The organism is Phaeobacter cretensis (assembly GCF_047372505.1).
Classification (GTDB): domain Bacteria; phylum Pseudomonadota; class Alphaproteobacteria; order Rhodobacterales; family Rhodobacteraceae; genus Phaeobacter; species Phaeobacter cretensis.
The window spans coordinates 1,862,501-2,323,873 of the sequence record NZ_JBKBEU010000001.1 but is presented as its reverse complement, the minus strand read 5'-3'; the positions used below and the strand labels follow the sequence as shown (position 1 = coordinate 2,323,873).

Here is a 461,373-nt window from a genome sequence, read left to right as displayed (position 1 = left end):
TCATCGGTGTTGATTTCTTAAGGTGCTTTTGCAGGACGCGATCCGCTCGTTCCAGATTTCGCAACGTATCGGTAGCCAACCGTTGGCTGCGAGCGCGCTCCTCTGCAGTCAGCTTATCCAAGGCACCGGCTGCATAGCATTCAGACAGCAGCTTGCCCTCTCCCAACACCTGATCCAGCAGGTGAATTGCGCGGCGGCGGGATTGATCGGCGTTAGACATGCGGGTCTCCTGATGCACGGGCAGCAGCGCGATGGGTTGTCGCCGCCGGACGCGGGCGTATATCATAGAAAGGCAACAAGGGAACCCGGCATGAGTGACGCTGACAAAACAGAGATCGACACACAAGCAGCATCGCTGCCCCCTGCCGCGCAGCGGGCGCTGGCCGAGGCCGCAGAACGCCGCAAGGCTGCTGAAGCTGAAGCCGCCAATCGCCCCGTTGAGCTTGGCGGCCGCGATGGCCCTGACCCTGCGCGCTATGGCGATTGGGAGAAAAAAGGCATCGCCATCGACTTTTGATGGCTCAGACTATTGATGCATCGGGCAATGCGACGCTTTATTGGATTAGGCGATCAAAGACCCAGTACATCCAGCATGTCATACTGGCCGGGCTCTTTACCTTGCCCCCAAAGTGCCGCTTTGATCGCACCGCGCGCGAAAATCGCGCGGTCGGTTGCCAAATGCCGCAAAACGATGCGTTCACCCTGACCGGCAAATAGAACATCGTGTTCTCCGACGATGTCGCCACCGCGGATCGCGCTAAACCCGATATCTCCACGCTTGCGCGCGCCAGTGATTCCATCACGACCACTGTCGGAAACCTCTGATAGGGTCACGCCTCGCCCCTCGGCCGCAGCTTCGCCCAGCATCAACGCAGTACCCGATGGGGCATCGACCTTGTGATGATGGTGCGCCTCTATCACTTCGATATCGAAATCTTCGTCCAGAGCGGCTGCGACCTTCTTTGTGAGCTGTACAAGAAGGTTCACACCCAGGCTCATGTTTCCGGCGCGCATCTGTACCGAATGCCGCGAGGCTGGCTCCAACCGTGCTATCTGCGCATCGCTCATACCCGTGGTACCAATGATATGGACAGCACGCGCCTGTGCCGCCAATTCAGCAAAGCCTATCGTTGCCTCAGGGCTGGTGAAGTCAATCACCGCCTGTGCCTTTGCGAAGGCCTCAAGCGCATCGTCGGTCACGGTAACCCCAATTTCGGACCCACCCATCGCGCGGCCCACATCCTGACCAACCCAATCATGTCCGCTTCGCTCCACCGCGCCAACCAGATGTGCCCCAGGATGATCCATGATGGTCTTGATCAACATCTGCCCCATACGCCCAGAGGCGCCGGTGATCACAATGCCGGGTGTGTCCGTGCTGGAAGCTGTCATGGAATAGATCCTCGTCGTTGTGCTGAATAGCGGGTGGTCAGTATGATGCCGGTTTTTTCCTTACCGCTTGCACCGCGCTTGGCAAAGCCCTGCTTTCGGCATAAATCGGATATATGGCTAAGAACAAACTCCACGAGGGCTCAGGGCCCTCACAACGTCAGCTCCGCGTCGGCGAATTGATTCGTCGCGCCCTGTCCGAGATTTTTGCACGCGGCGACCTGCACGATCCCGAACTGAATCGGCTGTCGATCACCGTCGGCGAGGTCCGGACCTCGCCTGATCTTCGTATTGCGACTGCCTATGTCCTGCCCCTTGGAGGCAAAGGGCAGGAGGAAACGCTCAAGCTGATGGCACGCAACAAGGGCGAGCTGCGCCGGATCATCGGCAAAAAGCTGGCGCTGAAATTCACGCCGGAACTGCGGTTCCAGATCGATGATACCTTTGACCGGATGGATGACACCCGCCGGATGCTGTCGCAGGACGCGGTACGCCGCGATACTAGCGAGTGATTCGTTGGGCGATGGGTTTGGCGATGGCTCTCTGGGCCATGCCAGCCGCAGCGGTTGATTGCCGCGACATCGCCTATGACGGCAACCGCTATTCGGTCTGCGAAGTCGATGTTGCCAAGGACAAGCTGCGCCTGTTCCTGAAAAATGAAGCGGGCGAAATCTACGGCCACTTCTCAGCCATCGAAGACGATCTGAAAGCCAAGGGGCAGACCCTGCCCTTTGCTACCAATGCGGGCATGTACCACCGCGATCGTTCGCCAGTCGGTCTCTATCAGGATGGAGATATCGAGGAGATGCGGCTGATAACCAACCCTGGCCCCGGAAATTTTGGCTTGCTTCCTAATGGTGTGCTCTGCATTGGCGCGAACCGTACGGATGTGATCGAAACACTTACATTTGCCGAAACAACGCCGCAGTGCCGATATGCAACCCAGTCCGGCCCGATGTTGGTCATCGATGGCGCATTGCACCCACGTTTCTTGCCAGACTCGACATCATATTTCATTCGCAACGGCGTCGGCACCAGCGCCGATGGTCGGCGAGTGGTATTTGCGATTTCACGCAATGCGGTCACTTTTCACAAATTCGGCAGCTTATTTCGAGATCACCTGAATCTTCCAAGCGCGCTCTATTTCGACGGCAACATCTCGCGGCTGCATGCCCCACAGATTGATCGCAGCGACGCTGGTTTTATGATGGGACCAATTGTTGGGGTGGTCACAGACGATACCCAAGCTGATTCAGCAACCAACTAACCACCGTCTAACTAACCACGGTCCAGCACACAGGTTTATTGGCACCGAGCGATCTGGTGCACCAGTTTGGCGATAGCCTGCGATTGACAGACAGTCATAGCTGGGCTACCTCGCGCGCCTCTCTCACCGACGACGACATTGGGGTACGACATGGGACGCAAACGCAAAGGGCGTGATATTTCCGGCTGGCTGGTGGTCGACAAGCCTGCGGGTCTGACGTCTACAGCAGTTGTGAACAAGGTCCGTTGGGCATTTGACGCCAAGAAAGCCGGCCATGCTGGCACATTGGATCCAGAGGCGACAGGCGTACTGGCCGTAGCGCTTGGCGAAGCGACCAAGACCGTTCCGTACATCACTGATGCGTTGAAAGCCTATACTTTTACAGTACGTCTCGGTCAGGCGACCAATACCGATGATGCCGAAGGCGAAGTGATCTCCAGCGCTGATACTCGACCCAGTGACGCTGAGATCGTCGCAGCCCTACCCCAATTCCTTGGGGACATCATGCAAGTTCCACCGAAATTCTCGGCCGTAAAAATTGACGGCCAACGCGCCTACAAACTGGCCCGCGACGGCGAAGACATTGAGCTGGCCGCTCGCCCTCTCTGGGTTGAGGAACTGATCCTTGTAGATCGCCCAGATACGGACCACGTCGTGCTGGAATTGACTTGCGGCAAAGGTGGCTATGTACGGTCCATCGCGCGTGATCTGGGCGCGGCGCTTGGCTGCTTTGGCCATGTAAAATGCCTGCGTCGGGTCTGGTCTGGTCCGTTTGATGCAGAAGATGGGATCAGCCTGCAGACACTCAACGATATGGCAAAATCACCAGATCTCGACGGTTTTCTACGCCCGCTAGAGGAAGGGCTTGCTGATCTCCCACAGTTGACCTGCACTCCCGAAGGTGCCGCGAAACTGCGCAATGGCAACCCGGGCATGGTTCTCGCCTCGGACATTGAATACGGTGAAGAGGCTTGGGCCTCGCTGGATGGTCAGGCCGTTGCGGTCGGGCACTACAAATCCGGCGAACTGCACCCCAGCCGCGTGTTTGTACGGTGAGCCACGGTTGACAGCGTTACCACGAGTCGCCACCACAAGCGCATGATCCGACGAAGCCATACGAAGGGGGACGCCCCCTCGACCGCCGTCTATTCTGACTGCGAGCAGTATCGTTACAGTCTGAGCCGTGTCTGGGATCCGGCGGGCAAGCGAGTCATGTTCGTCATGCTCAATCCGTCGACTGCGACTGAAGTTCAAAACGACCCCACCATCGAACGCTGTGAGAGGCGTGCTCGCGCGCTAGGATTTGGTGGGTTTCGCGCTACGAATATCTTTGCCTATCGCGCCACCGATCCTCGCGACATGAAGAAGGCATCGGATCCGGCAGGCCCGGACAATCTGGCGCAAATCCTGGAAGGTGCGAATTGGGCCGATCAGGTGATCTGTGCCTGGGGCACCCATGGTGCGTTCCGCGAGCAAGGCGTTCTCGTGGCTGCCGCGCTCGCTGGCGCTGGAAAACCACTTTTCCATTTAGGGCTTAGCAAAGCAGGGCACCCGAAACACCCGCTTTATATTCGCTATGCGCAACAGCCTGAACCTTGGCTGTCAGCGGTGGGATAAGGACTCGCTAACCAACGCGACTGATTCACTTTGATATTCAACTATAGCATGTGCATCTTTGAAAATGCGGTGTTTCCGCGTTTTTTCATAAGGGGTCGCCGCAATGTTGATGCTGGCTGCAATGATTGGGGTAGTAGCCGTTGGCAGTATCCTACTAGTTGATGAGGCTGACGCAGACGTCGACCCGGATGGGACAGGCGGTGATGGTGGCGATGCGGCCAATAGTACCGAGGCCGAGACTGTCCCTCTGAATGACTTCCTAACAATTGGAACTTACGATCGCGATCATTTGAGTGGCACTGACGCAGATGACATCCTTCAAGGCCTTGATGGCAACGATCAACTGAACGGCCGCGCCGGGGATGACGGGCTGCAAGGTGGCAATGGTAGCGACACCCTCCATGGATCCGAAGGCGAGGATACCCTTCTGGGTGGCAACGATGGCGACCTCCTGCACGGAGAGGACGGGGATGACCTAATCGTCGGTCAAAACGGGGACGATACTCTGTTTGGCCATTTTGGCACAGACATGCTGGACGGTGGCGCAGGAGATGATCTCGCCCATGGTGGCCAAGGGGGCGACACACTGGACGGTGGCAAGGGGCGCGACGCCATGCACGGAAATGATGGCGATGATCACTTGAAAGGCGGTCAAGATCAGGACACGCTGTTTGGCGGAACGGGCGATGATCGCCTGGTTGGTAACGATGACGGTGAAACAACTGACTATCTCAACGGCGGGGATGGAGACGACACCATCTTCGCCGGCGCTGGCGACATCGTAACCACCGGCGAAGGTGCCGATAACATCATCGCAGGAGCTGGCGGGTTTCCTCCCAACTCCGCAACTGATGACGGAGGCGCCGCCGCTACCACACCAATCGATCTGCCCGACTTTGACGCCGCCGAAGATCAGCTGATGGTGGTTTGGGATCAGTTTGGTACTGAAGCGCCGGTCGTTGATGTAAGCACCAATCCGGATGCGCCCGAAGAGCATATCGTGAAAATAGACGGCCAAGAGGCATTGCGTGTCACTGGACCTGAGAATTTGACCGCCACCGACATTGTGCTGGTCAATCCTGAGGCCGCGATCCGCTATGGCGCAAGCGCCAGCGGGCCGGTAAACAGCGAATAGTCTCTTGATGATTGAACATCGTTAGGCGCCCTCACAAACGCCCGTCGGCATCCCAGCAAAACCTTTTGCTATTTTCCGAGAATCTGCGTATACGCGCGATCTGTTCTAGGGTCGTTCTGTTTTCCATCGAAATCAACGTCGCCCAGAGCAACTCCATGGGCCTGTGCTGGACGACATCCCGGCCTGTGCCATTCACACGAACTCTTAAAGGAGACCCCGATGTCGATCACTGCCGAAGACAAAGCCCGCTTGATGAAAGAATTCGCAACCAAAGACGGCGACACCGGTTCCCCGGAAGTCCAGGTTGCAATCCTGACCTCGCGTATCAACACCCTGACCGAGCACTTCAAAACCCACAAGAAGGACAACCACGGTCGTCGTGGCCTTCTGAAGATGGTTGCTCAGCGTCGTAAGCTTCTGGACTACACCAAAGCAAAAGACGTGTCCCGTTATCAGGACCTTATCAAACGCCTGGGCATCCGCCGCTAATCGCGACGACCAGACGGTTGAAAAAAACGCCCGCTCCTCTCGGATGCGGGCGTTTTTTTGTTTCAGGACCTACGCGGCTGCGCCACTTTTTGCCGTAGCTGCATCCGGTGTTAGACCCTGTGACAGCGAATGTCCGGTGTCGACCAAAGTTACACCGAGCCCTGCCAGTACATCCAGTCGCCGCGCCGCAAAAGCATTCGCCCGCGCCCGCAGTACCGCAAGGTTTTCTTCAGGCAGGTCAAGCACTCGGCCATCTTGCTCCAACCGCTGCCCTTGGGGTTCAAGAATTTGCCAAGCGAATGCGGCCCAATCATTCGGATCACTCCGCCCCTCGCTTTGAGCAAGTAGAAACAACTGCTCGATACGATCGACGGCCACACCGCCGCCGGTCGCGGGGGAGGCAAGGAAACCCAACCTCTCGCTGTCCTCGGCATTTTTACAAACGGCAAGATTGAAGATACGGCAGCGCGCCGCGCGTTCCGCATAGTCTGCGGAGGGCAAGCACGGAACGATATGTCCTGCACCGGTTAGGATCGTCAGCATCCGGGTGATATCTCCCCAGGTCATGTCAGAGAATAATCCTAGCTCCAAAAGCTCCCGGACTGTCTTTTGCCCCTCAGCCAAGATTTTCAACACTGGCGCATATTGGCTCGCGTCCAAGGGCACATCGCTATTGCGCCAGCTGATCTTCAATGGGCCGGTTCCATAGTGGCGAGCCAAGGCAAACGGCGTTTGAAACCATGCCCCGACAGCTCCGCGTTGGGTGTGCGGTAGCCGCCCACGTACAAAAACATCTGCACGGAACTGTTCGTTCAACAGCACATCGCGCAACCCCTCCCGTCTGACCGGGTTGCTTTCCCCTGCAAGCAGTTGCTGCTGAGGCATGCTGAGACAGATATCGTCGACGTGATCCAAAGGATTCGCCGCACCCAGAAACTCCAGCTTTGCCCGCCCCAGATCCTCGGCAACATCGGCGAAGTGGAAAGGTGTCCAATCCCTATTGAAATACTCATGCGCCAAATAGTTGCGCGACATGGTTTTCATCTCATTCAAGCGTTTCAACGGACCCGGATTGGAGGAAAAGAAACCGGCATCAGCGTCTGTTAGTTTCTCAGCAAATGCCAACGCGTCGTCAATTCGCTGTTCCAATGGGCCATTGCCCAGTGCGGCATGGTCCGTCAGCAACCGACGCAATGGCAACGACGACGCCCAACCGGGTTGAGTATTGTAACTGATGTAGACCAGTCCACCTGGTTTTAGGCGTCGGGTAATAAACGCCGTGATCAGCTTTTGATTTTCCCGCGACACCCAACTGTAAACGCCGTGTAAGGCAATCACGTCAAAGGTTTTGGGCAGGTTGGCCTCTTCCTCGAAATCATCAAATGATCTCTCATAGAAAGTCACATTCGGAACCTCTGCCTGCCTGGCCAATTCTGCGGCGCCGGCGATATGCGCTGGATTGAAGTCCATCGCATGCACATCAATATGCGGGTTGGCAGCCGCCAATAGGTTCGCCGTGAAACCCTGGCCACATCCCAGTTCGCAATAGGACAGTTTTTGATCATTTAGCCCATGACGATGTCCCCGAGACGTAGCGCTAAACGCCATGCGTGATGGTGTCATGTCGTGAAAAAAGTCATGTGTGTAGTCGAGCTCGGAAACGTAACCGGAAGTCCAATCGTTCATTCAGCACCTATTCTGCGTAGCGGATTTCTTGGGATCGCGTCCCTCAAGATTGAGAAAACTTTTCATAAAACCGCTAACGATCCAGTTAACGCGCAGACATTTTGTGAAAATAGAAACCGACAGAGCCGACGTTCACCGGTTTCTACAAGGTGCAAAAAGCCAGTTTACGGCGCCTACCGGTGCCTCCTCTTTCATTCTGTGGAAAAATCATGTAGGGGCGGCCTATCTGAGACGTGCTGCCAAGACCCCGGCAGTCGAAAGAAAGATAGAAAGGGGTCGGCGGCAATGGGGCCGCCACATCAAACGGGAGACCCGGGATACGCCTGGGAGTGCTCCCAGCTAGGATAAGCTGAATGTTTAACGTTACAAAGAAATCGATGCAGTGGGGCGAAGAGACGCTCACACTGGAGACCGGCAAGGTCGCTCGTCAGGCCGATGGCACTGTGATTGCCACCCTTGGCGAAACCTCGGTCATGGCAAACGTCACCTTTGCTCGTCAGCAAAAACCCGGTCAGGACTTCTTTCCCCTGACCGTGCACTACCAGGAAAAATACTACGCTGCGGGCAAGATCCCCGGTGGTTTTTTCAAACGCGAAGCACGCCCTACTGAAAAAGAAACTCTGACCGCGCGTCTGATCGACCGTCCGATCCGTCCGCTGTTCGTGCCCGGCTTCAAAAACGAAGTTCTGGTCATGTGCACCGTGCTCAGCCACGATCTGGTCAACGACCCCGACATGGTTGCAATGGTCGCAGCCTCTGCAGCACTTACATTGTCCGGCGCGCCCTTTATGGGTCCGATCGCAGCAGCACGCGTAGGCTTTGAGGGTGGCGAATACGTCCTGAACCCAACCGTCGACGACATGCAAGACCTGCGCCTGAACCCTGAACAGCGTCTGGATCTGGTAGTTGCCGGCACCAAAGACGCCGTGATGATGGTTGAATCCGAAGCCTACGAGCTGACCGAAGCCGAAATGCTGGGTGCCGTGAAATTTGCTCACGAGCAGATCCAACCGGTCATCGACCTGATCATCTCGCTGGCAGAAGACGCGGCAAAAGAACCGTTTGACTTCCAAGCACCGGATTACTCCGAGCTGTTCGCGGCGGTTAAAGCTGCTGGTGAAGAGCAGATGCGCACAGCATTCGCGATCACCGATAAGCAAGAGCGCACTGCCGCTGTTGCTGCGGCCCGCGATGCGATCAAAGCATCCCTGAGCGAAGAACAACTGGCTGATGTCAACCTTGGTTCCGCACTGAAGAAGCTGGAAGCCGGCATTCTGCGTGGCGATGTTGTCAAAACCGGCAAACGGATCGACGGTCGTACAACAACCGATGTACGCGGTATCGAATCGGAAACCGGCATGCTGCCGCGGACCCATGGTTCGGCACTGTTCACCCGCGGTGAGACACAGGCACTGGCCGTGACCACCCTTGGTACCGGCGACGACGAGCAATTCATCGACGCCCTGCACGGCAACTTCAAATCCAACTTCCTGCTGCACTATAACTTCCCTCCCTACTCGGTTGGTGAAGTTGGTCGTGTGGGCTCACCTGGTCGCCGTGAAATCGGCCACGGTAAGCTGGCATGGCGGGCGTTGCAGGCAGTTCTGCCCGCACCTACCGATTTCCCCTACACCATCCGCGTGGTGTCCGAGATCACAGAATCCAACGGCTCATCCTCGATGGCGTCGGTCTGTGGCGGGTCGCTGTCCATGATGGACGCAGGTGTACCCCTGAAGGCGCCAGTCGCCGGTGTAGCCATGGGTCTGATCCTGGAAGACGACGGGTCCTACGCGATCCTCTCTGACATCCTGGGTGACGAAGACCACCTCGGCGACATGGATTTCAAAGTGGCAGGTACCGCCAACGGCATCACCTCGCTGCAGATGGATATCAAGGTTGCGGGCATCACGCCTGAGATCATGGAAAAAGCACTGGATCAGGCCAAAGACGGCCGTCTGCACATCCTGGGTGAAATGTCCAAGGCTCTGTCAGAAACCAACGCGTTCTCAGTCCACGCGCCACGCATTGAAACCATGCAGATCCCAACCGACAAGATCCGTGAAGTCATCGGCTCCGGCGGTAAGGTCATCCGCGAAATCGTGGAAACCTCTGGCGCGAAAGTCGACATCAACGATGACGGCGTGATCAAGATCGCATCGGCTGATGGCACTGCTATCCAGAAGGCCTATGACATGATCCACTCGATCGTGGCAGAGCCAGAGGAAGGCGCTGTCTACACCGGTAAAGTTGTGAAGATCGTTGATTTTGGCGCGTTCGTGAACTTCTTTGGTAAGCGCGACGGCCTGGTACATGTTTCACAGATCGAGAACCGCCGCCTGAACCATCCTTCAGATGTTCTGAAAGAAGGCCAGGAAGTTAAAGTAAAGCTTTTGGGCTTTGACGATCGCGGCAAAGTCCGCCTGTCCATGAAGATCGTGGATCAGGAAACCGGCGAAGAAATTTCAGCCGAGAAGAAAGAAGACGCAGAATAATCTGCCCTCTTTTTTGAGAACTTCAGAAACCTCGCCAGAAATGGCGAGGTTTCTTCATTTATGGAGCATGGAGCCCTTTCTCGACCCTTTCCACCAACAGCTAAGATAGCTACCTCTGGAAACATGAGATCCTACATCATTCATATGACCGGCGATCAGAAGCGTGTTCAAAATGTAACCCGCCTGATGGCAGACCTGCCTCAGCCTGAGGTGGTCGAGGCCGTAAATGGCCGCGCCATTCTGGATCAGGGTGATGTCGCCCTGCGAAATGGTGATCTCCACGCGCCCAGCTATCCGTTTCCTTTACGTGCCGGCGAAGTGGGGTGTTTCCTGTCTCATCGCAAATGTTGGCAAAAGATCGCAGCGGGCAGTGATCCATTTGGGCTGATTGTCGAGGACGACCTCGCGATCAATCCCAGAAAATGGCGCGATGTAATGGAGCTGATCGACGAGCATGCCAGCACGGATCACTTTATCCGCTTGCCCGCCAAACTGCGCGAGACCCCAATACACACAATTGCACAACAGCGAGATGCCCAACTGTTCTTACCGAGGCGCATAGGGTTGCAGACCGTGGCGCAAGTGGTGGGTAAAGCCGCCGCAGCCCGCTTGCTGGTGGCCACCGAAATATTAGATCGGCCGGTCGATACATTTTTGCAGATGCACTGGGTCCACGGGCAGCCTGTCCATACGATTATACCCAATGGAGTGTCAGAACTTACCGAAGCGTTGGGCGGCTCAACGATACAGTCACGCCCATCAGGGGGCAAACTGGCCCGCGAGTTCAAACGCATGTTCTATAGAGGGCAGATTGCCCTGCGGTCACAACGTAACCAACTGCCAGCGTAAGAGAAAAGGGGCCGTATGGCCCCTTTCCCATCAATCATATCCTACCTAGGATAAAACTGTCCCGATTGATTACTCTGGTGCTTTTGTTTTGCGTAGGTAGGGGAAAATCGTTTCGAACTCACCAAACTTCGACTTAGCGTCCTCATTCGACACGCTCGGTGGAATGATCACGTCTTCGCCTGGAACCCAGTTTGCGGGCGTTGCGACGCCCTTACCCGACATCTGCAGGCCATCTAACGCCCGCAAGATTTCAGCAAAATTGCGTCCCACGGTCATGGGATAGGTCATCGACAACTTCAGCTGTTTGTCGGGGCCGATGATGAAAACAGACCGTACTGTAGCGCTATCCGCCGGCGTACGCCCGTCAGGAAGATAAGCCTCTGCTGGTAGCATGTCGAACGCTTTGGAAACCGCCAGTCCTTCGTCCGCGATGATCGGGAAACCAGCCGCAGCATTGCCATAGCTTTCGATGTCAGTCTTCCACTTCTTATGGTCTTCGACGCCGTCAACTGAAACGCCGATCACCTTGGTGCTGCGCGCTGCCCATTCGTCGGACAGCTGTGCGACTGCCGAAAACTCGGTGGTGCAAACTGGCGTAAAATCCTTGGGGTGGGAGAACAGAATCGCCCAGCTGTCACCGATCCAGTCGTGAAACGAAATGGTGCCCTGATCGGTTTCTGCAGTGAAATTCGGAACTACATCATTGATACGCAAACCCATGGGTCTCTCCTATGCTGTCAAACAATTGCTGTCTTGGTTGATAACCTAACCACTCGAGCGGCACGTTAAACCCTTGGCAGCCAGTGACCAGTGGAAAAGATCACGCTAGACATCAATCTGGCGCCAACAGTAAGTCCTCGCGGCAGGTACAGTGGCGCAAACAGAGCAATATTCACCTCGCATCACGCTCATCTTCAGGTAATAGAATCTTATCTTTGAAATAATTTGATCAAATTATTTCTTATCCCCTTGCCGATCGCAAAGCCGGGTGACAGAGTGTCGGCCAATCGCGGGGCCTGCCCCGTCACACCCAGACATTCGGGAGATCGAAAGATGATCGAGAAACGTGATTTTTACATCAACGGGCATTGGGTCGCCCCTGCTGCACCCAATGATTTCGAAGTGATCGACCCCTCAACCGAGGCGCCGTGTGCGGTGATCTCTCTTGGCGATTCTGCCGATACAAATGCTGCCGTAGCTGCGGCCAAGGCTGCACTACCGGGCTGGATGGCTACCCCGGTCGAAGAGCGGATTGCCTTGGTTGAAAAGCTGATCGAAGTTTACGAGAGCCGCACCGAAGATCTGGCTCAGGCTATGAGCAGCGAGATGGGGGCCCCGATCAATATGGCCCGTACTCAACAAGCCGGTGCCGGCAGCTGGCACCTGCGCAACTTTATCGACGCCGCCAAGGAGTTTTCCTTCGAATCACCCTTGGGCGACCATGCCCCAAATGATCGCATCATTCACGAAGCAGTCGGTGTCGCGGCCTTGATCACGCCTTGGAACTGGCCAATGAATCAGGTCACGCTCAAGGTCGGCGCTGCTGCCGTAGCGGGATGCACAATGGTTCTGAAACCGTCAGAGCAAAGCCCGCTCAACGCTATGATCTTTGCTGAAATGATGGACTCGGCGGGTTTTCCGGCTGGAGTGTTTAACCTCGTGAACGGCGACGGGACCGGCGTTGGTACGCAGCTTTCGAGCCACCCAGATGTGGATATGGTCTCCTTCACGGGCTCGACACGTGCGGGCACTGCGATTTCCAAGGCTGCGGCAGACACGCTGAAAAAAGTCCATCTGGAGCTGGGTGGCAAAGGCGCAAACGTGATCTTTGAAGACGCCGATGAAAAGGCCGTCAAACGCGGCGTGCTGCACATGATGAACAACACCGGCCAAAGCTGTAACGCTCCCAGCCGTATGTTGGTTCAGAAAGCGATCTACGACAAAGCCGTCGAAGAAGCTGCGAACGTTGCAAACAAGGTAGAGGTTGGCCCGGCCTCCAGCGAAGGCCGCCATATCGGTCCGGTTGTCAATGAACTGCAGTGGACCAAGATTCAGGACCTCATTCAGAAGGGTATCGATGAAGGTGCCCGCCTCGTTGCAGGTGGCACAGGTCGCCCTGACGGTCTGAACCAAGGCTTCTATGTTAAGCCGACTGTATTCGCGGATGTGAACAACCAAATGATTGTCGCACGCGAGGAAATTTTCGGTCCGGTGCTTTCGATCATTCCCTTTGATACCGAAGAGGAAGCCATCGAAATCGCCAACGATACGCCCTATGGCCTGACCAACTATGTACAGACTCAGGACCCAGCACGGGCCAATCGCCTGGCGCGCAAACTGCGTGCCGGCATGATTGAAATGAATGGCAAGTCGCGCTCTGCAGGATCTCCCTTTGGCGGCATGAAACAATCCGGCAATGGCCGCGAAGGCGGCAGCTGGGGGATCGAAGACTTCCTGGAAGTCAAAGCTGTGGGCGGCTGGGCCGAAGAATAAGTAACCGGCACAACGCTACTGTAAGCTCGTGAAAGAGCCGCCCTATGAGAGCGGCTCTTTTTTGTTTGCTGTGCTGCTGCAGATTCGAGACAGGCATTAATCTGGCAATTCGAGCACCAGCTGGGGCACACCGTCTGATGTCCGCTCAATCGAGCGACCATCCCAGCCTATGATGCCAGTCACTCGCTGGCGCAGTGCGGAGAAACTATCGAACTTCACCACATCCACGGGCTCTTCCAGATGCAGGGTCACGCGGCGACGGGCCCCATCGGCAAACACCTGCAACCCACGCAGTTCCGCCGTGAACGCTTGACCGAGATAACTGCCTTGCAGGGTCTGCCCGACACGAAGAGTTTGCTGGGGAACATTCGGCCGTGGCCTGTCAGCTTTGGCGCTTAGCGTATTCCAGTCCTTGTAGCCGTATTGCCGTGCGACCATTTCAAGCGCAGCACTGTGTGACAGTGTCAAATTGCGGTCCTGCAATTGCTGACGCAAATTGCGGGCCTGTTGTTTGAGGCTCCCGGTGGTTGGGAGTTCTGTTGGATTCGTCGTCATTATTGCCTCTTGTCCAATCAACAAGATGCGCCGGGAAAATGGAGCCCGCATTGCCATTGGCGCATCAGATGATGGGCGAAAGACAGAAATTCCAGTACGGGGGTTCACCATGGTAACAAAAACCGCGAGCGGCAGGGCCCCGCCCCTATGCCAGCCTTAGGCCCTCCGACCGTTCGAGGTCAAGGCTCAAGCCCAGCCTTGTTGCTTGAATGCCACCCTGGGGTCGAAAGTTCCAAAGTTCTCGCCAAATAGATCAAAGCAACACGATCTAAGGCTTGATCTAAACCCAACTTGAGCTTGCAGGCTGAGAAAAATCACAAGCCTTCGGAGCCTCACAATGATGCAAGCAACCCCTCTTTCTACTCAGAAACTCAACATAGATACCAAATTGACTGGCATCTACGAAACCCACCTAACCGTCAGAAACCTGCAAACGGCGATGGAGTTTTACGGCGAGATACTGGGCCTGGAACTGGCGCGCCACATACCCGAACGGCAGGTGGCATTCTATTGGGTGGGCGGTCCTGCGCAAGGGATGCTTGGGCTCTGGTCGGGCGCGTCCGCACCGATGGGTATGCGGTTGCACATGGCGTTTCGCAGTACTGTGTCAGCGATGGATGGAGTTTGCGACCGGTTGTCTGATGCTGGCGTTGTACCACTTGATTTCAATGGCATGCCGACTGATGAACCCGTTGTATTGGGTTGGATGCCTGCGCTGTCCATATACTTTACAGATCCCGACGGCCATTCGATTGAGATCCTGGCACCGATGACTGGGCACCCTGACGCAAATTTTGGGGTGTCTGCCTATAGCGACTGGAAGGCCCGTACCGGTGAATGAGAGTGTTTGAGATTGGGAATGGGACCGGGGCTGGTCAGATCCCCACATGACACCTATGAACACTGCATAGCTGTCTAGAGGGATCAAAAATGATCATCACCCGCCTGCATGGCCGAATGGGAAATCAAATGTTCCAATACGCCGCCGGGCGTGCGCTGGCGGATCGGCTGGGGGTTCAACTTGCGCTCGACAGCCGGGGTGCTGAACTGCGTGGCGAAGGTGTCTTGACGCGCGTGTTCGATCTTGAGCTGGCAGCAGCCAATCCACTACCCCCGTTACGCCAGGCGGCCCCCATTCGTTACGCACTATGGCGAGGCCCAGGACAAGCTATGGGCGCTAAACCAAACCTTCGCCGTGAGGCGGGCCTTGGCTTCAACCCCGAATTTGAACGCTGGGGAGACGACAGCTACCTGCATGGGTACTGGCAGAGCGAGCGGTATTTTTCCAACATCGCAGAGCGAATCCGTCACAACTTTACCTTTCCCGCGTTCTCAGACCAGCAGAACACCGAAATGGCTGCGAGGATTAGCGAAAGCAATTCCGTTTCGCTTCATGTCCGCCGCGGAGATTATCTGACCCTCGCGGCACATGCGCTGTGTGATCAAGCCTACTATGAAGCCGCGCTGGACCAGGTGCTCTCCGGGCTTGACGGGCAACCCACCGTCTATGTTTTTTCGGACGATCCGCAATGGGCCAAAGACAACCTTCCTCTACCTTGTGAGAAGGTCGTCGTAGATTTCAACGGCGCGGAAAAAGATTACGAAGATATGCGCCTGATGAGCATGTGTCGGCACAATATCATCGGGAATAGTTCATTTTCCTGGTGGGCTGCCTGGCTGAACCAGACACCTAGTCGCCGCGTCGCCGGACCGGCGAAATGGTTCGGTGACCCGAAATTACAGAATCCCGATATCCTGCCCCGGGACTGGCTGCGCATCAGTGTCTAAAGCCAAGTTAGGCTAGAACGACGCCTTGGCACGAAACTTCATGGATACGCCGCTGTCCGGGTGCTTAATCCTGAGTTCTTCGGCATGCAGCATCATGCGTGGATGATTCATCGCTGCCCCCTCCGCATAAAGTGGATCACCAAGAATCGCATGACCGAGCGATAACATATGCACGCGCAATTGATGCGTTCGGCCGGTCTTGGGAGTCAGACGGACACGCGTTGCGGCGGTTTCATATTTCATCACGCGCCAATACGTCACAGCTTCTTTGCCGGTTTCATGACAGACCATCTGGCGTGGTCGGTTTGGCCAATCCACGATCAGGGGCAGATCTACCGTACCGGTTCTCGGCTCAAGCAGCCCATCGAGGCGCGCGACATAGGCTTTCTTAGCGGTGCGCTTTTCAAACTGCATCGATAAATGGCGCTGCGCATAAGGGGTGACACCAAAGGCCATGACACCGGATGTGTCTCGATCCAACCGATGGACCAGCAATGCCTCTGGGAAGACTGCTTTCAGACGGGTCAGCAGACTATCCGCAAGATGTTCACCACGACCCGGCACACTGAGCAAACCGTGGGGTTTATTCACCACCAACAACTGTGCGTCATGGTGCAGGATATCCAAGGGATCCATCGGCGGGGTATAAGCGCTAGAGACTGTCATAACCGCGTCCCTAGCGACCTCCTGCATTCAGAGCAAGGTTTCGCAACGTCGCGCTTGTTCGTAGCAGCGTAGGGCGGCAGGGTGGTGGCACTAACCGCCCCATCGGTATCCCCCGGTTCTGAGAGAGAGGTGCAGTATGATCCATCCGACCATCGCCAGATTGCAAGAGGTTGTTGCGCACGGCGATGACAGCCAAATTGCCGATCTATTGGCCGGAGATGTTCAATTCTTGCCCCCGACCTATTGGAAAACATGGACTGGCCGAGCACCAGTCGCGGCTATTCTTGGGCATGTGGGCGAAGTCTTCAGTGACTTTCGCTATCGTCGCATCATGGGGGCCGCGGATGACTGGGCCTTGGAGTTCCAGTGCAAAATCGGCGAATTCGATGCCGTCGGTGTTGACTTGATCACTCTGAATTCTGATGGGCAGATAAACCAATTCGAAGTTGTCATGCGGCCCTATAAGAGCATCGGCGTATTGCGGGAGGCGATTATGGCTAGGGTTACCTCTGATCCCCGTTTTCTTCAGTACCAATCGGCTCTCAGCTGATCGGCTTTGACCATATCGCGCGAGTCGCGCTGCTGCCCCTGTTGCTGGTTCAGGCGATCAACGTGCGGCGCAGTGCGCTGCGACTACCAGAACCCTCAGGCCCCCGATTTGGGCAACTGGGTCACGGTACGCCGCTGCGGCTGCTGGTTGCTGGCGACAGCTCAGCTGCCGGGGTCGGTGTTGGCCGTCAGGAAGATGCGCTCAGTGGTCAACTGGTCGCCAGACTAACCAAGGGGCGGCACCTGACCTGGCGGTTGGAAGCTACAACCGGACATCGCAGTGCTGATACATTGGCGCGGGTCCACGCGCTACCGCCACAGACATTCGATGTTGCTGTGCTCGCCCTTGGCGTCAATGATGTGACACGTCTGGCCCGAGGGCGAAAGTTTCACATGGAACAGTCCGCTCTGATTCAACTGTTGCGCGATCGGTTTGGTGTAAAACTGGTGGTCTTGTGCGGCGTTCCGCCCATGGCCGATTTCCCCGCTCTTCCCAGCCCTCTGGCCTGGGTATTGGGACAACATGCAAAACGGCTGGACCGGGTACTGGCAAGGCTGGCAAAGCAAGACCCGAGTGTTGTGCACCTACCGTTCAATATGCCCCATGACCCAACGCTGGCTGCACGAGATGGGTATCACCCCTCCGCAGAAGCGTATTTTCTTTGGGCAGAGGCATTGGCCGAGATCATCAACACCCAACTCGCCAATCGGACGGCTGCCGAATAGTCATTCACGACGCATCTGACGAACCAACGAGACCGAGTAGATCACCAAGGCCAACCAAATCATCGGGAAGGCAATCATCCGTGCGCGGCCGAATTCCTCACCGAAGATAAAGACCGCCGCCAGAAAAATCATGGTAGGCGCGATGTATTGCAGAATACCGATAGTGGACAACCGCAGAAGTTTTGCGCCATTGGCATAGGTAATCAAAGGCACGGCTGTAACGACCCCACAGCCCAAAAGCAGCAAGGTGTCGCTCACGTCACTGCCAAAGTGAGCGCCGCCTGTGGCCGTCTGATAGGTCAAATACGCCAACGCCGGGGGCGTAAGGATCAGCACCTCAAGCATGAACCCCTGATTTGGCCCCACTGGCAGTGACTTTTTGAAAAACGCATAGAAGCCCCAGCTGAGAGTCAGACCAATCGCGGCCCAAGGCAACCGCCCGGCATCCACTGCCAATACCAGCACAGCCAGCGCCGCCAATGCAATCGCCACCAATTGTGCAGCGGTCAGTCGTTCACCTAGCAGCAACGCACCCAATGTGACACTGAACAAGGGATTTATATAATAACCAAGAGCCGCATCGAGAGCGTGCCCACTGGCGATGGACCACACGTAGATCCCCCAATTCACCGAAATCAAAGCTGCGGTCACGGCCCCCATCAATAAGACTTTTGGAGACGTCAGCGCGGCCTTCAGATCTCGTGTACGGCGCAGGATGATCAACAATATCCCCGCCACAGGCACCGACCAGATCACCCGATGCGCCACGACCTCGGCCGCAGGCATATGGGCCAAGGCTTTCATATATAGCGGCAGACCCCCCCACATCAGATAGGCGGATACTGCAAAAGCAAGGCCCTGCGGCGTGTCTTTGTTCTCGATCTGCGGCGTCATCTTGAAAATCTCCTTGAGCCGCGTTTATGACAGCTCAACGGGCAATTGACAGAGCGGAAACAGCAAAACAAGCCAATCGCGTTGATCAATAGAACGCCCATACCACCATCGACGTTAGATGCGCGGATAGCGCGCAGCTTCTGTCGCTCTGAGATGACCTTCATCCAGTGGAATTTATTGGGTTTATTGCTTAACCCGTTCCGATTTTGGATCGTACATTGGCTTCAGCGACGCCTCGGCTTTGACTTTCACACCGCAGACGTCAATCTCGTAGGATGAGCCCAGCACATCTGCCACGCTTTCACCCTCGCATGGAACGTAGCCAAGCCCGATAGCCGCACCCAATGTGTGCCCGTAATTGCCGGAGCTGAGGTAACCCACATAATCGCCGTTCCGAATGATCGGCTCATTGTGGAACAGAAGCGGCTCAGCGTCGGCCAGCTTGAACTGCAACATTCGGTTCATCGGGCCAATTGCCTTACGCTCCAGCACAGCGTCCTTGCCGATAAAATCGATCTTATCTGTCTTCACTGCAAAGCCTAGACCGGCGTCAATCACGTTGTCCTCACATGTGATGTCATGGCCGAAATGGCGGAAGCCCTTCTCAATCCGGCAGCTGTCCATCATGTGCATACCACAAAGCTTCGCCCCCATTTCCTTACCTGCTTCATGCAACGTCTCAAACGCATGACCTGCCATATCGGCACCGACATAGATCTCCCAGCCAAGTTCACCGACATAGGTCACGCGATGGACACGGGCGAGGCCCATACCCAGCTCGATCTCCTGCGCGGTCCCAAAGGGGTTCACCTCATTGGAAAAATCGTTGGGCGAAACTTTTTGCAGCAGCTTACGCGCGTTCGGACCCATTACGGCCAACACACCTTCGCCTGCAGTCACATCGGTGAGTACTACGCGTTGATCCCCAACATGGCGCATCATCCAAGTCTGGTCAGCCAGTCGCGTCGCAGCCGGTGTCACCACCAGATAAGACGTCTCACTCAGGCGGGTAACGGTCACATCCGCCTCGATCCCACCGCGAGTATTCAGAAACTGAGTATAGACAATCTTGCCAACCGGCACCGACAGATTTGCGCCGCAGATGTAGTTCAGAAAGGTTTCAGCATCCGGACCTTCTACGCGAATTTTGCCGAAGGAGGACATGTCGTACATGCCGACATTCTCGCGGACGGCCTTATGCTCGACGGCGGAATTTTCAAACCAGTTCTGACGTTTCCAACTGTACTGATATTCCCGCTCCTGGCCTTCATTTGCAAACCAGTTGGCGCGTTCCCATCCTGCAAGCTCGCCGAATACTGCACCTTGTTCTTTCAAATGGTGATGGAACGGCGTCCGTCTTACGCCACGTGCAGTAGCCTTTTGACGGTAGGGGTAGTGGTCTGCATAAAGCAGACCCAGCGTTTCTTTTGAACGTTCAAACAAGTAGTGCTTGTTGCCCTGAAACGGTTGCATCCGACTTACATCGACGTCACCCAAATCAAACGGTTTCTGCCCGTCGTCCATCCATTGTGCCAAAGCCATCCCTGCCCCGCCGGCGGACTGAATTCCAATGGAATTGAACCCTGCTGCAACCCAGACATTGTCCATCTCGGGAGCAAGACCAAGATGGTAGGCATCGTCCGGGGTAAACGATTCCGGACCATTAAAGAACGTATGGATACCTGCCTCAGCCAACATTGGCATGCGGTTGCAGGCCGCTTCCAAGATCGGCTCGAAATGGTCAAAATCCTCGGGCAGCTGGTCGAACTCAAACGTATCCGGAATGCCCTTCATTGCCCACGGCTTCGCATTCGGCTCAAAGGCACCCAGGAGGATCTTACCGGCATCTTCCTTATAGTAGGCGCATTCGTCGGGCACTCGCAGCACCGGCATCTGGGTCAGTCCCGCGATACCTTCGGTCACGATATAGAAATGCTCACATGCATGCAGAGGCACATTTACACCTGCCATACGGCCAACCTCATGGCCCCACATGCCTGCGCAGTTTACCACCATGTCTGCTGCGATATGTCCTTGGGACTGGCCGTCATCACTGATCCAATCCACGCCAGTGACCCGCCGACCCTGTTTGGCGATCCCCGTGACCTTGATCCGTTCCTTAACCAACGCACCGTGCTGGCGGGCGCCTTTTGCCAGAGCAAGCGCAATGTTGGCCGGATCACCCTGACCATCCTTTGGCAACCATACGCCCGCTGTAACGTCACATACGTTCAGGTGCTCGTAGCGGTTTTTTACGTCTTCGGGGGAGATTTCCTCAACTTCGACGCCAAAGGCACGCGCCATCGCCGCCTGCCGAAAAATCTCTTCTTTGCGCTCATCCGTAAGGGCGACCGTAATGGACCCGCAGCGTTTGAAACCCGTCGCGACTCCAGTTTCAGCTTCCAGAGCACCGTATAGCTCTTGGCTGTATTTTGCCAATTTGGTCATATTGGCGGTCGCGCGCAGTTGGGCAATCAGTCCAGCTGCATGCCAGGTGGTCCCCGACGTCAACTGCTTGCGCTCCAGCAGAACCACATCTTCCCAACCCAGTTTGGTGAGGTGGTAAGCCACTGAACACCCGATCACGCCACCACCGATAATGACCACGCGGGCCTTGTTGGGAAGATCACTCATTTCGTTTCTCCTGAACACGCTGAGCATGAGTTTGCCACGTAAGCGCGACAGAAAATGCATGAAAAACGCCAAGCCGGCCGCAGTAATCTCCAGACAGATTTCTCAGCTATTCAGCATTATTAACTGGAGTGAGTCGAGCGCCGGGATTTGCGCAGACCAAAGGGCGTCATTCCGAAAAATTCCTTATATAGACTCGAAAACCCGTTCGAAAATCCACAGGCGAGCCCAATTTCACGGACACTCATAGTGGTGTTCAGCAGCAGGTTATTCGCCTTGTTCAGACGCATTTCACGGTAAAACCCGTTGGGTGTGGTGCCCAGAAATGTCTTGAATTTGCGCTCCAGTGATCTGGTCGAAATACCCAAGTGATCGACAATCTCATTGATCGGCAACGGATCTTCTATGTGGTCCTGCATTATCCGGATTGCCTGGTCGAGGTCGGCATCGCCGGTAATGGTTGGCTTCACTCCCGAGAACGGCTGTAGCGAGCCATAATCGCGGATCTTGTCATGTAGCAATATATTCGCAACCGTCACCTGGGCCGCCGCTGAGGTCAGCTGTCCGATCAAGGCTAAGACGATATCGACCGTCGCGCCCATCCCTGCACAGGTCACGACCTGACCATCCTCACTGGCCAACGCATAGTTAGCGTCAAACAATCCCATTCGTTCCCGCATCAAGGTCGCATTTTCCCAATGCGTTGTATGCCGCGTGCCGTCTTTGCCATTATCGCGAATATATCTGCTGGCGGCCTCGGCCAGCAGATATACCTTGGCGCCGCGCGCACGGTACGTACCGATAAGTGACCCCATAGACAAAGCCGTACAATCGGGATCGGTATTGCCCAGAACGAATACGCAATCGGCGTCTGTTTTTGCAATAAAAGGCTCTGTCTTCACAAATGCGCCCGCATGGCAGCCGATTTGGCCGCCCTCTGCCGATCTCAGTGTCCATGAAAATGGTGGCTGCGCCAATACGCGGTTGGCCAAGCGCAAGGGTTCAACCACAGCGGAGAATTCAGTCAGGACAAAGCCCTCGGTCAGCAGGATATCGACCTGCCACAGACGCCCCCCGGAGGCCAGACCACCGAGGGTAGTGGCCACCTCAGGCCCGGAGCCGGTCATTGCTTGGATCCCACAAAGGCTCGTCTTTCTGAACCACGGCACGATACTTCTGGCCGTAGATTTCCACCTCTACCTCAGTACCCGCAATTGCCAATTCCGCACGGACCATGCCCAGCGCAATGGATGCATTCACACGATACCCCCAATCACCAGAGGTGGTCTCGCCCACGATCTCGCCGTCTTTCCAAATGCAGGACATATAGGGCGCGTCTGCATCTCCAGCTTCGACAATCATAGTGACAAAAGACTTCTTCACGCCTTGCTGCTTTTCACTCTGGATTGCGGCTTTGCCAGGGAAATCCTGCGGCTTGTCGAGTTTGATAAACCGCTCCAGCCCGCCCTCTAGCAATGAGTAATCGGTACTTAGATCTCCCTTCCAAGTGCGATAACCCTTTTCGATCCGCAAAGAGTTCAGCGCATACATACCAAAGGGTTTGGCACCACCTGCCAGCAAAGCATCATAGATCACCTGCTGGTGCGCATTGGCGCAATGCACTTCCCAACCCAGTTCTCCAGCGTAGGAAACACGCGCCAGAAACGCACATTTCCCCGCGACAGAGGCTTCTTGATGGGTCAACCAGCCAAGGGAAAGATCAGCATCCGAGAGTGAAGCAAACAGCTCACGCGATTTCGGGCCGGTCACAATCATGGTTGCGTATTCTGTCGTGCTATCGCTCAGAGACAAACCTGCTGGCAGCGCTTTTTTCAAGATCTCAAAGTCATGCCATTGGGCCGAACCAGCGGTGATCATGGTGAAGTGGTCTTCGCCGTGACGCACGCAGGACATCTCAGTCAGGATACGACCGCGAGTATCCGAGAAGTAGACCAGATTCATCCGCCCAACTTTGGGTAGGTCGCCGGTGATCTGGCCTCGTAAAAACTCTGCAGCGCCGTCACCTTCCAGATTGAAACGGGAAAAGCCCGGCAGATCCAGTACACCGACACCATCGCGAACCGCCTCGCATTCTTCCTTGATACGTTGCTGCCATGGGCCAGAGCGCCCCCATGTATGGGTCGCTTTTTCTGATGTGTCATCACCATCTTCGGCAAACCAGTTGGCGCGCTCCCAACCGTTGTAAGTCCCCATCTGGCCGCCCAGTTCAATGACCTTGCTGTTAACCTGGCTGACCTTCTTGCCGCGCGCAGCAGGCCATTCATGGTGCGGAAAATGCATGGCGTATTCGTTGCCGTAGACTTCCATACCTTTCTGATCACAATAATCCTGATCGGTGTAGTCTGTGTAGCGACGCGGATCGACTGCCCACATGTCCCACTCGGTCTGGCCGTCAATGATCCATTCCGACAGAACCTTACCCGCCCCGCCACCTTGGGCGATACCAAAGGTGAAGACGCAGGCTTCAAATGCATTGTCGACACCTGGCATAGGCCCAAGCAGCGGCAGACCATCAGGTGCATAGGGAATCGGACCATTGATTACGCTGGACACACCGGACTGCGCCATCAGCGGCACCCGTTCCATCGCATCGGTCACAATATCCTCGATCCGGTCCAGATCGTCCGACCAAAGCTGGAAGGAAAAATCGTCTGGCATCTGGTTGTCTTCGGTCAGCCATTCACCCTTACAATTGGGTTCATAGGGGCCAAGATTATAGCCGTTCTTTTCCTGACGCAGATAGTAAGACACGTCGACGTCACGGATCAGAGGCAGTTTCTTTCCGTGTTCCTTACTCCAGGCCGCCACTTCATCAATCTGCTCAGTCAGCAGATACTGGTGAGACATAACCATCATTGGCACTGTCCGACCGCCATACGGCTTGAACCACTCACCGACACGCTGAGCATAGTAACCTGCAGCATTCACCACATAATCACATTCGATATCGCCCTTTTCGGTATGAACAATCCAACCATTATCCGTTTGGGTAACGCCAGTTGCCGGGCAGAAACGGATAATCTTTTGCCCCAGATCGCGCGCGCCTTTTGCCAACGCCTGAGTCACCTGCGCCGGATCGATATCACCATCGGTCGGGTCATACAGCACCGCCTCGAGATCGTGGGTTTCGAGAAAGGGATAGTGCTCTTTGGCTTCTTCCGGTGTCCAGATCTCCATCTCGATACCCTGATACCGCCCCATAGCACAGGCGCGCTGAAACTCCTGCACGCGCTCTTTCGTGTGGGCCAGCCGGATCGATCCCGACTGGTGGTAGTTCATCGGGTAGTCAACCTCTTCGCCGAGACGGGAGTACAACTCGGTTGAATAGCGCTGCATGTTCATGATCGACCAAGAGGTCGAGAATGTCGGTACGTTGCCGGCCGCATGCCAGGTCGAACCAGCTGTCAGCTCGTTCTTTTCCAGCAAGACACAATCGGTCCAACCCTTTTTACCCAGATGATATAGAGCTGAGCAGCCAACGATGCCGCCGCCGATGATGACCACGCGGGCCCGTGTTGGAAAATCAGACATGGTCGTCTCCCTGTTAAGGATGGTTTCGATCTGGTAGTTGCCAGTTCAGTACTCTTCTTGAGGCAGCCCGTCGGCGATGTGATAGTAGTCACCCTTGTTGGCTACAAAGATGTGCTTCTCGAGTTGGAGCCCAGTTGGATTGTTCACCGCTCCGAGAGCAAAGCTGATGGTGTCTTCAGTATTTGCTTTCCAGAACAGGAAGGATCCGCAGGCCGGACAGAACCCACGCCGGGCATCCGGACTGGAGGCGTACCAGCGCACCTCGCCGGTAATGGTGAGATCACTGTCAGCGACATAAGCGGAAGACCAGATGCCCCCTGACTGACGTCGGCACTGGCCGCAATGGCACATCGATACGCCCCTAGGGGTGACTTTGGTCTCAAACTGAACCTCACCGCAGAGACAATGACCCTTGATCATGACGCGCCCTCCAAATTGGGTAAACTGCTTGCACCCAAAAGGGCGCCGTAGACGATGAAGCAGATTGCCAGAACACGGCGAATCCAGATGTTAAAAACAGCAGCAAGCGCTGCACGCCCCATGCCCACGCCGAACAGAGTGAAGCCCGTGTAGCTAAGCGTGGTCAGCACCAAAGCAGTGGGCATAATGACAGCCATCTGCGACCAAATCGGAACGTCTGGTTGCACAAATTGCGAGAAGGCAGCCAAATAGCCAGCAAAGCTTTTGGGGTTGATGGTCGCTACAGCCAAGGCATGTAAATAGACGTGGCGAGCAGGGCGCTCCACTGATGGTACCGGTTTGGTGGCGGTCCGCCAGCCGCGGATACCAAGGTAAATCAGAAATCCGGCCCCGATAAGTTTTGCGACAAAGAACCCCGTGGGAGACGCAGCGATCAGCGCTGTGATGCCCAAAGCTGACAACAATAAAAACACCGTAGCCTGCGTCAGGATCGCCATCACCCCAAGCATCGCCTTACCAAAACCAAGGTTCATTCCGTTTGAGATGCAGTTCACTGCGTTCGGGCCCGGTGTAGTGACGAAGGCCAGCCAGAACAGTGAAAATATGATCCACGCGTCAAAGCTCATCAATACACCGGCGGCGCAATAACCCAGACGGTGACCGCAGGCACTTCATAGGGGTTGGCCCATTGATACATCTCTTCCTTGATGCGGAAGCTATCACCCGGACCCACCGTAAAGCTTCGACCACCGATGATAAGATCAAGCTGACCTGAGATCACATAGCCAACCTCCTGCGTGGGTCGGTCTGCCGGTGTTTGCATTCGCGAATGAGGGCGAAAGGTTGAGTGCACCATCTCAAAATCATCCGTCAAATCGGGAGAGAGCAACTCTTCTATCAACCCTTCCTCACCGGACCCCATCGGACGGCGCGCACCTGCGCGGACAATGTAACCCTGTTCAGATACCGGAGCCGCCGAATGGGCAAACAACATCGACATCGGAACGTCCAAGCATTTGGCAATAGCGCGCAGGTCTGAAATTGAAGGCTCAGAAATATCCCGTTCAACTTGGCTCAGCCATCCAACCGAACGTTCAAGCCGGGCTGCCAAATCAGCCAGCGTCGCTCCACGTGCCTTACGTAAAGCCCGCAAATCGGCGCCCAAGCTCGCTGGTTGTGGTGATTGGTCCGTCACATAACACCTGTGAAAATTTCTGCTGTTTTTTCACGGTGCTTCAAGTCAGTGAAAAAAACAAGGACTTTTTCACTGACTCTTCTGTTCCTAAAACAGGAAAAGACCCGGCACCCAAGGACACCAGATCTCTCAACTCTCGTAAACCCTCCAAAGCTGGACCATGCACAAGGCGTCAAGCAGTCTGCGACCGCGATATGCCGATTTCCTATTTTACAGAAAACACCCGTGACAGGATCTCTGAGAGGTGTTTTGCATCCTCGATGTCAAAGGCATTGGGCAAATCACTGTCGATATCAAACACTGCGATGACATCGCCAGAGGCATCAAAAATCGGCAACACCAGCTCAGACCGGGTCGAGGTGGCGCAGGCGATATGCCCCGGAAAAGCTTCGACATCGGCAACCAGCTGTACATCTCCGGTTCTGGCAGCCGCACCACAAACGCCCCGAGAGAACGGAATCTGCAAACACCCATGCCCACCTTGATAAGGGCCGATTTTCAGCTGTTCCGGTGCGACCACACGATAGAAACCGGTCCAGTTGAACCGGTCATCGCTGTGATGCACCTCGCAGGTGATTGTGGCCATCAATGCAACGGTATCACTTTCGCCGTCTGTCAAAGCAGCGATGGTCTGGGACAGTTGGGCGTAGTCTACTCGGGTCATAAAAATCCCTGCTAGAGAATGAATAATGGGAGGGAGCTTTCGGCCCCCTACCCGCTTAGTGGTCAAATTATTCTGCAAAGTTCACGCGGATGGATCAGACCCGTTCGATGGCGATAGCAGTGCCTTCGCCACCACCGATGCAGATCGCCGCGATTCCACGCTTTAGGTCTCTCTTCTCCAAAGCATTCAGCAACGTAACCATAATCCGTGCACCGGAGGCCCCAATCGGATGGCCCAACGCGCAAGCCCCTCCGTTCACATTCACCTTGTCACGGGGCAGGCCCATTTCGTGCATGAAGGCCATGGGCACAACGGCGAAGGCTTCGTTCACCTCCCACAAATCCACATCGTCCGTTGTCCAGCCAATCCGCTCCATTAGCTTATTCGCGGCTGGTACTGGGGCTGTCGTGAACAAACCTGGCGCCTGGGCATGACTGGCATGTCCCATTATGCGGGCTCTGATGGTCAGACCCTGCGCTTCGGCAGCATCCTCCGAGGCCAAAACCAAGGCCGCAGCACCGTCGGAGATAGAAGAGGCGTTGGCCGCTGTAACAGTGCCATCCTCGCGGAAAGCAGGCTTCAGCGTCGGAATTTTATCAGGACGCGCGGATTTTGGTTGCTCATCCGTATCTGTGACAACATCACCCTTTCGCGTTTTAATCGTGACAGATGCAATTTCACCGTCAAACGCACCACTTTCCTGCGCTGCCAGAGCGTTGGAAAGCGATGTCATTGCATACTCATCCTGCGCCTCGCGGCTAAATTGGTAGTTCTCTGCACAATCCTCAGCAAATGTACCCATCAACCGTCCTTTGTCGTAGGCATCCTCCAGCCCATCCAAGAACATGTGGTCGATCACCTGACCATGACCGATACGTGCACCATTTCTCATTTTTGGCAGCAAATACGGGGCATTGGTCATGCTCTCCATACCGCCAGCGATCATGGTATCCGCCTGCCCTAGCGCGATCTGATCATAGGCGATCATCGCCGCCTTCATTCCTGACCCACACATTTTGTTCAATGTCGTCGCAGGAACTTCTTCGTCAAGACCTGCAGCGAATCCTGCCTGCCGTGCGGGTGCCTGCCCTTGCCCGGCTGACAGGACACATCCCATCAGGACTTCGTCAACGGTGCTGATTCCTGCGCCCTCAAGCGCTGCGCGGATCGCAGCCCCGCCGAGGTCAACGGCAGCTACCCCATTATATATGCCCTGAAATCCACCCATTGGAGTCCGTGCTGCGCCTGCAATTACAACTTTTTTCATCTATTTTACCTCCGACTATCGAAATAGTGCATACAGAATCGTAAGGATTGGCGTCTAGGCTGATCGTCAACACATATTGACGCGGGGACCCTCATGAGCCTAACGAGCACTACAGCAGATGGCACACAAATTGTGACCGTCAATGCCGAACGCATTGACGCTGCTATGGCCATCCAATTCAAAGAAGACATGCGCGCAACCACTGAAAATGGCCCTAATAGGGTTATTCTTGATTTGTCAGAGGTGAAATTTATCGATTCCAGTGGGCTTGGTGCTATTGTTGCCGCCATGAAACAGCTAGGCCAAGGCCGAAAACTGGATCTCGCCGGGTTGACGCCTATGGTCGACAAGGTGTTTCGGCTGACGCGGATGGATACCGTTTTTGATTTGTATGCGTCGTTAAACGACGCAACGGTATCCACTCACATCGATTCTTGAACCCACGCGTGTTTGTAACGCAGAGCGAATAGACAATGCTTGAAACCTTTTCTTGCACGTTCACTGCAACGGAACTGGATGCCAGGACGGGTGTGCAGGACGTCGTCGCTCGGCTGCGCACAATGGGGATCCATGACTCTCGCGTGGATGAGGTGCAAATCGCTCTGACCGAGGCCGTGAACAACGTCGTAGAGCACGCCTATGCAGGAATGGATATCGGTGACGTACGCATTCGATGCAACTTGCACCCTGGGCAGCTATGGATTTCGATCGGCGACGGCGGCGCGCCCTTCGAAAACAATGAACTGCCTGCTGGCACCGCACATGACCTCACAGTTGAAATAGATCAGTTGCCAGAGGGCGGGTTCGGATGGTTGTTGATCCGCGAACTCGCTTCAGACGTGCAGTACGAACGTGATGACACCGGCAACAATCTATCGCTTTGCTTCGAGATTCAGATGCGCAATGCAGATAGCATGTGACCGGGCCAAAGCGTGCAGTCACTCGCCCGGCATACTTGGTACCAAAGCGATCCATCCCCACATTTCACTAATATTTCATCCCGCGTGATCAGCCCGATAGCCTTCGCAGTCCGCGTCGGCTGGCTCTTCAATCGCTGACTGTGCTTTGTCATTGCCTTTGCCTTCGCAAGACCTAATCTGCCTTCCAACCACAGGAGGGATTATGCGCGATTTTCATCAACCAGGACGCTCGGCAGTCTTTGCCGCAAACGGCCTTTGCGCCACCTCTCACCCGCTAGCGGCCGGTGTTGCCGTCGACATTCTGAAGCGCGGCGGCAACGCCATGGATGCCGCCATCGCTGGCGCGGTGCTACTTGGCATCTGCGAACCACAAATGACCGGAATCGGCGGCGACTGCTTTGCCCTTTACTCAAGGCCCGGCTTGCCCATTCAGGCGATGAACGGTTCAGGGCGTGCTGCCGCTGCTGCAGATGCCGCGGCATTGAGAGATGCAGGTCTGAGTGCGGTCCCGACAACCAGTGCGCATGCCGTAACGATGCCGGGTGCAATTGATGCCTTTTGCAAATTGTCCGAGACTGAAGGAAAGCTGGGGCTGGATGCGATCCTTGCGCCCGCGATTCACTACGCGGAGACGGGTATTCCGGTGGCCCCACGTGTCGCCTTTGACTGGCGCAATGATGCCGAAACGCTGCAAGGCAGCGCTCGTGATCGCTACCTCTTTAATGGTTCGGCCCCAAAAACCGGGCAGATGTTCTCTGCCCCGGGCCAGGCAGAGGTCCTCCGACGGATCGCCAAAGACGGTCGCGATGCGTTTTATACCGGTGAAATTGCTGATGACATGATAGCCGCTTTGCAGGCACGCGGCGGAACGCAAAGCGCAGAGGATTTTGCCAATACGCGAGCAGAAAGGACTACCCCAGTCGCCGGTGCCTACAAAGGGGTCGATCTGGTAGAACATCCGCCCAATGGTCAGGGGGCAACGGCTATTTTGATGCTGAATATCTTGAAACACTTTGACATGGCGGCGATGGATCCAGTCGGCGCGGAGCGTGTTCACATCGAAGCAGAAGCTGCCAAGCTGGCCTATGACGCGCGTAACCGTTTCATCGCTGATCCTGATCACACAAGCCGACTGGATCACATGTTAGCACCTGAAACGGCTGCGCAACTGGCTGAACTGATTGACCCGAAACGCGCCATGGCTGCAGCGGCTCCAATTAGCGAAGCAGTCCATAAGGACACGATTTACATCACCGTTGTCGACAAAGACCGCATGGCTGTGTCTCTGATCTACTCTATCTTCCATGGCTTCGGTTCTGGTATCGCTTCTGACAAATTCGGCATCCTGCTGCAAAACCGGGGCGCAGGTTTCACCTTGGAAGACGGCCACCCCAATATGCTAGCCGGAGGGAAACGCCCTATGCATACCATCATCCCCGGCATGCTGCGCAAAGATGGCGACGTCACCATGCCGTTTGGCGTAATGGGCGGCGCATATCAGCCAAACGGCCATGCCCGGTTTCTGTCCAATCTCACCGATTTCAAATTGGATCCACAGGCCGCTATCGATATGCCTCGCGCCTTCGCGGATGGCGGTGCGCTAAAAGTTGAGCGAGGTTACAGCGATGCAGTGAGGCAAAAGCTTGCAGACCTAGGCCATAACATCACGATCCCGGATACCGCAATCGGCGGGGCTCAGGCGATCCACATTCACGATTCGGGCGTGTTGGAAGGTGCTAGCGATCCACGCAAAGACGGCTGCGCATTAGGATACTAAACACATTGGGCGACTACGCGATACGACAGTTCCTCCCGCTTAAATCAAAGTGGTGGGAGGGCAGCCTGCTGCGCCTTACTCAGTTCAACTGATAGTCCAGAGCATAACTGCCATCGTCGAAACTGCCAAACATCTCATGAATATCGGGATGGCCAACTGGTTCGCCAGAATAGTCGGCGATCAGGTTCTGTTCCGACACATACGCCACATAGTAAGTCTGATCGTTTTCCGCCAATAGGTGGTAATAGGGCTGATCCTTGACTGGACGACTGTCCTCCGGAATCGCTTCATACCACTCTTCAGTATTAGAAAACTCGGGATCGACATCGAAAACAACACCACGAAAAGGGTGCTTACGATGGCGGACAACTTGTCCAAGATTATATTTGGCGCGTGTTCTAAGCATGAATGCTGTTCCTACCGCCTCATGATACTCTGCCACAAGTGGAAATGTCCAATTAACGGCGGGGTTTCCGCAGAAACACTCTGTCATCCACGTCGGGACAATATTACTCCCTTACGCCCGATGCCCTTGTTTCGATTACTCGCCCGCTGAAACAACACCAAATCTATGCGCGGCATCCGGCTTTGGGCAGATGCCCCCTTGGTTTCTGAGTGGCCAGCTTTCATATAGGGAGCAAGTTCGAAATGGAGAGTAAGCGCATGATCGATATTCTTGGCGGCGCGGGAGATTTGGCCCCCGCAGATGATCTGGTCAAAGACGTGACCGAGGCGACATTCATGCAGGACGTGGTCGACGCGTCGATGCAAGCGCCAGTGATTGTGGATTTTTGGGCACCATGGTGCGGACCGTGCAAAACACTTGGCCCCGCGCTGGAAGCCGCAGTGGCGCGCGCAAAAGGTGCGGTCACGATGGCCAAGATTGACGTGGATCAAAACCAGCGATTGGTGCAGGCACTGTCCCAGCAGGGGCTGCCATTGCAATCGATCCCAACTGTGGTTGCATTTGTACAGGGTCGCCCAGTGGACATGTTTCAGGGCGCTGTTGCTCCTTCTGAAATCGATGCTTTTATCAAGCGTGCGATTGAAGCGTCAGGCGGCAGTGCAGATGGTGGTCTTGGTGAAGCGATCGAAGCCGCCGAACAAATGCTAGCTGACGGCGAAGCCTCTGACGCGGCACAAACCTTTGCTGCGGTCCTCGGCGAAGACGACAAGAACGCCGCTGCATATAGCGGCCTTGCCCGTGCCCATGTTGCGATGGGCGATTTGGATCAGGCCGAGGCGGTACTCAATGGAGCTCCGGCCGAAATCTCCGACGCTGCAGAAATTGAAGCCGCGCACGCCCAGATTGCATTGGCACGCCAAGCCGAAAATGCAGGTCCGGTGACGGAATTGCGTGCTGCGGTTGATGGCAATCCTGAAGACCGTCAAGCGCGGTTTGATCTAGCCCAGGCCTTACATGCCGCAGGTGAGACCGAGGCCGCGGTAGACGAGCTATTGATTCTTTTCCGCAAGGATCAAGAGTGGAACGACGGGGCCGCCAAGGCACAGCTATTTACAATCTTTGATGCGCTAAAACCAAATGACCCAATTGTTCTGAACGGTCGGCGCAAACTTAGCTCCATCATATTTGCCTAAGGCAGCGCCAGCGCTACAGTAGCTTATATGATACAGGCCACTGATCTTCCAGACACCCTAGCGGTGTTTCCTTTGCCCGGAGCCCTCTTGCTGCCCCGGGCACGATTGCCTTTGCACATCTTCGAACCCCGCTACCTGCAGATGTTGGAAGACGTGTTCAAAACATCGCACCGAATGATCGGCATGGTGCAACCATTTCCATCCAAAGCAAAAGAAAACAACCTGCACAGCATCGGGTGCGCCGGGCGGGTGACACAGTTTTCGGAGACCGAAGATGGGCGCTATCTGATCACCCTGTCAGGCGTTTCTCGATTTCGAATTAATAAGGAGGTGAACGGTTTCACCCCTTATCGGCGATGTGATGTTGACTGGGACAGCTTCAACCGCGATCTGGGTAAGGTAGAAGCCGATGAAGACTTTAATCGGCCTAGCTTTTTGGAATTGCTCGAACGGTTTTTTGAATCCCGCAGCCTGGCGACCGATTGGGAGGTCCTTAAGGATGCGGAAGACGAGCTGTTGATTAATTCGCTGTCCATGATGCTCGACTTCGATCCTGAGGACAAACAGGCCTTGCTAGAAGCGCCATCCCTTGCCACAAGACGCGAAACATTGGTCACATTGATCGAATTCGCCCTTCGCGGCGGCTCGCATGAGGAAATCCTGCAATGAGCACTGAACCTTCGTCACCAGATACTGCGAGGCCAGCCTTTGACCGCCGGATGCTGGAGGCATTGGTATGTCCACGCACTCAGACGGTTTTGGAATATGACGCGAGCGAGCAAGAGTTGATTTCCCGTGCTGCCAATCTGGCCTTTCCGATTAGGAATGGCATTCCGGTTATGCTTGAGGATGAAGCCCGCATTCTAGAGTAAGCCTGCCGCCGCTGATCCGCAGCTACTCAGCGAAAATGAGCTGGCCGGGCGCAAACTGCCAGATGTCGCCTTTTCCGACTGTTGTTGTATTGGTTGCCGGTTCTCAAATCGCCCGTCCCTGCAATAGGCGCGGCATATCTCCGCTCAGGCCTGCAGCTTCGCGAATGAACGTCCGCCGCAGCCCGGGGAAAGCGTCAACCACGCCCATGCCAATATCCCGTCCGAGCCGTAAGATCGGGTTGTCGTTGGAAAATAGCCGGTTGAAGGCATCCGTGGCCGCCGCAAGGCTAGCCGTGTCAAAGCGACGCCACTGCTGATAGCGCGCCAAAACAAGCGGGGAGGCAATATCTTCGCCACGCCGCTTCGCCTCGGTCAGAACCTCCGCCAAGGCGCCAACATCGCGCAAACCTGCATTCAGTCCCTGTCCGGCAATCGGATGAATCCCATGTGCGGCATCGCCAACCAGTGCTAGGCGATCAGCAATAAATGCGTTGGCCAGCGTAAGGTTCAGAGGGTAGGTAAAGCGATCGCCTGCAAGGCTGATCTCTCCCATAAAGTCACCAAACCGCGGGCGCAGCGCAGCCAGATAATGCACGTCGGCCAGTGCCTGAATCGATTTTGCGACGCTGCTCCGTTCACTCCACACGATGGAAGACCGATTGCCGGGCAAAGGTAAGATAGCCAACGGCCCATTCGGCATGAAGAACTGATGTGCGACGCCATCATGCGGTTCTTCATGCTGAATGGCGCAGACCAGCGCTGTCTGACCATAGTCCCAACCCGTACGTTTTATACCAGCACGCGCGGCGGTCCCACTACGACGACCATCCGCACCAACAATCATGCCACCACGCAGCGTATCTCCGGAAGCCAGCGTCACGGTAACTCCGGTAGTGTCAGTCTGTTGTGCGACGACTGTCTGCTCATCAACCAATGTGATCGCGGTATTCTCTTCCATGGCGCGACGCAAAGCGCGGCGCAGGTAGCGATCCTCAATCATGTAGCCCATGGGGCCGTCTTCAATCTCGGCATGGTCAAAATGCATGAAAAACGGTGATGGTCCCTGACCGGCACGCCCATCAGTCACCTTGATTTCCAACATCGGCTGCGAATGGTCCGCAACCTGAGGCCAAACGCCGATCTGATCCACCAACCGCTGCGAGGATAGCGCCAGCGCGTAGCTGCGCCCGTCAAAGGCGTCGTCGTCACGCAGATCCCGCGGCAGTGCATCAATCAGGGTCACCGTATGGCCCGTTTGCGCAAGTGCCAGCGCAAGCGCCGGACCATTGAGACCACCGCCCACAATCAAGATGTCAGATGTGTTTTTCATGCCTCGCAATATGCGCCTGTAAATAGGATTGTCCATGGGGCGCGGTGCCGCTACCGTTGCCTCATCCCATTCAATTTAGAGAGGCGCATATGCAAGAGTGGCTGACGCAGACCGCAGCGGAGCTGGGCCGTGCTATTGACGCAGGCGATATTTGCCCGGTCGCCCTGACCAAGACCTACCTTGAGGCCATTGACGCTCACCCCGAACGGGATCGGATCTACTCTGTGGTCACTCATGATCGCGCCCTGGCAGAAGCAGAGGCCGCTAAGCTGCGCGCGACACAAGGCCAGCGTCTATCGCTTCTTGATGGGGTTCCAATTAGCTGGAAAGACCTCTTTGACAGCGCAGGCATCGTAACCGAAGCCGGGTCTGACCTGCTGGCCAACCGAACTCCGGACGATGACGCTCGCGTGTTGCAGTCTGCCACAGCAATGGGCGCGGTCTGCCTTGGTAAAACACATATGAGCGAGTTGGCATTCTCTGGGCTCGGCCTAAACCCCGTCAAGGCAACACCGCCCTGTGTTCATGATGCAGACGCTGCTCCCGGAGGGTCCTCATCCGGTGCGGCGACCTCAGTTGCCTTTGGCTTGGCCGCTTGTGGAATAGGCTCTGACACAGGGGGATCTGTACGCATTCCGGCTGCCTGGAACGATTTGGTCGGACTGAAAACAACGTCGGGGCGGGTCAGCCTAGAAGGGGTTGTTCCGCTTTGCCTGAAATTTGACACCATCGGCCCACTGGCACGGTCGGTCGAGGACGCCGCGCTTTACCTGGGCCTGTTGGAGGGAACACCCGGCCCCGACCTGCGTGGAGCTACATTGGAGGGTCGTCGTTTTGCAGATCTGCGCACGGTAGCTCAGCAGGATCTGGCACCCAAGATTGCCGAGGCTTACAGCGACTCTCTGAACAAACTGCGCACTGCAGGGGCGGATGTTATCCCGCTTGAGATACCAGTACTGGAAGAGGCAATGTCGCTGAGCGCAGTGCTCTTCACAGCAGAGGCTTACGGCCTGTGGAAAGATGTGATCGAAACCACACCACATTTGATGTTCCCGGAAATTCTGGAGCGATTCCGTTCCGGTGCGAGTTTTAGTGGCCCCGATTATGTTGCCGCCTGGGCCAAGCTGGAACAAGCCCGCGTCGAATGGGATCTGGCAACTGCGGGGTTTGACGGCGTGCTCTGCCCGACCTCACCCATCCTGCCACCTAATGTCGACCGGCTGCATAACGATCACGACTACTACATCCACTCAAACCTAATGGCCCTACGCAATACCCGGATCGGCAACTTGATGGGATTATGTGCCCTATCGCTTCCTACCGGTGTGCCGTCTTGCGGTTTACAAATCCTCGGACAACCCGATTGCGAAGAGGCGCTGTTGCGTATCGGCGCGGCGGCAGAAAGAGCACTGGCGTGAAAGCCACATTTTGCCAAGGCACAACGCGCGTGGCTGGACGGGGGGGGATCGGCTCTGTAGTTTGTTTGCAAACGGGACACGAACGATCCTGGACCTGAGGCAAGACATATGAATTTTCCGGAGCGGTTTTCCAACCTGCCGCCATACGCGTTCCCGCGCCTGCGGGCGTTGCTTGACCATCACACGCCAGGCGGCGACGTGGTGCATATGACCATTGGCGAACCGAAACATGACTTTCCGGCTTGGGTGACGGATGTGATCGTCGAGAACGCCGCGGGATTTCAAAGCTACCCGCCCAACGAGGGCAGCGTTGAACTACGCGAAGCGATCAGCAACTGGATCAAGCGCCGTTATGATGTAAGCGTTGACCCAATGACGCAAGTCATGGCGCTGAACGGGACACGCGAAGGACTCTACAACGCCGCAATGGCGCTGTGCCCGGAACAAAAAAATGGTCAAAAACCGGTCGTCCTGATCCCAAATCCCTTTTATCAGGTCTATATGGTCGCCTCAATTTCGGTGGCAGCGGAACCGGTCTTCGTACCTGCAACGGCCGAAACTGACCATCTGCCCGATTATTCCAGTTTGTCGCCTGAGGTTTTGAACCGAACCGCAGTTGCCTATATTTGCTCGCCCGCCAACCCGCAGGGCGCCGTTGCGAGCCGGGATTATTGGACACAGTTGATCAATATCGCGGAACAATATGATTTCCGCATTTTTGCCGATGAGTGCTATTCGGAAATCTACCGCGATGCCGCGCCTATAGGCGCACTAAGCATTGCTCAGGAACTTGGCGCTGATCCGGAACGCGTGGTCTTGTTCAACTCTCTCTCCAAACGCTCCAACCTTGCAGGCCTGCGATCAGGGCTGATTGCGGGCGGGCCTGAAACTATGAAACGCGTCCACCAGCTCCGCGCCTATTCGGGCACCCCCCTGCCGGCACCGTTGCAAGCAGCTGCAGTGCAAGTATGGGCAGATGAGGCCCATGTAGAGGAAAACCGCACCCTTTACCGGGAAAAATATCAGATCGCCGACCGTGTCTTTGACGGGTTGGACGGCTACATGGCGCCGCAAGCCGGTTTCTTCCTGTGGCTGCCCGTCCAGGACGGTGAAACCGCTGCGCTGAAGCTGTGGCAGGAAACTGGCGTACGTGTGCTACCGGGTGCCTATCTGGCTCAAGGGGGCGGAATAGAGAACCCAGGAGCCGGCTATATTCGCGTGGCTTTGGTCGCCCCGGCGCAACAGACAGAGGCGGCCCTGCGCAAATTGCGCAGCTGTCTCTACTAAAGACCGATTGAATGCGTCCATAGCGTACGGGCGCGGATACTAAGAGTAGTTATGGGGATCAAACCCGCGCTGAAAAAGCGGGACACCCCGACGGACAAGATGAAACGAGGTAGGCATGGCATTTCAGACGCGCAGTCGTGATCCATTGTTGGATAGCACGATGCAGGCGGCCATTGAAAAACGCGGCAAGGAATTGATCGGCGCGTTGCTGATTGGTCTTGGCCTGATGGTTGCCCTGATGATTGGCAGCTATTCTGCAGATGATCCCAACTGGATGGTGTCGACCGATGCCCCGGTTCAGAACATGCTTGGCCGTACTGGGGCATCTGTTGCCTTCATTCTGATAACCATGTTCGGCAAGGCCAGCTGGGCGATTGCACTGTTTCTAACCGTCTGGGGCGTGCGCTGCGTCGTTCACCGTGGCGAAGATCGGTTTCTCTGGCCGCTGCTGTTATCGCTGCCCTGGCTCTTGTTGGTCTCGCTGCACCTTGAGACCCTGGTTCCATCAGAGGCATGGAAATCAGCGCATACCTTTGGTCTGGGTGGCATGATCGGGTACACCTTTCTTGGGATGCTCCTGGCACTGCTACCAGTCGGGCTTATCTTTCTGGTCAAATTTCTCTCACTCCTGACTGCAATAGGTATGCTGAGCCTCGGTGCAACGGTATTAGGCTTTACCCGCCCAGAGGTGACCCGTGGATTAAGGTTTGTACTGGTCGGTCTCATCCTGATCTACGGTGCGATCGCCGGCCTCCTCGGCCGGGGCGCTGCCAGCGGTATGCACGCCGCTCTCAGCTATCGAGGGCGTCGCGCAGAACGCACCGCAGCCGCTGTTGCCATGGCCGATGTGGTCGACAATGCCGATATTGAGCCACAGATGTTCGAGTCGGTGGATTTCGACGATGAGCCCACAACTGCGTCACAATTTGACCGGGTGGAACCGACGCTTGATTCGTTGCGCTATGATGACCCTGAACCCGTCAAAGAGAAAACAGGGCTATTCTCCCGTGTCCCCAATCTGATCCGCCGCGCTGAGCCGGTAATGCCGGAGCCGGAGTTGATTGAGCCTGAGTTAAGTGATGCAGGTTTAGCGGCCGATCTTGATGACTTGCCCGGTGATGAGCGGATCGCCGAGAAAATTGCCAGTGCCGTGCGCGTGCGGCGCGCCGCAAACGTACCCCCGGAAACGGACTTTCCGTTGACCAAAGGCCGTGGCCGACGGCCGGAACCGTTGATTTTCAACCCCAATCACGCTGTCGGTGACCTGCCCCCGGAACCCCCTCTGACCGCGACTGCACTAGGCGGTATAGCGGCAGCTCCACCTATGCCACCTGCCCCCGAGGCCGGATTTGCCGCCCGTGGCGAGTACCAAGAAGGGTATGAAGCGACCGACCACGACCAATTCGATGCTGGGATTGAGAGTATGGAAGCGGCTGCAAGTTTTGTCGATCGTGTGGCATCGGAAGATCTGCCAAGTCAGCCTACTCCAACATCCGAAACGGCACAGGTAGTGCGCCGCGTGCCTCAAGTACAGCCCGCAACCACTGACCACCTGTCACATGCGGCCCCCACTGCGCAGGTTTCGCCTCCCGTACCGCTGCCGGTAGCCGAACCGCGTAAAGCAGTAGTCGAACAGCCGGTGCGTAAAACACCGCAACCCTCCACCCGCGCCAAAGCTGAAGCACAACCTCCACTGGCCTTTGAAGAGCCCAGCAATGACTTCGAACTGCCGCCCTTGTCACTGCTGACCAGCCCAGTGCAGATAGAACGACACCACCTGAGCGACGAAGCGCTGGAAGAAAATGCGCGGATGTTGGAGTCAGTTCTGGATGACTATGGGGTCAAGGGTGACATCGTGTCAGTTCGCCCCGGTCCTGTGGTCACGATGTATGAGTTGGAACCTGCACCCGGCCTCAAGGCAAGTCGGGTTATCGGCCTTTCCGATGATATCGCCCGGTCGATGTCAGCACTTTCCGCACGTGTTTCCACAGTGCCAGGTCGGACCGTGATCGGCATCGAATTGCCAAACGACAAACGCGAAAAAGTAGTCTTGCGCGAGATTCTATCCTCGCGTGATTTCGGTGATGGCACCCATGCCCTGCCGCTGGCGCTCGGCAAGGATATCGGTGGCGACAGCATGGTCGCGAACCTCGCCAAGATGCCCCACCTTTTGATCGCCGGAACCACCGGTTCGGGTAAATCCGTAGCGATCAACACTATGATTCTGTCGCTGCTCTACAAGCTGACACCGGCAGAGTGCCGCCTCATCATGATCGACCCCAAGATGTTGGAACTTTCCGTCTACGACGGAATCCCTCATCTGTTGTCTCCAGTTGTGACCGACCCGAAAAAGGCTGTCGTGGCCCTGAAGTGGGTCGTTGGTGAAATGGAAGACCGCTATCGGAAAATGTCCAAAATGGGCGTGCGCAATATCGCTGGCTTCAACGGCCGCGTGAAAGAAGCGCTTGATAAGGGCGAGATGTTCAGCCGCACAGTGCAAACTGGCTTTGACGATGACACGGGGGAACCCGTTTTTGAGACTGAGGAATTCGCACCCGAAGCATTGCCCTACATCGTTGTTATTGTCGACGAGATGGCCGACCTGATGATGGTTGCGGGCAAGGAAATCGAGGCTTGCATCCAGCGTCTGGCACAAATGGCACGGGCATCAGGCATCCACCTTATTATGGCAACACAGCGCCCCTCTGTCGATGTGATCACCGGCACGATCAAAGCTAACTTCCCCACCCGGATTTCCTTCCAGGTCACCTCCAAAGTGGACAGTCGGACGATCCTGGGTGAAATGGGAGCAGAACAGCTTCTTGGTATGGGTGACATGCTATACATGGCCGGCGGCGCGAAGATTACACGCTGCCATGGTCCGTTTGTTTCGGATGAAGAAGTCGAAGAAGTCGTCAACCACCTCAAACAATTTGGGCCACCAGATTACATCGGAAACGTTCTGGATGGACCGGATGATGAAAAGGCCGACAACATCGACGCGGTTCTCGGTCTGGCCACCGGCGGCAACACCGATACCGAAGACGCGCTTTACGATACGGCGGTTCAGATCGTGATCAAGGATCGCAAATGCTCGACCTCCTATATCCAGCGAAAACTCGCCATCGGTTATAACAAGGCTGCACGTCTTGTTGAACAAATGGAAGAAGAGGGTCTTGTCTCTTCGGCAAACCATGTCGGGAAAAGGGAAATTCTGGTTCCTGAGCAATAAATTCGAGGCGGTGCCACATGGTGCCGCCTCTTCACATTTGCCGCAGCCTCCCTATTTAAAACTCATGAAACAAATTGCCTACGCCATAGCGCTGACGCTTTGTTCCCCGGCTGCATGGGCAGCCGAGAAGCTGAGCCTGAATGAAGTTTCGCAATACTTGAACGGTATCTCCACCGCGACAGCTCCCTTTAGCCAGATCAATGATGATGGCAGCCTATCCACCGGTAAGCTCTACATGCATCGGCCTGGCCGGATGCGCCTCGAATATGATCCGCCAAACAAGGGTATCGTCATTGCTGGGGCGGGAGCGGTACTGATTCAGGATCCTAAATCGAACCAGCCGCCTGAAACCTATCCTCTGAAGCGCACACCACTTTCACTGATCCTGGCACGAAATGTGAACCTGGGCCGTGCCAATATGGTTGTCGGCCATGGGTTCGATGGCACCTCCACCATCGTGCGTGCGCAGGATCCCAAGAATCCAGAGTATGGCAGCATCGAAATGATGTTTACCGACAGCCCGGTAGAACTCCGCAAATGGGTAATTCACGACGGATCCGGTGGCAAGACAACCGTGATCCTTGGCGGATTGAAAACCGGAGAGCGGCTGCCATCCAAACTGTTTAATACGAGTACCTCGCCCTCGCGCTGACAGCCCGCTGACGCAAAAGAATCCCCCGTTCCTGAGAAGAAGCGAGGGATTTCACTGTAAAGACTAGTTCAATCAGCGCGCGCGCCTGCAGGTGGCGAGCTGTGTCTGGTACATGTCAGCGCGCGCCTGGACCCGCGAAGCAACCTTCAGCAACCAAGGTTTGGAACGATACGTGCCGCGGGCAAATCCGGTATGACCATCATGGTATGCGAGGTACTGGTTGCGCGCATCGTAGAGCGACACACCGTTGCGCTCACGCGTCTGGTCCATATACCAACCCATGAAATCTGTGGCGTCCTTGATGCGGTTACGCTTTGCACCACGCCGACCAGCCGATTTGCGATAGTCATCCCAAGTGCCATCAAGCGCCTGACTATAGCCGTAAGCGCTAGATTGCCGCCCCATCGGGATCACACCAAGCGCAAAACGATGCGGAGTGCGTGCATCAGACCGGAACCGGCTCTCCTGGTGGATCACCGCCATCTGGACATGCATCGGTACGCCCCAACGTTTCTCCGTGGCGCGGAAGGCCTTCAGATACTCTGGCCGCTGCTTGATGATGCTGCATGCGTTGTCGAGATTGCGCGGCGGCGACCCGCTGCCACCTCCGCAGGATGCCACGATCAGCAATAGGATCATGGCGCCTATGATTCTGCTCATTGCCTCTGCCTCTTGTAATTCACTGGGCGTATTTTTGCGGCAGTGTAGCCAATCAGGAGCGGCGTGAAAATCACTATTCCGTGGCGACGCCCGCAATAGCAGGCTGGCGTCGCCAATTAGCCAGATCAGAGATCAAATGTTGCGAAAACCGGTGCATGGTCACTGGGTTTTTCCCAACCGCGTGCGGCACGCATAACCCGGCTGGAGTGGGCAGAGTTCTTGATATCCGAACTGGCCCAGACGTGATCCAACCTGCGGCCTTTGTCTGCCGCGTCCCAATCCTTGGCACGGTAGCTCCACCAGCTGAATAGCTGCCCGTCGGGGATGTCATTACGCGTGACATCAGACCAGCCACCTGCATCCATGACATCAGCGAAATACTCAATCTCTATCGGAGTGTGGCTCACAACCTTCAGTAGCTTTTTGTGATCCCAGACGTCATCTTCGCGTGGCGCAATATTGAGATCTCCAACCAGAATAGATTTCTCCGGACGTTCATCACGGAACCAATCGCGCATGTCAGTAAGATAGTCGAGTTTCTGACCAAATTTCTCGTTCACCGTACGATCAGGTACATCACCTCCGGCTGGAACGTAGAAATTATGAATAGTGACCCCGTTTTCCAACCGCCCTGCGATATGGCGCGCGTGCCCAAGATCAGCAAAATCCTTGTCGCCGACGTCTTCGATTGGCAAGCGAGACAGGATCGCAACACCGTTGTATCCCTTCTGACCGCGCGCAACCATATGGCCATAACCCAACTCGGCAAACTGCTCTGTAGGGATCTTGTCTACCGGACTCTTACATTCTTGCAGGCATAGTACATCGGGTCCTTCCTCCGCCAAAAGCTTGCAGACAATCGGTTCCCGCAAACGGACAGAATTGATGTTCCAGGTGGCTAGGGTAAACGACATCGCGCGCCTCTTTCTGTAATATCTGTGCTGCTTGTACGATGTGATTGGAAAATCCAAACATCGGAGCAAGCCCCGGTTGGCGCGATATTGCCCGCTCTGGCGCCGCGATACCAGTGAGCAATGTCGATGACAGGTAGACTGTCATCGGTAAGCCGACGCCAAGACCCTGGAGCCAAAAAAAGGCCGGGCACAAGGCCCGGCAGTCCAACAGGGAGGAACATGTCATTACCCGGACATGCACGGGAACTCTCATCGGTGCCAAAGCACCTGTCTCATAGAGTATATAAGCACTGAGACAGAGCGATTCTATGGCAGCTATGCGTCAAATCGCTAATTTGTAGCCACCCGACTCAGTAACCAGTATACGTGCATTTGATGGATCTGGTTCAATTTTTTGGCGAAGTCGGTAGATATGTGTTTCCAACGTGTGAGTCGTCACACCCGCATTGTAACCCCAGACCTCGTGAAGCAAGACGTCGCGCTGCACCACACCCTCATTCGATCGATATAGAAACTTGAGGATATTGGTTTCTTTCTCGGTTAACCGGATCTTACGTTCGTCTTCAGTCAGTAGCAGCTTCATGGCAGGCTTGAACGTATACGGTCCAAGCGCAAAAACTGCATCCTCAGATTGCTCGTGTTGGCGCAACTGGGCACGGATCCGTGCCAGCAGCACCGGAAACTTAAACGGTTTGGTGACATAGTCATTCGCACCGGCGTCCAGCCCCAGAATGGTGTCAGCATCACTATCATGACCCGTCAGCATCAGAATCGGGGCTTTTACACCCTGTTTGCGCATCAGGCGGCAGAGTTCACGACCGTCGGTATCAGGTAGTCCAACGTCTAGAATGATCAAATCATACAGCGCTTCCTTTGCTCGCTCCATCGCGGTTTGGCCATTTTCCGCTTCGAACACATCGAAGTCCTCGGTCATGACCAACTGTTCGCTCAGGGCCTCGCGCAGATCTTCATCATCATCAACGAGCAGTATTTTCTTTAGCTGGGCCATCACCTTATCCTCCTGTGCTGTATTCAACAGATGTTCAGTCCATCGACCAATCACAAGCTATGCTGCAAAGGTCTCACGCCGTCGTGTCTCTGAGACGGGAATTGTTTCACTTTCACCCGATTTATGACTACTTAAAGACCGGTCGCCCCAACATTTTCGCGCCCAACGACCTTAACGACCTCATAGGATCCCCGCATGAGTCTGATGCCAACGATGATCGATCTCCTGGCCCGTGCGCGGGTAGATTTGCGTATGGGACTGCCGGTGGTTTTGACAGCCCCTGATCAAGCGGTTCTTGCACTTGCGGTTGAACCTATGGACAGTGCAAAATTGACCAGCCTGCGCGCACTCGGTGCGGCGACATTGACCGTGACCTCCCGTCGTGCTGAAACCCTAAAGGCGCGCGTATATGACGGTGACATCGCTCGCATTTCCATACCATCCTCGGCAGATCTGGGCTGGGTTCAGGCGGTAGCCGACCCTGCGGACGATCTGCGTACACCGATGAAGGGGCCGTTGCGAAGCGATCGTGATGGCAACGCAGAGTTGCACCGACTCGCCATCACTCTGACAAAATCCGCCCGGCTTCTGCCCGCCGCGGTGATCTGCCCCCTGCAGCATCCCGCGCAGTTTGCCCTGACCCACGGCCTAACAACGCTACCACTAAGCGAAGTGGCACCTCTTATGATCGCTAGCTCTCCTCTACATCCAGTGGCGGCGGCCCGGTTACCAACGGTCGCTGCGGAAGCCGGACGTTTGCATATTTTCCGACCTGAAGACGGCGCAGAGGAACATTACGCCATCGAAATCGGTAAGCCTGATCGCAGCGCACCCGTGCTTGCGCGGCTGCATTCGGCTTGCTTTACCGGCGATGTATTGGGGTCATTGAAATGCGACTGCGGCCCCCAGCTGAACGGAGCTTTAGCCCAGATGGGAGCTGAAGGACAAGGCGTTTTGCTCTACCTGAACCAAGAGGGCCGCGGCATTGGCTTGGCCAACAAGATGCGCGCCTATTCTCTGCAAGATCAGGGGTTTGACACAGTCGAAGCCAACCATCGCCTTGGGTTCGAAGATGACGAACGAGATTTCCGGCTCGGCTCCGGTATCCTCAGGGAGCTGGGATTTTCAGCGGTACGGTTGCTCACAAACAACCCCAACAAAATCGCCATGATGGAAAAAACTGGTATCGATGTTGTGGAGCGTGTTCCGCTGAAGGTTGGCGAAACAGCGTTCAACCGAGAGTATCTCGCAACCAAAGCCGCAAAATCCGGCCATATGCTGTGAGTGTATCCTGCCCAGGTGATTTTGGTCCTTCCGACATGGTGCTCACCCCGAAGGGCATGCGTTTTGCCGGGCGCATTCTGCCCTGTTCAATCGGGCGTGGCGGGCTGAGCAATCACAAGTTCGAAGGAGATGGCGCGACGCCAACTGGGAGCCACCGGATCGTTGGCATGCTCTACCGGCCGGACCGCATACGCCGTCCGGTGGATTGGGCGGAACCAATTGGGCCTCTGGATCTATGGTCTGATGCGAGCGAAGCCGCAGAATATAATGAGCATGTGCGCGCACCATATGCCGCTAGTCACGAAGCCTTGAGGCGCGCCGATCCATTGTATGACCTTGTCCTGATCACAGACTGGAACTGGCCTATAGCAAAACCCGGCCGGGGGTCGGCGATTTTTCTGCATCAATGGCGTCGTCCCGGATATCCGACCGAGGGCTGCATTGCCTTTTCACGCGAAAATTTGCATTGGTTGGCCGAACAGATCGCACCAGAAACACGTCTTGTTATTCCGTCCCTCGCGGGCCGAATACCTTAACGCACCGTGACATAGGCGCTTCAGATCTCGTAGGCTCGCGCGCCAAAAATGGCTGATCCGACCCGTACGTGAGTCGCCCCCAGAGCCACGGCGGTTTCAAAGTCACCACTCATTCCCATCGATAGACCACTCAAGTCGTTTCTCGCCGCGATCTTTCGCAGTAATGAAAAATGCAGGCTCGGTTCTTCTTCAGCGGGAGGAATGCACATCAAGCCTTCGATCACCAAGTCCATCGCCTGACACTCTCGAACGAAGCCATCAGCATCACGTGGCATAATGCCAGCTTTTTGCGGTTCTTCACCGGTATTGACCTGAATGAACAACTTGGGGCACTGGCCCAACTCTTGCGCCAAACGGGCTATGGTATTGGCTAGCTTTGGGCGATCAACAGTATGAATATTCTGGAACAGCTCCATCGCCTGTCGCGCCTTGTTGGTTTGCAAAGGGCCAATCAGATGCAGATCCAGGTCTGAATATTTTGTCGCGAAGTCTGGCCATTTACCGATGGCTTCTTGAACGCGATTCTCGCCGAAACAGCGATGCCCTTCCTCCAGCACCGCTTCGACCCGTTCATTGGGTTGAACCTTCGACACGGCAATCAGCTTGGCTGATCCTTTAGGACGGTCAGCTTTTTCTTCTTCAGCATGGATTCGGGATTGAATGTCTTGAAGCGACATGGGGCAGTCTCACTTTGGCCTGATGTTGCCGCAGACAAACACGGTTTCAGTCCAAAAGAAAAGGGCGAGCTCGTAAGAGCCCGCCCTAGAACCGTAGTGGTTCAGGTCAACTTAGAAGCTGAACTGAGCACCGAAGTCGGCACGCATCTGGCCGTCGGCGTTGCCCACTTTGCTTTCGCCGATACCACCGCGCAGGGAGACACCGCCGCCCAGGTCGTGGATCACGCCCAGACCAACGTTGCGGGTGTCGCCGTCGCCGGAGCCGTCGCCGTAAGCGAAGGTCAGGGTAGTTGCGGAGCTTACGTCGTAAGCTGCGGAGATACCGTAGAAGGTGTCGGACTGACCAACGTTACCGGCGATGGATTCGTCACCAACGATCAGAGTACCGTTGAATGCACCCCAAGTACCGCCCAGTGTCAGGACAGTCATGTCGCTGTCATCAGCTGCACCGTTATCGGTCTCACCATATGCCAGAGCGGCAGTGATGTTGCCAAAGGTGTAAGCAGCGTGGATGTCGAAACGATCGCCGTCACCACCGTTAGGTGCCTGGTCGAAGGATGCCGCTACCGCGAAGTCACCTACAGCATAACGTGCATAAACACCGTTTACGCCTGCGCCACCGGAGGAGTAACCAACGAAGTCATAGTCAGCACCGGAGTACTGGCCAACGAAGTTTTCCAGGCCTGGCTCGTTGCCGTAGTAGTTAGGCAGGTTGTCGATTGCGCCAGCAACGTTACCTACGTCAACGCGCAGACCACCGTACTCAACCGAGAAACGCGCGCCGTTCAGGCCAGCTGCGTTTGCTTCGCCGGAAGCTGCATCTTCGTCAGCCTGCATACGAACGCGAGCGGAGAATTTCACGCCTGCGTCGGTTTCAGCGGATGCGTCGATGTTCAGACGGAAACGGCTTACGATCACGGTGTCAGACGTACCGCCAACAGTGCGGTCTTCAGTATAGCCTACACCAAAGCGGCCGTAGCCACCGAACGTTACTTCTGCTGCTGCAACACCAGCGGTGGCGACCAGCGCAGTCGAAGCAAAGAGAATCTTTTTCATGTTTTTCCCTCGGGTTTAAAAGTCCAAGCTCAAACAGGCGCTGAGTGGCACAAGTCTGAGTACGCACTCCGTTTCGCTCTTTTTGGGGTAGTTGCGCAAGCTTGGGCGCAGGCCGCAAATCCTTTCGGCCTGAAGTTGATGCAACCATGTCACAGTATGTTAACCTGAGCGCCATCAACAGCTTCACACAGAGATAGTCTATTAAAGAATAGGCTTGTTGCCGCCCTATCGCTTGGCTAGGACTAGTCCGCAACCGGAATAGCAACGGATCTTGCCCATCATGCGCTGGCTCACGAATCTAGGACTCATCTCGCTTCTGGCAGTAACTGCCAGCTGTGGCGCATTTGGCGGCAAAAACCGCAGCAGCCCGTCGACCTATAGCGAAAACGTTATTGGCGGCAATCCGCGAGATCCAGAAACTTATGAAGGCACGACGATCTGGGATGCCTTTAAACCAACCAAGGCTGAGCAAGTTGTCCAGGTAAACCGTTACCTGTGGATAGCGACCTTAGATGTACTGGACTTCTTGCCGCTGCAGACTGTTGAGCCTTTCACGGGTGTGATCGTCACTGGCTACGGCACTCCACCCGGCGGCGGACGCGCCTATCGCGCTACTGTGCATATTAAGGACCCCGCTCTGGACGCGCGGTCTCTGAATGTGTCGCTGCAAACCCGCGGTGGTCCTGTCAGCGCAAGTACTGCGCGTGCGATAGAGGATGCGATTCTCTCGCGGGCCCGTCAGTTGCGGATTGCTGATCGCAAGCTCTGACGCAAGCGCAGCCTCCTCTTCTGCTGCCCTCTGGAACAGACGGGCAAACATCACTATCACAAGCGCCAGGCCCCAAACCTGGCGTTTTTATCTACGAAGGACTGCTCTGATGCCCCGTTATGTTGCCCCGGAAATCGAAGCGCGTTGGCAGGACTCCTGGGAAAAGGCCGGGATCTTTCAGGCACAGCGTACCGCTGACAAACCCAAGTACTACGTGCTGGAAATGTTCCCTTATCCATCGGGCAAGCTACACATGGGGCATGTGCGCAACTATACGATGGGCGATGTGATCGCGCGCTACAAGTTGTCGACTGGCCACAACGTTCTGCACCCAATGGGGTTCGATGCCTTTGGTATGCCTGCGGAAAATGCTGCGATGGCCAGTGGCGGCCACCCGAAAGATTGGACCTACGCCAATATCGACACGATGGTCGAGCAGATGAAACCGCTGGGTCTGTCACTGGATTGGTCACGCATGTTCGCAACCTGCGACGAATCCTACTACGGCCAACAGCAGGCACTGTTCCTCGATTTCCTCGAAAAAGGTCTGGTTTACCGCAAAAACGCTGTGGTGAACTGGGATCCAGTCGACATGACCGTTCTGGCGAACGAGCAGGTTGAAGGTGGCCGTGGGTGGCGATCAGGCGCTTTGGTCGAGCGGCGCGAACTGACGCAATGGTTCTTCAAAATCTCTGACTATTCAGACGAGCTGCTGACCGCTTTGGATACGCTGGAGAACTGGCCTGCAAAAGTACGCCTGATGCAGGAAAACTGGATCGGAAAATCCCGAGGCCTTCAGTTCAGCTTTGAGCGGACCGATGGAGGCGCACCGATTGAGGTGTACACAACACGTCCCGACACCCTGAACGGCGCCTCCTTTGTTGGCATCTCGCCCGATCACCCGATTGCCAAAGCATTAGAAGCCGAATTTGAAGACGTGGCCGCCTTTGTTGCGGAATGCCGCAAGGGTGGTACGACCGAAGAGGCCATCGAGACTGCAGAAAAGCTTGGCTATGATACTGGTCTGCGAGTGAAGCACCCCTTGGATCCAAATTGGGAACTGCCGGTTTGGATCGCCAACTTCATCTTGATGGATTACGGCACCGGCGCGATCTTTGCCTGCCCGGCCCACGACCAGCGCGACTTTGAATTTGCGACCAAATACGATCTTCCCATCATTCCGGTCTTTGAAAACCCGGAACACAGCGCCCCGTTAACTGAAGCTTACGTCCCGACAAAAGCCGAGAAAGTCCACTATGTTAAAGGCATAGCCGGTGAAGCGGAACAAACCGGCGAAGCAGCTTTGAATGCCGCCGTCGACAAGGCAGAGGCTGAAGGTTGGGGCGAAGGCGTCACCAAATTCCGCCTGCGTGATTGGGGCCTCAGCCGTCAGCGCTATTGGGGGTGCCCGATTCCCGTGGTGCATTGTCCAGACTGTGGCGTTGTCCCGGAAAAGAAAGAAAACCTGCCCATCGCCCTGCCCTACGACGAGGACGGCCAAGCGATAGATTTCTCAATCCCCGGCAATCCGCTGGACCGTCATCCCAGCTGGCGCGACTGCGCCTGCCCCGCGTGCGGCAAGCCCGCACAGCGCGAGACCGACACAATGGACACATTTGTCGACTCATCATGGTACTTCGCCCGGTTCACAGCACCGGATGCCGACACTCCGACACGGATGGAAGACGCCGAGTATTGGATGAACGTTGATCAGTATATTGGTGGCGTCGAACACGCGATTCTACATCTGCTGTATTCGCGCTTTTTTGCCCGCGCGATGGAAATCTGCGGACATCTTCCAGCAAAGGCAAAAGAACCTTTCGACGCGTTGTTCACCCAAGGCATGGTGACTCATGCGATCTATGAAAACGCGGAACGGCGTACAGAAAATGATCGTTCGATCTATCACTACCCAGAAGAGGTGGAGGAACGAGACGGCTCCATTGTGGTCAAGGAAACCGGAGAACCGGTTAAGGTCATCCCCTCCGCCAAGATGTCGAAATCGAAGAACAATGTTGTCGACCCTCTGCACATCATCTCATCCTATGGTGCAGACACCGCCCGTTGGTTTGTATTGTCTGATTCTCCCCCGGAACGTGATGTGGAATGGACCGCATCCGGTGCTGAAGCCGCGCATAAGCACCTAAGCCGTGTATGGAACCTCTGCGACAAGATCGGTGAGATGGCGCCAGATGCTGCCGGTCAGGGAGACGATGACCTGCTCCGGGAAATGCACAAAGCAATCCGCGATGTCACCCTTAGCATCGAAACCTTCGGCTTCAACGCCGCGATTGCGAAGCTCTATGGCTTTACCAATACTGTTGCTAAATCCAAAGCAGGCGGCGCAGCCCAGAAGCAGGCGATCATGACATTAGCACAGTTGATGTCACCGATGACGCCGCATCTGGCAGAAGACATCTGGAGCCATCAAGGTGGCGATGGGCTCTGCGCGACTGCTCCTTGGCCAGTTGCCGACGAGACGATGCTTGTCGAGGACAGCGTAACCTTGCCAATTCAGATCAACGGTAAACGCCGCGGAGAGATTACAGTGGCGAAGGATCTCGACAAGGCAGAGGTTGAAAAAATCGCCCTAGCGCACGAAGCTGTACAAAAGGCACTGAATGGCGGTGTCCCTAAAAAGGTAATTGTTGTGCCGGGTCGGATTGTGAATGTCGTGGCTTAACCCAAAATATCTGATCGCACTGGCCGTCACTCTTATGGTGACGGCCTGCGGTTTCACTCCTGCTTACGCACCTGGGGGCACCGGATCCGTCCTCTACGGAGCTGTGACGGTTCAGGCCCCTGAAACACTTGGCGCGACAGATGACACCGATGCCTATTTTCTGGTTCAGAACCTTGAAACACGGCTAGGTCGCGGCTCTGGAGCAGACTATGCTCTGGATCTGGAGCTGCAGACTCGTAGCGAAGGCCAGGCGATCACAGCTGACAATGCGATCACGCGATACTCAATCGTCGGGGAAGCCACCTATGTGCTGACACGGCAATCCGATGGCGTAGTCGTAGCCAGTGGCGATGTTGAAAATTTCACCGGCTATTCGGCAACCGGTACGACCGTCGAAACCCTTGCAGGTGAACGCGATGCACACCGCCGCCTGATGGCTATTTTGTCAGATCAGATTACGACCGAACTGCTGAGCACTGCGGATCTGGGGAACAGCGGCGGGGAACAGACTACGGCTGCAGCCAAATGAAGCTGAGCCCTCGTGAGGCTGACGGCTATTTTGCCAAACCGGATACGACCAAAACCGGGCTGCTTATCTATGGTCCCGATCCCATGCGTGTAGCGCTAAAACGGCAGCAGATGCTTGCCGCATTGCTTGGCCCAACAGCCGAAGAAGAAATGCGGCTGGCGCGGATGCCCGCTGGCGATCTGCGCAAAGATCCAGCCCAACTGATGGATGCCGTAAAAGCCGTCGGGTTCTTCCCCGGTATCCGCGCAGTTTTTGTCGAAGACGCCAATGATACCGCTGCCCCGGCTATTATCTCTGCGCTTGAAGCCTGGCAAACTGGTGATGCACAGATCGTGGTGACGGCCGGGCAGTTGAAAGCCACGTCAAAGCTGCGCAAGGCATTTGAAAATCATCGCAACGCCTATGTCACTGGGATTTATGATGATCCTCCGTCGCGCAGCGAAATCGAACGTATCCTAGGTGGGGCCCAGATCCGCGACGTTCCGGGGGATAGCATGTCCGCACTGGTCGATATCGCAAATGACATCGGCCCCGGCGATTTCTCTCGTATGGTGGAAAAACTGGCCCTCTACAAATACGAGGACAACGCCCCGCTGACGCTCGAGGACATTCAAGCCATTGCCCCGCAATCTACTGAGGCCGCGGTTGATGACATGCTCAATATCGTTGCCGAAGGGCGCGGGGCGGAGATTGGCCCCCTAATGGGGCGGCTGCAGGCTCAGGGTACCAACGCGGTGACGCTCTGCATTGGGGCAACCCGTCATTTTCGCACGCTTTATACCATCGCGTCTGATCCCGGTGGTCCCACACAAGGTATCGGGAGACTGCGGCCACCCGCCTATGGCAAACGCCGTGACCGTCTATTACGACAGGCCCAGAGTTGGGGTGCCTTCAAGCTGGAAACCGCACTGACACTGCTCACCGACACCGATTTGCAGCTAAGATCTGCCGGACAAACTGCCCCGGCACTTGCATTAATGGAACGCACTCTGATCCAACTCGCCCGTCTTAGTAGGGTGAGTTAAATACCCCGCAAGGCTGATCCCGACGCTGCGTTCACATCACGGCTGCTTGAGCTACGCTTGACCTGGTGGCGTGAACCCGGTTCCGTTCTCGGCAGAAACCGCTGGGAGATTGAAAAGATGTATACCGTTATCGGCAAACAGTTGACCCGAAGCTACCGTGTCCTTTGGGCTCTTGAGGAACTGGGTCAGCCTTATGACCTGAACCCGGCAGCGCCCCAATCCGAAGAGGTTCTTGCCCTGAATGCCTCCGGCAAGGTCCCGGTATTCAAAGACGGCGACGATGTGATTACCGATTCGACAGCTATCATCACCTATCTCGCCGACAAGCATAGCAAACTGACTGCACCAGCAGGCACGATTGCACGGGCCAAACAGGACGCGATGACACAACTGCTTTTGGATGAGGTGGATGCGCTGTTGTGGACCGGTGCACGCCACAGTTTCATTCTGCCCGAGGACAAACGCGTTCCAGACATCAAAGACAGTCTGAAATGGGAATTCTCCCGCAATCTGGCCCGGTTGGAAGACCTGATGTCCGGCCCCTTCCTGATGGGTGAGGAATTCACCATTCCGGATATCATCTGCACCCATTGTCTCAACTGGGCCTACAGCGCGAAATTCCCGATCGAGAGCGAGGCACTTTTGGCCTATGGTAAGCGTATGCGTGCACGCCCCGCGTTTCAGGCAGTGGCCGCGTCCGCTACATAAACACCCTTGAGATAATCAACCGCTGACCGTCCGGCCCAGCGCCCTGTCGCAAGACAGGCGGTCAGCAAATACCCTCCCGTCGGGGCCTCCCAATCCAGCATTTCTCCAGCGCAGAAAACACCGGGGTGCGTGCGGAGCATCAGACCTCTATCGACAGCTTCCGCACGGATACCACCCGCGGTGGAGATCGCCTCATCCAGTGGTCTCAAACCAGCATGACGCACCGGCAGAGATTTCAACACGCGGGCCAACAGCTCTGGTTCTACCGGCAGCGGGCGGTGAAATTCCTGTACCATCGCAAGCCCCGGCGGCTTCAGTTTCAGGACTTTACGCATATGAGTTGAGATACTGGATTTTCCCTTTGGTCGCGCCAATCGGGCCATGACCTGCTGAAGCGTCAGATCCGGCAATAGGTCCAAATGTAGGGTGGCCCCATCACGAACCGCAGCGCAGATCTGGTAGATGCCGCCTCCTTCCAAACCATGTTTGGAAATCATCGCCTCGCCGCGTGTGCGGAGAGATCCAGCCTCAAGAGCGATCCCCTTCAACGGCGCACCAAAATGCGGGACCATGTGATCTGACCAATCAACCAACAACCCGACATTGGCCGGTTGAAACCGCGCAAGGGGCACCTTCTCGGCCGCAAGTATGTTGGCCCACGCGCCATCGGATCCAAGCCGCGCCCAGCTGGAACCGCCCATGGCCAGAACCGTTGCTCGGGCGCTTACCTCACGTCGGCCATCTGGCGTCTCAAACAGCAGGGTATCGCCAGCCCAACCCTGCCAGCGCCAGCGGGTCCGGCGTACTACGCCGAAACTGTCCAAGCGCGCCAACCACGCCCGAAGTAACGGTGATGCCTTCATTTCACGCGGAAACACTCGGCCGGTTGTTCCTGTAAACAAGTCTACGCCCAAATCCGATGCCCAAGCCATCACATCTGTTGCATCACAATCTGCGATCATCGGCGCCAACCATGCCGCAGCGTCACAGTATTGGCCGAGCGATTGCTCGCGTGGCTCGTCCTTTGTGAGGTTCAGACCCGACTTTCCCGCCATCAGGAATTTGCGTGCAACAGATGGCTTGGCATCAACAACCAGCACTCGGAGGCCAGCGGCCCCGAGTTCTTCGGCGGCTCGCAACCCCGCAGGCCCAGCGCCGATGACGACAGCGTCCCAGCTTTCCTGTTGTTGATCCAAAATACCGGTTCCTTGCGTCCAACGCCCGCCACTTGCGAACACCTATGCAGGCACTGCGTTCGAACCAGCCATACTCCGAGACTATGCCAATGTCACCGGCAACCGAAACCGATCCAACTTGCCTGATACATGCGCGCCCGATCCTCCCAAGCGTGGCACAAAACTTGTATCAATTGACGCCAATCTTTCATTCACGGGTGCTTGCGGATCGTCGCAATCGTTAGTCCGGCGTCGCTTTTATGAGCGCGTACAATCCGCGAGAATCGCATGCGCCAGCTGAGTTTCGGATCCCAAGACATCCGCCATCAGATCACGTGCGCAGTTCATCAGCTCTTCAGCCGGTACAATGCGATCAATCAAACCGAAGATCCGCGCCTCTTCTGCGTCGATCTTTTGCCCGGCAGCCAAAATCAGTTTGGTACGTGCCGGACCAATCAACGCCGACATTCGTATCGCGTCGGAGGGTTGCGGGCGATAGCCCAGTTTCATCACCGGGTAGAACACTTTGGCTGTCGGCACAGCGATACGTAAATCGCAGGCCAGCGCCATACCATTTGCCCCACCAGCCAAAGTCCCATTCAGCGCGGCAACCGTCAAACAAGGCAAGTCAGCTATCGCCCCTGACAGTTGCTCCCACAATGGAGAGGTCGCCAAGCCTGCCCGCGCCGCATCGAGATCCGCACCAGCACTAAAGACGCGGCCCGTACCTGTGACGATCATCCCACGTGCCGCTTGTGCACGAACTGCGATCTCGCAGAGCTGTTCCAACATCGCCCCGGTGAGTGCATTGGCCTTGTCCGGGCGATTCAATGTCACAGTCCATAGCCCGTTATCGGTGATATCGAGATTGATCATATAAGGCCGACCTGTTTGCGTATACCTTCATCACGAAGCGCAATCTCGCTGCCAACCAGCGGGTCCGCAGCCTCAGTACACATCCACAACAACGTCCGGGCTGGCCATTCCGCCGGGATGTGGTCCGTCCATTCCAACTGGCTGACCGGATTGACGCCGCTGGCTTTGATCACCCGCTGCATTTCCGTAGCCACGGTTCCCGGGGACAAACCCATGGCGCGGATACCGTTGTTGCCCTCTTCGTGGTGCAGGCTTCGCGTCAACATCGCCGCCGCAGCTTTTGAGGCGCAATACGCACTCCAACCCTCAACCGGATTATGCGCAGCACCCGAACTAACGGTCAGAATTGTGCCTCCGCCTGCAGCTTTCATGCCAGGCAGCACCGCACGCATCCCGTTAAAAACACCGTTCACATTGATATCGATCAGCTGCGCCCATTCGGCTGCATCAGCCGCTTCGAGACGAGCGATAGGATCCACCACACCGGCGTTATTGATCAAAACGTCTATCGGACCGAACTTCGCCTCTGTTTCGGAGACTGCAGCCGCTACGGCCCGGTAGTCAGCGACATCACAGGCGAAGGTCAGCACATTTCCGCCGATCTCTTTTGCCAGCTCTACCAAACTGTCCTCGCTCCTTGCCAGCAAGGCTAGATTCGCCCCTGCTTTGGCAAAAACACGGGCTGCATCAGCACCGATCCCACGGCTTGCACCCGTAATCACAACAGTCTTGCCCTTGATCTCCATAGTATTAATCTCCAAATCCCTGTTTTGAAATGTGGTAAACTGGTTAGGGGGAACGGTCCAGCGCTATGCCCCTTGACCTGCCACAGCCTCAAGACAACCATGGCGCAAAATAGACCACGAAAGGTATACTTATGTCCGTTTCCCTCGCCCGCAGCAGCGGTTTCGCGATTGTACTGGCGTTTTCGGCCCAAGCGGCCCTGGCTGATGTAACGGCGAAAGATGTCTGGTCAGACTGGAAGTCCTATATGACCGCAACCGGCTATTCCGTGAGCGGCACTGAATCCATGACAGGTGATACGCTAACCGTCTCTGACATCTCGATGGCAATGCCCGAGATGGAAGAGAATTTCAAAGGCACGCTGACACTGCCGGACATCAAATTTGTCGAAAACGGTGACGGCACAGTCAACATCAAGTTGCCTGCTGAAATGCCGATCCTGTTCAAGATGGACGGCCCGGACGGCGTGGTAAGCGGTACGGTGCTCTATACCCACGACGGCAGCCCTATGCTTGTATCCGGCGATGCTGACGAGATGACATACGATTACGCCAGCAGCCTGATGAATATCTCACTGACCAATCTGGATGTTCCCAAAGACGATATCCCTGCCGATACGTTTCAGCTGAGCATGGGACTGACTGATGTGGTCACGAAGACCGTCATGAACAAAACTGATGTTCGCACCTATAACCAGACCATGACCAGCGAGTCATTTAGCTTTGATGCAACCTTCCAAGAACCCGAAGGCGATGGCAACGGCTCCTTCAAAGGCGCGATGCAGGGGATGAGCTACACCGGCACCACCACCGTCCCTGACGGGCTGGCAAGCAGCGATATGGCGGCCCTGTTGCGTGGTGGCTTCAGCGCTGAAGGCACTTTTGACTTCGTCAGCGGCAACAGTGCAATCGCGGGTCAGGACGGCGCCGATACATTTGCACTGGACAGCAAGTCGGAAGGAGCCAATATCGCCTTTAACATGGGTCTGGACGGTCTCACCTACGATGTGAAGCAGGACCGCACCGAAGCCAACATAACCAGCTCAGACATTCCGTTTCCGCTGGCGTTGTCGATGGCCGAAGCCGGTTTCAAACTGACCATGCCGGTCGCCAAATCCGATGAAGAACAGGATTTCGCTCTAGGTGTGCTGCTGCGTGATTTTGACGTACCAGAAATGCTCTGGGGTATGGTCGATCCAACTGGCGCGCTGCCGCATGACCCCGCCACCATTGCCGTTGATCTTGCAGGCAAGGCAAAACTGGCATTTGACTTCTTTGATCCAAAGGCCATGGCTGAGGTCGAGGCTGGTGAACAAGCCCCGGGTGAGCTGAACGCGCTAACCGTCAATTCGCTGGAAGTCTCCGTTGCAGGTGCCGAGCTGACGGGCACAGGTGACTTCACCTTCAACAACGATGATCTGGAGAGCTTTGACGGTATGCCAGCCCCGGCAGGCGAAGCTAACCTGAAACTGGTCGGCGCAAACAGCCTGCTAGACAAGCTGATCGGCATGGGTCTGGTCTCGGATAGCGATGCAATGGGCGCACGCATGATGATGGGCATGCTGGCGGTTCCCGGTGACGGTGATGACACGCTAACGTCCAAGATCGAAGTGACCGAAGATGGTCAGATCAGTGCTAACGGCCAGCGCATCAAGTGATCGTAGCTACTGAGTGAATTCGAGAGAGGGCCGCATTTAGCGGCCCCTTTTTTTGCCTACGCTCTTGCAGCCCTTGTTCACGCTGGCTAGCTCTAGGTGATGTTCAACTGATGTAGGTGCCCATGACCCAGACCCCCGACAGCCTGAGCCACGCTCTTCTCGATGCCGCCCGCAAAGCTGGAGCCGATTCCGCCGATGCTATGGTGGCAGAAGGTAGTTCTCTTTCCATTGAAGTGCGCCAGGGCACGTTGGAACACGCTGAACGATCCGAAGGGATAGATCTGGGGTTGCGGGTCTTTGTTGGGCAGCGGCAAGCGTGCGTATCTGCCTCCGACATACGGGCTGAGACACTAACAGCCATGGCCGAGCGCGCCGTCGCAATGGCCCGCGAAGCGCCAGAGGACCCCTATGCAGGCCTGGCCGAACCGGATCAACTGGCACGCAACTGGGACCTGTCCGCCCTAGAGCTTTTTGATCCAACGGACGAGCCGGCCCCAGCTGACCTGCAAGAGGATGCCTTTGCCGCGGAAGCCGCAGGGTTAGCGATTTCGGGCGTGACACAGGTACAATCTGCAGCAGCCGGTTATGGCAGCCACAAGGTTCACATGGCGGCAACAAACGGGTTCTCTGGCGGCTACGAACGCAGCAGCCGATCTGTCTCCTGTACTGCTATCGCTGGCAGTGGGACCGGTATGGAGCGCGACTACGACGGCGATTCTCGCACCTTTCAGGCCGATCTGCGAAGTGCTAGCGATATTGGCCATCGGGCCGGTGAGCGGGCCATCGAAAGACTAGGTGCACGTAAGCCTGAAACCGGCAGCTATCCTGTTCTGTTCGACGAACGTGTGTCCTCCTCATTGATTGGTCACTTGCTGGCAGCCGTGAACGGTGCCAGCATCGCCCGCGGCTCTTCCTGGCTCAAAGATGCGCTCGGCGAACAGATCCTTCCCGAACACCTGAGCGTGACAGAAGACCCCTTCCGTCCACGCATTGCCGGATCGCGCCCGTTTGATGGTGAAGGTCTGCCAACACTACGGCGCGCGATTCTCGAAAAGGGCGTGTTGACCGGTTGGACACTGGACCTCGCCTCTGCACGCAAACTGAACATGCAAAGCACGGGCAACGCTGCACGCGGTGTTGGATCCGTGCCATCACCGTCACAGTGGAATATTGCCCTAACACAAGGTTCCAACAGTCGCGCCGACCTTATTGCCAACATGGGAACCGGTCTGCTGGTCACCTCCATGATAGGATCCACTATCAACCCGAACACCGGCGACTATTCACGTGGCGCCGCCGGTTTCTGGGTTGAGAACGGTGAAATTACCTATCCCGTCAACGAATGCACCATTGCCGGCAATTTGCGCGACATGCTGCGCAGTATTGTCCCTGCGAATGATGCACGCACCCATCTGTCCCGCATTGTTCCGTCGCTGCTCGTCGAGGGTATGACACTTGCCGGAAACTGATCTCGCCCTGCTAGTCCGTGCAGCAGAGCAGGCCGGTGACATAGCGCGCCGTTTCTCTGGGCCGGATGCACAGAAATGGGAGAAACCAGATGGTGCCGGCCCCGTGACCGAGGCCGATCTCGCAGTCAACGACATGCTTGCGGACATGCTGACGCAAGCACGTCCTGACTACGGCTGGCTGTCAGAAGAAACCGAAGACACCGACACACGCCTCGGCCGCGAAAAGGTGTTTATCATCGATCCCATCGACGGTACGCGCAGCTTCGCCGAAGGGTCACGTACATGGGCGCATTCTTTGGCAATCGCGGAACACGGCAGCGTAAAAGCGGCCGTTATCTATCTGCCCCAACGCGAACTGATGTATTGTGCTGCGTTGGGCCAGGGCGCGACTTGCAATGGCGCCGCCCTTTCGGTTTCGAAGCAAGGCGATTTGACTGCAGCGGAGGTTCTGGCGGCGCGGCCGGTTCAGGATCCGAAATACTGGCGTAACGGTGCGGTTCCCGGCTTCACGCGCCACCACCGGCCATCACTGGCCTATCGTATGGCGCGTATAGCTGACGCCAGCTTTGATGCGATGTTGACCCTACGCCCAAGCTGGGAGTGGGATATCGCAGCGGGCGATTTGGTTATACGCGAGGCCGGTGGTCGATGTAGTGACCGTTTCGGTGCCGACTTGCGGTTCAACAACCCTCACCCTACCCTGAACGGCGTGGTAGCAGCGCCGCAGATGCTGCACGATCAATTGATTGCCGCGCTCGACCCCGCGAGCCCCGGCATTCGCCCGCTCTGACGTCCGCGCCGCAGGAACATCCTAGTTATGTCGAGGCCCCCAATCACATCCGATAGCATTCTCCGCTGGCCCAGCCGTCCCGAGGGCGAGGTGCTGTGGGTACATGCTTCTACGACCGAGCGATACATGGCTCTTTGCGATTTGGGCAATCGGATGAAATCGCTACGCCCAGATCTCTCAATTCTGGTGACTTGGGATTTGCGCATTGCCAGTCGGCCGCTTGTCGATGGCTGCGACCTGGCAGTAGGCCCCGCCCCCGATGACATTCCGATTGATGTGCGGATATTTCTTGATCATTGGCGGCCTGATCTTTGCATCTGGTCTGGCGGCGATCTTAGGCGCGGTCTGATGCGTCAGATGGGCGAACGCGAGATCGACACGCTCTTGGTAGATATCGAGGTCAGTGAGTTACCTGACCGAACCAGCCGCTGGCTACCCGATCAGCGGCGCAGGCTACTAGACCGTTTTACCGAAATCATGACCCCTTCAGAACATGTTAAATCGCAGCTGCTTCGGCTTGGCGTCGCACCGGACAGGATCCAACGCACCAGCCCTCTACGATTGTCGACAACACCCCCCGGCTGCAACAGCGACGAGCTGACACATATGCAGAGCATACTAGGCAGTCGGCCCATTTGGTTTTCGGCACAAACTGAGCTGGGTGATCTCCCTACCATCCTAGCGGCACACCGCAGCGCCTTACGCCTGCTACATCGTTTGTTGCTGATCATTGCGATCAGCGACGAACAACAATTGGGAGCCACACGTGATGCGATCATTTCCAGTGGTCTGCAATTGGCCGATTGGGACAGTGGTGAAGAGCCTGACGAATACACCCAGGTATTGCTCAGCTCCTCAGAAGACACAGGTCTTTGGTATCGATTGTCACCGCTGTGCTTGCTCGCAGGTAGCCTGACATCCAACTCAGCCGGACAAAATCCACTGGATGCTGCTGCACTTGGGTCTGCGATCCTGCACGGCCCTGGTCTGGGCACCCATGCCACGCTCTACCAACGGCTAGCGGAATTTGGTGCGGCAAAGCAGATCGACGGTGCCGAGGATCTGTCACAAGGGGTGCTGAGCTTATCGGCCCCGGACCAAGCAGCAGAGATGGCGCTGGCCGGTTGGAAAATCGTAACCGAAGGGGCTGGTATGACCGATCATCTAATGGATCGTGTCCAAGACTTACTGGATGCGCGTGAGGACCGACATGAAAGTTCCTAATTTCTGGCACAAGCCCGCCGGACAGTTTGACCTTGGCAGAGCCGTTCTATCCCCGCTTGGCAAAATCTATGCACATGCAACGGCAAGACGCCTGAAGAAGGGCGCCGCTATCCGCGCAACTGTCCCGGTTATCTGCATCGGCAATATTAACGCAGGCGGAACCGGAAAAACACCAACTGTAATCTGGTTTCTTGAGCGGTTGCGGGACATGGGCCACGAGCCGCATGTGGTCACCCGCGGATATGGCGGAGCACTGAAAGGGCCAGTACAGGTTAACCCAGGTCATCATCGCGCCAGTCAAGTTGGCGACGAACCGCTACTGCTGGCAGCCTTTGGTGAGGTTTGGAAATCCGAAGATCGCGCAGCTGGTGCGCAAGCCGCAGCGGCAGCAGGTGCTACGGTAATTATGCTCGACGACGGCTTCCAGAATCCCTCTGTTCACAAGGATCTCTCCGTCGTTGTGGTTGACGCCGATCGCGGGTTTGGAAATGGCCAATGCCTGCCTGCAGGTCCGCTACGCGAACCTGTGGACACAGGGCTTGCCCGTGCCAATGTACTGCTCTCGCTCGGCCAACAAGATGCACAATCACGTTTCCAATCGGACTGGGTCAAGGCTATCAGCAGTCTTCCGCATTTCACCGGCGCGCTGGAACCTCTGAAAACAGGCATGCCCTGGAACGGTACCCCGGTTCTGGCATTCGCCGGCATCGGCAACCCAAAGAAGTTTTTTGATACATTGCGCGACTTGGGCGCAGATCTGCGACGCAGCGAAGCTCTGGATGACCACCAGCCTCTCTCCACCGCTCTAATGTCTCGGCTCGAAACCGAGGCTAAGCTGATCGGCGCACAGATGGTCACCACAGAAAAAGATGCAGTGCGCCTGCCTGAGAGCTTTCGAAATAAGGTGATCACGCTTCCGGTACGACTACAGATTGCGAACGAGGATGCCCTTCTCGAGCGGGTCCGTACGATCGCGCCGCCACCGCCCTGACAGGCACCGTGAATTTTCCATATTGCCAAACAGCTCAAGGGAATAACTAAAAAATCCCGCCCGGATCAGGGCGGGATTTACTACGCGATAAACACTAGAGATGTGGCAATCAGCCCTCCAGTTCGGCGTCGATCAGCTTTTTGAATGCATCATATGACTGGTTCTCGATTTTCTTGCCATTCAAGATAAAGGACGGCGTAGATTCGATCCCATGCTCCGTTGCGTTCTCCTGATACCACGTGACCAAAGTTTGTGCCTTTGTCCCATCCTGCAAGCATGCGTCCAGCTGGTCTTCTTCTAGGCCAGCAAGTCGACCGATCTTACGCAGAGCATCTACAATCTCTGTCGCGCCGCCGGCACGGGCCCAGTCAGATTGACCTTTGTACAGGAGATCACTGATGCCAAAGAATTTTTCCGTTCCACCACAACGCGCAATCATCGACGCCCACAAACCGTAACGGTCAAAGTAGACCTCACGATAAATAAACTTCACCTTACCGGTGTCGATGTAATCCTGCTTCAGTTGCTTGTAAGCACCTTGGTGGAAATTCGCACAGTGCGGACACGTATAAGACGCGTATTCGATCATCGTTACCGGAGCATCTTCTGCGCCCTGAACCATTTCAACGATGGTCGATGTATCCACCTCGGCGTCTTGTGCATAAGCAGCGCCTATCAGCGGATTTCTGGGCAAAGACGAGCTGCCCTGGAATGCAGCATAACCATAAACGCCCGCGGCAACAGCGACGGAGGCAAAGATGCCAGACATCAAACGGGTCATTAGTACCCCTTTCTGAGAGTTTTCTGTTTTGTAAGCACATTGCGCCCAAGCCGTTCTAGGGCTGCGCGCAATTCGTCGCTTTCGACCCCGGTCGCTACCTTGGTTGCTGCTGCCACATCCTGTGGGTCAGGTGCCTGGGGTGCTTGAATCTTGGGGGCATACTTGAACGAAACCTGCCCTTCGGCAAAGCCGGTAGGCGCGGTTTGGGTAATGCGGACCTTCGAAATCGCGTTATATCCGTAGACAGCGTTTACCTTGGCCCGCAAAGGCTCCTTCTGCATCTCCAGAATCGGCGCATGGGCTCCGGTGGTCAGCAATGTCAGTGTCGCGCCAAACCCACCGCGCCCATAGTGCACATTGACAGGACGTGCGATGGGAGAAACGTCAGGTCCGGCAATTTCTTCCCAATGCGTCAGCAGACGGGACACCGCAAAGCCTCGGCTTTCACCCGCTTTGCGAATCTGGTCATTCAGAAGCTGTGAAGTTCGCTTGAACCCGCGAGATTTTGTCCGTTGCACTGCCATGCCCGTGGTTTTGCTAGACTGCACGGCCTATTGTAAAGGGCTGCTAGGTGAGAACCAGCAAAACCGGGCCACAAAGGATAAAGAATGCGTGACCTCGACAGCGATAGCCAACCACAAAGCAACACCCTGCTGGACTGGTACGACCATCATGCCCGTAGCTTGCCTTGGCGGATCAGCCCTTCAGATCGTGCCGCCGGTGTCTGGCCTAATCCTTATCGCATCTGGCTGAGCGAGGTCATGCTGCAACAAACGACCGTTGCCGCCGTAAAAGACTATTTCCATCGGTTTACCAACCGCTGGCCCACCGTCGCGGATCTGGCTGCCGCGCCGGATGCCGAAGTAATGGGCGAATGGGCTGGCCTTGGCTATTATGCACGAGCACGTAATCTACTGAAATGCGCCCGTGTCGTAACAGACCAACACGGCGGTGATTTTCCAGACACATACGATGGCCTGATCGCGCTGCCTGGCATTGGCCCCTACACCGCCGCTGCTATTTCTGCCATCGCCTTCGACCTGCAAGAAACCGTGCTAGACGGCAATGTAGAGCGCGTGATGGCGCGGCTCTACGACATCCATACTGCCTTGCCGACCGCCAAACCCCAGCTCAAGGAGAAGGCCGCTGCGCTGACCCCCGCTCACCGTCCTGGTGATCATGCACAGGCTGTGATGGATCTGGGCGCAACAATCTGTACGCCCCGCAATCCTGCATGTAGCATCTGCCCCTGGCGAGCACCCTGCGCGGCGCGCCTTGCAGGTACGGCCAGTGAGCTGCCCAAGAAAACTCCCAAAAAACCAAAGCCGACCCGCTTGGGCATCATCTATCTAGCACGCCGTACAGATGGGACCTGGCTGCTGGAACAACGCCCCGACAAAGGCCTGCTAGGGGGAATGCTGGGCTGGCCCGGCAGCGAATGGAACGACGCACCAACCCCCGCCCAGCCTTTTGATGCTAACTGGCAGGACATTGGCGAAGAGGTCCGTCACACTTTCACCCACTTCCACCTGATCCTTCAGGTTATGCTGGCAGACCTGCCCGCTGATTTCATCCCTCAGAACAATCAACGTTTAATCGCGCGGCACGATTTCAAACCCACTGATCTTCCAACCGTCATGCGCAAGGCGTTTGACCTGTGGAAAGCCCGTTGATCTCTTCTCTTTTGTCAGGACCGCGGGCATAGTCGGAAGGAAACGCGCTCGACACCAATGGGAGTGCCCGACGATGACATCCCCCGAAACACTTCGCAGCTGGCAGGCTGCCTCACCGTTTTGGCTGTCCTTTCTGCTGGTGCCGCTTGTGGTTCTAGCAGCGATCTTTGGCGGCTGGGTGATCCTGCTGCCACCTTTGGCCACATGGTATCTATTTGCAGCATTGGACGGCGTGTTCGGGTTAAACCTCGAAAATGCGGATCCGTTGACCCCAGAGGGTGATCTACGCTGGTATTCGGCGCTGACCATGGCCTGGGTACCGGTACAATTTCTGTTGGTCGTTGCCATGCTGATCTATGTACCCGGTGCTAATCATCTCTCCGGTCTAGAGAAAGTCGGCATCTTCTTTGGCGTTGGCGTCCTAAGCGGCACCGTTGGGATCAACTACAGCCACGAGCTGATGCATCAGAAAAGCAAACTCGAGCGCTGGCTGGCGGACATTTTGCTGGCTATCGTGCTTTATTCCCATTTCCGGTCTGAGCACCTCTTAGTTCATCACCGCTACGTCGGAACACCTCATGATCCGGTTACAGCGCGTTATAATGAAGGTTTTCACCGGTTTTACCCACGCGTATTGCGGCAATGCTGGCTGTCTGCGTTTGGTGCAGAACGCGAACACCTGGCGCGTCGTAGCCTACCGTGGACAGACCTCCGCAACCCTTTTTTCCGCTATTGGGCCCTTCAGGGAGCCATGCTGTTGGGAGCAATGTTGCTGGGCGGCATCACTGGTCTACTGCTATTCATTGTTCAGGCCGGTGTCGCGATCTGGCAGCTGGAGCTGGTGAACTATGTCGAGCACTATGGGCTGACACGCAAGTATCTGGGCCAAGGCAAATTTGAACATGTTATGCCCCGCCATTCCTGGAATGCCGCACATAAAGCCTCGAATTGGTTGCTGATCAATCTGCAGCGACACTCCGACCATCACTACAAACCCGACCGACGCTTTCCGCTGCTCCAAAATCACACCACCGCCGATGCGCCACAACTGCCCTTTGGCTATCCAGTGATGACGGTCGCTGCAATGGTGCCCCCGCTCTGGCGTAGGATCATGAATCCGCGGGTCAGGCGTTGGCGGCAGATGTATTATCCCGAAATCACCGATTGGAGTGCTTATAACAAAGCGATTTCGCCGGATGAGCGCCCAGATCCAGCGTCATCCACTTCCACTCCGATCTAGCGCGGCAGTGACCAGAGCGTCATCGGCTGCATCAGCCCGCGCAGCTCACATTCTTTGTGACGGACAAAACCGGTCTGTAGACCCGCGGGGCCTCCCTCATCTTCTACGCGCTGGCACAGAGCATCGCTGATCACGATTTGGGCCTCTAGCGAACGGGTATGTTCCTCCAGCCGTGCCGCGATATTCACGGCGTTGCCGATCACAGCATACTCCAGCCTGTTGGCACCGATATTGCCCAATACCGTCTCGCCATAGTGAACCCCAATTCCGACAGCGATCTCTGGTTCGCCGTATCGGCGCCGCTCAATATTCCAATCAGCCAACGATGCCAGCATAGCCCGCGAACAGGCCAATGCATTGGTCGCGTCTTTTGGACCCGCCAAGGGAGTACCAAAAGTCGCCATCAAACCGTCACCCAGATACTTATCCAGTGTCCCGTGATGACGAAACACTTCCCGCTCCATGCGCCCATGAAAATCCCGCAAGAGATCGATCACCTGATAGGCGTCACGCTCAGCAGCCAACCGGGTGAAACCGACGATATCAATGAACAAGATCGCCACGTCCTGACGGCGGGTTTGTTTCAACGGCTCATCATTCTGCGATAGCTGTCGCACAACGTTCGGCGAGAAATACCGCGACAGGTTCACTCTCTCACGTTCCAACACCGCATTGTTTTGGATCAGCTGGTAGAACCGACGCGAGGACGCCGCCAATGTGAGCGCGACCAGAAAGAACACAATTGCTTCCTGCAACCGTAATTGCAGGACAAAGCTATTTGGATCAACAAAAGGTGCCAGATGCTGATCGCCATTCACTGCCGCTAGAACCGCTTCGCTCAATCCAGCGTCCGGCGTTGCCAACCACCAGGCGGCAAAAGCGGCGGACAGCCAAATCACAACTGTCCAGATGCCGATCGCAATCACCGTTCGCCAAGAATAGGCTAAGGTTCCGACAGCAAGAATGATGAAGAAGTAGATAAAGTTGCCGTATCGATACTGAAACGCCAACGGCAACTCTTCACTACTGAATGGGTTTGGAATCACCATGCCAGCTGTCATGATCGCCAGATCGGCAAAAATCAGCAGCAACTCCAACTGTGATTGACCAACACGTCCGACCCTACGAATCAGCCAACCATTCAAACAAAGCAAACCCAGCATAAATTGGTAGTAAAGCACTTCCCAACTCGTGTTGACGTAGACCAGAAACACCGCAGTAACCGCCATAGCGATCCAGCGCGCCCTCACGGCCAGTTCCAGCCCGTTGCGCTTGTGTTCCGTCAGCGCATCCAGGGCATAGGAGCTATCTTGTGTGAAAATAGCTGCATCGCTGTCCAACGCGGGAGCAGGAGCCTGTGCGGTTATTGCCATAACGTGATCCATCCGTTGGCGCCGTTGCTTGGGTCAAATTAGCGACAGCTGCCGCCAGATGCACCCCATGAAGCGACGCATTCAAACGAAAAGACCCCGCCACGTTGGCGGGGCAAGGTAAGCGCCATCAACAAAGCGATGGCGCCTGCGGTTTCTCACAGGTTGCGAAAGCGGTGATATCAGTTCTGTAATTCTGCCCGGATCTGCTGACGCAACACATCGATGGGAACGGTTTTGCCATCTCGTTTAAAACACCAGTAGGTCCAGCCATTACAGGACGGCGCATTTTCCAAATGTGCGCCAACCTGATGGATCGATCCCTTGATATTATCGCCAATCAACGTGCCATCAGCACGTACCTTAGCCTTGTGCCGACGGTTCATCGAATACAGTTCATCGCCCGGTCGCAGCATGCCACGCTCGACCAGCTGACCAAAGGGGACGCGTGGTTCGGCACGTTTACTGGCCGAAACCTGTAACGCCTCGCGGTCGAATTTACGCACGGATTTGATACGCTTTTCGGCGACTTCACGGTAGGCGGCTTCGCGCTCAATCCCGATAAATTCGCGACCCAGCATTTTGGCGACAGCGCCGGTGGTGCCGGTGCCGAAGAACGGATCGAGCACAACATCACCCGGGTTTGTTGATCCAACCAGAATACGGTGCAGCAGTGCCTCCGGTTTTTGGGTCGGATGGGCTTTGTTTCCTGCGTCATCTTTCAGGCGCTCATGCCCGGTACAAATCGGCATCACCCAGTCAGAGCGCATTTGCAGCCCTTCATTGAGCGCCTTCAGCGCCTCGTAGTTGAAGGTATATTTTGCACCTTCGGATTTCGACGCCCAGATCATCGTTTCATGTGCATTGGTGTAGCGCTTGCCACGGAAATTCGGCATCGGATTGGATTTACGCCAGATCACATCATTCAGAATCCAGAAGCCTTCGTCCTGCACCGCCGTCCCGACACGGAAGATATTATGATACGAGCCAATCACCCAGATAGAGCCATTCGGCTTTAGGATACGACGGGCCTGCTTCAACCAATCGCGGGTGAATTTGTCATAGACGCCAAAACTGGAAAACTGGTCCCAGTGGTCGTCAACCGCATCCACCTTGCTGTTGTCGGGGCGATGCAATTGCCCCTTCAGCTGCAAATTATAGGGCGGATCAGCGAAAATCAGATCAACCGAATTTGACGGCAGACCAGACATCACTTCGATGCAGTCACCGTCAAGGATCGTGTTTAGAGGGAGCGCCGTAGCGCCCCGCGTAAGTGTTTTGTTCATTTGCTCTGCCTCGATAACCACGGCGCATTTTTGCGCTCATTTTGGCTATCCACAGGATGAGTCATCGTGGATTCGAGGTCAATTTGTTTTTTAGATCAACGCCATGAGGTTCACTCTTGATACAAGATCTTGTGTACCGGCTTAAAGGAACGCCGATGATGTGGGGTCACCCCCAGATCAACCAGTGCATCTCGGTGTTGTTTGGACGGATAGCCTGCGTTTTTCTCCCAGCCATAGCCGGGAAACTGTTGCGCCAAATCCACCATGATCCGGTCGCGTGCCAGTTTTGCAACTATGGACGCCGCCGCAATAGAAACTGATTTGCCATCCCCTTTGACGACAAACTCCGACGGATGCTGCAGTCCTTTGGGGATCAGGTTGCCATCTATCAGCAGGTAGTCCGGTGCCGGATCCAGCGCGGCTACGGCACGCTCCATCGCCAGATGAGAAGCGCGTAAAATATTCAAGGAATCAATCTCTTGGACACTGGCATGCGCGATTGATACCTCGGCCTGTTCAAAAATGGACGCCTCGACTGCCTCGCGCCGTTTTGCGCTGAGTTTCTTAGAATCATTTAGGCCATCTGGTATGGCTTCAGGCGTCAAAATCACCGCCGCAGCGGTCACCGGTCCTGAAAGCGGGCCACGCCCGACCTCATCAACGCCAGCAACGCGTATATAGCCGCGTGCATGCGCAGCCGTTTCCAATGTGTAATCGGGATAATCCATCCCTTGGTCTGACCCGAATTCGCAATCTGTTTCAAGTCCGACGAAGCGAACCGAGCAAAAAGAGGGGGCCGAAGCCCCCTAAGTCTGCTCGAACCTGTAATCTCGATTAGCGACGGGTAATGCGATACCCACGTTTTTTCAGGCAGTCAGGACGGTAGCCAACTCGATTGCGTTTGCCGTTCCAGAATGTGACCTGACAGGCATGCGGAAGCGTGTGTTCAAAACCGTATTGCTTACGCAGACACCCCCGCCCCATCAGGGTACGGCTCTGGCTGTAACGCGGAAAATAGCGAACGCACTTTGCAGGCAGGTCATAGCGAGCCACCCGCGGTGGCAGCGGCTTAGGACGGTGTGGCCGAGTAACCTGCACACGGTCATCATCGCGGTTGTTCTTCACAATCGCTCCAATGATACCAAGCACCGCCAGACCAGCCAGTACTTTGGCAACATCTTCGTCCGCTCGTGCCGGCACCGCCGAAAACCCGGTGATCGCAACAGCTGCAGCAAGTATCAGAGTGATAAATTTGCGATGTGGTTTAATGTTTGCGCTAGAATGGTTGCCGCGGAACATGTGTGTTTCCTTCCTGAGATCTGAATAACATGAGGTCAAATGACCGATGCAATCAGCCTGGATCTGAACCGTGCGGACAGGCAATAACATGGGCTTGTTATCGAATATCAGTGCTCGCAATCGCCTGTGGTTATTGAATATCCCGCTACAAACGCTCAGGGTGAGAACATGAAACAGATCCTTATCTCCACTGTCCTGATCGCCGGTCTTTCTGCGGTTACACTCAGCATGGCACGCCCAGCCGCTGCGGCGGAATGCTATGCCGACTACAAGGCAAAGCAAGACGCGCCCCTACGGCTGCACTATGGCGTGATCCAGCTTCGCGGCGGGTGCAGTAAGCCAGCAGCTAAAGCCGAGATCTCCGGCCGGTTATCAGCCGCAGGCTGGACCTTACTGAATGTTCTGTCCATTTTCGGACCTGACGGACTGGAGCAAAGGAAAGCGGATGCCGGACCCTATTATCTCCGTTTCTGAGGTGCGCGCGGCGGGCAGCCGTGTGATCGCGTTAGGGATCGCCGCTATCGTCGCACTCTTGGTGATTTCGGGTACCGTTCTGCTGCTGACTCTCCCGGATGCCAACGCGTTCAACGCGCGTGTGGAGCAGGTCTTTGTAGAAAACGATCTCACGACTCAGGCCGAAATCAAACTTCTGGAAATCCTGGCGCAATCAGGCACAGCCTTTGCCGATACTCTGGCAAGTTATCGTATGGTGATATTTGTCCTGCTGGTATTTGCCACCATGATGATGGTCGCCGCACTGGTGGTACTGGCCATGTTGGTGATGCTGAACAGGCGCATGGTGCAGATAGAACGCGCGGGTATTCAGGTGACCGAACTGCTGATCAGCCGTGAGGAAAACACCGTCTATCTCAATACGATGGGTTTCAAACTGACTGCGGCTGCGATGGAAACGCTTGCCGTTCTTGCCGAGGCTAGGCTTGACGACGATGTTTTGTCGGGTGTGGAGATTGAAGCGATGATATCTGGCCGCCCTTCCATCGATTGCGAAGAGGCCGCAGGCGCTACCCGAATCAAGCGGCTGCGCGATACATTGGGCAATCAAATGGTCAGCGAGCTGTTGGTAAAGAACATCGCAAAGCGGGGCTACGTTCTGTCGATCAGTAAAGATGTAATCCGCATGGTCTGAGCATCCAAAGAGCACATTTACAAAGCGTATCCAGCCCTTCACGGCACCTTGCCTGTGGGCAGAACCTCCCAGGTCTTCTGTATCAAATATCTGCATCGCACTGGCATTCCCGCTACAAGCCACCACATAGTAAGGGACAGGCAGCATGGCGGTCATGCTGTCCGATCTGCTGGGAACGCCTTCATGAATATGCGCGCCAACACCGCTCAACCTGCTTATGGAATTCTCGTAGAGGAGCTACGCGGCCAAGTGACGGCCCGCCACAGTGGCAAAGTCATAGCACAAAGCAGACGCGCTAAGGTGATGTACGAAACCCGGCGCCCTGCCGCGATCTATTTCCCACGCGACGATATTCGCAGCTGTCTCTCCCCTGCCAATGGTCACCAGACATTCTGCCCCTTCAAAGGCACTGCGGGTTATCAGGATCTGCAACTTGGCGATGACAACATTGCCAACGCGGCTTGGTCCTACGACGACGTCCTTCCCGAGGCTTCAATTATCGCAGGTCACGTCAGTTTTGTCCCGGAGGCGCCGGTAGAGATCGATTTGGGCAGCAATCTGCTGCAGGTCCCTGAATACAGCAATATCTCTGGTCCGCTGGTGGATTGGTTGCTGCGCGAAGCCGCTTATCTGCCTACTCCGGAAGAATTCACACAACGGCTGTCCGAGAAATTGGTAGAACATGGCGTTCAATTGTCCCGCCTCGCCGTAATGGCTTGGTCGCTGCATCCAATGATTGCAGGCAAGAACTTCATCTGGAGCCGCACGACCGGCACAGTCACCACCTACGCCCCAAGCTATGAAATCCACGATCATCCCGCTTTTCAGAATAGCCCTTTGCGCCATGTCTCCAATGGGCTTGGCGGCATTCGGCATCGCTTGGATTTTGATCAACCCGGTGATGCCTTTCCGATCTTGAGCGATCTACGCAAAGAGGGCGCGACGGACTACGTAGCAATGCCGCTGCCGTTCTCAGATGGGCGGATCAATGTGCTGACCGTCGCCAGCCATCATCCCAAGGGCTTTTCGACCGAAAACCTAGGGCTGATCTTCGAATGCTCGGCAGTGATTGCCCGCTACTACGAAGTGTTCATGCAAAGGGAGAACGCGCAATCGTTGCTTGAAACCTATGTCGGTAAACGGTCTGGTGCGCGGGTTTTGGGCGGAGAGATCAGGCGTGGAGATGGCGATGATATCGATGCCGCTATCATGTTTTGCGATCTGCGCGGATCGACACGGCTGGAAGAGGAGCTAGGCCGCATTGCCTATATCGAATTGCTCAACAGTTTCTTCGAAACCGCGTCGACTATCGTTCACGAACATGGCGGCGAAGTATTGAAATTCATCGGCGACGCGGTTCTGGCAGTGTTTCCCGCCGGCGACACCCCCACCGAAGCCCGCGCCCAGGCGCTGCAGTCAGCCGGTGCGATCGTCGACGGTCTGAACGCTATGCGTGACGAAGACGGCAACCCGCGTTGCGAGTGCTCCATCGGTCTCGCTTACGGTGGTGTCACATATGGAAACGTAGGATCGCGAGAGCGGCTGGATTTCACGGTCATTGGTCAGGCCGCAAATATCGCGGCACGGCTTGGCGACTATGGCAAATCCTGCGGCCATACGATCGTAGCCAGCCGCGACCTGCTGGAAGCGCCCGAACAGGCTACGCCGCTTGGTTCAGTGTCCCTGCACAACGTATCCCGCCCGGTTGAAGCATTTGCAGTGCCGGTAGAGACGGATGCTGATCAGAGCGCACTGTCCTAACCGCTAACGAGCGCCCGGTGTTCCGGATCACCCATGGCGACGACCAATGGGTCTTGAGCTTGTCGTGTTTTAAAGGCTGCTTTGCCTGATAGCCCTTGCCAGCTGATCTGCACCAAAGACTGCGCAACAGCGCCGCCAAGCGTCGTACCAGGGCCCGCAATAATGAACAGGTCTGGCGAAAACTCCTGCGCCGCAATCTGCACTGCCCGTGTAAAATCGTAAGGCTCGACCACTTGCGTGTTCAACGTGTAGTCCCAGAGTCTGTCCAACGTGTTGGCGCCGGGCCACCAGATGTGCCCACGTCCATCAATCAATGGCTTTTCGGCAAGCGCAAACATATCAACTGGTAAGTGAGACCGGCCTTCCGCAGCAACCGGTTTCTGCAAATCGGTATGAAACGCAGCGTGATTGGGTAACCGCATGGGAAAGCGATCCTGCACTGTCGGCACGGATTGTTCAAATGCCTCAAGGCCCTGTGTGTTACCTGCCAGAACCAGCATGCCCCCCAGATCGATTGACAATGAAAGTCTGTGTCCGGGGCGTTTGGTTATCCTATCGACCAACTGTAGCAGCTCTGCCTTGCGGTGTGGATCTAACTGCCAGTCGTCACTCTGGCAGGGGTAAACCAATTGCCCACCAATCAGGTTCTGCTGCATCAGATGGCCCATAGTGTTGACCACCTCAAACCCCGCTTGGGAGCTGAGGCCGCCCGCCGCTGCCAATGCGATATACCACCCCATGGAATTCCCGGTGACGGCTACCACATCGATATCGTCAGCCAGAGACTGTGCGTCGGCTAGCGCGCTTGCATAAATCAGCGGCGAGGCCACATCACCACGCGAGTATTTTGAAACCGAATACCTCTGGGCTCCGTCCAAGGCCGTGACGCTTTCCTGACCAGAAGCCTGACGTATGGCATCAAATGTGTTGATTAGAGACTGTTTGTTTGAATGATGACGCGCAAGATAGCCCAATTCCGCCTTGTTGTAGGTGCCACGCCCTGGACAAATCAAAACAGCGGTACGAGTCATGTGTCAGCCCCTGTCAGCTGCAACGCAGCGGCAACAATGCTCTCCTTGGACGGTAGCGTCGCGGCGTAGGCGGGCCCCGTCGGAATAAAGCAATCCTCAGCCACAACACGCGCCATAGGGCGACGACCAGCCTCGTAGAACAACGACATCAGTGCCTCGGACTGGCTACCTGTCGTGCGGCATTCGTCGACAATCAGGATCTTGTCGCAGTCTGCTGTGGCTGCCAACAGCGCCTCTTTGGGCAGTGGTGATAACCAGCGTAGATCAACAATACGGGCTGCGACGCCTTTGGCCTTCAGCTCGGTCTCTGCCTGTGTCGCCAGATACCGTCCGTTGCCATAGGTCACGATCGCCACATCGGTTCCATTGCCATGCACCCCAACCTCGCCCAATGCGATGCGTTGATCCGGCGCCGGGTAGTGACGCATCCACCCACTATCCTTCGCTTCATGCAGATCCCGCATTGGATAAAGCGCGATCGGCTCAACAAAGACCACCACCCGCTGCTCCTCACGCGCCAAACGCACTGCCTCTCGCAGCATCATTGCAGCCTCTGCCCCGTCAGACGGGCAAGCAACCACAAGGCCCGGAATATCCCGCAATACAGCAAGAGAATTGTCGTTGTGGAAATGCCCACCAAAGCCTTTTTGGTATCCGAGGCCAGCGATGCGCAACACCATTGGGTTGCTGAATTGGCCGTTTGAGAAAAACGGCAAAGTGGCAGCCTCGCCCCTGATCTGATCTTCGGCATTATGCAAATAGGCGAGAAACTGGATTTCCGGAATCGGGACGAACCCATTGTGTGCCATACCAATGGCAAGGCCTAGAATTGACTGTTCGTCCAACAGCGTATCAATCACACGATCCGGACCAAAACGCTGCTGTAGCTTCTGGGTAACGCCATAGACGCCGCCCTTACGGCCTACATCTTCCCCCATGGTGACCAGTTCGCCATGTTCCAACATCAGATCGGCCAACGCCCAGTTGATCAATCGGCTCATCGGTTGTGGTTCGACCTGAGCGCGCAAATCGCTGCCCAACATCCGCGCGCGCGCCTCGTGACTTGGCCCGTTGGTCGGGCGACACGCCCGTGACGGCGGGATCAGGCTGGCACTGACGTCATGCGCAGTTTGCAAATAAGGCCGCGTAACCACTTCTGTTCGAATCCGCTCCACGCGCGCGCAGGTCTCGGTGTAGATCGCCAGAGCATCCTCCCGCGACAATGCACCCGCCTGAGACAGCAAACGTACTGAATGCAGCAAAGGATCATTTGCTTCATCCGCCTCAACCTCCGCTTTGCTCAGATAGGTTGTCGGCACATCGGCACCTGCGTGACCATACAAACGGACGGTTCGCAGGTGCAGGAATGCAGGCTTACGCCGGGATCGAACATAGTCTGCGGCAGCCTGTGAAACCTTGTAGGCGTCATGCATATTCAGCCCATCCGCCTGAAAATAACGCATGCCGGGACGCTGTGACATCGATGCTTCGATCCAGCCCTTAGGCGTTTTCACCGAAATACCAATTCCATTGTCCTCGCAAACGAACAACAGCGGCAAAGGTGTGGATTGGACCGAAGCCCAACACGCCGTGTTGATCGCACCCTGCGCAGTCGAATGATTGGCGGACGCATCACCGAAGGAACACATTACCAATCCATCCTCAGCCAGAACGCGGTGTTCTGGTTCATGGCGACGCGCGACGCCGATGGAATAGGCTGCGCCAACCGCCTTCGGCAGATGACTTGCGATGGTCGAGGTCTGCGGCGGGATCATCAACGCTTTGGATCCCAGCACCTTGTGCCGTCCCCCCGATGTTGGATCATCGGCAGAGCAGGCAAAGGACAGCAGCATATCCCAGGCTGTGCTTTGACCCGGCACCTGATCAGCGCGAGCGATCTGAAACGCGGCATCACGGTAGTGCAGGAAGGCCATATCGTCCGGCCGCAATGCCCGCGCCACTGCCGCCATCCCTTCGTGACCCGATGATCCGATGGTGTAGAACCCTTGGCCCACCTTCTGCATGGCCCGGCTGGTACGATCCAGCGCACGGCTGAGAACCTGTGCACGGAAAATCGCTACCGCATCGCTACCAGACAAATCACCCGCGGGCGGAGGCCCCGGTGGCAGGCTCCCCGCGACCACTCGGTCAAGGAAATTTTGATGCACGATCTCGGCGCGATCCATGGCGTTACCCCTTTTTGCTCAAGGGCCTTATCACTCAATTCCGCCAGTCTTACCAATGAGATTACAGCCACCATGTATGAGCATAACTCATAATTTACTGATCCATTTCCGTAGGCTCAAACGACAAAGGCCGCGCCAGGGCGCGACCTTTTTCTGAGTTTTGAAACAAAAGAGGGTTTAGTCAACCTTGTCGCGTAAGCTGTCACGATACAGCGCTTTTGCCAGCGCAATCATCATGAAGACCATCACGATGGTGAAAGGCAGCGCTCCGATGATCATTGCGTTCTGCAAGGCTCCAAACGGATTGGTGGCTGTCCCGCTATTACCTGCGATGATAAGCGCACCGATCACCGAAGTCAGGATCAAGCCCCAAATGATGCGGTGCTTGATCCCAGTTTCCTGTTCCCCGCCGGACATGATGGTGTTCATAACCAGAATACCCGAGTCAGCCGAGGTCACGAGGAAGGTCATGATCAGGACCACGCACATTACGGTTATGGCAGACAGGAACCCACCCGAAATCATTTGCTCCAACGTGGCAAACAGCTTGGCCGTATTGGTCGCTCCGATGATGGAGCCCGCAGCGCTGCCGTTCAGTTCCAAATCAATCGCGGTGCCACCCAGAATGGTCATCCACAGGAAGCAAACAATTGCTGGTGCAATTACGCAACCAAAGATGAACTCCCGTACCGTCCGACCCTTTGAGATGCGAGCCAGGAACAGACCTACAAAGGGTGAGAAGGCGATCCACCAAGCCCAGTAGAACGTGGTCCAACCAGCTTGCCAACCAAACTGACGGCCGGGTTCACCGGCTGCATAGATCGCATCCGCATCCAGCGCGGCCGCTGAAGCAGGAAGCCCTTCGCTAAACCCGCCAAGCGATCCCCAAGGCGACGTGGCCGAACCATATACTGCACTCAAATCCTCAGCAGGCAATGCCTGAGCTGCCTCGGGCAGCGCTGCCGCAAAGGCATCAGCTGATTGTGGTCCATAGGCACCGAACGACATCTGAACAAAATGCAGGATATAGTCGACCAAACCGGAACCGAATTTGGTCATGGCAAAGAAGAACGAGCCAAAGAACACAAAGGTCAAAAGCAGAATGACCGACAGTACCAGATTGAGGTTAGAAAGATACTTGATGCCGCGTCCAACACCGGAGACCGCCGAAAGGATAGACAGGCCCATGATAATGAAGAGGGCTGACAACAGTCCGACGGTGCTTGGTTTCGGTGCTTCGACGTCACCGTTCATCAGCCAACCCATGCCAGAAACAGCATAGACACCGTCCACAAACTGGCTGACGCCGAAACCAATGGTCACGGAAACACCAAGGATTGTCGCAACCACGCCCAGAACATCGACCAGGTGACCGATGAATCCATTGGCCGCCTTGCCCAGCAGAGGTGTCAATGCTGAACGGATCGTCAGTGGCATATCACGTGTATAGGCATAATAGGCAAGCGACAGGCCGGTCAGCACGTAAATCGCCCAAGCGTGAAAGCCATAGTGGAGGAAGGTGTAGCGATAGGCAGACTGCACCGCCTCTTCGGTGTTTGCAGCCACTTCTCCAGAGAGAACAACCGGGTTAGACCCCCACAGGCCCAAGGGTTCTGCAGTGGCAAAAACCATCAAACCCACGCCAAGACCAGCACCGAACATCATCGAAAACCAAGAGAAATTCGAGAACTCCGGTACAGTATCGGCAGTGCCCAGTTTCTTATTTCCAGTGGCCGGCAGAATGGCAAGAACAAACAGGAAGAATGCAAAAAGGCCTACAGAGATGATGTAAAAGGCGTTGAAGCCGTTCAGCAATTCGCTGTTCACCCAAGACAGGGTGCCGCTGGCTTTGCTCGGCCAGACCAAGGCCCAAAGGACCAGTGTTGTCATGATGATCTTACTGATCAACGCGATAGGAAGGCTGTGGCCTTCATAGAACCCGGATGGAGCAGTTTCGATCTCCAGCTCGGTAAATGGTGGCTTGATTGACATGATCGTTCCCTGATGAGTGTTGCGCGCCATTTTTGTCGTTTCCCGCCTCACCCTGACGCACGGATGGAAGGTGTATTCGGTTTGCCCGCTGGTGGTGTTTAACCCTGAATTTTCTTGCTAGCGTGCCGCATCTGATGGCGTACGCTGCAAAGTTTCACCAGATTTTGCAGCGCAAAATGCCGCGCGCTCAATACCGGCGTTTCAATCATTCAGACACTTAGCCTCCCTCTTCCGCGCGCAGCAGCGTCTCGATTTATCGTTCGAGAACTCCATTATTCTTATGCCGCGATCGCACATTTGACCGAGAGTACTCAAATAAGGCTTCGCAGGCACTTCGAATAAAATGTAGTGAATTTCAGAAAATCTAAATTGGTTACAATAGACTGGAATTTTGGATAAATTTCAACTGCTTAAAATTTAATCGTGTTGAGCACAGCGTTATACAAAGCTAAATTTCATATCGCAGACAGACCTAGACACTCTGATCCAAGCCTGTGTTTAGCGTTAACGTTACACACGTGAAGACGTCGAAATACGTGGAATCGCTTGGATTTCAGAGGTCTCGATCAGACAGATACGCCTGCTAGAAGATCAGTCCGGCTGACCATGCTCCGATCCCCTGTCAACGCGACACGACCCTGCCGCAGGACCACAAAGTTGTCGGCAAGTTCATAGGCAAAATCAAAGTACTGCTCGACCAAGACAATGGCCATTTCGCCTTCGGTTCGCAGATGACGGATCACCTCACCGATCTGTTGGATAATATTTGGCTGAATGCCCTCAGTTGGCTCATCCAGCAACAGCAGTTTCGGGCGTGTGATCAATGCCCGTGCAATAGCCAACTGTTGCTGTTGGCCGCCGGAGAGATCACCACCGCGTCGATGTCGCATATCACGGAGGACAGGGAACAAGTCATAAACCCTGTCAGGTATATGATGTTGAGACGCTGGCAAACAGCCAAATCCAGTCTCGAGATTCTCGCGAACCGTCAACAGTGGAAAGATCTCTCTCCCTTGCGGCACATAGGCGATACCTCTTTTGGCCAACTGATGGGCGGGAGCGGCCCCCAAAGCGACGCCATCCAGCTCAATCACACCGCCTGACCTGGCGTGGCTGCCAGAAATAGCTTTCATTAGACTGGTTTTGCCGACCCCGTTTGTACCCATGACGCAAGCCACTTCACCACGCCGTACCTCCATGGAAATCCCATAGAGAATCTGCGAATGGCCGTAGTGCAGAGTCACATTTTTCAGTTTCAGCATAGCTCAGCGCCCCAGATAAACATCAATGACCGCCTGATCTGCGGTTACATGGTCTAACGATCCTTCGGCGAGAACCGCGCCTTCGTGCAGCACGGTGACCTTGCAATCCAATCGCCGTACAAACTCCATATCGTGTTCCACCACCACCACAGCGCGCGTCTTTGCAGCTGCCACCAAGATTGCCGTGGTATGCTCACGTTCTTCTGGCGTCATGCCAGCCGCCGGTTCGTCCACCAGTAGCAAACGCGGTTCCTGCGCGAGCAACATGCCGATCTCCAGCCATTGCTTCTGCCCGTGGCTCAGCTCGCCTGCAGGTCGTCGCAGAGCATCTGCCAGACCGATCTCCTCGGCCAGTTCTCCAACACGCTCAAGGTGCATTTGTGTTGGTCGATATAATAATACTGCAATGGGGCGGTGATCTGCCTTTAGCGCCAGAAGTAGGTTTTCCTGAACAGTCTGATCCTCAAACACGGTTGGTTTTTGGAATTTACGTCCAACCCCTTCGCGCGCAATACGTGCTTCAGATCGAGCAAAACCGGATCTGCGCTTACCACCCCAAACGATACGACCACTGTCGGGTACCGTCTTACCAGTAACAATATCCATGAAGGTCGTTTTCCCCGCACCATTGGGGCCGATAATCGCCCGTAGCTCAGTCGGGCCGATCCTAAACGACAGGTTGTTGATCGCTTTGAAACCGTCAAAGCTCACCGAAACGCCTGAGACTTCCAGAAGAGGGTTCATGGCTGGCCTTCCTCTCTGCTCATCGCAGCTCCGGTCACTCGGCGTTGCCGGATCAGATCGATCAACCCACCGATACCCTTGGGGGCAAAGAGCGTGACCAAAACAAAGCCGATCCCCAGAACCACCTGCCACCAATCCACCCAACGGATGGTGAAAACGCCGAAATCGATGTCAGGCGCTTGCCCACCAGTGAACCAACTGGACAACAGCGACACCAACGCGGCACCAATCACCGCACCATAGATCCTGCCTCGTCCGCCAATGGCAACCCAAACAGCGAGATAGATTGATGCTATTGGTGCCATTTCGGCAGGATTGATAATCCCTGCCTGTGGATAGTAAAGCGCACCGGCGATCCCTGCGATACAGGCGGTGCCGACAAACATCATCAGCTTATAGCCCTCGACAGAATAACCGAGAAACCTCACTCGGGTTTCATTGTCACGAATGCCCCGCAGGACAGACCCAAATTTGCCACCCGCCACCCAAGCGGCAAGCACATAGCCAAGGCACAGGGCAAAAGCCGAAGCCCACAGGAACCAAATCGACAGCAAAGATTGCGGCACATCCATCAAACCGGGTAAGTTCTGCAGCCCGCTTAGCCCGTTGTTGCCGCGCAATCCACTGTCATTCTGAAACAGATATAGTGCCAGCGCCAATGTCATCGCTTGTGTCAGTATCGACAGATAGACGCCTGTGACCCGGCTTCGAAACGCCAGCCAGCCAAAAACCAACGCCAACAAGCCGGGGATTGCCACCACCAAAATCAGTTGCAGCAGCAGGCTGTCAGAAAAGGCCCAGATCAGCGGGAAACTATCGCTTCCAACCACCCCAAAGATCTGGTGAGCAATGGCATCCTGTATTTCGGCTGGGGTGGGCGGCAGCACAGCATCTGACATTGACGCCAGCACCGCATCGCGGGTCCGCTCATACATAAGCCACATGCCAATCATGTAACCACCCAGACCAAAGAATGCGAAATGGCCCAGGCTGAGAATACCGACATATCCCCAAATCAAGTCCATCGCGATAGCCACCAAGCAAAGGCACAAAGTCTTGCCCAAGGTCTTAATCATCGAGGTAGAAATAACTCCGGCTCCCAGCCCCTCCGACAGTAGTGTGACCCCCAAAGTGAACAGCGCCAAGATCACGATGAAGACCAAAACAGACGGATTACGGGCAATAAATGAACGTTGCATGTATCAGTCTCCTGCCGCTCGACCGCGCAGGGCGACGATCCCTCGGGGCCTGAATTGAATGAAAATGATGATCAGCACGATCATGTAGGTCTGGGCAGCCAACGTGTTGGAGGGATTAAGCCATTCTATCCCCTTTTGGGAAAAGCCGATCATTACAGCCCCTGCCAACGTGCCCCAAATGCTTCCTACGCCACCAACAACAACGGTCATGAAACTTTGAACGATATAGTCGTTGCCCAATTCTGACGTGACCTTAGCAAACAACCCGATCGCAACACCCGCAATACCAGCTATGCCGGATCCGAGCCCAAAGGTCAGCATATTCACGCGATCCGGATTGATACCCATCGACGCGGCCATGCTCCGGTTCTGTGTGACCGCGCGGGTTTCCAATCCCAAACGCGTGCGGCGAATGATGAACAGAAGCAGCGCCAGAAAGCCCAAGGCCAGAACAAAGATCGCAATGCGGATATAGCTGATTGAGACCACATCATTGACGACCCAAGCTCCGTCCAACCAACCCGGAGAGGTCAACGGCCGCGCTTGGGTTCCAAATACGTTCTTGGCCAATTGCTGCAACGCGATCGAAATACCAAAGGTTGCGAGCAACGTTTCAAGCGGTCGATTGTAGAGCCAACGGATCACCAGTCTTTCCATCGCAATGCCTGCGCCAAAGGTCACTGCAAAGGCGGCTGGTATTGCTACAAGAATGGAAATCGTATGATCCGGTATGATCTGCTGAACGACATAACCGGTATAGGCGCCCATCATGATAAATTCGCCATGGGCCATATTGATGACGCCCATAACCCCAAAGGTAATCGCAAGGCCAATAGCCGCTAGAAAATAGATTGATGCCAGCGAGATGGCATCAAGCGCCAGATCTGCGGCCTGATTGACCACCACGTCGGTATCAATCCGCGCCATTGTCGCTGCGGCTGCATTCGTTACATCTACGGCGGGTTCGTCATAAATATCAAAGAAGCGATAGCGCGCGATGGCGTCAGCCATCTCCTGTAAAGTTGGGGCAGGACGTGCCAAGCCCTCGGCAACCAGTCCATCATAGGCTTTCTGGCGCATGGCAGGGTCTGACAATTGTGCCAACGGCACCCCTGCAACGCGACCTGCTACAATATGCGCTTCCAGTGCTGACTTCATCTCATCTTGCTGCAGCAGCGCAGGTGCCAGATCCCGTTCGACCAACGCGGCATAGGCATCCGCCTTTGTAAGACCATCATCGATACGCCACTCAGCTGCGATATTCGCGCCTGCTGGCGGACCGTTCGTATCGATATGCATCGCTCTACTCAGCAACGGGTTGAGTGTTGCCCGAACATCGACGCCCAAGTCACCGGACATGTCATTGATCGCCTCTAAGCGGGCCACGGTATCTAGGTCAAACCGAATGGTAAGCAGTCGTTCCTGCCGCTGCTTCAGTCTGCGCAAATCGTCGTCAGTTTCACCCGGAATCGACGCCCGTAGCGGCAGCAATGCCGCGGCAGACGGGTCTCTCTTTATCGATGTTACAGCCGCCCGGCGGATGGCGATGTCCGGATCTTCCAACTGGAACCGAACCAGCGCGGTGCCAATCATGGCACGCACCCCAGAATTTGGCTTGATCTGTTTCAGATCTGTTTTGTCGCCCATGCCGACGGACACCCCAGTGTCCAGATCAAACAGCTCATACTCGCCTCCCGTGATTTTCTCGCCACGAAAAAACGACCCATCAGATTTGCGCAGTAGCAGCTTCTTGCCTTGCCACAGCTGGAGCAGCTCCTGCGCCTCAGCGAGACCACTGTCAGCAATGGCATCAATAGCAGGTTGGATCGTTCGCCGCGAGCTGGCGACAATCAGCTCCGACTGAGACTGCAAAAGCGTCAGCAGGGCTGCTCCAGATGGCGCGAGAGTATCGGAGGAAAGACTGTCAGATTGAGGCAGCGTTTGCGCAATGGCAGCGACACAACCCCATAGCACAAACAAACCAGCGGCAAGGAACCGTGTCATAATAGGCGTCATTTCCGTTAATGATAAAAGAGGGCGGAAAGGGGCATTCTCCCCTTTCCTGAAGATCCTGTCAGATCAGTAATTGGACAGGGTCTGTACACAGCTCTTGGTCTCTGTGTTGTACATTCCGCAGCCAAGGTCTTTCCAATCAGAGGTCAGAACTGCAGACTCGGGGAGGAAATCCGTCCACGCATCACCCGGCACTTCTTCGGTTTTGCTGATGATGTCGAATTGCCCGTTATCCAGAATTTCACCAATGAGAACTGGTTTGGCGAGATGGTGATTTGGCAGCATCACTGCCTTACCACCCGTGAGGTTCGGGAATTCCTGCCCGTACATCGCGCCCCGCACGGCGTCGACATCGGTACTGCCCGCCTCTGTTGCCGCATTCACCCACATGTTAAAGCCGATATAATGCGCCTCCATGGGATCATTGGTCACGCGGTCTTCGCCCATCCGGTCTTTCCACTTTGCGATAAAGGCGCTGTTGGCTTCATCTTCGGCAGATTGGAAGTAATTCCAGGCCGCCAGATGCCCTTCCAGGTTAGAGGTGTCCAAACCCGACAGTTCTTCCTCACCAACGGAGAAGGCCACAACCGGAATATCATCGGCGCTGATACCTGCCGCCGCCAGCTCCTTGTAAAAGCCAATATTCGCGTCCCCGTTGATCGTGGATATTACCCCGACCTTTTTGCCATCAGCGCCCAGCGCCACGACATCCGAGACGATCTTTGACCAATCGGAATGTCCAAACGGTGTGTAATTCACAAAGAGATCACTCTCTGCGATACCCTTCTGCTCCAGATAGCTCGCCAGGATATTGTTGGTCGTACGCGGGTAAACATAGTCGGTACCCAAGAGCGCAAACTTCTCAACACCAAGCTCATCAAGGAAGTAATCCGTCGCTGGAATGGCCTGCTGGTTTGGTGCGGCTCCAGTATAAAACACATTGCGGGAGCTTTCCTCGCCCTCGTATTGCACCGGATAGAACAGCAGGCCATTCAACTCTTCGATCACCGGCAATACCGACTTGCGGCTAACCGATGTCCAGTTCCCAAAGATGACATCGACCTCATGTACGCTCAGCAACTCGCGGGCTTTTTCCGCAAACAACGGCCAATTGGACGCAGGGTCGACGACGACCGCTTCCAGTTCGCATCCCAAAACTCCCCCCTTGGCGTTCTGGTCCTCGACCAGCATTAACATTGTATCTTTCAGCGTGGTTTCAGAAATGGCCATCGTTCCAGACAGTGAATGCAAGACACCCACTTTTATTGGGCAATCTGCAGCCAGTGCTGCTGTGCCCATAGTCGTGGTGGCCAGCACCGCGGCAGTAGCAGTCGTTGCCAGAACGGATTTACAGGTGATCATCTAGTTTCTCCTCGCCGGAACAGCAGTGGATCCCTTGCGCCAGCGCGCCGGATTTCCTACCTGTACCAGGCAGCTTCGTGTTGCATCCGTGTGGCGGCTGGCGAGATCGCAAATTCCTCCGGTCGTCACACACCACGATCTCCAAGCAGAAGGCTGTCGTGGATGGGCTGAGCATTCTGCATCGCAGAAAATTTCGCAAACGGCGCGCGAAATGTAGTCAGTAAGAACCACGCAACAGCCTGTTTTTTGATCACAGATACCGCAATTGGCCTCTATTTTGCGCAGAGCGTGCCGCAAAATGACGGATTTTTCGCTTTGAACTAGCGATAGATCCCAGCTGTGATGAAATCGACGGCATGACGCCTAGACCTTCATCCCAATGCCAATCTGCGCCGTGGCAGCCGAGCCAGAGCGATCACATGATGAATGCAGACGGGCGGTCATCTGGTCTACCAATCAAATTGGCCCAACCTGCTCCGCCTCGCGCCATCGGAGAGGTCTCTGTCTCCGCCAAAAGGCGCGACGACACATCTGTGCTGGCAGGTTTACGACAAGTCGGCTCGCTTAAGCTGTTGTTCCCACGCACTGACGAAGCCGCGCTACAGGGCGTTCTGGTCAATACTGCGGGTGGCGTCACAGGCGGAGACCAGTTTGATTTGCGCGCGACCGCACGGGTAGGGACATCACTCACCTTAACCAATCAGGCGGCTGAGCGCGCATACCGTGCACAGCCCGGCGAAACCGGAACAATCCGAAACGCCCTGACGGTAGAGACCAAAGCCAGCCTTGCATGGATCCCTCAGGAAACCATTCTGTTTCAAGGCTGCAGTCTTAATCGAAGCCTCAAAGTTGATCTTCATGAGAATGCCCGATTGCTGATATGCGAAACGCTGGTTTTTGGACGGGCAGCAATGGGCGAAACCCTGACCAAAGCCTATTTGAAGGATCGCATCGATGTTCGACGCGCAGGTGGTCCTTTGTTCACCGATACCATGACCCTTAGTGGCGATATTGCAGCGCATTTGGCCAAGCCTGGTATCGCTAATGGTGCCGGAGCCATGACCACACTGGTGTATGTAGCGCCAGATGCCCAGGCCCGGCTTGGCCAATTGCGCACCCAATTGGGACCAACCGCAGGCGCTAGCCTGATCGGATCTGATCTTCTGGTCATGCGCGCGCTTGCTCCAGACAGCTATGCATTGCGCCAAATATTATTGCCAATCCTGTGTGAGCTGCACGGGGGCCCTCTTCCACGACCTTGGATGACCTGACATGAATCTAACCCCGCGTGAAAAAGACAAATTGCTGATTTCAATGGCTGCAGAGGTTGCCCGACGGCGCCTCGCCCGCGGGGTAAAACTGAACCATCCCGAAGCCATCGCCCTGATCACAGACGCAGTCGTCGAGGGGGCGCGCGACGGTCGTTCGGTCGCTGATCTTATGGAAGCAGGAGCCGAGGTCATCAGCCGCGAGGACTGTATGGAAGGCATCCCTGAGATGATCAAAGACATTCAAGTCGAGGCCAGTTTCCGCGACGGCACAAAGTTGGTCACAGTTCACAATCCTATTCGTTGACAAATACTTAGGAGATTCTAAACCATGACACCGTTACGCGCTCTTATCCTTTTTCTGCTCATGACGACCAGCCCGGCGTTGGCGCATGAGGGCACACATGTTCACCCGCATGGAGCAGACACCTGGCTTCTGATCGCTCTGATCGCGGCGGTTGTTGTTGGCTGTGCAACTTTGTTAAGGCATCGCAAATGATACCCGGAGAATTGATGCCTGCCGACGGCGTTCTGGCGTTGAATGCGGATCGACCCGCAACAAAACTGATGGTTGCCAACACTGGTGATCGCCCCGTCCAGGTCGGCTCACACTATCATTTTGCCGAAGCCAATCCCGCGTTGGAGTTTGATCGCGAGACTGCGCGTGGCCAACGTCTGGACATCGCGGCAGGCACTGCCGTGCGTTTTGAACCCGGTCAGCGCCGCAGCGTTTCCCTGATCCCAATCGCGGGTGCGCGACGCATTTTTGGCTTTAACTCGGCCGTGATGGGAGACCTCTGATGCCAGCACAGATCACGCGTGCAGACTATGCCGCCATGTTTGGCCCAACTGTCGGCGACCGTTTGCGTCTTGCGGATACCGACCTCATCATAGAAGTTGAGCGCGATCTGAGTGCCGAGGCAAGCGGGACAGGCAACGCTCTTTCATATGGTGAAGAGGTGAAATTCGGCGGCGGAAAAGTGATCCGCGATGGCATGGGGCAATCTCAGGCCAGTCGTAGCGAAGGCGCAGTTGATACCGTTATCACCAATGCTCTGATCGTTGACCACAGCGGGATCTACAAGGCGGATGTCGGCCTGAAAGATGGTCGTATCGTCGCGATCGGCAAGGCTGGTAATCCCGACACTCAGCCGGGCGTTTCCATTATTATTGGACCAGGCACTGAGATCATCGCCGGCGAAGGGCGGATCCTGACTGCGGGCGGGTTTGACAGCCATATCCATTTCATCTGCCCACAACAGATAGATGAGGCACTACATTCAGGCCTGACCACAATGCTTGGTGGAGGCACCGGCCCTGCACATGGAACCTTAGCGACAACCTGTACCCCCGGAGCATGGCATATCGGAAGGATGCTGCAAGCTGCAGACGCCTTCCCAATGAACCTCGCTTTTGCCGGGAAAGGCAACGCGTCTCAACCTCGCGCTCTGGAAGAACAGGTCACTGCCGGAGCCTGCGCGCTCAAACTACACGAGGATTGGGGCACCACCCCTGCCGCCATCGACTGCTGCCTCTCCGTAGCCGATGCAACGGATGTGCAGGTGATGATCCACACAGATACGCTGAATGAATCTGGATTTGTCGAACACACTGTCGCGGCCATGAAAGGCCGAACAATCCACGCCTTTCACACCGAAGGCGCAGGCGGCGGTCATGCGCCGGACATCATCAAGATCTGTGGAGAAGAGCATGTACTGCCCTCTTCCACCAATCCAACACGCCCCTTCACGGTCAACACCATCGAAGAACATCTCGATATGCTGATGGTCTGTCACCATCTCGACAAATCCATCCCCGAAGACGTTGCTTTTGCAGAAAGCCGCATCCGGCGCGAAACCATTGCCGCCGAGGATATTTTACACGACATGGGGGCGTTCTCGATCATCGCATCAGATAGCCAGGCTATGGGCCGGGTAGGAGAGGTTCTGATCCGCACTTGGCAGACCGCCGATAAGATGAAGAAGCAACGTGGCCGACTGCCGGAGGAAACCGGAGAAAACGACAATTTCCGTGTCCGCCGCTATATCGCAAAATACACCATCAACCCGGCCATCGCACATGGTATCGCCCATGAAATCGGCAGCATCGAAGTCGGAAAACGCGCGGATCTGGTTCTGTGGAACCCGGCGTTTTTTGGGGTGAAACCCGAAATGGTCATACTGGGTGGCTCAATTGCCATGGCGCAAATGGGGGATCCCAATGCCTCTATTCCAACGCCACAGCCGGTTTATTCCAGGCCAATGTTCGCGGCATTCGGTCGTTCGGTGGAAAACTCTTCGGTGATCTTCGTATCTGAGGCTGCGCAGGCAGCTGATATTGGTCGTAATTTGGGTCTCGCCAAACAGACCTGCGCGGTTGCCGGAACACGCAACATCGGCAAAACCGATCTGAAACTGAACACTGCTCTGCCAACAATCGAAGTCAACCCGGAGACTTATGAGGTGCGCGCCGATGGCGAATTGCTAACCTGCGATCCCGCGGATGATTTGCCCATGGCACAGCGCTATTTTCTCTTCTGACGGAGCCTGTCTATGCCCCTCCCATTGAGCCAGAATAAGGTTCACGCTCACGACGTGGATGATCATATTACTCTCAGCTATGAGCACCGCTTTCTACGGCGAAAAGTCATGACCAGCGACGGCGGAACCCGCTTTCTGGTCGATTTTCCGTCCACCATTTCACTGGATCGAGGAGATGCCTTCGTCCTTGAAGACGGGCGCAAGGTCGGCGTTTGCCCGGCAGACGAAGCATTGTTGGAAGTCACTGGCGCACATCTTTTGCGATTGGCATGGCACATAGGTAACCGCCATATGCCCTGTCAGATCGAGGACGGAAGGCTGCTCATTCAGAACGATCATGTGATCCGGGATATGCTACAGAAACTCGGCGCGACGTTACGCGATGTGGTTGAACCTTTCACCCCCGAAGGCGGTGCCTATGGTCACGGTCGCACCCACAGCCACTCGCATGGGGACGCCCACAGTCATTCGCACGACCACACGCATAGCCATGCCCACTGACGAACAACTATTGACGCTCGCGCAGTGGTTTTCTCCTGCCTACCCGGTAGGGGCGTTTAGCTATTCCCACGGGTTGGAGTATGCGATCTTATCAGGTGATGTCAGGAGCGGCGACGATCTGAAAATCTGGATCGAAACCGTCTTGCGCGATGGTGGCGGCTTTGCAGATGCGTTGTTTCTAGCGGCGGCCTATCATGCGCAGAATAGCGATATTCTGAAACAGATTGATGCACAGTGCCGTGCCTTTGCCCCATCATTGGAACGACTGCGCGAAACCGATCTGCAGGGCGCAGCCTTTTGCCAGATCACTCGCACCGTTTGGCCGCAGAGCATTCCGACGGACAGTACAGCCAAGCTAACCTTTCCGGTCGCCGCCGGACACGCGGCCTATACATGCGACATGCCGCTTCACGCGACGACCATCATGTATTTGCACGCCTTTGTCTCCAATCTCGTCGCGGCGGGCCAACGACTTGCACCAATCGGACAAAGCGAAGCGCAGACAATCATCCATGCCCTTACCCCATTGTGTAGCGAAATCGCAGACCACGCCTCCGATGGCGATCTGGATCGGCTTTCCTCAACCAGCTTTCTTGCCGACATCGCCGCAATGAAACACGAAATCCAACATTCAAGGATCTTTCGCACATGACCACCTTAAATGGCCCCCTTCGCATCGGAATTGGCGGCCCGGTTGGCGCGGGCAAAACAACCCTTACCGCAGCATTGAGCGAAGTTTTTCGCACAAGCCATTCCATCGCGGTCATCACCAATGACATCTACACGCAAGAGGATGCCGAGGCCTTGATGCGGCTCCAAATCCTGCCACAGGACCGCATTCTGGGTGTCGAAACAGGAGGCTGCCCACATACCGCGATCCGTGAAGATGCCTCTATTAATCTTGGCGCAGTGGCCGAGATGTGCGAGCGCCATGACGATCTCGAGATCGTGATGATCGAAAGTGGCGGAGATAACCTATCAGCCACATTCAGTCCAGAGCTGGCGGACCTGACGCTTTACGTGATCGATGTCGCCGCGGGCGAAGAGATCCCCCGCAAGGGCGGGCCAGCAATCACACGATCAGATCTCTTGATCATAAATAAGACTGATCTCGCCCCACATGTCGGTGCGGACCTATCTGTGATGCACCGGGATGCAACACGTATGCGAGGGGATCTGCCGTTTGTGTTCTCGAACCTAAAAACCCGCGAGGGTGTCGCCGCCATACGCGAATATATCTGCGACCTGGGTGGTTTGAGCTAGCGTTCCGATGCTCAAGCACTCAACCCGTAAAACCGGCAGGCAACAGAGCACGTAGGCGTCATACTTTATGGTCGGCAGAAGATCAGGGGTTGCGGACAAAGCAACGGCTAAGCCGGGTATCCGAGGTTTCTTTCAGCAAAGGCCTTTCGGTTTTACACCGCGCTTCCGCGACCTGGCAACGGGTCACAAATGGACACCCTTTGGGTGGGTCCAAAGGACTTGGCAAATCCCCGTCCAAAACAATGCGCTTGCGTTTGCCGCGCAATGCGGGATCAGGCAAAGGAATGGCCGAGATCAGCGCCTGTGTATAGGGATGGTTTGGCTCCGAAAAAACCTGTTCTGTCGGACCTTCTTCAACAACAATACCCAGATACATGATCGCTACGCGGTCCGCGATATGACGCACAACCGACAGATCATGGGCGATAAACAGGTAACTCAGATGCAGCTCTTTTTGGAGTCGCATCAGCAAGTTCAGAATCTGACTTTGGATCGATACATCCAAGGCAGAAACAGGCTCGTCACAAATCACCAATTTGGGGCTGAGAGCCAAGGCACGTGCAATAACCACTCGCTGTCTTTGCCCGCCGGATAACGCTGCCGGGCGCCTGTTACGCTGATCCGGGTTCAACCCAACAAGATTCATTAACTCATCAACACGTGCACCGATCTTGTCCTTGTCGTAGCCATGGATAACCAACGGTTCTGCGATAGATTGAACAATCGTGCGTCTGGGGTTCAACGCCGAAACGGGGTCCTGAAACACCACCTGCATCTCACGCCAGACGTGTTTACGATCTGCCGGCGACAAAGCAGACAAATCCCGCCCTTCAAAATAGACCTTGCCGCCAGTAACGGGCGCGAGACCCAGGATCGCGTTGCCCGTCGTGGATTTGCCGCAACCGCTTTCTCCTACGACGGCCAATGTTTGATTGGTCTCAATGTTCAGCGTGACGCCATCAACGGCCTTCACAAGAGCGTTGCCCTCGCCGAATGTTCCGGTTCGCACCGGAAAGTGTACCTTCAGATCCTGGACTGACAGCAAGCTCATGATAAAGTTCCGACGGGGTGAAAACAGGCAAAGCGATGCGTATCGCCCTGCAAGGGCGGACGGGCTGCGCATTTTTCAGACGGTCGATCGCACCGGCTTTGAAACCGGCATCCCTGTGGCCAGTCTTTCGGACTGGGTACATTGCCCGGGATCGCAAACAGCTCACGTTTCGGTGGCTGATCCAGACGAGGCAAGGTTTTCAACAGCATGCGCGTATAGGGGTGCTGCGGGGCTTTAAAGATCGTGTGAACCGGGCCCTGTTCGACCACACAGCCGCCATACATCACACAAACATTGTCGGCCAATTCTGCGACGACCCCCATGTCATGTGTGATCAACAAAATCGCTGTGCCGGCCTGTTGTGCGAGTTCGCTCATCAATTCCAAAATCTGCGCCTGTATCGTCACATCCAGCGCCGTTGTTGGCTCATCTGCGATCAACAGACGGGGGCGTGAGATGAGCGCCGCTGCAATCATCACGCGTTGACACATCCCCCCTGATAATTCGGATGGCAGTTGCCGGGCGCGGCTTTCGGGCTCGGGTATGCCGACCTTTCGCAGCATCTCTACGGCTTGCGCATACGCTTCTTTGGGCGATGCCCGGTCATGCACGATCAGGCTTTCGGCAACTTGTGAGCCTACTGCAACCAGTGGGTTCAATGACGATACTGGCTCCTGGAAAATCATCGCCATATCATCGCCTCGCAATGTGTTTAAGGCCTGAGGTGTCGCTGTGCTCAGTTGCGCGTCGCCTAATCTGATGGTGCCACGATTGACGCGCAAGCCTTCGCTCAACAAACCCATTATCGACAAAGCAGTCAGCGATTTTCCTGACCCACTTTCGCCGACCAACGCCACGACCTGACCCGCTTCGATATCTAGCGAAACACCATCAACAAGCGAAAGAACGCCAGCGCTGATCGCTAAGTCCTCAACTGTCAAAAGGGTCATTTTCTGCCCCCAACCCCGGACGCTTGTCCCACCTTATTGCCGGTTTTACGATCGCCTTCTGAACAGGCCGCGGTCCACGGGTTATTCGGATGTACCGCACCGAGGTTGGGAGCATCGCCATGCCCGGCTTGAACCATCGAAGGGATCGCGAACAGAACCGGATAAAGACTGTCTTCCGAAATCTGCACCGCATGATGAGCAGCCACTGCCGAGGCGGTATTAGGTGGTGCCGCTCGGTTTACAATGATCAGGGGGCTGCTGGCGTCGATCCGGGGCGCGTGGAATGCGGCCTCCGGGCTATCGCCGCGATCAATTAGCCGCGACAGCAACTGCACAAGTGCCGGAAAAATTTGCCGCCCTCCAGCCGCGCCAATCGCGATATCAGGTTTTCCGTTTCGGGTTGTGACAACCGGCGTCATATTCGCCAGAGGTGCCGCACCGGGTGCAATTGAATTCGGTTGGCCAGGTCGTGGATCAAACCACATCATCGCGTTGTTCATCACCAATTCCAGCGAAGGCGCAACGATCTTGGAACCGAAACGCGACAGCAGAGTGTTGGTCAGCGACACCATGTTTCCGGAGTGATCAACAACCGACACATGACTGGTACAGTCTTGGGCAGCGGCTGCATGACCCATCTGTTGAAGTCTGATTTCATAGGCCGCGCGGATCGCATCAGCGTGGTAAGTCGCAAACTCCGCCTCAGAAGTCTGTGCCATATCTATGGGTTCGAGCGTGCTCAGGGCAGACAACAGGCTGGGCCCGCCCGAAAGTCCCGGTATCGTGTGAATCTGTCGGTCTCTATAAGCTGCGTTGAGTGAAGACGCCCAATTGGGGCTATACTTTGCCAAGTCGTCGGCGCTGAGCTTGGATCCCGCTGTCTCCATATCTGAAATGAGCTTTGCCGCGATCTCTCCAGTATAAAAATCCTGTGGCCCGGCATCGGCCAATCGTCGCAACATCGCCGCTTTGTACGGCATTGCTAGGTGTCGAACCGTTGGATCTTTTGCATCGGTCTTGCGCCGCATCGGATCAAGAAACAGCGCACGCGCAGCTTCCGTCCGTGTCAATCCCGGCGTGTCGACCGCAAACACAAGATCGGCGAACCAATCGACTCGCATACCCCGCTCAGCAAGTTCCACTGACGGAGCTGTAACCTCAGCCCAGCTGAGCGTCCCGTAGCGCTCCAATCCCGCCGCCAAACCTGCAACCGTACCGGGCACCCCGATGGACATCGGGCCGATCAGATTGCGGTCACCCTCGACCGATGGCCAATTGAACCAATCGCCACCCTCGCCGCCGGTCAAAGGGTAGTCTGAGAGATCCGTGGCCAACGGCGCACGCATATTGAAATCAAGCGTGTCGACCTCGCCGTCGGATGTTGCATGGAGCAGAAACCCGCCACCGCCCAGCCCGGACAACCAGGGTTCCACAACAGAAAGAGCGACGGCTGTAGCCACAGCCGCATCCATTGCATTGCCACCTCGGGCCAGAATATCTGCTCCAACCTGGGCCGCTTCGAAATGTTGAGCTGCAACGATCCCGCCATGGCTTTCTGTTTGCGGTTTGGAAATCGCCCACTGATGGCTGAAATTGCCAGCGTTCTGGGATGTGGTTTCTTTTGAATAGGCGCTCACGTGTCGAACCCTTTCACGGTCGGCAGTATTTGTTCCATTGGCACATTCAGGCCGCCCGCCACTGTTTTGTGATGCGCAGCCAGCCCTCCGCAGGACGTGATCCAAATGTCGTCATCGGCTTGCATTACATAGGCCATCAGGTTTTCCAGATGGGCCACACGGTTCGCGCGGCCGGAAATCCAATCATGAACAGTCAGCATATATAGCCCGCCGTCATCGATCTGGGTGTGCGCGTCCTGTCGCCACTGCTCAGCAACCTCGCAATCCGGGCGCGGAGATTTATCGCCCGGGCCCAGAAACTTGAAAAAGATCGCATCATCGTTATCCCAACGTACAGGAATCTCGGTAACGCCCCCAATTCGGTAGGGCACGTCTTCGCCCATCAGACTGCTATCCCAGAGACCCAACCGGGCCAATTCCGAAATCATATGCGGGGTCATCTCCCAGGCAGGAGATCGGAACCCGGTGGGCGGTTTGCCGGTCTGTGCTACAAACAAATCAATGGATCGCTCCAAAGCATGGGTGAATTGGCTATCCGATATATCCCCCACCAGCTCATGGAAATAACCATGCAGCGCGATCTCTTGCCCACGTTCCAACAGTCCGGGAAGTAAATCCGGATTTTCTTCTGCCACCGCGCCGGGCACGAAAAATGTCCCCTTTACGCCAATGCGGTCCAGCATGTTGGTGATCCGCGCCAGCCCTCTGCGCATGCCGTATTGGCGGTGCTCAAATGCGGCCAGTGTTTTTGGCACGCCATTTCTATGTTGCCAGAGGTACGGCGCTGTTGCATCGACGTCGACGCTGAAACAAAACGCTGCCCGATAGGGTTTAGGCCAAGGATACGGTTCGGGGTTCCAGATCATAGAGCGCTCTTTTTGCCTTGGTAGACATCCATGGCGCCAGCTGAATTGCCGCCATCTACGGCCAATGATGTGCCGGTGATGTTCTTGGCGGCAGACGAGGCCAGATAGAGAACTGCTTGCCCGATATCTTCTGATTTCGTCTCAGACCCTAAGGGGATCGCGGCCATAACGCGGTCGATATGCTCCTGTGACAAGGCGGAAACCGCACTACCAGAAGCAAAGCCCGGCTCAACGCAATTGACCCGGATACCATATTCAGCCAGCTCCAGCGCAAAGCCCTTGGTCATACGATCCAGAGCCGTTTTAGACATACAATAAGTCACAGCCGTACGCCGCATCTTGCGTGCCGCCCCGGAGGAGATGTTTACAAAATTGCCGGCAATCTCTCGCCCGATCATTTGCAGCGCAAATCCACGCATTAGCGCAAAAGGCGCACGCACATTCACCGCCATGATCTGATCCCAATCAGCCACCTCCATATCAAGCAGGAAGGATGAGGGATAAATCGCTGCGTTGTTCACCACAATATCCGGAGCCCCCCAAGCAGTGGCAACGTCGTCCAGCAAATGGGCCAGCCCCGTATCTGTGGTCAAATCTGCGGCCACGCAAAACCCATGAAGCCCATCGGTTGAGCGATCCGTCGCACAGACATCGGCGCCCACCTGCGCAAATGTACGGGTCAACGCACGGCCCATCACCCCGGCAGCACCGGTGATCACGACACGCTTGCCGTTGAATTCGTTTCCGAAATCCATGGTTATCTTCCTTCTCCAATTCGATCACCCAGCCGATCGCCGATAAGATTGGCGCTAAGCACCAGCAAAAACAGCGCTCCGCCAGGGAACATGGCGATCCACCATGCCGTCGCGATATAGTTTCGTCCGGTTGACATCATTGATCCCCAACTAGCGGTTGGCGGCTGCACGCCCAGCCCCAGGAAGGACAGACCTGCTTCAAACAAAACCATCAGACCGAATTCCAAAGTCGCGACGACCAAAAGAGGCCCGATGATATTGGGTAGGATATGAAGACCCAGAACACGCAGCGGGCTGGCCCCCATTGACCTGGCAAGCGTAACATAGGGGCGGTCTGCAATAGCCAAAGTCTGGCCATAAGTGACGCGCGCGTAGCGGGGCCAACGCGTTAGGGCTAAGACGATAATTACATTTACAAATCCGGGCCCGAGAACCGCCACTGTGATAATTGCAAGCAAGATAGCCGGGATGGACAGAAAGATATCTACAAGCCGCATCAAAACCGTTTCGACCCAGCCTCGCATGTAACCCGCGGCCATTCCGACCAAAACGCCCACAACCCCTGACAATAAAACCGACAACGCTGCCACAGCGAGAGATGCGCGAGAACCGTAGATCAAACGTGACAGGACATCGCGCCCAAGTTCATCTGTACCGAGCAAATAGACTGCACCGCGCGATTCAAATCCGGGCGACTTCAATCGGCCCAAGAGATTCTGCCTGTCCGGATCAAACGGCGCGAGCCAAGGCGCAAAGATCGCAAAAGCCACAAGCGCGGCAAACAACCATACAGGCCACCAGGCCCATATGGTGCCCAGAAGGCTAAGTATTCTTTTCATGATTTACCCGTCAGTCTTACGCGGGGATCAACCACCGAATACAGGATGTCAGCTGCCAGGTTGGCAAAGATCGTCACAAAAGCCCCCATCAAGACAATCGCTTGGACCACAAGAAAATCGCGTGAAGCGATGCTTTGCACAGTCAACAAGCCCAACCCAGGCCAAGCAAACACTGTTTCGACAATGACTGCGCCCGCCAGAAGCTGAGACAATTCCAATGCCGTAATCGAAATGACCGGGATCAGTGAATTGCGCAGCAAGTGTTTCGAGACCAAGCGTCCGGTACGCACGCCCCGCGCACGGGCAGAACGGACGTAATCTTTGGACAGTTCATCCAGTATGGCCGCCCTTGTGATACGGGCATAGGTCGCCAAAGATAACAATCCCAGCGCAATCGATGGCATGATCAGATGCGCCAGCGTACCCGTTCCAGACGACGGCAGCCAACGCAGCCAGACGCCGAAAACCAGGATCATGATGATACCGGACCAGAATGTAGGCATCGCTTGAAAGGCAAGAACCAGCCACATCAAGACTTTTGAAATACGGGTGCCGCGGGTGATTGCCATAACCACACCCATCGGCAGACCAATGACCAGCGCAACGATCAACGCGCCAGTGGCCAGCTGCAATGTCTGTGGGATACGACTGGCGACAATATCCCATACATCGGCATTCTGAACAAAACTGCGCCCCAAATCGAACCGTGCCAAATCTCCGAGAAACGCAAAATACTGGATCAACAAAGGCCGATCGAGTCCAAGAGTGACACGCATAGCATCGATGTCTGCTTGCGTTGCAGTTTCAGGTAACAGCAACGCTGTCGCGTCTCCGGAAAGACGCTGGAGAAAGAACACCAGCGTCACCACACCGAAGGCCGCGATCAGCGCTTGGCCTCCGCGATTTAGCAGAAAACGCAGCATGTTATTCGGAGACACTCATACGGTTCAAAAACATGCTTTCGTTTGCCGTAGGTTCAAACTCAAGATCAGAGGATGCACCATACAATACTGCAGCTTGGTACATCGGCAGCAGGTAGTAGTTATCGCGAACCATCTGATGCACTTTGTCGTACGCTTCCTGGCGAACGGCAGGATCCAAAGACACACGTGCGGCCTCCAGCAGACTATCGATTTCAGGGTTATTCACCCGTGACCACGCGCTTTCAGAATGCAGTGTCGGATAGGTAATCCCATCGGCATCCTGACAGGCACAGGACCACCGACCAAAGCTGAGCTCGGCGTTCTCAGACGGTTCTGACCGAACGATGTTCAGGTAGGTTGGCATGTCAGTCATGCTAATGGACACGTTAAAGCCGACATCGTTCAACATCTGCTGGGTCGCCTGTACAATGCGCTGATCAAAGACAGGTGCCGTCGCCAGGGTCGCAGGCGTCGCCGCGAGATCGGGTTTGGCTGCCGTCAGCTCCTTTGCCTTTTCTGGATCAAAGTCGAACAAAGGCACATCGGGCGAGTATCCGAAATGCGCAGGGCTGGCCATTTGGGCCATTGGCACTTCGCCGGCTTGCAGCAGACCCTCGGTGATACCAAGCCGATCAATGGCAAGACTTGCCGCCTTGCGCATCTCAAGATCATTGAACGGTGGCTTATCCAAGTTCAGGCCCATGTACCCCACACGTTCCGTCGGCGCGGACAAAAGCGTCACGTCTGAATTGCCTTGCAACTGTGCGCCTGTATCCGCGTCGATGCTGACCACAAGATCGGCAGTGCCTGCCAACAGATCTGCAACGCGGGTCGCGGCATCGGGAACGGCACGGAATATCGCGTTTTCGAACGGGCCTGCGTTACCCCAGTACCCGTCATTGCGGCTAAGCGTGACTGAGACACCGCGGTTCCACGTATCAAACGCGTAAGGGCCTGACCCTACAGGCGCTGCATTAAAAGCGTCTTTGCCGAGTTTTTCGACCAGCTTTTGCGGAACAATGGACAGTTTGACCAATTGCGCCATCAACGCCGGATAGGGACTCGCCGTAGTCAGGACGACCTTGGACTCATCCATAACTTTAGCGCCCGTGATTTGATTGAATTGCCCCAATTGCGGCGAACCGAACTCAGGATCGGTGATGCGCATGACGGAAAAGGCCACATCAGCAGGGGTTAGCGGCGTTCCATCGTGGAATGTCACGCCCTCGCGGATGGTCAGCTCCAATTCTGTGTCAGAAACTTGGGTCCAGCTGGTCGCGATTTGTGGAACGATTTTCCCGTCATTGTCCCGCGTCACAAGGTTATCGAAGATGTTGCGATACACATAGTAGCTATCAGGGTTCCATTGCAGATGCGGATCCAGAGAAGAGGGCTCTCCAGCCAGATCAATAGTGATGTCTCGGGCAAATGCAGGCGCCGCCAACGCCACAATGGCGGCGGAGCACAAGAGGCTTTTTATTGAAAGGTTCATTGGTTCGTCCTGTTGAGGGATGTTGGTTTTGTTTTTTGTTGCTGCGCGCCTGGGCGCGACAGGGGGGTTTGATCACGCAAAAGACGCTTCAGAAAAAAGGCCTCCAGTGCGTCGATCAATGCCTTGCGGGCATCGATTACGGCGTCTTGATCGTCTGCACACAGCGCCTGGATCAAGGCAGGCCCATCTTGCCGACGGAAACTCGGTTCTGTGCCGGCGCTTTCGAAATAGTGAACAATACGGGATGTGTGGTGCCACAGCTTGCGCAAGTGTCGCGCTGTGAAAGGATTACAGTGTTCCAGCATGATCCCATCAACCCGGTTCAGATAATGGTCGACAGACCGAACCGCGCCAGCCTCAGTACGCCCTTCCATTGCAGTCAGAACCGGGGCGATTTGGGTCAGCTCTTCCTTGGCGGCGGCATCAAGATTTAGCGTGGCCAAAGCAGGTTCGGCCACATGCCGGGCGCCAATAACATCTCCGATCAAGGCGCCACTTACGGATAGTATCCGCCATCCGGTGCGTGGCTGAGGCATTGCCCAACCGTCATATCCGAGCCTTGCCAGACCAGACCGCGCCGCCGCCTTGGTTAGACCAAACCGTTCCATCACATCTGATTCAGTCACGACCTCGCCAGGCCTAAGTTCACACCAAATCACCGCATCGAGAAGCCGGTCTTCGGCAAACCGTGCTTTTGCCTCTGGGTTAGCAACCCCGTCTTCCGAGACAACCGGGCGCAGTAGGGGGGAGGATGGATCGTACATGAATATTCCAAATGGCCATTGTTGACATCTCAAACTGACTCAATAGACATTTTTAAGCAAACAAATTTTCAGAAAGCGGTACGATGACCAAGAATCCCAAGCGCGTTTCAATCGCTGGCGTCTGCTCTCTTTTAGGGCAAAATCTTCTGGCTGAACTTGTGGAAAGCCCTGACTTTATTGTGGAAAGCATTCACGACGTTCAGGCAGACCGCGGAACTGCCGCTATCGCAGACACGGCTGGTTGGCAGGGCGACATAAATTTGGAAACGGCCTGTGTAACCCTGCCGTTTCTGCCCGCCGCCGCGCCGGCAAAGGCACCTTTGCTGCTGTCATTCCTGCCCGATTCCATCGGTCAGGCGGTCGAGGCGGAGCATATTTCACGCGGTACAAACGTCATCAGCCACTGCGAATACGCGCGGACCGACGCCCGCCTATTGATGCCGGGGTTGGTCAGCGCTGCCCCAAGTGAACCCCTGCAGGGAACCCCCAACTGCACCACTGCGATGTGTGTCCTACCGCTCTATCATTTGCACAAAGCACTTGGTGTGACACGAGCCACGATCACAACGTTGCAAGCCATCAGCGGCACCGATCTTCCGGGTTTGCCTGCATCAGTCATTCATGATCAGGTGATCGGGCATCTTCCGGGCGAAGCCGCTGCCCTGTCAAACGAACTCATATGTTTGCTCGGCGAGTCTATTCCAATCGAAACATTCGCTACACGTGTTCCGGTTTGGCGAGGACATACGATCACAATGTCCGTCGATTTGTCAGAACAAGCCGATGCCGAGGCTATCAGGACCTTACTTACCGACATTCCCGGCGTCGCGGTGTCAGAGCACACGCATCGTCGCGACAGCTTCACATCCCCAAGCTGCCTCTCGCAGATCGTCAACATCCGCAAATCTGAAAGCGGCGTATCTTTGATCATAAAGGGCGACAATCTGGGTTCGGCAACGGTTGGCGTCATGCGCGCTCTCGCACTGGAACTACAGTGCTAAAAACCCAGGAACATCACTCCGTCTGTTTGATGAGCAGCGCAATACGATACACTCCAGACACCCAATTACGTCACAGACAAAGTCGTCAGATTGACTTTGATACCCTCTTCAGAATACGCAAAGCCATCGGAAATATAGATAAAACCAACAGTGCAACAGGAACACAAACAGGTTTTTCGGTGATTTAGAGAACAATCGGTAACCCTGAGGCGCAGGTTACTGCTTTCCTTCGCACCTCAAAAAAATCCTAGCTCCTGCATGCGAATTGGATAGACCGACATTAGGCGAGTGGTCCGCTCAGATATGGATCGTGACCCATGCCGGTTTGCACAGTAAAGATAAGCTCCAGGCGCTTCTTGGGTGTAACTGACGCTCAGGACGTCAGTTTAGCGAATGACGCAACTTTTGTCAGATAACCCGGTCTTCGTTTGGGATGCGATGTTGGGCAGAAGATCTCCATGCAGCTTACCGCACTTGCAGCAATCCGCTGATCGCCCGCTTCCCGCAACCCGACTTTCGATAGAGCAAAACCGAACTACCGGTTAAGTTCGAATTCACTGAGAACACACGGAATTCCATAGCGGCTTGGACGGACTCTACGGATATGATGCGCTCTGAGTATCGTGGAAAAGATCGACCTCTGAACGAAGATGGCGGTCGGCGGTTACTGTTGTTCGCCATCTAGAATCCGCCGCGCCCGCACTCAACTTGTTTGATTGCATGGAGCTCATCAAGGAGGTGATGTTTCTTCGTTGCCAGCACAGCACTTAAGTAAAACGGACTTCAATGATCACCTCCATGTCAAAGTAGGACGAAATGCCATCACATAGCTCTGCGCTATAAAGTCATAAAAATGATTTATTGCATTTTATAAGCAAATCGTTCATTGATTCCCTGTCATTTTTTGGGAGGAAACCATGAACTCGACCGTACAAAAAATTGTGCTGAGCTCCTCAGCCGTCGCCATGTCTTTCGCTGCGGCAGCCGCATTTGCGCAAAGTTGCCCCGCTGGATTTCCAGACAAACCCGTTAACTTTATCGTGGGCTACGGTGCAGGCGGAGGTACAGACTTGGCCGCGCGCAAAGTTGCTTTGACCATCGAGGAGATGTCGGGTTGGACAGTTGTGGTAGACAACAAACCGGGTGCTTCAGGTGCGGTTATGGCCACAGGCGTTATGGGTGGTGATGCCGATGGTTACACCGTAGGTGTAGCAACAAACACGACCATGGCCATTGTGCCAAACCAGCGTGAGAACATCGAGTTTAACTATTCGGACTTCGGGTTCATTGGGACGGGGATGCGTTTGAACTATGGCCTCGCCGCATTGGCAGACCGGCCATACAAAACACTCGAAGACTTCGTTGAATTCGCGCGTCAAAATGGTCGCGCCACGGTTTCTACGGGCAGCGCTTCTTATCAGGTCGCGATGGAAGCGGTTGCCGAAACCTTTGGCGTAGAGATTGTCTCCATTCCGACAAAGGGGTCATCCGCTGCGTTGAAGGACGCACTTGGTGGCCATGTGGATGCGACTGTTCAAGGTACTGTACATGTCGCGCAAATCGAAGCTGGTGAAATGGTGCAGCTCGCCACGTTAACGGACACGCGCGCGACTTACGCTCCGGATGCCAAGACACTTAGCGAAAGCGGCGTAGATCTGTCGATCGAAGGTCATATCGTCTTTTTCGTAAATGGCGATACACCGGCTGATCTTCAGTCCTGCTTAAGCGAAACGTTTGCAGCTGCCGTTTCTTCCGACAGCTACACGGAATTTATGACTGTACAGCAAACGACAGCCTCAAATCTTGGGTCTGTCGGGACGGCGTCGTTTCTTGCTGACTCGGATGCGTTCTACAAAAACTACTTCACAAACCAATGACCCAAGAGCGCATCATAGGCGGGGGCGTCGTAGTGTTCGGCGCTCTACTTCTTCTTGTTGTCATACCGGCACATGTTACGTCCATGCCCGGATCACCAACAGATCCGGGGCTCTTTCCGAAGATGGCAGCGTGGATCTTCATTGCACTCGGGCTGGCGCAAGTCGCATTGGCTCGGGAGACTGCGGATGCTGGCATTGGATTGGTTGAGCTTGGCCGCTTGGCGCTTGTCACTGTCATTCTTGCTGCAACTGGTTATGCGATGGAACACTATGGGCACATTCCTGCAATGACCGGGCTAATGATAGCCAGCGTCTTGTTGGTCTATGAGCGGCGTTGGCAGTGGATCGCCGTCACTGTCTTGCTGTTTCCCATCGGCTGCTGGTCCCTTTTTGAAATCGTTCTCGAACGTCCATTACCTTAGGTTTCAAATGATTGATCCCAACATTGTCTTTGCCGGTTTGTCTGATGTTTTTACACTGACCAACCTGCTCTACATCCTAATCGGTGTCACCGTTGGCCAGATCGTTGGCGCAACACCCGGCCTGTCTATCATCATGGCCTTAGCCATCGCTATTCCGCTGACCTTTTCGCTCGATGCTTTGACGGCTATCGCTTTCCTGATTTCGGTTAACAAAGGTGGAACCGTTGGCGGTGCGGTGCCTTCGATTCTGATCAATGTGCCCGGTACACCAGAAAGTGCAGCGACTGCGCTTGATGGTCACCCGATGGCCAAGAAGGGCAAGCCCTTGAAGGCGATGAAATACTCGCTTTATTACTCGTTCTTTGGGGATATCTCTTCGGATATCGTACTGATCCTCGTATCAGCGCCGCTTGCGCTGATTGCCCTCAAAATGGGGCCGGTGGAGATTACTGCACTGATGATTTTCGCCTTCACGATTATTTCAGGCCTAGTTGGTGACAGCATAATCAAAGGGTTGATCGCGGCCACCTTCGGTATCCTGTTGGCACTTGTTGGTCTTGATCCGGGGATTTCGTCAGAGCGCCTCACCTTTGGCCAACTTGAGCTTTATGAAGGGCTTCACCTCACCGCGTTGTCCATCGGTTCACTTGCGATGGCCGAGATTGTGCACTCCATCGTCCACAGTCGGAAAGACGACGGTCCAGCGGAGTCCATCGTGATCAAGACTGGTTCAAGAGCAGACAGCACCGTCACAATCGCCGAGCTGCTGGCCAACAAATTTGTGGCGATACGCGCATTCGTCATAGGAACCTTGATCGGAGCCATTCCGGGACTTGGATCGACTACTGCGGGCTTCCTAAGTTACTCAATCACGAAGCAATCCGCGAAAGATCCAGAAAGCTTTGGAACGGGTGATCCACGCGGTATCGCGGCAACCGAAACAGCAAACTCGGCCGTTGTTGGGGCCAATCTGATTCCGCTTCTAACACTCGGGATACCTGGCAACATTGCGGCTGCGCTACTTGTGTCGGCGCTGGTGATCCAAGGAGTACAACCCGGCCCACTTTTGTTCCAAGAACAGGGGCGTTTAATCTACGGCATGTTTGGCGCGATGTTGATCGCCAATTTTGCCAACTTGTTTGTTGGGCAATTTGGCATGCGGTTCTGGGCCTTTGTCGTCTCGGCTCCAAAAACCGTGATCTATCCTGGTGCGATGATCCTGTGCGTTACCGGCACGTATGTTGTCGACGGTGGAATCTTTGCGGTCTGGGTGATGCTGGGTGCTACCGTGATGGGTTACTTCATGCGGGCGTTCGGCTTTTCGATCGTTGCCTTCATCGTTGCCTTCATCCTGACGCCTCAGCTTGAACAAAACGTATTAAAGGCGCGGCTCATAACAAACGACAACCCCATGGCCCTCTTTAGCCATCCGATTGCTTTGGCCCTGCTAGCGCTGGCTATCGCATCGATCATTTATCTTGGACCAAAGAAGAAAGCAGACGCTGCGCTCTAATTCTTGAGCAGTTCATTGCAATTGGGGAGGAGACCCATATGTCAATAAAGTCAACCGCTGCAGCGCGTATCGCGCTAGCGGCTTCGATAAGTGCGTTCTTCGCGACCACTGCTTCTGCAGACCTAACTGACCAAAGCTGCGAAGCTATTACTGACTTTGCTTACCCAGACCTGCGGATAGAATCCGCCCAGTATCTGCAAGATGCCATCATTCGAGATGTGGCGTATCCGCCGCATTGCCGCGTTCTTGGTTTCCTCGAAGAGCGTACCGGCACCGATGGAAAAGCCTATGCAACGGGTTTTGATCTGCGAATGCCGCAGGATTGGAACGACCGGTTCTTCTTTCAGGGCGGCGGCGGCACTGATGGGTCGGTACGCAATGCCGTGGGTACGAACACACGTGGCAATCCTGACACGCTGACGCTTGGCTATGCTGTTGCATCAACAGATGGCGGGCACAACTTTGGCAGCCGAAGCGATGCCTCCTTCGGACTAGAGCGGAAAGCGCTCATCGACTACGGCTACAACTCCGTCGAACTGGTCAGCCTTGCATCAAAAGCACTGATCCGCGAAGCTTACGGACGGCATGCTAAAACCAGCTATTTCCTTGGGGCGTCGAACGGCGGGCGACAGGGGCTGCAGGCCGCAATGCGTCACCCAAACATGTTTGACGGCATTGTCGCGGGTACGCCTATCAAGGAACAAACGCGCGGGCATCTGGCCACTGCTTGGAGCCTTGTTGTTCTTGCTGAAATGGCTCCAAAGGATGATCAAGGGCGGCCAATTTTATCCAAGGCATTCCCTGATGCCGATATCGAATTGATCCTTGGGGATATCACCACACAATGTGATGGATTGGACGGCCTTGATGATGGTGTCGTCGACAGCGCCCGGCTGTGCAACTACGATATTTCAACCCTGATCTGTGATGCAGAAAAGGGAGAGGATTGTATCACTCCTGCACAGGCGACTGCTTTTAGCAAAATCCACGAAGGACCAGTCAATTCCAAAGGAGAAGAACTCTATGCACCAATGCCATATGATGGCGGTGCTGATTTCAAAATCTGGCATATCGGTGATGCTGAAGAGTGGCCTAATAATGGCCGCCGTGCCCGCAACCAGTCTATCAAGATGGTGTTTCGCCAGCCTGGCGATCCGAATTTCGATCCTTGGTCATTCGACTTTGACGATCTGGCAGCGGTGGAGAATGCGAGCCAGTTCGTTGACGCTAAATCTCCTGACATTGATGCCTTTGTACTGGGTGGTGGTAAGCTGATCCTGTATCACGCCATGGGTGACAGCGGTATTTCTGCTATCGATACGACCCGTTGGTTTGAAACTTTATTGGAACGCTACGGCGTTACCGAGACTGCAAAGTTTGCTCAGTTCTATCAGCTGCCGGGACTCGGTCATGGGCGCTTAGGAATTGGCCCATCTAAATTCCCCGCCCTGGAGGCCATCGTTGCTTGGGTCGAAGAGGGGCAAGTGCCAGAAATGCAAATCAGCGGTGGCACCCCTGAACGTACCCGTCCGATGTGCCCCTATCCGACCTTTGTCACATGGAACCCATCGTCAGAAAACTGGGACTGTCAGGACTAAAGCTTTGACAACTCAGCGGTCAAAACAGTAAAAACTATATCATTGATTTTTTATAGCGAAATATTGTACTCTGCCGCAAAGCCGCAAAGGTAATTCCTAGGGAGGATATCAAATGCAACAACCTAAACTGTCCGAAGCTGCAGCCATCGTTGCTACGCTTTTCGTCGGACAAAGCGTTCAGGCCCAAGATGCGGAACTGCCAAGCTCCATGATCTGGACATCTTACGATCTTGGCGCAGCCGGGTACGTAGAGGCCTCTGCAATTGCGGATGCGTTGGACAAAACATTTGATACCCGCGTTAGGATCACGCCATCAGGAACCGGCATAGGACGTCTATTGCCGCTGCAAACCGGGCGCGCCAGCTACGGGTTCATGGGCAACGAAATCTACTTTGCTGGTGAAGCTTTGTATGAATTCGCAGCCCGCGAATGGGGTCCGCAAGACTTGCGCGTGCTACTTGGACGTCCGGCGTCAGTAGGCCTGGTCACTGGTGGCGACACTGAGTTCATGACCCCGGCTGATCTGGCCGGTGCAAAAATCGGCTTTGTGCAGGCCAACCCGTCCACAACTATGAACACGTTGGCAGTCCTCGCCTTTGCCGGGTTGACGGCGGATGATGTCGAACAGGTCGTTTACCCGTCATATGGCGCAATGGCTAAAGCGTTTACCGCAGGCGAAGTCGATGTGGCCCCAGCCATTCCTGTGTCTTCCTTCCTGCGCGAAGCAGAAGGTGGCCGTGGTGTGCGCTGGATGGACATGCCAGCCTCAGACACCGAAGGGTGGGAGCGGGTCAAAGCCCGAGCTGACTTGTTCGCCCCGTCCACTGCGACTGTGGGCGTGAGCATCTCAGCAGACGATCCGGCAGAGCTTGTTGGATACCGTTACCCTCAGTTGACAGTCACAGCGGATGCGGACGCGGACGAGGTCTATAACATGATCAAAGCGCTTGATCAGTCGTTCTCCGCTTACAAAGATGCGACGCCGGTTATCGCGCGTTGGGCTGTCCAAACCGCTGGCACCACCCCGGCAAGCGTTCCATTTCACGAAGGGGCGATCCGCTATCTGACTGAGATTGGTGTTTGGACCGATACGGATCAGACATGGAACGATGCGCGTATTGAGCGGAACGCTGCAGTTCAAGCCGCTTGGAATGCCGCGATCGATTTGGCTGATGTAGAAGGGGTCTCATCCAAAAATTGGCCGGACTTTTGGGCAACCTACCGTGCTGAAAACCTTGATTGATATCTATAGAATACTCGGACCAATGGCCCGGGCACCCAAAATTTCGAGTTTAGGTCCTATCCATGTCACTTGATCAAACTTCAGACACCTCTGACGCGCCTTTGCCGTGGTCAAAAAGAGAAACGCGCCTCTCTGGTCGAGCTTGGTTCGTTGTCTTTGGGTGCTCAATTGTGGGTATGGCAATAATCGTCAATCAAATATTCAATCTGAATACGTTCGGTTTCGCACCCATTAGCACGGCGTACTACTACATCGTCATCGGGCTTTTCCTCGCAGTCGCCTTTCTGAACTACCCAGCCCGAGAAATGGATCAAACCCGCGTCCGGTGGTATGATTGGGCACTTGCCGCCGTCGCTTTTTCCATCTGCATGTTCTTCGCTTTTTCAGCGCATGACATCCTCAACCGAGGTTGGGAATACCAAGCACCCTCCTACGTTACGATCCAGGCCGCGCTGCTGGTGCTTTTATCGCTTGAGGCCGTGCGCCGTTGCGCAGGCTTGCCGCTTTTCATCATCTGCACTGTCTTCGCGGTATTCCCGCTCTTTGCTGGTCACATGCCCGGCTTTCTATGGGGTGTTCAACTTACACCGGGGGAGGCCGTGTTAAGCCACGCGCTTGGTGTCGAAAGCATTATCGGTATACCGATCCGTGTCATTGCCGACCTCCTGATTGGGTTCATCGTCTTTGGTGTCGCACTTACCGTATCCGGGGGAGGCGTCTTCTTTATGGACCTCGCCAGCGCACTCATGGGCCATGCCCGGGGCGGACCCGCGAAGGTTGCGATCCTGTCCTCCGGCTTCTTCGGCTCGCTTTCGGGTAGCGTGATTTCCAACGTGATCTCTACCGGCTCCATGACCATCCCCACGATGAAACGCTGCGGTTATCCGCCTGCCTATGCCGGGGCCGTTGAATCCTGCGCCTCCACCGGAGGCGCACTGATGCCACCCGTCATGGGATCAGTTGCCTTCGTCATGGCGTCATTCATGAACGTGCCCTACGCCGATATCATGGTGGCAGCCACGGTGCCGGCACTCCTGTTTTATCTTGTCCTGTTAATCCAAACGGATTGCTATGCTGCGCGCCACGGGTTGAAAGGTGTACCACGGGACCAACTGCCCAAGCTTTGGCATGTCTTGCGTTCGGGCTGGGTCTTTTTGATCAGTCTGGTCGCCCTGGTCGTTATGCTCTTGGCTACAAGCGCCGAGGCAAAAGCACCGTTCTACGTCACCATCCTACTGCTGATCACTGCGATGATCCGCCAACGCAAAGCGGGGGCTTGGCGTCCAATTGCCCAACTTATCGTCGAAACAGGCACAACAATCGCGCTACTCGTCGGTGTTCTGGCTGGTGTAGGCATGGTCGTCGGCGCGCTTGCGATAACGGGCGTTGGCAATGCCTTTAGCCGCGAATTGTTGCAATACGCAGGCGGCAACCCCTACCTCTTGCTCGTCTTCGGTGCGCTCACCAGCTTTATCCTCGGCATGGGGATGACAGTTTCGGCCTGCTATATTTTCCTTGCCGTCGTTTTAGCCCCCGCCTTGGTGCAAGCCGGGTTTAGCCAGATGTCGAGCCACCTTTTCATTCTCTATTGGGCGATGCTGTCCTACATCACACCACCTGTTGCAATGGCGGCTGTTGCTGCCTCATCCATCGCAAAATCGTCGGCGATGAAAACAGGGGTAACTGCGATGCGGCTTGGGGCAATCTTGTTCGTTCTACCATTCCTCTTCGTACTCAAGCCCAGCTTAATCCTGCAGGGAGAGACGTCAGACATCATCGTCTCAGTCTCGACCGCTATTCTGTCGATCCTGATGCTGTCCGCTGCATCCGAACGCTACATCTACATCCTGAACCGCACAGCCCGAAGCTGGGAAGCCCTGGTTCTGTTAGCGGGTGGGCTGTGCTTGCTGATCCCCGATTTGCCCACCGATCTCATCGGGCTTGCCGCGCTTGCCGTCGTGATGGGCTTGGGCCTTTTCGCCCAACCAGCCCAGCCCGGAACCACAATTTTAGAAGGAAATCCCGAGTGAGCCGTTCCATGATCATTCCATTGGCTGACAGCAACACCCTGAACGCGAAGGTCGACGGGCCAGATGACGCGCCTTGGATTGTGCTGTCAAATTCCGTCATGACGGATCTGCACATCTGGGACACGCAAGTCGCGGCACTAAGCACGCAGTTCCAAGTCCTTCGCTATGATCAACGTGGCCATGGAGAGTCCAGCGTTCCGGACGGGCAAATGGATTTCACCACCTATGGTGCTGACCTTCTCGCCGTTCTGGACGCTTGCAAAGTTGACCGCTGCGCCTTTGTTGGCCTGTCGATGGGCGTACCGACGGGATTAGTGGCCTTGGCAAACGCACCGGATCGCTTCGCCGCATTTGTGGCCGTCGATGGGGTCAGCAAGAGTGCTGCAGGCCGGGAAGGGTTCTGGACTGAGCGGCGCGAAACCGCTCGATCCGAAGGCATGGCACGGATTGCCTCCGAGACGACCCCACGTTGGTTGCCTAATGAGCCAGAGACGAGTGTCGTAGCGCGGTCTCTTCGTGACATGATCACAGCGATCCCCGTCGAAGGCTTTGCCTCTGCAACCTATGCGCTCCAAAGCTATGACCACACCGACGCCCTCAATAATCTCAATTGTCCGTTTCTCGGCATAGCTGGGGAACAAGACGGCGCGATACCACAGGCAATGCGCGCTCAATTCGGCAATTTACCCAATGCGACATTCGCTGAAATCCCCGGTGCGGGACACGTTCCAAATTTCCAAAAACCAGATTCATTTACGAGCGCATTACTTGGCTTCCTAAACGCTCAAACGTCCTTAATCCGAAAGGAGGCCATCTGATGGCAGGCCCTCTATCTCATATTCGCGTTCTTGATCTTAGCCGGATCATGGCAGGCCCATGGTGTGGTCAGGTTCTTGCAGACCTTGGGGCCGATGTCGTCAAGGTTGAACGCCTAGGTGAAGGCGACGACACTCGCCGCTGGGGGCCTCCCTTTTTGCGTGACACCGACGGGAACACCACGAAAGAGTCAGGCTATTATCTAACTGTCAATCGCGGCAAACGGTCTGTCGAACTGGATCTCAAAAGCGAAGAGGGCCGTTCCGCAGTCAAGGCGTTGGCGGCAGAGTCCGACATTCTGCTCGAGAATTTTAAGACTGGCACACTCGACCGGATGGGGCTTGGTTATGACAAGCTGAAAGAGGTGAACCCCCAGCTCATCTATGCCTCCGTCACGGGATTTGGCCTAACAGGCCCAAAGGCCAATGACGCCGCCTATGATTTCATGATCCAAGGCATGGGGGGCCTGATGAGCGTGACAGGCGGGCCTGATAGTGAGGTCGGCGGTGGCCCACAAAAAGTTGGCGTTCCGATCATCGACATCATGACAGGCATGTATACGGCCATCGGCGTCCTCGCGGCTTTGGCGAACCGGACCGAAACGGGTAAGGGCGATCATATCGATATTGCGATGCTCGACGTGTCCGTCGCTATGCTGGCGAATCAAGCTATGAATTACCTTGTCTCGGGCAAGCCGCCCGTACGCCGCGGCAACCGTCATCCGAATATCCAACCTCAAAACGTCTATCCGGTTGCCGATGGGCATATCGTTCTAGCGGTCGGCAACGATGGTCAGTTCCAGAAGTTTGCTGAAGCAATAGGACACCCGGCACTCGCTGATGACCCAAAATTCTCAACCAACGCCGCGCGGGTTGAGAATTTGGAAGTACTCGAAGGCAAGCTGATCGAGGCACTATCCACTCGAAGTGTGATCGACTGGATCGCTGTCTTTGCAGAGGCCGGCGTGCCTTCTGGCCCCATCAACACGGTCGATACCGTGTTTGAAGAACCACAGGTCAAGCACCGTGGAATGTTGCGGGACATACCGCACCCGCTAAGCGGCAAGGTACGTCAGGTTGTCAGCCCGCTGAATTTCAAGAACGCACCGCTCCATTTCGAAAAAGCCCCGCCTTTGCTTGGCGAACACACGAATGAAGTGCTTTCGGCGCTCGGATTAGGAAACACGCAATGATAGACAACTCAGTCAAGGATGGCCAAACCGAAGGTCGCATCAGCTTTCCTTGCCCAGGTGCGATGAGTGAAGCACAGCAAGCCGTTTACGATCAGATCGTTTCTGGCCCGCGTGGGATCATCGTCGGACCGCTTCGCGCAGCTTTGCACAACCCTGTGCTTGCCGACCGTTGGCAAGAGCTGGGCAAGGTCCTTCGCTTTGAAACGTCATTTCCGACCCGTCTCAATGAAGTAGCGATCCTTGTCACGGCGCGTCGTTGGAACAGTGTTCTTGAATGGGCGATCCATGCGGGTGACGCCGCCAGAGCCGGGTTGGACATGGATATCATCGACGCGATCCGCGTTGGCCAGCCACCTGAGTTTAGCGATGATACTGAAGCTGAAGGGATATACGAATTCGCGCGGCAATTGGTGCAAACTGGTGATGTCGGGACGGCTACCTACCAGGCCATCGTTGACCGCTGGGGCGAGGTTGGTGCCGTCGAACTAACCGCCGTCATTGGCTACTACTCGATGGTAGCTATGACGCTAAACGTACATCGTATCCCTCTGCCCAAGGGCACCGAGGCGACATTGGCTGGGCCCATGGACGCACTCTCAACAATCCCTGCCAGCACGAACAGCAAAGACTAACGCACCTCCCTCGCCACCCAATTACTGGAGGAATATGTTTTACGATCCCCGACATTACGATCGTGGTCTCCCGCACAATCCTTGGCTGGGGCTGATCATTCGACGGCCCATTGGTTGGGTCTCAACCGCCGCGCCGGATGGCACGGCGAACTTGGCGCCCTACAGCTGCTTTAATGCGATTGCGTCGAACCCACCGTTCCTGATGCTCTCATCAGATGGCACAAAGGACAGTGTTAGAAACGCAGAAGCCACAGGGTTTTTCTGCGTTAACATAGCGACTTATGAGTTGCGCGAGGCGATGATCCAGTCTGCGGCCGCATGTCCGCCTGGGGTCGATGAATTTGTCGCCTCAGGGCTAGATGCCGTTGCCTGCCGAAACATTCCGGTGCAGCGCGTAGCCCAATCGCCAGTCGCTATCGAATGTAAGCTGTCGCAAATCGTGACCTTGGCTTCGTCCGCTGACACCACGTGCACCAACCGGGTCGCCATTGGCGAAGTCGTCGGTATCTACATTGAAGAACGTGTGTTGCGTGAGGGTTTGGTTGATGTCGATTTGTTAAAGCCCCTCGGCCGCATGGAGTACCGAGAATATACCGTGCCGCAAGCTTCGTTTGAAATGTCGCGACCCACAATAGAACCATACTGGGCCGAAACTGATGAAAGTAAAAAGAAGGAAAACACCACGTGAGCATCTATGATACTCTTTCGCTAGACGTTGCGGACTTTGTTGCGACCGTAACGATCGACCGTCCTCCGGTGAATGCCCAAAATAACCGGTTCCGCGAAGAACTCGTCGACGTGATTGATGCGCTTGGTGATCGCAGCGACGTGCGCTCCATCGTCATCACGGGCGAAGGTAAAGCGTTTTCCGCTGGTGCCGATTTGTCGGAACGTCCAACCCAAGATCCTGGTCACTACACGGCGCACAATCGCCGGGTCCGTGCGAGTTTTGATTGCTTGCTTGAATGCCCCAAGCCGATCATCGCCGCGATCAACGGCGCCGCCATTGGCGCAGGTTGCGTTACAGCGCTGTGCTGCGACATCATTGTGACATCAGAAAAGGGCTTCCTGCAGATGACCGAGGTCATGGTTGGATTAGCCGGTGGCGTTGCGCACGTGCGCCGCCACTTTGGCGAAAGCGATGCCCGTATGATGATCATGACAGCACGCCGGGTATATGGGGCCGAATTGCACCGTATGAACGTTGCGTCTGCTTGCACTTCACCCGAAGAATTGTTGCCGACGGCCCAAGGAATCGCCGCCGACATTGCAAAAGCCAGCCCATCCGCAGTGCGTGCGGCGAAGAAATCATTTCAGATGACAGAGGGTATTTCAATCTACGAGGGCTACCGCTTTGAGCAGACCCAAACAAAAGCTCTTTCGACCTCGGACGATACGGCCGAGGCGATGGCGGCTTTCCGAGCAAAGCGCACACCCGTTTTCAAGGAATAGCAGCATAGTGCGCTTCCCGCCTATACTGCGTGGGGAGCGCTAACGTAGCTTGACGTCGATCCGCATCATGTCGCCGCGGTAGATACCGTTGGCAATAAGGATGATGTCACCATGCTGGTTGACCGCGACGCGCTGTACTTTTGCGATAGGATCACCAATCGAAATATTCAGCTCATTCGAGGATTCCAGATCAGCCGCTCCGATCGTTACGATTTGCCGCGCGTCAGAGACGGTTTGACCCGGAATATCGGATACCAACCGCATCGCTGTGACTTTGGAATAAGCCTCTTCTGGAATGTCCTTGCAGATACGTTCATCAACATAGACATCCGCCAAAAGAAAAGCGGATCCGTCGCGGCTGTGTTTGCGGCGCAAATGACGATAGCTGGGTGCAGCATTGCCGATATCGCCGTCATATCGCGGCAGCTTACCGCCGCTGGTGTCGGATAGTATTTCAATTGTCGCGTCTTGGCGGGCAATCAACATACCTGACCAATCGGTTTTAACCTCACACCAAAGATCACGTTTCGGGCGTTCGCGCACAAATGTGCCCTTGGCGCGGTAGCGTTCGATTAGGCCTTCGCTTTCAAGGATATCCAGCGCTTGACGAATGGTCATCGTGGCAACGCCGCATTGGTCCGCCAGCTCCTTAACGGTTGGGATTTTATGGCCAACGTCCCACTCGGCGCTTTCGATACGTTGGCGAAAAAGGCTGGCAAGCTGGATGTAACGCGAGACATTGCTTTTCTGCAGCGCCTTCATCGTTGAATTTTCAATTTTTGTGTCAGCCACAGGGCCCTCGCCAGTTCAGTTTCGAGGAGCCTAACAGGCGCATGCCAGCCATTCAATCAATTGATCTAGATTTTTACTCTTTATCCAAACGCTAGAAAGTCAGACCCCCAACCGTCACATCGTTTTCGCCCGATGTTTGATCGTCGGTGATTGCCGTAGCTGCGATAGACGGGCGGGTGGATAATTCTCGTTCAAGCTGTGCAAGTTTTGGGAAATGCGTACGCCACTCGCAATCTGGCCAACGGAAATCCAATTGCCCAAGCCCGCAAATAACCGCGATTTGACCAATACCGAATGGGGCTTTGGACAGGGCCTCCGCTTCGGTTTCGAACTGGTGCAAACACGCCCGCACTTTGGCCAACCAGCCCTCTGTAACGGCCAGCCAGGGACCTGTTTCGCGGCTAAGTTCTGTACGCCAAAGCAAAAGAATGTCCGTTAGGCCGTCACCCAGTGCTTGCCACCGAAGGTGCTTGAACCGTGGCGTTGGATCAGACGGAAAAATCCCCGTCCCCGCGCGTGTATCAAGGTATTCGCTGATCACCCGGCTATCAAAAAGCGTTTGCCCTTGGTCTGTAACTAGGGCTGGAATTTTGCCCAATGGAGTGGCCGCCAACACGTCCTCCTGCGGCTTGAGATGCAGCGCAACAAGCGTGCGGATCAGCTCAACCTGATCCAACTGTCCGGTTTCGTGCAGGACGATCATCACCTTACGTACAAAAGGGGATCGCGGAGACCAGTGAAGTTGCATTGTTGGCTCCGTCATACGGCTTCCAGTGAAAGGGCTATTCCTTGGCCCACGCCAATACACATCATCGCCAGAGCGCGTCGTCCTTGACCGCGCGCCAGCATACGTGCTGCCGATCCGGCGATCCGTGTGCCTGACATCCCAAGTGGATGGCCCAGTGCAATAGCACCACCATTCGGGTTGATATGTTCGGCGTCATCGGGAAGCCCCAATCGCCGCAATACCGCAAGCGCCTGGCTGGCGAAGGCTTCGTTCAGCTCAACCACATCAAAGTCGGCGGGTGCAATGTTCAAACGCGCGCATAACTTTTCGGTGGCAGGAGCAGGGCCCATGCCCATGATCCGAGGTGCAACACCCGCCGTCGCGCCACCTGTGATTTGCGCAAGCGGTGCAAGTCCATGCCGCATTACACCAGCTTCGGTGGCAAGGATCAGTGCCGCCGCGCCGTCGTTCACGCCAGAAGCATTGCCCGCCGTCACCGAACCACCGTCGCGGAATGGTGCGCGTAAGGAAGCTAATTCCTCCAATGTCGTAGCGCGCGGATGCTCGTCCTGGTCAAACCGGATCGGGTCTCCTCGGCGCTGCGGGATATCAACAGGCATTATCTCATCGTCAAACACGCCGTCGGCTATGGCTGCCGCTGCGCGCTGTTGGGACCGCAAGGCAAAGGCATCTTGGTCTTGGCGTGAAATTCCGAAGTCTTCTGCGACATTCTCTGCGGTTTCCGGCATCGAGTCTGTTCCATGCAACTTCTGCATCAAGGGGTTGATAAAACGCCAGCCGATTGTCGTGTCTTCGACGCTGGGTTCACGGGAAAACGCAGTAGTTGGTTTGGGCATGACGTATGGCGCACGGCTCATGCTTTCAACGCCCCCCGCGATGGCAAGATCACCTTCACCAAGCGCGAGCCGACGATAAGCGGCAAGCACCGCGTCCATGCCCGACCCACATAGTCTGTTCAGAGTGGTCCCCGATACTATCTCGGGCAGGCCCGCCAAAAGCAATGCCATCCGAGCCACGCTGCGGTTATCCTCTCCGGCTTGATTGGCGCACCCGTAGATGACGTCGACAACTGCTTCCCAATCAATGCTCTTGTGACGCTCTATGAGTGCCTTGAGCGGTAGAGCCGCTAGATCGTCCGTCCGGATACCAGACAAGCTGCCGCCATATCGGCCGATTGGGGTGCGGATGTAATCGCAGATGAAAACGCGTTCCATAGTTTAAACCTTTTGTGGCGTATCAATTTGGTCGAGAGTTTCATCTAAGGGACCGGTTCGAAAACCTTGGCCAATGGCGATTTCAAGATCGGCAATGTCGGCTCTAACCTTAGCCCGATCCTGTGTGGCTGCCCAATAGATTGGCCCGCCACGCCATCGTGGGAAGCCATATCCATTCGTTAGGGTCACATCGACGTCTGAAGGATGCTTGGCAATGCCTTCACTCAGCAAAAGCGCGGCTTCATTGATCATCGCGGCAAGAAGCTGTCGCTGGATGGTCTCAGTATCGTAGGTCTGTGGGGCAATCCCGGCTTCGGTTCGCGCCTCAGCGATGATAGCTTCAACTACTGGGTCGGGCTCTGGGGTTTTATTGCTGTAGTCGTACCAACCTTTGCCGGTTTTTCGGCCCAATCGTCCGGCTTCGCACAGGCTGTCAGGGATGGTCACATAGCGCGCTTCCGGACTGCGCTCAGACGCCTTCCGCTTACGCATCGCCCAAGCTATATCCAGACCAGACATGTCAGACACGGCGAACGGCCCCATGGCGAAACCAAACTGTGTGATCGCTGCATCAACGTCCTGCGGTGTTGCACCGTCCAAAACCAGCAGCTCGGCTCGGCGCCGATAGGCCGCGTAAATCCGATTTCCGATGAAGCCCTCACCAACACCAGCGACAACGGGTTGTTTGCCAAGCCTTCTGGCAAGTTTTAGACCCGTTGCAAGAACCGCGTCTGAAGTCCGATCCGTACGAACAATTTCCAGTAGTTTCATGACGTCGGCAGGGCTAAAGAAATGCAATCCAATCACGCGCTCAGGCCGCGAAAGCTGCCGCACCATTTCGTTGATATTGAGGTACGACGTATTGGTCGCGATGATCGCGTTTTTGGCCAAAACGGTCTCAAGCTTTGCAAGCAGCTCGATTTTGACGTCCAGGTCTTCGAATACCGCTTCTATGACCAGATCGCATTTAGCAACCTTTTCCAGCTCTAGGGCACCCGTCAAGGCGTTGAGCAAAGCGTTGACCTGTTCAACGCTGCGCTTGCCGCGTTCGACTTGAGCTGTGAAGTTCTGCGCGATGGCGCTTGTTGATTTGGCAAGTGCTTCGTCGTTTTGCTCAACAACGGTTACTTTTAGGCCAGCGTTTAGACAGGCGCGCGCAATCCCTTGTCCCATGGTTCCGCCGCCGATCACGCCAACAGTGGTCACGTCACCCGCTAATTTCGGATCGACGTCATCGACTGTTGCAGCGCTGCGTTCGGCAAAGAAAAGATGGCGCAAAGCAAATGCATCCTCGCTTAGGCGCATTTCTTGGAATACGGCGCGTTCGTCAGCAAGCGTCTGCACTGCGTCGCCAGTTGCAGCCTTAACCAAACGGATCGCTTCCGTGACATTTGGACGGCCTTTGCCGCGCTTTATGGCCTTGGCAGTGGCTGCGTCAATCGCGCCCTCGGCATCGGCGGGCACTGGCTGTGAAATCGCAAGCCGTTTAGATCGCGTTTGCGATTTCAGGAAGGCCAATGCATCCGTCAAAATGTCACCGTCAGACACGGCGTCAATCAGCCCGATCTCCTGTGCGTGTCTCGTCGAAATTCGCGACGCCGCACAAATCAGATCGACGGCTTTGGCGATCCCAACCAAACGCGGCAAGCGCTGCGTTCCGCCAGCGCCCGGCACAAATCCAAGCGAAACCTCGGGCAGCCCGACCTTTGTATTCAGCGCGGCGATGCGATAGTCACAGCCTAGCGCGAGCTCTAACCCTCCACCCAACGCCACTCCATGCAACGCGGCAACCACCGGGAAGGGTGCGTCTTCGATAGCACGGATCACATCGGGCAACTCAGGCGTTTTCAAAGGTTGCCCAAATTCACGAAGGTCCGATCCCGCCACAAAGCATTTGCCAACGCCCAAGATGATTGCACCGGATGCTTGGTGTTCAGTAGCCTTTGCAATGGCGCCTACTAACCCTTGGCGCACAGCATATGACCCAGCGTTTACCGGTGGGTTTTCTATACGAAGAATGGCAACTCCATCAGCCATTTCGAAATAAACTTGCCCGCCTTGGACCCCGTTCGAGTTTGAAATCACATCACTTCTCCCGCTTGGGCAAGCATGCCAATGTGCTGTTCGCTTTTTGGCAGCCTGTCGGGATTGTGTCATAAATGACATTAAGCTATATGTATAGCTTAAATTAGATTTTTGTAGACTTCTTTACCTGCTCAACCTAGCGGTAAGACACGTCTTGATCCACTGTGAAACAATATCTGCGACCTCTTTTGACCTCTCATCCGGAAGCGCATGGCTGGCACCATCAATCGTGTGCAGTGTCACGCGTGGTCCCAGTTCTTTCACATAGAAATTGATATCCTGCGGTGTGCGAAACGGATCCTGCAATCCAACCAGATCAAGGATCGGAGCGGTCCCACAATGCCACCAGCTGTCATGATCGGTCCGTGTCCGAGCCGCGCGTTGGACCCTAGCAAGTTCGGGGTACCATCCGTTAAGCCACGGGCGCGCATCATGTTCTTCATGAAAAAATGCAAGCTGTAGCGCTTCTATGCGATCTTCCTCAGGCGCATCTGGGGTCATAGCGATGTTGATTGCCTGGGAAAGTTCCGCTGGCCAGCTTCCTGCCGCGGCTGCCAATAAGACAACACCATCTACCAGATCTGGCTTGTCTGCCGCCATTGTTCTTGCAATCCAACACCCATATGCGTGCCCCGCAACGAAGGCTCCGCCGGGGCCAGCCTCTGCTGCAAGTGCAGCCGCTGCATCGCCCGCGAAGTCGTGGAAATCGACGGTTTCAAGGTCGCCTTCACTTTGACCAACTCCACGAGGCCAAGGCAGGACAACACGAATCCCCTGTTTTGTTAGGTGTTCAGCAAGATGACCAAAGTCCGTCGGCCCTCGCCCTGTAGAAGCGATAAGACACAGTGTCGGCGCGTTAGTTGAGGGGGGCCCGAGTACGTCATATGCGATGGAAGCACTGCCATGGTGCACGATCTTCAACGTGCTTTCTGTTTCATTCATCTTCATGACTCCAAGGGATGTCGGCTTGGGCTAAGACTTCAGACAAATGAACTATAAATATCACTTTTGTCAAACTGTAGGGCCCGAAATTTCTTTTCGCTTCATCCTTTTGATTTGTGAACTCATACAGATGACTTGCTTCGTAAGGCGCTAGCCCACAGGCTGACCCAAGATTGGGCTCGCGGTGTGCGCCTACGGCCGAGCTTCGAGTTCGCTAGCAATCGCGCCCCAAATATTGCTCGCGCCTTTATTCTTGCCGATGTCGGTAAGCCCATCGAGACCACAAGCCTGCGGAATGAGTTTAGCGACGCAGCATGCGAAGCTGGGATAGTTTCACGCCTTCCTGGCCTACCCAAAGCCATCTGCATCTATTGGGCTGAAAGCAACGCGACGGCTCACCAAATCGCGGCGATGGCTGGGCATATGAACCTTTCTGACGAAGAGCGCTAAACGCGCTGCTCACCGTGAACGAGTGGTCAAATTGCTGGTAGGGGTAGCCGAAAATGGGACACGCTTACTCAGAAACGCAACACTCCTGCGCTACTCGCTGTAAAATAGGAGAAACAAGTCGTGGATCAAATGAAATGGCGACCCCGGCAGGATTCGAACCTGCAACCTGCCCCTTAGGAGGGGGCTGCTCTATCCAGTTGAGCCACGGGGCCGTCTTTGGTCCGGCTTATTTACGCGATAACAAACCAAACGTGGCAAAACAATCCTGACAAATTGGATTTTGCCAGAGCCGCGCCCCATTGTGCAGCGCGCGTTGTCTGCGCTAACGTAATAACAACAACAAAGTGAGGCCATCGACGTGACAACGGACAACAAGCGCCCTCTCACCCTTCGTGATGTATCCGAAGCCACCGGCGTTTCAGAAATGACCGTCAGTCGCGTATTGCGGAACCGAGGAGATGTTTCGGAAAAGACGCGGCAAAAGGTGCTGAGCGCCGCCAAAGAACTGGGTTATGTCCCAAACAAGATCGCCGGTGCACTCGCATCGAACCGGGTCAATCTGGTTGCGGTGATTATCCCATCTCTGTCCAATATGGTGTTTCCCGAGGTGCTGACCGGCATCAATTCCGTTCTGGAAAACACGGATCTGCAACCGGTCGTCGGTGTCACAGACTACCAACCGGAGAAAGAAGAAAAAGTTCTCTACGAAATGCTGTCCTGGCGGCCCTCCGGTGTGATCATTGCCGGTTTAGAACATACCGAAGCAGCCCGCGCTATGCTCAATGCCGCCGGCATTCCTGTGGTGGAGGTGATGGACACTGATGGTAAGCCGGTGGACGCAATGGTTGGCATCTCGCACCGCCGTGCGGGGCGTGAAATGGCCAGAGCCATTCTCAAGGCCGGTTATCGCCACATCGGGTTTATGGGCACCAAAATGCCGCTCGATCATCGCGCCCGCAAGCGGTTCGAAGGCTTTACTGAAGCGCTCGCCAAAGAGGGTGTCGAGATTGAGGACCGCGCATTTTATTCCGGCGGCTCCGCTCTCGCCAAAGGGCGCGAGATGACGCAGGAGATGCTGGAGCGCTCACCAGAACTGGATTTCCTATACTATTCCAATGACATGATCGGCGCGGGCGGTATGCTCTACCTGATGGATCAGAAAATCGACATCCCCGGGCAAATCGGATTAGCCGGTTTCAATGGCGTCGAACTTCTTGAGGGCCTGCCCCGGCAATTGGCTACGATGGATGCCTGCCGTCTGGAAATCGGTCGCAAGGCTGCCGAGATCATTGCTGCTCAACTCGACAATCCCGATCAAGAGATCGAAAAACACGTGACCCTGACCCCAACCATCACCTATGGCGATACGCTGAAACGACGCTGATGACGATTGCACAACTGAACAATCGGGCTGCGCGACGGTTGTTTATGGATTGTCACGCCCTGCTGGAACAACCCAGTGGCTCGGCCAAGGCAGACGCGCTTCTGGATCTGATCACCCGATTGGGGTTTGTTCAACTAGACAGCATAAACACGGTCGCGCGTGCCCATGATATGATCCTCTATTCTCGCAGGCCCAGCTATCGTCCGGCAGCGCTGAAACGTGTTTATGAGAAAGACCGCAGCCTGTTTGAACATTGGACACATGATGCCGCTGTGCTGCCGATGGAATTCTATCCTCAGTGGCACCTGAGGTTTCAACGTGATGCAGAGGTTTTGCGCAAGCGCTACCGCAACTGGCATCGCGACGGTTATGAGGCAAAGTTCAAGAGTGTTTTAGACCACATCCGAGACCATGGTCCGGTTGGCTCGTCTGACGTTGGTAAAGATGAGACCAAAGGCTCAGGCGGCTGGTGGGATTGGCACCCATCCAAAACAGCGCTTGAGTATCTCTGGCGATCCGGCGCACTGACCGTGGTTGGGCGTAGCGGTTTTCAGAAACGCTATGACCTGACCGAGCGTGTGATCGACGACGCGCTACTGCCAATCCAGAATACAATAGACCCATCAAGCACCGTCGACTGGCTCTGCAATGCCGCTCTCGACCGATTGGGGTTTGCGACGTCTGGTGAGCTGGCAGCATTTTGGGCCACTGCTACACCTGCTGAATCTGCAACCTGGTGCAAACTTGCAGAAGCTGAGGGCCGAATCGTTCCGTTGGATATTGCACTGGCTGATGGGCGCAGCCGCAAGGTCTATGCTAGGCCAAATGTCATCGAAACCGCCAGTGACCTACCACCGCCTCCGGGCCGCATGCGCGTACTAAGCCCCTTTGATCCTGCTGTGCGGGATCGCAAGCGTGCCGAGGGCCTGTTTGGATTTCACTACCGGATCGAAGTCTTCACCCCCGCTGCGAAACGCCGCTATGGCTATTATGTATTTCCGCTGATGGAGGGCGACCGGTTGGTGGGTCGCATCGACATGAAGGCCCAACGACAAGAGGGCAAACTAAACGTCACCGGGCTCTGGCCTGAGCAGGGCGTCAAATGGCCAGCATCACGACAAAACCGGCTAGAGGCCGAACTGGAGCGCGTGTGCCGATTTACCGGGCTGGACCGCGTTAACTTTGCCGACGGTTGGCTACACGGCCCTCTTTGACTGTGGTCGATTGATTGCACGACCTGCCCATACTCTGCCCAGCTCAGACAAGATCCGGCCGCATTAAGGGTTCAATCGCTGCGCGATAGTCGGCAGGCGCAGCCTTGGCAGTAAAATCTTCAGGCGCGATGAACACGCATACAAACTTCCCCTCGAAACACAATGTCCCGTCCTGACTCGCGTCGACGCGAAACGTGACTGATTTGTGCCCCAGCGCAACAGGCCAGACCGCACAGGACAGCCGATGTCGCGGCGTCACCGGTGAGCGGAAATCGATGCTCATATGGACAAAGGGCGTGCCAGTGCCTCGATCCAGCTCCATCTGATACCAGCCATCCCCGTCCAGCTGGTGCTCCCACCACGCATCAATCGCCTGCAGAGCGAAGCCCGGCAAATGGCCGGTATAGGCAATGCGCGCTGGATCGCAATCGCCCCATCCGACACGAATCTCATGCACAAAATCAGGTTGGGTGGCGTTCGTCATTGGTGGCCTCGGCTTTTAAACTCTCAGAAACGGATACGGCCACCCGCCGAAGCAGATGGCCGCTGTGTTCAAAACTATTGCCCGTCAGCGCATCAGCATCAATGGCAACAGCGTGATAACCGGAAAGGCCACAAGGATCACAACCCGGACCAGGTCAGACGCCACAAAGAACATCACCGCCTTATAGGTATCTACCATACGAGTGCTACGATCCATTGCATTGATAACAAACAAGTTCATTCCGACTGGCGGTGTGATCAGACCAACCTCAACCACGATAAGAACCAGAATGCCGAACCAGATGGCGACGTATTCCGTCTCAATTCGGTTTACCAGGCCTTGGGTGACACGAATGCCCAGCTCTTTCATCTGCTCTCGGGTCAGCTCGGCGCCAGTAGCAATCGCCTCCTGTATCGAGGCCAACATCTCGGCCCCCATTCCATCGGGTATGCCGGCTTTCAATACTTCCATCGCGGCATCTGCCTGCATAGCAGGCAGGTTCACCAGACCAAAATCCATTGCGGAAATCACCGGGTAGAAGATCGGAATTGTCAGAAGGATCATCGACAGGCTATCCATCAGACAGCCAAACACCAGATAGAAGGTCAGGATCAGGATCAACACCATCCAAGGGCTAAGGCCCTGACTGACAACAAAATCAGCAAGCTCCTGCGGAACCTTGGTTAGCGCGAGAAAGCCGTTGTAAAATCCGGCCCCCAGCACGATGAAGAAAATCATCGCTGTAGATCGCGCAGTCACCATGAAACTGTCGGTCAATGTCTCGCGATTCAAACCTCCATTGAGCCAGGCAATCAGCCCAGTACCTAGCGCGCCTACCGCTGCACCCTCAGTTGGGGTGAACCAGCCCAAGTAGATACCGCCTACCACCAAGCCAAAAACCAACAGCACGGGCCAAACCCGCAGCAACGCTGAAAAACGTTCGCCCCATGGCACCGGCGGGCGGGTACCGGCACTGCCTGGAAACACCCGAACATAGACAGAGATCGCTATCACATAGCCAATCGCTGCCAGAATGCCGGGGATAAAGGCCGCTAGAAACAGTTTGGCGATATTCTGCTCGGTCAGAATTGCATAGATCACCAAAACGACGGAGGGCGGGATCAAGATGCCTAGTGTGCCACCAGCTGCCAATGTTGCGGTGGAAAACCCACCCGCATAGCCATAGTTGCGTAGCTCTGGCAATGCGACCCGACCCATGGTGGCGGCTGTGGCCAGTGACGACCCGCAGATTGCACCAAACCCGGCACAGGCCCCAATAGAAGCCATAGCGACGCCACCCTTCTTATGGCCCAGAAACCCCTCCGCTGCTTTAAACAATGCCGTCGACATACCGCCCAGTGTCGCAAAATGTCCCATCAGGAGAAACATCGGTACGATGGTCAGCGAATATGATGAGAAGGTCGAATAGGTCTCACTCTTCATGCGGCCAAAGGCGACCTGCGTGCCATCTGTCACGACAATCAGCCCCACCAGGCCAACCAAAAACATCGACAATCCAATCGGCACACGCAGAAAGATCAGGATCATCAGGATGGGAAATGAAGCAATCCCAATTTCAAGTGCGGTCACTGTTCATCCTCCACGCCGTCCCAGACAAGGATACGACCGGTAAAAAATTCGATAGTGCGCACCGCAGCCATATACGTGCCAACAAGTGCTGCGACGCAAGCCGCAAACAAGCTGGCGCCATAGGACCACCAGACCGGAAACTCGAGCAGGAAAGACGTCTCGCCATTCTGCACCTTACTGAGGGTCCCAGCCCCCAAACGCGCGGCGATAAGCACGAGCACCGCAGCAAAGACAATCTCTGTCAGCATGCGCAGAAACCGTTTTACAGAGCGCGGAAAACTGTTGGTCACAAGATCAACCGAGGCATGACCGGCGGTGATCTGGCACAATGGCAGAAACGCAAAGATCGCAAAGGCAACCCCCGCCTCGACCACTTCGAAATCGCCATTTATCGGCCCTATGCCGATTGAGATTAGCCATTCCGACAGGTCGGGAGCCATTCCCTGCATGATCGCACCATGCAGCAAACCGTTCAGTAGCCGCCCGACAATCGATAGACAGGTCAGCAAAATCAAAAGCGATAAGACAATACCGCCCGCGACGGCCATCAATCTGGCCAGTCCCATCATCAGCTTATGCATGGAATTTACCTTTTTCAGGTGGGTGGACCCGCAATTTCAGATACGCAGGTCCACTGGTCTTGAGCGCAGTTATTGATACTGAGCGGTATATTTATCGATAAGATATGTGGCCTGCTCCAGCAGCGCGTCGCCATCGACACCTTTCGCCTTCATATCATCCAGCCACTGCTGGTAGATCGGCTGCGACGTTTTGCGCCAAACGGCGGTCTGATCTTCATCAAGGGTGATGACATTATTGCCTTCGTCCAGCGCGAATTCACGCGCAGGTTCATCCGCATCGGCCATCGTGCCACCAGCAAAAACCGAGAATTCCAGACCGGAATTTTCGTCCACGGCTTTTTTCAGATCATCGGGCAGGCTCTCATACTTTTCCTTGTTCATCGCCAGAACAAACGTCAGCGTATAAAGCGCGCGGCCCGTGAATTCGGTATGGTTCTCGACCAATTCCGGCACTTTCAGTGCAGTGGTCACCTCCCAAGGGATGGTGGTTCCGTCGATGACACCTTTGGACATCGCTTCAGGAATAGCCGGAACCGGCATACCAACAGGGGTGGCTCCCAATTCCGTCAGCAGACCGTTCACAGACCGGCCACCGCCACGGATCTTCATCCCACGCAGATCTTCTGGTGCTTCAACAGGGTCGGTCGTGTGGATGATTCCAGGCCCATGAACCCAAGTACCCAGAATTTTCAAATCCTTAAATTCTGTGTCTTTCATATGCTCATCGAACATTTCCCAATATGCGTGCGACGCTGCCCGCGCATTGGTCATCATGAAGGGCAGTTCAAACACCTCGGTCGATGGGTAACGGCCGGGGGTATAACCAACAACCGTCCACACGATATCAGCCACACCATCAATAGCTTGGTCCATCAGCTCTGGCGGTTTGCCACCCAGTTGCATCGATGGATAGCGGTCAATCTTTATCCGCCCATCCGACGATGCCTCAACTTTATCGGCCCAGACATCCAGGATCAGCTTAGGCACATTGGCCTGCGCTGGCAGGAACTGGTGCATTTTCAGCGTAACATCCTGCGCCAAGGCGGATGTGGCGCCCATTGCCATCATTGCGACGGCACCCGCCGCCCCTAGTAGCGTTCTCCGAGTGGTCATGTGTTTCCTCCCTCTGACCTTAAGTCTTTTGTCATCTATCGCTTTCAGGTAGCCCTGATGCAACAAATGCCATACATCCGCGGCATCATGTGATGGTGACTATTGCACCACCTGACAGTCGCGTTGTTTCCCCCTGCACCACCAGCTATTAGGTGCATATGTAACTATCAACCAAATATTATATATCTTGGCCGCATGACTGCGCGATCATGCTCCGACCAGCTGCCGTTATGGCACAAAAATACGTTACACATTTCGTATAACAAGCGGTAATTGGGTTACTTAAATACCGCATAGGTTGTGACTAGACCTCAAACTCACCAGCAAACCCGCATGTCGAACCAACGCATCTAACGTAGCGACAATCGAACTGGAGCCAACCCGTCGATACCACCTTCGATACGATCTCCTGTGACTACAGGACCAACCCCGGCAGGCGTCCCAGTCATCACCAAATCCCCCGGCTGCAGATGATAATATCTCGACAGATGGCATAGAATCTCTTCTACCGACCAGATCAGCTCTGCTAGGGATGCATTCTGGCGGATATTCTCGTTAACCCGCAACCAAATGTGTTGATCTTCCGGCTTCCCCCAATCCTCCGCCGCAGTGAGCGGTGCAAAGACGCTGCCATTCTCCAGATCCTTGCCAAGACTCCACGGTCGCTGTTTTTGTCTCTCGCGCAGCTGCAGATCACGACGAGTCATATCCAGCGCGCACCCATACCCCCAGATCGCGGCGCGTGCTTGCGTTGCGGTAGCCTCTTTAAGTGGTGCAGCAATCGCCACAACCAACTCCATTTCATGGTGAAAATTCTCAGTGCCCTGCGGATAAGGCACCTCTGCACCGCTCAACACCGCATGACAGGCCGATTTGGTAAAGTAGAACGGCTGCTCTCGGTCAACCTCCGCCCCCATTTCCGCGGCGTGCGCCGCGTAATTTCGACCAACGCAGAAGATACGTCCAATCGGCCAGACTTCGTCCCGTCCTTCCAGCGGAATCGCAGGAACGGGAGGTAGATCAAACAGCAGTTCTGACATCGCAGACCCTTCCGATGAAACGCGGCCAGATCGGCAATCCGCAGTTCCCCGCGACCCAAACCGCTTGCCATCAAATAGCATTGGCGCACCCTACCAATCCCATCACGCTAACGCGACCACGCAAACACAACTGCCTCATTTTTACAAAAGCCAGCGAAGCACTCCGAGACATGCTGCTTCGAGAAGTAAAGCTGGAATCATACCATTGCTGTCGACCCGGCACGTAGGCTCAGAAATGTCAGCTAAATTTTCGGACGATAGACAATGGAGCAACCTTGGCATCGGAAAAGCCCAATCCTAGGTGATGTCAGTTACTTCATCCAGCCGATAGTCCGGCTTGCTTGAATATGGATGTTTTGAAAAGAGATTGGCATTTGGATGTTTGATTGCAAGACAAAAGCCAGCTCGACGAATCTCAAATCGCACATCAAATGGAGGAAGTGGTGAGCCGTGCAGGATTCGAACCTGCGACCCACTGATTAAAAGTCAGTTGCTCTACCAACTGAGCTAACGGCCCACTTCTTCGTAGGAACATTGTGGCGTTCCTTGGTCGCTCTTTAAGGACATAATCCAGAAGGATCAAGCACTTAATTTGCTTCGGAGCAGCGCGACCTTGCCAGTCATACTGTCCCGATAGGCGGCGTATCTAGGGGCAAGGGCGAATACGGTCAAGCCCTTTTTTCAAGTTTATTGCTGCAAGGGTGGATTCATCTTCGACGGAAGTCTATATGCCCGAAATGACCATAGGATCAGACACCCGCTTGCCCTTTATGAAGATGCACGGCCTCGGCAACGACTTCGTTGTTGTGGACGCGCGTGACGCATCGTGGCAGATCACCCCGCCCATGGCCGCGGGCATTGCGCATCGGCAGATGGGCGTAGGTTTTGACCAGCTTGCCGTCATCACCAACGGCACTGAAGACGCACATCTGACATTCTATAATGCCGATGGGTCAACCTCTGGCGCCTGTGGCAATGCCACACGTTGTGTGGCGCGTTACCTGATGCAGCAGACCGGGCGTAGCGCACTGCGTCTCACAACGGATCGTGGTCTTTTGCTGGCCGAAGATGCGGGCAAGGGCCTGACTGCAGTAAATATGGGCCAACCCCAGCTGGACTGGCAGGACATCCCACTGGCTGAGGATGTCGACACATTGGAATTGCCTATCGAGGGCACACCAACAGCCACCGGCATGGGCAATCCGCATTGCACCTTTTTCGTCGCTGATGCCGAGCTGATCCCCCTCGCCGAATTCGGTGCTCGCTATGAGCACCATCCCCTGTATCCCGAACGCACCAATGTGCAGGTCGCCCATCTGATCGGGCCTGATCACTTGCGGATGCGTGTGTGGGAACGCGGCGTTGGCATCACGCTGGCCTCTGGCTCCTCCTCTTGCGCTACCGCAGTCGCGGCTGTTCGTCGGGGCCTCACTGGCCGCAATGTTCAAATCGATCTTGATGGCGGCTCACTCTGGATCAATTGGCGTGACGACGGCGTCTGGATGACCGGACCGACCTGCCACGTGTTCGACGGCACTTTCACACGCAATTTCCTCGAAAGCCTCGGATCATGAACGCGCCCAAATTCACCACACTTGGCTGTCGACTAAACGCCTATGAGACCGAAGCAATGAAAGAGCTTAGCCAGCAGGCCGGGCTTGAAAATGCGGTTGTGGTGAACACCTGCGCCGTAACAGCCGAAGCAGTCCGCAAGGCACGCCAGGAAATCCGCCGCCTGCGCCGAGAGAACCCGGACGCAAATATCATTGTGACCGGCTGCGCGGCGCAGACCGAACCGGCGACATTTTCCGCAATGGACGAAGTCGACAAGGTCATCGGAAATACAGAAAAGATGCAGGCAGGCACCTGGCGGGCGATGGCCAAGGGGCCGAATTTCATCGGCGCGACGGAGAAGGTACAAGTCGACGACATCATGTCAGTGACCGAAACCGCCGGCCATCTGATCGACGGTTTCGGCACCCGCAGCCGCGCCTATGTGCAGGTCCAAAACGGTTGTGATCACCGCTGTACCTTCTGCATCATCCCGTACGGTCGTGGCAACTCGCGTTCCGTGCCCGCAGGCGTCGTGGTCGACCAGATCAAGCGATTGGTGGACAAAGGGTATAACGAGGTGGTGCTGACCGGTGTTGATCTCACCAGTTGGGGCGCGGATCTGCCCGCTACGCCCAAGATGGGCGATTTGGTGATGCGCATCCTAAAGCTGGTGCCTGATCTGCCCCGGCTCAGGATTTCCTCCATCGATTCGATTGAGGTCGACGACAACCTGATGCAGGCCATCGCGACCGAACCACGCCTGATGCCACATCTGCACCTGTCGCTCCAGCATGGGGACGATTTGATTCTGAAACGTATGAAGCGTCGGCATCTGCGCGACGACGCTATCCGTTTCACGGAAGACGCCTCGCGATTGCGTCCCGAGATGACCTATGGCGCTGACATTATCGCGGGGTTCCCGACCGAAAGTGATGCCCATTTTGAAAACTCGCTGAAGCTCGTGAAAGACTGTAACCTGACCTGGCTGCATGTGTTCCCTTATTCCAAGCGCGATGGCACCCCAGCGGCCAAGATCCCAAGCCAGGTGAGTGGCACCGTGATCAAGGAACGTGCCGCCCGCCTGCGGGCCGCGGGCGAGGCGCAGGTACAGGCGCATCTAAAAGCCCAAGTCGGAAAAACTCATCGGATCCTGATGGAAAACCCGCACATGGGCCGAACCGAGCAGTTCACCGAGGTCCGGTTCAAGACACCGCAGATCGAAGGCCAGATTGTCACCACCGCAGCTACCGGCATCGACGGAATTCAACTCACCGCCTGATACTGGGCTAACCCGCGCAGCGGAGAAAAAGGAGCAAGCCCGAAATGGCCGTTATCCTCTTTCTGCATGGCCCATCCAGCAGCGGTAAATCCACACTCGCATCAGAGCTGCGCCGACAGTCGCGGTCTCCGTTCCTTCAGATGTCGATCGATCATTTTCGTGACAGTGGTGCGTGGAACCCTGCCGACTATCCAAACTGGCCCTCTGCCCGTCCCGCTTTCTTCAATGGCTTTCATCGCGCCGTGGCAGGCTTTGCTGACGCAGGCAACGATCTGATCGTTGAACATATCCTAGACACACCCGGCTGGCATCAGGATCTGCAGATTTTACTCGCAGGGCATGATCTCTTTTTCATCGGGCTAGACGCGCCCTTGGTGACGCTGAACCAGCGTGAAGTGATCCGTGGTGATCGCCCGCTCGGCAGCGCCGCTGCGGATGCTGCCTATGTTCACGATGGCCTCACATATGATCTGCGCCTTGATGGCACCTATTCAGCAGCGACATCCGCCGCCGCCATCCTGCGCAAGTTGGAAAAACCATTGGCGCTCTCGCAGTTTTTCACCTGACAACACGCAAAACCCAAACGCATCAGAAAACTTGCGACCAAAAAAGAAAACCCCCGCAGGCAGAGCCTGCAGGGGTTTCAATCGTATTGAAAATCCGGCGGCTTAGCTGGATTTCTTGCCTTTGTGTGGTGCCCAAAGACGCTTGTTGGTGAGGTACAGCATCACCGACAGCAACGTCAGGAACAGCACGCCAACAAAACCAGCTTGCTTGCGCGCCATCATCTTAGGCTCAGCGCTCCACATCAGGAAGGCTGAGACATCCTTGGACATGCTTTTCACGTCATTGGCGTGGCCGTCGACAAACTCGACCTGCTCATCCGACAAGGGCGGAGCCATGGAGATCCAGCCACCCGGAAAAGCAGTGTTGCCGTAGAAAATGGTCCCTGCTTCTTCCTTTTCTTCGCCGGTGTATCCGTCCAGCAGCGAAGCGATGTATTCCGCACCACCGATGCCTTTGAACAGCTGGTTCATACCGGATCCGTAAGGACCGTGGAAACCCGCGCGCGCCTTTGCCATCAGGCTCAGGTCGGGCGCGCCGGCGTTGGTGTTGGCGGGGAAATGATCGGTCGGCTTGGCCGGACGATCTTCATCTTCCACCGGATCATAGACCGAGAAGTTCTCGGCCGCGTAGGCACGGACCTGATCTGCCGGCAGGTTCGGGCCACCCTCGTCTGCCAGCGTGCGCAGCGGCACCTGTTTCAGACCGTGACAGGCAGCACAGACCTCGGTGTAGATTTGCAGGCCGCGCTGCAACTGATTGGTGTCGTATGTGCCGAACGGACCTTCAAACGAGAAGTCGAAATCCTCGACGTGGCCCGAGCCGCCTGCCGCAAACGATGCGGCAGGTGCCAGAGACAGTGCGAAGGCGGCACCAATGGCTAGTTTTTTCAACATGGTTGCTGTCCTTCTCAATTACTCAGCCGGAGTGGCGTCAGACTTCTTGCCATAATGGGCATCAAAGTCCGCTTCGATAGTCTCGGGAATGGCCTGCGGCTTCTCGATCACGCCAAGCAGCGGCAAGATGACCAGGAAGTAGCCGAACCAGTAAGCCGAGGCGATCAGCGAGAACGACGCATAAGGCTCTTCAGCAGGCATCGCACCCAGCCACATCAGGGCAAAGAAGTCGATGACCAGCAAGAGGAACCACCATTTGAACTGCGGACGGTAACGACCCGAGCGCACACGGCTGGTGTCCAGCCAAGGCGCCAGCGCCATTACGGCAATCGCACCAAACATCGCCAGAACACCAAAGAACTTTGCGTCAATAATACCACCGGTCACGAAGGATGCGATCTGTACCACCCACACTTCGGATGTGAACGCACGAAGGATCGCGTAGAACGGCAGGAAGTACCACTCAGGAACGATGTGCGCAGGTGTCACCAGCGGGTTGGCTTCGATGTAGTTGTCGGGGTGGCCGAGGTAGTTCGGCATAAAGCCAACAATGGCCCAGAAGATCACCAGGACCACAGCCAGACCCACGAAATCTTTGATCACGAAGTAGGGCCAGAACGGCAGCGTGTCTTTCTTGGCTTCTTCCTTCGAGCCGCGACGTACTTCAACACCCGTTGGGTTGTTGTTGCCAGTGGTGTGGAAGGCCCAGATATGGACGATCACCAGAGCAGCAATCACAAACGGCAGCAGATAGTGCAGCGAGAAGAAGCGGTTCAGCGTAGCGTTATCGACCGCCGGTCCGCCCAACAACCAAGTCTGCAGCGCTTCACCAACAAAAGGAATCGCGCCGAACAGGCCAGTGATAACCGTAGCACCCCAGAAAGACATCTGACCCCAAGGCAAAACATAGCCCATGAAGGCGGTGCCCATCATCATCAGGTAGATCAGCATCCCAACAATCCACGTGATTTCACGCGGTGCCTTGTAGGAGCCGTAGTAGAGACCACGGAAGATGTGGATGTAGACCGCGACAAAGAACAGCGACGCACCGTTGGCGTGCAGGTAGCGGATCATATAGCCACCGTTCACGTTGCGCATGATGTGCTCAACGCTGGCAAAAGCCAGATCAACGTGCGGTGTGTAGTGCATCACAAGAATGATGCCGGTCACAATTTGCAGGACCAGGCAAAATGCCAGGACGATGCCCCAGATCCACAACCAATTCAGGTTCTTGGGCGTGGGGATCATGATGGTGTCATAGATCAGGCCAACGATGGGCAGGCGGCTGTGCAGCCACTTCTCACCACCGGTTTTCGGCTCATAATGATCGTGCGGAATGCCGGACATGAATGCCTCCCTTATCCCAGTTGGATCGTAGTTTCATCAAGGAACACAGCCGTTGGAACCGGCAGGTTCTCGGGTGCGGGACCTTTGCGGATACGGCCAGCGGTGTCGTAGTGGGACCCGTGGCACGGGCAGAACCAGCCATTGAAATCGCCAGCACCGTCACCCAGCGGCACACAGCCGAGGTGGGTGCAGACACCCATCATGACCAGCCATTCGCCGGACTCATCAAGCGTACGGTTTTCGTCGGACGCATCCAGACCAGGCTTGTTGGCATTGCGATCCTGCTGGTCGGGCAATTCCGACAGTTCGACAGACCGGGCTTCTTCGATTTCTTCCGCGGTACGGCGACGGATGAACACCGGCTTGCCAAGGAACATGACAGAAAGCTGTGTCCCAACTTCTACGCCACTGATGTCCACAATAATCGAGGACAGAGCCTGAACGTCAGCTGAGGGGTTCATCTGGTTGATCAGGGGCCAAATTACGGCGCCCGCAGTCACTGCCCCGGCGCCAGCAGTGGCGTAATAGAGGAAATCTCTCCGGGTTCCTTCGTTGTCTTCTGCGTGGGACACGAGGTTTTCTCCAATTCCAGCGCCCGTTTAGGGCAAACATGCGCATTCACTGCGCAAAGAACGCAGTGACTCATCGCGGGTATCTAGCGGGGAGAAGGGCTTTCGTCCAGCGGTCATAGGCGCGCAGATGGACGCAGTCGCAAGATATTATGCACAACTGTTGCAAACAGCCTCACATATTTGTACCTGCCCCCCGCATTTCAAGTCCCGTGGATCAGTTTTCGGGTGGTCGGGTTGCCTGCATCGATGGGCGCGAATCGAATTCAGCATACCAGTCAGCTAACGCGTCATTGCCCTTGCGCCACCCCATATCAGGGTGACGGAAATCCACATAGGCCAAGGCACATGCGACAGCGATCTGCCCGATACGCATCGGGCCCTTCAAATGCGCCATCCAGCGGGTATTCAACGCAGAACAACCACCCAAAACCTTACCAGTCTGCCCTTCGATCCACTCAGGCCATTGCTTGTCTTCGGGGCGCAGGCGTTTTTCATAGGCCAACAAAACCGCTGCATCCATAATGCCGTCCGCCGTAGCCTCCAGCACCCGCGTTTCCCAACCGCCATTATAAAGCGCGCCGCCTGCCCGATCCGCCAAATAGGCACAAATCACCCGGCTATCATAAAGCGTCGCCCCATCCGTCCGTTCCAGCGCAGGAATCTTGGCCAGAGGATTCGCCGCTTTCAGATCACTGCTGGGGCTGACGGGTGTTGTCGCAACAGGGCAAAGCTCAACATCGTCCAACTGCTGCGTTTCGTGCAACAGAACCATGACTTTGCGCACATAGGGCGATGTAGGAGCGTGAAATAGCTTCATGTGTAAATTCCTTTTCAATAGCGGCTGTGGCCGCATCACGGTCCACTCTAACTCTGCCTGCCGCCAGGAAAACCCCCAGCATGATCATCCCGCCTTCTGTTTCTCTTGCCTTTGGTCGATCCTGACGCCATGGTCGCGCTGTTCTCAGGGCGGGGCGAAATTCCCCACCGGCGGTAAGCGGGCCATTCCCGTAAGCCCGCGAGCGGTCATTTCGAGTGACGTCACAGGTGAAGTCGGCTTTCGGCTCTCATGTTTCTGTGACTGCGATAGGGATGATGTCTAGCAGATCTGGTGCGATTCCAGAGCCGACGGTCATAGTCCGGATGAAAGAGAAACGTGTGACAGAGCCGCGACAGCCGCGTGCTCTCATCACGCGTGATCGCCTTGGGTGACGTGTCAAACCTATAGGAGATACCACAATGACACACACCCGCTTCGCCTTTATCAAGGCTCATTGGCATGCAGATATTGTTGATCGCGCGATGGAGGGCTTTCAGGAGCTGATCCCCGCAGAGCAGATTGATGTCTTCGATGTGCCCGGCGCCTTTGAAATGCCACTCCTCGCCAAAGACCTCGCCAAAACCGGCAACTATGCGGCCATCGCTTGCGCCGCCTTTGTTGTTGATGGCGGTATCTACCGCCATGATTTCGTGGCGCAGGCTGTTGTGGATGGCCTGATGCAGGCCGGTATGGAAACCGGTGTTCCTGTCCTATCGGTGTCGTTGACGCCGCACCATTATCAGGAAACTGATCACCACAACGCGATCTACCGTGCTCATTTTGTGGACAAAGGGCGCGAAGCGGCCAATGCCGCGCTGATGATCACAAAAACTCGGCAGGCTGCGCTCGCCAGCTAACGCCTGACCTATCCGAGATAGGCCTTCAGAGCCGGCGGCGGGTTGTCCAGCAACTGCGCCGTCGCCACTGGTGAATGAGCCACACCATCGGCCACCAAAACCACTTGATCTGCGATCCGGCGTGCATCAGCCGGATCGTGGCTGACCATCAATACCGTAGCCCCAGTCTCAGCGGCCAACTCCGCCACCAGATCCAGCATCTCGACCTTGAGCGCAGGTCCAAGTGCGGCAAAAGGCTCGTCGAGCAGCAAGAGATCACGCCCCTGAACCAATACACGACCCAGCGCCACCCGACTCTGCTGACCACCTGACAAAGCGGCCGGCTTGCGATCTTCCATACCCGCGAGACCAACCCGCGCAATCGCTGCCTGCACCTGCGCCTCCTCCTCTGACGACAGCCGCAGGTTCGGACGAATCCCCAGGCCGACATTCTGCGACACACTTAAGTGCGGAAACAGATTGCCGTCCTGAAATAGCATCGCGATGGGCCGGGATCCCGGCAAAACATGCGTTAGCCCCTGTCCCTGCCAGGACAACACACCTTCGGTGATAGCAACAAAACCGGCAATCGCCTCAATCAACGTCGTCTTGCCTGCACCAGAAGGGCCGATCACTGCCACCCGCTGCCCCGCGGCAACTGACAGATCTGCGCGCACAATAAAGCCGCCGTTGTCCAATTGGCAGTTTTCAAGTTTCAGCATAGCGGCGACCTCCCCGGTCGAATACGTAAAACGCCCCCATCGACAGGCACAATAGCAACAGCGCCCCGCCTGATGCGGCGTCCATCCGGTAAGCCCCCATCAGACGATAGACCTGCAACGGCAGCGTCGCGGTGTCACTATCGGCAAACAGCGCAATCACACCAAGATCGCCCATCGACAGCGCTGCGGCCAAGCCTGCGGCGAAACCAATCTGCGGACGCAACCGTGGTAGTAGTACCCGGCGGACAAACACCCAGCCTCGAATATCCAGCGAAAGCGATAGGCGACCATAGCGCCCAAGAATCTCACGCACACGCGGGATCAAAATACGCAGCGCAAAAGGCAACGACATCAACGCATTCACCAGCGCTGTAACCGGCAATGCCAATATAAACGGATCTGCGATGGGATAGATCACAATAAACAGCCCGGTTCCGATCACCAGCGGAGATACCGCTAGGCCCAACAAACCGGCGACTTCGACCAGCCCACCACGGCCAAGCGCAACGGCAACAGCCATTGGCAAAGCTATCCCCAGCAACACCAGCGTGCTGATGCCCGCAATCAGTGCTGAGGTACCGGCGGCAAGCCAAACCGAGGCCCCCATGGACAGGAGCCCCGGCAGCCCCTCGATCACGATTGCGCTCAACGGCAACAGCAGAAACAACGCCGCCGCAATCACGAAAACCGCATCCAGCCGCCGCGCCAATGTCCCTTGGCCGTCCCAGCGGCGCACAGGTCTATCCAGCCCAGCGCCAAACCCCTCGCCCGTGGCCACGCGCAGCGCCACAATCGCCGCCGCCCCGGTCAAAAGCAGTTGGATACCTGAAAGCAGAGCCGCTCGGCCAAGGTCAAAATCAAATCGAAACGCCTGATAAATCGCCAACTCAATGGTGGTCGCTCGTGGTCCGCCGCCCAATGTAAGTGCGACAGCAAAACTCGACAGACAGATCGCAAACACCACCGCCAATGCACCGGGCACCACCTGCCGCAACATCGGGGCTTCCAGCAGCCGCCACATGGCCAATGGACCCGCATTCAACTGCGCCGCCAGGCGGAACCGTTCAGCCGGAATTTCCTGCCACCCCTGTAATATCAATCTGGTCGCCAGCGGCAAATTGAAGAACACATGCGCCAGCACAACACCATGCAGCCCGTAGACCTGCAATGGTTCAAAGCCGAACAGCGCCAGCATATCGCTCAGCCAACCCGAGCGGCCAAAAACTGCAAGGATGCCAAGAATCGCGACAATTACCGGCAAGATAAACGGCGCACCCATCAAGGCAATCAGCACTCGTCGCCCAAAAAACCGGCGTCGCGCCAAGGCACGCGCCACCGGTATCGCAAGAATAACACTGACTAACGCCGACAGTACCGCCTGCGTAACCGTGAACCGGATCGCCGCCCAATCGGCAAAGCCGAGACCGCGTCCGACTTCGGCCCGAAACGCCACTGCAGCCAAAGCCCCAAGGATGAGCATCGCAACCAAGGTTGCGACACCCAAACCCCATCGGGATTTTAGCGGCTGAGCGCGGTCAGCCATTCGTCCAGCGCCACATCTCGCAGCGCCGCTGCTTCGTCTTCGCCAAATAGGAGGGATTTCTCTGGCGCAACCAGCGCTTCAAACCCCTCAGGCAGACCAGCTGCGGGGATCACGGCCGGATACATCCAGTTGGTCGTTGGAATAATCGACTGGAAGTCTTCACTGACCATGAAGGCGAGGAACTGATCTGCCAACTCGGGCTGATCGCTCCCGGCCAGCTTTCCGGCCACCTCAACCTGCATGTAGTGACCTTCGTCAAACACAGCAGCAGCCTTGCTGGCATCTTCTTCGGCAATCAGGTGATACGCTGGCGACGTGGTGTAGGACAGGACCATGTCGGCCTCTCCCTCAAGGAACAGACCATAGGCCTCTGACCAGCCTTTGGTCACGGTCAGCACATTGTCGGCCAACCCTTCCCAAACCTCAGGCGCCTTGTCGCCATAGGCAGCTTTCACCCACATCAGCAGCCCCAAACCGGGCGTAGAGGAACGTGGATCCTGAATCACGACCTTCAAATCGCTCTCTGCCAGTTCCATAAACGTCTTGGGTGCTGCCGCATCCGCATTGTGAACAAAGGCAAAATAGCCCCAATCGTAAGGCGCGAACGTTGCGTCTTCCCATTTGATGGGCAGTGCATAATCGGCGGTGACGCCGTGTTTGGCAAAAAGGCCAGTCGCCTTCGCGGCAGCGGTCAGGTTGGTATCCAGACCCAACACAACATCCGCGTCGGAACGCTCACCTTCCAGTTTGACCCGCGCCAACAAGGCCGCGCCATCGCCTGCGCCGACCAGCTTCAGGTCACAGTCACAGGTTGCTTCAAAGGCTTTTTCGACCGCTGGACCGGGGCCCCAGTCGGACACAAAGCTGTCATAGGTATAGACAATGAGTTCGGGCGTTTCGGCATAGGCTGCCGTTGCGCCCAGCAGTCCCGCTGCAAGTACAAGATGTTTCATGGCATCCTCCATTGCGGCGATGGGCAAGGGTGGAGTCATTCCATACCTTCCCTCCGCCGGTTCTAGCCGGTTCAGGTTCAACGGGTGTGATCTCAGCGTCGATGACGCACCCCGAGGTGGCGCGAACACTAGGGGCAAGACGACAGAAAGACAAGCGATAGCCAGTTTCAGCCTGCCCAAGCTATGACAGCTGTACTGACCAATTGTTTCGCACGCGAAACATTGGGAGAGACTGCCTGTCCTTTCTTTCCGATTAACGTCGGCGATATGTTCCCGCCGGAGACGCCCGTCGAAATACGCAAGGACTCGCGCATCGGACGGCGAGCGCCGCGAACGCTACTCACGCCATGCGACAGGAAACCGCTTGAGAGAGCCGCCCACCCTCGTTAAGCAATTCCACAAAGGAGACCGCATCCATGTCGATCAACAGTTTTGGCCATTTGTTCCGCGTCACTACCTGGGGTGAAAGCCACGGGCCTGCCCTTGGTGCCACTGTTGATGGCTGTCCGCCAAATGTCCCGGTCGAAGCCGAAATGCTGCAGCAGTGGCTCGACAAGCGTCGCCCCGGTCAGAACAAGAATATGACCCAACGCAACGAACCCGACGCGGTAAAAATCCTGTCAGGCGTGTTCGAAGGCAAATCAACCGGCACACCAATCCAACTGATGATTGAAAACACGGATCAGCGCTCCAAGGACTACGGCGACATCGCCCAAACGTTCCGCCCCGGTCACGCTGATATCACCTATTTCCAGAAATACGGCAATCGTGACTATCGTGGCGGCGGTCGTTCCTCGGCGCGTGAAACCGCGGCACGGGTCGCAGCGGGTGGCGTTGCACGTGAAGCAATCAAGACACTTGTGCCGGGCCTGGAGATCAAAGGCTACATGACCCGCATGGGCGACATGGAGATCGACCGCAGTCGGTTCGACTGGGAGGCCATCGATCTGAACGATTTCTGGATTCCGGATGCCGCCGCCGTTCAGGATTGGGAGACCTATCTGCAGGGGTTGCGCAAGGAACACGATTCTGTTGGCGCCGTGATTGAGGTTGTGGCGCGGGGTGTGCCCGCGGGCATTGGCGCCCCGATCTATGGCAAACTCGACACCGATCTGGCGGCCGCCATGATGTCGATCAACGCTGTAAAAGGCGTCGAGATTGGCGAGGGCATGAATGCCGCTGCTCTAAAAGGCTCGGAAAACGCCGATGAGATTTTCCTCGGCAATGATGGCGCACCGGTCTACTCGTCAAACCATTCAGGCGGCATTCTGGGCGGCATTTCCACGGGACAGGACGTCGTAGTGCGCTTTGCCGTCAAACCCACGTCATCAATCCTTACACCACGCCAATCGATCCGCAAGGATGGCAGCTCTGCTGAGGTCATCACCAAAGGCCGCCATGATCCCTGCGTTGGCATTCGCGCAGTCCCTGTGGCAGAGGCAATGATGGCCTGTGTGATCCTGGATCATCTGTTGCTGCACCGAGGTCAGATCGGTGAAAATCAGGGCCAGATCGGCAGCTGAACCCTTCACCTCTCACCCTGGAACGCTGATACCCGTGGGTGAGAGGTTTACGCAATGCGCTAGGAAAACAGCTCCGCGAATGTTTCGCGCAGTGCTTTTTTCTGCACCTTGCCCATAGTGTTACGCGGTAGCGCCGCCATCACCTCGATATGTTTCGGCTGTTTGAACTTGGCCAATTGGTCTGAAAGGGCGGTACTGACCGCCTCTGAACTGATATCGTGGCCGGTTGGGATCACGATGGCCACAACGGCTTCGCCAAAGTCGGGATGAGGCACACCGATCACGGCACTTTCAAGCACACCCGGCAGGTCGTCGATTAAGGATTCAACCTCCTTTGGGTAGACATTGAAACCGCCGGTGATCACCAGATCTTTTTCCCGTCCAACAATGGTGACGTAGCCCTTGTCGTCAATTTTTGCGAGATCACCGGTGATGAACCAACCGTCTGGGCGCAACTCTTCGGCTGTTTTCTCTGGCATCTGCCAATAGCCCTGAAACACATTTGGGCCACGTACCTCCAGCACACCAATCTCGCCCAATTGGACCGCCTGGTCGTCCTTCATAACCCGCGCCTCAACCCCCGGCAGGGGCTGACCGACCGTCCCCGCAATGCGGTCACCGTCATAGGGGTTGGAGCTGCTCATATTGGTTTCCGTCATCCCGTAGCGTTCAAGAATTCGATGCCCGGTGCGCTCCTCCCAGTTTTCGTGGGTTTCCACCAGCAGCGGCGCGGAGCCGGAAATGAACAGACGCATGTTCGCCGCCAATTCTGGTGTCAGGCGAGGATCTGCCAGCAATCTTGTGTAGAATGTTGGCACCCCCATCAACGCGGTAGAGGATGGCATCGCCGCAAGGATGGCTTCTGCATCAAACCCCGGCAGGAACACCACCTGCGCACCTGCAAGAAGGGCCACATTGGTCGCCACAAATAGACCATGGGTATGAAAAATCGGCAGCGCGTGGATCAACACGTCATCCGATGTGAACTGCCAATAGTCCCGTAGGGTTAGAGAATTCGAATACAGATTTTCATGGCTGAGCATCGCCCCTTTGGAGCGCCCGGTAGTACCCGAAGTATATAAGATAGCCGCGAGATCTGATGGATCCCGTGCCACGAGATCAAACCCGTGCTGTGTCGCCGCGAGATCTGCAAGACTGCCGTTGCCGTGACCATCCAGCGTCATCAGTGCGGCCTCACCGGCCACAGTTCGGAGGCGATCAACCCTTGCCGGATCGCACACAAACACGCGCGGTGTAGCATCGCCAATGAAGTAAGCAACCTCGGTATCTGTATAGGCGGGGTTCAGCGGTAAAAAGACGGCTCCCGCCATGACTGTTCCCAAATACAGCTCGATCGCGGTCAGTGATTTATCCACCTGCGCGGCAACCCGGTCTCCGGGCAGGACGCCACGTGAAACAAGACTCGCCGCCATACGCTCAGCCCCTGCAAAGAGATCAGCATAGCTGACAGTGCCCACGTCAGGACCCGTAGCAAATACAACCGCTTCCCTACCAATAGTTGCTGCGCGCAAATGATGGATTAGAGGATTTGCATCATACATTCGAAGGCTCCTAAAGGCGATGAGCGGTTTATTTTCAATTTAGGCCACCTTGGACAAAGCCGAGTAGTAAATTCAACCCGTTGCACTTTCCGACGCAGAAGCGCAGTGTCCGGCCATGGTGAAATCGTTAACATCGCATCAACCGGGACGCGCCATTGCATTAAAAGTGGCTGCTATCGCACTGTTCACCGGCCTATCGGCAATCATCAAGGCAACATCTGATGTGGTGCCCGCTGGCGAGGCAGTGTTTTTCCGGTCTTTTTTTGCCATTCCAGTGATTCTGGTCTGGCTGACGATGCGTGGAGAACTGCCACGGGGACTAAAAACCTCCCGTCCCGGCCGTCATTTCCTGCGCGGGATTTTGGGCACCACTGCGATGGGTATGACCTTCATGGGGCTTGGAATGTTGCCCCTGCCGGAGGTGACCGCAATTGGATATGCGACGCCGATCTTTACGCTGATTCTGGCGGCACTGCTGCTAGGAGAACGGATCCGGCTCATTCGGATCAGCGCCGTAGTCATTGGGTTGATTGGGGTTTTGGTGATGCTCTGGCCGCGATTGGGCAGCGGAGATCTGGGCGACGCCGCAACACTTGGTGCAATCCTGATCCTTGTCGCCACAATAGCACGCGGTTTGGTGCAGATTCACATTCGGCGCATGGTCATGACAGAGCATACTGCCGCAATCGTCTTCTATTTCTCGCTCACCGCGTCGATCCTGTCGCTCTGCACGATGCCCTTTGGCTGGGTCTGGCCCGATCCAACCACGCTTGCGCTTTTGATTAGTGCGGGTTTGGTGGGCGGCGTCGCACAAATCCTTGTCACATCGTCCTATCGTTTTGCGCCAGCGTCTATGTTGGCCCCATACGACTACTCGTCGATGCTATTTGCAATTGTACTAGGCTATATCTGGTTCAATGAACTGCCTACGCTCGTAATGCTGATAGGTGCCGTCTTGGTGATAGCGGGCAATGTGCTGGTGATCTGGCGTGAAAGCCGCCTGGGGTTGGAACGCGGGAAGGCACGAGCTGTCACGGATCCTAAAGGTTGAAGCCTAGACCCCACCCATCCGAACCCGGAGCGCATTAACCCGGTCGCGCAGGTCAAAGAGATCCTCAAGATCACTGCCCATCGCCTCGGCGACACAGGCCGAAACCTCTCCCGCTTGCGCGGCCCGGTCACGCCCATGATCGCTAAGCTGGACCAATCGGCTCCGATCGTCATCCGGATTGGGCACGCGCGACAGCAGGCCGACTGCCTCCATCCGTTTTAACAGCGGGGTCAGCGTATTGGTCTCAAGATCGAGCCGGTCACCCAACGCGCTGATCGTCTGCCCATCGGTCCGATAAAGGGATATCAGCACCAGATATTGCGGATACGTCAGCCCCAATGGCGCTAACAATGGACGGTAAAGTCGTGTCAGCGCGTGGTTTGCCGAATAGATCGCAAAGCACAAAAGATCCGGAGTGTCTGGTATGCCGTTGGTCAGTGTGTTTGTCATAATTGTAATTTAAATCGCGCGCGATGCATCTGCAAGCACTTGACCTTTGCTTCAGCATATCTATTTATATCGCGCACGACATAAATTTATCCAACAGTAATACATGGAAGGATCCCATCATGAGCGTTTCCCCTGTCTATACAGCCGCTGCAACCGCAACCGGTGGCCGCGACGGCAAAGCCAGCATCCACGGCAGCGATGTTAGCTTTGATCTGGATCCGCCCAAAGAAATGGGTGGCGGTGGCAATGGCAGCAACCCGGAACAGTTGTTCGCGGCGGGCTATGCGGCCTGCTATATTGGGGCAATGAAATTCGCGACCACGCAAGACGATAGCCTCGCCAAAGTGCCAAATGATGTCTCAGTCCACTCCGAGGTGGGCATCGGCCCACGCGACGAAGGCGGTTTTGGACTAACTGTGGCGCTGAAAGTCAGCCTGCCGGGTCTGTCCGCAGAAGATGCTCAGGCTGTGGCTGATGCTGGGCATAAAATCTGCCCATATTCCAACGCCGTGCGCGGCAATGTCACCGTGACCACCGACTTGGTCTGATTGACGAACTACTCTCGTAGCAAGCACCAGCCGAATGGCCCCTACCTGGGGGCTCATACAGAAAAAGCGCGGGGCATCTGCTCCGCGCTTTTGCATTTTAACAGCGATAGGCCGGATTTCATCCAGTGATCAGCTGCGCACCAGCTCTTCATAAGCTTTGGCAATCTCTTGAGTTATGTCGCCCACTTCAAAGCTATGCTCGCCAATCTGGCCAACTGGAGTCACCTCCGCTGCAGTGCCGGTCAGCCAGCACTGTTCGAACCCGTCCAGCTCTTCCGGCATGATGTGGCGTTCATGCACGGTGATCCCGCGATCATGCAGCATACCAATAACAGTCTGGCGCGTGATTCCGTTCAGGAAGCAATCAGGCTTGGGCGTGTGCACTTCGCCATCCTTCACAAAGAAGATATTGGCGCCGGTCGCCTCGGCCACGTAACCGCGGTAATCCATGAACAGCGCATCTGAGCAGCCCTTGGCCTCTGCCTTGTGCTTGGAGATGGTGCAGATCATGTAAAGACCCGCCGCCTTGGCATGAACCGGGATGGTTTCCGGGCTTGGGCGTTTCCATTCTGCAATGTCCAGCTTTGCACCCTGCATTTTGGCATCACCATAGTAGGCGCCCCAGCCCCAGACCGCGATCGCCATACGCACAGGATTCTTGGCAGAAGCGACACCCATATCTTCGCCCGAACCACGCCAGACCAGAGCACGCACATAGGCGTCCTGCAGACCGCTGGCTTTTAGGGTTTCTTCCTTAGCCGCCTCGATCTGATCCACAGTATAGGGCATTGGCATGTCCAATGCCTCAGCCGAGGCTACAAGGCGCTCAGAGTGCTGACGGCTTTTGAAGATTTTACCGTTGTATGCGCGCTCTCCCTCAAAGACGGAGGAGGCATAATGCATCGCATGGCTGAGGATATGGACCTTGGCGTCGCGCCAGTTGACCATTTCGCCATCCATCCAGATCAAACCGTCCCGATCATCATAACCCGCCATGGCGCACCTCCTATTGCATCGCCTTATTCTCGAAAGTTGCGCTATATATGGCCGTTTCGGACATAATATTGCGCTAAACCTGCGATTCGATACATCTTCAGACTTGGAATGTCAACAACGCTGACTTAAAATGACCTCAGCACAACAGGGGAGAGACCCATGGCTGAAGGGCGACCGGGGCAGGGATTTGGCGGCGAAAGCCTGCTGTTCCTGACAGATGAGCAGTTGCGGCAGGGCATCGAGGCGATGTTTTTTGCCTATCGCGGTTTTACCGCAGACCCGGATCGGATCCTGGCAGAAATGGCCTATGGGCGGGCGCATCACAGGGCCATTCACTTTATCAGTCGTGCACCGGGGACGACGGTAAACAACCTTCTGTCCATCCTGGGTGTGACGAAGCAGTCACTGAACCGCGTGCTGCGGGCGTTGATTGGCGATGGTCTGGTTGAAAGCCGCGTCGGGGTCACAGACAAGCGCGAGCGACACCTGTTCCTGACCGACAAGGGACACGCATTGGAAACCAGCCTTTCTGATGCCCAGCGCGCCAGAATGCGCACCGCCTATAAAGATGCCGGACCAGAAGCGGTTCAGGGCTTCAAGCGGGTGTTGGAAGCGATGATGGACGCCGATATGCGCCGCGCCTACGCCAAACTAAGGGAGACAGGCGCATGACCAGTTTTGATTCCCATCTGCTGATTGTCGATGACGATGAGCGCATCCGGGGCCTGCTGAAGAAGTTCCTGATGCGGGCCGGGTTTCTGGTCACAGCGGCGCGCGATGCCGCTCATGCGCGGCGTGTTCTGTCAGGTTTGGATTTCGATTTGATCGTGCTGGATGTGATGATGCCGGGAGAGGACGGGATCTCCCTTACCCGGTCGCTGCGTGAAACGCTGAGCACCCCCATTCTGTTGCTAACCGCCAAAGGCGAAACCGACGACAGGATCGAGGGGCTTGAGGCAGGGGCGGATGACTATCTGTCCAAACCGTTTGAACCCAAAGAGTTGTTGTTGCGGATTAACGCGATCCTGCGTCGAATGCCAGAACCAACGGCAAAGGACGCGGCCCCCAAAGTGCTGCATCTGGGGCCGATCCGTTATGACATCGAGCGTGGTGAAATGTGGCAGGGCGAAGAATTGATCCGCCTGACTGGCACTGAAAGCCAGCTGATGAAGATCTTTTCCGCCTGTCCGGGCGAGCCGGTGAGCCGTACCAAACTGGTGGAGGATCTCGGGCGCGATCGGGGACAGGCACAGGAACGCGCGGTGGATGTTCAGATCACCCGCCTACGCCGCAAAATTGAGCCGAACCCGAAACAACCACAATACCTGCAGACCGTGCGAGGCGCTGGCTATATGCTCGCACCAGATTAGGTCGTGAAAGAATAACGGCAGCGATCCAGTGCCTCGTCCAGCATCTATGCTTGCGCGGATGGGCGTTGAAACAGCATTTCAGGCGTAAACGGGCAGAGCCCACAACCAGAGAAATGAGTACACCAAGATGGCAACAGCATTGATGACGCACGCAGATTGCCTGTTGCATGTGACGCCGGATGGGCATCCCGAGCGAGTGGCGCGACTGGAACATGTATTGCATGCGCTGGACTCATTGGACCTGCGCCGTGTGACAGCGCCAATGGCCGCCGAAGACGACATCCTGCGCATTCACCCGGCAAGCTATCTCGCCGATCTGCGCCGGACATTGCCGCATGACGGATTTGGACGTCTTGACGGCGATACCTTCTTGTCGCCCGGATCGCTGGATGCCGCGTTTCGCGCAGCGGGGGCCGCCGTGCGAGCGGTTGATATGGTGCTGAGCGGCGATGTCCAGAACGCCTTTGCAGCAGTTCGTCCTCCGGGTCACCACGCCGAAACGGATACAGCCATGGGGTTCTGTCTGTTCGGGAATGCCGCGCTGGCGGCGAAACATGCGTTGGATCACCACGGGTTGGCGCGAGTGGCGGTGGTCGATTTTGACGTCCATCACGGCAATGGCACGCAGGATCTGCTGTGGGATGAGCCACGCGCTCTGTTCATTTCCAGCCAGCAAATGCCGTTGTGGCCCGGCTCCGGTCGCATAGAGGAAGACGGCGCCCATGGCCAGATCCTGAACCTGCCCCTGCCTCCCGGATCCGGAGGCACCCAGATGAAGGCCGCCTATGTCGATCAGGCCTTTCCTCGGCTACGGGAGTTCAAGCCGGAACTCATTATCGTCTCGGCCGGTTTTGATGCACATCAAGATGATCCGCTGGCAGAACTGCAGTGGAGCACAGAGGATTTCCGTTGGTTGACCCGTGAGCTGTGCGGGTTGGCAGAAGAGCTGTGCGCGGGTCGTATCGTCTCGACTTTGGAGGGTGGATATGATCTGAACGCGCTGGCCGCGGCGGCCAAAGCCCATGTGGAAGAATTGATAGAGGCAAGCACATGACCGACACACCCAATTCAGACACCCCCGTTGAAGAGCTGAGCTTTGAACAGGCGATGCACTCACTGGAAACCGTGGTTGATCAGTTGGAACGAGGCGATGTTGCGCTGGACGCCTCTATCGCGCTTTATGAACGCGGCGCGCAGCTGAAGAAGCGCTGCGAAGATGAGCTGAAGCGGGCCGAGGAAAAGGTCGCAGCGATTACGCTGGATGCCAGGGGCGCGCCGACCGGCACCGCACCGCTGGATGCCAACTGATCCGATGACAATGCCGTTAACGGAGAGCGGGCGCCCAATCAAACACGCCTTGCGCGCTGCCCAAAAAGAGATCGAAGCCCATGCTGATGCTACGTTGCCCAGCGAGGACGGGCTGCACGAGGCGATGCGCTATGCCCTCACGGGTGGCAAGATGCTGCGTGGGTTTCTGGTTCTGGAAAGCACTCGCCTGCATGGCATCAACCCCAATGCCGCACGCGAAGCAGCACTGGCGATTGAGTGTATCCATGCCTATTCGCTGGTTCATGATGATTTGCCATGCATGGACGACGATGACCTGCGCCGCGGTCAACCAACCGTGCACCGTAAATGGGATGAAGCCATGGCCGTGCTGGCGGGCGACGCCTTGCAGAGCTTTGCCTTTGAAAGATTGGCACGGGCCGAGGTCGGCCCAAACGCACTGATACTGATCCGTGACCTGGCGGTAGCAGCCGGTAAGGATGGTATGGTGCAGGGGCAAATGCTGGATATCGCGGCAGAAAGCGCCGAGCGGCCCTTGGGTCTGGATCAGATTACCCGACTACAAAACCGGAAGACCGGCTGCCTCATCGCTTGGTCGGCCACCGCCGGTGCAGTATTGGCAGGAGCGGATTCTGCGCCACTGCGACGCTATGCCGAGGCGCTGGGACTTGCTTTTCAGATCGCCGATGACATCTTGGATGTGGAAGGCGACCCCGCCAAAGTTGGCAAAGCCGTGCGCAAGGATGCAGCTGCTGGCAAGGCGACCTTTGTTTCGTTGCTGGGATTGGATGCAGCCAAGGATCGCGCCAGAGAGCTGGTAAATCACGCTTGCGACGCGCTGTCTTCCTACGGCGATGAGGCCGAAACCTTGAAGGACACCGCGCGCTTCGTTATTGCGCGCGATAGCTGAGCCGCGCACAAGCGCGCACCGCCAAAGCAAAACGCCCAAGGAGCTGCCATGTCAGACCGGCCCCACACACCTCTTTTGGATCAGATCGCACGCCCGTCCGATCTAAAATCCTTGAGCGATGCACAGTTGACGCAGGTTGCCCAGGAGCTGCGGCAGGAAACAATTTCAGCCGTATCCGTGACCGGTGGACATCTTGGGGCAGGACTGGGTGTTATCGAACTGACCACGGCTCTGCATGCGGTTTTTGACACCCCGCGCGACAAGATCATCTGGGATGTATCACACCAGTGCTATCCGCATAAAATCCTGACCGGGCGGCGTGATCGCATCCGTACCCTGCGTATGAAGGATGGTTTGAGCGGATTCACCAAACGCTCCGAATCGCCCTATGATCCATTTGGCGCGGCGCATAGTTCCACATCGATCAGCGCCGCGCTTGGCTTTGCCGTGGCGCGCGATCTGGGCGGAAATATACCCGAGGGCAATGGGGATGCAATTGCCGTGATTGGTGACGGTTCTATGTCGGCCGGCATGGCCTTTGAGGCGATGAACAACGCCGGCCACCTGGGCAAACGGCTGATTGTCATCCTGAACGACAATGAAATGTCGATTGCGCCGCCGGTTGGTGCGCTGTCGTCCTATCTGTCGCGACTTTATGCCGAGGAGCCGTTTCAGGAACTAAAGGCAGTGGCAAAGGGAGCGGCCTCGCTGCTGCCGGAACCTTTCCGTGAGGGGGCCAAACGCGCCAAGGACATGCTGAAGGGCTTGGCTGTCGGCGGCACACTCTTTGAATCCTTAGGCTTTTCTTATCTCGGACCGATTGATGGCCATGACATGGATCAGCTGCTGCCGGTACTTCGCACAGTGAAATCCCGTGCCACCGGCCCAATCCTGATCCATGTGCTGACGAAAAAGGGGAAAGGCTACGCCCCAGCCGAGCGCGCGCGTGACAAGGGCCATGCGACGGCCAAGTTTGACATGGTGACGGGTGAGCAGAAAAAAGCAGCCTCAAATGCGCCCTCCTATACATCAGTCTTTGGCAACGAACTCGTGCGTCTGGCGGCCCAGGATGACAAAATCTGCGCAGTGACAGCGGCGATGCCTGATGGCACCGGCCTGAATCTGATGGCAGAGCGGTATCCCTCGCGGTGCTTCGACGTCGGCATTGCCGAACAGCATGGCGTGACCTTTGCCGCCGCGCTGGCCGCTGGCGGGATGAAACCGTTCTGTGCCATGTATTCGACCTTCTTGCAGCGCGGCTATGATCAAGTGGTGCATGATGTGGCGATCCAGCGCCTGCCCGTGCGTTTTGCCATTGACCGCGCCGGTCTTGTAGGCGCGGATGGCGCGACCCATGCTGGTAGTTTTGATATTGCCTATATGGCCAATCTGCCCGGTATGGTGGTGATGGCCGCATCGGACGAGGCCGAGTTGGCGCATATGTTGGCAACAGCGGCGGCCCATGATGACGGGCCGATCGCGTTCCGCTATCCGCGCGGCGAGGGCGAAGGCGTCGATATGCCAGAGGTGCCGGAAGTGCTGGAAATTGGCAAGGGCCGCATGATCCAGGATGGTAAGCAGGTCGCTATGCTTTCCTTTGGCACCCGCTTGGGAGAGGTCCGCAAGGCGGCCGAAGCGCTTGCGGCCAAGGGCATCACACCGACAATCGCAGATGCGCGTTTCGCCAAACCTCTGGACCGCGAGATGATCCTGGATTTGGCTTCAAATCACGAGGCGCTGATCACCATAGAAGAAGGCGCTGTTGGTGGGTTTGGCTCTCATGTGGCGCAGCTGCTGGCGGAGGAAGGCGTCTTTGATAGTGGACTGAAATTCCGCTCTATGGTGCTGCCCGATACCTTCATTGATCAGGCAAACCCTGCGGATATGTATGCCACCGCTGCAATGAACGCCCCGCAGATCGAAGCCAAGGTTCTAGAGGTGCTGGGCGTTGCATCAATCGGAGAGAAGCGGGCTTAAACGCCCGTCGTCTCTTCCGGGGGAGTGAAAGTTTCGAGGTTTTCGGCGGCTCTAACGGCGCGTAAACCCTCGCGGTAGCTGGGATAGTGCAGCTGTACGCCCAGCTCATCCTTGATGCGGTGGTTCTCCACGCGTTTGTTTTCACCGTAGAAACTGCGTGCCATCGGGGTCATGCCTGCCTCATCAAAGGGAACTTCTGCCGGTACGGCCAGCCCGAGCAATTCAGCGGCAAAGCCCAATACGTCCTGCGGGGGTGCGGGATCATCATCACAGAGGTTATAGACCGCCCCCGGATTGGGCTGGTCGATTGATGCCGTCAGAACCTGTGTGATGTCGTCCACATGGATACGCGAAAACACCTGACCGGGTTTCACAATGCGCCGCGCCTTTCCGGCCATCAGCTTGGCAAACGGGCCGCGACCCGGGCCATAGATCCCTGCGAGACGAAAGATATGCAGTGGCAAATCCGGGATTGCTTGCCATGCCTGTTCCGCACCTGCGCGCCAGCGCCCGCGTTGGCTGGAGGGAGTAACCGGCGTGGTCTCATCCACCCAAGCGCCACCGTGATCACCGTAGACCGCTGTGGTGGAGAGATATCCAACCCACTGTAAATTGGGAGCGTCCGCTAGCATATCCGCCAAATCGACCAATACCGGATCGCCGCCCTCCGTGGGACCTACAGACGATAGGACATGGGTGACACCGTTCAGAGATATCGGGTTACCAGGCCAGGTGATCAGCTCGACACCGTCCAGCGGCGCGGCCTCATCCAGATTGCGTGTGGTCCCGATCACCCGCCAGCCATCGCGGATCAGGTCATGCGCCAACGCGCGAGCGGTGTAGCCAAAACCAAGACAGAGAAGCGTTTTTGTCATGCGCAATAGATGCGCGCGCGCTGTCAGCGGTGCAAGGGTTGATTCAAATGTCGAAACAGCATTTGCTATAGAGATGGCCCAAAAACCGATTAATCTGTCCGCTGCCTATGGCGTAGAGACACCGGAACAATCCCGTCAGCTCTATGCAGATTGGGCCGATACCTATGACAGCAGCTTTGCCGAAGATGCCGACTACATCCTGCCGGATCAGGTCGCCCGTATGTTCGTCGCGGCAGATGGGCATGGTCCTGTGCTGGATGTCGGAGCGGGGACCGGGCTTTGTGGTGTTGCGTTGAATCGACGGAATATCACCCCAATTGATGCGGCGGATATCAGCCCCGAAATGCTGGCTCAGGCCCTGCGCAAGGATGTCTATCGCGATGTCATCGAGGCAGACCTGACGATTGGCGTTCCGGTGCCGCGCGGAGTTTACGGTGGGGTAGTTTCGTCCGGCACTTTCACCCATGGGCACGTCGGCCCCGACGTCCTGCCGGGACTGTTGCGCATCGCTCAACCCGCAGCTGTATTTGCCCTGGCAGTGAATGCCCGATTTTCGGCGCAGTCCGGGTTTACGGCCGCTTTGGAACGCCTTCAGAATGGGGGTTGGATCCGGGGGCTGACATTGCCGGAGATTGCTATCTACGGGCCCAAAGCCACCGGCGCGCATAGCAAAGACACCGCGTTGATCGCGGTGTTTTCCAAGATTTAGAACCTGATTTCAGGCCTCAGCGGTAGAAAGTGCTCTCAACAGCCCTTCCACACCGGATCTCGTTTTTCTGCAAAGGCGCGCGCACCTTCCATCTGGTCGTCACTGTCATAAAGCACATCAACGCTACGCAGCTGGCGTCTGGTGATGCGGTTCATCGCGTCCTGGAATTTGGCGTCCTCGGCATCGCGCACAATCTCCTTGATCGCGGCATAAACCAATGGCGGGCCAGAAGCGAGCAGACGCGCCAGTTCCCACGCGCGGTCCATCAATTGATCAGCAGCGACAATTTCATTGACCAACCCCCAGCGATGGGCCTCATCGACGTCAAACCAGCGCCCGGTGAGCAACAACTCCATAGCGATGTGATAGGGAATGCGCTTGGGCAGTTTAATCGAAGCAGCATCCGCCACCGTACCGGATCTGATCTCCGGCAGGGCAAAGCTGGCATGTTCAGCCGCCAGGATCATATCCGCCGACAAGGCCAGCTCCAGTCCGCCACCACAGGCAATCCCGTTCACCGCTGCGATCACTGGTTTGTTCAACTCGCGCAGTTCCTGCAGGCCACCAAACCCGCCAACACCATAATCGCCATCCACGGCATCGCCATCTGCTGCAGCTTTCAGGTCCCAACCGGGGCAAAAGAACTTGTCACCTCCGCCGGTTATGATGACGACACGCAACTCAGGATCATCGCGAAAGTCGCGAAACACCTCTCCCATCGCAACACTGGTTTTCAGATCAATAGCATTGGCCTTCGGACGGTCCAGCGTGACTTCTAAAATCGCGCCATCGCGGCGGGTCCGAATGGGGGCATCAGTCATCAATTTTATCCTTCTCTCGCAGCAGCGCATCCACAGCAATGGCGTCGGTGGGGGTGCAGATCAACGGGTTGATTTCAAGTTCTTCAAGCGTATCCAAATGGGCAAGCACATAGTGTTCCACTGCACGTATAGCACGCAGAATGGCGGATCGATCCGCTGGGGCCGCACCGCGATAGCCTGTCAGCAATCGGTTTATACGCAGCTGATCCAGTGCCTGCGCCAGCATCGTATCACTGACCGGAAGCAGCAACGAAACACTGTCTTGCAACATCTCCGTCAGGACACCACCGGCCCCCAACGTCAGAACAAACCCGTGGGCAGGATCACGGGTCACGCCGATCAACAGCTCTGCGACAGTATCGCTGATCATCTCCTCCAACAGCAACTGATCACTGGGCATGTTATGCGCGGCCTCCACAACATCGACCTGAGATCCAAGGCCCAACCGCACCGCCCCTGCTTCGCTTTTGTGCGCCAACCCTTCAGCCTTCAGCACCAGTGGGAAGCCAACCTCAGACGTGGCCTTTGCCAAGGTCGTGGCCAGCTCAGTACGATTCAGGCGGCAACTGCGGGGGATACGCAGCCCTGATTCTGCCAGGCGCTGTTTGGCGATTCCTTCCGGAATGAGTGTTGCACCGGTATCTGCTGCACAAATCGTCGACAGAGCCAACGGCAGATCGGATGGCGGCGCGATCCGGCTGGCGGCTGCAGCGGCACTCATCGCCTCTCGCAAACCACAAAGCGGAACAACTCCGGCGTCGAGCAGCCGATGCGCAATCTCTTCAGGCATCAGCTCTGGCAGTGTCGCGACCATGGCCAAGGGCACACCGGTCTGTTCTCGCGTAGCGATAGCGGCCTCAATTGCGCATTCCCAATCTGCAGCGGAACAGCGATCACCTCGCGGGAAATCGACGATCAGCATCAGCATATCAAGATCCGGATGCGCCATCGCGCTAAACGCTTGTGTCATGGCGGGCACATCCCGCCAGATATAGGTGTGATAATCCAACGGATTCGCCAAGGCGACCATTGGGCCAAGAGCGGCACGAAGCCCCTGCAGTTGATCGCTGGACAATGACGGAAACACCATCCCCTGAGCCTGACCCAGATCGGCGGCTAAGCTTGCCTCCCCACCTGAACAGCTGATGGTCGCGATCCGGCACTGTTCACGCGGGCCAAGCACATGCAGGATTTTGAGCGTCTCAAGGAACACGGGCAGATCATCCACCCGCGCCATACCGCAACGACGCAGAAGCGCATCCGCGCCCGCATCCCGACCCGCTAGTGATGCCGTATGTGATAGGGTTGCTGCCTGCGCCTGATCGGAGCGGCCAACCTTTAGCGCCACAATGGGTTTGCCGCGCGCCGCTGCCTGGCGCGCCAACTCTTCAAATGCGCGCAGATCGCTGACCCCTTCGATATGAAGACCAATCGCGGTGACACGAGGATCGTCCAGTAGGCTTTGTGCAATCCTGGCCATATCGCTTTGCGCCTGATTGCCCACGGTTACCATGTATGCAATCGGCAAACCGCGTGCCTGCATGGTCAGGTTAATGGCGATGTTGGAACTCTGGGTAAGGATGGCCACACCGCGGTCCACATGCTGCCCGCCATGCTGATCCGGCCAGAGCAGCGCGCCGTCAAGGTAGTTGATGAACCCATAACAATTGGGCCCCAAGATCGGCATGTCGTCGGCAGCCCGCAACAGATCTTGTTGCAGGTCAGCCGCATCCGCGGCCTCATTCTGAGCCTCCAGGAAGCCAGACGCAAAACAGACCGCTCCGCCGGCGCCACGCTTGGACAGGGCCGCGACCACCTCAACCGTGGCGTATCTGTTTACACCGATGAAGCTTGCGTCCGGTGGTGTCGGCAGATCATCAACACTGGCAAAAACCGCCAAGCCACAGATATCCGATGCCCTTGGGTGAACCGGCCAGATCTGTCCGGAAAATTCGATTTTTTTCAGCTGTTCGATCACCTGACGGCACCAGGCACCACCACCTATCACGGCAATAGAGTCAGGTCGAAACAGGCTGCTAAAATCACGGTTCATGATGAATGTTCCCGGTCAATCTGAGGTGCGGATATCTTCGGCATCTGGCAAAGGAGCCTTTGGGACAGACGGCAACCAACGTTGCCTTCTGATCAACCGCCCTGCGCGCGCAACATTTCGCGGCTGATGATGTGGCGCTGAATTTCACTCGTGCCTTCCCAGATCCGTTCGACACGTGCGTCGCGCCAGATACGTTCTAGCGGCAATTCATCCATCAGCCCCATGCCGCCGTGGATCTGGATAGCCTCATCCGCAACCATCGCCAGCATCTCGGTCGCCTTGAGCTTTGCCATCGACATATCGGACTCGGTCACGCTGCCCTGGTCGAACTTCCATGCAGCCTCCCAGGTTAGCAGGTTGGCGGCCTTCAGTTCGGTAGCCATATCCGCCAGTTTGAAGGAAACCCCTTGAAACTTGCCAATCTGCTGTCCGAACTGGCGACGCTCAGCGGCGTAGGACACCGCATGTTCCAATGCGCGCTCTGCTCGCCCTAAACAGGTTGCAGCGACCTGTAGCCGTGTGGCTCCAAGCCAAGTGTTAGCAACATCAAACCCCTTGTCTACCTCACCCAGCACAGCCGATTTGGGCAAGCGGCAGTCGTCGAACTCTAGTACTGCGTTGGTATAGCCACGATGGCTCACATTGCGATAACCGTCGCGGATGGTGAGACCGGGCGTACCCTTGTCGACAAAGAAGGCAGTGATCTTCTTTTTCGGACCTCGCGGAGTATCTTCTTCGCCGGTGGCCATAAAAACGATAGCGAAGTCGGCAATATCGGCGTGGCTGATAAAGTGTTTGGTGCCATTCAGGATAAAATCATCCCCATCCTGACGCGCGGTGGCCGTCATCCCGCGTAAATCCGATCCGGCACCCGGTTCGGTCATCGCAAGACAGTCCCATTTTTCGCCTCGGATACAGGGGTAGAGGTATTTCTCTTTCTGCTCTTCCGTGCCGGCCAACAGGATGTTGGATGGCCGCGCTATGCAGGTCCAGTGAAGCGCGTAATTGGCACGGCCCAGCTCTTTTTCGTAGAGCAGCCATGTCAGTGTATCGAGACCGGCACCGCCGACTTCTTCGGGCATATTGGCAGCATAAAGTCCGGCCTCTATCGCCTTAGCCTGAATGTCGCGTACAACATCCATCGGCAGATGGCCACTGCGCTCAACCTCCAGCTCATGAGGGTACAGCTCCTTGGTGACAAAAGCGCGGGTGGTTTCAACAATCATCGACTGTTCATCGGACAAACCAAATTGCATTGATCGCTCCCCCTCGGTGGCATCAGCGTTGACTTTGGCCTTAGCCTAGGGCGGGATACGAGCATGATCATGCAAGATCGGACAGTATCATGCCAAATTGGAAGAAATCTCACGCTGCGACGCAGCAGATCGATATCCTGCTGTTCGATCAGTTCTCCGGCCATTGCCTTGCTAACACCGTGGAGCCACTGCGGGCGGCAAATACATTTGTGGGGCGCCCACTTTATTCTTGGCGCTTTGTTACAGTGCATGGTGGCACTGCGGTGTCCTCTGCGGAAATGGAGGTCACTGCCCGGATGCCGCTGCGTAAGTCCGAAGGTGACATGTTGATTGCCATGCCCAGCTACGGCTATTTGCGCCACGCCACAGAGGTCACATCACGAGGGCTACGAGCGGCGCAGCGGCGGTATGGCGTGCTGGCGGGGTTTGATACAGGAGCCTGGCTGCTGGCCGAGGCCGGGCTGCTTGATGGCTACCGTGCCACCATCCACAGTACAGAACTTGAGGCGTTTACCGACACATTTCCAAAAGTTCAGGCCGAGAACCATCGGTTTCTATGGGATCGTGACAGGTGGACTTGCTCTGGCGCGATGGCAGCCTTTGACGGCATTCTTGATATGATTGCGCAGCAGCACGGCCAAGCATTGCGCTTGGATGTTGCAACCCTGTTTCTAAGCGCTGAACAGGCTGAGAGCAGAGCATCGAAACCTGTACGAAGCGCATCTGTGGCACGCGCCATCGCAGTAATGGAGGCAAATCTGGAAACGCCCCTCCCCCTTGTTGAGGTTGCACGGCATTCCGGGCGCAGCCTGCGGGATCTGGCGCGGCGCACACAACGAGAATTGGGCACCACGCCCCAATCATTGTATCAACATCTACGGCTAAAACGGGCAAAATCACTGGCATTAGAGACAGAGTTTAGTGTCGCTGAGATTGCTCTTCGCTGTGGCTATGAAGATCCCAGCGCCATGACTCGCGCCTTTCGCAATGTTCTTGGCACAACGCCAAGCGCTCTGCGGAACACCCGGCGATAGCGGCAGCAGGTATTGGTTGCACCGTCTTCTTGATTTGCAAAAAGCAGCTATTGTTTGCGCTAGCTCTCAAGGGGCCTTGCGCTCACCTAGGTAATCGGAACAATTGGGCCATGACAGATATCGCATTTCCAAGCTGGCCCGACGTTGCCCCTCAATTGATCGAAGTTGCTGCAGGACGCAAACCTGCGGATACAGTGATCCGCAAAGGCATATGGGTCAATGTTCACACTCGCGAACAGCTGCCCGATCATGACATCGCCATCGTAGCCGGACGCATCGCCTATGTTGGACGGGACGCCAGCTATTGCACTGGACCAGATACCGAAGTGATCGACGCAAATGGCCGGTATATGATCCCCGGTCTGTGTGATGCGCATATGCACATCGAAAGCGGTATGCTGACGCCTGCGGAATTTGCCCGTGCAGTGATCCCGCATGGCACCACATCGATGTTCACAGACCCGCATGAAGTTGCAAATGTGCTGGGGCTGAACGGCGTGCGGCTTATGCATGACGAAGCTTTGCTGCAGCCGGTTAATATCTTTACCCAGATGCCGTCCTGTGCACCCTCAGCCCCCGGGTTAGAGACTACGGGCTATGAAATTTCGCCCGAGCATGTCGCCGAGGCAATGAGCTGGCCAGGAATTATCGGGCTGGGTGAGATGATGAATTTCCCCGGCGTGGCAGCAGGTGATCCTAAAATGCTGGCCGAAATTGCCGCGACACAGCGCGCAGGAAAAACAGTTGGTGGGCATTATGCCTCACCGGATCTGGGACCGGATTTTGCGGCCTATGTTGCTGGCGGCCCAGCCGATGATCATGAAGGCATATGTGAAGCTGACGCGATTGCACGGATGCGGCAGGGCATGCGCGCAATGGTTCGGCTGGGGTCGGCCTGGTATGATGTTGAGGCACAGATTACGGCCATCACCGAAAAAGGGCTGGATCCGCGCAATTTCATTCTTTGCACAGACGATTGCCACTCCGGCACTCTGGTCAATGACGGTCATATGAACCGGGTGGTTCGGCACGCGATTGATTGTGGATGCGATCCACTTATCGCCCTGCAAATGGCCACGATCAATACCGCCACCCATTTCGGGCTGGAACGCGACATTGGTTCAATCACCCCCGGCCGACGCGCTGATGTAATCCTGACCTCTGACCTAAAGACGTTGCCAATCGAGGTAGTGATGGCCCGTGGCAAGATCGTTGCCACCAATGGCGAGATCACGGTGGATTGCCCGCATCTGGACTGGCCCGAGAGTGCCCGTGGCACCATCCATCTGGGGCATCAGCTCAATGCAACCGATTTCGAGATTACCGCTCCCGAGGGTGCCAATAGCGTTACGGCCAATGTAATCGGTGTGGTGGAAAATCAGGCCCCAACCAGGGCTTTGCAAACAGAACTTCCGGTGCACGATGGGCTGGTCGAGGCGACCATGGCCGAGGCCGACGATACCTGCCAGATAGCCTTGGTAGAGCGTCACCGCGGGACGGGCGGCGTGACCAATGCCTTTGTCTCTGGGTTTGGATATACCGGTGCGATGGCGATGGCCTCCACCGTAGCCCATGACAGCCATCATATGATCGTGGTTGGTACCGATCGCGAACAAATGGCGATGGCGACCAATCGTCTGGCAGAGGTCGGCGGCGGAATCACAATCTACCGTGATGGTAAGGAGCTGGCGCTGATCGAACTGCCAATCGCCGGCCTGATGTCTGACAGCCCTGCATCCGAGGTTGCCGCCAAAGCGCAGAAGATGGTTGAGGCCATGGAGAGCTGCGGCTGTTCGCTCAACAATGCCTATATGCAGCATTCGCTGCTGGCGCTAGTGGTCATCCCCGAACTGAGGATTTCCGATCTGGGGTTGGTCGATGTGCGCAGTTTCGAAAAGATCCCCGTTATCGCCAGCGCACGGCCGTCGTAATCATATCAACGACAGAACGCCCCCAGTTTTTCAATGATCGAGCATCGTTATGACAACAGTTAAGACCCCACAACTTCCTGCAGCGGAAGATTTCACAGATGCCGCAGCGGCCGTCGAGCGACTGGAGCTACTGTTCAGTAAGGCGACGCAGTTTCTCTGCGCGGAGTTCGCTCGAACAATCGCGGACGGCCCGGCTGAAAGCAGCAGCGGCAGCGCTCATCGTATTCGCGCGTTCTATCCTGAAATCCGGTTTACCACCTCATCCTTTGCACAGGTGGACAGCAGACTTAGCTATGGACATGTTTCCGCCCCAGGTACCTATGCGACCACAGTAACGCGTCCCGACCTGTTTCGGCATTATCTGACCCAGCAGATCGGCCTGTTGATCCGACACCACGGCCAGCCTGTGACCATTGCGGTTTCGGACACGCCTATGCCGGTGCATTTCGCGGTTGCGGCAGATCCCAGCCTGACGGTGCCGCAGGAGGGTGCGGCAGGGTTCACCCTGCGCGATATCTTCGACGTGCCGGACCTCGCGACCACTAACGATGACATCGTTAACGGCACCTACCATTCGGCAGACAACACCGGACCATTGGCCCTGTTTACCGCGCAGCGCGTCGATTACTCGCTGGCTCGTCTTGCCCATTACACTGCCACCAACCCGAGCCACTTCCAGAACCACGTGCTGTTTACCAACTATCAGTTCTACGTGGCCGAGTTCGAAGCCTATGCCCGCGCTCAGCTCGCAGACCCTAAGTCCGGCTACAGCAGCTTTGTCAGCACCGGTGATCATGAAATTACGGATGCAAATGCTGAGATCCCTGCGATCCCTAAACTGCCGCAGATGCCGACTTATCACCTGAAGCGTGAAGACGGCAGTGGCATCACGCTGGTCAATATTGGTGTGGGCCCGTCCAACGCCAAGACTGCAACGGACCATATCGCTGTTTTGCGGCCACATGCATGGCTGATGGTTGGTCATTGTGCCGGCCTACGCAACACACAGACATTGGGTGATTTCGTTCTGGGTCATGGTTACCTGCGCGAAGATCACGTGTTGGACGACGACCTGCCGATCTGGACGCCTATTCCCGCGCTTGCAGAAATTCAGGTCGCACTGGAGAATGCGGTAGCGGAAGTCACCAAGTTGGAAGGCTACGATCTGAAACGGATCATGCGCACCGGGACTGTCGCCACAATCGACAACCGAAATTGGGAGCTGCGCGACCAATCGGGACCCGTGCAACGCCTGTCACAGTCACGCGCCATCGCACTGGATATGGAAAGCGCCACTATCGCTGCAAATGGCTATCGCTTCCGGGTTCCTTACGGAACATTGCTTTGTGTATCGGACAAACCACTGCACGGAGAATTAAAGCTACCGGGCATGGCATCGGAGTTTTATCACACCCAGGTTGCGCGACATTTGCAAATCGGAATAAGGGCTATGGAGCAATTGCGTGGCATGCCACTTGAGCGTTTACACAGCCGAAAACTGCGCTCCTTTGACGAAACTGCGTTTCTGTGAGGGCTATTTTTCCCTAAAAATCTCCAAAAACCCCTATTTTTAGGGGTTTCAGTGACACTACTCGTTGTGTTCGTACACTACATAACGCTAGAGTTACGCGATGAGGCCCCATAACTCGGGCAGTGACAAGGAGACCTAAGAATGTCCAAACCGATGACCAAGACCCAGCTTGTTGCCGCACTCGCTGAAGAAATGGACAGCGACAAGAAAGCTGCAGGCGCTGCACTGGATGCCGTTTGTGCGCTGATCACACGCGAAGTATCCGGCGGTGGCGCTGTGACTTTGCCTGGCGTTGGCAAGATCTACTGCCGTGAGCGTCCAGAGCGCGAAGTGCGCAACCCGGCCACTGGTGAGAAATTCACCAAAGAGGCCGACAAGGTGGTCAAGATGACCATCGCCAAAGCGCTAAAAGACAGCGTGAACGGCTAAGGGTCAAGGCACGGTTACCCGTGTTTCGGGTCGCCTTTTCAGGCGGCCCTTTTTTGTGCCCGAATGGAATGGTTCCCATCAGGGCAACGCCAGTGAAGACCCGCTACGTTTCAGGTTTCCACAGAATGTTCGCGTTGCTAAACATGTCGCGACCGCACCTGATCGGATAGCGGCCACCGACCGACAGGGAGACAACCCCATGGATCTGCGTGCTTTGGCAATGGGGCTGGCCTTTGCCTTTATGTGGTCGTCTGCATTCACTTCTGCCAGAATTATTGTTGCTGACGCCTCACCGCTTTATTCGTTAGCGTTTCGATTTCTGATATCCGGACTGATCGGCGTAGCGGTAGCGCGCTATCTCGGTCAAAGTTGGCGACTGACACGCGGACAGCTTCGCGCAACAATAGTGTTCGGGATCTGTCAGAACGCACTTTATCTGGGCCTGAATTTTGTCGCGATGGAAACCATCGAAGCCTCGTTGGCAGCGATCATTGCCTCTACCATGCCCATGCTCGTTGCAATCGCGCTGTGGCTTGTCCATGGCGAACGGCTGCCCGCGCTTGGCGTCGGGGGATTGTTGGCCGGGGTCGTCGGTGTTGCCCTGATCATGGGCACCCGCATCAGCGAAGGGGTCGATCTCTTTGCTGTTATGCTCTGTGGGATTGCGGTGGTAGCATTGACACTGGCGACGCTGGCACTGCGTGGCGCAACCTCCGGCGGCAATTACATGATGGTGGTGGGGTTACAGATGCTGATCGGATCCGCTGTCCTCTTTGTTTTCGCACCTATGGTGGAGACCTTTCGCCTGACACCCAGCTGGCCACTGGCGCTAGCGTTTGTGTACACCACACTTGTACCTGGTCTAACCGCGACGCTTGTCTGGGTCCTGTTGCTAAACCGGATTGGCGCAGTCCGTGCCGCGACCTTCCACTTCCTGAACCCAGTGTTCGGGGTGGCTGTTGCAAGTGTTCTCTTGGGTGAGCAGCTGGGTTTTCTGGACATCGTTGGTGTCGGCATTGTCACCTTTGGCATATTGGCAGTTCAATTGGCCCGCCAAACGGCGCAACGCGGTTCATGATCATGCCCTTCCCAGACCTCTATCGAAGCCAATCCACCACACACGCAAACGCGAGCTACTGAAATACAGCTTTGCTTTTGCCACGAACGACCCCATTTACAGCAGCATAGTGAAGATCGGAGGACATAATGCGCAGCTATTCCAAAGAACCGGACGCCATTGCGGCCCTCTCGGAAGAAGAATTCTACGTAACCCAGGAATCGGGAACGGAACGCCCCGGCACGGGCAAACTACTGGGCAACAAAGAGCCCGGTATCTATGTCGATATAGTCTCGGGTGAACCTTTGTTTGCTTCTTCCGATAAATATGAATCCGGCTGTGGCTGGCCCAGCTTCACCAAGCCAATCGAAACCGCACATGTACAGGAGCTGGAGGACCGGACGCTGGGTATGATCCGCACCGAAGTTCGCTCGACCCATGGCGACAGCCATCTGGGTCATGTGTTCCCGGATGGCCCCGCAGATCGTGGCGGTCTGCGCTATTGTATCAATTCTGCCTCCCTGCGGTTCGTACATCTGGACGACATGCGCGCGGAAGGCTACGGCGATTACATCGATCAAGTGGAGGATATACGATGAGCAGCACGACAGAACGCGCCGTTCTGGCCGGAGGATGTTTCTGGGGGATGCAGGACCTGATCCGCAAGCGCCACGGGATCATCACGACCCGTGTCGGTTATTCCGGTGGCGATGTGCCCAACGCAACCTACAAGAACCACGGCACCCATGCCGAAGCCATCGAAGTCATCTTTGACACCAGCAAGACGAGCTATCGAGAATTGCTGGAGTTTTTCTTTCAAATCCATGATCCGACCACAGTAAATCAGCAGGGCAATGATCTCGGCATGAGCTATCGCTCGGCGATCTATTTTGTTGATGACAGCCAGAAAGCGACTGCTGAGGATACCATCGCTGATGTTGACGCCTCTGGCCTTTGGCCCGGCAAGGTGGCAACCGAAGTCGAGCCCGTTGGTGATTTCTGGGAAGCTGAGCCTGAGCATCAGGACTATCTGGAGCGGCAGCCCAATGGCTATACCTGCCATTTTGCGCGCCCTGATTGGGTTCTTCCGAAACGCACCGAAACCGCCGCTGAATAAGTCTTCCTGGCGGTTATCCACTAGACAAGTAGGGCCCTGCCAATTGGCGGGGCCTTATTCATCAGTGCCGCAGTCTCTAGTAGCAGCGATCATCCATAGGCAATACGGGGGCGCCCGCTGGCCTCCACGGTCAGGAACGCTTCAACAAAGACTTCTCGCGCTTCGATCTGCGCAATGCGTATGTCTCTGTCCACCTGAATTGAGATGTCCTGCGCTCCGGCAGCCTCAGCCGCTGCGCGGGCGTCAGCGCGTAACTCTGCTTCCAACCGGTTCAACGCTTCCTGAGAAGCCGCGAAATCCAACGGGCCATCCTCTAGATGGACACGGAAGCGTCCCTCCTCCGGGGCCGTCACAGTTCCACTCCGACGCATGGTGATACGGCCTACAACAGCGCCAATGGCATTGGCGACGCCGGCATGATCGGGCAGCACCATGCGGCAATGCAAACGCGTTCCGACGGCTGGATAATAGCTGGGTGCGGAAGCCCCAAGCCCCACGACGTCGACATTCAAACCAGTTTGAATGCTGACCATTCCCTGATGCCGGGATAGACCGCGTTGCATCAGAACATGGCGAGCCAGTTGATCAGGCGGTACACCAAAAGGGTTCTCTTCTGAGGCAAAAGCAGTCTCTAACAAGGTCAAAGACGTTTGCTCTGTCATCTGGTCGATGATCATTTGCGCGAGTGTTTCCGCATCTGGCGCAAGTCGATCACCGGACCCTACACGACGGCGAGCAAAGAGGGTCAGCGCCTTTTGCGCCGCATCTTTATCCCAACTGATCAGACGTCCGAGAACATGACTGGCATCTGACGGCGTAATACCGGCCACCTGAACCAATCCGCGATCCACCAAGCGCGTCAACGCGCCTTGTTCGATGCGTGTCTGCAATACCGAACCAATCGGATGCGCCTGGTCACCGATTCTACCCAGTAGGCGAGCTTCGCGATCACTTAGTCCAAGTGGCGTATGACCCGGGATCTTACGGACGAATTGCCCGTCATATTCGCCAATTGTCGCGGCCCGGAGCTGGCTGTCCAAAGCTGTATGGACAATCTCCGGCGCCATCTCGGCGATCAGCGAAATCGGCAATACGCGGCGGGGCCCCAAGTTAACGCCACCGGTTAGCCCAGAGGCGGCCAAATGCACTTGGCTGTCGCCACCCAGACCACTGGTCCGCATCGCCACCGCCTCAACCATGGTGCGAAAACCACCAACCTGTGCGCCCGCCGGATCGATCTTGGGTTTACCGTTTTTGATCAATGCCACGTCAGTAGTGGTGCCGCCAATATCACTGACCAGTGCGGTGTCGACACCGGTCAGCCAACGGGCCCCTACCAACGATGCCGCGGGACCGCTCAGGATGGTTTCAATCGGACGGGAGCGGGCTTGCTTTGCTGACATCAGCGCACCATCGCCACGCACCACCATCATCTGGGCCGTCACCCCCAACTCAGTCAGGCGGGTTTCAGCGCGACCAATCAGCCGATCAATCATTCCGATAAGCCGGGCATTCAGGACTGCCGTCAACGCCCGCTTGGGGCCATTCAACCGTGCAGACAACTGATGTGAACAGGTAACAGGCACCCCGGTCTCTTCGGCGATAATCCCCGCAACTTCCAATTCATGTGCAGGGTTTCGGGTGGCAAATTGGCCGGCAATAGCGAACCCGCTTACCGATAGACCTTCATCACGCAGAAATACACGCAGCGCATCAGTATCAAGGGGCGTTACCTCGCTGCCCGAATGGCTGTGGCCTCCTCCAAGCACCAGTACCGGATCACCCTTGAGCGCCTCGCGCAGACCATGGCGGTCCAGATCCGCCTCAGAAAAACCGATGTAGATCAAAGCTACGCGACCACCTTGCCCCTCGACCAACGCGTTGGTCGCAAGTGTGGTGGACAAGGCCGCCAAGGCGATATCCGACGGGGCAACCTGAGCCTCAGACAGTACAGCGGCGACCGCTTCGCCGACACCTATAGCCAGGTCTTGCCGTGTGGTCAGTGCCTTGGCTGTGGCCAACACATCGCGGTCGTCCCGGATCAGCACCGCATCCGTATAGGTACCGCCTGTATCCACCCCAAGCAAAAGCGCCATGCCCGTCCTCCCTTGCCGTCTGTCATGTCTAGATCATTGGTTTAGCGCAGGCCCACCGCTGATCCATCCTGTTTGCGTCACTTAAGTCGCTGAACAGCCCAGCGGGCGGCATCAGCCACAGTCGGATCAGGATCGTCGGTCAACGTCGCTGCCGTGGCCCTTAGAACCGGCAGACCAGAGTTGCCCATCGCATAGAGCACATTACGCACGAACCGATCCCGCCCGATGCGTTTTATTGGCGACCCGGAAAACAATGCCCGAAACTCAGCATCGTCAAGAATTGCTAGCTCGGACAGTTTAGGCGCATTGAATTCCGGTCGTGCTTCGTAGCGGATATCACTCGCAGCAACGGCAAATTTGTTCCAGGGGCAGGCCGCCAGACAATCGTCGCATCCATAAATCCGGTTGCCCATTTTGCTGCGCAACTCCTCATCAATCGGACCTTTGTGTTCAATCGTGAGATACGAGATACAGCGCCGCGCATCCAGCTGATAGGGCGCTGGAAAAGCATCCGTCGGACAAGCGGTCATGCAAGACGTACAAGACCCGCAGTGATCACGTTCTGCACTATCAAACGGCAAGTCCAAAGTGGTGAAGACCGAGCCTATGAAGGCCCAATTACCCCAATTCCGACTCACCAGATTGGTATGTTTGCCCTGCCAACCTAGGCCGGCCGCCTGCCCCAACGGCTTCTCAGGTACCGGCGCGGTATCTACAAAAACCTTTACTTCGGCAGTTTCATCCACGCGCGCAGCCTCGGCGATTAGCCAGCGGGCCAGGCGCTTCAGGCGCTTCTTTACAAGGTCATGATAGTCCTTGTTACGGGCATAAACCGAGATCGCAGCACGATCTGCCAGCCCGACGACAGACATAGGATCAACCTCTGGTGTGTAGCTCTCGGCGAGCATGATCACCGACCGTGCTTCGGGCCAAAGCTGCGCAGGGTCGCTTCGCCAATGGCTGCGATCCTCCATCCACCCCATCTGACCATGATAGCCTGCGTCGAGAAACGCTTGCAGGCGCTCAGGAACCTCTGGCACATCCGATGGTCGGCAGATCCGGCAGGAGACAAACCCCTCGGTCAATGCTTGCGCGACCAACCTGTCTTTGATGCTGGAAACCTCGGTCATCTGGCGAGACATATCCTTGGGAGTAACTTGAACCTAGAGGGCGCAATAGAGGGCAGACAGCCCTCTTTCCCATTTCTATCAGAAATCCAGATCAGCGTAATGGGCCGGTGGGCTGAAACCCGGAATCTGATCGGCCAGGATCGAGCGGAAAGCCGGGCGCGACTTGATCTTGGCATACCAGTCTTTGACCACAGCAGACCGATTCCAATCCACATCCGAGATGTAATCGAGGGATGACAGATGCGCCGCGGCGGCAAAATCTGCCAGTGTCATCTGATCTCCCGCAAGCCACCGACGATGGTCCAGCAACCAGGCCAGGTAATCAAGGTGATATTTGATCGCCCGAGCGCCAGCCTTGACGTTTCCGCTGTCGGGATACCCTTGTCCGGTCACCTTTTTGTTCACCCGCTCATAGAGCAGTTTGGAGGTGACCTCATTGTGGAATTTGTCATCGAACCAGCTGACAAGGCGACGCACTTCATAGCGTCCTTCTGGATCGCTCGGCATCAGAGAGGGATCTGGGCGGGTTTCTTCCAAATATTCGCAGATCGCCGCGCTTTCGGCCATCAATTTGCCATCCAGTCGGATCACAGGGACCTTGGCCGCAGGATTGCGTCTCAGAAAATCTGCTTCCTGCTCCCAATATCGTTCCTCAACCAACTCAACCTCGATCCGCTTTTCGGCCAAGGAGAGGCGCACTTTGCGACAAAAGGGGGAAAGGGGCACATGATAGAGGCGGGCCATGGAACTGCGGGTCTCCTGTAGCAGATGGCTGGGGTCAGACAGCAATGCCCCGAAGCGACGGAAGTTTCAATCCTCGAAACAGGCCGCACGACCATCTGCGCGAATGGTGGCCGCACCATCCAAGATCTGCGCGGCGCGCTTACGCATAAATGCGGTCGGTTTTGCGGCAGAACGATCCTTGGGGTTAGGCAAAACCGTGGCCAAAAGGGCCGCTTGTTTACGACTCAGTTCATCCGGACCAACGCCAAAGTAATGTCGCGCTGCCGCTTCGGCACCAAAGACACCTTCGCCCATTTCAGCGACGTTCAGATAAACTTCAAGTATCCGCCGTTTGCTCCAGACAGCCTCAACCATAGGGGTCATCAGTGTCTCCAGCGCCTTGCGGAACCAGCTACGGCCCTGCCACAGAAAAACATTCTTCACTACCTGCTGCGAAATGGTTGAACCGCCACGCTGGCCGCCGTCTGCGATAGCGGCCCGTATGGCCTGAGCATCCAGTCCCCAATGTTGACAGAACCGTGCATCTTCGGCCGCTACAACCGAACGTCCTAGCGCCGGTACGATATGTTCGATGGGGACCCATTCACGATCAATATCACCGAGGCGGCGGTATTCAGACCAGATGGTGTGAGTGATCGGCGGATTGATCACAGAAAACAACAGGATCGGCAGCATGGTCACCACGAAAAAAATCAAAGCCGCACGCCCCAGCCAGCGGCGCAACAGACGCCGCAGTGACAGTTTTGCACGGGATTTTCCCTTGCTCTTCGCCTTCTTGCGTTTGGTTGAGGCCTTTGATGCCCCGTTTGATTTCTCTGCCTTCGCCATAAGCTCTCTATACGGCAGAGAGTTGGCTTGCTCCAACCCGGAAATCTCTTCGCGTGCAAGAGATTGCCAAGGCGCTGTGTTCAAATGTGAAAAGGCCCCGACCGCGGGTGCGGACGGGGCCTATCAAGGCACATGCAGAGGAGGTGGCGGGGCCTATTCCGCCGGAACCGCTGTTGCCTCAAGTGTCAGAGGTTGGGGCAATTTGTTCAGCATCTCGGTTGGGCAAATCTGTAGGAAGTTGCCTTTTTCACTGTCCCAATGCTGCAGGATCTCTATCGCTTTGCGACTGCCGGTTTCGTCAACATGACGTTCGATCAAGCCCTTCAGCTGATCTTCCCAATGGGCGACAGTCACCGGACAGGTCACCAAAGATTCCATGTTCATCATAGTCCTGGCCTTACCGTCAGGATCATAGATATAGGCCATTCCTCCTGTCATCCCGGCGCCAAAATTAGCCCCGATCGCGCCCAGAATCACCGCGACACCACCGGTCATATATTCGCAGCCATTGCTCCCGCAGCCTTCGACAACCACGCTTGCGCCAGAATTGCGCACCGCAAAGCGCTCGCCGGCACGGCCCGCAGCAAAAAGATGCCCGGCAGTCGCCCCATAGAGAACGGTGTTGCCAACAATGGTATTGACGCTGGCCACCAGCGGTGAAGCCATCGGAGGACGGACAACGATGGTACCGCCAGACAAACCCTTGCCGACGTAGTCATTGGCATCACCGGAGACTTCCAGCTTAAGACCCGGCGCTGCAAATGCTCCGAGCGACTGACCCGCAGAACCCTGGAGTTTCACCGTCAGGTGATCGGACTGTAGAGTGTTGCGCATACCGAAGTTGCGGACAATATGGCTGGAGGTGCGCGTGCCCACAGTACGATGGGTGTTCTGCACAGCATAGGATAGCTGCATTTTCTCGCCATCTTGCAGGAAGCGCGCAGCGTCACGCACTATTTCCTTGTCCAGCGTATCCGGCACCGCGTTGCGATCCTTGTCGCGATTGTAGACGATATTGGCAGAGCCATCGACGGTAATCAGCAGCGGGTTCAGGTCCAGATCGTCCAGATGGGCCGAGCCACGCGAAACCTGGGCCAACAGGTCCGCTCGCCCGATCACCTCATCCAAAGAGCGTGCGCCGATGGAAGCCAGGATTTCCCGGACTTCCTGCGCATAGAAGGTGATCAGGTTTACAACTTTGTCAGCATTGCCGGTGAATTTGCCGCGCAACGCCTCGTCCTGAGTGCAGACACCAACCGGGCATGTGTTGGACTGGCATTGGCGAACCATGATGCAACCCATAGCAATAAGGGCGGCGGTACCGATGCCGTATTCTTCGGCCCCCAGCATCGCGGCCATGACAATGTCACGCCCGGTGCGCAAACCGCCATCAGTCCGTAGGGTCACACGTTCCCGCAGATTATTCATCGCCAGAACCTGATGCGCCTCAGTCAGGCCCATCTCCCATGGCAGGCCCGCATATTTGATTGAGGTCGCAGGCGACGCCCCGGTACCACCATTGTGGCCGGAAATCAGAATGATGTCGGCCTTCGCCTTGGCAACGCCGGCAGCAATAGTGCCCACACCGGAAGAGGCCACCAGCTTCACTGTTACCTTACAACGTGGATTGATCTGTTTCAGGTCATAGATCAACTGTGCCAGATCTTCGATCGAGTAAATATCATGGTGCGGCGGCGGCGAAATCAGGGTCACACCCTTGGTCGAGTGGCGCAAACGGGCAATCAGATCAGTTACCTTCATACCCGGCAGCTGGCCGCCTTCGCCAGGTTTCGCACCCTGAGCGACCTTAATCTCAAGCTCTTCGCACTGGTTCAGATATTCGGCTGTCACGCCAAAACGACCTGACGCCACCTGCTTGATCTTGGCAGAAGGATTGTCGCCGTTGGGTTCCGGTACAAAGTGCGCCGGATCTTCGCCGCCTTCACCAGAATCTGATTTAGCGCCGATGCGGTTCATCGCAACATTCAGCGTTTTATGAGCCTCAGGCGATAGCGCACCAAGTGACATGCCAGGGGTCACAAACCGCTTACGGATTGAGGTGATCGATTCCACTTCCTCAATCGGCACCGACTTACCCAAGGGCTTGATCTGCAGCAGATCACGCAAATGGATGGGCGGGTTCGACTGCATCTTGGCTGAGTATTGCTTCCACATCTCAAACGAGGCGCGGTTACAGGCCATCTGCATCATATGCATGGAGGTGGCTTCCCAGGCGTGGGTCTCACCGGTTTTACGGGCCTTGTAGAACCCGCCGATGGGCAACACGTCCTGACCGCTCTGCCAGGCTTTGGAATGAATTTCTTCCAGCTTGGTCTGGATGCCGGTCACGCCGATACCAGAAATACGCGATGTCATACCCGGGAAGTATTCGGCGCACATGGCGCGGGACAATCCGACAGCCTCAAAGTTGAGACCACCACGGTAGGAAGAGATGACGGAGATACCCATCTTGGCCATGATTTTCAGCAAGCCTTGATCGATGGCGTCGCGGTAACGGGCAACATTCTCAGTAAGGCTGCCATCCAGCAGGCCCCGGTTGATCCTGTCGGCCAGTGAATCCTCAGCCAGATATGCGTTGACCACAGTCGCGCCACAGCCGATCAGCACGGCGAAATAATGCGGATCGATACACTCAGCCGAGCGCACATTGAGCGAGCAGAACGTCCGCAGACCTTTGCGTGTCAGATGTGAATGCACGGCGGAGGTTGCCAGGATCATCGGCATCGCCACCCGGCCTTCACCCGAATGCTGGTCCGTCAGCACGAGATGGCCGGCACCAGAGCTAACAGCTTCTTCCGCCTCAGCGCGGATGCGTGCCAATGCAGCGGTCAGCGATCCCTGTCCTGGAACGAAGCTACAATCGATTTCAGCCAACGGCGCATTCAGGTTTTCAACCAGCTCATCCCATTGTGCATTGCCAACAAAGGGGCTTTCCAGAACGATGATCTCTGTCTGAGAACTGTCTTCGTCCAGCACGTTCTTGAGGTTACCGAACCGGGTTTTCAACGACATCACGCGGTATTCACGCAAAGAATCGATTGGCGGGTTGGTTACCTGAGAAAAGTTCTGGCGGAAGAAATGGCTTAGTGGACGGTACATTTTCGACAACACCGCTGAAGGTGTGTCATCCCCCATGGAAGCAAGGGTTTCCTTGCCGTCTTCGGCCATTGGCGCAAGGATCTGCTCAAGTTCCTCAATGGTGTATCCAGCCGCAATCTGGCGGCGACGCAACTCATCGCCGCTGAACAACGGCTGTTCAGTTACTGTTGCGAGGGTACTGTCCAGATCATTGATCTTCTTCACCCAATCACCAAACGGCAGTGCCGCTGCAAGCTTGTTCTTGATTGCTGTGTCGTGGAACAGTTTGCCCTTTTTCATGTCGACCGCGAGCATTTGGCCGGGACCAAGCGCGCCTTTTTCAACAACACTTGCCTCGTCAATCGGGACCATGCCTGCCTCGGACCCTGCAATCACAAGGCCGTCACCAGTTACCACGTAGCGCATCGGGCGCAGGCCGTTGCGGTCCAGACCTGCACAGACCCACCGACCATCGGTCATTGCCAATGCGGCAGGGCCATCCCAGGGCTCCATGACGGAATTGCAATATGAATACATGTCGCGCCAGGCCTGTGGCAGCTCAACCGCCTGTTTGGACCAGCTTTCAGGCACCATCATGGTTTTTGCCATTGGCGCAGAACGACCGGCACGTACCAGCACCTCAAACACCGAATCCAATGCGGCAGAGTCGGATGACCCGCTTGCGACGATGGGTTTGATATCTTCGGCGTAATCACCAAAGGTCGAAGACGCCATTCGAATCTCATGGCTCTTCATCCAGTTCATGTTACCCCTCAGGGTATTGATCTCGCCGTTATGAGCCAACATGCGGAATGGTTGGGCCAGCCACCACTGCGGGAAGGTATTGGTTGAGTACCGCTGATGATAGATCGCAAAAGCGCTCTCGAAGCGCTCATCCATTAGATCGGGGTAGAAGACTGCGACCTGCTCCGCCAGCATCATGCCTTTGTAGATGATCGACCGGCAGGACAACGAAGCAATATAGAGCTGGCCAACCTGTGCTGCGGCAGCGGCTTTCTCGATCCGGCGACGGATCACATATAGCTCTCGTTCGAATGTTTCCTCGTCCACGCCTTTGGAGTTGGAAATCAGAATCTGTTCAATTTCAGGGCGGGTGGCATTGGCTTTTTCACCAAGGCACGTCACATCCACCGGCACATGACGCCAACCGTAGATGTAGTACCCCATGCGCAGAACTTCGCTTTCCACGATGGTCCTGCAGCGTTCCTGAGCCCCGAAGTCGGTACGCGGCAGGAACACCTGACCCACTGCCATCAACTGATCTTCACGCGGCTCATGACCGGTGCGACGCACCTGATCATAGAAAAACGGGGCAGGGATCTGCACGTGGATGCCCGCGCCATCGCCGGTCATGCCATCCGCATCGACAGCGCCACGGTGCCAGATCGCCTTTAGGGCATCGATGCCTGCCGCTACAACCTTGCGGCTGCGCTTGCCATTGACCGAAACAACAAGGCCAACACCACAGGAGGAATGCTCTTCTTCCTCGGTGTAGAGACCGTTTTGGGCCATCCACTGGCGCTTTGCCTCTTCGGCCCGCACCCATTCTGCATCATATTTTGTCATGTTTTAACTCCCGTTCCGGTGGGCGGCCCTCAGGGCGGCACCTGCCGGGTAGAATATTTGTCTTATTCGGCGGCCATGCTGCTGGCGGCAGTATTGAAACGATCAAGGATCGCCTCAGCGCAATCGCGCCCGTCCTTGATTGCCCAGACCACAAGCGACGCCCCGCGTACGATGTCACCGACGGCATATACGCCGTCCACTTCAGTCGCGCCGGTCAGGAATGTCGCCTTAACTGTACCCCAGCGTGTGACCGGCAGTTCCGGTTGGTCCCAAAGCGTCGGCAGATCCTCAGGCTCAAACCCCAGTGCTTTGATCACCAGATCTGCAGGCTCGACATAATCTGCACCTTCGATAACTTCGGGAGCCTGGCGACCTGAAGCATCCGGCTGGCCGAGGCGCATTTTCTGCACCATCACACCTGCAACCTTACCCGCGTCATCGGTAAAGCCCTTGGGCGCTGACAACCATTCAAACACAACGCCTTCTTCCTCGGCGTTCTGGGTTTCGCGCTGTGAGCCGGGCATATTTGCACGGTCTCGGCGATAGAGACATTTGACCGATGTCGCACCCTGCCGAATAGAAGTACGCACGCAGTCCATCGCAGTATCACCACCGCCAATAACCACAACGCGCTTTCCCTTTGCGTTCAGAGTACCGTTATCGAACTCTTCAATGGCATCTCCAAAATTCGACGCTTTGTTAGAAACGGTCAGAAAATCGATGGCCTTGACGATACCGTCGGTCCCGGAACCCGGCATTTCGAGATCGCGAGACTTATACACACCGGTGGCGATAATCACGGCATCATGCTTGGCGCGGATGTCGGCGAAGCTGATGTCCTGACCGATGTTGCAGTTCATCACAAACTCAACCCCGCCATCGGCCAACAATTGGTTACGACGCATCACGACGTCTTTTTCCAGTTTAAAACCGGGGATACCATAGGTGAGCAAACCGCCCGCACGATCATAACGATCATAGATCGTGACCTTCACACCCGCGCGGCGCAACATATCTGCTGCAGCCAGACCACCGGGACCAGCCCCAATAATGCCGACAGATTCGCCACGCTCTTGAGCAGGTTTGATGGGTTGAACCCAACCTTTGTCCCAGGCGGTATCAGTGATGTATTTCTCGACTGCACCGATGGTGACCGTTCCATGGCCTGACTGTTCGATCACACAATTGCCTTCACACAGGCGATCCTGCGGGCAAATACGACCACAGATCTCAGGGAAAGTATTGGTAGCCTGACTGGTTTCATAGGCCTCCTGCAGTCGACCGGTGGCCGTCAGCTGCAGCCAATCCGGGATATTATTGTGCAAGGGACAATGGGATTGGCAATACGGCACGCCACATTGACTGCAGCGACTGGCTTGCTCCTCGGCCTTGGCGGCTGCGAATTCCGCGTAGATTTCATCGAAATCTTCCCTGCGATCATCTGCCGCGCGTTTGCTGGGCATGTCGCGATCAATCTGCACGAACTTAAGCATCGGTTGCTTGGCCACGGGACGGACTCCATATTGGGCTGGCTACGAGAAATGATAAATCGGAGCGTAGCGAACTAAATGTCAATAGTACTTACCTAAAATGGCAGTAGTTATGTTCTGATACTCTTTACAGCAGGAATGTACAGACATTTTAGGTCCGATTCGGACTAATTTACAAATCGACCTGACTAAATCAGCGGATTTACACGCAAGCCGTTCTTTGCCATCCCTGCTGGACCCCTTTACTGGACGGACCCTATGCCGCTTTTTCAGCTGATCCTCATCGCCCTGATTCAGGGCATCACGGAATTCCTGCCAGTGTCCTCCTCTGGTCACCTCATCCTCCTGCCAAGCCTGACCAGACTTGAAGATCAGGGACAGGTGATCGACGTCGCGGTTCATGTCGGAACCCTCGCAGCGGTGGTGCTGTTTTTCTGGCGGGACGTACGCGAGGGGCTGTCAGGCCTGCCTGGCGCCCTGACAGGACGTCTAAATACGCAGGGCTCACGGCTGGCTATGGGGCTGATCATCTCCACAATACCGACCGTCCTGTTTGGTGCTTTTCTTCATTTCAGCGGGTTGAGTGACGCGCTGCGCTCAATGACGGTCATTGGCTGGACGATGCTCGGCTTTGGCGTGGTGCTGTATGTGGCGGACCGGTTTGGACCTACACACAAATGCAACACTGACTGGGGGCCGCGTGACGCGCTGATCATGGGGTTGTGGCAAATGCTGGCTCTGATCCCAGGCACCTCCAGGTCGGGGATCACGATAACTGGTGCACGCCAGCTAGGATATGCCCGGATTGATGCAGCACGCCTCTCGATGCTGATGTCGATCCCGACCATCTTGGCCTCAGGTGTCTTGCTTGGCACTGAGGTGGCAGTAGACGCCAATCCGGCAGTAATCCGCGATGCGGCCATTGCAGCAGCTCTGTCGATGCTGGCAGCCCTGCTGGCATTGTCGTTAATGATGCGACTACTGCGTTCTGTCAGCTTTACCCCCTATGTCATCTACCGCGTCATCCTTGGGACGATTCTGCTGACAATTGCCTATCAAGCGTGAGCATCCGTCCAGAGATGGCACCCAGAAATGCAAAAAGCGCAGGCAAAACCTGCGCTTTCTAAACCGGTAGATCCGTACTGTATCAGAGATCGTTGCGCAAATTACGCGCTGAATCCATTAGCTCGGTATATTGACCAGCAGGACGGAATTTCCACAGATAGTCTGGCAGAACCGACGCCAGCGAAACAGGACTAATTCCCAGCGCCTTGAATCCTTGCGCATCATCAGCAACCACATTGTCAGCCTGAAGATTTTTCAACTGATCGCGGGTTAGCATCTTGTTCTCAATCAACTGAAAACTGACGGCTTGCATCATGTCAAAGCCAAACGCGACCAATTTCGCAATCGGACCGGGCAACGACAACACCAGGCGGCGGCGATCAATCACCTCCAGCATCTGGTGCATCAAAGCGCCAAAGCTCTTGGCTTCGGGGCCGCCCAACTCATAGACGCCAGGCTTTGCCCGACCCAAAAGCGCGGCAACAGCCGCCTTGGCAACATCATCGACATAAACAGGCTGGAATTTGGTGTCGGCATGGGCGATCGGCAGAACCGGCGACAGACGCGTCATCGCAGCAAAGCGATTGAAGAACTGGTCCTCCGCTCCAAAGATGACCGACGGACGCAGAATCACCGCATCGGGCATATGCTCCAGCACAGACGCCTCACCTTCGGCTTTGGACCGGGCGTATGCACTATCGCTGTCTTTGTCTGCGCCTATCGCGGAGACATGCACCATTGAGCCAACACCCTGACCGGCCGCGATTCGCGCGATCCTTGCTGACCCTTCGGCCTGGATTGCATCAAATGTGTTCTTACCCAGCTCGTTCAGGATACCAACGCAGTTCACAACCGCATCAGCGCCCTGCATCACACCAGCCACCGAGGCATCATTGCGAATATTGCAAAGAACAGGCTCAACCTGACCGGGGACGCCGTAGGGTTTTACATACATGGCTTCGTTCGGACGGCGCACGGCTACTCGAACACGCCAACCTTCTTTGGCCATGCGGCGCGCGATGTAACGGCCGACAAAACCGGATCCACCATAGATCGTGACCAGTTTGGACATCTTTTGGCTCCTACATTAGCTGTTGATCCGATTTACCGCCCCCGGCCCTTTCGAACAAGGCGCAAATCGACCCAAGTCAATTCAATAGTCCCGCTTTGTTGGCCCTTAGACTGATTAATCTCCGGCTCAATTCTAAAATCAGGACCAGCCACACGATGCAAAGTTCATAGCTGTGGCTAATACGGCAGAGTGTAGACACCCCGGAAGACGTCACAACATAACTAGAGACCAAATACAAAGTAGTGTCCGGTGATCCTATGGAGTAGAGCGTGAAGGCAAAGCGCGCGCGGACGGTATGTTCAAACCATATGGCCCATGGCATGGAACATCTGAAGCCTGGATAGCGAGCATGGTTTCAATGTCAGCGAGCACCGCAGATATGCACAGCCAGAACATCAATCTGCCGTCCTGAGAACACGCAATCACCGCCTTCAATTTTCCGTTTGACGCCTCCGCCGGTTCTGCTTATACGCCCCCTCACGACACCTGCCCAGGTGGCGGAATTGGTAGACGCGCTAGCTTCAGGTGCTAGTGTCCGTATGGACGTGGAGGTTCGAGTCCTCTCCTGGGCACCATATCCCCGAAAAATTTGATCTTAAGATAGCTGCAAAGTCGGCTGTCATATCTGAGCTTATTGGTAGTGGAACGTGATTTCCCCGCCCTGTAAAACCACAAGCTCGCTGTAGAATTCTCGCGCTTCAAACCGGTGAATTTTCCGTTTGACGCCTCTAACACTTCTGCTTATACGCCCCTTCACGACACTTGCCCAGGTGGCGGAATTGGTAGACGCGCTAGCTTCAGGTGCTAGTGTCCGTATGGACGTGGAGGTTCGAGTCCTCTCCTGGGCACCATATCCCCGACAGCGACATAATACGCAGTGCTTGGATATTTTGCGATCGCTGCCGGTCGCGGATGCAGTTCGATCAACAAACCACCTAGCTATTTGCAAAATCCTTCGACTTAGCGATTGCTTCGCGAGATATGAACACCGGATGTTTCCTGTGCGAGAGTTGAGTTTACCAACCGAAACCCCTATTTCGGAGCCAAACCTATTGCGTTCGCAAGACAAAGGATCGTGTTCTTGGCCAATAACCTCTATCAAAACGACCTGCCTGATGGGCTAGACTTGGGTCCGGTGGTCGCGATCGACTGTGAAACAATGGGGCTCAATCCACATCGCGACCGGCTTTGCGTAATTCAAATGTCGGGCGGTGATGGCAATGCACATATCGTGCAGGTTTCCAAAGGTCAGACCGAGGCACCAAATCTTTGCAAGATGCTGGAAGATCCCAACGTCTTGAAGCTATTTCACTTTGGTCGCTTCGACATTGCTGCCATGTACAATGCGTTTGGCGCATTGGCTGCCCCCGTCTATTGCACGAAGATCGCCAGCCGTCTGGTGCGCACCTATACGGATCGCCATGGATTGAGGAACCTGACACAAGATCTGATCGGCATCGATATCTCAAAACAGCAACAGATGAGCGACTGGGGTACACCACAGCTGACGACCGCACAGTTGGACTATGCCGCATCTGATGTACTTTATCTGCACCGCCTGCGAGCCGCACTGGACAAACGACTGGACCGTGAAGACCGTAGCGAGATGGCGCAATCCTGTTTCGATTTTCTGCCAATGCGTGCCAAACTTGACCTCGCAGGCTGGCCCGAAACCGATATTTTTGCACACTCATGAACGGCTCAGACACATTCCTCACCACCGCACGACAGGTCATCAAGGACGAAGCCCGCGCGCTCGACGCCCTGGCCGATGGTCTGGACGCACGCTTCGCTGAGGCGGTCGATCTTGTATTGCAAGCCGAAGGGCGCATTATTGTCAGCGGCATCGGTAAATCCGGCCACATTGGGCACAAAATTGCTGCAACCCTCGCATCAACGGGCACACCAGCGTACTTCGTGCATCCTGCTGAGGCCAGCCACGGCGACCTAGGGATGCTATCCAAAGGTGATGTGGTGCTGGCGATCTCCAATTCGGGCGAGGCGCCTGAGCTGGCCAATCTGCTATCCTTTACACGTCGCTTTGGCATTCCCCTTATTGGGCTTTCGAGCAGAATGGACAGCACAATGATGAAAGAGGCCGATGTGCACCTGCAGATTCCCGCAATGGGTGAGGCCTGCGGCTTTGGAATGGTGCCATCGATCTCTACAACTTTGACCCTTGCGATGGGCGATGCCCTGGCTATTGCATTGATGAAACATCGCGATTTCCGACCAGAGAATTTCCGCGCCTTCCATCCAGGTGGCAAATTGGGAGCCCGCCTGTCCAAGGTGGATGATCTGATGCACGATGGACAAGCGTTGCCTCTCGTTGCTGCCGAAACCCCGATGTCCGATGCGCTGATTGAAATCTCGCAAAAGGGATTTGGCGTCGCCGGTGTCACAGGAGCAGAGGGCACACTGCAGGGCATAATTACCGATGGCGACCTGCGTCGCCACATGGATGGGCTTCTCGAGAAAACAGCTGCCGATGTTATGACCCAAGCGCCGACTACGATCGCCCCCGGATCACTGGCTGAAGAAGCCGTTGCCATCATGAACGATCGCAAAATCACATGCCTATTCGTAGTTGATCCGGAGGCTGACACCGCTCAGGCCGTCGGCCTGCTGCATATCCACGACTGTCTGCGTGTCGGCTTGGGTTGAGGGAAAACGGTAAGCCAATGGATGGTTATTCACGCCTTGTAGCCTACTTAAAGGTCCTGTTACCGCTGATGGCCCTGGCTCTGATGTCTACCATGTTCCTTATTTCACGTGGCGTGAACACCGATGCTGTTATCCCGTTCGCGCAGCAAGATCTGGAGGACCGCACGCGTGGTCAACAGATCACCGCCCCGTTCTTTTCTGGCACCACTGCTCAGGGCGATGAAATAATGGTGACCGCTGCGATCGCCCGGCCCGGCGGCTCAGGCAAGCCTGCGACCGCGGTCAATCTTGAGGCAGAGATAAGGATGATCGATGGCGGTCGTATTATGCTTAATTCTGAGACTGGTTCCTTACGTCCAGATAAGGATATGGCAAGTTTTCGCGGCGATGTTGAAATCCTGACCAATGATGGTTTGCGCATCACCACACAAGAATTGAACACGACGCTAAGTGCTGTTCAGGCAGATAGTCCCGGCCCTATTCAAGCTGCCGGTGCCATTGGTGACCTTACGGCAGGAGCCATGCAGATCGACACAAAAACCGAAGGCGGGCCGGTACATATGGTTTTCAACAACGGGGTTAAGCTGCTATATGACCCGCAACAATCGGAAAGATAAACAGTGTTGTATCTGCGAGTATTGATGTTCTGCCTGCCCGCCGTCCTGTTTTCTACAGGGCTCTCTGCGCAGTCCACATCCATCGCATTTGGGGCGGTGAAGGCTGATCCGTCGCAGCCGGTTGAAGTCACAGCCGAAGCGCTGGACGTGAATCAGGCCGATGGATCTGCGCGGTTTATCGGCGACGTTGTGATTATTCAGGGCGTAATGCGACTATCGGCAAATGACGTGCTGGTGATCTACAAGCAGAACGCAGACGGCAAAACCGGCGTCGAGCGGTTGGAAGCAAGCGGCGATGTGATCCTTGTGAATGGCCCCGATGCCGCCGAAGCTGACAAGGCCGAATACACCATCGATGCCGGCACAGTGATCATGACAGGCAATGTTCTCCTCAGCCAATCCACAGGTACGTTAACTTCGAACCGACTTGTTGTGGATCTGACCACGGGTACCGCAAGCCTGTCCGGTCGCGTGAAAACCATCCTGAACGCTGGCAACGACTGATGACGCAGCCAGAATTGACAGTCACAGAGGGCAGCTCGGGCCTGCGTATTGAAAAGCTGCGCAAATCCTACAGCAAGAAGGTGGTGATCCGCGACGTTTCGATGTCGCTGGACCGAGGTGAGGTTGTCGCACTGCTCGGCCCTAACGGATCAGGTAAAACCACCAGCTTCTATGCGATCGCTGGTCTCGTGTTTCCTGAGGCAGGCACGGTTACGATCGATGGACAGAACGCCACCACCCTTCCGATGTATCGCCGGGCGCGCATGGGCATTGGTTACCTGCCGCAAGAAATGTCGATTTTTCGGGGTCTATCGGTGGAAGACAATATTTCCTCCGTACTCGACATTACTGTCAAGCATTCACACAAACGACGCGAACGTTTGGAAGAGCTGCTGTCTGACTTCTCGATCGAACACTTGCGCCGTGCGCCTGCGCTGGCGCTATCTGGCGGGGAACGCCGCCGGGTTGAAATTGCACGTTGCTTGGCTGCAGATCCAAAGTACCTACTTCTGGATGAACCCTTTGCGGGGGTAGACCCGATTTCTGTGGGTGACATCCGCCATCTGGTTGGGGATCTAAAAAAACGTGGAATTGGGGTACTGATCACTGACCACAATGTCCGCGAAACGCTGGAAATTGTAGATCGCGCCTACATCCTTCATGACGGCAAAGTGCTCATGTCTGGCACACCTGCAGAAGTCGTGGACAATGAAAACGTACGCCGCGTCTATCTGGGCGATAATTTCAGGATTTCCTGACCTACCGCCGTACGGCTCTTGTCGGTCACTTCATGGATATGCTTTCATCTACAACCGATCTACTTCGGATAGCGCTAACGCTTAACCATTTGAGAACAGGTGGAAACTTGCCACCTCCTCATATTTGGGTAACCGTTTGACGCCGATTTGCATTGACTCTCCCGCCCCGTTGGCATCGAATTGATCCATGGCAAAACTGCACTCCGATGCTGTCCTCGCTCCAGCCTTGTTACCAAGGTCCAGACGAATGCAATCGACTGTTTTGCCTAAATCCCACTTTCAAAACTGAATGAGAGCAGCCGGGCTTGGCCTTGGCTTGGTTTTGAAGGTCTATTTGTGAAGGAGATCACATGCGTTACCAAATCAGCGGAAAACAGATCGATATTGGCGAAGCGTTGCAAACACACGTGCAATCGGAGCTTGGAGCGGCCGTAGCAAAATATGCGGAACGCCCGACAGATGCCAATGTTGTCTTTTCGCGGTCTGCGCATGAATATGTTTGTGAAACAACCGTGCACCTATCCACCGGTCTGTCCGCGCAAGCAAAAGCGCATGCCACTGAAATCTATGCAGCATTCGAAGCCTGTTGCGAAAAAATGGAAAAACAGCTTCGCCGCTACAAACGACGGCTGAAGGACCACCACCGCGACCGGAGCGAGCCGGTTGAACTCTTGGGCGCAAGCTCTTATATCCTCGCCTCTGAAGACGCCGGCACCGAGTCAGAACCAGAATCATTGCAGCCAATCATCGTCGCCGAGATGGAAACGCAAATTCCATCCCTTTCGGTTGGTGAAGCTGTGATGCAAATGGAACTGGCAGGAGCCCCGGTTCTGGTGTTTCGCAAAGAAGGTAAAGACGGCCTGAACGTCGTCTATCGCCGGGAAGACGGGAATATCGGGTGGATCGACCCATAACCCTTACGGCGTTGTACGTGAGTTGAGCGGAGCAGTTGAAGTATGCAGATCTCTAACATCCTGAAGCCGGAGGGCGTCCGTGTCTTTGGCGCTGCATCGAGCAAAAAGCGTCTGTTTCAAGAAATTGCAGACGTTGCTCAGCTTGCCTATGGGCTCTCCGCGCAGCCTACGGTGGAGGCTTTGCTTGATCGCGAAAGCCTCGGCCCAACTGGTGTAGGGCACGGCGTTGCCCTGCCCCATGCCCGACTTGATGGCCTGGACAAGGTTGTCGGCGTATTTCTGGTTCTGGATACTCCGCTGGAATTTGGCGCGGTAGATCGTCAGCCCATCGACATCTCCTTTGCGCTCTTCGCACCAGAAGATGCCGGCGTTGAACATCTCAAGGCGCTGGCGCTCGTATCGCGCACATTGCGAGAACAGAGCTTTTGCACCAAACTCCGGGCGAACCCGGATCCGGCAACGCTTTATACAATTCTGACCGAAGATCAGTCGGTCCAAGCGGCTTGAATTAGGGCAGGCATCCGCCGTCTAGCCCGCCCAAGCCTCGAAGCCAAACAGCAGATAGTCGCGCTGATACACAGAAGCGATCTGCGTCTCCAGATCCTCATCATAGATATCACTAAGGCTGAATGGTTGATCGGCCTCGGCCTCTTCAGCAATTGTCGTAGTATCGGCCTGCCCCAGCCATCGCGCCAGATCCGGCAGCGCCGTGGTCAAATCGTCTTCGCGCAGCACCACATCTGGCGATTGGACTACAGAGAACCCCGCTAGAGTCTGCGCCTGCGTCGCCCAAGCCACATCCGTGCGAAACCCTGTCTGGCCAGACAAATTCGCTCCAATCACCTCAACAAATCGCGCGAAAGCCGCACGATGTTGGTCCCGCGTATAGTTTCCAACTGTAGGATCTTTAGGAATCGGCACTTTGTATTGGTTGCGCAGCAGATTGCGGATTTGACGCAGAGATCCGGGGCCAACGTCGAGCACCCGTGCGCTGAACACATGGTGTAACCGGGCCGCAGGGTGACGCAGCACGGTCAGGCTGCGAAAGCCAGGGTGACCCCTCTTCCACTGACGCAACTGTTTCTGATTCATACCCGTAGTCAGCCCATCACGCCCCTCGGGCTCCTGTTGGGCCATCCAGTTCTTCAAAACCGCAGTTGGTCCACCACTGATTGGCAGGTACAATAGTGGTAGCTGCTGCCCAGCGACGTAGTCCGGCACCCCGGGTCCTCGTCGAGGTTCAAAATTCGGGGTGCGTGAAAGATTAAAGCGGTCCAAGCGCGCAATAGCGCGGTCCAGTTCAGATGGGTTCTCGACCTTCACCTCAAGTGAGGACGGATTTTGCGGCTTGAGACTATCATCCAACTGTTCCAGCCGGGCGTCCACGCCCAACCATTTGGCGAGACCGTTGATTACATCAAGATCCTGAAGGTCCTCATACCCTATATAAAACGCCGTCTGTCCAGATTTCTGAAGCCGGTTCAGAAGTGTGATCTGAAACTTCTGAAGCTGATCTACATGATGAAAAAACTCATCTGCATTGACCGTCGCCAGCCCATCCTTGCGACGTTTCACGTTTGTCAATTTCCACTGCCCTGTGCTCTGGGCGATCTTGTGCGAAACATAGCTATCAGCCGGATTTCGGGTCAGAATGATCTTGGCACAACGCAGATCGTCGAGCAGACTATCTAAAACCCGCGCGTCGTGGTTGTGAAAATAACGGAACCCGTGCAACCCATCAGGCTCACTCCGAAATTGCGCCAAAAATCCTAGTGCATCTTGATCGCGCTGCTGCTGGGTCCAACGCAATGTCTGCTCTCGATCAGGATAGCTGATAAAATGCGGATTGAATGCCTCGCCGTGGCACGTGACACCATCCAGCGCGTTCAGATTGGCCTCCAGAAAATTGGACCCGGTCCGCATCTCTGCAAATACAACAAAATAATCAAAAGCTTGAGACATAGTTTACTACTGCACCAAATAGGGTTTTCGCGGTGTATTCGGCATATTCAATGGTCCCCGTTCGGCTGGAAAATCGCCCATCAAATAGGGGTGCATCCCCTGATTTTTGAGATTCTGCAAAAACTGGCCAAATCCCGCCAGATCCACCATCGTCGGGGCCGTATTCAAATGGCGCTGCGTCTGAGCCACGAACTCATCCAGAATGGTCTGGATCGGCTCCATTGGGGATTCCACGAATTCGGCCATCGACCAAATCCGCACCCGTGCCTTGACATATTTGGACCGGAGAATCTCGATATGTTTTGCCTCGATCTGCTGCAGCCTTGCTGCCTCGCGCCTTAGATCTGCAAAGTTCTTGTTCGAGCGAAACAGCGGTACTGCCCAGGCACCGGATATCACAGAGACCTGCGCATTTGGATCGCTTGCAACTTGCCAATTGATAGCCTGATTGTCTTGCGGCCCGAACTGGAAGCACTGCCGTTCACCACGAGTGCTCCATATCAGATTGGTTAGAAACCCCTTAGGGTGATAGTCCCGCAGCTTCGCACTATCGCTGAGGGCACCATTGATAAGGGTTTGCCGACCAGAAAACTCCACAGAATCTGGCGCAAACAGATGCCCATGCACCTTCGCTCCCGTGACCTGTGTTAGCCACTCTTCAAAATTCTCAAACAACTCAGAAAAGCCCTGAAACATTGAATAGGGATTGCAGGTGATGCCGTTCTCCAAGCCATTGTCAGGCAAGCGGCTCTGCATATAAAGACCTGATCGGCCCCTGGTACGACGCTCTACCGCCTTGGCAAAAATGCGATCAATCTTGCCCGGGTTCGGTTCAGTGGACTTCATAGTGTCCAGACAGTCGCCCAAGAAAGTGGAATAAAGCCGGTCGGCATGCGGCCATATCTTACGTGCGACGAAACAATCAGAGCGCCGCAACAGCTGTAGATGGTCGTCGTAGAAATTATGTGGTTTACCCTGAAAATCAAACTTCGACAGCGTCAGAGACCGGCTTTCAATATTGCTGGAGTAGAGTCGAACGAGAGTTTGATAGTAACTTTCGTCGGGGATCCAAACCTTGCGAAAATATCGATCATAGCGCGGCCGTTCAGGGTCTTCCAAAATGGCTGAGAGCGTCTGCCGCGTCAGGCACCACCACTGGCTGCCCATATGCGGCACCAGCCCTTCGGGAATCTTACGTTTGATACCCAGCTTACGCTGCAGTGATACATATCGGTCAAACAGATGGCGCTGCTTCTTCCAGGAGAAAGGGAAGCGCAATGTGAAGCGCTCGACATCAAGCCCCCCCACAATCCACGGTACATCAGCGGTGGTCGCGCTCTCAATAAAATCTGTTCGCGGCCGCGCAGCAAGGTAATCAACCAGATCGGAGACCGGGCGCAACGGCAGGCAGGAACCGGAAGCCAGAAACACGTGCCGCACTGATTGATATTTTGCCAACAGCAGCTCTGACGCGGATTGAGAAGCAGCTACGATGCCCCATGTGCCCCATTCACACCGATGCCGACGAGAAAATCGGACCATGGGTTCATCTGCAAACGCTGCTTTGAAGCTCGAATATGTCGCCTGCGGCACCGTCTTGTCGACATGCAGAACAACCGGGCAACCACCCGCTACCCAGTGACGGGCCACCTGTTCTGCACGATCCAACGCGGTGTGAACCAACATGACGACGCCCACACCGCTCATGCCCAATTCCCCTTTGACATCAGGCCGAGAATCTCCAGTTGGCGCCAGTTGATGTATTTTTCGCTCCACTTACACCAGAGTTCGGGCTGATCGTCTGTGTCCTTGGCATAGGCCTTGTACTCAGCAGAGCCAGCGTAGTGCTGCCCCCGCAACATTTCTTCCTCAGCCTTGGCGACGAAGGTGTGCAGGAACTTCGTATGTAGCAACGCACCGCTGGCTTTTTCTCCACCATCGGTTTCATAGACTTGGTTGAGCCCACGCGGCAGCAATGCGTGGGTTGAGCTAACATAGGCATAGCGTCGATCCCATTTTATCAGCGGGATCTTGTTCAGGGCTGGCGCCTTCTTCGGCTGATCAGCAAAAAAGACCCGCGCACGTGGGCCACCTTGAATCCACAGGTTTCCATATGTCGGATTGCGCTTGATGGAGTAATTTCCGCTGTCAAACCAGTTGGTGATTTCCAACGGATCCTGCCCGGCGCGATAGGGCACCGCATCCAGCCGGCCTTTGGGGTAGACGTCAATTAACATCGCCGAAAAGCTTCGGATCGCCGAACTATCCAGCCAATCCGTCAATGCGCGCAACGGGCGGCTGTCGCAGAAAGGATAGATAAAAAGCTCATCAGGATCGACGACCAACACCCAGTGACCATGGGCATAGCGTCGTTTCAGATAATTCATCCAATCGATACCGAAACCGGCATGCTTGTAGCTTGCAACCGTATGCCAGACCGACACATCTTGCATATCGCGCAGATACTCACCCGCGCCATCGGCCGAGCCATTATCGACGATCAGGAAATGATTGACGCCTAGTTTGCGATAGTAGTCGAGGAAATACGGCAGACGCAGTTGTTCATTGCGCAGAGTTGTCACCAGGAGGATATCCTCAGGTCGTATACGATCCGTATTATCCTGAACCGATGCCAACTCACGGGATTTACGCATGGCACGCAGGATGCGACGTTTCCGTCGCAGGCGCATGCGATAAGACTCCCAAAGGCTCAAGACTGCTTCCATCCCCGGTTGCAATGGTGCCACATCGGACTGTCGTTAGCGATCAACTGTCTCGGCGAAAGCGCCATTAAGCACAATATGCCATGTAACCTACTTGGAAACAATGAATTTGGAATTGATATAGCTGTTTCCGATCGACCGTTTTTCTATCGCTCAGGCGACTTCCATACACTGATCAAGGGCTGCACGCTCCAACTGATAGGCAAGACTGTCTTGCCGACCGTCACGTTCATCCCGCCATCGACAATAGCTAGCCATACGCCAATGATACCAAGGTTTTAGCAATTGGTATCGCGCGACGACCTCGGGATCCGGATAGGTGGCCAAAAATTCACTCTCTTCCAACGCTGTCAAAGCCTCGCCGCGATAGATCTGTTGCATGGCGGGAGACAGGAACAAGGCAATATCCTCTGCTGGATCCCCGATTTGGGGGCACTGCCAGTCGATCAGAGTCAAATGCCCGTGCGACACAACGATATTGCCCGGCACCGGGTCACCATGGATCAATCTTGTGGAAGCCAATAGCGCTACATGCCCAGTTGGCTCAGCCTTCCTCAGATCAAGGGAAACCTTGCACAAGTCCAATATCTGCCGGGTTTGCAAAGCGAGCTCATCACTGCCGTTCACCCCAGTTGGCAAACCAGAAACCGGTGGCTGTTCGTGCAACCGGCCCAGTATTGTCGCGACCTGCCCAGCGCCCGACGCCCATGTCACCCCGGGAGTGTGTCGATAAGCCAACCAATCGTGATCTTCGAACCGTCCCAATGACAAAGGTGATGGCACAAAACCCGTGGTCGATAGTGACGTAAGTATTGCATGTTCGCGCAAAGGATCATTTGCAAACAGCGGGTTTTCTCTGCGAGCGCAATACAGCTTCACAACCACGTCTCCCAATCGCCAAACCCGATTGGAGCGCCCCCCTACAAGAGGCCGCGGCGCACAATCCCCCAAGCCAAGGCCAGACAGATGTACGAGAAAACGAGTTTCGAAATTAGGCTTATAATTTTGCAGGTCAGGCTCCGTTAGGTTGGCCCGCGCATATGCGCGAGCCGGGTCACCGGTGCCTTGCCCCTCAGACAGGCGTAGCTACAGGTTCACGCAGCGCTGTCACCGATGATGCTAAGATCGCCGAGCCACCTTCAAGGATCAAGGCCACTTCGTTACCGCGCATCTGTGTTTCTTGTACACGGGTGTAGGTTTCTGCAGTGTCGGCGAGAACAACTTCACCGTTTTTCTGGCTCTCCAGTGTAAAACTGTAGCTGCCGGGATCGAATGCATACCCATCGTCGTCAATGCCTTGCCATTGGTAAGGCTCAGCAGAAACTGGCAAATTGATACGCTGCACTTCTTTGCCGGTATCATCTTTGACAACCAAATGCACTGTATCCGCAATTTGAGCCGGGTTTGGCGAAACCGTAACGGGCTTCACCCCGTCAAAATATGCGGGCGCTGCAGATCGTGTTTCCATTCCAACCCAGCCTGACATGGCCGCCATATTGGCTAACCCCAGCTGTGCCTGAATGCCCTCCAGAACTTCATTGCCCTGTACTTGCTGCTCGACCATAGAGAATTGCGCTAGCTGTGCCGAATATTCTGTCGAATCAATAGGCTCCAGAGGATCTTGATAGCGCGCCTGCGCGGTCAGCATCTTCAGAAACGTATCGAAATCAGCAGCGATTCCGGTGGTTTTCTTGGGTTCCGGAGAGGCTGCCGCCGCGGTTTGTTGTTGCGATGCCGAAGCACCCGATACACTCGTCGTCATAATATCAAATCCTCATATCCAGCCCAACCTCACCGAGGTTGAGAGATTGTGCTATTGGCTCTGCGGGCATGTCATCTACATCTCCGTCGAGCCTCGCAGATTGGCCGGAGTGATTTCCGGAGGTGTCGTTTCCACCACCGCGATTTGATGCCTCATCACCAGAAAACTGGAACGAGATATCCTCAAACCCCATGCGGCGGAATTCATCAGCAAGCTCGTTGATATGGCGCTTCATCAGATCGCCTGTTTCAGCGCGCTCTGTTTGAATCATGACGCTCACACCCGTATCTGTGACAGAAACACGCATATTCACGTGACCCAGCTCCTTAGGATTAAGAGCGACATCTACGTTTCGCTCACCCTTGGTCGCCAGTGCTTCTGCCATCTGATTCGCAATCAAACGTGGCGTTTCGGGTTTGTGAACAGTCCCAGGGCTCACAGTCGCTTCAGTCAACAACTGGGACAGGCCCGCCATCTCGGTACCAGTACGTCCACCTGTTGCAACCGCGCTACCAGAATCCCCTAACGCCGTCGGATCACCAGATAGCAGTGATGTCGAGTTAGGCATTGCAGCCGTCAACGACCCTGCGCCAAGCCCAAAACTCGCAGCAGAATACGTGCCCTGCGGCAATGTCGTCTTCGTCGGCGGGCTCACGCTCTTCTCATCCGCAGCTGCACGCCGTGCCTCAAATTTATCCCGAATCGGCGATGATACCGCCTCCACCGGGATTGCATTGGCACTGCGAACTGCGCTTTCTGCTTGCTGCGATTGAACTGGGCCCGGTGTCGCTACCGTTTCCCTTGACGCATTAGATTGCGACAATGCTGCCAGCTCAGCATTGGTAAGTTTCGCACCCTCAGTCGCAGCGTGAGCTACATTGGCCTGCACAATCCGTGTGGATTGTGAGGTTACACCGCTCGCCAGCTCGGAAACAGCTGTTGCCTTACCGCGATTCGCAGCGTCACCGGCCACCTTTTTGTCAGTAGTTTCGCCTCGCATCACGTTTGATACGGCAGCCTCACTATCAACAACCGCGCTTTGCGACACGTTAGTTGTGTCAGCCGACGCAGTACTCGACTTGGAGCCATCTGACGACGCTATCGCGCTGCTTCCGTCAGCAGGCAAAACCATCTTAGAACCAGCCCCAACGATCTGAACCTTAGCCGTAGCATCCCGGTTCCCATCTACCGAAGGGCTAGGTGACGAACCTTCACCCTCCAAAGCAGGGTCTATGGTCACCTTGGCCATTTCACCAGATATTTTGGTCGACCCGTCGGCCTCGATCGCATGTTCGCCTGCGGCTTCGGTATCGCGAAGAGCTTCGTCAGCAGCCTCTTGTTCAGCAGCTGACTGCGCATGCGTCGCCGCAGTCTCAGGATCCGCGGCCAAAGGTTCCGCGGCCACTTGGTCCTCTCCTGGCTGCGCTTCAGCGTTATCATCTTGTGCTTTTTGATTTGCCTTTTCCGACGTGGCCGTGGTTGAGGTCTGCCCTTCTGCAGTTTCCTCTACCTGGGTCGCGTCAGTTTCTGCTCCATCTGCTGATTTCGCAGTCTCTTCCATAACCGCGTCAAAGCTTGCGCCTTTACGCGATTTTGCTGATTCGCCTTGCTGGATCTGCTCCGATCCCTGCGCTCCACCAGAGGTGGGGCCTGTAAGTGCGTTGATAAACATTGGCTTCCAGACATTCTATCTCGATGCCTGCACCATAACGCCAATCGGTTACGGCAATTTTAACCGATCATCCGTCAAAATAGAAAAAATCGAAGCAATTTCGACGTCTCAGAATGAGGTATATAATGGAACAGATTGCTCACATACCGGCTATACAGCGCCCTGCTGGCGTTAAGCCGCCGCCACAGGACCCAATGCGCAAAGCTGCGGAAGACCTTGAGGCGACCTTCCTTGCAGAAATGTTGAAATCCGCCGGTTTGGGCGAAAGCCGCGAATCTATGGGTGGCGGCGCAGGGGAAGACCAATTCTCAAGCTTCCTTGTTCGCGCGCAGGCTGAACAAATTGCCAAAGCTGGCGGCATCGGCTTGGCAGAATCGCTTTATCACGCATTGAAAGAGACACAGAAAAATGACTGATCAAACACCGCAACAACTGATTGACGAACTGGATTCTTTGCTTGATGTCGAGCGTGCAGCATTGGTCAGTGGCGATCTTCAAAAGCTGGAACCGCTGCTCGCGCAAAAAGAAATGATCATCACCAAGCTTAATATGACAGCTGATCTGGAACGCGAGACCCTGGAACATGTACAGGGTAAAGTCTCGCGCAACCAGATCCTGCTCGACAGCGCAATGGAAGGCATTCGGGCCGTCGCAGCACGCATGGCCGAACTGCGTCGCGTCCGCAAAGGGCTAGATGTCTATGATCAGGCAGGCCGCAAGACGCGCTTTGCGACAAGTGGCACCCCTAGCCTCGAGAAACGAGCATAATCTACCAAATTTAGGGAAAATTCTAGCAATGGAATTTCCGGCATTAGCACTCCCTTAGCACATAGTGGGCCAATGTCACTTTGCACCTTCCAAAGAGGGTGGCGCGGAAGCCAGACGGCGGAACGCATAGTCAGAAAGACGTCAGAGAGCGCCCTTCGGGGCAGGGAAACCAGAGGTGAAAACGCCTCTAATCAAAGGAATACATGCTATGTCCAGCATTCTGACTAACAGCGGCGCAATGGTTGCATTGCAAACCCTGCAATCTGTAAACAACAGCCTTGACGAAACCCAGAGCCAGATTTCGACCGGTAAACGGATCGGTTCGGCAAAGGACAACGCCGCCGTTTGGGCGATCTCCAAAACCATGGATTCGGATATCGCGGGTTACTCCTCGGTTCAGGATTCTCTCGGTGTTGGTGAATCAACAGTAGCAGTAGCTCTGTCCGGCGCAGAACAGATCGTTGAGACGCTGACTGAGATGCGGCAGCTGGCGATTTCCGCAAACTCGGAAAACGTTGACCACAGCAAGATCCAGGAAAGCATCACCAAGAAAGCGGCTCAGATCACTTCGATCATTGAATCCGCCGAGTTCAATGGTGCAAACCTGCTGAAAACTGCAAACCTGACTGTTCTTGGTGGGCTGGATCCTGCAGCGGATACGATTACGATTGCTGCGATCGACGCCGCAACGAATCTAGACGTTGGGACTATTACTGCAATCACTGACGTTGCGACGGGCTCAACTGCGTTGACCGAAATCGAGGGCCTGCTTAACAATGCTGTTGATGCAGCTGCTCAGTTGGGTGCGGATTCCAGCCGCCTGTCAGACCAGAGCATGTTTGTGTCCAAACTGTCCGACTCCCTCAAAATGGGTGTCAGCACAATGACCGACACAAATATGGAAGAATCGTCTGCGAGACTGAAGGCGCTTCAGACCCAGCAGCAGCTGGCGGTGCAATCATTGTCGATTGCAAACCAGGCTCCACAGACGCTGATGCAGCTGTTCCGTTAATAGCAGCATGATCTGGGGCGTTACCATGCGCCCCAGATCGCCTATCGCAGAGAATCTGTAGAACTACATGTTAGGATAACACGTGAATGCCCTTCTGAAGGCGAAGAGTGCCTATTCGGCGGCAAAGGCCCCGACGCGAACTGCAAAAAACCTAGAATACGAAGTTATTGCCAGAGTTACGCGGCGTATCGTCGCCGCAGCGCAAAAGGGAAAGCCAGGCTTTACTGAACTTGTCGCAGCGCTGACCGACAATCGCAAACTATGGTCGATCTTCACGGTAGAAGTTGCAAGTCCCGGAAATCCACTTCCGGAAGAATTAAAGGCTCAACTGCTCTCGCTCGGGGAATTCACCCATCAACACACTAGTAAAGTTTTGGCCCGCAAAGCGGACGTCAGGCTGCTGGTGGAAATCAACACGGCCATCATGCGTGGCCTACGCAGCGGAGCGTCCTGAATATGAGCGGATTGGTCCTGAAACTTGCCCCGAAAGAGAGGGTATTGGTGAATGGTGCAGTAATTGAAAACGGGGATCGGCGCAGCCGATTGTCCATTGTGACCCCCGATGCAAACATCCTGCGCCTACGAGATGCCATTCATCCAGAAGAAGCAAACACACCTGTGCGTCGTGTTTGTTATGCCGCCCAGCTTATCCTGTCTGGTGATGTCGATGGAGAAGAAGATCGACTAAAAATGCTTCGCCGGATTGAAGAGTTGAGCCAGGTATTCACTGACCCCGATAGTCGTGCATCCTTGGCCGAAGCAACCGATGCGGTTCTTTCTGACAACCACTATCGATGCCTGAAGGCGTTGCGGACACTGCTTCCTAGAGAAGATCGACTTATTGCCGTACGCCCATCATGAGTTCTCAGCCGATCATGTCATTCTAAGGCATTATCGGCTGGAATCTATTGCCATGGTGATGTGGCTTTCAATCAAAAATCCGTGCGACGATAATATTGGACAGAGTCCTTATATCATTCGTAGCTCAACACCTTATAAAATTTTAAATCAGAATAGTATCAAGTTCGATTGGAGACAATGCAGTTCTCTCTTTTATTGTATTGGCTAGAATTCAAGCTGGTTTGACTGCCTGTCGCTATCCCCACCAAACTCATACTGCAAACGTCTTTGATGAAATCGGTATGTTGCCTCTGTCCAACTAATAGGCTTGGCCTTAGGGCATGTGCAATCCATTGACCATTCTTCCGAACATGCTTTCAGAAAACGAGACAGACTGTGTTCACCAGGCTTAGGCCAGCAGTCTTAGGTACCTCGTGTACATTTTGAAATACCTGCTGCACACCTCACTTGATCATGCAATATCACTATCCGATTGATCCGAAACTTTCCTGAAGCGTCTCAGACCCATGCAGTAGTTGCTCGGATTGACCTCAGTCGCTGTTGGATTCTTGTAAATATAGTGTCCGCTCGATCCGGCGATAGAGCCGTACTCGATTGATCAAATGCTTTGTCACACCCAACGGTTTACTCACACAGGCTGCGCTCCAATCATATCGCACAGTAGATCAACGTCTGAAAAGCTCTCCGAAAGCGCTTTCAAGGACTGACAACAGCCTTGGTAACGCGGCCTTACCTAAGTTTCCGATCAAACCCGGCACTGGAGATCTCACCATAATCACACCCACAACCCTAGGCGAACGCAGCTATCGCACGGCTTGGCACAAGATGAAGCGCGATAGTCACTCATTGGTACGGTTCGTTGGTCTTAGCGAATCGCAACTGCACGGCGCACCATCAACATCAGACGGTTGAAGCTGCTCTTGACCCCTTCAGGGTCCGATTTACCAAAGAAAGAATCCAGCTCAGGCCATAGCTTTACGGCCTGATCGAGTGTGACATCGTTGCCTTCCGAATAGAGACCCGCCCGGATCATTACCTCGGACTGCTCGTACGCCCCCAGATACTTCCTGACATCCAATATAGCAGCGTTTTCTTCAGCCGAAGCTGCCGCTGGCAGGCTGCGCGAAACAGAGCGCGAAACATCTACCGCTGGAAAACGCCCTCGTTCGGCGATTTCCCGATTGAGCACGATATGTCCGTCCAAGACACCGCGCAAAATATCTGCAATAGGCTCGTCCATGTCTGACCCAGCTACGAGAACACTGAAAATGGCGGTGATATCACCCTGATCGTCCCGACCTGGGCCTGCCCGCTCACACAGGCCAGTAATCAAGGGTGTCACCGAGGGTGGATATCCACGTAGGGCCGGAGCTTCACCTGAGGAGACAGCAATCTCACGATGTGCCTCGGCAAATCGGGTCACGGAATCCGCAAGCAGCAAAACATTTTTGCCCTGATCCCGGAAATATTCCGCCACAGCCATAGCGGACCAAGCACAGCGACGGCGGATCAGGGCAGATTGATCAGACGTCGCTGCTACAACGACCGCGCGTTTCATGCCCTCGTTGCCGAGTACATCTTTCACGAAGTGATTGACCTCGCGGCCCCGTTCTCCAATCAGCGCAATAACAACCACGTCAGCTTCCATATTTTGTGCCAACGTAGCCAGAAGCGTGGATTTGCCGACACCTGAACCAGCAAAAAGACCAACGCGCTGCCCTTTCACAATCGGAAGAATCGTATTGAACACGGAAAGGCCTGTTGCGAGTCGCTCCCCCATAGAACGGCGCGAGGCCGCTTTTGGCGGCGCGGCCATCAGATCCCGCGTTGCTTCTCCCCGCATCATTGGTCGCCCATCCAGCGACTCACCGTACGGATCAATCACGCGGCCAATCCAACTATCAGACGGAGCAAAATCCGGCGTCGGGTGCAGCAAAACGGCATCTCCGACCGCGACGCGATCAGGTGCGGTGTCTGGCAACATACTGACTTCGCTACCAGAAATACGCATAACTTCACCCTCTAACGGGTCGCTGCCCGCCCTGCGCAGAACCAACCTATCTCCAATACGCGCCTTACCGTTCAATCCCGTTACCGTGATCGCGCCACCTGAAATTTCTGACACGCGACCTAACGCTGACGACAATCGTTTATTGGCCAAATCCTGGGTCAATGCGTTGATGGCTGAGATCATATTCTGGTGTCTCCAACTGTTCCTGAAAACAATTTCTAAAGGAATCAGGGTTAAGCCTTGATTGAAATTGATCGAGGGAGAAGCCCCGGTGTTTAAAGAACTGAACGTCTTTAAGATTGCCTACTCAATGGCGACCCATGCAGGGAAACGCCAGGCATTGGTGTCACAGAACATCGCCAATGCAGATACCCCTGGCTACCACGCCAAGGACATAAAGCCTTTCAAGGAAGTATACGCCCAGGGGTCACGCCCCGGCGATATGATTGCCAGCCGGTCCAACCACCTTAACGGTGCGTCCGGCGGCGGAATGGATTGGGCGGTGACCCAAACCAACGGCGGCAGTGATCCGAATAATAATTCTGTCTCGATCGAAACCGAAATCCTGAAGGGGGTCGAGGTAAAGCGACAGCACGATCGTGCATTGGCGATTTACAAATCATCGATGAACGTTCTGCGCAGCAGCCTTGGCCGGCGTTAAGGAGGCTAGATCATGAGCGAATTTTCAAAATCCCTTTCCGTCTCAGCAAGCGCACTAAAAGCACAGGCCAGCCGCCTGCGCCACGTGTCTGAGAACATATCCAACTCTGATACGCCCGGCTACCGCCGCAAAACCGTTCCATTTGAGTCAGTGCGTGATCTGCGTTCTGACGTAGAGAAAGTGGAAGTCGGCCCAGTGCGTCTTGATCGGTCCGATTTGGAGAAGGTTTTCGACCCATCCCACCCGCTGGCGGATGACAGTGGCCACTACGAAGGGTCAAACGTCAATCTGATGATCGAAATTGCCGACGCCCGCGAGGCACAGCGCAGCTACGAGGCCAACCTCAAGATGTTCGAACAGGGGCGGCAAATGTCGTCATCTCTGATGGATCTGTTACGCAAATAGAACCGAAATTTTCTGAAAAACCCTGATATACTTGGAGATCCAGAATGGATATTCGCAGTCTTTCCGCCACTACCGGCTACGCCGCCGCACGCCCCGCGACGAAAATTGATCCGGAGCACGTGCCAAACAGCGCCGAAGCACAAATCAAAGCGACCTTTGAGGACTTCACCAGCACGCTTCAGCAGAGCGAACAGGTATCGGTAACCGCGATGACCGGTAACGGCGATCCACACGCTCTGGTACAGGCGCTCGCACAGACCGAACTGGCCGTGGAAACCGCTGTGACCGTTCGCAACAAAGTCGTCGAAGCCTATCAGGAAATCCTGCGGATGCCGGTGTAAGCCCATGATGAGTGAAGGGCTTTTCTACGACACATTACGCCAAGCACTTTGGACCGCGGTAATGATGTCGACACCGATTCTGTTGGTTGCGCTTGTCGTTGGCCTGACCATCGGTCTGTTTCAGGCCCTGACATCGGTGCAGGAAATGACCCTGACCTTTGTTCCCAAGCTGACCGCAATTCTGATCGTTTTCTGGATGACCATGGGGTTCATGACGCAATCCTTGGTCGCCTTTTTTGATGGGCACGTCGTGCCGCTGATTACAGGAGGCCTGTAATGGGAGACACTGGTTACACCACCTTGTCCCGCCAATCGGGACTGATGCGTGAAATGCGCGTCGTGGCAAATAACATCGCTAACTCAGCCACAACCGGCTACCGGGCCGAAGGGGTTATTTTTTCGGAGTTCATTCAGTCTGCACCAGGCCAGGAATCGCTGTCTATGGGGCGGGCAAATATCCGCAATACCTCCATGGCGCAGGGAGCTCTGGCTCAATCAGGGGGCGATTTGGACCTTGCGATTGAGGGCGACGGATACTTCATGGTCGAGACGCCCATGGGGGAACGGCTGACCCGTTCTGGCGCATTTTCTACCAATGCCGAAGGCGATTTGGTCACGATGGATGGCTACCGCGTTCTGGACGCCGGTCGCGCACCTGTTTTCATTCCTGGAGACGCCAAATCTGTCAAGTTCGGCGCTGATGGTACCCTGAGTGCGGATGGCCGAGCACTGGGCCAGATTGGCGTTTTCAAACCGGAAGAAAATTATCAGATGATCCGTGAAGACGGGGTCATGTTCCGGGTTGACGGAGAAATCGAAGTCGCTGGTGAAGCTCGTGTTCTTCAAGGGTTTCTTGAAGGCTCAAATGTGAACGCTATTTCTCAGTTAGCACGCATGGTTGAAATTCAGCGCGCCTATGAAATGGGCCAAAGCTTTCTTCAGTCCGAAGACGAACGAGTCCGCAACGCCATCAAAAATCTGATTAAATCGTAGGAGTAAGCCCATGCGCGCCCTAAAGATCGCCGCAACCGGAATGACCGCGCAGCAACTGCGCGTTGAAACGATTTCGAACAACCTCGCCAATATGAACACCACTGGCTACAACGCCCGTCGTGCGGAATTCGCTGACTTGCACTATCAACAGGTTACGCGCGCGGGAACCGTGAATGCCTCTGATGGGACCGTCCTACCCACCGGGGTTCAGGTTGGCCTTGGTGTGCGCGCTTCGGCTATCTCAATTCACTTGGCCCAAGGTGCGCTGGCCCAGACAGGTAACGATCTGGATGTCGCAATTGATGGGAAAGGATATCTAGAAGTATCCCTGCCATCGGGTCAGTCGGCCTACACACGCGACGGTGCACTAAAGCGATCGGCAGAAGGTCTGATCGTGACCTCCGACGGGTTTACCGTATCGCCAGATATCACCATCCCCAGCGATGCGCGCAATGTGTCGATCAACGCTGATGGGGAGGTCTACGCCTATTTCGACGAAACCGCAGAGGGCCAATTGATGGGCCAGCTGACACTCGCCGGCTTCTCCAATCCAAAAGGTTTGGAAGCGCTTGGCAGCAACCTCTTTGTTGAAACTGAAGCGTCAGGAGCGGCCACAGTGGCATCACCAGGTGAAAATGGCCTCGGGACACTGCGGCAGGGCTATCTGGAAGCAAGCTCAGTGGATTCCGTCCGCGAGGTTACCGAACTGATCGAAGCCCAGCGCGGCTATGAAATGAATGCCAAAGTCATCTCTGCAGTCGACCAGATGATGGGCGCAACGACGCAGGTACGCTGATGAAACGGATTCTCGCCATTGTGATGCTGTTCTGCGCCCAACCTGTTTGGGCGGACATTCTGGTACCCGTGCGTACCATCCGTGCCAAGGAAATCGTGACGGCAGAGGATCTGGTTCTAAAACAGGCAGAAGTGCTGGGCGCAATCTCAGACCCAACTCTGGTTATCGGCCAGGAGGCCCGTGTGGCGCTCTATGCAGGGCGGCCGATGCGCGTTGGCGACGTTGGCCCTCCGGCCATCGTAGAACGCAACGATCTTGTCACCATCCGTTTCAAACGTGGCGGTCTCACCATTATGGCCGAAGGTCGCTCGCTTGGCCGTGGTGCCGATGGCGAGGCAATCCGTGTCATGAACCTATCGTCACGCACAACCGTCAGCGGGCGTATCGCCGCCGATGGATCAGTTGAGGTAAACTAATGAAAACTCGAATTCTCTCAGCCAAGACTGCCCTCTTGGGCGTGGTTATGCTCAGCGCTTGCGGACGGTTTGACCATGTCGGCAAACCACCTACTTTCAGCCCTGCCAATGAATCACCTGAACACGTCGCGATGCTGTTTCAAGGCTTGCCTGTCGACACACAGACCCAGCGTCCGGTCGATCAGGCTTCGCTTTGGAGCGGATCACGTCGATCGCTGCTGGGAGACCGCAGAGCAACGAAACAGGGTGATATCCTGACGGTCGTGATCGAAATCGACGAAGAGGCCGAAATATCCAACGACACCAAGCGTTCGCGTTCCGGTTCGGAGAGCTTGGCAGTGCCACAGCTGCTTGGTCTACCACAGCGATTGGATCGGAAGTTGCCTGAAGGTGCGAGTATGGCGGATGCCGTCGACATCGGCAGTAGCAGCAGCTCCGGTGGCAAAGGGTCCGTAAAGCGCAGCGAGAAGCTGGAACTGCGTGTCGCAGCTACAGTCGTGGATGTTTTGCCAAACGGGGTGTTGGCCATCAGCGGTACACAGGAACTGCGCGTGAACTTCGAGATGCGTGAACTGCTGGTAACCGGCTATGTCCGACCCGATGATATTAGCCGTCAAAACGAGATCACCTACGACAAGATCGCCTCTGCTCGCGTCTCCTATGGTGGCCGCGGTCAAATCACCGATGTCCAACAACCGCGTTACGGTCAGCAAGTGCTGGACGTGATCCTGCCATTCTGAGGCCTGCACCATGTTGTCAAAACTATTACCAGTCATTTTGCTCTTGGTCGGGACCGCTGGCGGAATCGGTGCTGGAATCATGCTGGCCCCGGCGCCCGCACCGGAAGAGCACGCAGAGGGTGGCGAAGAACATGCCGAAGAAGTAACACCCGAACTCCCCGGAGAAGGGGAAGAGCAGCACGAATATATCAAGATGGCGAACCAGTTCGTTGTCCCCGTCGTCGAACGGGAGCAGCTGTCGTCGCTGGTGGTGATTTCTCTCAGCCTGGAAACCAAGCCTGGTATGAACGAAAAAATTCATGCCTATGAGCCAAAGCTGCGGGATGTATTCCTTCAAGTTCTCTTCGATCACGCGAACATGGGTGGGTTTCGCGGCGCTTTCACTCGATCAGATATGCTGACACCGTTGCGGACCGCATTGCGAGAGGCGGCCCAACAGCAACTGGGCAAAGACATCTATGATGTCTTGATTGTCGAGATGTCACGACAAGACGTCTAGTCTCCACCAACCCCAATTCATAAAAAAGGCCGGCTCGCTTGAACCGGCCTTTTTACATCGTCACTCTGCAATCTAATTCAGTCCATATTCATCAGACGATTGTGCAGTTTCTGAGCCATGTCTTTTTTGTGCCGCTGGCGCTCCTGGGTCGCCATTGTCTCTACGGCATGCTTACGTCCAAATGCCTTACGCAATTTGTCCATCGCGCGAAGTTTTTGCGCCGTGATCTGAGCCAGTTCCATGTTCAGTTGTCGGCGTGTTTTGCTATGCCAGCTTTGCCATAGCAGATCCGCGCCAAGTGCTTTCATTGCATGGTCAGAGTTTGCCATCTCACGGGTTTCTTTGATCTGCCGATCCAGTTTTGCCAGTTGACCACGTAACTGTGCCTCGGCATCGAGAACAGGCTTCACTTTGGCATGTTCCTGCAAATACATAGCCTGGGTTACGTCAGCCATCTGATCCAACATTTTCTGTTTCATCAAACCATCCCCTTGGCCCGTTTACGCATTTCTTCCGCGAAACGGATCGCGGCGGCTACCGGTGCGTAATGCTCTTCCTGAATTTCACTGCCAATCTCAACCGCAGCATGTAAGGCGCGTGCGGTGGGCGGATCGCTGTGAATAGGCACTCCATTTTCGTTCGCAACTTCACGAATGACTGCGGCAACCTCATCCACACCTTTGGACACACATATTGGCGCCTGCCCCGGCTCTCGATCCCACTTCAGGGCGACTGCGTAATGGGTCGGGTTAACGATAACAACGTCAGCCTCTGCCACGTCGGCCACGCCTTGGCTCATTGCAAGTTGTTGGGCTTTCTGTCGACGCGCAGCCTTCATATGAGGGTCGCCGTCGGAATCCTTACCTTCGTCCACAAGCTCTTGACGAGACATCATATTTTTACGGTTGTGCTCCGCCTGCTGAAACGACGCATCTATGACGCCGATGCCAAGTGCAATTATCAACGCGAGAATCAGAAACTCGAGCGCCAGCTGGGCCATCATCAATACGATAACAAACGCACCGGTAGCCGAGGACGCGATCATGTCCGGAAGCCGGTAGTTGAGATAAACTCCCATGCAAATCGAATAGAGCACCAACTTCACGCTGCTCTTGAAGAACTCAAACAGGCCTGCGCGCCCGAACTTGTTCTTGGCATTGGAAATAATCGAAATCTTGGACAGCTTCGGTTCCAGTTTACTTGGTGCAAAAACCAGAGCCCGCTGTGCGAGGATCGATAGCAGCACAGCAACCATCGGAACGATAAAGATCGGCAGGCTGGCGGTCCCCACGGCCATCATGATCCCACCGACTGGTACCGTGCCAGCTCCACCAAAAAACAATTTGGCCAGCCGGTCCGGCTGATCAAGGAACGACATTAAGATCGTACCTATTTCTTCGACAACATCTGCACCAGCTACATGTATCGCGACGATCAAGCCTAGATACGCTGCCGCGACAGATAGATCAGTCGACTTGGGAACGTCACCCTTTTTTCGAGCTTTCTCAAGCTTCTGAGGTGATGGTTCATATGACTTGTCTGAATCATCGTCGCTCATGGCATCCCCCGACCCGGATTAGCAAAGAACGACATTAAGGCCGTACTCCAGATATCCAATATCATTGGACTGGCCACCATCAGAATAGAGAGTCCCCCGAAGGTAACCACCGGCGCACCAACAAATGCCACCATCAAAGCAGGCATTGCTCGATTGATGACACCCAGTGTCAGATTATACACCAGTGAACCAATCAAAAACGGCGCAGCCAGAGAAAACCCCATCGCAAAGGTGCGCGATACCCGGTGCACGCCCCAATCCGATATCCCCGAAGCGGCTGGAAATTCTCCAACTGGAAACATCGTGTAGCTGTAGATCATGAATTCGGCGACGCGGATATGAAGGCCCAACATGACTGCAAGAGCCAATCCGGATATCAACAACACAGCGCCAATGGCTGGCATCGGTTCTGCGCCAATCCCACCAAGAACCTGCGCCAGCGACGTCGACTGCGCAGCAAGCGTGCCGGCAAGCTGGATCGCGTGAACAAACATGCGAATTGAGACGCCCAGCGCCAACCCGACAACTGCTTCGCTGAAGGCGAGAGTCGCGTATTGCAAGGGACTGGCCGGTTCCGGCAGCAGCGGCAAAGAAGGCGCAACAATAAATGTGAAGGCCAGAGAAATTGCCAGTTTTATACGTGCCGGCACGTATTTTTCTCCAAAAGCCGGCAACACAGAGACCATCGCAGCAACGCGTAGAAAGACGATAGCTCCATGCCAAAAGCCGGCACCCAAAAGGGCAACCAGCTCTGGTGGCAGAAAGTCCAGGCTCATGCGGGGACCATACCTACCAAGGCCGGTCTCGCCTCAAGCCCGATTTCTTCGAATGACAAAACCGGATTGAGGATACCACGGGATTTCAAAATCGTCCTTAGATACCGGCGGCGGCGGGTAGAGGTCACGACAGCTGCAAAGACACCTTGTTCGGTTGTTGTGTTCAAGCGATCACTCAACCCTTCGGCCAATCGGTTGAACTGATCCGGTGGCAGAGCGATATCCACTGCCCCTCCCTGGGCATCAATCTGGTAGGTGGAGAATGTCTCCTCCCACTCAGGTGCCAGCTGAATCAGCGGAATTGTTCCATCCTCGCGTTTCATTTCCCCAACCAGTTGGAAGCCCAGCCGCTGTCGCACATGTTCGCAAATGATTTCTGGCTGGGTCGTGTGCGAGCGTGCCTCGGCAATACTCTCCAGAATCAGCGGCATATTGCGAATAGACACTCGTTCTTCCAAAAGCAGACGTAGAACGCTGTGCAATGTATCAATCGGAACCTTATCCGGTACCAATTCATCCAAAAGCTTGCGATTGGCCTCGGCGCGGAAGTCATCTGTCAGATCTGTCATCTCATTCAGTAGCCGACGTAGCGATTTCAGTGTCAGCAGGCGTGGGAAGTTCTGCTTGATTACTTCCAACAGATGGGTTGCGAGAATTTCCGGCGCAGTCACAATCGTCGCGCCAGAGAGCGCTGCTTGCTCTTGGCTCTTTGCGGAAATCCAGCGCGCAGGAGCACCGTATACCGGTTCTGTAACGTCTGTTCCGGGTGGCAGAGCATCATGATTATCTGGCATCAACGCCAGAACCATTTCCGGATGTAGAATCCCGCGCACCTGTTCGACGCCTTGAATCTTGATAAGATAGGTTCCAGTCAGCAGCTCCGGTTCATCGGTCAAACGAATTTCTGGCAGGATCAGCCCAAATGTCGTCGCAACATGCGTACGCATATTGGCAATACGGGCATCCAGCCCAGTTCCGGCATCCAAAACCATGCTCACGAGATCCGGAGCAAATTCCAGATGCAGATCATCCAAATCGAGGATGTCACCAAGAGCCCGGTTCTCCTTCGGCTCCATGACTTCTTCGATCTGTTCCTCCATTTCCGCTTCTTCGCGGTCTTTGAGGTTCTTGGACATTTTGTAGGCTGTGTAACCTAGCACCGCTCCACCAACCATGAAGGGAATAAATGGCAAGCCCGGGACCAGGGCGAATAGGCTCATCAGAACGGCAACCGTTGCCAAAGCCGCCGGGTGTTTGCCGAGCTGATCAGCCAGGGCAATATCGGTCGATCCGGTCGCGCCACCACGCGCCAACAGCAAAGCAGCCGCAATCGAAATGATGACCGAAGGGATCTGTGAAACCAGACCATCGCCAACCGTCAGAATAGCGTAGGTTTCAAAGGCGGATACGACAGGCATGCCATGAACGATCACACCCATGATCAGACCCATGATCAAGTTTAGCAGCGTGATCAGTAGGCCAGCAACGGCGTCCCCTTTGACAAATTTGGACGCACCATCCAGCGAGCCAAAGAACGTTGTCTCGCGCTGTTCTGCTTCGCGCCGAGAGCGTGCAGTCGCATGGTCAATAGCACCAGCAGACATGTCACTATCAATGGCCAACTGCTTACCTGGCATCCCGTCCAGAGCGAAGCGAGCCCCAACCTCAGCCATTCGCGCCGCACCTTTGGTGATGACCATGAAGTTCACGATCAACAACACGCCAAAGACAACGAGACCTAGGAAAACGCTGCCCCCCATAACGAACTGGGCGAACCCTTCAATCACGCCTCCCGCAGCATCGGTGCCCGTGTGCCCCTGGCCAATGATTAGTTTTGTGGAGGACACATTCAGTGACAGCCTCAACATCAGCGAAGCCAGTAGAATCGTCGGAAAGGATGAGAAATCCAGTGGGCGTTCAATGAACAGGGTGATCGTAAAGATCAGGATCGCCAGCCCAAATGAAGCCGCCAGACCGATATCCAGAACCCAGGCCGGCATTGGCAAGATCATCATTACGATAATCGCCATCAGCGCGAGTGCCAGCAACACGGTTGGGCTGAACAGTTTTTGAATGTCTATGTTTGGCACGAAAATTAAGACCTTATTTCAATATGATAAGCGCTTGCGCCGAAGCACCCCCGCCGTTCAAAGGTACGAGGGATCCCAATCGGGCTGCGCCCGCGGACGATTCTCCCTGCACGATCAAGGGTGAGGGATTGTGAAGCATCGCTAGCGGCTGGGGCGCTGTGAACGTGGCGCGTTGGCGCTCAACCGGAAGCGCGGCGACCGTCTCTACCGGCTTCAGATCAGCGCGAACCCGATCGAAACGTGCGGTGTAGCGATTTGCGTAAGTTGGGGTGCGTGAATGATAGGCCCCCGCTGCCTGCGACCAATCACCAAATTCACCATGCAGATCCCGCAAGAAGCGCGCAGCATATTGTGCGTTGGCAAGCGGGTCGAACATCTGGTCGATGGAGTCAAATGCCTGGCCATGCCATTTGAAATTGATCTGAAAGCAACCAACGTCAAAACTGCGAGCGCCGCGTTTGAAGTGAGAGAAAACATAGGCTCTGGCTTCATCCTCGGTCTGAAACCATTTGCCGGCCCCTTCCATATTGACCGTCCACGGCCATGGCTGGAGCCCTTTTTTGCTACCACGTCCGGTTTCGGTTCTGGTAATGGCACGAAGGACGTCCAACGGAACGCCCTGGTCACGAGCCGCGCGTCGCGCAGCTAAGTCACATAAAGCGGAAACCTGCTGTGAAGCCGCATCTGTACGATGCGGTGCAAGCAGTATCGCAAACCCGAAGACAGCACAGAAAAGCGCTGAATACGTCAGCCAACTGGCTGCACAGCGGACACACTGCCGCTGCTCTCTAAAGTAAAAGTTCGATCTCGGCATTCTGCCTGTCCAAATGAGGATTCACCCTAAGACCGAGCCTAAGGTCAGAGCGTTGACAAACAGTTATCGCCATATGCACTAAGACCGCCTGAAACAGGCGGTCCTAAGATCGTTTATGCGGTCAGGATTGTGGGTAACTATGACTATTTATGATCCGTCGTCCGACACATCAGAATCACGCGTCACCTTTTGGAGAAGGTCAGCTATTCCACCGCGCGTGCCTTCACTGCTTTCAACCAGCGCCCTTGCATGGGCCAGTGGCGTGAGGCCAGTGGGTTCTTTCGCAGTTTCTTCGATCTGCGTCGTCACCCTCGCGACGCCACCGAATTGTTCTGCGACCTCACTATCGATCGTGGCCAAGTTATCCCGGTCCTCTGAATGCCAAAAGCCACGCGCTGCTGCATCACTCTCGTCCTCTTCCAACAGATACTCGCCAGCCCGAGCATACTCACCATTCCGCCAAAGAGCCTCGGCGCGCAGTTTATTGGCGTCAGAACCAGATAGGCCCATCAATTCAACCAATGCGGAATGCGGCTTATCCATTATCAAGGCGGCCTTGGCCAAGATCAACCGACGTTTGGTATTGCCTGGTTCCATCGCCAGTTTCTTGAGAACGGATTGCGCCTGCTGAGCAAAACCCAAATCAAGAAGGCGTTGTGCGATAATATCAGCGACCGGTGCAACCTCTGCTGGCGTTCCATTTGCAGCAATGACCAACGCATATTGCAGGAAGGTCACATCATCTGCGCGCTCTGTAAGCAGCGTCAGCAAAGGCTCAATAGCTCCGGTACGCGCAGCGAGACCATCACGGCGGCTTAGTAAATCCAATTCCGTAAAACTATCGTGGAATTGCCCAGTCAATGCCAATGCAGCGACCACAGCCCGCCGTAGATCAACCCCCAGCTGGCTGTCACGATTCTCGACCTCATATGAGGCTGCCAGGTCGGGGACGTCTGGTGACAGAGCTGACCGCTCAGTAAAGCTAAGATCGATCAGCTCGATCAACGCACGCGGAGCGTTTTCAGTCCGTTCCGCAACTTCTTCTGTTAGCTCTTGAGCGACGGTTTCAACATCGCCTTCCAGTTTTGCAATCTCAGCCTCTGCGAGGTTGATTTCTGGTATCTTTTCGACGCCGGTCCGATCCACGGAACGCAAGGCAGCACCAGCCAGATGCGGGTCGCCTGCCTTAGCAAAAAGCGTGCTGATACGCGGCCCAACCTGAATACGTAGATGTGCAGGCAATTTCGCAAATGCCTGCTGGATCGCATCTGTCTTTGCGTTTTTCTTAATCACCCCATCCGCAAGCGCAGCCCAAAGAGCAACTTCGCTGTCGCACACATGTTGTCCCGAGAAGATATGGTTGATCTCAAGCTTTTGGCCATCCAGTACCGCGCCCATCGCCGTCAATGCGATTGCATTGTCATGCTCAGCTGCGCCCGAGGGCATCATGCGCAAAATTGCCTGAGCTTCTGCACCAAAACCGAAGAAGAGATACGCCTTTGCCAACCGCAAGACAGCGGCAGGGTCAATATCATCGAACTCCCGTACCAAATCGGCACGAAGTGGAGATATCTGATCAGAGAAGGGTTCATCAGTACCCCACTTGTGTACGGCCAATTGGTTGCTGGGCAAACAATGTTTCGACTGGCCGTCAGAATCCGATCTTCGGGCGATGAGGCCGCTTTCCCGATCAACCGAAGAGGTGACAGATACCTGATCAAGAGGATTGAGAGGGCGATCACGACCGCTTAGAGGGTCCAGAATATGACCGTCCTGGCCGTTGTGCACGTCTATGCCAACCAAGTCGAGCAGACCTTGATTGGTTGCACGACTTATCTGTTGCAGCAGTCGTAGTTCAGATTCGTTGACCGTAGCCGCTCTCTCTGATTCTGAGAGATCAAGCAACATATCCGTATCAACCTGTATCGGCACTGGTGCCGGTTTGGTTTCTGGTTGAACCTCTGCCAAAGACGTTTCGGATGATCCGGTATCTGTCATCTTGGTTGCAGGGCGTGTGAGATCTAGGGGTAGTGTTACAACTGACGGCGATCCCGCTACGGTAACGGGGATACGTTGAGCTTGATCGGCTGAGGTGTCATCATCTGATGTAAGGCCCGCCAAACCGAGCGCGGCGCGCGCATCTGCAGCAGCGCGTGCTGCAAGGTTAAAACGATACCCGGTGCTATTGGTGTTTCCGGGTAAAAGCGGCAAAGTTGGTCGCGCCGTTGTCCGCACCCCAGTGTTCGCGGAACCGTCAGCGATATCGACCACCAGGTAGCCGTCTTTTTGTACAAAAGACGTTACCTCGCAGGCGCAACCCAAGTTCAATTGAAGCGGTTGTCCCGGCCCATCTTGCGACACTGCCTGCAGGCGCGTGCGCGGGATAAGATCGAAAATCCGCGACGTATCAAACACAACCGTTGGCGTATCAATGACGACCTGAACTGATTGACCAGACTGACGCAGTGACCAGGGCGCACCATTTGGCAGTCGCATGACAAGCCGGGAAAACCCGTCATGCTCCCCCGAACGAGCTACTACGGTCTGAGCATCCGCAGATGCAGCAGCCATAGCTATCACCAAAATGGTCAGTGCGCGCCACATCATGCTGCGTCCTGTTTCACCGATTTCAACGCATCTTCGAGCTCAGAAAACCCAGGGCGAATGTGCGATGGCGTATTCTGTCGACCCACTTCGATACAGATGGCCGCCGCATGGTTATGCAGATTTGCCACCAGCACTTCGCGAATGAGGGAGTAAAAATGTCCGTCCTCCTCGACCACTGACTTAACCTTGCCCGCGAAGGGGCCAACCAGGCCGTAGGCTAGGAAAACACCAAGGAATGTTCCAACGAGAGCGCCACCAATCAGTTTACCCAGAACCTCTGGAGGTTGGTCGATAGATCCCATCGTTTTAATAATGCCGAGAACCGCCGCAACAATGCCAAGCGCAGGAAGACCATCCGCAAGCGTTTGCAGCGCATGACTGGAGTGCAGCGCATGGTGCAAATTCGCTTCGATTCGCTTTTCCAGAACTTCCTCGACCTGATGTGGATCATCATAGTTCATCGACGCTGAGCGCATGGTGTCACTGATCAGATTTACGGCCTCTTTATCGGCGAGGATTTTTGGATACCGATTGAAAACGGATGAGTTTTCCGGATCCTCGATATGCTGTTCAACCTCTACAGGGTTTGCCCTTGCGATCCGAATTAAGGAAAATAGCAGACACAGTAGATCCCGATAATCCTCTGGCTTCCACTTGGGGCCTTTGAACACTTTACCGAGGTCTTTCAGCGTATGTTTGACGCCACCCATATCATTGCTAATCAGAAAGGCGCCAGCGCCGGCCCCACCGATCATCATCAGTTCGAATGGCATGGCCTTGATGATGATTGCCATCTTGCCACCAGCGAGGAGATATCCCCCAAACACCATGACAAAGATAACCACGATGCCTACAATACCGAGCATTAGGTCCACTCCGAATTTCGTTAATTTCTACAAGTTTAGGCGATTCATGTTAAAAAAGCCTGAGGAGCAGCTGATGCTTACTCCTTTGGAACAGCCCCGTTGCGACCTGCCAGAACCACACTGATGGTATAGGCCGCTTGCGGGCTCAGACCTGCCATTATGCCCGCTGCTGCCTCGGGGCGCATGCGCGCCAAAAACCCAGCTGCAAATGCGGGATCCATTTCTTCGAATAAGGCCGATGATTCTTTTGGCTTCATCTGTTCATAGACTGACGTAAGGCGCGTCAAATCCGCTTCTGTCGCACCATCTGCAAGAGCAAGGGTAGACTTAAGCTTCTCCTCGGCATCTTCCAGCGCGACAAGTTTTTGCTCAATAGCATCATCAGCGATTTCAAGCGCCTTCATGCGATCTTCAATTTCAGCCTCACGCTCTGAAAGTGCCGCTTCACGTTCCTGGAAGGCCGCAAGCATATTTTGAAGCTCTGCTGACGATGGCATCGACCGCCCGTTCAGGGTGCCCTTGGCTTCATCCTTCAACGTCGATTCGTCTTGCAAATTGGCAACCTCTCGCGCAATCGCGGGGCCAGCCTCCAAGCCAAGGCGAACAATGGCCGACCCCATCAGCAATAGGGCAAGCATCATTAAGGCACTGCTGCGGGTTCGCTTGGAGCGCGTCGCCTTCGAAGGTTTAGCCTTTGATGCCGTTGTATTAATTGCCTTGGACATTACGCAACCCGACCTTGTGAACGGTTATGTCGAACAAACATCAAACCTGCGGGTTTGGCCGGTTCAGGCTCAGTAGCAGCTTCTGGTTCTGATTCCGCCTTATAAGCAGCGGCAAGCGCGTCACTTTCTTCTGCCGCAGCAGGTGCTGGCGTCTCGGCTTTTGGCTCAACCTCCGGCATATCATGCATGGACGCCATCATCAGCTCCAGTCGCTGCGCAACAGTTTCGGCACGCCCAGTCAATTGGGTCAACGCCTTGTTAGATCCATCCGACACGTGACGCGCAGCCAGCAGTGATTTATTCAGATCATCAACCTGCGCAGAAAGCACCGCAACGGCACCTCCGACACCTTTTTCCAGATCATTAAAACGCTTCAGTCGACGCGAGAGTACCAGGCAATAAAACCCTGCTCCCATGGCACCGGCTGCAAGCAGGATATCAGCAATCAGTTCCATCCCGTTCTCCTAGTTCAATACGAAGTCCATAATCAGCAAATCGCGCACCCGACCTTGTCCGGTTGCTATATTGATCCGCCGCAGCATCTGTGCGCGCAGTTTTGGCAATGCCATCGGATCGGTTAGATCCTCTAGCTCCAATGCCCTGAGATAACTGTTGAGAACGTCGACAACCCGCGGGAGAATTTTTTCGACCTCAGCCCGATGGGCAAGATCAACCTCCAGCTGAGAGCGGAAACGAAGGTGCTTTAGTCCACTTGCCTTGCGCAAGGTGATCACAATCGGTTCCATTTCGATAAAAGCGAGATTGGCGATATCTTCCGCCGACTCACCATTGTCCACGCCTTCTGGCGCCACTTCGGTCGCATCCACCCCTCCTGGGGCTGCGCTCTGACCAAAGGGAAGAAGGCCTGACTGGACAGCGAAGAATCCCCCACCAGCACCAACAACAGCAAGAACAACCCCGATAATAAGGGGCAGTTTGCTCTTTTTGGCTGGGGCGTCTTGTTCTGTGTCTACTACAGCGTCTGTCATGACTATCCCTAATACGTCGTGCCTCATCTTCTTAACTGGCGGACACTAACCGAATGTTAAGGGCAATCCGGCAAAAGGGTTGCACATCGGACAGAACGCCGATGCTACGGAGGTTAATGTGCAGCAGATCAAGAATGTCTGGGCAGGTTTGGACACGCGAAAACGCCTGATAGCCGTGGGGGCCACGGTAATCGTGATTCTCAGCGTCATGGCGATGTCCCGTGTGGCGAATACTCCCACGATGCAACTATTATACGCCGGGCTGGAAAGCGGCTCGGCTGGGGATGTAGTGCGCGCGCTGGAACAGCGCGGCACAGAATATGAGGTCCGTGGCGGATCAATTTATGTTCCGGCCTCGGCTCGTGATGAACTCCGCATGACATTGGCGAGTGAAGGCCTGCCAGCCAATGGTGGACGTGGTTACGAACTGCTCGATTCGCTAAGCGGATTTGGTACCACATCGCAAATGTTTGACGCCGCCTACTGGCGCGCAAAAGAAGGGGAATTGGCCCGCACTATTGTCGCCAGCCCCTACGTGACCCAAGCACGAGTCCATATCGCAAATACTGGATCAAATCCGTTCCAACGCACGGCTGAACCGACTGCCTCTGTGTCGGTTGTACCAATGGGATCACCCATTACACCCGCGCAAGCCAATGCGATTCGCTTTTTGATCTCATCTGCCGTGACCGGTCTCGCTGTAGAAAATGTAGCCGTCATCGATGCCAATGGCGCTTTGATCGGCTCACCTGAAGCAGCGGCCGCAGTAGGCGCGGGTACAGACGATCGCTCGCAAACGATTCGCGAACGGGTGATGCGCCTGGTTGAAGCCCGTGTTGGCCACGGCAACGCGGTTGTCGAGGTCAGCGTTGAGACGGTGACTGATACGGAGTCCATTCGTGAAAAGCGAATTGACCCCGAAAGCCGCGTAGCCATCAGCACCGATGTCGAAGAACGTGCAGATTCGTCGCAGAACCAATCAGGTGAGGTGACAGTCGCCTCCAATATACCGGATGGGGATGCAGCCTCTGGTGACGGATCGAAAGCCAGCACAAGCGCGACTCGGGAGCGGGTTAACTATGAAATTTCCGAAACCGAGAAAGAGATCCTGCGTGGACCTGGCGCTATCAAACGACTCACCGTCGCTGTTCTACTGAACGGCGTACAAACAACGACAGCAACCGGCGAATCCGTTATGGAACCGCGCTCGGAAGAAGAGCTCGGCGCGCTCCGTGAGCTGATCTCGGCAGCGGTCGGATTTAGTGAGGAGCGTGGCGACGTCATTACCTTGAAATCCATGGAAATGCCTACTGTAGAGCCACAGGGTACAGTTGTTAGTGCCTCTATCTTTGACAATATCTATCTGGACGCGATGTCTCTGATCCAGATGGCGGCCCTGGCGCTCGTTACGCTCATCCTCGGTCTCTTTGTCATTCGCCCGATCTTGTCGAATCAATCCAGCATTCCAGCGCTTGGTGCGCCTGAAGGAGGTGCGGCGGATGATCTGCCGGCAATTGGCGGAAGTGGTTTCATGGCAAATCCAAATCTTGGTGCCGATCTGGCCTTGGACGGTGAGATTGAAAACAACGAAACCGGTCAATTCGAACCCATGGGTGGCATGGGTATGGGTACCGGTATGGGAATGGGTGACATGGGTGGCATGGGCGATATGGGCGGACTACCTGCCCTCGGCGGTGGTGGCGAAAACCCCGTTGACCGCCTGCGCTCGATGATTGGTGAACGCCAAGAAGAAACTGTTCAGATCCTGCGCGGCTGGCTGGAAGAAAATGAGGAGCGAGTCTGATGACCATTGCCCATCTTCTTGAAAACTTTGCCATGGACACACCGGCCGTGCCGGTTGCCGAGGTGAGTGAAGAGGTGCTGGAAGAAGAGCGACTGGAATCCTACGAGAAGGGTTACAGCGCAGGCTGGGATGACGCGGTGACTGCTAAGGACAAGGAGAGCACGCATGTCTCCTCGGAGTTAGCAAGCTCGCTCGAAGACCTCAGCTTCACCTTCCACGAAGCACAGTCTCAGCTGCTCGAATCGCTAGACCCTATGTTTAAAGTCCTGACCAGCGCTGTCCTGCCCGATGCTATGGCAGCCAGTTTTGGCCACCATATCGTCGATCAGCTGACTGATATGGCCAAGAACCAGGCAGATCAGGCCATAAACATTGTTGTTTCTGCCGGCGAAGGAGCGACCGTAAGAGCCTTGCTGAGTAAGAATTTCACCGTGCCAGTGCAGGTCCGTGAGGATGTCGTTCTGTCAGCTGGTCAAGCCTATCTTAAGGTCGGCGGCATCGAACGTGAACTGAATAGCTTAGCCCTGACCGAATCCATTCAGGAGTCTATCGAGGCATTCACCTTCCACATCACAGAGGACAGCAAATATGGATAAGTCTGCTGAAATGAACAAAAAATCAGGCGACGCAGGCAATCCGTTTGTGTCAGTACCGGTCGAGGTCGTCGTCTCTGTCGGCAAAGCGCGGCCGTTGATCCGCGATCTGGTGAACCTTGGCGAGAACGCCATTTTAACTCTCGATAAACGGGTGGAAGATCCGGTGGATCTGTACGTTGGGGATCGCCTTGTCGCGAGAGGCCAATTGGAAGAGATGGAAGGCGAACAGGCAGGCCAACTGGCCGTGCGGCTGACAGAAATCGCGGATCTACAAAGCGGCCTGGGATGACACGCACTCTCCTTTTAGCTACTGCGCTGATAGCAGCGTTTGCCCTTGGATTACCGGGTGCAGCAAGTGCGCAGGATCTCAGCCTGTCACTTGCTGACGGGCAATCGATCTCGGCACGCTCGATCCAACTGATCCTTCTGATAACGGTCCTCAGTCTTGCACCAGGGCTGTTGATCATGGTGACCTGTTTCCCATTCTTGGTGACAGTCTTATCAATCCTGCGGCAGGGTATTGGCCTGCAACAGGCACCACCGAATATGCTAATGATCAGCCTTGCGCTTTTTCTTACCTATTTCGTTATGGAGCCTGTCTTTACCGAGGCCTGGATCAAAGGGATCAATCCGCTGGTCGAGGAGCGCCTAGATATCGAAACGGCCATCGAACGCGCGTTGCAGCCATTCCGTGTTTTCATGGCCGCGCGGCTTGATCCCGATACGTTCTACGCAATCGCGGACTTGCGACCTGCTACTGCGGGTATCGACCCTACCGCTGACGCGCCTTTGTCGACGCTGGTATCCAGCTTTATGCTCTCGGAAATTTCCCGCGCTTTTCAAGTTGGGTTTCTGGTTTTCTTACCGTTCCTGGTGATCGATCTGGTGGTAGCGGCAGTATTGATGTCGATGGGGATGATGATGGTCCCTCCCGCAGTCGTCTCTATGCCATTCAAGCTTGCATTTTTTGTTGTAGCAGATGGCTGGAGCCTGATCGCAAGCGCATTGGTACGCAGCTACTTTCCGTAACCAGACATAGTTACCTTCAAAAGTTAGCCCCCGGTCGTTATCGCGACCGGGGGCTTTTGCATGTAAGCACCACCCCATTGTGGATATAAAAACTACCTACTTCATATCGGTATCGCCACTTACCCTATGCCCAATCGTGGACAGCTGGGCAGGGCTTATCAACAAATACAAACCTTCGAAGGAACGGTGCCCGTAGATATCGCATAGCAGCATATGCAGCCCTCCGAATTCGGCCTTACCATTACCGGTCCTCCCTATACATGTTGGTCCTGACAGGGATCAGCGATCTGCACTGCGTATCGTGATCTTTTGCTGACGAGCACGTATAGAACTGAGTAACAGCAAAAGCCCCCGAAACCATATGTTCCGAGGGCTTTCTGATATGGTTGTACAGCTAGTCCTAGCTGCGGCCGGCTAGCGCACCACGAATTCGGCGTGTAGAGCACCAGCAGCTTTCAAGCTCTTGAGTATGTCGATCATATCTCGCGGCGAGACGCCCAAAGCATTCAACCCGGCTACGACTTCAGACAAAGAAGTGGTTTCAGGGACTTCAGCGAGCTGAATACCTTCTTCCTCTTCGATTGCGGCACCGGTTCGCGGCACAATCACCGTTTCACCATCGGCAAACGGGTTAGGCTGTACCACCAGTGGTGTTTCTTCAATTCGCAAGGTCAGGTTGCCCTGCGCCACGGCAACCCGCGAAATGCGTACATCGCTGCCCATTACAATGGTGCCGGAACGCTGATCGACAACCACACGCGCTTTGCGCTGCGGTTCGACAAAGATATTTTCGATCCGACCAACAGCATGGGCCGTCGATCGGCTATTGGTACGCTGCACGTCAATTTCAACTGTTCCGGAGTCTCTCATCAGTGCTACATTGCGCCCAAATTCGGCGTTGATAGCGCGCTCTATGCGACCGGCGGTGGTAAAATCGGGCTCCCGAAGGGCGAGGCGCATCGACGTCAAAGATGAGAGATCGAAATCGATTTCACGCTCAACACGGGCACCAGATGGTATACCCCCAGATGTTGGAACACCCTGTGTAACCGAAGCGCCTTCACCTTCAGCTACTGCTCCGCCGGCAAGAATCGTACCCTGTGCCACCGCATAGATTTGACCGTCGGCCGCATTCAACGGGGTCATGACCAAAGTGCCACCCAGCAGGCTTTTGGAATCGCCAATCGCCGATACCGTCACATCAACAGTACCGCCAACCCGGGCAAATGGTGGCAAAGTCGCCGTCACAAACACGGCAGCTACATTTTTCGGCCGAAACTGTTCACCAGTGACGTTAACGCCCAGCCTTTCCAGGATGTTCGACATGATCTCTTCGGTGAATGGCGAATTTCGCAGACCATCACCAGTGCCGTTTAGTCCCACGACCAGACCATATCCGACCAGATCATTGCCGCGGACCCCGTCAAACTCGACCAGATCTTTCAACCTGATAGCGCTGGCCTGCGCGACCGTCGGCAGCAGTATAACAGTCAGCAGAACTCGAAAGAGCTGCATCATGACAGGAACCTCATTAGGGATAGTTGCGACGTACGGGCCGTAACGGTAAACAGACTCTCCAGCTGGAACTGAGCCTCTTCCAAACGGGTAGACGTCTCATAGCGATCCGCTTGCACCAGTTTGTTGAAAACCAGGCTTAGGCTTGTTTGTGCTGCACCATTTCGTGTCGCAGTTTGTTCAATCCGCCCCTCAACAAAGCCAAGATCCGATTGTATTTGCGTTAGCTGCGTTTGGCTCTCGCGCAACTCGACCCCAGTGCTGCGCAGCATTTCGAACTTTACATCGGTGCTAAGGCTGAGGCTTGGCTCATTAATCAGTGTGGCAATTGCCAGACTCTGCAAAGTCTGCTTGAACCCGTCATCATTGGCTTTCAGCGAAACCGTAACTTCTTCGTTTGGGCCAATTTTTACAGGGTCCATCAAATCCGCAGATCCTTGGTACATCACCGCATCGAATCCAAGAGGATCCGCAAACCAGTCCTTAACCGCCTGCACAATATCGGGAGCGGTGGTAAAGGGCGTCACCGCGGTCACCAATGACGACATCATTGTCCCAATGTCTGCCAACGGTTGCGCTTCTGTATCATTGCCAGCAAACAGACTGCGCCCCGCGGCTTCACCGTTCAAGGATCGGATCGCCTCAGTCAGATACACCTCTGCCTGGTTAGACAGTTGCTGAGATATCTCATCATTTGGCGACGTTGTAACCGCAAAGATATCGCCCGTCAGCTTTGTGACGTTATCAGAAATCAGCGCTATGTTAGACTGTGTCGAGGAAGCAAACAGGGCAGCTTCGTTGTTGGCAACCTGAAAGGATTCAAGGCGATCCAAGTTCCGTTCAACATCAGACAAATAGGTTAGATCACCACCCAATTTTTGCGTCAACTGAGATGCCTTGCCGGTGCTCAGTTCCTGCGTCAGCGTCGAAATACTATTCTTAAGGTCGACTGACCGATTGCGCAGGAAAAGATGCTGAGCCATGTCTCCATATGAGTTCAATATCATTCGTCAAATCCTCAGAAGCGTTTCCATCAGATCATCAACCACGGAAATCATCCGGGCGTTGGCCTGATAAACTTTTTCAATCACGATGAGATTTTGCAGTTCCGCATCGCTGTCGACACCCTGCGCCAGTTCGCGCTGGTGCATTTCGGTATAGGTCGCAGCCGCAAAAGCGGTATTTTGTTCTGCAACATTTTGACTCTGCGCAAAACGTGACAACAGGTTGGCGCTCAGAGTACTAGCATCCAGATTTGCAGTCCCCAATCCGACAGAAGATACTGAGCGCTTCGCTTCCAGTGCATCCGCATATGCACGCAACAGGGTCGCATCACCCACGTTCCCCGGCGACGCAGCGTTCAAACCGTCCCGCAACCGCCAAGTTTCAGCCTGCCCTTGCATCGCAATCTTGTCATTTAGCTCTATGCGGTTCGCGATCCCTACTGTGTTGGCGGGATCAAAGAACGCACCCTGATCGGTAAATATTCCCGTGTCGGTAGCCCCCAAGGTCGGGTCAAGCGCTGGATCCTGAAAACGTTCGATGAGGTCCTTAGCCATAGCGTCCAGATCCTCTTGTGCGTCGACGGTCAGTACGTCGCGCACTTCAAACTGGGCCGCCAACGTACCACCACGAATGGGACTACCCGAACCAGTGGCAACATCAATCCCGTTGATCTGAAGACCAGATAGCAGGCCATTTCCAAGGGTCATGTAAGGCAGTGTGTCCGACTTGCCGTCAAAGGTCAGCTCGGCAGCCTGTCCGTCAAGCAACACCGCTCCCCCTTCGGAAAACAGCGCGACCTGTCCGCGGTCACGGTTCACAACCTTGACCGGAATGATCTGATTCACCTCATCAATCAACAGATCTCGCTGATCATAAAGCGACGCAGAATCAGACCCTGTTGCCTGGCTGACCGCTATTTTTGCATTCAGCTTTTGGATTCTTTCCAACGATTGATTGACGGTATCAACCTGCACGTCAATTGCCCTATCGGCAGCCGTTCGCTGATTCCGGAGCCCCTCAGCGGCATCAGCAATCGAGCGTACCAATTCCTCGGCTTGAACAGCTAAATCGTTTAGGCGTGGACCAGAATCCGGGCGAGAAATCGCCTCAATTATACCGGAATCAAAATCCGTCAACCGTTGAGTGATCGAATAGGGATCATCGGCGCTGCCGACCAATTCGGTCATACGTCCGAAAAAGTCCGACTTCACTTCGGCAACGCCGACCTCTGAATTGGCGGATCTCACGCTGGATTGCAGTCCGGGGTCGTTGAGCCGCTGAACGCCGCCAACCTTTACCCCGCTGAAACCGTCCCCGGCGCTGCTGAGCGCTAGGCTTCGACGTGAATACCCTGGGGTCAGAACATTCGCCAGGTTCTCGGATACGACTGACGTTGAGCGGCCAGCCGCCGTCAGCCCGGTCATAGCGGAGTTTAGTGCACTTGTAATGGACATAGGTCATCCAGCCTTTGCGCAATTGTAGATCAAAGGAAAAAGCGATTATTAGCGCTTGATGTTGGTGGTTTCCTGCAACATCTCATCCACAGTCTGAATGACCTTTGCGTTAGACGAATAGGCCCGCTGTGTCTGGATCATGTTGGTCAGTTCACCCGCAACATCGGTCGCAGATTCTTCACGGGCATAGCCAAGAATATCACCTGTCGGACCTTCACCAGCATTCCACAGGAAGTAAGAACCACTTTCGCTGGATGGCATATAGGTCTGTCTATCCATCGCAATCATACCGTTGGGATTAGGCAGATCAACAAGTGGAATCTGGTAGACTACGCGGGTAACGCCAGTGTCGTAATTGGCATGTACGAACCCGGATTCGTCAATTTCGACACCTGTGAAGTTTCCGACCGGTGCGCCATCCTTGGAGATGGATGCAGGGGCAAAGGTGTCTGATAGCTGTGTCAAACCATTGTCATCGCCCAGTGTACCAATGTTAATCTCCATCGGGCCACCCGCTACGCTCACAATGATAGACCCAGTTGCCGGATCATAAGCCCCACCAGTTGTATCGGCGACCGCATTCAAAGCGCCACCGGAAGTCCGGTTATCATCAAATGTCAGGGTGTATTCCCCAATCGGCGTTGCACCGCTCGCCGTGTCAGTGATGATCATAGTCCATTCGTTCGACTCCCCCGTCGCAGGAACGGTTGGAACAAACTCAATCTGTAAGCTCTCAGATTTGCCGAGGTTGTCATAATATTCAATCGTTAGGTTTTCGCTGGTTCCTGACGAAGTCGACTCAGTCGCAGTCGCAGGCAGGTTCACACCTAGTGACATCTCGGTTGTTGGCTCACCGGACAGCTTGTTCACATTGAAACGTACCGGCTCTAGAGCATCTGATGTATCCCGCGCGTATGGTGGGATAGTTCCGTCAGATTGTGCCGGCCAGCCCATCAGAACCAGACCAGATTCGGTCGCCAGCAAGCCATCTGCGTTTGTGCGGAACGACGCAGTGGTCGTCAGCATCATCTGCGGGTTGGCTGCACCGGTCTCAACCTCGTTCATAGACGTCACCGGCAGCATTCCCCGGCCACGAACCGCAAGGTCAGTCGCATTTGAGGTCGATACCAGCGGCCCCCGCTCGTCGATCAGGCGCACATTGGTCGTGCGTACACCGCCCGCCGAATATGTTCCGCCAGATGAGCTCATAACCATTGAATGGAAATCCGTCTGAACCCGCTTATAGCCGGCTGTCGAGGAGTTCGCGATATTGTCGGAAATAGAGGCCAGTCGGCTGGCATTCGCAGTAAGCCCGGCAACACCGGCATTAAGCGAGGAAGAGATTGTCATGGATACGCCTTTCTGCTGCATCGAATCTTTCTTGATGCAACAGCTAGCCGATTGCCCATTAACGGGCGGCTAACAGATAAAATTGTCTGCTCTGTTAGCCGCTGGCAAATGATGATCCATAGATTATTTCCGCAGGAGTATGATCTCGATCCGGTTATTTCGCGCTGACATCGGGTTGGTATCTGTCAATTTGCGATCCGCATGACCCGTTACCCGATGCATCCGCTTTGACTTCGTCCCGCCTGCTTCAAGCAACATTCGAGTCGCATCAGCCCGTGAATGAGACAATTCCCAAACCGGATTATCGGCAACGACAACCGCATGGGATCGTGTATGCCCACCAATGGCGATATTGTTTTCAACAACTCCGGTGACACGTGACACCATCTGCAAGATATCGCGGAACAGCAAAGTCGGCTCGGTCGTCCCCTCTTGGAACAGTGGCGAGTCCTCGGTATCGAAAAGCTCGACCACCAATCCCTCATCTGTGACGCGGGTAATGATGTGCTGTGCCATCTCAATCGAGACCATGCTTTCGCCACCTCGCCCCTTCAGCTGCTCTTCCAGTGCGCGGAATAGCTCGTCAGCGGCTTCGCGTTCCTCGTCCTTTTCAACGCCCGTATCGCCCTTGGCTTGCTGCGCATCGACGGGATGTGTATCGGACGCTCCGGTGCCATTCTTGGGCAGGATCTCCTCACTTAGCATACTGTCGCCGCTAAATGCCCCGTTGCCGCCGCCAGAAACCCGGCTCAGCGGAATGGATGGCGAAAAGTAATCCGCCAACCCTGTTCGTTGTTTCTCAGTCGTTGCGTTGAGCAGCCACATCAACATGAAGAAAGCCATCATAGCAGTTACGAAGTCCGCATACGCGACCTTCCAAGCTCCGCCGTGGTGGCCATCGCCACCACCCGATTTTTTCTTCTTGATGATAATGGGCGCCACACTTCCTTGTGCGCTCATATCCACCACCTATTTTCACCCACTACCGGAATATCAGGCGGTGTCTTAAGTGAGGCTTAACAGATAAATTTGCCGGCAGTTAAGATGCCGAAAACGCCTGTTTCAAGCCAACTGCTTGTCAATTCGACGCTTGTTCCGCTGTTAACTGCCACCGAATGGAGCCTTTTACGGCAGAAGTGCCAGATATCAAGCGTCCTGTAGAATCTCTGAATATGAGTCCCGCAGCTTGTTTTTCAGCACCTTTCCGGTCCCGCCTAATGGCAGCGTATCAGTAAAAATCACGCGGTCCGGCACCTGCCAGCTGGCCACTTTGCCCTGATAATGCGCTAACACATCAGTTTCAGTCACCTCAGGAATGCGCTTAACAGCGATGACAACCGGGCGTTCATCCCATTTGGGATGTTTGGCCGCAATAGCCGCTGCCTGAGCGATATCAGGGTGAGACATTGCGATATCCTCAAGCTCTACTGTCGAGATCCATTCACCGCCAGATTTGATAATGTCCTTGGATCGATCCCGGATGATCATATAGCCATCACCATCAATCGTGGCGACGTCGCCGGTATCGAACCATCCGTCTTCTGTCAGAGCCGTCTCTTGGGTGCTGAAATAGCTGTCGATCACCCAGTGCCCGCGGATTTGCAAGTTGCCTTGGGTTTCACCATCGTTGGGCAGAACCGAACCGGCATCGTCTACGATACGCAGATCAATACCGTAGGGCGGACGCCCCTGTCCTTCGCGCAACTTGGCCTGTGCCTCGGCATCCAAAGCGCCATGTTTTTGTAGCAATTGGTTCAATGTGCCAATGGGGCTGGTTTCTGTCATGCCCCAGGCATGAACCAGATCCACACCGTATTTGTCACGGAAAGCCGGAATCATCACTGTAGGTAAGGCCGAGCCGCCGACAATGGTCCGCTCGAGGCTCTCGGCAGTGCATCCGGTTTCCTCCAACCCCTGCAACAAGCCCATCCAGATGGTTGGAACACCCAGTGCCACCGTGACCTTTTCGGCGTCAATCAATTTCGCGAGGCTCACACCGTCCAGGTTCGGCCCCGGCAGTACCAGTTTCGCCCCGACTGCGGCTACGATGTAGGGCGTACCCCATGCATTCACGTGGAACATGGGAACCACCGCCAAAACCGTATCCCGCGCACGCAGGGCAAGCCCATCAGGTTGATTACCGCCAAGCGTATGCAAAACGCTGGTCCGGTGCGTGTACTCAACGCCCTTAGGATTCCCAGTTGTCCCCGAAGTATAACACAAGCTCGACGGCAGGTTTTCATCCAGGTCGGGCCATGAATAGTTGCCAGTCTCACCCCCGCACAGTTCATCATAGAACAAAACATCGTCAATTTGCGCCGCGATGCCAGCATCCCGTGGGCCCATCACTACGATATGCTGCACCGTCGCAAACTGTTCGCGCAACTGCGCCACTGCCGGAACAAAGGTGGTGTCGATGAACAACACCTGATCCTCAGCATGGTTGATGATGTAAACCAGCTGCTCTGGTTTAAGGCGAGGGTTGATAGTGTGGCAGACAAATCCGCCCCCGGACACACCGAAATAGATCTCAAGGTGGCGACGATTGTTCCAAGCGATGGTACCGCAACGCGCGCTCTGCGTAATGCCCAAGCGGCCCAATGCTGCTGCCAGTTTGCGCGCATTGCTATCAATTTCGCCCCAAGTCACATGCACAGTTTCGCCAGAAGTCTCGACAGATGTAACCGTAGTTCCACTGTGAAATCGCCCTGCGTGTTCGATCAGGGATCCTATGTTCAGCTGTTTGTGCATCATCTTGCCAGGCATCGTCGTCTTCTCCAAAATTGAAATGTTAGGCGCGGGCCATCGCGCCCCGAATAATATCTGCCGCTTTCTCCGCGATCATGATCGTTGGGGCATTTGTATTCCCGCCAATCAGCCGCGGCATGATTGATGCATCGACCACGCGCAAACCCTCCAACCCATGGACACGCAACAATGGATCCACCACCGCCAAAGGATCGGTCCCCATTTTGCAAGTGCCAACTGGGTGATAAATTGTATCAGCGCGCGCGCGTATGTGGTGTTCCAACGCCGCGTTATCAACGTCACCGTCGATAAACAGCTCTTTATCAACATAGCTCGCCAATGGCTCTGTCGCTATGATCTTCCGGGATTTGCGTACACCCTTGATCAATACAGCCAGATCATCAGGGTCTGCCAAAAATCTTGGGTCAATCCGAGGCCGCACCGCGGGATCAGCGCTGACAAGGCCAACCGAACCTCGCGATTTCGGCCTAAGCACACAGATATGGCAGCTGAAACCATGCCCCAGATGTAATTTGCGGGCATGATCATCAACGATCGAAATTACAAAATGCAGCTGTATATCAGCGCGATCTTCGGACGGATCTGTCTTTAGAAAGGCAGCCCCTTCCGCAAATGGCGTCGCGATCATGCCACGCCCGGTTTTGCGCCAGTTCCAAATGTGGCGCAGCAGAGAAATGCTACCAGGCAGGGAAATCCCGAAATTGTTGCGATCCTTGGATTTATAAGCCAGCGTGAAATCCAGATGATCCTGCAGATTCTGGCCAACCCCCGGCAGCTCATGCACCATCGCAATCCCGTGCGGACGAATATCTTCAGGGCGCCCAACACCGGACAGTTGCAATAGCTGTGGAGAATTGAAAGCCCCGCCACATAGGATTACCTCCTGACGCGCACGCACCTCTTTCTCACGTCCACTGTGTCGATAGCTGACGCCAACTGCCCGCTTGCCCTCGAAGATAATGCGGGAGGCTTGTGCACGCGTGATCACTGTCAGATTGCTACGGTCCATCACCGGATGCAAATAGGCCGCCGCCGCTGAGCATCGCTCACCATTACGATTTGGTGAGTGAAACTGCGTCACCTGGTAGTGGCCAATCCCCTCGTTGTCGCCAGTGTTAAAATCCGTCCGATGGCGGATTTGCAGCGATTGACCCGCCTTGATGAACGCCTCCGTAATCGGGCGGGGAGACTTTTGATTGCTGACTTGCAGAGGGCCGGTTGCCCCATGCAAGTCATCAGCGCCACGCTCATTGCTTTCGGATTTACGGAAATAGGGCAGCACTGATTGCCAGTCCCATCCCTCACACCCCAGCCCGGCCCATTCGTCATAATCCTTGGCATGACCGCGTATGTAGAGCATCGCGTTGATCGCGCTCGAGCCGCCCAGCGCCTTGCCGCGTGGCTGATAGCCTCGCCGCCCGTTTAATCCGGGTTGCGGCACAGTCTCGTAGGCCCAGTTATTGATTTTCGGACGCCCGGGCAACATAGCGACAACGGCTGCAGGTGCACGTATCAACAGCCCGTCACCGCGCCCACCAGCCTCTAACAAGCAGACCGAAACAGCCGGATCCTCGCTAAGACGTGCGGCCAGCGTCGATCCCGCTGAACCACCCCCAACGATCACATAATCCGCCTCCATCACCGCCTCCCTCCATAGCGCAGACCAACAACACTCCTCCGCTGCCTGCAGATGAGCGCTGCTTTCGCAAAGACTGTCCACTCTGACGGTGCGTCATCTCTTGAGCAACGGGTTAGGCAAAGGCCGGATAAGAAAAAGGAAACTGGTGCCACTGATAGGACGCGTACTCACGCGTCTATCAGTGCGAATGATATGCTCAACTGTTTGAGCTGCAGAGGAAGACAGCCCTAGTCAGGTCCTGCGCAGATTGAACGGCGCCCCCTAAAATAGGCGCGCCGTCCTTAAAATCTATTTTGCACGTTCGGTTTTATATTCCGCCTTGCCGCCGTCAGTGGTTTGCGATGCCTTCGGATCATCAATCTCTGCGACCTCCGCTTCAACATCGCTCTCTAACAACTCGATATCAGAAACCTCAGAACCCACTGGGACATTGCCACCGTCAGTAGTGCCCATAAGCAATGGCAGGACCTGCGCTCCTGTTGCACCAACGATTTCGGGTGCTTCGGGACGACGCCAACTGAGGGTATCAAAGCTGGCGCAGTTCTCGCAGACAGGCGCCCATTCGGCATGAATATGGTTGCAGGTTTCGCAAACCCATTGCGGCCCACGTGGCGCATTCAGTGCCCGCGTCAGCCAGCCCTGGATCACTGCATCCGAGGCCCCTTCGCCCTTTTCTATCGCTGCCATCAACGTCAGCGCGCGTGCATCGGGGGTGCGTTCGATCAAATCACCCAACGCACGGCGTGCCTCGGGGAAATCCTCCGCGACAATATGCAATTCAGCCATGACCAACCGCGTTTCGTCATGCTGCGGTGCCAAGCGCGACAACTGGCCAAATCGCCTTACCCGTTCTGCCGCTGTCTCAGTTGGCTCCACCTCTGCAAAAGCATGCGCGAGATCCGGGTGAGGCTGTACTTCCCAGGCCTTTTTCAAAACCCTGATGGCATAGCGCTTCTTGTCACGTGCAAGGTAAGCTCGGGCCGCCATAGCCGCCGCTGGCACCAGATCAGGAGAGAGCCGGTTGGCCTCAATAGCCTGTTCCTGCTGCTCAAGAGTTGCTCCCTCGTCCAAAATTGCCTTGGACGCGGACAACGCCAGTACCGCATCGCGACGTTTATAGACATCCCGCGGCAGGGTGCCTGTCTTCAACTTGGTTGTCAGTGTCTTGCGAGCACCCGCCCAATCCTGCGCTCTCGCCTGAAGCGTCAGTAGCGTGTCTTGCACTTCTTCGTGCTTGGGCCGCAACGCCAACGCCTTCTCCGCCAATTGGCGCGCAGTGTCAGTATCGCCCTCGGACAGCTTCTGTTTCATAATCCCGCGGACGCCGACAAACCGGGTGGATTGATTACTGACAAGGCGTTTGTAGGCAGCGGCAGCCTTCTTTGTATCACCCGCCAGTTCTGCAGCTTGCGCGGTCAGAAGATCCGTCAATTCAGGCTTTTCCAGATATTTCTCCGCGCGGGCGGCCTTGGCCATCGCCAATCGGCCCTCGCCAGACGCAAGCGCCATCAGCCCATCAGAAAGTGCCTGATACCCCTTCCGCTCGCGGCCTTTGTCGAAATAGCGAGAAATTGCAGTCTCATCACCGTTGAGGAAACGCAGCGTCGCCAGCAGCAACGACAGCAGTTTGAACAAAACCCAAACGGCGAACACCAGCACCGCCAAGGCAATCACTGATTGCAACGCACTCAGGGTGTATTCGGTTCCCGCGACAGTGATCTGCACGCCCCCCGCCGTTTCCGTCAGCAAAGCAGCACCAAAGGCAAGCACTGCAATAATCGATACAAAAACGAGAATCTTCAACAATGACCAGAGCATGGCAGCTTCCTTATTTGGCGTTCAGGCTTTGGGCCAATTCATTCACGGCGGTAGACGCAGCGATACGCGCACGCACAGCGGCTTCCCAATCAGCTAGTGGCGCGCGCGCGGTTTCGGGCAGTGCCTGCAAGTCGACCAGCGCCGCCTGCAAATCACCACTTTGGACAGCAGCCTCCACGCGAGACAACACTGCATCAGGATCATCGCCATCACGCGGCGCGACCGAACGGGCACCAAGTTGACGCCGCACATAGGCGGCAATACCGCCGGTGCCCTTCGTTTCCTGCCGGGCCTCGGCAAGTGCATCGCGCGCAGCAGGGGCAAACCCATCGCGCAGGCTTGATTGGCTAGTGACACCGGCTTCGGCCGAACCAGCCAGAGCGTCTGGCACTGTCACTCCGACGGCCTGAAGTTCAACGATCATGCCACTAAAGCTGGTGCCTGAGTCGATTGAAGACCGCAGCCGTGCAACGATGGTCTGGGCACTGGCAATACGTGCAGCCTCGGCACTGGCAGCGTCCATCGCTCGCGCATCCGCAACCATCTTCTCAACCTCAGAACGCTGCGCAGCTAGACTGTCCTGAAGCTTGCTCAGCTCAGCCTCAAAAGCGGCAACAACAGCTGGGCTTGCCGCATCGATGATAGGGCGGCTTTCCAGTGCATCCACACGGATCGCCAGCACATCCACTGCCTCGACCCAGTCAGCATTGTCAGAAGCTGGTTCAACGGACTGCAATTCCATTACGCCTTGCGTCAACGCGTCAATCTGCTGCTTGAGAGGCATCAGATCAGAAGCAGCGTTTGCCGAAACACGTGTTTCCAGCTCTGCGATCTGGGCATTCAGGTTGTTTTGCAACTGCTCAAGTGCTGCAGCATCAACGGACTCTGCTGCGCGCCAGGACGGAGGCATAAAATCGCCTAGAATATTTGTCTGTCCCGCAACGAACCCAAGCCCGGCGGCGACAACACCACCCAACAGTGCCGCGCCAAAGCCACCTCGTTTTTCAACGATGCGTTCTACCTCAATCGCGGGGGGAGGCGCTAGAATAGGGTCATCTGAGGATTGATCAGTGTCTTCCCCCTCTGGCTGTTCAGCGTCAACTAACTCACTCGGGTCGCTGTCTGTGTCGTGCATTTCTGCTTCATCATCCGCAAGATCAGTGGCGACATCTTCCTCCGCAATTAAATCAACACTTGAATTTGCATCATCGGACTTGGCCGTGTCTTGCGTTTCCTCGATCTCACTTGTGTCATCGGCGGACGTCACAGTTTCCGTAGAAACATTGTCCACAGTTGTCGTTTCGTCAATGTCCGGATTGGAGATAGACAGCTGGCTCTCCTGTGCCTGTGTCTCATCGGATGTTTTTTTGTCAGCCACGCCGACGTCCCCCTCGATTCTCAAAATCACATAACATCAACTCGGCAATAAACTTACTGTGCCGATGGCCCACCCTCAACCCGCACCAGTTCAGCTGCGGCATCACGCATCACCCTAAGCATCTCTCTGGCGGTTGGAGACTTACATATCCGTAAGTCATTGCATTTCAAGCTCTTCAGTGGTTCCGCCACTGCTTCACTAAATGCAATGAGATGGAGCTCTGAGCGATATGGCGCCAATTTGACAAATTGACGAGCAGTGCGTGGTGAAAAAAGCGGCACAATCAGAGAAGACTGCGCATCAATTGCTCTGCATGCATCATCGTCATAGCTGAGCAGAATCTGATCATAGATCACAAGCTCCCTACAGCTAACCCCCGCCTGTTGAAGTCGCCGCGCGATATCACCACGACTGTGGACGCCGCGCATGTGAGACACCGGACTCGTGGGCGGCGCTGCGACCAGCGCATTGACAAGCGTATCAGCATCCTGCCCGCAGCACAGCGCCTGCCACCCAGCTGACTGCGCCGTCTTTGTTGTACGCTCACCGACACAATATGCCCGCTGGCCTGCAGCCGGTTGGGGCGCAAACTGCACGGCATTGGCAGAAGAAAAGATTACATCGCCAGCGTAGAACCCATTTTCCAACTGAAACGGTACCAAATTCATGGGCTGCGCATCAATCAAAGGAGCGTAAATGACCTGCAGGGCAACACGAGTGGCTGTTGGCAAATCTTCCACAAACTGCTCTGACGCCGCACGGGGTCGCGTCATCAATAGGCCGACCATCGCACTCCCCTCGGGATTGTTCGTCATTGCCATAGGTGGTAGCCCCAGCAGGAACACGATGCAACGGTAACGCCATGATACAAAGCCTCACCCTATTGGGATTGGAAAGCAGCTGTGATGACACAGCAGCCGCTGTTGTCCGGCAATCTGGTAACGGCGCAGCCGAGGTGCTTTCGTCTATCGTGTTCGGCCAGACCGAGCTCCACAGCGCCTTTGGCGGTGTCGTACCCGAGATTGCCGCCCGCGCCCATGCTGAAAAACTGGATCATTGTGTGCGTGATGCGTTGAATGCTGCCAACCTAAAATTGAGCGATATGGACGCTATCGCCGTTACAGCAGGTCCTGGGCTGATTGGTGGCGTGATTTCTGGCGTGATGTGCGCCAAGGGATTGGCCGCCGCGACTGGACTACCACTAATTGGGGTCAATCACCTCGCAGGTCATGCGCTTACACCACGGCTTACGGACGCCATACCCTATCCCTATCTGATGCTTTTGGTTTCCGGTGGCCACTGCCAGTATTTGATCGTGCGTGGGTCAGAGGATTTTACCCGGCTTGGCGGGACGATTGACGATGCGCCAGGTGAAGCATTTGATAAAACCGCCAGACTACTAGGTTTACCGCAGCCCGGCGGGCCAGCAGTGCAAAAAGAAGCCGAAACCGGCGATCCTAAGCGATTCCGTTTTCCACGTCCCCTGCTGGATCGCCCAGATTGCAACTTGTCATTTTCAGGACTTAAGACTGCGCTGATGCGCATGCGTGACCAAGTCGCCGCCGAAAAGGGCGGTCTGACGCGACAGGACCGCGCGGATCTATGCGCAGGTTTCCAAGCTGCGGTGGCTGACGTTCTTGCTGAAAAAACCCGCCGGGCGATCCGGATCTATTTAGAGGAAAGCCCCAATGGTCCGGCAGTTGCAGTGGCTGGTGGCGTCGCAGCAAATACAGCCATTCGTGCGTTGTTAGAGACCGTTTGTTCCGAAGCGGGCGCAAGGTTCATCGCACCACCGCTAGCACTATGTACGGATAACGCGGCGATGATTGCCTATGCCGGTTTGGAACGTTTCCGAAATGGAGCACGGGATGGGATGGATCTCGCAGCTCGGCCACGTTGGCCACTGGATCAGACCAGCCCAGCAATGTTGGGTAGCGGGAAAAAAGGTGCCAAGGCATGAGTGTAGCGATACTTGGCTCCGGCGCATTCGGCACCGCGCTTGCGATTTCGCTGGCAAACAACGGGCCAGTTACCCTCTGGGCACGAGACGTCAGCCTAGCCCGGGAGATGCAAGACACCCGTCGCAACCACCGACGCTTGCCCGATGCTACGCTGCCTGATGCATTAACGATAACCAGTGACTTAGAAACCGCGACGCAGGCCGAAACAGTTTTGCTGGCCGTTCCAATGCAAACCTTGCGCGACTTTGTCTCTCACAATTTAAATCTTCTACGCGACCGCGCGCTTGTAGCATGTTGCAAGGGTATCGAGCTTAAGACCGGTTCGGGACCACTTGTGGTGATCCGCAGCTGCCTGCCTGAAACGCAGTCCGCATTGCTGACCGGCCCGAGTTTTGCTGCCGACATTGCAAAGGGGTTGCCAACAGCCCTGACACTGGCCTGCGACAGTCATGCGCTTGGTCGGCGGTTGCAACAACAACTGACCACAAGAAACCTGCGGCTGTACCGCACTACAGATACTGTTGGAGCAGAAATTGGCGGTGCTCTAAAGAACGTAATGGCTATTGCGTGTGGTGCAGTTGTAGGCGCAGGCCTCGGCGATAGCGCACGTGCGGCCCTGATGACGCGGGGGTATGCTGAGATGCAACGCATGGCGCTTGCTGCCGGGGCAAAGGCCGATACGCTGGCCGGCCTCTCAGGCTTTGGCGATCTGACACTGACCTGTGGCTCTAATCTGTCAAGAAACTATCGTCTCGGGCTGTCGATTGGCCGAAATGAGGAATTTGACCCCAATATCACGGTCGAAGGTGCCGCAACAGCGCGCGCCGTTCACGCAGATGCAAAATCCCGGAATCTCGATATGCCCATAACCGCCATCGTTGTAGACCTGCTCGATCAACGCTTGACGATTGCTGATGCCGCCGCTCAACTGCTTGCAAGACCATTGAAAGAGGAATGACATGCTGATTGCCCTGATCGCGCGCGATAAACCCGACCATTTGCAAACCCGAATGGACAACCGCGCAGCACATCTTGCCTATATCGAAGAAACCGGTGTGGTCGCACAGGCAGGTCCGCTGCTGGATCAAGACGGCGGCATGGTTGGCTCACTCATCGTCCTTGACGTAGAAGATATGGCCGCAGGGCGGACATGGGCGGACAATGATCCCTATGCCAAAGCGAGCCTATTTGAAGCGGTTGAGCTGATCACCTGGAAAAAGGTTATTGGCTGATGGCATATTGGCTGTTCAAATCCGAACCCTCGACCTGGGGCTGGCAAGACCAGCTAGCCAAAGGTGAGGCGGGCGAGGAATGGGACGGCGTGCGCAACTATCAGGCGCGCAATTTTATGCGAGACATGAAAATCGGCGACCGCGGATTCTTCTATCATTCAATGAAGGAGAAATCCGTGGTCGGTATTATAGAGGTCTGCGCTGCGGCGCACCCGGATAGCACAACCGACGATCCTCGTTGGGAGTGTGTAGATATAAAAGCGATCCGCAGCTTTACGACGCCTGTAACTCTCGACCAAATCAAGGCGGATCCCCGCCTAGAAGAAATGGTCTTGGTGAAGAGCTCTCGATTGTCTGTACAGCCCGTTACAGCCAATGAATGGGCCATCGTCTGCGACTTGGGGCAGACAGACCCCGATTGATCTGACAAGATTATCCTGCTGACGTAGGGCCTTGGGAGAGATCAATGGAAATTCTGAACGTTGTCGCCGCCGCGATTGCCGGGTTTGTTCTAGGTGCAGTCTGGTATGGTGCTCTGGCTGAACCTTGGATGAAGGCGGCAAAAGTACCGCGTGATGAGGAAGGCAAGCCAGCTGGCGGTCAAACCCCCGCAGTATTTGCTGCGACCTTTGCATTGCAGCTTATCGTCGCCGGTATGATGCGCCATGTCTTTGCGCTATCGGGCATTGATACGGTTGGCGGAGGCCTCATTGGTGGCTTGGGTGTGGGGCTGTTTTTCATCACACCCTGGATCATGATCAACAATCTATACAGTGTAAGGCCATTGCGCCTGTCAATGATTGACGGTGGATATGCGGCTCTGGCCTGTAGCGCGATGGGCGTGGTTTTAACACTGTTTTAGACCCTAAGCTGGCACGAGATCGGTTGCCGAAAATAGAAAAGGGAAGATCCGACCATACGGCAGGATCTTCCCTTTCACCCCACGTGCTCCAATTCCACCACACGTGTTCGTAAATTTTTGATCCTGGCCGTCCTGACCGGTACCTGTACGATAGGCTGACGGATGGTGATTCCGCAAAGGCAATACAGGTAAAATGCAATACATATACAACCTGAGCCTGTTCAAATCGGTCTCGTTTAGATCAATCTATGATGTCGAATGCAAAACGCCCGCCGGATCTATCCGACGGGCGCATGTCAACGGTCGTCTATCGCTTGATTAGTTGTAGACAGATTCTTTCCCGAAATGCTTGGTCAGCATGTAGTAGACAACGGCGCGGTATTTGTTGCGCTCGGACTTGCCATAAGTCTCGATCACGCTGTCGATCGCGGCCATCAGCTCAGGGCCATCAGCAAGGCCTAGCTTTTTGATCAAGAAGTTGTTTTTGACGGTTTCGAGCTCCGACTTCTGGCTTCCAGCAACAGTCGACGCATCAGCGTTATAGATGGCCGGACCACAGCCGATAGTGACTTTCGTCAGCAGATCCATATCCGCTTCCATGCCACATTTTGTTTTCAGATCACTTGCATATTGCTCGATCAGATCGTCGCGTTTTCCCAAAACTCTCTCTCCCATGCTATTCAGCGGAACTATTGTTATCGTCAGGCAAAGCGCCCGATCAGTTCTTATGCCAGCAGCTTAGCCGTAGAACAGAACAGGGCAACTGGGAATTTCAACACTTAGTGATCATTTCCGGACGGCTCCACATGGTTTCGGCCCAAACAGAGTATCTTGTAAAAAAACACCCCGCCTATGGCGGGGTGCACTAGTGGGTCATTCACGCCCTGCACAAACAGGGCGGACCTGATCAGTAGCGATAATGCTCAGGCTTGAACGGGCCTTCCGGTGTGACACCAATATAAGCGGCTTGTTCAGGTGCCAATTTCGACAGCTTGACGCCAATCCGATCCAAATGCAGGCGAGCGACTTTCTCATCCAGATGCTTCGGCAGGATATAGACGTCATTCTTATACGTCTCACCGCGTGTCCACAGCTCCATCTGCGCCAATACCTGATTGGTAAAGGATGCCGACATGACGAAGGAGGGGTGACCTGTCGCATTGCCAAGGTTCAGCAAACGGCCTTCAGAGAGCAGGATCAAACGGTTGCCCGAGGGCATCTCGATCATATCAACCTGTTCTTTGATGTTGGTCCACTTGTGGTTCTTGAGATTGGCAACCTGGATCTCATTGTCGAAGTGACCGATGTTCCCGACAATCGCCATGTCCTTCATCTCACGCATATGCTCGATGCGGATGACATCCTTGTTGCCGGTGGTTGTGATGAAAATATCGGCGCTGTCGACAACATCTTCTAAGATCACCACCTCGAAACCGTCCATCGCAGCCTGTAGGGCACAGATCGGATCGACTTCTGTGACTTTAACACGGGCGCCCGCACCGCGAAGCGAAGCTGCAGACCCTTTGCCCACATCACCGTAACCGCAAACCACCGCGACCTTGCCGGCCATCATGGTGTCGGTTGCGCGGCGAATTCCGTCAACCAGCGATTCCTTGCAACCATATTTGTTATCGAACTTGGACTTGGTCACCGAATCATTCACGTTGATCGCGGGGAAGGGCAGCTGACCTTCTTTCACAAGCTCATAGAGGCGGTGCACGCCGGTGGTGGTCTCTTCGGAAACGCCTTGGATGTCCTCACGGGTCTTGGTGAACCAGCCAGGGGTTTCGGCCATGCGCTTTTTGATCTGGTTAAAGATCGCCTCTTCCTCTTCAGAAGTCGGCACTTCGATCAGACCGGTTTCGCCGGCCTCTACGCGCGCACCCAGCAGCACATAGAGGGTCGCATCACCGCCATCATCCAGGATCAGGTTCGCACCTTCGGGGAACTGGAAAGAACGGTCCAGATAATCCCAATGTTCTTCAAGGGTCTGACCCTTAATAGCAAAGACCGGTGTGCCACCCGCAGCAATTGCAGCCGCAGCGTGATCTTGCGTCGAAAAGATATTGCAGGACGCCCAGCGCACATCCGCACCCAGCGCGACCAGTGTTTCAATCAGAACCGCGGTCTGAATGGTCATGTGAAGCGACCCGACGATCCGGGACCCTTTCAGCGGCTTGCTGTCACCGTATTCGTCACGCAGGGCCATCAGGCCCGGCATTTCGGTCTCGGCGATGTCCAGTTCCTTGCGGCCAAACTCGGCCAGCGCGATGTCCTTGACGATGTAATCCCCGGGCATTGCGTGCTCCATTCCGTTTACATTTTTTCTACTCGAGCAGGTAACACCGCAATGGTTTATAAGCAACGAAGATGCCCGAAAGTACCGGCAGGCGCTGGATACTGACTAAACCCGAACAACTCCATTGATGACATGTGACAGGCAATTGCACGCTGCGGAGCCACCGGTTAGTCAGAGGAAACCATCAACTGAAGCGAGAGAAGAATGCCCCCTACCCCGCCCCGCGCCTGGCAAAGGATGCTCTCTGGTCGTCGTCTAGACCTGTTAGACCCGACACCCGTCGATATCGAAATCGAAGACATCGCCCATGGGCTGGCTTTTGTGGCGCGTTGGAACGGGCAGACCATTGGCGATTTTGCCTATTCAGTCGCAGAACATTCGCTATTGGTAGAAACACTGTACTGTCGCCTTAACCCGAAAGCGCCCGTACGCTGGCAACTTGCCGCACTACTGCATGACGCGCCCGAGTATGTCATCGGAGATATGATTTCGCCGGTAAAAAACGCAGTCGGGCCAAGCTATGAAGAGTTGGATCAAAGACTGACCGCAGCGATTCACATCCGTTTTGGCTTACCTGCAGCGCTACCGAAAACGGTGAAAGCACAGATAAAGAAAGCCGACCGGGTCAGCGCTTGGATGGAAGCGATTGAGATAGCCGGTTTTTCCCGTAGCGAGGCAGATCGCCTTTTTGGCAAACCAGATCCGGCACTGCTCGACGGGCTAGCCATTCGACTGAGACCACCTGTGGAGGTACGTAGAGATTACGTTACCCGCCACACTGATCTCTTGGCTCAACTGTAACATACATAAGAACGGCCGCACCCTTGGTGGGAGAAGCCTGTACCCTTACTTTGGGCTGCGCTTTGCAAGTATCCGTTGCAAAGTGCGCCTGTGCATATTTAGCCGCCGCGCCGTCTCTGACACATTGCGATCACACAGCTCATAAACCCGCTGAATATGTTCCCAACGAACACGATCTGCGCTCATCGGGTTTTCTGGTGGTGGCGGAAGTTCTTCTTCATTGGCAAGCAACGCGTTCATGATATCCGATGCATCCGCCGGTTTTGACAAATAATCTGTTGCACCGATTTTCACGGCTGCAACCGCCGTGGCGATAGCACCATATCCTGTCAAAACGACCACACGGCTATCGGGCCGCCGTTCGCGCAGGATCTCCACCACATCAAGTCCATTGCCATCCTCAAGCCGTAGATCTACCACCGCAAAAGCAGGCGGACGTGCAGTTGCGATTGCACTCCCTCCCGCCACGGATCCAGCAGTTTCCACCTCAAATCCGCGCTTTTCCATGGCCTTTGCCAGGCGCCGCAAAAAGGGCTCGTCGTCATCGACCAGCAAGAGCGTCTTGTCCGGTCCTATCTCCTGCATAGCAGCTTCGCCCATGCGATCGGCCTCCCCCGAATTGTCGTCAGGTCTGAAGATTGATACTACGTCTCGACTCGGAAACGTCAAACTTTCATCCGGGTTACAGGTTTTCCAAGAAACAGCCGACTTTATCAGCGAGCTGTTCCGGCGTCTCATCGCGACGGAAGAATTCTACAAATCCCTGCTCTGGCAGAACCAGGTAGGAAAAGGTTGAGTGATCGACCAGATAGTAGTCTTCGTCGCCGTCTTGCTTCTTGTAATAGGTCTTGTAAGCCCTGCTGGCCGCCTGAACCTGCTCATGCGATCCAGTCAGGCCGATCATACGTTCATGCAGATTGGCCGCGAAATCGCCGACCGCCTCAGGCGTATCGCGATCTGGGTCAATAGAAATGAAAACCGGCGTTACATCCTGACCGCGTTCGTCCAGAAGGTCGATAGCCTCTGCGTTGCGGGCGACGTCCAGAGGGCAAACATCCGGACAAAAAGTATAGCCAAAATATACTAATGACGGTTTGGTTATGACATCCTTGTCTGTCACGGTCTCGCCATGGGCGTTCAACAATTCAAAAGGACCTCCGATTGTGTCGGATCCACCAGCTATTTTGCTGCTGCGGCATTGCGCAAATTCATCGCCGTCTCCGCCTCCTCGTGTTGCAACCCAAGCACCGCCCACCAAGGCAGTAACAACAACGGCAGCGAGGATGGCATAGATACGGGTCATGTGATCACACTTTGCGCTAGAAAAGGATTGGTCGGCAGTTTGCGTCAGAACTACCAAGAATCTCGGCTGATGCAACGGGCGGTACCAACCGCCTGCCACGTATCATCCAGGTATTTTCCGGGCGATCCTGTGCGATGTTTGACCTATCCCAGCCGGTACCCTGATGGCCAGACGGACAAATCAGCGCAGCCAGGGGCTATACCCGGTCTTTTCCCATGTATTGCGCGCCATCTTACCGGCAGATCAATTGTCTGTGTGCGCCAAGGGTGCAAGGATAGTGCGGTAGTCCGATTTCGGCTTGTCCAGCGCAGATCCCTATGTCAGCCATTACATAGCTGGGCCTCGACTGGCACTGATCACGTAGCCTCGGAGAGCGGTATGAGCGCGACAAATATTGATCTTCTAAGCGGTCAGGAGCGCAGCCATTGGATCCGCCTGCGCACGCTGATCCTGCTGCGGTGGGTTGCCATTTTTGGCCAGATTTCAGCCATCACTGTCGCGCAACAGCTCTATAATCTCCAGCTTGAACTGGTGTTGTGCTACATAGCGATTGGTATTTCCGTTCTGGGAAACCTGATCGCCATCATCCTGTTCCCACAGAACAAGCGGCTGTCAGAATTCGAGAACTTTCTAATGGTTCTCTTCGACCTTCTTCAACTGAATTTCCTACTGTATCTGACTGGCGGGCTAAACAACCCCTTCGCGCTACTGGTACTTGGGCCCGTAACCATTTCAGCATCGATGATGAGGCTACGCTCAACCCTAATTATCGGGGCTACCGCAATTATTCTTGTAACACTGCTCGCCGAATTTCATCTGCCCCTGCGGACGCCACAAGGGTTCGTCCTGCGTGTCCCGGATATCTTTGTGTTTGGCAATTGGACGGCCATCGTGATCGCGGTTCTGTTCATCGGTGCATATTCCTATCGCATCAGCGCTGAGATCCGCTCCATGTCAGATGCTTTAGCTGCGACGCAAATGGCTCTGTCACGTGAGCAGAAGCTAACCGACCTAGGCGGCGTCGTTGCCGCCGCCGCGCATGAGCTGGGTACACCGCTGGCCACAATCAAACTGGCCAGCGCGGAATTAATAGATGAGTTGGATGACCGTCCTGAATTGCGCGAGGACGCGGCCCTGATCCGCGAACAAGCCGACAGATGCCGCGACATCCTGCGAAGCATGGGCCGTGCGGGTAAGGATGATCTGCACTTACGACAGGCTCCGCTATCAACTGTGGTCAATGAAGCCGCCGAACCGCATATGTACCGCGGCAAAACAGTCCTGTTGGATGAAGCGCCGGAAACAGACGGCAACCCACAGCACCCAACCATTCTGCGCCAGCCCGAAATCATCCATGGGCTCCGTAATCTGGTTCAAAATGCCGTGGATTTTGCTCGGACTACTGTTTGGATTGATGCCAGCTGGAACGATGAAACGATCACACTGTGCATCTGTGACGATGGGCGCGGGTATCCGTCCCATTTGTTGGGCCGGATCGGTGATCCTTTTGTGCGCCGCCGTCGCAACGACAGCGATCGAAAACAACGACCGGAGTACGAAGGCATGGGCCTGGGTCTTTTCATCGCGAAGACGTTGTTGGAACGCAGCGGCGCACAGCTGTCCTTTGCCAATGGTTCTGACCCCAGTCAGATGCTGACCAGCGATCCTTTGCGGCGCGGCGCTCTTGTACAGGTCAGCTGGCCCCGAAGCAAAATTGATGCCCTGACAGGAGAAAATGCCGTTCCCATCGGAGAAAATAAACGTATAGAAATTTAACTATTCACTTTTAGGCAACCAATTAAACTTCATTTAACCATTATCGGGAAACATCTGACGGGAGAGCAAAACACTTGTGGGTAACGGAAATCATGCAGCAGATCCTATCGACCGACTGGCTTGTATTGGCGACGCTTTGTGCGGCAACGGCGGTGGCAGCCGTATGGTGGCTGTCTCCCAACCCAAAACCCAAAGGGTTTGAGCAGGACTTGCTTCAAGGAGACGGGCGTTCTGACGCGGTCTTCCTGTTTGATGACACCACTCTGATTGGCTGGTCGTCCGGCGCGCGCCGTTTCATCGGCGAACAGGCCGATAACTTCAGCTGGGCCAACCTGCGTGAGCAATTGGCTCGCAGCTATCCCGGCCTTCCGCAGTCGCCCGGTTTCCTGAAAGACGTCGGCCCTCTAGTACTCTCCGGAACGGCAAACGCCGAAAGCCGCGAAGCACTGTGCGAATGGATCGACGGTGTCACCCGCGTCCAGCTTCGCAGTACAACATCCGAGGAACACAACCACAGTATCGACCAGGAGCTGACCACGCTGCGCTCCGCTGTGCACCAGGCCCCTTATCCGGTCTGGCTGCAGTCCGACGATGGTGCTGTTACGTGGTCCAATCTGGCCTATGATGATCTCAGCCAGAAAATCCGTGGCCGCAATATTGATTTTTCCGAACCTCTGTTCACCAACCTTGATGATCCGATGGCTAGCGGAAAACCTGAGCGCATCTCTATCCCGCTGCCCAAAAGCAAAAAGAAGCTATGGTATAATATTTCCACCACTGAGACCGAAGCCGGCTGGTTGTGTCACGCAGTCGATGTGAACGCGGTCGTTGATGCCGAAATCGCCCAGCGCAATTTCGTGCAGACATTGGCAAAAACTTTTGCCCAGCTGTCCATCGGTCTCGCAATCTTTGACCGGAATCGCCAGCTTGTACTGTTCAACCCGGTATTGATCGATCTGACCGCCCTACCCGCCAATTTTCTCAGCTCGCGCCCGAATCTGCTGACATTCTTTGATCGGCTACGTGATCAGCGCATGATGCCGGAACCCAAAAATTACTCCAGCTGGCGTCACCAGATGGCCGACCTTCTGGAAGCCGCTGCCGAAGGACGGTACCAGGAAACTTGGTCTCTACCCTCTGGTTCGGTCTATTCCGTATCCGGTCGCCCACACCCTGATGGTGCCATCGCTTTCCTGTTCGAAGATATCACCGCCGAGATTACCCTGACACGTCAATTCCGGTCCGAATTGGAAATGGGCCAATCGATTATGGATCAAATGGAGGAGGCAATCGCAGTCTTTGCAAACGACGGCACGATGACGTTTTCAAATGCGGCCTATCATGACCTATGGCAGATGGATCCAGACGGCAGTTTTGCCAAAATCACCATCATGGACTCCAGCCGTGTCTGGCAAGACATGTGTGCCGCCACCCCAGCCTGGGGCGAGGTCCGCGACTTTGTAGCTGGCAGCGACAGCCGAACCCCATGGTGGGCAAATGTTCAGCTACGCAACGGCACGCCGCTCATCTGCAAAGTCAGTGCTATCCAGAACGGTGCAACCATGGTCAGCTTCCGCGCACCAGAACCAGCACCTGCTCCGGTTGATCAACAGCGATTTGCGATCACCAAACAAGACAAATAAGGCGACTCAACTCCGTTGATGTCACAGAAAAAGCCCGGTTCCATACCGGGCTTTCTCGTTCCAGCTTGCAGCCCTCTGCGCGGAGCGGCATTGTCGCCTAATGACAACGCAGACCCTTATGATACCCCTGCCCTTACCCGCAGCAACCGCTGAACTGGCTGCCCAAATTGGCGCTCAGTTACACAGCGGTGATTGCCTGTTGCTCGATGGTATAATCGGTGCCGGTAAGACCCATTTCGCCCGTAGCCTGATTCAATCTCAAATGCTGATACCCGAGGATGTCCCCTCACCAACATTCACTCTCGTTCAGACCTATGATCTGCCCAATAGTGAGCTGTGGCACGCAGATCTATATCGCCTGTCAGCGCTTGAGGAAATCGAGGAGCTGGGACTGGTATCGGCCTTTGACACAGCTATTTGCCTGATTGAATGGCCTGATCGCTTGGCTGAACTGACACCACAGACGGCCTTGCACATTTCGCTATCACTCGACCCGGACAATGACGACGGCCGTAGTGCGACATTTCGCTGGAACGATCCGCGCTGGAATCCTCTGATGAAACAGATTTCAACATGACCGACCGACAACTTCTTATCTCTGCCTTTCTTAGCGACACCCCATGGCATAGCTGGACCCGCGAACCTCTCGCTGGAGACGCCTCCAACCGGCGCTATGAACGTCTGCGCGACCAAAATGGTGCTTCTGTGGTTCTGATGGACGCACCGCCAGATCAGGGCGAAGACGTCGCCCCCTTTGTTGAGATCGCCAACTATCTTCGCGACCAGGGGCTGAGTGCGCCAGAGATACTGGCAGAAGAACGCACAAACGGGTTTCTGGTGATAGAGGATTTGGGTGATGCGCTTTTTGCCCGCATCATGCGCGACGATCCCAAACAAGAGCGCCCACTTTATCAGGCGGCAACCGATTTATTGGTCGCCCTGCACGATGCCCCCATGCCGGAGTTGGAGCCTCTTGGTCCAAGGCTGATGGCAGAGCTTTCCGGTCTCGCCTTTGTCAAATACCGAGACGTGATCCGCAACGAGGCTTCGCATGAACAATTGGCCCATTTCACCGACCAGTTTGAGGATATTCTGCAGCGCACGATCACGGGTGATAGCGTGTTGGTGCAGCGAGACTATCATGCCGAAAACCTCATCTGGTTGCCGGAACGCTCAGGCGTAGCACAAGTGGGATTGCTGGACTTTCAAGCCGCGCGTGCAGGTCATCGGGCCTATGACCTTGTATCCATGCTACAAGACGCTCGTCGTGATGTGACTGCGGCAATCGAAATGCAGATGATGGATCGTTACATTGCGGCGACCGGTGTCGACGAAGTCAACTTTCGCGCCGCCTATACCGTGCTGGGTGTGCAACGTAACCTGCGTATTCTGGGCGTCTTCGCCCGCTTAGGTCGCGACTATGGCAAACCGCAATACGTCGATCTGATCCCACGTGTCTGGGATCATTTTTATCGTGGGTTGGATAATTCTGCAATGGCGCCGCTGGCGGAGTTCTTACGTCAGGAGATGCCCACGCCTACCCCAGACGTCCTGAACCGATTGCGCGGCTGATGGCGAACCGTCAATATCCTGTAATGATCTTTGCAGCGGGGCTTGGTACGCGAATGCGTCACCTGACCCAGCACCAACCCAAACCAATGATACCGGTCGCAGGTCGCCCGCTGATTGACCGTGCTCTCGATCTAGCGCGCGGTATCAAGCCACCAGTGATCGTGGCAAACACACATTACAAAAGCACCGTTCTGCACAGACATCTTGCCAATAGCGAAGTGGTGATAAGCCACGAACAGCCCAAGATCCTTGATACCGGCGGCGGGTTGCGTCAGGCGTTGCCCCTGCTCGGCACCAATGCTGGCCCGGTCTATACAATGAACCCCGACGTAATCTGGCGCGGCCTCAACCCGCTAAGCCTACTCCAGAAAGCCTGGGACCCAGCGCGGATGGACGCACTTCTGACATGTATTCCTATCGGCAGGAGCATTGGACGCGTTGGCGGTGGCGATTTTCACACCGATGAAGAAGGACGCCTGCATCGGACGGGTGATCTGGTTTATGGTGGCGTCCAGCTATTGCGCACAGACCGGCTGGCAGAAATCGAGAAAACTGCATTTTCACTGAATGCGTTGTGGGATCTTATGGCGCATGACAATCGCCTGTTTGCACTGGAATATCCGGGTCATTGGTGCGATGTCGGCACCCCCGAAGGGATCCCCCTGGCCGAGGAATTGATAACCCGTCATGAGATTTGAGCCCCAAGATACGCCACGCCTCTTTGCTGTACCCTGCGGCGTCGATTTTCCGCGCGCGCTCGTTGATGGGTTGGCTGAACGTAGCAAAAACACACCTCCGGAAGCGTTGGCGCGAGTCGAATTAGTCGTCAATACCTCCCGCATGGCACGACGAGTACGAGATCTATTTGATCGGGGTTCGGCGATGCTACTGCCAAAGATCTCACTGCTAACCGATCTGAATATGCGCGCCACTCTGCGCGGCCTGCCACCTGCCCAGCCACCCCTGCGTCGACGGTTGGAGTTGTCGCAGCTGATTGCCAAACTCCTGGAGGCCCAACCGGATCTCGCGGCCCGATCGTCTCTCTATGATCTTTCAGACAGTCTGGCTGCACTGTTTGATGAAATGCAGGGCGAAGGCGTTAGCCCCGATAGCATACGATCACTGGATGTCTCTGACATGTCGGGTCATTGGGCGCGGGCACAAACATTCATCGCGATTGCAGATGAATTCGCCGAAACACATGAGAATGCAATGGATACGCAGGCGCGTCAGCGGCAAGTCGTGTTGGATCTCATTGAAGAATGGCAAGAGGCCCCACCGGAGCATCCCATTATTCTCGCAGGCTCCACCGGATCTCGCGGCACCACGTTAATGCTGATGGAGGCCATTGCAAGGTTGCCGCAAGGCGCTGTTATTCTGCCTGGTTTTGACGATCAGCAGCCTGATCGTGTCTGGGAACATCTTGATGATCCGCTGATGTCAGAGGATCACCCGCAATATCGGTTCTTCAAAATGATGCGCAATCTGGAAATTACTCCAGATCAGGTCCAGCCATGGGTCAACACACCCCCTGCGTCCACTGCCCGCAATAGGATGGTGTCATTGGCCCTGCGCCCAGCACCGGTAACTGACGCATGGATGCGCGAAGGGCCCGAGTTGCGCGATATCGCACAGGCCACGGAAGATGTAACGTTGGTCGAGGCCGCAAATCCCCGTGCCGAAGCGCTGTCTATCGCGCTGCGTCTGCGTAAGGCCGCCGAAGATGGGCAGACAGCCGCGCTGATCACACCAGACCGTATGCTCACCCGTCAGGTGGCAGCTGCTCTGGATCGCTGGGATATTCTGCCGGATGATTCTGCCGGGCAGCCACTTCAACTGTCACCGCCCGGCCGTTTTCTGCGCCATATTGCGGAGTTGTTCTGCAAACCGCTCGCCTGCGACACGTTGCTGACTTTGCTGAAACATCCACTGTGTCACGATGGGGCAGGGCGCGGCGATCACCTGCGCCACACCCGTGAGCTTGAGTTGCGATTGCGACGCTATGGGCCACCGTTTCCGGATGCCGACAGCTTCGCCGCATTTGAAATCGGACGTGAACTAATACCTGGCTGGACCAATTGGTTGGCGCGTTGTTTTGCTGACCAAACTGTCAGCGGAATGCAGCCTCTGTCTCAGTGGGTTGAAGCCCTGCAACAGCTTGCAGAAGATATCAGCGGCGGCAGTCAGGACCCCGCCAACGGTGGCTTGTGGGACAAGAAGGCCGGACGCAAGGCCTTGGGGGTCATTGCGAGCCTGCGTGCAGAGGCTGGATACGGCGAGAAGATGACGGCCCGTGATTTTGCCGATCTGCTGCGCGCATTACTGTCGCAAGAGGAAGTTCGCGATCGCGATGCACCTTACGGATCCATCCTGATATGGGGCACGCTGGAAGCTCGTGTGCAGGGGGCCGATCTGGTGATCCTTGGCGGCTTGAACGAGGGCAGCTGGCCAGAAGCCGCAGCCCCTGACCCCTGGTTGAACCGCCAGCTACGGCACCAAGCAGGCCTGTTGTTACCAGAGCGTCGAATAGGGTTGTCCGCTCATGACTTTCAGCAGGCTATCGCCGCACCTGAAGTCTGGATGACCCGCTCCGAACGCTCAGACGAAGCTGACACTGTGCCGTCTCGATGGCTGAATCGTATGACCAATCTCTTGTCTGGCCTGCCGGGGCAGGGTGGTCCTACCGCACTTGAAGATATGCGTTTGCGTGGACAGGAATGGCTGGGTTGGGCTGAAGCGCTGGAGGCACCGACACCTATCCCCGCAGCCAAACGCCCAGCGCCACGACCGCCTGTTTCCGCGCGTCCTCGCCGTCTGACAATCACAGAAATCCCGCGCCTGATCCGCGATCCTTATGCAATCTATGCAAAACATGTACTGAAACTGCGCCCGCTGGACTCCTTGGTGCAGGAACCAGACCCACTATTGCGCGGCATCGTATTACACAAGTTCCTTGAGGATTTCATCAAGGCCACGGTTGCCGAACCGAACACGCTTACTGTTCAGCACTTCCTGGCCACTGCCAGTGCCCACCTCGAGGCCAAAGTTCCCTGGCCGATCGCGCGTAGCCTATGGCTAGCTCGACTTGAACGCATCGCAAACGATTTCATCAATGGTGAACGCCAGCGGCAAGCCAATGCACGCCCATCCGGGTTTGAAGTGTCTGGCGCTGTACGTGTCGCGCCGCTTGATTTCGAGATTGCCGGTACAGCCGATCGGATTGATGTTGACGATCTTGGGGGCCTGCACCTCTTTGACTACAAAACTGGTGATCCGCCTTCGGAGGGTCAGCAAAGAGCCTTTGAAAAGCAGCTTCTTATTGAGGCTGCTATGGCAGAGCGTGGTGCTTTTGAAAACTACGGGCAGGGCAGAGTGGAACGCGCCCTGTTTCTTGGCCTCAAAAACCCACTGAAAGAGGTTCCAGCTCCTCTGCTGGATGAGCCTCCGGGTAAGGTCTGGGAAGAGCTGGTTAAGCTGATAGGCGCATATTTCGAGCCTGAGCAAGGCTACAGTAGCCGTCGTATGGTGTTTCAGGACACACAGACAGGCGATTACGACCATCTGGCCCGCTACGGAGAATGGGATCGAAGCGCCGCACCAGAACCCGAGGTTTTGACATGACTACACGCGACGCCGCCTCTGAGGCGCAGTTCCGCGCAGCCCGTCCAGATGCCTCTACATGGTTGGCTGCAAACGCGGGATCCGGCAAAACCAAGGTACTGACTGACCGGGTAGCTCGATTGTTGTTGCGCGGCGTACAACCGCAACACATCCTTTGCCTGACCTATACTAAAGCTGCCGCTAGTGAGATGCAGAACCGCCTGTTCAAACGACTAGGCGAATGGGCAATGTTAGGGGATAGCGCGCTGACCGCCGCTCTGACAGAGCTGGGCGCTAAAGATGTAATCTCGTCCGAGGGAATGGCGCAGGCCCGCACGCTGTTTGCGCGCGCAATCGAAACCCCCGGCGGCCTGAAAATTCAGACCATCCATTCCTTTTGTGCATCGTTGCTGCGCCGGTTTCCATTGGAGGCAGGCGTCAGTCCGCAATTTTCCGAAATGGAAGACCGATCCGCGATGCTGCTAAGGGCTGAGGTGGTCGAAGCGATCGCCAACAGCGCTGATCCGGACAAAACCAACCTCATTGTAAGACTTGCCCGACAGGTGACCGACAGTGATTTCGAGTCACTAACCGCTGCCATTTGTCAGCGTCGTTTGGATTTTGAAGCGCCGCTGGATCGGGCAGGTCTGTTGTCTCTGTTTGACCTTCCCGCAGATTTTGATGCCAGGGCCTTAGAACACAGTGTATTTCTTGGCGGCGAGGGCGATCTATTGACACGCCTCTGTACGATATTAGAACAAGGTGGCAGCACTGACGCCAAGGCCGCAGCTAAACTGAGGAAAATTGCAGAGCCGTCCCTTGCTGACCTACCGGTTCTGGAATCCGTTTTTCTGACTGGAGCTACCGCAAAAGCCCCCTTCAGTGCCAAAATCAATGCCTTTCCCACCAAGAAACTTCGGGAGAGCAATATCGCGTTGATGGATCAGCTGGAACCTTTGATGCGGCGGGTTGAAGCTGCACGTGCGCAGCGCCTTGCCTTGGTTGCAGTTGAAAAATCTTTAATCTTGCACGATTTCGCCGCTGCCTTTCTGCCCGAATATGATCGCCGCAAACAATTGCGGGGATGGCTCGATTTCGACGATCTGATCCTCAAAGCACGCCAGTTGCTGAATGATCCCACTGTCGCAGCTTGGGTTCTCTACAGGCTGGATGGCGGGATTGATCATATCCTCGTGGACGAAGCCCAGGATACTAGCCCAGTGCAATGGGACGTGGTGGAAAAACTGGCGCAGGAATTCACGGCTGGCGAAGGCGCGCGGTCCGATGTCGAGCGCACTATTTTTGTAGTCGGTGACAAGAAACAGTCGATCTACTCCTTTCAGGGCGCTGATCCTGACGCCTTTGATCGGATGCAGGCAGAATTCGCGGACCGGCTGGCAGAGACGGGTAGTGCCTTACAGAATGCCGCCCTTGAGTTTTCATTTCGCTCATCGGCGGCGATCTTGGGTATGGTTGATCTAGTCTTCAAGGACAGCCCTGGTGCGGGTTTTCACCGTGACGCCCTTCATCGCGCCTTCAAATCTGAACTACCCGGCCGGGTCGATCTGTGGCCGGTGGTCGAAAAAGTCGATACCGAGGAAGAGCGTGACTGGACCGATCCGGTAGATCGCCCCGGTGCTCGCCATCATACGGTCATACTAGCCGAGCGGATCGCGGCAACCATCAAGGAGATGATCGACAGCAAAGTAACCCTGCCGGAAGATGGTCCCGAACGCGGCAGTTTCCAGCGCCGCCCGGTACAGCCGGGAGATTTCCTGATCCTTGTTCAGCGTCGATCGGAGCTGTTTTCGGAGATCATTCGTGCCTGCAAAGCCGCTCGCCTGCCCATCGCTGGCGCAGATCGGTTGAAAATCGGCGCTGAACTGGCGGTTAAGGACTTGGCTGCATTACTGTCTTTCCTCGCCACGCCTGAGGATTCCCTGTCTCTGGCTGCTACCCTGAAATCACCGCTTTTTGGCTGGAGTGAACAGGCGCTGTTTGATCTAGCGCATCGCCGCGAAGGTGGCAGCTATCTCTGGACGGCACTGAGGGACCGGGCGGCCGAGTACCCCGAAACAATGGAAATTCTGGATGATCTGCGCAGTCAGACTGATTTCCTGCGTCCCTATGATTTGATTGAGCGGATACTGACCCGCCACACAGGACGCCAGCGCTTACTAGGCCGGCTGGGGCCGGAAGCCGAGGATGGTATAAATGCGCTTCTCAGTCAGGCGTTGGCCTATGAGCGCACAGATATACCCAGCCTCACCGGATTTCTGGTCTGGATGCAGGCGGACGATCTAGAGATCAAGCGCCAGATGGGAGCGGCCGGAAACATGATCCGGGTGATGTCAGTCCATGGATCCAAAGGTTTGGAATCTCCGATCGTCATTCTGCCTGACACGGCCAAACGCAAGCCTCCCCGTGATGACGAAATCATGCGTGCCGAGGGTGGCCCGATGTGGAAGCTACCCAGCGCACAAATGCCCGTAGTGATGCAATCCGCTCGTGAAACCGCACAAGAAAAAGCCCGGAACGAACGGCTACGACTGCTTTATGTGGCCCTGACACGGGCTGAAAAATGGCTGATTGTTGTCGGTGCTGGGGAGCTATCAAAAGACGGGGACAGTTGGTACCAGATGGTCGAACGTGCGCTGAAAGAAGCGGGCGCCAGCCCTTATGATACCGGCTTCGGCGAGGGGCTGCGCCTGCAACATGGTGATTGGGATGGCCTGCCATACCACGACAACCCGCCAGTGATGGTCAGCAAACCGCAACTGCCCGAGTTGTTTCAGCGACCGCCATCGCCCTACCTCCCACCGGTATCAACCCTTAGCCCTTCGGAACTCGGTGGCGCCAAGGCGCTACCGGGCGACCTCGGCCAGGACGAAGACGCCGCTAAAGCGCGAGGAAGTAAACTACACAGCCTGCTGGAACATCTGCCGGTTACAGATCCAGATACTTGGCCCCAATTGGCAGAAACGCTGCTCACAGGGCACGATGACACCGCCAATTTGCTGGCCGAAGCTACGCGCGTCCTGACAAACCCTTACCTGAGAGATGTTTTTGCACCTGATACCCTAGCAGAAGTCGCGATCTCCGCTGATTTGGATGGACGCCGCATGCATGGCGTGATCGACCGGTTGATCGTGACCCCCGATAAGGTGCAAGCAATCGATTTCAAATCGAATGCTACGGTTCCAACCAGCGTCGAAACTTGCCCGGAGGGATTGTTGCGGCAAATGGGAGCTTATGCACATGCTCTGGCTGTGCTTTATCCCGATCGGCAGATCGATACCGCGCTGCTTTGGACCCGCAACGCATCGCTGATGTGGCTCCCACACGATCTTGTGTCATCTGCCCTTAACCGCCGCCAGATACCTTGACGATCCGTTAAGGCGTTCATAGGTTCACAGCCGAACTGCCACACTCTTAGGGAGACATTCCAATGTCCACCGTCGCCGTAACCGATGACACTTTTGACGCCGAAGTGAAGAATTCCGAAGTCCCCGTTGTGGTGGATTTCTGGGCCGAATGGTGCGGTCCCTGCAAACAAATTGGTCCCGCTCTGGAAGAGCTGGCCGCTGAATATGGTGATAAGATCAAGATCGCCAAGGTCGATGTCGACAGCAACCCAAACGCCGCATCGGCAATGGGCGTCCGCGGTATTCCCGCGCTGTTCATCTTTAAGGACGGTCAGGTTGTATCCAACCGTTCCGGTGCTGCACCCAAAGCCGCACTGCAAAGCTGGATAGATGACTCGATCTGATCCGAATGGGATCAGATAAATTTCAGAGGCGTCCCGTTGGGGCGCCTTTTTCATGAGTTGGGTTCACATCGCGAAATTTAGGGAGGCATCATGGCTGAGACACGTGTGCTGGTAGAATTCGGCATGGGTACGTCGCTGCGGCGGCAAGACTACACCGAGGCCGCAAAGCGGGCGATAAAGGATGCGCTTTGGCATAACTCGGTCAATATCGCTGAACTGTTCGATTTCCCCAAAGAGGCGATGCGGATCCGGGCTGAAATCGGAGTACAGAACCCAGATGCTGTGGATCTTGCTGAGCTATACGAAATCTTTCCCTACGGTACGCCCGATATTCATGTGACCAACGGCGGGCTCGATATAAACAAACCCGGTAGCGGGCATACCGTGATCGCCAATGCTGCCATCATCGTATCATTTGATATGGAGCCAGTAGAATGACTGAAAAACGCATCATTCTGGAAATGGGCACCGGCAACGACCTTTATGGGCAGGACTATACCAAAGCGGCCCGCCGCGCTGTTCAGGACGCACTGCATCACTCGTCGATTACCCTATTTGCCAAACTGGGAATTGATCACAGTGAAATGCGAGTCGAGGTCACCATCGGTGTTCAGGAACCAGGTAAAGTAGACTGTGATCTTGTGGTCGCTGATCTGCCGCGCGGACGTGCAACTGTACGTGCCGTTCAAGGCGGGCTGGATGTATCGGACGGCGCGGATGGCAGCAAACATGTGATCGCCACCGCTGCAATCGAAGCATGGTTGCCAGATCAGGCTGGTCGCTACAAATTAGGCTCCTGAAATAATATTGACCCTAAACAAAGAAAAAGCCGCCCTGAAAAGAGCGGCCAAATCATCTTCGGGTTTGAGACAGTCAAGTCTCAGATTTTTGCGATATCCGCACGGGTCAGACCAATGTCTTCCAGCTGAGTATCAGACAGCTCGGACAACGCATTGCGAGTTGTGCGTGCTTCTTTCCACGAAAGGATCATGGATTTGGCGTTGTAGACTGCGTCCACCAGGCGGAGTACTGAAACTGCTCCGAGCGGCGCATGGATGTTTGCTGTGGTAGCCATTTGCGCATTCCTTATGAGAACCAGCCGACACCATGTCGGTTGTTAGCCTCATTTAGGATGACTGGCTGAGTCTCACAATTGCCGGTTCGACAGCCCCGAATTGCAGTTATTGCATAGCACATTTTTTAGGCTTTCTGCTTCTAGCAAGGCAACCTTCCCAAAGTGATCCGATTAAAACGGATATTTGTTCTTTTTTACTGGCGTTGACGAGATAGCGGACGCGTTTCACGGTTTCGACGCCGATCAATAGCAAACTCATGAAAAACGCCGTCTGGTCCTCGCGCATAGGGCAACCTACCGATAGGCACTGCTTCTTATTCAGGAGTCATGATCGTAGCCATATCGCCGTTTGCAGGGTCAGGTTTCTGGAGAAACGCATGCATAACGCCCATATTGGGCACATGTCTGCGTGCCTATTCCCTTGATCCTCAACACCCGCACCGGATAGCACCCGGTTGAGCTACAAAAGATCAGTGCCCATATAGGACTGGAAATGAGGAGAACATGATGGCAGACGATCAATTCCCAGGCTGGCACGGCACAACCATTATCGGCGTGAAAAAGGATGGCGAAATAGTCGTTGCCGGTGATGGCCAGGTTTCGCTAGGGCAAACGGTGATCAAGGGCTCTGCTCGCAAGGTTCGTCGCTTATCACCCGGTGGCTTTGACGTGGTTGCAGGATTTGCCGGTTCAACCGCTGACGCATTTACCCTGCTGGAGCGGCTCGAGACCAAGCTGGAAGCCACTCCCGGTCAACTGGCGCGTGCCAGCGTCGAGCTAGCAAAAGACTGGCGTACCGACAAATATTTGCAAAAACTAGAGGCGATGCTGATTGTTACAGACGGCAGCGATATGTTTGTGATTACGGGCGCAGGCGATGTTCTGGAACCAGAACATGACGTCGCCGCGATCGGATCAGGTGGCAATTTCGCACTGGCGGCAGCACGCGGAATGATGGACAGTGATCGCTCTGCTGAAAATGTTGCTCGTGATGCCATGGCCATTGCCGCGGACATCTGCGTCTATACCAACGGTCGTCTTACAGTCGAAAGCATCAGCCAAAGGGACTGACATGAGCCATATCGATCAAAACGATATTCGCGCGGCTGTTGGCTCAGGACTGCTGAGCGAAGCCCAGGCCGCTTCGCTTATGGCGCTGGCACATAGTCGGCGAGGCGCGCGAGAAAACCTCAATCCAGGTGATGAACCCTTTGAGCTGTTCAAGGGGTTCAATGAGATTTTTATTGTTATCGGATTGGTCATTCTCGCAACGGGCTGGGCTGCTGTCACCGGTATCTCCTTGACTGAAGGGCTGGGAGGGCTGATCGAAAAAGCCACCACGTCTTCCATCATCGGCTCTGCGGTTCTCTGGTTGCTGAGCGAGTATTTTATCCGTCGGCGTCGGATGGTCGCGCCCGCGATTGCCTTGTCCATTCTCTGGACGTTGAATTCAGGTATTGGTCTCACGGCTGAGTTCTCACAGGTCTTCATGGTGGCGCAGGGCGATTATTCGAGCTTTCCGCTACCCATCGCACTGACCACCGTTGCGATTGCGATCTACTGGTTGCGGTTTCGCGTACCTTTCGCAATGGCGCTGATTGCTCTTGGTGTCTTCACTCTGGCGCTGATGCTTGCTGCCAATCAATCAGGCAGCCTCACTGGTATTGGTGATCTGTTTTTACTCTCGGCTTCAGGCCCGTTTGCCTGGGTCACATTGCTGGTCGGTCTTGGTGTATTCGCAGTGGCAATGCTGTTTGACCTCAGTGACCCGCATCGAGTCACCAGACGTTCCGCACAGGGGTTCTGGCTGCATGTCGTGGCCGCACCCGCGTTGGTAAACACTATCGCACTCAGCCTGTTGGACAGCGGTACATCGCAAGCAAATCTGACATTGATGGCAGTGCTTCTCACCTTTGCTCTGGTGGCGATTATTATTGATCGGAGATCGTTTCTGATCGCGGCCATTGGCTACAGCGTTACCCTTGCGGCCACTGTTTTTGATGGTAACGGCGCTGCCACAACCATTCTTGTGCTGGGCTTTTTTCTGGTGATCCTTGGCGCTTTCTGGTCGCGGATCAGAGCCTTTCTGATTTCCCCTCTCTCACGGGTGTTGCCGCTGGACCGGCTGCCTCCCGCACATTGAAACGGACCTCATATGACTGACCTCACTCCACGTGAAATCGTATCCGAACTGGATCGCTTCATTATCGGCCAGACTGATGCCAAACGCGCTGTCGCTGTTGCGTTGCGTAACCGTTGGCGGCGCAAGCAACTCAGCGATGATCTGCGCGATGAGGTTTATCCGAAGAACATCCTAATGATCGGCCCCACCGGCGTTGGTAAAACCGAAATCTCTCGCCGGCTGGCAAAGCTCGCCCGAGCGCCATTCATCAAGGTAGAAGCCACCAAATTTACCGAAGTTGGCTATGTAGGTCGCGATGTCGAGCAAATCATCCGAGATTTGGTTGATATCGCCATTATTCAGACACGCGAGCATATGCGTGATGATGTGAAGGCCAAAGCCCGCGCCGCCGCTGAGGAGCGGGTCATAGAAGCTATTTCCGGAACCGAAGCCCGCGAGGCAACCCGGGAAATGTTCCGCAAGAAATTGAAAGCCGGCGAGTTAGACGACACCGTTATCGAGCTGGACGTCGCCGATACCAGCAATCCCCTGGGTAATATGTTCGAAATCCCCGGACAGCCTGGCGGTAATATGGGTATGATGAATTTGAGCGATCTGTTCGGTAAAGCTATGGGTGGCCGCTCGACACGCAAGAAGATGACTATCGCCGAAAGCTATGAAGTGCTGATCAGTGAGGAAGCAGACAAGCTGCTGGACGACGAAACCCTAAACAAGGCCGCACTGGAGTCAGTGGAACAGAACGGCATTGTGTTTTTGGATGAAATCGACAAGGTCTGCGCCCGGCAGGACGCGCGCGGTGGCGATGTCAGCCGTGAAGGCGTGCAGCGCGATCTGTTGCCTCTGATTGAAGGCACCACCGTGTCAACCAAACATGGCCCCATCAAAACCGACCATATTCTGTTCATCGCCTCTGGCGCGTTTCATATTGCAAAGCCGTCAGATCTGTTGCCCGAATTGCAGGGGCGATTGCCGATCCGCGTCAGCCTGCGTGCCCTCAGTGAAGATGATTTTGTACGGATACTAACCGAGACAGATAACGCACTGACCCTACAATATACCGCGCTTCTGGGCACTGAAGATGTCGAAGTCACCTTCACTGATGACGGGATTGCATCACTGGCCAAGATCGCGGCCGAAGTTAATCAATCAATCGAAAACATCGGCGCACGACGTCTGTACACTGTGATCGAACGGGTGTTCGAAGAACTGTCCTTCTCCGCTCCTGATCGGTCGGGCGATACGGTCACAGTGAACGCCGATTTCGTACGCAAAAACCTCGGTGAACTTACCAAATCAGCCGATGTTAGCCGGTACGTGCTCTGACCTCGTTTAGATCATCCGCGCAATAAGTGGACATGGCGGCAGGTGCTCAGTAGCCTGTCGTCAGTGTCAATTGGTGGTCATATATGCGTTTTTCACGAGTCCTTTTCAGCCTGTGTATCATCATAGCCGTAGCAACGGGCTGCACAGACAGATCTTTTACCCCAACAGTTCCTGAGGCTTTGGAGGTTGGCAAATCGAAAACTATTTTCGGTGCAACCACCCGTGAACCCCTTGCCAATGGGACCTACGGTCCGGAACGCTCAGATACTCTGCGCTTGCTCGAGCTAACGGTCTCAATCCCGCCGAGCCATACACCCGGAAAATTGGATTTTGCCTACGCTGAACCCGATCCCGAAACCCAGTTCACCATGGCTGGCCGGCAAACACTCGCCGATATGACCAGGTTGAACGATCGCGTTGCGAACGAATTGAAAAGCTATCCCGTAGGCGAACGCGACATCACTGTTTTCGTGCACGGCTTCAATTCAACCCAGGCCGAGACTGCATTTCGCGCGGCGCAGTTGAGCAATGATATTGATATCCCTGGCGCTACAATAATCTATTCTTGGCCCAGCCAGGGCAAACCGCTGGGGTATGCCTATGATGGCGACAGTGTGCTGTTTGCACGCGATGGCCTGGAACAACTTTTGCGAAACCTCAAACCAGGCGTTTCAAACCGTATCGTGCTTGTCGCCCACTCCATGGGGTCGCAGTTGGTGATGGAAACGATGCGACAAATGGAAATCAAGACGCCCGGCTGGAGCAACGACAACCTGGGTGCCGTAGTCCTGATGTCGCCCGATCTGGATGTGGAAGTGTTCCGTAGTCAGATGCGACGGATTGATCCGGTACCCCAACCCTTTGTGGTAATGGTGTCTCGCAAAGATAACGTTCTTAACCTATCGCAGAGACTACGCGGTACGCACAATCGCGGTAGATTGGGAAATTTGAAAACGCTTGATGATGTCTCTGAGTTACCAATCGAAGTTGTCGACACGACAGCCTTCGCCGATACTGCGGAATCTGGGCATTTCGTAGCCGCCACATCGCCGGCGGTATTGTCTATCTTAAATTCTGCCCGTCAAACAGCCGCGGCATTTGATCGCGAAGCACGGTCTATTCAGAAGCTGTTCCCGGGCCGGCTGGTAGTTGACAAGGAAGACAGCGCTATCGAAATCTCACTATCAGAGACCGCCTATCGGGCCGAGGATCGTTAATAGGCGTGTTTTCAAGTACAGGCCTCAGCGATGTCGACGCAAATATACGTAATATGCGCCACCACCACCATGGCTGACATGTGCCGGCGTTACCTGCAATACCACCTGCGACAGCGGTGGCAGTGACAGCCATTGCGGCACCTGATGGCGCAGTACACCACGCGGAACCGGCATCGGGCCAGGTTCATCGCGATCCTTGCCTTTCCCGGTGATAACCAAAACCAGCCTTTTGCCGGCGGAATGCGCTGAAAGGACAAATCCGACCAACGCAGGATGTGCAGAATCTACACGCATGCCGTGCAGGTCCAGTTTACCTTCAGGCTTCAACTTTCCACGCTTCATCTTGCGATAGGCTTTGCCATCCATCTGCATTGGCGCAGCAATAAGCCCGCTCGTCACGCTGGGTTTGAGATCATGTCGAGCTGGCTTGGAGGTTGATTTGGACCCTAACTCGAATAGTTCAGGCGTAAAGCGCTCCGCCGCTGGTAATGGCGGTTTTGTTGTCTGGAGTTTCGGCGGTAGCGCAGCAACAGCGGCGGTAGGCGTCTTTGGGTGCAACCGCTCAGCCTGTTTGGCCACACGATGCCACAAATCAATTTCCTCAGACGTCAGTTTGCGGCGGGACATCAGTCATCCCCCGACAAGAGCGCATAGGCCCGCTGAATGGGCAACAGTACCACCATACGACCTGGGTCACGTAGCTTGCCGGCCTCTATCCCTGCTTCATCACCGCTTCCAAAAAACACATCTGCGCGCTGAGCGCCTTTGATCGCAGATCCGGTGTCCTGTGCGATCATCAATCGTCGCATCGGCTTCGCACCGTCCTTTTCCAACCAAACCGGTGCTCCCAGAGGTGTATAGCGCGGATCAACGGCCAGGCTGCGCAGCGTGGTCACCGACCGGTTCATCGCCCCAAGCGGGCCGGAAGATGCCGGAACACGGCTTACTTCACGGAAAAACACATAGGACGGATTGTGCATCAGCAGATCCTCTCCGGCGAGCGGATTTCGCTGAACCCACCGTTTGATCACCGCAGCGCTAACCTGATGAATATTATAGATACCTCGACGCACCAGTTCCTTGCCAACTGATCGATAGGTATGCCCATTCGCTCCACCATAACCGACACGTATTGAAGAGCCATCCGGGAGTTTGATCCGGCCTGACCCCTGAATTTGCAGAAAAAACAGCTCAACTGGATCATCGACCCACGCGATCTCAAGCCCGCGTCCATCCATAACACCACTGGTTAACAACTCGCGTCGGGTCAGCCACTGACCAGTGCTACGTGCCTCAGGTGGCTGTCGGTAGACTGGGTAACGATAGCGGGAGGATCGGAAGCGCGCGCCCGTTAATTCTGGCTCAAAATAGCCCGTAAACAGCGCCGGCGAGCCATCTTCGATGAGGACAGGGCGGAAAAACAGTTGGAAGAAGCCACGCGCCGCTTTTTGATCCTGTTCACTCGCAAGAGCGCATAAAGCACGCCAATCTGGATCATCGAGGTCCCGGCAAGTTTGAAGAAAAGCCCCAAGAGCAGCTTCGTGATTATCGTCTTCCCAGCCTTGCAGCTGAGAGAACGGTAGCATTGTATAGGCGGTTTCCGCCTGCCCGCTCTGCGGAAAAAAATATGCGCCGACGCCGAAGGCAAGCGCACAGAGTGCCCGCCGGAGCCCTTGCATCATGCGTCCGTTGCGACCAGATGCCAGTTCGGGTCCGAACTGCCCATAGTCCGGCCGAACACCCAAGTATCTTTTTGGCGTTTCACCGCGTTTGCATCGCCTTCGATAATATCGCCGCCACGATCCCGGACAACCGAGGTCAACTCCGATACAAACCGCATAGTAATTTGCGCATCACCGGTAGCCGGATCAAAGCTTGTGTCAGTCAGAGTTGTTTCCCGCACGCCGACAAAATCGGCCTCGATGGTCAGGCCTTGATCTTCGCGGTGCGCAACAGAAGTCACAAAGCTCTCGAATACGTCCGGTGCGAGAAATGCTTCGATATTGTCGAGATCGCCATTCTCGAAGGCCATCAAGATCATTTCATATGCGCTTCGAGCGCCGTGAACAAATTCGCGAACCTCAAACGATGGTTCGGCTTTCTTCATCGCCGATAGATCGCTGGCCTGGGGGCTGTCTTCGGGAACATAGTCAATAATGTCATGGTCAGGACCACCTTCGATCACCTCCAGATCAGGACGTCTACTTTCCCGATCCGTCGGTGTGACAGCCGGTTTCTCGAACCCCTCACGGGTGCCCAAAACGCTTTTCAGGCGCAGGATCAAAAACACGGCAATACCGGCCAAAACCAACAGCTGAATCACAGGCGACTCCATACCAACCCCTACAGTAGATGTTCATGCTTCGTTTGAAACTAAAGCGTTCCAACCTTATGTAGGTGACGGGCAAGTGCAAGTCCACCGTCCCGCGCAAGTTCTAAGGAAACCCCGCATGTATCTTTTTTTGGCCTTCCTGATGATCCCGATCATTGAAATCGCACTTTTTATTCAAGTCGGTGGCGCGATTGGCATGTGGCCGACGCTGGCAATCGTGGTGTTAACTGCAGTTCTGGGAACCTGGCTGGTGCGGACCCAGGGCCGACTGGCCTTAGGTCAACTCCGCGCATCATTTGAGCAGCTGAATGACCCAACGGAGCCGTTGGCACATGGGGCAATGATCCTCGTCGCAGGCGCGCTGTTGCTGACCCCCGGTTTTTTCACTGATGCGGTCGGGTTCTCTTTGCTTGTGCCACAAGTGCGCATGTCCGTTTATCGCTACCTGCGTTCAAAGATGACCGTAGCGCGGTTTCAGATGGGTCCGGGCAGTATGCATGGGCGGAGTTATCCTGGCAGTACTCCAACCGATAACTCAGGCGATGTGATTGACGCTGATTATGAAGACGTAAGCCAGAACAAGCCCCGCAAAGATCCTTCAGGTTGGGTTGATGGACCAAGTTAAACAGGCGCGCTGACACCCCGTTGAGATACCATCGCCAAGCTGCTAAGCACGGGCGAAACATAGTTTAGGAGTAGCTTCATGGCCGAAAACGGCGCAACAGAAGGCGTGCAGCAGCCGCAGGTCCAGATGAACATTCTGGGTCAATTTATTCGCGATATGTCATTTGAAAACGTCATGGCGCAAAAGGGTGTTGGCGCCGACGTTCAACCAGATGTCAGTGTGCAGGTTGCGCTTGATGCAAAAAAGCGTCAGGCCGAAAACCAGTACGAAGTGATGACAAAGCTGAACATCGAATCCAAGGATAAAGAGGGCAACGTTGTTCTGTTCGTTCTGGAGTTGGAATATGTCGGCATTTTCAACATCGCAGGTGTACCAGAAGACCAGTTACACCCGTTTTTGCTGATCGAATGCCCACGGATGCTGTTCCCATTCCTGCGTCGCATCGTGTCTGATGTGACCCGCGACGGTGGCTTCCCACCGCTGAATCTCGACAATATCGACTTTGTCGCGATTTACCGCAACGAACTGGCACGTCGCCAGACCGAAACAACTGGTACAGACCTGCCACAGTAATTGCTGCACTTAGACCTTTGAACAAACGTTGTAAAAACGCCGCTGACAAACAGTGGCGTTTTTACATTCGACTATCATCGATAAGTGACAGCATGTGATCAGCTGTCGACACCACTCCACAAAGCAGAATCACCCATTTTCGCAACAAATGCGTCGTGTGCCTCTTGCTCTGTTGTCGTCAAACGTGACGCCAGAGGTGTCGGTCTGGCGGCGGGACGCCAATCATCGCTCGCAGTTGTTCCATTGCCGCTGCTCGCCTTGTCACCTGATGTCGCAAGAGCGAAATCCGGCTGTCGGCCACCGATCAGCTCAAGATATACATCAGCCAGGATTTCGGAATCGAGAAGAGCGCCGTGCAGTGTCCGGTTACTGTTATCAATACTGAAGCGGCGACAGAGCGCATCAAGCGTCGCCGGCGAGCCCGGAAAACGCTTACGGGCGATGGCGAGTGTATCAATAGCCTGATCCATCGGCAACTTGGGCAGACCCATCCAGTCCAGCTCTGCGTTCAGGAACTTCATGTCGAAAGCGGCGTTGTGGATTACCATCTTGGAATCGCGCACAAAATCCAAAAACTGCTGCCCAACCTTCGAAAACACCGGTTTGTCACGTAGAGTTACGGCACCCGGGCCGGGCTGCTGCGGCGGCTCCAGAAGATCTGGGCCAATACCATGCACCTTGAACGCATCCTGAGGCATTGATCGCTTGGGGTTGATATAGACATGGAATGTTGCGCCCGTCGGCATGTGGTTCAGCAACTCAACCGCACCGATCTCCACGATACGGTCACCGGAAAACGGATCAAATCCTGTTGTCTCGGTATCAAGAACGATTTCACGCATCTGATATTTGCCTTCTGATCTGCTCCAAGATGGCGCGTACCTGTGTCCGCGCATGTTCGTGTGTGTCGGTCTCGATCAAGTAGTCCGAACGCTCTTTCTTTTCTTCAATTGGCATTTGTTTTTGCACTATTTGGCAGAATTGCTCAACCGACATGGTGCCGCGAGCCATAACGCGCTGACTTTGTGTCTTAGCGTCGATCCATACGCAGACTACCGCATCCATCCGAACATCACCGCCAGTTTCAAACAGCAGTGGAATATCAAAGACCAACACATCATTTTCTGCGCCATCGCGGAATTTTTCCCGATCAGCGGCGACAAGCGGGTGCACGATCGCTTCAATCCGGGGTAGGGCAGTGTCATCGTCGGCAATGATCTCTCGCAAACGCTCTCGATCCACGCGCCCGGAAACAACCGCTTGCGGAAAAATCTCCGCTATCGGGCCAATCGCGGCCCCTCCGCTATCATAAAGTCGATGGACAGCCGCATCGGCATCCCAGATAGCGCAGCCTTCCGCCGCAAAGATCGCCGCAGTCGCGCTTTTGCCCATACCGATTGATCCGGTCAATCCAAGTGCAAAGCTCATGCTAGCGCAGCTTCTCTGGTGGAGTCGTCAACCTCGGGACGCTTTCCAAACCAGCGTTCAAACCCGGGCACGGCCTGATGCAACAGCATCCCCAAACCATCAACGGTGGTGCAACCGATATCCTCGGCCCATTGAATCATGTCGGTTTTCAGTGGTGTGTAGACAAGATCCGAAACGACAGCGTCGGGGCGTAACCCATCAAGCGGAACCCGAAGTCGCGGTTTTCCAACCATCCCAAGAGACGTCGTATTTACCAGCAGCGCTGCTTGCTCAATCACATTACCGACCTGAACCCAATCGACCACCTGAATACGCGATCCAAATTCGCTGCGGAACTGATCCGCACGCTCTCTTGTCCTATTGCTCAACAGGATCTCAGGCACACCGGCCTCCAAAAGGGAGGCGATAACTGCCCGACTTGCACCGCCTGCGCCAAACACGACTGCGGGGCCTGATGCAGGGTCCCAATCTGGTGCGCTCTGGTGCAGGTTGGTAATAAATCCGTAACCATCTGTATTATCAGCAAGAATTGACCCATCTCGACGGAATATCAGCGTATTCGCAGCCCCTATCAGAGTTGCACGATCAGTGACCTGATCAGCAATCTCCATAATCAGTTCCTTGTGGGGAATAGTAATGTTGGCGCCGACAAATCCCATCTTAGGCAGGCTACGTACAACTGTCTCAAGCTCATCGGACTCGACATGCAGCGGAATATAATGCCCGGCAATACCGTAGGTCCGCAGCCAGTGGCCATGCACCAGCGGTGATCGAGAATGCGCAACGGGACTGCCAATGACGCCAGCAAGTGGGATCTGTGTTTCACTCATTGTTCAATCACTCCCTGTAGGGCCAAATAGTTGAGCAGTTCCAGCAACGGCAACCCCAATACATTAAAGTAGTCGCCTTCTATGGCACTGAACAACCGAACCCCCTCTTCCTCAAGTTTATACCCACCGACGGCGTGGAGAATACTGTCCCAGTTTCGCGCCACGTAGCTGCGAAGATAAGCATCCGAACTGGACCGCATCCGCAGGCGGACCTGTCCAACATGTCGCCATAACGGTTCATTATCGCGATAGATAACCACAGCCGACAATAACATGTGCCGTTTGCCACGCATTTTTTTCAATTGAGCAAAGGCGTCATCCGAATCTTTTGGTTTTGATAACAATTTTCCATCAAACTCGAGGACCTGATCACAGCCCAACACAAGGGCCCCTGGATGTTTAGCACTGACCTTCCGTGCTTTGGCCTCTGCAAGTGTATCGGCGATATCGCGCGGTGCTGCTTCCGCTACTAACAGGGCCGCTTTGATCGCATCTTCGTCGATGCGGGCGGCGGCAACCTGAAACGGGACACCCGCTTGCTGTAAAAGCTGGGCCCGGATCTGGGAACCGGAGGCCAAGACGATGTGGGTAGACATGTGGAAAACCCCGTGGGCAAGAATGTGATGAACTTTGGATGGTTTGTATGAAATTTCGACCATTTCGCAAGCCGTGGAAGACTCGAAAATCCCCATTTGCTTGCCCGCAGATTCGCCCTTAGAGGATAGGGATAACTTCAAAATGGTGGATATCACAGTTGCTCAGGATTCACCCCAAGTTTATCCCCACCCGTAAATCCCCGATCAATGACGCTATCGCTCTTGTTTTTATGGCCTGCCGGCAAGGGTCTACATGATGCTGGGGGTAAAGCTGGAAAGTTATCCTTAATAGGGATAAGCCAGTGGATGAGTCAGTTATCCACCGTTTTCATGGTGCACTACTAAAACATCATCCTTTTAAAATACTTATATTTTAAGAGGAGAATGGGAACCGAAAGGCCGACCATGAATCTGAGTGATCTGCTCTTTGAGATTTACCCCTATGCAAAATCTCTACACATCATGGCAGTGATCAGCTGGATGGCGGGATTGTTCTACCTACCTCGCCTGTTCGTATATCATGTAGAGCAAGCCCAAGAAGTGCCAGAGAGCCTTCCAATCTTCATCATGATGGAGGAAAAGTTGCTTCGCGTTATCATGCGCCCTGCAATGTACGTCAGCTGGGCTGCAGGCCTGATAATGGTTCTAACCCCTGGGTTGGTCGATTGGAGCAATCTTTGGCCGTGGAGCAAGGGCCTGTGCGTTCTGGGAATGACTTGGTTTCATCATTGGCTGTTGATCCGCCATCGAGAGTTCGCCGATGGCAAAAACACACGTACCGGCCGAAACTATAGAATGATGAATGAAGTACCGACCGTGCTCATGGTTGTCATAGTAACGTCAGTTATTTTCAAGTTCTGACCTGGGGTTTGACTTAGAGTAGATCACCCCTTATGTAGATCTTTAACGAGCCCGTCCGGGCATTCGTGTCTTCCTTATACCTGTGACAGAGCTCCCCGATATTTTGGGTGAGAAAAAAGGCCATATATATGACCGTTCAATCGCTGAACCTTTCCGATCTTAAAGCGAAAAGCCCTAAGGACCTATTGTCCATGGCTGAAGAGCTGGAGATCGAAAACGCCTCCACCATGCGTAAAGGTGAGATGATGTTCCAAATTCTCCGCGAGCGCGCGGATGAAGGTTGGGAGATCGCCGGCGATGGCGTGCTTGAGGTTCTACAGGACGGCTTCGGTTTTCTGCGCTCACCAGAGGCAAACTATCTGCCGGGCCCAGACGATATTTATGTCTCGCCCGATATGATCCGTCAGTATTCACTGCGCACCGGTGATACCGTCGAAGGGCAGATTAAGTCTCCGTTGGAGAATGAACGTTACTTTGCATTGACCAATGTCACTAAGATCAACTTTGAAGAGCCTGAGAAGGCACGTCATAAGATCGCTTTTGACAACCTGACGCCGCTCTATCCCGATGAACGTCTAAAGATGGAAATCGAAGATCCAACGATCAAGGATCGCTCAGCGCGGGTTATCGATTTGGTCTCTCCCATTGGTAAGGGACAGCGTTCGTTGATTGTGGCGCCACCACGTACGGGTAAAACCGTTATTCTGCAGAACATTGCTCACTCCATCGCAAAAAACCACCCTGAATGCTATTTGATCGTTTTGCTGATCGATGAACGCCCGGAAGAGGTTACCGACATGCAGCGTTCAGTTAAGGGTGAGGTCGTTTCCTCTACCTTTGATGAGCCGGCAACGCGCCACGTTGCGGTGTCGGAAATGGTCATCGAAAAGGCTAAGCGACTGGTTGAACATAAACGAGATGTTGTGATTCTCCTCGATTCGATCACAAGACTTGGTAGAGCTTTCAATACCGTCGTCCCATCATCGGGTAAGGTTCTTACCGGTGGCGTGGATGCGAACGCCTTACAGCGCCCCAAACGTTTCTTTGGTGCAGCGCGGAATATCGAAGAAGGTGGCTCACTGACCATCATCGCGACGGCGCTGATCGATACGGGTAGCCGTATGGATGAGGTGATCTTCGAAGAATTCAAAGGTACAGGTAACTCTGAAATCGTTCTTGATCGTAAGATTGCAGATAAGCGTGTATTCCCGGCGATTGATATCCTGAAATCTGGTACCCGGAAAGAAGACCTACTCGTTGATAAGGGTGATTTGGCCAAGACGTTTGTCCTACGGCGCATCCTGAACCCAATGGGCACCACTGATGCGATTGAATTCCTTATGTCTAAGCTTAAGCAAACAAAGACAAATTCGGAGTTCTTCGACTCGATGAATACCTAGTAGACGGCCGGTTCGAAAGGAAGGTCATCTGATGGACACGATCTTTGCGCTGGCCTCCGCCCAAGGGAAGGCCGGCGTCTCTGTTATCCGACTATCAGGCCCACAGGCTATCCCTACCGCCGCTGTAATCAGTGGTGGAGCTTTGGCCTGTCCAGGGCGTATGCTGCGCGTGCTTACTGATGCATCGGGTACGCGTATTGATGAGGCTTTGCTTCTGACGTTCGTCGGGCCAAATAGCTTTACCGGTGAAGATACGGTTGAGTTCCAGGTACATGGAAGCACCTCAGTCGTAAGTGCGATGTTGGATCGGTTGAGTAGTTTTAACGATGTTCGGCTTGCAGATCCGGGTGAGTTCACGCGTCGAGCGCTTGAAAATGGAAAGTTAGATCTTTCCCAGGTCGAGGCGCTTGCAGATTTGATTGATGCAGAAACCGAAGCTCAACGTGTTCAGGCGCAGACAGTGCTTGCCGGCGGGCTAGCTGAGCTGGCAGAGCGTTGGAGAAAAGACCTCATCCGAGCTGCGTCTTTGATAGAGGTGACGATTGATTTTGCGGACGAGGATGTTCCCGTCGACGTAACGGGCGAGGTGACTGAGCTACTCTCCGGCGTCGCTAGAGATCTTGAACCGCAAATCGTCGGCGTTAAATTCGCTGAACGCATTCGGACTGGTTTCGAAGTCGCTATTGTCGGTGCGCCGAATGTTGGGAAGTCTACTCTACTCAATGCGCTAGCCGGCAGGGATGCGGCGATTACGTCGGAATACGCTGGTACAACGCGAGATGTAATTGAGGTAAGAATGGATCTCGGCGGCTTACCTGTTACGCTCCTTGATACGGCTGGATTGCGGGAGACTACTGATCACGTCGAAGGAATTGGCATTGAGCTCACAAAAAGGCGTGCTCAAGATGCTGATCTTCGTGTCTTCTTACAAAACGATAGTGAGGCAATTAAGATCCCGGTCATGAAGGACGACATTGTTGTCTTACCCAAGGCTGATCTGAATGATAATGATCAAGATTCGCTCGCTATATCTGGGAAAACAGGTCAGGGCATCGAGGCTTTGGTTGCTGAGATAACAATGGTATTGAAAGAGAGAGCTGAAAAGGCTGGTATAGCAACGCGTGTTAGGCATCGTGAGGCGATGGGTATTGCCTTTAGTCGGCTTCAGTCCGCCCAAGAGGTACTGAAGAATGGTACCGCATTCTATGATGTAGCGGCTGATGATATGCGGTCTGCGATTAGAGCACTCGAGATGCTTGTTGGGCGGGTAGGGGTAGAAAATCTTCTCGATGAGATATTTTCTAGTTTTTGCTTAGGGAAATAGGGAGTGTTTCACGTGAAACATCCAAACTATGATGTCGTGGTTATTGGTGGAGGACACGCTGGTACCGAAGCCGCACATGCTGCTGCAAGAATGGGCGTTAGAACAGCGCTTATTACGCTAGGTGAAAATGGTATCGGTGTGATGTCGTGTAATCCGGCGATAGGGGGTCTTGGTAAAGGTCACCTCGTTCGGGAAATCGACGCGCTTGATGGGGTTATGGGCCGGGTGGCTGACAAGGCTGGTATTCAGTTTCGTCTACTTAATAGGCGAAAGGGTCCAGCTGTTCAGGGGCCGAGGGCTCAGTCTGATCGGAAAATCTATCGTCGGGAAATGCTGGCCGAAACTGAATCACAGCACAATTTAGATATTATTGTTGGCGAAGTCGTTGATTTCCTGATGTCCGGAGATCAAGCGACTGGAGTACGTTTGGCTGATGATAGCGAAATTCATAGTAAAGCAGTAATCTTGACTGCAGGTACATTTCTTAGAGGTGTCATACATATCGGGGATGTCTCTAAACCCGGAGGGAGAATGGGCGACAGACCTTCTATTCGACTTGCTGAGCGCCTCGATAGCTTCGACCTCAAACTGGGACGACTGAAGACCGGAACGCCGCCGCGTCTAGATGGCCGTACTATTTCTTGGGATGGACTTGATACGCAGCCTGGAGATGACGTACCCACACTTTTCAGCTTTATGAGTACATCTATATCAGCACCTCAGGTTAGCTGTGGGATTACGCATACAAATGAGCAAACACACGACATCATCCGTAAAAATCTCCAGAGATCTGCGATGTATGGTGGTCATATCGATGGGGTAGGGCCACGATATTGCCCCTCAATCGAGGACAAGGTCGTGAGATTTGCTGATAAACCTAGTCATCAGATCTTCTTGGAACCGGAAGGCGCGGACGATCATACTATTTATCCTAACGGTATTTCGACAAGTCTTCCGGTAGATGTTCAGGAATCTTATGTTCGGTCCATCGTTGGTCTGGAACAAGCTGAGATCCTGCAACCGGGTTACGCCATCGAATACGACTACGTTGATCCTCGCGCTCTTGGTTTAGATTTGTCACTTAAATCTCATAGGGGACTATACTTTGCGGGACAAATCAATGGTACGACGGGGTATGAGGAAGCTGCGGCTCAGGGGCTAGTAGCGGGATTAAATGCTGCGCGATACGCAGAAGATCTGGACCCGGTCATATTTAGCCGGTCTGAAAGCTACATTGGCGTAATGATTGATGATCTTACAACAAACGGCGTAACTGAACCCTATCGTATGTTCACATCACGTGCTGAATTTCGCCTGTCTCTGCGAGCCGATAATGCCGATCAGCGGCTTACAGGAATTGGCTTGGATATTGGGTGTGTCGGTGAAGAACGCCGTGCACTGTTCGGAGAAAAGATGGAAAAGCTGGAGGCAGCTCGGTTCAAAATGAGCGAACGAAAATTCACTCCGAAAGAGATAAACGAAGCCGGTATAGCAGTAAATCAAGATGGTAACCGAAGAACTGCAACCGACGTACTCGCTTTCCCAAATGTAGTGTTTGAGGATGTAGTCCCACTAATTCCTGATTTGGCGGAGTGCGATGAGCCGCTTCGACGTCAGATTGAGCGCGATGCTCTCTATGCCAACTATATCATCCGTCAAAAACGGGAGATTGAGGCGATGAAGCGAGATGAAGGCCATTTGATACCGCGAGATTTCTCTTACGATTTTGAAGGTCTATCTAATGAGCTGCGTAGTAAGCTGGAGCGTGCACAGCCTGAAACATTGGCGCAAGCGGGTAGGGTAGATAGTATGACGCCTGCCGCGCTCGCATTGATACTCGCGAGATTGCGTAAAGGGCGTTCTTCACTGGCCCAAGAAAAGTCAGCTTGAAATGGTAGGAATACCTATAGCGGATTTAATTGTTTCACGTGAAACATATGAGCGACTCAAGCATTATGAAGCGTTGGTTCGAAAGTGGTCAGTTAAAATCAATCTCGTTTCCAAGTCCACACTCGGAAATATTTGGGAACGACATATTGTCGATTCTCTCCAAGTCTGTGAGCTCGCTGAACATCCGACTAACTGGGTTGATATCGGCAGCGGCGGTGGTTTTCCAGGTGTCGTAGCAGCAATAGTTGCCGCTGAACGAGCGCCAGACTGCAAGGTCACCCTTGTAGAAAGTGATCACCGGAAATGTGTTTTCCTTCGTACGGCCATTCGGGAGTGTGGTGTGAATGCCGTCGTATTGTCGGAACGCATCGAGGAGATACCCTCATTGGGTGCAGAGGTTCTGTCCGCCCGCGCGCTGGCTGACTTGACGTCTTTGCTTGGTTTTGCGGAAAGGCACCTGCATTCCGACGGAGTGGCTTTGTTTTCCAAAGGAATTCAATGGAAAAAAGAAGTGGATAACGCGAGGAGCCATTGGCAATTCGACTTGGAATCCACTAAGAGTTGGACTGAACCCGAGGCGGTTATTCTAAAGATCAAGGGAGTGACGCGTGTCTGATTTGTCGCGGCCGAATGGGCCTCGTATCATTGCAGTAGCGAACCAAAAAGGCGGTGTTGGTAAAACGACCACTGCGATAAATTTGGCTGCAGCTTTGGTTGAGATTGGGTATCGGGTTCTTGTCGTTGATCTCGACCCACAGGGTAATGCATCAACGGGCCTTGGGATTGAGGCCACAGATAGAAACCGGACGACCTATGATCTGCTGGTTGATGATATCCCTCTGAATGAAGTCATTCGAGAAACAGAGATAGATGATCTTTGCATCATTCCTGCGACCGTAGATCTTAGCTCAGCAGATATCGAATTGTTTACAAATGAGAAACGTAGCTTCCTGCTGCATGATGCGCTGCGACAGTCTGCGATGGATGACTATGATTGGGATTATGTTCTAATCGATTGCCCGCCGTCTCTTAACCTTTTGACAGTGAATGCTATGGTCGCTGCTCATTCGGTTTTGGTTCCACTGCAAAGTGAATTCTTTGCGTTGGAAGGTGTGTCCCAACTGATGTTGAGCATCCGGGAGGTTCGACAGACGGCCAATCCGCAGTTGCGGATTGAGGGAATTGTATTAACCATGTTTGATCGGCGAAATAACTTGTCTCAGCAGGTTGAACAAGACGCACGTGGTCATTTGGGAGAATTGGTATTCAAGACCAAGATCCCTCGAAATGTGCGTGTCAGTGAAGCGCCATCGTATGCGTTACCTGTTTTGAACTATGACACAAACTCGCTTGGCGCGAATGCGTATCGTGCTCTTGCAGAAGAACTGATTGCGAGACATCAGAAACTCGCAGCCTAACCGCAGCTGGAGGCGCAGCAATGTCAGATAAAAAAAATAAACCCAGAGGATTGGGAAGAGGCTTGTCAGCATTAATGGCCGATGTGAACCCGGAGCCTGTTAGCACAGAAAAACAGGCAACCCGAAGCACCGAAGTAATGGTCCCAATCGAGAAAGTATCTGCGAACCCGGACCAGCCGCGTCGACAGTTCTTGCAGGAGGACTTGGACGATCTTACGGCATCAATCCGTGAGAAGGGGGTTTTGCAGCCATTGATCGTAAGACCGCGTCCAGGTGGTCAATACGAGATCGTGGCGGGTGAACGTCGTTGGCGAGCCGCGCAAGCGGCTCAGCTGCATGAAGTTCCGGTATTGATCCGTGATTATTCCGATGTCGAGATGATGGAAGTTGCCATTATCGAAAACATCCAGCGTTCTGATTTGAATGCGATGGAAGAGGCACAAAGCTATAAACAGCTAATGGACAAATTTGGTCATACCCAGGAAAAAATGGCAGAGGCACTTGGCAAAAGCCGTAGTCACATTGCCAACCTTGTTCGATTGCTCCATCTTCCAGACGACGTACGCATCTTGGTTCAAGAACGACGGCTTTCTGCGGGACACGCGCGTGCTCTGATTACATCTGATAATGCGTCCGACCTTGCGAAGAAAATCGTCAAAGGTGGTTTATCCGTTCGTGCGACCGAGGCCTTGGTTAAAAAGGACGCTGCCGGGCTTAAGGTTGCAACTGCACGTTCTGCTAAGAAAATTGAGGAGAAAGATGCAGACACACGGGCGCTCGAAGCCGACCTGTCTGCCGCTCTTCGCATGAAGGTTTCTATTGATCATCGCGCTGGCGGGGAAAGCGGTGTCATCACGATAAGCTACGCATCTCTGGATGATTTAGATGATTTGTGTGGCCGTCTTAGCCGTTAGGACGCGACCAGATAAAGAACATCACTCCGCTCAGCACGATGGCCTGAATGATCAAGACATGGGTCGGGGCAGAAAGAACGAGTGATAGTGTAAACACGGCGGCGACTGAAATGGTCGCCGCCTTTTTTGCAGCTGGGCGAATGGCTCCTTTTTCGTTCCAATCTTGAATCATCGGACCAAAGATGCGGTGGCTGATTATCCAGCCATGTAGGCGCTCGGAGGAATTTGCGAAGAAAAAGCTGGAAAGAAGTAGAAATGGGACCGTTGGTAATAGCGGAAGCACGACGCCGACTAGTGCTAAGCCAACACAAATAAGTCCTAGAATGGCGTAGATAATGCGCATCCCGTTACTCCAACATGAGTTCCCGGAGCACAGCATTTAGTACAGCGCGCCCCGCGTCGGTTGCCTGAAGCCGGTTGTTAGATGTGACTACCATGCCCATGTCAGTTAACTCAGCGATCCGATCCGACGGCAAAGCGTGCCCCGAAATAGCGGTGAACCGATCCATATCCAGTCCTTCAGCTAATCGCATCCCCATCATCAGGTGTTCTGCACTGGTCTCGACTTGCGTCAGGGAGTTGCGGTTCGATTCACCCGTTGTGGTTTCCGCGGCGGCAAGCCATGCGCCGGGCTGAATATGCGTTTCCGTTGCGTATCGCGTATTGCCAATAGTAAGACGACCATGTGCACCCGGGCCAATGCCCAGATAGTCTCCGTAGCGCCAATAGATCAGATTGTGCCGAGATTGCGCATCTTGTCGCGCATGGTTCGAAACTTCATATGCGGGCAGGCCATGACTGTCGCAAATTTCTTGGGTCGCAAGATACATGTCAGCGGCGTTGTCATCGCTGGGGAGGTCTCGAAGTTTACCCTTGGTGTAACGGTCACCAAACGCTGTGCCTTCTTCAATAGTCAGTTGGTAGAGCGATAGGTGATCAATTGCCATGGACAGGGCTTCATTCAGCTCTTTCTTCCAGTCATCGAGAGTTTGCCCCTGACGGGCATAGATCAGATCGAAGCTAACTCTGTCGAAACAATTTCTAGCAACATCAAAGGCTTGCTGTGCTTCTGTAACGTTGTGCATCCGTCCAAGGCGGCGCAGATCCTCATCGTTAAGTGCTTGAATCCCCATAGAAATTCGATTCACGCCTGCATCTCGGTAGCCAGCGAAGCGGCCGGCTTCTACCGAGGTTGGGTTTGCTTCAAGAGATATTTCTATATCATTGGAAAAAGGCCAAATTTCACGTGCCGTATTGATCACGGTGGCCACGGTATCCGGATGCATCAGAGATGGAGTGCCGCCGCCGAAAAAGATGGTGTTTAGAATGCGGCCGGAAAGATCGGGGGCAGCTCGCAACATCTCTTTTCTATATGCGGCCGCCCATCTGGTTTGGTCTATTTGCGCCGTGACGTGGCTATTGAAATCACAATAGGGGCATTTTGCCTGACAAAATGGCCAGTGTACATACAGACCAAACCCACCATTGCGCCAATCATCCACCGAATGAGGCCTCAACAAATTTTGCGATTGCCTTACCCCGATGGCTGATCTTGTTCTTGGCCCAGCGATCCATCTCAGCACAGGTCTGATCATGCCCTTCGGGTTGGAACATCGGATCGTAGCCGAAACCATCTTTGCCACGAATGGGCCAAACCAGATGACCGGGCATCACGCCTTCAAAAACTTCATCATGGCCATCCGGCCAGGCAAGAACCAGCGTGCAACGGAACTGTGCAAGACGTGGATGAGTGGCGTTTACGCGCTCAAGTTCATTATGGGCGCGCGTCATGGCCATCATAAAATCACGTCCGTTCCCGGTCTCGGCCCAATCTGCTGTGTAGACACCGGGGGCACCGTCAAGCGCATCGATAGTGATACCGGAGTCATCAGAAAGGGCAGGTAGCCCGGTCGCTTTGGAGGCGTCATGTGCTTTGATCCGAGCGTTGCCGACAAATGTATCTTCGGTCTCATCTGGTTCCGGCAGGTCCATCTCGCCTGCACCGACCACAGTAACGCCAAAGGGCTGGAGGAGGTTTTTTATCTCCTCCAGTTTCCCTTTGTTATGTGTGGCGATCAGTAAGCGATCGCCGGTAAATTTACGTGTCATGCACAGGCCGCCTTTTGCAACTCAGCCAGTTCGGCGGTACCCTTTGTGGCAAGATCCATCAGGGTGTTCATCTGCTCGCGGCTGAACATGGAACCTTCGGCAGACATTTGCACTTCAATCAATTTGCCAGATCCGGTCATAATGAAATTCCCATCTACGCCCGCCTCAGAATCCTCCGGGTAGTCTAGATCGAGCACCGGTTGTCCGGCGTAGATACCGCAGGAAACAGCTGTAACAGGATCAATAAGCGGGTCGATTTTGACCTCACCAGTGTTCATCAGCTTGTTCACTGCCAGACGCAGTGCGACCCAACCACCAGTGATCGAGGCGCAGCGCGTCCCGCCGTCGGCTTGCAAAACGTCACAGTCGATGCTGATCTGGCGCTCGCCAAGAGCGACACGATCAACACCAGCGCGCAGGGCACGGCCGATCAGACGCTGGATTTCCACGGTGCGGCCACCTTGTTTGCCCATCGCGGCCTCGCGGCGCATGCGGGTGTTTGTTGCGCGCGGCAACATGCCGTACTCTGCTGTGACCCAACCAAGGCCGGAACCTTTGATAAAGGGCGGAACACGATCTTCAATTGTAGCGGTACACAAAACGTGGGTATCACCCATCTTGATCAGGCAGGACCCTTCGGCGTGTTTGGTGAAGCCTGTTTCGATAGAAACGGCGCGCATTTGGTTCAATTCTCGTCCGGAGGGTCGCATGGGTCATCCTTTGTTTGCTTACCAATTGGGATAGCGTTCGCAGGGATGGCGATGCAAGCATGATTGACCTTTTGGCGTTGCGCTCTTTAATGACAAACGCAGGAATATGACCGAAAGCTTGCGGAACCCCGATAATGACCACACATATAGCTCGATGAACAGCAGTACCGATATTCTAGAGGACATGAATGACCGATCGCGGGATGTATTCCGCGCGGTTGTGGAATCCTATCTGGAAAACGGAGATCCTGTTGGTAGTCGAACGTTGACACGGTCACTGAACGAAAAGGTGAGTGCCGCTACTGTCCGTAACGTGATGCAGGATCTGGAGTATCTTGGATTGCTGAACAGTCCTCACACCAGTGCTGGCCGCGTTCCGACACAGATTGGACTGCGCATGTTTGTCGATGGTTTGCTGGAGGTCGGCGACCTAAGCAATCAGGACCGCCAGAAGATTGATGAGACGATGGGCGGACCCGCTGGCGGGAATTCCACCACTGGCATGGCCGGGATGCTAGATCGTGTCGGCGCAGCCCTGTCAGGTGTTACACAGGGGGCATCCCTTGTATTGACGCCAAAGCATGAGGCCGAGATCAGGCATATAGAGTTTGTGACGTTGGCGCATGATCGTGCACTGGTGGTTCTGGTGTTTTCAGATGGTCACGTTGAAAACCGGCTGTTCACGCCGCCACCTGGTCAGACCCCCAGTTCGATGCGCGAGGCGGCCAATTTCCTGAATGCGCTGATCGAAGGGCGAACATTGGGCGACGTGCGCGGTGTCATTCAGGAGCAGATCAAGGACCGTCAGCAGCAAATTGACGTATTGGCGCGGGAGATGATCGAGAGCGGCTTGGCTGCATGGGAAGACGATGGCAGCGATTCGGCGCGACTGATCGTGCGCGGCCGTGCGAATCTCTTGTCAGAAGCGGGCGCTGCAGAAGAGTTAGACCTTATCCGAAACCTGTTTGATGACCTGGAACGCAAGCGTGATATCGAAGAGTTTCTGCAGCTGACCGAAGATGGCGAAGGTGTGCGCATTTTTATTGGTTCCGAGAACAAACTTTTTTCACTTTCGGGTTCCTCTTTGGTCGTCTCTCCCTATATGAACGCGGATCGAAAGATCATAGGCGCGGTGGGTGTAATTGGCCCGACGCGCCTGAATTATGGCCGGATCGTGCCTATCGTGGACTATACGGCGCAACTGGTCGGAAAGTTACTTTCCGACCGGACTTAGAGGTGAAACATGGCAGAGCCCAAGAACGACGATTTTTTGGACGACATCACAGAAGCCGAGGCGGAAGAGCTGTCCACACAAACCGAAGAATATGATGACGCTGAGCTGGAACTTGACAGCCTGCGTGCCGAACGCGATGAGCTGAAAGACCGGTTCATGCGCGCACTCGCGGACGCTGAGAATTCGCGCAAACGTGGCGACAAGGCGCGCCGTGAGGCGGAGCAATACGGCGGATCGAAACTGGCGCGCGATATGCTACCGGTTTACGACAATATGAAGCGTGCAATTGAATCGGCGACGGATGAACAGCGCGAAGTTTCCGCTGCATTGATCGAGGGCGTTGAGCTAACAATGCGGGCGCTGCTTGGCGTGTTTGAAAAGCACGGAATGGAAGTGATTACGCCTGAGGTTGGCGACCGGTTTGATCCGCAGGTGCATGAGGCCATGTTTGAGGCGCCAGTTCCTGGCACCAAAGCCGGTGATATCATACAGGTTTCGGCCGAAGGATTTATGTTACACGATCGTTTACTGCGGCCGGCACAAGTTGGTGTGTCTTCAACACCAGCAGGCTGATCCACCGCGCACGTAGCGGGTATTTTGCAAAGATAAAGAGCGGCCAACTTGAGTTTTCAAGCTGGCCGCTTTTCTATTTTAGCCTGATGCTTCCTTCAGACGGTAAAGGGCATCCAGTGCTTCACGTGGCGAGAGATCATCGGGGTGGATATCACCTAGCAGCTCTTCGACCGGTGATGGACCTTGAGCGGCTTTGGGCTGCGCTGGAGATGCCGCTGCAAACAGCGGTAAATCGTCGATCTGGATTTTACCGGCACCGCTTCGGCTGCCTTCTTCCAGCATATTGAGGACATCGCGAGCACGTGTGACAACAGAGCTGGGCAGGCCTGCCAACTGCGCTACCTGTACACCGTAAGAACGATCGGCCGCGCCTTTTTTTACCTCATGCAGGAAGATCACTTCGCCCTCCCATTCCTTTACCGAAACAGTCGCGTTGTCGACGCCAGTGAGCTTGCCAGCGAGCTGTGTCAGCTCGTGGTAGTGCGTGGCAAAGAGTGCTCGGGATTGATTGACCTCATGCAGGTGTTCCAATGTGGCCCAGGCAATGGATAGACCGTCGTATGTGGCGGTTCCGCGGCCTATCTCATCCAGAATAACAAGCGCGCGATTGTCAGCCTGATTGAGGATCGCTGCTGTTTCAACCATTTCTACCATGAAGGTTGAGCGACCGCGTGCCAGATCATCGGAGGCGCCAACCCGACTGAAGAGCTGACTAATCAGCCCAATATGGGCCCTATCCGCGGGCACATAGCTGCCCATCTGGGCCAGAACTGTGATCAATGCATTCTGACGTAGGAAGGTCGACTTACCTGCCATATTGGGACCAGTGAGCAGCCAGATCGCAGCGCCATTGTCAGCGGATAATTCACAGTCATTTGCAACGAAACCGCTGCCACCCTGCTGGCGCAGCGCTTGTTCCACAACTGGATGTCGACCACCGACGATATCAAAGGCACGCGAATTATCGACGGTTGGACAAGACCAGTTTTCCCCTTGAGCAAGGTCGGCCAACGCCGTGACCAAATCCAACTCAGCGAGACCGCGAGCTGCCGAATTCAGCCGTGCAGCATTGCCTAATGCAGCCTCTGAAAGCTTTGAATAGAGCCGCTTTTCGATTTCGAGAGCCAGGTTTCTGGCGTTTAGAATCCGCGTTTCGATTTCGCTGAGTTCTATGGTGGTAAAACGCACTTGGTTGGCGGTTGTTTGGCGATGGATATAGCTGTCGGAGAGAGGCGACGACAGCATCTTTTCAGCATGGGTCGCGGTGGTTTCGATGAAGTATCCCAGCACATTGTTATGCTTGATCTTCAAGGAGGTGATGCCTGTATGGTCGGCATATTTCTTTTGAAAGCCGGCGATAACGGAACGGCCTTCGTCTCGCAGAACACGAGCTTCGTCCAATTCTTGATAGTAACCTTCTGCGATGAAGCCGCCGTCACGTGTCATGAGCGGCGGCTCTGCAATTAAGGCCGCATCCAGCAAGGGTAGCAATTCCTCAAATCCGGTCAGGGTCGATATTGCAGTCGCTAAGAGTTCTGGCAGTTCTATGCCCTGGCAGAGTTCAGAAATAGCTTCGGCCTGGATCAAGGTATTACGCACCGCAGCCAGATCGCGAGGACCACCGCGATCCAAGGCAAGACGGGAGAGCGCGCGGTCAAGATCGGGCGTTTTTCGCAATGCGGCACGCATAGACTGGACAAGTGGTGCTTGTTCGACGCTAAAGTCTAGCGCAGCAAGTCGTGACCGGATTACATCGAGATTGCGAGAAGGACTTGAAAGCCGTTGTTCTAGCAGCCGACCGCCAGCGGGAGTTACCGTTCGATCAATCACCGCTAGCAGTGACCCTGCGCGTCCTCCTGAGAGTGAGCGTGTGATCTCCAGACTACGCCGGGTGGCGGCATCGATTTGTACGACCCTGTCTTCGGCCTCTTGGACCGGTGGTTGAAGCAGGGGCAGTTTGCCCTTTTGTGTAATGTCGAGGTAGTCGATCACTGCTCCCATGGCTGAAACCTCAGCGCGGGTGAAATTTCCGTATGCCTCCAGCGTCGAAACCTTGAACAGATTGCAAATGCGTTTCTCAGCGGCTGTGCTGTCAAAGCTGGATTTCGCCAAAGGTGTCAAAGGTATCTGGTGATCGTCAGCAATGGGGCGCAAGTGATCCAGACTTGGGCCGTCGGGCACGATCAGCTCGGATGGGGCTAGGCGCGCAAGTTCAGGTGAGACACGAACCCTTACGACAGGCATAACGTGAAACGCACCGGTTGAGATATCGACCCACGCCAAGGCTGCCTGATCGCGCAGCTCGCAATAGGCGGTCAGGAAATTATGGCGCCGAGCTTCTAGTAGAGAATCTTCTGTGATGGTGCCAGGTGTGACCAACCGAACAACATCGCGTTTCACCACAGATTTAGAGCCGCGTTTTTTTGCCTCGGCAGGGCTCTCCAGCTGCTCTCCGACTGCGACGCGAAATCCCTTGCGGATCAGGGTTAGCAGATAGCCTTCGGCGGCATGGACAGGTACGCCACACATGGGGATGTCGTTGCCGTCGTGTTTGCCCCGTTTGGTCAGTGCGATGTCCAACGCTTCGGCTGCGTTGACCGCATCTTCAAAGAACATCTCGTAAAAATCGCCCATGCGATAGAATAGGAGAGCATCCGGGTACTGCGCCTTGATGTCGAGGTATTGGGCCATCATCGGCGTGACTGTGGACAAAGTGCAGCTCCATAAAATGGGGGATTTCGTTGGCGCGACCTTACAAATCAGGCGACTGCGACGAAAGGTGAAAACGTAACTTCGTTGAGAAGAGGCGCACTCTGGGCTATGACGCTTGAGATAGTGAGAGGACACCTAAAGCCAATGCCCAAAGCGAAGATTACCGACGAAGAGGCGCTTGCCTTCCATCTGGAACCAACCCCAGGCAAATGGGAGATCAACGCAACGGTTCCGATGACCACACAGCGCGATCTGTCGCTGGCCTATTCGCCCGGTGTTGCGGTGCCCTGTGAGGCGATCGCGAAGAACCCGGAAACGGCCTATGACTATACAAACAAGGGCAATTTGGTTGCGGTGATTTCCAACGGAACCGCGGTTCTGGGGCTTGGTAACCTTGGGGCATTGGGATCAAAACCGGTGATGGAGGGTAAATCCGTCCTGTTCAAACGCTTCGCCGATGTCAACTCCATCGACATAGAACTAGATACCGAGGACCCGGATGAATTCATCAAAGCGGTACGCCTGATGGGGCCGACCTTTGGTGGGATCAACCTCGAAGATATCAAAGCGCCCGAGTGTTTCATCATTGAACAACGGCTCAAGGAAGAGATGGATATTCCAGTCTTCCATGATGACCAGCACGGGACGGCTGTGATTTGTGCGGCGGGTCTCATCAATGCGCTGCATATCTCCGGCAAAAAGATTGAGGAAGTGAAGATTGTCCTGAACGGGGCAGGGGCTGCTGGCATCGCTTGTATTGAACTTCTCAAAGCGATGGGTGCACGTCACGACAACTGCATCGTTTGCGATACCAAGGGCGTGATCTTTCAGGGTCGTACTGAGGGTATGAACCAGTGGAAATCTGCCCATGCTATCAAAACGGAGCTTCGCACGCTTGAAGACGCAATGCAGGGGGCAGACGTCTTTCTTGGGGTGTCGGTTAAGGGGGCTGTGACCCAGCAGATGGTTGCTGCGATGGCAGACAATCCAGTTATCTTTGCTATGGCAAACCCGGATCCTGAAATCACTCCGGAAGAGGCGCATGAAGTCCGGGTGGACGCCATCGTCGCCACGGGTCGGTCCGACTATCCTAACCAAGTCAACAACGTGCTTGGGTTCCCCTATCTGTTCCGCGGTGCGCTGGATATCCATGCTCGTGCAATCAATGACGAGATGAAGATCGCCTGCGCACATGCTTTGGCGGCCTTGGCGCGTGAAGATGTGCCGGATGAAGTGGCCTTGGCCTACGGTAAATCGCTGTCTTTTGGACGCGACTATATAATCCCGACACCATTTGATCCGCGCCTGATCCATCGTATTCCGCCTGCGGTTGCAAAGGCTGGCATGGATACCGGGGCTGCTCGTCGTCCGATTATTGACGTGGATGCTTATGAACATGGTCTGCGCGGACGTATGGACCCGACACAGTCGATCTTACGCGGGTTGAATGCCCGTGCCCGTGCTGCACAATCACGGATGATCTTTGCCGAGGGAGACGATCCTCGTGTGTTGCGCGCTGCTGTAATGTATCAGCGTTCTGGGTTTGGCAAAGCCTTGGTTGTCGGCCGTACCGAAGATGTGCGAAGTAAGCTGGAAACCGCAGGTTTGGGTGATGCGGTGCGCGAGCTGGAAATCGTAAACGCCGCCAATACCCAGCATTTTGAACCCTACAAGAACTTTCTGTACGAGCGTCTTAACCGCAAAGGCTTTGACCGCAAAGATGTGCATCGTTTGGTTGGGCGCGACCGCCATGTATTCTCTGCGCTGATGTTGGCGCATGGTCACGGGGATGGCCTGGTCACAGGTGCTACGCGGAAATCGGCGCATGTTCTGGATCAGATCAACCATGTATTTGATGCTGATGCGACAAACGGGTCGGCCGGCGTGACAGCCTTGTTGCACAAGGGTCGCATTGTCTTGATCGGTGATACGCTGGTGCACGAATGGCCTGACGAAAACGATTTGGCGAACATTGCCCAACACGCTGCAGGTGTTGCGCGTCATATGGGGCTGGAGCCCAGGGTCGCTTTTGTTAGCTTCTCAACCTTTGGCTATCCGGTGTCGGAACGTGCTGAAAAGATGCATTTGGCTCCGGCTGTGCTGGATCAACGTGGTGTTGATTTTGAGTATGAAGGAGAGATGACCGTTGATGTGGCGTTGAACGCCAAAGCGCAGGAGGCGTATCCATTTCAACGACTGACTGGGCCAGCCAATATCCTTGTTGTTCCGGCGCGACACTCTGCCTCAATCTCGGTAAAGCTGATGCAAGAAATGGGTGGCGCCACCGTTGTTGGCCCGATCCTTTCCGGGGTCGATAAGCCGATCCAGATTTGCTCCACCACATCTACAGCCAATGACATTCTGAACATGGCGGTTCTGGCTGCCTGTAATATCGGGTGAGCCCATGGCGATTTGGAACCTAGGCTCAATTAACGCCGACATGATCTATGCGCTGCCCCATATGCCGGTCGCGGGGGAAACCCTCGCAGCTGAAGGGCTGGAGCAGTATCTGGGCGGAAAGGGTGCGAACATGTCTGTCGCTGCAGCGCGTGCGGGCAGTCATGTCTGTCACCTCGGCGCTGTAGGACCCGAGGGGACTTGGGCTGTGACGCGGCTGTTGGAATATGGCGTGGATACACGCCATATTGCGCAGATTGACGTGCCGACCGGACACGCGATCATCGCTGTGGATCCAACGGGTGAGAACCAGATTATTCTGTTTCCGGGTGCAAACCGTGAAATTACAGCAGATCAGGTTGGGGCGGCGCTGTCAGCGGCTAGTGCTGGCGACATTCTGGTAACGCAGAATGAGACCAACATGCAGGCAGAGGCGGCACGGATGGGCCGAGATCTGGGGCTGAAAGTCACCTATGCCGCGGCGCCCTTTGATGCGGATGCGGTACAGTCGGTGCTGCCTTATCTCGACTATCTGTTCCTGAATGAGGTTGAAGCTGATCAGTTACGCGACGCTACCGGTAAGACGCCTGAGGCGCTGGGCGTGCGGGATGTGATTGTTACCCTCGGCGCCAAGGGGGCTCGGCATTATGATTGTGCGGCCGGTACCACACATGATGTGGCAGCCTATTCTGTTGACCCGGTTGATACCACGGGTGCCGGCGATACGTTCACCGGATATGTTCTGTCGGGGCTGGATCGTGGATTGCCCATGGCGCAGGCCTTGGCCCAGGCCAATCGTGCTGCTGCACTGATGGTGACGCGCAAGGGTACCGCTGATGTGATCCCAGACCTGAAAGACGTTCAGAACGCCAAGTTCTGAATTCTTGATCGCCACAGACGACGAAAAAGGCGCAATAAATTGCGCGCCTTTTTCCTGTTTTACCAGCGATCGGCCTAGTGAATCTTGGCAAATGGAGCTGCATCTCCCCAAAGCTGCAGCACTCGTGCATCTCGACCACAGGCCTTACGATAGCGTTTGTAAGCCTCTGACTGGCGCTTGGGCCCAAAGCGGGTGATGACGAGTTTGCGGCCTTTGTAATAGTCCTGATGATAGGCCTCTGCCGGATAGAATGCCGTGGAGGACAAAATTGGTGTCACGATTTTTTGGCCAAGATCGGCTTGGGCCTTTGCCTTGATTGCTTGAGCTGAGGACTTCTCATTCGTGCCGGATACAAAAATTGCCGAGCGATAGCTATCGCCACGATCGCAGAACTGGCCGCCCGCGTCTGTCGGATCTACCGAGCGAAGGAACTTAGCCAATAGATCTTCACGTGTCACTTTGGCCGGGTCAAAATGAATTTGAACAGCTTCGTAGTGGCCGGTACCGCCTGCAGTAACCTGTTTGTAGCTTGGCGATTTGGTGCTGCCACCGGTGTAGCCAGAAATCGCGGAAATCACGCCTGGTACGCTTTCAAAGTCACTTTCCACGCACCAAAAACACCCCCCCGCAACCGTGAGTGTTTCGATATTCTGGGCATGGGCCTGGTGCCCTTTCAAAGCCACAGCCAGCAGCATGAATAGGGTTAGGACAATTGGTCTTGCAGAATTGGTCGAACGCATCATTGCCTCCATCTTTACCTTACAGTGACCTGTGGTGATCCAAGGCTCAATCACATGACATGGTTTGTCACAGCTTGGTGACGGTAAGTTACCGCTTGGAAATAGGATCCTGTCCTTCTAGCTTGCGCCCTGCAGGAGGAGCAGATGACTGAAAATTTGAGCACTCACCAAGCGGAAGAGGATCAGCGCAACGAAGCGATCCTGATCTATCTGAATGGCGAAATTGTCCCCAAGGAAAGGGCCGTTGTCAGCGTTTATGACAGCGGGTTTATGCTGGGTGATGGTGTTTGGGAGGGGCTGAGGCTCTACAATGGTACCTGGGCCTTTATTGACGAGCATCTTGACCGCCTGTTCGAGGCAGCGAAGACTATCGATCTGGATATCGGGATGGATCGGGATCAGGTCAAACAAGCCGTGCTAGACACACAGCACGCCAATAACATGATGAGTGATGCCCATGCCCGGCTGATGGTCACACGTGGCGTCAAAACCCGGCCCTTCCAGCACCCGTCGCTGTCGCAGCGGGGCCCGACTTTCGCTATCATCATGGAACATTCTTGCCCGAATCTTCCGCGCCCGATCCGTTTGGCGACTGTGCCGCATCTACGTGGCCTGCCCATGACACAGGATCCCAAGCTGAATTCGCATTCCAAGCTAAACTGCATTCTGGCCTGTATCGCTGCAGAGAAAGCAGGCGCGGATGAGGGTTTGATGCTGGATGTGAACGGGTTTGTGAATACGACCAATGCCTGTAATTTCTTCATTGTGAGAAAAAACTCTGTTTGGACCTCAACCGGTGACTACTGCATGAACGGCATCACGCGACAGAAGGTGATTGATCTATGTCGTGCCAACGACATTCCGGTTTTTGAACGGAACTACTCACTGGTGGATACTTACGGTGCCGACGAGGCATTTTTGACGGGCACCTTTGGTGCGCAGACACCTGTCGGCGATATTGATGGTCGAGAGATAGGCGATGGTGAAATGGGACCAGTCACCAAACGTATACGCGCGCTTTACAAGGATCTGATCGCGCAGGAGTGTGCTTGATGCGGATTGCGATGTGGTCGGGGCCGCGCAACCTCTCGACAGCGATGATGTATGCTTTTGGCAATCGTGGTGATTGTGCAGTAGTGGATGAGCCTTTTTACGCGTCGTATCTGGCGCAGACCGGCCTGGAACATCCGATGCATGCCGAGATACTGGACAGCCAGCCGCAGGATCCAGTTGCTGTGATCAGTAATTTGTTAGGGCCAGTACCCGCAGCCAAGCCGTTCTTCTACCAAAAACATATGACCCATCACATGATTGACGGAATTCCGCGGGATTGGATGCGTGAGGTCGCCAATGTGTTTTTGATCCGCCACCCCGCTCGGGTCATCGCATCATATGCGGAAAAGCGAGAAAACCCGACTTTGGATGACATCGGGTTTCGTCAGCAGGCGGAGCTATTTGAACAGGTTTGCGGCTGGGGCCAGCGGCCAGTAGTCTTGGATAGTGACAAAGTCCGCCAAAACCCGGAACAGTTGCTGGAACGGCTTTGCGATGGGGTTGGCATACCCTTTTCACCCAAGATGCTGTCTTGGCCGATGGGCGGCCACAAAGATGACGGCGTCTGGTCGGCGCATTGGTATGGGGCGGTTTGGAAATCAACCAAATTTGCCGGCCCCGAAGGTCCGCTACCTGATGTACCGGACGCCTTGCGACCGGTACTGGAAGCAGCGTTGCCGTACTACGAACAGCTCAAAGCGACTGAAGTTTGAAAGAGGGAGCGCTGCCCGCTCGCGCTTTCGATGTTTCATCCCTCGGCGTATGCGGGGGATGACGACAGCCGGTTAACTGATCAGTTTGCCCAGCTTCATGGCAACACCCATATCGCCGGAAATCTTCAGTTTGCCCATCATTACCCCCGTCATCGGGTTCAACTTGCCGGTAAGCAGTTTTTTCAGGTTGTCGGTTGTGATGCGGATCGTACAGTCTGTATCCCGGTCTTCCATTGAAGCCTCGCCGTCCGCAAGCACAATCACGCCGTCGTCGCCGCAGTCAAATTTCAGCGAGCCATCAAATGTCTTGCCGCTCAATCCGGCGCGAATACCATCTGCAAGTGGTTGAAGTCCCATGATCTCCCCCGGGTTTTTCTGCGCTAAGGGTTAGGCATCCGCTTGACTGTGGGCAAGGGTGACCAAAGGGGAGGTTGCGTCAGCTCTTAAGACAGGGCTTTGCAGGTGTCTTGGCAGGAAGATCCGTCAAAAAACGTTTCTAATACAGTCGAAAATGCCTGTGGTGCATCAGGTACCGCCGAAAATAGCGTCATAGATGACTGCAGTTTTTTGGCATCTGTATCGCCCAGGATATCTTTAGCAGCGCGGTTTTTATGACTGAGCAATAGCTCGCTAGCTTCAGTCAACCGCGCACGCAAGATTGGATGCGCGAGATAGGCTGTAGCCTCAGCCAGATCTTCAATACCGTAGAGTTGCGCCATATGGGATTGGCCAAGGTCGGCCAGTTGAGGAAAGACGAACCACATCCAGTGGCTCGTCTTTTGACCTGCGGAGAGTTCTGCGAGGACATCGTTCCAAACGGTGTCCTGCGCTTCTACGAACATCTCCATCTCTTCGATCAGATCGTCGTCTATATCGTCTGGGATATCGACCGGGTCGCTCATTTATTTACCCGACGTTCGCGAGCAGCCAGAAGCTTAAGGCGAAGCGCATTAAGCTGGATGAAGCCCGCGGCATCTTTCTGATCATAGGCACCGGCATCTTCTTCGAAGGTCACATGTGCCTCGGAGTAGAGTGAATGGTCGGACCAACGACCCACAGTAGTTGCGGACCCTTTGTAGAGCTTTACTCGAACTGTGCCAGTGACATGATCCTGGCTCTTATCAATGGCGGCCTGGAGCATTTCGCGCTCGGGCGAATACCAGAAACCGTTGTAGATCAATTCAGCATATTGCGGCATCAACTGGTCTTTCAGGTGCATCGCGCCGCGGTCCATGGTTATAGACTCGATACCGCGGTGTGCTTCCAGCAGAACGGTGCCGCCAGGCGTTTCGTAGATGCCGCGAGACTTCATGCCAACAAACCGGCCTTCGACGAGATCGAGGCGGCCGATGCCGTGTTTGCCACCGTATTCGTTCAGCTTGGTCAGAATGGTCGCGGGCGACATCGCTTCGCCATTGATGCTGACGGCATCGCCTTTTTCGAATCCAATTTCGATAAATTCCGCTTCGTTCGGGGCGTCCTCGGGGTGGACGGTGCGCTGGTAGACGTAGTCGGGTGCCATGATCGCGGGATCTTCCAGAACCTTGCCCTCGGATGAGGTGTGCAGCAAGTTTGCATCAACCGAGAACGGAGCCTCGCCGCGCTTGTCTTTGGCTACGGGGATCTGGTTTGCTTCGGCGAATTCCAGCAGGCGGGTCCGCGAGGTCAGATCCCATTCGCGCCAGGGCGCGATCACTTTGATATCTGGGTTCAGCGCATAGGCTGCCAGTTCGAAGCGAACCTGATCATTACCCTTTCCGGTGGCTCCATGAGCAACAGCGTCGGCACCGGTTGCTTCGGCGATTTCAACAAGGCGTTTGGAAATCAGCGGACGCGCAATCGAAGTGCCCAGCAGGTAGAGACCTTCATAAACCGCATTTGCACGGAACATCGGGAAGACAAAATCACGAACAAACTCTTCTCGTACGTCTTCGATATAGATGTTTTCCGGCTTGATGCCCAAGAGCTCTGCTTTTTTACGTGCGGGCTCCAATTCCTCACCCTGACCGAGATCGGCAGTGAAGGTTACAACCTCGCAACCGTATTCGGTCTGCAACCATTTTAGGATGATTGACGTATCAAGACCGCCGGAATAGGCGAGGACAACTTTCTTGGGCGCGGACATGGGATTTCCTCTTGATCAGAACGCAAGCGGCCTATCCGGTTTTTGGCAGAAGGGCAAGGTTTTACCCATATCGGACCACGGGGTTTCCCATTATGATTGCGCACAATGAATGAGCAGCCATTGGAGCATGATACAAGTGATTGGTTGGAAGCTATTTTTACATTCCGTACGCATGGTGCAACGGAACATTCCGCAACTGATGCGGATATTTTTGATCCCTTCTTTGGTAGTGATCGGCATCGCCTATTTGGTAATGTGGGATCTGTTTGATGGGTCTGCGCTTCAGTATCCGATTTCTGATAGCGACGTAGTTTCTGGCTTTATTTGGAGGGTTTTTGCGCTTTGGCTAGTTGCTGGAGTGGTTGCCGGATGGACGGTTGTGGTTTGGCACCGCTATGTTCTGTTGGAGGAGCGTCCCGACGGCTGGGTGCCGACGTTTCATATGACGGAGGTCATTCAATATCTATTGCGCTTATTGCAGTTGGTCGTGATCGGTGCCGCAATCTATGCAATGGTGCTGTTCGTCGCAGCCGTAGTGTTCAGTGCAGCTGGTAATTTTGCCATATTTTTGATCATCGCAGCTGCCGCCTTGATTGCAGTGTCTATTTACCGTCTTGCATTGATCCTCCCTGCAGCTGCGGTTGGCAAACCAATTGGCCTGGGCGAATCCCTGCAATTTACTGAAGGTGCATTTGGTGCGCTTTTCGTGCTTAGTGCTTGTCTTGTGGGTCTCCAGCTTACGGCCGAACTGGTCTTTTGGTTGCTGGCAGATGCAGTCGTTATCGTGATGATATTGAACGTTGTGTTTGCTTTGTTCGTCGCAATTTTGAACATTAGTGTCCTAACTACGTTGTATGGGTACTACGTCGAGAAGCGTGCGATCTGATAGCCTCGCGTTGATCGGTATTCTTCGGTATGCTTTGATCCTGCCCCCTTGCCTTGGGGGCGAGCTTGGGCCACTCAAGGATTATGAGTGACTTTCAGACCCAGGCCCGAGCCGCCGAACAGGCCATGCGTGCGATTTTCCCTGCCACACCGTTGCAGCGTAGCGCTCTTTTGTCAGATCGGTTTGGCGCCGAGATCTACCTAAAGCGCGAAGATCTGAGCCCGGTGCGGTCCTATAAGATCCGGGGGGCGTTCAACGCGATGCGTAAGCAGATGGCGCAGTCTCTGTTTGTCTGTGCGTCGGCCGGAAATCACGCACAGGGCGTCGCCTATATGTGCAGGGAACTGGGCAAGCGAGGCGTGATATTCATGCCTGTGACGACCCCGCAGCAAAAGATCCAGAAGACCCGAATGTTTGGTGGAGATAGTGTCGAAATCCACCTCGTGGGTGACTATTTCGATGACACGCTAGCTGCGGCTCAGAAATGGTGCACGGATGAGGGTGGTCATTTCTTATCCCCATTTGACGACGATGATGTGATCGAAGGTCAAAGCTCTATTGCGGTAGAGATCGAGGCTCAGTTAGGTGCTGCGCCTGATCATGTGATCCTGCCGGTCGGTGGCGGCGGCATGTCGTCGGGTGTTGTGCGTTGGTTTGAGGATCGGGTTCACTGCCTTTTTGCCGAACCATCAGGTGGTGCTTGTCTGCGTGCAGCACTGGCAGCAGGTCAACCTACGGCATTGGATCATGTCGACACCTTTGTTGATGGCGCTGCGGTCGGCCGCATTGGCTCGCGCCCTTTTGAGATCCTAAAACATGTACCGTTACCCGATGTTTTATCGATCACCGAAGATCGCATCTGCACCACAATGCTGGAGATGCTGAATGTCGAGGGGGTGGTATTAGAACCTGCCGGGGCGCTAGCAGTTGAAGCACTGCGAGACGTCCGGTCATGGATCCGTGGCAAAACGGTAGTTTGCCTAACATCTGGTGGCAATTTTGATTTTGAGCGGCTGCCCGAGGTAAAGGAGCGCGCACAGCGCTATATGGGGTTGAAGAAGTATTTTCTCTTGCGCCTGCCGCAGCGACCCGGCGCTTTGAAAGAGTTTTTGGGGATTTTGGGACCAGAAGACGATATTGCCAGGTTTGAATATATGAAGAAATCGGCGCGAAACTTCGGATCTGTACTGATTGGCATTGAAACCAAGCAGCCAGAGAACTTTGCGGATCTTTATGCCCGACTTGACGCCGCGGGATTTGCCTATACGGACATCACCAGCGACGAGACATTGGCCCAATTCGTGATCTGACTAGTTTTCGGCGCGAAGCTGGCTGTTCATGTCGCGCATAAACTCTTCCCTCGATGCTTCATAGCTGGTGATGATAGCGCCAGTGTTAACCTCCTTTGCTTCACCCTGAGCCGAGCGACGCTCGCCCTCTTGGCAAAGTCGGGAAAACTGGCGGAACCCCAGGTTCAGGGCGCTACCTTTCAGGAAATGGAGGTCTTGTTCCAATGTGGCGAGATCCGGCGATCTTAGCTTTTCGATGGTGCCTTCTACTTCTTCCAGGAAGATCTCGACGACTTCTGAGAAGTCCTCGGGGCCAACTTCCTCGTACAGTTCCTTCGCGCGTGACCAATCAATCATCTTTGAAAACCCTGTTTGATGTCGCATTTTACGGTTTCTTTACTTATAAACTCGTAAATCACCGGTTAACGGGAGACTAGGCCCATAATTTACAAACTTCACGTCCTGTTAAGCGAAGAGCGCGATAGTGACTTGCGTTTAAGGTTTCTTGCGCCGTTTTTTGTGGGGTTTACTCGGTGTTGCCAGACAGTTCGATCGAAATAAACCAAGAGGTTACGCCCAATTCGATCCGCCGCGTTCTGGTGGTCGATGACAGTCGTCTTCAGCGACGAATCCTGGTCGCTTCACTGAAAAAGTGGGGATTCGAGGTCGTCGAAGCTGAAAGTGGCGAGATGGCGATGGAGATCTGTGAGAACGATCCGCCAGATCTGATCCTGAGCGATTGGATGATGCCCGGGATGAATGGCCTTGAGTTTTGTCGGGCGTTCCGTGCCAAATCACAAGACAACTACAGTTACTTCATTCTGCTGACTTCAAAGAGTGAAAAGAACGAGGTGGCGCAGGGCTTGGATGCTGGCGCTGATGATTTTCTGACAAAACCTGTCAGTTCGGATGAACTCCGTGCCCGAATCTCTGCGGGTGAACGTATTCTGCTTATGCAGCGGGAACTGTCTGAAAAGAACCGAATCGTGTCGGACACACTGGATGAGTTGCAGCGCGTTTATGACGCCATTGATAAGGATCTGATCCAAGCACGTAAAATTCAGGAATCTTTGGTTCCTGAACTGTCCCGCGATTTCGGATCTTCCACTGTCAGTTTGTTGTTGAAACCCTGTGGCCATATCGGTGGTGATCTGGTCGGAATGTTCTCTCCCGGTGTGAACCGGATTGGTTTTTACTCGGTCGATGTCTCGGGTCATGGAATTACATCTGCGATGATGACAGCGCGTTTGGGTGGGTACCTGTCGTCGACCTATTTCGATCAGAACGTGGGTATGGAAAAGCGCTTCAATCGCTTTTACGCCCTGCGTCAACCTGAAGAGGTCGCAGGTCTGCTCAATGCGCGACTGATTGCGGATACTGGTATCGAAGAATATTTTACCATGGCCTACTGCATCGTTGATCTGCGTAGCGGTGTGCTGAAGATGGTTCAGGCGGGCCATCCTCATCCACTGCTCATTCGCAAGGATGGCAGCACCGAGTTTATCGGCAAAGGCGGCGTTCCAGTCGGATTGGTACCTGACATCACCTATTCTCAAGAAGACGTGGTGATGGAAAAGGGCGATCGGCTGTTATTGTATTCCGACGGTTTCACAGAGGCGCGTTTGGAAACTGGTGAAATGCTCGAGGCTGAGGGATTGGTTGATCTCATCAGTAAGTGCGATTCAGACCAGACCGGTCAGGAATTCCTTGACGATCTGTATTGGAACCTGACCCAGGTGATGTCGTCGCAATACGGGTTAGAGGATGATGTCTCTGCGACTCTATTTGAGTATGAAGGCCCATAAGTCGGCAACACCACCGATGCGCCTGCAAAAACTCTCTGAGCTAACGCTGGCGTTATTTCACATATCAAGCGAATAGCCTTGCGAAATGGCGATCACCAGCATTGCCCAGTACCTCGCACGCGACGTCTGCAGCTACCCATAGGGCATCGTGCATTTGCTCAGTCGGTGCACAGATACGGCGCGCTGGGCGTGCGATGTAAATATGGCATAATTTTTCAGCCCAAAGGTCGTATTCCGGCATGTAGACAAATCGGCGGAAAGCACCCAGTTTTTGCGGTTGCGAGATCGTCCAGCCTGTTTCTTCCATAACTTCACGATACAAGGCAGGAAGAGGCGATTCTCCGGGGTCTATTCCACCACCGGGAAGTTGAATCTCCGGGCCCGGTTCGCGCTGGCAGGTTACAAGTAGCTTGCCATTTCGTGGTAAGAGCGCGTAGACACCGGGCCTTCGCCGGTATTTCTGTGATTTATCTGGGGTATTGCCAAATCGTCTGATCATGGCGCTGACCTCTTCACTCTGATGATGTAAACCCTATATAGGGCCGATATGCCAATCCACGGCGCGTAAGGAAACCCCATGACACTCGTATCGAAAATCGCGTGGGACGATACCGTCCTGCCCTTCCAGCTTGATGTATCGGACATGCGCGGCCGCGTCGCGCGGTTGGATGGAGTGTTGGAAGGTATTTTGAAGCAACACAACTACCCGTCTATTGTCGAGGCGCTTGTGGCTGAAATGGCGCTATTGACGGCATTAATTGGCCAGACCATGAAATTGCGATGGAAGCTGTCGTTGCAGGTTCAGTCCAAAGGCGCGGTGCGCATGATCGCGACTGATTACTACGCGCCCAAGGTAGACGGAGAGCCTGCCCGCATTCGTGCCTATGCTAGCTATGATGAAACCCGACTTACCGATGGTGCGCCTTTTGATCAGGTGGGCGAGGGGTATTTTGCCATTCTCGTCGACCAAGGCGAGGGGACGAAGCCATATCAGGGCATCACATCGCTCGTAGGTGAAAGCCTGGCGGAGTGTGCGCAAGCCTATTTTGCCCAGTCCGAACAATTGCCGACACGCTTTTCGCTCAGCTTTGGCCGCTCAGTAGAGCCAGGGGTGCCAGAGCATTGGCGCGCAGGTGGTATCATGCTTCAGCAAATGCCGAAGGCCTCGCCTTTCGTTGCCGAGGGTGAAGGCTCTGGTGAGATGCTTGCGGCTGAGGATCTTGTCAGCGGTGAAGAAGGTGAAAACTGGAATCGCGTGATGCACCTGCTAGCAACCGTTGAAGATATGGAGCTGATTGGCCCGACTGTGACGCCGACCGATCTGCTATTGCGATTGTTTCACGAGGAACAACCGCGTGTTTTTGATGCACAGCAGGTCAAATTTGGGTGTACCTGCTCCGCGGAGCGCGTGCGCCAAAGCCTGTCGATTTACTCAGCCAAAGACATTGCCACGATGACCACCGTTGAAGGTCGTGTAACTGCTGATTGTCAGTTCTGCGGCGCTCACTACGATCTTGATCCGGCAACGCTTGGGTTTGAGGCAGCTAAAACCAATGCAGAAAAGGGCGATAGTGCCTGATTTGTTGACAAAACTTACCTCTGCACTGGCGGTGGAGAGAGACAGGTCTTCTGATTTTGACCTGAACCCAGACGTTGTCCTTCCCGCTGATCGCAAATTGCGACCAGCGGGTGTTTTGGTTGCAATCACTACTGTAGAAGGTGATCCGCGTGTCATTCTGACCAAACGTTCATCCGCACTGAAGCATCATCCGGGTCAGATTTCTTTTGCTGGCGGTAAGCAAGATCCGGAAGATGCGAGTGTTACCGATGCGGCCCTTCGCGAAGCCTGGGAGGAAATCGGCTTGCCACACGATGTGCCCCAGATCGTCGGAAAGCTACCTGTCCATGAGACGGTGACGGGTTTTGTTGTGACGCCGGTGGTGGCCTTGATCGATCATCCTTTCGATATAATGGCCGAAGCTGGAGAGGTTGCCGAAGTTTTCAGCGTTCCACTTACGCATCTCTGCGACCCGTCGAACTATCAAATTCAATCTCGCCGTTGGCGCGGCGTTAGGCGACACTATTTCACAGTGCCTTATGGCCCCTATTACATCTGGGGTGCGACAGCACGAATGCTGCGTGGCCTTGCCGAGCAGATGCAGATATGACGACCCGGATTGAAGCGCCATGGCTGCAAGATCAAGATGTGCAGCATGTTTGCGATGTCCTGACCAGGGGCGGAGCCGAGATCTATTTTGTAGGCGGATGTGTTCGCAATACTCTGCTGGGCGTCCCGGTCTCTGATCTTGATCTGTCAATCAATGTGTTGCCGCAGCGTGTTATTACCCTAGCTGAAAGTGCAGGGATCAAAGCCATTCCTACAGGTATCGACCACGGTACGGTGACGTTGGTCTATAGAGGCACCCCCTACGAAATAACCACATTTCGACGGGACGTGGCGACGGATGGTCGTCGTGCAGTGGTGGCGTTTTCTGAGACGATTGAGGAAGACGCGGCGCGGCGTGATTTCACAATGAATGCGCTGTATGTTCGCCCGGATGGCGAGTTGGTCGATCCGTTAGGTGGGTTGTCAGATTTACACGCGAGGTTGGTTCGTTTCATCGGTACCGCCGGAAACCGTATCCGCGAGGACTACCTGCGTTCACTACGGTATTTTAGGTTTCATGCTTGGTATGGAAATCCCGACGGGGGATTTGATCCAGTTGCGTTGTCTGCCATAGCTGCAAATCTCGATGGCCTTGACCATCTGTCGCGAGAGCGAGTCGGAAGTGAGTTCCTGAAGCTGCTATTGGCTCCTGATCCAGCAGCTTCCATCGCTGTCATGCGTCAGATTGGTATGCTGTCAAGAATCCTACCGGGCAGTGATGATCGTGCGTTGGCGCCATTGCTTCACTTGGAAGGCGAGGTTGCGGCAGATCCCATCCGTCGTCTCGCGGCGCTGGGCGGTCTGTCCGTAGGAGAGGCTCTGCGATTGAGCAAGGCGCAGACCATGCAGGTGCAGCTGCTTCGCGATGAGGCAAGCGGAACGGTAGGGCCCGCTGCAATGGCATATCAACATGGTGCTGCAACTGCGCGCAGTATCGCCTTACTAAGATCGGCCTTTCTCGAAACACCCATTTCAGCAGATTTAAAGACTGAAATTGACGCTGGAGTCGCAGCGTCTTTTCCCGTCTCCGCCCGTGATCTTATGCCGCGTTTGCAAGGGGCGGCATTGGGTGCGGCGCTGAGATCTTTAAAGGCTGAGTGGATCGCGTCGGGGTTTACCCTTGGGCGCGACGACTTGCTGAACCGCCTGAAGTGATTTTTAGCTTTCTAAACAAACCACGTCAAAGGGGGTGACAGACTCGATTTTTTTTTCTACCCCTAGGGGACTACCATATGACGGGAGGAATACGCATGTATCACGGGATCTGGCACGATTAACGCCTGACCTGTCCGACATTTGTCGGAGGGGCCACGGCGATGGCCTCTATTCGCATGACAATTCCTAATGCTCAATTTTGGAGCGACCGTATGTTTCGTTTTTTCGAAAACCTTATCGACCCCTATTGTGACTATCCGGAAACCAACACACCGCCCCGGCGACTGTGGCCTTTCCTAAAAGACTACTCGCAACCCTTTAAAAAGGTCTTTGCGGCTACGGCCCTAATGTCCGTCGTTGTAGCTGCTGTGGAAATTGGCCTCATCCACTACATGGGGCGGGTGGTTGATCTGTTGTCCGGAGATCCGGCGGTCGTTTGGCAGAGCCATGGCACCGAACTGATTTTGGTAGCGGTGTTTATCCTGACAATCCGCCCGCTGCTGCAGTTGTTTGACGTTCTGTTGCTGAATAATGCAATTCTCCCGAACTTTGGCAGTTTGATCCGCTGGCGGTCGCACAAGCATGTGTTGCGGCAATCGGTCGGTTGGTTCGAAAATGACTTTGCCGGACGGATCGCCAATCGCATCATGCAGACCCCGCCGGCCGCCGGCGAGGTGGTGTTTCAGGTCTTTGACGCAATCACCTTTGCACTTGCTTATCTGGTTGGGGCGGTGGTGTTGCTCTGGCTGGCTGACGTGCGGCTGATGATTCCTATGTTGATTTGGTTTGCGCTGTATACGGTTTTGATCCGCTGGACCGTACGCCGTGTCGGACCTGCAAGTCAGGCAGCATCTGATGCCCGGTCGACTGTGACGGGGCGGGTCGTGGACAGTTATTCCAATATCCACTCGGTCAAAATGTTTGCGCATCACGACACCGAACTGACCTATGCCAAAGAGGCGATTGAGGGGACTCGTAAAACGTTTCAAGCGGAAATGCGGCTCTATACGATTATGGACGCTGCATTGGTGACCCTAAATGGGCTGTTGATTGTCGGGGTCGTTGGGTGGGCGATCCTATTGTGGATGCAGGGATTGGCCTCGGTTGGCGCGGTCGCCGCTGCGACTGCGCTGACATTGCGGCTGAATGCAATGACCGGATGGATTATGTGGGCTCTGACCACGTTCTTCCGCCAGTTGGGGGTCGTGGCAGAGGGCATGGAAACGATCGCCCAGCCTATTGATTTGGTGGATGTTGACGATGCAAAGCCACTTGATCTGCGCGATGGTCAGCTAGAATTGCGAGAACTGTCGCATCACTACGGGCGTGGCTCAGGCGGTCTGGATAAAATCAGCCTAACTGTTCGCCCAGGTGAAAAAATTGGCCTAATTGGCCGCTCGGGTGCTGGGAAGTCGACGCTGGTAAAACTCTTATTGCGTTTCTACGATTCTGAGAGTGGTCAGATTCTGATCGACGGGCAGGATATTCGCTCTGTCGCGCAGGACAGCCTGCGTGCACGGATCGGAATGGTGCAGCAGGACAGTTCGCTGTTGCACCGGTCGGTGCGCGATAACCTTCTCTATGGTCGGCCAGATGCCAGTGAGGCTGACATGATTGAGGCCGCAAAAAAGGCCTGTGCCCATGATTTCATCCTCGATCTGGAAGATCCGAAGGGTCGCAGGGGCTACGACGCCCATGTTGGCGAACGTGGCGTGAAACTTTCCGGCGGGCAGCGTCAGCGGGTTACTCTGGCGCGGGTTATCCTGAAAGACGCACCGATCCTAGTTCTGGACGAGGCGACCTCGGCACTCGATTCCGAAGTAGAGGCGGAAATTCAACAAACGCTTTATGGCATGATGCAGGGCAAAACGGTGATCGCTATCGCGCACCGGCTCTCCACAATTGCCCAAATGGATCGGATCCTGGTGCTGGATGATGGACGGATTGTAGAGGAAGGCACTCATGACGTGCTTTTGCGGTCCAAGGGCCTATATGCCCAATTCTGGGCGCGGCAATCTGGCGGCTTCCTGAATATTGAGGCAGCAGAATGAAACTCGGCAATCTGATCGACGCATTTCAACCGGCCGAAGGCCCTCCACCAGGTCAGCTTGGGGGGTTTCTTCGGTGGTGTTTGTCCGGAGCCTGGCCAATGCTGACGGCAGCGGCGTTGTTTTCGGCGTTAGCTGGCGGGATGGAGGCCGGTACGGCATATATTCTCGGCTCGGTGATCGATACTGCGATTTCTAGTGGGCCGGGCGCGTTCTTTTCCGCTGGGAATGTCGTTATCATCGCCGTTGCACTAGGGTTTTTCCTTTTGCTTCGGCCCATCCTTTTTGGCCTGTCGGCTGCTTCTAACGCCATCATCGTTCAACCTAATGTGAATCCACTGGTACTGTCGCGGCTGAACCGTTGGACAATGGGCCAATCGGTGCGATTTTTCGATGATGATTTTGCCGGTCGTATTGCGCAAAAGCAGATGCAGACCGCAAGTGCTGTGACCTCCGTTGCGGCTGAGGTGATCAATGTCGTCGCCTTTGCTTTGGCGTCGCTCCTTGGGACGCTTGCACTCTTGGGGGCGATTGATTGGCGCATTACGGTTCTGTTCATGGTGTGGCTTGCCGGATATTTTGCAACTATCCGCTGGTTCCTGCCACGTGTTCGAAAGCGCTCAGCTGCGCGCGCGGGAGCGAGGGCAATGGTGTCGGGCCAAGTGGTTGATACAATCACCAACATCAAAACGGTAAAGCTGTTTGCCCATGGCGATTTAGAGGAGCAAACAGCGCAAAGTTCGATGGCCGATTTCCGCGTAAAGGCGCTTCATTTTGGGTACTTATCGGCGACTTTTCGGTTTTGTCTGATGACGCTTGCAGGTGTTCTACCTGTGATGATGATCGGGGCAACTTTGCTTCTTTGGCGTGATGGGTTGGCAAGTGAGGGTGATATCGTCGCTGCGGGTGCGGTGTCGGTCCGTCTTGCGCAGATGACCGGCTGGGTCAGCTTTACGCTGATGGCGATTTATTCAAACATCGGAGAAATCGAGAACGGAATTAAAACTCTGACCCGCCGGGACAGGGTTGAGGACCATCCCTCTGCCGAAGAGCTGAAGGTCTCTGCTGGACAGATTGAACTCTGCAATGTTGGATTTGCCTACGGGCGCGATGTCGGCGGTATTCAGGATATATCACTGACGATCGAATCCGGTGAAAAACTGGGGATCGTCGGTGCGTCCGGGGCAGGCAAATCGACGCTCGTTTCTCTCCTGCTACGGCTCTATGATGGGGAAAAGGGCGACATCTTGATTGACGGCATGGATATTTCCAGCGTTACGCAGAGTTCGCTGCGCAGCCAGATTGGCATGGTTACGCAGGAAACTGCGATGTTCAATCGTTCAGCACGTGACAATATCCTGTATGGACGGCCGGGTGCCAGCGAGCTTGAGTTGATCGCCGCCGCGCAAAAAGCGGAAGCGCATGAGTTTATTCAGGATCTGGAGGATGGGCAGGGCCGTACAGGATATGATGCCCATCTGGGTGAACGCGGGGTGAAGCTATCCGGTGGTCAGCGTCAGCGCATCGCGCTCGCGCGTGCGATCCTGAAGGACGCACCCATCCTGATCCTCGATGAGGCGACCTCGGCTCTGGATTCCGAAGTTGAGGCCGCGATCCAGTCAGCGCTTGAACGTGTGATGCATGGCAAGACAGTACTGGCTATCGCGCACCGTTTGTCGACGCTAAGCGAAATGGATCGGATTATAGTCATGGATCAGGGACGGATCGCCGAGGTTGGCACACATGAGTCCTTGCTGGATCAGGGCGGCTTGTATGCTCAATTCTGGTCGCGACAATCCGGCGGGTTCATACGTACCGAGATTGACGATCATGAGGCCATGGTGACCACTTTGTCGCCACAGGATGCGGCAGAGTAAGCCCGTATGAAACTGTCGCAGCCTCTGCATTTATGCAGAGCTGCGCATTTTTCTTTTGCCCGCGCCGGTCGCAGGGTATGGAGCGGCTATGACACATGCAGCTAGAACTACAGCCACAATCATACGTCTTGGACATCAAGGAGATGGTGTAGCCGACGGGCCGCTTTTTGCGCCGCGAACTTTGCCAGGCGAAACCGTAAGCGGCATCCGTGACGGGCATCAGCTTACAGATATCCGTATCGAAAACCCGTCGGAGGTTCGCGTGCAGGGTCCTTGTCGGCACTATAAGTCATGCGGTGGCTGTCAGCTGCAACATGCTGCGGATCCATTTGTCGCGGATTGGAAGATAGGCATCGTGCGTAACGCGTTGGCTGCGCAGGGGCTTGAGACCACATTTCGCCCGATTCATACATCGCCACCACGGTCGCGTCGTCGTGCCACTCTATCGGTACGCCGCACCAAAAAGGGGGCAATGGCTGGGTTTCATGGTCGCGCATCTGGAGTGATTACGGAAATACCAGATTGCCAATTGCTGGCATCAGAATTGGTGGCTGCGGTGCCGATGGCCGAAGCGTTGGCGGTGGCTGGTGCCAGTCGTAAGGCACCATTGTCGGTTACTGTCACCCTGTCCGAAGCGGGAGTTGATGTGCTGGTGACCAATGGGAAGCCATTGGATGGTCCGCTGCGTATCGCGTTGGCACAGGTTGTTGATGCCCATCACATTGCGCGTCTGACTTGGGAAGATGAGTTGATCGGTATGGAACAACAACCGACCCAACCTTTTGGTCCGGCGCATGTTTGCCCGCCTCCGGGCGCTTTTCTTCAGGCGACGCGAGATGGCGAAGCAGTGCTTCTTGCGGCGGTAGAAGAGTGCGTGATTGGCGCAAAGCGTGTTGTTGATCTTTTTGCCGGTTGCGGCACCTTCAGTCTGCCACTTGCTCAGAATGCTGAAGTACATGCGGTCGAAGGTGATGGCGCGATGTTGCAAGCCCTCGATGTTGGTTGGCGTCAGGCAAAGGGGTTGAAGAAGGTCACCACCGAAACCCGTGATCTGTTTCGCAACCCTTTGTTGGCTGAGGATCTCAACCCCTTTGGCACAGAGTTTAACGCAGCTGTCATTGACCCGCCGCGTGCAGGTGCAGAAGCACAAGCCACGCAGTTGGTTGCGGCCCGTACTAAGCGGGTAGCCTATGTATCCTGCAATCCTGTCACCTTTGCCCGCGATGCTAAGATCCTGACGGATGGCGGTTATCGTTTGGATTGGGTACAGGTCGTCGATCAATTCCGCTGGTCATCACATACCGAGCTGGCGGCAAGCTTTTCCTACGTGGGGTAAAACTGGTGAGCACGAGCACAATTCAAACCATGAACCAACGGCTAGCGGCTCTCCTCTCGAGTGATCGTTTTGGCAATTTCATTACAGCGGTGATTCTGGTCAATGCAGTCACCTTGGGGATGGAGACGTCTGACCTCATTATGTCCCGCGTTGGGCCTGTCGTCCTGTTTATTGATCAGCTTTGCCTGGCGATTTTTGTCGTTGAACTTCTGGCCAAGCTTTGGGTTCAGCGGCAACGGTTCTTTCTGCGCGGATGGAATATCTTCGATTTTGTGATTGTCAGTATCGCGTTTATGCCTGGTGCTCAGGGTATGTCTGTGCTGCGGGCATTGCGGATTTTGCGCGTGCTCAGGGTTATTTCAGTCGCGCCACGCCTGCGCCGGGTTGTCGAAGGCTTTATTACCGCACTGCCCGGCATGGGTTCGGTGTTCCTACTGATGGCAATCATCTTCTATATCGGCTCGGTCATCGCGACAAAACTGTTCGCTGAGAGCTTTCCCGAATGGTTTGGCAGCCTCGCGTTGAGCGCTTATTCGCTGTTCCAAATCATGACATTGGAAAGCTGGTCGATGGGAATCGTTCGACCAGTGATGGAGATATACCCCTACGCATGGGCGTTCTTTGTGCCGTTTATCATGGTGACCACCTTTGCGGTGGTGAACCTTCTGGTCGGCCTGATTGTGAATTCAATGCAAGATGCCCACAGCGAGGAAGAGGGAGAGCGAACTGATGCGTATAGAGATCTGGTTCTTGCTCGTCTTGAGGCAATTGAGCAGCATCTAGCAACCCTGCAGCCGCCACATGAGAAGAAGTGATTTTGATTTTTCCAGCTAAGATAGTAGTTGAAAATTGAGGCAAATCAGGCAGAGACCTAAAATAATGGACAGACGTACATTCGGATTGGGCGCCGCGGCGACCCTTGGGTTGGCGGGTTGCAGCTCCGGCCCCAGTAAATTCCGCAGTTATAACGGACCCGAGGTAACCTCGGTCGTAGTCAACAAAGGTGCGCGGAAGGTTTATCTACTCCACAACGAAGATATACTGCGCGAATACGAGATGGAGTTGGGTTTTGCGCCACTTGGGCACAAGACGATCGAGGGTGATGGAAAGACGCCGGAAGGCAACTATCTGATCGACAGGCGCAACCCCAACAGTCGCTATCACTTGTCGATTGGGATCTCATATCCTAACGCGCAGGACCGGGCAAAAGCGGCCGCAATGGGTAAAAGCCCAGGCGGAGAGATTTTCATTCATGGCCAGCCAAACAACACCAAAGCGCGCAAACGTGCGGCGCGTGTAGACGATTGGACAGCTGGCTGTATTGCCGTCAGCAATGACGAGATCGAAGAGATTTATTCGATGGTGCGCGACGGCACACTGATCTCATTACGCCCCTGATCATTTCGTCGATTGACCTGCAGAGGGTTCACTAGACATATAAAAAGGCCCGATCTCCACATGGTAGATCGGGCCTTTTTATTTGAGTGAGTACTTAGTGGATGGAATCAGCTACCCATCACCAGCGTCCACCAGATCTTACCATTTGATTCTTGGAACCAAGAAAAGCCCATTGTGCGTGCCTTTGCATCCATCACAACCGACCGCGTTGCGGACTCTTCCATCCAGGCCGTCAGCGTCTGCAACTCGCTTTCATAGGTTTCCGAGATTGTTTCACCGATCAGAGTGCCAGTGAAACCTGAGCGCGCCACACGATCTAGAGGAGATGAGCCGTCTGAGCCGAAATGCCAGGGACGGTTCTGGACCGACATGTCACGTGAATGCGTGGCTGCTGCGGCAGTAAGCTGTGGGTTCAATTGTACTGTCGGTTTGCCGGCCGCTTCACGAAGAGCATTGACCGAGTCGAGCATCCGCAGTTGAACTTTGTCAGCGTTACGAATCCGATATACGCTGCCGCCTGTGCTGCCATCTGGAGCAGGAGCGCATGCCGCGACAAGAGTCATCAGGCTGGCGACTAGGATCAGAAATACACGTGTCATACTAAACCTTGTTTCTTTGACTAGCTGCTCCAATACCTTGGCTGTGGCATAGGCGCAAACGTGTCGGCGATGAATTGAGCAGTGTAGGATTGTTTGATTTGCGACTGAGGCATTCGCGCCATAAGATATGTAACAAAGAATGCATATCTCCGCAGTTTGGAAAAGTCATGACCCGTAACCCTTCTGATCCCTTCTCAAGACGGCGATTTCTTGCCGGTTCTGTTTCTGTTGGCGCCTCTTTGGCCGGAAGCGGTATCGCGAGCACAGCCTGGGCACAGGACGCCGGCCTTGAGGTAGCTGACCCTCTGCGCCCGGCCCCCGAACCAGAACCGCCGGTCCAGCGGAATATCTCCGCCTTTCGGTCTAAAAACTGGCGTCCCTATTTTGACAGTCTGCGCAATGGCGCAGTTTTGGTGGATATCGATAGCCGTGCGCTTCATTTCTGGTCCGAAGATGAAAGCGTCTACAAGCTGTTTCCCTCGTCTGTACCGCTCTCGGACGATTTAACGCGCCGCGGACGGACAAAGATCATCCGCAAAGTTGACGGTCCAGGGTGGGCGCCAACTCCGAATATGCTGAAACGCAATCCCGAATGGCCTGCCTACATTCCGCCAGGTCCGGACAATCCGCTTGGAACGCACGCATTGTATCTCAGCTGGAAGTATTACCGAATCCATGGAACCCACGATACGCGCAAGATCGGCCGCAAGTCGTCAAACGGCTGTATTGGCCTTTATAATGAGCATATTTCGCAGCTGTTTGGGCTTACGAAAGTGGGCACTCAAGTGTTGCTTATTTGACGACATCGACCCATTCCAAAGGTCGAATCATGCAACAAGCAATTGCAATGCTGGGATTTTGCTGATTAGAAAAATATCACGAGGTAAGTCTTGGGCGCGTGGTTCAGGTGGACTGAACTGCGCATATTTTTGGAGGTTAACATGAAAAAACTCGTTATCGCTGCTGCTCTGACTGCTGCCGCTTCGACCGCTTCCGCGGGCAACCTGGCTGAGCCGATTGTTGAGGCACCGGTTATTGTTGAGCAAACCGAAAGCTCCTCCAGCGGCATCCTTCTGCCGCTGCTGCTGCTGGTTCTGGTTGGCGCAGCTGTCGCAAGCAACTAATTGCTTGTGTCAGAAAGTTAAGAAAGGCGGTGGTTTTCCACCGCCTTTTTTTATCGATTTTCAGCTATCCACATCATTTTAGCCATGCTGGATCAGGATATCTGAACCTCTGATAGTATGCTGTCCAATGTCTTTAAAATTACCTCGATCCCTTCCGCATCAATGGTAAGTGGCGGACGGATTTTCAGGATGTTGTCCATCGGACCTTCGCTACCGATCAGGATTCTATGATCGCGCATCCGATTTTTGACATAGGCGCAAACCTCGGTCGCCTCTGAATCGTCAGTGCGGATAAGTTCAACGCCGATGAACAGACCCATTCCACGGACATCTCCGATAGGCTGATGCCGTGACTGTAGTTCTTGTAAGCCGATCATCAGCTCTGATCCGCGAATGCGGGCGTTTTCTTGCAGCCCTTCATCATCGACGATTGTCAGGACCTCGGTTCCGATCCGGCATGACAGGGTTGAGCCACCAAAGGTTGAAAAGAATTCGGGCCCCTGTGCAAAACTGTCAGCGATAGCGCGTGTTGTGACCAAGACTCCAAGTGGGTGACCATTGCCAATGGGTTTGCCCAGGACGACGATATCCGGCGTAGCTCCCTGATGTTCAAAGCCAAAGTAGTATTCGCCGAGCCGACCAAGGCCGGTTTGAACCTCATCGGCGATACAGATACCGCCGGCTGCGCGAATTTTCTCATACACAGCGGGGAGGTAGCCCTTGGGTGGGATGATTTGCCCGCCTACAGAAGGAAATGTTTCGGCGATGAAACCAGCTATTCCATGGCCTTTGTCGCGCAGTTTTGTGATGGCCGGATCAACTAGATCGGCGAATTTCTGTGCTCGATCCGGATCACTACGGCGATAGCTGCCACGATAGTCATCCGCAGCCTCGACCAACTCGACCCAATCAGATGGACCTACGCCGCCCTTGGCGTTGAACTTGTAGGCAGAGATGTCGATCACACCTGTGGTGTTGCCGTGATAGCCATGGTCAGGCGATACCATTCCCTTCGCGCCGGTATGTGCACGAGCAAGGCGAAGAGCCAGTTCATTTGCTTCGGTTCCTGAATTGACGAAGAAGCAGACATCCAGATGATCCGGCATTTTTGACAGGATCTTTTCGGCGAATGACGTCTGTGCAGGGTGCAGATAGCGAGTGTTAGAGTTCATTCGTTTCAGCTGATCTGCAGCGACGGCCTGGATACGCGGATGGGCATGTCCTACGTGAGGCACGTTATTGTATGCATCGAGATACGGGCGCGCCCATTCATCGAATAGATGGTGTTTCCAGCCGCGCATCAACATAACTGGATCACTGTATGTTAGGCTAAGGTTTCTGCCAAAATGGTTGCGCCGCCCGTCCAGAATAGTGGATTTTTCGGTCGGTTTATATCGCACTTTGGCGTTCGGAAGGTTTAGCAGCGGGGCAGGGTTCGGGCAGAGTGCATTCCAAAGAACCAGATCATCGGGATCTGCGACACCGGGCCAATCGCTTTCGATTCCCTTTGTCGACAGAGAAAGCTGAAAATGCACATGTGGGGCCCACCCCCCGTTTTGATCTGGGGAGCCCAGTTGGCAGAATGGCGCACCTTTTTCGACCTTGTCGCCAATCGCAAGACGTGTGCAGCACTCCGGATCAAGGTGCCCATAGAGCGTATAGAAATCTTCTCCAGTATCTGTGTGGTGCTTCAGGATGATTACACCGCCGTAGTCTAGATGGTTGGCCCGATCTTCTACCACAACGACTTCGCCATCTAGTGGCGCATGTAGCGATTGCGCTGCCGGTGCAAAGACGTCCACTGCCAGATGTACCGTGCGACGATCGCTGGCCTTGTGGTGTCCTTTTCTGAACGCGTTTGCAGTATAGATCAAACGGGGTTCATTATAGTATCCGAGCCACCAATCCGAGCCATCTTCGCCGGCAAATTCAGAACCGACCTCAGCCGCTTCCGCCAGTGGCATGTCAAACGGGTTCTGTGGCCACGTTGAGTTTTCGACAGAAAGAGATCCCATCGGAAGATCCGTAAGATGGCGGCCCATCAAGGGAGCAAAACCGCCATTATGTGTCTCTAAATATGACAAAATACTGCCTGCACCATCCACGACAGGTAGATCGCAAGCCGCCCGCAGGCGCGCTGAAATAAGGGAAGGATGCTCGTTTGGCTGCTCAAGAAAACGCCATGCAGGAGCCTGAGAAATGGTCACATAAGGATCATCAGAATTGTCTTTGGCGACGAGTGTGGAATTCACGACGCTAACGGCCAATCGCATGCACAATAGAGGCCAGAGAAGATCGAGTTCCTCTGTCGTCAGTAGATTGGTAGAATGATAGCCAGCCACCAGCGCTGATAGGGCGCTTTGAGGCTTCGGGTGGTCTAGTACAACATAGGCCGCGGCAATGGCCAGATCACAGATCCTTGGTGCCACGCACATGTCACCAAGATCAATCAGCCCGCTAATCGCGCGTGGTTCGCAAAGGCTTCCGGTGACCAAGATGTTATAGTCGTTTGCATCGTTATGAATCGCCTGCTTTGGCAGTGACGCTAACTGCGGTTTTAACGCCTCAAAGTTGGCGCAAATCTCTGAAATCAATGCCTGACGTTTGATGTCGACGATACAGCTTACTTCGCTCGCGATCCACGATGCGGCCATCAGATCCCATTTGAAACCACGTTCAAGGCTTGGGTGTTCAAAGTTTTCCAAGGCGCGGGTTGTACCTGCAAGTGTTTTGCCGATCTGGCGGATAAGATCAGGTGATTTTGGTGCGGACTTGGCATAACACTGACCCGGCAGCAGGGTCTGAAGCCAAACCAGCCGCTGCGCTCCAGTCTCGTCTGGAAGGGTCAGGCAGAAACCGCCTTTTGCTGCCGGAACAACACGGGGAAACGGCAAGTTTGGGTTGGTCTGTCTAATATGCGCCAGCGCAGCAATCTGCATATCCACAAGATCGGAGGCGCAGCCCGGGCGCATGGCCTTCAGTATATAACCCTGCCCATCAACTGAGGCTGCACGAAAGTTCAGATCGTATTCGCCGTCCAGCTTAGTCAGCTCCGCGGAGATGCCCCAATGGTCATGAAGGGCGTTGGCCCAGTGAAATGCGGTCATGGAATGCCCCTGTTCAAACGTCTTAAGCCCCGTTGGCCGGGGCATTTGAGCTATTTGGACCGGCGTAGGGCAGTTAGTCCAGCCACCCTTTCAAATTGCGTTCGATCACACCAGACAACGCGTCGATATGTTCCGCACCATCGTTCAGACAGGGGATGTAGAGGAACTCCTCGCCGCCTGCATGTTCAAAGCTCTCGCGGATCTCTTCGTTGATCTCTTCCAACGTTTCAATACAGTCGGCCGAGAACGCCGGGGCGATGACCGCGATGTTTTTCTTGCCCTCTTTGGCAAGGGTGGCGACATGATCCACTGTGTAGGGTTTCAACCATTCTTCGGGGCCAAAAACGGATTGAAAGGTGGTTGTGATTTCCGTGTCAGCCCAACCCAACCGCTCCTTCAGCAGGCGCGTGGTTTTCTGACAATGGCAATGGTAGGGATCACCCTGCATTAGATATCGCTTGGGCATACCGTGGTAGGAAACCACCAAGATATCGGGTTTTTTATCAGCTGCAGCATAAGATTTTTCAACCGACTGGGCCAACGCGTCAATATAAGCCGGGTCGTCGAAATATGGGGCAACGGTTCGCGCAGCGGGCTGCCATGTTTCATCCATCAGGGCACGAAAGAACTGGTCATTTGCGGTCGCGGACGTCGCAGCGGCATATTGCGGATAAAGAGGTACAAACAGGATTTTCTGGCAACCGGCCGCAATCATCTCGCGGACTTTGGATTTGGTCGATGGGTTGCCGTAGCGCATACAGAAATCAACCATAACCTTCGCGCCATATCGCGTTTGCAAGGCCTTTGACATGGCTGCTGTCTGGTCTTTGGAGATCGTCATCAAGGGGCTTTCGCCCTGTTCGTGGTTCCAGATGGATTTATAGGCGGCGCCAGACGTGAACGGCCGTTTCGCAAGAATGATCAATTGCAGCAGCGGTTGCCATTTCCATGCGGGATAATCGATGACCCGCTTGTCGGACAGGAACTCACTCAGATAACGGCGCATAGGCCAGTAGCTATAATCATCTGGGGTGCCGAGGTTCGCCAGCAGAACGCCGACTTTCGCCGGGGCGATCTTTGGGTGATCTGCGGGTGCGTGAGCAGGGCAGGTGGCGGGGGCATTGGCGTCCAGCATCTATCGGTGTCCTGTGCGGTAATCGGTTAGCAGACAAGTCGTCCGCGTTAGCAATATGAAGATACGGTGGAAATAGCCAATTGGATCATTCCACCAGAGCTATAGGCTAGCCCTATGATCAAGGCTGTCTACTTTGGTAATGGTGTTTCCGGCACTTTCAGCGCATCCGCCAACCGGGCTGTTGCTGACCCGGGGCGTAGCGGTTTTTGTTGGCTTTCGGATGGGGACCACCCTGTAAGGCAGATCAGTTCAAAAGTAGCAGGCAGAAGACCGTCCTCTGTTGCGTAGGTTGCACGATAGATCCCTTCGGTCTCCATAAACAGAGAGCGCGGTGTCGCGAACTTTTGCCTTTGGGTCATTGCGTTGGTTTCGCCCATACCGCGCAGTTCTTGCATCAGATGTGGAAGGTCGCGGTATTTCGCCATCAGGGGCACGACGTCGGCTACCGGCAATGCAAACCCGGCGCGCTGCAACAACGCGCCGAGGTCGCGAACTTCCCCCATCGGTGCAACACGAGGGGATAACCCACCACTGAGCTGAGTTTCGGCGGTGGCCAATGCGCTGCGCAACTCGTGCAGGGTCTGACCGCCCAGCATTAATACCAGCAATAGCCCATCTTCGGTTAGCGCGCGGCGGCACTGGATCAGCTGTCCAACGGGATCATTAGCCCAATGCAGCGACATGGCGTGAACAACCAGATCATGTGCGCCGACTGCCAGATCCAGTGTCTCGTCATCCGCGACATGTTTGGCTTCAGGCAGGCAAGTCTCCCAGCCTTCCGCAAAAGGCGCAACAAGCGCGGGCCGGGTAAAGACCTTGTTAACCATCGACAGTCGATCCTCAATTTCATCTCGGGCGATGTCATGCAGAAACAATGCGTGGGATTTGAGGCGTTTGCGATGGGCCGCAATGGCACTGCGGTCAAAAAGCTGCGGGCGGGGCGTCGTGGCTTGGGTCATAAGGGCTATTTAGGATGTTGAAGGCGCGGATACAAACGGCTGTTTCCCTGATCTACCCGCCACGCTGTCTGGCTTGCGGAGATTGGGTCGAAAGTGATTTTGGCCTCTGTGGTACATGTTGGCGTGACACGGCCTTTGTGAGCGGGACCTGTTGCGACAGTTGTGGTATGCCGTTGATTGGTGAGGACGACGGGTTTCGTATTGAATGTGACGATTGCATTGATCACCCGCGCCCATGGCAGAAGGGGCGAGCTGCGCTGATCTATGAAGGTACCGCCCGACGTCTGATTCTAGCTTTGAAGCATGGAGATCGAACGGAGATCGCCAGGCCGGCGGCCAATTGGTTGGGACGGGCGGCTGCGGATTTGCTGACGGATGAACCGCTGCTCGCACCAGTGCCGCTGCATTGGTCGCGTTTTCTGCGACGCAGATACAATCAATCCGACCTTTTGGCGCGGGAAGTAGCTCGTAGTGAAGGGTTGGACTATTGCCCTGACCTGCTGCGCCGCACCCTGAGAACACCATCACTGGAGGGGCAAAGCCGTCGAGAGCGATACGCAACATTGGCACAGTCGATCAGCGCGCATCCGAAACATATTGAACGGCTAAGGGGCCGTACAATTTTACTGATTGATGATGTAATGACCAGCGGTGCCACATTAAGCGCCGGTAGTGAGGCTTGCCTAGACGCTGGTGCCAAGGCAGTACGTGTGGCAGTGCTTGCAAGGGTCACGCACACGTGATCTGAACGCGCCGGGGCTGGCAATTTTCCGATGGACTGCCCAAGTTCAGGGCCAAGCCAACTGACACATCCAAACGGAGACCTGAATGAAACCGGTCGAAATCTACACATCACCGCTCTGCGGGTTTTGCCATGCAGCCAAACGCCTACTGACGCAAAAGGGTGTGGCATTCGATGAAATCGACGTCTTGGCAAATCCTCAGCGCAAGGCTGAGATGATTGAGCGTGCTAACGGCGGGCGTACGGTACCGCAGATTTTTGTCGGTGAAACGCATGTCGGTGGCTGCGACGAACTGTATGCTCTGGATCGCTCCAGTAAGCTGGATTCGCTTTTGGCAGGCTAAGGTCGCGCATGCTATCAGTTACGTCATAGCTGGAGGATACATAATGCGCGCGGCAATGCTTCAATTGACGTCCAGCGATCAGCCTGCAGATAACTTGGCGATGGTACAGGGCATGATTGCTGATGCCGTTGTCGGTGGGGCGGGGTTTGTTCTGACACCGGAGGTGACGAATTGTTTGTCCAGCAGTCGCAGCCACCAGCAATCCGTTCTGAAACACGAGGCTGATGACGCAACACTGGCGGCATTGCGTGAGACGGCACAGCAACACGATATATGGCTGTCTCTTGGATCACTGGCACTCAAGACCAGTGACGTAGACGGGCGATTTGCCAACCGCCAGTTTCTGATCGCTCCCTCTGGTGAGATCGTGGCGCGTTACGACAAGATCCACATGTTTGATGTGGATGTGACGCCAGAGGAAACATACCGGGAATCGGATGGCTATCGTCCCGGTACTCAAGCGGTTGTGGCAAAGACACCCTTTGCAATGTTGGGCCTGACAATCTGCTACGATCTGCGCTTTCCCTATTTGCACAGGCGTCTGGCAAAAGCCGGTGCAGAGATCTTAATCGCACCAGCTGCCTTCTCGCATGTAACGGGCGCTGCGCATTGGCATGCATTGCTGCAGGCGCGGGCGATCGAAACCGGCTGCTATGTGTTGGCTCCAGCGCAGACGGGCACTCATCCGACCAGCAAGGGTAAATCACGTCGGACCTATGGTCATTCTCTGGTCGTATCGCCTTGGGGTGAGGTTTTGGCCGATGGTGGAACGGATGTCGGGATCACTTTCGTTGATCTCGACCGTGAAAAAGTGTCAAAAGCGCGCAGGCAGGTTCCTTCCCTGTCTCATGATAGAGAGTTTGACGGACCCTAATGGACGACACTAATTCCCTTGCAGTTTCGCTATTCAGCGAAATTCTGATGGCAGATCAGTTGGCGCGGACCCGGCTGGGACAAGTGCTGCCCAAAGGGATGGAGTTGTCACATTTTTCAGTTTTGAACCATCTGGCACGCACGGGCGTTGAACGATCTCCAGCGCAATTGGCCAAGGCGTTTCACGTGACCCGTGGAGCAATGACCAACACGTTGAGCAAACTGGAAGCGGCGGGATATGTGCATATCCGCCCCGATTGGGATGATGCGCGGCGCAAAATGGTTGCGATTAGCCCAGCTGGGCGACAGGCGCGCGACGCGGCCCTTGCAAGCATCGTACCGATGATTTCAGAAGTGGTAGAGGAGTTGGGCGGCGATCGGGTTAAATCGGCGCTGCCGATTCTACGAGAATTTCGCATCAAACTTGGCAGCCAAGATTGAATGACGACGTATCGTTTTGGTCACATTCAGCCTTTGGCCAACGGAAAAGGACGCCTGCGAACAGACGTCCTTGGTGCCCCCCGTCAGGCTGGTCCGTGAGTGGTAGGCTTAACGACAGGGCTGCCCGGAACAAGGGCCTCTGTGCATTCACTCGGTGACAGGTCAGTACAAGTTGACCCTGAGAGCAGAAATACCATGAGCCTTAAATTGACCCAACAACGCAGAAGGATGATTGCCTATCCTTAAGTATAGGATAGGATGGTTTTTGGCTGAATTCAGCGGGGTTTTGTGCTTGCTGTGACGTAATTTACGCTCAGATCACGATCTGAAAGTGACCAGGTCCAAAGTACAGGATTGAAAACGAATCCCTTGCGATCAACAGGTGCTAGTCCGGCGTTGGATAACAGATCAAACAATTCATCCGGCGTAATGAATTTTGACCATTCATGCGTGCCACGTGGGAGCCACCGCATAACCACCTCGGCGCCAAAGATCGCCATCGCGTAGCTCTTGGGATTGCGATTGATCGTTGAGCAGATCTGCAGTCCGCCGGGTTTCAACAGGTGCTGCGTAGCTGTTAGGTAGCTGAGCGGATCAGCGACATGTTCGACCACTTCCATGTTCAAAACCACGTCGAACTGCTCGCCAGCCTCCGCCAGCGCCTCAGCGGTGGTGTGGCGATAGTCAATGGACAGACCGGATTGATCTGCATGGACCTGCGCCACGGGAATATTGCCTGCTGCTGCATCCGCGCCGACAACACTGGCTCCCAAGCGTGCCATAGGCTCACTCAGCAACCCGCCGCCGCAGCCGATATCAAGGATTCGAAGTCCGGAAAACGGTGCCTCCTCCGACAAATTGCGTCCAAACTCACCTGCTATCTGTTGGGTAATATAGTCCAGACGACAGGGGTTCAGCATGTGTAGAGGCTTGAACTTACCAGCCGGATCCCACCATTCGGCGGCCATGGCCTCAAATTTTGCGATCTCTGACGGGTCTACCGTGGATTGAGGCGCTTGCATTCCTGTCTCCGTGTGTTCTTTTATCATTCAGGACTAAGTTAGGTCAGTAATGGACAAATACCCGTATCAAAAGCGCGCAGTGCAGTATTTGTACCCGCCCATCGAACCCTTTGATCAGCGGATGGTCGATGTAGGGCAGGATCATCATATTTATGTGGAACAGAGCGGCAATCCGGAAGGCGTCCCTGTCGTTGTCTGCCATGGAGGGCCGGGTGGCGGGAGCAGCCCGGCTATGCGGCGGTATTTCGACCCCGAATACTACCGCATTGTATTGTTTGACCAGCGCGGTTGTGGACGCTCACGGCCGCATGCATCCTGTGAGGATAACACGACCTGGCATTTGGTTTCGGATATGGAGATTATTCGCCGCTTGCTTGGGGTGTCGCAGTGGATGGTGTTTGGCGGCAGCTGGGGCGCGACCCTGTCGTTGATCTACGCACAGGCACATCCCGAACGGGTTCGCCAGCTTATCCTGCGCGGCGTGTTCTTAATGACAAAGTCCGAACTAGATTGGTTCTACGGAGGTGGCGCTGGTCGGTTCTGGCCTGAAACATGGTCGCGTTTTGTTTCATTGATTCCGGATGGCGAGCGTAGCGATCTCATCACTGCCTATAATCGACGGCTGTTTTCTGGAGATACGGCAGAAGAGATCCGGTTCGGCCGGGCCTGGTCGGCATGGGAAAACGCACTGGCATCTATCCACTCCAATGGCACATCGGGCGAAAGCCCGGGAGACTATGCCCGTGCCTTTGCCCGGTTGGAAAACCACTATTTCATCAATGGAGGCTTCCTGGACTACGACGGGCAGATTTTTGCCAATATGGGTCGCATCTCTCACATTCCTGGCGTCATCGTGCAGGGTCGATATGACATGATTTGTCCGCCTGCCTCTGCGTGGCGGCTGAAAGAGCTGTGGCCAAATGCAGAGTTGAAGATGGTACGCAATGCCGGGCATGCTCTTTCAGAGCCGGGAATCAGTGCAGAACTGGTGCGCGCTATGGACCAGATTGCTGAGGAGCAGTTGACATGACACGGATCGACAGGCGTGCGCTGTTCACTTCTGGTGCTGCCGCTGCATTATTGGCTGCAACGGGGACCGCGCTTGCGGACACACCTCGGGTTGGTGGCATCCTACGCCTAGCTGTTCCGCGGGACGGCAGGTTGATGGAGCAGGTTGCTCGCGGAGCGGTGTTCGATACCCTGACCGAGATTGGCGCGGATGGATTGCTGCGGTCTGAGCTTGCAAGCAATTGGAGCAGCAGTCCGGATGCGCGAATTTGGCAGTTTGATTTACGCTCTGATGTGTCGTTCCATAGTCGACAGCCGCTGAGTGCAGAGGACGTCGTAGCGAGCCTCAGTGATAGCGGTTTTAGGGACATGTATTCGGCACAGATTGACGTGCGTACCCTGAATAGTATCAGGATTTCGCTTGGATCTTCGAACCCACATTTGCCATATCTTCTTGCCGACGGCCGTTTTGCCATCTGTGCAAAGGGGGAGGCCAAGGTTGATCTTGCGATGGCGAATGGTACGGGTTGTTATCGGGTTGAACGTGCCCGCGCTGGGCGCGATTTCCGGGCAACCCGGGTGTCGAACCACTACAAAACCGGTCAGGCGGGTTGGGTTGATACGGTTGAGTTGATTGTGATTCCCGATGCTGCGGTTCGCGCTGAGGCGCTGCGTGATGGGTATGTTGATGTTGCCGCACTGCCGGCTCCCGATGGTTTGGTGACGCGTGGTAGTTTCCATTATCATCCTTCGGCTACCGACATGGCGTTGGCGGCCCGCATGGATGTTGGCATGCCCCGCACTATTGGCCGTCGCTCGGCGTTGGATGATGGGCGTATTACCGAGCGGTGGTGGCGCCTCTGATAGACCAGTAGATAGCAGAGTGAGCGCTAGGGGATCTGCCTCTTGCAGTTTGACCTGATCCGGCGTATATCCCGTCGTAACAGCGGCGCGTCGGGCTTAGCCTCCAGCTCCACCGGATAGTTCAACGGGCCGCGCGCCCGTTTTTTTGTGCCCGAATCACAGATCTGGAATTCGTATGACCAATGACCTGATAGCCAAGGCAGCCATCGACCGTCGGCTCGCCGAGATCATCACTCCGGTGATTGAAGATCTCGGTTTTGAGCTGGTGCGTATCCGGCTAATGTCTGGCAAGACAACCACGTTGCAAATCATGGCCGACAAGCCTGATGGCGGTATCGAGGTAGATGGTTGCGCCGAGATTTCCAATGCGGTCAGTGCTACCCTGGATGTCGAAGACCCGATTCTCGACAGCTATGCGCTGGAGGTGTCCAGCCCTGGTATTGACCGGCCCCTGACGCGCCTCAAAGATTTCGAGATGTTCGAAGGCTATGAGGCCAAGATTGAAACCAGTGAATTGATCGATGGACGACGTCGTTTCAAAGGTGAGCTGGCGGGTATTGAAGAAGACGAAGTTCTGATCAACATCGAAGAACACGGTGAGACAATCACCATTGGGCTGAAATTCGATTGGCTGAGCGATGCCAAACTGGTTTTGACCGACGATTTGATCAAAGAAATGCTGCGCCAGCGCAAGGCTGCGGGCACCCTGAACGAAGACGCATTCGACGAAATCGAGGCCGATGGGTCCGAAGAGGAGAAAAAGTAATGGCTATCACATCAGCAAACCAGTTGGAGCTGTTGCAGACCGCAGAAGCCGTAGCGCGCGAAAAGATGATCGACCCCGCTCTGGTTGTCGATGCGATGGAAGAAAGCCTGGCTCGGGCGGCCAAGAGCCGCTACGGCAGCGAAATGGACATCCGTGTGTCCATCGACCGTAAGACTGGCCGTGCGACCTTTACCCGCGTGCGCACCGTGGTCGAAGATGATGCGCTGGAAAACTACCAGGCAGAAATGACTGTCGAGCAAGCCAAGCAATATATGGCTGACCCTGAGGTCGGTGCTGTTTTTGTCGAAGAAGTTCCTCCTGTAGATATGGGTCGTATTGCTGCCCAGTCCGCCAAGCAGGTGATCCTGCAGAAGGTGCGGGAAGCGGAGCGTGATCGTCAGTACGAAGAATTCAAGGATCGCGCCGGTACCATCGTCAATGGTCTGGTGAAGCGCGAAGAATACGGCAATGTCATCGTTGATGTCGGTGCCGGTGAGGCGATCTTGCGCCGCAACGAAAAAATCGGTCGCGAAAGCTATCGCCCCAACGACCGGATCCGTTGCTTTATCAAAGACGTGCGTCGCGAACCTCGCGGTCCGCAGATATTCTTGTCGCGTACAGCGCCAGAGTTTATGGCCGAGCTGTTCAAGATGGAAGTGCCCGAAATCTATGATGGTGTCATCGAGATCAAGGCTGTCGCCCGTGACCCCGGTTCGCGCGCCAAGATTGCTGTGATCAGCTATGACGGTTCTATCGATCCTGTTGGGGCTTGTGTCGGTATGCGCGGTTCGCGGGTACAGGCTGTGGTGAACGAACTTCAGGGTGAAAAGATCGACATCATTCCGTGGAATGAAGATCAGCCGACTTTCCTCGTGAATGCTTTGCAGCCTGCTGAGGTGTCCAAAGTGGTTCTGGACGAAGAAGCCGGTAAGATCGAGGTCGTGGTTCCTGATGAACAGCTGTCGCTGGCAATCGGCCGTCGCGGGCAGAACGTACGCTTGGCGTCGCAGTTGACTGCGCTGGACATCGACATCATGACCGAGGAAGAAGAATCCGCGCGTCGTCAGAAGGAATTCGAAGCCCGTACCAAGCTGTTCATGGAAACACTTGATCTGGATGAGTTCTTCGCACAATTACTGGTGTCTGAAGGTTTCACGAACCTTGAAGAAGTTGCTTATGTTGAGCTTGATGAACTGTTGGTGATTGACGGTGTAGACGAAGGCACTGCACAAGAACTGCAAGCACGCGCTGCTGAGTATCTGGAAGCTCAGGCCAAAGCCGCGATTGACGCTGCCCGCGCATTGGGTGCCGAGGACAGCCTGATAGATTTTGATGGTCTGACACCTCAAATGCTCGAGGCGCTCGCGAAAGATGGCATTAAGACGCTGGAAGATTTTGCCACCTGCGCTGACTGGGAGTTGGCTGGCGGTTGGACCACCAACAAAGGTGAGCGGGTTAAGGATGATGGCATCCTTGAACCCTTTGAGGTGTCGCTGGAAGATGCTCAGACCTTTGTTATGACCGCACGTGTTATGCTGGGTTGGGTCGATCCAACCGAACTCGAAGCAGATGCTGTGGAAGATGCCGACATCGAAGACGGCGAAGCAGAAGAGGGCGAGGCCTGATTTCAGGCCCCGCAGCGAGGGTAGCAATGACACGCGGTGGCAATGAAAAAGACCGACCCGACGGGCCGGAGAGAAAGTGTATTTCAACAGGCGAAATTCAGCCAAAAGAAGGGCTGATCCGCTTTGTTGTTGGTCCCGAAGGTCAGGTTGTTCCTGATGTACTGGGAAAGCTGCCAGGGCGTGGGGTCTATGTCACCTCGACTGAAACTGCGCTCCGTACCGCGATAAAGAAGAAGCTCTTTGCGCGTGGCTTCAAGGCACCGGTGACGGTGCCCGATGGGCTGGAGGACGAAATTAAAGCTCAGGTGCTACGTCGCCTGATCGAGCTGATCAGCCTTGGTCGTAAGTCCGGTGATGCGGTCTCTGGCTATGAAAAGGTCAAGGACTGGTTGGCAAAGGAACACGCCCGCGTGTTGATCCAGGCTTCGGACGGATCGGGACGGGGGAAATCAAAATTGAGCACGCCGCACCGTGGGAAATTCATCGGATGCCTCACTGCGGATGAGCTGGGCATGGCATTTGGGCGTCAAACTGTGATACATGCGGCGCTGGCCTCTGGTGGACTCGGCAAACGTGTTGTAGAGGAAGCGCAACGACTACAAGGTTTGCGCGAAACGGTGGGCGGCAAGGGCCGCACGGAAGGATAAAGAGCTTTATGAGCGATAGTGACGGCAAAAAGACATTGGGTCTTCGTGGTGGGTCTCGGCCCGGGAATGTGAAACAGAGCTTCAGCCACGGTCGGACCAAGAATGTCGTGGTGGAAACCAAGCGCAAACGCGTTGTGGTCCCCAAGCCGACTGCGGCTAAGGGAGGCTCCGGTGCGACGCCATCCGGTGACGCATCTCGGCGGCCGGCTGGTATCAGCGATGCAGAGATGGCACGCCGCCTGAAGGCGTTGCAGGCTGCCAAGGCCCGCGAAGTAGAAGAAGCAGCACAGCGCCAAGCTGAAGAGAAGGCGCGCGCCGAAGAGCGTGAGCGCCGCCGAGCCGAGCTGGAAGCCAAGGAGCGCGAACAGCGCGAGGCCGAAGAGCGTGCCCGTCAGAAAGCTGAAGACGAAGAGCGTAAGCGCGTCGAAGCCGAGGCCGCGGCAAAACGTGCAGCCTCTGATGCTGAAAAGAAAAAATCGGAACCTGCTGCCGCACGCCCGGCACCTGGTCCGTCCGCGCAACCTCGTAAAGGTGACCGCGATCGCGATGACCGCCAGAACCGTAATGCCAAAGGTGGCCGCAACGATGGCGGTGGCCGTCGCTCCGGCAAGCTGACCCTGGGTCAGGCGACTGGTGGCGAAGGTGGCCGTCAGCGCTCCATGGCATCTATGAAGCGTAAGCAAGAGCGCGCGCGTCAAAAGGCGATGGGTTCGGTCGAGCGGGAAAAGGTGATCCGTGATGTTCAGTTGCCCGAGGCGATTGTTGTATCCGAATTGGCCAACCGTATGGCGGAGCGCGTCGGTGAGGTTGTCAAATCGCTGATGAACATGGGCATGATGGTTACGCAAAACCAGACCATCGACGCCGATACAGCCGAGCTGATCATTGAAGAATTTGGCCACAAAGTTGTGCGTGTCTCTGATTCGGATGTCGAAGACGTCATCAAAGAAATCGAAGACAAAGACGACGAACTGAAGTCACGTCCACCTGTGATCACCATTATGGGTCACGTCGACCACGGTAAAACCTCGCTTCTGGATGCGATCCGCGATGCGCGGGTTGTGGCTGGTGAGGCCGGTGGCATCACCCAGCACATCGGCGCCTATCAGGTGACGACGGATGGTGGCGCGGTTCTGAGCTTCCTCGACACTCCGGGTCACGCAGCCTTTACCTCCATGCGTTCGCGTGGTGCACAGGTTACGGATATTGTTGTTCTGGTTGTCGCTGCAGACGATGCTGTGATGCCGCAGACCATCGAAGCGATCAACCATGCCAAGGCGGCGCAGGTGCCTATGATCGTTGCGATCAACAAGGTCGATAAACCGGCTGCCGATCCAACCAAAGTACGTACTGATCTGTTGCAACACGAAGTGATTGTGGAAGCCATGTCCGGCGAAGTGCAGGACGTCGAGGTTTCCGCTGTCACAGGCCAGGGTTTGGATGAACTGCTGGAAGCCATCGCGCTGCAGGCAGAGATTCTTGAGCTGAAAGCCAACCCCGATCGCGCGGCTCAGGGCGCGGTGATCGAGGCACAGCTGGACGTGGGCCGTGGTCCGGTTGCTACTGTTCTGGTTCAGAATGGCACGCTGCGTCAGGGCGATATATTCGTTGTGGGTGAGCAGTACGGTAAGGTCCGTGCGCTGATCAACGACAAGGGTGAGCGCGTCCAAGAGGCGGGCCCGTCGGTGCCAGTCGAAGTTCTCGGTTTGAATGGTACGCCAGAAGCGGGTGACGTTCTGAACGTCACCGACACCGAGGCACAGGCCCGCGAAATCGCTGAATACCGCGAGCAAGCAGCCAAGGACAAACGTGCCGCTGCTGGTGCCGCGACCACGCTGGAGCAGTTGATGCAGAAGGCAAAGGAAGACGAAAACGTCTCAGAGCTGCCTATCTTGGTCAAAGCGGACGTCCAGGGTTCTGCCGAAGCAATCGTTCAGGCGATGGAAAAGATCGGCAACAACGAGGTTCGTGTTCGTGTGCTGCACTCTGGTGTTGGTGCGATCACCGAGTCGGATATCGGTCTTGCAGAAGCTTCAGGTGCCCCGGTTATGGGCTTCAACGTGCGTGCGAATACTTCCGCACGAAACACTGCGAACCAAAAAGGCGTGGAGATCCGGTACTATTCGGTGATCTACGATCTGGTGGATGACGTTAAAGCTGCTGCATCGGGCCTGCTGAGCGCAGAAATTCGCGAGAACTTCATTGGTTATGCCGAAGTCAAAGACGTCTTCAAAGTGTCCAATGTGGGCAAGGTTGCAGGCTGTCTGGTCACCGAAGGTGTGGCACGCCGCTCCGCAGGTGTACGCTTGCTGCGCGACAATGTTGTGATCCACGAGGGCACGCTGAAAACTCTGAAACGCTTCAAAGATGAAGTGGCAGAGGTTCAGTCAGGTCAGGAATGTGGCATGGCGTTCGAAAGCTATGATGACGTTCGCAAGGGTGACGTGATTGAGATCTTCGAGCGGGAGGAAGTCACTCGAACTCTCGATTAATCCGCGATCTGCGTTAAAAATAAAAACCCCGGCCTTTTTAGGCCGGGGTTTTTTTATGGCTCGTTTGCGGGAGGACAAACCAGCCATGAAGATTGGAGCACTCGGTAGGATCAGGCTGCGCGGCCGATTGGCTCACCGTCATAGGTTTTACTGCCGACACGGACAGAGACCTTGCCGTTAGGCAAGCTGCGCACAAATGTGCCCTGGATAAAGATGAATGCGCCCTGCCTAATGGTCATGATCATGATCGTTGCTGCCTCTGGTCGCCAATAGAATGGGCAAATTGCACCCGTTCGTTCCAGAGTTAACGAAAAAGATTAATGAATGGTTTAGCACCCCCCGCCCGGTAAGCTATCGGGAAGGGGCCGCCGCTATGCGGCGGTCAATTCATGAATAGCTTTGGTCTAAAGCCAATCACGCAAGATCGGGATAAGTGGAATATCCGCCGCTGGCATCGGATATTCCCGCAAGTTCTGGCCACGGACCCATTTCAGGGACTGGCCTTCTCTCGCCTGAGGTATGCCATCCCATTTACGGCAGGCAAACAGCGGCATCAGCAAGTGAAAATCATCATAGCTATGGCTGGCAAAAGTCAGTGGTGCAAGGCATGACTGCCAGGTGTTGATGCCCAGCTCTTCTTCGAGCTCACGGATCAAAGCGTCCTCAGGGGTTTCTCCCTGTTCCACTTTGCCACCTGGGAATTCCCACAATCCAGCCATCGATTTTCCCTCAGGGCGCTGCGCAAGCAGTACGCGTCCCTCGACATCGATCAAAGCAACGGCAGAGACCAGAACCGTCTTCATGATCTATAGTCCGCATTGATAGAGATATACTGGTGGGTGAGGTCGCAGGTCCAGACCGTAGCGGCCCCTTCCGCCAACCCAAGATCGACCTTAATGACGATCTCTGTTTTTTTCATCTCAGCCGCGCCATCCGCCTCTTTGTAGTCGGGCGATACCCAGCCTTTTTCTGCGACAAGAACATCCCCAAAGGAGATCGATAGCCGATCCCGGTCGGCGGCGGCGCCGGACTTTCCGATGGCCATGACTACACGGCCCCAATTTGGGTCCGCGCCAGCGATCGCGGTTTTGACCAGCGGTGAATTGGCAATGGATAAACCGTGCACCTTAGCGTCACGATCAGACTTCGCGCCTGTCACTTGGATTTCTACGAATTTGGTTGCACCTTCGCCGTCGCGCACGACCTGATGGGACAGGTCCAGCATTACGTTTTCCAAGGCTGTTGCAAAGGCAGAGCTCCCAGTGACATTTACACCTGATGCACCCGTCGCACAGAGCATCAAACTGTCGGACGTCGAGGTGTCGCTATCGACGGTGATGGAGTTGAATGTCCGGTCACAGATCTTTGACAATAGATCTTGCAGATCACTTTGCGGTATTCGCGCGTCGGTGAAAACATAGACAAGCATGGTCGCCATATCGGGCGCGATCATACCGGAGCCTTTGGCTATCCCGGCAATAGAGACGGTTTTTCCATCTATATCGACAGTGGCTGCAGCACCTTTGGCGAAGGTGTCCGTGGTCATGATAGCTTCGGCGGCATCCTTGATTTTGCCGGCATCCAACCCGTCATTCAGGTCCGCAATTTTGGAAACGATGCGATCATGTGGCAGTGCCTCTCCGATCACACCGGTTGACGCGGTAAAGACCCGCTCCGCCGGAATTCCAACAATCTCTGCTACCGATCGGGTGATCTCTGCGACTGAACTCTGGCCATGATGCCCAGTAAAGGCGTTGGAATTTCCAGAGTTGACCAAGATTGCAGCACCTGTCTCTTCAACATGTCCTGTTGAGGCCAGTTTTGTCTGACAGTCCAGAACAGGTGCAGAGCGGGTCGCAGATTTTGTAAAAACACCGGCGATTGTCGTGCCCGGATCCAGTTGGGCAAGCATCACATCTGTGCGGTCTTGGTATTTAACACCGGCAGCCGCCGACGCAAAGCGAACACCGGCAATCTGTGGCAGATCGGGAAACCGGCCCGGAGCGAGTGGAGAGCGTGGCAGCGCCATATTCAGTTCCTCACCAGATCCAGGTTTTTCAGAATGGCAGGATCGAGATCTTCGACTACGGGCCGTTCGATTTCCGCTTCGGTTGTCAGACTGCGCACACGATTTTCTACGGCGTCTTGGCGCATTTGGACTGCCAATTCCTCGCGAACGTCATCAAAGCTTGGTGCGGCAGATGTGCGACGTTCATTGAGTTTGATCACATGCCAACCAAATTGGGTCTGAACTGGATCAGAGATGTCAGCTGTGCTCATTGCGAGAACGGCCTCTTCAAATTCGGGAACCATGCGGCCTTTTGTGAACCACCCTAGGTCGCCACCGTTTGGGCCTGATGGGCCGGTCGAACGCTCACGTGCCAGGGTCGCAAAATCCGCGCCCGTATCCAACTCGTTGCGAATTTCTACGGCGTCTTCCTCGGTTTCGACAAGAATATGCGAGGCGTTGAACTCATCGCCACCTGTACCGTCGGTATATTTTTCGTCATAAGCAGCCCGCAGATCCTTATCGGACGCAGCGCTTTCCATGACCTTTTCAATGACATCAGCTGCCAGAAGCGAGCGCGCCTCGTTCTCCAGGGACAGGGCGACATATTGCGGCACTTCGCCGTTCAGTTCCTGTTTCAGACTGGTTTGCTGGATCAACTGATCTAGTATCGCATCATAGAGAACATCATCGGGCAGTTGCTGGTATTGTTCCGGCAGAGTGGCCCGCGCAATGATCATGTGACCAATTGTGATGTCTTCGCCGTTCACTGTCGCAACGACGGTGTTGGCATGCGGTGCTGCTGCTGCTGTCACAGGCAGTGTCAAAGCGGCCGCCAGGGCCAGCCCGGACAAATAAGTGAGACCTTTGCGCATTGAATTCTTCCTATTCTCTGGCCACGGCGGGGCGTAGCGTTGACACCGTATTTGCGGGACCTTACATCGCCATGAGGCCTTTGGCAGGACCGCTGTTCCATCATTGTTTATGGGTTGTGGGCGGGGCGGGCAAGCCTGCCAATGTCAGGGGTCAATGACAGGACGGTTGGAGAACACATGCTGGGTATCGGAACACTCGCCAAAAAGGTCTTCGGCACGCCGAATGACCGTAAAATCAAGGCGACACGGCCGTTGATTGCCAAGATCAATGCGCTGGAGCCCGAGTTCGAGAAACTCAGCGATCAAGAATTGCGGGACAAGACCATCGAATTGCGCAAACGTGCGGTCGATGGTACCAGCCTTGACGATTTGCTGCCCGAAGCTTTTGCGAATGTACGCGAAGCGGCTCGCCGCGCGTTGGGTTTGCGAGCCTTTGACACCCAGTTGATGGGTGGCGTCTTCCTTCATCAGGGTAACATTTCCGAGATGAAGACAGGTGAAGGTAAGACTCTTGTTGCAACCCTGCCCGCTTATCTGAATGCGCTGACCGGCAAGGGTGTGCATGTGGTTACGGTGAACGAATATCTAGCCAAGCGCGACAGTGAGTGGATGGGTAAGGTCTTCGCGCAGCTGGGTATGACGACGGGTGTCATCTGGTCCGGGCAACCGGACGACGAGAAGATGGCAGCTTATAATAGCGATGTCACCTATGCGACCAACAATGAGCTGGGCTTTGATTATCTGCGCGATAACATGAAGCCGAGCCTCGATCAGGTTTTCCAGAAGCAACATAACTTTGCTATCGTAGACGAGGTCGACTCCATCCTGATCGACGAGGCACGTACACCGCTGATTATTTCGGGCCCGGCGGAGGACCGTTCGGAACTGTACTCCACCATCGACAAACTGATTCCGCTGCTGAATGACGATCACTACGAGCTGGACGAGAAAACTCGCGGTGTGACGTTTACCGAGGATGGCAACGAATACCTTGAACAACAGTTGATCAGCCACGGGCTGCTGGAAGAGAAAGCCTCACTTTATGATCCTGAGAGCACCACAGTGGTGCACCATGTCAATCAAGCTTTGCGCGCACACAAGCTGTTTCAGCGCGACAAAGACTATATCGTGCGGGACAATGAAGTTGTCCTGATCGACGAGTTCACTGGCCGGATGATGGCGGGCCGCCGTCTTTCTGAAGGGCTGCACCAAGCCATCGAAGCCAAGGAAGAAGTCAAGATTCAACCAGAGAACACGACGCTGGCCTCGGTTACATTCCAGAACTACTTCCGTCTTTATGGCAAGCTGTCGGGTATGACAGGTACGGCTATGACTGAAGCCGAGGAATTTGCCGAGATCTATGGTTTGGGTGTTGTTGAGGTTCCGACCAACCGACCAATCGCGCGTAAGGATCAGGATGATCAGGTTTATCGTACGGCCGTCGAAAAATACGGTGCGATGATCGAAGAAACCAAAAAGGCACACGAAAAAGGCCAGCCGGTTCTCCTGGGCACTACGTCGATTGAAAAATCCGAACTACTGAGCCAGATGCTGGAAAAAGGCGGCATCAAGCACAACGTACTGAATGCGCGCCACCATGAGCAGGAAGCCAAAATTGTTGCCGAGGCTGGCCGTTTGGGGGCTGTGACCATCGCAACTAACATGGCGGGTCGCGGGACCGATATTCAGCTGGGTGGGAATGTCGAACTGAAAGTGTTGGATGCGCTAGATGCGCAGCCCGACGCTGATCCTGTTGCCCTGCGCACGGATGAAGAAGCCAAACACACCACTGAAAAGCAGAGTGTTTTGGAGGCTGGTGGTTTGTACGTGCTGGCTTCTGAACGCCACGAAAGCCGCCGTATCGACAATCAGCTGAGAGGCCGATCGGGCCGTCAGGGCGATCCTGGCCGCACGGTGTTCTACCTCAGCTTAGAAGACGATCTGATGCGTATCTTTGGATCGGAGCGTTTGGATAAGTTGCTGTCGACGCTTGGTATGAAAGAAGGCGAGGCGATCATTCATCCTTGGGTGAACAAATCGCTTGAGCGCGCGCAGGCCAAGGTCGAAGGCCGCAACTTTGACATGCGTAAGAATGTTCTGAAATTCGACGATGTGATGAATGACCAGCGGAAGGTGATTTTTAACCAGCGCCGCGAGATCATGGCCGCTGAGGATCTGTCCGAGATCGTTGCGGATATGCGCCACGAAGTTGTTGATGACCTGCTTGATGAGTACATGCCGGCTAAGACCTACGCTGACCAATGGGACAGCGAAGGGTTGCAGGAACAGGTACGCGAGAAACTGGGGCTCGATGTCCCGGTTGTGGAATGGGCGGCCGAAGAAGGCGTAGATGATGAACAGATTCGCGAACGGTTGGTCGAGGCCAGCGATGCGAATATGGTCGAAAAGACCGACGCCTTTGGCGCAGAAACCATGCGCAACATTGAAAAGCAGGTATTGCTGCAGACCATCGATGCAAAATGGCGTGAACATCTTCTGACACTTGAGCACTTGCGTTCAGTGGTTGGTTTCCGCGGCTACGCGCAGCGCGACCCACTCAATGAATACAAGAACGAGAGTTTTCAGCTGTTCGAGAACATGCTCGATACACTGCGGGAAACTGTGAGCCAACAGCTTGCCCACGTGCGTCCTATTAGCGAGGACGAGCAACGGCAGATGATGATGCAGATGGCTGCGCAGCAGGCGGAGCTTCAAAAGGCAGCAACAGGCGCTTCCGCTGAGACAGTTTTGCAAGAAGCACCTGCAGATGGCTTTGTTGAAGACGACCCGTCAACTTGGGGCAACCCGTCGCGAAATGACAAGTGCCCCTGTGGTTCCGGCAAGAAGTTCAAACATTGCCACGGAAAACTCAGTTAAGATGCCGAAAGGCTGCATTAAACTAGAGTATAGTCCGGTCAAATAAGTGCAAATTGCACGGTTTTGCCAAATTCTCAGCAAGAGGTGGCCATCAATTGGCCGCCTTTTCGCGTCACGTTTCCTTAACCTTTCTCGGTAAGGAGTTGGTAATGATTAGCAAGCGTAAAGCCCTGATGAGTGTCGCAACCCTGTGCAGTGCTTTGGCGATTGGACTTGTCATGCAAAAGACAGCGGGCGATCAGCAAGTCGCCGCTGCGTCGGCGATACCTGTTCCCGGCCAGATGAATGCTGAAGTCGCTGATTTACCCACCGATGCTCCCTTGCAGATCGAGTCGATTAGTTTGACTGCTGCAACGCCGGACCTCAGCCAAGATGACGACCGGGATATCACCCGTCAGGATTTGGAGACAGGCTGTGAAATGACCGCTGAAGCTGTTGCTAGTCCAATGGCGGAGGTTCGTCTGACTGTCCTGTCTTTATGTCGGCCTGGCGAGCGGCTAACCATTCACCACAACGGTATGATGTTTTCCAGTCGCCTCGATTCGACCGGCGCCATGACGGTACAAATTCCAGCGTTGTCACCATCTGCAGTGTTCATCATTGAACCCCAAAATGGGCGCGGTGCCGTGGCGACTGCGACAGTGCCCGACCTGGATTTGGTCAATCGTGTGGTCTTGCAGTGGGGTGGAAATAGCGGATTTGAACTTCACGCTCGGGAATTTGGTGCAGGCTATGGAAGCGCTGGACACGTCTGGCGAGGCGCGGATCTGACGGCTGGCCGTGGCTCGGTAGTACAACTCGGAGATGCTTCCCAATTGGCCCCGCGCCTAGCTGAAGTATACAGTGTTCCTCGCCTTGGCGGTGACCGGAACGGGTCGATTGACCTGACGGTGGAGACCGAGGTGACAGCGATCAATTGCGGACGTGATGTATCCGCACAAACGCTCGAACTGCGTGATGGAACGCTTCGAACCCGCGATCTTACGTTGGCAATGCCCGATTGTGCTGCAACGGGTGATTTTCTTGTGTTGAATAATTTGTTGGAAACCCTGAAAATCGCTGCAAATTAACTAGCGGTTTATTCAGGATTTCTCATGGCTTTGCTTCGTGCGGCGGTATGCGCCGCACTCTTTCTTGTCACCGGGGTCCTGCCGCTGCATGCGCAGGATGTGACACTTTCGTCGCCAGATGGAGCCGTTGAGATCACCGGGAATATTCTCGGGTTTGATGGTGAATATTATCGCGTTGAAACCAAATTTGGTGAGCTGACAGTAGATGGATCAGGCGTCAGTTGCGACGGGCCTGGGTGTCCTAGCCTGTCTGATTTCGTCGCAGAGATTACACTCTCTGGGTCATCGACTATGGCAGAGGTTTTGTTGCCGGCGTTGATCGAAGGATTTGCGTTGCGAAACGGGTTTCAGACACGCAGAGACACGATGCCTAACGAAAATTTTGACTATGTTCTGCTAAGAGATACGGGGCGTGTTGCTGCGAGATTCAGTTTTTTCGTAAGCAATACGGACGAAGGCTTTGCTGATCTTCTGGCCAATGAGGCGGATATTGTAATGGCCCTTCGCGAAATTCGCAGCTCTGAACGTGAGCGTGCCCGCGAGGCGGGGATGGGCGATATGACCGGCTCGCAACGCAGTCGCGTATTGGCGTTGGATGCGATGGTACCTGTTGTGGCGCCGGGCAATCCTGTGAGATCGATTTCAGTATCAAATCTGGCCCGAGTTCTCTCTGGGGAACTCACCAATTGGACAGAGTTGGGCGGAGCTGACGCACCCATTACGCTCCATTTGCCTGTTGCAGGATCTGGTTTGGCACAGGCGATCTCTGATCGACTTCAAAAACCGGATGTCGCCAAGCTAGGCAGTCGGCTTCGCCGTCATGATCGCGGTAGCACTTTGGTGCGTGTGGTTGCGACGGATCCATTTGCACTGGGGTTGGCGAGTTTTGCGGAAACCTCAACTGCGCGGGTTCTGACTTTGCGCGGCGCTTGTGGATTTTCCCTGCGCGCCAATCGCCGTTCTATCAAGACAGAAGATTATCCATTGACGGCGCCGATGTTTCTATATCTGCCGACGAGGCGGTTACCGAAGCTAGCACGCGATTTCCTGAGTTACGTTCGCGGGCCCGGGGCCCAGATCGTAATCCGAAGGGCTGGGTTTGTCGATCAGGCACCAGAACGTATCCCAATGAATATTCAGGGGGATCGACTCGCCAATGCGATTTCGGCCGCAGGGCCTGAGGTCCCGCTAGACGAACTGCAGCGGCTGGTGACGCGGCTGGATGGCTTGCAGCGTTTGACCACCTCATTTCGTTTTGAACCAGGGTCAACGCGCCCCGATGCGCAATCGCGGAGCAATATAAATCAGCTGGCCCGATCATTGGAAGCCGGTGCTTATGATGCCCGTCAACTGGTCTTTGTAGGATTTTCCGATGGAGATGGCCCTGCCAGCGGCAATAAAGCTATCGCCATCAAACGTGCTGAGGCGGTACGTGATGCGGTGATTAAAGCGGCTGAGACGGCGAATATTGAACGCACTGAAATCGAGGTCGCCGCCTTTGGGGAAACGCTACCTATGGCTTGTGAAGATCAGCGCTGGGGCCGGCAGGTTAACCGACGAGTAGAAATTTGGGTTCGGTAGGCGGCTAAAGATAGCCCGCAGACCGAAAGCTGAGTTCGCTGGATTTTCCGATAATCAGATGATCGTGTAACACGATATCCAGCGCTCTAAGGGCTCGTGCAACGCGGTCAGTCATCTCAATATCGCTGGCGGACGGTGTCGGATCGCCTGACGGGTGGTTGTGTACCAAGATCAAAGCGCTAGCGCCGATTTCCAAAGCCCGTTTTGCGATCTCACGTGGATAAACAGGGACATGGTCGACCGTTCCGTTGGCCTGTTCTTCATCCGCGATCAGGGTGTTCTTGCGATCAAGGTAGAGGACACGAAACTGTTCTGTTTCGCGATGTCCCATCACAATGTGGCAATAGTCTAAAAGGGCATCCCAAGACGAGAGCAGGGGGCGGTGCATGACTTTCGCGCGCGCCATTCGGTGAGCCGCGGCCTCCAGAATTTTCAAGTCAGTGATTACCGCCTCACCGATGCCTTTAACCGATGAAAGACGTTCTGGTGACGCTGTGATTACACGATTGAAATCGCCGAATGTATTCAGCAAGAGCCGGGCTAGTGGTTTGACATCCCGGCGTGGGATTGAACGGAAAAGCAGCAACTCCAACAACTCATAGTCGGGCATCGCATGCGCACCACCTTCGGTAAAGCGCGTGCGTAATCGGGTGCGATGGTCCTTAATGTAAGAGGGAAGGCGCGGTCCGGACAGATGTTCAGATTCTATATCTGTGCTATTGGCGAACAACGGTAGCGACGTCTCTTCAAATGTCGGGTCCTTTTGCATGGGTCATGGTGCCGCCTTCATGGTTGAAAAAGTGTTAAGCGAAGGTGATGTGCACCGCGCCTGTTGCGAAGACATCAAAAAAAGCGCCCGATGAAGGGCGCTTTTTGAGGTGATATTCGCAAAGATATAGAGAAAAGGATCGTAAATGATCCTTACCCTTTCATACCGTCCCAAAAGCTCTTCACCGAGGAAAAGAAGCTGCGGGATTCTGGGTTGGTGTTATCCTCGGACAAATCCTCAAACTCCCGTAGCAATTCCTTTTGTCGCGACGTGAGGTTGACCGGTGTTTCCACTGCCAATTCGATGAACATGTCGCCAGTGGGACCACCGCGCAGGGTCGGCATGCCTTTGCTGCGCAGGCGCATCTGGCGGCCGGACTGGCTGCCCTCAGGGATCTGCACGCGGCCCCGGCCACCATCGATGGTTGGAACCTCAATCGCGCCACCCAAGGCGGCCTTAGCAAGCGAAACCGGTACACGGCAGTACAGATTGTTGCCGTCACGTTCAAACAAGTCGTGGGCGGCAACCTCTACGAAAATATAGAGATCACCCGGAGGACCGCCGCGCATACCGGCCTCACCTTCGCCAGCCAGGCGAATACGGGTGCCGGTTTCAACGCCTGCAGGGATGTTCACCGATAGTGAGCGATCTTTCTCAACACGGCCGTGACCCTGGCAGACTCTACACGGATTCTTGATAATTTGGCCGAGGCCGGAACAGGTGGGGCAGGTACGCTCCACGGTAAAGAAACCCTGTTGCGCACGTACTTTTCCCATGCCGGAGCAGGTTGGACAGGTGGTTGGCTCTACACCGCCTTCAGCGCCGGTTCCGTCGCAGGCACTACAGGCCACGGCGGTCGGCACATTGATCGTCTTGTGCATCCCGGCAAAGGCATCCTCAAGTGAGATGCGCAGATTGTAGCGTAGATCGGATCCACGTGCGGCACGTTGCCGACCACCACCTGCGGCACCACGGCCGCCCATAAAGTCACCGAACAGATCATCAAAGACGTCGGAGAAGGCCGAGGAGAAGTCACCGCCGCCAAAACCCTGACCAGCTTGAGCACCGCGTTGACCGCCGCCCATGCCGTTTTCAAAAGCCGCATGACCATAGCGGTCGTAGGCGGCTTTTTTTTCTGGGTCTTTTAGAACATCATAGGCCTCGTTAGCCTCTTTGAACTGACCTTCGGATTCAGGATTATCCTTGTTCCGATCAGGGTGAAGTTCTTTAGCCTTCTTGCGAAAGCCTTTCTTGATTTCATCAGCGGTGGCCTCTTTGGACACCCCGAGAATGTCATAGTAATCTCGTTTGGACATCGGAATACCCTTCTTGCCGCAACGAAAGCGGGCCGGCCCGGAGTTCGGACCGGCCCGCTTTGGCCAAAATCAGACCTTAACGCTTGTTGTCGTCCAGATCTTCGAATTCGGCATCGACAATATCGTCATCACCGGGGGCAGACGCTTCGTCAGCGGCCGTAGGTTCGTCCCCAGCCTCTTCCTGGCTTGATTTGTAGATCGCCTCACCGAGCTTCATTGCCGCTTCGGTAACGTTCTGCACGCCGGATTTGATCTTATCAGCGGCGGATTTCTCGTTCTCGAGATCATCCTTGAGTGCGGCGATGGCCAGTTCGATCGCTTCGATTGTCGTCGGATCTACCTTGTCTGCATGCTCTTCCATCGATTTCTCGGTGGAATGAATGAGGCTCTCAGCCTGGTTCTTGGCTTCGATCAGCTCGCGACGCTCTTTGTCTGCCTCGGCGTTATCCTCGGCATCCTTGACCATCTTTTCGATGTCATCATCGGACAGACCGCCAGAGGCCTGAATGGTGATGTTCTGCTCTTTGCCAGTCGCCTTATCCTTAGCGCCAACCGACACAATCCCGTTGGCATCGATATCAAAGGTCACTTCGATCTGCGGCATGCCGCGGGGCGAAGGTGGGATGTCTTCCAGATTAAATTGGCCAAGCATCTTGTTGTCAGCGGCCATTTCACGCTCACCCTGGAACACGCGAATGGTCACGGCGTTCTGATTATCCTCGGCGGTGGAGAACACTTGGCTCTTCTTTGTCGGGATGGTGGTGTTGCGGTCGATCAGACGGGTGAACACGCCACCAAGGGTCTCGATACCCAGGGACAGCGGAGTCACATCGAGCAGAACAACGTCTTTCACGTCACCCTGAAGAACGCCCGCCTGAATTGCAGCGCCCATCGCTACAACCTCATCCGGGTTCACGCCCTTGTGGGGTTCTTTACCAAAGAATTTGGTGACTTCTTCAATGACCTTTGGCATGCGGGTCATGCCGCCGACCAGAACCACTTCGTCCACATCGGATGCGGACAGGCCTGCGTCTTTCAATGCAGCAGCGCAAGGCTTCATTGAGGCTTTGATCAGATCGCCAACCAGGCTTTCAAGCTTGGCACGCGTCAGCTTCATAACCATGTGAAGCGGCTGGCCGGAGGACGGGTCCATCGAGATGAACGGCTGGTTGATTTCGGTCTGGCTGGAAGAGGACAGTTCAATCTTGGCTTTTTCCGCAGCTTCTTTCAGACGCTGCAGGGCCATCTTGTCCTTTGTCAGATCAACGCCATGCTCTTTCTTAAACTGCTCGGCGAGGTAGTTAACGATGCGCATGTCAAAGTCTTCACCACCGAGGAACGTATCACCGTTGGTGGATTTCACCTCAAACAGACCGTCGTCGATTTCCAGGATGGTCACATCGAACGTACCGCCACCAAGGTCATAGACAGCAATGGTTTGGGTTTCTTCTTTGTCGAGGCCGTATGCCAGAGCCGCCGCTGTCGGCTCGTTGATAATGCGCAGCACTTCGAGGCCAGCGATTTTGCCGGCGTCTTTGGTGGCCTGACGCTGAGCGTCGTTGAAATACGCAGGCACGGTGATGACAGCCTGTGTCACCTCGTCACCAAGATAGGATTCGGCGGTCTCTTTCATCTTGCCCAAGATGAATGCCGAGATCTGCGAAGGAGAGTATTTCTCATCCTTGGCTTCAACCCATGCGTCGCCATTGCCACCGTTGATTACGGCGAACGGCAGGTTCTTTTTGTCTTTCGCCAGATCGCTGTCGTCAAATCGACGACCAATCAGGCGCTTTACACCGAATACGGTGTTGTCCGGGTTGGTCACCGCCTGACGCTTGGCTGGCTGACCTACCAGACGCTCATCGTCGGTGAAGGCTACGATCGACGGGGTGGTACGTGCGCCCTCAGCGTTTTCGATAACGCGAGGCTGCGAGCCGTCCATGATAGCCACACAGGAGTTGGTGGTCCCGAGGTCGATTCCTATAACTTTGCTCATGTTCGATCCCTTTTACTTTCTAAGGCGATTACCCGAGGTCTGAACCCATTTTGGCATTCCGGCCCCGATTCAGTTGCGGTTTGGTCTGCACCTCACCGCTTCCCGGCGTATATAGGGAGCGTAAATGCCCCCTGCAACCGCCAGATCGCGTCCTGTTTCGCGAATTACTGCGGTTTTTGGCAGGGGAATGGTTAAGAACGGGCTAACAGCGATGATGAAGTTGCGGGTGCGAGGGTTTGAGCTGACAAAACCCCTGTTGGATATAGAAGGGCAGCAGCGGCTTATTGATTGTTTGCGTCCCGTTTTGCGTGCTGCTCCGCTGTTTTCACCGGAAGTCCCAGGTGGCGGGCAGATGTCAGTACGCATGACGTCGGCAGGGGTGTTTGGCTGGGTCAGTGATCGCGATGGATATCGCTATGAGGAACAGCATCCCAATGGTCGCCGCTGGCCGAAGATTCCAGCTGAAATTCTGGATATCTGGAAGGCCACCACCGGATTGGAACGGCAACCTGATTGCTGCCTGATAAATTACTACGGTGAGGGTGCCCGTATGGGGCTGCATCAGGACAAAGACGAGGAGGATTTTTCTTACCCGGTTGTGTCGATGTCATTGGGGGATGACGGGCTGCTGCGGATTGGTAATCAAACACGGGGTGGCAAGACAGAGACCATCTGGTTGAACTCAGGTGATGTTGTTGTAATGGGAGGAGCGGCGCGGCTCACATATCACGGCGTCGACCGCATCCGGTTCAAATCATCACGCCTTCTCCCCAAGGGCGGGCGGATAAATCTTACACTGCGTGTGGTAACTTGAGCGTCGATCGTACTCGTCGGTCTACCGCTTTGCACCCCAGCTGATAGAGGCGCGTCGACGGGTATAGAACTCTCCCATGAGGCCGATCATAATCAGGACTAGCGCCACCCAGCATGCATATTGCCAGTTGCTGAAATGGGGATTGTAGTTGATGAACACAAACCCGCGTGCCTGATCAATACAGTGGAATAGCGGATTCCAGTCGAACATGGACAGCATGAAGCTGGGCAGTGTGTTGGCCAGGAACATCTTGCCCGACGCGATCATATTGGCCCTCTGGTAGATAGTGGAAAAGATTCCCACCGTTCCAGGAGACCATGGTTTCATCACCAGTAGAATGAGGCCGACCGCAGCGCCAGTGATCCAGGATAGCAACACCATGCCGAAGGCTGCGATGGGTTCTTCAATCTCAATCGGGGTGAAAGCCACATGATAGACGAACAGGATGATGAACATCGACAAGACTTGAATATACAGTGATCCAAGTGCGGCCGATAGGATGGCGACGATGGTGTTCATCGGGGCATGTTGCATCATCGGGCTACTTGGCCCTTCTGCGCCGGATACCGCGGCAACGGCCTTGGTGTGGGTCAGAAACAGAAATACCCCTGACATCACATATAGAAGAAAGTCGCCGCGAATAGCTGCGCCGCGCAGCCCCAGCAAAGAGAACATCACATAGAAAACGACCACAAAGAGGACGGCCTGCATCAAGTTGGTCGCAAGCGCCACAAAGGCGTTATTGTGCTTTGAGCGAACACTGCGCGCAACAGAGTGAAACACAACCTCACCCATAGCGATGAGGCTGCTTAGACGAGACCTTTTATGGCGTTGCTCGAACATGGCGTTGCTTGGCTGACCTGCTCTAGGTGAAACTCTGCTTATCGTTACCACGGAAATCTTGCTGTTCCGTTTCACCACGATCATAAGGGGGGTAATTGCCGTAATCAACCAAACCCGATCGTGGAGAGCGTTTGTGACATATGATGACCTTATTCCGGTAATCCGCCGTTTGGCGATTGAGGCCGGAGAGAAGATCATGGAGATCTACAATTCGGACGAGTTCGATGTGAAGGTAAAGTCAGACGAGAGCCCGGTGACCGCTGCAGATGAAGCTGCAGATGCGTTGATTTCTGCAGGGCTTCGTTCGGCTTTCCCAGACGTTATGCTGGTTACCGAAGAGCAGGCAGAATCACATAGCAAGACCGGCGACACATTCCTGATCGTTGATCCGCTCGACGGGACCAAGGAATTCATCAACCGGCGCGGTGATTTTACCGTCAATATCGCCTTTGTAGAAAAGGGTATCCCAACACGCGGTGTGGTCTACGCCCCGGCCCGGTCACGGATGTTCTTTACGTTGGCAGATGGTTCAGCAGTCGAGGAAACCGGCGCATTTGATCCAGCCAATATGGGTGAAATTCAGCCGATCCGCGTCGCTGAAAGTGACAATGACGCACTCATGGTGGTTGCCTCCAAATCGCACCGCGATCAGGCAACCGATGACTACATCAACAAATATGCGGTGAAGGACAGCAAGAGCGCAGGGTCATCACTGAAGTTCTGTCTTGTCGCAACTGGGGAAGCAGACCTTTATCCGCGTGTCGGGCGGACCATGGAGTGGGACACTGCCGCGGGACACGCAGTTCTGGGCGGTGCCGGTGGCAAAGTGGTGCGTTTCGATGATCATTCCCCTCTCACATATGGCAAAGACGGCTATGCTAACCCCTTCTTTATTGCCTATGCACCGGGTGTGGAGTTGAAAAAACACTGATGTCTGTGCTGATTGTCATTCCCGCACGCTATGCGTCAACGCGCTATCCTGGCAAACCACTTGTCGCGCTGACGGGTGCCAGTGGAGAGAGCCAGACGTTGATTGAGCGTTCTTGGCGCGCTGCCATGGCGGTCAACGGCGTGGACCGTGTGGTTGTAGCGACCGATGATAGCCGAATTCGCGACGCTGCCGAAGGCTTCGGTGCTGAGGTGGTTATGACGTCCGAGAGCTGTGGCAATGGGACCGAGCGCTGTGCAGAGGCGTTGGCCAATCTTGGTGGCGGCTACGAAATCGTCGTGAACCTGCAAGGGGACGCGCCACTGACTCCGCATTGGTTTGTCGAGGATTTGATCACTGGTCTGCGCGGTACCCCGGACAAAGGGCTGGCGACACCTGTTCTGCGCTGTGACGGAGCGACGTTGAACAGCTTGCATGCTGATCGTAAAGCTGGCCGGGTCGGGGGCACCACTTCGGTGTTCGGGGCTGACCACAACGCGCTCTACTTCTCCAAAGAAGTCGTGCCTTTTACTTCTGAAACCTACGAGTCGGATCAGGAAACCCCTGTGTTCCACCATGTCGGTGTCTATGCCTATCGCCCAGATGCGCTGACGGACTATCCGACCTGGCCGATTGGGCCGCTGGAAACTCTTGAAGGGTTAGAGCAACTGCGGTTTCTGGAGAACGGACGCAAGATCCTCTGTGTGGAGGTTGAAGCCCGTGGTCGTGAGTTCTGGGAGCTGAACAACCCCGAAGACGTGCCATTGATTGAGGCAATGATGCAGAAGATGGGTCACAAATAAGCCTGAATTGTTGATAAAATGAAACATCTTAAGGGAGGTCGTGAGCGAGACGTGACTGGGGGTATATTTTCTGAATTGCCTGCGGAATACTCAAACAGGCCTTTCAGGGCAGGTTTCGTCACCGGAACGGCCACCACCGCTAAACCGCATCAGAACGGTTTGAGAAATAGATAATGAGAGTGCGATATGCGTAAAAAAGTAACGAAGGCGATTTTTCCCGTGGCTGGGCTAGGAACGCGGTTCTTGCCGGCGACCAAATCTGTTCCCAAAGAGATCATGACGCTGGTTGACCGTCCGCTGGTACAATATGCGATCGATGAAGCCCGCGAAGCTGGTATCAAAGAGTTCATATTTGTCACCTCGCGCGGTAAGGGCGCGCTGGAGGATTACTTTGATCACTCGCCAATGTTGGAGCAAGAACTACGCCGCAAAGGCAAGGATGAGCTGCTGGATACTCTGAAAGCGACCAATATGGAGTCCGGAGCGATTGCCTATATTCGGCAGCATCAGGCTCTTGGTTTGGGGCATGCGGTCTGGTGCGCGCGTCGTCTGATTGCCAATGAACCCTTCGCGGTCATCCTGCCTGATGACGTCATCGCAGCTGAAACGCCTTGCCTAAAGCAGATGGTGGAAGCTTATGAAGAAACTGGCGGTAATATGGTCGCTGCGATGGAGGTTCCGCCGGAACAAGCGTCTTCCTACGGTGTGCTGGACGTGCGCGACGATATGGGCTCGGTAGTGTCGGTGAACGGTATGGTCGAAAAACCCAAAGCCGATGAAGCCCCGTCAAATCTAGCCGTGATCGGCCGCTATATTCTGGCGCCTTCTGTTTTGCGCAATCTCAACAAAAAGAAACAAGGCGCGGGTGGTGAAATCCAGCTGACAGATGCCATCGCGGAAGATATCGCCGCTGATGTGCCCGTATATGGCTATCGCTTCCGTGGTCAGCGGTTTGATTGTGGATCGAAAGCAGGATTCTTGCAGGCCACTGTAGCCTTTGCTTTGGCTCGCGAAGAGCTCCGCGATGATCTGATGTGCTACATAAACGAAATCGCGCAGGTCGATAAGGCTGCGCAGTAACCTTCTGTTCCTCTTGTTGAAAAGAGAACAGCTACATATGGACCTAAGGTGGCCGGACAATATTGTCCGGCCTTTTGATCAGGAAGACGCAGTTTGACATATATTCTGGTGACTGGTGGCGCGGGCTATATCGGTTCACATGCCTGCAAAGCGCTACGCGCGGCCGGGTATACGCCTGTGACCTACGATAATCTGATAACAGGCTGGCAGGACGCGGTTAAATTCGGTCCCTTTGAAAGGGGCGATTTATCCGATCGTGCCCGGCTGGACGAGGTGTTTGCCAAATATAAGCCCGTAGCGGTGATGCATTTTGCAGCGTTGAGCCAGGTTGGCGAGGCCATGAGTGAACCAGGGCGCTATTGGACCAACAATGTGGGCGGATCTCTCACGCTGATCGAAGCTGCAGTGGCGGCCAATTGCCTTGATTTTGTGTTTTCTTCGACCTGCGCGACTTATGGTGAACATGACAATGTGGTGTTGGACGAAAACACACCGCAACTGCCGCTTAATGCCTATGGTGCATCTAAACGCGCGGTAGAGGATGTCCTGCGCGATTTCGAAAACTCGCATGGGCTGCGGTCGGTGATTTTCCGTTACTTCAACGTCGCCGGCGCTGATCCTGAGTCTGAGATCGGAGAATTCCATAGGCCCGAAACCCACTTGGTGCCTCTGGTACTGGATGCACTTGATGGCAAGCGTGATGCGTTGACGATCTTTGGCACCGACTACGATACGCCTGATGGAACTTGTGTTCGCGACTATGTGCACGTCTGTGATCTGGTTGATGCGCATGTCTTGGGCCTGGCATGGCTGCAAGACGGCAAAGGTAGCCAAGTGTTCAATCTGGGCACGGGCACCGGGTTTTCCGTGCGTGAGGTGATGGACAAGGCCGAAGCCGCAACTGGAAAACCGGTACCTCATTCTATTGGCCCTCGGCGAGCAGGGGATTGCACCAAGCTGGTATCCGGCTCAGTAAAGGCTGCAACCATATTGGGGTGGGAGCCGAAGCGATCAGACCTTGAGACGATGATTGCAGACGCCTGGGGCTGGCACAAAGTCGGCGCCTACGAGCACTAGGATGTTGGGGTCAGATCTGGCTCCGATATCTCTGCCGCTGCCAGAGATTTCGTTGACAGCGGCCTATCGGCTTCGATGGCAGCGGAGGCGACTGCTTTGGCGCTCATTTCGGGCGCGCCATCAACTCAATGTGGTGGCGGATCGCACGGTAGATTTGCAGGACGATGCGTTGATTGCGATAACCGTGCTGCGCAATGAGGCCACGCGCCTTCCCTTTTTTCTGAATTTTTACCGCGACCTGGGCGTTGATCATTTTCTTATGGTCGATAACGGCAGCGATGATGGCGGATCTGAATATCTATCCTCCCAAAGGGATGTTTCGATTTGGCGTACGGAGGCCAGCTATCGCGGTTCTCGGTTTGGGTTAGACTGGGCAACTTGGTTGCAAATCCGCTTTGGGCATCAGAGGTGGTGCCTGAGCGTCGATGCGGACGAACTGTTGGTTTTTGGCGGAGATACGAAACACGGGTTGCGTGGTTTGACCAATTGGTTGGATCGTCAGGATCTCGCTGGTTTTGGTGCCTTGATGATTGATTTATTCCCTGGTGGGGCTTTGGACACGGTGGCCTATTTACCCGGCGACGATCCCCGCCGCGCTCTGCCGTGGTTTGATTGTGGCCCGTATCGCAAGACCCGCCAGGCTCCGAGGGGTAACCTATGGGTCCAGGGCGGCACCCGGGAGCGGGTGTTTTTTGAAAATGAACCTCAGCGGGCACCAACTCTGAACAAACTGCCACTTATCAAATGGAATCGCCGGTACGCCTATACAAATTCAACGCATGCGATTTTGCCGCGGCAACTTAATGTGCTCTATGATGGTCCCGGTGGCTGTATGCCATCTGGCGCACTGTTGCACAGTAAGTTCTTGCCGGAAATAATGACGAAATCGCAGGTCGAAAAACAGCGTGGGCAGCATTTCAACGCGCCGCAACAATTCGACAGCTACTATGACCATTTAGCCGTCGGGCCTGATTTGTGGCACAGCCAGGCTCTGCGTTATGAGGGGCCTGAGCAGTTGGAGGCCTTGTGCCTCGCCCGCGCCCCAGACTGGGACGCAGGCTGATCTGTCTTTCAGTTGCGCTCGGCGTTTTGTTCGTCACGACGCTGCCGTACCAGTTGTCGTTTGGTGACCAGAGATGCTGTCACGACGCCGACAGTCACGATAGCGATCATTATGGTTGAGAGCGCGTTGATCTCTGGACTGACCCCTAATCGTACAGCTGAGAAGATCTTGATCGGGAGCGTTGTCGCTGCGGGTCCGGAGGTGAAAGACGCGATCACCAGATCGTCCAGCGACAAGGTGAAGGCCAGCAGCCAGCCTGAAATCACCGCAGGGGCAATGATTGGCAGAGTTACCAAGCGGAACGCTTCGGCTGCCGAACATCCGAGATCGAGTGCAGCTTCTTCCAGTGATCGATCAAATGTCACTAGTCGTGATGAGACGACAACCGAAACATAGCACATTGAGAAGGTTGTGTGCGCCAGTACGATGGTAAGGACACCGCGATCGAGGCCGATACCGATGAACAAGAGCAGCAGTGAAAGGCCGGTGATCACTTCTGGCATCACCAGTGGTGCGTAGATCATTCCGGAAAAAAGCGTGCGTCCAAGGAACCGCCCACCGCGCACCAGAACATACGCTGCTATGGTTCCCAGAACCGTCGCGATGGTTGAGGACATCACAGCCACTTTCACAGTGACCCAGGCGGCATTCAAAAACGCCTCGTTCTGCAACAATTCTCCATACCATTTGACGGAGAAGCCTGCCCAGACCGTGACCAGCTTGCTTTCGTTGAAGCTGTAGATGATCAGGATCACCATCGGGATATAGAGAAAGGCAAACCCCAACGTCAGAGAAACGGTATTGAACCAGCTCAGGCGAGTCATTGTTCTGCCTCCTGTTGTTTCTGCTGATTGCGCTGAAATAGCACAATTGGCACGATCAAAATCAACAGCAGTACAACTGCGACAGCAGAGGCGACGGGCCAATCACGGTTGGAGAAAAACTCTTCCCACAGGACCTTACCTATCATCAGAGTGTCAGAACCGCCCAGCAAAGACGGGATCACAAATTCGCCCAGCGTAGGAATGAAAACGAGGAAACAACCCGCAATAATCCCGGCGCGTGACAGCGGAATGGTGACCAGCCAGAAGGCTTGCATTCGGGAGCAGCCTAAATCCTCGGCTGCTTCAATGAGCGAACCGTCCAGCCGTTCCAGCGCGGAGTAAATCGGCAGGATCATGAACGGCAGATAGGTGTAAACGATACCGATATAAACTGCAGTATTGGTGTTTAGAATTGTGAGCGGTGTATTGATCAGCCCGGTCCAAATCAGGAGTTGGTTTAGTAATCCTTCATTCGACAAGATACCCATCCAAGCGTAAACGCGGATTAGAAAACTGGTCCAAAACGGTAAAATCACAAGCATCATCAGTGTCGGGCGCCACTCAGCCGGGGCACGGGCCATACCATAGGCCATGGGATAGCCAACCAGGAGCGTCAGTACGGTTGAAACCACCGCAATGCGAAGCGAACTCAGATAGGCCTTCCAGTAGAGGTCATCTTCCGCCAGCCAAGTGAAATTCTCGAAATCAAGATCTGAGAGAAATGCGCCGATCCCGGTGACCCAGTCAAATTGGGGCATGTAGGGCGGCCGCGCGATAGCTGCATCCGAGAGAGAGATTTTGAAAACAATGGCAAAAGGAACAAGAAACAGCGCCAGAAGCCAGGCGTAAGGGATAGCGAACAGGATGAAGCGGCGCATCAGTCGGCCAAGAGAACACCGGCGGTGGCTGTCCATGACAGCCAGACCGGGTCTTCCCAAGTAAAGGCACGACGTGCAATGCGGCGTGTGTTTGCGGCCTGTGCCTTGATCACCGCGCCTGAGGGTAGCTCTACGTGATAGGTAGAGATGTTCCCGAGGTAAGCGATATCCAGAATACGGCCCTGTATTGTATTGTCGGCGTCTGCAGGGCGATCCGTGCTGATGGTGACTTTCTCCGGACGGATAGCCAAATGGCAGGTCTGTGCCTCAGAAAATGAGATCTGACTTTTCACCGTTAGCGGTTCAGCGCCATCTTTCCAGTTGAGCGCGTATTGGCCAGGACCTGTCGGTGTTGCGGTGCCATCGATGATATTCACATCGCCGATGAAATCAGCCACATACAAAGAGTTAGGCGTTTCATAGATGCGGTCCGGTGTCGCAACTTGAACAATCTTGCCATTGTCCATCACCGCCACGCGGGAGGCGACCGTCATTGCCTCTTCCTGATCGTGGGTGACGATAACAAATGTGGTGCCGGTTTTTTCTTGAATGTCCATCAGCTCAAACTGGGTGTCTTGGCGCAGTTTTTTGTCGAGTGCGCCTAGAGGTTCATCCAGCAACAGCAATTTAGGTGCTTTGGCCAGCGATCGGGCCAATGCGACCCGTTGACGTTGCCCGCCAGAGATTTGATGTGGCTTGCGACGCGCAAATTTTTCCAGTCGAGTCAGCCGCAACATTTCCTGCACACGCTCTGCAATGTCGTGCTTGGGCCGGTTTTCACGCTTCAGTCCAAACGCGATATTGTCCCAGACGCTCAGATGCGGGAACAAGGCATAAGATTGGAACATCATGTTCACCAACCGTTTGTTCGGTGCCACCGGTGCGATATCCTGACCGGACAGGAAAATTTTGCCCTCGGTCGGGGTCTCAAACCCTGCCAACATGCGCATCATCGTGGTTTTGCCACAACCCGACGGGCCAAGCAGCGCAAAGAATTCTTTCTCGTATATTCCGAGAGTAAGATGGTCGATTGCGGTAAATTCACCAAAGCGTTTGGTGACATTTTGGAACTGGATCAGGGGCTTTGCCTCAGGATCGTTCCAGGGTTCAAATACAGGAATGGTCACGCTGGTCCCCAAATATCACGCAAGTGGTGGAACGGGCGCGGAACAAGCGCCTGAGTTCCTGAAAAGTGAAACGCGGGGCAGATATCTACCCCGCGTCTATCAGTTTTGATCAGGTTCCGGACTTGATCTTGGTCCACATGCGAGTGGCCTTACGTTGTACTTTCGGCGGATAGGCCTCTTTGATGTAGAGGTTTTTCAGCGTGTCTTCGCTTGGGTAGATCGCGGGATCACCGATCACATCTTCTTCAAGGAACTCCTGGCTCGCCTTGTTGCCATTGGCGTAATAGACGTAGTTCGATGCCGCCGCCATATTCTGGGCTTCCATGATGAAGTTCAGGAACTTATGGGCGCCTTCAGGGTTAGGGGCGTCCACCGGAATCGCCATTTGATCGAACCACATCAGCGCGCCTTCTTTGGGGGCGTTGAACACGATTTCCACACCGTTTTCAGCTTCATCAGCACGGTCACGTGCCTGAAGAATATCGCCGGACCAGCCAAAGGCCACACAGATGTCACCATTCGCCAGAGCGTTGATGTACTCTGAGCTATGGAATTTTTTCACATAAGGTCGGATCGCCGTTAATACCGGCTCAGCCTTCGCGACTACATCCGGGTCCATACTGTTTGGATCTTCGCCAATGTATTTCAGTGCCGCAGGAATCATCTCGTCGGGGGCATCCAGGAAATAGACGCCGCATGTGGACAATTTTTCCATGTTCTCCGGGTTTAGCACCAGTTCGAGCGAGTCGATTGGAGCATCTGCACCCAAAGCCTCTGCGACCTTAGCGGTGTTGGCGCCAATGCCGGTGGTGCCCCACATGTAGTTCACCGAATAGAGATTGTCAGGATCATAGAGTGCGGTGCGGTCTTTGATCGTATCCCACATGTTATCGGCGTTCGACAGCTTGCCCGTGTCCAACTTCTGGAACGCGCCGGCCTGAATCTGACGTGCCAGGAATGACCCGGTGGGGACCACGACGTCGTAGCCAGAACCACCCGCTAGCATCTTGGTTTCCAGCAGTTCGTTGCTGTCGAACACATCGTAGATCAGATTAATGCCTGTTTCGGCTTCGAATTTGGACAACAGCTCTTCGTCGATATAATCGGACCAATTGTAGACGCGAACTTCTTCGGCGACGGCGGCCGCACTGCTCAGCGCCACGATGGCGGTCAGTGTCATCGTCTTAAGTGTCATGAGTATCTCCCTGTGCGTGCCGGTTTCCGTGCCCGGCTGATGAGGATTTGATCAAGTTTTCTCTCATTCGGCAATACTGTTTATGTTTTCACTTGGGAAAACTTGGTGCAAGCTGCACAAAATTTAGGAGGAATTCCGAAGGTGAACCTGAGCAATCCAGACGCGTCATCCAGTAGTGAAACCGCAGCTAAACTGCCGGCCCATGAAACCGTCTATCAGACCCTCCGGGGGCAGATTCTGTTTGGCGATTTAGCGCCCGGACAAGCAGTCACCATTCAGGGATTGGTTGAGTCATTGGGGGCCGGTATGACGCCTGTCCGCGAAGCGATCCGCCGCTTGATCTCAGACGGTGCTTTGGTCTTTCAGGGGAACCGACGGGTGTCTGTTCCAATGCTGCGGAGTAGCGACCTAAGTGAGCTAATTTACGCAAGAAAAACAATAGAATGTCAGCTTGCACGGCTCGCGACCGAACGGGTAACGCCAGCAGATATCGCCGCGCTAGAGGCGATTGATACAGCTCTGGATCAGGCCATCTCTGCTGGAGATGTCGCCGGGTACTTGGTGCAAAACTATCAGTTTCATACGCGACTCTATGCCCATGCCGATGCACCTATCCTTACTGACCTCGCGGATCGGCTCTGGCTGCGGTTCGGCCCGTCGTTGCGTGTGGTCTGTGGACGGTTCGGCACGCAGAGCTTTCCTGATCGTCACAAAGATATACTGGAAGCACTGCATCGAAAGGATGCAGATCTTGCGGCTTTGGCGATGGAACGGGATGTAACACAGGGTATGGAGCAGGTGAGTCAGGGCGTGAATCAGTCTAGCTGATTCGATTGACATAGTGGAATTTGATCATATTCTGGGCGCAATCTCTTCTTTCAGGAGTCTGTCCAATGACTGCGATCACAAATCATCTTCCCACAGCCGAACTACAGGCGCTGGATGCGGCTCATCATATGCACCCGTTCACCGCGAATGGTGAACTGGCCGAAAAAGGCGCTCGGATTATCACCCGTGCCAGCGGCGTTACGCTGACAGATAGTGAGGGCAACAACATTCTGGATGCGATGGCTGGCCTGTGGTGTGTCAACATTGGCTATGGCCGTGATGAGTTGGCAGACGTAGCCGCCCGCCAGATGCGTGAGCTGCCCTATTATAACACCTTCTTCCAGACCACTCATGCGCCAGCGATAGCGCTTGCCGCAAAAATTGCCGAACTGGCGCCCGAAGGACTGAACCATGTGTTCTTTGCCGGGTCGGGATCTGAAGCGAATGACACCAACATTCGCATGGTTCGCCACTATTGGGCGATGAAGGGAAAGCCGACAAAGTCGGTGATCATTAGCAGGAAGAACGGTTATCACGGTTCGTCGGTAGGCAGCGGTAGCCTGGGTGGCATGACGGCAATGCACGAACAGGGTGGCCTGCCGATCCCGGATATTCACCACATCAATCAGCCCAATTGGTGGGCTGAGGGTGGTGATATGGCTGCCGAAGATTTTGGTCATGCCCGTGCTCAGGAGCTGGAACAGGCGATTCTGGAGCTGGGCGAAGACCGTGTAGCAGCCTTTATTGCCGAACCTGTTCAGGGTGCAGGCGGTGTGATTGTGCCTCCTGCTACTTACTGGCCGGAAATCCAGCGAATCTGCGACAAATACGAGATTCTGTTGATCGCAGATGAGGTGATCTGTGGCTTCGGACGCACTGGAAATTGGTTTGGAAGCGAGACCATGGGGATTCGTCCCGACATCATGACAATCGCTAAGGGTCTGTCGTCGGGCTATGCGCCAATTGGTGGGTCTATTGTCAGCGACGAGATCGCTTCGGTAATCGGGTCGGGTGAATTCAACCATGGCTACACCTATTCCGGTCACCCGGTGGCGGCCGCCGTAGCACTGGAAAACCTGCGCATTCTGGAAGAGGAACACATCATCGATAACGTGCGTGAGGTCATTGCGCCGTATCTTAAGGAACAATGGGAAGCGCTGGCTGATCATCCGTTGGTCGGTGAGGCCAAGATTGTGGGCATGATGGGGTCCATAGCACTGAGCCCCAATAAAGCTACCCGCGCCGCCTTCGCTGCAGAGGGTGGGACAGTTGGCTATATTTGCCGTGAACGATGCTTCGCCAATAACCTGGTGATGCGCCACGTTGGCGACCGGATGATAATTTCACCGCCATTGGTCATCACAGTTGAAGAAATCGACACGCTGATCGCGAGGGCCCGGCAGTCGCTAGACGAATGTTATGCCGAACTGAAAAATCAGGATCTGTTGCACAGCGCGTAAAATTCAACACAGCCCATTTTTGTGGCGTCGGTTCTAAGCCAGAACCGACGCCGTTTTTGCATCTGCGAATCCGAACCAGTTTTTCAAATTCGAGTTTGGAAGTGTTTCCGGTAACGTTTGGTGGCATTCAATCACGGCGTGTAAAAATAGAGTTTCCATGTGAAATGCGTGGCAAAAAATGTCGCTTTTCAGCAGTCGTTCGTCGTAATGTGTACCGTAGCAGGAGCGTTCGGCCCTAAGGTGAATTCAAGAGATGATCCGGACGATCCGGTTGCGCACCAACACTCGGGTGTGCTTACATCGCTACAGAAGTGCAGAGCCAATCTGCCGAACCAAACCAGGGAGCCTCAATTGGCTGATGCGTCAAACACGAGCGCGTTCGTTGAATTCGAACGTGTGCAGAAGAGTTATGACGGCGAGAATCTCGTTGTCAAAGATCTGAACCTCACCATGCCGAAAGGCGAATTTTTGACCATGTTGGGTCCGTCAGGTTCAGGCAAAACGACCTGCCTGATGATGTTGGCTGGATTTGAGACAGCAACCCATGGTGATATCCGGCTAGGTGGCGTCTCGATCAACAACATTCCACCCCATAAGCGCGGCATCGGGATGGTGTTCCAGAACTACGCGTTGTTTCCACATATGACCATCGCCGAGAATCTCAGCTTTCCTCTGGAAGTCCGTAATATGGGCAAATCCGAGCGTGAGCAGAAAGTGATGCGCGCGTTGGATATGGTGGAAATGGGCGCCTTTGGTGGCCGTCGTCCGGCGCAATTGTCCGGAGGTCAGCAGCAACGGGTTGCTCTGGCGCGGGCACTGGTATTCGAACCTGAGCTGGTCTTGATGGACGAACCGCTCGGAGCGCTGGACAAGCAGTTGCGCGAGAAGATGCAGTTTGAGATCACACATTTGGCACATCAGCTTGGCATCACTACGGTCTACGTGACGCACGACCAAACCGAGGCGCTGACCATGTCTGACCGCGTAGCGGTGTTTAATGATGGTCGGATCCAGCAGCTGGCGCCGCCAGATGAGCTGTATGAAGAGCCGTCAAACAGCTTCGTGGCCCAGTTTATCGGCGAGAATAATACGCTCGAAGGTACGATCAAAGAGATCAACAACGGCATTGCGCTGGTTCAGCTGGACGATGGTGAGTTGATTGATTGCAAGCCCATCAATGTTTCCAAGCCGGGTGAGCGGACGCGTGTTTCAATCCGCCCCGAGCGCGTTGAATTCAACAAGGATCGGATGCAGGAAGGCGCTCATACGCTCAAGGCAGAGGTTCTGGAGTTCATCTACATGGGCGATATTTTCCGTACCCGTCTGCGGGTTGCCGGAAATGATGAGTTTGTTGTCAAAACCCGGAACGCGCCAGATCAGGTGCGGCTGCAGCCCGGCCAGCAGATCGAAATTGGCTGGCTGCCGGAAGATTGCCGCGCGCTGGACGCCTGACAATCGCATACGTCTGAACTCCCGGCAACGAACGATCGGGAGACAATGATCAATAATAATATAGTTTCAACAAGGAGTAGAGTGTCTATGAAACTCACCAAACTGACTGCATTGGCAGCCACCACAGCGCTATGTGCGCCGATGGCGATGGCAGCCGATATGGCAAATGAAATGACCATCGTGTCCTGGGGCGGTGCCTATCAGGAAAGCCAGCTTAAGGCCTACGTCGTTCCTTATCAGGAAATGCACCCTGAGCTGAAGGTGATCTGGGACGAAAGCTCGGCAGAAGCGACCGCTAAAATGCGCGCTATGACGGAAGCCGGCAATGTGACCTGGGATTTGGTTGACGTTGTTGCATCCGATGCCATGCGCATGTGTGACGAAGGCCTGGCGGCTGAGCTGGATCATGACGCAGTTCTGGCTGCGGCTCCCGATGGCACTGTCGCTAGTGAAGACTTTGGCGAGCTGATCGTAAGCGATTGCTTTGTGCCGCAGATCGTCTATTCGACAACTTTTGGCTACCGCATGGACAAGGTCGGTGACACTCCGCCGAGCACCATCTGCGACATCTTCGATACTGCTAAGTACCCAGGCAAGCGCTCTCTGCAGAAGCGTCCGATCGACAACGTCGAATGGGCTCTTTACTGCGATGGCGTTGCAAAGGACGAAATCTATGATGTCTTGAGCACCGACGAAGGTGTGACGCGGGCACTGAACAAGCTGGACAGCATCAAGGATCAGGTTGTCTGGTGGACCGCTGGTGCGGAAACGCCTCAGCTGCTGGCAGATGGCGAAGTTGTGATGGGTTCGACCTTCAACGGTCGTCTGTTCTCCGCAATTGCAGAGCAGAACCAGCCGATCGATATGCTGTGGGACATGCAGTCGTTTGATCTCGATGGTTGGATTGTTCCTGCTGACCTTCCAGAAGATCGTAAGGCACGTGTGATGGACTTCCTGAAGTTCGCCACAGACACCCAGCGTTTGGCTGATCAGGCTGCCTTCATTTCTTATGGCCCTGCACGCGCTTCCTCGGCACCGCTGGTTGGCAAGCACGCCATCCTAGGCATCGACATGGCGCCGCATATGCCGACAGATCCGGCCAACGCCGTCAACGTGCATGTCTATGACTACGAATGGTGGGCAGACAACCGCGATGATCTGGATGCGAAATTTCAGGCGTGGCTTGCCAAGTAATCTGTTTTGAACAGATCCTGACATCATCGGGAGGGGGCTGTCATACAGCCCCTTCTCCACCAACAAAAAATTCCGACGGGGGCTCCTACTCATGAGCGATACCACCGACACCGGACCGGTCTTGGCCGCCGATGGCACGCCGCTGAAGCGCAGCCTGGCCCGAGCTCTCCGGATGCAGAAAATACGCGCCCTGCTGTTGATCGCGCCGCTTCTGTTATTTGTTCTTCTAACGTTTATTCTCCCGATTGCTGACATGCTGTTCCGCTCGGTTGAGAATAAGATTGTCTCCGACACTTTGCCCAAGACCGTGGTTGCGCTGAACGACTGGGATGCGAACTCGGGTCAGACACCGGACGAGGTGGTCTTTGCGGCGCTTGCCGCCGATCTTCAGGTGGCAGCTCAGGAAAAGACTCACACGCGTGTCGGATCGCGTTTGAACTATGAAAATCCAGGTATTTCATCGCTATTCCGCAAAGCGGGCCGCAAGGTTAAGCGCTGGGATTTGGCTGAAGATGGCCCGTTCAAGGAGAAATTCGTCGATATTGACGAGGATTGGGCCGACCCCGAGGTTTGGCGTACGGTCCAGACTTATGCCGGAGCGTATACCAACGGGTATTTTCTCAACGCAGCGGATTTCCAGAAAGGCGCCGCTGGCGCCGAGTTACGACCCGAGAATGAACGTATCTATGGCACGCTATTCCTGCGTACTCTGATTATGTCGCTGGCCATTACAGTAAGCTGTATCGTGCTTGGCTATCCGGTCGCTTGGATCTTGGCGAACCTGCCGTCCAGATCTGCAAACCTACTGATGATTTTGGTGCTTCTTCCGTTCTGGACGTCGCTTCTCGTGCGGACGTCCGCTTGGAAGGTCATGCTCCAGCAACAAGGTGTTATAAACGACACGTTGGTCTGGCTCGGTCTGGTTGCGGATGATGCGCGACTTGTGATGATCAACAACCAGTTCGGTACGATTGTGGCGATGACACATATTCTGCTGCCGTTCATGATCCTGCCGATGTACTCGGTAATGCAAACGATCAACCCTTCGTACCTGCGTGCAGCCAAGTCGCTCGGCGCCACCAACTGGACCGCTTTCTGGCGGGTGTATTTCCCACAATCGGTTCCGGGTATCGGTGCGGGGTCTATCCTCGTTTTCATTCTGGCGATTGGTTACTACATCACGCCGGAACTGGTGGGTGGCACAAAAGGTGTGTTCATCTCTAACCGGATTGCCTTCCACATTTCGCAATCGCTCAATTGGGGTCTTGCTGCGGCGCTTGGTAGTATTCTGCTGGTGGTCGTGCTCACACTCTACTGGGCCTATGACAAGATTGTCGGCATCGACAACGTGAAACTGGGATAAGACACATGGCTTTGACACCTGTTGAAAACCAAACTCCCGGTTTCGTTGCGCTTGTCGCAGCGGCTGCCGGGGCTTTCTTTGGACTGTTCGTTGGCACTGCTCAAGGGTCTGGCATTTTGGGCGTGCTGATTGGAGCAGCTCTTGTTGGCGGACTGGGCTTTGTACTGGCGGGAATGCGTGATCAGCAGCGGGTAATCCGCTGGGTTCTGGTCGCCGCATTCGCAGTGGCTGGATTTGTGATGGGCGGGTTCCCCGCAGCCGTAATGGGGCTCCTGTTCGGCGCTTTTGTTGGCTGGTTTATCTTCTGGCTCTCGACGTCGCGCTACCGCGTGCATCTGGCTCCTTATCTCACTCCGGGCCAGGTGCTGTGGCATTATACGTTCCGGGTGATCTGCGGGTCGATCTTCGTATTCCTGATTACGCCGATCTTGGTGGTGATGCCACTGTCGTTCAATGCTCAGGATTTCTTCACTTTCACACCGGAGATGCTGCGATTTGATCCCGAAGGCTACTCGCTGAAACACTACCAAGACTTCTTTACCAATGCGGATTGGCAGCAGGCGATGTGGAACTCCATTAAGATCGCGCCGATGGCGACTATCTTATCGGTCGGCTTTGGTACCTTGGCTGCGATTGGTCTGAGCCAACCGCATGTTCCCTTCCGCCGTGCGATCATGGCGATCTTGATTTCGCCGATGATTGTGCCCCTGATTATCTCAGCGGCAGGGATGTATTTCTTTTATAGCCGTATCGGATTGCAGGGCACGTATTTTGGTGTGGTTCTGGCACATGCGGCGTTGGGTATCCCTTTTGTGATTATCACAGTTACCGCAACTCTCGTGGGTTTTGATCGCTCGTTGACCCGTGCAGCCGCGAACATGGGGGCAGGTCCTGTCACCACGTTCTTCCGGGTGCAGATGCCGCTCATCCTGCCCGGTGTTATCTCCGGCGGATTGTTCGCGTTTATCACCTCTTTTGATGAGGTCGTTGTGGTGCTGTTTGTTGGATCAGCTGGCCAGAAAACACTGCCATGGCAGATGTTCATTGGCCTGCGTGAGCAGATTTCGCCCACGATCCTTGCTGTAGCCACGATCCTTGTTGTGGTGTCGATTGGTCTCCTGACAGTGGTTGAAATGCTGCGTCGCCGTTCAGAGCGTCTGCGCGGTATGTCGCCGACCTAAAACTGCCTGCGCATCATGAGAATATGAAAGGCCCCGGTGAGAAATCCGGGGCCTTTTTTCCATTTGTCAAAATCAGTGTCAGAGACGTTCGATTGCCAGTGCAATGCCCTGACCGCCGCCGATGCACATGGTGATCAGGCCTTTGGTGCCCCCGATTCGCTCCAGCTCGTATAGTGTCTTAAGCGTGATGATAGTGCCTGTCGCGCCGACGGGATGGCCTAAGGCGATAGCACCGCCGTTGGGGTTCACCTTGGCTGGCTCTAGCCTTAGTTCCTGATTCACGGCCAGAGCTTGAGCTGCAAAAGCTTCGTTCGATTCGATGACATCAAAGTCGCTGACAGAAAAGCCTGTTTTCTTCAGCAGGTTTTGCACTGCGGGGACTGGGCCAATGCCCATGACCTCAGGGCGGACTCCGGCGTGGGCATATCCCAATATGCGCGCTTTTGGTTTCAGACCAGCTTTATGTGCAGCATCAGCCGTCGCTAGTACAATAGCAGCTGCTCCGTCATTTATGCCGCTTGCATTACCGGCGGTGACGCGCCCGTCTTTTTTGAATACTGGTTTTAGCCCGCCCAGAGACTCCAATGTGCTGGCTTTTGGATGTTCATCCACGTCAAAGGGAACCAAGTCGCGCTTAACTTGGACCTCCACTGCGGTGATCTGACTGGCGAAATGCCCTGCCTCAATTGCAGCGGCGGCACGGGTTTGGCTTGTCACGGCAAACTCGTCCATTTGTTCACGGGTGATAGCGTGTTCGTCAGCCACGTTTTCGGCGGTTACCCCCATGTGACCGGTGCCAAAGGGGCAATTCAATGCGCCCAACATCATGTCCAGTGCACGGGCATCGCCCATTTTCTGACCCCACCGGGCGCTTGGCACGATGAATGGGCTGCGTGACATGTTTTCCGCACCACCGGTAAGCGCGAATTCTGAATCCCCCAGCATCAGGGACTGAATGCCGGATACGATAGCCTGTGCCCCAGACCCACATAGACGGTTCACGTTCATCGCAGGAGTACCATTGGGCACACCGGCCTGCATCGCTGCCACACGGCTGAGATACATATCGCGAGGGTCTGTATTGATCACGTGGCCAAAAACAACATTGCCGATTTGTTCGGGTTCGACGCCAGAACGTTCCATCGCGGCCTTAGACACGATTGTTGCTAGATCGATAGGTGCTGTACCTGCCAGCGCACCACCAAAGGTACCAATGGCTGTACGGGCGCCATCCAGAATCACGATGTCGGTCATTGTCTCTCTCCTTCATGACGTTGGCGGAAGTATGCACTTGCGGCATCACGCTGTCTGCCGGGACGTGTCGTCACCGATGCGTCGCGCGACCGAACTCTGTCGCCGTCTGAGCGTTTGACAATTTGGATGTGAACGCGCAGAAAATCCGTCATGACGGAAAATGTAGATGACATCCTGACCTTGCTGCCTGCCCGCCTGAAAGAGGCGCGCCGTGCGCAGGGGCTCAGCCTTGAAGCGGTGGCCAATCTCTCAGGTGTAAGCCGTTCCATGGTCAGTCAGATCGAACGCGGAGAGAGCTCGCCGACGATTGCAACCCTGTGGAACCTGACACGCGCACTACAGGTCGATTTTGCCGGGCTTCTGGACAGCAATGAGGCGCAGGACCGGATCGAGGTGCTGAGGGATGGCGACGTTCCATCCATTGAAAACATGGGCGAGGGATGTCTGATCCGCATCCTATCTCCGCCTGAGGATGCAGGTGGACATGAGGTCTATGACATCCGGTTGAAGTCGGGCGCGGCATTGAAAAGCCAGCCTCATGGCCGCGGGACCGTCGAGCATGTGACAGTATTGGAGGGGGTTGTACGGCTCACCTCTGGGAGTGCGACAGATCGCCTGCATTCTGGTGATACCGCGCGCTACTCCGCAGATGTGCCTCATGCGATTGCAGCAGAGGATGGCGCTGCGCGAGTCTTTCTGATTGTGAAGAATGCGTAAGGACCACTGATCATTTAGTCCGAGATATTTTGACCAAGCGAACTTCAGGCGTAAATTCTATTTTCACGGATTTTAATCCGTTATCATGAAATCCCCTATTTCGGAAAATAATCCGTTATGGTAGATCGTGACTCGAGCATATGAGGAGTCCTACCATGACCACTGCCTTTTTGAGCGACATCACCAAGACACTGGCCCAGATCGAAAAAGACGGTCTGTTTAAGCGGGAACGAATGATCACCTCCCCTCAGGGGGGCGAAATCACTGTTGGTGACGGGTCTGAAACTGGCCGTGAAGTCATCAATCTCTGTGCCAACAACTATCTTGGGCTTGCCGACCATCCCGACTTGATCGCTGCTGCACGCAGCGTGATGGATGATAAGGGGTTCGGGATGGCCTCGGTTCGCTTTATCTGCGGTACACAGGATATTCATCGCGAGCTGGAGCAACGGCTTGCAAAGTTTCTGGGCAAGGATGATGCAATCCTTTTTGCGGCCTGTTTTGATGCCAACGGAGGCTTGTTCGAGCCCTTGTTGGGGCCGGATGATGCAATCATATCTGACAGTCTGAATCACGCCTCCATCATCGATGGTATCCGGCTGTGTAAGGCCAAGCGCTATCGCTACTTGAACAGCGACATGAATGATCTTGAAGCCTGGTTAAAACAGGCGCGTGAAGACGGTGCGCGCCATATCATGGTTGCGACCGATGGCGTTTTTTCGATGGATGGCTATTTAGCGAAACTGCCCGAAATCCGCGCATTGGCAGACAAATACGAGGCCGTTGTGATGGTGGATGATTGCCATGCCACCGGTTTCATGGGTGTGACAGGTGCGGGCACGCCGGAACATTTTGGTGTCGACGTTGATATCGTCACCGGGACATTGGGCAAAGCATTGGGTGGGGCAATCGGCGGTTATATCGCTGGGCCGCAGCCAGTGATCGACCTGCTGCGGCAGCGGGCGCGGCCCTATTTGTTTTCGAATTCGCTGCCGCCATCCATAGTTGCCGCCGGGCTAGAGGCCATTCGATTGGTCGAAGACGGGGGGCAGTTGCGAGCGCAGCTGTTTGAGAACACGCGATATTGGCGTGAAGGACTTGAGAGCCTTGGTTTCGATCTATTGCCTGGCGAACATCCGATTGTGCCTGTTATGCTGGGCGAAGCACAGCTGGCGCAGGATATGGCATCGCAGTTGTTCGACGAAGGCGTCTATGTATCGGGCTTTTTCTTCCCGGTGGTGCCGCGCGGACAGGCGCGTATCCGCACGCAGATGAACGCAGCGCTGACGCGGGCTGAGTTGACCCGTGCGCTAGAGGCATTCGGCAAGGGTGGCAAACAACTCGGTATTCTTTCATGAGCAATATGATGAAGGCGCTTGAGAAAACCCATCCCAAAGAAGGACTGTGGATGGTTGACGTGCCGGTGCCGGAGATTGGCCCTGATGAGGTTCTGATTAGGATCAAAACAACGGGGATCTGCGGGACCGACATCCATATCTGGAACTGGGATGACTGGGCAGCCCATACGGTGCCGGTACCGATGATCACAGGTCATGAATTTGTCGGCGAGATTGTTGAGGTCGGCCGTAACGTAAGCGATCTGACCAAAGGCCAGCGTTGCTCCGGCGAAGGCCATTTGATTCAGACCGATTCGCGGCAATCAAGGGCCGGTAAGTTTCACCTTGATCCTGGAACCCGCGGCATTGGCGTGAATGAGCAGGGTGCCTTTGCGCAGTATCTCAAATTGCCCGCCTTTAATGTGGTTCCTTTGCCAGACGGTATCCCAGATGAGATCGGTGCTATCCTTGATCCATTGGGGAATGCCGTCCACACCGCATTGAGTTTTGATCTTTTGGGGGAAGATGTGCTGATCACCGGGGCTGGGCCGATTGGCATCATGGCCGCAGCGGTGGCACGCCATGCTGGTGCGCGACATGTAGTTATCACAGATATAAATCCGGATCGGTTGGCCCTGGCACGTCATGTGGTTCCCTCGGTGCGCACGGTCGATGTGACGGCAGAAGATTTGCACGATGTCGTTCATGAGCTGGGCATGAAGCAGGGCTTTGACGTCGGGCTGGAGATGTCAGGTAATCAAGCTGCGCTTGATCAAATGGTTGAGGCCCTCGTGATGGGGGGCAAGATCGCTTTGCTGGGTATCCCGCCGGGGAAATCGCCGGTGGACTGGAGCCGTATCGTATTCAAGGCCATTACCCTAAAGGGCGTTTATGGGCGCGAGATGTTTGAGACTTGGTACAAGATGATCGCGATGCTGCAGAATGGCCTGGATGTCAGCCGGGTGATTACCCATCGGTTCGATATTGATGACTTTGCCAAAGGGTTCTCCGCAATGAAGTCTGGTCGCAGTGGCAAAGTCGTGCTGAATTGGTCATGACCCATCGCGGGTAGCGCTTGAAGAGCGCTATCCCTGTGTGGGAACGCCGCATGGATCTCAGGAAATTGTCGTTCTAAGCAGAATATTCGGGTGTGAGCGCGTGGCGTCCGGAACTGTCAAGTAACCAGGCTGATGTGCCTTCGAACACGGCCGTAGTAAGTGGCTTGCCGTAGCCAGCACCAGTATCGAGGTTCACACGATTGCCATAATGTATTGCAGTATCGACTGGCGTGTGGCCGTGCACGATGAGTTTTGGATGCGGGCCTGTATGCTGGTGGAACGGCTGACGGATCCAGACCAGATCGTTTTCATTCTGTTGTTCGAGCGAGATGCCCGGCCGTATACCCGCATGGACAAAGACAAGATCATCAGTCTGATGCATCGCTTGCAGGGATTGCAGAAAATCGACATGTGTTCGTGGTACCGCGCCCAGGGCCTCGGCATGCACGTCTTCGAGCCGTGCAGGTTCGGGTATTGTTACACCGTAACTTTCAAGGGTTTCGATGCCGCCGAGACGATCGTGCAACCAATGGTAGCCGATAAGCATATGCGGATCGTGGCGCGGCGCATCTTCAAGAAACCAAGAAAACATCCGGTCGTGATTACCCAAAACCGTAATCCAGTTTCGGCCCTCTGTACGACCTGTGATCAGGCGGTCTATGACCCCCCGGCTGTTGGGGCCACGATCGATGTAGTCCCCCAAGAAAACCACCTGCGAATCGGGCCCACCGTCTGCTTCGATATGGTCCAGCGCCTGTTCCAGCATCTCAAGTTGGCCATGAATATCACCGATGGCATAGATGGGGGCGGTCATGTGGAAGGCTCCTGCAGTGAAATAATATTGCCAAAAACATAAATGCGCCGCCGTTATAACCGGGCGGCGCATTTGTTGAAACTACTGGTAGGCTACACGCTAGCTGACATCAAATTGCAGCGGTTTGATCTGGTTGAAAAACTCAGTTTCCGCCAGGGCTGCGCGGGCTGCTGCAGGGACCTGTTCGTCGACATACAAAAGGGCAATTGCTTCGCCACCGGCCTCTGAACGGCCCAGCGTAAAGTTGGCGATGTTGACGCCCATGTCACCCAGGATGCGGCCCAGAGTACCGATTATGCCCGGCACGTCTTCGTTGGTCGTATAGAGCATATGTGCGCCGACCTCGGCATCTATATTGATGCCCTTGATCTGGATGAAGCGCGGTTTGCCATCAGAGAACACAGTCCCGGCGACGGAACGTTCGCGTTTGCTGGTGACAACTGTGACCTTGATATAGCCGTCAAAAGTGCCGGATTTATCCTGATTTGTGGTGGATATCTGGATGCCGCGCTCACGTGCAACCACTGGTGCAGACACCATGTTCACGTCGGGGTTCAGCTTTTTCATGATACCGGCCACGACCGAGCAGTTCAGAGCTGCCAGGTTCATTTCGGATGCCACACCATCGTAGAGAATGTTGATCGCTTGAATGGGCTCATCGGTCATCTGCCCGATAAATCCACCAAGATGACCAGAAAGCGCGACCCAAGGCCCCATGACCCGGGCTTCTTCGGCAGTCATAGACGGCATGTTCAATGCGTTTTCAACTGCGCCATCCAACAGGTAGTTCGACATTTGTTCAGCCACTTGCAAGGCGACGTTTTCCTGTGCCTCGCTGGTCGCCGCGCCCAAATGCGGGGTGCATACGACATTCGGAAGGCCGAATAGCGGGTTTGTTTTTGCTGGCTCTTCCGAGAAAACATCAAAGGCGGCACCGGCCACATGTCCGGATGTGAGCAGTTCTGCTAGGGCAGCTTCGTCCACCAGACCGCCGCGTGCGCAGTTAATGATACGCACGCCTTTCTTGGTTTTAGCCAGGTTTTCCTTGGACAGGATGTTTTTAGTTTGATCGGTCAGCGGTACATGCAGGGTGATGAAATCAGCGCGGGCCAGCAGCTCGTCCAGCTCGACCTTTTCGACGCCGATTTTGTCGGCCTTTTCCTGGCTGAGGAACGGATCATACGCTGCTACCTTCATCTTCAGCCCACGTGCGCGGTCGCAAACGATACCACCGATGTTGCCGGCACCGATCACACCAAGCGTCTTGTTCGTCAGCTCAACACCCATGAAGTTGGATTTTTCCCATTTCCCGGCATGGGTGGAGGTCGACGCTTCTGGGATTTGACGGGCAACGGCGAACATCATAGCGATGGCATGTTCGGCGGTCGTGATCATATTGCCAAAAGGCGTGTTCATCACGATCACGCCTTTCTGCGAGGCCGCGTCTTTGTCGATATTGTCGGTGCCGATCCCGGCGCGAGCGATCACCTTGAGGTTGGTCGCGTTGTCGAGGATCTTCTGCGTCACTTTGGTGGCAGAGCGGATAGCCAAGCCATCGTAATCGCCGATGATCGCTGCCAGCTTATCCTTGTCTTTGCCAAGCTCAGGCTGGAAATCAACGTCGATACCTCGATCCCTAAAGATCTGAACGGCGGCTTCGGAGAGTTTATCGGAGATGAGAACTTTGGGCGCCATGGGTGGGCTCCTTCATGCGGGGGCCGGGTCAGGCCGAATGTCTGTATAATACGCCTGTTTAGGCGTCTGCTTTTGTGTCGCCTGCCCGGCGGCGGTTGCTGGACAGGCGCTTCAAGGTCAGGCAGCAACCAATAGCGCTGCGATTTCAGTCTCAAATGCATATTCGAGCCATGGAAGCATGGCCTCGATGTCAGAGGTTTCAACCGTGCCGCCACACCAGATGCGCAGACCGGCCGGTGCGTCGCGGTAGGCACCGATATCCAGCGCGATCTCTTCTGCTTCCAGACGTTTGGCAATAGCCTTGGCAAAGGCGCTGCCATCATGAATGCGATCATCGGTGAACTTCAAGCAGACCGAGGTATTGGATCGCGTGGCTGGGACGGTGGCCAGATTTGCGATCCATGGCTTGGCCGCGCAGAAGTTAAATATTGCCTGCGCATTGGCATTGGCACGTGCTTGCAAACCATCAAGGCCACCGACTGATCGGGCCCAATCCAGCGCCAAGAGATAGTCCTCAACCGCCAGCATAGAAGGCGTGTTGATTGTCGCTCCCTTGAAGATACCGTCGATCAGTTTGCCGCCTTTGGTCAGGCGAAAAATCTTAGGTAATGGCCAAGCAGGGGTGTAGCTCTCCAGGCGTTCAACCGCGCGCGGAGACAGGATGATCATGCCATGAGCTGCTTCGCCGCCCAGAACCTTCTGCCAGGAGAAGGTGGTTACATCCAGTTTGTCCCAAGGCAGATCCTGTGCAAAAGCTGCAGATGTCGCGTCGCAGATGGTCAGCCCATCGCGATCCGGCGCGATCCAGTCGCCATTTGGTACCCGTACCCCAGAAGTGGTGCCGTTCCACGTAAAGACAACGTCGTTGTTGAAATCGATGCTCGCCAGATCGACCAACTCGCCGTAGTCGGCAGTTTTGACTACAGCATCGAGCTTCAGTTGTTTGACAACATCGGTCACCCAGCCTGCGCCAAAGCTTTCCCACGCGAGCATTTCGACGCTACGGTCACCCAGCAGATTCCACATCGCCATCTCTACCGCCCCGGTGTCTGAGGCGGGAACGATGCCGATCTTATAGTCGGCAGGAACACCGAGAATCTCACGTGTGCCTTCGATCGCTGCAAGGAGCTTGTCCTTGCCAACAGCTGCTCGGTGGCTGCGACCCAAGGGCGCGCCTGCGAGCTTGGCGAGATCAAATGAAGGAGGTTTGGCACAAGGGCCAGAGGAAAAACGCGGATTAGCCGGCCGCGTTGCCGGTTGTTCAATAGCCATTACTGCTATCCTTCCAGATAAGCGCCTCTCGTTGGGGAGAGGTGTCCCACAGACAGGGCTACTGGCTGAAATGCCGCCGGGCAACAGGAAAAGCGACAGATAGCGGCCATTTTGAGATCATCCGCGACCTTCTTTGACGCCTTTCGGAAACAGATGCATCGCACCGAGGCGCCTAATCGGGATGTGAGACGCTTCTGGCACAGTTGGAGTGGCGGCTTGGATTCGAGGGCTTGGCTATGCACGGCTTGCAGGCGTATGACAGGCACAACCCTGCCGAATGGAGCCCTTCATGTTCATTGCCACACTGCTGTGTAACCCGCAAAATTCCTGCCTTTCGCCAGCTCTTGTCGAATCGCTGCGCAATGCGTGGGGCGGTGGAGATGCGTTGTGGTTGGCACCGGATGTTGCTGCAGAGTTTTCGTTGGAGCATCAGCCGGACAATCAATGGGAGGTTTGGGCTGATTTGCAGGATCTTGGCGTGGATCTCGTGCTTCAACGGGCCGACCGTCGCCGCAAAAAGATGCTGTTGGCCGATATGGACTCAACTATGATCCAGCAGGAGTGCATCGACGAACTGGCTGAGGAAGCGGGCGTTGGCCCGCGGGTCAAGGAAATCACTGCGCGCGCCATGAATGGGGAATTGGATTTTGACGGGGCGCTGCGTGAACGCGTCGCCCTGCTCAAAGGACTGCCGGTTGCCGTGATTGAGCAGGTGCTGGATAGCCGTATCACTTTGATGCCGGGAGGCGCGGCTCTGATGGCCACAATGAAGGTAAATGGCGCTTATGCAGCATTGGTTTCGGGCGGGTTTACGGCTTTCACCAAGCGGATCGCTGAGCAATTGGGGTTTGACGAGAATCGAGCCAACACGTTGCGGGTGGCAGATGGTGTTTTGACCGGAGAGGTTGGTATGCCCATTTTGGGACGCGAGGCCAAAGTGGACGCACTGGAGCAAATCACTACCCGTCTCGGTCTGGAGGAAGCGGATGTGATGGCGGTGGGCGATGGTGCCAACGATCTGGGGATGCTTGGGCGCGCCGGGGCAGGTGTTGCGCTGCATGCCAAACCATCAGTGGCCGCGGAGTGTGACATTCGCATCAACAACGGTGATCTGACTGCGTTGCTTTATATCCAGGGCTATGCCCTGACTGATTTCAAAGGCTGAAAATAATGTTCGAAGTGGGGTTTGAAGTCCTGCTGCTGTTGATGGCGGCAGGGTTTACAGCTGGTTTCATTGACGCGGTCGCGGGTGGTGGCGGTTTGGTTACGGTGCCGGTTTTGCTGCTCGCAGGGGCCAACCCTATTACAGCGCTTGCTACTAATAAGATCCAAGGATTGTTCGGCGCTGCAACGGCCGCGTTGAGCTATGCGCGAGGCGGCCATGTCGATTTGCGGGCACAGGCAGGTTCGGCGATGATCGCCGGTGCCGCATCGATCTGTGGAGCGCTGCTGATATCGGTTTTGCCTACCACGTGGATCCAGTGGATCCTGCCGTTACTGCTGATCGGGATAGCGGTCTTTTTTGCCACAAAGAAGGGATTGGATGACAGTGATCGCATAAGGCGGCTGTCTCCTGTAGTGTTCGCAGCAACGATAGTGCCTTTGTGTGGGCTGTATGATGGTCTGCTGGGACCGGGCGCAGGCAGCTTTTACATGCTTGGATTTGTTTCGCTGGCCGGGTATGGAATTCTGCGGGCGACAGCGCATACCAAGCTTTTGAATTTTGCCTCGAATGCAGGCGCGCTTTTGGCTTTTGCCTTTGTTGCAACACCCTGGTGGGGCGTCGGGCTCGCTATGGGGCTTGCGCAGATCGCCGGTGCCAGAGTTGGTGCTGGATTAGCGCAGAAGCAGGGCGCGCGAATGATCAAACCGTTGTTGGTATTGACCTCAGTAGTTCTTGCCTTGCGGCTCTTATGGGACATGTTTTGATTTCAGGTCGCTAAGATCTGAAGCGGCGGTCCGGACTACCCTTATTGGCCAGCTTATAATTAACCCTTCCATTAATTAACGGATGTGTTAATATGTAGGCATGACACCATTGCTCAAATCATTTTCTGCGCTCTCTGACGAAATCCGCATGACCATCGTTGAACAGCTGATGGAACACGGTGAACTGCCAGCCGGGGATCTGGTGCGTGGATCTGGCGTTACGGCGCCCGCTGTTTCACGCCATCTTAAAGTTTTGCGTGAGGCTGGGCTGGTCGCACAACGTGCAGATGGAACACGCAGACTTTATTCCGCGCGGCCCGAGGGGCTGAAACTGATCGCTGATTGGACCCAGTCACGTCAGTCATTTTGGGAAAGCAGCCTTGATCGGCTGAAAGTCGCGCTAAGGGAGGAAATGGAATGACGGATTTGCGACTGGAGCGTGAATTCCCCGTTCAGCCAGAGCGCCTTTTTGCCTGGATTAGCGATACGAATAAGCTGTTACAGTGGTGGGGCCCTGAAGGGATGACGGTGCCCGAGTATACGTTGAATTTTCGGGAAGAGGGACCTTGGTCCACGGTCATGATCAGCACAGACGGAGACCGGTACCATGTGTCTGGCGTTGTCACACATGTGCGCCCGCCGCATTCCATAGGCTTCACCTGGGGATGGCATGACCTCGCTGGTGCGCGGGGCCACGAAAGCCACGTCACCTTAACCGTAGAAGCCAGCGTAACGGGTGCGCGTTTGATTATTGATCATCGTGATCTGGACGATTCTGAACAGGCCGACAGTCACCGGGCCGGGTGGGAGTCAACTCTGCACAAGCTGCTCGCAAAGATCCAGTAACCGCGGCAACTGCAATCAACAGACAGTGTATTAACGAAGCCCCAATAGGGAGAGGAGTATCAAATGCCACAGTTCATTTTTGCGTATCATGGAGGCAAAACACCCGACACGCCGGAGGAGGGCGCCAAGGTTATGGATGCCTGGAGAACATGGATGGGAGGCATGGGCGACGCGCTGGTCATTCCTGGCAATCCCGTTGGGATGTCTAAAACAGTGCGGCATGCAGGGGTCGAAGATAACGGCGGTGCCAACCCGCTGTCCGGCTATTCTGTAGTTGAGGCCGTGGATATAGATGCAGCCTGTAAAATGGCCAATGGTTGCCCGATGGTGGCCAGCGGTGATGGCTCGGTCGAGGTGGCCGAGATCATGGAAATGTAGACGAGGTTATACAATTAAGAACGAGACGCCCGGGCCGCATCAAGCGCCGGGGCGTTGTCTTTGACTAGAACATCATTTCCGCTGATGGTCGGATCGAACCGCAATCGATACCGCGTCGATTGATAAGCGGCGCGTTGCGGTACTTTTGTGTGGCGGGATGATCTGCATCCAGCACGCCCAACCCAACCAAAATGCTGGCAATGGCACATTCGCTCGCGCGGGTTGCACCATCGGCGATTTTCAGTGCGACCCCCAGTTTCTGTTCTGGAAGGATCGCAATGAAAACGGCTTCGGCGCCAGTTTTAATAGCAACCTTGCCGCCCATCGCGCGCATCAGATTGGTACAAGCGCGGGTTTCGCCTGCGACCAGTTCTGGATGCGCCATCATGGCGGTCACGAGTTGTTGGGCTGCGTCTGCGTCACGGTCTGAGCGATCCGAGGCGGAGGCAAACCAAGCCATCGCCCGCGCCAATCCTTTTACAGATGTTGCAAAGTTTGGCGCTGAACAACCGTCGATGCCATAGTGGGGGCTCGGCTCATCGGTCACTTGTTCAAACGCACTGCGACATGCCTGCTGAACTGGGTGATCAATCTCGACATATTCCGGTCCTGCACCCAGATGTTGTGTCAGCGTCAGAAAACCTGCGTGTTTACCGGAGCAATTATTATGTACCTGACATGGGCTGTTATCAGTTTTGATCAGTGCATTCCGGGCAGGGATATCGTCCGGAAGCTGAGTGCCACAGCGAAAATCCTGATCAGTCATCGATAGCTGATCCAGCCAGGCGTTGACACGGCTTGTGTGAATCTCAGCGCCGTTATGCGACGCGCAAGCAAGCGCTAGCTGTTCGGAGGTCAGTCCGAATTTGGCAGCAGCACCGGATGTGATGAGGGGCAGGGCTTGTATCATCTTTGCCGAGCTGCGTGGATAAATCACCTCGTCTGGATTCCCCCAACTGCGCACAATCTCGCCTTTGGCATTGCAGACGACGGCATGGCCCAAATGCAGGCTTTCCAGTAGTGGACCGCGCCACACTTCGGTCATTGGTATAGGGTTGGCCATCACAAACGCCTTTCTTGTTGGCAATTTCCCGCCAAACGGGCTTTCACACGTGGTGATAGTTACGATAGTGTGTATGAGTACACAAGCGAGGGGATTGGGAACAGACGGCGAAGGTAACGCCGCGTGACCCTGGCTAATTTGAGGTAAAGACAGTCTTGGAGTTGGGACAAATGGCATCAAAACTCGTCCGTTGCTTCGCGGGCCTGTGTCTGGCCGCGATGGCCACCAGCGCTTCCGCACAGCAGGCAGAATCTGACAATCGCGTCGCAAGCAATGTCGATTGGAGCGTGTTTCAAGGCGAAAGCCCCAAGGAATGTTGGGGCGTTTCAGCGCCAAAGGAAACTGTGAACACGCGGGATGGCCGGGTAAAGGCTGTGCGTCGTGGTAAGATCCAGCTGTTTGTTTTCTATCGCCCTGAAACCGGCGATAAGGGGCAGGTGACATTCACGGGTGGGTATCCTTTTGCACCGGGATCCACGGTGAACTTATCTGTCGGTGAAACCGGGTTCGAACTGTTCACCGAGGGGGAATGGGCTTGGCCTGCAACCGCCGCTGATGATGCCAAAATCATCACGGCGATGAAGCGTGGGGCCAAGGCTGTATTGACGGCGCGTTCGGCACGGGGCACCCAGACCAAGGATACATTCTCGCTATTGGGCTTTACCGCAGCAATTGAAGACGCAGAAAAGCGCTGTAACTAAGGCTGACGTGCGATCCATATGTGCCGTTTGCGCTATGTCAGTGAAACCCCGGTCGATAGTCCGGGGTTTTCGTATTTGGAAAGATAGGGTTGTTTTGGCCAGACGACGCCACCGAAACATAGTATAAGAAAACATGCATCATGCGGTACTATTTGCTTATTCTAATCCTTGCCTTGCCGCTGCCAGGTATGGCTGATCCTGCGATGGAGTGTTCCGCTGCAGAGACACAGGTCGACGTACGCAGGTGTTTGGAACGTGATGAAGAACGGGCCAATTCTGCCTTGTCGTGGGCGCTGGGCTATGCGCGCGATGCATCTGATGAGCTGGACGAAGTCACTGGCCGCCAAGTAGTAAGACCTGCTCTTGAGACCGGGCAGATGTCCTGGTTGAAATTTCGCAACAAACATTGTGATTTTGTTGGGGCGACCTTTGGCGGCGGTTCTGGAACCGGTATTGCTGTTTTGTCGTGCCACATTAATCTCACTCGTGACCGGGTCGAAGCGCTAATGCAATATGCACAGTAGGGCCGCGCCAGAGTTAGGCGCCTAGGATTTCTTTTGATCTTTGGTGAGAATCCTATATAGAGCTGCATCCACCCAAACAGACCGAGTCTTTTTGCTATGACCGCCAATGCGCCGATCACCCAAGACGTCCTGACCCTGCCACGCAAAATGCCCGAGGGCGGCAAGATCAATCTTGTCGGGCTGACCCGCGACCAATTGCGCGAAACATTGATCGCGCATGGCACCCCGGAGAAGCAAGCAAAGATGCGGGCCGGGCAGATCTGGCAATGGATCTACCAATGGGGCAAGCGCGACTTTGGCGAGATGACCAATCTTGGCAAAGCCTATCGCGGTGAGCTTGATGAGAATTTTGAAATTGCGATACCGGAGGTTGTGAGCAAACAGGTCTCTACCGACGGCACGCGTAAATATCTGGTGCGGATCGCAGGCGGCCATGAGGTCGAGGTGGTTTACATCCCGGAAGACGGGCGTGGTACGCTGTGTATTTCTTCCCAAGTCGGCTGCACATTGACTTGTTCTTTCTGCCATACAGGGACGCAAAGACTGGTCCGAAATCTGACAGCTGCCGAGATTGTTGGTCAGATCATGATGGCGCGTGACGATCTGGACGAATGGCCAGTTCCCGGCGCTCGCACTGACGATGCGCGACTATTGTCAAACATTGTTTTGATGGGGATGGGTGAGCCACTCTACAACTTTGAAAATGTACGCGACGCGATGAAGATCGCGATGGATCCCGAAGGAATCAGCCTGTCACGCCGTCGGATTACCCTGTCGACGTCGGGTGTGGTTCCTGAGATCGCGCGTACCGCCAACGAAATCGGCTGCCTGCTCGCTGTGTCGTTTCATGCGACCACGGACGAGGTCCGCGACAATCTTGTACCTATTAATAAGCGTTGGAACATCGAGGCGCTGCTTGAGGCGTTGCGCGCATACCCGCGCCTGAGCAACTCTGAACGGATCACCTTTGAATACGTTATGCTGAATGGCGTGAACGACAGCGACGATGATGCGCATCGTTTGGTCAAGTTGATTGAGGGTATTCCGGCCAAGGTAAACCTTATTCCGTTCAACGAATGGCCAGGGTCTCCTTATACCCGATCGTCAAACAACCGAATTCATGCTTTCGCCAATATCATCTATAAGGCTGGTTATGCCTCGCCAATTCGAACCCCACGGGGTGAGGACATTCTGGCGGCTTGTGGCCAGTTGAAGTCGGCCACCGAGCGTGCGCGCAAGAGCCGTAAACAGATTGAGGCCGAGGCGGGGCTAAACCCCTGACCTCGACCTCCAGGCAGGTCCCCGGCTGCCTCAACTGAATACGAAGTCAGATCCTGTCAATGTGTCGGTGTAATTGGTCAATTCCAGTTCAAACCAAGTGGAATAGGAGATGGTAGTGGTGCCAATTGCGTTGGAAATATCCAGCTGATCGAGGCTGTTTAGCCACAAGCCAGACAGGTCAATCACGTCAGCGCCGCGACCAAAATCGGTAATCTGATTGGATTCGTATGCATCCGCCTGATCAAAAACGAAGGTATCTGCTCCCGTTCCACCTGTCAGCGTGTCGTTACCGTCACCGCCCACTAGGGTGTCACGACCAACCCCGCCACGCAGGAGATCATTACCGGATCCACCGTGCAATACGTCATGACCGCGATTGCCATAAAGCATGTCATCGTCGTTCCCGCCGCCATACGCATCGGAAACGGTACCGCCTGTTAGAATGTCAGCACCATTGCCGCCGAACAGCCGGTCGTTCCCCAATCCGCCAATCATCGTATCATGGCCGCCAGCACCCCGCAGAGTATCGTCTGCTTCTCGGCCCTGAACATGATCATGTCCACCTTTAGCATTGATGGTGGTGCCTTGGTCTGTGCCAATCACCGTTTCAGAGGCGTTGGTGCTTCTAATGATGATGGGGGCACTGCCGCCACCTAGGATCTCCCATCCGTCGAATCTGTCGCTGGCGCCGTAGAGATGTTGCATTGCCTGTACATCAAAACCGCCCAACTCGGTTACGTAGGCGGCGGTGTGGTTATAGGACATCACAGTGTTTTCAGGCGTATCTTCGTGATTTTCCAGCGTTAGACCACCGTCGTGTGGATGCTGAAGGCCCAGACTGTGACCCACCTCATGCAGGATCGTGACATAGCCGTAGGTACCTTTGGTCATGATCTCGGTGTTGACGGTCAGATCGCCTCTACCGGTAAAACCATCGCCAGACACGGATATATTGGCCCAGCCACCAGCAGTACCGCCTGTTGAACCAAAGGCGTTGATCATTCCGCGACCGTCGACCTCGATAAAACGAATGCCAGAAATGTCCTCGTATTGGCTCAGAGCATCCCGGAACAAATCGCGCTGATCGGAGTCAAAAGACCAATACTCCGTTGCGCCATAGTCATCGGTTTCCGCTGGATCAGCCAAGCTGGATGTTTCAGTGAAGCTATAGGTCACGACCGCCTGTGTCCCCAGCTCGGCCGGCGCATTCCAGCGATAGTGATCGCCATCAAGGTAATATAGCAATGCTGAATAATCGGACACTCTGGGCATGAGACAACTCCACATTCGGTTGTCATCATTCTCGTCAACGAATGTGGCGCGGATTCGCCGAATCTTGGGGCTTTTCGAGCCTTCGGAAATGATCGGTCACTGATGATGAACCGCTCTATTGGCTATATCTACCTGTATCGCCAAGTGATGTGGGTCCGGAACTTGGTTGTATTTCACGAGCATGAGTTGAAGTTTCAATCGGCAGCTATTGGGAAAGCCACTAGATCGCAAAACATGGCATGACGTGGCGCAAATTTCATATTTGGAACAATGCCGCTAAAATTGGTGTTTGAATGGTCGAATGCTCACCGGAAGACGCAGGTATCGAAACGGCATAGACATTCAGTGTTGTCATTGGCCAACGGATGATCTGCTCTCCTGCCCTGAAATTTCCACAATCACGATACACTTCTGCCATTTAAGCAGAACAGTTTCCAAATTGCAGACAGTCAATGGAAGGGAAAGAGATCATGGCAAGTCATACACCGGCCGCCACGCCGATTGAGCCCACCGTTTTGGATTTGGTTCGCGAAGAGCGTGGCAAGGCACTGAGCCCGCGTGAGTGGAAATTCCGCCTTCGTGGATATGGTTACGCGATTAAGGACTTCGATGGCACGCAGTTTCTAACGCGTCTCCCGCACGGCAAACTTCTAGGTGCGTTGCCTTCCGAATTCGCCTGAGCCATCGGTTGTCCGGATGCCTGCATAGATTACCCCCGCCACGAGCATAAGCGGTGCGACGGGGAATAACGAGTGATCAGTCCTCGCGACCAGGCAAACTGTCGCGCGGCGGGGCAGGTGACCAGTTGTCGATAATGTGGATCGCCTCTTCGGCGGTTTCCACAAAACGGAATAGATCGAGATCTTCTTCTGAGATGGTGCCTGCATCGGCAAGTGCATCCCAGTTAATAATTTTTTCCCAAAACTCCCGGCCGAACAACACGAAGGGTATCCGCTCCATTCGACCAGTTTGGATCAGGGTCAGGGTTTCGAACATCTCATCTAGCGTGCCAAAGCCACCGGGAAACACGGTGATGGCGCTTGCTCGCATGAGAAAGTGCATTTTGCGGATCGCAAAATAATGGAAATTGAAGCAAAGTTCAGGCGTAACATATTCGTTCGGTGCTTGCTCATGCGGCAGTACGATGTTTAGGCCGACAGATGCACCACCGGCATCAATTGCGCCACGATTTCCGGCTTCCATCACACCGGGACCACCACCGGTGACAATCACATCTTTCTTGCCGCCGGATTTCATTGATTTCTCAGTCATAAGCTTCGCGAATTTGCGGGCTTCGTCGTAGAAATGCGATAGATCCCGCAATGTTTGCGTACGGGCCTGATCCTTGTCCTTGGGGGCGGGGATTCGAGCACCGCCAAACATGACGATAGTGCTTTCGATTCCATGCTCATCCAGCATCAGCTGGGGTTTCAGAAGTTCAAGCTGCAACCGCACTGGGCGCAGTTCCTCTCGACACAGAAAATCCTCATCCGCAAATGCCAAGCGGTAGGCCGGGGATTCGGTCTGCGGTGTTGATGGCATATGCTCCGCACGATCCCTGTCAGAATGTGCATCCCGGAATCGGCTGTGACGATCATCATTCATTGCGAACCTACTATGTTATTCCTGAAAAACGGAGTTTCAGTTCTACCGCTTTGGTTGTCATGGCGCCAGCCCGGATTGGGGCGCCGACATGTAGGCGGTTCATGGTTAAGCAACGATAAGTGCAACAAGGGCTTGCACCTGCTGGTTTAAAGCTTACGTTCTGTTCGCCGACGTCAAGGGGGGACTTCATATGCAATGGAAACAGGATATTGGCGCCGCAGAGACGCGGATTCGCCAATATGTTCAGCGCACACCGATATTGGATACGATCGGTTTTGGGTTGAAACAGCCGATCATGCTGAAGCTTGAGCATATGCAACACACTGGTAGCTTTAAGGCGCGTGGAGCCTTCAATACGCTATTGGGCGGAACTGTGCCTGATGCGGGTTTGGTTGCAGCGTCTGGAGGCAACCACGGTGCCGCTGTCGCTTACGCAGCCAAGCAAATGGGTTTTCGGGCTCGGGTGTATGTTCCGGAGATGGCGGGCCAAGCGAAAATCGCACTGATACGGGCTTGCGGGGCCGATCTTGAGGTCGTGCCAGGGGCCTATGCCAACGCCTTGGAGAAGGCTCAGTCATATGAACAACAAACAGGCGCGATGCAGGTACATGCTTACGACGCACCAGCCACAGTTATCGGGCAGGGCACGTGTTTCGTGGAATGGGATTCGCAGGGGCTGGAGGCCGACACCATCTTGATCGCTGTAGGCGGCGGCGGCCTAATAGCGGGGGCGATGGCCTGGTACGGCGGATCGAAGAAGATCGTCGCAGTAGAGCCCGAAACCTGCTCAGCTTTGCATTCGGCTCTTGAAGCTGGAGCACCTGTTGATGTTGAGGTTTCCGGAGTGGCCGCAAATGCTCTGGGCGCGCGCCGCATAGGTAATATCTGCTATGAATTAGCGCAGGGGCACTCAGATGCAGTTACACCACTGACAGTATCGGATGCTGCTATCACCAAAGCACAGAAACTGTTGTGGAGAGAGCGACGTTTGTTGGTCGAACCGGCGGGTGCAACTGCATTGGCTGCGCTGACCAGTGGCGCATATCAGCCCGAGGCGGGTGAGCGTGTTGCGGTACTTCTTTGTGGTGGGAACGGTGCGAATGATCCGTTGGAGGCACTAAATGACGCTGCGTGATTGCAAATTTGCTAACATCAGCGACCTTCGATGCTGGGTCAGCGCATCATGAGCGCCACAATATCGGACCGAATTTATAGTGCACTAAGCGAACGGATCGTAACCGGTGCTTTAGCAGCCGGTGAAAAGCTCCGCCAAGATCACATCGCTCGTGAATTCAATGCCAGTCATGTCCCAGTGCGTGAAGCTCTGTTGCGGCTGGAGGCACACGGGCTTGCCCAGTCCATTCCGCGGCGCGGTATGCGGGTCACTGCATTGGACCCTTCAGAAATAAGAGAAGTCATTGAAATGCGTGTTTCGCTTGAGTTGCTCGCGCTGCAGAACGCGTTTGTACACTTGGGATCGGATGAGTTGGAATCGGCAGATGCTGCCAGACTGGCTTGTGATGCCGCGAACGATATGGCGGATTGGGAGCAAAAGAATCGTGCTTTTCATCGGGTGATTTTGGCCCCCTGTGCAATGCCACGCCTTTTGGCGACAATTGATGATCTGCATATTGCTTCTGCTCGACATCTGTTCGCCAATTGGAAGCACCGCTGGAGCCAACGAGTTGACACTGATCATGCGCTGATTGTGCAGGCTATGCGTCGCCGTGATCTGACAACTGCATGTGATATCCTACGCCGCCATTTGCGCCGTGTGCGTTAGCGCCTAGGCTTTGATTTCACCGGGGGCCGCTACGGGTTGCAACATTGACGCAATCCGCACATGACCCCGGATCAAAATGCGGTTATGTAACGGCGAAACCAAACTCACGCCGGAGAGACCCCTGATGTCCAACGCTCAGCTGGAAACCGCAATTGAGGCCGCTTGGGAGGCCCGTGACACCATTACGCCCGCCACAAAAGGTGAGCAGCGTGATGCGATCGAAGAGACCCTAAACGCGCTCGACAGCGGCAAGCTGCGTGTAGCCGAACGTCAAGATAGCGGCGATTGGCACGTTAACCAATGGGCTAAGAAAGCCGTCCTGTTGGGGTTCCGTATTAAAGATATGGAAGAGCAGTCCGGTGGCCCACAGGGGGCCGGTTGGTGGGACAAAGTCGACAGCAAGTTTAAAGGGTGGGGCGAGACCCGGTGGAAAGAAGCGGGCTTTCGCGCAGTCCCAAATTGCGTTGTCCGCAAGTCGGCCTTCATTGCGCCCGGCGTGGTGTTAATGCCATCCTTTGTTAACCTCGGCGCTTATGTCGATGAGGGTACTATGGTTGACACTTGGGCCACTGTTGGTTCCTGCGCGCAGATCGGTAAGAATGTGCACCTGTCTGGCGGTGTTGGGATCGGTGGCGTTCTGGAACCGATGCAGGCTGGCCCGACAATTATCGAAGACAATTGTTTTATCGGAGCGCGCTCTGAAGTGGTCGAAGGCTGTATTGTCCGCGAAGGTTCTGTCCTGGGCATGGGTGTTTTTATCGGTCAGTCCACGAAGATCGTTGATCGTGAGACCGGCGAAGTGATGTACGGTGAAGTACCGCCATATTCGGTTGTGGTTGCAGGTTCCATGCCATCGAAGAACGGGATTAATCTCTACTGTGCCGTGATCGTAAAACGCGTAGACGAGCGGACCCGTTCCAAGACCGGTATCAATGAACTGTTGCGCGACTGATTTAGCGATTTCAGATTCAATACATAAAACGCGCCCCGAAAGAGGCGCGTTTTTCTTACTTATCGTCATTGAAGCGGCATCTGATGCCTAAGCTATTGCAGGGAAGATGACGGTTAGATGGGTGCGGTGCCACCGTCCTCTCAGTGCTCTTGGATGATCAAGCCAGTTCAAGAGGGATCAGGAAATAGCTGGCAGGTTTAATCCGTGCTCGCTCGCGCATTCTTTGGCGATATCGTAACCTGCATCTGCGTGGCGCATCACTCCGGTTGCCGGGTCGTTCCAAAGAACGCGACCGATACGGCGATCTGCATCTTCAGAGCCGTCGCAACAAATTACCACACCGGAATGCTGTGAGAAGCCCATGCCGACTCCACCTCCATGATGCAGCGATACCCAAGTAGCACCTGAGGCTGTGTTCAACAGCGCATTGAGAAGTGGCCAGTCAGACACTGCATCGGACCCGTCCATCATCGCTTCTGTCTCCCGGTTGGGCGAGGCTACGGAGCCCGAGTCGAGATGGTCGCGACCAATCACTATTGGCGCTGAGAGCTCGCCATTGCGAACCATCTCGTTGAATGCAAGACCGGCCTTGTGGCGGTCGCCGAGGCCTATCCAGCAGATGCGCGCCGGCAGGCCCTGAAAAGCGATACGCTCCTGCGCCATGTCAAGCCAACGGTGCAGGCCCTCGTTCTCGGGGAATAGCTCTTTCATCTTGGCGTCGGTCTTGCGAATATCCTCGGGATCACCGGACAGCGCACACCAACGGAATGGGCCGACGCCACGGCAGAACAGCGGACGGATATAGGCAGGTACAAAGCCGGGGAAATCGAAGGCGTTCTCCAGCCCTTCATCAAGCGCGACCTGGCGGATGTTATTGCCGTAATCCACAGTGGGCACACCCATGGCATGGAATTCGCACATGGCTTCCACTTGCACTCGCATGCTGGCACGCGCGGCCTTTTCGACCAATTTAGGGTCTGTTTCGCGTTTTTCTTTCCATTGTGCCATGGTCCAGCCCTGCGGCAGGTAGCCATTGACGGGATCGTGGGCCGAGGTCTGGTCAGTTACGATGTCAGGACGTGTGCCGCCCGCCTTGGCGCGCTCCACCAGTTCGGAAAAGACATCAGCCGCGTTGCCCAGTAAGCCAACGGATTTCGCTTCACCGGCCTTGGTCCAGCGCTCGATCATCGCCAGCGCGTCGTCTAGAGTTTCGGCCTTTTCATCCAAGTATTTAGTGCGGAGGCGGAAATCAATCGAGTCACGGTTGCATTCGACCGCCAAACAGCAGGCACCGGCAAAAACTGCCGCCAATGGCTGTGCACCTCCCATGCCGCCCAGGCCCCCGGTTAGGATCCACTTGCCAGTCAGATCACCGTCGAAATGCTGGCGCCCTGCTTCGGCGAAAGTTTCATATGTTCCCTGCACAATGCCCTGTGTACCGATGTAGATCCAGGATCCGGCGGTCATCTGGCCGAACATCATCAGGCCTTTTTTATCGAGCTCATTGAAATGGTCCCAATTGGCCCAATGTGGTACAAGGTTGGAGTTCGCAATCAGTACCCTTGGCGCGTCTTTGTGAGTCTGGAAGACGCCAACCGGCTTGCCTGACTGTACGAGGAGCGTCTGATCTTCTTCCAAGTTCTTCAAAGCCTCGATGATCAGATCGAAATCCTTCCAAGTGCGCGCAGCACGACCGATACCGCCATATACCACAAGCTCATGCGGGTTTTCAGCCACATCAGGGTGCAGGTTGTTCATCATCATCCGCATCGGCGCTTCGGTCATCCAGGATTTGGCGGTGATGTCCGAGCCGGTTGGTGGGAAGATATTGCGGGTATTTTTGCGGGGATCGCTCATGCTGAGGGCCTCCAGGTTTTAAGATCAGTTAGTATCCGAATGAGATGCACGCGAAGGGTCGCGGCGCGGTGCGGGAGATAAGTCCAAGGCTTAGCCTCCTCACAGTAGGTGGCCTGCGCCAACTCCATCTGGATCGCGTGTAAGCCATCTTTAGGACGCCCATAGTGCCGGGTGGTCCAGCCGCCCTTAAAGCGGCCATTGAGGACGGACGTGTAATCTTCAGCACTTTCGCAATTTTCGATTGTCATGGTTTCAATCGCGGGATCACAGGTCTCGCCCAGATTGGTTCCCACATTGAAATCCGGTAAGCGCCCGCCGAACAGAAAGGGGATATCGCCTCGGATAGAGTGGCAATCATACAGGATGGCAAACCCGTGAATGGACTTCACACGCACCAATTCGGCTTTCAAAGCTGCGTGATACGGTGTGTGATAGGCATCGCGGCGACGTGTGATTTCCGCTTCGTTCGGCGCAAAACCATCACCCCAGATGGGCAGCCCATCAAAATCCGTGATTGGCACTAGAGTTGTTGTATTTTGCCCTGGGTAGAGACTGTTACCGGCTGGATCGCGGTTCACGTCAATGACATACCGATGGATGGGCGTTCGAACCGTTGTAACTTCCGGCACGACGCCGTCGTATAAGTCGTGAATGTGCCAATCTGTATCTGCCAGAGCCCGCCCGGTTTTATTAAGGCATTTCCAGATCTCCGGTGGCACATCGGTGCCAGTGTGAGGCAGGCCTAGCACCAGAGGTGAGTTCCCTTGGGCGATCTCTATCATGCGTCCACCCTGACGGCTGCGGCATCCGCGACGCGGCCCGTACGAACCATAGCGCTGGCGGTTTCGATGTCGGGTGCCAAATAGCGGTCCTCTGCAAGCGGTGGTATCTCCTCGCGCAGCATGGCCAAGACGTCTCTTAACCGGGCGGAGGTTTTTAAGGGGTCGCGCGCCTCAACGCCTTGCGCGGCGCAGAGCATTTCCACCCCCAAGATCACCGATAGATTGGTGTTCATCTTGGCCAGACGTAGTGCACCATGGGCGGCCATCGACACGTGGTCTTCCTGATTGGCCGACGTGGGTGTGGAGTCGGTGACGCAAGGGTTTGCCAGATGTTTGTTTTCGCTCATCAGCGCTGCGGTGGTCACTTCGGCGATCATGAAACCGGAGTTCAGCCCCGGATCCGGTGTCAGGAACGGTGGGAGGTCGTGGCTAAGGGTTGGGTCGACCATCAGCGCCACCCGGCGCTGCGCAATAGCACCGATTTCAGCCAGAGCGAGCGCGATTTGATCAGCGGCAAAGCCTACGTATTCGGCGTGGAAGTTGCCTCCCGAAACGATGAGTCCCTGATCAACCAGCACCAGCGGATTATCGGTCACTGCGTTTGCTTCGGTCTCCAGTGTCAGGGCTGCCATACGCAGAACATCCAACGCGGCGCCCAACACTTGTGGCTGGCAGCGGATGCAATAGGGATCCTGCACGCGGGTGTCGTTCTCACGATGGCTTTCACGGATTTCCGACCCTTCCATAACGGCACGCATCACAGCGGCTACGTCAATCTGGCCCGCATGACCGCGCAAGCTGTGGATGTCAGCAACCAAGGGCGCGGTGGATCCCATGATCGCATCTGTGGTCAGCGATGCTATGGCCATTGATGCCTCTGCAAGGCGCCAGGCGTCGAATACACCGGCCAGTGCGCAAGCGGTCGAGAACTGCGTCCCGTTGATTAGGCCCAGTCCTTCTTTTGGACCAAGAATAATAGGTTCTAATCCGGCTTTTTTTAGCGCCTCGGCACTGGGCATGCGGGTGCCTTCAAGGGTAGCTTCGCCGGCCCCAATCATTGCTGCTGCCATATGCGCCAGCGGCGCAAGATCGCCCGATGCACCGACTGATCCTTGCGATGGGATCACTGGCACCACGCCGTGTTTCAGCATCTGTTCGATTTGCTCAATCACCAGCCAACGTACGCCTGATGCGCCGCGGCCCATCGACAGCAGTTTGAGCGCCATCATCAACCGGGTCTTGTCCTCCGGCAATGGTTCTCCGACACCGCAGCAGTGGGATAAGATTAGGTTGCGCTGTAGGGTTGCGGTGTCTTCTGATGCAATTTTTGTCGAGGCCAGTTTGCCGAAGCCGGTATTGATGCCATAGACAGCATCGTTGCCTGCTGCAGCGTTCTCTACCATCCGTGCTGCTGCTTCGACGGGCTCGCGGGCAGAGGCGTCCAAGCGGATCGGCGTCTGGGTGCGGTAGATATTTTCAAGCGTGGATAGGGTTACAGTCCCCGGAACCATCTCGATCATTGCTTTCCCTCATAGATACGGGTGAAAAGTGGGTTGAACCCGATGCGGTAGGCCAGCTCTGCAGGGGTTTGCACATCCCAAACTGCCAGATCGGCGCACATCCCGGTGGCAATCTGACCACGATCTGTCAGTCCCAGCGCATCGGCGGCGTTGCGTGTGATACCTGCCAGCGCCTCTGCCGGAGTCATACGGAATAGGGTGCAGGCCATATTCATCGTTAACAGCAAGGACGTCAGAGGTGAGGAGCCGGGGTTGCAGTCAGTTGCCAGCGCCATCGGGACGCCGTGCATGCGGAAATGTTCGATGGGGGGCGCTTGCGTTTCGCGGATGGTGTAGAACGCGCCGGGTAGGATCACAGCAACAGAGCCTGCAGTCGCCATCGCTCTGGCGTCGTCCTCAGTGGCGTACTCTACGTGATCGACTGACAAGGCTCCGTATTTGGCTGCTAATGCTGTGCCGCCCTGATGGCTTAGCTGCTCGGCGTGTAGTTTCACTGGCAGGCCAAGCTCTTCTGCTACTTGGAAGACACGTTCGATCTGCGCGGGCGTAAACGCAATATTTTCACAGAAACCATCGACCGCATCTACTAGCTCCTCTGCATGGGCCGCACGCAGGGCCGGAATGCAGATGTCGTTGATATAGTCATCGCCCCGGCCTTTGAATTCTGCTGGTACGGCATGAGCACCCAGGAAGGTGGTTTTGACGGACACCGGACGCAGCTCACTCAGACGCCGTGCCGCTCGTAGCATGTTCAGCTCAACCTCGCGATCCAGGCCATAGCCGGATTTTATTTCGACTACGGTGACCCCTTCGGCAATTAGCGCATCCAGGCGGGGCAATGCTCCTAGTACCAGATCGTCCAATGAGGCCGCGCGGGTGGCAGATACGGTGGAGACGATCCCGCCCCCGGCGCGTGCGACCTCTTCGTAAGAGGCACCATTCAGGCGCATCTCGAATTCCATGGCGCGATTGCCGCCGAAGACTAGGTGGGTGTGGCAATCGATCAGAGCCGGTGTGACGAGCCGCCCACCCAACGAGAGGCGATGCCAATTGGAAAATCTTTCTGGCATCTCAGAAGCAGGCCCGACCCAACTTATCATGTTGCCATCTATGGCGATCACACCGTTTGCAATCAGCCCATAGGCCGGATCGGTTCTGGTCATGGTTGCCAGTTTAGCATCACAGATCAAATAGGAGTGGGTGCTGTCCATAGCGTCCTCGGGAAAATGCTTGATAGTTATAATGTATGCATCTAAGATTGTTATGTCTATACATAAAGGTGATGAATGCAGTCAATCTTTGCACGCCACGCACATACGCCGCTGGGTTGGGTTATTGATGTTCGATTGACAATCGATCGGGGGCGTATCGCCTCGATTGAACCTGACACGGTGGCGCAATCACAGGATCAAAGAGTTGACGCATTGGTCCCGGCACTGGCCAATCTGCACTCCCATAGCTTCCAACGAGCAATGGCAGGGATGACGGAAACCCGTGTCTCAGGACGTGATAGCTTCTGGTCGTGGCGCAAGTTGATGTATCAGTTTGTCGACAATCTGACGCCTGAGCAATATGAAGCGATTGCTGCGCTGGTTTTCATGGAATTGCTCGAAGCAGGATATGCCTCTGTCGGGGAGTTCCACTATGTGCATCACCAACCGGGTGGGCAGCCTTATGATGCGCTGAGCGAACTGAGCAATCGCGTGTTCGCCGCTGCTGATCTTACCGGGATCGGTCTGACCCATCTGCCTGTTCTCTATAGTTATGGTGGCGCTGGGCAGGCGCCATTGTCTGGAGGCCAGATGCGATTTGGGAATGATGTGGGTCGCTATTCTGAGTTGCTATCTGAATGTCGCGATACGGCCCGCGCCTATTTACCGTCAGATACAAGTGTTGGCATTGCACCACATTCGCTGCGGGCGACCGCACCGCAGGATCTGGATGCGGTGTTGTCGCTGGGTGCCGATTCTCCGGTGCATATCCACATAGCTGAGCAGCCGCAGGAGGTGACGGATATTACGGCATGGCTGGGGCAACGCCCGGTCGAATGGCTCCTGAACGCCTGCGAGGTGGATGCGAATTGGTGTCTTATTCACGCGACCCATATGACAGAGAATGAAACCCGTGATCTTGCTCAAAGCGGTGCGGTGGCGGGGCTTTGCCCAATAACCGAAGCCAATCTTGGCGATGGTCCTTTTAACGGAGCGGCGTTTATAGGCCATGGGGGTCGTTTTGGCGTTGGGTCTGATTCCAATGTTCGAATCGCACTTACTGAAGAGCTGCGCATGCTTGAGTATTCGCAGCGACTGCGTGACCTGTCGCGCAATGTCATGGTGCCTGAAGAGGGCTCGGTAGGGGCGTCTCTCTATCTGGGGGCGGCAAGCGGTGGCGCGCGTGCGTTAGGGCGCGATGCAGGTTGTCTGAGGGTCGGCGCGCTCGCCGATTTGATGGCGTTTGACACCGCGGATGTTAGTCTCTGTGCACTGCGACCGGACCAGTTTCTGGATGGTCTGTGCTTCGCTGCTGATGGTTCTGTCGTCAGCGACGTCTGGTCGGCTGGTCGCCATGTGGTTACAGGTGGTCGCCACGCTGAGCGTGAGAAGATTATTGCAAGATACGCTGCCGCAGTTGCAGCGCTCCTTAGTGCACTTTAGTAGCAATATCGTTGCCACGAGAGTGCCGGCAAAGCATTCGCAACTCGAGAGAGAGGGCAGGAACGTGACGGGGCGGACAATAACAGGCTTTCAGGATGTCCGTGACGAGGTCTTGGAACGCATTCAGAACCGGGTTTGGGAGCAGGGGGATCTGTTGCCAACAGAACAGGAACTTTCTGATGAATTTGGTTGTGCCCGCGCTACAGTGAATCGTGCACTACGCGAGCTGGCCGAACGTGGCATTATCGACCGCAAACGTAAAAGCGGTACCCGGGTGGCAGTGTTACCCGTGAAACAAGCCAAGCTTGAGATTACGCTGACACGACAATTGGTCGAGGATCGAAACGCCTTATACCGCTATGCGTTGGTACAGCGCGATGCAGTTGCGGCCCCCGGCTGGTTGGCTTCGCAGCTGCAACTGACGTCTGGTGCACCGGTCCTGCATATCCACGCAATGCATTACGCCGACAATCAGCCGTTTCTATATGAAGATCGCTGGATCAATACAACGGCCGTTCCAAAGGTCGCCGACGCGGATTTCACCGAGGTTGGGCCAAACGAATGGCTTTTGGCCGAGGTGCCGTTTTCTACGGCCGAACTCAGCTTTGGTGCTATTGCAGCCGATGAAGAGCTTTCCGACTATCTTGCATGCCCGGTGGGTACGCCCCTGTTTCAAATGGAGCGAACGACCTGGTTTCAGGCGCAGGCGGTTACTTTCGTCCGGATGAGCTTTCACCCAGGCTATCAGATGCGAAGTCACTACTGAGCGATCGTTTGGCAGCGTTCGTAGACTGCGATCAGGTTTTGTCTCTACGAATGTCGCGTCAAAGCGGTCGATGCTTGGCATTCGGTCTCCCAGTATTGACCAAACACATGCAGCAGAGATATGGCGGGCGCATGGAAAAAAAGAAAATCTCCCGTCAGCAAGTATACACGCTTGTGGTTCAGATCGGTCGCAAGGATGGTGATGGCTTGCCCGAGGGGGCAACTGGTGCTGCCCTAATAATCTATGCCTCCGGCGTGGATGAGGCCGAAGCTGTTCGCGAAACCGTTGCTATTCTGAAGCAAGCGGACACAGCGCCGCTGGATGTCACCGGATATGGTACGTTGGCCGAACGGGAAGCCGAAGATCACGATATCTCTGACGAAGAGCGCGATTTGATGCAGCGAGCGCTGGACGAGAACTCTGTGATTGTCGCGCAGATGACACCCTTCTTTGAAGACGGCACAGCAACTCTGCACTAGGGAGTGGGCGCTAGTGTCGGGTTGAACACCATTGGCGTCGGTGCGTTCAAGCGGAGCAATGATCTCCGGCTATGGCGCTTTGCCGAACCATTTCCTGTAGATATCATCATATTCACCGTTTTCTCGCAAAGCGAGGAGGGCGCGGTTGATTTCTTCCAGATGGGGGGAGCGATCTGGCAAAAGCAGGCCGTAGTCTTCTCGTAGGAATACCTGGCTGACTGCACGGCCATGCTTGTGACCGTCACTCTCCATGTAGTGGTCCAGAACTGGTGCATCAAAAACCACAACCCGTATGGCACCGGTTTCGAAATTTTCCAGCAATGTCTCTAGATCTGAATATCCCCGATAGCTGATGTCGCGACGATCAAGGAAGCGCGCGGCAGTGGAATCGGTTAATGTACCCACATCTTTGTCATAAAGGTCATTGACCGAATTGATTGATCCGCTGATCGCCTCGATAGTCATCACAGCAGTGATCTTGGCCACGAAGAGCGACACCACAAACAACGATGACACCACTAGAATCACGCCAAATATTCGGCCGATTGGTGTACGGGGAACTCGTTCCTCGAACCCGCCGTTGACGACAAGATTAAGTGCCCACCAGAAAGACGGGAACCAAGCTTCTTTCATAGGTCTGTCGAAATATGGCTGGGCGCGGCGTTCCAGCACCCACATCAGCATGCCACCTGCCATTAGCAGGACAACGGCTATGACGATGGCAATCATCAAATCAGCAGAGAACAGCACCCTTATCAAAGATGGCGTACGCACATCTTCTGCGGCGATCATGATCCGCAAGCCGCTTTCAAAAATCGGATGGCTGAAATCCATTTCGGTTTCGCGCGCAGAGGTGATTGAGATATTGGCCGCTGCCATATCCACCTGGTCGTTCCTGACCATATCCAGCATGTCGCCAAAGGTATCCGTGCGCACCAACTGATAGTCCCAACCGAGGCGGTCAGTCAGGCTGCGCACCAGATCGATTGAAAACCCAGTATCACGATCCCCTTCCATCATCGAAAACGGAGGGCGTGTGACGGTGCTAACAGTCAGGGTTTCAGCCGTAACGGCCAGCCCCCACAACAGGTAGATCAGGACAAGGGGAGCAAGAAAACGGCGCAACAGAACGATAGAACCCTATGAGACATCATTCGTTTTGTCCTTAGAATGTCCCAAAGAATCAAGCAAGCGTCTAGGTTAGGCGATGCGTCGTTCTGCTAGAACTGCGGCATCAAAGCTGCGCAGCAGTGGAGCGGGGTCAATGGCGTGTTCAGGCATAGCATGGCGATCCAGATGTGACAGGGCGCTGACGGCATACGCCTTGCGATCACGACGTAGGCGACCAAGATACAGGCTTTCTACTGCCGTGCCTGCCGCGATGAACCGCTGATGCCGTGGCAAAATCAGCTGTGCCAGATCAATCAAAAGGTGCGGTCGCATGAGCTCTGAAGAGCTGGCACTGTCACTCGGCGCGACAAGCGCCGTGCCGTCTAACATCGCAGCAGTCAGTCGGACATCCGAACGGCCAAAAAGGTAATCCACATCCGTGCCGGACACTACTAACCGTTGTTGTGGCGCGAGTATGAGGTCTTCGGTTAGCCCAAAGAACGGTGCGCGCAGCCGCAAAGGAGTGTCATGACCGACGGCGGGTACTCGGCGATGGATGCGATGTAGGATGGGAATCGACTCTCCTTCGGGAGTCAGCACCAGATCCCCGCGCCGTAATTGGCCGAGTGACTTGGGTCCCTCGGGTGTAGCGACTTTCGTTGGCAGCGCCAGACCGCCCAGCGAGGTTACCGGCACGATATCAGTGTTGATTGAGGCCGATAGTAAGCCGCAGGTGTCTGCAGTGGCAGGCAACGCATCAAGAAGCGCTTTGGCGTCTTTGACACGCAGTGGTGGCGGCGCGGGAATATCGACCGTTGCGATATTGGCCCCGGCGGCCGTCATCAATGCCAAACGTCCCCATCGTGCCAAGCTATCCCAAGAATAGACCAATCTTGCAGCATCGTGTTCGCCTGTGCTGGCATGAGGTGCTACCACTCTATGTTCCAGAGAGCAGCCGGGCTGACAAAGCGTCAGCGTGATACTGCGGTCTAAGTTCCGCTTCAGGCTTATGGATAGCGGCCAGCCATCCGAATTGAGATTTGATCGTTCCAGCAGCAGCAAAGTTCCACTGGGCTTTGCCTCGTCCAACAACAGATCAAGGCAGAGGCTACCGCGTGTCAGCAGGTCATCGTCCGCCATATTTAGTAAGGCCGAACCGCGGGTCGTCGCTACGGTGATGCCTTTCCGAATGATGCTGCACGCTGCTAGCCAAGCCATGTGTCACCACGTCCCAAGAGTAGTGCAAGGCAGCTGGCATTCACAAGACGAACACCAAGGCCCAAGATGGTCTCTGCCATCTGCACAGCATCGGCGTTGATGTCATATGCTAGTTCAGATGCCGCAAACATCGCTTTGTCCCATCTCGATCAGACAAGGCAGCGCATTTCTCAAGACCAAAATGGCGCCACAACGTTTGCCGCACACTCCGCAGCCGTTGTAGTGGTGCTGTGTCTGATCTGCTCTGTGGCCCCGCTATTACGGTGGATCCACTGCATCTGATGCTCTGCCTCAATCCTTAGTATTGATTTTCGTTAGCATTTTTATCGGATTTTTGTCCGGCTTGGGTGGGAGAGTTGGTCAAATAACACTGAGCAGCGCGGCATTTGTGCCACAAATGTCGACACATGTTTGATCGTCTGCAGTGCTACATAGCAATTCAGTATCAAGGATTGCTCTGCTTCCAGGGGTTTGCACCAGGCGGCGAACCGGGATAGCCAATGTGCGTATATTGTGGCCAAAACCAACACGAAGATAGTCGGCAGACAATGGAGATTACCAATGACGCAGTCGCCCGCGCTTGCACCGCTAGACCCGCAAAAGTTGACCGCCGATCTTATCCGTTGCGCATCTGTGACACCTAAGGAAGGTGGCGCGCTGGTTTTGCTTGAAAGCATCCTGAGTGCGGTAGGTTTCGCCTGTACCCGTGTGGATCGTGGTGAGGTTAGCAATCTTTTTGCACGCTGGGGCGATAAGGGTAATCCGTGCACCATAGGGTTTAACGGACATACCGACGTTGTGCCTGTCGGTGATAGCGCCGCCTGGACGGTCGATCCCTTTGGTGCCGTGGAAAAAGACGGCTTCATGTATGGGCGCGGCGCCACAGATATGAAATCCGGCGTTGCCGCTTTTGTCGCTGCTGCTGTGGACATAGTTCAGACCGAGCCACCTGCCGGAGCGATTATCTTGACCATCACCGGAGATGAGGAAGGTGACGCGGTGGATGGGACGATGGCTCTCTTGGACTACATGGACCGCAACGAGGAACAGATGTCAGTTTGCCTAGTGGGAGAGCCGACCTGTCCCAATGACATGGGTGAGATGATCAAGATTGGCCGTCGCGGATCGCTGTCAGCGTGGTTTACTGTGACCGGAGTGCAGGGCCACTCAGCCTATCCGCACCGCGCCAATAACCCGTTGAACGCAATGGTGCGGCTGATGGACCGCCTCGCCACTCACGAGCTAGATCAGGGAACCGAGCATTTCGATGCCTCAACGCTCGCCGTGGTGACTATTGATACCGGTAACCCGGCTACCAATGTGATCCCTGCGCAGACGCGTTCCACCGTGAATATCCGTTTCAATGATGCCCATACCGGCACCGGGCTTAGCGGCTGGCTGCGGGCAGAGGCCGATAAGGTGGAGAATGAGTTCGGTGTTGAGGTGGCGTTGAAAGTAAAGATCTCGGGTGAGAGTTTCATCACTCCGCCGGGTGCGCTGTCGGATCTGGTCAGTGCAGCAGTAGAAGTAGAGACAGGCCGTAAACCTGAGCTGTCCACCACCGGCGGAACCTCAGATGCGCGGTTTGTGAAAAACCACTGCCCAGTTGTTGAAATCGGCCTAGTCGGTAAGACTATGCATCAGATCGATGAACGGGTGGAGATTACGCAGATCCATCAGTTGAAGTCGATCTATGGCCGTATTTTGCGAGACTACTTTGCTCTGGCCTGACCTACCTAAAAATATTGCGTGTTTCTGGCAATGACGCCTGAAGCGTGCTTTTCACGATGACCTTGGGGGCTGGGCGTGCTAGCTCAGGCTTATGACCCGTATTCCTTCAAAGGCTGAGATCCTCGACTGGATCGCAGCCCATCCGACCCATACCTCCAAGCGCGACATCGCCAAAGCTTTCGGCATCAAAGGCTCCGACAGGATCGATTTAAAGCGAATCCTCAAAGAGCTTGAGATTGAGGGCCATCTTGAAAAACGCAAGAAGACCTATCGCGATCCAGAGCGTCTGCCCCCGGTAAGCGTGCTTCAGGTCAAGGCGCCGGACAGCGAAGGCGATTTGTTTGCACGACCTTTGGAATGGCACGGCGAAGGCGTCGAACCTATAGTGTTGTTTATGCCGCGCGCGTCTGATCCTGCTCTGGGCGAGGGCGACCGTATTCTGGCTCGGCTTACACTGGTTCAGGATGCCGAATATCACTATGAGGCGCGTCTGATCCGCCGCATCGGTACCAATCCTCGCCGGGTGATCGGCATCTTCCGCAAAGGTGACGAAGGCGGGCGGATCGTACCGATCGAGAAATCTGCCTCGACCGAGTGGGCAGTAGCGGAAAATGCTACCCATGGTGCGCGCGATGGCGAGTTGGTCGAAGCCGAGCAGGCCGGACCAAAATCGCGCCTCGGCCTGCCGCGTGCTCGTATTGTCGATCGTCTTGGTGATCCCTCAGCGCCCAAAGCGGTGTCGCTGATTGCGATTCATCAGCACGGTATTCCTGATCATTTTCCCGATGATGTCATCTCCGAAGCCGATGCGGCTAAACCGATGGGCTTGAAAGGGCGTGAGGATCTGCGTGATCTGCCCCTGATCACCATCGATCCTGCGGATGCACGTGATCATGATGATGCTTGCTATGCGCATGCTGATGAGGATCCGAAGAACCCTGGAGGGCATGTTGTCTGGGTCGCGATTGCCGACGTTGCAGCCTATGTGCGGCCGAGTTCGGTGCTTGATCGTGAAGCGCGGAAACGCGGAAACTCCAGCTATTTTCCAGACCGTGTCGTGCCGATGCTGCCGGATCGGTTGTCAGGTGATCTGTGCAGTTTGCACGAAGGTGTGCCGCGCGCTTGTGTCGCTGTGCGGATGCAGATTGATGCGGACGGCAACAAGATCGGCCATCGTTTTGTGCGTGGGCTGATGCGCTCAGCTGCGTCATTGCACTATGCAGAAGTGCAGGATGCGATGGATGGCTCTCTCAGTGATCGCACAGGCCCCTTTTTTGAGCCTGTTATCAAGCCACTTTACGCTGCTTATGCTGCATTGGTCAAAGCGCGCGCCGAGCGCCAACCACTGGATCTGGATCTGCCAGAGCGCAAGATCGTGCTGAATAACGAAGGGCAGGTTGCATCGGTCAATTTCCGCGATCGATTGGATGCGCATAAGCTGATCGAGGAATTCATGGTGCTGGCCAACGTCGCGGCAGCCGAGACGCTTATCAAGAAGCGTACGCCGCTGTTGTTCCGCGTCCATGAGGAACCAGCACCCGAGAAGTTGGAAGCGCTGCGCGATACCGCGCGGGCTGCGGGGCTTGCGCTGGCCAAAGGACAAGTTTTGCAGACCCGGCATCTGAATGCGCTGCTGCATGGTGCGGCGGGCACAGATGATGCCGAATTGATCAATATCTCTACCCTGCGATCCATGCAGCAGGCCTATTATTCGCCCGATAACTTCGGTCATTTTGGACTAGCCTTGCGCAACTACGCGCATTTCACTTCACCTATTCGCCGCTATGCAGATTTGATCGTTCACCGTGCTCTGATCTCGGCCCATGGCTGGGATGATGACGGGTTGGACACTGCCGAGATTGAACGCTTGGAGCAGACGGCCACCCATATCTCCGAAACCGAACGACGGTCGATGATGGCCGAGCGGGACACCACGGACCGCTATCTGGCTGCCTACTTGTCAGAGCGTGTTGGGAATGAGTTCGAAGGCCGTATCAGCGGGATTGCGCGTTTCGGGGCGTTTGTAAAATTGGATGAAACCGGGGCAGATGGTCTGGTTCCGGTGCGTTCCATCGGCCGGGAGTTCTTCCATTTCGATGCTGAGGCCGCAACCTTGATGGGGGCTGATACAGGGCTGATCATCGCTATTGGGCAACGGGTAAAGGTCCGTCTGGCGCAGGCCACCCCTGTGACAGGTGGGCTAGAGCTGGAATTGCTGTCGATTGGGGATAAACCGATGCCAGCTGGTGGCGGTAGGCGTAGCCCTGCGGGTCGTTCGGTGAAACGCAAATCCGCCAAAGCTAAGAGCAAGCGCAGCAAGATCAAACGCAAGGTGGAGCGCAAACGCCGCAGCTGACGTTTGCGCCATTGTTTTTGCCTAGTTGAAGCGGCCAGGATCCACACGGGTCTGGCCGACTTCTTTTTTGGAGCTGTGGTAAGTCAGCGCGTGGTGGATCAGCCAACCGTGCCGCAGGGGTTCTACATCCTCAACCTTGTCGAATAATACCGCACGTGTGCCATCGAATTTGTCCCAAGCCGGATAGCGATCGGAAAAATTGACAATTACCCGGCTTTGGCAATGGACCATCAGCGCAAAACGCGCTTGTTTGGACTGGCCTAAGCGCAGTGGAGTGCCAAGGCCAGTGCGCGCTGCAACATAGGATGGCTGACCCCATTTTAGTGTCTCGGTAACTGGTCCGACCGACGGGTCGTTATCTGCTACCTCAAAGATCAGATCGCGTAGTCGCAACAAGCCGTCGCGTGTTTCTGGTGGGGTCTGCTCAAAAACAGTGGAAATTTCAGCGCTGGCAAAGGGGCGTCTCATATCGTCTCGGTCCTCAACTGGATTATCGTCCCTTTCTATGCGAGACTAATGACAGAAACTGGCATTAGCAGCAGTGAAGATAGGTTATGTCCCGATCTCATCGTCTATTTCAGGTTATGCAATTGTTACGCCAGGGTGTTGGACCTCATACCGCCGCAGGTCTGGCGCAGGATTTGGGTGTTTCCGCCCGAAGCGTTCATCGGGATATTGCCACTTTGCGTGAGATGGGGGCGATTATCGATGGAGAGGCCGGATATGGCTTCACCCTGATCGAAGATAATGCCCTGCCACCCATGGGATTTAGGGATACTGAGTTGGAGGCGTTGGTTTTGGGTCTACGCGAAGTGCAACAGATTGGTGACCCGGAATTGGCAGATGCCGCTGCCGAAGCGTTGCGCAAGTTGCAAGCTCGACTGCCAGACCGGCAGGCGCATCGTTTGCGTCATTCGGCATTGTCGGCCTACCGTTTCCAACGGCCACAGCCGCCGCGTATTTCTCTGGCTGATCTGCGACGCGCTACATGGGATGAGGTTGAGGTGCGGCTGGACTACTGCGACGCGCATGGCGCTGTCACTGAACGGCAGGTTAAACCATTGGGTTTGGTATATTTTGACCGCTCCACCGTCTTAATTGCCTGGTGTGGGCTGCGTGATGATGTGAGAGTTTTTCGCGTAGATCGAATAGCAGGATTCAAGGTAACAACTTTCAGCTTTCGCCCGCATCGTGTGCCCATGCTGCGCGATGCGTTGGTTCAGATGCGTGAAGATCGCGCTGCCTGCACGCCGCAGTCGGATATGGCTCCCGGCTCCTCTGCGGAATAGATTAAATGGGTGGTGTGTCGGCAAGGCTCCGCACATCGGCGCGCCAATGCTTTGTATGCCGGGTGATTGGCGATAGATTGGTTATGAGCAGACAAAAATACGAGGTGTGAGATGCGGAATGGTCTTGGCGCCCAGAGGCAACCTATCCTGAATACTGCGATGGTTTTGAGTTTGATAGCCGCTGGCGGTTATGCTGGGGCAGATCCGTTGCCTGCGGCCGGACTACAGGTCGCGGCCATTGCGACTACCCAGCCGCCACAGGTCTCACTGCGCCCGATTTCGCGGCCAACGGGCTTGCCCGAAGCGGTTGCAAACTCGCTACGACCAAAAAAGCGCCCTGATACACGACAGGCGAATATTTCCCAGGTCCCAGATGCACCAAAGGTGCCGCCCGCCAAACAGCGCGCGTTTAAAGCTTGGATCACGGCCTTTCGCGCGCGCGCGCAGGCGCAGGGCATATCACGCGTGACCTTAGAGCGCGCATTTTCCGAGTTAACGTTTGACGCGGAGATCGTGCAGCGTGACGTCAATCAGTCAGAGTTTGTCACTCCAATCTGGACTTACCTGGCGCGAACAGTTTCAGACGCACGGGTTGAAAACGGAGAGGCGGCACTGCGTGATCATGCGGAGACGCTTTCAAGGATCGAAGCCAAATATGGGGTTGATAAAGAAGTCATCGCCGCCGTTTGGGGTATGGAAAGCAACTATGGCGGGTTTCGGGGCAAACGTGAGATTATCCGCTCCCTCGCGACATTGGCCTTTGACGGGCGTCGCGGTGCCTTTTTTGAAAGTCAGCTAATCGCCGCCTTACAGATTCTTCAGTCTGGTGATGTGACGCCGAAGGCGATGACAGGAAGCTGGGCAGGGGCTATGGGGCATACTCAGTTCATGCCAACGTCCTATCTTGCCTATGCGGTTGATTTCACCGGCGACGGCAAGCGCGATATATGGTCTGAGGATCCAACCGATGCACTGGCCTCAACGGCTGCGTATCTTAAGCGGTTCGGATGGATAAAGGGGCAACCTTGGGGAGTGGAAGTTCGTCTGCCAGCGGGCTTCGACTATGCCCAAGCGGATCGTAAGATTGTCAAATCCGCGCAATCCTGGAGGCAACTGAGGATCACCACCGCCGACGGTCGTCGCCTGCCGGACCATGGAGAGGGTGCCTTACTGCTGCCGGCAGGCGCAAATGGTGCCGCGTTTATCGTCTATCGGAACTTCTCAGTCATTGAGCGTTACAATGTTGCAGATGCCTATGTGATTGGCGTGGGTCATTTGAGTGACCGGTTGCGTGGTGGTGAGCCTATCCGTGCCAGCTGGCCCGAGGACAATCGTCCGCTATCGTTTAAGGAACGGCGCGAACTTCAACAACGATTGACCGGTGCTGGTTATGGGACCGGCGGGGCGGACGGGAGGATCGGACCAAAAACCCGCGCCGCATTGCGTGCCTATCAGCTGGCGACGGGTCTGACACCTGATGGATACCCGTCGCTAACGGTGTTGCAGCGTCTGCGGTAACGTTCTTAGGCCTAGCTGAACGCCGCGGCCGCAAAGGCAATAGCGATCCCCAGACCCAAACCACATAGGCCGGGGATAGCCCAACTGGCTGCTGACTTGCGGCTAGTGCGGTCGTCCGCTTCTTGTGTCTGCGCGATCAGCGCCTGTTCTACCAATGCCGGAAGGCGCGGGCCGAAACGGGCCATTACCTTGGCCGTGCTCATCAAATCGCTCACCACGGCGCGGGGGCCGATGGATTTCTTGATGTAATCTTCGACCACCGGATGGGCAGAGTTCCAGATGTTGATGTGTGGATCAAGCGACCGGGCCACACCTTCGACCACCACCATGGTCCGCTGTAGCAGGATCAGTTCTGTCCGGGTTTCCATGCCAAAGCGTTCGGTCACTTCAAACAGGTAGTTAAGCAAACGCCCCATGGAAATATGGGTGGCGTCCATACCAAAAATCGGTTCACCAACGGCGCGTAGCGCACGGGCAAACTCATCCACATCACGATCAGCAGGGACATAACCCGCCTCGAAATGCACTTCAGCGACGCGCTTGTAGTCGCGTTTGATAAATCCAAATAGGATCTCGGCGTAGACGCGACGGGTGTATTCGTCGATATGCCCCATGATGCCAAAATCATAGGCGATGATATCACCGTTAGCCGCTACTTTCAGATTACCCTGATGCATATCGGCATGAAAATATCCGTCGCGTAGCGCGTGTTGCAGAAACAATGAGAGCACTCGCTCAGCCAGCACGCTGCGATCATGACCGGCGGCATCCAATGCAGCATTGTCGCCTAGCGGCAGCCCGTCTGCCCAGCCCAGTGTCATCATCCGGCGCGCGGAGTGATTCCATAGGATTTCCGGCAGCTGAAAGCCTTCATCATTCTTTGTATTGGCAGCGAATTCTGAGGCAGCCGCGCTTTCTAACCGCAGATCCAGCTCCCCCTGTACCACGCCATCAAAATGCTTGATCACATCCATTGGTTTGAGGCGACGTGCCCCTGGGGCAAACAGATCGGCAATACGCGCTGCGAAGTAAAATGCGTCCACATCTTTGCGGAATGCGCGTTCGATACCGGGGCGCAGCACCTTCACGGCTACTTCGCGATCGCTGTCCACAAGGCGGGCGTGGTGCACCTGCGCTATGGAGGCGGCCGCAATCGGCTCGCTGAACTCGGAATAGATCTGGTCAACAGGCTGTCCCAGTTCCTGCTCTACCTCCGCCATCGCTTCGTCGCGGGAAAACGGCGGCAATTTATCCTGCAAGACCCGCAACTGTAGGGCGAGATCATCCCCGACCACATCAGGGCGGGTGGAAAGAACCTGACCGAATTTGATGTAAGCTGGCCCAAGCGCAGTCAGCGCACGGGTAGCGGGTGGCATGGTTGGATCACCCTTGTAGCCCAGCCATTTAAATGGCCAGCCCAGAGTGTGGGCGAGAATACGAAGCGGTTTTGGTGCCTCAAACGCATCAAGTACAACGTTCATCGCACCGGTACGTTCGAACGTAGCGCCTGTGCGAATCAGGCGGATAATATTATGGGGCCCACGCATGGATCAGATCTTCCAGCCAGAGTGCAGCGCGGCAATTCCCAACGACAAGTTGCGGTATTTGGCGTTGGCAAAGCCTGCGTCGCGTAGCATCGTAAGAAATGTGTCCTGATCGGGAAAGTTGCGGATCGATTCGACCAGATACTGGTAGCTGTCGTAATCATTCGCAATCATCTGACCCATCCGGGGAATCACGTTGAAAGAGTACAGATCATAAGCCTTTTGCATTGTCGGATTGGGCAATTGGCTGAATTCAAGCACCATCAGACGGCCACCGGGCTTTAGTACGCGGTAGGCTTCTTTCAGTGCTTCTTGCGGGCGGGTGACGTTCCGAATGCCAAATGAGATCGTGTAGACATCGAAAGTATTGTCTTTGAAAGGCAGGGCCATCGCATCCCCGGTGACCCAGTCCAGGCTATCCGCCATTTGCTCGGCCTCGGCGCGTTTGCGCCCTTCCTGCAACATTGGTGCTGTCAGGTCCAGTACGGTTGAATGCCCATAGCCTGCGCGTTTCAGGAAGCGGAAAGATATATCGCCGGTACCGCCTGCTACATCCAGCAACCGCTGGCCGGGGCGCGGTGATAGCCAGTCCATCATCGCATCCTTCCAGATGCGGTGAATGCCCATACTCATGACATCGTTCATAACGTCGTATTTTGACGCAACCGAATTGAACACGCCCTGCACGCGCCCTGCCTTTTCTGACTCTGGCACGGTTTCGAAACCAAAATGGGTGGTATCTTCAGATCTCTGGGTCATGCGGCTTGCCGTTTGTTGTGTGTCGCCCCAGTTATAGGGCGCTGAGAGGGCGGCACAATGCGGCCCTTCGGCCCTATGTGTGTCCTAGCTGTCAGGAGGGATGTAATGCCAGAATTGCCCGAGGTCGAGACGGTGCGCCGCGGATTGTCCCCAGCAATGGAGGGCGCGGTGATTGAAAAGGCCGCAGTAAACCGCCCGGACCTCCGCTGGCCCTTTCCCGAACGTATGGCAGAACGGCTGACCGGCAGACGTGTCAACGCGCTCCGGCGACGGTCAAAATATCTCCTGGTGGATCTGGACAGCGGCGAGACATTGCTGGTGCATTTGGGGATGTCAGGGCGGATGACTGTCTCTGGTGATCCGCTGGGGCAGTTTGTTCATGACCACCCGCAGGCGCAGAAACATGATCACGTCGTGTTCGATATGGACAATGGAGCCCGGATAACTTTCAACGACCCGCGACGCTTTGGCGCTATGGATCTGCTGGAAACAGCAACTGCGGATCAGCACAAGCTGCTGGCGGTCTTGGGGCCGGAACCTCTTGGCAACGCCTTTCATCAAGATCACCTGATTTCTGCCTTCAAAGGGCGCAACACGCCGGTTAAATCGGCGCTGTTGGATCAGGGAATCATCGCCGGTCTCGGCAACATCTACGTCTGCGAAGCGCTCTTTCGCGCTGGAATCTCTCCCCGGCGCAAAGCTGGGCAGATCGCCGCGCAGCGAGTTGCCGCGCTGGTTCCGATCATCAAGGAGGTTTTGGCGGACGCGATTCAGGCCGGTGGTTCGTCTCTCAAAGATTTTCGCCAAGCTGATGGAGAACTTGGATATTTTCAGCATAGCTTTGATGTGTATGGTCGTGAGGGAGCCCCATGCAAACGAGGGGGATGTGACGGAACGGTAGCACGACTGACCCAATCCGGACGATCATCCTTCTACTGTGGCAAATGCCAAAGATAGCTTGAATGCAATGTGTCGCGTGATAATGACTCTTCCCTGAACGGAACAACCGAAAGCGAAAACCATGGCCTATGAGACGATCAACGTCGAAGTGCAGGACCACGTTTGCCAAATTAAACTGAACCGCCCCGAAGCGTTGAACGCGCTCAACTCTGAGCTTTTGAGTGAACTTTGCAAAGCCCTTGAAGAGGCCGATGCCAGCGACAAGGTGCGCTGTATCGTTCTGACCGGTTCTGAAAAGGCTTTCGCGGCAGGTGCCGACATCAAGGAAATGTCGCAAAAGGGCTTCACTGAGGTTTTCTCGACCAACTTGTTTGCAGGTGTGAACGATCGTATTTGTGCGATCCGCAAGCCGATCATTGCAGCCGTTGCTGGCTATGCTCTGGGCGGCGGATGTGAACTGGCGATGCTGTGCGATTTCATTATTGCAGCTGACACAGCCAAATTCGGCCAACCTGAAATCAATCTGGGTGTCATCGCCGGTATTGGTGGTACCCAGCGTCTGACCCGCTTCGTTGGGAAGTCCAAATCCATGGATATGAACCTGACAGGCCGTTTCATGAATGCAGAAGAGGCAGAAAGAGCTGGTCTGGTCTCTCGTGTGGTGCCAGCCAAGAAGCTATTGGATGAAGCCACAGCCGCTGCGAGCAAGATTGCAGAAAAATCCTTGCTGACGACTATGGCGGTCAAGGAAACTGTGAACCGCAGCTACGAGCTGTCGCTTAACGAAGGCCTGTTGTTTGAACGTCGTGTGTTCCACTCGATGTTTGCCACGGAAGACCAGAAGGAGGGCATGGCGGCCTTCCTAGAAAAGCGGGAAGCTCAATTCCGCGACAAATAAATTCGGTCTCTTTCATAGATAACGCATCGAAATATCGAAGGGCAGGCGCAGTCGTCTGCCCTCTTTTACAAGAGTCTCCAGTACCCACCCATACACTGAGAGCCTGTCCAGTCTGACATGGCTTGCATTCATCCAGCTTTATCGCTACTACCCGCCGCCATACATGCGCGTGCAGCCCGCTTGGCTAGAATCACACCGGTGGATAGGATCCGGGTTCGGCTGGCATTGCGCCTATTTAAAACACGAAACCAAAGTTAGGTCCTAATCCATGGCAAATACGCCTCAGGCAAAAAAGCGCGCCCGTCAGAACGAGAAACGCTTTGCAGTCAACAAAGCCCGTCGTTCGCGCATCCGTACCTTCCTGCGTAAAGCTGAAGAAGCCATCGCATCCGGCGATAAAGACGCCGCAGCAGAAGCCGTACGTGCCGCTCAGCCCGAGCTGATGCGTGGTGTGACCAAAGGCGTTTATCACAAGAACACAGCGTCGCGGAAAATCTCCCGCCTGACCGCGCGGGTTAAAGCGCTAGGCTAAACCCGGGTCATAGACCGGGCCATTGCCCGATCTATCCAGGTAATTCTGACAGACTACTGATTCCACTTCACCCGAGGTTGGCAGGTCGTCAGCAAGTCGCAAAATAGTTAAAGGCGTCGCGTTCTGCGGCGCCTTTTGCATTTTGGTCACAACTCGTGCGGTGACTAGGGGCATAGGGGATTCTTTATGAACAATCCCTGAGTCAACATCATAGTTTCGTTGCTGCGACCCCAACCGAATTGCTACCACTGTTACAGCGATTCACTCGCTGGGGGGACAGGCTGCTCGCGGTATCCTTGAAGGGACTCAAGGAAACTGGTTGCGCGCTGGTACACACGCATATCTATGCTTAGTGCACCACGTTCCCGCTGTATTTCTGGGGCAATCCAGACGGCGGGCCTGTTCCAATTGTGTATGTATTTGGTTCGTCTATTTCACCGCCGCAAATCTACTTGCGGGTTGATATTTGCGACCCTGAACTTTGCCTTCTGCAAGGCAGTGCTGACCCATCTGCGGGCCAGTACACACATCAACTGTGTGTGAACGCAGTCTGGATTTGGGCCAGGCTGGGGATGAAACAAGAGGCCAAATAAGGGCCGATGCTATTGGGATGCGTGAGGCGCAGAATGACGGAAGAAAACTGGGGACGGCTAAGACAGCGTTTGTTGAAAACGGTAGGGCAAAATAACTTTACGACCTGGATTGAACCTCTGGAGTTTACCCGCGTGGATGATGGTGTTGCCATCTTCAACGTGCCGACGAACTTCATGGGTAACTACGTCAGCCAGAACTTTGCTGACCTGATCTTGCATGAATTGAATATGTCAGGTGAACCTGTGCAACGTCTGGCCTTTAAGGTTGCGGCCAATACCGCTGCGCGCCCGACGTTGGCCAGTGCGGCCGGATCATCTGATGATCAGCCAGCGAGAGATTTGGACGACGAAGCAGTGACGGATCTGCCCCGCACCGGCACCGGTCGTCCTTCCGCGATCAAGGATCAGGGCGAGACTTTGCAGGCTGCCCCGCTCGATCCGCGGTTTACCTTCGACAGCTTTGTCGTGGGCAAACCCAATGAGTTGGCTCATGCTGCCGCGCGCCGCGTTGCTGAGGGGGGGCCAGTTACCTTTAACCCGCTCGTGCTCTACGGTGGTGTCGGGTTGGGTAAGACACACCTGATGCATGCGATCGCTTGGGAGCTTACAGCACGTAACCCCGATCTGAACGTTCTTTATCTGTCGGCTGAACAGTTTATGTACCGCTTTGTTCAGGCACTTCGTGAACGCAAGATGATGGACTTCAAACACCTGTTCCGTTCAGTGGATGTTCTGATGGTTGATGACGTTCAATTCATTGCTGGTAAAGATTCTACTCAAGAAGAGTTCTTTCACACCTTCAATGCGTTAGTAGATCAGAACAAGCAGATCATCATATCCGCAGATCGCGCCCCCGGTGAGATCAAGGATCTTGAGGATCGCGTCCGGTCGCGTCTGCAATGTGGTCTTGTGGTCGACTTGCATCCAACCGACTACGAACTGCGTCTTGGCATTCTGCAGTCTAAAGTGGCGCAGCAGATGATGACCTATCCCGATTTGCGCATTTCGGACGGGGTGCTGGAATTCCTGGCTCATCGGATCTCAACCAATGTGCGAGTGCTCGAAGGCGCGCTAACCCGGCTTTTTGCTTTTGCTTCTTTGGTAGGTCGCGAGATCGACATGGAACTGACTCAGGACTGTCTGGCGGATGTTCTGCGCGCTTCCGAGCGTAAGATCACCGTCGAAGAGATTCAGCGCAAGGTGTCGGAATACTACAACATTCGCATGTCCGATATCATCGGTCCCAAGCGGTTGCGGTCTTATGCCCGTCCGCGTCAGGTGGCTATGTATTTGTGCAAACAGTTGACCAGCCGGAGCCTGCCAGAGATCGGTCGCCGCTTTGGTGGGCGGGATCATACCACGGTCATGCACGGTGTACGTCGCATTGAGGAGCTGAAGACAATCGACGGCCAGATTGCTGAAGATGTCGAAATGCTGCGTCGTTCACTGGAGGCTTGATATCTCGGTTGTGCCAACAAGCCCTAGGTTGGCACTTGCGGTCTGAATAGTCTGATCGCACCGGGTATGGCTCCTGCGTCGCATACCCAATAACCCCTTGAATACCCCGGCTTGTCCGGGGTCTTTTCCCTTCCAATAAGGAGGGAGACAGGTGGTTGGTGGTGTTGCAACGCGAAGAGGTATGCCATGCTAGAGAGACACGCTTTTGCGGGATAAATCCAGTAAGGGGGCATCCGCCCTTGACGCTGCGGGCAATCCCTTGGACAAATCCATAAAAAGCCTTGTGCCGAAGGGGTAAAGCGTTACTTTGCTTCTCCCGGCCAGACGTTAGAGGACTTAGGGACATGAAGATCAGCATCGAACGCGGCACCCTGTTGAAGGCTGTGGCTCAGGCCCAGTCGGTTGTCGAGCGCCGCAATACCATTCCGATCCTGGCAAATGTGCTGATTGAGGCAGAAGGGGACATCGTTCAGTTCCGTGCCACCGATCTGGATATCGAGGTGGTCGACAAAGCTCCGGCTCAGGTCGAACGTGCGGGGGCTACGACGGTCGCCGCCACGACCTTGCATGAGATCGTACGTAAACTACCCGATGGTGCGCTTGTAACCCTGACTGCGGATGCCGCCAGTGGCCGTCTCACAGTTGAGGCAGGGCGCTCCAACTTCTCGTTGGCAACGCTGCCGCGCGAAGATTTCCCGGTGATGGCCTCATCAGAGTATCATTCAAACTTTACAGCCAACGCGGCGATGCTTCAGCGATTGTTCGACAAGTCGAAGTTTGCAATCTCTACTGAGGAAACAAGATATTATCTGAACGGCGTTTATATGCACGTTGCCGATGGTGTTGAGGGAGGCAAGGCACTGCGCTGTGTGGCTACCGATGGCCACCGTCTGGCGCGGATCGATGCCAACCTGCCGATGGGTGCTGAGGATATGCCCGGCGTGATTGTGCCGCGAAAGACTGTTGGCGAATTGCGCAAGCTTTTGGATGACGACGAGATGGATATCGCGGTTTCTGTTTCCGAGACCAAAGTGCGTTTTGCCACACCTAATATCACTCTGACATCGAAGGTGATTGACGGTACCTTCCCGGATTATACACGGGTTATCCCCGCTGGTAACACGCGCCGTCTGGAAGTGGACGCAGGTGAGTTTGCGCGTGCTGTAGACCGCGTTGCCACCGTATCATCTGAGCGCTCTCGCGCGGTTAAGTTGCAGCTGGACGAGGATCGATTGATCCTGTCGGTCAATGCACCTGACAGCGGTGCCGCTGAGGAAGAACTGGCTGTGGCCTATCGTGATGAGCGGTTGGAAATTGGGTTTAATGCCAAATACCTGTTGGAAATTGCCAATCAGGTAGATCGTGAAAACGCGGTCTTTATGTTCAATTCTTCCGGAGACCCGACCTTGATGCGTGAAGGCAGCGATGAAAGCGCTGTCTACGTCGTGATGCCAATGCGGGTTTGACGTGGCTGATGATGCAGCCTCCTCACTTGGCGGTTAGCCGATCAGCCGCTCATGAGGGATGAGAGTATTTTTGGAAAGATGACATCGGACCCCGCCCCATGCTGGCGTTGACTGATCTTACACTGTCGCACTTCCGCTCGCATTTGCGGGCGGATTTGCATTTGGATGGGCGACCTGTTGCCATTCACGGCTCTAATGGTGCAGGCAAAACCAACATACTGGAAGCGGTATCTCTGTTTTCGCCTGGGCGCGGCCTGCGGCGGGCGAGTGCTGCGGATATGGCGCGCCGACCTGAGGCTTTGGGCTGGAAACTTAAGGGGCAGCTGACGTCTGTTCGCCGGGTCTACGAGGTTGAGACTTGGTCCGAAGGTGGTAAGGCGCGACAGGTCAAGATCGACAATAAATCCGCCAGCCAGATCGATCTGGGCCAGATTTGTCGGGTAGTTTGGTTGATTCCAGCCATGGACCGGCTGTGGATCGAGGCAGCAGAGGGGCGGCGGCGATTTTTGGATCGTATCGTGCTCAGCTTTGATCCCGGTCATGCCGAAGCGACTCTGATTTATGAGAAAGCGATGCGTGAACGCAATCGCCTGCTTAAGGAGCAGATCCGCGATGCGGCGTGGTACAGGGTTCTGGAAACGCAAATGGCTGACAGCGGACACCGCATCCACGCAGCACGGACAGCGGCGGTGGATCGCCTGCGGATGGCGCAATCTGCGGCAGAAACGGCCTTCCCTGCGGCCGAACTTGAGCTGATCCAATCCGACGGTGGGCTGCCTGACAATGCCGAAGATCTGCGGGACGCTTTGGAAGAAGGGCGTTTTCGGGACCTTGCAGCGGGGCGTACATTATTGGGTCCACATCGCACGGACTTACTTGGCACTTATGAAGCCAAGGCCGTGCCTGCGCGTGACTGTTCCACAGGCGAGCAAAAGGCGCTGCTGGTCTCGCTAATTCTGGCCAATGCGCGTGCCTTGATCGCAGAAGGCGGTGCGCCGCCAATTCTGCTTCTGGATGAAGTTTCGGCGCATCTTGATGTGACCCGGCGGGCGGCTCTGTATCAGGAGATTGTGACATTGGGCGCACAGGCGTGGATGACCGGCACAGGCCCCGAGTTGTTTAATGAATTTGAAGGGAAGGCCCAGATGCTCACAGTGAACGAGAGCGCCTCAGGCTCTGAAGTGGCAATGGGGTGAGTGTCTCTGTCTGGGATTTGACCCTTTATGCGGGCGGGTTGTTTGTGCTGTTTCTGACACCAGGCCCGGTTTGGTTGGCTGTTATGGCGCGTGCGATGTCTGGTGGGTTCAAGGCGGCCTGGCCTCTGGCGGTTGGTGTTGCCTGCGGCGATATCCTTTGGCCGCTGGTGGCGGTTGCAGGTGTGTCGTGGATCGTGTCTGAGATTGCCGGGTTGATGGAGATTCTGCGTTGGGTTGCCAGCGTAATGTTTCTGGTCATGGGCGGCATGTTGCTTCGTCACGCTGATGCCAGGATTGAGAGCGACAGCGCCCTGACGCGCCCTGGTGTTTGGGCCGGGTTCATTGCGGGTATCGCCGTCATTTTGGGAAACCCCAAGGCGATTCTGTTCTACATGGGCGTTTTGCCAGGTTTTTTTGATCTGACTGCGATCACTTGGTTGGATATATCCGCCATTGTGGTTCTGTCATTTTTGGTGCCGTTTGCGGGCAACCTCTGCATGGCGGGGCTGGTACACCGGGTGCGTTGGCACATTACGTCACCTTCAGTCCTACGTCGCATCAACATCGTGTCGGGCTGTCTACTGATCGGCGTCGGTTGTCTGATTCCGCTTGTCTAATAAGGTCCTTGGCCTCGGCTATCCAACTGGCTGTTTCGCCAGCCACGGGGTCAGGTACTGCAACAGATCGTCACGAAAACTGCTGGGCGTGTCATGTGCCGCACAGAATGACAGGGCCAGTACGTGGTTGAGAAAGGCTTGCATTCCCTCGGCCAGAATTTCAGCAGGTTGATCCTGACGCAGCACATTATCTGCCTGTAGCCGGGCTACCCATTCAGACCATGTTGAAATCTGGCGGAAGAAGCTCTGTGTGATGATATCGTCGGTTTCTGTGCCCGTGGTACCGGAGTAGCGCAACAGCAGATCAAAGATCACGCGATCCTGTGCCACAAACTGAACCACTGGCAGCAATCGATCAATTAATGCGTCGAGTGTTTCTGGTGCGGGCTGGGCTTCGGTCTTGTCGAGAATGGCCATGATCCGAGGGCCAATCAGCGCTGCGATCAGACCGTTCTTATCGCCAAAATGCGAAAACAGCGTACCTTTGGCGACGCCTGCCTCAGCCACAACGTCTTCAACTCTCAGTCCGCTGTAACCCGATGTTGCGATCTGTGCAGTCGCTACATCCATCAGGCGCGCGCGGGTTTCTAGGCGGCGTTGTTGCGGTGCGCGGGGCATTGTGTCCTCATAAAAATGTGACCGTGGTCATATTTGTTTATTGACCATGGTCATTTTCACACTAAATTGACCTCAGTCACTTTTAGGATTCGGAGATCGATATGTCCACGCGAAAAATCATCATCTTCAATGGCCATCCTGCATCTAGCTCGCTGTCGAAATCGCTGTGTTCTGCTTATCAAACTGCTGCCGTAGGGGAGGGCCACCAAGTCCGCTACCACGATCTGTCTGCCATGAATTTCGACATCGATTATGGTCAGGCTGGATATCAGAACGCAAAGCCTCTGGAGCCAGATCTGGCGGTCTTTCTTGAAGATCTGGAGTGGGCCGATCATGTGGTTTTAGCCACGCCGATGTGGTGGGGGGCGCTACCGGCCAAGCTGAAGGGTGTCTTTGATCGTTCATTTCTGCCAGGATATGCCTTCGACACCCGAAATGTGAATTTTATCGGCCTTCCGGCACCTATGCTGACCGGAAAAACAGCCCGGGTATTACTGACCTCGGACACGTCGGCGCTGTGGCTGCGGTTGATTTACGGCAATGCGGTCAAGCGAGTTATCAGCAGTCAGATCTTGGGATTCGTCGGTATTAAACCAACGCGGTTCTCCTCCTTTGCGCCAGCGACAGACGCCTCCGAAGCAACGGTTAAATCATGGCTGCGTAAGGCTGCTGGACTGGGCGCCAAAGCAGCCTGATTACACTAAGAAAAAAAGGGGCTTGCGCGTGACATTCCCGGCTATACTGCGTATAAAATCCTGAAGCAAAGACAGGAATATGTGAATGTCCGGAAACGAGCAGGCCCCCGCAGAGTATGGCGCGGATTCCATCAAGGTTCTCAAAGGGTTGGAGGCGGTTCGAAAGCGCCCCGGCATGTATATTGGGGATACCGACGATGGGTCGGGGTTGCACCATATGGTGTATGAGGTTGTCGACAACGGCATTGACGAAGCTTTGGCCGGCCACGCCGATCGTGTGATTGTGAAAATTCACGCAGATTCCAGTGTTTCGGTGAACGACAACGGGCGCGGAATTCCGGTGGGTATCCACGAGGAAGAAGGCGTTTCCGCAGCTGAGGTCATCATGACCCAGCTACACGCTGGCGGTAAATTCGATAGCAACTCCTACAAGGTCTCCGGCGGCTTGCACGGTGTTGGCGTTTCGGTTGTGAACGCGCTGTCAGATTGGCTTGAGTTGCGCATCTGGCGTGACGGCAAGGAGCATGTAGCCCGCTTCGAGCGGGGCGATACAGCTGAACATCTGAAAGTTGTTGGCGAATGCGGCGACCAAACCGGGACAGAGGTGCGTTTCTTAGGGTCTACCGATACATTCTCAAATCTCGACTACGTGTTTGAGACGCTGGAGAAACGCCTGCGCGAGTTGGCTTTCCTGAACTCTGGCGTACGGATCGTCCTGATCGACGAACGCCCTGCCGAGCGGCTGGAAGTGGAGCTGTACTATGAGGGCGGCGTCAAAGAGTTTGTGAAATACCTTGATCGATCGAAATCGCCTGTCATGGAAGCTCCAATTTATATCACCGGCGACAAGGACGACATCGGGGTTGAGGTCGCAATGTGGTGGAATGACAGCTATCATGAAACGGTTTTGCCCTTTACCAACAACATTCCTCAGCGTGATGGCGGCACCCATGTGGCGGGTTTCCGTGGCGCGTTGACCCGGACCATCAACAGCTACGCACAATCCTCTGGTATCGCCAAACGGGAGAAGGTCTCTTTTACTGGGGATGACGCCCGCGAAGGTTTGACCTGTGTTCTGTCGGTGAAAGTGCCGGATCCGAAGTTCTCTAGCCAGACCAAGGATAAACTTGTTTCATCCGAAGTGCGTCCCGTGGTTGAAAGCTTGGTCAACGAAAAATTGTCCGAGTGGTTTGAAGAAAACCCAGGTCAAGCCAAGCAGATCGTTGGTAAAATCATCGAAGCTGCACTGGCGCGAGAGGCCGCGCGCAAAGCGCGTGAACTGACGCGTCGCAAGACCGCGATGGACGTGAATTATCTGGCCGGTAAGTTGAAAGACTGCTCCGAAAAAGATCCCGCCAAGTCCGAAGTCTTCCTGGTCGAGGGTGATTCCGCTGGCGGTTCTGCTCAGACCGGCCGGGACCGGATGACACAGGCGATCTTACCGTTGCGGGGCAAGATCCTGAACGTTGAACGGGCGCGGTTTGATCGGATGCTTGGCAGCCAGGAAATTGGTAACCTCGTCATGGCCCTTGGTACAGGCATTGGTCGCGATGAGTTCAATATCGACAAACTGCGTTACCATAAGATCGTCATCATGACGGACGCTGACGTGGACGGTGCCCACATCCGTACTCTTCTGCTCACGTTCTTCTATCGGCAGATGCCTGAACTGATCGAAGGCGGTTATCTTTATATTGCGCAACCTCCGCTCTATAAGGTGTCGCGCGGCAAGTCAGAGGTCTATCTGAAAGACCAGGCGGCGTTGGATGAATACCTGATCAATCAAGGCGTCGATGGCGCGGTTCTGAAGCTGGGAAGTGGTGAAGAACTGGTCGCGCAGGATTTGGCCCGTGTGGTAGATGAGGCACGTCAACTGAAGCGCGTTCTGGATGCATTCCCAACCCATTACCCGCGGCATATTCTGGAACAGGCGGCCGTTGCCGGTGCCTTTGTACCGGGTGCCGTTGATGCCGATCTTCAGGGTGTGGCCGATAAGGTTGCGCAACGTCTTGACCTGATTGCCTTGGAATATGAACGGGGCTGGCGTGGGCGTATCACCCAGGATCACGGTATTCGTCTGTCGCGTATTCTACGTGGCGTTGAAGAGCTGCGCACTCTGGATGGGCCAATGCTGCGGTCCGGTGAGGCTCGCAAAACGGGCAGCTTTACCAATAGTTTGCAGGAAATCTACGGCTCGCCGGGAACGCTGGTGCGTCGCGATCGCAGTCAGAACATCCACGGCCCACTTGGCCTGCTGAAAGCGATTCTGGATGAGGGTGAAAAGGGTCTGGCGCTGCAACGTTACAAGGGCTTGGGAGAAATGAACCCAGATCAATTGTGGGAGACTACGCTTGACCCTGACGCACGTACTTTCTTGCAGGTTCGCGTTGAGGATATGGTGGAGGCAGATGATCTATTCACCAAGCTGATGGGTGATGTCGTTGAACCGCGTCGCGAGTTCATTCAGAAAAACGCGCTGAGTGTGGAAAACCTGGATTTCTAATAGTCTGTAGGTACGGACAGAGACTATATTTGGGCGGCTTTGTCGCCCAAATACTCTAGCAGAAATACGGAACCGGTACTTTTGGTAATCGTTGACTATCGAAACGGGTAACCTAGCCTGGTTCACAAAGCGGCGCAGAGCGATTTAGATGCCCCGCTAGCGGTTGTGTCGCAGCTTCTGACTATCTTGAAGGCGCTCGCTTCAGGATGTGATTATGTGGTTAGTGCTGCAAACTGCTGGAAGGCGGAAAGACAATTCGTCCCGAACTGACCCTTTCGGATCATGTGTGCTGTCTCGATCCCGGAAATAGTCGCAGCGGCGGAATGGAACGCTTTGAAGCCAAGCATAGGCCTTGTGATCCGCTTGATGAATCGGTGATCCTGCTCAAGAATATTGTTGAGATACTTGCCCTGCATGATCTTGATGATGCTCCCCGCGCCGATGAATTTCAGAACCGCGTTCACAGCCTGCAAGCGAGCAGGACTGGCACCGCTTTTGTTAATGACGACCCGGTTCGGCACGCTATTCGCGGCGATTGCGCGTTTGAAGAACCACCGGGCAGCAGCCGCGTCGCGGCGCTCAGATAACTCGAAATCAAGGGTTTGCCCATCGCGGTCGAACGCGCGACAGAGGTATGTCCACTTTCCTTTAACCTTGAGATAAGTCTCATCCATGCGCCAGGAAATAGCCGTTGACCGCTTCCTGGCCTGTGCGTTCACGACCCAGCGGTTCAGGATTGCTTGGTCAACGTTCACACCACGCTCCTGCACAATCTCTTCCAGGTCGCGGTCGGAGACGGAGTAGCGGACGTAGAAGAACACAGCGTACAAGATAACCGATCGGGGATAGTGGCTGCCTTTGAAATCAACCGTCACGCCCTGATCCCCACCTGCGTAACCAAAGGTGGCCAGATATCAAAGGCCGACCGATCGGCCTATCTGCCGAAAGTTTGCGACATAACCGATCAGACCTCCATAGGAGGCCCGCCCAAGACAAAGTTCTGCAACAACGCCCACCAGATGGATCTGAAAACGGTATCTGGACAAAGATCTGCCAAGCTAGTGCACGAAGCTTACTTAACGTCAACTGAGGGGGTGTTTGCGGCGGTGACGAGAATATCTAACCCGCCACGAAAGAAATAAAATGGCACTCCCTATAGTGTGATGCAGGTACTCCGAAAAATTTCCGTTTCAGAGCATTGAGTTGCTAGTTGGACATTTTCCCTAATAGAGGAAATTTCCCCCTTTAGGGAATCAATTGCCATAGGTCAGCGTCTATTACCTTATTCAAATGTAAAATGAGGTATTTAGAATGGAAATTTGAAAGAAGAAGGAAGCCTTTCTACTTGTCCGACAATCAGCGCGCATTCTGCGCATCTCGTGACAAGTATAAGTTGAAAGTGAACTTCCAGACATGACTACGACTGAATTTCTCTACTCCGAAGACACTGCGGGTACAGCCCTCTCGTTTGGGTATGAAACCATCTCTGATGTCATGGTGGAGGTGATCGCCGACCTCAATATTGCGGCATCTGATAATGAAGCGGGACTGCGAACAGTCATTCGCAACAGCTTTAGCAAGACAGCAAACAACAAGGCGTTGGAAGACGCGCTGTTCAATCGCTTCAGCAGTATCTCTGAAGATCTCTTGCCGGACGGTTTGATCATCGCGCCGAAGCTGGCTTTGGGCGGGGCGCTGGCCGCTTATTCTGCAAACGATGGTGGCACAATTGTCGTCAGTGAAGAGACCGCAGTACAGGGACGCGCATTTCTAAAATACGTTCTGGCAGAGGAAATGGCGCATCATTTCGATGCGCTGCTCGGCGGAGACGATAGTACTGGTGACGAAGGGGCTAAATTCGCGGCGGCCCTTTACCCGCATATTGCGGACTACTACGAGATCGACGCCGTCGCCGAAGCACAGGATGATGATTCCGGCGTGATCGAAATCGGCGAAGATGGTTTCGAGATAGAGTTTGCGGGCGATGAAGACCATGGTGGCGCGCGCCGTCGAACTAAGCCAAAGCCGGTCAATAGCTCGCTGAGTCTTGCTGAGGGATGGAACAAGATCCGAACCGATGCGGTTACGGATATCGAGTATCTGCGCGCGCGGACAGGCGTGGTCAGCGATGATGGGAGTGAACTGCTGGCCCCGAACCAGGGCGAGGCAAACGCGATTAAGCCGGATGGTTTTGACTTTTTAAACCTCGTTCGATTGCGCAAGCCCGAATCTTCAAAGACTGCTTTCGGAAAATCGGCGGTTCCCTTTTCACAAAGTGGGACAACCGGTCAGGCGGCTGATCCGGACGCGCGTTCAGGAACCGCGGCGGATGCAAAAAGGGCTGCCAGAAAGCTGAAGACCCAGGGCGGTACAGAGATCTCGTTGCTGAAAAAGCAAACCGAAAAAGCGAAGGATTGGGTGCGTTCTGCCAACCGCGACGGTGCATTGGTCAACCAGTTCGCGGGTACCCGGTTTGGCGACGCACTTGGTGCGTCGCGAGATGCCTCTCTGTTTGACGACACGGATTTCGAGATCAAGGACATATCGGGCCTGTCGAGCCGTATGGATCAATTCAACAGCAGCAGCAAACGGACGCAGCCTTTTGACCATTTCTTTGGGGAAGTTGTCGCACCCTACCGTGACCCGTCTCTCCCGGCGCTGACTGAGGAACAAAAAATTGACATCCTGAAGTCTATTCCAACGACGATGAAAGACGGTGTCGGTACCACAACTTTCAGCTTCCAGTCTGATAGCTCCCACGCGGTTGGCGGTAAATATAGCGTGGGGTTCGGAGCCAAAGCGGGTGCTTCGATCGGGGGCGAAACCACAACTGCGTTCACGATTTCATACAAGGACGGCGCTTACTCCGTAGACCTTGCAATTGCCAGCGGAAAATCGGCTTCAATCAAAGGGGACTACGCGGTTGCGGAAAGTGTTGCATATGCCAGCCCAGCGGGCGATTTAAAACTCTATAATCGTGAGCGGATCTCAACCTGGTCCTCGACTAAATTGGAGCTGGCAACTGTCCAAGTGATGCTCGAGCGTCTGTATCGCGGAACGATGGACGCCACCGATTTTCAGAAATTTACCCGCCAAATCAACACAAAAGCGGAAGCCACGGCCAGCATATCTGGAGGTGCAGCAGACAGCGCTGGCGGTGCAGCAGCAGCAGACGGCACCTCGTCTGGCTCCATCAAAGTGACCAGTCCGGGGCGCAAAAGAATTACAACAGTCGACATCGACAAACTGTTGTTGAATGACCCCGCTGCGGTGGCCAAGCGCAAAGCCTGGACTGCCCAGGGTATCAAATTTGGTCTTACCCCAATTTCGGGCGGTGCAGGCCTTCGCGCAGATGATGCGCGCCCCGATAACCTGTCTGGCAGCGCGGCCAAATCGACAGATTCCGCTACGGTGCGAGCCGCAAGAGACAAGATTGCGGAAAAAGGCAAGATCACTATCCCATTTTCTTTGCACAAGAAGACCATTGGCGACCAGATCAAAGAGGGGTTCGCTGTTGATGATCCTCTCGTCAAACTGTTTGGCAAAGAAAAGGTTTTTGAATGGCAGCAGCAGGCGCGGCAATTGTCGGCGGCGGCGGGCGAAGCTTTTGCAAATGATAAGAGCAAGTCATTTGTCGTCGAATTTAAAATTCGTGATGATGTTGCTGCAGAACTGTACCAGAAACACATCATTCGTGGTTCGGACGGCGCTGGGAAGGGATTTGACAACACCGGTTTCCAGAAAGAAGTCACTAAGATCCTGAGTGACCCGCTTGACACCAAAAACGCCAACCGCCTGACATTTGACGTGTCGGTCAAGGCTGAGCTGGTTGACAAGGCGACATCGTCTGCGGGCTTTCTGATTAAGGGCGGCCAAGGTGCTGGCTATGCCGCAGGGCAGACCTTTGAGCTGGGCAAGGACCTGACCTATTACAAAGCTCCGAAGACCAAGGCTGACAAAACACGCAGATTTGCAGGAACGTCCGATCTCGACGTATCGCTCTTTGGCGACAATGGCAGCGATGTAGAAAAGCTGTTGAACTGGAGTGCACTATCCGGTGAAACGTCCGCCGGCTTTAGCCGCAATGTCGATGCTAAGACCTCTGGCGGTCAATTCACAACGTCGGTGCGCCATGCCCCGCAATCGCTGTTCCTGGGTGGGGGACAAGATGGTCAGCCGCATGGCCAATGCGTTGGTCTGTCACTGGGTTATCTTTATAGTCTGTCACAGTCTGACAGCGCAAAACAGAAGTTCCTCGATGGTGTCTTCACCCATTCAGAAATCCTGGACAACTCTGCGTCCTCGGTCCGGGAAGACGTCGAGAGCATTGGTTTCCAACGAGTGGTCCGCCGCCTGAGCCAATATGGCAACTCGGGTGATGCCGCCAATTCCGTGCTGAACAGCCAAGGCTCACTGACACTGGATCAGGTTATGTCGCGGATGCAGGCTGCTTCCGGAAATGCTTTCTATGAGCTGAACACTGGCAACCATGCCTTTGCAGTGGCCAAGAAGGTTACCAATGGAACTGTCAGCTATCATTTCTATGAAACAAACGTCGCTGAAGTTACCTTGTCTTCTCAGGCAGGCGCCAACAGCCCTGCGGCACTAAAAGGTATTATCGAAGGACACCTGAAGCAAAAAAGTCAGACCGGAGCCTGGGAAGGATCGCTGGCTTCCTACTATGACACCAAGAAAAATGGTGCAGGCAATTTTGTTTTTGACGCCTATCAGTTCGATCCGTCAAAGGTGTCGGGAAAAGAGGCCTTCACGGCTCTTGATAGCCTTATGGAAGGCGAAGGCTTCGTTACTGAACGCCAGCGCCTGCAGAGTCTTGGTGACGTCAACTTGAATGGGAACAGCGTTTCTGGGCTTGCATTGTTTGACGCGGAAACATCCGCCCGCGGTATGAGAGTGTCCGCCGGTGTTTTTGACGATATGACCAGCGGCAAAATTATGCTGTCCGACCTGCGCTTTGATGCGCAGGGGCTTGAGGGGGTTTTCTCCGGTAGCCTATCAGACGCCGATAAGCAAAAAGTCGCGATTTTGGTGAAGAAACGATTGGTCGCCGAGAGTAACGACCTGACCAAGGTATTTACCGATGTCTCGCTGGAAAACAGCGTTGTCGGATCGACCAATTTGGCGCAATCCTTGGTGGATACGATTAATGCCAAGATTACTGGGGGCTACCAGCCAACTGCCGACTTTAAGCAAGCGCTAGACACAACCGTCTCGCAAAGCCAAAATTTGCGTAAATCTCAAGCTTTGCAGGACAAATTCGGTGTTACGGTTGAGGACTCTGCGGCGCTATTGCGGTTGGCCGAACTTTCAAAACAGCTGAACAACTATGATGATCAGGATTTCCGGCGCCTGCGTAAGAAACATCGTGGCGCCAGCGATATCCAGCTTGTTGAAATCGCCGCCACAGAGCAATTGCGCCGCAGCGTGCGCGGGCTCGACGATGCTACCGCAATTGTCGATATGGCCGAATGGACACGCGCAGATGCGATGGCCTATCTCGGCGACAAAGGGGTAATCCGCTCCGGCCCCTTTGCCGATCCGCTCGATGTCGGAGCCGTCAAAAAACTGGTCAACAGCGGCACCTATTCTAATCGGCTGGAGCTGGTTTCGGCGCTGACCAAAGTCGATCCAGAACTTTATCGTGATATCGAAACCAAACTGCGTCAGGATAGTGACCCGTCAGTCAAGAAGCTGGGTGAATCGCTGCGCAGCAGCTACCGCCCGTCCCGCGTACAAAAGGCGATAGGCGGTGCCAACGTCACATTCAACACGCTGAGCACCATCAATGCTGTACGGTCGGTAATCACTGACTGGGGGAAACTGACCACAACGCAAAAGGCATTGACTGTCACCGAACTGGCGGGCGGTGTCGCCCTGCCTACCGTTGTCAGTAAAGGGATCAGCGCAGGCTTCAAACTGGCAGGGGCTACTCTCGGCACTGTTGGCAAGGCGGTCAAGGCCGGCGCATTAGACCTGGTGCTGGCACCGATCAGCCTGACCGCTTTGGGTCTGGAGTGGCAAGATTTCTGGGACAACAACGGCAAAACTGACAGTTTTGAATATAAGTCCCTCGTCTCCAGCACGGTGATTACGTCGGTTTCACTAGCTGCCAGTGTCGCACTTACAGGTGTGTCGATTGCGGCGGCCGTTTCCGCCTCTGTTGCGGGCACGACGGTTGCTGCTGCTGCTGCTGCTGGCTCGCTCCTTGCAACTGTGGCTTCGGCAGCCGGCCCGATTGGCCTTGCCATCGGTGCTGCGGCCTTCCTTATCCAGGGTATCGTTCAGGGTGCGCTCCAGATCGAGGAATACGGTGACTACTTCGAAAACACTGCTGACAAAGTGCACCAGTTCTTTGCAGCTTGGGTTGGTGTCGAGACCCGTGGCTTTAAAGAAGCAAAAGCCCGCAAACAGGGTGAAGAGGCGGCGACTGATACTGAAAAAAGTCTTCTGGATGGCTGGAACGAGACCAAGGCTTATCTGTCTGACATCTTCGCAAAGAACGGTCACAAGTCGCTGAATGTACGCAACCGGACGTTTGATGTGAACTACGGGATCATCGACTATGACGGCGACAAGGACGGTGACAAGGATGAAGTCGGACACCTGCTTCAGCAGGAGGATCCAACTTATGGCAACATCGAACGGATAACCACCCATCTGATTGGTGTCGGCAGTATCGTCTGGGCCGAACTGGGCCGCAAACCAGGAGCGTCAATCATTGGCGATTTGGCCAAGAAAAACCTGTTCAGCCTCGACAATACTACTGAGCTTTCCCGTATTACCGGTGGTGACAAGGCGGATGTCTTTAACGCTTCCTCTATGACCGAAGTTGGTCACCTGGACGGGGGTGCAGGTACCGATACGTTGATCCTCGATGCTGAAGGGCGCTCTACCACTTTGGATATGAAAGCTGGGACAGGTCGTGTCACGCTTCCGGATCCGATCAACTTCAACCTTTCGAATATCGAGAACATCTCAGTCGTGAATGCGCATAGTTTCTCCAAGATCTATGGTGATGACAGCGATAACTTGTTGGATGTGCGGGGTGACGGATTCTCCAGTGGCTTTGAAGTTCACGGAGGCGGCGGCGCCAACACGATCGTGGTGAATGATGGGATCGTTATCCACAGCACCAGCGATGACACCTTCCTCTGGAGTGAGGGCAGCACCGGCCAGATCTGGCTGGATGCCGAAACTTCCTCGCAGGCAGCGCTGATTGAGCTGCCCGAGAATTATGACCGATACACGTTGAACACCTCGGCGGGCAGTCTGGTTTTGGAAGGTCCAAATGGTAAGCGCCTGCAGATTTCAGGTATCTTCGAAGGCAACGGAGTGGTGCGCAAAGACAAGGTGCTTCAGTTCCGCGATAAACAGGGAACCAACTTCTCACTTACATTGGAAAACATGTATCGTGATGATGGTAGCCGGGTTTACCCGATCTCGCTTGAACGAGTGTCAAAATCCTTCGTGTTCAAGGCTCTTGAAAATCCAAGCAACAAGGTTACCCGCCTGGCTGGGGATCAGGCCGTGTCCACCTATCGGATGAACGCAGGCGCCGGGACGTTCTCTTTGGAACCTCGCACCCAGCGCATCATGTCTGTGGTTCTGAATCTCGATCTGGATGACGTCAGCTATTCTCATCGCGAAGACGGATCCCTCGTTCTAGTTAGCCTCGCCGGTGGCGTCACCGAGGTGATCATTCCCGACTATGCAACCTACGGCGGCCAGATTTCGGTCTATGCAAACACGCCCGGTTCCGATAGCCCGATCCCGACGCTATTGACCCTGCCAACCAAAGGAAATGGCGCCCTGTCGATGGATCACGTTGCTGAAGGCACCGCTGAGGCCAAAGAGGCGACATCGACCTTGCGGTCCGTAGTTAAGGCCAAAGCAGGCGATCGTGTCGAGTTGAGCGATGTGAACCAGAAAGGACGCTATGCCGCCAAGGCAGATACTGCTGCGTCATTGAGAGTTGCGATTGCTAGCAGCGAAAATCTGGCGTTCCTACGAATCGAAGACGATCTGATCGCCTATGACAAGACGCGACTAGACCCAGAACAGGGATTGCAAGCACTTCAATCCCTGCGGATTGAAGGTTACTTCTCCACCTCGTCGCCATCAGGGCTCACTATTAATGGCGCTGTGATGACTGGGCACAACATTGTGCGTGCAACTCCGGCCCATCTGGGTGGAAGTGGCGACGATGTGATGTCTGGCGACCACCACAAAGAACTGGCGGGAGGGGCTGGTAGCGACACCTATGTGCTAAACATGTCGGGCGTAAATTCTTACGTCATCGACAACGCCGATGGTGGTCTGTCTTATGATCTGTTGCAGCTGGACGGCATCGCATCGGGTGATATGCGCGATGTTACCGTGTCTCATCAGGACGGCGATCTCCTGCTCAGCTACCAAAACAGCACGGTGACGGTGAAAAACTTCAATCGCGAAACCGAAGCACGTCACCTGCGGGTCCGCATGGGTGTCGCAGGTTTTACTTACGGCATGCCTGCACAGATCTCAGGAGAGACCAACGTCTACGAACTGGATGCAATCTACAGTCAGCGCATTCAACTGTTGGACAATGGAAAATCCCACTTCTTTGACATGCCGCTGGATCGGGAGGTCATCCAGGGCCGTGATCACAGCTATGGGATCATTGAGCTGCCAGGAGATGTTGCGACCTATCAGAAAGAGGTCATCGGACTTGACCTAAAAATGACCTCAGCAGATGGTACACAGTCGCTCTATCTCAAGAACTATTATGTGAACCCGGATCTGATCAGCTTTGCATGGCGTAGTAACTCGGTGGATATGGCCACAGACATGCGAAACTTTGACGTTCAGCTGCCGGAAAACCAGCCACCTTATCAGGCCTATCTGGACGCGGGTCTGCCGAGCAAGGATGTTGTTCATTATGTGAATGTGGGCCTGAGTGTGAGCGAGGCGCAAGACGTCGTCGAACTGAACAACCGCGAAACCCTGGTGGAGGCTCCCAAGACAGGATCCGGAAACCAGAAGTTCGTCAACGCCGAGTTCGCTTTCGTTTCCAAGGCGTCCAAGAGCCGCTTTGGATTGGCGCGCATCTTTGATCAAACCGATGGTGGTCGCAAAACCGGCATTCGCATTGACGTGACGCGTGATGGCGGGGTCGAGATCCACGTGCGTGATGCAAGCGGCGGTACGTTGCTGTATCAAGACAATCTCAGCTCGGAGCACCTGAGAGAGTTTAACTCTGATCAGATCCTTGTCGCCATGGATCCCAGCAGCGGCAATCTGCGCATCGCGCATGATACCGAGGGCTTGCTGTTGCAAACAGTTCTGGTTGACTACCCATTCCGCGCGTTCCGTGACGGGTTGGAACACCCGAATGCGAAAGAAATCACCCGCCACAATGATGGCGTGCTCTATCTTGGCACGACAGCATACGATCTCGCTGGTAGCCGCCAGCGGTCCGGTTCAGGTTTCGAGTTCCTAGACCAGTCTCTGACCGTGGATGAAGCTAAGGTACTGCTGCGCGGGCAGCGTTTTGACAACGATGCCTCTGACGTGATCAACGAGTTGGTAGATGACTTGGGAGTTTCAAGCCTGCCAAGCGTTCGCGACGCGATTGCTTACCTCAAGGCTGGTCTCTACGATGCTGAAATGATCAAGCGGTTCTCGGACGAACTGCAAGCTACGAATGCCTCGCAGCTGCGTGCCAGGATATCGGCGGATGCGCTCGACCTTGAATTTATCACACAGCTTCGCGACAAGGGGGCAAGTGCTGACTTCGTAGCCGCGGCGATGGAGCATGGGCTGAATATTTTTGAAGGGCTGCAATATCTATCCGAAGGCATCCAGCCACAGGAGGTAGAAACAACCCGCGATCTGGTCAATGGTTCGGTTTCCAGCCAAGATCATGTGCTGATCGAAAAGGCGTTGTTCATTGCGGGATACCAGCGCAGCGTTGCTAAGGAAATCGCCGCAGTCATGGCCGCGCATAATCTTAGCGATCACGCAAAGATCGACGCGTACTTCCGGATTGGGATCACCAGCTCCAATGCCATCAAGCGCTTTATCGATGCGGGGGTTTCTGCAGCTGACATCAAAAGTGGTGATGAAAACCATGAGAAGTACCAAGGTGGTAATCGCGCGGATCTGATCAACGTTTCGGTCAGTGACTCCTTGACCACCTTCTCAACCGTGCGCTCCTATCGCGCCACGCGGGACTTGGACGGTGGTAAAATCAAACGTGGCGATATTCTGGAGACAGAAGCCGCAATCTCCCTGTCGCAACCAAATTCAGGCAGCTCGGATATCGAAGCAACGGAGACGGACACCACAAGCTGGGGCAGTCGCTCTAACCCTGGCAATATCGTTGATGGCTGGCAGCTCAATCGGGATGCGACGGCATGGTCAACTGGTGAGAAGGACGTGAAGTGGTCTGCCGATACTTGGATCAAATTTGATCTGGCGGATAAGGTGATCCTCACCAGTCTTACTATCGATAGTGATTTGTCGAACCGGTCCTTTGAGGACGACGAGCGCGCATCGGTCGACGCGGCAATCGCCTTGGGTCTGCCCGATAACCCCAAGAAAATCAAAATTCAGGCGTTGGACCATACCGGCACCTGGGTTGATGTCTCTGAGGTTGTTGACTGGGTGCCGAACCACAACAGTAGCGATACTGTTCAGATCGATACTGATGGCATCCCTTACGGAGCCTACCGGATCATGGGTGTAAGCGGTCCGATGGGCCGGGCGCGCTGGATCAAAGAGGTGACATTTACGACCTCTGGCGTGTTGGATCATGTCTCTAATCCAGCTGAAACGCGAAGCACCTACTTGAGCGATCTCACTTTCAAATCGGAGACGAACGGATGGGGCGCAGCGGAGCGAGACCGTTCCAACGGCGAAAATGCTGGCACTGACGGTACGACTATCACCATCGATGGGACGTCCTATGACAAGGGCGTGGGCGTACATGCGGGATCAGAGATTGTTGTCGATGTTCCGGAAGGAGCGCGGCGCTTCATATCGGATATCGGTGTCGACGACGAAGTCGGGACTGCAGGTTCGGTATCGTTCCAGGTGTTCGGCGATAATCAATTGCTGTTTGAAAGTGACACAATCAAAGGCAGTGATGGCTCTGCAAAAGTGAACGTCTCTGTAGTAGGGGTCTCTGAACTGCGCCTGGTCGTAAAAGATGCCGGTGACGGTAATGGCCAGGACCATGCGGATTGGGCCGGCGCTCGGTTCGAAAGCCCAGTACAGGCCCCGTCGGTAGTTCCGGATGTCATAACCTCTAGTCAGGCCGGTCTGGATGACCACTTGTTCCACGGGCGAATGACAAACGTCTTTGGTACGGAACAGGTGGACAACATCTCCGGTGGAGATGGCAACCAGATCATATACGGTTACAGCGGTAGTGATGTGCTCTCTGGTGGAGCGGGCAACGACCAGTTGTTTGGCGGTTTTGGTGTTGACACTCTTGATGGTGGCGCGGGGGCAGATATCGCAGTTTATGCTGCGGACAGTGCGCCGGTGCGGTTTGACCTGAACGGCGGTCAGACGCACCAATTCCTTCAGAATGGCAGCTGGGTAAATGGGGACGTCGTCTCAAACTTTGAAGGAGCTGTTGGAGGAACTGGAAACGATGTTCTGATCGGCGACGGAAACAACAACTTCTTCGATGGTCAGGCTGGCAGCGACTCGATCTCCGGCGGCGGTGGCGACGATCTCATCGACGGTTCAGGCGGGTTTGACACGCTTGAGGGCGGAGCCGGATTCGACGTTGTCAGCTATATCAATGAAGGGGTTGGTGTAGTTGTCAATCTCGACGGTAGCCAATCGGCGCGAGTCTATTCCGGCGATAGCCTGATTGCTCTTGATGACATCTCCGGCTTCGAAGGTGTGATTGGCTCCAACTCCAATGACGAAGTCTACGGCTCAGGAGGGCGCAACAGCCTTGAAACGCACGGCGGCAACGACCTGCTGCGCGGCCGCGGAGGCGATGATTTTCTTGCAGGCGGCCAAGGCGACGATACCTACATCTATAGTATTGGAGACGGCAATGACGTCATCTTTGAGCATGGTGGGGCGGATCGTATCGTGTATGAGGCGTTGAATGGGAATGCAATCGGCATCTCCAACCTGTGGTTCTTCAAAGCTGGTGAGGCCCTGGTCATTGAGAATAGCCAAGGCACGCCAGATGTAGGCCAGGAAGCCGAAGGGTCGCAAATTGTTGCGAACTACTTCAGCGAGGGTGGCGACAACAAGATCGAAGAACTGGTTGTGGGTGACAAGCGTTTGTCCTCTGCCAACATCGACTTGCTGGTATCCCAGATGGCTGGACATGCCCGGTTCGACTACGCCGCGACGACCAAAACGGGCGCGACGATCCAGGAAGAAATCACCCGACTGTGGGTCACTCCCACAACCTGATTGGGGATCCACTAAAGATGCGGGCGGCGGCATATCTGCCGCTGTCCGCATCAACTCTGCAGTCGGAATGACTGAATTGCTTGCGATCGAACGAATATGAATGGGCGGTATTTATCAGGCTTCGCAGCATCTCGTTGTTAAACGATGGTGAAGAACGTAGTCTGATGCGGTCTCAATACACCCAGTTAATGGCGGGATTGGCAGAAATGGGCCATATCAACGTGGACCTTCTCAGGACGTTCTACGAGCTTGCGCAGCTGAAATCCTACACAGCCTGCTCAAAGAAAATGAACATGTCGCAACCTGCGATCAGCAACCGTATGAAGCGCTTGGAAGAACTAGTGCGGTTTCCCCTCTTTATCGACAGAAATCCGCACAAAGGACTGACAGAGCAGGCGCAAATCCTGTTTTCGATCACCCAGAGAATTATGACGGAGTTCGATCAAATCGGTCGGATGATCGACACCGAAAGCACTCGAAAAACCCGCATAGGCGTCTTACCTGCGATTGAATTTTTCTTCGGGCCTGAGCTTCTTTGGAAACTTGATGCGCCGGGACAGGTTTCAAAGTTCGAAATGCTGGCTGACAGCGAAGAGAAGCTGCTTAGCGAAATGGCGGCTGGCCGATTGGAAATCGCGGTGGTTTGCACCCGTATAGGGGTGCAGCCAAATAGCATGTTTGTCAAGAAATGTGCCCTGAATTGGATAGCTGGCCATGGCTTTGATACCAACGCCCTCGCTCCGGAGGCTGATGTCCCCGTTGTGATCTGGAATGGTAGCGTCAGTCGGGGGCCGTCTGCGGTTGAAATACTAGATCGTAACAATCGCAAGCACCGGGTTGTCTTCGAAACCTCCGCGATTTCATCGTATTTTGAGGCTATCCAACTTGGCTACGGCGTTGGATTTACGGTCGATGCCTTCCTGAGTTCAAACCGCAACCCCTACTCGGTAAAGGTCGTTGATGATCTATTACCTGACTTGGGGGCGATCGAGTTGCATGTATTGCGCAGCCCGACTGCTCCCCCCGCCTCACGCAAACTTTCCCAGAGGCTGGCCTCAGTATTTGATGGGGGGGTGTGATGACGGTTGTTTGGACAAAATGGCGACGTAGTGACGCTTCACCAAGGTTAGGCGGGGCGGTATAGATGGTTACTGCTGATATGGCCGCATCCACCAAACCGAAGGTTGATAGCCTAATCCAGTGTTTTGCAATCTGGACGGCAATCCAGCAGGTGCCGAACGCAGAGCCCACGGTGCTGGCAGCGCTGGATCAACTACCCGATCAGGCTCCTGTCGACAAATTGCGTTTGATCGCCCGGCGGCTGGACTTGCGCATCAAGATTACCAAACTCTCCCGCGCGCGGCTGGCAAACCAATCTTTCCCATTGATCCTGCAGGACAGGGACGGCGCATGGTTCCTTCTGGCCAATATGTCAGAGGATACGGCTCTGATCCAACGTCCTGACAGCGCTAAACCTGAGGCTCTGGAGCCAGCCGCCTTTGATGCCATATGGTCAGGGCAGGCCGCTTTGCTGCGCAGCCGTGAGCGGTTTCCCAAGCTGGTGCAGAAATTCGATATTCGCTGGTTCCTGCCCGAGCTGACCCGCTTCAAAGGACTGGCCTTTGAAATTCTCGCGGCTTCAGCGGCAATAGAATGTTTGGCGCTGATCTCGCCACTGTTCTTTCAGGTCATCATGGACAAGGTGCTGGTCCATAACTCTGTGGCAACGCTGGATGTTCTGGTGATCACATTAGTTGCCGTTGCGGTGTTCGAAGTCGCGCTAAAGACTCTTCGCCAGTACCTTGCAACGCGGACTGCCACACGTATTGATGCGCGTCTCGGTGGCAATCTCTATCGCCATCTGGTTGACCTGCCGCTTACCTACTTTAAATCCCGGCCTGTAGGGGTCACGGTGGCGCGGGTGAATGAACTGGGCGCCATTCGGGAGTTCATTACGGGTGCTGCCAACACCTTGGTCATTGACCTCAGCTTCACCTTTATCTTCTTCACGGTGATGTACATCTACTCACCGCTGTTGACCTTTATCGTCTTGGGGTCGGTGCCGTGTTACATGGCGGTGTCCTATTTTATCACCGGTCCGCTACAAGCTCGTGTGGAAGAGCTTTATCGAGACGGGGCCATTAACACGTCGTTTCTGACCGAAATGCTGACGGGTGTTGAAACTGTAAAGGCTCTGGCGCTTGAGTCGCAGATGGTCCGCCGATGGGAATATCAGACCCGCGATTTCGTGCATTCGAACTACAAGGTTCAGCGCCTGATGCAGCTGTCTAACACGCTGGTTCAGGGGATCCAGAAGCTGACCATGGTCTTGGTCCTGTGGATCGGCGCGCGTAAAGTTATTGGATTGGAACTCTCAATCGGGCAGTTGATCGCCTTCAATATGATGGCCAATCACGTCAGTCAGCCGGTCCTGCGGTTGACTGAACTGTGGCGGCAGTTTGTGCAAACCCGCGTTTCGGTCGAACGCTTGGGTGATGTACTGCACACCATTCCCGAAATTTCCAAATCCCATAAACAGGTTTCACGGATCGAAAAGGGTGGCATCTCAGTTCAGGATGTCACCTTTCGGTATGCACCGGATGGCGAGCCTGTGCTGAAGGATTTCAGTCTGGAAATTCCCGGTGGTAATATGGTCGCCTTTGTAGGGCGTTCAGGATCGGGCAAAAGCACATTGGCGCGCATTGTGCAAAAACTCTACATCCCGGAAAGCGGGCGCATTTGTATTGATGGAACCGATATCGCCACACTCAATTCCGTGTCGTTGCGCCAGAACACGAGCATCGTTCTGCAAGAAAACTTTCTGTTCAATAAATCGGTCCGAGACAATATCGCGCTGACGCGACCATCGGCGCCCCTCGCCGATGTGGTCGACGCTGCGAAGAAGGCCGGCGCGCATGAATTCGTGCTGGAGTTGACAGATGGCTACGACACTATTCTGGCAGAAGGCGGTAGTTCCATTTCCGGCGGGCAGCGCCAGCGCCTGGCTATCGCGCGCTCCCTTCTCAGTGATCCGTCGATCTTGATTCTGGACGAGGCGACTTCTGCATTGGATGACCATTCGCAAGCTGTCATTCAGGATAATATGGCCGAAATTCGTAAGGGGCGTACGGTGATTGTCATTGCCCACCGCCTGTCGACCGTCCGCGATTGCGATTGCATCCATGTTTTGGAAAAGGGCCAGGTTATCGAAAGCGGCACTCATGATGAGTTAATCAGCATTCCCGGCGGTGCCTATCGTAATCTCTGGAACCTGCAGAAAAACGAACTCAGCGCGCCAGACCGTATGGAACCGGAAAGTGCTGTAAATGCTGCGGCTGTAACCGGTATGGGAGAGTAGCATGTCATTGCTCACAAAGCGGCGTCAGCCCAGACAAATAGACCGCGAGGGGGACCGTGCAGGGGCTGCGAATGCGGAGGCACAGCGCCCGGACGATGTGGCTCGATCAACCAGTCGGCCCACGGCGCTGGAGCTGGAGTTTCTTCCCGAATATCTTGAAATCCTAGAGCGTCCGCCTTCTAGCGTGGCGCGCGGCTTTAGTCTCGGGGTGGTTCTCTTATGTATCGCAGTGGTGGTATGGTCTGTATTGGGGCGGATCGACATCATTGCCACCGCATCGGGTCGGTTAATTGTGGATGATCGCTCCAAAGTGGTGCAGGCACCGGAACGCGGAGAGGTCAGTCTGATTTCGGTTCGGGATGGTCAGACGGTGACTGCCGGCGACGTACTGATCGAATTGAATCCAACCTCTGCGGCCGCCGAAGGCGATCGTCTGCGACGTCAGTTGCAGGCCACTCTGCTGGAGGTCGCGCGGCTTGAAGCGCTGCTGCAATCCGACCCGTTGGCGAGTTTTGCCGTTCCAGACGGTGTGGCTGCGGAACTCGCACAGACCGCACAAAAGCGGTTGCAGGCCGAATTCGACAGCACCAGTGCACAACGTTTGGCCTTGGGGCAGCGCATTGCCCAGATCCGGTTACGTCAAACAGCGTCGGAGGCGATAGCGACAGAGACAAGCGCCCTGATTGAAAATACAAAAGAGCGGCTCGACAGCCGCCGCACCCTGATGGAGCAAGGGTTGTTTCCGCGTTATCAATTTTTGGAACTGTCGCGTGAATTGATCCAGCAGCGCCGGGAGCTGGCCGAGGCGCAGGTCTCCATGACCCAGTTGGTGTCAGAGGAAAACGATCTAAACCAGCAGGTTGAACAGCTGGATTTCGAGACCCGCAAAACGCTTCTGGATCGCTTGGCGCAAGAACAGATCCAACGCTCCAACCTGCGCAACCAATTGATCCAGGCGGACGAGAGCGCGCGCAAGATGACCGTGACGGCACCGGTTGACGGCGTTGTTCAACAGGTGGGCGTGACCACCATCGGTGCCGTGGTACAGCCTGGGCAGGAACTTCTGGTGGTGGTGCCGCAAAGCGCCAATCTGGAGGCTGAGGTGATGGTACTGAACAAGGACATCGGCTTTGTCCGCACGGGCCACCCTGTGGAGGTCAAGGTCGACAGTTTTCCCTACACCAAATACGGCACGATCATCGGTAACGTAACCAATGTTTCCGGTGATGCGATCGAGGATGAGCGTTTGGGGCTGGTCTACCCGGCACGGGTCAAGCTGGAGCGGCTGGAGGTTGATTCCGGCAGTGAAACCATTGCCCTGTCACCGGGCATGTCAGTGTCTGCCGAAATTAAAACCGGCGACCGGCGTATCATCGACTACATTCTCAGTCCGTTGCGCGAATATCAGTCCGAAACTCTGAGGGAACGATAATGAGTTCTGGTGCAGAAAGTTTGAGCGACACCGCGTTCCTGCAGGGGGCAGCCGTGTCTCAGGATCCGCACACGGACACTGGGTTACTGGCACTACTGGTCGCGGCCAAACAGCTGGATATTTCAGCAGACGTCGGTCAAGTCTGGCATTTGCATGGCAAGATCGACGCGGCCTATGAGGGCGTTGATATTATCCGCTGCGCCAAACGGTTGGGGATCAAGGCGCGCTCGGCACCGCTGGTTGCCAAGCGCATTCTGACAACGCCAGTGCCTTACCTGATCCGCAAAACCGATACCGGTGCTTGGTACGTCGTAACGGGAGTGCGCGGCGATCTGGTGCAGATAACCAGCCCGCCAAATGGCGGTACCAGCCGCAATACGGTCGAAGATGTGGCGCGGGATTTTGACGCCGATGCAATCCTGTTTGCGCGCGAGCCTTCATGGAAAAAGACGCGCAGCACCTTTGGGTTCTCGTGGTTCATCCCTTCAATCCTGAAACACAAGGCGCGGTTTCGCAGGATTCTCCTGGCCTCTCTGATCATTCAGGGTTTTGCTTTGGTATCGCCGAAACTGTTTCAGGTCGTGATCGACAAGGTGTTGGTCAGTCGGGGTTTGCAAAGCCTGGACGTGCTGGCCATCGCCCTGATCGGAATCGCACTGTTTGAACCCTTCATGACCTTCATGCGGTCTTTGGTGTTCTCGCATATGGCCAGCTGTGCCAACTCTGAGCTTTCGGCACGGCTATTCCGCCATCTGGTTTATCTGCCACTCGACTATTTTCGCAGCCGTCAGACCGGTGACATCCTGGCGCGAGTGAAAGAGTTAGACCATATCCGCAATTTCCTCACCGGCTCCGCCCTGATGATGGTGGTTGACCTTTGCTTTATCAGCGTGTTCCTAGCGGTGATGTTTGCCTATTCCAGCAAACTTGCCTTTGTTGTCCTGGCTACGCTGGCGGTGTTCGGACTCACTTGGCTGGCCATAGGTCCCTTTCTGCGCAAACGTGTCGAGACTGAATATGAGCGTAACGCTGACAATTCCGCGTTCCTGACCGAAACGGTCACCGGGATCGAGACTATCAAGTCCCTAGGTATGGGGCAGCAGTTCACCCGCGCCTGGGAGGATAAACTGGGCGCTTCGCTCAAGGCCGGGTTCAGCGCTAGCATGCTGGGCCACTGGGCGGGTGGTGGCATTGGTCTGGTGCAGAAGATCTCTGCCGCTCTGTTGCTGTGGTTCGGTGTCAACCTGGTGATGGCGGGTGAGCTTAGCGTTGGTGAACTGGTGGCCTTCAATATGCTGTCCGGCCATGTGACGATGCCGATCCTGCGGCTGGCGCAGATCTGGCAGGATTTTCAGCATACCGGTATTTCTATCCGCCGCATCGGAGACATTCTGAAAGAAGAACCCGAAACTGTGGCCAGCGCCGGGCGCTCGTCATTGGGAGACATCAGCGGGCAGATCGACCTCAGGAAAGTGACATTTCGCTATTCCCCCGACGGGGCAGAGGTTTTGCGGCGGGTTGACCTGTCAATTGGCGCCGGTGAGGTGATTGGCCTAACAGGCATGTCGGGCTCTGGCAAAAGCACGATCACCAAGCTGGTTCAGCGGCTTTATGTGCCGCAAAGTGGTCAGGTGCTCGTCGATAATGTTGATTTGGCAATGGCTGACCCTGCCAACCTGCGCCGCAATATGGGCGTTGTCTTGCAGGAGAATTTTTTGTTCAACGGGACAATCTGGGAAAACATTGCCCTTGGCAATCCGACAGCGAAGCCGGAGCAGATCCTCAATGCCGCGCGCCTGTCCGGGGCCAGCGATTTTATTGAGACATTGCGCCACGGCTACGATACCCAGGTTGGAGAACGTGGCGGCAACCTGTCTGGCGGTCAGCGCCAACGCCTCGCTATCGCGCGAGCGCTGGTTGCCGACCCCAAAATCCTGATTTTTGATGAGGCCACGTCGGCGCTCGACTATGAGACGGAAGCCAGCATTCTGCAGCGTCTGCCTGATATTATTCGCGGGCGTACCACCATCATGATCGCGCACCGGCTTAACTGCATGCCACTCTGTGATCGCGTTGTGGTTATGGATAAAGGTGAGATTGTCGAACAGGGCAAGCACAGCGAACTACGAGCCGCGGCCGGGATTTACGCTCACCTCTGGACCCTGCAGAACGGCCGTTGAAAGATGTTTCGCATGGCCGTCAGATAAGATTACTCAATCGGGTCATACTTGACGCGATAGTCGAATGTCGATGTGAGGTGTTGGCACGTTAACTAGCGGTCAACCAACGAATGCTGATGTTCGGATTTCAAGCAACGTGAGTGACGGCATTCCAGACGTCAAATGCCTCGAGACGGTGATATCGGATGGTTGAAGCGGATCGGCGGTGAGCGGGGGGTGCTGAAGCAATTCCGGACGGCTGATTGGTGGCCACAAACCGCTGTAATCCGCCCTGTGACCGATATCCCTGCATCGCTCTTTTCTGCTTGCGGAACGGCAAGTGGCTATTCTTGGCACGGTTGTTGCGGCCCTTATGCGACCAATGATCCAAGCTAGGGGCAAACTCTCGTTTGGCGGCGCGCTTGTCCGTGATGATCCGCTTTGGAATGAACCCAAGACGATTCATCAAGCGGCGCAACAGCCGTTTTGCGGCTCATTTGTCCCGTTTCGGCTGGAGGCTTTCGTTCAGCACGACGCCATGTCGATCGACTGCGCGCCATAGCCAATACTCGCGACCGGAGATCCTCGCGACTATCTACTCCCGCAGTTGGGAGAGCGCGTTTCACAGCGGCTAAAAAGTGGCAGTTAACGTGGCTGTATGAGACCCCACCGTTGAAAAAATAGAATTGCGTACGAACTCGGGAACTTCGGGGTGGTCACTTTTGTAAGCCCCGCATCGCTGCAAAATTGCCCGCAAATCCGGTGATTTCCCTAAGTACTCCCAGACAACGCGGGTGCCATAGAGCATATGCCCGCCTTCTGGTTCGATACCCTGGAGAAGTCCCGGAAGAAACGAGGGTTCTTCATAATCCGAGGCAATCAGAGCAGTGGTCCACATACCATTCCCTTGCCCCTGCTCGCGGCTGGTTATGAAGACCCGGTTGTGCGCTTCGAATACGAGGCCAGAGTGTTTGAGTGTCGAGGGGATGGCGAATTCGTCATCTTCATAGCGCTCTACCTCCTTGGAAAACCAGTCCTGGCCACTGCCAAAAATCCGACCGACGCTTTTCAAAAGGGTGTTATTGGCGGGGTCGGGGCTCATGTAGATATGGTAATACCCCGCGTGGCGCTCCAGCAGGCCGGCATTGCGGCGGTCGCGGCGGATGACCTTCTCCACCTGCGCCGAGAGCGGATCATCCGATGTGGCCAGAACCGGAGGCCGCAGCCGGATCAGCTTGGCAAAGGCCCCCTGCTCCTGCAGGATCTCGGCCTCATCCACCCCGAAAAAGTCGCAGACCCGGCGCAGCGTAGCCAGCGAGGGGGAGGTCTGGCCGGTGAGATATTTGTTGAATTGCTGCCGGTTGATGCCGATTCGGCGGCACACATCCGAAACGGAACGCCCGTAGCTGCATAGCAGCCTAAGATTGGAGGAGAGGTCAGTATCAGGCATAATTTATGCTACTTTACGCTGATCTGCTGCGTCCAGCTTAATATTCACGGTATGACTATGCGTGCTTTGCGGCCTATGCGCCCTCTAGACTGGTGAAAACAATGTCAACAGATGGAGAGGAACATGACAAAAATTGCGAGTATGCCCATCCGGCGGGTTTCAATATGCGCAAGCGTTGCAGCCGCCATCTGGGCCGCTGTGGCAGGCGCAGGTGCCGCCGATACCCTGCGCATCGCGGTTGCCGCCGATCCCGGCTATCTGGATCCGGCCTATTGGGGTTCTAGCTCGGAGCAGCTGCTGATCGACAACCTGTATCCGCGGCTGGCGAAATATGCCTCGGGCGAAACCTGGAGGGTCGAACTGGATGCGGCAAAATCGGTGGATTTCTCTGATCCGCAGAACATCATCTTTGAGCTGAAGCCGGGTATCATGTGGTCGGGCGGCTATGGCGAGTTGACGGCAGAGGATGTGGAGTACTCCTTTGAACGGCACTTGGATCCGGGTTTGGAATCCGGCATCGCCACCGAGTTCACGCTGCTGAAGGACGTCGAGGTTACCGGGCCTTACACTGGCATCATTCACTTGAACGCGCCCTCGGCGTCCTTCTGGTCAGCCACGTTGGCCTCTACCTCCGGCGCCATCATTTCGAAGGCGGCCGCGGAAGCCTCGGACGGCTATTTTGAGGCTGTCCCAGTGGCGACGGCAGGCCCGTACAGATTCAAATCTCACGAACCGGGCCAGGCATTCATGTTGGAAAAAGATCCCGATTGGACAGGGGTCGCGGCGGCGTTCGAGGAAGTGGCCATCATTCCGATCCCGGACGACAACGCGGCAAAAATCGCCTTTGATGCGGATGAGATCGATTACACCTATGCGGCATCGGCGCTGGAGTATGACAGCTGGTCAAAGAGCACTGACAACACCGAACTGCGTGCCTCGCTGGACCCGCTGTGGCTGGGAATTTCCGAAACCTACGAAGGGCTTTCGGACATCCGCGTGCGCCAGGCCATTCAGAAAGCGGTGGATGTGCCTACCATTCTGGCCGCAATCTCAAACGGCCGTGCGGATCATGCCACCGGCATCGTGGCGCCAGGTCTTCTGGGCTACCGCGATATGACACCGATGCAGCGTGATGTGGACGCTGCCCGGATGCTGATCGCCGAGGCTGGCGCCGAGGGAACGGTGCTACGGCTGGATTTCGTCAACAACGCCAACCGCGCCACAATCGCCCAGATCATTCAGGCAAACCTGGCCGAGATTGGTCTGAATGTCGAACTGAACGGCCAGGATGAAGGCAGCTTCTGGAGTGTCGATGAAGCCCGCGCGGCAGACCTGCAGCTGCATGTGAAATCCTGGACCGGCAATCCCGACGGCATCTACACGATGCAGTATTTCACCTCCGATCAGGTCGGCGTCTGGAACTGGGAAGGATTGAGCAACCCCGATTATGACGCTCTGGTCGAAAAGGCGCGCCGCAGCACCGATGATGCAGAACGCGGCCGACTTTACATGCAGATGCAGGAGATGATGGAGAAATCGGGCGACTTCCTGTTCCTGACCAATGAGCCGCAGACCATCCTGTGGAACGACAAGATCGTGCCGGCCACCCTGCCGGACGGGCGCCCGATCTTTGCCGAATTCAAGAAGGCCGCAAGCTGACCTCCCTCCTGCCGGGCGGCGGACGATCGGCCCCGCCCGGATTTTTCTTCTGAGGAACCACCAAAATGCTTGGCTATATTCTCCGTCGCACATGCCTTGGGGCGATCGTGCTGATTCTGGCGGTCTCGACGCTGTATGTGCTGGTACAACTGGCCCCGGGCGATCCTGCCAGCGCCATGCTGGGGCCGCGCGCTACCCCGGCCATCAAGGCCGAATTTGCCGAGCGGCTGGGCTTGGACAAGCCGATGCCGGTGCAGATCGTGAAATATCTGGGTGCGGTGGCACAGGGCGATCTGGGCACCGATCTGCGCAGCCGCCGCCCGGTCAGCGAAGTGCTGATGGCGCATCTTCCCCATACCGTTCAACTGGTGGCGGCGGCGATGCTTCTGTCAGCGAGCCTGGGTATTCCGCTGGGCTGCCTGGCTGCGGTGCGTCGCAACGGGCTGTTCGATCGGCTGATCGGGGTGTTGTCGGTCAGTGTCATTGCGGTGCCCTCGGTGATCATCGCGATTTACGGCATGCTGCTGTTTTCCGCCCGGCTGGGCTGGCTGCCGGCCATCGGCGCGGGCGAGGGCAGCTTCGGCTCCACGCTGCACCACCTGATCATGCCCGCCATTGCCGTCGGCATCGGCTGGGTCGGTTATCTGGCGCGGCTGGTGCGTGCCTCGATGATCGAGGTGCTGTCGGCGAACTACATCCGCAATGCCCGCTCGTTCGGGCTGACCGAGCCGCGCATCATCTCGGCTTATGCGCTGCGGGTGGCGGTCGCGCCGACCATCACCGTGCTGGGGGTGGGTGTCGGTTACATGCTGGGCAGCGCTGTCTTTGCCGAGATCGTCTTTGCCCGGCCTGGCATCGGCAAGCTGATGTATGACGCGGTGATCCTGCGCAACTACCCGGTGACGCTGGGTGCGGTGCTGGCTTCTAGCGCCCTGCTGATCGCCGCTACCACGGCGGCGGACATCCTCAATGCCATCATCGATCCCCGTTTCAAGGAGGGCCAGGAGCAATGACCGCGGCTGATATTCAACCCGCTGCCAGGTCGGCACGGTCCGGCGGGTTCACCAATCTGACCCATGATCCGATGGGCATGTTCGGGCTGCTGCTTGCGCTGCTGTTGATCCTGTCGGCGTTGCTTGCCCCTTGGATCGCGCCTTACGGCCCCAATGCCATGGACATCCCGTCCAAACTGCAGGGGCCAAGTGCCGCCCATTGGCTGGGCACCGACCAGTTGGGTCGCGATGTGCTGTCGCGCGCGCTTTACGGTGGCCGGGTCGCGCTGAGCGTGGCGCTGGTCTCGACCGGGCTGTCGGTTATCCTGGGCGGTATCCTGGGCATGATGGCGGCGATGGGGCCGCGCTGGCTGGACTATGTGCTAACGCTGGGATTCGACACCGTGCGCGCCTATCCGGTGATCATCCTGGCGCTGGCCATCGGCCCGATCTTTGGCGGCGGCATGGTGGTGCTGGTCGGCCTGCTGGTGGCAACTTCGGTGCCCTACTACGGGCGGATCATGCGGGCCTCGGTGATGGCGCAGGCAAATGCGGAATATGTCGAGGCGCTGCGGGCAATGGGTGCTAGCCGTGTGCGGATTGTTGCGCGCCACATTCTGCCCAATGTGATCGGTCCGGTTCTGATCGTCGCTTCGATGGACATTCCCACCTTCATCGCCGCCGAGGCGGGCCTCAGCTTTCTCGGTGTGGGCGTCAAGCCGCCCGCCTCCAGCTGGGGTCTGATGCTGCAGGACGGTTTCGATTTTGTCGGTCACACGCCCTGGCTGGTGGTAGCAGGTGGCATTCCGCTGGTGCTAGCGACCCTTGGCTTCACCTTCCTGGGCGAGGCGCTGCGCGATGCCTTTGATCCGAAACTTGGCGGAAAGGGTTGAGCCATGACAGAGACACTTCTGGAAGTGCAGGACCTTGCCGTCTGCTTTGGCCCCATCCAGGCTGTGAAATGGGTCTCTTTCTCGCTGCAAGAAGGCCGCACCCTGGGCATCGTCGGCGAAAGCGGGTCCGGAAAATCGACGTTGCTCTGGGCGCTGACCCGGCTGCTGCCGGATGCCGCCACGCTGAACTCGGGCGAGGTCTGGTTTAACGGCGAGGACCTGCTGCGCCAGCCGCCGGACCGGATGCGGGCGCTCAGGGGTACCCGGATTTCCTACATCTCGCAGGACCCCATGACGTCGCTGGCACCAGGGCTGACCATCGGCCAGCAGATGATTGACCTTCTGTACCGTGAGCCCTGGTCCAAGCAGGAAAAATGGCAGCGCGCCATCGATGCGCTGGATTGGGTCAGCCTGCCGGACCCGGCGGCACGGATGAACATGTATCCGCATGAGTTGTCCGGCGGTCAGCGCCAGCGGGTATCGATTGCCATGGCGCTGATGCTGGGTCCTGATCTGGTGCTGGCGGACGAACCCACCACCGCGCTAGATCCGACGCTGGAAGTGGAGATCCTTGAACTGCTGCAGCGCTTGCAAGGCGAAACCGGCTGCGCCATTGTCTTTGTGACCCATCATCTGGGGGTCGTGGCCTCGCTGTGCGACGAGGTGTTGGTAATGAAGTCCGGTGAGATCCGAGAGGCGGGTCCTGTCCAGGAAGTCTTTGCAAACCCCCAGGACGAATACACCAAGGCGCTGCTACGCTGCGACCCGGCGCAGATTGAAACCCCCACCCGGCGATTGCCGACGATGAACGAAGCGCTCGAGCAGACGGTGAGGATCGTGCAGGGGCCAACCGGACGGATCGGTGCGGATGAACGCCCGGTACTCAGTGTGCGGGACATGTCGGTGACATTCACCCGCCGCGGTATCCTGCCGCCATCCTTGGGCGGCTGGCGCGAAGAAATCCCGGCGGTCCGAAATGTCAGCTTTGATATCCGCAGCGGCGAAACCCTGGCGCTGATCGGCGAAAGCGGCTCGGGAAAGACCACGGTTGCACGCAGCATCATGGGGCTGGTCCGCCCGGGCACGGGCAGCATCCGCCTCAACGGTAGCGAGCTGACCACGGCGGATGCCGCCGGCTGGAGCCGGGCGCGCGAGCAGGTTGCAATGATGTTCCAGGACCCGGCGGGTTCGCTGTCGCCCCGGGTGACCATTGCCGAACAGGTGATCGAGCCGCTGATCGTGCATGGCCGACGGGCGGAAGCAACACGCGCACGCGCCATTGACCTGCTGACACAGGCGGGGCTAGGCGAAGCCTATGCAGACCGCTTCCCGCATGAACTGTCCGGCGGGCAGGCTCGCCGTGCCGGCGTGGCGCGGGCGCTGGCGCTGTCGCCTGCGCTGGTGGTTGCGGATGAGCCGACAGCGGGGTTGGACGTTTCGGTCCAGGGCGAGGTGGTGAACCTGCTGAATGCGTTGCAGGAGCAGATGGGCCTGTCGATTCTCCTGATTACCCACAACATGAGCGTGGTCCGCCATGCCGCCGACCGCATGATCGTCATGCTTAAAGGCCAGCTGGTCGAGACCGGCCCCACCGCCCGGCTTTTTGCTAATGCCACACATGACTACACCCGCAGGCTGATCGCTGCTTCGCATCATGCCCTGCCCGAACAACAGACACCCAGCAACGAGAGAAAACTCCATGCCGTTGAATGAAACCCTTGCCATGTCCGATCTCGATCTGTGCTACCTGTCGGCCACGGAACAAATAGCGCTGTTCAAATCCGGTGAGCTTTCCCCGGTTGACGTCCTGAAAGCGCAATTTGCCCGCGCCGAGGCTGTCGAGCCGGTGATCAATGCCTTCACCGAAACCTTCTATGATGAAGCGATGGATGCGGCGCGGGCGGCTGAGGAGGTATATGTGAACCGACCGGGTGACGCCCGCCCGCTGGAGGGTCTCACTGTCGCCATCAAGGACGAAATGGATGTCAAAGGCCAGCGCAACACCCAGGGTTCGTTGATTTACAAGGACCACATTGCCGACGAAACCCACCCCGTGGCGCAACGGCTGCACGACGCAGGCGCGATATTCCATGCCCGCTCGGCCACCCCTGAATTCTGCAGCGCCTGGACCACCGAAACCCGCCTGCACGGCGTGACCCGCAACCCCTGGGATCCTGCATATACCCCCTCCGGATCCTCGGGCGGGGCTGGGGCCGCGCTGGCGGCAGGCACCACCACCCTTGCGACCGGGTCGGACATCGGCGGCTCCATCCGCGGCCCGGCAGCGGCCTGCGGCGTGGTCGGTTTCAAACCGCCTTATGGCCGTGTGCCGGATGCTGCGCCGTTCAATCTGGATACCTATTGTCATGTCGGCGCCATGGCCCGCACCGTTGCCGATTGCGCGCTGATGCAGAACGTCATCTCGGGCCACCACCCGCAGGACATTGCCACCATCCGGGAAAAGATGACCATCCCAATGGAATACGGCAGTCTCAAGGGCAAGCGCATCGGCTACAGTCTGGACATCAGCAACGAAGTAGTGACCAAGGACGTCGCCGATCAGACCTTTAAGGTGCTGGACGCCTTGTCGGACGCAGGCGCAATCATTGAAGAGGTGAAGTTGGGCTGGGGCCACGACGTGCGCGAAGGCTGCAAGAATTACCTGAACCACCTGATGGGCGCTGCGCTGGTGCGCGAGGTCGAGGCGCATCCGGACCAGGTCTGCGACTACACCAAGTATTTTGCCGATTGCGCCGCAAAGACTACGGCGGACGAATTCCTAACCTCTTACGATGTGGCGGCGGACATCTACAGCCGGTTCGGGCCGATGATGGAAAACGACTGCTACGCCTTCATCTGTCCGGCCTTTGCCAGCTATGAGATGTTTGCCGAGCAAAAGCCCTGGGACCGCATCACCATTGGCGACCGTGATTTCGACAGCGAATACGATCTGAACACGCTTGCCGTCTTCAACATGCTGTCGCGCCTGCCAACGCTGGCGGTGCCTGCCGGGCTCGGCGCTAAAGGGCGGCCGGTCGGCGTGCAGATCGTAGCGCGCGCCTTTGACGACCCGCGGGCCTTCCATGTGGCTTCGGTGCTGCAAGAGAAGATGCCTTGGCTGGATCAGGCCTCGCGGCGTCCGAACCTGTAACAGGGCGCCCCAGCCGCATTCTTTCAGTACCTGAAACAAAAGCCCCGGGAGAGGGCACCTCCTCCGGACTGGCCACTCTTGCACATTCAGAGGGAACAATGACCGACCTGGTAATCCTGAACGGTAAAGTTCTGACATTCGACGGCCCCGATGCCGAGGCCCTGGCAATCAAGGGCGGCCTCATCACCGCAGTGGGGACCAATGCCGAAATCCGGGCCATCGCCGGGACGGCCCGGGTGTTCGACGCCCAGGGCAACACCGTCCTGCCCGGGTTCATCGACAGCCATGTCCACCTGTTTCAGGGCGCAGCAGAGCTGGAATACCTGGATCTGACCGGAGTCACCGGGCTGGAGGCCCTGACTCAGGCAATCCGCGCCTATGCGGCACAGCGGCCGGATGACGTTCTGCTTTACGCCTATGCGGCCAGCTATCACGCGATGGGGGACCGCTCGCTGACCCGCCATGATCTGGACGCGGTCCTGCCGGGCCGTCCCTTTGCCTGCATGGCGCCGGATTGCCATACTGCCTGGGCCAACACCAGCGCGCTGGAACTGGCGGGGCTGTTGCACGGCGGGACCGTGGAGGCAGGCTCCGAGATCGTCATGGGCAGCGACGGCGCCGCAACCGGCGAGCTGCGCGAGGCGGGCGCGCTGGCGCCGCTGATGAGGTTCACACCGCTGGGCGGGCGCGACCAGGAAGGCTCGATGACCGGCGCCGATCCGGTTCCCGCCCCAACACACGCGCAGCGCGCAATTGACAAGGCGGTGCTGGAAAAGGGGCTGCTGCACTGCGCGTCCCACGGCATCACCGGTCTGCACAACATGGATGGCAACCTGTACCAACTGGAGCTGCTCTCGGAACTGGAGGCGGAGGGCAAACTGCTTTGCCGGACCGAAGTGCCGCTGCATCTCAAACACACCGACCCGTTGGAACGGCTGGAAGAGGCAGCCTATATGCGCAGGACCTATGCCGACGATATGTTGTGGTCCGCCCGGGTCAAGATGTTCATTGACGGGGTGATCGAAAACAGGACCGCCTTCATGCTGCAGCCCTATCCGGGGACTGACAGCTGCGGCGCGCCCTTGTTTTCCGATGCTCATTTCAAGGAGGTCTGCACCCGTGCTGACGCCATGGGCTTGCAGATCTCTGTCCATGCCTGCGGCGACGCAGGTGTGCGGCGGACACTGGATGCCTTTGAAGCGGCCCGACGCGCCAACGGCGCGCGTGACAGCCGCCACCGGGTGGAGCATATCGAGACCATCAGCGCCGATGACATCCCACGGTTCCGTGCGCTTGGCGTCATCGCCTCCATGCAACCCCTGCATGCGGCGCACTCCTATCCCGAAGCAATCCCGGAACTTACACCCTTGCTGCACGACCACCAGATCCCGCTGGCTTTCCCGTCGCGGACACTTCGCGAGAACGGCGCCAAGGTTATTTTTTCAACCGATTGGCCGGTTGTTCCGGTGGCCGTTATGCCCACAATCCAAGGCGCAGTAGCGCGCCAGGTGCTGCCGGGAACTTGGCAAGATCAAAGCCACGGCCTGCGCGATGCGCTGGCGGCCTATACCCGTGACGGCGCCTGGGCGGAATTCAACGAGCATCGCAAAGGCAGGCTGCGTGCTGGCATGATGGCAGATGTTGTTGTCATGGACCGCGATCTTGAGGCGCAGCGGGCGGACCAGCTCCGCTTGGCACGTGTGGCACTGACAATCTGCGGTGGTCATATCACGTTCGAAGCCTGACGTTTGCCGTTTTGGGGCAAATCCGCCTCTGCATGCTCCTGGCACAGTATCGGGAGATCACGCCTGCTTCAAATCATCCAATCGGAGGACTCCTGCTACGCGCAGCCACACGGCCTTGCGAAACGAACTTCAATGGCCTTTGATATCTGGCCACCTTTGGTTACGCAGGTGGGGATCAGGGCGTGACGGTTGATTTCAAAGGCAGCCACTATCCCCGATCGGTTATCTTGTACGCTGTGTTCTTCTACGTCCGCTACTCCGTCTCCGACCGCGACCTGGAAGAGATTGTGCAGGAGCGTGGTGTGAACGTTGACCAAGCAATCCTGAACCGCTGGGTCGTGAACGCACAGGCCAGGAAGCGGTCAACGGCTATTTCCTGGCGCATGGATGAGACTTATCTCAAGGTTAAAGGAAAGTGGACATACCTCTGTCGCGCGTTCGACCGCGATGGGCAAACCCTTGATTTCGAGTTATCTGAGCGCCGCGACGCGGCTGCTGCCCGGTGGTTCTTCAAACGCGCAATCGCCGCGAATAGCGTGCCGAACCGGGTCGTCATTAACAAAAGCGGTGCCAGTCCTGCTCGCTTGCAGGCTGTGAACGCGGTTCTGAAATTCATCGGCGCGGGGAGCATCATCAAGATCATGCAGGGCAAGTATCTCAACAATATTCTTGAGCAGGATCACCGATTCATCAAGCGGATCACAAGGCCTATGCTTGGCTTCAAAGCGTTCCATTCCGCCGCTGCGACTATTTCCGGGATCGAGACAGCACACATGATCCGAAAGGGTCAGTTCGGGACGAATTGTCTTTCCGCCTTCCAGCAGTTTGCAGCACTAACCACATAATCACATCCTGAAGCGAGCGCCTTCAAGATAGTCAGAAGCTGCGACACAACCGCTAGCGGGCTGGTCTTTGGAAGATTTCGGTACTTCTTTGCCAACTTTTCTCTCTACGCTGGCTGGCATAGACTTTATCAAAGATGATGAGCTGTAAGCAAACGGGCCTAATTGACCCTTTGCCGAGTGCGTTGAGACAGCTACCCGCGTTCTGAACACCCATGCTGACAAAACTGGCAAGCGGGTGATGTATGCCTTCAATATCACCGACGAAATCGACCAGATGTGGCGCAACTTGGAGCTTCTTGAAGCGCATGGTGGGACCTGTGCAATGGTCTGAGTGACGTCTGTCGGGCTTACTGGATTTCGGGCCTTGCGTGATCGCAGTGCCGTGACAATCCATGGTCATCGTGCCGGTTGGGGTCTGTATTCCTGTTTACCCGACATTGGAATCAGTTTCCCTTTTATGCAAAAACTATGGCGTCTTGCAGGCGCTGGAGTTGTAGTCTTGCGCCAAGCCGCAGACGCTGCCAGAACCGGAACCAGTGTTCAAACATATGCCGACCAGCATCCGGAACTAGCGGCCGCGTTGGAAACATTCGCACAACCCGACATCCGGTTCGACTGACTGCGAGCTCGGCTCGCATCTCTTAGTTGATCAGGTCCAGAGCACCGACAGGCCCTACAATTGGGTCGAGTGATACTCCTAAATTTCGCAGATTCTGGCAGTAGTCATCACAGTTTATTTTATTAAATCAGCTAACCCACTGAAATCTTAGAGAAGTAATTTATTGTAAAAAATAGTTATGAGAAATAACAATTATTAAGACACATCAAAATCACACCCTTGCGTTGTTGTTGATGGTCTTCAAGGGAGGAACCAATGATTAAATTTCGCAGAAGTTTTCTGTTGTTCGCACGCGCAGCTGCCGTTTCGGCGTTGAGCTTTGGCGTTACAGCGACAAGCGCCGTCGCAGCAGATTTTACTCTACGCATGCACCAATTCCTGCCAGCACAGGCGAGTGTTCCTAAGAACATTCTCGATGTGTGGGCTGACAAAATTGAAGCTGAATCTGGGGGGCGTATTGAGATCCAGCGCTATCCGTCGATGCAGCTGGGCGGCAAGCCGCCGCAACTAATCGAACAGGCTGTCGACGGCATCGCGGATATCGTCTGGACTGTGTCAGGCTACACGCCGGGTCGCTTCCCGCGGGCTGAAGTCTTTGAATTGCCTTTTACCATGACCAACGCCGAGGCCGTATCTCGCGCCTATTGGGATCTGGCAGAAGAAACAATGATGGACACCGATTTCCAGCAATTCAAAGTGCTCGGCCTTTGGGTTCATGGTCCTGGTCTAATCCATTCTTCAAAGCCGATTGCGTCACTTGAGGATTTGGACGGCGTCAAACTGCGAGCACCGACACGGGTCACCAACACGATGTTCAAATCCTTGGGGGCAACACCTGTCGGGATGCCCATACCTGCTGTTCCAGAGGCCCTGTCGAAAGGTGTTATCGACGCTACGGTCATCCCGTGGGAGGTGACAGTTCCACTGAAAGTGAATGAATTGGTGAGCAACCATACAGCATTTGGTGACTCATCCCTCTATACTACGACTTTCATTTTCGCGATGAACAAGGATCGCTGGAACGCGCTCCCCGATGATCTGAAGGCAGTGATCGACGCCAATTCGGGGGGTGAGTTTTCGGCCTTTGCAGGACGTCAAATGCAAGCCGACGATGCGCTCGGTCTTAAGCAGGCAACGGAGCGCGGCAATAACATCATCAATTTGACCGCCGAACAGGTTGCCGAATGGAGGGCCGCGTCTACTGCAACCACCGATGCATGGGTCGCAGAAATGGATGGCAAAGGTGTGGATGGCTCGGGGCTGCGCGCCCGTGCGCTGGAACTGATCGCCAAGTACTCGACCGAGTAGAGCTTCTAACCCCCTGGCCTAAATGGCCCGGGGGCATTGTCTTCTGGGAGGGATGACATGCTGAAATTGATCGAAAGAATGGCGCGCGCGCTGGCTATTGTAGGGGGGCTGGTCCTGACACTTTTGGTCGTGTTGACCTGCGTTAGTGTCATTGGGCGCGGGTTGAACACACTCGGGCATTCGGACGCGTTGGCAGCCATATCTGAAAGCGCAGCTAGTGCCCTGATCTCTAGTGGTGTGGGGCCAGTTACCGGTGACTTTGAGTTGGTAGAAGCAGGGGTGGCATTTGCGATATTTGCCTTTCTGCCGATTTGTCAACTCTATGGCAGCCACGCGACGGTTGATATCTTCACCTCCGCATTGGGACGCACTGCGAACACGTTTATCTCTGCGTTTTGGGAGATTATCCTGACTGGTGTGATCATCTTGATCACCGTGCGTTTATTCGTTGGGATGCAAAGCAAGCTTGCCTATGGCGAGACCACTTTTTTACTACAGTTCCCCGTCTGGTGGGCCTTTGCGGCAAGTTTTCTGGCTGCTGCCTTAGCCTCCATTATTGGTGTCTATTGCGCAATTGCACGCATGGCCGAAGTTGTTACAGGCCGACGCTACATGCCTATTGCTGGGGGGGCAGTCCATTGACGATGCTGGAGATGGGCTACCTGTCTTTCCCCATTTTGCTGATCATGATCTTTCTGCGAGGTCCGATCGGCTTGGCAATGCTGTTATGCGGTATCGGCGGTCTCTACTTTTCTATGGGTGGTGCGAATATGTTTCTCGCGAAACTCAAGACGGAGACTTATTCGACATTTTCGAGCTATTCGCTGACCATCATTCCGATGTTTCTGTTGATGGGACAGTTCGCTACGCTTTCGGGGATGTCCTCGGCGCTGTTCAAGGCCGCAGAAAGCTGGCTTGGGCATCGAAAAGGTGGGGTTGCTATGGCTGCCGTCGGGGCCTGCGCCGGCTTTGGTTCGATCTGCGGATCGTCGCTTGCAACAGCGGCCACCATGAGCCGCGTCGCTTTGCCGGAACTGCGTCGCTATGGCTATTCTGGCGGGTTCTCAACCGCCACTTTGGCCGCGGGCGGAACGCTTGGTATCTTGATCCCCCCGTCTGTCATTCTGGTCATCTACGCCATCCTGACAGAACAGAACATTGCAAAGCTGTTTCTTGCGGCTTTCGTGCCAGGTGTTTTGGCGGCGATTGGCTACATCATCACCATTTCGATTTATGTGCGACTGAACCCAGATTCCGCCGGAACCCGCGAGGCCATTCCCTATTCGGATCGGTTTCGCGCCTTGTTAGATGTTTGGCCTGTGCTGCTGGTTTTTGGTCTCGTCGTTGGCGGTATTTACCGGGGCTGGTTTACGCCGACCGAAGGCGCTGCGGTTGGTGCAGCAGGTACAGGGATTATCGCGCTCCTGTCTGGAAACCTAAGCTGGAAAGTTTTTGTCGAAAGTATCATGGCGACTGCGACCAGCACCGCTATGATCTTCTTTATTGTCTTGGGTGCAGGGATGTACAACAGCTTCCTTGCCCTCAGCCAGGTACCGCAGGAACTGTCCGCCTGGGTTGTTGGTCTCGGGCTCAGCCCTTGGGCCGTCTTATCGCTGATCCTGATTTTCTATCTGATTTTTGGGTGTCTAATGGACAGTCTCAGTATGATCCTTTTGACTATTCCGATCTTCTTCCCGGTTATCAGCGTGCTGGATTTCGGCATGCCGCCAGAGCATGTGGCGATCTGGTTCGGCATCCTTGTTCTGATCGTCGTCGAGGTCGGGCTGATTACACCACCAGTAGGTATGAATTTGTTCATTATCAATGCGATGGACCGTTCGACACCAATGGTGCAAACTTACAAGGCAGTGATGTGGTTCGTTACATCTGACATTCTGCGTGTCATCATCCTGGTCTTGTTTCCCGCAATCACGCTGTTCCTGATCCCCGGGTAGATCAACGCTACTACCACCTTGGGTTTCCATCGGGTTGATAAATATGGAGAATAACAATGCTTAGACATATTTGGTTGGAGGCGTTCACATGCAAGTAGATGGGAATGTTGCGTTGGTTACGGGGGCAGGTAGCGGTCTTGGTGCTGCAACGGCCCGCCACTTGGCAGCCTTGGGCGCCAAAGTCGCAGTGCTGGATTTCGATATCGAGAATGCCCAGGCCGTTGCCGAGGAAATCGACGGTATTGCTGTACAGGCTGATGTTTCGGACGAAGCCGCAGTGAGTGCTGCTATTGACGCCGCCTCAGGGCAACTAGGGACCGCGCCACGCATTGTCGTAAGTTGCGCCGGAGTCGGTATGGCCGCGCGGATCGTTGGACGCGAAGGCAAGCTATCGTTTGATGTGTTCGAGAAGACCCTGAAGGTGAACTTGTTCGGGACTTACAACGTAATGAGCCACGCGGCACGCTGCATGGCTGCATTGGAACCGCTGAGTGACGGTGAGCGTGGTGTGATTATTAACACTGCTTCAGTCGCATGGCAGGATGGCCAGTTGGGGCAGGCCGCCTATGCTGCTTCCAAAGGTGCGATTGCTTCGTTGTGCCTGCCAGCTGCCCGCGAGCTTGCCCAAAGTGGCATCCGTGTCATGGCGATCGCTCCCGGCCTATTTCACACCCCGATGATGGAAGGCCTGCCAGAAGATATCGCCGCTAAGATAACCGCCAATATCCCGTTCCCTGCCCGTCTGGGTGAACCGCATGAGTTTGCTTTGCTGGCGGAACAGATCGTTGCGAACCCATTCCTGAACGGAACCACCATACGGTTGGACGGCGCTGTCCGTCTGCCGCCACGCTGAGGATAGCTGCATGACATCCGAAATATTACGGATCGAGGTCGACGGTCCTGTCGCCACTCTGACCATGAACCGGCCTGGCAAACGCAACGCCATGTGCGAAGAGCTGCTCAACGCACTCGATGGATTTTTCTCAGCGCCACCAAAAGATGTACGTGTGGTAATTTTGGTTGGGATTGAAGGACACTATTGTTCAGGGCTGGACCTGTCAGAGCATGTGCACCGTTCTGCCGAGGAAAACCTCTATCATTCGCGCCATTGGCACGGGGTGATGGACAAAATCCAGTCGGGTGGATTGGCTGTGATATCGGCGATGTTTGGTGCCGTGATTGGCGGTGGGTTGGAACTCGCTGCCTCCACCCATGTGCGCATCGCAGAAGCGTCGACTATCTTCCAGTTGCCTGAAGGTCGCCGGGGTATTTTTGTCGGTGGCGGTGCCACAGCACGCGTAGGTCGGTTGCTTGGCCCGGACCGTATGACTGAGATGATGCTGACGGGTCGTAAATACGGTGCCGAGGAAGGGCTTGCGCTGGGTCTTGCGCATTATTCTGTGGGTGAGGGCGAAGCTCTCCCATTGGCGCAGAAACTGGCCGGAAAAATCGCGCGCAACGCGCCGATGTCAAATTATCTGATGATCAATGCAATTTCCCGGATCACTGACATGAGCCAGGCAGACGGGTTGTTCACGGAATCCCTCGCGGCAGCCTTGTCGCAAACCACGCCCGATGCAGAGGAAGGTCTTCGTGCCTTTCTCGAAAAACGCGCCCCAAAATTCCGGTGATGTAATGAAAAATCCTGCCCCGAAATCCGATCAGACCACAGTTGTGACCCATGTCAGCGATGCCACTTTGCGTAACTTCATGGGTTATCACATGAAGCGTGCTTTCAACGTGGTGCAGGCCGATCTGGCCCGGACGTTGAAGCCGTTTGACCTGCGAATGCTCACTTACACTGCATTGGTGTTAATCGTTGATAACCCAGGGATGCGTCAATCGCAGTTGGCTGATGCGATGGATATCGAGCGCCCGAACCTTGTCGTTATCATCGACGAGTTGGAGCGACGTGAGCTGATCGTGCGAGACCGTGTTCCAAACGACCGGCGTGCTTATGCGCTCAAGGTCACGCTGGCCGGTCGGCATCTCTACGAAAAGACCGTGGCCGCTGTCACGGCTCATGAGGCGGTGCTGCTTGACGGAATTGATGATGCGACCCGCGTCGCGGTGATCGCAGCGATGAAGAAAATCGAGAAAAGCCAAGGAAAGGGGTGAGACATGAAGCGGACATCAGAATTCCAGAAACACTCCGTCCAACGTGAAGATCGCGCTGACGGCACAATCCTGCTGCGTTCGTCCCATGTGTTGGGGCCCGTCGCCGAAAACACCGGTGTCTGGCTGCATGAATGGGCAGAAAAAGCACCGACACGCACCTTTCTTGCTGAACGCAGCGGTGCCGGCTGGCGAGAAGAAAGCTATGGCGCGACCCTACAGAAGGTCCGGGCCATAGCTGCATCGCTTCTGGCACGGGGTATGGGGCCGGACACTCCGATTATCATCATGTCGGGCAACGGTGTCGATCACGGGCTTTTGTCTCTCGCCGCGCAATATGTCGGTGTACCAACCGCGCCGGTGGCTGAGCAATATTCATTGGTTCACGGGGCGCACGGTCGATTGCAACATGCGATTGAGTTGGTGCACCCAAAAATGGCCTATGTGGTGGATGCCGACCAATACGCCGATGCGCTGGCACTGGATGCGCTGAACGGTATCGAGATTGTCGCCAGCCGCCCGGGCATGAATACCAAAGTGACTGCGTTTGATGATCTGCTGAAAGGTGACAGCAGCGTTGATATCGATGCGGCATATGCCAAGGTCACGCCGGATACGATCGCTAAAATCCTGATGACTTCAGGCTCTACATCCGCCCCAAAGGGGGTGATGACCACGCAGCGAATGATGTGTGTGAACCAGACACAGATCGCCGATGCGCTGCCTTTCCTGCGCGCTCGGCCGCCGCGGGTGGTCGACTGGCTTCCATGGAACCATGTGTTCGGAGGCTCGCATAATTTCAACATGATGCTTTCCAATGGTGGCAGCTTCTACATCGACGATGGCAAACCGGTGAAAGGGTTGTTCGACCGCACCGTAGAAAACCTGTCGATGGTAACCGGCACGTTGGTCTTCAACGTTCCGGTTGGCTTTGGGCTTCTTTTGGGGGCCTTGCAGCAGGACGCTGGCCTGCGCCAACGCTTCTTCGCGGATCTTGATCTGATCTTCTATGCAGGCGCATCGCTGCCGCAGGAGATCTGGTCCGGATTTGAACAGATGGCGATGGACGTGAAGGGTGAGATCCCGCTGATGACTTCGTCCTGGGGGCTGACTGAAACAGCGCCGGCCACGATGATGCAGAGCGAGCCGATCGACCGATCGGGCGTCGTTGGCGTACCTCTCAATGGTGTGACGCTGAAATTGATCCCGGATGAGGATATGCGGTGCGAAATGCGCATTAAAGGGCCGAACCTTATGCCGGGTTATTTTGAGGATCCGGAGAAAACAAAAGCTGCTTTTGACGACGAAGGTTACTTCATTACCGGCGATGCGATGCAGTTCATCGACAAAGATGATTTAGACAAGGGCATGAAGTTCGATGGACGTATTTCTGAGGACTTCAAGCTGCTAACTGGCACTTGGGTGCGAGCGGCGCAGCTACGCATCGACATGCTGACATGCTTAGCTCCGCTTGCCGCTGATCTCGTGATTACCGGCGCTGATAAGGGCCAGATAGGGGTGATGGTTTTCCCCGACGTGGCCCAGCTGGAGCTCGATGGCTACTCTCTGTCCGATGACAATGGTGCCTTTAGCTGCAAGTTGTTGCAGGGTGAAATTCATCGCCGTCTCGCTGAACGTGCCGAACAGGTTTCGGGGAGTTCCTCGCTTATCTCCCGGGCTATCGTTCTGAGCGAACCCGCATCGATGCCCGAGGGCGAAATGACCGCCAAAGGAAACCTGAACTTCCGCAAGGTGCTGACACGCCGGGCCGGCCTTTTGGACCGGCTTTATGACGATGTCGATCCTGCCACCATCACGCTTTAACTAAGGAGCAGGACAAATGGTTGATATCTCAAAAGTCCGCGCACTCGACATTCATACCCATGCAGAGGAGCCCTGCGGCTGTCATTCTGACGATGGCTATGATGATCTGCAATCGTCGATGGCCAGCTATTTTGGGGCGCCATGGCAGCACCCGCCTACTATTCCTCAAACGGCAGCGCATTACCGGGAGCAGAACATTGCTGCGGTGATCTTTCCAGTCGATGCGGAACGGGAAACAGGTTATCGCCGCTATTCCAACGATGAAGTGCTTGAACAGGTGAAAGACAACAGTGACGTCTTGATCCCCTTTGCTTCGATAGATCCTTGGAAGGGCAAGATGGCGGTGCGCGAAGCACGTCGGTTGATCGAGAAATGCGGCGTTAAGGGGTTCAAATTCCACCCAACCATGCAGGGGTTTTTCGCCAATGATCGCATGGCATACCCGTTTTACGAGGTGCTGGCCGAACATGGATGCGTTGCGTTGTTTCACACCGGGCAGACAGGTGTCGGGTCAGGTATGCGCGGCGGTAACGGCATGCGGCTCAAATACTCCAACCCGATGTACATGGATGATGTTGCGGTGGATTTCCCCGACATGAATATTGTCCTCGCTCACCCCTCGTTTCCTTGGCAGGAAGAGGCCCTGGCGGTCGCCCAGCACAAGCCCAACGTCTATATCGACCTGTCAGGCTGGTCGCCGAAATACTTCCCGCCGATCTTGGTGCGCTATTGCAATTCGATCCTGAAGAAAAAGGTGCTGTTTGGGTCTGACTGGCCGATGATTACTCCAGAACGCTGGTTGGCTGACTTTGACAAAATCGACATCAAGGATCACCTGCGCGAAGACATCATCAAGAACAATGCCGCGCGTCTGTTGAGACTGATGGGCTGATGCAGATCCCGGTCCCCTCTCTGATGCATAGTTTCACCCTTCGGGTTGAACTTGGAAAACCAATTGAGATGGGGCCGGGTCGCGCAGGCCGGCGCCGCATAATACCCATTGTCGGGGGCAGGGCGTTCGGCCCCGATATCACTGGCGAGGTTTTGAACCTCGGTGCAGACTGGCAAACTATTTTTGCCGATGGAGCGGCCCATCTGGATACGCGTTATGCGCTGAAAACTGATTGTGACGCCGTAGTCGAAATCGTCAATATCGGCACCCGGCACGGACCGGAACATGTGCTGGAACAGCTTGCCGCCGGGCAGGATGTCGACCCAAACCAATACTACATGCGCACTGCAGCGCGGTTGGAAACCGGCAGTGATCGCTATGCTTGGGTCAATCATAGCCTGTTCATCTGCGCTGCCATCCGGCATGCCAGCGCAGTCGAGATTGCCTACTATAAAGTAACCTGATCCGCCCATGCCGACAGTCGCTGTCGCGCTATGGGTAGATGATTATGAAACATAACTAAAAGGTCGCATTATGAAACTCTTCCTGTTAACAGCTCTGAGCTGCCTGATGGCCCTTCCGGTTTATGCAGAGGTGAAGAAAGACATCCCATATGGCGAAAAAGCTCGCAATCAGCTGGATCTCTATCTGCCTGATGGTGTTGATGAACCGCCCATGGTGGTGTTCATTCATGGCGGTCGTTGGTTTCGCAATGACAAAACCCAAATCGAAAATCTGGATCGTGTGAACCAGATCTTAGATTCGGGCATGGCCATCGCCTCGATTAACTACACGTTCAGCAGCGAGGCCATCTGGCCCGCCCAGTTGGAAGATCTCCATGCTGCCTTCGATTTCTTGCGAGAAAATGGCGCGACCTATGGCTATGACGCTGATCGTATGGCGGTCTGGGGACAATCCTCTGGCGCGCATTTGGCGCTTTGGGCGGCCTTTGATCAGGCGCAGTCACCAGAAACCGCGCTGGATGGGCTGGTTTCCTGGTATGCACCGTCGGACCTGTATGAAATTATCCCTGACCGAGCGGCGGATGATGTGCCGGATCGTGACGGTATGAATAAAGAACCAAGCCCGGAGTCGCTTTTGATTGGTGCGACTGTTCCGGAGAATGAAGAGCTGGCGGATGTTGCAAGCCCGCTAAATTTCCTTGCAACTCTGCCCGCTGAAACGATCTTGCCGGATACATTGTTGGTTCACGGATCAAATGATTTTGTGATCTCGCCCTTGCAAACAGAGCGGCTGTACGACGCAATGCAGGCCCATGGCAGCAGTGGCAAAGTTGAGATGCGAATTGTCGATGGTGGCGGCCATGGGCGTCCGGGTTTTGAACCCGAGGTTCCTGCCGCGATTGCCTTCTTGAAGCAGGTTTTCGACTGACTAACACGGGCGGAATGGCATCACTGCGCCACCCCATTAAAAGCCCTCGGAAAATCCCAAAAACCTACCCGTGCAGTTCAATAAGGAGATACAGCGATGAAGCCCTTCAAGGCTCCGTTGGATGACATCTTGTTTACCTTGAATCATGTGGCCGGAGCCTCCGCTTTGCCCGATTGGGATGCGGATTTTGCTGCTGAGATTGGTAGATATTTCGCCACTTTTGCAGAAGGCGAAATCGCTCCGCTGGATGAGCATGGGGATGCGCAGGGCTGCCAGTTGCAGGATGGGCGCGTTTCGATGCCCGATGGGTTTCAGTCAGCCTATCAGGCTTATGCTGAACAGGGCTGGCCATCGTTGACCGCGCCCGTGGAATATGGTGGCCAGGGGCTTGGTTCCCTGATGTTGGCGATCACGTCGGAGATTTTTTCCGGGGCCAATCACAGCCTGCAAATGGTGGTGGGGTTAGGACCCGGTGCAATACGCACCCTGCTGCATTTTGGCAGTTCGGATCAAAAGGCGCGGTATATTCCAGAGTTGGCCTCTGGGAAGACCATCGCAACAATGTGCCTGACCGAACCCGGAGCCGGATCGGATCTGTCACGGGTGCGCTGCAAAGCATCACCCATGGATGATGGTTGGAGGATCACCGGAGAAAAGATCTTTATCTCGGGCGGTGACCAGAACATCAGCGATCGTATCCTGCATCTGGTGCTGGCCCGTACATCGGATGACGGGGTTAAGGGGTTGTCGCTGTTCCTGTGTCCTTGTACGCGCGGAGACGGTCGCCGCAATGCCGTCTCTGTCACTCGGATCGAAGAGAAAATGGGGCTGCATGCCTCTCCGACATGTCAATTAGCGTTTGATGGAGCTGAGGCCGAGTTGATAGGCGACGAAGGTGAGGGTTTACAGGCGATGTTCACGATGATGAACCATGCCCGCGCCGATGTCGCACTGCAGGGGGGGGCACATGCTGCAAGAGCTTATGACATCGCCAGTACCTATGCTGCAGAGCGAATTCAGGGGCGTAACCCCGACGGCTCCGCCGCTACACTTGATCAGCACGCGGATGTGCGCCGTATGCTCAATCAGATTGACGGGCTTGCCATGACCGGGCGCGCTATGGCTCATCTTGCATGCGTTACAATGGAGCGGGGCAACAACCCTGCGCTGGTCGAATTCCTAACTCCACTGACCAAGGTTTATTGTACCGAGGCGGGCATACGTGCCGCTGAACTCGGTATGCAGGTTCTTGGTGGCTATGGCTACCTGCGTGAATACCGGCTGGAACAGACCTACCGGGACGCTCGGATCACACTGATCTACGAGGGCGCGAATGGTATCCACGAACGGATGCTGGCGACGCGCCTTGCTACTGGGGCGACCGCCGATGCTTTCGAGGGATATGTCGCTGAACAAGCTGAGCGGGCGCAGGATAGTAGTATCCTAGAGGCGTTGCAGACTTGGCGAGAGTTGCGTGCCCGTCTTGATGCGTCCGATGACCCAGCGGCACTTGCGCATCAATTCATGTATAAGTCCCGCGAAGCCCTGCTTGCCTGCATTCGGGCGCGGATCGGTCAGGTTGCGTCCTTTCATCCTGACCCGTCGAGAATGAAGAGGCTGTCCGAGTTTCGGTCAGCCGAGTGATTTTTCGGAAGTCTCCGATGAAAATCTGCTGGTTGTCAGGACACTATTGAACCACGCTCTGAGCAAAGCGGTGTAGCCGTTGCTACACTCAGGATAGGTGAAATTTGTCGCGCGCCAGCATTCTCTTTTCTGTTGCGGTCAATGACCGGATAGCGTCCTCCGCGCTCAGCCCGGCTTTGCGCGCCTTATCCCAGAGCCGTTTGCAAGACTTCGGGGACCATGGAAGGGCAGCGTTTGCGAGCCAGAGCCGCAAGGGTTGAGGCAAGGTGTCATACGTCCGCATTGGGTTCGTTGTGCGGCGTCGCTTTCGGAGCGATGTCGATCCAAGGTTGCCGCTCATACGTCTTCCTGCTCTTCAAAGATTGGATCAAGGACCAGAACCAGCCGTGTTTCGCCCGTCCCTTCAATTGGAGGCGACCTATGTAGCAACCCGGTGGATGGTTGTTCCGGCCAAAGTGTTCCGCGCAGAATGATCGGTGAGCCGGTCGGCGCGTCAAAGATGTGCGCCGGCTCGGCGCGATTATCCCTTATCGCGAATTGCGTCGCAGCCCCGCGATAAGTGCAGATCAGTCGCGCGCTCAGGGCATCGACATGGAATTTGCGGCACGCATTTGTCGTGACGCGATCAAGACGCAGGCGCAGAAGCGGGGGCTTCATGATTGCTGAGAAGGTATCCGCAAGTGCTGCAATGTCATCAATCAACTGCGTGCGCTCTGCACAGTCAGGCATCTCGGAGATTTCGCATGCTGCGACAACGGCCACGCGGACAGTTTCGGGTCGTAGGACCAATCGCACCGAAGGAAGCTGCTCGGGCGGTAGCGTGCTAATCCAATCCTCAATCGAGCGCTTGGGCTGCCTGTACCAGATGACGCCCGCACAGTCGGCATCGGTGATGCTTTTCAATTCTTCGGGCGACTGAGCGATCGCAATCGCTTCAGACGCGTTTCGGATGTGTTCTACGATAGCTTTCATGCGGCTTGCTCTGCCCGGCGCCAAAGCGGGAATGGGTCTGAATAATCCGGTAAAGCCTCCAGAGACGTAGCGGTGCTTTCCGGTACAAGGGCGTTATCCAGCCGCGCTTTGATGTCTGCCCATTCGATGCCTGATCCGATAAACACGATTTCCTGACGACGATCACCCCACGGCTCCACCCAATGCTCCATCATGTAGCGCCGCGCGGTTTCATCTTCAGGCCAGCGATCCCTAGGGACAGTTGCCCACCACGTGCCTAGAGGTTTGATTGATGACAGTGCCCCAGCCAGAGAAAACTCCGCCACCCAACCGGGGCGCGATGCGATCCAGAAATGACCTTTTGCACGGATCACACCGGGTAAGTCACCGTTAAGAACGGCCAAGATCTTTTCCGGCTCAAACGGTTGGCGCGCACGATAGACATATGAGGTGACGCCGTATTCTTCGGTTTCAGGCACGTGGTCGGCAAAACCATAGAGTTCCTTTGCCCACATCGGATGTTCATGTGCCCGATCGAAGTCAAACAACCCGGTGTCCAAGATTGCATCTGCGGGCACATCGGAATGGCTCGTTTCAATGATACGCGCATCTGCATTCAGACTGCGGATGATCTTGAGGGCAGCTTCCACTTGCTGTGGCTGGGCATCGGCTACTTTGTTCAGGACAACGACGTCCGCGAATTCGATCTGTTCAACCAGCAAGTTGACCAACGTACGCTCATCATCTTCGCCAAGCGTCTCACCCCGGTCGCGCAGAAAATCGTGGCTGGAATAATCCTGCAATAGGTTCACCGCATCCACAACTGTGACCATCGTATCCAAGCGGGCTACATCCGACAGGCTTTCGCCATGCTCATCGCGAAAATCAAACGTGGCAGCAACCGGAAGCGGTTCGGAAATCCCGGTGGATTCAATCAGCAAGTAATCAAAACGGCCCTCCGCGGCCAGCCTCCGGACTTCGATCAACAGATCATCACGCAAAGTACAGCAAATGCAGCCGTTTGACATCTCCACCAGTGTCTCGTTCGTGTGGCTCAGCTCAGTGTCTGCGCGCACTAGATCGGCGTCGATATTGACCTCTGACATATCATTGACAATGACCGCAACCCGGCGGCCTTCGCGGTTGTTAAGTACACGGTTTAGGAGTGTTGTTTTTCCAGCGCCCAGGAATCCAGAGAGCACGGTGACGGGCAATTTTTCGATCATAAAGACAGATCCTTAGATGGGGAGGACTTGAGAGGTAAGGCGGGCTTGAGGTTCGGAAGTTTGTCGGGCGCGCAGCATATCAAGGCTGCGCTGCAGTTCGGGCTGCGTCATGTCGCGGGCTATAACCACGATGCGCGATTGGCGGTTTTCTCCGGACCAATCGTGCAGGGGGACTGGTGGATCAAAGAGATGTTGAACGCCGTGGAAGACAAAGGGCGTCTTGATCCCCTCAAGATGTACAATCCCTTTCACACGCAGGATGTCAGGGCCGCGCAGCATGATGAGGGTATCGAGCCACATATCGAAAGCTTCGACCGATATCGGATCATTCAAGACAACTGAAGCAGACCCTATCCTTGCATCATGCACCGGTAGCGACGGCGAAGCGGTTGTTTTGTCAGCAAGGCCCGACAGATTTTCAAAGGGGTTGCTGGCCGAAGGCGCGGCGGGTGGCGTCAGCCACGCCGCTATTTGGTTTGGTTTTACCTCGGGATGTATACCCGTTAACCCCCAAAGAGAGCCCGCAGGCACGACGCCGTGTTTGGCGCGGAGCATCGGCGCTGTTGGGTTCAGGGATCTTAGGCGCTTTTCGAATATGTACCGTGTTTCTTTGGGCACCAGATCGGTTTTACTAAGCACGATCAGATCTGCCATCGCGACCTGCGACACCGCTTCGAATTGACGATCGAGCGTGTCGTGACCGGTTGCAGCATCCGCCAGCGTGACAACACCGTCCATGCGGAAATGTGTCGCCAGAAAATGATCTACCAGAAATGTCTGCAGAATTGGGCCAGGATCAGCGAGGCCGGTCGTCTCAATCACGACGCGGTCAAAACTCAGTTGCCCGGAGTCTTTGCGCGTCATCAGGTCTTGCAACGTGCGTGAGAGATCACCGCGAATAGAGCAGCACAGGCAGCCCGATTGCATTAGTATGATTTCTTCGTCGGCTGTTTCGATCAGATCGTGATCAAGCCCCGCCTCACCGAATTCATTGACGATAACAGCGATTTTGGACCCATCGGATGTGCCCAGCACTGCATTCAAAAGCGTGGTTTTTCCCGCGCCGAGAAAGCCGGTTAGCAGAATAACCGGCAGGCGGGGATCAGGGTGAGGTTCGGTGCTAGGCATGGTGGTCCAACTAAATAGATTAGTTATATTATAACATTACGTATAAATAATGCGCAAGACAGATGATCTAGTTTTGAAAACGCACTATAATCAGACTTTAGTTATATTTTTCAGCGGCTTGCTGAAATGTCGCCGATGCCTTGCTATGCAGTTTTTGCTAAAAGTTGCGCTGTCTGCTCAAGAACGACTTGGCGATCCGTGGCACGGGTTATCAGATCGGGATCATGACTCACCAGCAAAACAGCTATTCCACGTTCGTGCGCCAATCCAGTCAGCATCATGATCACGTCGCGTTGCGTCAGTGGGTCCAGTCTTGATGTAGGCTCATCCGCGAAGAGGAAAATCGGGTCAAGAAGCAGGGCCCGCGCGATCGACAACCGCTGTAGCTCTCCACCGGATACCTCGTCGGGCCGACGTGCCAGAAGCGCTGGATCCAATCGCAACTGTTTTAAAAGAGGGTGCAGCGTATCGCGCGAAATGCGGTGCAGCGCAATGAGATCATCCAGACCCTGTCCCAAGCGTTGATAAGGGGCAAAAGCAGCGGGTGGATCCTGCCACAGTTTTTGGAACCTGCGATCGGCAAGACCTTCGCCGCGCTGGACGGCTCCGGCTGCGGGTGCGGTGATGCCAAGGAGGGTATCGCCGAGAGACGATTTGCCAACTCCGGATGGCCCAGAGAGCCCGACGACCTCACCTGCATGCAATGTAATGTCCAGCTCCCGGATCAGATCGCGCCCACCGCGCGCAACGCATAGGGCTTTGCCTGTTAGAACAGGTTCGCTGCGGATCCTGTAGGTCGGTGGTGATGGCCAATGGCGTGGTTCCGCTGCGATTAGATCAGCAGTATAGGCGGTGTCAGGGGCATGCAGCACTTGAGATGCAGGACCGCGTTCGATCAGACGCCCCTTGCGCAATACGATAATCTCTCCGCCAATGGACTCCGCCAGTTCCAGATCATGGGTGATCGTCATCAGCGCGCCGCCTGCGTCGGTCACGGATTTCAATCGCGTTGCGACCTCATTGCGGCGGGCGATGTCAAACCCCTTGCTGGGTTCATCGGCCACAACGATTTGCGCGCCCCCTGCGCGGGCGACAGCGATGGCAAGACGCTGGGCCATGCCTCCGGATAATTCAAACGGATAGGCGTGCGTTGCATCACCCAGACCCAAAGAATGCAGATCATTTTCGGCAGCGGTGTCAGCTTGGGTACTGCCCGCGACCAGCTTGTACACTTCGGCCACCTGCCGCTTCGCCCGCATCAACGGATCCAACGCACGCCACGGCTCTTGTGGCAGAACCGAAATTTGGTGGCCCCACAATTGTTCCAGTGCATCTAAATCGTCTAACGGTACCGCCGTGCCCTGAACCTCCAGTGCGCCTGTGGCGTGCAAAGTTGACGGCAACGTGCCCAGAACGGCCTGCGCAAAAAGGCTTTTTCCTGACCCGGTTTCTCCGATCAGTGTCACGGCTCGACCCGGTTCCAAAGTCACCGAAATTGGGTCGATCATTTTGGCGCTTCCATTGAGGACAGCAAGGTCAGTGACTCTCATGAGGGTCATTCAGTGGTACCTCCGGCGATCAGGGTCAGGGCAAGTAACGTTGCCATGGTGGTGAGGACGGGTTGCAGCAGCGCCCAAGGTGCTTCGCGCCAATAAGGCAGCAGTTCGACCATCATTAGGCCCAGTTCTGGGGTCGGTGCCCGTACCCCAACAGAAACAAAGCCAAGCGCGGCAATGCCCATCACCACTGCGGCAAAGGTCAATGCGAAGGTGGCGCGCAGCACGGGGGCAAGTTCAGGCCACAGGTGGGTGCGAAAGATATAGAGTGGTCCAAAGCCCAGTAGCCGCGCGGCCTCGACCGAGGGCGCGGCAATCTGGGCGCGGATCGTGGCACGTGTCAGTCTGAATATCTCGACCCAGAGAGTAGCTGATAAACCTGCCCAAAATGCCATAGGCTGCGTTGGGAGGATTAACCCGGCAATCAGGACGATCAGCAAGGCTGGTAGTGCCACAACGCTATCGGCAAATAGCACCAATGCCCGGTCCAGCCATCCGCCACGCCAACTTGCCAGCGCCCCAAGCGCCACGCCTATAAAGGCGGTCGTGATGAGAGTAATCGCCGCGATCATCAGCGAGAGGCGCAGTGCGGCAGCGAGCCGCGCAGACATTGACCGGCCAAGGTGGTCATAGCCGAACAGTGCTTCTGCCGAAGGAGGCTCCAATGCAAGTATCAGGCTTTGCGCCACCGGGTCGGCGGTACTCACCCATGGCAACCCAAATGCAAAAACAAGCACAACGGTTAGGATCGCCAAACCTATGAAGCGGGCGCTCATCGCATGGTCTCCCTTGGGTCAAGCAGGCGCGCACCGATGTCGGCAAGCGCATTTACCAGCACAAATGCCAGCCCCATGACTAGCGCCGCGCCTTGCACCATTGGTACATCTCGATGGAACACAGCATGGACAAGGGCATGCCCGATGCCGGGCCAGCCAAAGATGGTTTCGACCACGACGACGCCCTCCATAAGGGCCACAAACTGAGCCGCAATCAGGGTCAGGACCGGGACGGCGACATGGCGTAACCCGTGGCGAAGAACAACCTGGCGCTCTGATAAGCCTTTCCAACGGGCAAACCGCCACCACTCAGATGTGCGTGCGTGGACGACAGCCTCGCGTGTGATGCGGGTGGTATTGGCTGCCAATCCCAGTGCAAGAGTAAGCCCTGGCAAAATTAGATGTTGTAACTCGCCGTGGCCCGCGGCTGGTAACAATCCCAAGCCAATGGACGCTACAACGATTAGCACCAATCCTAGCAAGAACTGCGGCGTGGCCTTGAATACCGAGGCCAACAAGACGGTCGCCCGGTCAAACCAGCCGCCCGGATGCAGTCCTGCCCACAGGCCAAGTGGCGGACCAATCAGCAATGACAGCACAATCGCTACGCCCGCTAGCTGCGCGGTGGCCCCGAATTGATGCGCAATCTCGGCAGAAACAGCCTCTCCGGTCACCAAGGATGTGCCCAGATCACCGCGAAGCAACCCGCCGATCCAGCCAAAGAATGCGCCCACTCCGGATGGATCACCAATTTGGGCCCGCACCAGCTCGGCGTTCTCGGCGGTCACATTGTCATATCCAAACCGTGCTGCCGCGATGCGAAAGATCATATCTCCCGGCAGTGCGCGCATCATAAGAAAGCTAAGAATGCCGACGAGGATGGCGACCACCCCCGCCTGCGCCAGACGCCAACCCAGTGCTTTGATCATCACTCAGCCCATTTGACTGAAGACAATCCCAACGTCCGTTCAAACGGATCAACCGTAACGCCGGTTACCGCATCTGAGACAGCCATGGTCAGCTGATACCAAGCGATCGGCAGAACCGGCAGTTCGGCATGCAGTGTGGATATCAACTCTGCTCGCGTGCCTTCTGGCGCAGTGCCTGCTGCCAATGCCTTCACCCCGGCGGTAAAGGCGTCGTTGTGCCAGCCCATCGCGCCCCAGTCGCCGCCTGGCGCGTAATCCTGCAGCAGCGTGCCGACGGGATCAGGAACCAGAGCAAAGTTACGTGCGAACAATGCCGTCGACAGCGTGCCATCACTATGCTTGGCTGGGATTTCCGAGAAGCTTGTGGAGTTGATCACCGCATCGGCTCCGATTGCCGCGAATTGCTGTTCCAGTACTGCTGCTACCAAAGGCAGTTCCGGCCGGTCGGGGAAGGTCAATAATTCGATGTCCATCCGCTGACCGTCCTTTTGCAACACGCCATCGGTGCCGGGCGCCCAACCTGCCTCGGCCAAGGCTGTTTTGGCAGCCCCCGGATCGTATGCCAATGGAGTAAGGCTTGCGTCGTGCCAATCGCTCATGCCGGGAGGAAACATCTGGGTCGCGCCTTCGGGGAAACGCAGAATCGCCTTGGCAATACCGGCGCGATCAATTGCAAGGCTCAGGGCTCGGCGGGTTGGTGCGTCATAGGTCTCGCCATTGATTTTAAGCATCAGCACGCGCGGGATTGCGGCGGAAATCAGCTCTACACCCTCCGCAGTGGACAGTCGTGTGGCAGAGGCCGGATCGAAATAGAGTGTAATATCCGCATCACCACTTTCAGCCATCAGCGCGCGGGTCTCAGATCGGCTAACACCATGATAGACAGCGTTTGGTATCGCAGCGGACGCACCCCAATAGTTGTCAAACCCCTCAACGATCATTTTGCTGGGTGGCGAAAGGTCCTTCACGCGATATGGACCGGTGCCGATCAAACCCGTTACGGCGCCGTCTTCTGCTATGGTTGACGGCGCGATGATGGCAGAGCGATATTCGGCGAGCATCGCGGGCAACATCGCAAAAGGTTCAGTCATTTCGATCTCAACCGAGAGATCACCTGAGGGGCGGATCTCGGAGATCGGAGCCTTGCTCAGCAGCCCACCATTGTCACGCGAGCGGCCCAGTGATTTGGCAACCGCCGCTCCGTCCAGGGCTGCGCCATCATGAAACGTTACGCCTTCGCGCAGCGTCAGCGTCCAGACCAATCCGTTCTCGGAAGCGGACCACTCGGTGGCCAAGCCTGGCAATAATTTTCCATTGCTGTCGGCGTCGACCAACGTCTCCGTAACATCCATTCGCTGGTATATATGCCCGGAGATAACAGGATCGGGGCTGGCTATTTCGAACGGTGAAACCACGTCGAGCACGCCATCATTTGCAAAGGCGGGGATGGCTGTGCATGCCATGAGTGTAGCAAGGGCGAACGGGCGGGTCATTTTCATCTCCAGACAGCTAATTGGGCTCTGCAAGAACATGTCATTGCAAGGGACGATTCATTAGAAGGGCAAGCTGGCTTCCTGTTGCGGAAGATCAGTTGTTCAAGATCTTTTGATGATACGTTATAACATTTGCAAGCAGAAACTTAATGGCACGATGGTGGCGCGACATAGATCGGGCTGAAGCGTTAGCGCATAGCGGGGAGGTCGTTGCGGGCCCAATCTTTGGGCGATGCCTCTATCGGTCTATAGACATGGCCGCATTTTACTTCACCCATCAGTTGTATTTTTGCGACAAAAAATGGTTGTGAGCTGTCACGGGCACTGCAAATAGAGCGGTATTCGAACGATTTTCACTGAAGCCTGCGTACTGCGGCATAGGTTCATTTGTTCGCCACCATGGGCATATTCGTCGCAAATCCAGTAGGGGCTCATCATTCTGACACAGAATGTTGACGCAGAATCGCACGAAGGTTAAGAATCAGTTAACAAAACGCGGTTGGACCGCGAAATTCGGGCCATCCGGGGGTAGTTTGAGCCGATGTTGAGCGTGAAGAAAGACAGTGTAACAAGTGATAGGCTTTCTAAAATCGATGATCGCACAGTCCGATCAGTGAAAATCGATGGTGTTGTTTCATCAGGGAACAGCGTGCTTCACTCGCCTCAGGCGGGAGCCGCGAAAGCAAATTTGAACATTGCTGCCGTGTCAGGTGACACCGATGGAAGTGCTGCGCTAAAATCGTCGCTGCAAAACGACAGTTCAACCAACGCAAACCAAAATACGAAGGGTGCGCCCATGCCGGGCTTAAGCGGGATCTTTGCTCGTGTTTCACCCATAGCAAAACTTGGTGCGGCGGCAGCTGTATTGGCATCTCTCGCGATCGTTCTCGCAGTGCTTCAGTTCGGGCCCGATCAAACTGCGGAAGTAAACGCAGACAAGCCGCGAGTCGCGCAATTGCTGACCCCGCAGGCTCTGGCCGGATTGGACCCGAGCGCCACCCCAAATGAACGCGCAGCGGCAGAAGAGTTGCTGACAGCTGCTGTTGAAACTGCGGCGCCGCTCAGTGCGGAGGATGCTCTGGTCGCGCAGATGACTGCGGGCACATTGGCGGCGTTGCGGCGAGGGAGCGAAGAGGCCAAACCCGCGGTGCAAACTGCTGCTGCCACGGGTGCCACCGCTTCGCAGGCGCATACCGCATTATATAGCCTGGTGTTACGTGCAGCGGGGCAGGGGCAATCACCCGCGTATATCGACCAGATGGTGAACGATGCATATCAGAGCCAGGCCATTACGGTACCTGCCGCATTGATAGGTGCAGACGGGCGGGTCGATACGGCAACCATTCTGGCCCTGTTTGTCGGTCAATAATACCTCGGCTTGCTACATTGATCGCAGTCATCATCGAGAGCGTTCCAACGGCCGACCCAACGGGGCTGAGAACGGGCGACTCGGCGGCAAGCGATCTTTTCATACCATAAAACGCAAGAGGCGGCGCCGAGTTCTGGCGCGGAACGCCCGAGTCAAACCCAAGAGGGATAAGATGAGAAAACACCTGATCGCGGCAGCATGTTGCGTTGTCGGCCTATTGGCTGCACCTGTGGCGGCAGAGACATGTGGAGGCACATATAAGGTGCGTCCGGGTGATAGTCTGTCGCTGATTGCAGACCGTCTCTACAAGGATGTCGGTATGTGGAGCGCTATTCACAGCCGCAATATCGATTCAATCGGTCCGCGTCCTGATGCTATCCGCGTTGGGATGGAGCTCACGATGGCCTGTCTCAATGGTCTGCCCACCGGGTTGCCAGGGGGCAAAGCTGTGGCTGATGTTCAACCGGTCGCAGCCGCTCCGGTCAAGGTCCAGCCCGGCACTGCGGCGGTGCGCAGCAAGATCAACCTGCTGACCGGTGATGACTATGCCCCCTTTACGTCAAAGACAGCCCATAACGGTGGGTTGATCACCGAAGTGGTGAACGCTGCAATGACCGAGGCTGCACCAGCGCAGGGCTTTGCCATCCACTGGGTTGACGATTGGGCCTCACATTTTGATCCGCTCCTGTCGAATGCGTTGCTGGATCTGGGTTTTCCTTGGTATCGCCCGGATTGTGAAACCATGCCGGACAGCTACCGTTGTGTGAACTTCTTATTCTCTGATCCGATGTTCGAAACGCTGATGCTGCTCTTTGTCGATAAATCACGTCCTTTCACCTTTGAAACCGATGCCGATATCGAAGGCAAAACGCTGTGCCGCCCGGCGGGCTACCTTACGTTTGATTTCGACGGCTATGGTCGTCGCTGGCTGGAAGAAAAGAAGATCACCCTGAAGCAGCCGCACAAAGTGGTCGATTGCTTTGAAATGGTTGCCAACGGCGAAGCTGACGCAGTGGCCATCAATGAGTTCACTGGCCGTAGTGTGATGAAAGAAAACGATCTGCTTGACCAGTTCGATGTTCTGCCATTGCCGTTATCGGTTCTTGGTATCCATGTTGTGGTTCACAAGACCCATCCACAGGCCGGCGATATGCTCACGATGATCAACACCGGTCTGCGCAATATCCGCGACAATGGTCAGTATCAGGCAGTCATCGAGGATCATATGGCCAGGATCTGGGCTGGCTTCTAAGGAGCGCACCATGCTGAAACGTTTCGCAACACTGGCAATCATGTTGATGCTGGCTGTCGGGCTAACACCACATGCCGCCCAGGCCATCTGCAACGTCGACTACCGGGTGCAACCTGGTGACACGCTCTTTTCGATTGCGGAGACCCACTATAATGATCGCAGCCGCTGGACACTGATCTACTATAGCAATCAGCACATGCTGGAAGGTCCCAGCGTCATCCCGGGTAAGACTCTGCATATCCCGTGCACTCAGGAATCCTCCGCACCGGATGCGACGCCGCTGCGCAAGGATGACGCGGAAATGAAGCTGCTGACGGGCGGCGGATTTACACCCTTTACCGATCAGGCGCTGCCAGGTCAGGGGATGGTCACCGAGCTGGTCAATGCCGCGTTGGAACTGACGCCCGCTCCTGTCTCTTATTCCATTACATGGGAGCAGGACTGGTCTAAGCATTTATTCCCGATGCTGGATGAGAAGCAGTTCGATATGGGGTTTCCCTGGCTGAAGCCTGATTGTGCCACGACCCCTGGCGACGAGCGCTGTGTAAACTTTCATTTCTCAGAGCCGCTGATGACCATCCCGATCATGGTCTTTGTTCGGGCTGATGCGCCCTTCGACTTTAATAGTGATGCCGATATGCTGGGGAAAACTCTGTGTCGGCCAGAAGGGTATTACACCCACGATCTGGATCGCGGAGATCGCAAGTGGCTGAGCGAAGGCAAGGTCACCCTTGTACAGGCCGCAGACCCGGGAGCCTGTTTTCGTAAGCTGATGGCCCGAGAAGTCGACGCCGTTTCTCTGAACCTGTTCCTTGGTGCTAACACGTTGATCGCCGAAGGGTTGCGGGATCAGGTGATCCCGCTTGAGCGACCTCTGTCCGAAGAGGGGCTGCATGTCGTCATCTCAAAACGGCACTGGCGCGGCACGGCTCATCTGTACCGGATCAATGCGGGGTTGGAGGCGCTAAAGGCAGACGGACGCTTTCAAGAGATCGTTGCGCGACACTTGGAGCTGTTCTGGGCGCAATTGTAATAGTCTGAGTACGAAGCCGCCAGGCGCAGGCTTGTTGGCTTACGCATAGCGCCCACCTAAAATGGATACGCTTTATGTAAGGTCAAACGCCGCGTCCTGTCTGGGGCGCGGCGTTTACACATATATGGAGGGTAGCCATTTACGACGCTCCATATATCGCGCCTCTCTGGGTCTTTCATTTTATGTTTGGTTTGATTTTTGAGTGACTCGTTTTGTTTTAGGAGTGTTTGTCTGTGGATATGTTGTGTGAGTCTGTGTGTAAGTTGGCTTGGGATTGATTTTTGCATGTATCTGGTTGGGTTTTTTTGCTTGTCCGGTTTTTTTGCTGTCTTTCTTTTTGTCTAGTTTGTTGATTTTGTTGCATATTTTGGATTTGTTTATTGAAATGGGTAATTTTGTTGATTTTGGTGTTGCGGGTTTTGTTGAGTGGGCTTAGAACCCCCTTCACCGGCGGCGGGGACGCTGCTGGGTTGGCTGCTACGGTAGCCGGACTGGCCGGAGAGACGGTCTGCCGCATCGGAAAGACGGTGACATTATGGAGATTTTGTTGGCGGGCGTGCCATGAGAGTGGCGCATCTGTTGGTTATTGTCTCTTGGTGTATGCTCTTTGACATTGATGATATCTGAAGAGATATGTGGGCGGTTTGGTTCATTCGATGGATCAGCCTCTTCATATCAACGCTTTTAGCGATGCCCTGCGCTCAAGTAGCGAAGTGGTAGCGCGATAATAAAGTGTCAGCTTCACTGTTTGGACGGCTTCGGTTTCTTTTGAAACCAAGCACGAAAAACAGAGAAAGTTTTGATGTTCGTTTCGAGTTCCTAGCCGGGTTCGAAGCCGTGCTGACTGAGGTCCGTCCTTGGTTGGCGTCAGCGGTAGGACATCAAAGATGTGCAGAGGTTCGAACGTCAAGGATATGCCTGCAAGGGCATTTCAACTTGAGAGTTTGATCCTGGCTCAGAACGAACGCTGGCGGCAGGCCTAACACATGCAAGTCGAGCGCACTCTTCGGAGTGAGCGGCGGACGGGTTAGTAACGCGTGGGAACGTGCCCTTCTCTAAGGAATAGCCACTGGAAACGGTGAGTAATACCTTATACGCCCTTCGGGGGAAAGATTTATCGGAGAAGGATCGGCCCGCGTTAGATTAGATAGTTGGTGGGGTAATGGCCTACCAAGTCTACGATCTATAGCTGGTTTTAGAGGATGATCAGCAACACTGGGACTGAGACACGGCCCAGACTCCTACGGGAGGCAGCAGTGGGGAATCTTGGACAATGGGCGCAAGCCTGATCCAGCCATGCCGCGTGAGTGATGAAGGCCTTAGGGTCGTAAAGCTCTTTCGCCAGAGATGATAATGACAGTATCTGGTAAAGAAACCCCGGCTAACTCCGTGCCAGCAGCCGCGGTAATACGGAGGGGGTTAGCGTTGTTCGGAATTACTGGGCGTAAAGCGCACGTAGGCGGATCAGAAAGTATAGGGTGAAATCCCAGGGCTCAACCCTGGAACTGCCTTGTAAACTCCTGGTCTTGAGTTCGAGAGAGGTGAGTGGAATTCCGAGTGTAGAGGTGAAATTCGTAGATATTCGGAGGAACACCAGTGGCGAAGGCGGCTCACTGGCTCGATACTGACGCTGAGGTGCGAAAGTGTGGGGAGCAAACAGGATTAGATACCCTGGTAGTCCACACCGTAAACGATGAATGCCAGTCGTCGGCAAGCATGCTTGTCGGTGACACACCTAACGGATTAAGCATTCCGCCTGGGGAGTACGGTCGCAAGATTAAAACTCAAAGGAATTGACGGGGGCCCGCACAAGCGGTGGAGCATGTGGTTTAATTCGAAGCAACGCGCAGAACCTTACCAACCCTTGACATCCTAGGACCGCCAGAGAGATTTGGCTTTCACTTCGGTGACCTAGTGACAGGTGCTGCATGGCTGTCGTCAGCTCGTGTCGTGAGATGTTCGGTTAAGTCCGGCAACGAGCGCAACCCACATCCTTAGTTGCCAGCAGTTCGGCTGGGCACTCTAGGGAAACTGCCCGTGATAAGCGGGAGGAAGGTGTGGATGACGTCAAGTCCTCATGGCCCTTACGGGTTGGGCTACACACGTGCTACAATGGCAGTGACAATGGGTTAATCCCAAAAAACTGTCTCAGTTCGGATTGGGGTCTGCAACTCGACCCCATGAAGTCGGAATCGCTAGTAATCGCGTAACAGCATGACGCGGTGAATACGTTCCCGGGCCTTGTACACACCGCCCGTCACACCATGGGAGTTGGGTTTACCCGAAGGCCGTGCGCCAACCTTTCGAGGGGGCAGCGGACCACGGTGAGCTCAGCGACTGGGGTGAAGTCGTAACAAGGTAGCCGTAGGGGAACCTGCGGCTGGATCACCTCCTTTCTAAGGATGTATCTAGCTAGATCAGAGCTTGCTCTGTCTCGTGATACACTTAGCATAAGATCAGTATTCAAAACTGATCAACATCAGGACCAGGCCGTCCTCATATCTCTTCAGAACTGTCATGATCTTGCTTTGGTGCAGGATCTAGCAAGGGGCCTTAGCTCAGCTGGGAGAGCGCCTGATTTGCATTCAGGAGGTCAGGAGTTCGATCCTCCTAGGCTCCACCACTCATGCGAACGGCCCACATAGAATGGGTCGGTAGCTCAGGTGGTTAGAGCGCACGCCTGATAAGCGTGAGGTCGGAGGTTCAAGTCCTCCTCGACCCACCATTCTGCAAGAGACGATTTGATCGTTAAGCATCCTGAGATGTTTAACCGTCCAATCGGACCGGATCGATGTTCCTTCGGGAAGGTTGATCATATTGACATCGTTTAGAGAGATACAATCAACAACACTGTTGGTCACCCGTGTGAGGGATCGACCTCAGTTTGGTGCTGAAGATCATTTATTTGGTCTGATGCGAGCCTTTGCATTCCGCCCTTTTCCTCGGGCGCGCGAGGGTCTGCCGGATTGAAACCGCAGTGTTGTCCAAGTCAAGTACACTAACCCGGTTCATATTCCGCAAGGTTTATGAGCCATTGTTCACTTCTTCGGAAGTGAGCGGGAAAGTATGCTTTTGGTTCAGAATAAGGCCACAGTTTCTTACCAGCTTCTGTGGCGTGACAGTTCACTGTCTTTTTCTGGACCAGATCAAGCGCGAGAAGGGCGTTTGGTGGATGCCTTGGCAGTAAGAGGCGATGAAGGACGTGATACTCTGCGATAAGTCATGGGGAGCCGAGAATAGGCTTTGATCCATGAATTTCCGAATGGGGGAACCCACCTGACAGTTTGTTATTGTGACTCTGCATTTTGCGATGAGAGGCCAGTCCTTGAGTGGCAAAGCGGCAGGACATCAATAATGAGCTTAATCAGGTACTTAAGACCTGAATACATAGGGTTTTAAGAGCAAACCCGGGGAACTGAAACATCTAAGTACCCGGAGGAAAGGACATCAATATGATACTCCCCTAGTAGCGGCGAGCGAACGGGGACCAGCCGAGCCTTGAGTGTGAATAGAATGTGTTGGGAAGCACAGCCATAGTGGGTGATAGCCCCGTATATGAAGCATGATAGGACGTATTAAGTAGGGCGGGACACGTGAAATCCTGTCTGAAGATCGGAGGACCACCTTCGAAGGCTAAGTACTCCTTACTGACCGATAGCGAACCAGTACCGTGAGGGAAAGGTGAAAAGCACCCCGACGAGGGGAGTGAAACAGTACCTGAAACCGAACGCCTACAATCAGTTGGAGGCCCCTTGAGGGCTGACAGCGTACCTTTTGTATAATGGGTCATCGACTTGGTCTCACAAGCAAGCTTAAGCCGTTAGGTGTAGGCGCAGCGAAAGCGAGTCTTAATAGGGCGAATGAGTTTGTGGGATCAGACCCGAAACCGAGTGATCTAGGCATGGCCAGGTTGAAGGTGCAGTAACATGCACTGGAGGACCGAACCCACATCTGTTGAAAAAGATCGGGATGAGCTGTGCCTAGGGGTGAAAGGCCAATCAAACTCGGAGATAGCTGGTTCTCTGCGAAATCTATTTAGGTAGAGCGTCATCCGAATACCCCGGGGGGTAGAGCACTGGATGGGTAATGGGGCCCCACAGGCTTACTGATCCTAACCAAACTCCGAATACCCGGGAGTACTAGATGGCAGACACACTGCGGATGCTAACGTCCGTAGTGGAGAGGGAAACAACCCTGACCTACAGCTAAGGCCCCTAATTCATGGCTAAGTGGGAAAGCAGGTGGGATGTCCAAAACAACCAGGAGGTTGGCTTAGAAGCAGCCATCCTTTAAAGATAGCGTAACAGCTCACTGGTCTAATTAAGACGTCCTGCGGCGAAGATGTAACGGGGCTCAAGCCATGAGCCGAAGCTTAGGATGCACATAGTGCATGGTAGCAGAGCGTAGTGTGACATAGTCTCATGTCTCTTTTACTCATTTTATAATGAGTGCCGGAGACACGAGGCTTTCGATGAAGCGGGCGCGTGAGCGATCCCGTGGAGAGATCACTAGCGAGAATGATGACATGAGTAGCGACAAAGAGTGTGAGAGACACTCTCGCCGAAAGTCCAAGGGTTCCTGCTTAAAGCTAATCTGAGCAGGGTAAGCCGGCCCCTAAGGCGAGGCCGAAAGGCGTAGCCGATGGGAACTAGGTTAATATTCCTAGGCCAGGAGGATGTGACGGATTGTGAAGGTAGTTCATCCTTATCGGATTGAATGGGCTGCTGATCAGTCCCTGGAAATAGCCCTCCATGAGACCGTACCCTAAACCGACACAGGTGGACTGGTAGAGAATACCAAGGCGCTTGAGAGAACGATGTTGAAGGAACTCGGCAAAATACCTCCGTAAGTTCGCGAGAAGGAGGCCCGGTTCCAAGGCAACTTGGAGCTGGGGGCACAAACCAGGGGGTGGCGACTGTTTATTAAAAACACAGGGCTCTGCGAAGTCGCAAGACGACGTATAGGGTCTGACGCCTGCCCGGTGCCTGAAGGTTAAAAGGAGGGGTGAGAGCTCCGAATTGAAGCCCAGGTAAACGGCGGCCGTAACTATAACGGTCCTAAGGTAGCGAAATTCCTTGTCGGGTAAGTTCCGACCTGCACGAATGGCGTAACGACTTCCCCGCTGTCTCCAACATCGACTCAGCGAAATTGAATTGCCTGTCAAGATGCAGGCTTCCCGCGGTTAGACGGAAAGACCCCGTGCACCTTTACTACAGCTTCGCACTGGCATCAGGATTGTGACGTGCAGGATAGGTGGTAGGCATCGATACGTGAACGCTAGTTCACGTGGAGCCTCCCTTGAGATACCACCCTTCGCACTCTTGATGTCTAACCGCGGTCCGTTATCCGGATCCGGGACCCTGCGTGGCGGGTAGTTTGACTGGGGCGGTCGCCTCCTAAAGCGTAACGGAGGCGCGCGAAGGTTGGCTCAGAGCGGTCGGAAATCGCTCGTTGAGTGCAATGGCAGAAGCCAGCCTGACTGCGAGACTGACAAGTCGAGCAGAGACGAAAGTCGGCCATAGTGATCCGGTGGTCCCAAGTGGGAGGGCCATCGCTCAACGGATAAAAGGTACGCCGGGGATAACAGGCTGATACTGCCCAAGAGTCCATATCGACGGCAGTGTTTGGCACCTCGATGTCGGCTCATCTCATCCTGGGGCTGGAGCAGGTCCCAAGGGTACGGCTGTTCGCCGTTTAAAGAGGTACGTGAGCTGGGTTTAGAACGTCGTGAGACAGTTCGGTCCCTATCTGCCGTGGGTGTAGGATACTTGAGAGGAGTTGCCCCTAGTACGAGAGGACCGGGGTGAACGATCCACTGGTGGACCTGTTGTTGCGCCAGCAGCAGTGCAGGGTAGCTATGATCGGACAGGATAACCGCTGAAGGCATCTAAGCGGGAAGCCCCCCTCAAAACAAGGTATCCCTGAGGGCCGAGGTAGACCACCTCGTCAATAGGCCGGAGATGTAAGTGCAGCAATGCATTCAGTTGACCGGTACTAATCGCCCGATAGGCTTGATCTGTTCCAGTAACAGTCAGTGACACAATGAACCAAAAGCAAAACAAAACTGGACTTCATGTTGGTTGTATCTCGACGAGCGTCTCACAAAAATTGTGAAACATCGTCGATATATGGATTTTTCTCGGTTTGGTGGTCATAGCGCAAGTGAAACACCCGGTCCCATCCCGAACCCGGAAGTTAAGCACTGTTGCGCCGATGGTACTGCGTCTTAAGGCGTGGGAGAGTAGGTCACCGCCAAACCTAGTAAAATCCATAACTCTTAAACGATATTAATAACGAATACCCTTCAGACCATATCACCCTGAAGGGGACACGCAGTCGTGCTACAAGCAATACTGCAATAGTCCTAAACCGCCAAAATCGGCGATAGGACAAACAAAAGGGCTCAAGTAGCGTAAGCGATCGCCCAACAAAAGTGTCGCGGGATGGAGCAGCCCGGTAGCTCGTCAGGCTCATAACCTGAAGGTCGTAGGTTCAAATCCTACTCCCGCAACCAATCTTACAAAATCAAAAACACCTTAAAACAACGAAATAACGCCATAAAAACCGCCGATGGCGTTTTGACTCCTAAACCCGTGGAAGCACTCTGGAAGCAAGCGGAAACGTTTGGAGACGTGGCTGAAACGCTACGGCTCCAAGTGCCGACCGGACGCACCCAGCCATGGAAAGGGGAAACCGCCACAAGCCCTATGCATGAACGCGCATACCGCACGAAAATGCTGTGATCGCTGACAATCATCTAAACGAACTTTCCTCAATATCGCTACGTTGTGCGCTCTCACAAACAATGGTTTTGTGTGAGGATGGAAACCCTCGAAAACCTCCTGCAATTGCCCTATCAGACTCTCGCGATCTTGGTCGCGGGATACCTGTCCTATCGTCTAGCCTATACGGGCCGCGATACAACTCACCGTACGCTTGATACACTGGCGATTGCGTTGGTGTTTGCATTCGTGGCTCAGGCCGCGTCAGCGGGCTTCTTGATCCTCTACAACTGGAAATATCCGGTCCCATCAGGCGGCGCTTTGCCATTATGGGCGGGCTACGGGGCAAGCGTGGGCGGGATCATGGTTGCGCTAGTGGCGGCTGCGGTGTGGCGGCGGGTAAGTGTGAGTGCCGTTCCTGAGCTTCTGCGAAGTGCAGGCATATCATCGGCGGATAGAAATACCGCCGCATGGGAAACCGTCATCAATCGCGAAGATTCAGGGCCCTCTCAAATCACGGTTGTGAAGAAAGACGGTATGGCGCTGCAATGTGAGCGTCTGGACGATTTCAAAAAAGCGCCATTCGGCCCGATGATCTTGGGCCAAGACGGGTCTATTGCGATATACGTGACAGACTTCCGCGCGCCTGACTCAGATGATTGGGAAAAGGTAGACCCTTCGCACGGCGATTGGGGACCGGAAATCACAATTATTCCGGCGGGCGAAATCTCAGAAGTGCGAATACGGCACGCCCCATCACTTCTTGGGCGGTGGCGGCGAAGCCGGGGCGCTGGGGATGGGTCTGGCATTGTCGGGGATGTAGACGGGTCCGCCCCCTGACTGTGCTTGTATGCCTGACTGCGCTTCAAATGGCATAGCGTTACCTCTTGGGTGGCGGAGGCGAAGACGGGGCCGCAGGCATGGGGCGGGTGTTCGTCTCCGGGATCGGACGCGACGGCGGCGTTGTAGGACGCGGCGGCGTAGGCGGTGCGGAGGGTTCTCTAGTCATTGGTTTACCTCTTAGGCTTGGGAGGTGGCGACGATGCCGGTTTGCTGGCAACAGGTTTCTGTGACTTGTCAACAACGACAACTCTAGCAGTGGACAGCTTCGACGACGTGTTTGCCATGCTCTACCTCTTTGGTTTGGTCGGTGGTGTCGGTTTCTTGGCCATGCTCAGCGCTTCGGTTTAGGCGGCGGTGGCGCGGATGGTGCGCTTGCCATCGGCTGTTGCGAGTTGATCGAAATGCGCGAGTAATCCGGTTTAGCAACCATCATCTCGATTTGCTCAGTCTTGGTTTCTTCTTTGCTCATCTTCGCGCCATTCTGACTCAGTAGTTTTCCAGAATATAAGGAAAACATGACTTCGCTTCTAGCATGATCTGACCTAGAGACACTTGCCTAGCACAAGGTGTTGCGTGTTGCCATTCTATTGGAAGATTGGAAGATTGGAAGATTGGAAGATTGGAAGTCGCGTGGAGAAGTTTTCATTGCGCGAAAGGGGCTCCAAATGAAACTTTCCGCTAACGCGAAATTGTTATCTTGTTTGCGGCGCACGGCCACTCTTCAAGATGGATTGCCCTACGGAGCGTCTAAACTTTCAAGCCGGATACAGTCCGCTTCAAGGTGTCCGCTCTCATGCCTGTCTGGGAAAGGTAATTGTTATGACAATGCTGCCGTCGAGACCTTCTCCAAAACCATCAAAGCAGAACTTATTTGGCGGCATCCTTGGAGACGCAGCGCAAGGTTGAGATGGCCACCTTCAAATACATCAGTGGCCTCTACAATCCGCGTCGAAGGCATTCAGCACTGGCTTGAAAAACCCTGTCGCCTTCGAACGGAAACTGGCCAAAACAAGCACCTGGGGCGGCACAAAAACGCGACAGCTCCATATCTCTGCTACCGACCCCTTGGATGTAAGAGCTTGGCATAAGGCCGTGCAAGTAAAGGCGATAACTGTGCGAGACCAAACCGTCGGCCTCCTCGCCATCCTCCCAGGTGCTGTTGCCAGGTGCTGTTGAATGGGTGGTAGGAGACGAAGTGAATGAAGCGGTTATCGCTACACCCCACACAGGGAACGGTTACGCCGCAGAAGCCCAAAAGGCTTGGGCTGACACTGCGAAAGACCAAAGCCGACTGCTAGTCGATATGATTGATCGGCTTAACCCCGCATTCCGCAGGGCAGCGGAGGCGGAAGGGCGCAAAGCAATTCTAAACTACACGTTCTTCAGCCTATCAGTTGACGCTGAAGCAACCAACAAGCCGTAACTTACTTTCCGGCTTTCAGCAGTTAGCGACCTCAGAGTGACAGTTCTGGATTCCTACAGGAGAGTTGCTGGTTTTATGCCCACGCAAGTCTCGCAATCACGAAGAAATATCTCCGGCTGCGCAAAGCAGAGGTGTCACCGCGCAGTGCAAAGGGAACATGGCCTCGTACCCCTGAACCTAATCCTCTCGCTGTAACGCTTGATTCAGGTCCGAGATCAAATCATCGACGTCTTCAATTCCGATAGAAATCCGTAATAGGCTTTCGGGAATGCCAGTATGGGGTTCAATGGTGTGACGGTGTTCAACCAAGCTCTCAACGCCACCAAGCGAGGTTGCCCGGTGGAACAAGTTCAACCGTCCGGCAACCGCCAGCGCTGCTTCTCGACCGCCTTTGACAAGGAATGACATCAGAAACCCATAACCACTACTCATCTGTTGCTTCGCAAGCGTGTGACCTTCGTGGCTGGGCAGGCCAGGGTAAAATACGTCTTCGACTTCTGGATGGTTGGCGAGGAACTCGGCAATGGTCATGGAATTGGCACACATTTTCTCCACCCGTAGCGGCAGGGTGCGCATGCTGCGGACCAATAGCCAGGCTTCAAACGGGCCCATGACCGCGCCGGCTTCATTGCGATCCATGCAGATAGCCTCCCAGACTGGCGTCCGGGCGCGGGTGCTCAGGACGCCTCCTAGAACATCGGAATGACCATTGATCACCTTGGTTGCCGAATGCATGACGATATCTGCCCCTAGCTCTAGCGGGCGCGTCAGCAGTGGCGTGGCCGCAGTACTATCAACGACGAGAATAGCACCTGCGCATTCTGCAGCGGCCTTAGCCGCAGCGATGTCCACTGTTTTCAACCAAGGGTTTGATGGCGTCTCGACAAATACCAGATCTGCTTTGTGGTTGGTACAAATCGCTTTCAACGCAGCAATATCGCTGGCCTCGACTTCGTGCAGCGTGATCTCACGACGGGCACAGAAATCGCGGATCCATTTGGTGGTGCCCCAATAGATGCCTGACTGTATTATGACGGTGCCGCCATTGGAGACTGTGCGAAACACTGCGGCAATTGCTGCCATTCCAGACGGAAACAACTGCGTGTCTTCAGCCCCTTCCAGGCGTGACAGGATGTCCTCGCCAAGGCGTACAGCATCATTGTGAGAGCGTAGATAAACATTGTCCTGATTGACCAGCTGATAGTCTCGGTCACGCACAAAGGTCGTCGAAGGTTGCAGGGGAGGCACCACGCCACCGCTTGCCAAATCAATTGCACCCGCGGCCTGCGCGGCAATTGTGGCGGGTTTCATATCATTTCGCAGCATTGCAAAGCACTCCTTAGGCTCGTCGCCCCATCTTTGGAGTGCGAGCGCACCAAATTCAACGCGATATGGGCGCTACGAATAAAAGGTTAAGTGATCACCTAGCTATTCCGTCAGAAAGCAGCAGCTTCGTCGGGAAATAGGGTGCGCAGCAGTCCAAAGGTCGTCTCGAGTGCACGTTCGCGCGAATAGTCGTGTGGGAACAGATGCAGCTTTTGCCAGCAGCCATCAGTGAATGAGTCGATCCATTCCGCCGCTTGCACAGCGAAGGAAGCATCCTGTGGTGCCAGCTCGACGCATATCTCGCGAATGGCTTCGCTCCTGCGCGCTATGAACTCTTCGGTGACTTCGGCGTATTGTGGAGTGAACTTCTGCTCTCCCCAAAAGGCAAACCATACGGATAATGTCTCAGAGTTACAGATATCAGGTGAAAAATCCGCCTCGATTATGGCGCGTAGCCGGTCTGCCGGACCTTGTGTTGATTTTGAGAGCGTGGCCTGCCAGCGATCTTCGTATTTCTGGTATTGATCTCGAAGAGCTTCGGCCAAAAGCCCGCTCTTGGATTTGAAGTAAAACACAGCAACACTGTCCGTTGTCAGAGTTTTTGGAACCAATGGCTGCCTAATCTAAGAGAGGGTTTGGCTCATCTGGTTGGTTTGATTATGCGGCGTGCTGGCGGTGATGCAAGCGTCGCGCTTCGAGTGTCTTTCGTTTGATCCTTTCGCGTTGCCTTAGAATGGCTTTGTTGCGTCCGAAGTAGACGTCAGCGGGTGTGACGTTGTTGATGCTCTCGTGATAGCGCTGGTGGTTGTAGTGATCGACGAAGGCTTCGATCTGAGCTTCGAGGTCACCTGGCAGGAAATAGTTTTCCAGCAAGATGCGGTTCTTTAAGGTCTGGTGCCAGCGTTCGATCTTGCCCTGTGTTTGCGGATGATATGGCGCACCGCGAGAGTGCTTCATGCCTTTGTCCAGCAACCATTCCGCCAGATCCCCTGAGACGTAACTTGAGCCGTTGTCACTGAGCAGACGTGGCTTGTGAACGACGTGAACTTGGTCGCATCCAGATGCCTGCAATGCGAGGTCCAGCGTATAGGTAACGTCTTCAGTCCGCATGTTGGTGCAGAGCTTCCAGGAGACGATGTAGCGGCTGTAATCGTCGAGGACCGTACTGAGATAGAACCAGCCCCAGCCGAGAACCTTGATGTAGGTGAAGTCGGTCTGCCAAAGTTGGTTGATCCCAGTCGTCTTGTCTTTGAACTCGTTCGCTGCCTTGAGAACGATGAACGCCGGGCTGGTGATCAGATCATGCGCCTTCAGCACACGATACACTGTAGATTCTGACACGAAGTAGCGTTCCTGATCTGTGAACGTCACCGCGAGCTCACGCGGTGACAGTTCCGTTTCCTGCAGGGCGAAGTCGACAACCTTGCGCTTCACTTCGTCAGGCACGCGGTTCCAGACGTGCTTTGGCTTAGGAGATTGATCCTGCAACCCGGCCTCGCTGCAGGTATCGATCGTACCAACGATAGAACGTGGTGCGGGGGATGCCCTGCGATATACCCTCACAACGACACAACTCAGCGATGCTGTCCTCGCCGCGCAGGCCATCCAGCACGATCCGGATCTTCTCTTCGGATGAAGAGTGCCTGCCGGTCGCCCGTTTGATATCTTTGACGATCTTCTCGCCAGGGCTCTTCGTTGCCTTTCTCTTCGTCCACTCCTCAGTGGTTACGATGAGCAACAAACACTCTCTTAGCAAATGACCCTATTTGGACCCATAAGTGCTGACGTCAGACAGTCTGAACATCAGTCAAAATCGACCAAACTGATACGCTATAACGTATTTGAAAAAGTCATACGCCAAGTGGTATATCGATAAGATGTCCGCCACAGCGTATAGGGGTGCAGTGACCCTACTTTTCTATTCTCTGCGACTGTTCCAAGTCATCTGACGCGACCCACTGGCCAAACTGCCCGTTTCACAACAAGCTGGCCGATCTTGGGACGCGGTTTGTCGACGTAAGCGGCACTACTTGCTCAGGCGCTGAACCTTTGCGATCAAAGGCAGTCGCCATGTCCTCTATCGCTGTGCGCTTCCATGTTCCGAGCTGAATTGGATGCACGCCGTATTTCTTCGACAGTTCCTCCAGTTCCTTCTCATCTAGGATCGCTTCAAGCGCAACTTGGGCCTTCTACTCGGGCGAATGGTTCTTTCTTAATGACATCCGCCTTAACCGATGGTCCGAAATCCGGCGATAACCTCTGCGTCGC

420 protein-coding genes, 7 tRNA genes, 3 rRNA genes, 3 pseudogenes and 2 riboswitches (1 of these 435 running past the window's edge) are annotated in these 461,373 nt (G+C 55.2%); of the genes and pseudogenes, 251 read left to right on the top strand and 182 right to left on the bottom strand.

The genetic code is table 11. The features are described 5' to 3' along the window. On the bottom strand, positions 1-220 hold the start of the coding sequence (locus ACEWZM_RS11130; protein WP_414006500.1) for an RsmB/NOP family class I SAM-dependent RNA methyltransferase. Its footprint begins 1,043 nt before the window's first position; the window shows 220 of its 1,263 coding nt (coding positions 1-220); its start codon is at positions 218-220; its stop codon lies beyond the left edge, outside the window. 90 nt (positions 221-310) lie between these two features. On the opposite strand from ACEWZM_RS11130, the gene ACEWZM_RS11125 reads away from it, so the two are divergent. After that, the gene (locus ACEWZM_RS11125) at positions 311-517 is read left to right on the top strand and encodes a DUF1674 domain-containing protein (RefSeq protein WP_414006499.1); all 207 of its coding nucleotides are present in this window, start codon (positions 311-313) and stop codon (positions 515-517) included. 53 nt (positions 518-570) lie between these two features. Here ACEWZM_RS11125 and dapB read toward each other — a convergent pair whose 3' ends face one another. After that, positions 571-1,392 carry a 4-hydroxy-tetrahydrodipicolinate reductase gene (dapB, locus tag ACEWZM_RS11120; RefSeq protein WP_414006498.1) on the bottom strand — a complete coding sequence of 274 codons (822 nt, stop codon included), beginning with the start codon at positions 1,390-1,392 and terminating at the stop codon, positions 571-573. 113 nt (positions 1,393-1,505) lie between these two features. Between dapB and rbfA the strand changes: the two genes are divergently transcribed. The 6 genes from rbfA (at position 1,506) to rpsO (ending at position 5,897) form a co-directional block, all read left to right on the top strand. Then, positions 1,506-1,901 (top strand): 30S ribosome-binding factor RbfA, encoded by a 396-nt coding sequence (gene rbfA, locus ACEWZM_RS11115; RefSeq protein ID WP_414006497.1) that lies wholly within the window; start codon positions 1,506-1,508, stop codon positions 1,899-1,901. 11 nt (positions 1,902-1,912) lie between these two features. Continuing rightward, positions 1,913-2,656 carry a phosphodiester glycosidase family protein gene (locus ACEWZM_RS11110; protein ID WP_414006496.1) on the top strand — a complete coding sequence of 248 codons (744 nt, stop codon included), beginning with the start codon at positions 1,913-1,915 and terminating at the stop codon, positions 2,654-2,656. Between the two features lie 150 nt (positions 2,657-2,806). Next, on the top strand, positions 2,807-3,712 hold the full coding sequence (gene truB, locus ACEWZM_RS11105; protein ID WP_414006495.1) for a tRNA pseudouridine(55) synthase TruB: 906 nt from the start codon (positions 2,807-2,809) through the stop codon (positions 3,710-3,712). Between the two features lie 42 nt (positions 3,713-3,754). After that, positions 3,755-4,273, top strand: a complete 519-nt coding sequence (locus ACEWZM_RS11100) for a DUF1643 domain-containing protein (protein WP_414006494.1) — start codon at positions 3,755-3,757, stop codon at positions 4,271-4,273. Between the two features lie 103 nt (positions 4,274-4,376). Continuing rightward, positions 4,377-5,408: a calcium-binding protein gene (locus ACEWZM_RS11095; RefSeq protein ID WP_414006493.1), complete on the top strand. Its 1,032-nt coding sequence runs from the start codon at positions 4,377-4,379 to the stop codon at positions 5,406-5,408. Between the two features lie 219 nt (positions 5,409-5,627). Further along, positions 5,628-5,897 (top strand): 30S ribosomal protein S15, encoded by a 270-nt coding sequence (gene rpsO, locus ACEWZM_RS11090; protein ID WP_414006492.1) that lies wholly within the window; start codon positions 5,628-5,630, stop codon positions 5,895-5,897. Positions 5,898-5,966: 69 nt separating this feature from the next. Here the strand turns inward: rpsO and ACEWZM_RS11085 are convergent, their stop codons facing one another. Next, the gene (locus ACEWZM_RS11085) at positions 5,967-7,583 is read right to left on the bottom strand and encodes a class I SAM-dependent methyltransferase (RefSeq protein ID WP_414006491.1); all 1,617 of its coding nucleotides are present in this window, start codon (positions 7,581-7,583) and stop codon (positions 5,967-5,969) included. A gap of 353 nt (positions 7,584-7,936) precedes the next feature. On the opposite strand from ACEWZM_RS11085, the gene pnp reads away from it, so the two are divergent. Both pnp and ACEWZM_RS11075 read left to right on the top strand, forming a co-directional pair. Next, positions 7,937-10,075 carry a polyribonucleotide nucleotidyltransferase gene (gene pnp / locus ACEWZM_RS11080; protein WP_414006490.1) on the top strand — a complete coding sequence of 713 codons (2,139 nt, stop codon included), beginning with the start codon at positions 7,937-7,939 and terminating at the stop codon, positions 10,073-10,075. A 123-nt stretch (positions 10,076-10,198) separates the two neighbouring features. Continuing rightward, a complete protein-coding gene (locus ACEWZM_RS11075) occupies positions 10,199-10,924 on the top strand; it encodes a glycosyltransferase family 25 protein (RefSeq protein ID WP_414006489.1) in 726 nt (241 codons plus the stop codon). 69 nt (positions 10,925-10,993) lie between these two features. Here the strand turns inward: ACEWZM_RS11075 and ACEWZM_RS11070 are convergent, their stop codons facing one another. Then, positions 10,994-11,644: a peroxiredoxin gene (locus ACEWZM_RS11070; protein ID WP_414006488.1), complete on the bottom strand. Its 651-nt coding sequence runs from the start codon at positions 11,642-11,644 to the stop codon at positions 10,994-10,996. 333 nt (positions 11,645-11,977) lie between these two features. Between ACEWZM_RS11070 and ACEWZM_RS11065 the strand changes: the two genes are divergently transcribed. After that, positions 11,978-13,417 carry an aldehyde dehydrogenase family protein gene (locus ACEWZM_RS11065; RefSeq protein WP_414006487.1) on the top strand — a complete coding sequence of 480 codons (1,440 nt, stop codon included), beginning with the start codon at positions 11,978-11,980 and terminating at the stop codon, positions 13,415-13,417. A 96-nt stretch (positions 13,418-13,513) separates the two neighbouring features. Here the strand turns inward: ACEWZM_RS11065 and ACEWZM_RS11060 are convergent, their stop codons facing one another. Continuing rightward, positions 13,514-13,972, bottom strand: a complete 459-nt coding sequence (locus tag ACEWZM_RS11060) for a glyoxalase superfamily protein (RefSeq protein WP_414006486.1) — start codon at positions 13,970-13,972, stop codon at positions 13,514-13,516. 337 nt (positions 13,973-14,309) lie between these two features. Between ACEWZM_RS11060 and ACEWZM_RS11055 the strand changes: the two genes are divergently transcribed. Beyond that, positions 14,310-14,813 (top strand): VOC family protein, encoded by a 504-nt coding sequence (locus ACEWZM_RS11055; protein ID WP_414006485.1) that lies wholly within the window; start codon positions 14,310-14,312, stop codon positions 14,811-14,813. Positions 14,814-14,902: 89 nt separating this feature from the next. After that, positions 14,903-15,760, top strand: coding sequence for an alpha-1,2-fucosyltransferase (locus ACEWZM_RS11050; protein WP_414006484.1), 858 nt, complete (start codon positions 14,903-14,905; stop codon positions 15,758-15,760). Positions 15,761-15,772: 12 nt separating this feature from the next. Here the strand turns inward: ACEWZM_RS11050 and ACEWZM_RS11045 are convergent, their stop codons facing one another. Further along, entirely contained in the window at positions 15,773-16,426 is a 654-nt protein-coding gene (locus ACEWZM_RS11045) for an RluA family pseudouridine synthase (RefSeq protein ID WP_414006483.1), read from the bottom strand. A 136-nt stretch (positions 16,427-16,562) separates the two neighbouring features. Between ACEWZM_RS11045 and ACEWZM_RS11040 the strand changes: the two genes are divergently transcribed. Together ACEWZM_RS11040 and ACEWZM_RS11035 are read left to right on the top strand one after the other, a co-directional pair. Further along, positions 16,563-16,976, top strand: coding sequence for a nuclear transport factor 2 family protein (locus ACEWZM_RS11040; protein WP_414006482.1), 414 nt, complete (start codon positions 16,563-16,565; stop codon positions 16,974-16,976). A 62-nt stretch (positions 16,977-17,038) separates the two neighbouring features. Then, positions 17,039-17,701 carry an SGNH/GDSL hydrolase family protein gene (locus tag ACEWZM_RS11035; RefSeq protein ID WP_414006481.1) on the top strand — a complete coding sequence of 221 codons (663 nt, stop codon included), beginning with the start codon at positions 17,039-17,041 and terminating at the stop codon, positions 17,699-17,701. On the opposite strand, the gene rarD is transcribed toward ACEWZM_RS11035, so the two are convergent. From rarD to ACEWZM_RS10990, 9 genes are all read right to left on the bottom strand, one after another. Then, a complete protein-coding gene (gene rarD / locus ACEWZM_RS11030) occupies positions 17,702-18,595 on the bottom strand; it encodes an EamA family transporter RarD (RefSeq protein ID WP_414006480.1) in 894 nt (297 codons plus the stop codon). It lies immediately after the preceding gene. Between the two features lie 183 nt (positions 18,596-18,778). Next, positions 18,779-21,229, bottom strand: coding sequence for a GcvT family protein (locus ACEWZM_RS11025; protein WP_414006479.1), 2,451 nt, complete (start codon positions 21,227-21,229; stop codon positions 18,779-18,781). Between the two features lie 119 nt (positions 21,230-21,348). Next, the gene (locus tag ACEWZM_RS11020) at positions 21,349-22,353 is read right to left on the bottom strand and encodes a GlxA family transcriptional regulator (RefSeq protein ID WP_414006478.1); all 1,005 of its coding nucleotides are present in this window, start codon (positions 22,351-22,353) and stop codon (positions 21,349-21,351) included. Next, a complete protein-coding gene (locus ACEWZM_RS11015; protein WP_414006477.1) occupies positions 22,334-24,778 on the bottom strand; it encodes a GcvT family protein in 2,445 nt (814 codons plus the stop codon). The genes ACEWZM_RS11020 and ACEWZM_RS11015 overlap by 20 nt, the downstream gene beginning before the upstream one ends. Positions 24,779-24,823: 45 nt before the next feature. Further along, positions 24,824-25,198, bottom strand: a complete 375-nt coding sequence (locus ACEWZM_RS11010; RefSeq protein WP_414006476.1) for a GFA family protein — start codon at positions 25,196-25,198, stop codon at positions 24,824-24,826. Continuing rightward, positions 25,195-25,824 (bottom strand): LysE family translocator, encoded by a 630-nt coding sequence (locus tag ACEWZM_RS11005; protein WP_414006475.1) that lies wholly within the window; start codon positions 25,822-25,824, stop codon positions 25,195-25,197. Before ACEWZM_RS11005 ends, ACEWZM_RS11010 begins: the two co-directional genes overlap by 4 nt. Continuing rightward, positions 25,824-26,393, bottom strand: coding sequence for a helix-turn-helix domain-containing protein (locus tag ACEWZM_RS11000; protein WP_414006474.1), 570 nt, complete (start codon positions 26,391-26,393; stop codon positions 25,824-25,826). The genes ACEWZM_RS11005 and ACEWZM_RS11000 overlap by 1 nt, the downstream gene beginning before the upstream one ends. Positions 26,394-26,598: 205 nt before the next feature. Then, a complete protein-coding gene (locus tag ACEWZM_RS10995; RefSeq protein ID WP_414006473.1) occupies positions 26,599-27,057 on the bottom strand; it encodes a GAF domain-containing protein in 459 nt (152 codons plus the stop codon). A 94-nt stretch (positions 27,058-27,151) separates the two neighbouring features. Continuing rightward, entirely contained in the window at positions 27,152-28,324 is a 1,173-nt protein-coding gene (locus ACEWZM_RS10990; RefSeq protein WP_414006472.1) for a thiolase family protein, read from the bottom strand. Between the two features lie 93 nt (positions 28,325-28,417). Here ACEWZM_RS10990 and ACEWZM_RS10985 point away from each other — a divergent pair, with 93 nt between their 5' ends. The 3 genes from ACEWZM_RS10985 to ACEWZM_RS10975 all read left to right on the top strand — a co-directional run bounded on the left by ACEWZM_RS10985 (position 28,418) and on the right by ACEWZM_RS10975 (position 31,021). Beyond that, complete coding sequence (locus ACEWZM_RS10985) at positions 28,418-28,762, top strand: STAS domain-containing protein (protein WP_414006471.1); 345 nt, start codon at positions 28,418-28,420, stop codon at positions 28,760-28,762. Positions 28,763-28,797: 35 nt separating this feature from the next. Then, on the top strand, positions 28,798-29,244 hold the full coding sequence (locus ACEWZM_RS10980; protein ID WP_414006470.1) for an ATP-binding protein: 447 nt from the start codon (positions 28,798-28,800) through the stop codon (positions 29,242-29,244). A gap of 202 nt (positions 29,245-29,446) precedes the next feature. Continuing rightward, on the top strand, positions 29,447-31,021 hold the full coding sequence (locus tag ACEWZM_RS10975; RefSeq protein ID WP_414006469.1) for a gamma-glutamyltransferase family protein: 1,575 nt from the start codon (positions 29,447-29,449) through the stop codon (positions 31,019-31,021). Positions 31,022-31,100: 79 nt separating this feature from the next. On the opposite strand, the gene hspQ is transcribed toward ACEWZM_RS10975, so the two are convergent. Continuing rightward, positions 31,101-31,427: a heat shock protein HspQ gene (gene hspQ / locus ACEWZM_RS10970; RefSeq protein ID WP_414006468.1), complete on the bottom strand. Its 327-nt coding sequence runs from the start codon at positions 31,425-31,427 to the stop codon at positions 31,101-31,103. 257 nt (positions 31,428-31,684) lie between these two features. Between hspQ and ACEWZM_RS10965 the strand changes: the two genes are divergently transcribed. From ACEWZM_RS10965 to ACEWZM_RS10955, 3 genes are read left to right on the top strand one after another with little or no spacing between them, the layout of a single operon-like run. Further along, positions 31,685-32,620, top strand: a complete 936-nt coding sequence (locus tag ACEWZM_RS10965) for a tetratricopeptide repeat protein (protein ID WP_414006467.1) — start codon at positions 31,685-31,687, stop codon at positions 32,618-32,620. 27 nt (positions 32,621-32,647) lie between these two features. Next, positions 32,648-33,289, top strand: coding sequence for an LON peptidase substrate-binding domain-containing protein (locus ACEWZM_RS10960; protein ID WP_414006466.1), 642 nt, complete (start codon positions 32,648-32,650; stop codon positions 33,287-33,289). Then, on the top strand, positions 33,286-33,492 hold the full coding sequence (locus tag ACEWZM_RS10955; RefSeq protein WP_414006465.1) for a Trm112 family protein: 207 nt from the start codon (positions 33,286-33,288) through the stop codon (positions 33,490-33,492). Before ACEWZM_RS10960 ends, ACEWZM_RS10955 begins: the two co-directional genes overlap by 4 nt. Before the next feature lie 103 nt (positions 33,493-33,595). On the opposite strand, the gene ACEWZM_RS10950 is transcribed toward ACEWZM_RS10955, so the two are convergent. Beyond that, a complete protein-coding gene (locus tag ACEWZM_RS10950) occupies positions 33,596-34,822 on the bottom strand; it encodes an FAD-dependent monooxygenase (protein WP_414006464.1) in 1,227 nt (408 codons plus the stop codon). 89 nt (positions 34,823-34,911) lie between these two features. On the opposite strand from ACEWZM_RS10950, the gene ACEWZM_RS10945 reads away from it, so the two are divergent. From ACEWZM_RS10945 to ACEWZM_RS10930, 4 genes are all read left to right on the top strand, one after another. Continuing rightward, entirely contained in the window at positions 34,912-36,240 is a 1,329-nt protein-coding gene (locus ACEWZM_RS10945; RefSeq protein WP_414006463.1) for an amidase, read from the top strand. 108 nt (positions 36,241-36,348) lie between these two features. After that, positions 36,349-37,527 (top strand): aminotransferase class I/II-fold pyridoxal phosphate-dependent enzyme, encoded by a 1,179-nt coding sequence (locus ACEWZM_RS10940; RefSeq protein WP_414006462.1) that lies wholly within the window; start codon positions 36,349-36,351, stop codon positions 37,525-37,527. A 115-nt stretch (positions 37,528-37,642) separates the two neighbouring features. Next, a complete protein-coding gene (locus ACEWZM_RS10935; RefSeq protein WP_414006461.1) occupies positions 37,643-40,759 on the top strand; it encodes a DNA translocase FtsK 4TM domain-containing protein in 3,117 nt (1,038 codons plus the stop codon). A 64-nt stretch (positions 40,760-40,823) separates the two neighbouring features. Continuing rightward, positions 40,824-41,411 carry a LolA family protein gene (locus tag ACEWZM_RS10930; RefSeq protein ID WP_414006460.1) on the top strand — a complete coding sequence of 196 codons (588 nt, stop codon included), beginning with the start codon at positions 40,824-40,826 and terminating at the stop codon, positions 41,409-41,411. Between the two features lie 72 nt (positions 41,412-41,483). On the opposite strand, the gene ACEWZM_RS10925 is transcribed toward ACEWZM_RS10930, so the two are convergent. The 3 genes from ACEWZM_RS10925 to ACEWZM_RS10915 form a co-directional block, all read right to left on the bottom strand. Then, positions 41,484-42,071 carry a transglycosylase SLT domain-containing protein gene (locus ACEWZM_RS10925; protein ID WP_414006459.1) on the bottom strand — a complete coding sequence of 196 codons (588 nt, stop codon included), beginning with the start codon at positions 42,069-42,071 and terminating at the stop codon, positions 41,484-41,486. A 125-nt stretch (positions 42,072-42,196) separates the two neighbouring features. Further along, a complete protein-coding gene (locus ACEWZM_RS10920) occupies positions 42,197-42,985 on the bottom strand; it encodes an exodeoxyribonuclease III (protein WP_414006458.1) in 789 nt (262 codons plus the stop codon). A 322-nt stretch (positions 42,986-43,307) separates the two neighbouring features. Next, the gene (locus tag ACEWZM_RS10915; protein WP_414006457.1) at positions 43,308-43,994 is read right to left on the bottom strand and encodes a response regulator transcription factor; all 687 of its coding nucleotides are present in this window, start codon (positions 43,992-43,994) and stop codon (positions 43,308-43,310) included. Positions 43,995-44,189: 195 nt separating this feature from the next. Between ACEWZM_RS10915 and ribA the strand changes: the two genes are divergently transcribed. Beyond that, the gene (ribA, locus tag ACEWZM_RS10910; protein ID WP_414006456.1) at positions 44,190-45,278 is read left to right on the top strand and encodes a GTP cyclohydrolase II; all 1,089 of its coding nucleotides are present in this window, start codon (positions 44,190-44,192) and stop codon (positions 45,276-45,278) included. Between the two features lie 35 nt (positions 45,279-45,313). After that, positions 45,314-45,814, top strand: coding sequence for a L,D-transpeptidase family protein (locus ACEWZM_RS10905; RefSeq protein WP_414006455.1), 501 nt, complete (start codon positions 45,314-45,316; stop codon positions 45,812-45,814). A gap of 20 nt (positions 45,815-45,834) precedes the next feature. Here the strand turns inward: ACEWZM_RS10905 and ACEWZM_RS10900 are convergent, their stop codons facing one another. Together ACEWZM_RS10900 and ACEWZM_RS10895 are read right to left on the bottom strand one after the other, a co-directional pair. Beyond that, entirely contained in the window at positions 45,835-46,491 is a 657-nt protein-coding gene (locus ACEWZM_RS10900; protein ID WP_414006454.1) for a YggS family pyridoxal phosphate-dependent enzyme, read from the bottom strand. 111 nt (positions 46,492-46,602) lie between these two features. After that, positions 46,603-47,547: a porin gene (locus ACEWZM_RS10895; protein ID WP_414006453.1), complete on the bottom strand. Its 945-nt coding sequence runs from the start codon at positions 47,545-47,547 to the stop codon at positions 46,603-46,605. A gap of 280 nt (positions 47,548-47,827) precedes the next feature. On the opposite strand from ACEWZM_RS10895, the gene ACEWZM_RS10890 reads away from it, so the two are divergent. The 5 genes from ACEWZM_RS10890 (at position 47,828) to ACEWZM_RS10870 (ending at position 53,261) form a co-directional block, all read left to right on the top strand. After that, a complete protein-coding gene (locus ACEWZM_RS10890) occupies positions 47,828-48,316 on the top strand; it encodes a DUF3576 domain-containing protein (protein ID WP_414006452.1) in 489 nt (162 codons plus the stop codon). A 109-nt stretch (positions 48,317-48,425) separates the two neighbouring features. After that, positions 48,426-50,999: a leucine--tRNA ligase gene (gene leuS, locus ACEWZM_RS10885; protein WP_414006451.1), complete on the top strand. Its 2,574-nt coding sequence runs from the start codon at positions 48,426-48,428 to the stop codon at positions 50,997-50,999. Further along, the gene (gene lptE / locus ACEWZM_RS10880) at positions 50,986-51,528 is read left to right on the top strand and encodes an LPS assembly lipoprotein LptE (protein WP_414006450.1); all 543 of its coding nucleotides are present in this window, start codon (positions 50,986-50,988) and stop codon (positions 51,526-51,528) included. The genes leuS and lptE overlap by 14 nt, the downstream gene beginning before the upstream one ends. Continuing rightward, positions 51,525-52,553 (top strand): DNA polymerase III subunit delta, encoded by a 1,029-nt coding sequence (gene holA, locus ACEWZM_RS10875; RefSeq protein ID WP_414006449.1) that lies wholly within the window; start codon positions 51,525-51,527, stop codon positions 52,551-52,553. The genes lptE and holA overlap by 4 nt, the downstream gene beginning before the upstream one ends. Positions 52,554-52,670: 117 nt before the next feature. Continuing rightward, on the top strand, positions 52,671-53,261 hold the full coding sequence (locus tag ACEWZM_RS10870; protein WP_414006448.1) for a glutathione S-transferase family protein: 591 nt from the start codon (positions 52,671-52,673) through the stop codon (positions 53,259-53,261). Here ACEWZM_RS10870 and ACEWZM_RS10865 read toward each other — a convergent pair. The 3 genes from ACEWZM_RS10865 to ACEWZM_RS10855 form a co-directional block, all read right to left on the bottom strand. Continuing rightward, on the bottom strand, positions 53,234-54,457 hold the full coding sequence (locus tag ACEWZM_RS10865) for a TIGR03862 family flavoprotein (RefSeq protein ID WP_414006447.1): 1,224 nt from the start codon (positions 54,455-54,457) through the stop codon (positions 53,234-53,236). The two genes, ACEWZM_RS10870 and ACEWZM_RS10865, sit on opposite strands and share 28 nt — an antisense overlap. A 237-nt stretch (positions 54,458-54,694) precedes the next feature. Further along, positions 54,695-55,312, bottom strand: a complete 618-nt coding sequence (locus tag ACEWZM_RS10860; RefSeq protein ID WP_414006446.1) for an enoyl-CoA hydratase/isomerase family protein — start codon at positions 55,310-55,312, stop codon at positions 54,695-54,697. Beyond that, complete coding sequence (locus ACEWZM_RS10855; RefSeq protein WP_414006445.1) at positions 55,309-56,058, bottom strand: SDR family oxidoreductase; 750 nt, start codon at positions 56,056-56,058, stop codon at positions 55,309-55,311. Before ACEWZM_RS10855 ends, ACEWZM_RS10860 begins: the two co-directional genes overlap by 4 nt. Positions 56,059-56,189: 131 nt before the next feature. On the opposite strand from ACEWZM_RS10855, the gene ACEWZM_RS10850 reads away from it, so the two are divergent. The 5 genes from ACEWZM_RS10850 to lpxK all read left to right on the top strand — a co-directional run bounded on the left by ACEWZM_RS10850 (position 56,190) and on the right by lpxK (position 62,187). Then, positions 56,190-57,713: a DUF2125 domain-containing protein gene (locus tag ACEWZM_RS10850; RefSeq protein ID WP_414006444.1), complete on the top strand. Its 1,524-nt coding sequence runs from the start codon at positions 56,190-56,192 to the stop codon at positions 57,711-57,713. Between the two features lie 122 nt (positions 57,714-57,835). Continuing rightward, a complete protein-coding gene (locus tag ACEWZM_RS10845) occupies positions 57,836-59,182 on the top strand; it encodes a TldD/PmbA family protein (protein ID WP_414006443.1) in 1,347 nt (448 codons plus the stop codon). Further along, entirely contained in the window at positions 59,169-59,972 is an 804-nt protein-coding gene (locus tag ACEWZM_RS10840; protein WP_414006442.1) for a 3'(2'),5'-bisphosphate nucleotidase CysQ, read from the top strand. Before ACEWZM_RS10845 ends, ACEWZM_RS10840 begins: the two co-directional genes overlap by 14 nt. Positions 59,973-59,999: 27 nt before the next feature. Continuing rightward, positions 60,000-61,196, top strand: coding sequence for a 3-deoxy-D-manno-octulosonic acid transferase (locus tag ACEWZM_RS10835; RefSeq protein WP_414006441.1), 1,197 nt, complete (start codon positions 60,000-60,002; stop codon positions 61,194-61,196). Next, positions 61,183-62,187, top strand: coding sequence for a tetraacyldisaccharide 4'-kinase (gene lpxK / locus ACEWZM_RS10830; RefSeq protein ID WP_414006440.1), 1,005 nt, complete (start codon positions 61,183-61,185; stop codon positions 62,185-62,187). The genes ACEWZM_RS10835 and lpxK overlap by 14 nt, the downstream gene beginning before the upstream one ends. A gap of 109 nt (positions 62,188-62,296) precedes the next feature. Here the strand turns inward: lpxK and ACEWZM_RS10825 are convergent, their stop codons facing one another. Next, entirely contained in the window at positions 62,297-62,968 is a 672-nt protein-coding gene (locus tag ACEWZM_RS10825) for a DsbA family protein (RefSeq protein WP_414006439.1), read from the bottom strand. Next, positions 62,968-63,492 (bottom strand): DUF721 domain-containing protein, encoded by a 525-nt coding sequence (locus ACEWZM_RS10820; protein WP_414006438.1) that lies wholly within the window; start codon positions 63,490-63,492, stop codon positions 62,968-62,970. Before ACEWZM_RS10820 ends, ACEWZM_RS10825 begins: the two co-directional genes overlap by 1 nt. 84 nt (positions 63,493-63,576) lie before the next feature. Between ACEWZM_RS10820 and mutY the strand changes: the two genes are divergently transcribed. Continuing rightward, positions 63,577-64,641: an A/G-specific adenine glycosylase gene (gene mutY, locus ACEWZM_RS10815; protein ID WP_414006437.1), complete on the top strand. Its 1,065-nt coding sequence runs from the start codon at positions 63,577-63,579 to the stop codon at positions 64,639-64,641. 73 nt (positions 64,642-64,714) lie between these two features. Then, positions 64,715-65,881 carry an alkane 1-monooxygenase gene (locus ACEWZM_RS10810; RefSeq protein WP_414006436.1) on the top strand — a complete coding sequence of 389 codons (1,167 nt, stop codon included), beginning with the start codon at positions 64,715-64,717 and terminating at the stop codon, positions 65,879-65,881. Here ACEWZM_RS10810 and ACEWZM_RS10805 read toward each other — a convergent pair. From ACEWZM_RS10805 to ACEWZM_RS10790, 4 genes are all read right to left on the bottom strand, one after another. Further along, complete coding sequence (locus ACEWZM_RS10805; protein WP_414006435.1) at positions 65,878-67,254, bottom strand: adenylate/guanylate cyclase domain-containing protein; 1,377 nt, start codon at positions 67,252-67,254, stop codon at positions 65,878-65,880. The genes ACEWZM_RS10810 and ACEWZM_RS10805 overlap by 4 nt on opposite strands. 179 nt (positions 67,255-67,433) lie before the next feature. Beyond that, positions 67,434-68,537, bottom strand: coding sequence for a site-specific DNA-methyltransferase (locus ACEWZM_RS10800; protein ID WP_414006434.1), 1,104 nt, complete (start codon positions 68,535-68,537; stop codon positions 67,434-67,436). A 110-nt stretch (positions 68,538-68,647) separates the two neighbouring features. Then, a complete protein-coding gene (locus ACEWZM_RS10795) occupies positions 68,648-69,265 on the bottom strand; it encodes a ribonuclease HII (RefSeq protein ID WP_414006433.1) in 618 nt (205 codons plus the stop codon). A gap of 106 nt (positions 69,266-69,371) precedes the next feature. Continuing rightward, the gene (locus tag ACEWZM_RS10790) at positions 69,372-69,836 is read right to left on the bottom strand and encodes a hypothetical protein (protein WP_414006432.1); all 465 of its coding nucleotides are present in this window, start codon (positions 69,834-69,836) and stop codon (positions 69,372-69,374) included. A gap of 168 nt (positions 69,837-70,004) precedes the next feature. Between ACEWZM_RS10790 and ACEWZM_RS10785 the strand changes: the two genes are divergently transcribed. The 3 genes from ACEWZM_RS10785 (at position 70,005) to ACEWZM_RS10775 (ending at position 72,744) form a co-directional block, all read left to right on the top strand. Beyond that, positions 70,005-70,310: a hypothetical protein gene (locus ACEWZM_RS10785; RefSeq protein ID WP_414006431.1), complete on the top strand. Its 306-nt coding sequence runs from the start codon at positions 70,005-70,007 to the stop codon at positions 70,308-70,310. Further along, the gene (locus ACEWZM_RS10780) at positions 70,282-70,983 is read left to right on the top strand and encodes a hypothetical protein (protein WP_414006430.1); all 702 of its coding nucleotides are present in this window, start codon (positions 70,282-70,284) and stop codon (positions 70,981-70,983) included. The genes ACEWZM_RS10785 and ACEWZM_RS10780 overlap by 29 nt, the downstream gene beginning before the upstream one ends. 183 nt (positions 70,984-71,166) lie before the next feature. Further along, positions 71,167-72,744, top strand: coding sequence for a DUF427 domain-containing protein (locus ACEWZM_RS10775; RefSeq protein ID WP_414006429.1), 1,578 nt, complete (start codon positions 71,167-71,169; stop codon positions 72,742-72,744). Here ACEWZM_RS10775 and ACEWZM_RS10770 read toward each other — a convergent pair. From ACEWZM_RS10770 to urtA, 8 genes are all read right to left on the bottom strand, one after another. Beyond that, positions 72,741-73,775 carry an ACP S-malonyltransferase gene (locus ACEWZM_RS10770; protein WP_414006428.1) on the bottom strand — a complete coding sequence of 345 codons (1,035 nt, stop codon included), beginning with the start codon at positions 73,773-73,775 and terminating at the stop codon, positions 72,741-72,743. The two genes, ACEWZM_RS10775 and ACEWZM_RS10770, sit on opposite strands and share 4 nt — an antisense overlap. After that, on the bottom strand, positions 73,772-75,961 hold the full coding sequence (locus ACEWZM_RS10765) for a dehydrogenase E1 component subunit alpha/beta (protein WP_414006427.1): 2,190 nt from the start codon (positions 75,959-75,961) through the stop codon (positions 73,772-73,774). The genes ACEWZM_RS10770 and ACEWZM_RS10765 overlap by 4 nt, the downstream gene beginning before the upstream one ends. A 177-nt stretch (positions 75,962-76,138) precedes the next feature. After that, positions 76,139-77,953, bottom strand: a complete 1,815-nt coding sequence (locus ACEWZM_RS10760; protein ID WP_414006426.1) for a BCCT family transporter — start codon at positions 77,951-77,953, stop codon at positions 76,139-76,141. 566 nt (positions 77,954-78,519) lie between these two features. Then, the gene (gene urtE / locus ACEWZM_RS10755) at positions 78,520-79,215 is read right to left on the bottom strand and encodes an urea ABC transporter ATP-binding subunit UrtE (protein WP_414006425.1); all 696 of its coding nucleotides are present in this window, start codon (positions 79,213-79,215) and stop codon (positions 78,520-78,522) included. 3 nt (positions 79,216-79,218) lie between these two features. After that, positions 79,219-79,959 (bottom strand): urea ABC transporter ATP-binding protein UrtD, encoded by a 741-nt coding sequence (gene urtD / locus ACEWZM_RS10750; protein WP_414006424.1) that lies wholly within the window; start codon positions 79,957-79,959, stop codon positions 79,219-79,221. Then, entirely contained in the window at positions 79,956-81,158 is a 1,203-nt protein-coding gene (gene urtC / locus ACEWZM_RS10745) for an urea ABC transporter permease subunit UrtC (protein ID WP_414006423.1), read from the bottom strand. Before urtC ends, urtD begins: the two co-directional genes overlap by 4 nt. Before the next feature lie 3 nt (positions 81,159-81,161). Then, on the bottom strand, positions 81,162-83,162 hold the full coding sequence (gene urtB, locus ACEWZM_RS10740) for an urea ABC transporter permease subunit UrtB (protein ID WP_414006422.1): 2,001 nt from the start codon (positions 83,160-83,162) through the stop codon (positions 81,162-81,164). A 75-nt stretch (positions 83,163-83,237) separates the two neighbouring features. Next, the gene (gene urtA, locus ACEWZM_RS10735; protein ID WP_414006421.1) at positions 83,238-84,533 is read right to left on the bottom strand and encodes an urea ABC transporter substrate-binding protein; all 1,296 of its coding nucleotides are present in this window, start codon (positions 84,531-84,533) and stop codon (positions 83,238-83,240) included. A 419-nt stretch (positions 84,534-84,952) separates the two neighbouring features. Between urtA and ACEWZM_RS10730 the strand changes: the two genes are divergently transcribed. The 8 genes from ACEWZM_RS10730 to ureG are packed head-to-tail and all read left to right on the top strand — an operon-like array spanning position 84,953 to position 90,105. After that, positions 84,953-85,804: an urease accessory protein UreD gene (locus ACEWZM_RS10730; protein ID WP_414006420.1), complete on the top strand. Its 852-nt coding sequence runs from the start codon at positions 84,953-84,955 to the stop codon at positions 85,802-85,804. 1 nt (position 85,805) lies between these two features. Continuing rightward, the gene (locus tag ACEWZM_RS10725; protein WP_414006419.1) at positions 85,806-86,108 is read left to right on the top strand and encodes an urease subunit gamma; all 303 of its coding nucleotides are present in this window, start codon (positions 85,806-85,808) and stop codon (positions 86,106-86,108) included. A gap of 24 nt (positions 86,109-86,132) precedes the next feature. Continuing rightward, positions 86,133-86,300 (top strand): peptidase M23, encoded by a 168-nt coding sequence (locus tag ACEWZM_RS10720; protein WP_414006418.1) that lies wholly within the window; start codon positions 86,133-86,135, stop codon positions 86,298-86,300. Next, on the top strand, positions 86,297-86,602 hold the full coding sequence (locus ACEWZM_RS10715; protein WP_414006417.1) for an urease subunit beta: 306 nt from the start codon (positions 86,297-86,299) through the stop codon (positions 86,600-86,602). Before ACEWZM_RS10720 ends, ACEWZM_RS10715 begins: the two co-directional genes overlap by 4 nt. Next, positions 86,602-88,341 (top strand): urease subunit alpha, encoded by a 1,740-nt coding sequence (gene ureC / locus ACEWZM_RS10710; protein ID WP_414006416.1) that lies wholly within the window; start codon positions 86,602-86,604, stop codon positions 88,339-88,341. The genes ACEWZM_RS10715 and ureC overlap by 1 nt, the downstream gene beginning before the upstream one ends. A gap of 12 nt (positions 88,342-88,353) precedes the next feature. Then, a complete protein-coding gene (locus ACEWZM_RS10705) occupies positions 88,354-88,842 on the top strand; it encodes an urease accessory protein UreE (protein WP_414006415.1) in 489 nt (162 codons plus the stop codon). Continuing rightward, positions 88,832-89,494 carry an urease accessory protein UreF gene (locus tag ACEWZM_RS10700; RefSeq protein ID WP_414008008.1) on the top strand — a complete coding sequence of 221 codons (663 nt, stop codon included), beginning with the start codon at positions 88,832-88,834 and terminating at the stop codon, positions 89,492-89,494. The genes ACEWZM_RS10705 and ACEWZM_RS10700 overlap by 11 nt, the downstream gene beginning before the upstream one ends. Next, complete coding sequence (ureG, locus tag ACEWZM_RS10695) at positions 89,491-90,105, top strand: urease accessory protein UreG (protein WP_414006414.1); 615 nt, start codon at positions 89,491-89,493, stop codon at positions 90,103-90,105. The genes ACEWZM_RS10700 and ureG overlap by 4 nt, the downstream gene beginning before the upstream one ends. An 82-nt stretch (positions 90,106-90,187) precedes the next feature. Here ureG and ACEWZM_RS10690 read toward each other — a convergent pair whose 3' ends face one another. The 9 genes from ACEWZM_RS10690 to ACEWZM_RS10650 are packed head-to-tail and all read right to left on the bottom strand — an operon-like array spanning position 90,188 to position 99,382. Continuing rightward, entirely contained in the window at positions 90,188-91,156 is a 969-nt protein-coding gene (locus ACEWZM_RS10690) for an ABC transporter ATP-binding protein (RefSeq protein ID WP_414006413.1), read from the bottom strand. Next, positions 91,153-92,106, bottom strand: coding sequence for an ABC transporter ATP-binding protein (locus tag ACEWZM_RS10685; protein ID WP_414006412.1), 954 nt, complete (start codon positions 92,104-92,106; stop codon positions 91,153-91,155). The genes ACEWZM_RS10690 and ACEWZM_RS10685 overlap by 4 nt, the downstream gene beginning before the upstream one ends. Then, positions 92,103-93,743 carry a gamma-glutamyltransferase gene (locus tag ACEWZM_RS10680; protein WP_414006411.1) on the bottom strand — a complete coding sequence of 547 codons (1,641 nt, stop codon included), beginning with the start codon at positions 93,741-93,743 and terminating at the stop codon, positions 92,103-92,105. The genes ACEWZM_RS10685 and ACEWZM_RS10680 overlap by 4 nt, the downstream gene beginning before the upstream one ends. Continuing rightward, entirely contained in the window at positions 93,740-94,609 is an 870-nt protein-coding gene (locus ACEWZM_RS10675) for a polysaccharide deacetylase family protein (protein WP_414006410.1), read from the bottom strand. The genes ACEWZM_RS10680 and ACEWZM_RS10675 overlap by 4 nt, the downstream gene beginning before the upstream one ends. Beyond that, a complete protein-coding gene (locus tag ACEWZM_RS10670) occupies positions 94,606-95,364 on the bottom strand; it encodes an SDR family NAD(P)-dependent oxidoreductase (protein ID WP_414006409.1) in 759 nt (252 codons plus the stop codon). The genes ACEWZM_RS10675 and ACEWZM_RS10670 overlap by 4 nt, the downstream gene beginning before the upstream one ends. 2 nt (positions 95,365-95,366) lie before the next feature. Then, positions 95,367-96,203 carry an ABC transporter permease gene (locus tag ACEWZM_RS10665; RefSeq protein WP_414006408.1) on the bottom strand — a complete coding sequence of 279 codons (837 nt, stop codon included), beginning with the start codon at positions 96,201-96,203 and terminating at the stop codon, positions 95,367-95,369. Beyond that, positions 96,200-97,126: an ABC transporter permease gene (locus tag ACEWZM_RS10660; protein WP_414006407.1), complete on the bottom strand. Its 927-nt coding sequence runs from the start codon at positions 97,124-97,126 to the stop codon at positions 96,200-96,202. The genes ACEWZM_RS10665 and ACEWZM_RS10660 overlap by 4 nt, the downstream gene beginning before the upstream one ends. A 1-nt stretch (position 97,127) precedes the next feature. After that, positions 97,128-98,618, bottom strand: coding sequence for an ABC transporter substrate-binding protein (locus tag ACEWZM_RS10655; RefSeq protein ID WP_414006406.1), 1,491 nt, complete (start codon positions 98,616-98,618; stop codon positions 97,128-97,130). Further along, complete coding sequence (locus ACEWZM_RS10650) at positions 98,615-99,382, bottom strand: GntR family transcriptional regulator (protein ID WP_414006405.1); 768 nt, start codon at positions 99,380-99,382, stop codon at positions 98,615-98,617. Before ACEWZM_RS10650 ends, ACEWZM_RS10655 begins: the two co-directional genes overlap by 4 nt. An 83-nt stretch (positions 99,383-99,465) precedes the next feature. Between ACEWZM_RS10650 and ACEWZM_RS10645 the strand changes: the two genes are divergently transcribed. The 12 genes from ACEWZM_RS10645 (at position 99,466) to ACEWZM_RS10590 (ending at position 113,158) form a co-directional block, all read left to right on the top strand. Continuing rightward, entirely contained in the window at positions 99,466-100,383 is a 918-nt protein-coding gene (locus tag ACEWZM_RS10645) for an Asd/ArgC dimerization domain-containing protein (RefSeq protein WP_414006404.1), read from the top strand. A 917-nt stretch (positions 100,384-101,300) separates the two neighbouring features. Continuing rightward, positions 101,301-102,260: a tripartite tricarboxylate transporter substrate binding protein gene (locus tag ACEWZM_RS10640; RefSeq protein WP_414006403.1), complete on the top strand. Its 960-nt coding sequence runs from the start codon at positions 101,301-101,303 to the stop codon at positions 102,258-102,260. Next, positions 102,257-102,682, top strand: a complete 426-nt coding sequence (locus ACEWZM_RS10635; RefSeq protein WP_414006402.1) for a tripartite tricarboxylate transporter TctB family protein — start codon at positions 102,257-102,259, stop codon at positions 102,680-102,682. Before ACEWZM_RS10640 ends, ACEWZM_RS10635 begins: the two co-directional genes overlap by 4 nt. A 7-nt stretch (positions 102,683-102,689) precedes the next feature. Beyond that, positions 102,690-104,195, top strand: coding sequence for a tripartite tricarboxylate transporter permease (locus tag ACEWZM_RS10630; protein WP_414006401.1), 1,506 nt, complete (start codon positions 102,690-102,692; stop codon positions 104,193-104,195). Between the two features lie 38 nt (positions 104,196-104,233). Next, positions 104,234-105,793, top strand: coding sequence for a tannase/feruloyl esterase family alpha/beta hydrolase (locus ACEWZM_RS10625; protein WP_414006400.1), 1,560 nt, complete (start codon positions 104,234-104,236; stop codon positions 105,791-105,793). Between the two features lie 112 nt (positions 105,794-105,905). Further along, complete coding sequence (locus ACEWZM_RS10620) at positions 105,906-107,036, top strand: TAXI family TRAP transporter solute-binding subunit (protein ID WP_414006399.1); 1,131 nt, start codon at positions 105,906-105,908, stop codon at positions 107,034-107,036. 176 nt (positions 107,037-107,212) lie between these two features. Beyond that, positions 107,213-109,066, top strand: a complete 1,854-nt coding sequence (locus tag ACEWZM_RS10615) for a TRAP transporter permease (protein WP_414008007.1) — start codon at positions 107,213-107,215, stop codon at positions 109,064-109,066. Further along, complete coding sequence (locus tag ACEWZM_RS10610) at positions 109,063-109,884, top strand: alpha/beta fold hydrolase (protein WP_414006398.1); 822 nt, start codon at positions 109,063-109,065, stop codon at positions 109,882-109,884. Before ACEWZM_RS10615 ends, ACEWZM_RS10610 begins: the two co-directional genes overlap by 4 nt. Then, positions 109,884-111,074, top strand: coding sequence for a CaiB/BaiF CoA transferase family protein (locus ACEWZM_RS10605; protein WP_414006397.1), 1,191 nt, complete (start codon positions 109,884-109,886; stop codon positions 111,072-111,074). Before ACEWZM_RS10610 ends, ACEWZM_RS10605 begins: the two co-directional genes overlap by 1 nt. Continuing rightward, positions 111,071-111,706: a carboxymuconolactone decarboxylase family protein gene (locus tag ACEWZM_RS10600; protein WP_414006396.1), complete on the top strand. Its 636-nt coding sequence runs from the start codon at positions 111,071-111,073 to the stop codon at positions 111,704-111,706. The genes ACEWZM_RS10605 and ACEWZM_RS10600 overlap by 4 nt, the downstream gene beginning before the upstream one ends. Positions 111,707-111,740: 34 nt before the next feature. Continuing rightward, entirely contained in the window at positions 111,741-112,394 is a 654-nt protein-coding gene (locus ACEWZM_RS10595) for a flavin reductase family protein (protein WP_414006395.1), read from the top strand. Next, positions 112,391-113,158, top strand: a complete 768-nt coding sequence (locus ACEWZM_RS10590) for an enoyl-CoA hydratase/isomerase family protein (protein ID WP_414006394.1) — start codon at positions 112,391-112,393, stop codon at positions 113,156-113,158. The genes ACEWZM_RS10595 and ACEWZM_RS10590 overlap by 4 nt, the downstream gene beginning before the upstream one ends. Positions 113,159-113,197: 39 nt before the next feature. Here the strand turns inward: ACEWZM_RS10590 and ACEWZM_RS10585 are convergent, their stop codons facing one another. From ACEWZM_RS10585 to ACEWZM_RS10560, 6 genes are all read right to left on the bottom strand, one after another. Then, positions 113,198-113,950: a GntR family transcriptional regulator gene (locus ACEWZM_RS10585; protein WP_414006393.1), complete on the bottom strand. Its 753-nt coding sequence runs from the start codon at positions 113,948-113,950 to the stop codon at positions 113,198-113,200. Between the two features lie 91 nt (positions 113,951-114,041). After that, positions 114,042-114,698: a glutathione S-transferase gene (locus ACEWZM_RS10580; RefSeq protein WP_414006392.1), complete on the bottom strand. Its 657-nt coding sequence runs from the start codon at positions 114,696-114,698 to the stop codon at positions 114,042-114,044. Positions 114,699-114,709: 11 nt separating this feature from the next. After that, positions 114,710-115,912 carry a 3-oxoadipyl-CoA thiolase gene (pcaF, locus tag ACEWZM_RS10575; RefSeq protein ID WP_414006391.1) on the bottom strand — a complete coding sequence of 401 codons (1,203 nt, stop codon included), beginning with the start codon at positions 115,910-115,912 and terminating at the stop codon, positions 114,710-114,712. 3 nt (positions 115,913-115,915) lie between these two features. Next, positions 115,916-117,997, bottom strand: coding sequence for a 3-hydroxyacyl-CoA dehydrogenase NAD-binding domain-containing protein (locus ACEWZM_RS10570; RefSeq protein ID WP_414006390.1), 2,082 nt, complete (start codon positions 117,995-117,997; stop codon positions 115,916-115,918). Positions 117,998-118,120: 123 nt separating this feature from the next. Continuing rightward, positions 118,121-118,939 carry an alpha/beta fold hydrolase gene (locus ACEWZM_RS10565; RefSeq protein WP_414006389.1) on the bottom strand — a complete coding sequence of 273 codons (819 nt, stop codon included), beginning with the start codon at positions 118,937-118,939 and terminating at the stop codon, positions 118,121-118,123. Between the two features lie 585 nt (positions 118,940-119,524). Beyond that, positions 119,525-119,601, bottom strand: a tRNA-Arg gene (locus ACEWZM_RS10560). A gap of 146 nt (positions 119,602-119,747) precedes the next feature. On the opposite strand from ACEWZM_RS10560, the gene ACEWZM_RS10555 reads away from it, so the two are divergent. Next, complete coding sequence (locus ACEWZM_RS10555; RefSeq protein WP_414006388.1) at positions 119,748-120,773, top strand: LacI family DNA-binding transcriptional regulator; 1,026 nt, start codon at positions 119,748-119,750, stop codon at positions 120,771-120,773. Then, positions 120,773-121,987, top strand: a complete 1,215-nt coding sequence (locus ACEWZM_RS10550) for a winged helix-turn-helix domain-containing protein (RefSeq protein ID WP_414006387.1) — start codon at positions 120,773-120,775, stop codon at positions 121,985-121,987. The genes ACEWZM_RS10555 and ACEWZM_RS10550 overlap by 1 nt, the downstream gene beginning before the upstream one ends. A 43-nt stretch (positions 121,988-122,030) precedes the next feature. Here ACEWZM_RS10550 and ACEWZM_RS10545 read toward each other — a convergent pair whose 3' ends face one another. The 6 genes from ACEWZM_RS10545 to ACEWZM_RS10520 form a co-directional block, all read right to left on the bottom strand. Next, complete coding sequence (locus ACEWZM_RS10545; RefSeq protein WP_414006386.1) at positions 122,031-122,471, bottom strand: acyl-CoA thioesterase; 441 nt, start codon at positions 122,469-122,471, stop codon at positions 122,031-122,033. An 84-nt stretch (positions 122,472-122,555) separates the two neighbouring features. Then, the gene (locus ACEWZM_RS10540; protein ID WP_414006385.1) at positions 122,556-124,061 is read right to left on the bottom strand and encodes a TRAP transporter large permease; all 1,506 of its coding nucleotides are present in this window, start codon (positions 124,059-124,061) and stop codon (positions 122,556-122,558) included. Next, entirely contained in the window at positions 124,058-124,642 is a 585-nt protein-coding gene (locus ACEWZM_RS10535) for a TRAP transporter small permease (protein ID WP_414006384.1), read from the bottom strand. The genes ACEWZM_RS10540 and ACEWZM_RS10535 overlap by 4 nt, the downstream gene beginning before the upstream one ends. A gap of 69 nt (positions 124,643-124,711) precedes the next feature. Continuing rightward, entirely contained in the window at positions 124,712-125,755 is a 1,044-nt protein-coding gene (locus tag ACEWZM_RS10530; protein WP_414006383.1) for a TRAP transporter substrate-binding protein, read from the bottom strand. Between the two features lie 350 nt (positions 125,756-126,105). After that, the gene (locus ACEWZM_RS10525) at positions 126,106-126,795 is read right to left on the bottom strand and encodes a fumarylacetoacetate hydrolase family protein (RefSeq protein WP_414006382.1); all 690 of its coding nucleotides are present in this window, start codon (positions 126,793-126,795) and stop codon (positions 126,106-126,108) included. A gap of 441 nt (positions 126,796-127,236) precedes the next feature. Continuing rightward, positions 127,237-127,312 (bottom strand) — tRNA-Lys (locus tag ACEWZM_RS10520). A 211-nt stretch (positions 127,313-127,523) separates the two neighbouring features. Between ACEWZM_RS10520 and dapF the strand changes: the two genes are divergently transcribed. From dapF to ACEWZM_RS10505, 3 genes are read left to right on the top strand one after another with little or no spacing between them, the layout of a single operon-like run. Continuing rightward, positions 127,524-128,369 (top strand): diaminopimelate epimerase, encoded by an 846-nt coding sequence (dapF, locus tag ACEWZM_RS10515; RefSeq protein WP_414006381.1) that lies wholly within the window; start codon positions 127,524-127,526, stop codon positions 128,367-128,369. Further along, positions 128,366-129,628 carry a tRNA (N(6)-L-threonylcarbamoyladenosine(37)-C(2))-methylthiotransferase MtaB gene (mtaB, locus tag ACEWZM_RS10510; RefSeq protein ID WP_414006380.1) on the top strand — a complete coding sequence of 421 codons (1,263 nt, stop codon included), beginning with the start codon at positions 128,366-128,368 and terminating at the stop codon, positions 129,626-129,628. The genes dapF and mtaB overlap by 4 nt, the downstream gene beginning before the upstream one ends. 44 nt (positions 129,629-129,672) lie before the next feature. Next, on the top strand, positions 129,673-130,194 hold the full coding sequence (locus ACEWZM_RS10505) for a chloramphenicol phosphotransferase CPT family protein (protein WP_414006379.1): 522 nt from the start codon (positions 129,673-129,675) through the stop codon (positions 130,192-130,194). A 102-nt stretch (positions 130,195-130,296) separates the two neighbouring features. Here ACEWZM_RS10505 and ACEWZM_RS10500 read toward each other — a convergent pair whose 3' ends face one another. The 4 genes from ACEWZM_RS10500 to ACEWZM_RS10485 form a co-directional block, all read right to left on the bottom strand. Beyond that, positions 130,297-131,088, bottom strand: a complete 792-nt coding sequence (locus tag ACEWZM_RS10500; protein WP_414006378.1) for a cytochrome c1 — start codon at positions 131,086-131,088, stop codon at positions 130,297-130,299. An 18-nt stretch (positions 131,089-131,106) separates the two neighbouring features. Continuing rightward, positions 131,107-132,435, bottom strand: a complete 1,329-nt coding sequence (petB, locus tag ACEWZM_RS10495; protein ID WP_414006377.1) for a cytochrome b — start codon at positions 132,433-132,435, stop codon at positions 131,107-131,109. 11 nt (positions 132,436-132,446) lie between these two features. Beyond that, positions 132,447-133,007 carry a ubiquinol-cytochrome c reductase iron-sulfur subunit gene (gene petA / locus ACEWZM_RS10490; protein ID WP_414006376.1) on the bottom strand — a complete coding sequence of 187 codons (561 nt, stop codon included), beginning with the start codon at positions 133,005-133,007 and terminating at the stop codon, positions 132,447-132,449. A 214-nt stretch (positions 133,008-133,221) separates the two neighbouring features. After that, a complete protein-coding gene (locus ACEWZM_RS10485) occupies positions 133,222-133,824 on the bottom strand; it encodes a glutathione S-transferase (RefSeq protein WP_414006375.1) in 603 nt (200 codons plus the stop codon). Between the two features lie 136 nt (positions 133,825-133,960). Next, positions 133,961-134,163: riboswitch (FMN riboswitch) on the top strand. Between the two features lie 80 nt (positions 134,164-134,243). Between ACEWZM_RS10485 and ACEWZM_RS10480 the strand changes: the two genes are divergently transcribed. Further along, complete coding sequence (locus tag ACEWZM_RS10480) at positions 134,244-134,681, top strand: 6,7-dimethyl-8-ribityllumazine synthase (protein ID WP_414006374.1); 438 nt, start codon at positions 134,244-134,246, stop codon at positions 134,679-134,681. Between the two features lie 8 nt (positions 134,682-134,689). Here ACEWZM_RS10480 and ACEWZM_RS10475 read toward each other — a convergent pair whose 3' ends face one another. Genes ACEWZM_RS10475 through thiB form a run of 3 tightly spaced genes read right to left on the bottom strand, consistent with a single transcriptional unit; the run spans position 134,690 to position 137,878 of the window. Then, positions 134,690-135,382 (bottom strand): thiamine ABC transporter ATP-binding protein, encoded by a 693-nt coding sequence (locus tag ACEWZM_RS10475; RefSeq protein ID WP_414006373.1) that lies wholly within the window; start codon positions 135,380-135,382, stop codon positions 134,690-134,692. Continuing rightward, positions 135,369-136,925 carry a thiamine/thiamine pyrophosphate ABC transporter permease ThiP gene (locus ACEWZM_RS10470; RefSeq protein WP_414006372.1) on the bottom strand — a complete coding sequence of 519 codons (1,557 nt, stop codon included), beginning with the start codon at positions 136,923-136,925 and terminating at the stop codon, positions 135,369-135,371. Before ACEWZM_RS10470 ends, ACEWZM_RS10475 begins: the two co-directional genes overlap by 14 nt. After that, positions 136,901-137,878, bottom strand: a complete 978-nt coding sequence (gene thiB, locus ACEWZM_RS10465; RefSeq protein WP_414006371.1) for a thiamine ABC transporter substrate binding subunit — start codon at positions 137,876-137,878, stop codon at positions 136,901-136,903. Before thiB ends, ACEWZM_RS10470 begins: the two co-directional genes overlap by 25 nt. A 31-nt stretch (positions 137,879-137,909) precedes the next feature. Then, positions 137,910-138,002, bottom strand: a riboswitch (TPP riboswitch). Positions 138,003-138,294: 292 nt separating this feature from the next. On the opposite strand from thiB, the gene aroC reads away from it, so the two are divergent. After that, positions 138,295-139,401 (top strand): chorismate synthase, encoded by a 1,107-nt coding sequence (gene aroC, locus ACEWZM_RS10460; RefSeq protein WP_414006370.1) that lies wholly within the window; start codon positions 138,295-138,297, stop codon positions 139,399-139,401. Between the two features lie 59 nt (positions 139,402-139,460). Here aroC and ACEWZM_RS10455 read toward each other — a convergent pair whose 3' ends face one another. Beyond that, positions 139,461-140,963 (bottom strand): malonate--CoA ligase, encoded by a 1,503-nt coding sequence (locus ACEWZM_RS10455; RefSeq protein ID WP_414006369.1) that lies wholly within the window; start codon positions 140,961-140,963, stop codon positions 139,461-139,463. Between the two features lie 115 nt (positions 140,964-141,078). On the opposite strand from ACEWZM_RS10455, the gene ACEWZM_RS10450 reads away from it, so the two are divergent. Next, positions 141,079-142,014: a DMT family transporter gene (locus ACEWZM_RS10450; protein WP_414006368.1), complete on the top strand. Its 936-nt coding sequence runs from the start codon at positions 141,079-141,081 to the stop codon at positions 142,012-142,014. A gap of 3 nt (positions 142,015-142,017) precedes the next feature. Here the strand turns inward: ACEWZM_RS10450 and ACEWZM_RS10445 are convergent, their stop codons facing one another. Continuing rightward, positions 142,018-142,464, bottom strand: a complete 447-nt coding sequence (locus ACEWZM_RS10445; RefSeq protein WP_414006367.1) for a MarR family winged helix-turn-helix transcriptional regulator — start codon at positions 142,462-142,464, stop codon at positions 142,018-142,020. Positions 142,465-142,583: 119 nt separating this feature from the next. Here ACEWZM_RS10445 and ACEWZM_RS10440 point away from each other — a divergent pair, with 119 nt between their 5' ends. Beyond that, positions 142,584-143,012: an organic hydroperoxide resistance protein gene (locus ACEWZM_RS10440; protein WP_414006366.1), complete on the top strand. Its 429-nt coding sequence runs from the start codon at positions 142,584-142,586 to the stop codon at positions 143,010-143,012. Positions 143,013-143,141: 129 nt separating this feature from the next. Here the strand turns inward: ACEWZM_RS10440 and ACEWZM_RS10435 are convergent, their stop codons facing one another. Beyond that, a complete protein-coding gene (locus ACEWZM_RS10435) occupies positions 143,142-144,008 on the bottom strand; it encodes a branched-chain amino acid aminotransferase (protein WP_414006365.1) in 867 nt (288 codons plus the stop codon). A gap of 159 nt (positions 144,009-144,167) precedes the next feature. On the opposite strand from ACEWZM_RS10435, the gene ACEWZM_RS10430 reads away from it, so the two are divergent. The 6 genes from ACEWZM_RS10430 (at position 144,168) to dxs (ending at position 149,552) form a co-directional block, all read left to right on the top strand. After that, positions 144,168-144,680 (top strand): MarR family winged helix-turn-helix transcriptional regulator, encoded by a 513-nt coding sequence (locus ACEWZM_RS10430; RefSeq protein WP_414006364.1) that lies wholly within the window; start codon positions 144,168-144,170, stop codon positions 144,678-144,680. Then, a complete protein-coding gene (locus ACEWZM_RS10425) occupies positions 144,677-145,378 on the top strand; it encodes a response regulator (protein ID WP_414006363.1) in 702 nt (233 codons plus the stop codon). Before ACEWZM_RS10430 ends, ACEWZM_RS10425 begins: the two co-directional genes overlap by 4 nt. A 127-nt stretch (positions 145,379-145,505) precedes the next feature. Further along, positions 145,506-146,432, top strand: coding sequence for a histone deacetylase family protein (locus tag ACEWZM_RS10420; RefSeq protein ID WP_414006362.1), 927 nt, complete (start codon positions 145,506-145,508; stop codon positions 146,430-146,432). Further along, positions 146,429-146,686 carry an exodeoxyribonuclease VII small subunit gene (locus tag ACEWZM_RS10415; RefSeq protein ID WP_414006361.1) on the top strand — a complete coding sequence of 86 codons (258 nt, stop codon included), beginning with the start codon at positions 146,429-146,431 and terminating at the stop codon, positions 146,684-146,686. Before ACEWZM_RS10420 ends, ACEWZM_RS10415 begins: the two co-directional genes overlap by 4 nt. Positions 146,687-146,696: 10 nt before the next feature. Continuing rightward, positions 146,697-147,575, top strand: coding sequence for a polyprenyl synthetase family protein (locus tag ACEWZM_RS10410; RefSeq protein WP_414006360.1), 879 nt, complete (start codon positions 146,697-146,699; stop codon positions 147,573-147,575). A gap of 48 nt (positions 147,576-147,623) precedes the next feature. Continuing rightward, complete coding sequence (gene dxs, locus ACEWZM_RS10405) at positions 147,624-149,552, top strand: 1-deoxy-D-xylulose-5-phosphate synthase (RefSeq protein ID WP_414006359.1); 1,929 nt, start codon at positions 147,624-147,626, stop codon at positions 149,550-149,552. Here the strand turns inward: dxs and ACEWZM_RS10400 are convergent. Then, the gene (locus ACEWZM_RS10400) at positions 149,549-150,427 is read right to left on the bottom strand and encodes an SDR family oxidoreductase (RefSeq protein ID WP_414006358.1); all 879 of its coding nucleotides are present in this window, start codon (positions 150,425-150,427) and stop codon (positions 149,549-149,551) included. The two genes, dxs and ACEWZM_RS10400, sit on opposite strands and share 4 nt — an antisense overlap. A 73-nt stretch (positions 150,428-150,500) precedes the next feature. On the opposite strand from ACEWZM_RS10400, the gene ACEWZM_RS10395 reads away from it, so the two are divergent. Further along, positions 150,501-151,136 carry a class I SAM-dependent DNA methyltransferase gene (locus tag ACEWZM_RS10395; protein WP_414008006.1) on the top strand — a complete coding sequence of 212 codons (636 nt, stop codon included), beginning with the start codon at positions 150,501-150,503 and terminating at the stop codon, positions 151,134-151,136. A gap of 35 nt (positions 151,137-151,171) precedes the next feature. Here ACEWZM_RS10395 and ACEWZM_RS10390 read toward each other — a convergent pair whose 3' ends face one another. The 3 genes from ACEWZM_RS10390 to ACEWZM_RS10380 form a co-directional block, all read right to left on the bottom strand. Continuing rightward, entirely contained in the window at positions 151,172-151,957 is a 786-nt protein-coding gene (locus ACEWZM_RS10390) for a carnitinyl-CoA dehydratase (protein WP_414006357.1), read from the bottom strand. Further along, the gene (locus ACEWZM_RS10385) at positions 151,950-154,010 is read right to left on the bottom strand and encodes an acetate--CoA ligase family protein (protein ID WP_414006356.1); all 2,061 of its coding nucleotides are present in this window, start codon (positions 154,008-154,010) and stop codon (positions 151,950-151,952) included. Before ACEWZM_RS10385 ends, ACEWZM_RS10390 begins: the two co-directional genes overlap by 8 nt. A gap of 92 nt (positions 154,011-154,102) precedes the next feature. After that, complete coding sequence (locus tag ACEWZM_RS10380; protein WP_414006355.1) at positions 154,103-155,266, bottom strand: acyl-CoA dehydrogenase family protein; 1,164 nt, start codon at positions 155,264-155,266, stop codon at positions 154,103-154,105. 89 nt (positions 155,267-155,355) lie between these two features. Between ACEWZM_RS10380 and ACEWZM_RS10375 the strand changes: the two genes are divergently transcribed. From ACEWZM_RS10375 to msrA (ACEWZM_RS10345), 7 genes are all read left to right on the top strand, one after another. Next, on the top strand, positions 155,356-156,300 hold the full coding sequence (locus tag ACEWZM_RS10375) for a GlxA family transcriptional regulator (protein WP_414006354.1): 945 nt from the start codon (positions 155,356-155,358) through the stop codon (positions 156,298-156,300). A gap of 110 nt (positions 156,301-156,410) precedes the next feature. Beyond that, complete coding sequence (gene ade / locus ACEWZM_RS10370; protein WP_414006353.1) at positions 156,411-158,231, top strand: adenine deaminase; 1,821 nt, start codon at positions 156,411-156,413, stop codon at positions 158,229-158,231. Between the two features lie 49 nt (positions 158,232-158,280). Continuing rightward, the gene (locus ACEWZM_RS10365) at positions 158,281-159,762 is read left to right on the top strand and encodes an AMP nucleosidase (protein WP_414006352.1); all 1,482 of its coding nucleotides are present in this window, start codon (positions 158,281-158,283) and stop codon (positions 159,760-159,762) included. Positions 159,763-159,903: 141 nt separating this feature from the next. Then, entirely contained in the window at positions 159,904-160,191 is a 288-nt protein-coding gene (locus tag ACEWZM_RS10360; RefSeq protein ID WP_014876311.1) for an HU family DNA-binding protein, read from the top strand. Between the two features lie 199 nt (positions 160,192-160,390). Further along, a complete protein-coding gene (locus ACEWZM_RS10355) occupies positions 160,391-161,269 on the top strand; it encodes a DMT family transporter (protein WP_414006351.1) in 879 nt (292 codons plus the stop codon). Positions 161,270-161,397: 128 nt separating this feature from the next. After that, the gene (gene msrB, locus ACEWZM_RS10350) at positions 161,398-161,847 is read left to right on the top strand and encodes a peptide-methionine (R)-S-oxide reductase MsrB (RefSeq protein WP_414006350.1); all 450 of its coding nucleotides are present in this window, start codon (positions 161,398-161,400) and stop codon (positions 161,845-161,847) included. Further along, positions 161,844-162,365 carry a peptide-methionine (S)-S-oxide reductase MsrA gene (gene msrA, locus ACEWZM_RS10345; RefSeq protein WP_414006349.1) on the top strand — a complete coding sequence of 174 codons (522 nt, stop codon included), beginning with the start codon at positions 161,844-161,846 and terminating at the stop codon, positions 162,363-162,365. Before msrB ends, msrA (ACEWZM_RS10345) begins: the two co-directional genes overlap by 4 nt. Positions 162,366-162,454: 89 nt before the next feature. Here msrA (ACEWZM_RS10345) and ACEWZM_RS10340 read toward each other — a convergent pair whose 3' ends face one another. The 6 genes from ACEWZM_RS10340 to ACEWZM_RS10315 form a co-directional block, all read right to left on the bottom strand. Then, positions 162,455-164,461, bottom strand: coding sequence for a hydantoinase/oxoprolinase N-terminal domain-containing protein (locus ACEWZM_RS10340; protein WP_414006348.1), 2,007 nt, complete (start codon positions 164,459-164,461; stop codon positions 162,455-162,457). Between the two features lie 77 nt (positions 164,462-164,538). After that, positions 164,539-165,591, bottom strand: a complete 1,053-nt coding sequence (gene queG / locus ACEWZM_RS10335) for a tRNA epoxyqueuosine(34) reductase QueG (protein ID WP_414006347.1) — start codon at positions 165,589-165,591, stop codon at positions 164,539-164,541. A 78-nt stretch (positions 165,592-165,669) separates the two neighbouring features. Continuing rightward, the gene (gene fzlA / locus ACEWZM_RS10330) at positions 165,670-166,335 is read right to left on the bottom strand and encodes an FtsZ-binding protein FzlA (protein ID WP_414006346.1); all 666 of its coding nucleotides are present in this window, start codon (positions 166,333-166,335) and stop codon (positions 165,670-165,672) included. A 66-nt stretch (positions 166,336-166,401) separates the two neighbouring features. Then, positions 166,402-167,163 carry a monofunctional biosynthetic peptidoglycan transglycosylase gene (gene mtgA, locus ACEWZM_RS10325; protein WP_414006345.1) on the bottom strand — a complete coding sequence of 254 codons (762 nt, stop codon included), beginning with the start codon at positions 167,161-167,163 and terminating at the stop codon, positions 166,402-166,404. 153 nt (positions 167,164-167,316) lie between these two features. After that, positions 167,317-171,849: a glutamate synthase large subunit gene (gltB, locus tag ACEWZM_RS10320; protein WP_414006344.1), complete on the bottom strand. Its 4,533-nt coding sequence runs from the start codon at positions 171,847-171,849 to the stop codon at positions 167,317-167,319. Between the two features lie 62 nt (positions 171,850-171,911). Then, positions 171,912-173,357 (bottom strand): NAD(P)-dependent oxidoreductase, encoded by a 1,446-nt coding sequence (locus ACEWZM_RS10315; RefSeq protein ID WP_414006343.1) that lies wholly within the window; start codon positions 173,355-173,357, stop codon positions 171,912-171,914. A gap of 240 nt (positions 173,358-173,597) precedes the next feature. Here ACEWZM_RS10315 and ACEWZM_RS10310 point away from each other — a divergent pair, with 240 nt between their 5' ends. Next, on the top strand, positions 173,598-174,404 hold the full coding sequence (locus ACEWZM_RS10310) for an undecaprenyl-diphosphate phosphatase (protein ID WP_414006342.1): 807 nt from the start codon (positions 173,598-173,600) through the stop codon (positions 174,402-174,404). 82 nt (positions 174,405-174,486) lie between these two features. Here the strand turns inward: ACEWZM_RS10310 and ACEWZM_RS10305 are convergent, their stop codons facing one another. After that, positions 174,487-175,476 carry a complex I NDUFA9 subunit family protein gene (locus ACEWZM_RS10305; protein WP_414006341.1) on the bottom strand — a complete coding sequence of 330 codons (990 nt, stop codon included), beginning with the start codon at positions 175,474-175,476 and terminating at the stop codon, positions 174,487-174,489. 488 nt (positions 175,477-175,964) lie between these two features. On the opposite strand from ACEWZM_RS10305, the gene ACEWZM_RS10300 reads away from it, so the two are divergent. The 9 genes from ACEWZM_RS10300 (at position 175,965) to ACEWZM_RS10260 (ending at position 181,440) form a co-directional block, all read left to right on the top strand. Beyond that, a tRNA-Leu gene (locus ACEWZM_RS10300) sits at positions 175,965-176,051 on the top strand. A 189-nt stretch (positions 176,052-176,240) separates the two neighbouring features. Then, positions 176,241-176,327: transfer RNA gene (locus ACEWZM_RS10295), tRNA-Leu, on the top strand. A gap of 230 nt (positions 176,328-176,557) precedes the next feature. Then, complete coding sequence (locus tag ACEWZM_RS10290) at positions 176,558-177,172, top strand: ribonuclease D (RefSeq protein ID WP_414006340.1); 615 nt, start codon at positions 176,558-176,560, stop codon at positions 177,170-177,172. Continuing rightward, complete coding sequence (locus ACEWZM_RS10285) at positions 177,169-178,140, top strand: KpsF/GutQ family sugar-phosphate isomerase (RefSeq protein ID WP_414006339.1); 972 nt, start codon at positions 177,169-177,171, stop codon at positions 178,138-178,140. Before ACEWZM_RS10290 ends, ACEWZM_RS10285 begins: the two co-directional genes overlap by 4 nt. Positions 178,141-178,157: 17 nt before the next feature. Further along, positions 178,158-178,757 carry an LPS export ABC transporter periplasmic protein LptC gene (gene lptC, locus ACEWZM_RS10280; protein ID WP_414006338.1) on the top strand — a complete coding sequence of 200 codons (600 nt, stop codon included), beginning with the start codon at positions 178,158-178,160 and terminating at the stop codon, positions 178,755-178,757. A gap of 24 nt (positions 178,758-178,781) precedes the next feature. Continuing rightward, on the top strand, positions 178,782-179,261 hold the full coding sequence (locus ACEWZM_RS10275) for an LptA/OstA family protein (RefSeq protein ID WP_414008005.1): 480 nt from the start codon (positions 178,782-178,784) through the stop codon (positions 179,259-179,261). Continuing rightward, a complete protein-coding gene (lptB, locus tag ACEWZM_RS10270; RefSeq protein WP_414006337.1) occupies positions 179,261-180,019 on the top strand; it encodes an LPS export ABC transporter ATP-binding protein in 759 nt (252 codons plus the stop codon). The genes ACEWZM_RS10275 and lptB overlap by 1 nt, the downstream gene beginning before the upstream one ends. Positions 180,020-180,369: 350 nt before the next feature. Next, positions 180,370-180,933, top strand: coding sequence for a ribosome hibernation-promoting factor, HPF/YfiA family (hpf, locus tag ACEWZM_RS10265; protein WP_414006336.1), 564 nt, complete (start codon positions 180,370-180,372; stop codon positions 180,931-180,933). 42 nt (positions 180,934-180,975) lie between these two features. Continuing rightward, on the top strand, positions 180,976-181,440 hold the full coding sequence (locus ACEWZM_RS10260; protein ID WP_414006335.1) for a PTS sugar transporter subunit IIA: 465 nt from the start codon (positions 180,976-180,978) through the stop codon (positions 181,438-181,440). A 21-nt stretch (positions 181,441-181,461) separates the two neighbouring features. On the opposite strand, the gene ACEWZM_RS10255 is transcribed toward ACEWZM_RS10260, so the two are convergent. The 6 genes from ACEWZM_RS10255 to ACEWZM_RS10230 form a co-directional block, all read right to left on the bottom strand. Next, positions 181,462-182,895 carry a nodulation protein NodH gene (locus ACEWZM_RS10255; RefSeq protein ID WP_414006334.1) on the bottom strand — a complete coding sequence of 478 codons (1,434 nt, stop codon included), beginning with the start codon at positions 182,893-182,895 and terminating at the stop codon, positions 181,462-181,464. A 6-nt stretch (positions 182,896-182,901) separates the two neighbouring features. Further along, entirely contained in the window at positions 182,902-184,602 is a 1,701-nt protein-coding gene (locus ACEWZM_RS10250; RefSeq protein ID WP_414006333.1) for a DUF5927 domain-containing protein, read from the bottom strand. Then, entirely contained in the window at positions 184,599-185,585 is a 987-nt protein-coding gene (locus tag ACEWZM_RS10245; protein ID WP_414006332.1) for a glycosyltransferase family 2 protein, read from the bottom strand. Before ACEWZM_RS10245 ends, ACEWZM_RS10250 begins: the two co-directional genes overlap by 4 nt. Positions 185,586-185,771: 186 nt before the next feature. Continuing rightward, the gene (locus ACEWZM_RS10240) at positions 185,772-186,569 is read right to left on the bottom strand and encodes a phosphotransferase family protein (protein ID WP_414006331.1); all 798 of its coding nucleotides are present in this window, start codon (positions 186,567-186,569) and stop codon (positions 185,772-185,774) included. Positions 186,570-186,690: 121 nt separating this feature from the next. After that, entirely contained in the window at positions 186,691-187,380 is a 690-nt protein-coding gene (locus ACEWZM_RS10235) for a flagellar hook capping FlgD N-terminal domain-containing protein (protein ID WP_414006330.1), read from the bottom strand. Between the two features lie 4 nt (positions 187,381-187,384). After that, positions 187,385-189,052 carry a flagellar hook-length control protein FliK gene (locus ACEWZM_RS10230; RefSeq protein ID WP_414006329.1) on the bottom strand — a complete coding sequence of 556 codons (1,668 nt, stop codon included), beginning with the start codon at positions 189,050-189,052 and terminating at the stop codon, positions 187,385-187,387. 125 nt (positions 189,053-189,177) lie between these two features. Between ACEWZM_RS10230 and ACEWZM_RS10225 the strand changes: the two genes are divergently transcribed. The 5 genes from ACEWZM_RS10225 (at position 189,178) to flbT (ending at position 191,693) form a co-directional block, all read left to right on the top strand. After that, positions 189,178-189,468 carry a rod-binding protein gene (locus ACEWZM_RS10225; RefSeq protein ID WP_414006328.1) on the top strand — a complete coding sequence of 97 codons (291 nt, stop codon included), beginning with the start codon at positions 189,178-189,180 and terminating at the stop codon, positions 189,466-189,468. Then, entirely contained in the window at positions 189,461-189,820 is a 360-nt protein-coding gene (locus ACEWZM_RS10220; protein WP_414006327.1) for a flagellar biosynthesis protein FlgN, read from the top strand. The genes ACEWZM_RS10225 and ACEWZM_RS10220 overlap by 8 nt, the downstream gene beginning before the upstream one ends. A gap of 208 nt (positions 189,821-190,028) precedes the next feature. Beyond that, entirely contained in the window at positions 190,029-190,832 is an 804-nt protein-coding gene (locus ACEWZM_RS10215; RefSeq protein ID WP_414006326.1) for a flagellin N-terminal helical domain-containing protein, read from the top strand. Between the two features lie 82 nt (positions 190,833-190,914). Continuing rightward, a complete protein-coding gene (gene flaF, locus ACEWZM_RS10210) occupies positions 190,915-191,286 on the top strand; it encodes a flagellar biosynthesis regulator FlaF (RefSeq protein WP_414006325.1) in 372 nt (123 codons plus the stop codon). 2 nt (positions 191,287-191,288) lie between these two features. Then, positions 191,289-191,693: a flagellar biosynthesis repressor FlbT gene (flbT, locus tag ACEWZM_RS10205; protein WP_414006324.1), complete on the top strand. Its 405-nt coding sequence runs from the start codon at positions 191,289-191,291 to the stop codon at positions 191,691-191,693. Positions 191,694-192,558: 865 nt separating this feature from the next. Here flbT and ACEWZM_RS10200 read toward each other — a convergent pair. Continuing rightward, on the bottom strand, positions 192,559-193,887 hold the full coding sequence (locus tag ACEWZM_RS10200) for a FliI/YscN family ATPase (protein ID WP_414006323.1): 1,329 nt from the start codon (positions 193,885-193,887) through the stop codon (positions 192,559-192,561). Between the two features lie 88 nt (positions 193,888-193,975). On the opposite strand from ACEWZM_RS10200, the gene ACEWZM_RS10195 reads away from it, so the two are divergent. From ACEWZM_RS10195 to ACEWZM_RS10155, 9 genes are read left to right on the top strand one after another with little or no spacing between them, the layout of a single operon-like run. Beyond that, positions 193,976-194,365, top strand: a complete 390-nt coding sequence (locus ACEWZM_RS10195; RefSeq protein WP_414006322.1) for a FlgB family protein — start codon at positions 193,976-193,978, stop codon at positions 194,363-194,365. Between the two features lie 12 nt (positions 194,366-194,377). Beyond that, positions 194,378-194,770 (top strand): flagellar basal body rod protein FlgC, encoded by a 393-nt coding sequence (gene flgC, locus ACEWZM_RS10190; RefSeq protein ID WP_414006321.1) that lies wholly within the window; start codon positions 194,378-194,380, stop codon positions 194,768-194,770. Between the two features lie 44 nt (positions 194,771-194,814). Continuing rightward, positions 194,815-195,111: a flagellar hook-basal body complex protein FliE gene (fliE, locus tag ACEWZM_RS10185; protein ID WP_414006320.1), complete on the top strand. Its 297-nt coding sequence runs from the start codon at positions 194,815-194,817 to the stop codon at positions 195,109-195,111. A 4-nt stretch (positions 195,112-195,115) separates the two neighbouring features. Continuing rightward, complete coding sequence (locus ACEWZM_RS10180) at positions 195,116-195,388, top strand: flagellar biosynthetic protein FliQ (RefSeq protein WP_414006319.1); 273 nt, start codon at positions 195,116-195,118, stop codon at positions 195,386-195,388. After that, a complete protein-coding gene (locus tag ACEWZM_RS10175; protein WP_414006318.1) occupies positions 195,388-196,104 on the top strand; it encodes a flagellar hook-basal body complex protein in 717 nt (238 codons plus the stop codon). Before ACEWZM_RS10180 ends, ACEWZM_RS10175 begins: the two co-directional genes overlap by 1 nt. A gap of 10 nt (positions 196,105-196,114) precedes the next feature. Beyond that, positions 196,115-196,900 (top strand): flagellar basal-body rod protein FlgG, encoded by a 786-nt coding sequence (flgG, locus tag ACEWZM_RS10170; RefSeq protein WP_414006317.1) that lies wholly within the window; start codon positions 196,115-196,117, stop codon positions 196,898-196,900. Beyond that, entirely contained in the window at positions 196,900-197,316 is a 417-nt protein-coding gene (gene flgA, locus ACEWZM_RS10165; RefSeq protein ID WP_414006316.1) for a flagellar basal body P-ring formation chaperone FlgA, read from the top strand. The genes flgG and flgA overlap by 1 nt, the downstream gene beginning before the upstream one ends. Beyond that, entirely contained in the window at positions 197,316-198,056 is a 741-nt protein-coding gene (gene flgH / locus ACEWZM_RS10160; protein ID WP_414006315.1) for a flagellar basal body L-ring protein FlgH, read from the top strand. The genes flgA and flgH overlap by 1 nt, the downstream gene beginning before the upstream one ends. Before the next feature lie 10 nt (positions 198,057-198,066). After that, complete coding sequence (locus tag ACEWZM_RS10155) at positions 198,067-198,555, top strand: flagellar basal body-associated FliL family protein (protein ID WP_414006314.1); 489 nt, start codon at positions 198,067-198,069, stop codon at positions 198,553-198,555. A gap of 77 nt (positions 198,556-198,632) precedes the next feature. Here ACEWZM_RS10155 and ACEWZM_RS10150 read toward each other — a convergent pair whose 3' ends face one another. From ACEWZM_RS10150 to ACEWZM_RS10105, 10 genes are all read right to left on the bottom strand, one after another. Further along, the gene (locus ACEWZM_RS10150) at positions 198,633-199,034 is read right to left on the bottom strand and encodes a hypothetical protein (RefSeq protein ID WP_414006313.1); all 402 of its coding nucleotides are present in this window, start codon (positions 199,032-199,034) and stop codon (positions 198,633-198,635) included. Continuing rightward, on the bottom strand, positions 199,034-200,113 hold the full coding sequence (flhB, locus tag ACEWZM_RS10145) for a flagellar type III secretion system protein FlhB (protein WP_414006312.1): 1,080 nt from the start codon (positions 200,111-200,113) through the stop codon (positions 199,034-199,036). Before flhB ends, ACEWZM_RS10150 begins: the two co-directional genes overlap by 1 nt. Then, a complete protein-coding gene (locus tag ACEWZM_RS10140; RefSeq protein ID WP_414006311.1) occupies positions 200,110-200,889 on the bottom strand; it encodes a flagellar biosynthetic protein FliR in 780 nt (259 codons plus the stop codon). The genes flhB and ACEWZM_RS10140 overlap by 4 nt, the downstream gene beginning before the upstream one ends. After that, on the bottom strand, positions 200,886-202,919 hold the full coding sequence (gene flhA / locus ACEWZM_RS10135) for a flagellar biosynthesis protein FlhA (protein WP_414008004.1): 2,034 nt from the start codon (positions 202,917-202,919) through the stop codon (positions 200,886-200,888). Before flhA ends, ACEWZM_RS10140 begins: the two co-directional genes overlap by 4 nt. 73 nt (positions 202,920-202,992) lie before the next feature. Further along, positions 202,993-203,793, bottom strand: coding sequence for a transglycosylase SLT domain-containing protein (locus tag ACEWZM_RS10130; RefSeq protein WP_414006310.1), 801 nt, complete (start codon positions 203,791-203,793; stop codon positions 202,993-202,995). A 147-nt stretch (positions 203,794-203,940) separates the two neighbouring features. Beyond that, complete coding sequence (locus tag ACEWZM_RS10125; RefSeq protein WP_414008003.1) at positions 203,941-206,397, bottom strand: hypothetical protein; 2,457 nt, start codon at positions 206,395-206,397, stop codon at positions 203,941-203,943. Beyond that, on the bottom strand, positions 206,397-207,266 hold the full coding sequence (gene motA, locus ACEWZM_RS10120) for a flagellar motor stator protein MotA (protein WP_414006309.1): 870 nt from the start codon (positions 207,264-207,266) through the stop codon (positions 206,397-206,399). Before motA ends, ACEWZM_RS10125 begins: the two co-directional genes overlap by 1 nt. A 77-nt stretch (positions 207,267-207,343) precedes the next feature. After that, positions 207,344-207,991 (bottom strand): MotE family protein, encoded by a 648-nt coding sequence (locus tag ACEWZM_RS10115; protein ID WP_414006308.1) that lies wholly within the window; start codon positions 207,989-207,991, stop codon positions 207,344-207,346. Continuing rightward, positions 207,991-208,446, bottom strand: coding sequence for a hypothetical protein (locus ACEWZM_RS10110; RefSeq protein ID WP_414006307.1), 456 nt, complete (start codon positions 208,444-208,446; stop codon positions 207,991-207,993). Before ACEWZM_RS10110 ends, ACEWZM_RS10115 begins: the two co-directional genes overlap by 1 nt. Before the next feature lie 9 nt (positions 208,447-208,455). Beyond that, the gene (locus ACEWZM_RS10105) at positions 208,456-208,980 is read right to left on the bottom strand and encodes a flagellar basal body-associated FliL family protein (protein ID WP_414006306.1); all 525 of its coding nucleotides are present in this window, start codon (positions 208,978-208,980) and stop codon (positions 208,456-208,458) included. A 118-nt stretch (positions 208,981-209,098) separates the two neighbouring features. Here ACEWZM_RS10105 and fliF point away from each other — a divergent pair, with 118 nt between their 5' ends. The 4 genes from fliF to fliP are packed head-to-tail and all read left to right on the top strand — an operon-like array spanning position 209,099 to position 212,409. Beyond that, complete coding sequence (gene fliF / locus ACEWZM_RS10100; protein ID WP_414006305.1) at positions 209,099-210,784, top strand: flagellar basal-body MS-ring/collar protein FliF; 1,686 nt, start codon at positions 209,099-209,101, stop codon at positions 210,782-210,784. Continuing rightward, positions 210,784-211,380, top strand: a complete 597-nt coding sequence (locus ACEWZM_RS10095) for an ABC transporter ATP-binding protein (RefSeq protein ID WP_414006304.1) — start codon at positions 210,784-210,786, stop codon at positions 211,378-211,380. The genes fliF and ACEWZM_RS10095 overlap by 1 nt, the downstream gene beginning before the upstream one ends. Further along, complete coding sequence (locus tag ACEWZM_RS10090; protein WP_414006303.1) at positions 211,373-211,669, top strand: FliM/FliN family flagellar motor switch protein; 297 nt, start codon at positions 211,373-211,375, stop codon at positions 211,667-211,669. The genes ACEWZM_RS10095 and ACEWZM_RS10090 overlap by 8 nt, the downstream gene beginning before the upstream one ends. After that, positions 211,666-212,409, top strand: coding sequence for a flagellar type III secretion system pore protein FliP (gene fliP, locus ACEWZM_RS10085; RefSeq protein WP_414006302.1), 744 nt, complete (start codon positions 211,666-211,668; stop codon positions 212,407-212,409). The genes ACEWZM_RS10090 and fliP overlap by 4 nt, the downstream gene beginning before the upstream one ends. 414 nt (positions 212,410-212,823) lie before the next feature. On the opposite strand, the gene ACEWZM_RS10080 is transcribed toward fliP, so the two are convergent. The 10 genes from ACEWZM_RS10080 to ACEWZM_RS10035 all read right to left on the bottom strand — a co-directional run bounded on the left by ACEWZM_RS10080 (position 212,824) and on the right by ACEWZM_RS10035 (position 226,158). Further along, positions 212,824-213,927, bottom strand: coding sequence for a flagellar basal body P-ring protein FlgI (locus ACEWZM_RS10080; protein WP_414006301.1), 1,104 nt, complete (start codon positions 213,925-213,927; stop codon positions 212,824-212,826). After that, positions 213,924-214,931 carry a flagellin gene (locus ACEWZM_RS10075; protein ID WP_414006300.1) on the bottom strand — a complete coding sequence of 336 codons (1,008 nt, stop codon included), beginning with the start codon at positions 214,929-214,931 and terminating at the stop codon, positions 213,924-213,926. Before ACEWZM_RS10075 ends, ACEWZM_RS10080 begins: the two co-directional genes overlap by 4 nt. Positions 214,932-214,934: 3 nt before the next feature. Continuing rightward, a complete protein-coding gene (flgK, locus tag ACEWZM_RS10070) occupies positions 214,935-216,383 on the bottom strand; it encodes a flagellar hook-associated protein FlgK (protein WP_414006299.1) in 1,449 nt (482 codons plus the stop codon). 48 nt (positions 216,384-216,431) lie between these two features. Then, positions 216,432-217,754 (bottom strand): flagellar hook protein FlgE, encoded by a 1,323-nt coding sequence (locus tag ACEWZM_RS10065; protein WP_414006298.1) that lies wholly within the window; start codon positions 217,752-217,754, stop codon positions 216,432-216,434. Positions 217,755-217,856: 102 nt separating this feature from the next. Beyond that, a complete protein-coding gene (locus ACEWZM_RS10060) occupies positions 217,857-218,693 on the bottom strand; it encodes a flagellar motor protein MotB (protein WP_414006297.1) in 837 nt (278 codons plus the stop codon). A 186-nt stretch (positions 218,694-218,879) separates the two neighbouring features. Then, on the bottom strand, positions 218,880-220,499 hold the full coding sequence (locus tag ACEWZM_RS10055) for a long-chain fatty acid--CoA ligase (RefSeq protein WP_414006296.1): 1,620 nt from the start codon (positions 220,497-220,499) through the stop codon (positions 218,880-218,882). A gap of 25 nt (positions 220,500-220,524) precedes the next feature. Then, positions 220,525-222,141 carry a GMC family oxidoreductase gene (locus tag ACEWZM_RS10050; RefSeq protein ID WP_414006295.1) on the bottom strand — a complete coding sequence of 539 codons (1,617 nt, stop codon included), beginning with the start codon at positions 222,139-222,141 and terminating at the stop codon, positions 220,525-220,527. A gap of 288 nt (positions 222,142-222,429) precedes the next feature. Continuing rightward, positions 222,430-223,959 (bottom strand): heme biosynthesis protein HemY, encoded by a 1,530-nt coding sequence (locus ACEWZM_RS10045; protein WP_414006294.1) that lies wholly within the window; start codon positions 223,957-223,959, stop codon positions 222,430-222,432. A 10-nt stretch (positions 223,960-223,969) separates the two neighbouring features. Beyond that, a complete protein-coding gene (locus tag ACEWZM_RS10040) occupies positions 223,970-225,337 on the bottom strand; it encodes a COG4223 family protein (protein ID WP_414006293.1) in 1,368 nt (455 codons plus the stop codon). 53 nt (positions 225,338-225,390) lie between these two features. Further along, on the bottom strand, positions 225,391-226,158 hold the full coding sequence (locus ACEWZM_RS10035) for a uroporphyrinogen-III synthase (RefSeq protein ID WP_414006292.1): 768 nt from the start codon (positions 226,156-226,158) through the stop codon (positions 225,391-225,393). Positions 226,159-226,199: 41 nt separating this feature from the next. Here ACEWZM_RS10035 and tsaD point away from each other — a divergent pair, with 41 nt between their 5' ends. From tsaD to ACEWZM_RS10010, 5 genes are read left to right on the top strand one after another with little or no spacing between them, the layout of a single operon-like run. Beyond that, positions 226,200-227,297 carry a tRNA (adenosine(37)-N6)-threonylcarbamoyltransferase complex transferase subunit TsaD gene (gene tsaD, locus ACEWZM_RS10030; protein WP_414006291.1) on the top strand — a complete coding sequence of 366 codons (1,098 nt, stop codon included), beginning with the start codon at positions 226,200-226,202 and terminating at the stop codon, positions 227,295-227,297. Next, on the top strand, positions 227,294-228,256 hold the full coding sequence (locus tag ACEWZM_RS10025; protein WP_414006290.1) for an NAD(P)H-dependent glycerol-3-phosphate dehydrogenase: 963 nt from the start codon (positions 227,294-227,296) through the stop codon (positions 228,254-228,256). The genes tsaD and ACEWZM_RS10025 overlap by 4 nt, the downstream gene beginning before the upstream one ends. 1 nt (position 228,257) lies before the next feature. Beyond that, positions 228,258-228,530, top strand: coding sequence for a YciI family protein (locus ACEWZM_RS10020; RefSeq protein ID WP_414006289.1), 273 nt, complete (start codon positions 228,258-228,260; stop codon positions 228,528-228,530). Then, on the top strand, positions 228,530-228,952 hold the full coding sequence (locus ACEWZM_RS10015; protein WP_414006288.1) for an EVE domain-containing protein: 423 nt from the start codon (positions 228,530-228,532) through the stop codon (positions 228,950-228,952). The genes ACEWZM_RS10020 and ACEWZM_RS10015 overlap by 1 nt, the downstream gene beginning before the upstream one ends. Positions 228,953-228,996: 44 nt before the next feature. Beyond that, positions 228,997-229,392: a DUF1761 domain-containing protein gene (locus tag ACEWZM_RS10010; RefSeq protein ID WP_414006287.1), complete on the top strand. Its 396-nt coding sequence runs from the start codon at positions 228,997-228,999 to the stop codon at positions 229,390-229,392. 318 nt (positions 229,393-229,710) lie between these two features. Here ACEWZM_RS10010 and ACEWZM_RS10005 read toward each other — a convergent pair whose 3' ends face one another. Together ACEWZM_RS10005 and ahcY are read right to left on the bottom strand one after the other, a co-directional pair. Continuing rightward, positions 229,711-230,052 (bottom strand): DUF2853 family protein, encoded by a 342-nt coding sequence (locus tag ACEWZM_RS10005; RefSeq protein ID WP_414006286.1) that lies wholly within the window; start codon positions 230,050-230,052, stop codon positions 229,711-229,713. Between the two features lie 247 nt (positions 230,053-230,299). Then, complete coding sequence (ahcY, locus tag ACEWZM_RS10000; protein WP_414006285.1) at positions 230,300-231,691, bottom strand: adenosylhomocysteinase; 1,392 nt, start codon at positions 231,689-231,691, stop codon at positions 230,300-230,302. A gap of 204 nt (positions 231,692-231,895) precedes the next feature. On the opposite strand from ahcY, the gene ACEWZM_RS09995 reads away from it, so the two are divergent. Then, on the top strand, positions 231,896-232,492 hold the full coding sequence (locus ACEWZM_RS09995; RefSeq protein WP_414006284.1) for an HD domain-containing protein: 597 nt from the start codon (positions 231,896-231,898) through the stop codon (positions 232,490-232,492). 45 nt (positions 232,493-232,537) lie between these two features. On the opposite strand, the gene ACEWZM_RS09990 is transcribed toward ACEWZM_RS09995, so the two are convergent. Next, positions 232,538-233,092 carry an ActR/PrrA/RegA family redox response regulator transcription factor gene (locus ACEWZM_RS09990; RefSeq protein ID WP_414006283.1) on the bottom strand — a complete coding sequence of 185 codons (555 nt, stop codon included), beginning with the start codon at positions 233,090-233,092 and terminating at the stop codon, positions 232,538-232,540. Positions 233,093-233,174: 82 nt separating this feature from the next. Then, positions 233,175-233,795 carry an SCO family protein gene (locus ACEWZM_RS09985; protein WP_414006282.1) on the bottom strand — a complete coding sequence of 207 codons (621 nt, stop codon included), beginning with the start codon at positions 233,793-233,795 and terminating at the stop codon, positions 233,175-233,177. A gap of 378 nt (positions 233,796-234,173) precedes the next feature. On the opposite strand from ACEWZM_RS09985, the gene regB reads away from it, so the two are divergent. The 10 genes from regB (at position 234,174) to ACEWZM_RS09935 (ending at position 246,955) form a co-directional block, all read left to right on the top strand. After that, a complete protein-coding gene (gene regB, locus ACEWZM_RS09980) occupies positions 234,174-235,571 on the top strand; it encodes a sensor histidine kinase RegB (protein WP_414006281.1) in 1,398 nt (465 codons plus the stop codon). A gap of 92 nt (positions 235,572-235,663) precedes the next feature. Then, positions 235,664-237,214, top strand: coding sequence for a PAS-domain containing protein (locus ACEWZM_RS09975; RefSeq protein ID WP_414006280.1), 1,551 nt, complete (start codon positions 235,664-235,666; stop codon positions 237,212-237,214). A 100-nt stretch (positions 237,215-237,314) separates the two neighbouring features. Then, positions 237,315-237,791, top strand: a complete 477-nt coding sequence (gene tsaE, locus ACEWZM_RS09970; RefSeq protein ID WP_414006279.1) for a tRNA (adenosine(37)-N6)-threonylcarbamoyltransferase complex ATPase subunit type 1 TsaE — start codon at positions 237,315-237,317, stop codon at positions 237,789-237,791. Further along, complete coding sequence (locus ACEWZM_RS09965) at positions 237,788-238,786, top strand: aminoglycoside phosphotransferase family protein (RefSeq protein ID WP_414006278.1); 999 nt, start codon at positions 237,788-237,790, stop codon at positions 238,784-238,786. Before tsaE ends, ACEWZM_RS09965 begins: the two co-directional genes overlap by 4 nt. 23 nt (positions 238,787-238,809) lie before the next feature. Then, entirely contained in the window at positions 238,810-239,484 is a 675-nt protein-coding gene (locus ACEWZM_RS09960) for a nucleotidyltransferase family protein (protein WP_414008002.1), read from the top strand. Further along, a complete protein-coding gene (gene addB / locus ACEWZM_RS09955; RefSeq protein ID WP_414006277.1) occupies positions 239,474-242,407 on the top strand; it encodes a double-strand break repair protein AddB in 2,934 nt (977 codons plus the stop codon). Before ACEWZM_RS09960 ends, addB begins: the two co-directional genes overlap by 11 nt. Further along, positions 242,404-245,772 carry a double-strand break repair helicase AddA gene (addA, locus tag ACEWZM_RS09950; RefSeq protein WP_414006276.1) on the top strand — a complete coding sequence of 1,123 codons (3,369 nt, stop codon included), beginning with the start codon at positions 242,404-242,406 and terminating at the stop codon, positions 245,770-245,772. Before addB ends, addA begins: the two co-directional genes overlap by 4 nt. Positions 245,773-245,834: 62 nt before the next feature. Further along, a complete protein-coding gene (gene trxA, locus ACEWZM_RS09945) occupies positions 245,835-246,155 on the top strand; it encodes a thioredoxin (protein WP_414006275.1) in 321 nt (106 codons plus the stop codon). A 90-nt stretch (positions 246,156-246,245) separates the two neighbouring features. After that, positions 246,246-246,593 (top strand): Lin0512 family protein, encoded by a 348-nt coding sequence (locus tag ACEWZM_RS09940; RefSeq protein WP_414006274.1) that lies wholly within the window; start codon positions 246,246-246,248, stop codon positions 246,591-246,593. After that, the gene (locus ACEWZM_RS09935; protein WP_414006273.1) at positions 246,590-246,955 is read left to right on the top strand and encodes a Lin0512 family protein; all 366 of its coding nucleotides are present in this window, start codon (positions 246,590-246,592) and stop codon (positions 246,953-246,955) included. The genes ACEWZM_RS09940 and ACEWZM_RS09935 overlap by 4 nt, the downstream gene beginning before the upstream one ends. An 80-nt stretch (positions 246,956-247,035) precedes the next feature. Here the strand turns inward: ACEWZM_RS09935 and ACEWZM_RS09930 are convergent, their stop codons facing one another. Further along, positions 247,036-247,230 carry a DUF1127 domain-containing protein gene (locus tag ACEWZM_RS09930; RefSeq protein WP_414006272.1) on the bottom strand — a complete coding sequence of 65 codons (195 nt, stop codon included), beginning with the start codon at positions 247,228-247,230 and terminating at the stop codon, positions 247,036-247,038. A 507-nt stretch (positions 247,231-247,737) separates the two neighbouring features. Here ACEWZM_RS09930 and hslV point away from each other — a divergent pair. The 4 genes from hslV (at position 247,738) to ACEWZM_RS09910 (ending at position 251,913) form a co-directional block, all read left to right on the top strand. After that, a complete protein-coding gene (gene hslV / locus ACEWZM_RS09925; RefSeq protein ID WP_414008001.1) occupies positions 247,738-248,301 on the top strand; it encodes an ATP-dependent protease subunit HslV in 564 nt (187 codons plus the stop codon). A 1-nt stretch (position 248,302) separates the two neighbouring features. Beyond that, positions 248,303-249,373: a hypothetical protein gene (locus ACEWZM_RS09920; RefSeq protein ID WP_414006271.1), complete on the top strand. Its 1,071-nt coding sequence runs from the start codon at positions 248,303-248,305 to the stop codon at positions 249,371-249,373. Positions 249,374-249,385: 12 nt separating this feature from the next. Further along, positions 249,386-250,696 carry an ATP-dependent protease ATPase subunit HslU gene (gene hslU / locus ACEWZM_RS09915; protein ID WP_414006270.1) on the top strand — a complete coding sequence of 437 codons (1,311 nt, stop codon included), beginning with the start codon at positions 249,386-249,388 and terminating at the stop codon, positions 250,694-250,696. A gap of 83 nt (positions 250,697-250,779) precedes the next feature. After that, positions 250,780-251,913 carry an alpha/beta hydrolase gene (locus ACEWZM_RS09910; RefSeq protein ID WP_414006269.1) on the top strand — a complete coding sequence of 378 codons (1,134 nt, stop codon included), beginning with the start codon at positions 250,780-250,782 and terminating at the stop codon, positions 251,911-251,913. Between the two features lie 24 nt (positions 251,914-251,937). On the opposite strand, the gene ACEWZM_RS09905 is transcribed toward ACEWZM_RS09910, so the two are convergent. The 3 genes from ACEWZM_RS09905 to ACEWZM_RS09895 are packed head-to-tail and all read right to left on the bottom strand — an operon-like array spanning position 251,938 to position 254,248. Then, positions 251,938-252,540, bottom strand: a complete 603-nt coding sequence (locus ACEWZM_RS09905) for a Smr/MutS family protein (RefSeq protein ID WP_414006268.1) — start codon at positions 252,538-252,540, stop codon at positions 251,938-251,940. Further along, positions 252,540-253,595 carry a murein transglycosylase A gene (gene mltA, locus ACEWZM_RS09900; RefSeq protein ID WP_414006267.1) on the bottom strand — a complete coding sequence of 352 codons (1,056 nt, stop codon included), beginning with the start codon at positions 253,593-253,595 and terminating at the stop codon, positions 252,540-252,542. Before mltA ends, ACEWZM_RS09905 begins: the two co-directional genes overlap by 1 nt. Beyond that, on the bottom strand, positions 253,592-254,248 hold the full coding sequence (locus ACEWZM_RS09895; protein WP_414006266.1) for a Tim44/TimA family putative adaptor protein: 657 nt from the start codon (positions 254,246-254,248) through the stop codon (positions 253,592-253,594). Before ACEWZM_RS09895 ends, mltA begins: the two co-directional genes overlap by 4 nt. Before the next feature lie 115 nt (positions 254,249-254,363). On the opposite strand from ACEWZM_RS09895, the gene ACEWZM_RS09890 reads away from it, so the two are divergent. Further along, the gene (locus ACEWZM_RS09890) at positions 254,364-254,870 is read left to right on the top strand and encodes an FxsA family protein (RefSeq protein WP_414006265.1); all 507 of its coding nucleotides are present in this window, start codon (positions 254,364-254,366) and stop codon (positions 254,868-254,870) included. 78 nt (positions 254,871-254,948) lie between these two features. Then, positions 254,949-255,443 (top strand): protein-export chaperone SecB, encoded by a 495-nt coding sequence (secB, locus tag ACEWZM_RS09885; RefSeq protein WP_414006264.1) that lies wholly within the window; start codon positions 254,949-254,951, stop codon positions 255,441-255,443. A 98-nt stretch (positions 255,444-255,541) separates the two neighbouring features. Here the strand turns inward: secB and dnaQ are convergent, their stop codons facing one another. The 4 genes from dnaQ to ACEWZM_RS09865 are packed head-to-tail and all read right to left on the bottom strand — an operon-like array spanning position 255,542 to position 258,297. Next, positions 255,542-256,285 (bottom strand): DNA polymerase III subunit epsilon, encoded by a 744-nt coding sequence (gene dnaQ, locus ACEWZM_RS09880; protein WP_414006263.1) that lies wholly within the window; start codon positions 256,283-256,285, stop codon positions 255,542-255,544. Beyond that, complete coding sequence (coaE, locus tag ACEWZM_RS09875; protein ID WP_414006262.1) at positions 256,278-256,871, bottom strand: dephospho-CoA kinase; 594 nt, start codon at positions 256,869-256,871, stop codon at positions 256,278-256,280. Before coaE ends, dnaQ begins: the two co-directional genes overlap by 8 nt. Then, positions 256,868-257,701, bottom strand: coding sequence for a shikimate dehydrogenase (locus ACEWZM_RS09870; RefSeq protein ID WP_414006261.1), 834 nt, complete (start codon positions 257,699-257,701; stop codon positions 256,868-256,870). Before ACEWZM_RS09870 ends, coaE begins: the two co-directional genes overlap by 4 nt. Beyond that, entirely contained in the window at positions 257,698-258,297 is a 600-nt protein-coding gene (locus tag ACEWZM_RS09865; RefSeq protein WP_414008000.1) for a Maf family protein, read from the bottom strand. The genes ACEWZM_RS09870 and ACEWZM_RS09865 overlap by 4 nt, the downstream gene beginning before the upstream one ends. A 405-nt stretch (positions 258,298-258,702) precedes the next feature. Between ACEWZM_RS09865 and ACEWZM_RS09860 the strand changes: the two genes are divergently transcribed. The 7 genes from ACEWZM_RS09860 (at position 258,703) to ACEWZM_RS09830 (ending at position 266,104) form a co-directional block, all read left to right on the top strand. Continuing rightward, positions 258,703-259,158 carry a CopD family protein gene (locus ACEWZM_RS09860; protein ID WP_414007999.1) on the top strand — a complete coding sequence of 152 codons (456 nt, stop codon included), beginning with the start codon at positions 258,703-258,705 and terminating at the stop codon, positions 259,156-259,158. A 128-nt stretch (positions 259,159-259,286) separates the two neighbouring features. Further along, positions 259,287-260,558, top strand: a complete 1,272-nt coding sequence (gene rho / locus ACEWZM_RS09855) for a transcription termination factor Rho (RefSeq protein WP_414006260.1) — start codon at positions 259,287-259,289, stop codon at positions 260,556-260,558. A gap of 31 nt (positions 260,559-260,589) precedes the next feature. Beyond that, positions 260,590-261,882, top strand: a complete 1,293-nt coding sequence (mnmE, locus tag ACEWZM_RS09850) for a tRNA uridine-5-carboxymethylaminomethyl(34) synthesis GTPase MnmE (protein ID WP_414006259.1) — start codon at positions 260,590-260,592, stop codon at positions 261,880-261,882. A 12-nt stretch (positions 261,883-261,894) separates the two neighbouring features. Further along, entirely contained in the window at positions 261,895-263,772 is a 1,878-nt protein-coding gene (gene mnmG / locus ACEWZM_RS09845) for a tRNA uridine-5-carboxymethylaminomethyl(34) synthesis enzyme MnmG (RefSeq protein WP_414006258.1), read from the top strand. Position 263,773: 1 nt separating this feature from the next. Further along, positions 263,774-264,388, top strand: coding sequence for a 16S rRNA (guanine(527)-N(7))-methyltransferase RsmG (rsmG, locus tag ACEWZM_RS09840; protein WP_414006257.1), 615 nt, complete (start codon positions 263,774-263,776; stop codon positions 264,386-264,388). Continuing rightward, on the top strand, positions 264,381-265,190 hold the full coding sequence (locus ACEWZM_RS09835; RefSeq protein WP_414006256.1) for a ParA family protein: 810 nt from the start codon (positions 264,381-264,383) through the stop codon (positions 265,188-265,190). Before rsmG ends, ACEWZM_RS09835 begins: the two co-directional genes overlap by 8 nt. A 20-nt stretch (positions 265,191-265,210) precedes the next feature. Next, positions 265,211-266,104, top strand: a complete 894-nt coding sequence (locus ACEWZM_RS09830; protein ID WP_414006255.1) for a ParB/RepB/Spo0J family partition protein — start codon at positions 265,211-265,213, stop codon at positions 266,102-266,104. On the opposite strand, the gene ACEWZM_RS09825 is transcribed toward ACEWZM_RS09830, so the two are convergent. The 4 genes from ACEWZM_RS09825 to rph are packed head-to-tail and all read right to left on the bottom strand — an operon-like array spanning position 266,094 to position 268,923. After that, positions 266,094-266,447 (bottom strand): YbaN family protein, encoded by a 354-nt coding sequence (locus ACEWZM_RS09825; protein ID WP_414006254.1) that lies wholly within the window; start codon positions 266,445-266,447, stop codon positions 266,094-266,096. The genes ACEWZM_RS09830 and ACEWZM_RS09825 overlap by 11 nt on opposite strands. 4 nt (positions 266,448-266,451) lie before the next feature. Further along, positions 266,452-267,606: a radical SAM family heme chaperone HemW gene (gene hemW / locus ACEWZM_RS09820; RefSeq protein WP_414006253.1), complete on the bottom strand. Its 1,155-nt coding sequence runs from the start codon at positions 267,604-267,606 to the stop codon at positions 266,452-266,454. Next, a complete protein-coding gene (gene rdgB, locus ACEWZM_RS09815; RefSeq protein WP_414006252.1) occupies positions 267,599-268,213 on the bottom strand; it encodes an RdgB/HAM1 family non-canonical purine NTP pyrophosphatase in 615 nt (204 codons plus the stop codon). Before rdgB ends, hemW begins: the two co-directional genes overlap by 8 nt. Continuing rightward, positions 268,210-268,923, bottom strand: coding sequence for a ribonuclease PH (gene rph, locus ACEWZM_RS09810; RefSeq protein WP_414006251.1), 714 nt, complete (start codon positions 268,921-268,923; stop codon positions 268,210-268,212). Before rph ends, rdgB begins: the two co-directional genes overlap by 4 nt. Before the next feature lie 154 nt (positions 268,924-269,077). Here rph and hrcA point away from each other — a divergent pair, with 154 nt between their 5' ends. Beyond that, a complete protein-coding gene (gene hrcA / locus ACEWZM_RS09805) occupies positions 269,078-270,157 on the top strand; it encodes a heat-inducible transcriptional repressor HrcA (protein ID WP_414007998.1) in 1,080 nt (359 codons plus the stop codon). Between the two features lie 9 nt (positions 270,158-270,166). Then, positions 270,167-270,730, top strand: a complete 564-nt coding sequence (locus tag ACEWZM_RS09800) for a nucleotide exchange factor GrpE (RefSeq protein WP_414006250.1) — start codon at positions 270,167-270,169, stop codon at positions 270,728-270,730. Between the two features lie 78 nt (positions 270,731-270,808). Here the strand turns inward: ACEWZM_RS09800 and mutS are convergent, their stop codons facing one another. Then, positions 270,809-273,424, bottom strand: a complete 2,616-nt coding sequence (gene mutS, locus ACEWZM_RS09795) for a DNA mismatch repair protein MutS (protein WP_414007997.1) — start codon at positions 273,422-273,424, stop codon at positions 270,809-270,811. Between the two features lie 162 nt (positions 273,425-273,586). On the opposite strand from mutS, the gene ACEWZM_RS09790 reads away from it, so the two are divergent. Together ACEWZM_RS09790 and ACEWZM_RS09785 are read left to right on the top strand one after the other, a co-directional pair. Continuing rightward, the gene (locus ACEWZM_RS09790; RefSeq protein ID WP_414006249.1) at positions 273,587-275,842 is read left to right on the top strand and encodes an NADP-dependent malic enzyme; all 2,256 of its coding nucleotides are present in this window, start codon (positions 273,587-273,589) and stop codon (positions 275,840-275,842) included. 4 nt (positions 275,843-275,846) lie between these two features. Next, the gene (locus tag ACEWZM_RS09785; protein ID WP_414006248.1) at positions 275,847-276,719 is read left to right on the top strand and encodes a ribokinase; all 873 of its coding nucleotides are present in this window, start codon (positions 275,847-275,849) and stop codon (positions 276,717-276,719) included. A gap of 74 nt (positions 276,720-276,793) precedes the next feature. On the opposite strand, the gene msrA (ACEWZM_RS09780) is transcribed toward ACEWZM_RS09785, so the two are convergent. Then, complete coding sequence (msrA, locus tag ACEWZM_RS09780) at positions 276,794-277,459, bottom strand: peptide-methionine (S)-S-oxide reductase MsrA (protein ID WP_414007996.1); 666 nt, start codon at positions 277,457-277,459, stop codon at positions 276,794-276,796. A 144-nt stretch (positions 277,460-277,603) separates the two neighbouring features. Between msrA (ACEWZM_RS09780) and ACEWZM_RS09775 the strand changes: the two genes are divergently transcribed. Both ACEWZM_RS09775 and ACEWZM_RS09770 read left to right on the top strand, forming a co-directional pair. Then, a complete protein-coding gene (locus tag ACEWZM_RS09775) occupies positions 277,604-278,512 on the top strand; it encodes a D-amino acid aminotransferase (RefSeq protein WP_414006247.1) in 909 nt (302 codons plus the stop codon). After that, complete coding sequence (locus tag ACEWZM_RS09770; RefSeq protein WP_414006246.1) at positions 278,512-279,225, top strand: sulfotransferase-like domain-containing protein; 714 nt, start codon at positions 278,512-278,514, stop codon at positions 279,223-279,225. The genes ACEWZM_RS09775 and ACEWZM_RS09770 overlap by 1 nt, the downstream gene beginning before the upstream one ends. A gap of 72 nt (positions 279,226-279,297) precedes the next feature. Here the strand turns inward: ACEWZM_RS09770 and ACEWZM_RS09765 are convergent, their stop codons facing one another. The 3 genes from ACEWZM_RS09765 to ACEWZM_RS09755 form a co-directional block, all read right to left on the bottom strand. After that, on the bottom strand, positions 279,298-279,582 hold the full coding sequence (locus ACEWZM_RS09765; RefSeq protein ID WP_414006245.1) for an SCP2 sterol-binding domain-containing protein: 285 nt from the start codon (positions 279,580-279,582) through the stop codon (positions 279,298-279,300). An 86-nt stretch (positions 279,583-279,668) separates the two neighbouring features. Next, positions 279,669-280,127 (bottom strand): DUF1810 domain-containing protein, encoded by a 459-nt coding sequence (locus ACEWZM_RS09760; RefSeq protein ID WP_414006244.1) that lies wholly within the window; start codon positions 280,125-280,127, stop codon positions 279,669-279,671. Beyond that, the gene (locus ACEWZM_RS09755) at positions 280,124-281,350 is read right to left on the bottom strand and encodes an argininosuccinate synthase (RefSeq protein ID WP_414006243.1); all 1,227 of its coding nucleotides are present in this window, start codon (positions 281,348-281,350) and stop codon (positions 280,124-280,126) included. Before ACEWZM_RS09755 ends, ACEWZM_RS09760 begins: the two co-directional genes overlap by 4 nt. A 127-nt stretch (positions 281,351-281,477) precedes the next feature. On the opposite strand from ACEWZM_RS09755, the gene ACEWZM_RS09750 reads away from it, so the two are divergent. Together ACEWZM_RS09750 and ilvA are read left to right on the top strand one after the other, a co-directional pair. Beyond that, positions 281,478-282,236 (top strand): hypothetical protein, encoded by a 759-nt coding sequence (locus ACEWZM_RS09750; RefSeq protein WP_414006242.1) that lies wholly within the window; start codon positions 281,478-281,480, stop codon positions 282,234-282,236. A gap of 83 nt (positions 282,237-282,319) precedes the next feature. Continuing rightward, positions 282,320-283,546 carry a threonine ammonia-lyase IlvA gene (gene ilvA, locus ACEWZM_RS09745; RefSeq protein WP_414006241.1) on the top strand — a complete coding sequence of 409 codons (1,227 nt, stop codon included), beginning with the start codon at positions 282,320-282,322 and terminating at the stop codon, positions 283,544-283,546. On the opposite strand, the gene ACEWZM_RS09740 is transcribed toward ilvA, so the two are convergent. Then, positions 283,547-283,882, bottom strand: a complete 336-nt coding sequence (locus ACEWZM_RS09740; protein ID WP_414007995.1) for an Hpt domain-containing protein — start codon at positions 283,880-283,882, stop codon at positions 283,547-283,549. A 176-nt stretch (positions 283,883-284,058) separates the two neighbouring features. Between ACEWZM_RS09740 and ACEWZM_RS09735 the strand changes: the two genes are divergently transcribed. Then, positions 284,059-285,330, top strand: coding sequence for a PP2C family protein-serine/threonine phosphatase (locus ACEWZM_RS09735; protein ID WP_414006240.1), 1,272 nt, complete (start codon positions 284,059-284,061; stop codon positions 285,328-285,330). A 64-nt stretch (positions 285,331-285,394) separates the two neighbouring features. Here the strand turns inward: ACEWZM_RS09735 and ACEWZM_RS09730 are convergent, their stop codons facing one another. Then, complete coding sequence (locus ACEWZM_RS09730; protein WP_414006239.1) at positions 285,395-285,829, bottom strand: NUDIX hydrolase; 435 nt, start codon at positions 285,827-285,829, stop codon at positions 285,395-285,397. Positions 285,830-285,907: 78 nt separating this feature from the next. Between ACEWZM_RS09730 and hslO the strand changes: the two genes are divergently transcribed. The 8 genes from hslO to ACEWZM_RS09690 all read left to right on the top strand — a co-directional run bounded on the left by hslO (position 285,908) and on the right by ACEWZM_RS09690 (position 295,311). After that, positions 285,908-286,909 (top strand): Hsp33 family molecular chaperone HslO, encoded by a 1,002-nt coding sequence (gene hslO, locus ACEWZM_RS09725; RefSeq protein WP_414006238.1) that lies wholly within the window; start codon positions 285,908-285,910, stop codon positions 286,907-286,909. Further along, positions 286,902-287,498, top strand: coding sequence for a CoA pyrophosphatase (locus ACEWZM_RS09720; RefSeq protein WP_414006237.1), 597 nt, complete (start codon positions 286,902-286,904; stop codon positions 287,496-287,498). The genes hslO and ACEWZM_RS09720 overlap by 8 nt, the downstream gene beginning before the upstream one ends. Continuing rightward, positions 287,495-288,652 (top strand): CCA tRNA nucleotidyltransferase, encoded by a 1,158-nt coding sequence (locus ACEWZM_RS09715; protein WP_414006236.1) that lies wholly within the window; start codon positions 287,495-287,497, stop codon positions 288,650-288,652. The genes ACEWZM_RS09720 and ACEWZM_RS09715 overlap by 4 nt, the downstream gene beginning before the upstream one ends. A 212-nt stretch (positions 288,653-288,864) precedes the next feature. Continuing rightward, positions 288,865-290,703 (top strand): ABC transporter ATP-binding protein, encoded by a 1,839-nt coding sequence (locus ACEWZM_RS09710; protein WP_414006235.1) that lies wholly within the window; start codon positions 288,865-288,867, stop codon positions 290,701-290,703. Next, entirely contained in the window at positions 290,700-292,577 is a 1,878-nt protein-coding gene (locus tag ACEWZM_RS09705) for an ABC transporter ATP-binding protein (protein ID WP_414006234.1), read from the top strand. Before ACEWZM_RS09710 ends, ACEWZM_RS09705 begins: the two co-directional genes overlap by 4 nt. An 88-nt stretch (positions 292,578-292,665) precedes the next feature. Beyond that, positions 292,666-293,913 carry a class I SAM-dependent RNA methyltransferase gene (locus ACEWZM_RS09700; RefSeq protein ID WP_414006233.1) on the top strand — a complete coding sequence of 416 codons (1,248 nt, stop codon included), beginning with the start codon at positions 292,666-292,668 and terminating at the stop codon, positions 293,911-293,913. 29 nt (positions 293,914-293,942) lie between these two features. Further along, positions 293,943-294,728: an ion transporter gene (locus ACEWZM_RS09695; RefSeq protein WP_414007994.1), complete on the top strand. Its 786-nt coding sequence runs from the start codon at positions 293,943-293,945 to the stop codon at positions 294,726-294,728. A 64-nt stretch (positions 294,729-294,792) separates the two neighbouring features. After that, the gene (locus tag ACEWZM_RS09690) at positions 294,793-295,311 is read left to right on the top strand and encodes a L,D-transpeptidase family protein (protein ID WP_414006232.1); all 519 of its coding nucleotides are present in this window, start codon (positions 294,793-294,795) and stop codon (positions 295,309-295,311) included. A gap of 107 nt (positions 295,312-295,418) precedes the next feature. Here ACEWZM_RS09690 and dalA read toward each other — a convergent pair whose 3' ends face one another. Beyond that, positions 295,419-295,910 (bottom strand): divisome-associated lipoprotein DalA, encoded by a 492-nt coding sequence (dalA, locus tag ACEWZM_RS09685; RefSeq protein WP_414006231.1) that lies wholly within the window; start codon positions 295,908-295,910, stop codon positions 295,419-295,421. Between the two features lie 167 nt (positions 295,911-296,077). Between dalA and ACEWZM_RS09680 the strand changes: the two genes are divergently transcribed. Then, positions 296,078-296,710, top strand: a complete 633-nt coding sequence (locus ACEWZM_RS09680) for a L,D-transpeptidase (RefSeq protein WP_414006230.1) — start codon at positions 296,078-296,080, stop codon at positions 296,708-296,710. A gap of 141 nt (positions 296,711-296,851) precedes the next feature. Beyond that, positions 296,852-297,034, top strand: a complete 183-nt coding sequence (locus tag ACEWZM_RS09675; RefSeq protein ID WP_340547150.1) for a hypothetical protein — start codon at positions 296,852-296,854, stop codon at positions 297,032-297,034. Positions 297,035-297,126: 92 nt separating this feature from the next. On the opposite strand, the gene ACEWZM_RS09670 is transcribed toward ACEWZM_RS09675, so the two are convergent. From ACEWZM_RS09670 to ACEWZM_RS09660, 3 genes are all read right to left on the bottom strand, one after another. Then, the gene (locus tag ACEWZM_RS09670; RefSeq protein ID WP_414006229.1) at positions 297,127-300,141 is read right to left on the bottom strand and encodes an aminotransferase class III-fold pyridoxal phosphate-dependent enzyme; all 3,015 of its coding nucleotides are present in this window, start codon (positions 300,139-300,141) and stop codon (positions 297,127-297,129) included. Positions 300,142-300,214: 73 nt separating this feature from the next. Next, a complete protein-coding gene (hemH, locus tag ACEWZM_RS09665; RefSeq protein ID WP_414006228.1) occupies positions 300,215-301,276 on the bottom strand; it encodes a ferrochelatase in 1,062 nt (353 codons plus the stop codon). A gap of 128 nt (positions 301,277-301,404) precedes the next feature. After that, positions 301,405-302,235 (bottom strand): methyltransferase domain-containing protein, encoded by an 831-nt coding sequence (locus tag ACEWZM_RS09660; protein WP_414006227.1) that lies wholly within the window; start codon positions 302,233-302,235, stop codon positions 301,405-301,407. A gap of 14 nt (positions 302,236-302,249) precedes the next feature. On the opposite strand from ACEWZM_RS09660, the gene ACEWZM_RS09655 reads away from it, so the two are divergent. From ACEWZM_RS09655 to ACEWZM_RS09640, 4 genes are all read left to right on the top strand, one after another. Next, a complete protein-coding gene (locus tag ACEWZM_RS09655; RefSeq protein WP_414006226.1) occupies positions 302,250-302,978 on the top strand; it encodes a ComF family protein in 729 nt (242 codons plus the stop codon). A gap of 85 nt (positions 302,979-303,063) precedes the next feature. Continuing rightward, positions 303,064-303,321, top strand: a complete 258-nt coding sequence (grxC, locus tag ACEWZM_RS09650) for a glutaredoxin 3 (RefSeq protein ID WP_414006225.1) — start codon at positions 303,064-303,066, stop codon at positions 303,319-303,321. Between the two features lie 43 nt (positions 303,322-303,364). Then, positions 303,365-304,195, top strand: coding sequence for a carbon-nitrogen hydrolase family protein (locus ACEWZM_RS09645; protein ID WP_414006224.1), 831 nt, complete (start codon positions 303,365-303,367; stop codon positions 304,193-304,195). Further along, on the top strand, positions 304,195-304,635 hold the full coding sequence (locus ACEWZM_RS09640; RefSeq protein WP_414006223.1) for a MarR family winged helix-turn-helix transcriptional regulator: 441 nt from the start codon (positions 304,195-304,197) through the stop codon (positions 304,633-304,635). Before ACEWZM_RS09645 ends, ACEWZM_RS09640 begins: the two co-directional genes overlap by 1 nt. 275 nt (positions 304,636-304,910) lie before the next feature. Here ACEWZM_RS09640 and ubiG read toward each other — a convergent pair whose 3' ends face one another. Continuing rightward, a complete protein-coding gene (ubiG, locus tag ACEWZM_RS09635; protein ID WP_414006222.1) occupies positions 304,911-305,657 on the bottom strand; it encodes a bifunctional 2-polyprenyl-6-hydroxyphenol methylase/3-demethylubiquinol 3-O-methyltransferase UbiG in 747 nt (248 codons plus the stop codon). Between the two features lie 49 nt (positions 305,658-305,706). Here ubiG and pip point away from each other — a divergent pair, with 49 nt between their 5' ends. The 6 genes from pip (at position 305,707) to infB (ending at position 313,059) form a co-directional block, all read left to right on the top strand. Continuing rightward, positions 305,707-306,687 carry a prolyl aminopeptidase gene (gene pip, locus ACEWZM_RS09630; protein WP_414006221.1) on the top strand — a complete coding sequence of 327 codons (981 nt, stop codon included), beginning with the start codon at positions 305,707-305,709 and terminating at the stop codon, positions 306,685-306,687. Then, on the top strand, positions 306,684-307,529 hold the full coding sequence (locus tag ACEWZM_RS09625; protein WP_414006220.1) for an ABC transporter substrate-binding protein: 846 nt from the start codon (positions 306,684-306,686) through the stop codon (positions 307,527-307,529). Before pip ends, ACEWZM_RS09625 begins: the two co-directional genes overlap by 4 nt. A 175-nt stretch (positions 307,530-307,704) precedes the next feature. Then, the gene (gene rimP / locus ACEWZM_RS09620; RefSeq protein WP_414006219.1) at positions 307,705-308,295 is read left to right on the top strand and encodes a ribosome maturation factor RimP; all 591 of its coding nucleotides are present in this window, start codon (positions 307,705-307,707) and stop codon (positions 308,293-308,295) included. Further along, positions 308,295-309,920 carry a transcription termination factor NusA gene (gene nusA / locus ACEWZM_RS09615; RefSeq protein WP_414006218.1) on the top strand — a complete coding sequence of 542 codons (1,626 nt, stop codon included), beginning with the start codon at positions 308,295-308,297 and terminating at the stop codon, positions 309,918-309,920. Before rimP ends, nusA begins: the two co-directional genes overlap by 1 nt. Positions 309,921-309,946: 26 nt before the next feature. Continuing rightward, positions 309,947-310,567, top strand: coding sequence for an RNA-binding protein (locus ACEWZM_RS09610; RefSeq protein WP_414006217.1), 621 nt, complete (start codon positions 309,947-309,949; stop codon positions 310,565-310,567). 8 nt (positions 310,568-310,575) lie between these two features. Beyond that, positions 310,576-313,059 (top strand): translation initiation factor IF-2, encoded by a 2,484-nt coding sequence (gene infB, locus ACEWZM_RS09605; RefSeq protein WP_414006216.1) that lies wholly within the window; start codon positions 310,576-310,578, stop codon positions 313,057-313,059. A 110-nt stretch (positions 313,060-313,169) separates the two neighbouring features. On the opposite strand, the gene ACEWZM_RS09600 is transcribed toward infB, so the two are convergent. The 4 genes from ACEWZM_RS09600 to ACEWZM_RS09585 form a co-directional block, all read right to left on the bottom strand. Continuing rightward, a complete protein-coding gene (locus tag ACEWZM_RS09600; RefSeq protein ID WP_414006215.1) occupies positions 313,170-313,304 on the bottom strand; it encodes a hypothetical protein in 135 nt (44 codons plus the stop codon). A 159-nt stretch (positions 313,305-313,463) separates the two neighbouring features. Next, the gene (gene mutT / locus ACEWZM_RS09595) at positions 313,464-313,862 is read right to left on the bottom strand and encodes an 8-oxo-dGTP diphosphatase MutT (RefSeq protein WP_414006214.1); all 399 of its coding nucleotides are present in this window, start codon (positions 313,860-313,862) and stop codon (positions 313,464-313,466) included. Continuing rightward, a complete protein-coding gene (argJ, locus tag ACEWZM_RS09590) occupies positions 313,859-315,088 on the bottom strand; it encodes a bifunctional glutamate N-acetyltransferase/amino-acid acetyltransferase ArgJ (RefSeq protein WP_414006213.1) in 1,230 nt (409 codons plus the stop codon). The genes mutT and argJ overlap by 4 nt, the downstream gene beginning before the upstream one ends. Positions 315,089-315,090: 2 nt before the next feature. Then, positions 315,091-315,942: a peptidylprolyl isomerase gene (locus tag ACEWZM_RS09585; protein WP_414006212.1), complete on the bottom strand. Its 852-nt coding sequence runs from the start codon at positions 315,940-315,942 to the stop codon at positions 315,091-315,093. Positions 315,943-316,119: 177 nt separating this feature from the next. Between ACEWZM_RS09585 and secA the strand changes: the two genes are divergently transcribed. The 3 genes from secA to ACEWZM_RS09570 all read left to right on the top strand — a co-directional run bounded on the left by secA (position 316,120) and on the right by ACEWZM_RS09570 (position 321,470). Beyond that, positions 316,120-318,819, top strand: a complete 2,700-nt coding sequence (gene secA / locus ACEWZM_RS09580) for a preprotein translocase subunit SecA (RefSeq protein WP_414006211.1) — start codon at positions 316,120-316,122, stop codon at positions 318,817-318,819. 149 nt (positions 318,820-318,968) lie between these two features. Further along, on the top strand, positions 318,969-319,889 hold the full coding sequence (locus tag ACEWZM_RS09575; protein WP_414006210.1) for a hypothetical protein: 921 nt from the start codon (positions 318,969-318,971) through the stop codon (positions 319,887-319,889). Between the two features lie 24 nt (positions 319,890-319,913). After that, positions 319,914-321,470, top strand: coding sequence for a substrate-binding domain-containing protein (locus tag ACEWZM_RS09570; protein WP_414006209.1), 1,557 nt, complete (start codon positions 319,914-319,916; stop codon positions 321,468-321,470). Positions 321,471-321,474: 4 nt separating this feature from the next. Here the strand turns inward: ACEWZM_RS09570 and radC are convergent, their stop codons facing one another. The 3 genes from radC to dnaK form a co-directional block, all read right to left on the bottom strand. Further along, positions 321,475-322,239, bottom strand: coding sequence for a RadC family protein (gene radC / locus ACEWZM_RS09565; protein ID WP_414006208.1), 765 nt, complete (start codon positions 322,237-322,239; stop codon positions 321,475-321,477). 152 nt (positions 322,240-322,391) lie between these two features. Next, positions 322,392-323,555, bottom strand: coding sequence for a molecular chaperone DnaJ (gene dnaJ / locus ACEWZM_RS09560; RefSeq protein ID WP_414006207.1), 1,164 nt, complete (start codon positions 323,553-323,555; stop codon positions 322,392-322,394). Between the two features lie 76 nt (positions 323,556-323,631). Beyond that, entirely contained in the window at positions 323,632-325,551 is a 1,920-nt protein-coding gene (gene dnaK, locus ACEWZM_RS09555; protein WP_414006206.1) for a molecular chaperone DnaK, read from the bottom strand. A gap of 211 nt (positions 325,552-325,762) precedes the next feature. On the opposite strand from dnaK, the gene ACEWZM_RS09550 reads away from it, so the two are divergent. Further along, positions 325,763-326,365: an alpha-ketoglutarate-dependent dioxygenase AlkB family protein gene (locus ACEWZM_RS09550; protein ID WP_414007993.1), complete on the top strand. Its 603-nt coding sequence runs from the start codon at positions 325,763-325,765 to the stop codon at positions 326,363-326,365. Between the two features lie 21 nt (positions 326,366-326,386). On the opposite strand, the gene ACEWZM_RS09545 is transcribed toward ACEWZM_RS09550, so the two are convergent. Next, positions 326,387-327,208: an ABC transporter permease gene (locus ACEWZM_RS09545; RefSeq protein WP_414006205.1), complete on the bottom strand. Its 822-nt coding sequence runs from the start codon at positions 327,206-327,208 to the stop codon at positions 326,387-326,389. 133 nt (positions 327,209-327,341) lie between these two features. Here ACEWZM_RS09545 and cysQ point away from each other — a divergent pair, with 133 nt between their 5' ends. The 5 genes from cysQ to ACEWZM_RS09520 all read left to right on the top strand — a co-directional run bounded on the left by cysQ (position 327,342) and on the right by ACEWZM_RS09520 (position 332,159). Next, positions 327,342-328,139 (top strand): 3'(2'),5'-bisphosphate nucleotidase CysQ, encoded by a 798-nt coding sequence (gene cysQ / locus ACEWZM_RS09540; protein WP_414006204.1) that lies wholly within the window; start codon positions 327,342-327,344, stop codon positions 328,137-328,139. Continuing rightward, the gene (locus ACEWZM_RS09535) at positions 328,139-328,939 is read left to right on the top strand and encodes a 3-deoxy-manno-octulosonate cytidylyltransferase (RefSeq protein ID WP_414006203.1); all 801 of its coding nucleotides are present in this window, start codon (positions 328,139-328,141) and stop codon (positions 328,937-328,939) included. The genes cysQ and ACEWZM_RS09535 overlap by 1 nt, the downstream gene beginning before the upstream one ends. 186 nt (positions 328,940-329,125) lie before the next feature. Beyond that, entirely contained in the window at positions 329,126-330,019 is an 894-nt protein-coding gene (galU, locus tag ACEWZM_RS09530; protein ID WP_414006202.1) for a UTP--glucose-1-phosphate uridylyltransferase GalU, read from the top strand. Between the two features lie 93 nt (positions 330,020-330,112). Further along, on the top strand, positions 330,113-331,096 hold the full coding sequence (gene galE / locus ACEWZM_RS09525; RefSeq protein ID WP_414006201.1) for a UDP-glucose 4-epimerase GalE: 984 nt from the start codon (positions 330,113-330,115) through the stop codon (positions 331,094-331,096). A 1-nt stretch (position 331,097) separates the two neighbouring features. After that, positions 331,098-332,159: a glycosyltransferase family 2 protein gene (locus ACEWZM_RS09520; RefSeq protein WP_414006200.1), complete on the top strand. Its 1,062-nt coding sequence runs from the start codon at positions 331,098-331,100 to the stop codon at positions 332,157-332,159. A gap of 8 nt (positions 332,160-332,167) precedes the next feature. Here ACEWZM_RS09520 and ACEWZM_RS09515 read toward each other — a convergent pair whose 3' ends face one another. The 4 genes from ACEWZM_RS09515 to ACEWZM_RS09500 form a co-directional block, all read right to left on the bottom strand. Then, positions 332,168-332,983 (bottom strand): ABC transporter permease, encoded by an 816-nt coding sequence (locus tag ACEWZM_RS09515; RefSeq protein WP_414006199.1) that lies wholly within the window; start codon positions 332,981-332,983, stop codon positions 332,168-332,170. Further along, positions 332,980-333,861, bottom strand: a complete 882-nt coding sequence (locus ACEWZM_RS09510; RefSeq protein WP_414006198.1) for an ABC transporter permease subunit — start codon at positions 333,859-333,861, stop codon at positions 332,980-332,982. The genes ACEWZM_RS09515 and ACEWZM_RS09510 overlap by 4 nt, the downstream gene beginning before the upstream one ends. Beyond that, a complete protein-coding gene (locus ACEWZM_RS09505; protein WP_414006197.1) occupies positions 333,861-334,988 on the bottom strand; it encodes an ABC transporter ATP-binding protein in 1,128 nt (375 codons plus the stop codon). The genes ACEWZM_RS09510 and ACEWZM_RS09505 overlap by 1 nt, the downstream gene beginning before the upstream one ends. A gap of 109 nt (positions 334,989-335,097) precedes the next feature. Next, the gene (locus tag ACEWZM_RS09500) at positions 335,098-336,183 is read right to left on the bottom strand and encodes a polyamine ABC transporter substrate-binding protein (RefSeq protein WP_414006196.1); all 1,086 of its coding nucleotides are present in this window, start codon (positions 336,181-336,183) and stop codon (positions 335,098-335,100) included. Positions 336,184-336,324: 141 nt separating this feature from the next. Here ACEWZM_RS09500 and ACEWZM_RS09495 point away from each other — a divergent pair, with 141 nt between their 5' ends. The 6 genes from ACEWZM_RS09495 to ACEWZM_RS09470 all read left to right on the top strand — a co-directional run bounded on the left by ACEWZM_RS09495 (position 336,325) and on the right by ACEWZM_RS09470 (position 343,661). Further along, positions 336,325-337,011, top strand: a complete 687-nt coding sequence (locus tag ACEWZM_RS09495; RefSeq protein ID WP_414006195.1) for a GntR family transcriptional regulator — start codon at positions 336,325-336,327, stop codon at positions 337,009-337,011. 65 nt (positions 337,012-337,076) lie between these two features. Beyond that, on the top strand, positions 337,077-338,471 hold the full coding sequence (locus ACEWZM_RS09490) for an aspartate aminotransferase family protein (protein WP_414006194.1): 1,395 nt from the start codon (positions 337,077-337,079) through the stop codon (positions 338,469-338,471). Positions 338,472-338,822: 351 nt separating this feature from the next. Continuing rightward, a complete protein-coding gene (locus tag ACEWZM_RS09485; protein ID WP_414006193.1) occupies positions 338,823-339,923 on the top strand; it encodes an ABC transporter ATP-binding protein in 1,101 nt (366 codons plus the stop codon). Positions 339,924-340,010: 87 nt separating this feature from the next. Next, entirely contained in the window at positions 340,011-341,117 is a 1,107-nt protein-coding gene (locus tag ACEWZM_RS09480) for an extracellular solute-binding protein (protein WP_414006192.1), read from the top strand. A gap of 91 nt (positions 341,118-341,208) precedes the next feature. Further along, complete coding sequence (locus ACEWZM_RS09475) at positions 341,209-342,480, top strand: ABC transporter permease (RefSeq protein ID WP_414006191.1); 1,272 nt, start codon at positions 341,209-341,211, stop codon at positions 342,478-342,480. Between the two features lie 5 nt (positions 342,481-342,485). Further along, positions 342,486-343,661 carry an ABC transporter permease gene (locus tag ACEWZM_RS09470; RefSeq protein WP_414006190.1) on the top strand — a complete coding sequence of 392 codons (1,176 nt, stop codon included), beginning with the start codon at positions 342,486-342,488 and terminating at the stop codon, positions 343,659-343,661. A 78-nt stretch (positions 343,662-343,739) separates the two neighbouring features. Here ACEWZM_RS09470 and ACEWZM_RS09465 read toward each other — a convergent pair whose 3' ends face one another. Next, positions 343,740-344,915 (bottom strand): acetyl-CoA C-acyltransferase family protein, encoded by a 1,176-nt coding sequence (locus ACEWZM_RS09465; RefSeq protein ID WP_414006189.1) that lies wholly within the window; start codon positions 344,913-344,915, stop codon positions 343,740-343,742. Positions 344,916-345,065: 150 nt separating this feature from the next. Between ACEWZM_RS09465 and ACEWZM_RS09460 the strand changes: the two genes are divergently transcribed. The 3 genes from ACEWZM_RS09460 to tdh all read left to right on the top strand — a co-directional run bounded on the left by ACEWZM_RS09460 (position 345,066) and on the right by tdh (position 348,027). Then, complete coding sequence (locus ACEWZM_RS09460; protein ID WP_414006188.1) at positions 345,066-345,632, top strand: helix-turn-helix domain-containing protein; 567 nt, start codon at positions 345,066-345,068, stop codon at positions 345,630-345,632. 155 nt (positions 345,633-345,787) lie between these two features. After that, positions 345,788-346,990, top strand: a complete 1,203-nt coding sequence (locus ACEWZM_RS09455) for a glycine C-acetyltransferase (RefSeq protein WP_414006187.1) — start codon at positions 345,788-345,790, stop codon at positions 346,988-346,990. Between the two features lie 8 nt (positions 346,991-346,998). Continuing rightward, entirely contained in the window at positions 346,999-348,027 is a 1,029-nt protein-coding gene (tdh, locus tag ACEWZM_RS09450; protein ID WP_414007992.1) for an L-threonine 3-dehydrogenase, read from the top strand. Between the two features lie 73 nt (positions 348,028-348,100). On the opposite strand, the gene ACEWZM_RS09445 is transcribed toward tdh, so the two are convergent. The 3 genes from ACEWZM_RS09445 to ACEWZM_RS09435 all read right to left on the bottom strand — a co-directional run bounded on the left by ACEWZM_RS09445 (position 348,101) and on the right by ACEWZM_RS09435 (position 351,808). Next, positions 348,101-348,841, bottom strand: a complete 741-nt coding sequence (locus ACEWZM_RS09445) for a metallophosphoesterase family protein (protein WP_414006186.1) — start codon at positions 348,839-348,841, stop codon at positions 348,101-348,103. Between the two features lie 99 nt (positions 348,842-348,940). Then, complete coding sequence (serA, locus tag ACEWZM_RS09440) at positions 348,941-350,536, bottom strand: phosphoglycerate dehydrogenase (RefSeq protein WP_414006185.1); 1,596 nt, start codon at positions 350,534-350,536, stop codon at positions 348,941-348,943. Between the two features lie 117 nt (positions 350,537-350,653). Beyond that, positions 350,654-351,808 (bottom strand): phosphoserine transaminase, encoded by a 1,155-nt coding sequence (locus tag ACEWZM_RS09435; protein WP_414006184.1) that lies wholly within the window; start codon positions 351,806-351,808, stop codon positions 350,654-350,656. Positions 351,809-352,097: 289 nt separating this feature from the next. Between ACEWZM_RS09435 and serB the strand changes: the two genes are divergently transcribed. The 5 genes from serB (at position 352,098) to ACEWZM_RS09410 (ending at position 354,961) form a co-directional block, all read left to right on the top strand. After that, entirely contained in the window at positions 352,098-352,973 is an 876-nt protein-coding gene (serB, locus tag ACEWZM_RS09430) for a phosphoserine phosphatase SerB (protein ID WP_414006183.1), read from the top strand. Positions 352,974-352,978: 5 nt separating this feature from the next. Continuing rightward, positions 352,979-353,737, top strand: coding sequence for a TSUP family transporter (locus tag ACEWZM_RS09425; protein ID WP_414006182.1), 759 nt, complete (start codon positions 352,979-352,981; stop codon positions 353,735-353,737). Positions 353,738-353,837: 100 nt separating this feature from the next. After that, positions 353,838-354,158 carry an ArsR/SmtB family transcription factor gene (locus ACEWZM_RS09420; RefSeq protein WP_414006181.1) on the top strand — a complete coding sequence of 107 codons (321 nt, stop codon included), beginning with the start codon at positions 353,838-353,840 and terminating at the stop codon, positions 354,156-354,158. Further along, positions 354,155-354,583: an SRPBCC family protein gene (locus ACEWZM_RS09415; protein ID WP_414006180.1), complete on the top strand. Its 429-nt coding sequence runs from the start codon at positions 354,155-354,157 to the stop codon at positions 354,581-354,583. The genes ACEWZM_RS09420 and ACEWZM_RS09415 overlap by 4 nt, the downstream gene beginning before the upstream one ends. Before the next feature lie 63 nt (positions 354,584-354,646). Beyond that, entirely contained in the window at positions 354,647-354,961 is a 315-nt protein-coding gene (locus tag ACEWZM_RS09410) for a YciI family protein (RefSeq protein ID WP_414006179.1), read from the top strand. Between the two features lie 64 nt (positions 354,962-355,025). Here ACEWZM_RS09410 and ACEWZM_RS09405 read toward each other — a convergent pair whose 3' ends face one another. Continuing rightward, the gene (locus tag ACEWZM_RS09405; RefSeq protein ID WP_414006178.1) at positions 355,026-356,024 is read right to left on the bottom strand and encodes an asparaginase; all 999 of its coding nucleotides are present in this window, start codon (positions 356,022-356,024) and stop codon (positions 355,026-355,028) included. Positions 356,025-356,194: 170 nt separating this feature from the next. Here ACEWZM_RS09405 and ACEWZM_RS09400 point away from each other — a divergent pair, with 170 nt between their 5' ends. From ACEWZM_RS09400 to rlmN, 3 genes are all read left to right on the top strand, one after another. After that, a complete protein-coding gene (locus tag ACEWZM_RS09400) occupies positions 356,195-356,725 on the top strand; it encodes an invasion associated locus B family protein (protein WP_414006177.1) in 531 nt (176 codons plus the stop codon). A 140-nt stretch (positions 356,726-356,865) separates the two neighbouring features. Continuing rightward, entirely contained in the window at positions 356,866-357,249 is a 384-nt protein-coding gene (locus ACEWZM_RS09395; RefSeq protein WP_414006176.1) for a lysozyme inhibitor LprI family protein, read from the top strand. Positions 357,250-357,345: 96 nt separating this feature from the next. Continuing rightward, entirely contained in the window at positions 357,346-358,530 is a 1,185-nt protein-coding gene (rlmN, locus tag ACEWZM_RS09390; protein WP_414006175.1) for a dual-specificity RNA methyltransferase RlmN, read from the top strand. Between the two features lie 30 nt (positions 358,531-358,560). On the opposite strand, the gene ACEWZM_RS09385 is transcribed toward rlmN, so the two are convergent. Next, a complete protein-coding gene (locus tag ACEWZM_RS09385) occupies positions 358,561-359,802 on the bottom strand; it encodes a M10 family metallopeptidase C-terminal domain-containing protein (protein WP_414006174.1) in 1,242 nt (413 codons plus the stop codon). A 470-nt stretch (positions 359,803-360,272) separates the two neighbouring features. Here ACEWZM_RS09385 and ACEWZM_RS09380 point away from each other — a divergent pair, with 470 nt between their 5' ends. Further along, entirely contained in the window at positions 360,273-360,482 is a 210-nt protein-coding gene (locus tag ACEWZM_RS09380; protein WP_414006173.1) for a hypothetical protein, read from the top strand. 76 nt (positions 360,483-360,558) lie between these two features. Here the strand turns inward: ACEWZM_RS09380 and ACEWZM_RS09375 are convergent, their stop codons facing one another. Next, the gene (locus tag ACEWZM_RS09375; protein WP_414006172.1) at positions 360,559-361,407 is read right to left on the bottom strand and encodes an LOG family protein; all 849 of its coding nucleotides are present in this window, start codon (positions 361,405-361,407) and stop codon (positions 360,559-360,561) included. Positions 361,408-361,597: 190 nt separating this feature from the next. On the opposite strand from ACEWZM_RS09375, the gene ACEWZM_RS09370 reads away from it, so the two are divergent. The 3 genes from ACEWZM_RS09370 to dapD all read left to right on the top strand — a co-directional run bounded on the left by ACEWZM_RS09370 (position 361,598) and on the right by dapD (position 364,142). Beyond that, positions 361,598-362,542 carry a threonine/serine dehydratase gene (locus ACEWZM_RS09370; protein WP_414006171.1) on the top strand — a complete coding sequence of 315 codons (945 nt, stop codon included), beginning with the start codon at positions 361,598-361,600 and terminating at the stop codon, positions 362,540-362,542. A gap of 48 nt (positions 362,543-362,590) precedes the next feature. After that, positions 362,591-363,190 carry a GntR family transcriptional regulator gene (locus tag ACEWZM_RS09365; protein WP_414006170.1) on the top strand — a complete coding sequence of 200 codons (600 nt, stop codon included), beginning with the start codon at positions 362,591-362,593 and terminating at the stop codon, positions 363,188-363,190. Between the two features lie 124 nt (positions 363,191-363,314). After that, positions 363,315-364,142: a 2,3,4,5-tetrahydropyridine-2,6-dicarboxylate N-succinyltransferase gene (gene dapD / locus ACEWZM_RS09360; protein WP_414006169.1), complete on the top strand. Its 828-nt coding sequence runs from the start codon at positions 363,315-363,317 to the stop codon at positions 364,140-364,142. Positions 364,143-364,319: 177 nt separating this feature from the next. Here the strand turns inward: dapD and hutU are convergent, their stop codons facing one another. Genes hutU through hutI form a run of 4 tightly spaced genes read right to left on the bottom strand, consistent with a single transcriptional unit; the run spans position 364,320 to position 369,464 of the window. Next, entirely contained in the window at positions 364,320-365,999 is a 1,680-nt protein-coding gene (gene hutU, locus ACEWZM_RS09355) for a urocanate hydratase (RefSeq protein WP_414006168.1), read from the bottom strand. Continuing rightward, positions 365,996-366,781 carry an N-formylglutamate deformylase gene (gene hutG, locus ACEWZM_RS09350; RefSeq protein ID WP_414006167.1) on the bottom strand — a complete coding sequence of 262 codons (786 nt, stop codon included), beginning with the start codon at positions 366,779-366,781 and terminating at the stop codon, positions 365,996-365,998. Before hutG ends, hutU begins: the two co-directional genes overlap by 4 nt. Next, complete coding sequence (gene hutH / locus ACEWZM_RS09345; protein WP_414006166.1) at positions 366,778-368,301, bottom strand: histidine ammonia-lyase; 1,524 nt, start codon at positions 368,299-368,301, stop codon at positions 366,778-366,780. Before hutH ends, hutG begins: the two co-directional genes overlap by 4 nt. After that, a complete protein-coding gene (hutI, locus tag ACEWZM_RS09340) occupies positions 368,298-369,464 on the bottom strand; it encodes an imidazolonepropionase (RefSeq protein ID WP_414007991.1) in 1,167 nt (388 codons plus the stop codon). Before hutI ends, hutH begins: the two co-directional genes overlap by 4 nt. 123 nt (positions 369,465-369,587) lie before the next feature. Between hutI and ACEWZM_RS09335 the strand changes: the two genes are divergently transcribed. From ACEWZM_RS09335 to ACEWZM_RS09325, 3 genes are all read left to right on the top strand, one after another. Beyond that, complete coding sequence (locus ACEWZM_RS09335) at positions 369,588-370,955, top strand: formimidoylglutamate deiminase (protein WP_414006165.1); 1,368 nt, start codon at positions 369,588-369,590, stop codon at positions 370,953-370,955. 64 nt (positions 370,956-371,019) lie between these two features. Beyond that, complete coding sequence (locus tag ACEWZM_RS09330; protein ID WP_414006164.1) at positions 371,020-371,721, top strand: GntR family transcriptional regulator; 702 nt, start codon at positions 371,020-371,022, stop codon at positions 371,719-371,721. A 131-nt stretch (positions 371,722-371,852) separates the two neighbouring features. Continuing rightward, positions 371,853-372,200: a hypothetical protein gene (locus tag ACEWZM_RS09325; protein ID WP_414006163.1), complete on the top strand. Its 348-nt coding sequence runs from the start codon at positions 371,853-371,855 to the stop codon at positions 372,198-372,200. A gap of 69 nt (positions 372,201-372,269) precedes the next feature. Here the strand turns inward: ACEWZM_RS09325 and ACEWZM_RS09320 are convergent, their stop codons facing one another. The 3 genes from ACEWZM_RS09320 to ACEWZM_RS09310 all read right to left on the bottom strand — a co-directional run bounded on the left by ACEWZM_RS09320 (position 372,270) and on the right by ACEWZM_RS09310 (position 374,659). Next, the gene (locus ACEWZM_RS09320; protein WP_414006162.1) at positions 372,270-373,325 is read right to left on the bottom strand and encodes a transporter substrate-binding domain-containing protein; all 1,056 of its coding nucleotides are present in this window, start codon (positions 373,323-373,325) and stop codon (positions 372,270-372,272) included. A gap of 75 nt (positions 373,326-373,400) precedes the next feature. Further along, entirely contained in the window at positions 373,401-374,528 is a 1,128-nt protein-coding gene (locus ACEWZM_RS09315) for a Hint domain-containing protein (protein ID WP_414006161.1), read from the bottom strand. After that, positions 374,516-374,659, bottom strand: coding sequence for a hypothetical protein (locus ACEWZM_RS09310; protein ID WP_414006160.1), 144 nt, complete (start codon positions 374,657-374,659; stop codon positions 374,516-374,518). Before ACEWZM_RS09310 ends, ACEWZM_RS09315 begins: the two co-directional genes overlap by 13 nt. A 430-nt stretch (positions 374,660-375,089) precedes the next feature. Here ACEWZM_RS09310 and dapE point away from each other — a divergent pair, with 430 nt between their 5' ends. Continuing rightward, positions 375,090-376,259, top strand: coding sequence for a succinyl-diaminopimelate desuccinylase (gene dapE / locus ACEWZM_RS09305; protein WP_414006159.1), 1,170 nt, complete (start codon positions 375,090-375,092; stop codon positions 376,257-376,259). A 91-nt stretch (positions 376,260-376,350) separates the two neighbouring features. After that, on the top strand, positions 376,351-378,615 hold the full coding sequence (gene rnr / locus ACEWZM_RS09300) for a ribonuclease R (protein ID WP_414006158.1): 2,265 nt from the start codon (positions 376,351-376,353) through the stop codon (positions 378,613-378,615). Between the two features lie 21 nt (positions 378,616-378,636). Here the strand turns inward: rnr and ACEWZM_RS09295 are convergent, their stop codons facing one another. Further along, positions 378,637-379,083 (bottom strand): DUF1801 domain-containing protein, encoded by a 447-nt coding sequence (locus tag ACEWZM_RS09295; RefSeq protein ID WP_414006157.1) that lies wholly within the window; start codon positions 379,081-379,083, stop codon positions 378,637-378,639. Between the two features lie 86 nt (positions 379,084-379,169). Between ACEWZM_RS09295 and ACEWZM_RS09290 the strand changes: the two genes are divergently transcribed. Both ACEWZM_RS09290 and ACEWZM_RS09285 read left to right on the top strand, forming a co-directional pair. Further along, a complete protein-coding gene (locus tag ACEWZM_RS09290; RefSeq protein WP_414006156.1) occupies positions 379,170-379,904 on the top strand; it encodes a helix-turn-helix transcriptional regulator in 735 nt (244 codons plus the stop codon). Positions 379,905-380,063: 159 nt separating this feature from the next. Continuing rightward, a complete protein-coding gene (locus tag ACEWZM_RS09285; protein ID WP_414006155.1) occupies positions 380,064-381,422 on the top strand; it encodes a lytic murein transglycosylase in 1,359 nt (452 codons plus the stop codon). A gap of 11 nt (positions 381,423-381,433) precedes the next feature. Here the strand turns inward: ACEWZM_RS09285 and ubiB are convergent, their stop codons facing one another. Continuing rightward, a complete protein-coding gene (gene ubiB / locus ACEWZM_RS09280; RefSeq protein ID WP_414006154.1) occupies positions 381,434-382,969 on the bottom strand; it encodes a 2-polyprenylphenol 6-hydroxylase in 1,536 nt (511 codons plus the stop codon). A 3-nt stretch (positions 382,970-382,972) separates the two neighbouring features. Then, positions 382,973-383,725, bottom strand: coding sequence for a bifunctional demethylmenaquinone methyltransferase/2-methoxy-6-polyprenyl-1,4-benzoquinol methylase UbiE (ubiE, locus tag ACEWZM_RS09275; RefSeq protein WP_414006153.1), 753 nt, complete (start codon positions 383,723-383,725; stop codon positions 382,973-382,975). 105 nt (positions 383,726-383,830) lie between these two features. Here ubiE and mutM point away from each other — a divergent pair, with 105 nt between their 5' ends. The 7 genes from mutM (at position 383,831) to ACEWZM_RS09240 (ending at position 391,385) form a co-directional block, all read left to right on the top strand. Next, positions 383,831-384,682 carry a bifunctional DNA-formamidopyrimidine glycosylase/DNA-(apurinic or apyrimidinic site) lyase gene (gene mutM / locus ACEWZM_RS09270; RefSeq protein WP_414006152.1) on the top strand — a complete coding sequence of 284 codons (852 nt, stop codon included), beginning with the start codon at positions 383,831-383,833 and terminating at the stop codon, positions 384,680-384,682. Between the two features lie 64 nt (positions 384,683-384,746). Further along, a complete protein-coding gene (locus ACEWZM_RS09265; RefSeq protein ID WP_414006151.1) occupies positions 384,747-385,523 on the top strand; it encodes an enoyl-CoA hydratase in 777 nt (258 codons plus the stop codon). A gap of 268 nt (positions 385,524-385,791) precedes the next feature. After that, positions 385,792-386,055: a 30S ribosomal protein S20 gene (gene rpsT, locus ACEWZM_RS09260; RefSeq protein ID WP_414006150.1), complete on the top strand. Its 264-nt coding sequence runs from the start codon at positions 385,792-385,794 to the stop codon at positions 386,053-386,055. A 626-nt stretch (positions 386,056-386,681) separates the two neighbouring features. Continuing rightward, the gene (gene dnaA, locus ACEWZM_RS09255) at positions 386,682-388,106 is read left to right on the top strand and encodes a chromosomal replication initiator protein DnaA (RefSeq protein WP_414006149.1); all 1,425 of its coding nucleotides are present in this window, start codon (positions 386,682-386,684) and stop codon (positions 388,104-388,106) included. 344 nt (positions 388,107-388,450) lie between these two features. Further along, complete coding sequence (gene dnaN / locus ACEWZM_RS09250) at positions 388,451-389,572, top strand: DNA polymerase III subunit beta (RefSeq protein ID WP_414006148.1); 1,122 nt, start codon at positions 388,451-388,453, stop codon at positions 389,570-389,572. Positions 389,573-389,670: 98 nt separating this feature from the next. Beyond that, a complete protein-coding gene (gene recF / locus ACEWZM_RS09245) occupies positions 389,671-390,768 on the top strand; it encodes a DNA replication/repair protein RecF (RefSeq protein ID WP_414006147.1) in 1,098 nt (365 codons plus the stop codon). Then, complete coding sequence (locus ACEWZM_RS09240; RefSeq protein ID WP_414006146.1) at positions 390,765-391,385, top strand: LysE family translocator; 621 nt, start codon at positions 390,765-390,767, stop codon at positions 391,383-391,385. The genes recF and ACEWZM_RS09240 overlap by 4 nt, the downstream gene beginning before the upstream one ends. Before the next feature lie 18 nt (positions 391,386-391,403). Here ACEWZM_RS09240 and ACEWZM_RS09235 read toward each other — a convergent pair whose 3' ends face one another. Continuing rightward, the gene (locus ACEWZM_RS09235; RefSeq protein WP_414006145.1) at positions 391,404-392,003 is read right to left on the bottom strand and encodes a TetR/AcrR family transcriptional regulator; all 600 of its coding nucleotides are present in this window, start codon (positions 392,001-392,003) and stop codon (positions 391,404-391,406) included. 101 nt (positions 392,004-392,104) lie between these two features. Between ACEWZM_RS09235 and ACEWZM_RS09230 the strand changes: the two genes are divergently transcribed. Further along, complete coding sequence (locus tag ACEWZM_RS09230; protein WP_414006144.1) at positions 392,105-392,698, top strand: NAD(P)H-dependent oxidoreductase; 594 nt, start codon at positions 392,105-392,107, stop codon at positions 392,696-392,698. A gap of 85 nt (positions 392,699-392,783) precedes the next feature. Then, positions 392,784-395,201 carry a DNA topoisomerase (ATP-hydrolyzing) subunit B gene (gene gyrB, locus ACEWZM_RS09225; RefSeq protein ID WP_414006143.1) on the top strand — a complete coding sequence of 806 codons (2,418 nt, stop codon included), beginning with the start codon at positions 392,784-392,786 and terminating at the stop codon, positions 395,199-395,201. Between the two features lie 212 nt (positions 395,202-395,413). Here gyrB and ACEWZM_RS09220 read toward each other — a convergent pair whose 3' ends face one another. Continuing rightward, complete coding sequence (locus ACEWZM_RS09220; protein ID WP_414006131.1) at positions 395,414-396,076, bottom strand: IS6 family transposase; 663 nt, start codon at positions 396,074-396,076, stop codon at positions 395,414-395,416. Between the two features lie 538 nt (positions 396,077-396,614). Between ACEWZM_RS09220 and ACEWZM_RS09215 the strand changes: the two genes are divergently transcribed. The 5 genes from ACEWZM_RS09215 to ACEWZM_RS09195 all read left to right on the top strand — a co-directional run bounded on the left by ACEWZM_RS09215 (position 396,615) and on the right by ACEWZM_RS09195 (position 414,615). Next, entirely contained in the window at positions 396,615-407,645 is an 11,031-nt protein-coding gene (locus ACEWZM_RS09215) for an NPCBM/NEW2 domain-containing protein (protein ID WP_414006142.1), read from the top strand. An 80-nt stretch (positions 407,646-407,725) separates the two neighbouring features. Then, the gene (locus ACEWZM_RS09210; RefSeq protein ID WP_414006141.1) at positions 407,726-408,724 is read left to right on the top strand and encodes a LysR family transcriptional regulator; all 999 of its coding nucleotides are present in this window, start codon (positions 407,726-407,728) and stop codon (positions 408,722-408,724) included. Positions 408,725-408,789: 65 nt separating this feature from the next. Then, a complete protein-coding gene (locus tag ACEWZM_RS09205) occupies positions 408,790-411,003 on the top strand; it encodes a peptidase domain-containing ABC transporter (RefSeq protein WP_414006140.1) in 2,214 nt (737 codons plus the stop codon). A gap of 1 nt (position 411,004) precedes the next feature. Next, positions 411,005-412,435, top strand: a complete 1,431-nt coding sequence (locus tag ACEWZM_RS09200) for an HlyD family type I secretion periplasmic adaptor subunit (protein ID WP_414006139.1) — start codon at positions 411,005-411,007, stop codon at positions 412,433-412,435. Next, positions 412,435-414,615: a type I secretion system permease/ATPase gene (locus ACEWZM_RS09195; protein WP_414006138.1), complete on the top strand. Its 2,181-nt coding sequence runs from the start codon at positions 412,435-412,437 to the stop codon at positions 414,613-414,615. The genes ACEWZM_RS09200 and ACEWZM_RS09195 overlap by 1 nt, the downstream gene beginning before the upstream one ends. A gap of 127 nt (positions 414,616-414,742) precedes the next feature. Here the strand turns inward: ACEWZM_RS09195 and ACEWZM_RS09190 are convergent. Together ACEWZM_RS09190 and ACEWZM_RS09185 are read right to left on the bottom strand one after the other, a co-directional pair. Continuing rightward, a pseudogene (locus tag ACEWZM_RS09190) lies at positions 414,743-415,189 on the bottom strand (DDE-type integrase/transposase/recombinase); the annotation flags it as partial. Between the two features lie 36 nt (positions 415,190-415,225). Continuing rightward, positions 415,226-416,044 (bottom strand): helix-turn-helix domain-containing protein, encoded by an 819-nt coding sequence (locus ACEWZM_RS09185; RefSeq protein WP_414006137.1) that lies wholly within the window; start codon positions 416,042-416,044, stop codon positions 415,226-415,228. A 123-nt stretch (positions 416,045-416,167) separates the two neighbouring features. On the opposite strand from ACEWZM_RS09185, the gene ACEWZM_RS09180 reads away from it, so the two are divergent. From ACEWZM_RS09180 to ACEWZM_RS09150, 7 genes are all read left to right on the top strand, one after another. After that, positions 416,168-417,703: an ABC transporter substrate-binding protein gene (locus ACEWZM_RS09180; RefSeq protein WP_414006136.1), complete on the top strand. Its 1,536-nt coding sequence runs from the start codon at positions 416,168-416,170 to the stop codon at positions 417,701-417,703. A 65-nt stretch (positions 417,704-417,768) separates the two neighbouring features. After that, a complete protein-coding gene (locus ACEWZM_RS09175; protein WP_414006135.1) occupies positions 417,769-418,716 on the top strand; it encodes an ABC transporter permease in 948 nt (315 codons plus the stop codon). Beyond that, positions 418,713-419,588 carry an ABC transporter permease gene (locus tag ACEWZM_RS09170; RefSeq protein ID WP_414006134.1) on the top strand — a complete coding sequence of 292 codons (876 nt, stop codon included), beginning with the start codon at positions 418,713-418,715 and terminating at the stop codon, positions 419,586-419,588. Before ACEWZM_RS09175 ends, ACEWZM_RS09170 begins: the two co-directional genes overlap by 4 nt. A gap of 3 nt (positions 419,589-419,591) precedes the next feature. Continuing rightward, positions 419,592-421,301, top strand: coding sequence for a dipeptide ABC transporter ATP-binding protein (locus ACEWZM_RS09165; protein ID WP_414006133.1), 1,710 nt, complete (start codon positions 419,592-419,594; stop codon positions 421,299-421,301). Next, a complete protein-coding gene (locus ACEWZM_RS09160) occupies positions 421,288-422,739 on the top strand; it encodes an amidase (protein ID WP_414006132.1) in 1,452 nt (483 codons plus the stop codon). Before ACEWZM_RS09165 ends, ACEWZM_RS09160 begins: the two co-directional genes overlap by 14 nt. Positions 422,740-422,837: 98 nt before the next feature. Continuing rightward, entirely contained in the window at positions 422,838-424,484 is a 1,647-nt protein-coding gene (locus tag ACEWZM_RS09155) for an amidohydrolase (protein WP_414007989.1), read from the top strand. 182 nt (positions 424,485-424,666) lie between these two features. Then, complete coding sequence (locus ACEWZM_RS09150; protein WP_414006131.1) at positions 424,667-425,329, top strand: IS6 family transposase; 663 nt, start codon at positions 424,667-424,669, stop codon at positions 425,327-425,329. 52 nt (positions 425,330-425,381) lie between these two features. Here ACEWZM_RS09150 and ACEWZM_RS09145 read toward each other — a convergent pair whose 3' ends face one another. After that, entirely contained in the window at positions 425,382-425,636 is a 255-nt protein-coding gene (locus tag ACEWZM_RS09145) for a hypothetical protein (protein ID WP_414006130.1), read from the bottom strand. Between the two features lie 567 nt (positions 425,637-426,203). Between ACEWZM_RS09145 and ACEWZM_RS09140 the strand changes: the two genes are divergently transcribed. The 11 genes from ACEWZM_RS09140 (at position 426,204) to ACEWZM_RS09090 (ending at position 437,078) form a co-directional block, all read left to right on the top strand. Continuing rightward, entirely contained in the window at positions 426,204-427,256 is a 1,053-nt protein-coding gene (locus ACEWZM_RS09140) for a TRAP transporter substrate-binding protein (protein WP_414006129.1), read from the top strand. A gap of 57 nt (positions 427,257-427,313) precedes the next feature. Continuing rightward, positions 427,314-427,898 carry a TRAP transporter small permease subunit gene (locus ACEWZM_RS09135; protein WP_414006128.1) on the top strand — a complete coding sequence of 195 codons (585 nt, stop codon included), beginning with the start codon at positions 427,314-427,316 and terminating at the stop codon, positions 427,896-427,898. Continuing rightward, positions 427,895-429,211, top strand: coding sequence for a TRAP transporter large permease (locus ACEWZM_RS09130; protein WP_414006127.1), 1,317 nt, complete (start codon positions 427,895-427,897; stop codon positions 429,209-429,211). The genes ACEWZM_RS09135 and ACEWZM_RS09130 overlap by 4 nt, the downstream gene beginning before the upstream one ends. Positions 429,212-429,299: 88 nt before the next feature. Continuing rightward, complete coding sequence (locus tag ACEWZM_RS09125) at positions 429,300-430,064, top strand: SDR family NAD(P)-dependent oxidoreductase (RefSeq protein ID WP_414006126.1); 765 nt, start codon at positions 429,300-429,302, stop codon at positions 430,062-430,064. A gap of 10 nt (positions 430,065-430,074) precedes the next feature. Beyond that, a complete protein-coding gene (locus ACEWZM_RS09120) occupies positions 430,075-430,842 on the top strand; it encodes a crotonase/enoyl-CoA hydratase family protein (RefSeq protein WP_414006125.1) in 768 nt (255 codons plus the stop codon). Positions 430,843-430,846: 4 nt separating this feature from the next. Next, positions 430,847-431,329, top strand: coding sequence for a MarR family winged helix-turn-helix transcriptional regulator (locus ACEWZM_RS09115; RefSeq protein ID WP_414006124.1), 483 nt, complete (start codon positions 430,847-430,849; stop codon positions 431,327-431,329). Between the two features lie 3 nt (positions 431,330-431,332). Further along, entirely contained in the window at positions 431,333-433,150 is a 1,818-nt protein-coding gene (locus ACEWZM_RS09110) for a feruloyl-CoA synthase (protein ID WP_414006123.1), read from the top strand. A gap of 16 nt (positions 433,151-433,166) precedes the next feature. After that, positions 433,167-434,042 (top strand): amidohydrolase family protein, encoded by an 876-nt coding sequence (locus tag ACEWZM_RS09105; protein ID WP_414006122.1) that lies wholly within the window; start codon positions 433,167-433,169, stop codon positions 434,040-434,042. Further along, entirely contained in the window at positions 434,042-434,506 is a 465-nt protein-coding gene (locus ACEWZM_RS09100) for a DUF3237 domain-containing protein (RefSeq protein WP_414006121.1), read from the top strand. The genes ACEWZM_RS09105 and ACEWZM_RS09100 overlap by 1 nt, the downstream gene beginning before the upstream one ends. Positions 434,507-434,576: 70 nt before the next feature. Beyond that, positions 434,577-435,434, top strand: coding sequence for an alpha/beta hydrolase fold domain-containing protein (locus ACEWZM_RS09095; protein WP_414006120.1), 858 nt, complete (start codon positions 434,577-434,579; stop codon positions 435,432-435,434). 96 nt (positions 435,435-435,530) lie between these two features. Then, on the top strand, positions 435,531-437,078 hold the full coding sequence (locus tag ACEWZM_RS09090) for an acyl-CoA dehydrogenase family protein (protein ID WP_414006119.1): 1,548 nt from the start codon (positions 435,531-435,533) through the stop codon (positions 437,076-437,078). A gap of 88 nt (positions 437,079-437,166) precedes the next feature. Here ACEWZM_RS09090 and ACEWZM_RS09085 read toward each other — a convergent pair whose 3' ends face one another. The 8 genes from ACEWZM_RS09085 to ACEWZM_RS09050 all read right to left on the bottom strand — a co-directional run bounded on the left by ACEWZM_RS09085 (position 437,167) and on the right by ACEWZM_RS09050 (position 445,137). After that, positions 437,167-437,418, bottom strand: a complete 252-nt coding sequence (locus ACEWZM_RS09085) for a DUF6525 family protein (protein WP_414006118.1) — start codon at positions 437,416-437,418, stop codon at positions 437,167-437,169. Continuing rightward, positions 437,415-438,050 (bottom strand): DUF1826 domain-containing protein, encoded by a 636-nt coding sequence (locus ACEWZM_RS09080; protein ID WP_414006117.1) that lies wholly within the window; start codon positions 438,048-438,050, stop codon positions 437,415-437,417. The genes ACEWZM_RS09085 and ACEWZM_RS09080 overlap by 4 nt, the downstream gene beginning before the upstream one ends. Continuing rightward, the gene (locus ACEWZM_RS09075) at positions 438,047-439,255 is read right to left on the bottom strand and encodes a GTP-binding protein (protein WP_414006116.1); all 1,209 of its coding nucleotides are present in this window, start codon (positions 439,253-439,255) and stop codon (positions 438,047-438,049) included. The genes ACEWZM_RS09080 and ACEWZM_RS09075 overlap by 4 nt, the downstream gene beginning before the upstream one ends. Positions 439,256-439,267: 12 nt before the next feature. Continuing rightward, positions 439,268-440,383 carry a CobW family GTP-binding protein gene (locus ACEWZM_RS09070; RefSeq protein ID WP_414006115.1) on the bottom strand — a complete coding sequence of 372 codons (1,116 nt, stop codon included), beginning with the start codon at positions 440,381-440,383 and terminating at the stop codon, positions 439,268-439,270. Between the two features lie 143 nt (positions 440,384-440,526). Further along, positions 440,527-441,942 (bottom strand): ABC transporter ATP-binding protein, encoded by a 1,416-nt coding sequence (locus ACEWZM_RS09065; RefSeq protein ID WP_414006114.1) that lies wholly within the window; start codon positions 441,940-441,942, stop codon positions 440,527-440,529. After that, positions 441,939-442,715: an ABC transporter permease gene (locus ACEWZM_RS09060; protein ID WP_414006113.1), complete on the bottom strand. Its 777-nt coding sequence runs from the start codon at positions 442,713-442,715 to the stop codon at positions 441,939-441,941. The genes ACEWZM_RS09065 and ACEWZM_RS09060 overlap by 4 nt, the downstream gene beginning before the upstream one ends. After that, positions 442,712-443,644 carry an ABC transporter permease gene (locus ACEWZM_RS09055; protein WP_414006112.1) on the bottom strand — a complete coding sequence of 311 codons (933 nt, stop codon included), beginning with the start codon at positions 443,642-443,644 and terminating at the stop codon, positions 442,712-442,714. The genes ACEWZM_RS09060 and ACEWZM_RS09055 overlap by 4 nt, the downstream gene beginning before the upstream one ends. Then, a complete protein-coding gene (locus ACEWZM_RS09050; protein WP_414006111.1) occupies positions 443,644-445,137 on the bottom strand; it encodes an ABC transporter substrate-binding protein in 1,494 nt (497 codons plus the stop codon). The genes ACEWZM_RS09055 and ACEWZM_RS09050 overlap by 1 nt, the downstream gene beginning before the upstream one ends. A gap of 796 nt (positions 445,138-445,933) precedes the next feature. On the opposite strand from ACEWZM_RS09050, the gene ACEWZM_RS09045 reads away from it, so the two are divergent. The 10 genes from ACEWZM_RS09045 to ACEWZM_RS09000 all read left to right on the top strand — a co-directional run bounded on the left by ACEWZM_RS09045 (position 445,934) and on the right by ACEWZM_RS09000 (position 456,353). Continuing rightward, positions 445,934-446,506 (top strand): hypothetical protein, encoded by a 573-nt coding sequence (locus ACEWZM_RS09045; RefSeq protein ID WP_414006110.1) that lies wholly within the window; start codon positions 445,934-445,936, stop codon positions 446,504-446,506. Between the two features lie 172 nt (positions 446,507-446,678). Then, complete coding sequence (locus tag ACEWZM_RS09040) at positions 446,679-447,758, top strand: peptidoglycan-binding protein LysM (protein ID WP_414006109.1); 1,080 nt, start codon at positions 446,679-446,681, stop codon at positions 447,756-447,758. 10 nt (positions 447,759-447,768) lie between these two features. Next, positions 447,769-448,791, top strand: coding sequence for a transporter substrate-binding domain-containing protein (locus ACEWZM_RS09035; RefSeq protein ID WP_414006108.1), 1,023 nt, complete (start codon positions 447,769-447,771; stop codon positions 448,789-448,791). A gap of 932 nt (positions 448,792-449,723) precedes the next feature. Then, a 16S ribosomal RNA gene (locus ACEWZM_RS09030) occupies positions 449,724-451,187 on the top strand. Positions 451,188-451,338: 151 nt separating this feature from the next. Further along, positions 451,339-451,414, top strand: a tRNA-Ala gene (locus tag ACEWZM_RS09025). A 25-nt stretch (positions 451,415-451,439) separates the two neighbouring features. Further along, positions 451,440-451,516, top strand: a tRNA-Ile gene (locus ACEWZM_RS09020). A gap of 419 nt (positions 451,517-451,935) precedes the next feature. Then, positions 451,936-454,810, top strand: a 23S ribosomal RNA gene (locus ACEWZM_RS09015). A 124-nt stretch (positions 454,811-454,934) separates the two neighbouring features. Next, positions 454,935-455,049, top strand: a 5S ribosomal RNA gene (gene rrf / locus ACEWZM_RS09010). The 16S, 23S and 5S rRNA genes sit together here with 3 tRNA genes alongside, the layout of an rRNA operon. Before the next feature lie 179 nt (positions 455,050-455,228). After that, a tRNA-Met gene (locus ACEWZM_RS09005) sits at positions 455,229-455,305 on the top strand. A gap of 307 nt (positions 455,306-455,612) precedes the next feature. Further along, entirely contained in the window at positions 455,613-456,353 is a 741-nt protein-coding gene (locus tag ACEWZM_RS09000; protein ID WP_414006107.1) for a hypothetical protein, read from the top strand. Positions 456,354-456,687: 334 nt separating this feature from the next. On the opposite strand, the gene ACEWZM_RS08995 is transcribed toward ACEWZM_RS09000, so the two are convergent. Beyond that, positions 456,688-456,825 (bottom strand): hypothetical protein, encoded by a 138-nt coding sequence (locus ACEWZM_RS08995; protein WP_414006106.1) that lies wholly within the window; start codon positions 456,823-456,825, stop codon positions 456,688-456,690. A gap of 328 nt (positions 456,826-457,153) precedes the next feature. On the opposite strand from ACEWZM_RS08995, the pseudogene ACEWZM_RS08990 reads away from it, so the two are divergent. Beyond that, positions 457,154-457,361: pseudogene (locus ACEWZM_RS08990) on the top strand (integrase core domain-containing protein); the annotation flags it as partial. Positions 457,362-457,551: 190 nt separating this feature from the next. Next, the gene (locus ACEWZM_RS08985) at positions 457,552-457,779 is read left to right on the top strand and encodes a hypothetical protein (protein WP_414006105.1); all 228 of its coding nucleotides are present in this window, start codon (positions 457,552-457,554) and stop codon (positions 457,777-457,779) included. Between the two features lie 177 nt (positions 457,780-457,956). Here ACEWZM_RS08985 and ACEWZM_RS08980 read toward each other — a convergent pair whose 3' ends face one another. From ACEWZM_RS08980 to ACEWZM_RS08970, 3 genes and pseudogenes are all read right to left on the bottom strand, one after another. Beyond that, positions 457,957-459,105: a trans-sulfuration enzyme family protein gene (locus ACEWZM_RS08980; RefSeq protein WP_414006104.1), complete on the bottom strand. Its 1,149-nt coding sequence runs from the start codon at positions 459,103-459,105 to the stop codon at positions 457,957-457,959. Positions 459,106-459,215: 110 nt separating this feature from the next. Further along, entirely contained in the window at positions 459,216-459,680 is a 465-nt protein-coding gene (locus tag ACEWZM_RS08975) for a TetR family transcriptional regulator C-terminal domain-containing protein (RefSeq protein ID WP_414006103.1), read from the bottom strand. Between the two features lie 82 nt (positions 459,681-459,762). Further along, positions 459,763-460,837 (bottom strand): annotated as a pseudogene (locus ACEWZM_RS08970) (IS3 family transposase). Between the last annotated feature and the right edge of the window lie 536 nt (positions 460,838-461,373).

What these genes read in the sequence shown, in the direction of transcription:
- ACEWZM_RS11125 (WP_414006499.1), top strand. Translation starts at nt 311, where the DNA reads ATGAGTGACGCTGACAAAACAGAGATCGACACACAAGCAGCATCGCTG.
- dapB (WP_414006498.1), bottom strand. Translation starts at nt 1,392, where the DNA reads ATGACAGCTTCCAGCACGGACACACCCGGCATTGTGATCACCGGCGCC.
- rbfA (WP_414006497.1), top strand. Translation starts at nt 1,506, where the DNA reads ATGGCTAAGAACAAACTCCACGAGGGCTCAGGGCCCTCACAACGTCAG.
- ACEWZM_RS11110 (WP_414006496.1), top strand. Translation starts at nt 1,913, where the DNA reads ATGGGTTTGGCGATGGCTCTCTGGGCCATGCCAGCCGCAGCGGTTGAT.
- truB (WP_414006495.1), top strand. Translation starts at nt 2,807, where the DNA reads ATGGGACGCAAACGCAAAGGGCGTGATATTTCCGGCTGGCTGGTGGTC.
- ACEWZM_RS11100 (WP_414006494.1), top strand. Translation starts at nt 3,755, where the DNA reads ATGATCCGACGAAGCCATACGAAGGGGGACGCCCCCTCGACCGCCGTC.
- ACEWZM_RS11095 (WP_414006493.1), top strand. Translation starts at nt 4,377, where the DNA reads ATGTTGATGCTGGCTGCAATGATTGGGGTAGTAGCCGTTGGCAGTATC.
- rpsO (WP_414006492.1), top strand. Translation starts at nt 5,628, where the DNA reads ATGTCGATCACTGCCGAAGACAAAGCCCGCTTGATGAAAGAATTCGCA.
- ACEWZM_RS11085 (WP_414006491.1), bottom strand. Translation starts at nt 7,583, where the DNA reads ATGAACGATTGGACTTCCGGTTACGTTTCCGAGCTCGACTACACACAT.
- pnp (WP_414006490.1), top strand. Translation starts at nt 7,937, where the DNA reads ATGTTTAACGTTACAAAGAAATCGATGCAGTGGGGCGAAGAGACGCTC.
- ACEWZM_RS11075 (WP_414006489.1), top strand. Translation starts at nt 10,199, where the DNA reads ATGAGATCCTACATCATTCATATGACCGGCGATCAGAAGCGTGTTCAA.
- ACEWZM_RS11070 (WP_414006488.1), bottom strand. Translation starts at nt 11,644, where the DNA reads ATGGGTTTGCGTATCAATGATGTAGTTCCGAATTTCACTGCAGAAACC.
- ACEWZM_RS11065 (WP_414006487.1), top strand. Translation starts at nt 11,978, where the DNA reads ATGATCGAGAAACGTGATTTTTACATCAACGGGCATTGGGTCGCCCCT.
- ACEWZM_RS11060 (WP_414006486.1), bottom strand. Translation starts at nt 13,972, where the DNA reads ATGACGACGAATCCAACAGAACTCCCAACCACCGGGAGCCTCAAACAA.
- ACEWZM_RS11055 (WP_414006485.1), top strand. Translation starts at nt 14,310, where the DNA reads ATGATGCAAGCAACCCCTCTTTCTACTCAGAAACTCAACATAGATACC.
- ACEWZM_RS11050 (WP_414006484.1), top strand. Translation starts at nt 14,903, where the DNA reads ATGATCATCACCCGCCTGCATGGCCGAATGGGAAATCAAATGTTCCAA.
- ACEWZM_RS11045 (WP_414006483.1), bottom strand. Translation starts at nt 16,426, where the DNA reads ATGACAGTCTCTAGCGCTTATACCCCGCCGATGGATCCCTTGGATATC.
- ACEWZM_RS11040 (WP_414006482.1), top strand. Translation starts at nt 16,563, where the DNA reads ATGATCCATCCGACCATCGCCAGATTGCAAGAGGTTGTTGCGCACGGC.
- rarD (WP_414006480.1), bottom strand. Translation starts at nt 18,595, where the DNA reads ATGACGCCGCAGATCGAGAACAAAGACACGCCGCAGGGCCTTGCTTTT.
- ACEWZM_RS11025 (WP_414006479.1), bottom strand. Translation starts at nt 21,229, where the DNA reads ATGAGTGATCTTCCCAACAAGGCCCGCGTGGTCATTATCGGTGGTGGC.
- ACEWZM_RS11020 (WP_414006478.1), bottom strand. Translation starts at nt 22,353, where the DNA reads ATGACCGGCTCCGGGCCTGAGGTGGCCACTACCCTCGGTGGTCTGGCC.
- ACEWZM_RS11015 (WP_414006477.1), bottom strand. Translation starts at nt 24,778, where the DNA reads ATGTCTGATTTTCCAACACGGGCCCGCGTGGTCATCATCGGCGGCGGC.
- ACEWZM_RS11010 (WP_414006476.1), bottom strand. Translation starts at nt 25,198, where the DNA reads ATGATCAAGGGTCATTGTCTCTGCGGTGAGGTTCAGTTTGAGACCAAA.
- ACEWZM_RS11005 (WP_414006475.1), bottom strand. Translation starts at nt 25,824, where the DNA reads ATGAGCTTTGACGCGTGGATCATATTTTCACTGTTCTGGCTGGCCTTC.
- ACEWZM_RS10995 (WP_414006473.1), bottom strand. Translation starts at nt 27,057, where the DNA reads ATGACCCGAGTAGACTACGCCCAACTGTCCCAGACCATCGCTGCTTTG.
- ACEWZM_RS10990 (WP_414006472.1), bottom strand. Translation starts at nt 28,324, where the DNA reads ATGAAAAAAGTTGTAATTGCAGGCGCAGCACGGACTCCAATGGGTGGA.
- ACEWZM_RS10985 (WP_414006471.1), top strand. Translation starts at nt 28,418, where the DNA reads ATGAGCCTAACGAGCACTACAGCAGATGGCACACAAATTGTGACCGTC.
- ACEWZM_RS10980 (WP_414006470.1), top strand. Translation starts at nt 28,798, where the DNA reads ATGCTTGAAACCTTTTCTTGCACGTTCACTGCAACGGAACTGGATGCC.
- ACEWZM_RS10975 (WP_414006469.1), top strand. Translation starts at nt 29,447, where the DNA reads ATGCGCGATTTTCATCAACCAGGACGCTCGGCAGTCTTTGCCGCAAAC.
- hspQ (WP_414006468.1), bottom strand. Translation starts at nt 31,427, where the DNA reads ATGCTTAGAACACGCGCCAAATATAATCTTGGACAAGTTGTCCGCCAT.
- ACEWZM_RS10965 (WP_414006467.1), top strand. Translation starts at nt 31,685, where the DNA reads ATGATCGATATTCTTGGCGGCGCGGGAGATTTGGCCCCCGCAGATGAT.
- ACEWZM_RS10960 (WP_414006466.1), top strand. Translation starts at nt 32,648, where the DNA reads ATGATACAGGCCACTGATCTTCCAGACACCCTAGCGGTGTTTCCTTTG.
- ACEWZM_RS10955 (WP_414006465.1), top strand. Translation starts at nt 33,286, where the DNA reads ATGAGCACTGAACCTTCGTCACCAGATACTGCGAGGCCAGCCTTTGAC.
- ACEWZM_RS10950 (WP_414006464.1), bottom strand. Translation starts at nt 34,822, where the DNA reads ATGAAAAACACATCTGACATCTTGATTGTGGGCGGTGGTCTCAATGGT.
- ACEWZM_RS10945 (WP_414006463.1), top strand. Translation starts at nt 34,912, where the DNA reads ATGCAAGAGTGGCTGACGCAGACCGCAGCGGAGCTGGGCCGTGCTATT.
- ACEWZM_RS10940 (WP_414006462.1), top strand. Translation starts at nt 36,349, where the DNA reads ATGAATTTTCCGGAGCGGTTTTCCAACCTGCCGCCATACGCGTTCCCG.
- ACEWZM_RS10935 (WP_414006461.1), top strand. Translation starts at nt 37,643, where the DNA reads ATGGCATTTCAGACGCGCAGTCGTGATCCATTGTTGGATAGCACGATG.
- ACEWZM_RS10930 (WP_414006460.1), top strand. Translation starts at nt 40,824, where the DNA reads ATGAAACAAATTGCCTACGCCATAGCGCTGACGCTTTGTTCCCCGGCT.
- ACEWZM_RS10925 (WP_414006459.1), bottom strand. Translation starts at nt 42,071, where the DNA reads ATGAGCAGAATCATAGGCGCCATGATCCTATTGCTGATCGTGGCATCC.
- ACEWZM_RS10920 (WP_414006458.1), bottom strand. Translation starts at nt 42,985, where the DNA reads ATGTCGTTTACCCTAGCCACCTGGAACATCAATTCTGTCCGTTTGCGG.
- ACEWZM_RS10915 (WP_414006457.1), bottom strand. Translation starts at nt 43,994, where the DNA reads ATGGCCCAGCTAAAGAAAATACTGCTCGTTGATGATGATGAAGATCTG.
- ribA (WP_414006456.1), top strand. Translation starts at nt 44,190, where the DNA reads ATGAGTCTGATGCCAACGATGATCGATCTCCTGGCCCGTGCGCGGGTA.
- ACEWZM_RS10905 (WP_414006455.1), top strand. Translation starts at nt 45,314, where the DNA reads ATGGTGCTCACCCCGAAGGGCATGCGTTTTGCCGGGCGCATTCTGCCC.
- ACEWZM_RS10900 (WP_414006454.1), bottom strand. Translation starts at nt 46,491, where the DNA reads ATGTCGCTTCAAGACATTCAATCCCGAATCCATGCTGAAGAAGAAAAA.
- ACEWZM_RS10895 (WP_414006453.1), bottom strand. Translation starts at nt 47,547, where the DNA reads ATGAAAAAGATTCTCTTTGCTTCGACTGCGCTGGTCGCCACCGCTGGT.
- ACEWZM_RS10890 (WP_414006452.1), top strand. Translation starts at nt 47,828, where the DNA reads ATGCGCTGGCTCACGAATCTAGGACTCATCTCGCTTCTGGCAGTAACT.
- leuS (WP_414006451.1), top strand. Translation starts at nt 48,426, where the DNA reads ATGCCCCGTTATGTTGCCCCGGAAATCGAAGCGCGTTGGCAGGACTCC.
- lptE (WP_414006450.1), top strand. Translation starts at nt 50,986, where the DNA reads ATGTCGTGGCTTAACCCAAAATATCTGATCGCACTGGCCGTCACTCTT.
- holA (WP_414006449.1), top strand. Translation starts at nt 51,525, where the DNA reads ATGAAGCTGAGCCCTCGTGAGGCTGACGGCTATTTTGCCAAACCGGAT.
- ACEWZM_RS10870 (WP_414006448.1), top strand. Translation starts at nt 52,671, where the DNA reads ATGTATACCGTTATCGGCAAACAGTTGACCCGAAGCTACCGTGTCCTT.
- ACEWZM_RS10860 (WP_414006446.1), bottom strand. Translation starts at nt 55,312, where the DNA reads ATGATCAATCTCGATATCACCGATAACGGGCTATGGACTGTGACATTG.
- ACEWZM_RS10855 (WP_414006445.1), bottom strand. Translation starts at nt 56,058, where the DNA reads ATGGAGATCAAGGGCAAGACTGTTGTGATTACGGGTGCAAGCCGTGGG.
- ACEWZM_RS10850 (WP_414006444.1), top strand. Translation starts at nt 56,190, where the DNA reads ATGTCCGTTTCCCTCGCCCGCAGCAGCGGTTTCGCGATTGTACTGGCG.
- ACEWZM_RS10845 (WP_414006443.1), top strand. Translation starts at nt 57,836, where the DNA reads ATGACCCAGACCCCCGACAGCCTGAGCCACGCTCTTCTCGATGCCGCC.
- ACEWZM_RS10835 (WP_414006441.1), top strand. Translation starts at nt 60,000, where the DNA reads ATGTCGAGGCCCCCAATCACATCCGATAGCATTCTCCGCTGGCCCAGC.
- lpxK (WP_414006440.1), top strand. Translation starts at nt 61,183, where the DNA reads ATGAAAGTTCCTAATTTCTGGCACAAGCCCGCCGGACAGTTTGACCTT.
- ACEWZM_RS10825 (WP_414006439.1), bottom strand. Translation starts at nt 62,968, where the DNA reads ATGACCCGTTTGATGTCTGGCATCTTTGCCTCCGTCGCTGTTGCCGCG.
- ACEWZM_RS10820 (WP_414006438.1), bottom strand. Translation starts at nt 63,492, where the DNA reads ATGGCAGTGCAACGGACAAAATCTCGCGGGTTCAAGCGAACTTCACAG.
- mutY (WP_414006437.1), top strand. Translation starts at nt 63,577, where the DNA reads ATGCGTGACCTCGACAGCGATAGCCAACCACAAAGCAACACCCTGCTG.
- ACEWZM_RS10810 (WP_414006436.1), top strand. Translation starts at nt 64,715, where the DNA reads ATGACATCCCCCGAAACACTTCGCAGCTGGCAGGCTGCCTCACCGTTT.
- ACEWZM_RS10805 (WP_414006435.1), bottom strand. Translation starts at nt 67,254, where the DNA reads ATGGCAATAACCGCACAGGCTCCTGCTCCCGCGTTGGACAGCGATGCA.
- ACEWZM_RS10800 (WP_414006434.1), bottom strand. Translation starts at nt 68,537, where the DNA reads ATGAACAAAACACTTACGCGGGGCGCTACGGCGCTCCCTCTAAACACG.
- ACEWZM_RS10795 (WP_414006433.1), bottom strand. Translation starts at nt 69,265, where the DNA reads ATGGATTATCCCGATTACACATTGGAAACGGCTGCGCATGCACGCGGC.
- ACEWZM_RS10790 (WP_414006432.1), bottom strand. Translation starts at nt 69,836, where the DNA reads ATGTTCCGCGGCAACCATTCTAGCGCAAACATTAAACCACATCGCAAA.
- ACEWZM_RS10785 (WP_414006431.1), top strand. Translation starts at nt 70,005, where the DNA reads ATGAAACAGATCCTTATCTCCACTGTCCTGATCGCCGGTCTTTCTGCG.
- ACEWZM_RS10780 (WP_414006430.1), top strand. Translation starts at nt 70,282, where the DNA reads ATGCCGGACCCTATTATCTCCGTTTCTGAGGTGCGCGCGGCGGGCAGC.
- ACEWZM_RS10775 (WP_414006429.1), top strand. Translation starts at nt 71,167, where the DNA reads ATGAATATGCGCGCCAACACCGCTCAACCTGCTTATGGAATTCTCGTA.
- ACEWZM_RS10770 (WP_414006428.1), bottom strand. Translation starts at nt 73,775, where the DNA reads ATGACTCGTACCGCTGTTTTGATTTGTCCAGGGCGTGGCACCTACAAC.
- ACEWZM_RS10765 (WP_414006427.1), bottom strand. Translation starts at nt 75,961, where the DNA reads ATGGATCGCGCCGAGATCGTGCATCAAAATTTCCTTGACCGAGTGGTC.
- ACEWZM_RS10760 (WP_414006426.1), bottom strand. Translation starts at nt 77,953, where the DNA reads ATGTCAATCAAGCCACCATTTACCGAGCTGGAGATCGAAACTGCTCCA.
- urtE (WP_414006425.1), bottom strand. Translation starts at nt 79,215, where the DNA reads ATGCTGAAACTGAAAAATGTGACTCTGCACTACGGCCATTCGCAGATT.
- urtD (WP_414006424.1), bottom strand. Translation starts at nt 79,959, where the DNA reads ATGAACCCTCTTCTGGAAGTCTCAGGCGTTTCGGTGAGCTTTGACGGT.
- urtC (WP_414006423.1), bottom strand. Translation starts at nt 81,158, where the DNA reads ATGCAACGTTCATTTATTGCCCGTAATCCGTCTGTTTTGGTCTTCATC.
- urtB (WP_414006422.1), bottom strand. Translation starts at nt 83,162, where the DNA reads ATGACACGGTTCCTTGCCGCTGGTTTGTTTGTGCTATGGGGTTGTGTC.
- urtA (WP_414006421.1), bottom strand. Translation starts at nt 84,533, where the DNA reads ATGATCACCTGTAAATCCGTTCTGGCAACGACTGCTACTGCCGCGGTG.
- ACEWZM_RS10730 (WP_414006420.1), top strand. Translation starts at nt 84,953, where the DNA reads ATGATGAATGCAGACGGGCGGTCATCTGGTCTACCAATCAAATTGGCC.
- ACEWZM_RS10725 (WP_414006419.1), top strand. Translation starts at nt 85,806, where the DNA reads ATGAATCTAACCCCGCGTGAAAAAGACAAATTGCTGATTTCAATGGCT.
- ACEWZM_RS10720 (WP_414006418.1), top strand. Translation starts at nt 86,133, where the DNA reads ATGACACCGTTACGCGCTCTTATCCTTTTTCTGCTCATGACGACCAGC.
- ACEWZM_RS10715 (WP_414006417.1), top strand. Translation starts at nt 86,297, where the DNA reads ATGATACCCGGAGAATTGATGCCTGCCGACGGCGTTCTGGCGTTGAAT.
- ureC (WP_414006416.1), top strand. Translation starts at nt 86,602, where the DNA reads ATGCCAGCACAGATCACGCGTGCAGACTATGCCGCCATGTTTGGCCCA.
- ACEWZM_RS10705 (WP_414006415.1), top strand. Translation starts at nt 88,354, where the DNA reads ATGCCCCTCCCATTGAGCCAGAATAAGGTTCACGCTCACGACGTGGAT.
- ACEWZM_RS10700 (WP_414008008.1), top strand. Translation starts at nt 88,832, where the DNA reads ATGCCCACTGACGAACAACTATTGACGCTCGCGCAGTGGTTTTCTCCT.
- ureG (WP_414006414.1), top strand. Translation starts at nt 89,491, where the DNA reads ATGACCACCTTAAATGGCCCCCTTCGCATCGGAATTGGCGGCCCGGTT.
- ACEWZM_RS10690 (WP_414006413.1), bottom strand. Translation starts at nt 91,156, where the DNA reads ATGAGCTTGCTGTCAGTCCAGGATCTGAAGGTACACTTTCCGGTGCGA.
- ACEWZM_RS10685 (WP_414006412.1), bottom strand. Translation starts at nt 92,106, where the DNA reads ATGACCCTTTTGACAGTTGAGGACTTAGCGATCAGCGCTGGCGTTCTT.
- ACEWZM_RS10675 (WP_414006410.1), bottom strand. Translation starts at nt 94,609, where the DNA reads ATGATCTGGAACCCCGAACCGTATCCTTGGCCTAAACCCTATCGGGCA.
- ACEWZM_RS10670 (WP_414006409.1), bottom strand. Translation starts at nt 95,364, where the DNA reads ATGGATTTCGGAAACGAATTCAACGGCAAGCGTGTCGTGATCACCGGT.
- ACEWZM_RS10665 (WP_414006408.1), bottom strand. Translation starts at nt 96,203, where the DNA reads ATGAAAAGAATACTTAGCCTTCTGGGCACCATATGGGCCTGGTGGCCT.
- ACEWZM_RS10660 (WP_414006407.1), bottom strand. Translation starts at nt 97,126, where the DNA reads ATGCTGCGTTTTCTGCTAAATCGCGGAGGCCAAGCGCTGATCGCGGCC.
- ACEWZM_RS10655 (WP_414006406.1), bottom strand. Translation starts at nt 98,618, where the DNA reads ATGAACCTTTCAATAAAAAGCCTCTTGTGCTCCGCCGCCATTGTGGCG.
- ACEWZM_RS10650 (WP_414006405.1), bottom strand. Translation starts at nt 99,382, where the DNA reads ATGTACGATCCATCCTCCCCCCTACTGCGCCCGGTTGTCTCGGAAGAC.
- ACEWZM_RS10645 (WP_414006404.1), top strand. Translation starts at nt 99,466, where the DNA reads ATGACCAAGAATCCCAAGCGCGTTTCAATCGCTGGCGTCTGCTCTCTT.
- ACEWZM_RS10640 (WP_414006403.1), top strand. Translation starts at nt 101,301, where the DNA reads ATGAACTCGACCGTACAAAAAATTGTGCTGAGCTCCTCAGCCGTCGCC.
- ACEWZM_RS10635 (WP_414006402.1), top strand. Translation starts at nt 102,257, where the DNA reads ATGACCCAAGAGCGCATCATAGGCGGGGGCGTCGTAGTGTTCGGCGCT.
- ACEWZM_RS10630 (WP_414006401.1), top strand. Translation starts at nt 102,690, where the DNA reads ATGATTGATCCCAACATTGTCTTTGCCGGTTTGTCTGATGTTTTTACA.
- ACEWZM_RS10625 (WP_414006400.1), top strand. Translation starts at nt 104,234, where the DNA reads ATGTCAATAAAGTCAACCGCTGCAGCGCGTATCGCGCTAGCGGCTTCG.
- ACEWZM_RS10620 (WP_414006399.1), top strand. Translation starts at nt 105,906, where the DNA reads ATGCAACAACCTAAACTGTCCGAAGCTGCAGCCATCGTTGCTACGCTT.
- ACEWZM_RS10615 (WP_414008007.1), top strand. Translation starts at nt 107,213, where the DNA reads ATGGCAATAATCGTCAATCAAATATTCAATCTGAATACGTTCGGTTTC.
- ACEWZM_RS10605 (WP_414006397.1), top strand. Translation starts at nt 109,884, where the DNA reads ATGGCAGGCCCTCTATCTCATATTCGCGTTCTTGATCTTAGCCGGATC.
- ACEWZM_RS10600 (WP_414006396.1), top strand. Translation starts at nt 111,071, where the DNA reads ATGATAGACAACTCAGTCAAGGATGGCCAAACCGAAGGTCGCATCAGC.
- ACEWZM_RS10595 (WP_414006395.1), top strand. Translation starts at nt 111,741, where the DNA reads ATGTTTTACGATCCCCGACATTACGATCGTGGTCTCCCGCACAATCCT.
- ACEWZM_RS10580 (WP_414006392.1), bottom strand. Translation starts at nt 114,698, where the DNA reads ATGCAACTTCACTGGTCTCCGCGATCCCCTTTTGTACGTAAGGTGATG.
- pcaF (WP_414006391.1), bottom strand. Translation starts at nt 115,912, where the DNA reads ATGGAACGCGTTTTCATCTGCGATTACATCCGCACCCCAATCGGCCGA.
- ACEWZM_RS10565 (WP_414006389.1), bottom strand. Translation starts at nt 118,939, where the DNA reads ATGAATGAAACAGAAAGCACGTTGAAGATCGTGCACCATGGCAGTGCT.
- ACEWZM_RS10550 (WP_414006387.1), top strand. Translation starts at nt 120,773, where the DNA reads ATGACGATTGCACAACTGAACAATCGGGCTGCGCGACGGTTGTTTATG.
- ACEWZM_RS10545 (WP_414006386.1), bottom strand. Translation starts at nt 122,471, where the DNA reads ATGACGAACGCCACCCAACCTGATTTTGTGCATGAGATTCGTGTCGGA.
- ACEWZM_RS10535 (WP_414006384.1), bottom strand. Translation starts at nt 124,642, where the DNA reads ATGCATAAGCTGATGATGGGACTGGCCAGATTGATGGCCGTCGCGGGC.
- ACEWZM_RS10530 (WP_414006383.1), bottom strand. Translation starts at nt 125,755, where the DNA reads ATGACCACTCGGAGAACGCTACTAGGGGCGGCGGGTGCCGTCGCAATG.
- ACEWZM_RS10525 (WP_414006382.1), bottom strand. Translation starts at nt 126,795, where the DNA reads ATGTCAGAACTGCTGTTTGATCTACCTCCCGTTCCTGCGATTCCGCTG.
- dapF (WP_414006381.1), top strand. Translation starts at nt 127,524, where the DNA reads ATGCCCGAAATGACCATAGGATCAGACACCCGCTTGCCCTTTATGAAG.
- mtaB (WP_414006380.1), top strand. Translation starts at nt 128,366, where the DNA reads ATGAACGCGCCCAAATTCACCACACTTGGCTGTCGACTAAACGCCTAT.
- ACEWZM_RS10505 (WP_414006379.1), top strand. Translation starts at nt 129,673, where the DNA reads ATGGCCGTTATCCTCTTTCTGCATGGCCCATCCAGCAGCGGTAAATCC.
- ACEWZM_RS10500 (WP_414006378.1), bottom strand. Translation starts at nt 131,088, where the DNA reads ATGTTGAAAAAACTAGCCATTGGTGCCGCCTTCGCACTGTCTCTGGCA.
- petB (WP_414006377.1), bottom strand. Translation starts at nt 132,435, where the DNA reads ATGTCCGGCATTCCGCACGATCATTATGAGCCGAAAACCGGTGGTGAG.
- ACEWZM_RS10485 (WP_414006375.1), bottom strand. Translation starts at nt 133,824, where the DNA reads ATGAAGCTATTTCACGCTCCTACATCGCCCTATGTGCGCAAAGTCATG.
- ACEWZM_RS10480 (WP_414006374.1), top strand. Translation starts at nt 134,244, where the DNA reads ATGACACACACCCGCTTCGCCTTTATCAAGGCTCATTGGCATGCAGAT.
- ACEWZM_RS10475 (WP_414006373.1), bottom strand. Translation starts at nt 135,382, where the DNA reads ATGCTGAAACTTGAAAACTGCCAATTGGACAACGGCGGCTTTATTGTG.
- ACEWZM_RS10470 (WP_414006372.1), bottom strand. Translation starts at nt 136,925, where the DNA reads ATGGCTGACCGCGCTCAGCCGCTAAAATCCCGATGGGGTTTGGGTGTC.
- thiB (WP_414006371.1), bottom strand. Translation starts at nt 137,878, where the DNA reads ATGAAACATCTTGTACTTGCAGCGGGACTGCTGGGCGCAACGGCAGCC.
- aroC (WP_414006370.1), top strand. Translation starts at nt 138,295, where the DNA reads ATGTCGATCAACAGTTTTGGCCATTTGTTCCGCGTCACTACCTGGGGT.
- ACEWZM_RS10455 (WP_414006369.1), bottom strand. Translation starts at nt 140,963, where the DNA reads ATGTATGATGCAAATCCTCTAATCCATCATTTGCGCGCAGCAACTATT.
- ACEWZM_RS10450 (WP_414006368.1), top strand. Translation starts at nt 141,079, where the DNA reads ATGGTGAAATCGTTAACATCGCATCAACCGGGACGCGCCATTGCATTA.
- ACEWZM_RS10445 (WP_414006367.1), bottom strand. Translation starts at nt 142,464, where the DNA reads ATGACAAACACACTGACCAACGGCATACCAGACACTCCGGATCTTTTG.
- ACEWZM_RS10440 (WP_414006366.1), top strand. Translation starts at nt 142,584, where the DNA reads ATGAGCGTTTCCCCTGTCTATACAGCCGCTGCAACCGCAACCGGTGGC.
- ACEWZM_RS10435 (WP_414006365.1), bottom strand. Translation starts at nt 144,008, where the DNA reads ATGGCGGGTTATGATGATCGGGACGGTTTGATCTGGATGGATGGCGAA.
- ACEWZM_RS10430 (WP_414006364.1), top strand. Translation starts at nt 144,168, where the DNA reads ATGGCTGAAGGGCGACCGGGGCAGGGATTTGGCGGCGAAAGCCTGCTG.
- ACEWZM_RS10425 (WP_414006363.1), top strand. Translation starts at nt 144,677, where the DNA reads ATGACCAGTTTTGATTCCCATCTGCTGATTGTCGATGACGATGAGCGC.
- ACEWZM_RS10420 (WP_414006362.1), top strand. Translation starts at nt 145,506, where the DNA reads ATGGCAACAGCATTGATGACGCACGCAGATTGCCTGTTGCATGTGACG.
- ACEWZM_RS10415 (WP_414006361.1), top strand. Translation starts at nt 146,429, where the DNA reads ATGACCGACACACCCAATTCAGACACCCCCGTTGAAGAGCTGAGCTTT.
- ACEWZM_RS10410 (WP_414006360.1), top strand. Translation starts at nt 146,697, where the DNA reads ATGCCGTTAACGGAGAGCGGGCGCCCAATCAAACACGCCTTGCGCGCT.
- dxs (WP_414006359.1), top strand. Translation starts at nt 147,624, where the DNA reads ATGTCAGACCGGCCCCACACACCTCTTTTGGATCAGATCGCACGCCCG.
- ACEWZM_RS10400 (WP_414006358.1), bottom strand. Translation starts at nt 150,427, where the DNA reads ATGACAAAAACGCTTCTCTGTCTTGGTTTTGGCTACACCGCTCGCGCG.
- ACEWZM_RS10395 (WP_414008006.1), top strand. Translation starts at nt 150,501, where the DNA reads ATGGCCCAAAAACCGATTAATCTGTCCGCTGCCTATGGCGTAGAGACA.
- ACEWZM_RS10390 (WP_414006357.1), bottom strand. Translation starts at nt 151,957, where the DNA reads ATGACTGATGCCCCCATTCGGACCCGCCGCGATGGCGCGATTTTAGAA.
- ACEWZM_RS10385 (WP_414006356.1), bottom strand. Translation starts at nt 154,010, where the DNA reads ATGAACCGTGATTTTAGCAGCCTGTTTCGACCTGACTCTATTGCCGTG.
- ACEWZM_RS10380 (WP_414006355.1), bottom strand. Translation starts at nt 155,266, where the DNA reads ATGCAATTTGGTTTGTCCGATGAACAGTCGATGATTGTTGAAACCACC.
- ACEWZM_RS10375 (WP_414006354.1), top strand. Translation starts at nt 155,356, where the DNA reads ATGCCAAATTGGAAGAAATCTCACGCTGCGACGCAGCAGATCGATATC.
- ade (WP_414006353.1), top strand. Translation starts at nt 156,411, where the DNA reads ATGACAGATATCGCATTTCCAAGCTGGCCCGACGTTGCCCCTCAATTG.
- ACEWZM_RS10365 (WP_414006352.1), top strand. Translation starts at nt 158,281, where the DNA reads ATGACAACAGTTAAGACCCCACAACTTCCTGCAGCGGAAGATTTCACA.
- ACEWZM_RS10360 (WP_014876311.1), top strand. Translation starts at nt 159,904, where the DNA reads ATGTCCAAACCGATGACCAAGACCCAGCTTGTTGCCGCACTCGCTGAA.
- ACEWZM_RS10355 (WP_414006351.1), top strand. Translation starts at nt 160,391, where the DNA reads ATGGATCTGCGTGCTTTGGCAATGGGGCTGGCCTTTGCCTTTATGTGG.
- msrB (WP_414006350.1), top strand. Translation starts at nt 161,398, where the DNA reads ATGCGCAGCTATTCCAAAGAACCGGACGCCATTGCGGCCCTCTCGGAA.
- msrA (WP_414006349.1), top strand. Translation starts at nt 161,844, where the DNA reads ATGAGCAGCACGACAGAACGCGCCGTTCTGGCCGGAGGATGTTTCTGG.
- ACEWZM_RS10340 (WP_414006348.1), bottom strand. Translation starts at nt 164,461, where the DNA reads ATGGCGCTTTTGCTTGGGGTGGATACAGGCGGTACCTATACGGATGCG.
- queG (WP_414006347.1), bottom strand. Translation starts at nt 165,591, where the DNA reads ATGACCGAGGTTTCCAGCATCAAAGACAGGTTGGTCGCGCAAGCATTG.
- fzlA (WP_414006346.1), bottom strand. Translation starts at nt 166,335, where the DNA reads ATGGCCCGCCTCTATCATGTGCCCCTTTCCCCCTTTTGTCGCAAAGTG.
- mtgA (WP_414006345.1), bottom strand. Translation starts at nt 167,163, where the DNA reads ATGGCGAAGGCAGAGAAATCAAACGGGGCATCAAAGGCCTCAACCAAA.
- gltB (WP_414006344.1), bottom strand. Translation starts at nt 171,849, where the DNA reads ATGACAAAATATGATGCAGAATGGGTGCGGGCCGAAGAGGCAAAGCGC.
- ACEWZM_RS10310 (WP_414006342.1), top strand. Translation starts at nt 173,598, where the DNA reads ATGCCGCTTTTTCAGCTGATCCTCATCGCCCTGATTCAGGGCATCACG.
- ACEWZM_RS10305 (WP_414006341.1), bottom strand. Translation starts at nt 175,476, where the DNA reads ATGTCCAAACTGGTCACGATCTATGGTGGATCCGGTTTTGTCGGCCGT.
- ACEWZM_RS10285 (WP_414006339.1), top strand. Translation starts at nt 177,169, where the DNA reads ATGAACGGCTCAGACACATTCCTCACCACCGCACGACAGGTCATCAAG.
- lptC (WP_414006338.1), top strand. Translation starts at nt 178,158, where the DNA reads ATGGATGGTTATTCACGCCTTGTAGCCTACTTAAAGGTCCTGTTACCG.
- ACEWZM_RS10275 (WP_414008005.1), top strand. Translation starts at nt 178,782, where the DNA reads ATGTTCTGCCTGCCCGCCGTCCTGTTTTCTACAGGGCTCTCTGCGCAG.
- lptB (WP_414006337.1), top strand. Translation starts at nt 179,261, where the DNA reads ATGACGCAGCCAGAATTGACAGTCACAGAGGGCAGCTCGGGCCTGCGT.
- hpf (WP_414006336.1), top strand. Translation starts at nt 180,370, where the DNA reads ATGCGTTACCAAATCAGCGGAAAACAGATCGATATTGGCGAAGCGTTG.
- ACEWZM_RS10260 (WP_414006335.1), top strand. Translation starts at nt 180,976, where the DNA reads ATGCAGATCTCTAACATCCTGAAGCCGGAGGGCGTCCGTGTCTTTGGC.
- ACEWZM_RS10255 (WP_414006334.1), bottom strand. Translation starts at nt 182,895, where the DNA reads ATGTCTCAAGCTTTTGATTATTTTGTTGTATTTGCAGAGATGCGGACC.
- ACEWZM_RS10250 (WP_414006333.1), bottom strand. Translation starts at nt 184,602, where the DNA reads ATGAGCGGTGTGGGCGTCGTCATGTTGGTTCACACCGCGTTGGATCGT.
- ACEWZM_RS10245 (WP_414006332.1), bottom strand. Translation starts at nt 185,585, where the DNA reads ATGCGCCTGCGACGGAAACGTCGCATCCTGCGTGCCATGCGTAAATCC.
- ACEWZM_RS10235 (WP_414006330.1), bottom strand. Translation starts at nt 187,380, where the DNA reads ATGACGACGAGTGTATCGGGTGCTTCGGCATCGCAACAACAAACCGCG.
- ACEWZM_RS10230 (WP_414006329.1), bottom strand. Translation starts at nt 189,052, where the DNA reads ATGTTTATCAACGCACTTACAGGCCCCACCTCTGGTGGAGCGCAGGGA.
- ACEWZM_RS10225 (WP_414006328.1), top strand. Translation starts at nt 189,178, where the DNA reads ATGGAACAGATTGCTCACATACCGGCTATACAGCGCCCTGCTGGCGTT.
- ACEWZM_RS10220 (WP_414006327.1), top strand. Translation starts at nt 189,461, where the DNA reads ATGACTGATCAAACACCGCAACAACTGATTGACGAACTGGATTCTTTG.
- ACEWZM_RS10215 (WP_414006326.1), top strand. Translation starts at nt 190,029, where the DNA reads ATGTCCAGCATTCTGACTAACAGCGGCGCAATGGTTGCATTGCAAACC.
- flbT (WP_414006324.1), top strand. Translation starts at nt 191,289, where the DNA reads ATGAGCGGATTGGTCCTGAAACTTGCCCCGAAAGAGAGGGTATTGGTG.
- ACEWZM_RS10200 (WP_414006323.1), bottom strand. Translation starts at nt 193,887, where the DNA reads ATGATCTCAGCCATCAACGCATTGACCCAGGATTTGGCCAATAAACGA.
- flgC (WP_414006321.1), top strand. Translation starts at nt 194,378, where the DNA reads ATGAGCGAATTTTCAAAATCCCTTTCCGTCTCAGCAAGCGCACTAAAA.
- fliE (WP_414006320.1), top strand. Translation starts at nt 194,815, where the DNA reads ATGGATATTCGCAGTCTTTCCGCCACTACCGGCTACGCCGCCGCACGC.
- ACEWZM_RS10180 (WP_414006319.1), top strand. Translation starts at nt 195,116, where the DNA reads ATGATGAGTGAAGGGCTTTTCTACGACACATTACGCCAAGCACTTTGG.
- ACEWZM_RS10175 (WP_414006318.1), top strand. Translation starts at nt 195,388, where the DNA reads ATGGGAGACACTGGTTACACCACCTTGTCCCGCCAATCGGGACTGATG.
- flgG (WP_414006317.1), top strand. Translation starts at nt 196,115, where the DNA reads ATGCGCGCCCTAAAGATCGCCGCAACCGGAATGACCGCGCAGCAACTG.
- flgA (WP_414006316.1), top strand. Translation starts at nt 196,900, where the DNA reads ATGAAACGGATTCTCGCCATTGTGATGCTGTTCTGCGCCCAACCTGTT.
- flgH (WP_414006315.1), top strand. Translation starts at nt 197,316, where the DNA reads ATGAAAACTCGAATTCTCTCAGCCAAGACTGCCCTCTTGGGCGTGGTT.
- ACEWZM_RS10155 (WP_414006314.1), top strand. Translation starts at nt 198,067, where the DNA reads ATGTTGTCAAAACTATTACCAGTCATTTTGCTCTTGGTCGGGACCGCT.
- ACEWZM_RS10150 (WP_414006313.1), bottom strand. Translation starts at nt 199,034, where the DNA reads ATGAAACAGAAAATGTTGGATCAGATGGCTGACGTAACCCAGGCTATG.
- flhB (WP_414006312.1), bottom strand. Translation starts at nt 200,113, where the DNA reads ATGAGCGACGATGATTCAGACAAGTCATATGAACCATCACCTCAGAAG.
- ACEWZM_RS10140 (WP_414006311.1), bottom strand. Translation starts at nt 200,889, where the DNA reads ATGAGCCTGGACTTTCTGCCACCAGAGCTGGTTGCCCTTTTGGGTGCC.
- flhA (WP_414008004.1), bottom strand. Translation starts at nt 202,919, where the DNA reads ATGGCGATTATCGTAATGATGATCTTGCCAATGCCGGCCTGGGTTCTG.
- ACEWZM_RS10130 (WP_414006310.1), bottom strand. Translation starts at nt 203,793, where the DNA reads ATGCCGAGATCGAACTTTTACTTTAGAGAGCAGCGGCAGTGTGTCCGC.
- ACEWZM_RS10125 (WP_414008003.1), bottom strand. Translation starts at nt 206,397, where the DNA reads ATGTGGCGCGCACTGACCATTTTGGTGATAGCTATGGCTGCTGCATCT.
- motA (WP_414006309.1), bottom strand. Translation starts at nt 207,266, where the DNA reads ATGCTCGGTATTGTAGGCATCGTGGTTATCTTTGTCATGGTGTTTGGG.
- ACEWZM_RS10115 (WP_414006308.1), bottom strand. Translation starts at nt 207,991, where the DNA reads ATGTCCAAGGCAATTAATACAACGGCATCAAAGGCTAAACCTTCGAAG.
- ACEWZM_RS10110 (WP_414006307.1), bottom strand. Translation starts at nt 208,446, where the DNA reads ATGGAACTGATTGCTGATATCCTGCTTGCAGCCGGTGCCATGGGAGCA.
- ACEWZM_RS10105 (WP_414006306.1), bottom strand. Translation starts at nt 208,980, where the DNA reads ATGACAGACGCTGTAGTAGACACAGAACAAGACGCCCCAGCCAAAAAG.
- ACEWZM_RS10095 (WP_414006304.1), top strand. Translation starts at nt 210,784, where the DNA reads ATGACCATTGCCCATCTTCTTGAAAACTTTGCCATGGACACACCGGCC.
- ACEWZM_RS10090 (WP_414006303.1), top strand. Translation starts at nt 211,373, where the DNA reads ATGGATAAGTCTGCTGAAATGAACAAAAAATCAGGCGACGCAGGCAAT.
- fliP (WP_414006302.1), top strand. Translation starts at nt 211,666, where the DNA reads ATGACACGCACTCTCCTTTTAGCTACTGCGCTGATAGCAGCGTTTGCC.
- ACEWZM_RS10080 (WP_414006301.1), bottom strand. Translation starts at nt 213,927, where the DNA reads ATGATGCAGCTCTTTCGAGTTCTGCTGACTGTTATACTGCTGCCGACG.
- ACEWZM_RS10075 (WP_414006300.1), bottom strand. Translation starts at nt 214,931, where the DNA reads ATGATATTGAACTCATATGGAGACATGGCTCAGCATCTTTTCCTGCGC.
- flgK (WP_414006299.1), bottom strand. Translation starts at nt 216,383, where the DNA reads ATGTCCATTACAAGTGCACTAAACTCCGCTATGACCGGGCTGACGGCG.
- ACEWZM_RS10065 (WP_414006298.1), bottom strand. Translation starts at nt 217,754, where the DNA reads ATGCAGCAGAAAGGCGTATCCATGACAATCTCTTCCTCGCTTAATGCC.
- ACEWZM_RS10060 (WP_414006297.1), bottom strand. Translation starts at nt 218,693, where the DNA reads ATGAGCGCACAAGGAAGTGTGGCGCCCATTATCATCAAGAAGAAAAAA.
- ACEWZM_RS10055 (WP_414006296.1), bottom strand. Translation starts at nt 220,499, where the DNA reads ATGCCTGGCAAGATGATGCACAAACAGCTGAACATAGGATCCCTGATC.
- ACEWZM_RS10050 (WP_414006295.1), bottom strand. Translation starts at nt 222,141, where the DNA reads ATGGAGGCGGATTATGTGATCGTTGGGGGTGGTTCAGCGGGATCGACG.
- ACEWZM_RS10045 (WP_414006294.1), bottom strand. Translation starts at nt 223,959, where the DNA reads ATGCTCTGGTCATTGTTGAAGATTCTCGTTTTTGTATCGATTATTGCA.
- ACEWZM_RS10035 (WP_414006292.1), bottom strand. Translation starts at nt 226,158, where the DNA reads ATGGCAATGACGAACAATCCCGAGGGGAGTGCGATGGTCGGCCTATTG.
- tsaD (WP_414006291.1), top strand. Translation starts at nt 226,200, where the DNA reads ATGATACAAAGCCTCACCCTATTGGGATTGGAAAGCAGCTGTGATGAC.
- ACEWZM_RS10025 (WP_414006290.1), top strand. Translation starts at nt 227,294, where the DNA reads ATGAGTGTAGCGATACTTGGCTCCGGCGCATTCGGCACCGCGCTTGCG.
- ACEWZM_RS10020 (WP_414006289.1), top strand. Translation starts at nt 228,258, where the DNA reads ATGCTGATTGCCCTGATCGCGCGCGATAAACCCGACCATTTGCAAACC.
- ACEWZM_RS10015 (WP_414006288.1), top strand. Translation starts at nt 228,530, where the DNA reads ATGGCATATTGGCTGTTCAAATCCGAACCCTCGACCTGGGGCTGGCAA.
- ACEWZM_RS10010 (WP_414006287.1), top strand. Translation starts at nt 228,997, where the DNA reads ATGGAAATTCTGAACGTTGTCGCCGCCGCGATTGCCGGGTTTGTTCTA.
- ahcY (WP_414006285.1), bottom strand. Translation starts at nt 231,691, where the DNA reads ATGCCCGGGGATTACATCGTCAAGGACATCGCGCTGGCCGAGTTTGGC.
- ACEWZM_RS09995 (WP_414006284.1), top strand. Translation starts at nt 231,896, where the DNA reads ATGCCCCCTACCCCGCCCCGCGCCTGGCAAAGGATGCTCTCTGGTCGT.
- ACEWZM_RS09990 (WP_414006283.1), bottom strand. Translation starts at nt 233,092, where the DNA reads ATGGGCGAAGCTGCTATGCAGGAGATAGGACCGGACAAGACGCTCTTG.
- ACEWZM_RS09985 (WP_414006282.1), bottom strand. Translation starts at nt 233,795, where the DNA reads ATGACCCGTATCTATGCCATCCTCGCTGCCGTTGTTGTTACTGCCTTG.
- regB (WP_414006281.1), top strand. Translation starts at nt 234,174, where the DNA reads ATGAGCGCGACAAATATTGATCTTCTAAGCGGTCAGGAGCGCAGCCAT.
- ACEWZM_RS09975 (WP_414006280.1), top strand. Translation starts at nt 235,664, where the DNA reads ATGCAGCAGATCCTATCGACCGACTGGCTTGTATTGGCGACGCTTTGT.
- tsaE (WP_414006279.1), top strand. Translation starts at nt 237,315, where the DNA reads ATGACAACGCAGACCCTTATGATACCCCTGCCCTTACCCGCAGCAACC.
- ACEWZM_RS09965 (WP_414006278.1), top strand. Translation starts at nt 237,788, where the DNA reads ATGACCGACCGACAACTTCTTATCTCTGCCTTTCTTAGCGACACCCCA.
- ACEWZM_RS09960 (WP_414008002.1), top strand. Translation starts at nt 238,810, where the DNA reads ATGATCTTTGCAGCGGGGCTTGGTACGCGAATGCGTCACCTGACCCAG.
- addB (WP_414006277.1), top strand. Translation starts at nt 239,474, where the DNA reads ATGAGATTTGAGCCCCAAGATACGCCACGCCTCTTTGCTGTACCCTGC.
- addA (WP_414006276.1), top strand. Translation starts at nt 242,404, where the DNA reads ATGACTACACGCGACGCCGCCTCTGAGGCGCAGTTCCGCGCAGCCCGT.
- trxA (WP_414006275.1), top strand. Translation starts at nt 245,835, where the DNA reads ATGTCCACCGTCGCCGTAACCGATGACACTTTTGACGCCGAAGTGAAG.
- ACEWZM_RS09940 (WP_414006274.1), top strand. Translation starts at nt 246,246, where the DNA reads ATGGCTGAGACACGTGTGCTGGTAGAATTCGGCATGGGTACGTCGCTG.
- ACEWZM_RS09935 (WP_414006273.1), top strand. Translation starts at nt 246,590, where the DNA reads ATGACTGAAAAACGCATCATTCTGGAAATGGGCACCGGCAACGACCTT.
- ACEWZM_RS09930 (WP_414006272.1), bottom strand. Translation starts at nt 247,230, where the DNA reads ATGGCTACCACAGCAAACATCCATGCGCCGCTCGGAGCAGTTTCAGTA.
- hslV (WP_414008001.1), top strand. Translation starts at nt 247,738, where the DNA reads ATGGCAGACGATCAATTCCCAGGCTGGCACGGCACAACCATTATCGGC.
- ACEWZM_RS09920 (WP_414006271.1), top strand. Translation starts at nt 248,303, where the DNA reads ATGAGCCATATCGATCAAAACGATATTCGCGCGGCTGTTGGCTCAGGA.
- hslU (WP_414006270.1), top strand. Translation starts at nt 249,386, where the DNA reads ATGACTGACCTCACTCCACGTGAAATCGTATCCGAACTGGATCGCTTC.
- ACEWZM_RS09910 (WP_414006269.1), top strand. Translation starts at nt 250,780, where the DNA reads ATGCGTTTTTCACGAGTCCTTTTCAGCCTGTGTATCATCATAGCCGTA.
- ACEWZM_RS09905 (WP_414006268.1), bottom strand. Translation starts at nt 252,540, where the DNA reads ATGTCCCGCCGCAAACTGACGTCTGAGGAAATTGATTTGTGGCATCGT.
- mltA (WP_414006267.1), bottom strand. Translation starts at nt 253,595, where the DNA reads ATGATGCAAGGGCTCCGGCGGGCACTCTGTGCGCTTGCCTTCGGCGTC.
- ACEWZM_RS09895 (WP_414006266.1), bottom strand. Translation starts at nt 254,248, where the DNA reads ATGGAGTCGCCTGTGATTCAGCTGTTGGTTTTGGCCGGTATTGCCGTG.
- ACEWZM_RS09890 (WP_414006265.1), top strand. Translation starts at nt 254,364, where the DNA reads ATGTATCTTTTTTTGGCCTTCCTGATGATCCCGATCATTGAAATCGCA.
- secB (WP_414006264.1), top strand. Translation starts at nt 254,949, where the DNA reads ATGGCCGAAAACGGCGCAACAGAAGGCGTGCAGCAGCCGCAGGTCCAG.
- dnaQ (WP_414006263.1), bottom strand. Translation starts at nt 256,285, where the DNA reads ATGCGTGAAATCGTTCTTGATACCGAGACAACAGGATTTGATCCGTTT.
- coaE (WP_414006262.1), bottom strand. Translation starts at nt 256,871, where the DNA reads ATGAGCTTTGCACTTGGATTGACCGGATCAATCGGTATGGGCAAAAGC.
- ACEWZM_RS09870 (WP_414006261.1), bottom strand. Translation starts at nt 257,701, where the DNA reads ATGAGTGAAACACAGATCCCACTTGCTGGCGTCATTGGCAGTCCCGTT.
- ACEWZM_RS09865 (WP_414008000.1), bottom strand. Translation starts at nt 258,297, where the DNA reads ATGTCTACCCACATCGTCTTGGCCTCCGGTTCCCAGATCCGGGCCCAG.
- ACEWZM_RS09860 (WP_414007999.1), top strand. Translation starts at nt 258,703, where the DNA reads ATGAATCTGAGTGATCTGCTCTTTGAGATTTACCCCTATGCAAAATCT.
- rho (WP_414006260.1), top strand. Translation starts at nt 259,287, where the DNA reads ATGACCGTTCAATCGCTGAACCTTTCCGATCTTAAAGCGAAAAGCCCT.
- mnmE (WP_414006259.1), top strand. Translation starts at nt 260,590, where the DNA reads ATGGACACGATCTTTGCGCTGGCCTCCGCCCAAGGGAAGGCCGGCGTC.
- rsmG (WP_414006257.1), top strand. Translation starts at nt 263,774, where the DNA reads ATGGTAGGAATACCTATAGCGGATTTAATTGTTTCACGTGAAACATAT.
- ACEWZM_RS09830 (WP_414006255.1), top strand. Translation starts at nt 265,211, where the DNA reads ATGTCAGATAAAAAAAATAAACCCAGAGGATTGGGAAGAGGCTTGTCA.
- ACEWZM_RS09825 (WP_414006254.1), bottom strand. Translation starts at nt 266,447, where the DNA reads ATGCGCATTATCTACGCCATTCTAGGACTTATTTGTGTTGGCTTAGCA.
- rdgB (WP_414006252.1), bottom strand. Translation starts at nt 268,213, where the DNA reads ATGACACGTAAATTTACCGGCGATCGCTTACTGATCGCCACACATAAC.
- rph (WP_414006251.1), bottom strand. Translation starts at nt 268,923, where the DNA reads ATGCGACCCTCCGGACGAGAATTGAACCAAATGCGCGCCGTTTCTATC.
- hrcA (WP_414007998.1), top strand. Translation starts at nt 269,078, where the DNA reads ATGAACAGCAGTACCGATATTCTAGAGGACATGAATGACCGATCGCGG.
- ACEWZM_RS09800 (WP_414006250.1), top strand. Translation starts at nt 270,167, where the DNA reads ATGGCAGAGCCCAAGAACGACGATTTTTTGGACGACATCACAGAAGCC.
- mutS (WP_414007997.1), bottom strand. Translation starts at nt 273,424, where the DNA reads ATGATGGCCCAATACCTCGACATCAAGGCGCAGTACCCGGATGCTCTC.
- ACEWZM_RS09790 (WP_414006249.1), top strand. Translation starts at nt 273,587, where the DNA reads ATGCCCAAAGCGAAGATTACCGACGAAGAGGCGCTTGCCTTCCATCTG.
- ACEWZM_RS09785 (WP_414006248.1), top strand. Translation starts at nt 275,847, where the DNA reads ATGGCGATTTGGAACCTAGGCTCAATTAACGCCGACATGATCTATGCG.
- msrA (WP_414007996.1), bottom strand. Translation starts at nt 277,459, where the DNA reads ATGCGTTCGACCAATTCTGCAAGACCAATTGTCCTAACCCTATTCATG.
- ACEWZM_RS09775 (WP_414006247.1), top strand. Translation starts at nt 277,604, where the DNA reads ATGACTGAAAATTTGAGCACTCACCAAGCGGAAGAGGATCAGCGCAAC.
- ACEWZM_RS09770 (WP_414006246.1), top strand. Translation starts at nt 278,512, where the DNA reads ATGCGGATTGCGATGTGGTCGGGGCCGCGCAACCTCTCGACAGCGATG.
- ACEWZM_RS09765 (WP_414006245.1), bottom strand. Translation starts at nt 279,582, where the DNA reads ATGGGACTTCAACCACTTGCAGATGGTATTCGCGCCGGATTGAGCGGC.
- ACEWZM_RS09760 (WP_414006244.1), bottom strand. Translation starts at nt 280,127, where the DNA reads ATGAGCGACCCGGTCGATATCCCAGACGATATAGACGACGATCTGATC.
- ACEWZM_RS09755 (WP_414006243.1), bottom strand. Translation starts at nt 281,350, where the DNA reads ATGTCCGCGCCCAAGAAAGTTGTCCTCGCCTATTCCGGCGGTCTTGAT.
- ACEWZM_RS09750 (WP_414006242.1), top strand. Translation starts at nt 281,478, where the DNA reads ATGATACAAGTGATTGGTTGGAAGCTATTTTTACATTCCGTACGCATG.
- ilvA (WP_414006241.1), top strand. Translation starts at nt 282,320, where the DNA reads ATGAGTGACTTTCAGACCCAGGCCCGAGCCGCCGAACAGGCCATGCGT.
- ACEWZM_RS09740 (WP_414007995.1), bottom strand. Translation starts at nt 283,882, where the DNA reads ATGATTGATTGGTCACGCGCGAAGGAACTGTACGAGGAAGTTGGCCCC.
- ACEWZM_RS09730 (WP_414006239.1), bottom strand. Translation starts at nt 285,829, where the DNA reads ATGATCAGACGATTTGGCAATACCCCAGATAAATCACAGAAATACCGG.
- hslO (WP_414006238.1), top strand. Translation starts at nt 285,908, where the DNA reads ATGACACTCGTATCGAAAATCGCGTGGGACGATACCGTCCTGCCCTTC.
- ACEWZM_RS09715 (WP_414006236.1), top strand. Translation starts at nt 287,495, where the DNA reads ATGACGACCCGGATTGAAGCGCCATGGCTGCAAGATCAAGATGTGCAG.
- ACEWZM_RS09710 (WP_414006235.1), top strand. Translation starts at nt 288,865, where the DNA reads ATGTTTCGTTTTTTCGAAAACCTTATCGACCCCTATTGTGACTATCCG.
- ACEWZM_RS09705 (WP_414006234.1), top strand. Translation starts at nt 290,700, where the DNA reads ATGAAACTCGGCAATCTGATCGACGCATTTCAACCGGCCGAAGGCCCT.
- ACEWZM_RS09700 (WP_414006233.1), top strand. Translation starts at nt 292,666, where the DNA reads ATGACACATGCAGCTAGAACTACAGCCACAATCATACGTCTTGGACAT.
- ACEWZM_RS09695 (WP_414007994.1), top strand. Translation starts at nt 293,943, where the DNA reads ATGAACCAACGGCTAGCGGCTCTCCTCTCGAGTGATCGTTTTGGCAAT.
- ACEWZM_RS09690 (WP_414006232.1), top strand. Translation starts at nt 294,793, where the DNA reads ATGGACAGACGTACATTCGGATTGGGCGCCGCGGCGACCCTTGGGTTG.
- dalA (WP_414006231.1), bottom strand. Translation starts at nt 295,910, where the DNA reads ATGACACGTGTATTTCTGATCCTAGTCGCCAGCCTGATGACTCTTGTC.
- ACEWZM_RS09680 (WP_414006230.1), top strand. Translation starts at nt 296,078, where the DNA reads ATGACCCGTAACCCTTCTGATCCCTTCTCAAGACGGCGATTTCTTGCC.
- ACEWZM_RS09675 (WP_340547150.1), top strand. Translation starts at nt 296,852, where the DNA reads ATGAAAAAACTCGTTATCGCTGCTGCTCTGACTGCTGCCGCTTCGACC.
- ACEWZM_RS09670 (WP_414006229.1), bottom strand. Translation starts at nt 300,141, where the DNA reads ATGACCGCATTTCACTGGGCCAACGCCCTTCATGACCATTGGGGCATC.
- hemH (WP_414006228.1), bottom strand. Translation starts at nt 301,276, where the DNA reads ATGCTGGACGCCAATGCCCCCGCCACCTGCCCTGCTCACGCACCCGCA.
- ACEWZM_RS09660 (WP_414006227.1), bottom strand. Translation starts at nt 302,235, where the DNA reads ATGACCCAAGCCACGACGCCCCGCCCGCAGCTTTTTGACCGCAGTGCC.
- ACEWZM_RS09655 (WP_414006226.1), top strand. Translation starts at nt 302,250, where the DNA reads ATGTTGAAGGCGCGGATACAAACGGCTGTTTCCCTGATCTACCCGCCA.
- grxC (WP_414006225.1), top strand. Translation starts at nt 303,064, where the DNA reads ATGAAACCGGTCGAAATCTACACATCACCGCTCTGCGGGTTTTGCCAT.
- ACEWZM_RS09645 (WP_414006224.1), top strand. Translation starts at nt 303,365, where the DNA reads ATGCGCGCGGCAATGCTTCAATTGACGTCCAGCGATCAGCCTGCAGAT.
- ACEWZM_RS09640 (WP_414006223.1), top strand. Translation starts at nt 304,195, where the DNA reads ATGGACGACACTAATTCCCTTGCAGTTTCGCTATTCAGCGAAATTCTG.
- ubiG (WP_414006222.1), bottom strand. Translation starts at nt 305,657, where the DNA reads ATGCAAGCGCCTCAATCCACGGTAGACCCGTCAGAGATCGCAAAATTT.
- pip (WP_414006221.1), top strand. Translation starts at nt 305,707, where the DNA reads ATGGACAAATACCCGTATCAAAAGCGCGCAGTGCAGTATTTGTACCCG.
- ACEWZM_RS09625 (WP_414006220.1), top strand. Translation starts at nt 306,684, where the DNA reads ATGACACGGATCGACAGGCGTGCGCTGTTCACTTCTGGTGCTGCCGCT.
- rimP (WP_414006219.1), top strand. Translation starts at nt 307,705, where the DNA reads ATGACCAATGACCTGATAGCCAAGGCAGCCATCGACCGTCGGCTCGCC.
- nusA (WP_414006218.1), top strand. Translation starts at nt 308,295, where the DNA reads ATGGCTATCACATCAGCAAACCAGTTGGAGCTGTTGCAGACCGCAGAA.
- ACEWZM_RS09610 (WP_414006217.1), top strand. Translation starts at nt 309,947, where the DNA reads ATGACACGCGGTGGCAATGAAAAAGACCGACCCGACGGGCCGGAGAGA.
- infB (WP_414006216.1), top strand. Translation starts at nt 310,576, where the DNA reads ATGAGCGATAGTGACGGCAAAAAGACATTGGGTCTTCGTGGTGGGTCT.
- ACEWZM_RS09600 (WP_414006215.1), bottom strand. Translation starts at nt 313,304, where the DNA reads ATGATCATGACCATTAGGCAGGGCGCATTCATCTTTATCCAGGGCACA.
- mutT (WP_414006214.1), bottom strand. Translation starts at nt 313,862, where the DNA reads ATGAAGACGGTTCTGGTCTCTGCCGTTGCTTTGATCGATGTCGAGGGA.
- argJ (WP_414006213.1), bottom strand. Translation starts at nt 315,088, where the DNA reads ATGGCGCTGCCACGCTCTCCACTCGCTCCGGGCCGGTTTCCCGATCTG.
- ACEWZM_RS09585 (WP_414006212.1), bottom strand. Translation starts at nt 315,942, where the DNA reads ATGCGCAAAGGTCTCACTTATTTGTCCGGGCTGGCCCTGGCGGCCGCT.
- secA (WP_414006211.1), top strand. Translation starts at nt 316,120, where the DNA reads ATGCTGGGTATCGGAACACTCGCCAAAAAGGTCTTCGGCACGCCGAAT.
- ACEWZM_RS09575 (WP_414006210.1), top strand. Translation starts at nt 318,969, where the DNA reads ATGATTAGCAAGCGTAAAGCCCTGATGAGTGTCGCAACCCTGTGCAGT.
- ACEWZM_RS09570 (WP_414006209.1), top strand. Translation starts at nt 319,914, where the DNA reads ATGGCTTTGCTTCGTGCGGCGGTATGCGCCGCACTCTTTCTTGTCACC.
- radC (WP_414006208.1), bottom strand. Translation starts at nt 322,239, where the DNA reads ATGCAAAAGGACCCGACATTTGAAGAGACGTCGCTACCGTTGTTCGCC.
- dnaJ (WP_414006207.1), bottom strand. Translation starts at nt 323,555, where the DNA reads ATGTCCAAACGAGATTACTATGACATTCTCGGGGTGTCCAAAGAGGCC.
- dnaK (WP_414006206.1), bottom strand. Translation starts at nt 325,551, where the DNA reads ATGAGCAAAGTTATAGGAATCGACCTCGGGACCACCAACTCCTGTGTG.
- ACEWZM_RS09550 (WP_414007993.1), top strand. Translation starts at nt 325,763, where the DNA reads ATGATGAAGTTGCGGGTGCGAGGGTTTGAGCTGACAAAACCCCTGTTG.
- ACEWZM_RS09545 (WP_414006205.1), bottom strand. Translation starts at nt 327,208, where the DNA reads ATGTTCGAGCAACGCCATAAAAGGTCTCGTCTAAGCAGCCTCATCGCT.
- ACEWZM_RS09535 (WP_414006203.1), top strand. Translation starts at nt 328,139, where the DNA reads ATGTCTGTGCTGATTGTCATTCCCGCACGCTATGCGTCAACGCGCTAT.
- galU (WP_414006202.1), top strand. Translation starts at nt 329,126, where the DNA reads ATGCGTAAAAAAGTAACGAAGGCGATTTTTCCCGTGGCTGGGCTAGGA.
- ACEWZM_RS09520 (WP_414006200.1), top strand. Translation starts at nt 331,098, where the DNA reads ATGTTGGGGTCAGATCTGGCTCCGATATCTCTGCCGCTGCCAGAGATT.
- ACEWZM_RS09515 (WP_414006199.1), bottom strand. Translation starts at nt 332,983, where the DNA reads ATGACTCGCCTGAGCTGGTTCAATACCGTTTCTCTGACGTTGGGGTTT.
- ACEWZM_RS09510 (WP_414006198.1), bottom strand. Translation starts at nt 333,861, where the DNA reads ATGCGCCGCTTCATCCTGTTCGCTATCCCTTACGCCTGGCTTCTGGCG.
- ACEWZM_RS09500 (WP_414006196.1), bottom strand. Translation starts at nt 336,183, where the DNA reads ATGACACTTAAGACGATGACACTGACCGCCATCGTGGCGCTGAGCAGT.
- ACEWZM_RS09490 (WP_414006194.1), top strand. Translation starts at nt 337,077, where the DNA reads ATGACTGCGATCACAAATCATCTTCCCACAGCCGAACTACAGGCGCTG.
- ACEWZM_RS09480 (WP_414006192.1), top strand. Translation starts at nt 340,011, where the DNA reads ATGAAACTCACCAAACTGACTGCATTGGCAGCCACCACAGCGCTATGT.
- ACEWZM_RS09475 (WP_414006191.1), top strand. Translation starts at nt 341,209, where the DNA reads ATGAGCGATACCACCGACACCGGACCGGTCTTGGCCGCCGATGGCACG.
- ACEWZM_RS09470 (WP_414006190.1), top strand. Translation starts at nt 342,486, where the DNA reads ATGGCTTTGACACCTGTTGAAAACCAAACTCCCGGTTTCGTTGCGCTT.
- ACEWZM_RS09465 (WP_414006189.1), bottom strand. Translation starts at nt 344,915, where the DNA reads ATGACCGACATCGTGATTCTGGATGGCGCCCGTACAGCCATTGGTACC.
- ACEWZM_RS09460 (WP_414006188.1), top strand. Translation starts at nt 345,066, where the DNA reads ATGACGGAAAATGTAGATGACATCCTGACCTTGCTGCCTGCCCGCCTG.
- ACEWZM_RS09455 (WP_414006187.1), top strand. Translation starts at nt 345,788, where the DNA reads ATGACCACTGCCTTTTTGAGCGACATCACCAAGACACTGGCCCAGATC.
- tdh (WP_414007992.1), top strand. Translation starts at nt 346,999, where the DNA reads ATGAAGGCGCTTGAGAAAACCCATCCCAAAGAAGGACTGTGGATGGTT.
- ACEWZM_RS09445 (WP_414006186.1), bottom strand. Translation starts at nt 348,841, where the DNA reads ATGACCGCCCCCATCTATGCCATCGGTGATATTCATGGCCAACTTGAG.
- serA (WP_414006185.1), bottom strand. Translation starts at nt 350,536, where the DNA reads ATGGCGCCCAAAGTTCTCATCTCCGATAAACTCTCCGAAGCCGCCGTT.
- ACEWZM_RS09435 (WP_414006184.1), bottom strand. Translation starts at nt 351,808, where the DNA reads ATGGCTATTGAACAACCGGCAACGCGGCCGGCTAATCCGCGTTTTTCC.
- serB (WP_414006183.1), top strand. Translation starts at nt 352,098, where the DNA reads ATGTTCATTGCCACACTGCTGTGTAACCCGCAAAATTCCTGCCTTTCG.
- ACEWZM_RS09425 (WP_414006182.1), top strand. Translation starts at nt 352,979, where the DNA reads ATGTTCGAAGTGGGGTTTGAAGTCCTGCTGCTGTTGATGGCGGCAGGG.
- ACEWZM_RS09420 (WP_414006181.1), top strand. Translation starts at nt 353,838, where the DNA reads ATGACACCATTGCTCAAATCATTTTCTGCGCTCTCTGACGAAATCCGC.
- ACEWZM_RS09415 (WP_414006180.1), top strand. Translation starts at nt 354,155, where the DNA reads ATGACGGATTTGCGACTGGAGCGTGAATTCCCCGTTCAGCCAGAGCGC.
- ACEWZM_RS09410 (WP_414006179.1), top strand. Translation starts at nt 354,647, where the DNA reads ATGCCACAGTTCATTTTTGCGTATCATGGAGGCAAAACACCCGACACG.
- ACEWZM_RS09405 (WP_414006178.1), bottom strand. Translation starts at nt 356,024, where the DNA reads ATGGCCAACCCTATACCAATGACCGAAGTGTGGCGCGGTCCACTACTG.
- ACEWZM_RS09400 (WP_414006177.1), top strand. Translation starts at nt 356,195, where the DNA reads ATGGCATCAAAACTCGTCCGTTGCTTCGCGGGCCTGTGTCTGGCCGCG.
- ACEWZM_RS09395 (WP_414006176.1), top strand. Translation starts at nt 356,866, where the DNA reads ATGCGGTACTATTTGCTTATTCTAATCCTTGCCTTGCCGCTGCCAGGT.
- rlmN (WP_414006175.1), top strand. Translation starts at nt 357,346, where the DNA reads ATGACCGCCAATGCGCCGATCACCCAAGACGTCCTGACCCTGCCACGC.
- ACEWZM_RS09385 (WP_414006174.1), bottom strand. Translation starts at nt 359,802, where the DNA reads ATGCCCAGAGTGTCCGATTATTCAGCATTGCTATATTACCTTGATGGC.
- ACEWZM_RS09380 (WP_414006173.1), top strand. Translation starts at nt 360,273, where the DNA reads ATGGCAAGTCATACACCGGCCGCCACGCCGATTGAGCCCACCGTTTTG.
- ACEWZM_RS09375 (WP_414006172.1), bottom strand. Translation starts at nt 361,407, where the DNA reads ATGAATGATGATCGTCACAGCCGATTCCGGGATGCACATTCTGACAGG.
- ACEWZM_RS09370 (WP_414006171.1), top strand. Translation starts at nt 361,598, where the DNA reads ATGCAATGGAAACAGGATATTGGCGCCGCAGAGACGCGGATTCGCCAA.
- ACEWZM_RS09365 (WP_414006170.1), top strand. Translation starts at nt 362,591, where the DNA reads ATGAGCGCCACAATATCGGACCGAATTTATAGTGCACTAAGCGAACGG.
- dapD (WP_414006169.1), top strand. Translation starts at nt 363,315, where the DNA reads ATGTCCAACGCTCAGCTGGAAACCGCAATTGAGGCCGCTTGGGAGGCC.
- hutU (WP_414006168.1), bottom strand. Translation starts at nt 365,999, where the DNA reads ATGAGCGATCCCCGCAAAAATACCCGCAATATCTTCCCACCAACCGGC.
- hutG (WP_414006167.1), bottom strand. Translation starts at nt 366,781, where the DNA reads ATGATAGAGATCGCCCAAGGGAACTCACCTCTGGTGCTAGGCCTGCCT.
- hutH (WP_414006166.1), bottom strand. Translation starts at nt 368,301, where the DNA reads ATGATCGAGATGGTTCCGGGGACTGTAACCCTATCCACGCTTGAAAAT.
- hutI (WP_414007991.1), bottom strand. Translation starts at nt 369,464, where the DNA reads ATGACCAGAACCGATCCGGCCTATGGGCTGATTGCAAACGGTGTGATC.
- ACEWZM_RS09335 (WP_414006165.1), top strand. Translation starts at nt 369,588, where the DNA reads ATGCAGTCAATCTTTGCACGCCACGCACATACGCCGCTGGGTTGGGTT.
- ACEWZM_RS09325 (WP_414006163.1), top strand. Translation starts at nt 371,853, where the DNA reads ATGGAAAAAAAGAAAATCTCCCGTCAGCAAGTATACACGCTTGTGGTT.
- ACEWZM_RS09315 (WP_414006161.1), bottom strand. Translation starts at nt 374,528, where the DNA reads ATGGCTTGGCTAGCAGCGTGCAGCATCATTCGGAAAGGCATCACCGTA.
- ACEWZM_RS09310 (WP_414006160.1), bottom strand. Translation starts at nt 374,659, where the DNA reads ATGTTTGCGGCATCTGAACTAGCATATGACATCAACGCCGATGCTGTG.
- dapE (WP_414006159.1), top strand. Translation starts at nt 375,090, where the DNA reads ATGACGCAGTCGCCCGCGCTTGCACCGCTAGACCCGCAAAAGTTGACC.
- rnr (WP_414006158.1), top strand. Translation starts at nt 376,351, where the DNA reads ATGACCCGTATTCCTTCAAAGGCTGAGATCCTCGACTGGATCGCAGCC.
- ACEWZM_RS09295 (WP_414006157.1), bottom strand. Translation starts at nt 379,083, where the DNA reads ATGAGACGCCCCTTTGCCAGCGCTGAAATTTCCACTGTTTTTGAGCAG.
- ACEWZM_RS09290 (WP_414006156.1), top strand. Translation starts at nt 379,170, where the DNA reads ATGTCCCGATCTCATCGTCTATTTCAGGTTATGCAATTGTTACGCCAG.
- ACEWZM_RS09285 (WP_414006155.1), top strand. Translation starts at nt 380,064, where the DNA reads ATGGTTTTGAGTTTGATAGCCGCTGGCGGTTATGCTGGGGCAGATCCG.
- ubiB (WP_414006154.1), bottom strand. Translation starts at nt 382,969, where the DNA reads ATGCGTGGGCCCCATAATATTATCCGCCTGATTCGCACAGGCGCTACG.
- ubiE (WP_414006153.1), bottom strand. Translation starts at nt 383,725, where the DNA reads ATGACCCAGAGATCTGAAGATACCACCCATTTTGGTTTCGAAACCGTG.
- mutM (WP_414006152.1), top strand. Translation starts at nt 383,831, where the DNA reads ATGCCAGAATTGCCCGAGGTCGAGACGGTGCGCCGCGGATTGTCCCCA.
- ACEWZM_RS09265 (WP_414006151.1), top strand. Translation starts at nt 384,747, where the DNA reads ATGGCCTATGAGACGATCAACGTCGAAGTGCAGGACCACGTTTGCCAA.
- rpsT (WP_414006150.1), top strand. Translation starts at nt 385,792, where the DNA reads ATGGCAAATACGCCTCAGGCAAAAAAGCGCGCCCGTCAGAACGAGAAA.
- dnaA (WP_414006149.1), top strand. Translation starts at nt 386,682, where the DNA reads ATGACGGAAGAAAACTGGGGACGGCTAAGACAGCGTTTGTTGAAAACG.
- dnaN (WP_414006148.1), top strand. Translation starts at nt 388,451, where the DNA reads ATGAAGATCAGCATCGAACGCGGCACCCTGTTGAAGGCTGTGGCTCAG.
- recF (WP_414006147.1), top strand. Translation starts at nt 389,671, where the DNA reads ATGCTGGCGTTGACTGATCTTACACTGTCGCACTTCCGCTCGCATTTG.
- ACEWZM_RS09235 (WP_414006145.1), bottom strand. Translation starts at nt 392,003, where the DNA reads ATGCCCCGCGCACCGCAACAACGCCGCCTAGAAACCCGCGCGCGCCTG.
- ACEWZM_RS09230 (WP_414006144.1), top strand. Translation starts at nt 392,105, where the DNA reads ATGTCCACGCGAAAAATCATCATCTTCAATGGCCATCCTGCATCTAGC.
- gyrB (WP_414006143.1), top strand. Translation starts at nt 392,784, where the DNA reads ATGTCCGGAAACGAGCAGGCCCCCGCAGAGTATGGCGCGGATTCCATC.
- ACEWZM_RS09215 (WP_414006142.1), top strand. Translation starts at nt 396,615, where the DNA reads ATGACTACGACTGAATTTCTCTACTCCGAAGACACTGCGGGTACAGCC.
- ACEWZM_RS09205 (WP_414006140.1), top strand. Translation starts at nt 408,790, where the DNA reads ATGGTTACTGCTGATATGGCCGCATCCACCAAACCGAAGGTTGATAGC.
- ACEWZM_RS09200 (WP_414006139.1), top strand. Translation starts at nt 411,005, where the DNA reads ATGTCATTGCTCACAAAGCGGCGTCAGCCCAGACAAATAGACCGCGAG.
- ACEWZM_RS09195 (WP_414006138.1), top strand. Translation starts at nt 412,435, where the DNA reads ATGAGTTCTGGTGCAGAAAGTTTGAGCGACACCGCGTTCCTGCAGGGG.
- ACEWZM_RS09185 (WP_414006137.1), bottom strand. Translation starts at nt 416,044, where the DNA reads ATGCCTGATACTGACCTCTCCTCCAATCTTAGGCTGCTATGCAGCTAC.
- ACEWZM_RS09180 (WP_414006136.1), top strand. Translation starts at nt 416,168, where the DNA reads ATGACAAAAATTGCGAGTATGCCCATCCGGCGGGTTTCAATATGCGCA.
- ACEWZM_RS09175 (WP_414006135.1), top strand. Translation starts at nt 417,769, where the DNA reads ATGCTTGGCTATATTCTCCGTCGCACATGCCTTGGGGCGATCGTGCTG.
- ACEWZM_RS09170 (WP_414006134.1), top strand. Translation starts at nt 418,713, where the DNA reads ATGACCGCGGCTGATATTCAACCCGCTGCCAGGTCGGCACGGTCCGGC.
- ACEWZM_RS09165 (WP_414006133.1), top strand. Translation starts at nt 419,592, where the DNA reads ATGACAGAGACACTTCTGGAAGTGCAGGACCTTGCCGTCTGCTTTGGC.
- ACEWZM_RS09160 (WP_414006132.1), top strand. Translation starts at nt 421,288, where the DNA reads ATGCCGTTGAATGAAACCCTTGCCATGTCCGATCTCGATCTGTGCTAC.
- ACEWZM_RS09155 (WP_414007989.1), top strand. Translation starts at nt 422,838, where the DNA reads ATGACCGACCTGGTAATCCTGAACGGTAAAGTTCTGACATTCGACGGC.
- ACEWZM_RS09145 (WP_414006130.1), bottom strand. Translation starts at nt 425,636, where the DNA reads ATGCGCTTCAAGAAGCTCCAAGTTGCGCCACATCTGGTCGATTTCGTC.
- ACEWZM_RS09140 (WP_414006129.1), top strand. Translation starts at nt 426,204, where the DNA reads ATGATTAAATTTCGCAGAAGTTTTCTGTTGTTCGCACGCGCAGCTGCC.
- ACEWZM_RS09135 (WP_414006128.1), top strand. Translation starts at nt 427,314, where the DNA reads ATGCTGAAATTGATCGAAAGAATGGCGCGCGCGCTGGCTATTGTAGGG.
- ACEWZM_RS09125 (WP_414006126.1), top strand. Translation starts at nt 429,300, where the DNA reads ATGCAAGTAGATGGGAATGTTGCGTTGGTTACGGGGGCAGGTAGCGGT.
- ACEWZM_RS09120 (WP_414006125.1), top strand. Translation starts at nt 430,075, where the DNA reads ATGACATCCGAAATATTACGGATCGAGGTCGACGGTCCTGTCGCCACT.
- ACEWZM_RS09115 (WP_414006124.1), top strand. Translation starts at nt 430,847, where the DNA reads ATGAAAAATCCTGCCCCGAAATCCGATCAGACCACAGTTGTGACCCAT.
- ACEWZM_RS09110 (WP_414006123.1), top strand. Translation starts at nt 431,333, where the DNA reads ATGAAGCGGACATCAGAATTCCAGAAACACTCCGTCCAACGTGAAGAT.
- ACEWZM_RS09105 (WP_414006122.1), top strand. Translation starts at nt 433,167, where the DNA reads ATGGTTGATATCTCAAAAGTCCGCGCACTCGACATTCATACCCATGCA.
- ACEWZM_RS09100 (WP_414006121.1), top strand. Translation starts at nt 434,042, where the DNA reads ATGCAGATCCCGGTCCCCTCTCTGATGCATAGTTTCACCCTTCGGGTT.
- ACEWZM_RS09095 (WP_414006120.1), top strand. Translation starts at nt 434,577, where the DNA reads ATGAAACTCTTCCTGTTAACAGCTCTGAGCTGCCTGATGGCCCTTCCG.
- ACEWZM_RS09090 (WP_414006119.1), top strand. Translation starts at nt 435,531, where the DNA reads ATGAAGCCCTTCAAGGCTCCGTTGGATGACATCTTGTTTACCTTGAAT.
- ACEWZM_RS09085 (WP_414006118.1), bottom strand. Translation starts at nt 437,418, where the DNA reads ATGAGCGGCAACCTTGGATCGACATCGCTCCGAAAGCGACGCCGCACA.
- ACEWZM_RS09080 (WP_414006117.1), bottom strand. Translation starts at nt 438,050, where the DNA reads ATGAAAGCTATCGTAGAACACATCCGAAACGCGTCTGAAGCGATTGCG.
- ACEWZM_RS09075 (WP_414006116.1), bottom strand. Translation starts at nt 439,255, where the DNA reads ATGATCGAAAAATTGCCCGTCACCGTGCTCTCTGGATTCCTGGGCGCT.
- ACEWZM_RS09070 (WP_414006115.1), bottom strand. Translation starts at nt 440,383, where the DNA reads ATGCCTAGCACCGAACCTCACCCTGATCCCCGCCTGCCGGTTATTCTG.
- ACEWZM_RS09065 (WP_414006114.1), bottom strand. Translation starts at nt 441,942, where the DNA reads ATGACCCTCATGAGAGTCACTGACCTTGCTGTCCTCAATGGAAGCGCC.
- ACEWZM_RS09060 (WP_414006113.1), bottom strand. Translation starts at nt 442,715, where the DNA reads ATGAGCGCCCGCTTCATAGGTTTGGCGATCCTAACCGTTGTGCTTGTT.
- ACEWZM_RS09055 (WP_414006112.1), bottom strand. Translation starts at nt 443,644, where the DNA reads ATGATCAAAGCACTGGGTTGGCGTCTGGCGCAGGCGGGGGTGGTCGCC.
- ACEWZM_RS09050 (WP_414006111.1), bottom strand. Translation starts at nt 445,137, where the DNA reads ATGACCCGCCCGTTCGCCCTTGCTACACTCATGGCATGCACAGCCATC.
- ACEWZM_RS09045 (WP_414006110.1), top strand. Translation starts at nt 445,934, where the DNA reads ATGCCGGGCTTAAGCGGGATCTTTGCTCGTGTTTCACCCATAGCAAAA.
- ACEWZM_RS09040 (WP_414006109.1), top strand. Translation starts at nt 446,679, where the DNA reads ATGAGAAAACACCTGATCGCGGCAGCATGTTGCGTTGTCGGCCTATTG.
- ACEWZM_RS09035 (WP_414006108.1), top strand. Translation starts at nt 447,769, where the DNA reads ATGCTGAAACGTTTCGCAACACTGGCAATCATGTTGATGCTGGCTGTC.
- ACEWZM_RS09000 (WP_414006107.1), top strand. Translation starts at nt 455,613, where the DNA reads ATGGAAACCCTCGAAAACCTCCTGCAATTGCCCTATCAGACTCTCGCG.
- ACEWZM_RS08995 (WP_414006106.1), bottom strand. Translation starts at nt 456,825, where the DNA reads ATGAGCAAAGAAGAAACCAAGACTGAGCAAATCGAGATGATGGTTGCT.
- ACEWZM_RS08980 (WP_414006104.1), bottom strand. Translation starts at nt 459,105, where the DNA reads ATGCTGCGAAATGATATGAAACCCGCCACAATTGCCGCGCAGGCCGCG.